The sequence below is a fragment of the Prevotella herbatica genome (assembly GCF_017347605.1).
Classification (GTDB): Bacteria; Bacteroidota; Bacteroidia; order Bacteroidales; family Bacteroidaceae; genus Prevotella; species Prevotella herbatica.
In genome coordinates, this window is the sequence record NZ_AP024484.1 from 1265172 (window position 1) to 1726544 (window position 461373).

Genomic DNA, 461373 nt, shown 5'->3' on the forward strand with positions numbered 1-461373 from the left:
TGTTACAACATCATCAATCTTGCTTCCATCATCAGACTTCAATAGACTATTTACAGTGTAAAGATAGCCATATCCCCAACTCCAGAAATGAGCATTGCTGATATTTCCACTAACTTTCACTATACGAGTTTCTCCAGGTTGCAAAATATAGCGTTCACCTTCGAAATTTCCCACTTGGTTTCCTTCACGGTCAAGCACATTTGCAAAGAAACGAAACGAGCGTGGAACATTATCGTCATTGCAAACCTGACTTTCAACATTCACCTTCACCTTATGTCCCGCAATATCATAATCAGAACCATATATGTAAGTGCCGATAGTATTCAGATTACTGTATAAAGGGAGTGTCTGATAAAGTAAGTCCGAAGAATAAAGAAATACATTCTTAGGTATACCGCCATAATTGGCATTGAAATTCTTATCATTCCACTGGTAGCGTTGATTTGTTGCACGTTCACGATAGTTCCAACTATTATCTACACGAACTGCAATAACATTATCACCCGACTTCACATAAGGAGAAAGATCAAAGCCAAAAGCCATAACGCCATTCTCAGATATGCCCAACTTATGACCATTTAGATAAACATCGGCAGCCCATTTCACACCTTCAAATTCGATAAAAAACTTGCGACGACTGATGTTATTAAGATTAAAATGCTTGCGATACCATACCACGGAATCAGAAAGATCATGGCATGCTAGGCGAAAAGCCTCGTCTTCATTCCAAGCACGAGGAAGAGATACTGATGCCCAACGGCTATCATCAGCTCCAACAAGTTCAGAGCCTGTAGCATCCCCTAACTTTAACAGCCAACCTTCATTGAAATTAAACTTCTCACGAGCAGACAACACATCACAACATGAGAGAATTATCACAGTCAACGTTAATACTCGGTTTAAAAGAGGTTTCATTAGTAATTTGTTATTTGATTGTTAAGTGCAAAGTAAGCTATATTAATTGGTTCGTGAAATGCAATATAATTCAATTCTCGGTATTTTTGTACAGTTATCGTTTTTTTTTAGTATTTTTGCACCCAACTACAATACTAGACAACAAAACAATATGATAGCAAGACTATTAGCTAATTTAACATTTTTATGCCTACCTGCACTATTAACGAACGCCAATGCTGAAAATACCGAAAACAGATACAAAGCTAAGAGTATCTCTACAACAAACGGATTGCCTGGCAATACGATAAAGGCAATGCTACAAGACCCTTATGGATTCATCTGGGTTGGTGGAACCAGCGGGCTTACAAGATATGACGGTTATAGATTCGTAAACTTCAACGGATTTGGCAAAAACGGATATAAGAGCCTTACACAGCACATAGGACAATTATATATCGACAAAAAGAACAACCTGCTATGGGTTGGAACTTCTACATATACGCATGCTTGTTTTGACTTAAAACAAAACAAGTTTGTTGACTATACTGGTATTGGTGATACAGAACGTCCATATCGTAAGATAAGACATTATGGAAATAACACATGGATGTTTAATAACACTTCCGGAATAAGACACATCACATGCTATAATGGAAAATTTTCTGTAACAGACTACGCTGCAGAAAACCATAAAATTAACAGCAACGACATTAGAGAACTTTGCGAAGACAACAAACATGCGATTTGGGCTGCATCAACTAAGGGTATGGTTAACATTTCACCCAATGGAAAAGCACAAACATTAGAAGGCAATATTGATTTTTTGGGATGCATAACATACAAAGATAAGATATTAGCATTTTCGAAAAAGAACCAAACTGCCTACATATTCAATTCTAACGGTAAACTTACCAACAAATGCGTATTGGCTTCCGTAATGGGGCGAATAGGAGCTATCAAAGGTTCTATCGTATGGCATGGAAAATGGATTATATTCACCAATGATGCAACCTTCTCTCTTGATATAAACGCAGGTATGTTTGAGAAAGACAGTAGTCTGCAAGTACCTGCTGGAGCACAACAGGGATATATTGACGGCTATCAATTCGTAGGCAACAAGAGCGGTAACCTCTGGATTTTCCCACCAAAGGGAGATTTCAGAATATTGAGGATGATACCAAACCTTCAAACTACTAACGAGAAAAACGGTATCTTTAAAATTGTCAGGGCTAAAAGCGGTTTGTTCTATATAGCAACATACGGTGGAGGATTATTCACCTATAACTATGCCACAGGCGAGATGCAGCGTTTCACTGCCGAAGACAAAAACCCGATAATACATTCCAATTTCCTTTTGGACATTATGACCGACAGTACAGACTGCATCTGGGTAAGTGCGGAAAATGCGGGATTGAGCAGAATAACTCCTGCTGACAATAATGCAGCCTACTACATGATTGACTATAAGCAAAAAGGTGACTGGACAAACTACATGAAAAACATTTTCATGGAAAAGGGCGGAAATGTAATCGTCTCTACCATGTGCAACAATCTATACACCTTTAATGAAAAGACAAAGACTTTCTCTTTCAAGCATAAGATGAAAGCCGGCATATACGATTACCTGATTGATTCTAAGGGCAACGAATGGCTTGCCACACGTGGTGACGGCATTTATCTGAACGGAAAGAAAATGATTTTGCGAGCAGATGGCAAACATGTTGACGCAAATGATTTCTTTAGTGTAGAAGAAGACAAATACGGCAGAATATGGATTGGCAGTTGGGGATATGGTATCTATATGACAAGATATAGTAATACCGGAATTCTTAACGCAAAAAACTTACTCACTGGAGAATTCAATGAGAACCGAATCCACGACATGAAAATTACGCCTCAGGGCAAAATGTATATAGCTACATTCAACGGACTGTATTATGCAAATATCAATAAACGCAACATAAGCAATAATGACTTTTATGCATACAACGTTATAAACGGCAAATTCCCAGTTGATGAGGTTAACTGTATTATGCCAGACCGCAACAATGTTGTTTGGGCTGGAACTGTAGGTGGCGGCTTGGTGAGATGCGACTTTTCAAAAGGACCACACAGGATGACATTCAGGATGATTTCTAAAACGGAAGGACTGTCAAACAACAACGTACGTTCATTAGTAAAAGACCGTTTCGGCTATATCTGGGCAGGAACAGATGAAGGATTATCGAGAGTAGATACAAGAGACAACTACGTGAGGAAGTATATTCTTACCAACAACGTACAAAGCAACAGCTGTGCCGATAATAGTGCAATGGTGCTAAGTAATGGTAATATCGCTTTCGGAACTTGTTACGGATTAGTTGTTCTGAATCCTGCAAATGAAAAAGATGTCAAGGATAAGAAGTCAGCATCCAAGGTTTATATAAGTGACATTCATGTAAACGGTAATTCTATCTACGATGGACTAGACTCGGCAAGTGATTTGAATTCAGCACTTGACGCTACAGGTCGCATGACACTTGAACATACACAGAACTCACTGACATTATATTTTTCAAACTTTGCCTATCAGGATATAGAATCGCAGTTATACCAATACTATCTTGAAGGATTGGATAAAACTTGGAGACGTGCCACAAGTGATTCGCATGTGGAATACTCTAATCTTTCACCAGGTAAATATATATTCCATATAAAGGCATTAGCGAAAAATGTATGGGGTAGCGAAACACAACTTGTTATCGTCATTAACCAGCCTTGGTATAACACGTGGTTAGCTTGGATCATATATCTGTCAATAATATTCATAGCAGGATATGCTTTCTATAGAAACGCTAAAGAAAAACTAAAACTCAGTCAGAAAATACGAGTTGAGAAGGAACTGGCTGATTTCAGAATTAACTTCTTCACCCACATAACTCATGAGTTCCGCACTCCTTTGGCTATCATACAGAATGCCATCGACAAATTAGCACAACCCGGCGTACCTACAAGAAGTAATATTCAGACAGCGAAACGAGGCACTCATAGACTATTGAGATTGGTAAATCAATTCATGGAATTCAGAAAGATTGATACTGGGAACGTGAAACTTAATGTTGAAAAAGATGATATCATTGCTTTCATACATGAGATATACCAAGATTTATGGAGCGTAGCAAACCAGAAAGATATAAGTTACAGTTTCCTTCCTTTCAAAAAAAGCTACGAAATGCTCTTTGACCATCAGATTGTTGAGACAATGGTTTATAATCTGCTTTCAAATGCAGTGAAATATACAACAGAAAACGGAAATGTGCAAGTACGTGTAAGGCACGATGAAGAAAATGACAAACTATTTATTGAGGTTGAAGACAACGGAGTTGGCATAAGTCCAGAACAGCAGGCAACACTATTCGAACCATTTATGCACGGATATGTATCAAAAGGTGGAATGGGTATCGGACTATATACAGCCCACATGATGGCACAACAGCATTATGGAGATCTTACATATAAGTCAACTTCACCGAAAGGCGGTTCTCTGTTTACAATAACTCTTCCTACAGATGAAGACATATTCCAACCAGAGGACTATTGCGCAGACACCGCAATAAACACTGACTACAAAGATGACGAACGCAGTATTCAGTTGATAAAGGAAATGGCTCCTGAAGCTCTAAACAATCAAAAGATTGTGATTATAGAGGATGATCCCGACATGATGGAACAAATCAAGGGAGAGGTCGGTATTTATTTCAACGCCATAGGCTTCTGTAACGGAAAAACCGGATACGAAGGTGCCATAAAAGAACATCCAGACCTTATACTATGCGACATCATGTTGCCGGATATGAACGGATATGAAATCGTAAAGAAACTCAAAGAGCACAATGAATTCAAGCATACACCAGTGATAATGCTTACAGCCCTTGACGATGAAAACCATCAGATAAAAGGGTATCAAGCCGGAGCTGACGACTATATGATAAAGCCTTGTAATTTCAATCTTCTTATCGCACGTATGATTCAACTTATAAAGTGGAATACAACATGTGGCGAAGTAGAAAGTACGCCTACTGAAAATAATGCAACTGTAGCTGACGCACCTATACTAACCAATAAGGCTGATAAGATTTTCCGCCAACAGGTGGCTTCAATCATCAGTCAGCATATCGGTGACGCTGATTTCAACGTAGACAGACTGGCACAGATAATGTGCATGGGACGAACTAAGTTCTATGGAAAGATGAAAGAAGTATATGGCGTGTCGCCAAACAGATATCTAATTAACGAGCGTATGGAATATGCCGCAAAACTAATACTTGAAGGAAAGTACACGATATCAGAAATCAGTTATAAGGTCGGCATTCTGGATTCTTCCTATTTCAACAAATGCTTCAAGGCTAGATACGGCATCGTACCAAGCAAATATCAAGGATAGAAATTACTTTCCGTTGATATGACTTTGCAGGGCTGAAGGTTCCAATATCTTCACCTTGCTTTCGTCTAGTTTTGTCTTGTCAAGGTTAAACACTTTTATAAAGAAGTCATAATTGGCTTGACGCTTGTTGATTCCAAAGTCGTGGCGTTCATTCGGCAGATGCACATTCGTTACTTTATCTTCTGCACCATAAAAGCCATAAATACGTTTCAGGAACGGGAATTCCAGTTCTGGCACGCTTGATGTCCAGTCGCCACCATCACTAACAATAAGCAAAGGACGTGGCGCAAAGAATGATATTAGTTCAGGATTGCATGTACCACCGCCTGCCAATTGGATAGGTTTGCCGCTTTCGCAAGGACATCCTCCGTCGAAATGACTAGCTAGATTAACAGTAGGGGCAGCAGCCGTAATGCGATTATCAAGAACCGTGAGCAGAATGGTATGAGTGCCGCCGCCGCTACCGCCGTTTACGCCGATACGTTTTTTGTCAACATCTTTTCTGTTATTCCACATGTAATCAAGCAATACTTCCGCATTCAAAGCCTGTATCACATGGGCACGATCTGTCTGGTGACTATCTTTACCATATTCCATTTCGCTTTCTCCCCATCCATATAGGTCAAAGTCCACACATATTGCACCCATTCTTGCAAGAGTGCCAAGACGTTGCTGTTCGTCTTTGCGATAACGCCCACCATTAAAATGTCCGTCTGGACAGATGATAAGCGGGTGTTTTCCCTTTGTAGCAGGACTATATATACTTCCAAACAGATGTTCGCCCGGTAAAGTCTCTATACAGATGTTCTGTACTGTATATCCGTCATTCTTTATGATCTTACCAAGTATTGCCTTATGATGTACAAGACTGTCTTTGTATTTATCTATCTCTAGTAGTTTTCTTACCTCTCGTCTCACGCTGTCACGGCGCATTTCAAACTGTTCTTTATTCGAGTACAGACCACTGAGATACTTCAACATCTGTTCACCCTCCTGCACATGACGACGCGGATACTCATAAGGTTTTATCTTATATATATTATTCGACTGCTTCCAATAATTAAAATCAAACTGAGCGAGAATATTTCTCAACGACTCTTCCAAAGAATAAGCACGCACTCTGAAATCGGCATAAGTCAATTTCAAACCAGTTGTGTCTACATTGTACTTAAACTTAACCTTAAAGCGTTTTTCCAAACCATTCATTACGGTGCTTAATGGTTTCTCATATTTTGTAGAATATGTCTGTGCCTGAATTGGAGATTGATGTATAAACATCAAAAGTGCCAATGCCAATATTGATTTAATCTTTTGCATGATCAGTTTGTTTTATATATTAGAGTTACTTCAATATATCCTTAACGATTATTCTACCGAGTTTATTGCTATTAGCGGCCTTCTTTCCGTCAACGAATATCGTCATGCCCCGTCCGATATGGTATCTACCGCCATTCTCATCCCATACAATACATACGTTATGACCATGATAAAGGATGTTATCGAGACAGAACCACTTCCATTTCCCATTTGGTAACAATGGATTTATTTCAAGGGTATTGTCCTGACGTGGACGTAGTCCGCACAATCCAGTGATGACAAGATCAGCAAAAGTACTGTGGTTGTAATATCTGCTTCGCTCCTGATCACCTTTCAACCAATATCCAGTTGTCTCATCAAGATATTCACCGATATATGGTTTACCACGATAGTTCTGACTCTGTACATATTTCTCAAGTTCAGTGAAATATACTTTGTGCCACGAATCATCATTATCGCCATCTTTATTTATGATAGGTAGATGGATGTAATCATTCAGAAGATTAGCCATTGAAGTAAGCGTCTGACTAGTAGCAAAAGGCCATACGGCACCGTCCCATTCACATTTACCGACTCCATGACTACGGAATCCTGGATGTCGACGTTCTGCAGTAGTCAATCCAAATGGAGCGGAAAAGCCTTTCTCGTCTGTCACCTGAAGCCATGCCTGAGAAAAGTCACTATTGTCTGTCGGCAGATTGAAATACCATGGCAGAAAACCTATTTCCTCACGAACAGCGGCAAACTTATTATTTGGATATTTCACTTCAAAGAACTTTGCACTGTCGTTCCACAACTTAGTTTCTACCAAATTTCTGATAGTGTCAGCCTTGAGATTATATAGTGTGGCAACATCATTCTTCCCTGCAAGACCTGCTATATTAGCAATGGCACGATCGTTTCCATACATATAACTATTAATGCTAGGACGGGCATTCTTCTCTTTTCGTCCTCCACTTATCGTTTCTTCCATCGCGTCTCTCACGTCATATTGCCAATATAGAGACGGTTTGTTCTCATTTATCCAACGATGACTATCCCACAGTTTATTTTCCCAGACCAAATCATTCAGCAATGCTGTTGCATTATCCTTGCGATGATCAACGAGATAACGGTTCCATATACTTGACGCAATCCATGAACTATAGAAATTTATCTTCTTCATCGGTTTTCCGTCGTTGCCTCGAAACCATGTATTGATGATCTGGTCAAGATATATTGGATTGCGCAACCATCTACTTTCATTAATATGATGCCCTACAGCAGACGCAATCAAGTTATACTTATCAGCATAATTGCGTTTTACTAGAAATTCCGTCATCGCATATCCTTCAGGAGTCTTCTCAATATGCTTGCGAAGTGTCCACCAACGATAATACCATGTCTGTTCAAAGTCTTTCTGCGGACAGTCAAACAACGGGATGTTACTTTGCATCCACTGCCATGCACTGTCGTTAGGAATAGCCTGAACGATATTCTCGTCTTCCATATTATTGAAGTAATCAACATAATGGCGATAATCAGATGGTTTTAATACAGCAGCTCCAGCATTTGCATCATCACTTTCCGTCTTGAAATTTGCTATACGATATTCAGCAAGAGAATCTGTACCGCCAGCATTATCAAGTGTTCCATTCCAATCGGCAGGAGAATCAACATCAGGACTTGTACGCTGAATACCTGTACGCATCATTATCCGCTCTATTTCATGCACTGGAGCATAGAAAATTCTCGTTCCTGCATTTTTTCCGTCAACAAAGAATTCTGCCATGCGGTGATCCACACTAAGATGTACCTTAATATGATATACATGATTGGGCACATAATCACAAATTTTGCCATATCGTGCCCCACTCTTCACACGCATAATGCCTTCATTGGTTAGTTCTATACGAGATGCTGCTATTCCTTTATCATCAAGAAATTCTATCTGTAATATTCCATTATGATTTTGCATTGCCTGCAAATCAAAGTCTACTGTCAACTCGCGTGTTGCAGGTATCTTGCGCTCTACACGTGCATAGTCGAAAGGATCTTCATCTTTCAATGTAAGCCATTTGTCACTTATTCCAACTGGCGCCATTAAAGGAGAATATATATTCCACATGGTAAGTTGTGACAATGATGAATAATGCGAGAAGTCATCGTCTGCCTGACTATGTGAATCTGTCTGTACAGGTACAGGTATGCGTGCCACCCAAATGTCTTCCTTATTCATTGAGTAACTAACCCACATGTTTCCGTCTTGCGGTTTTCCATTCCCTTCAAGTATTCCCCTTACATATTGTGGTCCAAAACTTTTATAGTTACCCCCATATCTCATTGGAGGAACTTCTCCGCATACAAGATTGAGAGTTGTGTAATTAAGTCCGTCTGCTGACAATGATATGCCAAGTGGCCATCTGTATTCAGAAGGGTTATATACTGTTGCGTAACTGCCGTCTGACAATCGCTGTCCCCAAATCTTTGCATTACTATTTACAAACCCCGCCGCACGTTCCACTGGTTGACTCCACGTATTTCCACCATCTGCGGATATTGATGTAAGAGCGTGTTTCCACAAAGCAACTAGGCGACCATCCGGCAACGTATAGTCATTATAAGCCTTATAAGGTTTGTCTAGCGGAATGAGCTTGTCATTTCTGTCAGCCTCTTCCACCCATTGCATACGATAACGAGGGTTAGCAAGAATCTCTTTTGCAGCCTTTACAAGGTGTCTATCAGCATGAGTGAAATATGGATAATCAGTATTCGACTCATTAAAAGAGTGATTATAATATATAAAGTATATCTTTCCGAAACGACCGTCAGCCTTCACTTCTCTTATCACACGTCCGATACCGTTACCATCGTTTGGATCATCCTTGGGATCTAGTGCAACTCCATAATTTCCTAAAGCATACAGACGGTTTTCACTGCTAATATACCAACCCACACGTTGATGCATTACGGCAATCAAATTATGGGCTTTTATGTTGTTACCAACTTTAGTATAACCTTCTGGCACACGATATTCGGGAAATATCGCAACGGGTGAAGTCCAGTGGTATCCGTCTAGTGACGTTTGCAGATTGGTATGCGAAGGTGGAATATGCTCATCCGAAGGATCAGAAAGATAGTGTACATAAAACTTGCCTTTCCAATAAGCAATCATCGGCTGATGATTATATGTCCACCCATTTCCGTTCTGCAAAGAAGGGTGCTCACGATTGGCACGAAGAATTTGTATATTATGCACTCCAACAACAGGCGAGAGTCCTCCGTCATGACGGTTTGGATCACTTAGTTGACTTCCTGAGTAATGTACTAGCTGCGCATTCATTGGCGAAGCTAGCATGCAAAATGCTATTGTAGCGAAAAACAGTTTCTTCATTTTATCAATTTATTTACCAAGCGTTTTGGAACTTTGAAAATTGTACCGTGCTTATGCAGACTAGGTATTCTTATTTCAGACGTAATGTCTGTAAAGTGTATGAAATCACGTGTCTTCATTGCACCAAAGTCGTGCTTCTGATAACGGTCATAATATATAATATAGTCTTTACCCAACTTAACAGTAGTAGGACCTTCAACAAAGTTCTCTGTAAATGTCTCTGATGGTTTTGTCCAAGGGCCATGGGGATCATGAGCAAAAGAAATACGGAGATTGCGATTTTGGCGCGTGTTATCTTTTACCACCATTACATAATCGTCTTTACCACGCTTTAATATCGTGGCGTCGATAGCACTGAAATGGGTGTCAACAAGCAACTTTGTAGGAGAGAATGTCGCAAAATCCTTTGTTGTTGTATAGTAAAGTCTATGATTATTGTTCTCCTCTTCCTGTCCCTTATCAAATTTATATGGAACACATGAAGCCCACACAATCATCATTTCTTTACGTGCATCATCATAAAAAAGTTCGGGTGCCCATACATTAACAGTTGTCGTATCTGGCATAACCTCTATGAATCTTTCTTTGCTCCAATGCACGAGGTCACGAGAAGATGCATATCCAAAACCACGGTCGCCGCGCCAACTACTAGTCCATACCATGTGAAAAACGCCATCAGGTGTTGACTGTATTGAAGGATCTCTCATCACGTGTTGCTTTCCAACTTTCGGAGAAAGCCATATTCCACGTATAGAGTCCCAATGAATGCCATCACGACTCCAAAGATAGCGCAATCCGTCTGTAGCAGGTTCATGGAAACTGCTATACATATATACGTCACTACTGCATGATACTAAAAATGTTGTAATTATCAGGAATATTATATTGAAAGCTCTTTTCATCATTACGGATGTATAGGGTCGTTTTTCTATTTAAGACGATATTATCCTAATTTTGTAATCACAAAAAGCGAAACGTGATTTTGCATATTGTAAATGAATTGTAAAGATTACGATTCAGACTCTTAATAGAATGTTTACAAATTCTTAACGTGTAAACCATAACTTTGCACCTGAAATTAAAAACAAGATAAACATGAAGCATGTATACAAGGTACTAACGGTTATTTTATTTTACACATCATTATGTAACGGAATGTTTGCCGAGCAAGGTGCAGACTTTAAAGCCAACGGAACAGTAAAAGGGAGAATAACAGACTCGTCTAAACAAACATTGCCAGGAGCAACTGTTATTGTTGAAAGTATTCATACTGGTGTGACCAGTGATGCAAATGGATATTACACTTTGTCTAATCTAAGGCCAGGAATTTATGATGTAAAGGTATCTTATGTTGGATACACTCCAAAGGTAATAAAGATAAAAGTAATTAATGGTAAAACTTTAGAAGAGAATATTACTCTTGATGAAGGTGCAACCTTGCATGAGATAAATATAACAGGTGCATTCTCTGGACAAAGACGTGCATTACAACAGCAAAAGAGTAAAATGGGAATTGTAAATGTCGTTCCAGCAGATCAAGTGGGCAAGTTCCCTGATTCAAATATTGGTGATGCTCTAAAAAGAATTAGCGGTGTTAACGTCCAATATGACCAAGGTGAGGCGAGGTATGGTCAGGTTCGTGGAACTTCTGCCGATTATACTTCGGTAACTATCGATGGAGACAGACTACCTTCTGCCAGTGGAGACACACGTAACATTCAATTGGATTTGATTCCTGCAGATATGATACAAACCATAGAACTTAACAAGGTTGTTACTTCAGATATGGATGGTGATGCGATTGGCGGAGAGATAAACCTTATTACAAAGAGTACTCCTAGCCATAGAGTACTTAATGCCACTGTAGGTAGTGGATATAACTGGATTAGTGACAAACCTCAACTTAACCTTGGACTCACCTATGGTAACAGATTCTTTAAAAACAAACTAGGCATAATGCTTGCGGCTTCATATCAGTATGCTCCAGGAGGTTCTGATAACACAGAATTTACTTACGTAAACGACGGGAAAAATAATATTATTCTGAATAAAGCAGAAGTAAGACAATACTATGTCACCCGTGAACGCCAAAGCTATTCAGCAGCTTTTGACTATAAATTCAATCCTGCTAATAAAATATGGTTTAAAGCTATATACAATAAGAGAAATGACTGGGAAAATCGTTATAGAATAACATACAAAAAATTAGATAGTAGCGACAAAAAACAGTCGGTAGTTCTTCAAACTAAAGGTGGAGATAACGGTGATGATAAGAATGCCAGATTAGAACGACAGCAAACATACGATTTCAACTTAGGAGGAGAGCATGAATTAAGTGCTTTAGCAATTAATTGGGGAGTATCTTATTCCAGAGCTTCAGAAGATAAGCCTAATGAAAGATATTTCGGTATTTCACTGAAATCACCTTTCAGTAGTTCTTTTCAAGACGTATCAGGACGCCAACCTTATTCAAATATTAAAATTCCAGATATAGAAGGAAATAATTGGACTATCGACGAACTAACTAATTCAAATAGACATATTTACGAAAATGAATGGAAAGGTAAACTGGATTTTACTTTGCCGATAGGTAATGGAGGAGAATACGGCAAATTGAAATTCGGTGGAAAATTTGCGTCAAAGGTGAAAGACCGTGATACAAAAAATTATGAATATAAAGATGTGATAGGTGATGAATGGAAAAATCACCTGACTACTGAAGTCAGAAATGGTTTTATGCCTGGCAATCAATACCCTATTGGTACCGATTTTGTAAGCAAAAAATATCTTGGAAGCATTGACTTTAACAAACTTACAGGAACTGAAGTATTAGAAGATGCAGCAGGAAATTATCATGCTAATGAGAATATTAAAAGTGGATATGTAAGATACGATAGACAATTGGGTAAAAAATCAGATTTGATTATTGGATTTCGTGTTGAAAATACAAACTTGAAATATAGTGGTTTTAATCTAATTGCCGACAATGATGGAAATCAAAGTATAACAGCTACAGGATCTTTAAAAAATCATTATACAAATTTACTACCAAGTGTGTTGTATAAGTATAATGTTGACGATAACTGTAAACTGAGAGCTTCATTCACAAAGACACTTGCAAGACCCAAATACACAGATCTAATACCTAATGTTAATTATAATGTTCAAGATGCAACCGCTGAAATAGGAAATGAGAAATTGCGTCCCACTACTTGCAATAATTTTGATCTCAGCAGCGAATACTATTTCAAGAGCGTTGGACTTGTAAGCGTTGGAGTATTTTATAAGGACCTGCATAATGTAATCGTTACAGAGAAATGGGTTGGTTCCGCAAAAGAGCTACCATCAAACATTGGAAGTGCTGACTATGTTATCGAGAAACCAAATAACGCATACGATGGAGGAATTTTCGGAACAGAATTGGCTTATGAAAGAGACTTTGGTTTCATAACTCCAGCTTTAAAATGCATCGGTTTCTATGGTACATATACTTATACGCATAGTACCACTCGAAATTATAATTTTGAACATCGTGTGGTAGCAAATGGTGAGAAAATTAAGATGCAAGGAACTCCAGAACATACTGCTAATGCATCAATTTACTTTGAAAAGAGTGGCGTTAATATTAGATTATCTTATAATACAGCCTCTAGCTTTATTGATGAAATGGGTACAGAAGCTGCACTTGATAGATATTATGATCACGTAAATTATTTGGATTTGAACGCTAGCTTCACATTCGGAAAAAAATTCAAAACAACAATCTACGCCGATGCAACAAATCTATTGAACCAACCGTTAAGATATTATCAAGGAACAAAAGAAAGAACGATGCAAGTTGAATACTACGGCGCAAGAATTAATTGTGGAATTAAAATAAACTTATAAATAATATGAAAAATATCAGAAATTTTATACAGACAACTTTAGTTGTATCATCACTATTACTATTCAGTAGTTTTGTTAAAGCACAGACTCCTAATGAATGGAAAAAATTAAAAGATGATATCAATGTGTTCATGGTAAACGATATGGGCAGAAACGGATATTATGATCAAAAACCAATAGCAGAACTCATGGGAGAAATGGGAGAAACAATCGGACCTAAATGTATTATCGCTGCCGGAGACATCCATCATTTCAACGGAGTAGCATCAGTCAATGATCCATTATGGATGACAAATTTTGAACTGATATATTCTCATCCTGAACTTATGATAGATTGGTTCCCAGTCTTGGGAAATCATGAATATAGAGGTAATACCCAAGCTGTACTGGATTACGGAAAAATAAGTAGGAGATGGGTAATGCCAGCAAGATATTATACCAAAGTACTTCGTTCGGGAAATGCAACTTTAAGAATTCTATTCCTTGATACAACACCACTTATTAGCAGATATAGAAACGAAAGCGAAATATACCCCGATGCAAGCAAACAAGATCGACAGGCAGAACTTGATTGGATAGATGAAACGCTTAAAAACGCTAAAGAAGATTGGGTAATATGCGTGGGGCATCATCCAATATATGCAGACACAGGAAAGGATACAGAAGAACGTACCGATATGCAGAAATATTTGCTACCAGTTCTTCATAAATATGGAAATGTTGCTATTTACGCATGTGGACATATACATAACTTTCAACACATTAAAAAAACAGGTGATAATATTGATTATGTTGTAAACTCATCTGCATCATTATCTCGCAAAAAAGTATCCAACATAGATGGTACTGTTTTCTGTAGCAACGATGATGGATTCTCAATAATAGCCGCATCGAAAAATGAGCTTAAAATGTATATGATTGACAAAAAGGGTGAAGTGATTCATACAATTACTAAGAGCAAATAAGCTTTCCTTTTTATAATGTGCAGGTTTATCGCTTCCACAGACTATTATTGTATGAATTGCGAAAACACAAAAAACAATAATACATAATATCAGGATGTTCTGATCTATAATAGTCAAGTAATGGCAAATACAACCTTTAAACACTAACAAAAAAACTTTTTTTGTTCAAAATCGCAAAATATCCTCCACACATAGCTTAAGCTATTATAAATCAGAACTTTAGCAGTGGAGGATAACCTCCACTATCATCCACTAACCTCCACTTATTTCTGAATAAATCACATATTAGAACAAGGAATGCCATTTTACATGGCGTTTCTACGATACAAAGTTTGCGTTTCTACGACATAAAGTTTCCATTTCTACGATCAAACGTTTGCGTTTCTACGATCAAACGTTTCCGTTCTATCGATCAAACGGAGTCTATTTCTACGTAAAACAGATGGAGTTTCTTTGAATTAATTAAAATCGCAGTAAGTATAATGTCTTTCATTCAAATATGGATATATCATACTTTGTTCTAGTTTCTAAAGTATTATAATATCTACAAAAGTAAGGAATGATAAATACTTCAAGGAGTTTATGTAAACATATATTATCTTTTATTATTTTCAACAATTCATATTTATGCTTAGCACCAGCTATATATTTCTTATTGCTTTACAAAAAGGTGGAGGATAGTGGAGGTTAGTGGAAGATAACCTCCACTCTTAACATATTGCATATCAGATTATATCACTATGCGTGGAGGTTTTTAGGCAGTTTTAAACTCTTGGGTGATTTTTATATTTCAACGAATTTATTGCGTAAGGAAAAATCATCTATAAAAAAGAACATAAAGCACGTTGTTCGTTAATGAATCGTTATAACATTCCATTACAATAGTCCATTTCTTCTAGTTCAGCCCAACCTGCATCCTTTATTTCCCGTAGAAATAATTGGGCACACATGTTAGCATCATCTCCAGCCCGGTGATGAGTACCATAAGGGATTTCAAACTGGTCACATAGGTAATCTAACTTATTGCACCCGAAATCGTAGAGATGGCGAGCTGCACGCAATGAACAATAATATGTGATATCAGGATGTGCCAATCCATAATATTCTAAGGATTTACGAATGCAACTGATGTCGAAAGCGGCATTGTGGGCAACGAGTACAGGACAATCATTAAGGTATTGTCCTATTTCATTCCACACATCAGGAAATTCGGGAGCATCTTCTGTGTCTTGGGGATGTATGCCATGAATCTGTATGTTCCAGAAGCTATATTGATTGTCTTCAGGACGTACCAACCATGATTTAGTTTCAACCACTTTGCTATCTTTCACAACACAGATACCAGCTTCGCAAATGGAAGTACGCTTACCTGTAGCGGTTTCAAAATCTATTGCTATAAAATCTATTCCTTGCATTCCTTACTTATATTTCTTTATAATACGATGTCTCGTATTTCAAATGTAGGATACAAAAATAATAAAAACATAACTAATCACGACACAAAACATCAAAAATAACACTTTGTTAAAATTATATCTGCTAACATTAATTATAATCAAAGATAATATCACTAAACGACTATTTATATATCTTTGCGTATTAGAAATAATCTACAAATAACAATAGCATGAAACTAAAACAAAACTTATTAATGACGATGTTTATCTTATGTCCATTTGCGATGAACGCAACAGACTACTACACCGCACCTAATGCTACAGGAGACGGTACCAGTGCAGATTCTCCAATGACATTAACTACTGCGATAGACAAGCTCGTTGCTGGCGACAACCTGTATCTGCTTGACGGACAATACGACTTAACCTCCACTATTAGAATAAATAAATCAGGAACGGAAAACAACATGATATTCATAGGCGCATACAAAAACAGCAAACCTATTCTGGATTTCAGGAAGGAAACTTATGGAAGTCATGGTGTTGATCTTAATGCAGACTATGTACATATAAAAGGAATAATAGTGAGATATGCCGGCAAACAAGGATTCCAGAACAATGGTTCATATAACATGATGGAATTAATGGATGTATATGGTAACAGCGATACTGGAATACAACAAAAAGGAGGCAAAAGCAACGTTATACAGAACTGTGACTCACATGATAACTTTGACTATGAAAAAGGTGGCATCATGGCTGCAGACTTTGGAGGTAATGCTGACGGATTTGGAGACAAGCAATACGAGGCATCTCCAGGAAACACGTATATTGGATGCAGATCATGGAATAATTCTGATGACGGATGGGACTTCTATCAACGTATTGGAGGAACGACTGTATTCATAAACTGTATCTGTTTTCAAAACGGTCCTGCTACTTTCGACTTGAGTAATTTCCCCAGACTGGAGAAAGACGCAGCATGGTTTAATCAGTTTACCGGAGACGGAATAACGATTACCGATGACAATGATAAAACCCACAAATGCTCATTAAAGGAATATTACAACAACGGAAATGGAAACGGATTCAAAATTGGCGGAGCGAATACAAAGCATGATGTATTGCTGTTCCGTTGCCTTTCTATTGGAAACTCTGTAAAAGGTTTCGACCAGAACAGTGACGGTGGCAAGATACAGATATACAACTGCACATCATACGCTAACGGAAACAATGGCGGAAGTAACTATGGTTTCTACAATGACAATGGTTATAGCCTTGATATAGAAAACTGTATTAGTCTTGATTCAAAGGGGACTAACTCGTTTAAATGCAGCAACCTTGTGAATGAGAACAACACATGGAACTCTGGATTCAGTGTAAGTAATTCTGATTTTGCAAGTATAGACACATCAAAGGTGCTTGCCTCACGCAATAGCGACGGAAGTATTGCCGAGAGTTCATTGCTTCATCTAAGTCCTGGTTCACAACTTATTGGCGCAGGAGCAGACCTTACTGCAAAACTTACAGAGGTGACTGTCAGGGGATATCGTATTGGCAACACAAAAGACATTGGCTACATTGAATATAGTTCTACTGCTGCCGTGGATAATATAAAAGGAGATGATGCAAATGGCAACATTGCAGCCATATATACTATCAACGGAATGCGTACCAACAGCATACAGAAAAGAGGACTCTATATAATTAGATATAATACTGGGAAGACAAGTAAGGCTGTTGAATGATGTTTTGTACAAAACCAGATGTTTCACTTAAAAAAACAACCTGTTGACTGAATTATTTTTGAATTATTGAAACGAGGGCATATATTTGCATAAAGTTTAAAAATCAAACAATCGTAAAATCAACAAAAAGAGAATTATGAAAAAGATTATGTTAACAATGATTGCCGCAATGACTATGTCACTGGCAATGGCTCAAAATCCTTCAGACGGTAGACCTAAAAATCACCCAGAGCCAATGACTGTGGAACAGATAACAACACTGATGCAAAACAAACTTGGGCTTACAGATGAACAGTATGCTAAGGTTAAGGCTTTGAACGATAAATACGCCGACATACTCAAAGGTCATCAAGGAATGAGAGGTCAGCGTCCTCCTAGAATGGGGAATATTGATAATAGCGAGTTTCCGCAGATGACAGAAGAGATGAAGAAGATGATAGAAGAACATCGCGCAAAGAAGCAGGCTTATGAAAATGAATTGAAGGCAATTTTATCTTCAAGTCAATATACAACATACCAAAGCATGATGCCACAGCGCAGACACAGAGGACCAGCCGAAGGAAACGACAAATAGATTATTTCACTAAATATCAAATACCCCCGAGAGTATGACAATTAACTTTCGGGGGTATTTTAATATCTATATTCGATTACTTTTTATTTTCAGCTATGATTTTCCCAATCTCAGCTATAATATTATAGTTCGTGTCAGAAGTCTCTTTAGAATCTTTAATAAATATAGCATAGGCTACGGCCTTTTTATTTGGGAAGACCATTATGCCAACATCATTATTAACAGCAGTTCCATTCTTTATATTTGGAGCAGATCCCGTTTTATGTATAACAGCAATTCCTTTTGGCAGTTTATTTTTAATAGAGCCAGTAGCTGTCTTTTTCATTGTCTCCCACAAAAAATTCTGAGTAGCAGGTTTCAACAAACTATGTTTATAGAACATTGTTAGCAAATTTATAGCCTCATTAGGAGTTGTCCAATTTTGAACTTGTTTATCAGGCTTTGCTTGTTGTTCCGCCTCGTTTATCTTAATTGTCATATTTTCAATTCCGATAGACCTTAAATAATGATTAACAGATGAAGCACCTCCATTGTTTTTCAGAAGGACGTCACACCCAATATTATCACTGATAGCTACCATATAATAGATGATATCAGAAAGTGCCATTTTAATATTTCCATTTGGATATTTCTCTTGTATAGTACTCCATGTTTTTTTCTTTAATTCTGCAGAACTAATAAATATTGAGTCACTAAGTTTTATCTTATCATTGTCAACATCATTTAAAACTTTTAGAGCTATCGGAAATTTGAATACACTCTGCATCGGGAAATGCTCTTCACCATTAATAACAACAGACTCGTTGCTATTAAGGTCTAATATTGCTACCCCTATTCCTGCATTCTTATTATTGATAACATTGTTTATCTTATCTTTAATAGTACTTATCTGTGAAAAAGAACTGATGGAGATTAACACGAGTAAAAATGAAAGTTTAAATCTTCTCATATATTTATTTTATATAATTATCTATTCTGATTGCAAAGATAAACGCATTAAGTTAAAGTTGATACATTTACAAATTAATTTTTAAATATAATTCTAACCTTTAGCTTTACTTAACCACAGAATTTGCGTTTATCTTATTAAAAAAGCTGAGAGTGAAATATTCATTCTCAGCTTTTTATATTTAAGTTGAACAACTATGTCCTGAAGAATACCGAATTATTCGCTAAGCCCGAAATCAAGCTGTTTTCTTTCAAGATTGGCTTTTGCAACTTTAATCTTAATAGGGTCACCAAGCTGGTATGTATGGTGATGACGACGACCACGCAAACAGAAATTACGCTCGTCAAAATCATAATAGTCATCATCCAAATCACGCATAGGTATCATTCCCTCGCAATGGTTTTCGTCTATTTCTGCATAGACTCCATAACTTGTGATACCACTGATATGAGCATCAAAGACTTCTCCAAGTTTATCACTCATAAACTCTACCATCTTATATTTTATAGAATCTCGTTCGGCATTCTGAGAGATAATTTCCATATCAGAACAATGCTCACAAAGTTCCTCGTAATGCTTCTCGTTTGCACTTCGTCCACCTTCTGCATATCTTGTAAGAAGACGATGTACCATTGTGTCAGGATATCTACGTATAGGACTCGTGAAATGAGTGTAATAGTCGAAAGCCAATCCAAAGTGTCCGATATTGTGAACACTATATTTTGCCTTCATCATTGCACGCAAGGCAACAGACTGAATCATCTTCTGTTCTGGTTTTCCATCACAGTCATCCATCAACTTGTTAAGACTACGTGCAGTAGCGCCCTTAGTTCCTTCTGTCTTTACCCTATATCCGAATTTAACGATAAACTGGCGCAGTGTTTCCAACTTCTGTGGATCAGGATTGTCATGAATACGATAAGGAAGCGTCTTTGCCTTTGCACCATTCTTCACCTTGCCGATACTCTCAGCAACAGTTCGGTTGGCAAGAAGCATGAATTCCTCAACAAGTTTGTTAGCATCTTTTGAACGCTTGAAATAGCAACGTGTAGGTTTGCCTGTCTCATCAATATCGAAATGAAGTTCCTCACGATCAAACTTAACAGCACCATTCTTAAAGCGTTTAGCACGAAACATCTTTGCAATTCTGTCGAGCATAATCAACTGATCAGCATTCTCGCCCTTATATCCTCCAACTGGAGCTACAGGAGCTGGTTCGCCAGTACCGTCTACGACGCCATTATCCTCAAGCAGTTGCTGAACCTCTTCGTAAGCATATCTTCTATTGCTTCGGATTATAGTATGAACTACTCTCCAACTCTTTATGTTAGCCTCTTCATCAATATTGAATATAACGCTATACGTAAGTTTATCCTCATCTGGTCGTAAAGAGCAGATAAAATTGCACAAGCGTTCAGGTAACATCGGTATCGTGCGGTCTACAAGATAAATACTTGTGGCACGTTTTACAGCCTCCTTATCTATGATAGAACCCTCAGTTACATAATGGCTTACATCAGCAATATGAACACCGACCTGCCATAAACCTTTATCAAGCAATTTAATTGAAAGAGCATCATCAAAGTCCTTTGCGTCTTTAGGGTCAATAGTACAAGTGAACACATCACGGAAATCTTCACGTTCAGCCTCATCCTGTTTTGTGATTTCACCCGTAATGCTGTTAGCGGCATCTTCCACTACTTTAGGATATTTATAGGGTAGTCCATATTGTGCGAGAATAGTATTCATCTCCACATCATTGTCGCCAGTCTGTCCCAACACATCAATAACTTCACCTATAAGGTTCTTATGCTCAGCATCAGGCCATTGAGTAATCTTTACAATAGCCTTGTCATCACTTTGTCCACCTTTAAGTTTACTCTTCGGGATGATGATGTCATGAACAAACGTGTTTTCAGGAGTTACAAGATAAGCAAGACTCTTGTCTACACGAAGCCTACCAACAAACTGATCTTTCTTTCTTTCAAGAATTTCTATCACCTGTGCTTCCTTGATATGTTTCTCACGACGAGCCATGAAACTTACTTTCACGCGATCACCATTAAGCGCCCACATTGAGTTGCGTTCAGAAACAAATATAGGGGAACCCCCATCCTCAGGCAAGAATGAATTTTTACCATTAGACTTTCTGAGAAAAGTACCTTCCTGCAGCTGTCCCTTTGTATTCAAAGTATATGAACTATCTGTAACCTTCGTAATAAAATCATCCCAGACCATTTCTTCCATTATATCAATGGCAAGCATCTTTAGTGGATGAGTGTCTAATCTTAGGGTACGGAATATCTCCTTAAAACTCAGCGTTTTACCTGGCTGAGAAGAGAAGAAACCTTGCAATTGTTCGCTCAGCTGCTTCTTTGTCATGCGTTTACCGCCTTTTTTCCCTTTTCCCATATTTATATGTTCTTAATTATTTTTCTTTCCACAAAGTAACAAAAAAGAAATGACAAAAACAATATTTATTAGGTTTTATTTTATTATTGTAAGCAATGTTACACCGCAAAAAGAATTTGAAACATAATCATTGGCTAAAATAAAAAATAATATTGTATATTTGCACATATTAAATAAAGACATTGAATTAATATTATTTTTAAAATATATCATGATATTTAGAAAACTATTTCTGATAGGGTTTATAGGCATTGCCTTAACCACAACAGCAAAAAACGAAGTGGAATTTACCACTAAGTCATGCGACATCAAGGTGGAGTTCTACACTCCGTCTATCGTGAGGATTGTAAAGGTCCCCAAGGGTCACACTTTCAACAAGAAAAGTCTTGTTGTTATTGCCAATCCGTTAGATGTGGCAATAACTAGAAATGGCAACAAGATTACAAGTGATTCTTTAAGCATAACTGTTGACAATCTGGGTAGAATTACTTTCAAAAACAAAAAAGGAAAGCTACTTTTGAAAGAAAAAAACAGTAATTTTGTTTTACGTACAGATGGCGCTGATAAAGGAGCATACAAAGTTAGTCAGACTTTCTCATTGGAAAAAGACGAACCGGTATATGGTCTTGGAACAATACAAAACGGCATTCTCAGCCGCCGAAACACTCACAAACTTATGGAACAGTCTAATTTGGAAGACTTTCAGAATGTTGTGCAGTCAATAAAAGGTTGGGGACTATACTGGGACAACTATTCACCGACGAACTATGACGACGACGCAAATGGAATGTCATTATCATCAGAAGTGGGAGACGGAATGGATTATTATTTCATGTACGGCAAGAATGCCGACGGAGTGATATCACAGATGAGACATCTTTCAGGTAAGGTTCCGATGTTCCCTTTATGGACTTTCGGATATTGGCAGAGCAAGGAGAGATACAAGAGCAGCAAGGAAGTTGTTGACGTAGTAGATAAATACAGAGAACTGCATGTTCCTCTTGACGGAATAATACAGGACTGGCAATATTGGGGAAGCAACTATAACTGGAACGCAATGGAATTTCTTGCCGACGATTATCTTGATGGAGCAAAGATGATTGAAAAGGTACACAGCAAGAACGCACATTTCATGATATCTATATGGGCAAGTTTCGGACCTATGACAAAAGCATACAAACAACTAAACGAGAAAGGACTGTTGTTTGATTTCCAAACTTGGCCACAAAGTGGACTCACCCCTTGGCCACCCCGTATGGACTATCCATCAGGAGTGTGTGTATATGATGCTTTCAGCCAAGACGCACGTGATATATATTGGCAAAACCTAAAGCGTCTTTTTAATCTAGGCGTTGATGCTTGGTGGATGGACTCTACAGATCCTGACTTCTTCAATCCAACAGAACATGACTATGAACATAAAGCTGGCAACGGAACATGGCGTAGCCTAAGAAACGCATTCCCACTATGTACAGTTGGTGGAGTTTATGACAGCCAGCGCAAAGAAAATAGTAATAAGCGTGTGTTTATCATGACACGCTCTGCCTTTGCAGGTCAACAAAGATATGGTTCAAATATGTGGAGCGGTGATGTGGCTTCGTCATGGGATATGCTGAGAAAGCAGATTCCTGCTGGACTTAACTTCTCTCTTACTGGTGACCCTAACTTCAACACAGACATAGGCGGTTTCTTCTGTGGCTCATATAATAACCATGGTAGCGGTTCTGCCACTCATAACCCACAATACCAAGAACTATATGTACGTTGGTTGCAATATGGTTTGTTCTGTCCTGTATTCAGAAGTCATGGAACAGACGCACCACGTGAAATTTATCAGTTTGGTAAGAAGGGCGAACCTATATACGACGCCATAGAGAAGATGATTAATCTTCGCTACCGACTGCTACCTTATATATATTCAACAGCATGGCAAGTAACCAGCAAAGACTACAGTTATATGCGCCCGCTATTTTCTGATTTTGCATCAGACCGCAAAGTATGGAATATGCCAGATGAATTCATGTTTGGAAGTTCTATCCTCGCAGCCCCAATAGTAGAAGCAAAATACACACAGGAAAAGATAATAAAAGAAAACGCTATGACTGGCTGGGACAGCAAAGAGGTCAAAGCGCAACCCGAGAGCACTGCGGCAAACTTCAATGAAAATAAGACCACACGTAAATATCTTCCTGCTGGAACGAAATGGTTTGACTTCTGGACAGGCAAGCAATACAACGGAGGTCAATATGTAAACATAAGCACATCTCTATCTGAGGTACCAATGTTTATGCGTGCAGGAAGCATTATTCCACTTGCGCCAGAAATGGAATATACTGGCGAAAAGAAATGGGACAACTTGGAAATAAGAATCTACCCTGGTGCAGACGGCAACTTTACGTTGTATGAAGACGAGGGTGATAATTATAATTACGAGAAAGGAATGTATGCCACTATAAATTTCCATTGGGACAATGCCAACAAAATCCTAACAATAGGTAAGCAAAAAGGCAACTATCCTGGAATAATAAAAGATAGGCAATTTAATATCGTAACGCCAAACGGTAAAAAGTATCACATTAATTACAACGGAAGCGAAATAAAGGCACATATTTAATAAAAAAAACTGCCATGTTACATAACAAAAAGTTTATGAAACATGGCAGTTTTCTTTGCATTATAAAAAGTTGTATTTTTGCGGGAACTAATATAATATTTGATATGATCCGTAATCGCTTTTTACTTTTTTTATTTCTTACATTGGCTGCATCCACTTGTTTTGGAAAGAACCAGAAAGAGAGTAGTAACATCACTAGTCGTCAATTCACAAATCCTGTGATTTGGGCAGATGCTCCAGACCCAGATGTGATAAGGGTTGGGGATTATTTTTATATGGTGACCACAACGATGCATCTTATGCCCGGAGCACCAATCATGCGATCTAAGGACTTAGTGAACTGGGAAACAGTTAACTACGTATTTGACAAACTTACGGATTCGCCAAAATACGACATGAAAGAGGGAACAGTATATGGTCGTGGGCAATGGGCTACATCACTTAAATATCATAAGGGCAGATTCTATGTTCTGTTTGCACCAAATGATAATCCTGGAGGCGATACATATATATATACTGCAAAGAATCCTACAGACAAATGGACTCTAGTTTCAAGAATGAAACATTTCCATGATGCCACACTATTTTTTGACGATGACGATCGTGCTTATGTTGTATATGGCACAGGACAGATGTGTGAGCTTACACCTGATTTGAAAGGTGTGAAAGAAGGCAGCGATGTGAAACTATTCAATCGTGAAGCTGACGAAACAGGACTTCTTGAGGGTAGCCGTATGATAAAGCATAACGGAAAATACTATCTGTTAATGATTTCATGGCCTGCTGGTAAGGCTCGCCACGAGGTATGCTATCGCTCAGAAAACATTCATGGTCCATTTGAGAAAAAGACTATTTTGGAAACTCCATTCGGAGGTTTTTCATACGTAGGTCAGGGTACAATCGTTGATGCAAAAGACGGGAAATGGTATGGAATAATTTTTCAGGATCGCGGTGGAGTCGGTCGTGTGTTGACTCTTGAACCATGTAAATGGATTAACGAATGGCCTATTCTCGGTGACGAAAAGGGGCACGTACCTGAGATCATGGACAAACCTATACAGGGATGTAAGACTACTGATATTGTAGGAAGCGATGACTTCAACAGTAAAAAACTAAATATGTATTGGCAATGGAATCACAACCCTATTGACAATGCGTGGTCATTATCAGAACGAAGTGGCTATCTTAGACTTAAAACTAGTCGCATATCAAATAGCATATTTGACGCACCCAACACTATATCACAGCGCATGAAGGGACCAAAGAGCAGTGCTATTATAAGTCTTGACATCAGCAAGATGAAAGATGGTGATAAGACTGGGGTCGCAGCTTTCAATGGTGATTCTGGTATCCTAACAATAAGCAAGACTGGTAAAAAGAATGTATTAACAATGAGTGAAGAGTCTGTTAGTCTCAGCGACCGTGCAAAAGCCATTACAGGAGTTAAGAAAAACGTAAAAGACAGTGTGGAGATTAAATCAAACAAGATTTATCTACGCATAGATGTAGACTTCAATCCAGGTAAGGACATTGCAAAGTTCTATTACAGCCTTAACAACAAGAATTGGAACAGAATAGGAAGCGATTACAAAATGATTTTCGACTATCGCCGTTTCTTTATGGGTACAAGATTTGCAATCTTCAATTATGCGACAAAACAAGCAGGCGGTTATGTTGATATGGACTTCTTTAAATTCAAAATGATGAAATAATAGTTTGATCAAACTATAAAAAAATCAAAGAAGGAACGATATCAACATAAGAGCCAAACTCTTTACTTCTCAGGAATAACTTCCAACATATAGATTGCATCAAGACTCCAAAGAGCAGCATCATTTGTTGAGAAGTTATCTATATCCTTAAGCAGGCTATTCCAAGCAGCGTTTCGCAGAACCTTATCGTTAAGCGAATAAGCTGCGAAAGCCTGCAGTCGTCTTACAGGGAAATGGTTATGATTCTTCGCAGCCATGAATTGATATCTACGAGCAAAATCAAGCCATGTATGTTCAAATTCAGGGACAGTTATCATCTGGCGCAGTTCATTCATTACTTCGAAACCGCCCATAATAGTCATTAAGTGATTTGTCTTCTTCATATTAACGTCACCCTCATAACTAATTATACCAGTTGCAGGATCATATCCTTTAGCAAGATTTCCTGTGAATATTCCGTCAGGAAGCGAAGAAATACTCTTCAGACCAGCAATAATCTTATTACGATATTTGGTATTACCCGTTCTCTCCCACTCTGTCATCCAGTTTCCTGCATAAGCAAGCCAGTCTGGACCAAAACGCAAACGAGCTGGCGCAGTACATGGATACTCAGAAATCGGCTCAGCAAGTCGCATCGGATCAATATGATATAACATCATATCAGCATCGGTTTCATCATGCATAATATCACCAAGTCGTTCGTCAGATGTTAGATAATATAGGAATCTATCAAAAGCTGACTGCGAGATTCTTGCCTCTTTAGCTCCGCATCCCCAATGACTTACATTATGGCGACTTCCTAGTCCTTTCATATCACCTAGATGGTATACATCTACTTCAGAGTTATGCCTTGTCATAGCCTCTGCCATCTTCCATATATCGGCACGTCCTGTACGAAGGAAACTATACCATAGCCAATCAGGACTTGCTAATTCTGTATTGTCCCACGCATATCCACCAACATCATAACGCCATTCTGAACGTTCTGGGGAATATGCATGCATGAAATCTCCATAATTCCAGAAGCCAAACCAATGATAATCTGCTACGGCTTTTTTATATGTTTCTATCCACCAATTAAGTTTATTCTCAACAACAGATGTTACCGAATCAGTACTTTGACGTGGCAACGACCAAATACCAAAAGCTTTCTTATCATGTAGATATTCAGCTGTAGGAAGTAGACGAGCATCGTCTGCTGAAACAATTGCATCTTGTTTCAAACGGAGTGTTCCCGGAACAGAAGAATATGGACGAAGCGTGATAATACTTGTACGCCCTACTCCATAAGGTTCACTCATACCTTTCTGAACATCCTCGTAACTAGACTCAAGTCCATGTGCCCTGACATCATAATGGCGCAAGTCCATAGGTTCAGCTTCAGGACTCCACAACCAAATAGTCATACGCCCCATATTTGTTCGTGCGCTATCTATCTGAAGTGTTGATGGATAACTTTGCCAGAAATCTTTTAATGTAGCAGAGATACCACCACTGACATCACCAACGTAAGCAAGTCCACATGATCTTGTGCCAGTAAAGGTTCCTATCCAAGGAGACTTACCTGTAGCACGTTTGCGAATGGTAAACGAACCATCATTAAGTTGTGACAGACGGAAACCATCCCAAGAAGCCCAATCATCCAGAAGGGTTTTCTGTTCATCATCAAAGGTTGAATATTCTGGTATGCGCAATCCTTTCATCTGGTCAGAAAGATAATTATGCTCTCTATCTAATTCGCGCCTACCATCAAGAGGCTGCACTGATTCTGTCCACACGCTATCCTCGCTAAAAGAAAATGCAACATGACGATTATAAACGGTTTCACGAAAAGGAACATTAAACTGAAGTCCCAAGCTCTTAATGAAATCATTATTCTGATTCCCGTCATAAACAAAGCTGTGTTGAATTTTGATTTGTTCACTTCCATAATATAGATAAAAGCGAAGTGTAAAAGGTAATGTCATGCTTGACCCTTTATCACCTATCAGGTGACCATTAACACGTACTACCGCCCTAATATTACCACAGTTCTCTATATAGGAAGTATCTATGACAGACTTATATGATGATAAAGATGTTGACGCTACGACATGTCCTTTGTCAGCTACCTTTATACCCTTATATATGATATAATCCATAAAACTATTCCCATGTCTTGGGAACAGCACTTTCATATTACCAGTATTTACAATAATTCCGTTTTTGGAAATGTCAACAAGTTTATGCTTTACATGCTGTCCATAACCAGCCTTTAATGTGGTAGCATTTACTCTTTTAGGTATTAAAGCAGAGAATGCAGCCCATTTAACACTTCCATCTTGCCAACGTGCATTTATCCAACTATCAACTGGAATATTGCTAATTCCATAATTACGTAATGACTTATCAGTAACTTCGCCCTTTGCAAAAGGCACACCGAATGTTACAGGCATAGCTACATCAGGAACATTTCCGACCCAATGGAGTGAAACGTCAGATAAGCTACTTCTATATGTGTGAAAATTAGCTATACGAGTATGTGAAAGGGTTGTGCGAAAACCAAACCAGCCCCGTTCAAGAGGCTTTGCATCAATATAATCGACGATGCATTCGCCATCAAAAAAATATCTTATTCTGTTTCCGACCTTCTCGATCTTGATATGATACCAATGATTTGCTTTAAGAAGATGTGAAGCATCTTTATATTCTCTAATTACAGGAGGTTGACCATTTCCTGTATAACGTCGGAAACGTGTGGTTGTATTATAGTTACCTCCATAACCTAGATAATACATCTGTAAAGCAGTCTGTCTACTAAAAACTCCACCTCTAGCAGCCATATTGGTCCAAATATTCTTGGCTTTTGGATCTGAAGCCATAAAGAAAGAGTTGAGGTCACTAAGTCTGTCATTTGGACCAGCCATTACAACTTGTGCATCAAACTCAACTGTGACATCACCATGAAGAGGGCTTACATTCCATAATGTAAGCCCTTTTGGGGAAACTATTTCCAAAGTATCACCACCATTCTGTATAACCTTATATTGTGATGATTCAGATTCAACACGCCATTTCTTCTGCCATGACTGCGCATTAGAGACTATACATACAGTCAGCAATAACAATGAAAACAGTTTCTTCATAAACATTTATTTTAAATAACTAGCAAGTTTACTATGTATAGCTTTCAGACCCTTAGCAATATTGTTTGCGTTTGTCTTAGCACCCAAAAGTGAAGAGTGGGTGTGGTCATGATTATAATACTTATCTGCCTTTTCTTTACTTCCACATTTCTTATCAAGATAATCAGCCATAATGTTATGCAGGTCAACAAACTCAACTCCAGTCTGGCTGACAACCTCACGATACCACTTTCCATAAGTATCGTTACGGCGTTCTATCTTTCCATTGCTCCATTCATTACGTGGTGTGAGAGAAACAAGGATTGGTGTTGCACCCTTCTCACGAACATCATCAATAAACTTCTTCAGATACCAACCAAAGCTATAAACCAATTCATAAGTACCATCCTTAGCTGATTTATATACATGACATGTATCAGCAGCTCCAGGAATTACACCACGTTCTTTATCCTTGTCTATACCACCAATATCATTATGACCAAATTGTATAAACACGAAGTCTCCAGGTTCCAGTGCATTATACACCTTATCCCAACGACCCTCATTCAGATATGTACGTGTAGAGCGTCCTGCTTGAGCGGCATTATAACATGTTATTTTCTTTTTATCGAATACGGTATAAGCCTGAGAACCTAGTCCCCACATACCATTTTTGTCCTTATCAGTATTCTTAACAGTACTGTCTCCTGTAAACCATACAACAGGTTTACCCTTCTCTCGCTGAACTTTATACGCTGGAAGTTCTACAGTAAGCATCATATTCTGAAGCGGTTTCAATGCTGGATTATCACTCATGGCAATACCTTCCGCTGCGCTTCGGGCATTCATCATTGCACCAAAACGGCTACCATGAATATGATCTCCATAGAAGAAGTACTTTTCTTTCCATTTACTGTAACCATCAAGTTGCTCTCCTGAGATTTCATTGAGGTCAATAAAAGGAACTCCTTCTTCGGCAGCAACCTGCATCAGCCACTGTGTGTGTATTTTCCTAACAATCTTTCCAGTTTTCTCGTCATAAGCATCACGTGGAGTAAGACTCATCAGAATAGGCTTTGCACCTACAGCACGACAATCACGAATGAAACGACGCATATATTCACCATAAGTATAAACAGTTTCTTTCACTCCTGTTTCCTTTATAGTAACATTCAGAGAATCATAACCAACTCCTGGAATACTAGCACGAGCACGTCCACTGTCATAAGGACCATTATCATTATGACCAATAGAGATTATAACCCAGTCACCAGGCTTAAGAGCTTTTCTTACATCTGGCCACAACTTGTTATAAAATGTTCGGCTGCTTGTTCCACCCAAAGCTTGATTCTCAACGGTTATCTTATTCTCGTCAAAAAACGAATGGGCAAAAAATCCCCAGCCCCACTGTCCATTACTACCATTGCCTAAAGTTCCATTACGCATTGTAGAATTACCGACAAGAAACAATACAGGATTGTTTCCTTTACGGCTACTTCCAGCAGGAATACGTGCAGTCTCAGCTTTATTGAGACTGTCAAGAGTTAAATCAACTACATGATTGACATCTGCCAAAGGTTTTGGCACATTATTCTGAGCCATTGAAGGCAATGCCAACATACAAAGTGCTGTGATAAATAATTTTGTTTTGATTATCATCGTTCTATTATCAAATATTTTAATTTCCATCAGGTTTTATAGTATCACTAACAGGAGCAGGATACCATACAAATTTATTATAATCATCTGGAGAAGAAGGATCATAATCTTTCCAATCATTACGAAGATAATTAACCATAGGAAGATTAAGTTGCTTCATCCCCATAATAACCATTTTGGCTACTTCGTAAGCACCATAAGGGTTAAAATGAGTATTATCGGCAAGAGCCTTGTCCTGTCCTTTGAAAGTTCCAGCAGGATAATGCACTAGAGCCTTCTTGCTATTTTCAAATCCCAAGGTTTCGAAAAAAGTACGAGTCATATTATGAAGTTCGATCACTGGTACATTTTCACGATGAGCTACAGCACGCATTGCATCTGGATAATCGCCATGAGTTTCTTGTATGCGAACTTTTGCGGCATCGAAGCTACGTCTTTGGGTTGGAGTTACAAAGATGATATTACCACCTTTAGCACGAACTTCATCAATAAACTTTTTCAGATTATATGAGAAATTATACCAAGCTCCTGCACCAGGTCCTTTCTCTTTCTGATCATTATGTCCAAATTCACACATGACATAATCACCTTTCTTCATCATACATAATATCTTATCAAGACGGTTTCCAGCCAAGAAACTACCAGCTGTCAATCCACTTTCTGCATGATTGCTAATTGAGACATTTGGTCCAAACCAACGCGGTATCATCTGTCCCCAACTAGCCCAAGGCTCTTTGCTTTGATCAACAACCGTCGAATTACCACATAAGAATACAGTAAGAGCTGTTGTATCTGGTTGTATCTTTATGCTCTTCACACATGGATTAACACCATTAAACTCAAGAGTAAGACTATCATCCCAATCAAGATAAGATTTTTCTCTTTCTTTTAGAATAACCTTCTTGGTGTCACTGATTCTTGGAGAACGCTTGTTTACGATGAACTCATAAGTTTTGAATTGTCCTTTTAACGTTGGGCAATTCTCTACCATTAGTCTTCGTGACTCTGCACGCACGGTAGTTATAGCCTTCTTTTTACGTGATCCAAGTGTAACAGTTACCTTATAATTACCGTCAGGCACCTTTACTGAAAAGTAAAACGGTGTTTCAGACTGCTTTGATAATTTAAAATTCATTTCTTGTGCAACAGCAGATACTGTCATCGCAAAGATAATGAATAATGAGAATAAACGCTTTGATATTTTCATATTTCTAGAATTTAGATTCCGCACCAAAATAAAAGCCTGTCTCTGGTGGTTGATTATAACCAGAGTTTTCTGCAGCTACACCAAGTCTATAAGGAACATCCTCCTCAAGACAATTTATACGATGGGTAGTAGGTATCGTTGAAACATAAAGTCGAAGTTCGCTGCTAGCTACATCACGTGTAAGTATTTCTTCACGCCAGTCACCTAGTATATCAGCACTCAGACATGGATTTGACTTTGTTCCGTTATTAAACTTACAGAATTTAAGCTGCTGCAACGTATATGTTCGTCCAGCTTTCCAATCATATTTAAGCACACGCTCATGGTCAAGCAATTCACGTAGCAGATCTCCATCCCACCAAATTCCAAAGTTAGTAGAACGAACTCTTCCATTAAGAATTTCACCTTTTACATTACGCAGACCTTTACTGTCGGCACTCCACATTTCCAATCCAGGATTAGTAGGGTCAATATCAGCAGCCATACAACGACCGACATCTTCATTACTCGGTATTTGGAATTTTACTTTACCTGTAGCTGCATCGCGGAAATCACTTCCGTCACGACGGTTTTCATGACAATCCCATACTTGCAGTTTGTCTGAGTTTGGATAAAAAGCTGTAAGATGAATGGCATCACCATGTCCCATGTGAGTATTATATAAGCCAGTACCATCATTATCAATAGCAACAGAACCCAATGTTATTTCGTCACAACCATCACCGTCAACATCTGCAACTCTTATGTTGTGATTGCCATTTCCTCCATAATCTTTCCATTTAGGATTATTTGTATCAAAAACCCAATGCTGTTTAAGTTCTTTCCCATCCCAATCCCATGCTGCAACTACGGTACGGGTATAATATCCTCTTATGAATATAGCACTTGCATGCACGCCATCAAGATATCCAACTCCTGCTAGATAACGTTCAGATCGATTAGCATGGTCATCTCCCCAGTCTTCAACTTTACCACGCGAAGGTACATAATTGACAGTAGAAAGAGCTTTTCCGGTCAATCCGTCAAAAACTGTAAGATATTCATTGCCATGCTTTATTATGCCCCTCCATTTATTCTCTGCTGTCTCACGCCAATCTACATTTGGATCACCGATAACATTTCCTAATCCATCTACAGTTCCATCGCAAGTTCTCATCATAACTTCTGCCTTGCCATCACCGTCAAAGTCGTAAACCATAAACGGAGTATAATGAGCACCAGAACGAATATTCTTGCCCAAATCAATACGCCACAATTGCTTTCCTTCCAATGTGTAACAATCAAGATATGTATTGCCAGTGTATCCACTCTGAGAGTTATCATGAGAATTTGTAGGATCCCATTTTAGAATAATTTCATATTGTCCGTCCCCATCAACATCGCCGATACTTGCATCATTTGCAGTATAGTCATATCTCTGTCCATCAGGAGTTATTCCACCTTCCGGTTTGTTGATCTTTATTGGAATATAATCATTTGGAGAATTAGCTTTCAACAAATATTTTCCATCAACACTTCCTCCTTTTACCGTATACTCGACATTACCATTAACACGAGCGGTATCAGTGAAGAATGTTGCACCTGTTATCTTCTTTTTATTTATTTTAATACCATTACGATATAAATCAAAACCACATTTGCTATTATCTTCACGCAGCATGCGCCACGCTACAGCTACATCTCCATTACTTTGGCGAATTGCGACCAATCCACGATTAAGATTTTCGTGTATCATCTTCCCCCAAATATATCGTGGCTGAGCATAAGCGCCAGCCACGATAAGTAGAGATAGTAAAGATAATAATATTTTTTTATTCATATTATTCATTATAAGTCAAATCTATTTCCATCCAGGATTCTGTGTAAGGTTGCCATTCTTAAGAATTTCTGTCTGTGGTATCGGGAAAAGATACATTTTGTCATCCCACTGACGAGTCACTGTGTTAGGAGTATAAGAAATAGATCCATCAGCATTCTTCGTAAGTTTCATTTCCTTTATTTCCTTGAAATACTTGTCTGCTTCCTTCCAACGACGTACATCCCAAAAACGATGTCCTTCAAAGGCTAGCTCAACAAAACGCTCATTGGTGTATTTTGCCCAGAAAGCATCATTGCCCATACCTATAGGGAATTGTGGCATTCCTGCACGAACACGAGTCTTACTTGCTGCTTCTCGTGCCGACATTGGGAATTCTGCAGATGTAGCATCAGCACTACCAAGATACTTAAATACAGCTTCAGCATAGTTTAGATAGAATTCTCCCAAACGGAAAGTAACCCAAGTATGATAATCAACTGAATATTTACTATTTGCAGTAAGATTAATTGCCCCGTGACACAATTTCTTCACATAATAACCTGTTAAAGTTCCACCAGAAATAGGCTGTGCGTTTACACCACCATAAAAAGTTTCAAGTTTAGCTTTTTGATATGTTGGCCATACATCACCGTTCTTAGCAACCGTAGCATCCAATCGTGGATCACGACCAGCATAAGGATTTGACTCTACATAACCACTTCCTGTATCATGAATTCCAAGTCCGGTAGCCTTCATGTCATAAGCATCAACTAGATTCTGAGTAGGACAGTTTCCGCCATTTCCACCTTCTATACCAATAGGATAGTTGCGACTTTCAAATGTATTTGAAGCACCATTTGAACCAGAACCATATATACGTCGTCCAAAAATAATCTCCTTTGTTATATTTGCATCTTTCCAATTAGCAGTAGACCACAAATCAGCATAATTAGCTGTAAGATCCATGCCCCTTTGCTTGCATTCATCAAGAAGCTGCTTCGTATATAGCGCAGCTGTATGATAACGCTCCTTATCACCTTGTGGATTAAATAAAGGACTAGCCCAATACAATGCAGCACGTGCCTTTAATGCCAAAACTGTAATGCGACTAGCACGACCATTATCATTTTCTGAAGGCAAGTTGAAATCTGAAGGATTCTTAACAATACTATCTTGTACAAGATTACACTCATCAATAATAAATTTGAATGTTTCGTCAGATGTTGCTCTTGAAGTTTTATTTGTAACATCAGTAGACTGTACTTTTGTTATCAATGGTACACCACCATACTGCTTTGCAAGATTAAAATAGAAATATGCACGCCAGAAACGAGCCTCCCATTTATAATTCTTATAACGTGCCATCTGTTCATCATAATCAGAGTTCATCTCATAATCTGGGAAAGTAAGTCCAACAAACTTTTCCATAACCTGATTACAAATATTGATACCCTTATACATGCTACCCCATACAGAATTCTTTGCATTGGTAGCACTCCATGCTCCATTAAAGAAGTCATCAATAGAAGTTCCACTCACAGAAAATTCAGATTCATCAGTAGTACTACCCATGATAGCACTTCCGTAGCTACCATAATCATAATCGATAGTATTATATATATCTGTCATAAAGCCACCAACATTGTTGAATGTCTTTGATACATAATCCTTATCATAAATATTGTACTCGTTATAGTCCATCTTGTCATTGCATGAAACAAGAGCAAGAACAGCAAGCGAAGAACAAAGTATATTATTTAGTTTCATATTTTCACTCGTTTTTATTTATTAGAATGTAACTGAAAGACCTGCAACAATGCTTCTTGTCAATGGATTTGTCGCACCATAAGACTCTGGATCTGAAACATCCATATGGTCAAGACTGAACAAGTCTGTTCCACGAACGTAAACCTTAGCTCCATTAACGAAACCTGTTTTTTCAAGCAGAGACTTAGGCAAGTTATAATAAAGTTCGATGTTACGAAGTTTAAAGAAAGAACGGTTTACCAACCATAAAGTACTTGTCTGATAATTATTTGCATTATTCTCATTACTTAAACGAGGGAACTTTGCGTCCTGATTGGCTGGAGTCCAACGATTATCGTAATAATACTGTGATATTGTCGTATTATTTATAAGAGGCCAATACATACTCTTTGTATTGAGTACGCCTGAATAAAGACCCGTCCCCTGGAAAAGACAATAGAAACCAAAGCCTTTATATTCAGCACCTAGATGCAATGAATAATACATACCAGGAGTCGTACTATGACCGATTGCACACTTATCATTGGCATCGATAACATTATCACCATTTACATCAAGATATTTGATATCACCAGGCTGAACAGTAGAGAAATTCTGCTTAGGGCTTGCTGCTATATCAGCAGCGTCTTTAAATAATCCTATAGCCTTCAAACCATATATCTGACCAAGTTGATGACCAGTCTGTACAAGGTTACTGTAAAGACGAGGCTCTTCATATTGTTCCTGAATCTTATTATGGTTATAGTTGAAGTTACCACCAATGTTAAACGTCACCTCACTGATTGTCTTATTGTAATCAAGTCCGATTTCAAAACCAGAATTATCAACAATTCCACCATTTTCATAAGGAGCATCCTGACCAATAACATCAGTATATTTACCGTCAGAAGATACCCATATATTATTATGACGTGTAAAATAACCTTCTAAAGTTACATCTAACCCGTGGAAAAGAGTAGCCTCAATACCTACATTATACTTATAAGCTTTTTCATGAGAAGGATGCTCTGTAGCATATCTATCAAGACTTGTACGACCAAAAGAAGACTGCCATGTTTCATTAAAAGGATATGTCCCGCCTGTCATAGTATACTGCTGAGTATAATATGTCCATGTGTTGTTTGGCAAAAAGTCCGCATTAATGATACCAGCAGAAGCACGTAGCTTCAAGAAGTCTACCCAAGAAATATTCTTCATGAATTTTTCCTTTGATATAATCCAAGCTGCAGACAAAGTTGGAGAGAAGTTCCATTTTGTACTTGGTGCAAGTCTACTTGATCCAGATTCCACAAGAGCTAAATCTGCAAAATAACGATTTTTAAAACCATAATGAGTGTACCAAGACGCATCCTGACGATAAATTACTGTATTTATACCGTTTGTTTCCTCATACTCATAATCCCATTTTAGTTGAGAATATACAGAATGATTGCCAAACGTATTATTATAGTTAAATCCACCATCAAAGTGGAAACGCTTGCTGAAACTATTTGTTGTGGCACCATCGCCCATAGCAGTATCAGCACCTCCAGTAAATAAATTACCAGGTGTTGCTGTTCCATCAGTTGCCCAAGTTGCACTATTCATTCCATATACATAACCTTTGCTGTGGTTTTCCAATATATTTGAAGTATTATCATAAGATACTCTTAATGTTGCAGCTAAACCATCCAACCAATCAGATAGATTCTGAGTAAGAGTAGCATCTGAGAAAAGAGTTTTTGAATGATTTTTCGCGTATGCTGCGCCTGCACTTTGAGCAACAGGATTTACAGTTCCATCCCATGTAGAGTTACCACCCCAAATACCGTTATCATTCTTTATTGGGAACGCTGCTGATGGAACAGAATAGATCATATCCCAAATATTTGCAGAATTACCAGGACGGCTAGCTTCAGCTAAAACGCCAAGGAGATTTACGTTAAATTTTGTTGTTTCCGAGAGGTCTATATCCAAATTTGTACGAAGATTACCCTTCACATATTTATTCTGTGTTGAATAACCATCATTCATATCAAAATTCTTAATGAATCCCTTATCTGAAATAAGATCAATCATTGTATAGTAGCGGAATTTCTTCGCACCACCACGGAACTCAATATTGAATTTATTAGTTACGCCAGTATTGCGGAATGCTTCATCAACCCAATTTACATTAGGATACATTGTTGGGTATGTACCATTTTGAAATGCAGCAATTTCAGCATCAGAATATTTGGCAGCTAATCCATCATTACCACGTGCCTCATTTACGGCCTGTGCGTAAGTAGATGCATCAACAAACTTAGGCTTGTTTGCCATAAAGTTCCACAAATGATCATAAGTAAACTTTATTTCCTGTGAATTGTACTTACCATGTTTTGTTTTTATCAAAACAGCGCCATTTGTACCCTTATATCCGTACAATGCAACAGCAGCTGCATCTTTCAATATCTGTATAGATTCAACTTCTTCTGCAGTTATATCATTAATATCACGCTCTATACCATCAACAAGTATTAATGGTGAGCTACCAGATAGACTTTGCAATCCACGAACGTAAAACGTTGGATTATATGCAGCATAATTACCTGAATTCTGCAAAGATATAAGACCAAGTCCCTGTCCTATAATTGAATTACCGATATTCTTATCACTACGCTTATCTACTGTTTTATTGGTAATAATAGAAACAGCAGCCGTAGACTGTTCACGTGAAAAATTCACGTTGGCACCAACATCAACTAATTGGTCCTTGAATACAGTTGTATCTTTCTGTGCAGCAGCCGGCAAGCCAAGGCTTGCCAACATTGCCAACACTAATATATTATTCTTATTCATTATAGCTATTAACTTATTAAATGTTAACAATTAACTTTAAATTACCAACCAGGATTTTGAGTTAAGCCATATCCCTTGTTAACTTCTGTCTGAGGGAATGGCTCAAGATACCATTTTGGATCATAACCAGACCACCATGTACGAGATTGTCGTGACTCAAACTTTTCGTAATCAAAGTGTGTAGGCTCGTAGAAACCAGGGTTAAGATTACTACCCTTATCTGTCTTCTTATCACCATTCCACCATTGTGTATTGGCATTTTTTATATCATTCACATGAACCCATTTTCCATCAACCTTTCTTAATCGATACATTTTTAGACCATGTAACTTCTGTGAAAGAACTTGTTGTCCGAGTTTATACCTCTTAATATCAAAATAACGAGAATTACTCATACCAAGTTCACAAACACGTTCACGAAGGATCTCACTTAACAAGTTTTCCTTGTTTGAAGTCAAGTCCTCACCAGGATTACATTCAGCCAATCCCTTGAGACCTACACGTGAACGAATTTTGTCAACATATTGCAAAGCACCAGTAAAATTATCATCTGCTTGTAACAATGCTTCCGCATAAGTAAGATAGAAATCATTCAAACTTAGTACAACCCACTGAGGTTGAGCACGTAAATATACATTATTTGTACCTGTGATATATTTGTTGTTACCATATCCAGTAGCGAAATAACCACTTTCTGTAGAAGGACCGTTCAACGCACGTGAACCACCATCCCACAACTCGAAATTATTACCACTCATTGTTCCTGAGTTCAAAGAAGATGTTTCAAGGTCACCATTCACCATTACCGTTTCATAAAGACGTGGATCACGAGTATATGTACGATGCTGCAGTTCCTGTTTTGTTGCGATAGTATCACCCTTAACAAACATTTGATCTAATTTTCCTGCATTTTCAGTCGCAGTCCAATTAAATGGTTTTCCGTCTGCCCAAGGGAACATTTCAACATATTCCTGCGTTGGAGCATAAGAATAACGTTCATTCAATCCACCACCAAGCTGTGTCCACATAAATTTCGTGTCTTTACCAAAAGAAGATACACGTGTTGCAAATATCACTTCAGGACTATTCTGATTTACGTAACCATAGCGGAATGCATAGCGATACCCCTCAATAGTCTTTGAAGCTGGTTGAACAAGAGAATAACCTCCATTTGCATTCAACTGCTGCAAGAATTCCTCACATGCAGTCTTGCAGCGTGTCCAACGATCTTTACTATAGTTTCCATACCAAACTGGACTACTGTCAGTTATTGAATAAGTTGAACCATAATATGGTTTATCAGAATTGAACAAAGGTGAAGCCGCGAATTGCAGAATCTGACATTTCATAGCCATAGCTGCTGCTTTTGTCCATCTACCTGTTTCCGAAGTAGGGTCTTCGGGTGTCCAAGGTAAAACTTTAGAAGCCTCATCAAGTAAACCAACCATAAAGTTTACAGTCTCTTCAACAGATGCACGTGGCAAATCATAAGAAGTCTCACCAACGTTAAAACTGCGTTTTACGATAGGAAGACCACCGTACATTCTAAACAGATTAAAATATGTAGAAGCAATAAGGCATTTAGCCTCTGCTTTCATCTGCGTTTTTTCAGTTTCCTCCATGTTTGGAGTCCTACCAATATTCTCCTGAAGCAAATAAGCAGAGCGTATCAGTTCCCAACAATTCTCATTCAAATAACCAAAAACAGAAGAACTACCAGAGGTAGCATTCAACTGTCCTGAATAATATGTTTGAAAAACTGATGATTGAGTGAAATGCAATTGCCAACAGTCTGTTAGAGCATCAAACTTACCATTCCAATAACTCGCAGAGCTATGAGAACTTGTATATGGCAAACCATAATATTGCAGAGCATAAGCACCGACAAGGAACTGTCGCGTATATTCAGCATTATTAAATACAGTATCTTTTGTTGCATCAGTACCAGGAGCCTTGCCAAGGAATTTATTACCAAAGGCAATATCATCTGTACAAGAACCAAATCCTAAGGCTAAAGACAAAGTCAGGAATGCTCCAATAAATGTCTTATTATTTAGTTTCATAATTAATTTGCGTTATTTATTATTTTAGGCAAAATCATTTTTTGCATTAGAATCCCACCTTTAAAGAGAATGTATATGTCTTTTGAAGTGGATAAGAAGGAGAGCCACTAGCTCTTGCTTCAGGATCTCCCCATTTATATGGAGTAAAAGTCAAGAGATTATAACCACTGAAGGAAAGTTGAAGCTGATTTAGTCCAAGTTTCTTCATAAATGCCAAATGAAAATCGTAAGCTACCTGCAAAGTTTTCAGACGCAGATACTTAGCATCTTTTTCATATAATGTAGATGTAGCATAGTTATTAACAGCATTGTCCAAAGTTGCACGTGGGTACTCATAATTCTGACCAGGATTTTCCGCATTCCAAGTATGATCGATATGGTATTGAAGCAAACCACCTTCAGTATTGCCAGTACGATTTTTAAATGGCTCACGGAATACATCATCAAGCATTCGGCTCACGTTCCACGCACCAGTCCACTGAGTACTGATAGAAATATTCTTAAATGAAAAACCAAAATTGACACCCATTACATATTCAGGATCTTCAGTATAGCCGTAATCACGACTCATATCATTTTGGTCAATTATACCATTATGATCAAGGTCTACATAAACAGCATCACCTGGTTTCAAATCAACACCTGCAAGCTGAGTAGGGAACTTTTCACCAAATTTTTTTTCATAAAGAGCGGGAGTTTCTGCATCGTAGAAACGATAGAACTTATACTCAGAGCGTGCTCCAAGACGATGTCCCTTTGAATACTGATACAGATTATTGTAAGGAGCTTCCTTAGCTTCCTTTACTTCATTCTGATTGTAACTAAGGTTTAAACCAGCCCAATAAATGAAATCTTTTCCAATTTTATCATTCCATTTAAGAGACAATTCGTAACCCCAACTATCAACAACACCAAGATTCTCTGCAGGAGTTGTAAAACCAAGAATTGAAGGTGCTGTGTCATCATGAAGTAGAATATCTGTACGATGTTCCTTGTAATAATCAACAGTAGCACGAAGTTTATCTTTTATAAAGTAGATATCAGCACCATAATCTTGTTTAAATGCTTTTTCCCATGTAACGTTAGGATTGTTTCTTGACATTTCGTAAGCACCCTTTGATACCGTGTTATTTTCTATACCAAAGTTATAACCACGACCACCACGAGAATAAATTCCAGAATTGTTCACATTGTATGGATCATCAAGATACATAAAACGACTACCACCAATTTTATCATTACCTACAAGACCGTAACTTACACGAAATTTAAGGAAACTAACAACTTTCTTCAATGGTTTCCAGAAAGACTCGTCACTGATTACCCAACCTAAAGAACCTGCAGGGAATGTACCATAACGTCTGCTAGGTGCAAAGTTTTCAGAACCGTTATAACCAATGTTGAACTCTGCCATATATCGGTTGTTCCAGTCGTATGTCAAACGACCTACAACACCAGCATATCCTTGTGGAATATCAGAGAATGTTGAAGGATAATAGTTCTTACTTTGGTTAAGCAACAACAAAGCACCTACATTATTCAATCCGAAAGAACGATTATATGTAAGAGATGTCTCAAAATACCAATCACGATCCCGACCTGTTGATTCAGAATAAGCTATCTGACCTGTCTGACCAGCCATCTTATATCCAATTGAACCATCCTTTTTTAATACTGGATAATATGAAGCCATGGCACGTGAACCTTCCTTAGTAACACCAAACAAACTATTGTATGAACCTTTGATCTTAAAAGAAAGACCTTTAGTTATCATGTCAAGTTTCTGGTTCAACTGTGCATCCAACTGAAGTTTATTATTACTATATTGGAAAAAACCGCCATTAACACCAGCATTACCATAATAAGTAATACCACTTCCACCAACGAATGGCAATCTCAAATCTGAATAATCAGTTGTTGTTTCAATATATTTACCATCAATAATACCTGGACTAGAGAACGGAGTTGCCTGATAAAGAGCCTGAACCATTCCACTTGTACCCTGTCCCGTATGTGGCTTATTTGAGTTATCAACACTACCAGCAATGTTAAATGATAATGTTGTCGTTTTAGTTACATCTAAGTCTAAGTTAGCACGATAGTTGAAACGATTATATTGATAGCCAAATTTATAATCTTGTCCAAATTCCTTAAAAAGTCCACCTTGGGTATACATACCAGCATTGACAAAGTAGCGCATTTTGCTAGTACCACCACTAATGCTGACATTTGTCTTTGTCTGCATTGTAGACTTCTTCATGATATAGTCATCCCACTTAATACTTGGGAAACGAATCGGATCACTTCCTGTACGGAATTTTTCAACGATAGCGTCTGAAAATTTATGTTCTTTACCATCATTGTCATTCATCTGATTATAGAATGTAGCGTATCCGTAAGAATCAGCCTGCTCAACCATCTTGGTTGGAGTCAATATAGAGAATGAAGTATTGGCTGTAACAGAAGCCTTACCTTCTTTACCACGTTTAGTTGTGATAAGGACAACGCCGTTTGCACCACGTACACCAAACACAGCTGTAGCAGAAGCATCTTTCAAAACTGTAATACTTTCAATTTCCTCAGGATCAATATCTCCCATGCTGCGCTCTACACCATCAACCTGAACAAGAGGTTCCGCATTGTTGAATGTTGCCTGGCCACGTACAAACACCTTTGCGGCATCACTTCCAGGCTCACCAGAATATTGTACTGTAGTTACACCACTTAACTGACCTGCTAGGACATTGTTAACTGAACTTACCGGAGTACGAACAAGGTCTTCACCTTTTATACTTGAAAGAGCACCAGTAACGGTAACTTTTTTCTGCACACCATAGGCAACAACCTCAACTGTTTGCAAGTTGTTTGTGTTTTCCTTCAGTGTGACTTTCATTCCGTTCTTGGCAATTACGATCATTGGGTCGTAACCCACAAAAGAGATTTTTAACTTTGCACCTGATTTTACATTCAGGTTAAAGTTACCATCAAGATCTGTCACAGTTCCATTAGAACCAGGACCAACAACCATTACGGTCGCACCGATTACAGTTTCACCATGTTCATCAACAACGGTTCCGCGAACAATGTTTTGTCCTACCTGCTGGGTATTGGCAAACGCATGTTGCACACCAATCGCTGGTGTAAAAGTCATAGCCGCACTAATCACAGCTACTGGTAATACTGTACCTTTTAACAATTTTCTACGATTCATTTAATTATTATTTAGGCTTAGTTTGTTAATTCGTCGCAAATATACATATACTTAATTAACGCAAAACGGTATTTTCGTACGTTTGTTGGTAAAAACGTGCGAAAATACAAATAAACACTAAATTCTTTTATTTTAAGTATAATGTTATGGTCTTTGTCTTATATCCTTGTCCGCTAACCTTAAGTTTCACTTTCCCTGATTTCTTACCAGAACGAAGTATGACCATAGCAGAACCATTATAAAGTCTCCGAGAGTTACCTACTGTCAATTCTTCACTAGAAATATCACCATTGCATACGCCAATGATATCAGCATCACTAGAAACATCAAACATTAATTTGCTGTTTGCCATAGGTGAGCGTAATCCTTTATGATCAACAGCCAATATGCGTACATGCATCAAATCATTGCCATCAGCTTTCCAATTTTCAACATCTGGGATTAGTTGAAGTTCCTTTGGCTTTCCGGCAGTTTCTATCTTATGACGTGCTACTATTTTACCATTGGTCCTTGCTACTGCTTCAAGTGTACCCTTTTGATACTCCACGTCTGTCCACTTTATCTTATTACGTGTCTTTGGATCAAAAGAGTTTTTCTTTATCCCAAGACTTCTTCCGTTAAGATATAATTCAACCTCATCAGCATTTGTATATGTATATACAGTATATTTATTTCCAGGCTTACGATTCCAATGATCTGAAATACGATCTCCATCAAACTTTACACCATTCCACATTTCTGCATCATCCTTTGAATCGGCAATGCCTATATGTACAACTGGTTTATCTGAGAATATAGATTTCAGGAAATAAGCTTGCGGTTTTGGTTCCAACGATATATCAAAGACACCATTATCCCAACCTTTCTTTGGCCATCCAAGACTTTCTCCAAGATAATCTATCATTCCCCAATAAGCAAGTCCCACAACTTTATCAAGATTCATCTCATAATAGTTTGGTCCCATCATCGGCATATTCGCCTCACTCTGATAGAATATCATATTTGGAAAACGACGTCCATCACCAGGAAAATACATATATCGATAATTGTATGCCTGAATATCTGTTATCATTGCCAAGTCACATGGTAGCGAATCGGTTTCCCAATTTCGACCTCTTGGATGCATCGCCACAGTTGTAAGACGTGTACTGTCATAACGGTTAAGCAACGTCTTCAACAAACGATATGGCGTTACACCCCAATCATTAAAAGGCAAATCTGGATATGTCTGCAATTCGTTTCCAAGACTCCATAATATCACAGAAGGGTGATTTCTATCTCTCTCTATCCATTCAGGAATATCATACTGCCAATGGTTAGACCAAGATTCTCTTCCACCAGAATATTGTGTAAGCCATTTATCATAGACCTCATCAACAACAAGTATTCCATATTTATCACATAGTTGATAAAGTTCTTCACTATATGGATTATGTGAACAACGAATATGGTTAAAACCAAATTCCTTCAAAAGTTTGATTCTTTTTTCAATAGCACGAGGATATGCGGCTGATCCCAATGCTCCTAGGCTATTATGATTGGCAATACCTTTCAGCATAACTTTCTTACCATTAAGCTTAAAACCAAAAGCAGGTGAAAACTCAATAGTACGTATACCAAACTGTTCTGTAACCTTATCTGTAATCTTTCCATTTTCATCATATACAGAAACTTCTGCCATATATAAATAAGGTGAATCTATATCCCACAGATTAGCGTTTGAAATATGTATAGGTTCCAATTTATATTCAGCATCACGGCTATGTTGTGAGAATCTCACGTCGTTGTCTTTCTCTGCTACCAAATTTCCTTTGGCATCAAGAATGCGTACTTTCACATTACCATTTTTCTGCTTATTAAAACGAAATATCTCAGCTTTAATATTTACGGTGTTATTATCCTTCGTAGTAATATAAAGCGGATGGCGTGAAAAATAGAGTTGTTTGTCTGTCAATATCAATTTTACAGTTCTGAACAATCCACCACCAGTATACCATCTTGAATTGTTTTCTTTTCGTGTGTCGGCTTTTACAACGAGAATATTCTCACTACCATATTTTATCTTATCAGTAATATCTATACCAAATCCGATATATCCGTATTCTGTTCCGCCTATGCGTTCACCATTTAGATAGACATCACCGACAAGCATGATACCACCAAATTCCAACATAGCGCGTTTTCCTTTCCAGTCTTTTCCTGGAGTGAACGACTTACGATACCACCCTATCCCCATTTCCTTAAAGCCACGTGCTGACAAACGACTTTTCACATTAGCAGCCTGATCAGAATTGTCGGCATGTTCTTCTTTAGAAGGAGCCACCCATGGTTGCTCAATCTGAAAGTCATGAGGAATTATTACGTTTTTCCAAGTACCATGCTGTTGTGTAGCATCAACGGCGTTTAGCGAACTCCTGCTAAACTGCCAACTGTCTATTGTTATAGTATCACGCTGTGCAAAAGCGTTTTCACTCACACAAAGCATCATTGAGGCGATGCCATAAATTAGTTTTTGCTTGTTCATGTTTAGGTACAACGAATTTGTAATTATATGTTGCAAAATTACGACATAGAACAGAATTTGCAATAAACATTTGTACGCAAATCAGTAATTTAGTACTATTTTATTGCTCTTCCGAAAACCAAGTATATAAGTTATTGTAGAAAAAGGGCTTACGTGTATTGTCTACTAGTTTACATAGACAGCTCCCTACTTTTTTGTTTTTTAGCTACAGCATATATTTCTCTATATATAAGGTACGCATACACGCACGCGCACTACAGACTTTTTGAAATACTAGCGTCAAAGTATCGATTGACTGAATATCAATGTGTTAGGTATCATTTCTACTGATAACAAGTGTTGATGAAAGTGTCGGTAAAATATAAAGCCAATCCATGTTGTTTTACCGAGTGATTAGGCCCATATCACTCGGTAAAACAACGCAAAACGCATGCCAACACTTCGTAAAACGGATAGCGTTTCTACGTGAAAACGTGACACAAAACTTCAATTATCATGCATTTTCTCCGACACGTAATTATTACCAAAATGCAAAGTAACTTACTAGTAATCAGCAACTAGTCACTCCGACACTTATATTTTGAAAAGCCTGTAGTACGCGTGCGTGTATGCGTACCTTATATATAGAGAAATATATGCCATAGCTAAAAAAACATTGGAGAGCCACAGCCATAATAAAGGCAAGGACTCTCCAATCTTCAATTATATTAATAAAGGCAGTTGCTATGCCAGAAACATTATAATCATTTGAGCTATAATAACCCTGACAAACATACCAAGTGGATATACAGATGCATAACTTATACTTGCACTATCTGTTTTCAATGAATCATTAGCGTAGCCCAATGCCATAGGATTTGCCATACTTCCACAAAGTATTCCACAGATCGTTCCGAAATCAAACTTATGTGTCTTTAATGCAATAAGTCCGATGATAATAATCGGCACAACAGTTATAAGAAAACCTATTCCCACCCAAGCAATACCTTCAGGTCGGACAACCGTAGCGAAAAAGTCTTTTCCTGCGTCAAGTCCCAAGCATGCAAGATACAAGCTAAGTCCCAACTTGCGTAACATCAGCGACGCAGATCGAGTGGTGTATGATATAAAATGAAGTTTCGGGCCTAGAGCACCGATAATAATACCCATGATAATAGGACCACCTGCAATGCCTAGACGTACAGGACTAGCCATTCCCGGTAAAGATATAGGAATGCATCCTAGTCCCAAACCTAGGATTATACCAAATAATATGCTGCCGATATTAGGCTCGTTCAAAGTCTTAACGGAGTTACCAAAATATCCCTGCATATTATTCACAGAATCATGCTGACCAACAACCGTAATTCTGTCGCCATATTGCAATCGCAAATCGTCTGTAGCAAGAAGTTTTATATCACCACGTGTGACACGACTCACGTTGACTCCATAAGAAGTACGTAGATGCAGTTCGCCCAGTCTCTTTCCATTGAGTTCTGTTCTTGTAAGAACCAAGACACGACTCTCAACCTTTGAGTCTATAGCATTCCAGTCAATCTTCTCTCCGTTCCAATCTTTATTAACTCTCTTCCCGAAAAGAATTTCCATAGCAGCCTCATCTTCACGATTGGTAATAACAAGCAAGCTGTCATTTTCCATAAGTTTTGTCTCAACCATAGGAACAATAACTTCCTTGCCTCTCCAGATACGTGATATAATAAAACGAAGATGAGTCATTCGTGATACATCAGAAATAGACTTTCCGGCAACAGCAGGATTTACTACTTCAAACTGAGCTATATATGTATGATCCTCCTCATTTATCTTTTTAACAGCCAAATCTTCAGGCTTTACAAAGACTTTACGCAGGAACAGCATCGCAAATATGACACCAAGCACACCAAGGGGATATGTCACGGCTGTAGCCAAGGCTGTGCTACCACTGCCCATTCCAAGATGATTTATAGCCTGAGTGGCTGCACCAAGAGCAGGAGTATTTGTTGTAGCACCACAAAGCAAACCTACCATATTAGGCAGACTTACTCCTGTTAAAGGAATAAGCAACAAGGCAAAGACAGTACCAAAGATGATAACAGCCAAGCTCCAAAGATTCTGCGCCATGCCTTCATGCCGCAATGATCCAAAGAAATTAGGCCCTACATGAAGTCCCAGGCAATAAACAAACATTGATAGTCCGAATGTCTCAATATAATCCAATAAGACTGGATTTATTGTAAAACCAAGGTGTCCGGCAAAGATACCAACGAAAAATACAAAGGCTACTCCAAGTGATATTCCCATCACCCTGACTTTGCCAAGAGCCAGACCACAGGCGATAATTAAAGAAAGAATAACTAAGGTCTGTATTGAAGAATGAATGTTAAATAAACTATTAATCCAGTCCATTTTAATTATAAAATGTTCAGATACTGTTCCAAGGGTATTCCCCTGTTTTTATCTATATTGTCTTTATTCAGGTCAATAAGTTTGTAGACTCCGTCCATAGCCTTTCTGGTTGAATCTTTCAACGACTCACCGTCAAGCAGATGCCCGATAAGTATAGCCGAGAAAATATCTCCTGTACCAGGAAAATGAACAGGAATCTCATCATAGCATAATTTGAAATACTCGTTATGTATGTTATTGTATCCAACAACTGAAGGTTGTCCGTCAACAGTGATACTTGTTATGAGAACAGACTTTGATCCTATCTTGCGCAAATGTTCAAGAAGGTTATGAGCCTCATCTTTTGTAACGCCTTCAGCTTTATATTCGCGTCCGGTAAGATAGCATGCTTCTGTATAGTTTGGATAACATAAATGAGCAACACTCAACATCTCACGCATACTTTTTACCGCTGCAGGAGTTACCCCATTATACAGTTTGCCCTCATCGCCCATGATAGGATCAACAAAAATTGTTGTTCCAGTTGACGCTTGTTCCAAGCAATAACGCGACACTATGTCGGCTTGACGCTCGCTGGCTATAAATCCTGTGGCGATGGCATCAAAAGAGAATCCAAGTTCCTTCCATACGGGAAACACGCCTTTTATATAGTCTGTGGTATCAAGTAGATTAAACTTTCCGTAGTCAAGTGTATTAGACACTAAGGCTGTGGGAAGATTATATGTGGGATGTCCAAAATAAGACAATATCGGAAGCATTGCTGCCGTGGCTACTTTGCCATATCCCGCCATATCATTTATCAGAAGAATTTGCTTCTTATTCATCCTTAAATTAATATTTCGGGGCAAAGGTAGTAAAAAGTTAAGATATGAAAGGTGTTTATACTAATAATTTCATTATATTTGCATAAAAATCTACCTAACTTCTAATGAAAAAATATTATTACTGATAACGTTACTTAATGCATGGCTTGACCAGACGGCTGGAAGCATAAATAGAAGAACTGTAATCACACGAAGAACGGCACATGTAAGCACTGCAGATACGCTATCATTATTCACTATAGGAAATGTAGATTTGCTGTTACAACTATGATAATGTAAAAATGGTTGGAATATCCGTAATATATATAACTCAGTGTTGCCTGATTATTCTTATCTTTGCAACCATAAAATTATAATCAAGTAAATATGGCAGAGAATGATGTTGTTATTATAGACTCCATTGACAAGTACAATGAGATGATGGGACTCGAGACAAAGCACCCACTAATTGCTGTTGTAGACATGTCAGAGGCTAATTATCAAAATGCCAAAAAAGAAAAGACTTTAGAATATGAAGTCTATTCGGTTTGGCTTAAACAGACCATGTGTGGCGACATCACATACGGACGCCAGCCCTACGACTATCAGGAAGGCACGGTGACATCTTTCGCACCTGGACAAGTGGTACATTTCAAACCAGCAAAAGATTATAAGCCACAGGCACTTGGGCTTATCTTTCATCCCGACCTTATACGTGGAACATCTCTTGGGCACGACATCAAGCAATACGCTTTTTTCGACTATTCTTCACGTGAGGCATTGCACTTGAGCGAAGATGAAAAGGCTATATTCAAAGACAGCCTTAACAGAATTAAACTGGAACTTGACCATCCGATAGACAATCACAGCAAAAAACTAATTTGCAGAAACATAGAGTTACTGCTTGATTATTGCATGCGATTCTATGAAAGACAATTTGTAACCCGTAAAGCAGCAAACCGTGATGTTCTTGATAAGTTTGAAAAGCTGCTTAACAATTACTTCACTGGAGACAGAGCATTACATGATGGTCTGCCATCTGTAAAATACTTCGCCGAGGAATGTTTTTTATCACCTAACTACTTCGGTGATTTGGTAAAAAAAGAAACAGGAAAAGCTCCACAGGATCACATACAAAGCAAAATTATAGACCTTGCCAAAGAAGAACTTGCAAGTTCACAGGATACTATCAACGAAATAGCATATCATCTTGGATTTCAATATAGCCAGCATTTCAATCGTTACTTCAAGAGAAACGTTGGCGTAACGCCAAGCCAATTCAGAAAACAAATGGCTGAAGCCTAAGAGCTTTTATCAAAAATATTAAGATTATTCTGATGGGTAACCATTACAAAGATATAAATACGGTGTGCAACTGCAATAAACTGTTCAACGCAAAAACTCTTCATCCACTCGTTAGCATAATAAATTTATCTGGGAAATATGAGGAAGAGGAAATAAAACTGAACACTTATTCAGTACTGATACAGGAACATCCGCTACTCGGAAGTGGCGGAAGAAAGCCCTATGATTTCAATGCTGCTACCATATTCTTCAGATCACCAGATAAAACGATTAACATTGCCGGGGAGAAAGATTGTCTGCAATCAGGTAAACTGCTGATTTTTGATACTGACCTTCTATGTGGAACAACTTTAGGCAAACAAATCAAAAACTACACTTTCTTCAAATATAAGCCAGAAAATGAATCTTTGCACGTTTCAGCTGCTGAACTTAAGACGATATACGACTGCATTGACAACATTAATCGCGAACTACGATGGGGTATTGACAAATTCAGTTCAACGATCATAAGCAACAAGATTGAGTTGCTACTAAATTACTGTTGCCGTTTTTACGAAAGGCAGTTTATCACACGTCATGATGCATTTGATGAAACATACAACACGATACGTAATGAGATAGATGATTATATGCTAAATGGCAAGATACATAAAATGGGTATGCCATGCACATGTTGTTTTAGTAGAAAACTAAACTTATCAAGTGCATACATCAATGATCTTATAAAGCATGAGAGTGGAAAAGACTTTGCCAGCTATTTACAGATAAGGCGTATTGACATAGCAAAACAAATGATTATTGAGAATAAGAAAAGTGATGCATATATAGCATTAGCACTAGGCTTCGGCGGAATTGCAAACTTTACGAAACTGTTCATGCAGATTACAGGAATGACAACAGAAGAATACCGCAGATAAGACTTTTTTATCTAAATAAATTAGTAGAAATTATATATAGTAATAGCGAGAAAAAAGCAGTTACAAAAACTTAAACGCAATAATTAGTTTTTGATTACGAATTATTTTTGTAACTTTGCAGAAATTAAACAACGATAATGAAAGATATTTGCTGCATTGGACATATAACTCTGGATAAAATCATCACTCCTAAAGATACCGTCTTTATGGCTGGAGGTACATCCTTTTATATGTCTTATGGTATGAATCGGCTTCCAAATGACGTTTCATATCAACTTGTCACAAAAGTAGGAAAGGAATCTCTTGACGAAGTTGAGAATATGAGGAAACTCGGCATAGACGTGGAATGTCATCAAAGTAATAAGAGCGTTTTCTTTGAAAACAAATATGGCGACAATACAAACAACCGCACACAGCGTGTTTTAGCTAAAGCTGATCCATTCACAGTTGACGAGATGAAAGGTATTGACGCACGTGTATATCATCTGGGAAGCCTGCTTGCCGATGACTTCTCACCAGAAGTTGTTGAATACCTCTCAACAAAAGGACTTATCTCTATTGATGTTCAGGGATATCTGCGTGAAGTTAGAGGAGAAAATGTATTCGCTACAGATTGGAAAGACAAAGAGAGAATACTTGAATGCACTGATATCATAAAACTAAACGAGCATGAAATGGAAGTTATCACAAATTCAAAAAATCCACGTACTGTAGCTATTAAACTAGCAGAAATGGGAGTACGTGAGGTCGTGATAACGCTCGGCAGTTATGGCAGCGTAATATATGCAGAAGGCAAATTCTATGAGATTCCTGCTTACAAACCAAATGTAGTTGTTGACGCAACAGGATGTGGTGACACATATTCTGCAGGATATCTTTATATGAGAAGTTTAGGTGCTGGCTATTCTGATGCAGGAAAATTCGCAGCTGCCATGTGCACACTTAAACTTGAACATAGCGGCCCCTTTGACAAAAATATAGAAGATATTAAGAATATTATAAAATAATCAATAGTTATATTGAAACATGATAGTTTATGATTTAATCTTAACTATCATGTTTTTTTTATCAAACTCTATACTGTCCCGTTCGATATAATTTCCTAAAGTGCCATCTGATGACAATTCACGAGGTGTTCCTATACACATTTTATCATCATTCATAAGCCACAGTTTGTCAGCTAACTGTAAAGCCTGCTCTACATCATGTGTGGATAGCAATATTGTCTTACCAAACTGATGTGAAAGATTCTGCAATAGCTTCATCATTTCTATCTTACTTGGAAAATCCAGAAAGGCAGTTGGCTCATCAAGAAAAATCATTTGAGTATGCTGAGCAAGTGCTTTCGCAATCATTGTCTTCTGTCGTTCTCCATCACTTAGCGTCTGAACCATACGGCTTTTCAATTTTAAGACTCCAACCATATCCAAAGACTCATCAATAATTCTCTCGTCATCCTTATTCAATATCCCCCAAAATCCAGTAAAAGGGTATCGCCCCATGCCAACCAACTCTCCTACAGAAATGTTTTCCACTCCTGGTTTTCCTGTAAGCACAACACTTATCTTTTGTGCCAGCTTTGCCGAAGAATAATCATTGATATTAGTATTGTCAATGATAACATTACCAGCAAGTGGTTTAATAAATCCTGATATCGTTTTAAGCAGTGTTGACTTCCCTACTCCATTTGATCCCAGCAGACATGTAAATTCACCGCTGCAAAGCGAAGCATTGATCTCTTCACCCACTTTTTTATCCTTATATCCGATAGACAAACCATGCAAAACAACTGATTCCATATCACAAAGATACAGCAAGTAAAACACAATACAAAATAAAAAAGACGTTTTTTGTTTTTATTATTAAGACGCTGTCTTTTGTTCAACGTTAGTTAAAGATACTCCAAACAAGTGGAAAATCAAAGGAAAAGGAAAATTTTTAGTAACTTTGCACTCGATATGAATCAACAGACATCACCAATACAAGAACTACAAAGACAGAAGATGCTCTTAGAAATAGAGTATCATTCAGAAAAAGAAGCTTTTCGCAAACAAACAGAATCAACAGGACTAATGCGTAAGGTAAAGAAGGGAGAAGCATGGTTTCCTCTAAATATAGGAAAAAGTTACTATAACTCTCTAAACCAGATGGCAATAGAGGTAACAAGAAATACGGATACGGATACAGAACATAACTTTGAATTCGGAAGACCTGTAGCATTCTTTAAAACAGACGGAAAATCATTACATTACTTTAATTTCACAGGTACAGTCTCTTTTGCCGATGGCAACAGAATGGTCGTGATTATTCCTGATGGAGGACATGCCATAGATCTTCAAGGATGCACAGAAAAGATAGGAATACAACTGTTTTTTGACGAGACAAGCTACAAGCTGATGTTTGAAGCTCTTGACAGAGTGATCAAAGCAAAGGGAAACAGACTGGCATATTTGCGAGATTTATTTTATTCACATCAGAAAGCAGAACATTTCTCTTTTACGGCACAACGCTTTCCTTGGCTCAATCCTACTCAGGAGAAGGCCGTAAACGAGGTACTTTGGGCTAAAGATGTTGAAGTTGTGCATGGCCCTCCAGGAACAGGAAAGACAACAACTCTTGTTGAAGCTATCAACGAGACGCTTATGCGAGAGAATCAAGTTTTGGTATGCGCACAAAGCAACATGGCTATTGACTGGATTTGCGAGAAGTTAGTAGACAGAGGAATAAACGTGTTGAGAATAGGAAATCCAACCAAGGTGAACGATAAAATGCTTGGATTTACTTACGAGCGGAAGTTTGAGGGTCATCCCGAATATTCTCAACTATGGGCTATAAGAAGAGCTATACGAGATTTGAGAAGTCACAGAAAAGAACGTGACGAAAAATATCATCAGAAATTGGAACATCTGAAAGCACGCGCCACAGAAATAGAGATTCGAATTAATTCTGAATTACTTGGTGAGGCTAGAGTAATAGCATCTACACTTGTTGGTTCGGCAAACAGACTTCTTGAAGGACAGAAATTTGGAACATTGTTTATTGACGAAGCAGCACAGGCTCTTGAAGCTGCATGCTGGATTCCAATAAAACGAGCAACAAGAGTAATCTTGGCAGGAGACCACTGCCAACTTCCACCTACAATAAAAAGTATTGCCGCACTTAAGGCAGGACTAGGCAAGACTCTGATGGAACGCATTGTAGAAAACAAGCCAGAAGTTGTTACGTTGTTGAAGATACAGTATAGAATGAACGAAAAAATCATGCGTTTCTCCAGCGACTGGTTCTACCACGGCCAAGTGGAAAGTGCTCCACAGATTAAATTCCGTGGTATACTTGACTATGACACACCTATAGAATGGACAGAAACAGCACCAGTAACAAATGACAAAGATAACACTAAAGCCGCAAGTGGTGAAGGCAGAGACGGAGAATCAATAATTAATAAGGAAGAGGCTCGCATAACTCTTGAAAAACTTGAAGATTATTTCACGAAAATTGGCAAGCAAAAGATTCTTGAAGAACAAATAGATGTGGGAGTGATATCTCCATACAGGGCACAAGTGCAATACATGCGCAAACTGATAAAGAAAAAAGAATTCTTTAAACCATATAGGCATCTAATAAGCATCAACACTGTGGATGGTTTCCAAGGGCAGGAACGTGATGTGATATTGATTTCTTTGGTAAGAAGTAATACTGATGGTCAAATAGGATTCCTCCATGACCTTAGGCGAATGAATGTCGCTATAACACGTGCAAGGATGAAACTAATAATAATAGGCGACAAAGATACGCTGTGCCGTCACCCATTCTATAATAAACTATGGGAATATATTAACGAAGAAGATTGATGGCTAACACTAATGATATGACAATAGGGTCTCCTGTAAGAGACATCCTGAAATTTTCTATTCCACTGATACTAGGATATATACTGCAACAGATGTATCTTATCATTGACGCGGCAATTGTAGGAAGGTGGATTGGTGTAGATGCTCTTGCGGCAGTGGGAACATCAAGCAGCATTATGTTCCTTATTATGGGATTCTGCAATGGCTCTTGTGCGGGCTTCGCCATTCCTATTGCTCAAGCTTTCGGAGCAAAGGACTACAAGAAGATGCGGTCATACGTGAGTAACGCTATGCGCATTGCAATAGTAATGGCTATAGTGATAACATTGATGAGCTGTATATTCTGTGGAAGGGTTCTAAAGATCGTAAACACTCCTACTGACATATTCGATAACGCCTACATATTTCTGTTCCTGCAATTTCTAGCCATACCATTTACAATCGCATACAATCTTCTTTCTGGATTCATACGCGCTATAGGCAACAGTAAACAACCGTTTTATTTTCTTATAGCATCTTCGTTTATCAACATCATACTTGACGTAATTCTCATTCTAATTCTCGGAATGGGCGTAGAAGGTGCAGGAATAGCCACACTGATATCACAATGCTGTGCATCGTTGATGTGCTGGGTATATATCAAAAGGAAACTGCAACTGCTGATACCAAAGGGAGAGGAAACACATTTCGACAACAAATTAATAAATATATTGCTCAACAACGGCATGCCAATGGGAATGCAATTCTCTATCACTGCCGTTGGAATCATTATGCTGCAAAGTGCCAACAATGCGTTAGGTACCACCTATGTAGCAGCTTTCACGGCAAGCATACGTATAAAATATCTATTCACATGTGTATTTGAGAACATCGGAGTTGCCATGGCTACCTATTGCGGACAAAATATTGGCGCAAGAAAAATTAATCGCATAAAGACAGGAATATACGCTGCCATAAAAATTATGCTTGTGTATTTCATCATCACGTTTATCGTTATATATCCTTTTGCCGACTACATGATGATGCTTTTTGTAGATGGTAGCGAAAAGGATGTAGTAAGCAACGCAGCAATGTTTATGCGCATTGCAAACTACTTCTACCCTGCACTGGGACTGCTCACCATATTCCGCTATAGTATTCAGGGACTTGGATACAGCAACCTAAGCATGATGAGCGGAGTTATGGAGATGATTGCACGATGTGGCGTAAGCCTTTGGATTGTACCCGCCCTGAAGTTTACGGGTGTATGTTATGGCGATCCTGTGGCATGGATAATGGCTGATATGTTCCTTATACCTGCCTTTATCTGGCTATATGGTCATATCAAAAGGAAGACGCCTCTATGCGTCTCTTAACAAAGAACTTGCCGGCAAACATGAAGAACAGTAAAACTCCAAATGCATTTTCAATGGCTACCATCCAGAAAGCAGCTTTGTAACCAACCATTTCGGAAACTACTCCACCAAGAAGTATTCCTATACCAAAGCCCAAATCCCATGAAGTTAGTATTGATGAATTGGCTGTACCCCGTTCATCATGATGAGCCACAGATATAAACATATTAAGAAATGCAGGATACATGTGACCGTTACCTAATCCTATAAGGAATGCCGACAGATAATAACCTACTGGATTTATCCAGGCAACAAACATAATATAACCAATAAGAGCAATACACATCCCGTATGCGGCATTATGAGTGAGACGACCTTCACGTAAAGCTTTAGCTCCCTCAATACGAGAACTAAACAGTCCTATTGAAAGTAATGCAAAATATGTGCCTGTTCCTCCAGTAATTCCAAGTTCCTGTTTGCTGTAGATTGCAAGATAATTGCTTAATACTCCAAAACAAAAACCAAACATAGCTATATTAATTGCAAGCAACCATGCACGTGTAAGGAAAAATCTGTCAAGAGAAAGTTTTCCATTATTCTTCACAATAGAATTAGCTAGTATCTTCACCGTTCCGTCAACAAGTAAGCCCACAAAAGCTACGACAAGGGCTATCCAGAACAACACGCTGAAATCGTCCAACAACTTATATAAGTATATTCCTATTGAAGGAGCGATAGCCATTGCAAGATTATTGCTTAGTCCATAATATCCTAAGCCTTCATTTCTACGACTTGATGGAAGTACATCTATAGCAACTGTACTATTAGCTACTGTAGCAGCACCGAAAGGTCCTCCGTGTAATGTTCTAACTATAGCAAACATAAGGAGTGTGCTTGCTGCTATATATCCGACGAAAAATACAAAAAACGAGAAAAGACAAATAACAAGTACCTTTTTGCGGTTGAAACTATCTACAACAAAACCACTGAACGGACGTATTATCAATGACGCAATAGTATACCCCGAAAGTACAAGTCCGATGACATCATTCGTCGCTCCGAATCTCTCACTCAGATATATAGGGAGTAATGGGGTAAGTATATAAAAGGCAAAATACATCATAAAATTAGCTGTCATCACCTTTATATACTTTGCATTCCAAAGTTTTTCTTTTGTATTCATTGTCATTTGCCCCAATCTTTAAATTCTAGCTCCAACTGTATCCATTCAGGTGTAGGAAGTTCGTCATCTGCCCCCGGATTTGAAACCGACAATCCCAAGAGTCTTATGGGATGATCGGCACTATATGCGATCAGTTTAAGCAATTTCTTTGCCAAAGGCAGAATATCATCTTTGGTCTTCAATATCCTGTTACCAGTAATACTACGTGTTATCTGCTGAAAATCACCATATTTAATTTTCAAAGTAAGTGTCTTTCCTTCGAAATCATCTTTTGATATCCGCTCACAAAGTTCCAACACGGAGTGATAAAGTTCAATTAACACCGCCGACTTCATACTTATATCCTGAAGGAATGTCTGCTCGCATCCCACAGATTTCCTTATACGCTCAACAACCACAGGACGATCGTCAATACCCCTTGCAAAGTTATAAAAAACTGGTCCAGCCTTTCCAAACACTTCAGATAGATGTTTTAATGAACATTCCCTAAGCTGAGCACCGTTGAATATTCCAATATGGTGCATGCGCCTTGCCGTTTTAGGTCCAACTCCCCAGAAACTTTCAATCGGTAATTTGCCGATAAAGTCAAGAGCCATATCGGGATGTATTGTACATATACCATCTGGTTTACGGTATTCAGACGCTATCTTCGCAAGAAATTTATTGTATGATATTCCTGCAGAAGCAGTCAGGTTTAACTCATTTTTTATGCGTTGCTTTATTTCCTTTGCTATATCTATAGCAAGATCTATTCCGAGTTTGTTTTCTGTAACATCAAGGAAAGCCTCATCTATGGATAAAGGTTCTATGACATCTGTATAGTCTTTAAATATAGCATGTATCTGCGACGAAACTTCACTATAATGTTCATGACTACCCCTAACAACAATCAACTGGGGACAAAGGCGCTTAGCAACAATCATAGACATTGCAGAATGCACACCATATTTACGGGCCTCATAGCTAGCTGTAGACACGACACCACGTTCACCGTCATAACCCACAGCAACTGGCTTGCCACGTAAATCAGGATTATCACGTTGTTCAACGCTAGCAAAAAATGCGTCCATGTCAATATGTATTATCTTGCGGTCTAAGCTATCCATAAAGTAATTGCAAAGATACGCAATTTACCGCAAACGTGGATAATGACTATATCATTATCTTCAAACAAATAATATCTCTTTTTATTTTGTAGGTTCGTAAAAATACCATAATTTTGTAATAACATTGACTATATTTAATTATAATAACAGCAACTATTATTGCAAAACAAGGAAAGAAATATGACATCGATAAAGGATTTAATGAATAAGGTAAGTTTCAATGAGGTAAGTGAAATCTTAAAGGAACTACATCCTCTAGAGACAGAAGATATAAAGGAATTTGAAAATACATTCAATTCTCTGCGTACGATCAAACCAACATTTGACTATTTCGACATGATAATTGAAGTGAAAGAAAATAACGGCAAAATATACGTAAGCAACACTCACCTTGGTAGTCTTGCAGACCTTGCCGGCCGTAGATATAAAAAACAAGAAAACATTACTGATAATGCATTTGCAGCCCACTGCTTATATCAAATAGCTGTTCACACATACGAAACAGAGCGCTACAAAGATCATCTTGACGAATGGGATGACGATATGATGAATCCACAAAAGGCACGTATCGTAAGATAGCATGCCTCTTGATGATTTTTTTATCCAACGTCAAGCAGTTCTATTTCAAATATTAAAGTAGAACAACTTGGAATTCCAGGTTGTGCGAATTTTCCATATCCCATATCAGAAGAAAGGTATACCTCCCACTTGTCGCCCACATGCATTTTCTGCATAGCGATAACCCAGCCTTCTATAACGTCTGAAAGACGTATTGCCAAAGGTACGCCACCAATACTACTATCGAAAATATTTCCGTCTATAGTACGCCCAGTATAGTGAGTAGTAACTATGCTGCGAGCAGATGGTTGCTTACCATTCACGTTTCCCGAAGATATAACCTTATATGATACACCTTTCACTATAGTGAACACTCCATCTTCGCATGATTTATCAATAAGCCACTTTTTATTTTTATTAATATATTCCCTATTTGCCATATTGTTTAAGTTAGATAAATAATAATAACGCCACAAAGTTACGTCTTTTTTCACAAAAGAAAGATTTATTTCAGTAAGATTCATCATAGATATCTTTAGGCTATCCTTTTTCTATGTTCAATAGCTTTTATCATAAAGCCTATAAGAGTCTTATATTTTTGATTAAACAATAAGCCCGGATAGGTAAAAAAGTTTCCTGTCCGGGCTTATCTGTACTGTATCAGAATTTATTCTATTCTGAAAAAGCAGCAGACTCTGCGGCTTCTATTATGCTTTCACGACTTTGTGGGCGTGAACTTATGTCGCTCAAATCAAAATCTTCATCTTCTGTATTATGATTTTCTGGTTCTGCAACTTCGGCATTTTTAACCTCATTATCGCTTCTATACATAGGAGAACGACGAGACATTTTACTGCTCTTATCTTCGAAGACTTCTTCCTTGAATGCTGTTACACGTTTTTTATCTTCAGGTTCCTCAATATCATGCTTGATAATAAAACCATCATTAACATCTGTACTCGGAACGTCCTCAACTGGTTCTTCCTCCATTTTTGTACGACTAGCTTTAACAGCAAACACCTCGTCAATGAATTTAGGTTCCTTACGTAACTTATCAAGAGTCAGCTTGCTAGCTAGCTGCTGACTTTCTTTCTTGCTGTATCCACCACCTGAACATCCATCAACACCTTCAATGCAAACCTTATAGTTAAACATTGGGCTGCCATTTTCATCCTTCTTCTGTTCAAGCATTTCGAAAGTTAGCTTCACACGATTCTTCTGTCCCCATTCAATGAGTTTGCTTTTAAAATTTACTTCTTTATAAGCAACCTTATCAATATTGATCATCTGTGATAATATACGCTCTTCCATAAAGTGCATACATGCATTATAACCTCTGTCAAGATACATTGCACCAACAAGTGCCTCGAAAGCATTTCCTCCCATATAACTATTATGAGAAGAACTGCGTCCGTTGCTTAGTATTAACTTATTGATGCCCATTTCATTGGCAAGCTTGTTAAGAGTGTCTCTCTGTACAAGCTTTGAACGAGTGTTTGTAAGGAATCCCTCACGCTTACCAGGAAAATGTCTATAGACAATATCTCCTACGATTGCATCAAGAATAGCATCGCCCAAAAATTCTAAGCGCTCATTGTTTACAGGTTTTCCCTTTGCATTACGCTTCATAACGCTCTTATGCATCAATGCTAACTTATAGTAACTGATGTCATGTGGGTAAAAACCTAGAATAGCGTGTAAAGAAGAATAAAGTTCCTTTTCCTTACGGAAAGGAAGCTTTATTCTGTCTATGAAGTTATTCAGCATATTTCTTGAAAATGACACAACAATTATGACCTCCAAATCCGAAGGTATTGCTAAGTGCTGCACGCACTTCACGCTTTTGAGCCTTGTTGAAAGTAAAATTCATGTTGTAATCCAAATCGGGATCATTATCATCTTCCGCATGGTTGATGGTAGGAGGTACGATATCATTCTTAACACTAAGTACACACGCCATAGCCTCTATCGCACCAGCAGCACCAAGCAGGTGACCAGTCATACTCTTTGTAGAGCTGATATTCAGTTTGTAAGCGTGCTCACCAAATACGTCCTTAATAGCCAAAGCTTCAGAAAGATCGCCTATATGAGTAGATGTTCCGTGGACATTGATATAATCTATATCTTCTGGCTTCATGCCTGCATCCTCAAGTGCATTTCTCATAACGAGTTTTGCACCTAGTCCCTCTGGGTGAGAAGCTGTAATATGATAAGCATCAGCACTTGCGCCTTCGCCAACCATTTCGGCATAAATTTTTGCTCCACGAGCTTTAGCATGTTCCAATTCCTCAAGGATAAGACAACCTGCACCTTCGCCCATGATGAATCCATCACGACTTGCGCTGAATGGGCGACTTGCATGTTCAGGATCGTCATTGCGAGTAGAAAGAGCTTTAATGGCATTAAAACCACCAACACCACTTTCACAAATGGCAGCTTCGGCACCACCTCCGACGATGACATTAGCCTTTCCTAAACGGATAAGGTTGAAAGCATCAGCAAGAGCGTTACTTGAAGAAGCACATGCACTAGTTGTTGTATAGTTTGGACCGCGAAAACCAAAATGAATACTAATTTGACCTGAAGCGATATCCGCAATCATCTTAGGAATGAAGAATGGACTAAATTTAGGTCCTTCTTCCTTGTGCAGAGCATAATATGAAACTTCCTCCTCGAATGTCTTGATACCACCGATACCAACACCAAAGACAACGCCAATACGGTTTTTGTCTTCTTTCTCAAGGTCGAGACCTGAATCATTCACACCTTGCATTGCTGCAATCATGGCAAGTTGAGTATATCTATCCAACTTGCGGGCTTCTTTACGATCAAGATAATCATTCACATTAAGGTCTTTAACCTCACATGCGAATTTAGTCTTGAAATTTGTCGTATCGAAATGTGTAATAGGAGCGGCACCACTCTTGCCTGCAAGAAAATTATTCCAAGTTTCCTCAGGATTATTTCCGACAGGAGTCACTGCACCAAGACCCGTTACTACTACTCTCTTTAATTCCATGTGTGTATATATAAAAAATGACTAGGAATTAGGGATTAGTGATTGAAAATACATTTAATGACGTTTTCAATCCTTAATCACTAATCCCTAATCGTATAAATTTGCAAAAATAATTATAGACTATTATTTTGCGTTTTCCTCGATGTACTTGATAGCGTCACCTACAGACTGGATTGTCTCAGCCTTGTCGTCTGGGATAGAAATACCGAATTCTTTCTCAAATTCCATGATAAGTTCTACAGTATCCAGTGAATCAGCACCAAGATCATTTGTGAAGCTTGCCTCTGGCTTAACTTCAGCCTCGTCTACACCAAGTTTGTCTACGATAATAGCCTTTACCTTGCTTTCAATTTCTGACATAATTGTAACTTTTTAAAATGTTTATAAATAATTTCTAATTAAAAATCGGGTGCAAAGGAACGAATTTATTTTTAATTTCGCAAATATTTTATCCAAAAAAGCACTTAGGGTTGCACAAACACCCCATTAGTGTGCATTATTTTGGACTTTTATTCGTGTAATTCACGAAATATCAATTAGTTTCACTTTGTTTGTAATATTCGTTCTATATGTTCTACAACAACTTCCGGACTGATATTATGCATACAAGCCCAATCGCCACGCAGGCATGGTTTGTTTCCATAGATACTACATGGACGACATGGCAAATCAGCTTGCACAACATTATCCATACTCTGATTCCATCCCATGAAACCTGCAAATGGATGCGTTGAGCCCCAGATGCTCACGACCTGTGTATTAACAAGCGAAGCCAAATGCATATTGGCACTATCCATACTCACCATTACATCTAAATGACTCATCAGAATCAACTCCTGCTGCAGTCCATTCATCAATCGTGACGCATTTATTATCTGTTTACTCTCTGAAGATATTTCATCGAGTAGTTTCATTTCTTCATTTCCTCCACCAAAGAGGAATACTCTGCACGAAGGATGTTTATTAACAAGCATCCTTATGACATTCTTCATTAATGGCAACGGATACATCTTACCTTCATGTGCAGCAAACGGAGCTATACCTATCCATTGTTGAAACGGGCGTTTATCTCCAATTTTATCTGAAAGTAATCTAAGATTACCTCCTTCTGGCGGGAAAAGTGAATTGAATTCCAGTTTCACCGGATAACCCAACTTTTCTAACACATCGGCATAGTTTTGAAAAGATGTAGGCTGCTGTATCAATTCTTTATTATGTTCTGCTATGAGTTTGCTTTTCCCACTTCTGTGCTTGTCAATACTCTCAACACGGTAATGGTCGAAGTTAAATCTCATACGCAGATAATCAGAACGCAACACACTGTGAAAATCGGCAACAGCAGTAAAATTCTTTGCAGCCAATCTCCTATAAAGTGCGTTCAGCCCTCTAACCCCATGATATTCTTTTTTAATATCTGCAGCCATAAAGCCTACATTTGGAGCTATATTCTCAAAGAAAGGGCGAGCAAAAGGTTTGCTCAACATCGTTATGCGTAGATTTGGATATTGGCTTGCCAATGAATAAACCACAGGAACAGTCATCGCCACATCACCCAAAGCCGAGAAGCGCATTATAAGCAAATGCTCAGTATTCATTTATTTCTTATACAAAATTGGATTCGTGTCTACGTCATTATACATTTTCATCTGACGATATACCTTCATGTATTTACGACCTGCTTCTATATCTTCTATCAACTGATCTATTGCAGTCCCAAGATCCTTCTGCTGTTCAAGCAGAACTCCTAGCTTAGCGTTGCATTTTGCAATATGAGACTCATCGGCATCCTTACGTTCAGCTTCCTCTTTCATATGAAATATTTTGAGAGATAAAATACTGAGACGGTCTACAGCCCAAGCCGGACTCTCTGTATTTATTCGTGCATCATCAAGAACTTTCACATTTTTATATTTATCTAGAAAATATGAGTCTATTTGTTCAACCAAATCAGTACGGTCTTGGTTGCTCTTATCAATACGTCGCTTTAGGGTAAGCGCACCTGCTGGGTCTATTTCCGGATCACGGATAATATCCTCAAAATGCCACTGCACTGTGTCTATCCAACATTTCAGATACAATTTGTTTTCAATAGTCCCTTTTTCGAATGGATTATTAATAGGGGTATCTATATTGTCATAAACATGGTAATCATCGATTGCCTTATTAAAAATCTCATTACAATGCTGTGTAAAAGACATATTTATAATATTATTTTAAGTTTATTCTGCAAAAATAGGTAATTATTTTTAAAGTCACAAATATTTATTAGTTAAATGAAGTCTGATGATGCTTTATGAGCACAATGTATTTTATTTAAGTTAATAATCTCAGTATATATTATATTTATGTGACAAATCAGTTGAACCACTTTTCGTAAATATAGCCATGTCGAATTAAATAAATAGTCGATTTTTTTTTGTAACAAAATAATAGAATATCCTCTACCGACGCTGTAAAATATTGTTGTTTTGTTTATTAAATGCTAGAGGAGACCTCTATTCACCAAGTGATTAGGAGCTAATCACTAATTTCGCACTGAAAAAGGCGATATTACCATAGCTACGCTTCTGCAGCAAACAATAACCATGTGTATTTGAATAACGCTCTGCCAGAAAAAGTTTTTTTAATGCCACTAATGTCATAATATCACAAATCCTTTGTTTATCGGGCTTCAGCCAGTGACATTAAGTGACATTATCGGGGTAAAAGTGACATTAAACTCTAAATCATACCTGTTTTTGGCGATTATTTGCAAAATATACAGCACATGTATAGACACTTTTTCGTTTATGATGGTCTGTACTTGCCATTGCGTGTACTATACTTCGCAATATGTTTAATTCTCATCCCAGAACCCAACTGTAATAATAGCGATATTTATCATCAATTCTATTCTTGTCGTCTTATTGATAATCATTCGTTTACCTACGCCTAGTAATATACTTTTTCACGTTAGGTAATTCAATTGCTTAACGTGGGTAATTGAGTTATTCACGTTAGGTAACCCGATTACACACGTTGGGTAATCGGATTACACATGTGCTAAGGTAATCTTATTACACACACGCTGATGTAATCGAATTACCCAAAAGCTGAGACAATTTAGGTAATAGTTTGTGCAATCTATTTCTATATTTATTTGCATCCTTCAAAATCATTCTCTCATATTTACATATATGTATAGAGTCGATTTTTAAATTATTCATGCTGTTTAGGAAGCCCCGCCCTTATGTTCTATAAAACTTAATAAGCACAAACATGTATTATGAAAATAGCATAATTGCGAAAAAAACGCAAAAAACAGGTATGATTTGGAGTTTAATGCCACTTTTACCCCGATAATGTCACTTAATGTCACTGGCTGAAGCCCGATAAATAAAGGGTTTGTGACATTATAACATTAGTGACATTAAAAAAACTTTTTCTGGTAAAGTCCCCCTTTATGGAGGATGTTACCCCAAAAAATAACGGAGCCCCCTTTATGGGGATTGTTCTTGAACTTTAGATCGAAATATGATGGTTTATCCTACACATAGAATAAACAAATATTATTATGAACAACAATTATAACTTCACTTAATTGATTTAGATTAAGAATATAGTGATTTTTTAATAGAAATGATGCATTTTCTTTGGTGTGTGCGCAAACAGCAGTATCTTTGCAGTGAAAATAAAAGGATAATAAAAAACGAACGGATACCAAACGGGTACCGAAATAATTAAAAGAAAAAAATTATGGTAACATTAATGATTGTTTTAGCAGTAGTCGCAGCATCTATTTCACTCGCAGTGAATGTAAACGACAAAATCTCTATGGGTTTATAAACCCTTAAGGGATTTACTTTAAAAGGAAGTTTTAAAAATTTAGATATTAAAAAACCAGATATACAAATATGTATATCTGGTTTTTTATTTTATTATTTTAATTGAGATTCCATTGGATTAGCTAACCCTTTCATTCCTACAAGAAAAGCCTTTGCCGAACCGAATTTAAGAAACATATCCAATCTTATTGGGACATGATTCTCATCATCACTCACATAGAAATCAACAATATTCTTATATTTTCCATCATCTAATTCCAAATATGAAAGTTGCAAACAGCGATACTTCGCTCCATTATCAGCCTTTATCACCGTCTTACCTTTATATCTAAGTTGCGCTGGAGTACGTCCGTTGCCATCAGCAATAGGGAACTTCACAACAAATCCCTCTTTCCAACTCTTTGGATTAAAAGATCTTGCACGCAAAAATATGCTCATCATATCATAAACACAATCTTCATACGTATGTCTTTCCCAAGAGTGTGTTCCATCAGCATGCTGTCGATGCATTTTAACGCTACAATTTCCGTTAGGATATGTATAAAAAACCTCGTCAACAGTATATCGACTACCTTCATGTGCTCCCTTACGATAATAGAGCGGAGCCAGCTCTAACGTATTATAGCATAATAATGTATCACGTAGCACGAACATGTTGTCAACCTTGCTGTTACCACGAGTTGTAAGACTAGCCCTATAAGCTGGCTTACCAGCAAAGCGGCTTTCTACAGTATACATGGCTGCCGTTCCTGCTTTAACCCAAACGAATTTCCAATTATAATACAAGTTATAAGAGAGAAATTCGCCAGACTTGAAAGCTGTGTTACGGAATGAGCACTGCGCATTCGATGCTAGTGCGAAGCATGTCAGTGCCACAGTCATTATCCATTTCCTTAGTTGTCTCATATTGTTAATTATTAGTTTTTACACTTTACAAATCAACCACCTGTCGGTATATATTCTATGCCAAACTTCTTTGCTCTGTCAGCATTGCGTCTTTTTACAGTTTTCTGTTTATCGACTTTCTGTTTTGTAATTTCTCTTGGTTTCTGCAAATATAGCGGTTTATCTATAGGGTTCCAAGATTCTCGAACATCCCACTTAGCCTTACACTCAATCTTACCAGGATAGTAATACACCTCCTCTGGCTGAATGTTTTTTTCAAAATCACCAGTATCCCAGATGCCATTATTATTACGATCCACAAACATTCTTAGATAATAATCGTCTGCCGCAAGATAGAAAAATTCAGCCTGTCCTTTTTCTGCCTCCAATTCCTTCACAACGTTATCACTTTTATCCAAAAGTTGCAGAATGCAATGTTTATTATCCATACCAATTAAAGATATGGTGAGAGTGCCATATTCGTCATTGCTCTTTACTTTAAAACCATACTTTCCCTTTCCTGACACCTTTCCGTATATGTCAACAAAAGCCATACTATCCATTTCAAGACTATACTCCTGCCCAGGACGCCATTCACCGACTAGTTCATAATCCATTCCATACTTCAACGTGTCGCTGCGAACAAACTTTCCATTAGCATCCCGATGTGCCAATGGCCTAAATGCATATTTTGCTTTATACCAAAGAGTATCGATCTTTGTATATAAATGTATCTTTGATGTATCTACTTGTTCAAGTGGTGCGTCAACACTTATCGGTATATTTTTGTCAGGGTCAAGCTCAGTAGGAACGTTAACGATAAGTTTCATATTATCTCTAGGTTTAACCATTTCATAATGGTCACCCTTTTTCTTAGCTTTTTCCTGTGCTTTCTGCCATTTTTCCAACTCTTTTTGAGCAGTTTTCATCCTCTTCTCATACGGTTGTTTTGAAAGAACTTCCATTGTATCATTTTGTACCACGAGATGTCCTAGAGAATCTGTTTTCTGATAATTAATCTCCATGCGTAGCGTGTCTTGATTGACAAGAGCTGAATCACGCAACCAATATGATATAGTATCCCTTTTTACATTAGGAATAACCACAAAAGCATTTTTCTCATTAAAGTTCAGACCTTTGATTCTTGGTAATTCTTTGTTTCCATAACTAAAATTAGCCACAAAATGATTAGCTTCTTTTCTTGTCACACTAAGCAGATATCTGTCTGTCTGCAATTCGGTGAATGCAGATAATGTAACATCATCTGGCAAAAAGTGCGTATAGTCATGTCGTTTAATATCTGCAATATGTAGAGAATCCGTCCAAAGTGTATCTTGTCTTATATCAGCTTTAGATGATGTAGTTATCAAATCATGTGAAAAAGCTATTTTTTCACTTTTTTGATTGAACATATAATTACCATCAACATCCTGCAAAGCATATATACGATATGAGCCTTTTTTCACTCCTTTTATTATGAAGTGTCCCCTACTATCAGTGCGGCTTACCCTAAGCATAGGTGTCTTTTGAAACGCAGAATCAGCCTGATTACTGTATAATCCAACAAGGATACCTTTTACTGGTTCAAGATTATCAGCAGCTAAAACATAACCAGAAACCTCCATTGTATCTATCTCTGCACCTGTAGAGAAACTATAAGTATAGTTGCCCAAAGGGTTTCCTTCGTTATTGTCTGAAATAGCATCACTAAAGTCAATCGTATAAGTAGTATTTGCTTTCAAAGGATCAAGAAGTTTCACATCTATACTTTTGCCCGCAGCCTTTATTTCTGGCGCCTCCAATTGTGGCGGTGACACAATAACATTCTCTGTGGCATTATCAACCTTAACATATTCGTCGAAGTTGATTTTTACGTTTCTACTTTTAACTCCGACCCCTCTATCTGCAGGAGACGCTCCAATAACCTTTGGTGGAGTTTCATCAAACCAGCCTCCATCAGGATTACCCATACGAGCGCAACTTGCAAAGAGCGTAATTGCGAGTATATATAATAGAGTATATTTCTTCTTTATTTTCATATTTATTATAATCATGCTTGGCTTAAGAGTTCCAGCAATTCATCTAAGTTTTTTCGGCTATTGCTCAAACGGGGTATCTTGTGCTGTCCACCTAGTTTACCCTTAGCTTTAAGCCAATCATTGAATAGCCCGGCACGTGCCTTCACTACTTCTAAATGTTGAAGCGTAACATCATGAAAACGTTTTGCTTCATAATCACTATTTAGCTCCTGCAATTTTTTATCTAGGATAGTAGCAAACTGATTAATATCTGCTGGCTCTTTTGCAAATTCTATCAGCCATTGATGTCTACATTTGGCTTTACTATCCATATATACAGGGGCAGCAGTATATTCACTAACTTCAGCACCAGTAAGTTTACATGCATAATCTAAACCATTCTCAGCATTATCCATGATAAGTTCTTCCCCAAAGGCATTAATGAAATATTTTGTACGCCCTGTTATCACAAACTTATACGGATTTTTGCTTGTAAAACTCACGGTATCACCAATCATATATCGCCACAAGCCACAACTTGTTGTTATTAACATTGCGTAGTTTTTTCCTACTTCAATTCCCTCCAGAGGAACTATTGTCGGGTTATCATTACCAAACTCATCCATCGGAATAAACTCATAAAACACGTCATAATCCAACATAAGCAGCATGCTCTTGTCTATCGTATCATTTTGGATACCAAAGAACCCTTCGCTGGCATTATATGTTTCCATATAGTGCATATTTGAATTCGTTATCAGTTGTTCATATTGTGAACGGTAAGGCGTGAAAGCAATACCGCCATGAAAAAAGACTTCTAGATTTGGCCAAACATCTTGAAGGTGTTTCTTTCCAGAGATTTCCATAACCCTTACCAACACACTAAGCATCCAACTTGGAACTCCGGAGATATTAGTCACATTCTGTTTAACACACTCACGAGCAATTCTGTCACGTTTTATATCAAAATCACTCAACAATGCAGTTTGCTTTTTAGGCACGCGAACCAAATTTGCAAGAGGATTTATATTCTCAATAAGTATTGCACTGAGGTCACCAACAAGAGAATTAGCTACATTGTAATTAGGAGAATGGCTGCCTCCCAAAATCAAGCCCTTACCATCAAACATTTTGCTACCAGGATTCATCATCAAATACAAGGCAACAACATCTTTACCACCTTGGTAATGAATATGATTCAATCCATCTTGTGAAACTGGAATAAACTTACTTTTGTCATTCGTAGTACCAGAAGACTTAGCATACCATTTTACCTGTCCACGCCACAAAACATTTTCATCACCATGTCTCATACGGTCTATATCGCCTTTTAACTCCTCATAAGTATTCACTGAGACGTTAGAAACAAAGTCTTCATATGAATTCACATTACTAAGCAAATGTTTTCTTCCATATTCGGTATTTTTACCTCGCTCTATAAGTTTTTTCAGCACTTCATGCTGCAGTTCTTCACCGTGACTTAAATATGATTCAAGTTGTTTCTGCCTTGGTAGGAATAATTTTCCCACAATGCTAGTTATATTCATTGTTGCGTATTATCAGTTTAAACTGCAAATTTAGTCCAAACTTTTGTAATAGGGTAAAATTTCACGAATTTTAATATAACGAGGCATCTTCATTACAAAACATAACGCATGCAATATCTTACGGATAATAAATTTTGTGTGAGAATACATGGCATTTAATGAATATCATATCACTCAAAATTTAAGAATGACTAAAAATAATCTTCATCATGTTTTTTTAATAAAATTAAATAGTCGTTTCTTTCATATTTAGTTTAATTCTGCTATCTTTGCAAAAGTTTTAAAACAGATTTACAATATTAATAATAACGATTTTACTATTTTATGGATAAAGTAAGTTACGCTCTCGGCATAGGTATTGGCCGTCAGCTAGCGCAGATGGGCGCAGCTAAATTGAATATAGATGATTTTGCGCAAGCAATTAAAGATGTCATTTCTAATAACGATTTAAAAGTTTCTGACAAAGAGGCACAAGAACTTGTACAGAACTTCTTTGCAGAGCAAGAAGCTAAGCAACATGCCGAAGCTGAAGAGCTTGGTAAAGTTGCAAAGAATGAGGGAGAGAACTTCCTCGCCGAAAATGGCAAAAAAGAGGGTGTTATAACAACAGCTTCTGGCTTGCAATACCAAATTTTGCGCGAAGGTAACGGAAAGACTCCTAAAGCTACTGATCAGGTAGAATGCCACTATGAAGGAACACTTATCAATGGAACAAAGTTTGATAGTAGCTATGACCGTGGTCAAACAGCAACATTCCCACTCAACGGTGTAATAGCAGGTTGGACTGAAGGTCTACAACTAATGAAAGAAGGCGCTAAATATCGTTTCTTTATCCCTTACAAGCTCGGTTATGGTGAGCGTGGTGCTGGAGCATCTATCCCTCCATACGCAGCATTGGTATTCGATGTAGAATTAGTAGCAGTAAAATAATTAATCCTTAAATACAAATAATGAAGAAAATCATTTTGGTAGCGCTTGTTGCTATTGCAGCCGCTACATTTATGTCATGTGGAAACTCCACTCCTAAGGCTGACCTTAAGAGTGATGTTGATTCTATGAGTTATGCAATGGGTATGTCGCAGACTCAAGGTTTGAAAGAGTTTTTAGTAGGTCGCATGAAGGTTGACACAACTTACATGGATGAATTTATAAAAGGTCTTAACGACGGTGCTAATGCTGGTGATGACAAAAAGAAGTCTGCTTACTATGCAGGAATTCAGATTGGTCAACAGATTGCAAACCAAATGATAAAAGGTATCAACACAGAAGTTTACGGTCAAGACTCTACAAAGAGTATCTCTCTTAAAAACTTTATGGCTGGTTTCGTTGCAGGAACAACAGGTAAAACTGGCGATATAAAGATGACCATCGCTCAGGCACAGATGATTGCCCAGAGTAAGATGATGCTTATTAAGAGCAAGAACATGGAAAAGCAGTATGGTCCTAATAAGGAAGCTGGTGAGAAATGGCTTGCAGCAAACAAGACCAAAGCTGGAGTAAAGACTCTTCCTTCTGGTGTTCAGTATAAAGTTATCAAAGTTGGCAACGGTCCTCTTCCAAAAGATACATCTACCGTAAAGGTAAATTATGAAGGTCGCACTATTGACGGAAAGGTCTTTGACAGTTCTTACAAGCGCGGTCAGCCTATTACTCTTCGTGCAAATCAAGTTATCAAAGGTTGGACAGAAGCACTTGTTCACATGCCAGCTGGTTCTGTTTGGGAAGTTTATATTCCACAGAATCTTGCCTATGGAGATCGCGAGCAGGGTCAAATCAAACCTTTTTCAACTCTAATCTTCAAGATAGAGCTTCTAAGTGCAGGAAAATAAACCATCATTTATATCGTAAATGAAAAAGAAATACATTATTGCGCTCGTCATCATGACGAGCGCTACTTTTAGTTTAGTTCAGGCTAAAGACAAAAAAGACAAGAAAACTAAGCCTGTAACTGTTGAGCAGGATGCTCCGATTAAACTAGTCAGCCCTTCTGATTCTATTAGTTTTGCTGCCGGTATGGCTGCAACAGACGGACTTATTCCTTATCTTAAGCAGCAGCTTGGCGTTGACACTGCTAACATGGCTGAATTTGTGAAGGGCTTTAAGGAAGCACAGCTTCGCGTAAAAGATCCAGCTTTTAAGGCTTATGCAGCAGGTATGCAGATTGCAGGCATGGTTAACGACCGTATAATGCCTAACATGAAGACAGACTTTGTGGGGTCAAATGATTCTATCAACAGCGTAACCTTCAATGAAGGTTTTATTGCTGCGTTAAAAAATGACACCACACTGTTTACACAAAAGGCTGCAAGTAAGATGTTCAGCGACAAACGTACAGCCATTCGTGACAGTAAGAATGCCGTATACAAAAAAGAGAACGAAGATTGGCTAAAGACAAATGCCAATAAGGAAGGCATGAAGACTACAGCTTCAGGTTTACAGTATAAAGTCCTTATTGCAGGTAAAGGTGCCACTCCAAAAGCAACAGACAAAGTTACAGTGAAATATGAAGGTAGAATGATTGATGGAACTGTTTTCGACAGTAGCTACAAGCGCAATCCACAAACTACATCATTCCATTGTAATGAAGTTATAAAGGGATGGACAGAAGCATTAACGATGATGCCTGTAGGCAGCAAATGGGAGATATGTATCCCTCAAGACCTTGCTTACGGTTCTCGTCAAGCAGGTCAAATCAAACCTTATTCTACTCTTGTATTTACCGTTGAGTTGATTAGCATTGATAAATAATTTGTCATCAAATAATTGAAAATGCGCGATTATCGAAAGATTTTCGCGCATTTTATTGCTTGATTTAATATTTATTTCTATATTTGCTAACACAATGATAAACCTTTTGATAAAACAATAATAACAAAAAATAATAAAAGAAATGGATAAGATTGATAATCTTGATAAAAAGATACTGAGTATTCTATCTAAGAATGCCCGTATTCCCTTTAAAGACGTAGCTGCTGAGTGCGGAGTCTCTCGTGCAGCGATTCATCAGCGTGTGCAGCATTTGATGGAAAATGGTATAATTACAGGTAGTGGATTTGACGTAAATCCAAAGAGTTTAGGTTACTCGACATGCACTTATGTAGGACTAAATCTTGAAAGAGGTAGTATGTATAAGAATGTAGTCCAGCGACTAATCAACATTCCTGAAATCATTGAGTGCCACTTCACCACTGGTCCTTACACTATGCTTTTAAAGCTTTACGCACAGGACAACGAACAATTAATGGATTTGCTTAACAACAAATTGCAAAGTATTCCAGGAGTTGTATCAACAGAAACCCTAATTTCACTTGAACAAAGCATTAAGCGTGAGATACCAGTTAATATCGACGCAGAATAATGACAAGACAATTTGATCTGAAATCATATCTCGATGAGATATATTCAGAATTTCCAGAGTCCAATCATCAACCGATTATTGGACTCACTGCTAATTATAGTGACTTAGATGCCACTATACGTAGTGCATATTATAAACAAATAGTAAAAGCTGGCGGAACTCCTCTTATTATTCCACCGATAGCAGACAAAAATGTTATAATAAACACCCTAGAACATATTGATGCTCTTGTGCTCACTGGTGGTGCTGATTACAATCCGTTGTGGGCTGGAGAACAGCCGATAAAGGAACTACATAATATAAATAAGGAACGCGATTTAGCGGAACTCATCATAACACGATTAGCTTACAATCGCCAAATACCGATGCTTGGAATATGTCGTGGCATACAAACGCTTGCCATGGCTCTTGATGGAAGAGTTGAACAAGACATAGAAAATCCTTTGGTGAATGAAGATAAATCACTTAAAAAACATATAAAACATTCACAGGATGCAGATAGGTCTGAACCTACACATGTCGTAAATATACAAGACAACAGTGTGCTTTCTGATATATATGGAAACAGTGCGTTTGTTAACACATTTCACCATCAAGCTGTTGCTGCTCCTGGTAACAAATTCCATGTTGTCGCAACTTCTCCAGATGGAGTTATTGAGGCTATTGAAAGTTGTGAATACAAATCCATAATAGGTGTTCAATGGCATCCAGAGTGGCTTGGCGATGAAGGATTAAAGTTGTTTGATTGGCTTGTAAAACGCGGTGATGAATTTAATAGAGCAAAACAACTGCATAACAAGATTCTTACTCTTGACTCTCATTGCGACACTCCAATGTTTTTCCCTCAGGGTGTAAAATTCGACCATCGCGACCCACGCATACTTTATGATCTTCATAAAATGTATGAGGGACATCAAGATGCCGTAACAATGGTTGCATATTTACCACAAAAGCCAAAACCAGGAGAAATTCCAGCAGGGATGTCTCCAAAACAATACGCAGATAGCATATTCAATCAGATTGACGATATAATAGCAGCAAAGAGCAATTACGTTTCATTAGCTCGTACTTCTGATGATCTTTATCGTAACAAGGCTGAAGGTCGCAAGAGTATAATGATTGGTATAGAAAATGGTTTGGCTATTGAAAACAACATAGAGAATATTGAACATTTTGCAAAACGAGGTGTTACTTATATAACATTGTGCCACAATGGAGACAATGACATTTGTGATAGCGCACGTGGCAAAAACACTCATGGTGGCGTAAGTGAATTCGGAGAAAAGGTAATAAAAGAAATGAACCGACTAGGTGTCATGGTAGACCTAAGCCATGGTGGTGAAAAAAGCTTCTATGATGCACTCGAGATCAGTTCAATGCCTATTGTTTGTAGCCATAGCAACAGCAAAGCATTATGTGATGTGCCAAGAAATCTTACCGACGACCAGATGCGTGCCTTGGCAGCAAAAGGAGGAGTAGCACAAGTCACTATGTATCATGGTTTCTTGCGTAAAGAAGGTGAGGCTAGTATTCTTGATGCAATAGCGCATCTTGAACACGCTATTGATATAATGGGAATTGAACACGTAGGTATTGGTACAGATTTCGATGGTGACGGTGGAATAGCAGGTTTGGCAGATGCTTCCGAACTAATCAATTTCACGACAATGCTACTACGCCGCAAATACAAAGAAGAAGACATACGAAGTATATGGGGGAGCAACTGGCTTAGAGTAATGGATATAGTTCAGCAACATAAATAACAAATGCCCGCATATTAACATTATTATATTATGAGAAAATATATGAAAATCGCGATAGGATTGGCTGTTGCAGCCGCTTTAGGAGGCAGTGCTTACTATTATAAGAGCGCTAACAATCAAATTTCAGACATTAATACGACTGAGGAAATAGAGAAAGTACAACCTGTTGGTCCATCATTCAATGCTGATAGCGCATATGCATATACTAAAGCACAGTGTGATTTCGGAACCAGAAACATGAATAGTGAAGGACATGATCGTTGCGCAAAATGGATTATAGCTAAATTTAAACAATATGGCTGTAAGGTTGAAAGTCAAAAAGCTAATCTTAAAGGCTATGATGGCACAACGCTTAAAAGTCAGAATATCATTGCGAAGATAAATCCAGAAGCTACTACACGTATTCTAATCTGCGCTCATTGGGATAGTCGACCTTGGGCTGATAATGATCCAGACAAGGCTAACTGGAAGAAACCAATTATGGCAGCGAACGATGCTGCAAGCGGTGTTGCTGTAATGATAGAATTAGCACGCTTATTAGATAGTCAGAAAGGCAAGAAAGGAGCACTTAATTCACAATTCGGAATCGATTTCGTATGCTTTGATGCTGAAGACTGGGGAACTCCTCAATGGGCTGATGTTAAAGATGACGGCAGTAGCTGGGCTCTTGGTGCACAATACTGGAGCAAGAACTTACCACAAGGTTATGAAGCACGTTATGGCATTCTGTTAGATATGGTCGGCGGCGTAGGTGCACAGTTCTATCAAGAAGGCATGTCAAAGCAATATGCTCCTGAGATTGTTAATAAGGTTTGGAAGGCCGCACGCCAAGTTGGTTTCGGCTCATCCTTCCCAAATAGTGATGGAGGTATGATTACTGATGACCACATTCCTGTAAATCAAGATGCAAAGATTCCTACAATAGATATTATTCCATATTATCCAAATTGCCAACAAAGCAGTTTTGGACCTACATGGCACACTTTGGCTGATAATATGGATAATATTGACAAAAACACATTGAAGGCTGTTGGACAAACTCTAGTCCAAGTACTTTGGTCTGAACGTTAAAGTTGTCCAGCCTCAACCATTAATACGACTCTTTCGGTTAGCCTGTCTACTCCGTTAGGGTCGTATTTTTTTGCAAGACTAGCACCGAATGTCCACGCAAAAGCCTGATAGAATCCTGCACGCACAGGACCAAGAATAGCCTGAAGTGCACCGTAAGCAGAACTTCCACATTCACGATAAACAAGTTTTATCAATAACTTACCTTGTGCATAAGTAAGCTTTTTCATTCTTGGAGAATATTCTTTCTTTATACTTTCCTCAACATATTTAAGATGCTTGTCACGAGCTTTTTTATTTGGAAGAGTCTGTAAATACTCGTATGTTTCAACAATAATTTGGTTCACCTCCTTTGCTATAGGCAACACTTTCTTGACATTCATAACAAGAATATTGTATGCAGCACGTTGTTTAGGGTCATTAAAAACAGGCTGTGGAAAAACATATATATTATTTAACTCCACATATTGTATTGAATCGCCTCCCATAAGCACTTTACCGACCTTCACCATTGGCACAAAAGTTGGATTATCCATGTCTACCTTCATATCTTCAGGGTTAACATGTCCAGGTCTGTCATTGCCTATTTGGGCATTAGCACTCAGTGCAGATATGACAAACATAAATACTATGAGTAATCTACTTTTCATAACAGCGCAAAAGTAATTATATTTTTGCATACGAAGAAATAAATTCCATTTAATTTGTTTAATTGACCTATTTAGGCTAATTTTGCAATGCTTAACAACAGCTAAAACATAAGATACAACCGTGAAAAAAGTATTAAGATATATTTTTCTTATCACATCTATTACCTATTCTACAGCTTTAGATGCACAAAACGAACAGAGTTGGGAAGAATGCTATGATGAAATTCATTCTATGGACGGACAAGAAGATATTAACACAGAAGCAGACTATGACGTTCTAAGCGAACTAACTTCGCACCCTATAAATATCAATGCCGCAACGCGTGAAGATCTTGAGCGCATTCCTTTCCTAAGCAGTCAGCAAGTGGAATCTATTATGGAATACATGTATAAATACCATACGATGCAAAGTTTAGGTGAACTCCATATGATTACAGATCTTGATGATGTATACGCACGCCTATTATCATATTTCTTATACATCGGTAATCCGCCAGAAAAAGGTTTACCAACTATTGGTGAAATTTTGAAATATGGAAAAAATGAAATAGTAGCCACTGCTAATATACCAACATATAAACGTGACGGATATACGAACGGTGATTACCAAGGAAACAATATAAAACATTGGTTTCGTTATACATTCAGTTTCGGAAATATGCTGAAATTTGGTTTTACTTGTGCCCAGGATGCTGGAGAACCTTTTTTCAAGGGGAAAAACAAACTTGGATATGATTATTGTTCATATTATGTAATGCTTCGAAATATAGGCAAGTTAAAATCTCTGGCTTTAGGAAGATACAGGTTAAGATTCGGAATGGGACTGGTTATAAATAATGATTACAGCTTTGGAAAGTTGGCAACACTTCAAACTCTTGGGCGTTCATCTAACAGTATCCGTGAACATTCTTCACGTTCAGAAGCTAATTACATGCAAGGAGCAGCTGCAACAATCAATATAGCAAAAGGACTTGATATTACAGGATTTGTATCATATAGGGATATAGACGCTACACTAAACAAGGATTCACTTAACACTATTGCCACTATTACAGGTAATGGATACCACCGCACTGTGTCAGAAATAACCAGAAAGCACAATACATCGATCTTTGCAGGAGGTGGAAACATGAGGTATTTTAGCAATGGTTTCCACATCGGCATGTCTGCAATATATTCATCACTAAACAGAGAATTACGTCCAGACACAGCACGAATATACAAGCGATGGTCAGCAACTGGCACAAAATTTTGGAATGCCGGAATAGACTATGGCTATATTTGCGGTAAATTTTCTTTCAATGGAGAAACGGCGACAGGCGACAGCCATGCTATTGCCACAATCAACAGCTTGAGTTATAAGTTACTTAGCAATCTGCAAATTATGGCATTACAGAGATTCTACTCATATCGATATTACGGAATGTATGCAAACAGTTTTTGTGATGCAGGAAGTATACAGGACGAGAGTGGAATATATTGTGGCATAAGCTGGAACGCAAGTAAACATACGACAATAATGATGTATACTGATTATGCATATTTCGCATGGCCAAAATATATGCAGAGTTTTCCAGAAACGTATTCTTTAGACAACATGATTCAATTGCTTTACAATAAAAAACACTTTTCACTTCTTGCACGTTACAGATTAAAGATAAAGCAACGAGACAATATGAATAAGACCGCCCTAGACAATGTTAACGAGCATCGTGGGCGTTTACAATTAGGATATATTATAAAAAATATTCAATGCCGTTCACAAGCAGATATAGTCTATTCACGACAAAGGACAGAAAGTATGGGGTACATGATTTCAGAAAGCGTATTATACAAATATCATTGGATCAATGCCGCCGCAAACATCGGATACTTTCACACAGCTGATTATCAGAGCAGAGTATATGCTTACGAACGTGGAGTAATGTATAATTTCAGTTTCCCGGCATTCTCAGGTGAAGGTATACGATATTCCATAAACTTGCGCGCCGATATAAACAAAAACATCATGATGATTACAAAAGTAGGATGCACAGATTATCTGGATCGTTCTACCATTTCAAGTGGTCCACAACAGATACATGGTAGCAGTCAGACAGATATAGACTTACAGCTTAGATATAAATTTTAGGTATAATAATGTAAATATGATGTCCTAAATTTGCAAATCTGACTAGAACTTCGTAATTTCGCAACGCAATATAATATCATTGCTATGATTTTACTAAGTTTTGACACAGAAGAATTTGACGTGCCCCGCGAGCATGGGGTTGAGTATTCATTAGAAGAAGGTATGAAAGTTTCCATTTTTGGAACAAACAGAATCCTTGATACACTTAAAACAAATAACGTAAAAGCCACATTTTTCTGTACTGGAAATTTCGCTGAAAATGCTCCCGAAGTTATTAAACGCATCATTGATGAAGGCCACGAAGTGGCTTGTCATGGTGTAGACCATTGGCGTCCGAATGCTAACGACGTTTTCCGTTCAAAGGAAATTGTTGAGCGCGTTTCGGGTGTCAAGACTAGAGGATATCGCCAACCGCGAATGTTCCCTGTCTCTGATGACGACATAGAAAATGCAGGATTTGAATATAATTCATCACTCAATCCAGCATTTATCCCAGGAAGATACATACATCTGAACACTCCACGCACATATTTCATGCGCAAAGGTGTAATGGAGATACCAGCATCTGTAACTCCGATTATACGCTTTCCACTATTCTGGCTTGCACTACACAATTTACCAGAAAGCATATATTATTGGATGACTGACAGAGTATTAAAGCACGACGGATATTTCGTCACATATTTCCACCCTTGGGAGTTTTACGAACTGAAGCAACATCCAGAATTCAAAATGCCATTTATCATTAAGAATCACAGTGGACTGCAGATGGCGCAGCGATTGGACAAATTAATAAAACACCTTAAAAACAAGAATGAGGAGTTTATTACGTTCAGTGAATTTGTAGAAAGGAAAAAAGTATGATAAAATTAGCGACAGTTTCTCCATGCTATAACGAAGAACCAGTTTTAGAAGATTCCGTAAAAAAACTCACAGAGTTTTTCGATGGTCTTGTCGCAAAGGGGAAAATATCAAAAGACAGCATGATGGTCTTCGTCAATGACGGTAGCAAAGACCAGACCTGGGATATCATCAGAAAGATGCATAATGAGAACCATTATGTAAAGGGTATCTCATTAGCCCACAATAGCGGACATCAAAACGCTATCATGGCTGGAATGATGGTTGCTAAGGACTGGGCTGATGCCGTAATCACAATTGACGCAGACCTCCAAGACGATATCAATGCAATTGAGCAGATGATTGATGACTTTGAAGAAGGTTACGACATTGTATATGGTGTGAAAGTATCACGTACAGCCGATCCATTGTTGAAGAGAATGTCGGCAGAGGCTTTCTATAAGTTACAGGATCGCATGGGTGTCAAAAGTGTTTTCAATCATGCTGATTTCCGACTGATGAGTAAACGTGCACTAGAAATGCTTGCAGAATACGATGAAAGAAATCTATATTTGCGTGGACTTATCCCATTGATAGGACTTCCGTCCTCAACTGTTGATGACACAATAAGTGAACGTCAGGCTGGTAAATCTAAATATACTCTTCGTAAGATGTTAGGGCTTGCGCTCGATGGGATAACATCGTTCTCAATAAAACCAATATATAATATCATATACATGGGAATACTCTTCCTGCTTGTATGTGTAGGCATAGCTATTTATGTAATTCATGCTCTCATTGCCGGAACGGCCGTACACGGTTGGGCTTCACTGATGCTTTCAGTTTGGTTTGTAGGAGGAGTAATGCTTATTTCTATTGGCGTGATCGGAGTATATATTGGAAAGATATATATTGAGGTAAAACATCGTCCGCTTTATAATATTGCAGAGATACTAGGGGATGAGGAATAAACTGCTGTCTTTCTGGAATAATCATCCTCAATGCCATAAGGATGTGGGTAGAGTATTGCGCTTTGGTGTAACAGGATCATTATCCACAGGTTTGCACTATTGTGCTTATTTACTTGCATTACTTGCTTTCAACGCAACTATATCATATACTATTGGATATGGTGTTGGTTTAGTATTCAACTATTTCATGACAACCCATTTTACTTTCAAGGAACAAGCTTCAAAAAAGAATGCGGCAGGTTTCCTTGCAAGTCACGTAATAAATTATCTTCTTGAGATAGGACTTCTTAATTTATTGATGTACTTTGAAATAGGCAAACAACTTGCCGGCATCATGACACTAGTTATGATTGTACCAATAAACTTTTTATTATTAAGATTTGTATTCGTGAAACTAAAATAAGTCTCACGAATACAAATAACTTTTATTTATTGAATTGATATAAATCCATATCAAACTCTGCCCAATTCTTGATGAACTTGAATTTATATCCCTGTTTTTTAAATCCATCCACACACATCTCATAATCAGAATGAGTTATCACCAAGAAACCGCTCTGAGGCTTCTCTTTATAAAAATTATGTACACGGTTATTAAGATAGTAATTCAACTCGAAGAAGTGTGGTTTGTCTCCTGGAGTTCTTATAGCATAATCAATATATTCATAGATCTTACCTTCGCTTTCAGGCGCGATTCTATCTATACATCCAGCTACAGCCCTTTGAGACTTAACATTTAATGCAGCGGGGGTATAAACTCCGTCCACCGACAGATAAAGTGCAAAAGTAAGGACTATTATGCCATAAACCAATTTATCACCATTGTGTCTTTTTTGATATCTCCACCATGCGAATCCTATGATGGTAGTGAAAAATATCAAAACATATTGCCACCAACTTCCTATATTTGCGAAAGCCTGCATGGTTGCAATATTTGTAATTGCGTGTTTTCCATGTCCTCCTAGCAAAGTCAAAGGTGCAATACCAGACTTTATCAAAACAAAGACAACAAACAGCAAAGTAGATAGCACAGAAAGTATTCCACCATATATGCGCAAAGGTTTCTGTTGCCTATCTGAAAGCCACACGAGAAGTTTAGCTATAAAATATGCTAAGAACGGATATATAGGCATTAAATACACAGAACGTTTACTCTGTGGTATACAATAGAATACAAATATTGAAACTATTGCTATTAATGAATATAAATCTATATTATCCATAGAGAGCATACGACTCCATATACTCTTAAGGTTGATTCTCTTTTTAAAATTCCAATGCACAAAAAACAATGTTGTGATCAGCAACAATATCCAAGGCAAGTATCCCGTGAATACTGTCAGGAAGTTGTATGGCCACGGATTCACACATGAATCATAGTTCATGGTATTGGTCATTCTACCAATATTCTCTTCATACATAAGGTCAAGGAATGATTGTCCCCCTTGACGATATGCAGCATAGAACCATGCACCATAGATCAAAAGAGATAGTAATCCAAATGCGACTAATGTAAAGAACGCACGGAAAAAATTCACCTTGCGCATCAACATGAAGATTCCCATCACCATACATGGTATTATAGAACCAACAGGTCCCTTTGTCATCGTGCCTAATCCCATTAGTACTATCGCTATCCAAGGAACACCTTTCATGTTGTGCTCATACCATCTCATCAAGTCATATATTGCACAAACGGTTAGCATTGTCAGCACCATGTCCACACGGCAATTAGCACCAGCACGATGAAGCTCAAAGCTGGTAAAGGCTGTCAATGCTGTGATCATACCTATCTTATTGCCCTTTCTCTTTGCAAAAAACACAAAAGTTGCCATAGTCATTATTATCAATGCCACAGCTGAAGGAATTCGTGATGTAGCTTCAGTCACTGCACCATAAACATTACTTACAACAGCAACACACCAATGAAAGAATGGTGGCTTATAAGCTGTCTCACCTCCCATGTTTGTTGGTAGCACCCAATTATCACTGGCAAGCATAGTATAAGAGACAATAGCTTCACGAGGCTCGCCCTTAGTATGAAAATCAGATAGACCAAGAAACGGCAGAAGTGTGAATGAACACACTAATAAAAGCAACCAGAAGTATTTGTTGCGGAATAATAATTTCATTTTTGTTAGATAAATCTTTAGTTTTGGCAAAATTACAAATAATTATTTATTTGATGATGCATTTATTGCATTATTCTCTTAATTTTATATACTTTTGTATTGAATTTATTACGCATAAGAAATGAAACGTTTTACAAAAACTATTGAATATATATTATCAATCCACATATTAGCTATTTTAGCATTGTCATTATTCAGACTTATAGAGTATATTTCTCTTCATGGAATGATAACAGATAATAGAGCTGATAGATTCATTGCATTTGTCAACGGATTATGGTTTGATAATGTTGTTACATCCTATATATCTGTGTTGCCATTGGCTGTAATATTGTTTTCAGCCTGTTTCAACTATTATCGCAAATGGATGTTAAAGGCTGTGATGATATGGTATTCATTTTGGTTTGCTATCGTATTTATGCCATCTGCAGCTAACACTCCGTATTTTGCTTATTTCTTCAAAAATATCAATTCGAGTATATTTGAATGGTTTGGCTATGCTTCAACAACGTCAGGAATGTTATTCCAAGAATCATCTTACTGGCTTTATATAGCATCCTATTTTATTATTATTTCCATTTTTGTCTATTTATTAAAACACCAGTATTTAGTCTTTTGGAAGAAAATTGAAGAAAGTCATACTGACGTCACGACTCCACCTATTGTCTCTTTGCGTCTTATTGTAACTTGTGCTTTCATCGGAGGCTGTATTTTCGGTATTCGTGGCAGAGTGGGATATAATCCGATAAAAATTAGTGAGGCTTATTATTGTAATGATTCTTTCTTAAATCAACTAGGTATCAATCCTGCGTTTAATCTTCTTACTAGTTCGCTTGACGATATGCGTAAGGAAAATAAAGAGATCCACCTAATGCCTTATGGAAAAGCAATAACACAGGCAAGGGCTTCGCTTGGAATTACAGGGAAGATTGACAGCACTAATGTACTTTCACGAGACATAAAGACTTGTGGACCTGCCAAGAAACACAATGTTGTTGTGATATTAATGGAGTCTATGTCTGCTAGTCTAATGCAGACTTTCGGACAAAATGAACGGCTCACACCTAATCTTGATTCGTTATTTAATCATTCACTAGCCTTCACCAACTGTTATAGTGCTGGCATACATACCAATCAAGGTATGACAGCTGCACTTTATTCCTTTCCAGCCATAATGTCTAGAAACCTAATGAAAGGTACTGTTACACCACATCGAGACGGCATTCCTACCGTATTGAAAAGATATGGGTATCATAACTTGTTTTTCATGACTCATGAGGCACAGTATGATAATATGAAGGCGTTTTTTTCAACTAACGGCTATGATGACATTTACTCTCAAGAGAACTATCCTAAGAATGAAGTTGTGAATAGTTTCGGAGTAAGCGATCATTTCTTGTTCAACTATTCACTACCTATTATAAATAAGGTATCTAAGAGCGGCAAACCATTCTTTGCTACTCTACTTACAATTAGTAATCATCCCCCATATATTATTCCGTCTTTTTTCCATGCAAAGACCTCAAAGCCAGAAACACAAATTGTTGAATATGCAGATTGGGCAATTGGCGATTTCCTTGAAAAGGCAAAGAAGCAACCATGGTATAAAAACACTGTTTTCGTTATACTCGCCGATCATGGAAAGCTTGTTGGTAATAGTAATTGCGAACTGCCTGTTTCATACAATCACATTCCACTCATGATATTTGGCGCAGATATTCCTACAATGAAGTGTAATAACCTTATGGAGCAGATAGACGTAATGCCGACTTTGCTACAACTGCTAAACATGTCTTACAAATACAATGGCTTTGGAATAAACGCAATAAATTGCAAGCGAACTAAAGCCTTTTATTCTGCTGATAATGAAATCGTAGGACGAGATGCTAAACGTTGTTACATTTTCAATCCATCAATGAATAGAAGTTTCTGCTATGATGTAGCTCCAAATGGAAAGTTGCGACAGAATAAGAATATTAAGCAATTCTCATATCTTCGCAACTATGTATTCTCTATGACTCAGACTGCGGAATATACAACACGTCAATCTAGACTTCATTAAGATTTTCATATTTATTATGCCATCCGCAGATATAATACTTGAAGAGCTTGTATAGTTCCTCAAATTGTCCCGTACGTATAAAGTAAACAGAATTTCTTATAATGAACTTAGTAAAAATGTGATGGTAATTCCTATATGTATGGTCTATATAGCCTTGATTTCTGTAAAAATAGTGTGAAAGAGATTTGGGTTTCACAAGAACATTCTTATGTGAGAAGCCTGGGAGCATACGACCTTTAAGCCCCTTCTCTCTTGGATGATAGTGTATAGCATTAGTAACAGTATGAGTAGTGTACCCAGCTCGTGTTGCACGTAAAGTGTATTCTTGCTCGTCACCCCAGATAAAACATTCTTTTTTAATTAATCCTATTTTCTTGATAACTTCTCGTTTTATTAATGTTCCGTTAAATGGATAAATCATTTTATCAAAATCTTCGTTTTCTGTTACTTCATCAACATATATATATCTATGTCCATTTAGCGGTCCAAAAGCAAGTCTCTTGTGATCATCTTTATCTATAACCAATGCATTCAGAAAAACAAATCCCGTTTTTTTATTAAAGTCTATAAGTGTTTCCAATTGGTTAGAGTCAGGAATACCATCGTCATCCATCATCCAAAGCCAGTTATAGCCATTATCCATCATATATTTCATGCCAGTGCAGAAACCTCCAGCACCGCCTAAGTTATCTTGATTAATAACATTTATGTCTGTTTGCTCAGCCAAAAACTCTGTTGTTCCATCAGAACTTCCATTATTTACGACAAGAATATCTAAATTTTTGTATGTTTGATTTTTTACATTCTCAATACATATTTTCACGTCATTTAACCTATTGTGAGTAACGATAACATTTAAAACTTTATCAGGCATCTTTACTATATTTCAATTTTTCCAAATAATCTGTTAATGCAAATAGTAGATAATAAGTATCACTAATAAGAATACTATCAATCAGATTGCAAAGTTACATATAAATAGTTAGCTATCCTATTTTAAAAGATAAAATTCATGATTTTTATAGTTCTTCATAAAATGCAAAGAAAAAAATACATACCAAGAAGATAAGCAAGAAAGACAATAATATATATTAATATATGTGTAAATGAGCGCAATTGAATGATAACAAAAAGCCCATCGACATTAGTGTCGATGGGCTTTAATATTTATATTTTGTCTTATATTTATAAGACGAGATTACTTAACCTCTACAGCTTTTGCTTCTTCAACTTTTTTGCGGTTGCGTATCTCTTTACCTGCTACTAGGTAAGCGATAGGTGAAGCAATAAATATTGAAGACAATGTTCCAAATACAACACCAATTGTCATTGCAAACGCAAATGGCTGAATACTCTTACCACCAAGCAACAAGATAACAATCAATACAATCAATGTTGTGGTTGATGTATTAATAGTACGAGCAAGTGTTTGATTGATTGAATCATTGAACAAAACCTGTATGTCTTCCTTAGGATGGAGTCCCAAATTTTCACGTATACGGTCGAATACCACCACCTTATCGTTAATTGAATAACCAATAACAGTAAGCACTGCACCAATGAAAGTCTGATCCACCTCAAGAGAGAATGGTAATACACCTTGCAACAATGAGAAAATACCAACAACAGTCAAAGCATCAAAAGCAAGAGCTATGGTTGATCCTAAAGAGAACGCTACATTACGGAAGCGTAGAAGGATATACAAGAATATAGCCACCAATGCTATAAGTACACTAAGGATAGCACCATAGGTAACATCTTTAGCTATAGAAGGACCAACTTTAGAAGAACTAATTATTGAACCACCGGTACGAACGTCAGGATTCTTGAATGACTCAACATTCTTCTGACTTACCATTCCTGTTTTCTTTAGCCCATTATAAAGCATGGTTTCAACCTCGTCGTCAACACTAGCACTATTTGATTCTATCTTATAGTTAGTAGAAATACGGATTGTCTTGTTATCTGTACCAAGTGATATTGCACCTGATGTACAGCCTGGGAATATCCCAACAAGGGCTTCGCGAACTTGTTCTGGCTGTGTTGGTTTCTCAAACTGAACAACATAATTACGACCACCAGTAAAGTCAATGCTCTTTGCTAAACCACGTACAAAGAAACTTCCAGCAAACAAAATCACAGCAAGACCAGTCACAACAAATGTACCCTTGTACATTGACATGAACTTAATATTTGTACCCTGCATAAGGTTTTTGCTTATGCCTGTCCAAAACTTAAGTTTCATCCAACGGTCTTTGTTAAGCTGATGTTCATAAACTAGACGTGTCAAGAATACGGCACTGAAGAAAGAACATATAATACCTATAATCCATGTTGTAGCAAATCCCTGAATAGGACCTGTACCGAATATATAAAGAATTACACCAGTTATAAGAGATGTAAGGTTTGAGTCAAAAATGGCGGAGAAAGCATTGCTATAACCAGCAGAAACAGCCTGTTTCATTCCCTTGCCGGCTCGAAGTTCCTCTTTTATTCGTTCATATATAAGCACATTGGCATCGACTGCCGTACCTAATGACAACACCATACCGGCAATACCACTCATCGTTAGTGCCGCCTGGAAGGACGTCAATATACCAAGTGTAAAGAATACATTGATGATAAGAGCAGCATTAGCAATCATACCTGGGATGAAATTATACATGACAACCATATACAAAATCAACAGAACGAAAGCTATGGCAAAAGAAACGACACCCTGCTGAATAGAAGCTGCACCCAATGTAGGACCAACAATTTCTTCCTGTACAATTCGCGCAGGTGCAGGCATACGACCAGACTTCAATGTATTGGCAAGGTCCTTAGTATCCTCTATAGTAAAGTTTCCGCTAATAGAAGACTGGCCACCATCAATCTCACCATTTACACGAGGAGCTGAATATACAGCGTTATCAAGAACAATAGCTATAGCTCTACCAACGTTAGCCTTTGTCAAGGCTGCCCAACGGCGTGCACCATCAGAATTCATGGTCATTGAAACCTCTGGCGAACCAGACAAATGATCAAACTGATCACTTGCATCTGTTACAACATCACCCTCAAGTGGTGCGCGACCTGTAGTCGTAGTAACCTTCAAAGCATGAAGTTCATATATATTTTTTGCCTGAATTCCATCAGCAGGCTTAGCACTCCAAAGAAGTTTAAGATCTGATGGTAATATCTGCTTTGCTGCAGCACTATGAATTACTCGGTTTACAGCAGCTGTATCGCGTACACTTGCATATCCAACAACGCTAAGAGAATTCTGTCCTGTTGTCTGCAACATTGCAAGCAATGGATGCATTTTCTTTGCAGCGTTAATTTGTGCTCTGCTTGCTTCTGAAGCATCCTCCTTAGCTGTACTCTTAATTTTGAACTTAGGCTCAACTTTTGCAACAGCTTTCTTTAGAGCAGCCTTCTTTACAGTTGCAGTATCAGCGTCACCACCATTTGCAAGACGAGAATCAAGCTGTGTCAGATAAGGAATAATCTCACTGGCATTATATGTCTCCCAGAATTCTAGGTTTGCACTACCTTGAAGTAGCTTACGCATACGTTCAGGTTCCTTAATACCTGGCATTTCAACCATGATACGACCTGCCTGACCTTCAAGTTTCTGGATATTAGGCTGAACAACGCCAAACTTATCAATACGAGTACGAACCACATTGAAAGAGTTATCTATCGCAGATTGAATATTAGCACGAAGCACCTTCTCTACCTCAGAATCAGAACTCTGTGGAGAAACCTTACCCTGCAATTGCTGAGTAGCGAAGATTTCTGCTAGACGATGTCCTGGTGCATTCTGATGATAATACTTAACGAAGAGAGAGAGAAAATCACTCTGGCTAGTTTCCTCTTCGGCTTTAGCCTGCTTCATTGACTTAGTGAAAGCTACGTCTGTCTTGTGGTCAGCTAGAGTCTCGACAACATCAGGTACTGATATTTCCAAAACCACATTCATACCACCTTTAAGATCCAGACCAAGACCAATTTGAGTTTCCAAGCACTTCTGATAAGAATAAATACCCAAGTATTTAACAGAATCTTTATAATCCTGTTGCGCAATAGGGTCTTTAAGCTTTGCAGCCTCGCCGTCGTAATAACGTGTGGCGAACGAGAATGACAGATAGAAAATGCTTGCAAGTGTCAGTAGGACAGCTGTACAAATTACAATTCCTTTGTTTTGCATTTTTTATTATGTTATAAATTATTTGTTTTTCTATGTTCTCTATATAATTCACAGACTATATATAGAAGTGCAAAAATAACATTTTTTTGTCACTTTAAGAAATTTATAGCCTGTAATTATTCATTTTTTAGGGTTTTCCCCGCTTTTTTAGCCAACAAAAGATTGGATAATGGTCAGAATCTTTTATTTTGCTATCAACTTTACACTCAAAAGGTTGCCAATCACTTGAGCACATAATATTGTCTATTCTCACATACATTCCACCTTCATGATAACTGAAACCTAGCCCATTACCACTTTCTACATAGCAATCTGTTAGATTCTTGGATATTACATGATGAGCATAGGATATAGGTGTGTCGTTAAAATCACCACAAAGAATAATACTTCGACCAAGGTGCTTGCTTAAATATCTAGCTACAGCGTCTGCCTGAGGGGCACGCTTTATTGATGCCTCACTAAGTTTGTCAACTAAATGATAAGAAGCTTTCTTTGCGGCAGTTCCTTCAAGGTTTCCTTTTACCATTGATTTGAAACTTGATTTATCCTCAACAGAGAGTCCTGTGGTCTCTAAATGATTATTAACAACAATAATAGTATCGCTACCTTTCTTTATTTCATAAGCCATACTGAGATTACCCTTTGAAGGATATTGAATGCGCTCTCGAGAAACTATTGGATACCTGCTATATATAGCGATGCAGTCCCCTCCAGGTCTACTCATTGCCGTATCTCTATATTGATACAGCTTATTCATCACAGAGTCAACTCTAGCCTTTCCTATTTCATTTGTTAAAGCTTCCTGCAAACACAAGATATCAGCTTTCTGTTGACGAATATATTCTAATATAGGGAACTTACCATCAGGAAAACGTTCCCAACCGGCAAACGACCACACATTGTATGACATAACCTTTATCGCACCATCAGGCGGAGTGCGAGGTATATTAAATGGAATATATGTACGTATCGGAATATAACAGAATATATATCCAAGCAAAGGTATTAAAACCCCAATTTTTTTGAAACACAACCAAAAGACTAAAAAACAAAAATTTATCAGCAAGAATATTGGAAAGACCAATCCGGCATTAGCCAACACTCCATGCTTTACAGGGTCGAGTCGATCTGAATAACCAATAAATAACATTATAAAGATCGTTGCCAGATTAGCTCCAGCTATCAGTTGCAGAAGGAATTTCCTTATAGAACCAAACATAATAATACTTTCAATTCTTCTTACTGTTCTCAAAAAGACAACGCTTCTCTTCTGCAGTCAGACTATCATATCCACTCTTGCGTATTTTGTCAAGAATACGGTCTATATCATCTTGTTCTGCCTTTTTGCGCGCATTGTAATCCCAGTCGCTGTTATGAGAATTATAATTTTCAGTTTCTGAATTTTTATTATGCCATGTGCTAAATTTCTTGCCACTACCGCGTTTATCCCACTTGCGCTTTAAGGTATCAAAAAATTGATTTCCCCCAGCCATATTAGAACCACGATAAGCATGGCGACGCCAATATTTTATCATGAAGAAACCCACAACCATTCCACCAAGGTGGGCAACATGAGCAACACCATCTCCAGTCGTGGCCATTGCTGAAAACAGTTCTATGCCAGCATATATCATGACAAACCATTTAGCCTTGATAGGAAAAGGGATTGGAATAATAAATAACTTCTCGTTTGGAAATAACATTCCAAATGCCAAAAGCACACCATATATAGAACCCGACGCACCAACTGTAGTCCAGGCATTAAGTGCTTGCCTTGCAACCTCAGGCAAATGCATTACAGAAACACTTGCATTCTGAGATGAAATCATAAAATACAAATCAAAGAACTGCGCTAATTCCTGAAAAAGTCCTGCACCAATTCCACAAGAAATGTAATAAAAAAGGAAGCGTTTTGCACCCCATGTTCTTTCTACAATCATACCAAACATCCACAAGGCAAACATATTGAAGAATATATGCGTAAAAGTGGCATGCATAAACATGTAAGTTACCAATTGATAAATATGGAAATCCGGAGCAAGAAAAAAGTGCAAGCCAAGGATATCATTTAAGTCTAATGGAGAACCACCAAACAAGTTAACAGACCGAAGTACGTACATAGCAAAGAATGCCAGTACGTTTATTATAAGTAAGTTCTTTGTTACCGTTGGAATGCGCATCATATTATGTAATTTCTTATAGTTCGACAAATGTTGTATAACGGTTACAAAATTACGAAAAATATCCCTTAAACACTACTAATACACAAGGTTTACCACAAATTTTCGAAAAATAAATCACTTTTTTTGTTTTTTTGTTTGTTTTATGAAATGAATAACCTATATTTGTCACCAGAAAAGATATTTTTTATATAAATAATCATTAAATAATTCAAAGTTATGAACAAGACAGAATTAATCGACAAGATTGCTGCAGGCGCAGGTCTGAGCAAAGCAGATGCAAAAAAGGCATTGGACGCAACAACAGCTGCAATTAAAGACGCTTTAGTTGCAGGTGACAAAATCCAGCTTGTAGGCTTCGGTACATTCAGTGTTAACGAGCGCCCTGCTCGTGAAGGCATTAACCCAGCTACAAAGGCTAAGATTCAGATTGCAGCAAAGAAGGTTGCAAAGTTCAAGGCTGGCGCAGAGCTTTCTGATGCAGTAAATAAATAATTGTAAAAGATTATTCAACATAAAAGAGCGACTCTAACGAGCCGCTCTTTTCTTTTTATTTCAGATACTTATTTAGGTTGTTTGCCAATATAAGCCAAAATACCTCCATCTACATACAAAACATGACCATTTACGAAATCACTTGCGTCTGAAGCAAGGAACACTGCTGGTCCCATTAAGTCTTCTGGAGTACCCCAACGCGCAGCAGGAGTTTTACTTATAATAAAGCTATCAAAAGGCTGACGGCTTCCATCTGGCTGTAACTCACGAAGCGGTGCTGTCTGTGGTGTTGCTATATAACCTGGACCGATACCATTACACTGTATGTTATACTCACCAAACTCAGAACAGATATTACGTGTAAGCATCTTCAATCCACCCTTGGCAGCAGCATAGGCGCTTACTGTTTCGCGTCCAAGTTCACTCATCATTGAGCAGATATTAATTATCTTTCCATGACCTTTTTTCTTCATTTCAGGAATAACAGCCTTTGAGACAATAAAAGGTGCATTAAGATCAATATCAATAACTTGACGGAATTCCTCAACACTCATCTCATCCATAGGAATACGCTTAATGATTCCTGCATTATTAACAAGAATATCAATAGTACCAAGTTCTTTTTCTATTGTTGTAATAAGCCCCTTGACCTGAGCCTCATCAGTTACGTCAGCAATATATCCTTTTGCATCAATACCTTTTGCTTGATAATCAGCCATTGCCTGATCAAGATGTTTCTGACTGCGGCAGTTGAACGCAACTTTAGCACCAGCCTTAGCATAAGCTTCGGCAATTGCAAATCCAATACCATAAGCAGCACCTGTTACCAATGCTACTTTACCTTCCAATGAAAAGTTTTTTGAAAATGTATCCATTATCTTTTGTTTTACTATTAAGTTATCAGAGTAGTCTGATGCAAAAATACAAAATTAATTTGAAAAGACCTATTTTTCAACATTTATCTTTCATCTGAAGTATATAATATCAGTGACTATAGAAACTTATTCTTCTCGTTTCATATACCATCCGTGTTAGTACTCTAATTTGCATGTAGGGCTAAAAAAAACAGAGTCTGGCGGAATATAACCCATCCAGACATTGTACTATAATTCAAACTTATAACCAACGGTAAACGACAAGGTCCTATTTTGAGAAGTTGATCTGGAATTATTTCCACCCCATCCTGCATCGCCATCCTTTCGCAAGTCTGTTACGCCAATGTTGTATCTCAGATCAGCAACAATATTCTTATATTCATAGCTTACACCTACAGGTACAGAAAGAGAGAATGATCTTATTCCTTCCACATCACTATGAACTGCTGATATCGATGGACCTTGATAGCTAATAGTGACATCACCACCCGTTTTCTTGCTAACTGCTAATTCAGGCTGCAGCCCCACTTTTACGGCAAGACCTTTCCATATATAAACATTAGCCAAAATTGGCATTGTAATACTATTGAGATTAATCTTCAAATTATCATTAATCGCAACTTTAACTCCATCTTTTGAAGTATTTGAGAAACCTTTTGTGTCGTAGCTTGCCCCTTGTTGAGTGTAGAATACTCCTAAAGAAAGACCGATGATTTTTGAGAATTGATACTGTGCTTCTACACCAGCAGTAAATCCAAACTTGTTTTTGCTTTCTCCAAATCCTACTGTACCCATTTCTACGACAGGTCCATCTGACATGGAAATCCATCTTAGTGGTTCTTCAGTGTTATCTTGAGACATTAATACGTAATTTACAATAGCAGGCATATCACCAGAGAAGTTACTTGCAGTTACACCAATTTTTGGTGTGATAGAGAATGTTCCTGCCTTCTGCTGAGCACAAACACTTGAAGCAATCATAAGCAATGCTGCTAAAAAAAATAATTGTTTTTTCATTGGTTTAATATAATAAATATTTGTTGATTTTCACATATGTATATTTGACTAATTATTACAAATATGCTTATGAAGCATCATCCATTTTGCTTTTTTGAGTATTTGCGTGCTTTATCAGCAAAAAGTAAATCCATTAGTTTTTTCTATAATTAACGGTTAATATTGTACATTTGTTGTACAAATCATAAACAAAAAAACCCGCAAATCCTTTTTTATATATTAGGAATCGCGGATTTTTTATGTTGTCCCAGGCGGATTCGAACCACCACTGACAGAACCAAAAACTGTAGTGCTACCATTACACCATGGGACAATCAATATGAATTGTTTCCAATTTCGGGTGCAAAGGTAATAGATTTTTCATCTACTACCAAATTTTTAAGCGTTTACTTTACTGTAATTAAGTAATAATTCTTCTTTCCACGCTGTACGAGGAGATATTTTCCGTCAATAAGATCATCAGAAGTTATCATTTGATCAAAAGCTGCAACCTTCTCTTTATTCAAGTTTACGCCACCGCCTTTTACCAGTTTGCGCATTTCACTCTTGCTTGGAAATATCTCCATACCGTCCTGATTAAACAGGTCTACAGCTGTTCCACCAAGCAAAGACTTGTCGATTGTGTAATGCGGAACATCCTTAAATACATCATTAAGAGTGGCCTCGTCAAGTTTTGAAAGGCTCTCTTTTGTTGCTTTTCCAAAGAGGATATTACTTGCAGCAATAGCCATTTCAAGATCTTCCTTTGAATGAACCATGACAGTAACTTCCTCTGCAAGACGTTTCTGAAGAACACGTCTACCAGGATCCTGTTTATGCTCTTCAATAAGAGCATCAATTACGTCCTTTTCAAGGCTTGTGAATATCTTTATATATCTTTCAGCATCATCATCACTTACATTCAACCAAAACTGATAGAAAGCATAAGGAGTCGTACGGTTACGGTCAAGCCAGATATTACCACTCTCAGTCTTACCGAATTTCTTTCCATCAGCCTTTGTTATCAAAGGACATGTAAGACAGAAGGCCTCTGATTCACTACCAAGAGTACGACGTATCAACTCAGTTCCTGTTGTCATATTGCCCCACTGGTCATTACCACCAAGCTGCAATCTTACACCATATTTCTGATATTGATAAAGGAAGTCATAACCTTGAAGTAACTGATAAGTGAACTCAGTGAAAGACAGACCGTCACGAGCCTCACCATTAAGACGCTTCTGCACGGAGTCTTTAGCCATCATGTAATTAACGGTGATATGCTTTCCAACCTCACGAACGAAATCAAGAAAAGAGAAATCTTTCATCCAATCGTAGTTATTAACAAGTTCTGCCTTGTTTGGAGCATCACCGTCAAAATCCAAGAACTTAGATACCTGCTGCTTTATAGCCTCCTGGTTATGATATAATGTATCAGAATCCAAAAGATTACGTTCCTGACTCTTGCCAGAAGGATCACCAATCATACCAGTAGCACCACCTACAAGGAGATATGGTTTGTGACCACAACGCTGCAAGTGGCTAAGCATCATAATTCCACAAAGGTGACCAATATGTAAAGAGTCTGCCGTTGGGTCTGTACCCAAATAAGCCGACACCATGTGCGACTGTAGATATTCCTCTGTACCCGGCATAATCTGAGCCAGCATACCACGCCATTTCAGTTCTTCAACAAAGTTTTTTGACATTATTATATTATTCCAATTAAAAGGCGAACAAATATTCTCGCCTAATTATTAATTATATTACTGGGACCCGTTACAGGAAACTTACGGCACCGGATCATATCCACTACCACCCCAAGGATTACATCTTAATATTCTCCATATAGCCAACCCCAGCCCTTTTATCGGTCCATACTTTAGTATAGCCTGTCGCGCATACTCTGAGCATGTGGGAGTAAATCTACAAGAAGGCGGAGTATAAGGAGTAATAAATCTCTGATAAAACAATATTGGCAATACGAGAATCCAAGCAATGGCTCTCGACACATGATGCAATATGTTAATCATTAATTTCATATTTTCTCGCTAACACGTTGAATAAGATTTTTCATCTTAGCTTCTACTACTGCAGTATCATATAGTTTTGAGTCAAGCCATATAAAAGCCATCACCACGCTACATCCATCTGGCACCCTTTCCGATACGAGAATACGATTTCGTCTGTAAGCCTCCCGCACCTGCCGTTTCACGCGATTACGCTTTACTGCACGTTTAAAGCATTTTTTAGGTACACTGACAAGAATCTGAGTATTTGGTTCATCATTAGAGATATCATCAGATGGCATATACATATAGACTACCCTTAGTGGGTAAGCAGACATAGAATGACTTTTGCCCCCATTAAAGAGTCGATCAATCAGCAACTTGCTACAAACACGCTCTTGCTTAGTCAGATTTTCAGCTTGGGATGCCGACATTATTTTTTATTTTTCTCAAGAAAAGCCTTTAGCGCACCGGTCATTGATGGATAATCTTTGTTAGGCGCAAGGAGGTCAAGACGCAAACCTTGGGCATCTACTTCTTTAGCAGTAGCAGGACCAAAGGCTGCGACCTTAATATCGCCCTGTTTAAAATCAGGGAAGTTTTTCTTTAAAGCCTTAACACCAGTTGGGCTAAAGAAGATCATCATATCATAATCAAAGTTTTGCTTTTCCTCTTCCGTAAAATCATTGCTCACAGTACGATACATCGTACAAACGGTATGCTTTAAATTCTTTGCATCAAGCATATCCTTAATATCATCATTATGAACATCACTTAGCGGTACAAGGAATTTTTCTGTCTTATGTTTAAGCATAAGTGGCAACAGACCATCAATTTTGCCAGTAGTACCAAAGAAAATTTTTCGTTTACGATACTGCACGTATTTCTGGATATAAAGTGCAACTGTCTCAATAAGACAAAAATACTTCATATCTTCAGGAATAGTAATACGCAGATCTTTAGCTAGCTTGAAATAATTGTCTATAGCATGGCGCGATGTAAAGACAACCGCTGTATGAGCAAGCAGACTAACTTTCTGTTCACGGAATTCTCTTGAAGAGATACCCTCTATTTTGAAAAACGGACGGAAATCCAATTCCACGCCAAACTGATTAGCGATGTCATAATATGGTGACTTATCGCTTGTTGGCTTAGGCTGAGAGATCAGAATCTTCTTAATCATTATGTCCTAAAAATTTATTTTCAAATAACCATTTATAGCTGTCAATACTCCCCATAATGTGAGTAAAGGCATTACTTCGAGTGCACAAAAGTACAAAATATCTTGCAAAAAGGCGCCTTTTTGTCTGAAAAAGATTATATATGTCTTGTACAAGGACAGTATTTTTAACAAAACCACGACTATAACTGTATAAATCAAAGCTGTTTTCAATGCCAATCCAAAATATGCAACTAACATTACGACAGGAAACACCAACAATCCTTCAACTGAATTTATAAATAAAAATGATTTTATCCATTGTTCATTTGTCTTTTTGTCAAAGAATGTGAGATTAACTATCGTATAAGCAACGAACTTTATCAGAAAATAGACCAGTATTACTGCCGAGAAAAAGCCAACCACCTTATATTGTTCAACGATGAAGGTATCACTAATAACTGAACGCGCATAAAGAAAGAACAATAGTGAAAATTGGAGACACGTCTGCAACATCAAAAAGAACTGAAAACGAAACTCCCCTGATGTTTCTGTCATCGTGGTTGTTTCACCATGCTGAACATAAAAGAAGTTTTTCGCCTGACGCACAATAAACTTATGAGACTGGGCAAAAGCCACCATTGCCAACAGGAAACAAGCAAGTAAGATTCCTGTTATAAGGTTATCACCAGCAATAGTATAAGGCACAGGATCGCCAGCTACGCCAACACGCCCTCCAGACAGCTCTGGATGAAACCAAGGTGAATTAGAAAAAAACGATTCCTTGTAATATTTTGGCAGATTCACATCACGCCAGCTCTTACCAACAGGTTGCCCAGGAAGGTGTAATGTATCGGGCATAGAGCTCCAATGAATATCACTGGGCTTTATATTTGCCTGAATGGCAGAATCCTGCTGCTCAGGCGTAGCATTCTTAGGCAACCAACTAAGTATCTGCGCTGGTGTTGGTTGCGTTTTCACATGCGGAAACCCTACTAAGGCCTTCTGCTGTGTATTTTCATTTACTATGGAATCTTCTTGCTGTATCATATAAAAGGACGGATCCGAAATATTCGTCCCCTCTTTATGGTTTTAACTAAATATCAAACGCGGTCTTAATTTCATTCACACGGTCTAACTTTTCCCATGTAAACAATTCTACTTCAACCGTTTTTGCTTCATTATATCTACTGGTGAATGTTTTTGTCACCAATTGGTTCTTCCTTCCCATGTGACCGTAAGCTGCTGTTTCAAGATAAATAGGCTGACGCAGTTTCAATATGCGCTCTATTGCCTTTGGACGAAGGTCAAACATTTGTTTAATTTTCTCAGCAATCTCACCATCAGACATCTTAACATTGCTGCGACCGTATGTATCAACATAAATACTTACAGGTTGTGCTACACCTATTGCATAAGCCAACTGCACCAACATTTCATCAGCAACACCTGCTGCAACCATGTTCTTTGCTATATATCGTGCTGCATAAGCTGCAGAACGGTCTACCTTTGAAGGATCTTTCCCTGAAAAAGCGCCACCACCATGAGCACCCTTACCACCATAAGTATCAACAATTATCTTACGACCCGTAAGTCCTGTATCCCCATGAGGGCCTCCAATAACGAATTTTCCTGTTGGGTTAACGAAATATTTAATATCATCATTGAACAAAGCAAGTACCTTGTCGCCAAGTTTTGCCTTTACCCGCGGAATTAGAATATGTATAACATCGTCCTTGATTTTGGCAAGCATTATATCATCGTCGTCGTCAAACGGGTCATGCTGTGTGCTCACAACAATTGTATCAATACACAAAGGCACATTCTCATCACTATATTTTATCGTAACCTGACTCTTTGAGTCTGGACGCAAATATGTCATCACTTTGCCTTCCTTACGTATTTCGGCAAGCGTACTCATAAGAAGATGTGACAGATATAGAGATACTGGCATGTAATCCTCTGTTTCATTTGAAGCATATCCAAACATCATACCTTGGTCGCCAGCACCTTGATTTTCCTCGTCAGCACGACTTACACCACGATTTATATCATCACTTTGCTCATGAATAGCTGTAAGAATACCACAAGAATCACCATCAAACTGATACTCGGCCTTTGTATATCCGATATTCTTTATTGTATTGCGGGCAATTGTCTGCAAATCAATGTATTCTTTTGAACGCACTTCGCCCATAATAATTACCTGTCCGGTAGTACAGAACGTCTCTATCGCACAATGAGAATTCTCGTCGTACGCAAGAAACTGATCAAGTAAGGCATCTGATATTTGATCTGAAACTTTATCAGGATGTCCTTCTGAAACTGATTCTGAAGAAAATAAATAAGGCATATATCTTAATCCTTTCTTTTAAATATACATTAAAAACTTTTAGGCTGCAAAGTTACAGTTATTTAGCTGAATATCAAAGAAAAACCACTCCTTTTATATTTATACAACAAAAAAATGGGTGTACGGAACTTTATCCATACACCCACATATATTAAAGACTATCTATTCCTTTTTATTTTGTTCCTTCAGGAAGCATGACCACTGTAATCTTGCTACCAGATCCAAGGAATTCCTTCATGAACGCAGATACACTCTGCGGCGTTTGTGCCTCTACAAGTTTTTTGTAGTCAGAATACGTATCAACACCCAACTTGTCATATTCATAGATTACTCCCTCCCAAAAACCGTTTGTCTTAGCACGGTCGTCGATCTGCTTCAACATCAAAGCCTTAACCTTATTAAGCATTTCCGCATCACAAGTTGTAGCTAACTTATTTGCTTCATCGGTCATAATCTTCAATGCTATTTCTCGCTTCTCGGGTTTCATAGGACAGACACCAACTATTTGGTATATTTTGAATCCGTCATCCGCAGCACTTGCACCTCCATAAGCGCCACAAGAATATGCGGCACTAGCTTCTTCGCGAATTTGCTTTAGATACTCCATTGAAAGAACCTGTCCAATCATATCAACCTGTATAGACTTCTCCAAGGTGTATGGAAGGTTCATATTATGCCAAACCATGTAGCAATTGGCTTTTGGCGTTTCCATCTTACGATAGAACAGATTTTCGATCTGTCCCTTTTGTGGCATGAGCTCACGCTTTGAAGCGACATCATTGCCCTTTGCTGGTAAAGATCCAAGATACTTACAGATAAGTGGGCGTATTGTAGCGTCATCAAAATTACCGATTATAGTAAATTCCCAACCCTTTGCACTTGCCGTACGATCTTTTGCCATCTGCAGGATGCGATCATAGTTTATATCCTTTAAATCCTTAAGTAACAGAGGAGCAGTTCTTGGGTTATGGTTATACAATGCTGCTGTAAGAGAGTCACTAAAAGCTATATCTGGAGACAGTTCGCGATTTTTGAGACCTACCTCATACTGCTGCATAAGGTTGTTGTATGAATCATTGTCTTTCTTTATATTTGTAAAATATAGATACACCATCTGAAGCATGGTCTCTATATCCTTTGGTGTTGAGTTACCGTCAACGCTCATTTTTCTCTCACTCATCTTCAAGTTAGCATTGGCAATTTTTCCAGCCATTGCCTTCTGAAGTTCGGTACTTGAGAAATCACCTAGTCCGCTTATACCAATAACACTATTAAACACCTTCGTATTAATATAATCAGGCATTCCATAAAATGAAGAACCTGCGCCACCAGTACCTGATAGAACAACTTGATCTTTCTTATAATCAGTCTTCTTCAAGATAACCTTTACGCCGTTTGAAAGTTCAAGGGTTGTATAATCAAATTTTTTGCTCTTCGTTTCCTTCTTTATCTTACCAGCCTTTGGAAGTTCTTTAATCAATGGCTCGTTCTTCACGTTATCCACATAAGCTGTAATATTCTCTGCACGTGCAGACTTAACAGCGTCAAGAAGTTGTGATTCTGTTGGATATACATTACCTTCCTTCTCATTATTGAAGTTAATGATAACCATATTAGAATCGTTCTTTGAAACAAGTTCCTTGATTTGTGCATTGATAGCCTCAAGAGGAATCATTGGAACAATCTGCTTCATTGTCTTGTATGAATATTCAATACCCGGCATGGGCTCGTTGGTAAGGAAGTTTCCCAGACATTCGCGATAGAATTGAGAATTATAACGTTTATCCTTATTGCTGTAAGACTTATCAAGAGAGCTCATATAGTCAGCTTGGAAACGGCTATATTCAGAAGAAGTGAAACCAAATTCAGCTGCACGACGCAATTCTACTAAAGCAGCCTTCAATGCATCTGCGGCAACATTCATATCTTTTGGAGAAACACTTAGATCAAAAGCATCCTTTGTCTTTGCAAAGATATAATCACCATCTCCGGCATACGCCATTACATACGGGCAGTCTGCCTTCTGTGCAGCCTCTGTAAAACGATTATTAAGCATACTTGATACAGCACCGTTCACATATTGATATACCAAATAAGAAACATTGTTCTTCAAAGAATCAGGGAATACGTCATGCTTGAACATAAGTTCGACTTCTGAAGATCTTTGTTCCTTGTCCTTATCAATAACAACTATCGGCTGTGCATTATCAGGAACTTGTTCATCAATTATTGGAGCCTCGTTCTTTGGATTCTGTATATTTCCAAAAAGTTTCTTTATCTGAGCCTCAACCTTGTCAACATCTACATTACCAACAACGATAATACCCTGATGTGATGGATGATACCACTTTGTGTAATAGTCTCGCAACTCCTTTGGTTTAAAGTTATCAACAACGCTCATCAATCCGATAGGATAACGCACACCATACTTACTTCCAGGATATAACTTTGGAAGATTACGTTCAAACATACGACTTGAAGCACTTGTGCGCAAACGCCATTCCTCGTGAATGACACCGCGTTCTTTTTCGATTTCGTCCTTGTCTAGAGTAAGCCCAGTAGACCAATCACGAAGAATCAACAAGCAAGTGTCGATAGCTCCAGCACGCTGTGTAGGAACATTGTCTATATTGTAAACCGTCTGATCAATACTTGTATAGGCATTAAGGTCACCGCCAAATTCTATGCCATTAGCACGACACCATTCAATAAGAGAATTTCCCTTAAAGTTATCAGAACCATTAAAAGCCATGTGTTCAAGGAAATGCGCAAGACCACGCTGTGTCTCATCCTCCTGAATTGAGCCAACTTTTTGTGCAATATAGAAGTTCGCACGGTTTTCTGGCCAGTTGTTGTGACGGATGTAATAAGTCAATCCATTAGCCAACTTACCAATGCGTACATCCTTGTCAACAGGAACTGTCATCTGTGGTTGTGCCTGAGCTACACCTGCCAGCAAAAGTAACGCTGCTACCAGTAAATTTTTAAGTCTCATGTATAAAAGTTTTAGTTTATAAAAATCTTAAGATTATATGATGCAAAGATAGAGAAACTTTGTAAAAATACAAAACATTTGCAATATTTTTTTACTCTTTCCGTAAAATAGAAAGATGGATCAAACGAAGTTATTTGGTTCATTACAAGAATATAAGTAATGAAATAAAATCTCAAATATAGGATAAATATATATTACATCTATAATTACAAAAAAACAAAATATTCCAAAAATTCTAAAAAAGGCAAATATCCTCCACGCATCACATAAGCTATTGATGGACAATAAATTATCGGTGGAGGTTTACCTCCACTATCATCCACTATCCTCCACGTTTTTGTAAACTATTAAGAAACACAGAGCTATTACTAAACATAAAACAGATTATCGGAAATAATAAAGTTGTAAAACATATTTACATTATGACTATTTTAGCAATTTACAAACACGTTTGATCGTAGAAACGCAAACGTTGTAACGATATAAAGAAAACGTTTGATCGTAGTATTGGAAACTTTATATCGTAGGAACGCAAACGTTTGATCGATATAAAGGAAACATTATATCGATAAAATAGATCTACTCGTGCTTATCACATGAAAACTAAGATTGAGTTATTAGTATTTTTACAAAGTGCAATACATTTACTTGAAATACACAAATCTAATAATCTACGGCAAGCTTCTAAAATTTTTATCCACTTAAATGATCATAAAATATTGGCATACAGAATAAAATGTAAATATATTTAAATTCATATCATTCAAGAAACAACACAGCTACGCTTGTTATTAGCTAGATATTTCTTAATAGTTTACAAAAACGTGGAGGATAGTGGATGATAGTGGAGGTAAACCTCCACCGATAATTTATTGTCCATCAATAGCTTGTGCGATGCGTGGAGGATATTCGTCTTTTTTAGAACTTTTGGGATATTTTTATTTTTTCAGGACTATGCATGTAATAAAATTCTCATAAATAAATTCATATATGAATCACAACAGTGTCCAACCAATTATCTTTGCACTAATAATTATGTTCTTTTATTACTAGAGCATCACTCGAAATACAGAATGAGACTTTATTGTTCGGTATTGTGTTCGGCTTATTACTTTAACCCACGTTGAAGATAAGCTATACTCTGTAAAGCAAAGAAAAATATAATTTTCCTTTGCTTTTCCGCTCGTTTGCATTACTCTACCTGCGGTGAAGATAAGCTGCACTCGGGAAAACAAAATTAAAACACGTTTTTATTTTGCTTTTCCGCTCGTTTGCATTACTCTACCTGCGGTGAAGATAAGCTGCACTCGGGAAAACAAAATTAAAACACGTTTTTATTTTGCTTTTCCGCTCGTTTGCATTATCTTTGCACTAAATAAAATATAAACTATGCAAGAAACAAGACAAAACCGCATATCTCGCCTACTGCAAAAAGAACTGGCGATAATTTTTCAGGAACAAACTCGTATGATGCACGGCATAATGGTAAGTGTCACACGTGTAAGAATAAGCCCGGATTTAAGCATTTGCACGGCATATCTCAGTATATTTCCAAGTGATAAAGGCGAGGATCTTATAGCCAACATCACAAAAAACGAAAAGGCTATTCGATTCAATCTTGGGCAAAGAGTACACAATCAACTTAGAATAATTCCAGAACTTAGATTCTTTATTGATGACAGTTTGGATTATATCGAACATATTGACGAACTTCTGAAAAAATAGATTATTTCAAATATCCAACCCTGTTTTACATGGGGTAGGCACAATTATGAACTTTCCATATTATATAGCTAAAAGATATATCTTCTCGAAGAAGAGCACTAACGTTATCAACGTTATATCGATTATATCGGTAATAGGAGTCGCTGTAGCGACTACCGCATTGGTAATTGTATTGAGCGTATTCAATGGTTTCCATGATTTGGTAGCAACATTCTTTACTAACTTCGACCCACAGATAGAGGTTGTTCCTACAAAAGGAAAGACAGCTCCTGCTGACGATCCAATTCTTACAAAGATCAAACATTTACCTGAAGTGGATGTAGCTACAGAAAGCGTAGAAGATCAGGCATTGGCTATATACAACAACAAACAGGCTATGGTAACTGTAAAAGGTGTTGATGACAACTTTGATCAGCTTACGCACATCACGGACATTCTTTACGGAGATGGGCACTATAGTCTACATGCAGGTGACCTGCAATATGGAATCATGGGTATAAGACTTGCGACAACTCTAGGTACCGGCGCAAGGTTTGGCGACTATCTGCGCATATATGCCCCACAACGAGAGGGACAGCTTGACATGTCAAACCCACAATCAGCATTTGTTGTAGACTCATTATTATCTCCAGGAGTAGTTTTTGCTGTAAACCAAAGCAAATACGATAAAAATTATATTATAGCTCCTATTGCGTTTGCACGCAACATCTTCGGACAGCAAGGCATGTTGTCCTCTCTTGAAATAAGACTAAAAGACGGTAGCAACCTTGATAATGTGAAGAAGGAAATGCAAGACTTAGCTGGTAGCAAATACAAGGTTATGGACCGCTTTGAACAGCAAGCTGATACATTCAAGATTATGCAGATAGAGAAAATTATAGCATACATATTCCTCACATTCATACTTGTTGTAGCATGTTTTAACATCATTGGTTCGCTGTCTATGCTTATAATTGACAAGAAAAATGATGTTAACACATTAAGGAATCTTGGAGCCACTGATAAGCAGATATCACAGATATTTTTGTTTGAGGGTCGTATGATTTCGGCTATCGGTGCGATTATTGGTATTGGTATTGGATTATTAATGTGCTTTATTCAGCAGCAATATGGGATAGTTTCTCTTGGCGACAGCAGTGGTAACTTTGTTGTTAATGCATATCCCGTAAGTGTTCACTATGGAGATGTCGCCATAATATTTATAACAGTGCTTGCTGTTGGATGGCTTGCTGTGTGGTATCCCGTAAGATACCTCAGCAAGCGATTGTTATTCTAAATCCACATGACTCACAGTGACTTCCTCCTGGAGGAATATCTGTGCGCTTTCTTTAAACTTATCTGGGTTCTCTGTGGTATAATATCTACAGGAACCGTGAGTTGTTATTTCTTTCTCGATATCGTTATGACGTTCTAGATAGCTTTTAAGACTGTCTGCGACATATTCTCCCTGTGGGACAATCCTGACTCCAGGCTTAACATATTTAATAATCTTTGGCATGAGGATAGGATAGTGTGTACATCCTAATATTATAGCATCAATATCGTTATCCTTTCGCATAAGCTCATCAATACGCTTCTTAACAAAATAGTCAGCACCTGGACTATCAGCCTCGTTATACTCAACTAATGGCACCCAGAAGGGACAAGCGACTCCACTTACCTTAATATTGGGCCATAATTTCTTTATTTCCAAATCATAGCTATGACTTTTCACTGTTCCTTCTGTAGCAAGAAATCCAACGTGATTATTTTTTGTAAGCGTACCAATAATTTCGGCAGTAGGCCTTATTACTCCTAACACTCTTCGTGAAGGATCCAATTCAGGAAGATCACGTGTCTGTATGCTCCTTAAAGCCTTAGCTGAAGCGGTGTTGCATCCTAATATAACAAGATGACAACCCATTTCAAACATCTTAATAACAGCTTGTCGCGTAAATTGATATACAACATCAAAAGAACGATCACCATAAGGTGCTCGTGCATTATCTCCAAGGTAGAGATAATCATACTGGGGCAGCATCTGACGAATACCATGAAGTATTGTCAAGCCACCATAACCAGAATCAAAGACTCCGATAGGTCCAGGATCCTTAGGAAACGACATTATCATTTATTTATAACTGCTTTAACTATGTCAGTGATGTCTTCTCCTGTAGCATTATTTATGTATGGAACGGCATCATTGTCTGTATTCAATATAAAAGCATATCCACGCTGGTCACCAATTACCTTTACTGCAAGACGTAATTTTACCTTCAATGAATCATACGCCTCTTGCTGTGCCTGTGCTAACAGACGGGCAGCCTCTTGCTTGAAAGCAACATTCTTTTCCATCATGTCTTGAAGCTCAGCTTGACGCTTCTGTAATATTGTAGGTGCGAAATCACGCTGACCGTCAAGAAACTGCTCATATTTTTTATTGAACTCTTCTTCTACACGCTTAGTCTCAGCATCGTATTTAGCTTGCAAATCACTCATATTGTGCTGCACTAATGCATAATCAGGCATCTGCTTCATTGCATTCTCAAAGCTAAAATAACCGAATTTTAAAGAGGCTTGCGCACTGGCTGCAAAGCTAAATGCAGCGAAAGCAAGAAACAAGAATAGCTTTTTCATAATTGAACAAATATTAAATATTACTGATCTTAATTATTGAAATTCTATAAAAATACATGATTACCTTTATGAGAAAGTAGGGACGGAATGATATTCCGTCCCTACTCTATTCATATCGGAGTATGAATTTTACTTCAATTTGTTAAGTTGTGCCTTAACATCTGCTGTAACATCCTTACTGAGAGTATCACTGATATATGGGATACCTGCACTTACATCCATGATGTAAACATATCCACCAACTTTGCCTACAGCCTTAATAGCATTGACAAGTTTGGCAGTAATAGGCTGCATCTTTTCCTGCTGAGTCTTCTGAAGAGCCTGCTGGTTGTCTTGATATGTCTGCTGAATCTTCTGATACATCGTCTGAAGGTCAGTTTCGGTTTCCTGCTGCTTTGTAGCATTCATAGTAGACTTTGTCTTATCATACTCCTGGCTCTTACGAGTCAGTTCATCCTGCATAGCCTTAAGATCATTCTCATACTGCTTTGCAGTTGCTTCCATCTCACCACGAGCCTTAATGAATTCAGGCATCTGAGACATTACTTCCTGAGCATTAAGATGTCCGAACTTCTGAGCAAATGTAGCTAGAGGAGCGAACAACATCAACATTAAAATAATTTTTTTCATGTGTTCTAAATTTATATTTATATTAATTATTTAGCATATCCTAATTTCTGAAGTACATCATTAGATATATCTATACGTGGACTTCCGAATATTATTCCTTGATCGCTTGAACGGTCGAGAACTAAACTATATCCACGCATTTCAGAAATTTCTTTCACTGCATTATAGATATCATCCTGAATTGGAGCAATAAGGCTTTCACGCTTTTTGAACAGTTCACCTTCAGGACCGAAATACTTTTTCTTAAGTTCTGCAGCTGATTTTTCTTTAGCCATTATCTGTTCCTGCTTTGCCTTCTTTTGTTCCTGTGAAAGAAAAGCGATTTCATTCTGATAGTTTTTGTACATCGTGCTAGCTTCAGTATTCAAAGCCTCAACTTCAGCCTGCCATTTCTTGCTCACCTGATCCAGCTGTTCGTTTGCACGTTCGTAAGCTGGTATATTCTTAAGTATGTATTCCATATCAAGGAGAGCAAATTTTTGTGCACTCATTGTCATTGCCGATAAAAGCAAGACAAACATCAATACTGTTTTTTTCATACTTTCTTTTTTTATATGTTAGAATTCCTGTCCCAAGATAAAGTGGAACTGACTTCCACCCTTAGTTCCGTTAACATTATCTTTGTCGAAGCCATAAGCCCAGTCAATACCCATCAAACCAACCATTGGCAGATAGATTCTGACACCGAGACCTGCACTGCGTTTCATGTCAAACGGATTGAAGTATTTAGTATCACTCCATGCGTTACCAGCTTCAACAAATCCAAGACCATAGATTGTTGTGTTGCCTAACATAAACGGATAGCGAAGTTCCAATGAGAAGCGGTCGTAAGCATAACCATTATATGCAAGTGAACCATTCTCATAACCGCGAAGTCCGATTGTCTCTTCAGCATAACCTGTAGAATATCCACTCATTCCGTCACCACCGACATAATATGTCTCAAACGGAGACTTCTTATATTTATTGTAACTTCCAAGTAATCCCATTTCAACACGTGTCATAAGTACGAAACATTTCTGTCCTCCACTAAGTGCTGTATATGTCTTTGCTTTAAACTTCCACTTGTGATATTCAACCCATCTGTACTTTTCCTGCTGCTCGGCAGAGTATGTTGCAGAATATGGATCATTGGCAAGGTTCTTATAATCCTTGTGGTCCCATGCACTCCATGGCGGAGTAAGCGTTACGCTTGCGCTAAATTCAGAACCCTTACGTGGGTAGAGTTGGTTGTCTGTTGATGTACGACTCAAAGTCAAATTAATATTGAGGTTGTTGGCAGAACCATTCGTCATCAGGAAGTAGCTCCAGTTTTTCAAATCATAACGCTGATAAGACAACTGCGCTGACAAACTAAAGTAATCATCAGGCCAACGGAGGCGCTTGCCCCATCCCAAACTGATACCATAAAGTTTTACGTATTTATCAGGATCGTAATAGTTCTCGTAATTATTGTAGTTGTAGTTTCCATAGCCATACATAGAACTATAATAGTTGTTCATGTAAGAACTATTATAATATGTACTAGAAACGTCAGTCTGCTTACTAAAATATGCACTCACGCTAAATTGGTTAGGACGCTTTCCACCCAACCAGTTAGTTGAATAGCTAGCATTATAACTCTGGTAGTATGTACCATTGGTCTGTGCTCCGAGACTTAAAACCTCACCGTCACCGATAGGCATTATACCACGATGTTCCTTATTCTTATTAAATAGGTTTGCCATTGAGAAGTTGTTAAGCTTCAAACCTATACGACCAATAACACCTGTCTGTCCCCAACCGAGAGAGAACTCTACTTGGTCATTACTCTTCTGTTCAAGATTATAATTTACATCTACAGTTCCATCCTCAGGAGAAGGTTTAACATCAGGATTGATTTTTTCTGGATCAAAATGTCCCATTGAAGCCAACTCACGTACAGAACGCATCAAAGCCTCCTTTGAGAAAAGGTCACCAGGTTTCGTACGCAACTCACGACGAACAACATTTTCATAAAGACGGTCGTTACCATTGATGCGAACATGACTAAGATATGCTTGTGGTCCTTCTATAACACGTAATTCAAGATCTATTGAATCACCAACAATGTTCACCTCCGTAGGAGTAATGCTTGAGAACACATAACCATTATTATAATACAAGTTAGCAGCCGCATCATCATCTTCATTCAAACGTTTATGGAGAAGTTTCTGATTATAAACATCACCCTTCTTCATACCGAAGATATTGTTCAGATAGTCTGTTGTATATACAGTATTACCAACCCATGTGATATTGCGAAGGTAATATTTCTGTCCCTCATCTAACTTTAGATATATATTAACATGCTTTGGATCATTATTCCAAACGCTGTCTTTTAATATTGTAGCATCACGATAACCAAGTTCGTTATATTTTTCTATGAGCTTTTTCTTATCTGTTTCCCATCTCTCAGGTGTATATTTTTTAGCCTTAAGGAAGCTGCTTAACTTACCTGCCTCATGAGTCTTAGCAAAAGCACCTTTTTTAAATAGTCCCCCCTTTATTTTACTATCAGCAAGTTCCTTGTTGCCATCAATAGTAATCGTACGGACCTTCATTTTCTGCTTCTTATCTACGATGACATCAAGAATCACTTCGTTTTTATTGGCAACATCATCATGCTGATTAATAACTATCTCTGCATTCTTAAAGCCTTTATCATCAAAGTATTTCTTCGCGAGAATCTTTGCTCTATCAATCATATTAGGCGTAATCTGTGAACCTTTAAGCAGACCGAGCTTCTGCTCCATATCTTCACGTTCACTCTTCTTTAATCCTTCGTAATTAATAGCCGAAACACGAGGACGAGTCTTCAGCGCAATATGCAGATATATCTTTCTACCAACAATGGAATCTGCAGAAATTTGAACATCAGAGAATAGACCGTGACGCCAATAACGCTTTACAGCATTCGTGATCTCAGATCCAGGGATTTCTATCTCCTGTCCTACCTGCAAACCAGAAATTCCAGTAAGCATATAGTCTTCATAGCCCTCAACACCAGAAATATTGATACCCCCAATAGTGCAAGTACGCGGAGTACCTGCATAAGAAATATCGGGGTTTAGGATTTTGTCCTGTGCTTGTACATACAGTCCAAGGGTAAGACCCACTGTCAGTATAATTGCCTTCTTTATTTTATTCATTCTAAAAGATGTTTCGAATCTTTACTATTATTATCTGTAATTTACTTATCTGCTTCAACTTGCTCCTCTGTTTTGCCAAATCTTCTCTGGCGGCTCTGATAACTTAAAATTGCTTCCTGCAAATCATTTTCACCAAAGTCTGGCCAATATGTATCACAGAAATACAGTTCAGAATAAGCTATCTGCCATAGCATATAATTGCTTATTCTCAACTCACCACCGGTACGTATCAGCAAATCAGGATCAGGCATAAAGTTTGTTTCAAGATGCTTACTTATTGTTTCCTCTGTAATCATTTTTTCAACGGCACTTTCATCCAGTTGTCCTGAAACAGATTTATCAGCAGCTTCATTAACTATGTCACGTACTGCCTTTGTTATTTCCCAACGACTTGAATAGCTCAGAGCAACAACCATCGTCATTGCGTTATTGTTGATTGTATGCTCCATGGTTTCACCCAACTTATCCTGCACTTGTTGTGGCAGTCTTTTTATATCACCAATAACCCTGAAGCGCACATTGTTTTTCATGAATATTTCATCTTCAAGAGAACTTAGTACAAGTCCCATTAATGCGCTTACTTCGTCAGCCGGTCTGTTCCAATTTTCCGTAGAGAATGTATATAGGGTGAGATATTTCACACCAAGACGAACACATTCAGATGTTATTCTTCTAACGGCGTCCACACCAGCCTGATGACCAAAGCTTCTCGGCTTATTTTTTTCGGCAGCCCAACGTCCATTACCATCCATGATAATGGCAATATGCTCTGGCATTCGTGTCATATCCAATGATTTATTCATATATATAGTCTACTCTTTATTACATGTTGTACACTTTGGCATGAAACTATAAGTGATTGTTAAAAGCAGTGATGAATAGCAGTCAGTATTCTTAAACAAACCAGAGCTACTTATGCCATAGGGATCTCTAACTCCATCAAGCTTATCACTTAACGAAAAATGCATAGCCCATTCAAGTCCTGCATTTAGTCTTTCACCTATCTTATATTTAAGGCCCACACCAAGTGGAATATTAGCAGTAAAAACATTATTCAAACCATCACAATAAGTCACACCGATACCACCACTTATGAATGGCGTAAAACGCTGTGCACCACGATAGTCGTATCCTGTACCATAAGGCCAGAAATTATACTCATAGCTGAGATTCGCATCAGCAATAGAATTATTGAAATTATATTTGCCATCAGCATATTCTGTATAAAACGTATTTGTCTCTGCAGAGCTTCCTTTCAGCTTTCCATATGACGCAGCCAACTTCAATGCCATATAATGGTCTATGTTGCGTCGTAACACTACAGTGAACATGGGCTTCAAATCTTTAGTGATATTACCATTAAAATCACCAAGATACCCCGTCAATCCCAAACCGCCTCCGATTTCCATACGATAGTCGTAATCTTTCTGCGCACTCATTGAAGCGGCAGAGATAATCATCATTATCATTAGAACGACCTTTTGCATTTTTTCAGACTATTCTTCTTTCCAGACCACCTGATTTATATGTCCTTTCCAAACCTGTCCACTTCCTCCACATATCAGCCATACACAACTGTTGTTATCGGCGACGAGAGAAAAAGAAGCTGCTGCACATTTAAATCCAGATGGCAGCGACATCAACGAGTCATTCTGCCAAGTAATACCTTTATCATAACTCATATAGAATTTGGAGAAGGCTGTCTCTGTGCTTGCACCAAGTCCACTTCCGCCAAATGCCATTATTGCATCTCCATATTTTACAGTCTGGAGATTAGTGAGACGTGGAGCTGGATATTTGTTATCTTCTGTTATGTTATAGTTCGTCCAAGGCTGGTTTTCACTTCCATTCGCATTTTCCTCTACCTTTCCCCATACCATAGCGTAAGCATCTGCGGTGTATGATGCGTCACGATTTCCTACAAGGACAAGGTTGTTTGTATTATCATTAACTATAGAAGCAAAACTAAACATGTTAACGTTGTCAGTTGGAAGCAAAGTCAGAGCATCATCAACTCCATCAAGAGTCCAAGTTGCACCGTTATCTGCAGAACTCTTTACTCCACTTGCACTTAATGCATATAAATTGGTAGATGTACTTCCCACGAGCCTAGTAAGTGGTTCATTACTTACTGTTTCCCAAGATTTCCCATCTTTACTTCTTATTACACTTCCATTATTGTAAGTGTATATATAATCGTCTTTTACAATAAGGCTTTTATAAGCATCCGTTGTCAGTGCTACATTAGGAGTAAGTTCACTCCAGCCAGCAACATTGTTCTGCGAAGTTGTGAAAAGTTTTACGACACCACCATTGTTTCCCATAAGGAATATCTGACTATTCAGAGCAACACCTTTCATTGCAGAAAGATTTGCTATGTCATCATTCACCGCCGAAGTAGCGTCCCAACGGAAAGAGTCAGCTACCTCTTTATGGATATTTACGTGAACTGTATATGCACGATAAGCTGTACCTTCCTGATTATAAACACGGAACTGACGTGGAGTAGTAAAATCTAACGAGTCTGTACTTGAATAATACGCTAAAGTGTCACTAGCTGTACTCTTTATAACAATACTGCCACTATTTTTTGACGAAACAGCACACAACACCTTTCTACCATCAATACCATATGGCAATGAATCAGGGTTGTATATCTCATGTTTAGCCTGGTCTATGTAAAACTTATACCCACTACAACTAAGCGTGGTCTGGTAAACGCTGTCCTTACCGGTTGATGATATAGTATGCTTATAATATTTAAGCGTACCAACAGAAAAACTTGTTATAGCGGTATCGCCATAATAAGTTGTTACTTCATTATCACTGTTTAAACAAGATGTAAAAACAAATATGGCTGAAAGCAGCGCTGCCAAGGATAATAACTTCCTCTTCATTACACTCTATTATATTATTAAATGCCACGAGAAAATACGTTCCCGCAAGTTTTTGTCTGCAAATTTAATCAGAATTCTGCAAATAGGGCAATAATTGTATCCTTTATTATGTAAAATAATGATTATAAGAACGTTTTTTAAGTTTGTTTTACTTAAAACTATTACTTTAAAGCGGCAAACCGCGATTAAATCATTCATCCAACGCTTTTGAGCAAACTAATTGGTAGAATATCATATTAGACCAAAGGTGAGAAAAATAAAAAAGCTCGCTTCCGAAAGAAAGCGAGCTTAATATATAAAGTTTTAATCTTCAAAGATTATAGTTTTGGACCAGCAGCTACAAGAGCTTTACCAGCTTCATTGCCTTCATATTTCTTGAAGTTCTTAATGAAACGGTTAGCAAGATCCTTTGCCTTAACTTCCCACTGACTAGCGTCAGAGTAAGTATTACGTGGGTCAAGGATGTTAGTATCAACACCATTCAACTTTGTAGGAACTACGAAATCGAAGAATGGAATTGTCTTTGTATCAGCTGCATCGATTGAGTGATCAAGGATTGCGTCGATGATACCACGTGTGTCACGGATAGAGATACGCTTACCTGTACCATTCCAACCTGTGTTTACGAGGTATGCCTTAGCACCACTCTTCTCCATCTTCTTAACTAGTTCTTCAGCATACTTTGTTGGGTGAAGCTCAAGGAAAGCCTGACCGAAACATGCAGAGAATGTAGGAGTTGGCTCAGTGATACCACGCTCTGTACCTGCAAGTTTAGCTGTGAAACCAGAAAGGAAGTAATATTTTGTCTGCTCTGCGTTCAGGATAGATACTGGAGGAAGAACTCCGAATGCATCTGCTGAAAGGAAGATAACCTGCTTTGCAGCTGGACCCTGAGAAACAGGACGCTGGATATTCTTGATGTGGTAGATAGGATAAGATACACGAGTATTCTCTGTAACCTTCTTATCTGCGAAGTCAATAGTACCATCCTCAGCTACAGTTACGTTCTCAAGAAGAGCATCGCGACGGATTGCTTTGTAAATATCAGGTTCTGATTCCTTGTCAAGGTTGATAACCTTAGCATAGCAACCACCTTCGAAGTTGAACACACCATTTTCATCCCATCCGTGCTCGTCATCACCGATAAGCTTACGCTTAGGATCTGTTGACAATGTAGTCTTACCTGTACCAGAAAGACCGAAGAAGATAGCTGTATTCTCACCGCTCATATCTGTATTAGCAGAACAGTGCATAGAAGCCATACCCTTAAGTGGAAGGAAGTAGTTCATCATTGAGAACATACCCTTCTTCATTTCACCACCGTACCATGTATTTACGATAACCTGCTCTTTAGAAGTAACGTTGAATACAACAGCTGTTTCTGAATTAAGACCAAGTTCCTTATAGTTAGTAACCTTAGCCTTAGAAGCGTTGTAAACAACGAAATCAGGCTCCTGCTCAAAGTCAGCCTCGCTCTGAGGACGAATGAACATGTTTGTTACGAAATGAGCCTGCCAAGCAACCTCAACGATGAAGCGAACCTTCATACGTGTGTCCTTGTGTGTACCACAGAAACCATCAACAACAAAAAGCTTCTTGTTTGAAAGTTCTTTCTTTGCGATTTCCTTTACGGCAGCCCAAGTTTCCTTAGATGTGCGGTGGTTATCATTATGGAACTCTTCAGAATCCCACCATACAGTGTCATGAGAATTTTCATCATCAACGATGAACTTATCTTTAGGTGAACGACCTGTGTAGACACCGGTCATTACGTTAACAGCGCCTAGCTCTGTCTCCTGACCTACTTCGAAACCTTCGAGACCTTCTTTTGTCTCTTCGTTGAACAATACTTCAAATGAAGGATTGTAAAGTACCTCTGTAGTACCTGTGATACCGTACTTTGCAAGTACAGATTTGTCAAACTTTGCCATTTTTCAAATGTATTTAAGTTGTGAAATATTTATATCCTTAGTTTTACCTTAAAATTCGACCGCAAAGATAACGAATTTGTGTTGAATAACCAAGTTTACACTATCAAAAAACATATAACGGAAAAACTTTTAGGTTAAAGAATTAAAAAAAAACATGATTGAAAAGACATTTGCAAAATAGACTTTGCAAAATAAATAGAATTGTCTAACTTTGCACAAATTATTATAAAACGACCTATGAAAATAGTAAATTTCTCAGAGCAAAACAGCATCATCAACCAATATTTGGCTGAAATTCGCGATGTTGATTATCAGAAAAACAGATTACTGTTTAGAAACAATATTGTGCGTATCGGCGAATTCGAGGCTTTTGAACTCTCAAAGACATTAGAATACAGCGAAAAGGAAGTTGCCACTCCATTAGGCATAGCTAAAATTAATGTACCAACAGATAAAATTGTACTTGCAACCATTTTTCGCGCAGGACTCCCATTTCATAATGGATTTCTGAATATCTTCGATCATGCCGGTAATGCTTTTGTAAGCGCATACCGTGAATACAAGGATCAAGAACACCATGAGGTTGACATACATATAGAGTATCTTGCTACACCTAGCATTGACGAGAAAATTCTCATCATCGCCGACCCTATGTTGGCAACTGGCGGAAGCATGGAACTTGGTTATAAGGCTTTTGTTACGAAAGGTACTCCTAAACAGATTCACGTATGTTGTGTGATTGCAACTCCGGAAGGTATAGAACATATAAAGAATACATTCCCTGAGGATAAAACCACTATTTGGTGCGGTGCCATTGATCCAGGAATGAATGAACATAAATATATCGTACCAGGATTCGGTGATGCGGGTGATTTATGTTACGGAGATAAATTATAAAAATACGATAACAAAACGTGCTTTATCTTTTAATAATCAGCATCTTTTAAAGACATGGCTGATTAATTATTAAAAGATAAAGCACGTTTTTTGTAAATTAATATTTAAAAGAACTTCCCCCAAGGAATTCTCTCAACAAAGAAGTTGGCGGAATATCCCTATTACTAATCGGCTGAAAATACTTAAGAAACTTCAATAGCCGGTAAGCTTCACTATATTCATCACAATTTTCAGGAACCTGCTCCAGCAAAGGCTCTGCCTGTGTTTTGAGCACAGCAAGTTCAAACAACATAGCGGTATTAAAAACAGCATCAGCATTTTCCTGATACGGGAAGATCCATTTATTTTCACCAGCCCTTACCGAAGGCCATCTATGGATAGTTTCCATAGCAGTTACTCCACGATATTTAAAATCTCTTACGATACGCCTTAGCAAGCGATTATCCGTTGTAGGTATATAGTTATGGTCATCAAGCAATATCGTAGTAAGGGCTGATGCATAAACACGAAATATCTGTTCTTCAGGTATTTGTGATGTCAGTTCAGGATTAAGTGCATGTATTCCTTCAACCACTAATACATTATGCTCGCTCATTTTCAATTTTTTACCACTTTTCTCACTTGTTCCCGATTGAAAATTATATTTAGGCAATTCAACTTCCTCACCTCTGAACAAATCATTAAACTGTTCATTGATAAGTTTTAGATTCAATGCGTATATACTTTCATAATCAAATTCGCCATTATCATCCTTCGGTGTATGTTCCCTATCCACGAAATAGTCATCCAGACTTATTTGCAATGGTTTTATCCCATTTGCAAGCAATTGTATAGATAATCTTTTGCAAGTAGTTGTCTTTCCTGAAGATGAAGGCCCCGCAAGCAACACTAACTTTATCCCCTTGCGACTTGCAATTTCATCAGCGATCATAGCAATCTTTTTTTCCTGCAAAGCTTCGCTTACATTAATTAATCCTGTAGCATAGCCACTTGTCACCGACTCATTAAAATCGCCAACAGTTCTTACACCCATAATATCCTGCCATCTATGGTGTTCCTTGAATATTTCAAACATTTTATCTTGTCGTGTCATTTCAGGTAACACAGAAGGATCTTTCAAGGACGGAATACGTAACAAAAGTCCATCATAATACTTTTCTAACCCAAACAGATACAATTTTCGTGTATTGGTAAGAAGTGAACCGTAATAAAAGTCAACATAATCGCCAATCTGATAGTATGTCGTATATAACCTACCGCTACTTTCGAGAAGCTTTACCTTAGCCGCATCACCACGGTCACGAAACATCTTTATCGCCTGCTCGCTTGGCACTTCATACCTTGTAACTGGTATATGATCACTGATAATTTTCTGCATACGTTCCCTTATGTTATCAACATCTTCAAGGCCAACAGTATGTCCTAGCTGCAAATTTACATAATACCCGTTAGATACAGGAATGTCTATCACTACACGACTCTTGGGATAAATATCATGAACAGCCTTACACAAAACAAAAAATAATGTACGCGTATAATTACGGGAAGCTGACGCTGAATACATATCAAGGAATTCAACATCCTTACTATGATATACTCTGTAGTGCATTCCTTCAACTTTATTATTCACTCTTGCACATATAGGACCAAATGGCATATCAATATTAAATTGAGAAAAAACATCAGAAAGTGTGCTTCCTATTGCCACGTCTTGAGTTTTTTTATTATTTTTGCAACGGATTTGTATTACTTGTTTCATAGCTTGGCATTTAATATATATAATAATGTTAACTTGACTGTTATAACATCTTTTCTCCAAAGGTATAAAAGTTTTGCATCTCCACAAAATTTAGACATTACAAATTAAATAAATTATGTCGATTTGGATATTTTTTAAACTTATTGGTTCGCTCGCACTTCTCATGTTCGGAATGAAGTCTATGAGCGATAGTTTACAGAAAATGGCTGGTCCCCAACTTCGTCACGTATTAGGAGCAATGACCACTAACCGCTTCACAGGAATCCTTACCGGCACATTCATTACCGCCGCTGTACAAAGCTCTACCGCAACAACTGTAATGACAGTGTCATTTGTTAACGCTGGACTTCTAACCCTCGCACAGGCAATATCGGTAATTATGGGCGCAAACATAGGAACCACTCTAACAGCCTGGATAATGAGTGCAGGATTTTCATTCAATATCACAGATTTTGTATGGCCCGCTTTCTTTATAGCTATAATACTAATCTACTCAAAAAAGCGTAAGATACTTGGAGACTTCATTTTCGGAGTATCATTTATGTTCCTTGGTTTGGGAACTCTAAGACAAACTGGTATTGATATGGACCTAGCTCACAATCAACCAGTATTAGCATTCTTTACATCATTTGACCCTAACAGTTTCACTACGACATTGGTGTTCCTATTAATAGGAAGTGTGCTCACTATGTGTGTACAAAGCTCGGCAGCCATTATGGCTATAACAATGATTCTTTGTTCTAATGGTGTATTACCAATATATCAAGGTATAGCACTTGTGATGGGTGAGAATATCGGAACTACAGTAACATCAAACATAGCCGCATTGACAGCAAACACGCAAGCTAGACGAGCCGCATTTGCCCACATGTTGTTCAATATGTTCGGTGTGTTATGGGTACTGTGCATCTTCAAACCGTTTATAGATATGGTTTGTGGCTTTGTCGGATATAACGAAACTATGACAAAAGCCGATCCAAATTTTCTTGCTAACACTGCTAAGCTGAGTTTTGTACTAGCCGCTTTTCACACCACATTCAATGTAGCTAACACATTGGTTCTTGTAGGTTTTATACCTCAAATTAAAAAGATTGTATGCAAAGTTATAAGACCTAAAAAGCAAAATGATGAAGATGACTTCCGCCTGAGATTCATCCAGACAGGTATCATGAAAACCGCAGAGTTAAGTGTACTTGAAGCTCAGAAAGAGATATGCAGTTTTTCAGAACGTATACAAAGAATGTTTGGGATGGTACGTGATCTTCTAAAAGAAAAAGACGAAAAGAATTTACTTAAGATTTTTAGTCGTATTGAAAAATATGAAGGCATAAGCGACAACATGGAAATAGAAATCGCTAAATACCTTGACCAAGTAAGCGATGCACATTTAAGTGATGAGACTAAGGCTAAGATTCGTGCCATGCTACGTGAAATAAGCGAAATTGAAAGTATCGGAGACAGTTGCTACAACATTGCTCGTACCGTAAATCGTCGTGTAACAGGCAAAGAGGATTTTACGCCTCAACAATACGAACATATTCATCAGATGTTTGAACTAACAGAAAGTGCACTTGAACAGATGAACTATATGTTTTCTCACAACAAGGAAAACATTGATGTAAACCGCTCTTTCAATATTGAGAATGAAATAAACAACTTCCGCAATCAACTGAAAACTCAAAACATTAATGATGTCAACTCACATTCGTATACCTACGCCATAGGAACGATGTATATGGATATAATTCAGGAATGCGAGAAACTTGGAGACTATGTTGTGAACGTTGTTGAAGCACGTATGAACACTCGTCAGCACTACGTATAAAACAAATACTCTTTTAAAGACAAAGACGGGGCATGTCAATGATTGACATGCCCCGTCTTATATTGTTAAATCTATTTTAAACATATTTCATAAGTATGTCCCATACAGCAACTATATGGCATACACTACCTGCCAGCACAAAGAAATGGAATACTGTGTGCATGTATTTTCTTTTGTTTAAACTATAGAATACAGCTCCGGTTATATAGCATACACCTTCTGCTATAATCCATTCTAAGGCACCTCCGCTTAAAGAATCTATCAAAGGTTTGATAGCAATGAGCATACTAAATCCCATTCCGACAAAAGCGATTGTCTCAAGATTGCTATGATCCTTTAGGTTTACAAAACTTATGATCGTACCTATTATCGCACATCCCCATACAAAGCAGAACAAAGTCAGCCCCCAATATCCATGGTTGCGTAATGCGATAAGTGTTATAGGAGAGTAACTACCGGCAATATGCCAATATATAGCAGAATGATCCCATTTGCGCAATTTTTCTTTCCACTTACTCCAAGCTGACAAAGAATGATATAATGTTGAGGCAACATAAGAGCATAGCATCCCAAAGAGATACAATATAACTCCGACTGCAGCTATTCCGTCATGAGCACGAAAGCACCATATAAGAAATATCACTCCAAATACTATGCCCAAAGCAATACCTCCGGCATGACTCCATGAGTTCCAGATTTCCTCCTTATGACTAAAATGTATCTTTATATTCATAATAAATTATACTCATTGCACTGTATTGGTCTATTAATTCTTTTTAGAATTGATACTTCCAACATTTCCTGTACGTTTAAGTACTCCCCACGTCTGTAGCTCTCCCTTTAAAGCACGCTTGTAACTCTTGAACAGCACAACATACATTATCCATCTATACGCAAAGCGTTGAGGTATTATCCACAACAGTACTCGCAAAGGTTGCTTCTCAAATAGATAAGCTGCTACTGAAACACTACAATCAACGGCTGTAAACATAAGATAATATATGAATATCTGCCATGCATTACCACTAAACAAGCCAATAATCATAAACAGATCGGCAAGTGGGGAGAATGTTGGTATGATAAACTGGAATATCAGTATGTTAGGTAAAGCCCAGAATCCGAGTCCTTTATGCTTCTTTACCATCAATGCATCACGATGTTTCCAGAATGTTTGCATTACTCCAAAAGTCCAGCGCACACGTTGTTTCATAAATTGCTTTATATGCTCTGGTGCTTCTGTCATTGCAACAGCACGATTCTCATTTTCAATCACATATCCTGCACGGTTGATTCTTATTGTCAAGTCACAATCCTCAGCCAATGTATCAGTAGTCAGCCCCCCTGCATCTTCTATTGCTTTCTTGCGGAAAGCACCTATAGCACCAGGAACAACAGTAATAGCATTTATAGCTGCATAAGCCATACGATCAAAGTTCTGACTCGTCGTATATTCTATAGCTTGCCATTTTGTTAACATATTACGTTGGTTTCCTACTTTCACATTACCAGCAACCGAACCAACTTTTTCAGCTCCAGAACGAAGGAAGTGTGACATAAGCAGTGATACAGCATTAGGATACAGTTTAGTATCAGCATCAATACATACAAGAAATTCTGCGTCGGTATTTGATATACCGTAGTTGAGTGCTGATGCCTTACCGCCATTAGCCTTTGTTAGTATAACCATCTTAGGGTTGTCACTAAATGCATCGCACACGCTTTTATAAGTGTTGTCCTTACTACCATCATCTACAAATATCACATTGAAATTTGGATAATCCTGATTGAGTAAGTTCTCCAATGAAGAAACAGCATCCACTTCCTCGTTATATGCTGGCACAATGATAGAAACCTTTGGTGCATCAGATGTAAAATTTAGTTTATGTTGCTGTCGTTTTTCCTTACGGCGTTCCTTTATTGTTAGACAAACCATAAACAGCAATCGTCCTATACCAAGAATGATGAAGATGATAAACATTGCTGTTAGGAACTGTATTACATCGTATGTAGCAGTAACAAGAGCCAGATTGGCCTGCATTGCGTAATATTCTTTTCCTTTTTCAACGTTAGGCATCAATTGGCTACGATCCTTTTTAAGAATATCTTCTAACGTAACAAACTTATACCCTCTTTTTTGGAAGTATTCTATTATGCGTGGCAACGCCTTTATCGTCTCTTTTCGTGTATCGCCACCAGCATCATGCAATAATATAACATGCCCTGCACCTTGTTTCACTTGCTTTACAACTCGATTGAATATCTGATCTGCAGTTATTCCAGGCTCCCAGTCCTCTGGGTCTATGCTCTCACCAACATCAATATAGTTTTGCTCTCTTGCCAGAACAACTGGCACAAGTTCCTCCATATTTGCCGGTTCACTATCGGCATTATAAGGTGGGCGGAAAAGTATCGTGGTATGTCCGGTAATACATTCAATAAGAAGTCTAGTAAGTTTCAGCTCCGCGAAAGTTCTGTCTGGTGACACATTTGCGACATTACGGTGAGAGAAAGTATGGTTACCCACAAGATTTCCGTCGTCATATATACGTCTTACCAGAGGAACATTACGTTCTGCCTGTATTCCCACAACGAAGAAAGCGGCATGCAACTTATACTTCTTTAATATATCAAGAATCTTTGGAGTCCAGCGATAATCTGGTCCATCATCAAAAGTCAGCAATAGTTCCTTTTCTCCAGCTTCACCATATTTCATTATCTGATATGATGTAGGTATCTTTATATAATCTTCTTCAGCAATAAGAGTGTTTGTGCTATCCATAACAAGCTTTATTTTTCCTTGTTTAGGAGTTTTCTTAACATCCAGAATCTCACCATCACCAAGATAGTTTATACCACTAGTAAGTTTTACTTCCTCAAATTCATGCTGCCCAACTTTTCCAAGTGAACTGCTTTGCATGTCATTGCCATAGTATTTCCATATACGGTTATCCTCACTTCCCATGCGCCAAAGCCCAAAACCAGCAAGACCGTATTCTGAACCGAAACGCATCACATTAAACGTTGTTGCTGCATCTGTAAAATACACCTGATGCAGATAATCTCTTTCGTCACGATATGCGAAATCAAGATTATATGTATTGTTATCAAAGTTTATCTTTGATCCGCTTTCTGCCGCTTTGGCTAAAGCTCCCTGATAATCAAGACTGGTGTTACCATCAGGATTCTTACTCCAGTCATAACCAAATGCAGCAAGACCTAATATAATTTTATTATTTGGAACATTGAGCGCTGTATGATCTAAAGCGGCCTCTATCCATTTTTGTGAAGATACAGGACCAGGATCACTTGACAAAGAATACTCATCATACGCCATTAACACCAGATAGTCCAAGTATTTAGCTAGTTCTTTATAATTATAATCGTCGTTAAACGGCTCAACATCCTCTGTAACCAGAAGTCCGTTGTTATGCATCGTAGTAGTAAGCTCCTTGATAAACGTTATCAAGTATTCATCGCTATTTTCGGTTAATTCCTCAAAGTCAATATTTACTCCAACGAAATTGTTTTTCACACATTGATATACAATGCTATCAATGAGCTTACGTCGTTTCATTGGATTATGAAGAATACGACTTACGACATCACCACGGAAAGATTTATCAATATTATTCGTAAGCATCGGCATAATAGGCACTCCACTTTTGTGCATCAATGCAAGTCCCTTATTATCAGCCTTCAACTTCATACCATCGGTTTTTGGATCAAGAAACATCCACTCAGGCATTACCAAATTGAGATTATGAATGTTTTGACGCAAAGAGGTATATGATTTTGGATCCCATGATACATAGAATCCCGCACGTATTCCAGCGGAGAAATCTGTCCAACTATCCACATTTTTCTGAATAAGGGAATCACTGCGTCCGCCAAAACGTCTTAGTTTTCCCAATCTCCTCATTTTCTCCTGAGCATAGTTATTATGCAATTTTTTTTCAGATATAAATGAACGGAATCCTTTATATTCACGTGAGTATTTTGTTTCTTGCAAGAATGGCTTTGATGCCGTCATTGCACTACGAAAATCCTGACGGAAAGGAACGCTTGGAATATGATCTATAATAAACATTGTTATAAATATAGCAATAAATATCACTGCTATGAAGACAAAAACTCTGATTGTCCACTTAAATTTCATCCATCTTGACTTATTGTCTGTCTGAAAAACTTGCTTATTCATATAATCTATTTAATAAATCGTCACAAAGATACACTGTTTTTCTGCATTATGCCAAGATTTGAATATAATTAACTAAACTTTTTACCATGAAATAGCGAACTATATACTTATGTTGTTTCAATATATTATTAATACACATTATATTAATCAAAATTAATAATCTCGCAACATATTTAGCAATGAATGCAACATTTTTTCGTTAAACAACGTCTAAACATATAAAATTGATTAACATATGGACAAAAGAATTACAATCGCATTATTATTATTTCTTTCAGTATGCTGCGCAAAAGCGAATACATACTCGATTAAAGGTAAATTAATATCAAACAAGGATATTGTTGATTATGCATCTGTCATTTTGCAGAAACAAGACTCGTCATTTGTTTCAGGTGTCACATCTGATAAAAATGGGCAATTCATTTTTGAGAATATCAACAATGGAGATTACAAAATAGTAATAACCAGTCTAGGATTTGATGACAAAAGTATAAACATCAAACTCCTGAATAATAATATTGAACTTGGTAATATATCTATGGAGTCTGCGACACATCAACTTAACGAAGTCGTTGTGAGTGCAGCAAAAGTCATCAGAACTTCTGACAAACAAGTGGCATTACCAACAAAATTTCAGATTAAGGCTTCTACCAACGGCATAGATTTGTTAAGAGCGATGCAATTGAGTCGCTTACATATCAATCCAATTGATAACACTATATCATCTTCTGCGCAAGGAGAAGTACAAACTCGAATTAATGGAGCAAAAGTTGATATGCAGCAGATAAAAGCACTCAGACCAGAAGAGATCCAAAGAATTGAGTATCATGACAATCCTGGCATGAAATACGGACAGAATGTTGCTTGTGTTATCGACTACATAACAAAGCGACCAGTATCTGGAGGAACATTATCTCTTGAAAGTCGTCATTCTCCTTTTGATGGATGGGGAGAAGATCAATTATCAGGATCGTATAATAAAGGAAAATCACAAATCGGAGTCTCTGTATGGCAGAGCTATCGCAATCTTCACCAATGGCGCGACAATACCGAAACTTTCAATTATCAAGACGGAAGTTCATTTACACGTATGGAAAACGGACAACCCGACGCTTTTAAGATGAACTATGTGTATGGGAATATATACTATAATTATAAAAACGGAGACAAATGGTATATAAACACCACTTTGAATCTTGATTATTCGAAGTTTAAAACAAATACAAGTAGCACATTATTCCCAATTAATGACAGAAATAATTTCGTGAACATGCTTGATATCAATAGCAACAACACCACACGTCCTTGGCTAGACATCTACTTTCAACGAAACTTTAACAAGAACAGTACACTTATTTTTGATGTTGTTGGGACATATATTCAGAATGACATACAGAGAAACTACACCGAAAGTAAAAACACTGATATACAAACAGATATAAATTCCACAACTAAAGGTAATAAGCATTCTATTATTGCAGAAGCGATATATTCTATTGGGCTAATTAAAACCGGCAGTTTGAGTTTTGGATTAAACGGAAGTCAGGCTTATACTAGTAATGACTATACAGGAACCGTTAATCAAACAACAAATATGCACGATGGATATGCACGTAGCTTTGCTGAATGGAAACATAATATAGGTAAATTCAACTATTCTTTTGGCGCATATTTTTCTTATATATGGATGCTACAAGGCTCTAACAGACTATATCAGACAGAATGGTATCCCAAAGCAAGCATGAGCTACACGATTAATGATAAGTCATATATAAAAGTAAGTGGAGAGCGTTCATATAAAACTCCAAGTCTTGGAGATATCAGTAATGTTGAGCAGGTAATAGATTCTTTACAGATACGAAGAGGTAATCCTAATTTAAGTGTCAGCCACACATGGATGACAAATTTATATTATGAATGGCGAAATGACATTTTCAACGTAAATTTTAATATGAATTATCAATACCAGCAAAATCCTGTAATGGAAGAAACATTAAGAGAAGGAAGCAAATTCATACGTACACAGCAAAATCAGAAAAGTTGGCAGAGCCTAAATCCAGAACTAGGGATTGAGGTTGGTCCACTATTTAAACTGTTTACATTTAATGTCACTACCGGTATAAACTATTTTGATAGTTATGGGGTTACTTATCATCATTATTACACAAACTGGTATTATGATGTAGAAGCTATGATGCAATACAAGAATCTGACCTTACTCTTAAAAGGCAAAAACCATTGCAACTCATTTTATGGTGAAACCATGACATCTAGCGAGAGTCTGATGCTGGCTATGGCAAGATATAAAATTAAGAAGGTGTCATTGGGATTAATGATTGTCAATCCATTTTCAAGCAGACAAAGTTATAACCTACCTACAATAAACTATAATAGCTTTGCGCCAAGTCATCAAACAATGCATATACGTGAAAGTGCGCGCCTTATAGCATTAACACTTAACTGGGATATCAGCTTCGGACGAAAATATGATGGTGGACACAAACTACGCAACAACGAGGATAAAGACAGTGGAGCTGTAAAAAGTGGCAAATAACAAAACACTTCATAGATAGCTTAATTGACTATGTTTTTAAACATGTTAGTTTTCCAATTTGATGAAAATAAGCGCAAAATCAGCCTATTTTAAATAATATTCAACAAATAATTATCATTTTATTAAATTTTATTGCTATTTTTGCGCACATGTCGATATTCTTTAATTTAGGGATTCCGCAGCACTAAGATAAATGAATTTTCGACATGTACATACTCCGACACACTTTTTGGTAGATCAGAGTGTAGATTGAATTAATTATTTCGCTGCGGAATGATGTTCTTAATTATAATAAGCTAAATATCAAATGAAATTAACTAACGTAAAGCCGGCAGATGGCAAACTAGGCATCATGGTAGTAGGATGTGGCGCCGTAGCTACTACATTTATGACAGGTGTATTAATGGCACGCAAAGGTCTTGCAAAACCAGTAGGTTCAATGACACAGTATGATAAAATTCGCGTAGGAAAAGGCAACGACAAAAAGTATCTTCACTATTCAGATATTGTACCACTAGCCAAACTTAATGACATCGTCTTCGGAACATGGGACATTTATCCACAAAATGCTTATCAAAGCGCGATCTACGCTGAAGTCCTCAAAGAAAAAGACATCAACCCGGTTCGTGAAGAACTTGAAAAAATAGTTCCAATGAAAGCAGCCTTTGACCACAACTATGCAAAACGCCTAGACGGTGATAATGTAAAAGACTGCAAAAATCGTTGGGAAATGATGGAGGGCATACGTAAAGACATACGAGATTTCAAAGCAAAAAACAATTGTTCACGCATTGTTGTTATCTGGGCTGCATCAACAGAAATATACGTTCCTGAGTATGAACCTATACACGGGACGTTGGCTTCTCTTGAGAAAGCAATGAAAGATGATGACCGCGAGCATATAGCTCCTTCTATGTGCTATGCTTATGCTGCACTTTCTGAGGAAGCTCCTTTTATTATGGGTGCTCCTAACACTACTGTCGACATTCCGGCAATGTGGGAATTGGCAGAAAAGACCAAGATGCCTATTGCAGGTAAAGACTTCAAGACAGGTCAAACTCTTGTAAAGAGTGGTTTCGCTCCTATTATAGGAACACGTTGTCTTGGACTCAATGGTTGGTTCTCGACTAACATTCTCGGCAATCGTGACGGTCTAGTCCTTGATGAGCCAGCAAATTTTCGCACAAAGGAAGTCAGCAAGCTGTCCACATTGGAGACCATTCTCAAGTCAGACGACCAACCAGACCTATATGGCAACGTTTATCATAAGGTTCGTATAAATTATTATCCTCCTCGCAATGATAATAAAGAAGGTTGGGACAATATTGACATCTTCGGATGGATGGGATATCCGATGCAGATTAAGATTAATTTCTTATGTCGCGATTCTATCCTTGCAGCGCCATTACTCCTTGACCTAACTTTGCTCAGCGACCTTGCAGCACGTGCTGGTAAGTTCGGAATACAACGTTTCTTAAGTTTCTTCCTAAAGAGTCCTATGCACGACTATACAAAGGGCGAAGAAGCTGTAAACAATTTATTCGAACAATATACCATACTCAAAAATGCTATCCGCGAAATGGGTGGCTACGAAGCTGACCAGGAAGTAGATTAATTATTATTTGCTTTATCATAATAAAAGGCTTGGAAATATCTTCAAGCCTTTTATCATTTAGACACATAAATAGTGTGTATATTGATTTCTTATATACCTTTGTTAAGTTATATATAGCATTAGTATATGAAATCTGATATGAATCCTTGGAAATAAAGGTTTTTATTTCCTATCTTTGCAGTAGCAATTTAAAACAACAGTTATATGAAATTAGACGGATTTGGAATTTTTGTAAAAGACATGCCGACGATGGTCAGGTTCTACCGCGATGTGTTGGGATTTGAAATCAAAGAAGAAGAAAACACGACCAACGTCTATCTAGTAAAAGATGGAACTCTCTTCCTTTTGTATCGCAGAACAGATTTTGAGCAGATGACGGAAAGTAAGTTCAATTACGCACATGGCACTAATGGCCATTACGAAATAGCTTTGAGTGTGGATAACTATGATGCTGTTGACAAAGCATACAACGACGCCATCAGCAAAGGTGCTACTTCTGTCATGAAACCAAATACCGAACCATGGGGACAACGTACATGTTACATATCCGACCCAGAAGGGAATCTTATTGAGATTGGGTCTTTCATAAAATAATATTAACTATAAAACATTGCTTAAAAAGAAAGCATTCAAAAATTTCAAGTCACATTAAGTTAGCAAGATTGGAAAAGCATTCTGACATAATCGCACTTACCTTTGCATCTGTGATATAGAAATAGAATTATGCAACAGAAAACATCAACAAGAGAGGACTATTCGAAAAGAATCAATATCATTATCGAATACATTAACAATCATTTGACAGATGATATTGACTTAGAGACACTAGCAAGTATCGCTAACTTTTCGCCATATCATTTCCATCGCATCTTCAAAGCTTTTCTTGGAGAACCGGTCGGTGCATTCATCACAAGAATGAGAGTCGAGACTGCAGCCCGGCTACTTCGTTACAGTGATATGCCCGTTCAGGAAATAGCTTACAAAGTGGGATATGATGTACCTTCTTCTCTTTCGAAAGTATTCAAGCAATTCTATGAAATCACACCAATAGAGTATAAAAACTATAAAAAGTACACGATTATGAAACCATTGAAGATTAGTCCCGATTTGGAACTAAAAGAAAGAGTAGTTAATTTGGAACCGATGCAAGCAATTTATATTTGTCTTTTCGGTGATTACAAAGGTAATGATTACTGTTTGGCATGGCAGAAACTATGGCAATACATCCGCACATCAGGAAAATTCTCAGAAGAGATGAAAAAGGCGTATGGAACAGTACCAAAATCAGATATCATAAAGCAAATGCTGAATGAATGCAAAATTGCTCATGTCGGAATATACCACAATGATCCCAAATTAACAGAAGCGAACAAACAGCAGAGTGATGTCTGTCTCACATTGCCATTCAAGATGGAACCACAAGGAGAAATAGGTGCGAAAGAAATTGCTGGCGGCAAATATGCAGCATTCCTTTATCAAGGAACATATGAAAGACTTGGAGAGGTGTATGATACTATCTTCGGAAAATACATTCCAGATGGAGGATATCAATTAGATGAAAGACCTGTATTTGAAATGTACCTAAATGATCCAGAATGCACAAAGCCTGATGAACTGCAAACTGAGATTTATGTACCAATAGTATAACTCAATGTAGGTTGCAGACATTGTGCTGCAACCTATTTCAAAAACAATATTAATATACAAAGAAATGAATAAGGACGTAAAAACAGACAAGGAGTTGATAGCCTATTGCGGCTTATATTGTGGAGCATGCGGTAAGTTTATCAAAGGTAACTGTCCTGGGTGTCGTAAAAACGATAAAGCAAAGTGGTGTAAAATCCGAACTTGCTGTATTAACAACAATTACCACACATGCGCAGAATGCCAGATGAACACCCATGATTGCAAGAAGTTTAATAACTTTTTCAGCAAACTATTTGCGTTGATTTTCAAATCAGACCGTGATGCATGCATAAGAAGAATTAATGATATCGGTGAACTAAATTATGCAAAAGAGATGTCAGACAAGGGAAAGATGACAATCAAAAAAGGATGTTCCAAATGCTAGACATGAAGTGTTATTAACCAAAAAGAATAACTTGAATTTTAAATAAGATATGAATACAATTTTAGTATCATCATTGCCAATTATATTTATGCTTCATGATTTTGAAGAAATCATCATGATGAAGCCATGGATGAAAAAGAATGAAGAATACATTTGTTGGCGTTTTCCCAAATTAGGTCCAAGATTAGTTTCACATTTAAAGAATACTTCAACAGAAGGTTTTGCGCTTTGTGTAGCCATGTTATTCTTTATGTTAGGAGCAGTAACACTTACCTCTTTATGGCAAGCTAGTTATATGCTATGGATGGGTATTTTTATGGTATTTTCTATCCATATAGTAGTACATATTATCCAGTGGATTGCATTCCGCCGATACATTCCAGCCATTATCAGTTCGCTACTATGCATACCCTATTGTATATATGGTATAAAACAAATCGTAAATATGTTCACACTTTCTAACATTCTGATTTATTCATTGATTACATCAGTTATAGTCTTTGCATTTTTATTTATTGAACATCGGTATGTTGCAAGATGGATTAAATGATACTATTAAAATAATATATAATGATAAAAGAAGAAAATTTAAATATTGCAAGAGGCTACTTCAATAATATTGAAGATCAGATTGCTTTACTTCCAGAAGAACAGCAGGCTCTTGTATTTAAAAGATGCGCCATCAATTGCGTATCTAATGGAGTTTTGCCATTTCTTAAGACTAGGTACGATAAATGTGGAGGAAATTTGGATTTATTCTTTTCGGAACAACACAACTCAGAATACTCATTCCAGCGAGTAATAGAAAATGGGCACATATACGAAATGGGATATCCAAGATGCCTCTGTTTTATGCATGATATGGGGTTTGCAAAATCTAAGATTCATTGCGAATGTTCAAGACAGAGTATTTTATACGTCATGCACGAACTATTTCCTGAAATAGTCTTTAAAGTTGAAATGATCGAAACCGTCTTAGGGGGATCTGACAAATGCACATTTAAAATAATCGTTGATAAATAATTAAATACATATATGAAGACAACCATAAAAACACTTATTTTTTCCTTTTTGTTAGCAATAATATCTTTTGATTGTAATGCTGAGAATATACTACCGTTAACATGGAATATTTCTTTTAAAAACAACTCTTGTTTTACCACACGCATGGCAAAACAACATTCATCTATAAACACATTGCTTTCTTGGGAACGACAAGGATACTTTGCTGGTGATGGAGACTGCAAACTGTCCAACATTTTTAATGTATCAAACTTAAAATCACAATATGTGTTGCATGTAAGGATGGCATGTGTTGTCAATAGTATCGTAATAAATGGAGATACCATCGCTAAAGATATTAGGAATAGGTTTGGGGAGAATAAAGATACTATTGAATCATTTATAATTGCAAGGAATGTTCTGCACAAGGGTAGTAATAAGATTTCTATAAATTGTTCATCGCTTGGATATACAGGTGGAGTTAGCAACACCCTTATTGCTTTACGTCCTGTTAATGGTGATAATATTGAAAGCATCAAAATTTCAATGCCGATAAAAAACCATGTATTTATTGATGAGAACAAAAATATAATCATTCATTACCGTACAAATCAGAAAGCATTTGTAAGACTTAATATTGAAAACGATTTTCATAAATCTATTATAGACAGTTTGATAGTTTTGAACCGTAGAGATTCCGTAAAGATTATCCATCTTAATCGACTATGTGCATCACCTGGCTTCTATCAGATAACAGCATTATTGCATGGAAAAGGTTATTGCGGAGATGCTCAATGGATGGCTGTAAAACCAGAACAGATAAATTGCAGCAATACTGTTAAAAACGATTTCGACGATTATTGGACTATGGCTAAGTCGGAACTAGCTTCGATATCACCACAATATAGAATCCATAAGGTAGACTCTCTTTGCATGAAAAGCAAGAGAGATGTATACATCGTTGAAATGCAGTCTTTAGGAAACATAACCATTCGTGGATATTATTTCGTACCACGTACATCAGGAAAGCACCCTGCTGTTTTGCAAGTGCCTGGTTATGGATGGGGATTTGAAAATATAGACGGTATGCTAAGCGACAATACAGACAGAATAGAATTGGCGCTTTGTGTAAGAGGTCATGGCATCAGCGCAGATGTTTTTAATCCTGGTTTTGGATTGCCTGGGATATGGGGATACAAATTATATGATAAGGACAGCGTCTCTTATCGCGGCATATACATGGACTGTGTACGTGCTGTCGATTTTCTATGCAGCAGAGAAGAAGTGGATCACAATAAAATTGCAGTAAAAGGTGGAAGCCAAGGTGGGGGACTTACTTTAGCAACTGCTGCTTTATGTTCCGATCGTATTGCTGCATGTGCATATTTCGATCCATTCCCATGTGATATGCGCCATCAGATAAAAATCCGCACCACATGCGAAACTGAACTAAAAAATGATTTGGCTTACTATGGTAATCCTTGTACATTTGATAATGTGATGAAGATTCAAGATTATATTGATACTCGCTCATTCGCTTCTAAAATCAAATGTCCAGTACTTTTTACCGTTGCATTATTTGATGACGACTGTCCTGCGCATGTAGGTTTCGCAGCATACAATCTCATTACATCCAAAAAACGATATGACGTATATCCTTACGATGGACATATACAGGGGTTTACGCACGATGAATACATCATGAAATGGTTAGACACCACATTAGGTAATTGTGCAACACATCTATAATCAATATTGAGAATATTAACTGCTGAGTTGCAGAGAATTGTTTATAAACGCATTATTGAATTATACTTGTAAGCGAAAAAAATCATCTTTCAATAGTCCTAATTTAAGAAAAAATTACTAACTTTGCCAACGGATGTTTAATACAAATTTGGATATTGTGAAGTAAATAACCTTATAACCTTTCGGTTATAGGTTATTATTCTGTTTTCTCGGGCATTATTCTATGTCTGGGATGTATTAGCTATATACATTTATAAACAATTAATTTTAAACATCATGAATGATAAAAATGAAAAATCAATCAATGAATTTGATTTTAATCTAATATGTAATTATTTCTCAAGCATAGACCGTCAAGGTCCAGGTAGTGAAGAAATGACAAAATTGGCAATCAGTTATATAAAAGGTCTTTCGCCAAACAGCAAAATAGCCGACTTAGGTTGTGGAACAGGAGGGCAGACAATTACTTTGGCGCAAAATACTCCTGCGCAGATTGTAGCTCTGGATTTGTTTCCCACATTTGTAGATAAACTTAAATCACGGCTTGAAACCCTGAACTTGTCTAACAGAGTAAATGCAATCATCGGTTCTATGGATGAGCTGCCTTTTACTAATGACGAGTTTGACATGATTTGGAGTGAAGGAGCTATATATAACATCGGTTTTCAACATGGTTTGGAATATTGGCATCGGTTTATTAAGACAGGCGGTTATGTTGCTGTGACAGAAGCATCATGGTTAACAGAAAACCGCCCATCTGAAATAGCTAATTTTTGGACAGATGCCTATCCAGAAATAGACACAATTTCCAATAAGGTAAAGCATCTACAAAGCGCAGGTTATATCCCAATAGCAACTTTTGTATTGCCCGAAGAATGTTGGACAGATTGCTACTATGTGCCACAAAAGAAAGCACAAGAAATATTTTTGAGAAATCATGCTGGTAATGCCACTGCTAAGGAGCTAGTAGATAACATGCGACATGAAGCAGACCTTTATTCAAAATACAAGCACTATTATGGCTATGTATTTTATATAGGCAAGAAAGTCTAAAAAGTATTACAGGTTGCTGCTGTTATGGCAGCGACCTACTTTACTTTCCATAAGTACATTATCATTTTATAAAGATAACACTATAATAATTACAAAAGCAGTTATATATTTAAATTGGTATTGTGAACAAGAAAAAACATTTAAAAATGAAAAAGAAAATTTTAACTAAGAATTCGGCTTTGCTCATAGGAGCATTTATTAATATAATTTTGTTTTTTGGACATTTAATGTGTCTTATTTCTCTTGAGACGATTTTTAAATTTTATGGTATAGCCGATTTAATGAACAGATTTGCAGAAACTTATGGTAATAGTTTCCCATATATTATCACAATAATTATTTCATTATGTTTCCTGGCTTGTGCTTTATACGCACTGTCGGCATGTGGCATCATCTTTAGGCTTCCACTTATCAGGGAAGTAATCTTTGTCATCGTAATAATATTTATCATGCGTGCTTTGTGGGGCATATCAATCATGGTAAACCATTTTACATACCTTGAATTATCATCCACATCAGCTTCCATGATTATTGGACTTTTATATCTATTTGGAGGGCTAAAGGCTTTGAAAAAAAATTAAAAATACTAGAATATGAAAAAGGAACAACAATGCGAGAACTGTTCAATGAGAGCAAAATATGATATTAACCCAAAATCGCTAACAGGCCGCTTTTGGCGTTGGCACATCAACTTTTGTCCTGGATGGAATCGCTACATAAAATCGATAGACGAAGATTCGCGCAAGTTGTTGTGTGAAAAATACAAATTGAAACAAAACAAATATTTGTGATCTTATTATGAATCCAAAACAAATATATCCACGCAAAGGAAATAACGGTACAGAGAGTGTTTATCTCAAATCCGTTGTAAAAGACCCGAACATCATCGTAGGTGACTTCACAATGTATAATGATTTTGTAAACGATCCACGTGATTTTGAGCACAACAATGTGCTCTATCATTATCCGTTATGCAACAAGGAAAAACTTGTGATTGGCAAATACTGCTCTATAGCATGTGGCGCCAAGTTTATGTTTACAGGAGGAAATCATTCTTTGAAGTCTCTTTCCACTTATCCATTCCCTGTTTTCCCTGAAGAATGGGGACTAGATGAATGGAAGGTAGCACGAGCATGGGATAACAATGGTGATATCATTATCGGTAATGATGTATGGATTGGCTATGAAGCCATCATCATGCAAGGTGTAACTATTGGCGACGGAGCTATCATTGGGACACGCGCTGTTGTAACAAAAGACGTTGCACCATATTCTATTGTTGGAGGAGTACCAGCAAAGGAAATCCGTAAACGGTTTAATGATGATACAATAAAGAAGTTGCAGGATGTGCAATGGTGGAACTGGTCTGATGAAAAAGTGAAAGACAATTTAGAAAATATTATAAACGGAAACATTAACAAACTTCAAAAATAAAGATTACATGAAGGAAATAGACCCACTACAAACTAAACGAGCTGGTGCTTTTGAATTATGGATGAAGGCCCCAATGCCGATGGTAACGATTTTCAAGACCTTAAACGTCAAGCGCCTTGTGAAATTAGCGCATAAGTCTGGTTATAAATTCAATATGCTTATGTGTTGGTGCATTGGGAAGGCAGCATCGGATATTGAAGAGTTCTATTTTTTACCAGTTAATAGGAAATTGATACAATTCGATAAGCTTGGAATAAATATCGTTATAAAGACCAAAGATGGCAAAATCAACACCTGTGACATTCCCTTCTCAGATGACATTGAGTTGTTTTGTAGTAATTATCTACGACTGACTAAACTAGTATACGAAACTGGCAATGCACATAATTTAGGTGATGATTACATGATAATAGGCACTTCTGCACTTGTCAAATATGATATAGACGGCATTGTAAATCTTTATTCGGGAATTTTCAACAATCCTTTTATGGCATGGGGAAAATATAAACGAAGATGGATGAAAACAACACTTTCAATATCTTTCCAGTTTCATCACACACAGATGGATGGTGAGCAATCATGCATATTTCTTGACAAGTTACAAAACATAATTAATAAATACAACATCTTATAATAAACAATGCTATGGACATAATCACAATTACAAAAGAAAATCTAAAGAATGAACATATATGCTGTGCCATCTCGAATAAAGAAGATATTCAAGTGGTATCCAAGAAATCATGGATAGCAGAAAGACTTGATGACGGTCTTGTTTTCAAGAAAGGAAATGTAAGAGGTAAATGTTTTATTGAATACATCCCTGCCGAGAAAGCATGGGGTCCTATTGAGGCTCCAGGATATATGTACATTGACTGTTTATGGGTGAGCGGACAGTTTAAGGGACAAGGCAACTCTAGTATGCTACTTGAAGAGTGCATACGTGACAGCAAAGAGAAGGGCATGAAAGGATTAGTTGTCTTATCATCAAAGAAGAAGATGCCATTTATCGCAGATCCAAAATACTTCCGCCACAAAGGATTTAAACTCGCAGATACTGCCGAGCCATATTTCGAACTGCTATATCTCCCATTCGATAATACTGCAGAGATTCCAAAATTCAAACCATCGGTTAAAAATACTGCAATTCAAGAACAGGGAATGGTATTGTACTATACAGCTCAATGCCCATTCACTGCGAAATATGCACCATTGATAGAAGTTGTAGCGAATGAAAATGACATTCCGTTCAAGTCTGTCAAAATTGAAACAACTGCAGAAGCTCAGAATGCACCATCACCATTTACAACTTACAGCCTCTTCTATAAAGGTAAATTTGTCACTCATGAAATATTGTCGGAAAACAAATTTCTTAAGATAGCAAAAGCTTTGAGCAGTGAATAATATCTGTAATTATGCCTGAGATTCACCGAACTTAATATTAAATTCACCGATCGTAATATATTAGTTCACCGATAAGGTATTGCAAAACAATCAATTAGTTTATATCTTTGCATCATCAAAATATGAAGCATAAAGAATGCTATTGAATATTTTTTGATAGAAACATAAAATATTAAAATTATGGAAAGAAGTAATTCTAAAAAATTTGTTTTGGGAACCGTTTTCATTGCTGTAGGTGTGATATACCTATTATCAAATTTGGGGCTATTTCCTGAGGCATGGAAAAATGTTATTGTCTCATGGCAGTCATTAATCTTATTATGGAGTGCTATCGCTATATATAAACATCATTATGTAAGCGGATTGATTCTAGCTATTATTGGAATTTGGTTTCTTATGCCAGAATTATCTCCCATTATGGGATTCAATTATTCTGAAGCAACACTGCATGCTACGTTCTGGCCAGTAATTATCATAGCAATAGGTTTATTAATTATATTTAATAGACACAATCATCATAGTTTTCATCATAACAGTTGTAGAATGAAAAGTAATATTGGTTCTAAAGACGGTAAGGTAGATTATAATCTTGTAATGAACGGTATTGATGAAATATTTTTAGAACCAGTATTCTACGGAGGTGAGATAAGTACGATTATGGGAGGTGCAAAACTAGACTTACGTCGAACAACACTCCCAGAAGGTGACACAACACTTAAAATTAGTTCTATTTGTGGTGGTGTAACACTATTATTGCCATTAGATTGGAATGTTAAGGTTAATAGCGATTCTATATTAGGTGGCTTCGGGGATCATAGACGCACTAACGGAGTAAACAGCGACCGACGCCTGATTATAGATGCCAGCTTCATATTAGGTGGAGGAAGTATAGAATAATGGAAAATCTGATACTACATAACTCATTAACGCGTCAGCATCACATATTTCTATCTGTGCTGCTAGGTGTTGCTTATGCATTGAGTTTTGGATTATCCTTTAGTCTCTCACCTATTGGTATTAGTGCTGATGCGATAATAAGCTCTTTACTGCTTTTTTGTGAAGCTGTGATTTTATGGAGCATATTTACATATAGCCGTATTGAAATTCTTGGTTTTTATCAGTCTGTGACAATACATATTGCTTATGCACTTTTGTCTGTCACAATAATGGTATTATTAGAATATCTAGTTATGACTGAATTTTCAAAAGAAAGTTTATCAATATATTTTCAATCATTGCCAGCAAGAGTTTTTTGCCTTATTGTCATTTATGCATCGTTCAGAAGATATTATATAAGTAATATGTCTGAGAATGATTTTGAGAATGATGAACATGCAGAGATAGAGAGCAAACTAGAAACAGTGGCACCAATTGATGTTATTGAACGTATAACTGTCAAGGTTGGAACAAAAATAAAGGTAATACCTGTAGATGAAGTTATATACTTTAAGGCTGAAGATGACTATGTTTCTGTAGTTACAGATCAAGGGCACTGGCTTAAAAGCGAAAGACTTAAAGATTATGAAGAATCCCTACCAAGTAATGAGTTTGCAAGAGTACACCGCTCATATATTGTCAACATCAGCAAAATATCAAAAATAGAAAGGTATGGTCAGAAACAGATGTTGTCTCTTAACAATGGCGAGCAGATAAGAATAAGTCTGACAGGATATAAGATTTTAAAAGAAAAGTTGAAATTATAAAATTATATCAATATGAAACATCAAATTTTAATATTCACAACTTCGGTTTCAAAGAAGAAGCAGATAAAACATATAAGGACATTGTTGAAAAATAGTTTCAAAATATTTAATATTAGCCTAGATTTTGAAGACTGGGAGAAAGTTCTAAAAGTAGAATGCTGTGACGTTTCTGAATTAGAGATAATATCGAAGCTACGTACTATAAATATTAATGCAGCTGTTCTCAATCATTGATTATTATAATCACCCTATAAATGGGCTTGGCTCTACCAGAAAAAGTTTTTTTAATGCCACTAATGTTACTTTGTCACAAACCCTTTGTTTATAGGGCTTCAGCCAGTGACATTAAGTGACATTATCGGGGTAAAAGTGACATTAAACAGTAAATTGCACCTATTTTTGGCGATTTTTTGCAAAATACGCAATACATATATAGACGTTTTTTCGTTTATGATGGTCTGTACTCGTCATCATGTGCTATACTTTGCAATATGTTTGGGGCTTATCACAGAGCCCAACTACAATAATACTGATAATTGTAATCAATCCTATTTTTGTAGTTTTATTGATAGTAATTCTTTTACCAACGTCAAGCAATATCGTTTTTCACGTTAGGCAATTCAATTACCCAACGTGGGTAATTGAGTTTTTCATGTTAGGTAACCCGATTACCTACGTTGGGTAATCCGATTACTCAGACACTCGGGTAATAGGATTACCCAGAATTCGCAAAAATTTAGGTAATAGTTTATACGCTCATATTTGATAATTATTTGCATACTTCAAAATCATTAATATAAATATGAATGAAGTAGATTTCTGAATTATTCGTATTATTGAGTAAGCCAGACTATATTCGATAAAACTTTATAAGAGCAAACATCTATTATGAAAATAGCATAATTGCTAAAAAAACGCGAAAAACAGGTGTGATTTGCAGGTTAATGTCACTTTTAACCTGATAATATCACTTAATGTCACTGGCTGAAGCCCTATAAACAAAGGGTTTGTGACATTATGACATTAGTGGCATTAAAAAAACTTTTCTGGTAGAACGTACAGTATAATAGAGGCTTATTTTATCTTCTTTATCAATGACAATCCATCACGTATTGGCAATATCACTTTTTCTACCCTATCATCAGCAGCTACATGATCATTGAAATTTCTTATACCAATAGTCTGTCGGTCACGATCATAAGCAGGATCTATTACATGTCCATCCCATAATGTATTATCAGCAAGTATATATCCACCTTTGCGCAATATCTTCATTGTCATCTCATAGGTTTCTATATAAGTACGTTTGTCTCCATCAATAAAGGCCATATCGAAGTCTATCCCTAATTTGGGTGCAAGGATGTTTGCATCACCGATATTAAAAACAATCTTATTAGCAACGTCAGAACCTTCAATCCATTTTCTAGTGAAGTCTTCCATTTCATCATTAATCTCAAACGTATAGATCTTTCCGTCGCTATCCAGTCCATTAGCCATGCTTATAGCACTATATCCACTAAAAGTACCAACCTCAAGAATATTCTTTGGCTTAATCATACCAACAAGCATCTTTAAAAGCTGTCCCTGAATATGTCCACTTGCCATACGCCCATGTACAGTATGTATGTTGGTTGCCCTATAAAGGCTAAACAAATATTCGCTTTCCGGATCGATATGCTTTGCGATATAATTATTAATGTCTTCCTCAACACTTTGCAATGCTGGGACATTTATTTCTCCGTGTCTATTCATTTCTATTTCTTTTCAGGCATATTAGCTAATATTCCTTGTATAGCCATGTCATATCCAGCAAATCCGAATCCACAAATTACACCAAGACATGCAGAACTTAGATATGAATGATGACGGAACTCCTCTCGCTTATGAACATTACTGATATGGACTTCTACGACTGGGCATTTCAAACTGCGGATACAGTCTTGCAAGGCAATACTAGTATGTGTATATGCACCGGCATTAAGAACGATTCCATCATAAGAGAATCCTACTTCCTGCAATTTATCTATCAGTTCGCCTTCAAGATTGCTTTGATAATATTCTATTTCAATATCAGAATATTTTGCCTTAAGCTGTGGAAGGTAGCTCTCAAAAGAGTTACTACCATATATACCTGGTTCACGAACTCCAAGCAAATTGAGGTTTGGACCATTAATGATTTGAATCTTCATAATCTTAAGAATATATTGTTATATTTTGTATCGGCTCCAGCTTACACTATTCTACATTCGGTCAAGATAGACGACACCTCAACAGTAAAAATAAAAATGCTTTTTATTTTGTATTGTCTTCGACTTGCACTACTCTACCTTCGGTCAAGATAGGCGGCGCCTCAACAATAAAAATAAAAATACTTTTTATTTTGTATTGTCTTCGACTTGCACTATCTTTGCAAAAATAACAAAATAAATGGAAACAGACAAGAATTATTCCACTAATATTCTTAAGGCTTACCAGAGATATCTTAAATTGGAACGTAATTACTCAACTAATACAGTTGACGCTTATATACATGACATAAAAAGTCTGCTTGACTATTGTCTGGAGATAAGTAAAAACGTATTGCAGTTACAACTTGAAGATTTACAGAACTTTGCTGCCACTATCCACGAAAAGGGTATTGGTCCAACATCACAGGCAAGAATACTTAGCGGAGTAAGATCTTTTTATCGTTATCTGCTTTTAGATGGATATATAGATGCTGACCCATCAGAACTACTAGAGTCACCAAATCTAGGAAAACATCTACCAGAGGTATTGTCTACTCCTGAAGTTGACAAGCTTGAGAACGTAATAGATCTCACTACTAAAGAAGGGCAACGCAACAAAGCTATAATAGAAGTTTTATTTTCATGTGGATTACGAGTTTCAGAACTTGTAAACCTAAAATTGTCTCAATTATTTCTTGATGAGGGATTCGTTCAGGTAATAGGCAAGGGTCGCAAAGAACGTCTTGTACCAATCTCTCAGCGCGCAATAAAGGAACTGAACCTATGGTTTTATGACCGAAAACAGCTAGATATCAAAACTGGCGAAGAAGATTACGTATTTCTTAATCGTCGAGGCAGTCATCTTACACGCACGATGATACTTATAATGATAAAAAAGGAAGCCGAGAAGGCTGGTATTAAAAAGACAATATCACCACATACCATGCGCCATAGCTTCGCAACAGCATTATTGCAAGGTGGTGCTGATCTTCGTGCCATACAGGCAATGCTAGGACACGAAGATATAGGCACAACAGAAATATATACTCACATTGATATTACTACACTTAGGCAGGAAATACTTGAACATCACCCACGAAACATCAGATCAAAGGAGAAATGATTTAGTTAGCAATATTTCTATATTTTCTTCAGCACTATCTTTTGGCTGTATAATGAAGCCAATAATTTCATAAAAGCATATAGCTGAGAATATTTATCAGCACTAAACAGACCCTTGTTCATCAATAGTTTATAATTTACTTTTATGTCGTTGCCTTTATGAGCAAGGGAGAAAGCCAATTTACCAAAAGGTGATTGATAGATAGTGTCACGTGGATATGCTTCAAGAGTAAAGCCTGCAGGGATATGTATTGTTATATTCTCTTCATCAATATATCCATAACTTTTGTATATATCATGTTTTCTGACATTGTTGGATTCTGGTACTGTAAAACCCCTATGCGAAGGATTCAGAGGCACAAAGAGTCTGCTACCAGTGAGATTGGCATATCCATGACTTGAAATACATGCATCTATCTGAACTGAAGGAACAGAATAACTCTGCTTATGTAACGTGACATCCATTTTTGAGATATCTGCATCAGGAACTTTCATTACGTCATTAATATATTTTTTACGTTCTTTGTCACCAGCCGAAACAAGCGCGAGTTTGTCCTCATATTGTCTCATATATGAACACTGAGACATATTAATCAGCGCCATTCTGCCAGGACCAAGAGTTATGTCAATATCACTATGCTGGATATTAGTTGTATCAGCATATTCCGGCAACCTGCATAATTCTCCACCTTCATCTGTCATCACTAAAGCATTGTGCCCGGCTATGTCGGAATGAACATATCCAAGGGCTAAATCAGGAGCAGTGCATTCAATCCATATTGTATCTCCTTTTAAAGGAACTTGTAATATAGCATGATCAAATAGGTCTAGACTTGGGAAAGTCGGCAGCTGACGATCATATTTTGTACTTATTATAGCATAATTAGAGTGAATACCTACTTCATTAAGCATGGCACGCATATAGTTTGACAGTCCTTTGCAATCACCAAAGCCATTATTATAAACATCAGAGGCGGCAATAGGTTGCATTCCACCAATTCCTAGTTGAATACTCACGTATCTAGTAGACTTTTCAAGTAACTGATATAAAAGGGCTATTTTAGACTTAGCATCCCTGCAGGTATCAGTTAGTTCATGTATTCGAGTTTTGGCTGTATTATTAAAGAAATTCCTACCGGTCAACAATCCATTAAACCACAATCCCAAATCATGCCATGAAGCCATACTTCCCTTTGTACCCTTATATACAAAGTCAGCAGGCGCAAAAAGTATACGTGGCATGATTTGGTATATGGGCTTTGAATATGATTCCTTATGTATAGCGTGCAAACTATCCATCGAAACCTCAATAACAGTATTATTACCAAGAGTAGTTTTGTTTACTTTCCAATTAGTATTTATGCATTGATATCTACATGGATTGTCATTTGGTGTTATCAATTTATAGGATGCATGGTTTACCTCCACATCATAATCCGTCTGTGGAGCAAAAGAAGGAAGCGACACAAAACCATTTGACATTTCAACAGTCCAATCATAAGTTACTGTTATTGGATATACAGGTGGCGTATATTGAAAATACATCATATAGTCATCTGTTGCCATTTCATGAGAATACTCAGACTTAAGCAGGTCTCCTTTCTTAATCTTACGTAACACACGCCCTGTCTGGTCAGTGATTACGCCCGAGAAGCTTGATATCCGCTCATCCTTGGAGCATTGGCAATCAAAGTTAACAGCATCGGCACCTTTTTCATTTATAACCTTAATCATGCTATGCATGTTGCATGTTGCAGATGACTTGTCATGGATTTGTACCTGAGTATTGTCCTCCAACACGATAACATTTGTCTGCGCATTGCAGAATTGCGAGATCATCAGCAATCCTGCAATTATGTATAATGATATATTATTTTTCATTACATTTTCTTTAATACCAACATATTTTTACTATACTCACATATCTTTGCATAAACATCCTTTACCATATTATAGTCTGTTACACCAAAAAAAGTATCGTTTATGTCTAATTTATACTGTACAAAAGAAGTCTTATCATCAACAGCACACCTTATATTGCATGATATTTCTTTATTTGGAGTTTCAATTCTTGCACCATTGCCTTTTTCCTCAACAATATATCCTTCTGGAATTGTTATGTGTACATTAAGCAATATGGACTGTTTATAAGGAAATTCAATAGGAAGTTTGCGCTCTGTTGCGGTGAAAGGATTCTCCTTGATTGGTATTATGACAAGTGGATTAACATAGATATGATCAGATGTAGCTTCACAATTCTTTGAGAAAGAATAAGTCTCACAAACAGAAGGCGAGAAAGACGTTCTATCCGTAATTTTATAATCTGTTATTTCAAGCCCTTCTTCCTGAGCCTTTTTGCTTACGAAATCAGCACTGTCCTTAGCCTGTTTAAACTCATTTCTAACTCTTGCAGCAAAGTTATTCATACTTGTGCTTTTAACCATACCTGTCAAAACACCCTGAGGATTTAGTTGCGCAATAACTTTAATATTCTCCTTAGCTTGTGCGATGTACTGCAAATTAACCCATTTGCAATTATCTTTAGCTATTATACGAGCCCTGTCTGTAAGTAGCTTTGGAGGTAAGACATTCAAGTATCCATCATCTATCGACGAATCAATAAATACCATCGTGGAATCATTGGTGTATGCACCTACAACAAAAGTATTAAGGAATTTCATTGAAGGATAAGTAAGAGGTAATCTACCATTGTCACGTGTGCTCATAACGACAGGCACAGCCTTTACACCAGCATCATTAAGCATGTTAATCAACACAAAATTAATATCAGCATTGTCACCACTACCATCTTTAAGAATGTTGCGAGAAGAACGTCCCCAGAAGCCATAATCACCATTCCATTTCAACTTCTTTTTCAACAATTGATATATTGCAACAATCTTTTCTGTATTGTCTTTCAAATTATAGATTTTAGCAGCCATCATCTCATCCTTAAATGGATTAGATTTTTTCATTCGATGTCCAAAATCATCATCCTCAAGCAAAGACTTATCAATGTCTTTCCAGTCCTGGGCATAATTCTGATAAGAATCTCCAGGAAGATGAATACTGTTAAGTTCTGCCGTTACCTTATTACAATAATCCTTAGCATGCCAAACAAAGCCATCTTCCTTAATAGAAGGCATGTCGCATGCAGTGAACTTATATTCACATCCGTTACAGTTCAAACTTGATCCCCCATAATTAAAGGCACATCCGGTAATGTTTAATTTTTGCTCCATTTTATACATACTCGTGTTTTCCATGTTAAACTGAAAATACTCTGGTACAACCAAATGGTAATAGGAATACATTGTAGGGATTGAAGTTTGTGCATACCAATTTCTTATATTATAATAAAGAGGACTTACTATCTTGTATTGATATTCTATGACTGTACCAACCTTAACCTGCGGAACGGTAAACTTTATCAGCATATCTTCCTTGTCAAGGCGTTCACGAAACACAAGTTTGTCATCCATCTTTGTCTTTACTATTTTTCCGTCAGTCATATTAAAAGCCACAGCTTTCAATCCATCTATCTTTTCACTGTTCATAGGATTTCTTTGAAAGTCGACATAATTGATACTGACATTGGCATAGTCCTTTCCTTCTGGTTTCAGTATTTTAATACGCTCTTTTATGTCATAAACGACACAAAAGTTACCATCTCTGATATCATAGTTTACATTATCTAATTTGCACAATACTACGGCAGGTGCATTAGGTTCAATAGAACAAGAAGTCATTTTCATTTCTTCTGTGGTTGGATTTCCAAAATCCAGATTTGTATTCTGCGTTTGAGCAAGGATACTTAGATTATTAAACCATAAAACGATTACACACGACGTGGCTATAATTCTAGTTTTAATTTTCATGATAATAAATTGAACGTGATTATTTAAAGTAAGCATACACATACGCCACATGTATATATGGCGTATGTTATATGATGTAATAGGCTATTCAGCAGCCTTTAAGTTCTTTTCCAGCTGGGGCACCGAGCTGGCACCAACAATGACGCTAGTTACGCCCTGTTGTTCTAAAATCCACGACAAAGCTTTCTCGGCAAGTGTCTTACCTTGTGCCGAAGCCTCAACGTTCCACGCTCTCAACTGAGCGATAAGTTCTGGTGTAAGCATATCACTCTTAAGGAATTTTCCTTGAGCCATTCTGCTGTCTTCAGGAATACCATTGATATATCTGTCGGTAAGCAAGCCCTGAGCTAATGGCGAAAAGCCAATAAAGCCGATGCCGTTATCATGACAATAATCAAGAGTTCCACTCTCCTGTGGACCACGATTCAACAAATTCAGTTTATCTTGGAATATCAACAACGGAACATCACGTTCCTTTAGATATTTATCAGCAAACTTCAATGCCTCCAAAGGCCATCTGCTTATACCTATATACAAAGCCTTACCTTGTTTTACAATGTCAACAAGAGCCTGAAGAGTTTCCTCCAAAGGTGTGTTTGGATCGTAACGATGACTGTAGAATAAGTCTACATAATCAAGGTGCATACGTTTAAGACTCTGTTCAATACTGGCGAAAAGATATTTTCTTGATCCCCAGTTACCATAAGGTCCTTCCCACATGTCATAACCAGCTTTACTGGAAATAAACAGTTCATCACGATAAGGTTTGAAACTATCGTCCATGAGTCTTCCCATTGTTTCCTCAGCACTTCCGTATGGAGGACCATAATTATTTGCCAAATCAAAATGCGTTATTCCATGGTCGAAGGCATAGTGAGTAATGGCACGGCTACGCTCATAGGGATCCACACCACCAAAATTATGCCAAAAGCCAAGTGATATCTTAGGCAGCATCACTCCACTTTTACCACAACGGCGATAGAACGTTTCTGAGCTATCATACCGATGTGAATCCGCAAGATAGTTTTGTTTTAGTTCCATAGGCTTTTTATTTTTGTTTTTGATCGTTATTGATTAATGCTAAAAGATGTTCCACTGCTACTTCCTGAGGTATGTTTTTCTCTACACACACCTGCTTGCGATATAGTGAAACCTTATTTATTCCAGCACCTACATATCCGTAATCGGCATCAGCCATCTCACCAGGACCGTTTACGATACACCCCATGATACCTATTTTCAAACCTTTCATGTGCTTTGTTGCCTCACGAATTTCTGCTATAGTTTCACGAAGATCATATAGAGTACGACCACATCCAGGACAACTGATATATTCTGTTTTGCTAGTACGCAGGCGTGCTGCCTGAAGTATTCCGAAAGCTGTGTCGGTAATGACATCATTTGCAATATCACCATCATTCATCAGCCAAATTCCGTCGGTAAGTCCGTCTATCATCAATGCACCCATGTCCGCAGCAGCCTCTAGTTGGAAATCACTTTTCTCTGCTTTCGTATGTCGATACATCTGTGTAAAGACAACAGGATTAAAGGCGCCGTTATTCCATATTTCATGAACAAGAGCACGCTGATCGGCTAATTTATTCTGATGATTGCTTGTGCATACCACAACTACCTCTGGATGAGTCTTCAGACAAGCAATATATTCTTCAGTTGGAGTACCAAACTGTAGAACAAGAAACTTCAACTCGGCTTTTATCATACTGATAAATGGCATTGCCGTAATAGGGAATATTGGATATATACCCTTTGCGTAATTATCGCCAACAGGAAGGGTTCCTTTTGCCTGGAGTTCAGCGTATACATTAAAGTCTAATATATAATTCTGCCTATTATCCAATTCTGCAGGAAGTTCAGAACCAACATATAAATAGTCAGCCTTTTGTCTGTCATCACTTGAATCTGAATTTCCTTTTCCGTTTGCTATCACAACAGGAACATTACTTCCACCAATACCATTCGCTGCACGGGTAAAACGACGCTCAGGATGCAACCAATCAAATTCGTTTGCCTGAGTTCCAGGAACAATAAGATGGCCAGCCTTATTTGATATATAGTCTACAAGATGACGTGCAACAGGTATCTCGGCAGAAGGTTCTTCACTAAGACTTACACGAACAGTGTCACCAATGCCATCAGACAATAATGCGCCTATTCCTACAGCACTCTTTATACGTCCATCCTCGCCCTCACCGGCTTCGGTGACTCCAAGATGCAAAGGATATTTCATATCCTCTTTTAGCATCTGTTCAACCAAAAGACGTACAGAACGAACCATAACTACAGTATTTGAAGATTTTATAGATATGACGACATCATTAAAATCCTGTTCCTTACATATACGCAGAAACTCCATACAACTCTCTACAATGCCTTCAGGAGTATCACCATATCTGTTACGTATGCGGTCGCTAAGACTTCCGTGGTTCACTCCAATACGAATAGCTGTATGATTTTCCTTACATATATTAAGGAATGGAATGAAACGGTCTTTTATCTTCTTCAGTTCCTGCGAATATTCTTCATCTGTATATTCCTGCTTTATAAACTTACGAGCAGGATCGACATAGTTGCCTGGATTAATTCTTACCTTCTCGGCATATAAAGCAGCAACATCAGCAACATTAGGATTAAAGTGTACATCGGCAACTAGTGGTGTCGTGTAACCATCAGCACGCAACTTGGCATTGATATTCTTTAAATTCTCTGCTTCCTTGCTACCTTGTGTTGTTAGTCTAACGAGTTCTCCACCAGCCTTAATAATATCTTCAGCCTGAGCTACACAAGCATCTGTATCATTAGTGTTTGTGGTGGTCATGGACTGAATACGTATAGGATTGTCACCGCCCATATCTATAGCGCCTACATGAACAACAGTTGTTTCACGACGCTGATAATTAAATATATCCATAAATATTAAACATTCCTGTCAATTTCAACAGAACAGAGAATGTCTTAATTGCATTTAAATTTATAATCTTTAATTTCTGCGAGGTCTTTATTAGCCTTTTCTATCTTTGCGCCAAGTCCAGCTTTCCATGCGTCAATCTTCTTTGCTACATCTTCATCGCAAAGTGCAATCATTTCAGCAGCAAGGATTGCTGCATTCTGAGCACCGTTAACTCCAACAGTAGCAACAGGTATGCCTGGAGGCATCTGAATGATAGAAAGCATAGCGTCAAGACCATCAAGCATACCCTTAATTGGCACACCAATAACAGGCAATATTGTAGATGCAGCAATAACACCTGGTAATGCTGCTGCCATACCAGCTGCAGCAATGATAACCTTTATGCCACGTCCTTTAGCTTGCTTTGCAAAAGTCTCAACGGCATCAGGAGTACGATGTGCTGAGAGAGCATTTACTTCGAATGGGATTTCGTTATCATTAAGCCATTTACACGCTTTTTCCATAACAGGCAGATCACTTGTACTGCCCATGATAATACTTACTACTGGTTTCATATTATTCTTTGTTTTTAATTTTGTTTTCTTTTATTATATCACACTATTGCTATAGCCATAAATGCCACGATAGCACCCAACAGCCACGCCACAGTTATCTGTGACAGCGAATGTTGACGCAATACCATACGGCTTGTTCCTACAACACCCGATATGATTAACGTCAGGCATAACCACCATATAGGATTAAAATCGAATATCAGTGCAAATGCCAGCAATGCTCCTGCAACTCCACCTATAGCCGTTGCATGTACAGATATTTTCCACCATACGTTTATTATGGCACATATCAACTGTATCAGTAGTGCTGCGACTAATATTCCACCCATAAAATGAGGTATATGGAATATGCTCATTATGTAATAGCAACTAAAATAGCACAATATTGAAATAACATACGGCACCATTCTTCGCTCTTTTACACCCAACTCGATAAGCGACCATCCCTGATATGTTCGATACAAATGTATCAACAGTGTAGGCAACAGTATAGTGAAAGCATACACCAAAGCCAATACTGTGAATTTGTACGACCAAGGTAAAAGCCCCAAATAACTGAAGAGAAACAATGCCAGCAAACCAACTATTGGCAAATAGAATGGAGTAAACACCATACTGGCGATTCTTGCAGTTAATATAATATCCTTTTCTTTCATATTTTTTGTCGTTTCAGAATATAATTGTCAATAGCGTCTCAATCTTGCTACTGGCAAATTCATCTGTTCTCTATATTTTGCTATTGTACGTCGTGCAATAGGATAACCTTTTTCCTTCATTATCTTAGCCAACGCATCGTCACTGAGCGGCTTTTTCTTGTTTTCCTTATCAATAACTTCTTTCAATGCCAGCTTTATCTTTCTTGTAGACATTTCTTCCCCATCATCTGTTGTATATGAGTCTGTAAAGAAGAAACGTAATGGAAACGTTCCCCATCTTGTCTGGGCATACTTCACATTACTTACTCTACTTATTGTAGATATATCAAGTCCTGTCTTGTCAGCAATATCTTTAAGAATCATTGGTTTCAAATCGCTCTCATCACCGTCTTGAAAGAATTTTCTCTGCCAATTTATGATAGCCTTCATCGTTACCGTGAGAGTATGGCGACGTTGCTTTATTGCCTCTATGAATCCTTGCGCCTTATCTACTTTTCCTTTGGCATATAGCAAAGCTTCTTTTGTCTGTCGATTCATACCGTCCTTGTTGTTCTTGTACGTATCAACCATTTCAGAAAACGTGGAAGATACTTTCAGCTCTGGAATATTTCCTTGATTAAGAGTGAAAGAAACAGAGCCATCATCAGCTGTATCAACAATGAAATCAGGAGTTATTTGCTGAATATTTATACCTTCGGTTTCACCTAATGCAGCTCCTGGTTTAGGATTCAATTTTCTTATTTCTTTTCTCAGCGTGTCAATCTGTGTATCGTTGAGCATCATCTGCATCTGGATTTTATCCCAATGCTTCTTAGTAAATTCATCGAAATAATCCTTGAATACAGTTTCCATAGCATCAAGAAGTCGAATATTACCAGATGTCTTATCATCTTCTCGCATTCTTTCAACCTGCAATAGCAGACATTCCTGAAGTGAGCGCGCACCAATACCAGCAGGGTCCATACTTTGGAGCATCTTAAGTATATCATCTATTTCGTCAGTTGCAACTTCAATATTATGATATATGGCGAGTTCATCGCTTATTGTATCCAAATCTTTTCTAAGAAGTCCGTCATCATCAAGACTTCCTATCAGATATTCCATAACTTCATGCTGCTCGCTATTAAGAGACATCATATCCATCTGTTCCTTCAATCTGTCATAGAAAGAAGTGGTGTCTCCATATATTATTTCCTCATAGTCAGCATTATCATTACTGTTTGAGAAGGAAGCCTGAGGCATTGCATCATCCCCCCCAATACTTTCGAGGGCAGCATCGAGTGCATCCTGTCGTTCTTCCTTTTCTACCTGCACGTCAAAATCAGAAGAGTCATCATCTCCGTCAGCAAAATTATCATCACTATCGGTCAGTCCCATCTCATTATCATCCCTTTCAAGTGCGGGATTGTCATCAAGTTCGGTATTGATATTCTCTTCTAATTCCGTCAAAGGCATTTCCAGCAGGTGTACCTGTAACATCTGCTGTTGCGACAGACGCATCACCTGCGCTAGCTTCTGTTCTTGTGTCTGGACTAATTTCTGAGCCATATCTTACTTTCTAAAATATTCTTTAAGTTGTGACGCTAATGCAGCAAGTCCTTTAGGATCTCCGTTACCATATCTTTGCCATATATCGTGACAACTTTCAAATAGCGGACTTACTTCCAATGTAATTCTATTATAATATGGATCACATTGCTGAAAAGCATCCATGACATCAACTATCACTCCGGCATCTATGTCTGTAAGTTTTACCAAATCCTGTATTTCAGATGTCTCCTTAACCATTGTTATAGGGGTAAGGTGAAAATATAGGTCTAGAATTATTATCAAATGCAAGGGCATAAGTATATTTTTACTTTCATCCAAATTTGCATAATAATTCTTTAATGGTTTGAAATCATTCTGCCAAGTATCTTTAGTTTCCACTCCACGATAAAATTCATCTGGATGGTTGAAACCTCGCATCAGTCGTAGTTGCTCAACATCGGCGTTAAGTTTCTTCAAATGGTTAGTAAATTTATTCCACAGCAAATTCAGACTTGGCGTGGAATGCCGTCTAAGCCAAAACATCTGTTCATAGAGAAATTGTGGCTCTATGTTCAGTTCCAATGCAAGTTCTACCATTGCACGTGAGTAAATCGCCTTCACGCCCACTGGTTTTTTCAGATATAGTTGCATAAGCGGCAACCAGTATTCTTCTTGCCATAAAGGATGATTTGCCATGATAATCTTTATCTTTCTGCAAAGATAAAGATTATCACAGACAAAACAAAAGGAATTTATTCTTTTTTGCTACATACAACAAGAAGTTATTTTTCGTGCTTCATTTCTTTCTTCATCTCTCTTCCAATGACATTACAATAAGGAATGTGTTTTAAGGTTGAGCGCACTGGTTGAACATACCACAGCATTAACAACAGCAAGAAGAATGTTCCACCAACGCATGTAACCCCATACATTTGCTTTATACCCATCATCAGACTTTGCATATAGTCATAAGGTCTACCTGATACCATATTGTCGGTTACATAATATCTCAACATGTAACTATAAACACCATTGCACATTGTAGCTACAAGACCGTTACGAATGAACCCAGCGATAGTCATTCCTAAAAAGAAATTTGGATACGGCATCAGATCCTGAAGATATATGGTAAGCGTTACAAAAAATATTGCATAACCAAAATTCTGTATAAAAGTAGGGAAATATAATCGCTCAATATTTAGATCTGGCGTTATATAAAAATACATCCATACCTGATATACCAAAAGAAACATAAATCCAATTGTTAGCAAGGTGGTATATTTTAAACGAACCATCTTCATCCACCACAAGCTGAATAGACAACCTGTCATTGCTCCAACAATATTTATCAAATCGAACCTAGACGTTGTCATTGTTCCATAATGCAAAACAGCCCCCATAAATACCGTCTGTAATGCTTTCGGCGTTGAGTTCATCAGCTCTGCTACAGCAAACATTCCCAATATAGGAACCAACGTTTTGTGTTTAAAAGCCGTTGGCAAAATGTAAGGATGTCGTATATGGCACATGCGCTGAATTGCAAACCATAGTGTGACAGGAATGCTCATTAAAACAATGCGCCAAACCGTCCCGTCCCACCAATTATAAAATTCACCGTAGTTGGATATGAATATACCTTCAAGTATAAACAATGACCATAATATACACCCCAACCAGTCTATACTAATAAACGGTATCGGTTTCATAAATCTGTAATGCTGAGTACAGAAAAACACAACTAATAAGACGAACGTTAGCAGCAATATAACAAACCATTGCATTGCCATCCATGTTCCACAGTAATATGTGAGTTGTATAGCTATCCAAGAACTCCAGCTCATATCACCGAGAACTACGATATACAGCAACGGAAAGAATATTCTGAAATCTCGTCTCGGAGTCATCCATAAACGAATATTAGATGTACATTCGAATGTTGCCATGAGCTTCATATAGCCACAGGCATAAGAGAAAATGCAAAGCAATGGAATTGAGCGTACCCACAATGCCAGAAAGTTACACAATATCATTCCTGATATTGAGAACATCAGAAGGTTACGATTGGTAAACCTGAACTTTAGTCTAAAAAGTATTGGGAATGGCATTGTTACACCAAGAACACCACACATGACTATCATCGTCACGTCTTCTTTCATCATACCACATTCGCCAACCATCTGTTCTATTGACCCCAGATACACACAATTTACCATCTGAAATATAATGATAAATGAAAAATATATCCAAGGCTGAAGCTTTTTGGGAACAAAAGGCTTCATAAACGGCATAACAAACGGATGACTTATAAATGTATCTGCCATATATTATCCTTTATTTTTTATCATTAATAGTCTACCTCACATTCTACATTCAAACCAGAAAGAAGACGTTTTACATCTGCTATATTATTATCTCGTGTGAGTTCTATACGAACAGGAACTCTCTGTTCTACTTTTACAAAGTTTCCTGTTGCATTATCAATAGGAATATTACTGTATACACTCCCTGTAGCTGAACTAATGCTCTGCACACGACCCTTAAAAGTAACACCGCTAATAGCATCTGCCTTAAACTCAACAGGCATTCCAACTTTAACATTTTCCATCTGAGTCTCACGATAGTTGGCAATAACCCATATCTCGTCTTGGTCTACCATGTCAACCAATAACTGTCCAGGTTGTACTAGCTGTCCTTCATGAATATTTTTTCTGCCCACATATCCATCACAGGGTGCCGTTATCACGGTATATGATAAGTTTAGTCGTGCCAAGTTCAGGGTTGCCTGTGCTACGCTCACTCCAGCATTAGACTGTCCAAGTCGCTGAGTCTGCTCATGTTTTACTACAGCAGTAGCATTTCTGTTTGCACTTGCCTGATTCATTTTTGCGACAGCACCTTGATAGCGACTAAGTGCCTCTTCATACTGTGTCTTTATATTGTCAAACTGCTGTTGCGTTACAGCGTCTTTCTTTAAAAGCATTGTGTAACGGTCATAGTTTTTCTTTGCATTAAGCATTCCCACACGTGCTTCTGCAACACCTGCGCCAGCAACGTTAATACCAGCACTGGCTACATGAACATTACTTTCCACCGTATTGATGGTTGCACTCACTGCATTGCTACCACTCTTACTTCCCTCTACTCCAGCCTCAGCCTGAGCAAGGGCAAGTCTGTATTCTGCATCTTCTATTATTACAAGAGTATCTCCCTTGTGAACATATTGAAATTCCTTGAATCTTATTTCCTTTATAAATCCTTGTACACGTGTGTTTATAGGAGTAATATTTCTATTAACCATTGCATTGTCGGTATATTCAACTGTGCCAAGATGCACAAACCTACTACAAACATATATTACTCCTATACCCAACAACGCTATCACTATGATATTATAAGCTCTTAATACTTGTTTCCTCTTGTTCATTTTTATTATTTTATTTTCTTTTTATATTAAAGTTGTCCTGCTATATACTTCATTTTGTAGTATGCATAAGCAATATTAATACGTGCATCTACCTCGCTAAGTTCGGCATCAAGTTTCATATTGCTGGCATCAAGCATGTCGGTGATAAGAGCAAGTTGATTTATATATCTTTCGTTTATCACTTTATAGTTCTGCTGCGCCAATTCAACGTCTTTCTCTTGTGTTTCTAATTCTGTGTAGCTTTCCAAATACTGTGTATAGGCAGCCTGCACCTGATTGTTCAGCTGTTCGCCCACAACATCAGTCTGTTCTTTAGCATTCTTGAACGCTAGTTTTGCTTTAGAAAGTTTTTTATTGCTTTTGAAAATTGACGACAAACTGTATTTCACTCCAACTCCGACATACCAAGCGTTAAGATTCTTGTTAATAGACAGAATTTCAAATGTTATAGGTCCGTTAAAATCATTGCATGCCACAAGAGACACCTTTGGCATAAAGTCACTTTTTGCTATTTTTATTTGCTGTTCAGCTATACGCTCGTTCAGTCTGGAAATTTTAATTTGCTGTGACTGATCAGCAGTCTCGGTCTGCCATTTAGTTTCGCCATCTTTGCTGAATATTGCAGAAGCCGTATCATCTGTAGGTTGAATAATCTCAGAATTTACAAGTCCTAAAGAATTACATAGTTGATGATTTATGATACTACGCTGATTGCGTATCTTTGTGAGTGTGAGACGCAACGTCTGCATTTGCAGTTCATATCGTGTTATATCATTTTTCAATGCAACACCCTGGTTATGTTTTTCCTCAATATTAGCTATAAGTTTAGCTGTTAATTCTACATTATCTTCTATTACTTTTTCACGATTTTGCAGTTTCTGCAAATCCAGATATTCACCTAATGCTATAAAACGGATATTCTCGCGACTCATATCCAGACCTAATCCAGCTTGTTCTTTACCAAGTTGCGCCAATTTTATATTTGCATTTATTGCTCCACCGGCATAAACCACCTGTTGTGCATCAACAGCAAACTCATTTCCGAAATGAAACGCACTATAACCGTGAACATTTGTGAAGTCACGGTCAGTAAGCAGAATGTTACCCATATAGTTGGCATTTAGTTTTACATTGACGTCTGGCAAGCGTTCACTTTTTGCTACTTTTACACCTTCGTTAGCTACTTCAAGTCCTGTCCGCTGTGAATTTAGTTCGCGGCTATTGCTTTCTGCCAACTGAAACATATCACTGATGCTCATTTTTCTCACTATTTGCGAATTGGCATTAACAGAAAGAATCACAACCAATGTGATTGTCAAAATAAATCTTTTAATCATATCTATATTTCAAATAAATCTTTTTACCCTATCCTTAATCATGGGATTACAACCCTGTCTCTACTATATATCAATGAGCACATTTAGAATTCAGGTGCAAAGTTACTGCTATTTAGACAAATGTTAATAAACTTAAAGTCCATGTCTATAGACGTTTTGTGACATATATTATCCTTTTAAAAGAAAAATAGGCTATATTTGCAGCCTAAACGAGAATAAAAATAAAATGAATCAAGCAAAAATATACAGCACTTCATTGACAGAATACATAGATTCACCAACAATAACAAGTGGAGGGGCTATCATTCTTTGTCGTGATGGACATGCACGCATGCAAGTGAATTTCAATCACTGGGATTTATCTAAAGGTGAAGTTATAACTATATTTCCAGGTGAGGGCCTACAACTTCATGATGCTACTTCGGATTTTTGTGTTGACGTATTAGGATATAGTAATTCGATGTTACGTGAGGCTAGTTTACAATTAGAACATGCCGTTTACTCATTTTTACGCACTGACCGTAAGTGTAGCGACCCTGAAGTTGTAAAAAATGTTGTTGAATCAATGTTTACATATATTTCGTTTTATCTATCAAATCCTGTTTATGAAGAGACGGACCATATAGTATTATTGATGTTGAAATCGTTTTTTCTAGGAATCTATGAACATATACGCAACAATCCACAAGAGCAGATGGAGGAAATTGGCAGCCAACGAACAAACGAACTTTTCAATGCATTCATGGCTATACTTGAAAAAGACTACAAACATTCTAGAGACGTAAATTATTACGCATCAAAACTATGCATAACACGCAAATATCTAGGAATAATAATATCTCGCAAAACAGGTATCACAGCAAAGCATGTCATAGATGAATATGTAATAATGCAGTTAAAACTGAACCTACGCACGTCGCATGCCTCTATCAAACAAATTGCCGCCGAATATAATTTCTCTGACGCATCTTTCTTCATACGCTACTTCCGTCATGCCACAGGTTCAACCCCTGCAGAATTCCGCAGATTGCATAAAGTTTAATTGAATAATATATTATTAGATTAATTGCACAGGGAAACACACTTTCTATATTTATACTTGCCTTAAAAATGAAAATTATATCATCTTTAAGGTAGTATAAAGATGTGACAACGATATTCACATAGGAAAAAATATAATTATTCCTTAAGTTTCATTTTTTCACCAAACTCAGAACTTACATAATTATATATATCTTTACAACATTCTGCAGAGAAAGACAAACCTGAAGAGATGAGATTGTCCCACTGTGTTTCATTAAGTCCATTCTCTATATCATAATGAGTAACATTATATTTAAGCATACCAAAAATAAAACCGGCATTGAAATTATCTCCAGCTCCAATAGTACTTACCGTCTCAGTCTTAAACACATCATATTCTTTAGCAAAATTGTTCTCAGCAAGTACAGCAACAGGTTCACTGCCACGAGTGCAGATAAACTTTTTGCAATAAAAACTTATCTCTGAGTTATAAACTTTATCCGCATCTGGTTGCTTATACAATATTTCGAAATCTTCATGACTACCACGCACTATATCAGCAAATTCAAGATTCTCAATAAGATTTGGAGTAATCTTCATTATCTCGTCCTTATGTTGAGATCGGAAATTAACATCATAATATAATATAGCACCATGATTATGGGCATACTCCAAAAATCCCGCAACCTGTGGACGAACAACTGGATTAATGGCGAAAAACGAACCAAAGACAACAATGTCATCAGGATTTACTTCTGGATATATAAACTCCAACTGGTCATGAGGATGATCCTTATAAAATATGTAATCGGCATTATTATTCTCGTCAAGGAAAGCTAGAGAGATTGGCGACTTGCTGTCGGGAAAGATATTCACATTATCGGCATTAACACCATTCTCCTTTAAAAATTTAATTACACAGTCACCAATACGGTCATTACCAGCCTCACTAATAAAAGTTGAATTTACTCCACAACGACCAAGGGAAATAATGGCATTAAAAGCAGAACCACCAGGAACGGCACTCACTGGTTGACCTTCCTTAAAAATAATGTCGAGTACCGTCTCGCCAATTCCTATTACCTTACGCATTAATTTTTATATTGTATATTTTTTATTTTGAATGCAAATATAATCGAAATCAGCGGCATCTGCAAATTTTTAAGTAACTTTGCACACAATATGACATACAATACTTTTACTCTTGATAACGGGTTACGCATTATTCACCAGCCATCAACATCTGATGTGGTATATTGCGGATATGAAATAAATGCAGGCACACGAAACGAACTGCCAACGGAAGACGGAATGGCGCATTTCTGCGAACATGTTTCATTTAAGGGAACTGAGCACAGACGTCCTTGGCAAATCATAAACTGTTTAGAAAGTGTTGGAGGTGACCTTAACGCATTCACAAATAAAGAAGATACTGTGTACTATTCAGCCATACTGAAAAAACATACGGCAAAAGCTATCGACATTCTCACTGACATCGTCTTCCACAGCACTTATCCACAACAGGAAATAGATAAAGAAGTAGAAGTGATCTGCGACGAGATAGACAGTTACAAGGATTCACCAGCAGACCTTATATATGACGAGTTTGAAAATATACTCTTCAAAGGTCATCCACTTGGACACAACATATTGGGTACAGCAGAACTTGTAAGAGGTTTCAAGACTGCAGACGCTAAGAGATTCACAGACAAATATTATCGTCCTGAAAATAGCATATTCTTCATTTACGGAGATGTAGACTTCAAACGTATAGTAAAACTACTTAATAAGGCTACTGCCGACTTCGGACCTTGCAAACCTTTGATCAATCCTGACATAAGTAAAGCGTTACCAGAGTATAAGAGTCAGATTATAGAAGTTGACAAAGGTACTCACCAAGCTCACGTGATGATAGGAAACCGCAGTTATAATATCCATGATGACAGAAGAATAAGTCTGTACCTGCTTAACAATATCCTTGGCGGACCAGGAATGAGCGCCAGACTTAACATGAGTCTGCGTGAACATTATGGATTGGTATATACGGTTGAAAGCACTATGATGAACTATGGTGACACGGGAATATGGGGCATTTACTTCGGCTGCGATCCGCACGACGTAAACAAGTGTATAAAACTTGTGAAGAGAGAATTAAACAAAGTTATCGACAAGCCTTTATCTGAAACTCAGTTGAAAGCAGCTAAGAAGCAAATAAAAGGTCAGATAGGAGTATCATGCGACAATAAGGAAAATTTCGCCCTCGATTTTGGCAAGAGTTATCTACACTACGGCTGGGAAAAAGACATCACTTCATTATATGCTAACATAGACGCTATTACATCAGAAGGTATTCAGAATGTTGCTGCCGATATTATGAGCGAAGATAAACTGACAATGCTTATATTCAAGTAATTCAGAGATTTTCCTACATTTATTACATGATATTTATTCAATCATTTATTTACTTCCGCTTATCTGTTTAATTTTAGAGGTAATGTCATCATCTGGTTCATAAGCAAGGGCTTTCTTCCATGCTTCAAGTGCTTTTGCTTTATTTCCGGATTCAGCTTCCGACTGTCCCAGATTTTTATAAATCAGCCTCATTAATGTTGGACTCGGTTGATAGAGTTGAGCTGCCGTTTCCAAATGAGATATAGCTTCAGCGTTCAAATGAAGCATACTTTCCACCATACCGAGACGATACATACCGACGGGACTCTTTGGAGAAATGTTTACAGCCTTTTGAAGATACACCTTCGCCGAATCGAGGTTATGAAGATACTCATAACATAAGCCCGTATAATATAATCCAGAAAATGTGGTATCCTTTTCCTGCAACAACCTATGGTACATATTAAGTGATTTATCATACTTCTGAGAAAAGAAATATGCCTGGGCAAGTGCACGATTAACCTCCACGTTATCTGAGTCCTTTTTAAAATATTTCTCACCAAACTCTACAGCAAGAAACTGTCGGGTACCATATTTATCATTATCAATGATCAGATGCATAAGGCTAGCTAAGATTCTACTATCCATAGGGAAACGCCTAATAAGAGCATAACCATAAATTTCCTGAGTAGAAGGTTTTTCCATTGCACCATAGGCATAATACAATTCTTTGAAAGCATCATGACTCAAACTATCCTCCTTTATTTTTTCAAGTATCGTTGTACATTCCTTTAACTGGTATCTACAATAGTAGCAGTCTGCAATCTTCATCTGAAGATCTTTTGTATCACGTATTTTCTGTGCTTGCAGAAAATAATCTAATGCATGAAAATAGTCATTCTCGGTAACGCAACTATCTCCTTTGACAATCAGTCCGTTGCGATTATTGTTCAACGCAAATCCTACGCTGCTAACCAAAAGCATTATAATTGCAATTAATGTTTTTCTAACCATAATTATATTCTGAAATTATTTACTATCATTAGCAAGGAAAAACTCTTGCGTTGTTTCCATTGCCTTTAAAATTAAAAAGCATGACAAAATTACAATTTACAGAGTACAAATCAAAATAATAATCAGACAAATATTACACAAAATTACACACAGAGTAAGATATGTTAATAATGCTCTTAAACACTCTTATTTTTTATGCATTATTTCATCTACATCTCTGTATTATTGCTTAATATCATTATTCTTATAGCAATGCATGTTCATTGTCCATACAATTTATGGCAATTATAGTAACGTCTAATTTAATAAAAAACTACATTCGTGTCCCTATAAATATGAATTTATGATAGAAATGTTTGACCTTAGACTTATTGGTGACAATTTATATTTCTTATGTTTAGAATGCCTTCCCTGCGTTTTACTTTTTTTTTTAGCTACGTAGCTACGGCATCTCTCGAAAAGCCTATAAACAGGGGGATTCACGATATGTAGCTAGGTCTATTTAGCTACGATAAGCTACGTCTTAGTTACGTTACTATTTCTGTGTATATATAATGTATGCACATACACGCGCGCACTTAGGACTTATTAAAAACAAGTGTCGAAGTGTCAACTTTATGAATATCAGTATTTTATCGACAAATCAGGCGTCATAAAGTGACGGTCAACTGACGGTTAAATATCGAGTTTTGCATGCGTTTCTATGTAGAAATGGAACTGATTCCATATAGAAATGGAAACGTTTCTACGATATTCTACCTCCTGTTCCTTCGTAAAACACAATGCATTTCTTCGTAAAATGCAGTGCAAAACATCGCAAAATGCATCGTAATTCTTCGTAAAACGCAATGCGAAATGAAGAAAAATGTTTCCATATTTTACCGACGAATAACCGACACTTAGTGTCACCTGAAAAGATGTCTAACAAATTGATGTTCAACGATTAGACACTTCGACACTTGTTTTTACGAAAACTCCAGAGTGTGTGTGTGTATGCATGCGCATGTGTATTACGATGTGTACACCCAGTAATTTGGCTAACATGCTAACCTAAATCTGATTGCATGGGCAAAAATTTTGCCGTATCTTTGCCAAGAATTCAGTGGAATTCAGCAGAATAGTTAAACAAGCTTCATAATTCTGATTTTATTTGCTGTGTCTATTTACATATCCTCAGTTCCTCAGATGCAGCCAACGGTTCTTTGACAAATTTACTTATAGAATACATTCCATCCTAAAACGACACAAATTTACGTAGCTAGGACGTAGCTTGACGTAGCTTAATCCTCCAAACTACGTCTCGTTATCCTCTCTGTTTATTGGCTTTGCGAGAGATGCCGTAGCTACGTAGCTAAATAAAAAGTAAAACGCAGAGAAGACACCCTAAACATAAAAAAATCAAATCGTCACCTGTAAGCCCAGAGGCAAATATTTGATTTATCATATCTTCCACTAACGTTGTAAAATATTGTCATTAAATTTATGAAGCGGTGGATGAGCCCCAAAAGGTGCTTATATCATCAATACGCTTCTGCTATAAACAAAATGAGGGCATGTCATAACGACATGCCCTCTTACTATCAAATTTAACTAAATCACTAAACAACTAAACATTAGTATCCAGGATTCTGCTTAATCAATTTATTTCTCAATATTTCGTTTTGTGGGATTGGCATTACAAGACGCTGCTTGTTAAAGTCCCAGTTACGATAATAATGCCAATTGTTCTTCTTCCCTTGATCTGTATTTGGCAAACCAACACCCTTAGGGTAGTTATATTCAATAGACTTCTCTAAGAATTCACTACGCTGAAGGTCAGCCTTAAGATTCCATTCAGAACTAAATTCCTTACGGCGCTCCTGACCAAGAGCAACTTCCCATGGTTCACAATCTGCAAATGGCTTACTAACAACACCAACACCATCAATAGTAAGTCCCTCATTCTTAATTTTTGTATAGTAAATCTGAGCTACTGGAACAGGAACCGATACAGAATCGAAAGGAATTGGATAATTGTTTTTTGCTACATAATCAGAATATCCACCTAGACCAGCAAGACTCTTGTAATATGCATTAAACTTGCTATTTAGAGCAGCACCCTTACCAACTTCAGTATTGCCAAATGCACGCTGACGAATCTGATCTATAATATTCCAAGCTTCAGGATCATCGCCACCATTCAAACGGAATAAGCACTCTGCATAGTCAAATAGAACTCCTGAATAACGTTTGTAGTAGAAGTGACATGGAGAATGAGGATTAGTCCACTGTGCACGCTGGCATCTCCATAGTTTCATAGTCCAGATTGCTGGAGCATACTCACCACCATTTGCAAACATGTAACCATTGTTACCATCTGAGCCTAGTTTCTGCTGCATGAATGGATTTTGACCATAAGAAGTAGCTGAACGATATTGTATAGGAAGCTCTGCAACAGGGCTTGTACACATTGAAGCATCACGACGCTTATCACCTAATTCATAAGAGAAATAAAGTTCCCAAGAAAGGTACTCAGATCCCCAACCGCCACCACCATTGGTAGAAGCTGCAAAGAAATTATTAAAGATATGAGCATCAGAATCCCATTTGCCATAATTACCTGCACCCATATCATTTACAACCTGCCATACACATTCTTTTGGCCAAGCCTCATCTACATCCCAAAGGGTAGAATAAGAAGGAGCCAACTCATATGTTTTACTAGTTATAACCTGAGACAGAGCAGCTTTAGCAAGTTCCAGATTTGGCTTACTTTCTTCTGTCTTACCATTAAAACGAGCCTTGTATGCTTTCCACATATAAGCATCACCTAGATAAGATAAAGCCATACCCTTTGTGCAACGTCCATATTCATTGTTATAAGGTTTCCAATCAAGATCTTCTGCAGCTTGCTTAAGATCGGCTATAATAAAGTCCCACATCTCATCATCAGTTTCGGCAGCAGCCTTATTTGGTGTATTAATAAAGTTCTCACCATTGGCAAGCATAGGAACACGTCCCCAATTTTCGGCAAGGAACATATAGAAATATGCACGAAGTGCGCGAGCTTCACCATCAAGATACTTATAAGACTTGAAATTTTTTGCGTTATCTGAACTTTCAAGTCCGGTTAGGAAATCGTTAGCACGGCCGATAGCTCGATAAGAATAATTATAACTCTTACCTAGGTCAGCATCATCAGATGTCCAACCTTGCTTACACCAGTTCACGTCATAACCTGTAGCCTGTGTATCCAAAGTCGGGTGACAACCAAAGAATAACTGCGGCTTGAAGTTCCACGCATCAGCGTATTTACTATCTGCAAACAAACAGTCATAAATACCATTAAGTCCACTAACAGCATCAGCTTCTGTTTTAAACATTTGATCTGCAGGGAGGATTCCATAATGATCTACTGTTAAGAAATCATCATTGTTACACGACGTATTTAGCCCCATCGTGGCAACTCCCATCGCAGCAATTATGATAGATTTATTTATATATTTCATCGTATTTTTATTTGTAAGATTATTAATTTAGAATTGTACACTTAATCCCAATGAATAAGTACGAGGTGTTGGGTAACGACCTGTATCAAGACCTGTATAGAGAAGACTTCCCTGACCACATTCAGGATCACCATATTTATTGTAACCTGATATACATGCAAGATTACTAATAGACATGAAAGCGCGAGCAGAAGTTATCTTCAATGGAGCGAGCCACTCTCTTGGGAATGTATAACCAATCTGTATGTTATTAATCTTCAAGAAGTCACCATTCTTTACCCAGAAATCAGATACACGGCAGTTTGAGTTCTTATCATCAAGAATACTCAAGCGAGGAAGACTTCCATTAGGATTTACAGAGAAAGACTCGTTATAAGCACTTTTAAGGATGTTTGGAACTGAAGGATCATCAACTGGTTTCATTGTAGAAAGTCGCATTGCTGAGTAAGAAAGGACCTTCTGACCAAGTACACCATAAGTGTAAATAGAGAAATCCCAATTTTTATAAGTTGCATTCAAGTTAAGACCGAAGTTTACTTTCGGGAAACCATTGCCAATGATGTCAACATCGTTCTCGTCAACTTTGCCATCATTATTAAGATCCTTATAATAAAGGTCACCTACGTGAAGTCCATCCTGATATATGCCACCTTTTGCTGACTTATTTAATTCATCAAGCTGAGCCTGAGTACGTACAATACCAGCAGCCTTGTAACCATAGAATGAACCTACAGCATAACCTTCACGGCAGATAGAGTGGTTGTTCCACTTCAAACCATCGCCATTAACAGCCTGAACATTAGAACCATCAATATTAGAACCATCGTTACCACCAGAACATGTGTTCATAAGATCGTTACCAAGCTTAACAACCTTGTTCTTCAGTGTTGAACCTGTGATGGTTGCACCAATAGAAAAATCCTTATTAAAGTTATGGTTGTATCTTGCACTGAATTCAAAACCAATGTTGCGGATTTTACCATTGTTGCAATAATATGTCTGATAGCCAGAAGATGGTCGTACAGAAACATCAATAAGTACATTTTTAGAATTACGAATAAAGTAATCAAATGACATATTTAAATCACCCTTAAGAAGAGAGAAATCAAGACCTAGATTAGTTTGTTCACTTGTTTCCCATTGTAAATTAGGATTTGCAATAATCAACTGAGCTATACCATTAGCGGTGTTAAAATTTTGGGTTGTAGCACCATCAGAATAGAAATGATATTGAGTAGCACCTAACTGTTGAAATGCAAGATCTGTAGGGTTACCTGCATTACCTGTTCTACCCCAGCCAAGACGAAGTTTAATATTACTTATAGCGCTAATATCTTTCATCCAAGGCTCTTCAGACATACGCCAAGATGCTGCTGCAGAAGGGAATGTTCCCCACATTTTTTTTAAGCCAAAGTTTGAACTACCATCACGGCGAACAGTTGCAGTCAAGTTATAACGATTCATCAAACTATACATCAAACGACCATAATAAGAGATGAAACGAGACTGAGCATTAAAACCACCACCGCAGTCCTTGGTAGAAAGATTATTGGTAAGAGAAATTAAGCGAACTGTTTCTGCTGGGAAATCCTTTGCGCTAGCATTTAACCAATAACCTTTGCCTTCACTAACAGAGTTACCTGCCATTGCTGTAATATCATGAATATCGTTAGCCCAATGATAAGTAAGATAAGTTTCAATACTCTTGTCGTAACTAGAATTCTGTGAAAGGCTAAAACTACGTCTAGTGTCGATATTGTTCATTGCAACTTGTTGTCCGCCATTATAACGAACAACAGGAGTCTGCCAGTTGTAATTATCTTGTGCATTATGATTGTAAGAATATATTGATTTAAGGTGAAGTCCCTTAATAGGATTCAAATCAATATAAACATTAGCTAAAACACGATTATTACGTGTTGGGCTATCAAGTTCCATCTGCTTAGCATAGAAGTTATCAGCACTTCCTGATATTTCATTACCAGTTGCAGAGTTCTGCCAGAATGTACCATAAGTACCATCAGCATTAACAACATTTGGTGATACAATCTTGCCATTTGCATCTGTATAGTCCATTGTAGGAGCTAATGTTGCATAGTCACGAACAGAAGAAAGGTTGGTATTATTACCAAAACCATTATTACTTCCTCTATTAACATCATGAGTAAAGTTCAAGTCACCACCAATCTCAAGATAATCATTAACCTGAGCTTTCATAGTTCCACGAAGATTCATACGACGATAGTTGGTATTTACGACAACACCTTCGTTATCCAAATAGCCTGCAGAGAAAGAACTTTGGAATTTCTCTGTACCACCACTTATGTTAACAGAATAGTTCTGACGAAGAGCTGATCTGGTCATTTCTTTCTGCCAATCAATCGTCTTACGCTGACCATCATATTTTTCACCGAATATAGGCATTGCAACGTTTGTTCCATCACCTTGACGAGCCAGACGAATTGCTTTTGCATACATATCAGCATCTAGGGTATTAAGTGTGCTTGCAAGAGTTTGAACACTCCAACCAGCGTTTACGTCTACATGAAGAGCACCCTTTGAACCATGCTTTGTGGTAATCATGATGACACCGTTTGCACCACGAGCACCATAGATAGCTGTTGCAGAAGCATCTTTTAATACTTCTATGTTTTCAATATCCTGAGGATTCAAGAAGTTAGCATTATTACCAACTTGGACTCCATCAACAACATATAGAGGTTCCGACTCATTACCGATGGTCCCGACACCACGTATATGTACCCGTGCCATGGCATTTGGAGCACCATCCTGAGTTGTAACGATAACACCAGGAGCAGCACCTTTCAGTCCGTCGGCAAGGTTTATAGGAGCTTTTTTCATCATTGACTTTGTGTCAACAGAAGCAACTGAACCAGATATATCACTACGTTTTGCGGTACCATAACCAATTACTACTACATCATTAAGAGTACTTGCGTCTTCCTTCAATGTAATATTAATGTTTTTACGTCCGCCAATATTCACGGTTTGGGGAACAAAGCCCACATAAGTGATATTTAACTTAGCATTTGGAGCAGCTGAGATCTGGAAACTTCCATTAAAATCTGTAATAGCTCCTTCCTTTGTGCCCACAACTCGAATCGTCGCCCCAATTACAGGCTCACCTGATTCATCATTTACTATTCCTTTGACTATGCTTTGAGCCGATATTCCCAATGGGAATAAACAAAGCAAGAATAGCAACACTAACGGCTTTTCAATAGATTTTAGATAATCCATGTTTAACTTTGTTAGATAATTATTAGGTTGTTATATTAGATGTTTGACTTACTATTTATATCAGCAAGTGTATGTTTACAAATGTTGCATAGTATTAGTATCAATTATGATTACGGCGGCAAATTTATATATTATTGAGGATTATGATACTAAAAAATAGCTCATTTAAATTTCATAATGTTTCATGTACTACTTTTGTTCCACATATAACAAAAAAGTTGCCCGTATCCAAAAATACTGGCAACTATATATTTTTTATGATAATATAAATCTAAAGATAAAACACAGATTCATTTCCCTCATTAAACAATAAGTCAAGAATACTCATATTTGGTTGGAAATCAAATTTATGCTGATACACCTGGTAATATTTTTTAGGTTGGAAATCATCATCTTTTCCAGGATGTTTTGGACGTATGACATCACGAAAATCCACAATCTCTTCACCTAGTAATGTCGTAAATTTGTCTGTAAGCCTCATGATTGGGTGAATATCCAAAAGCTCATTCATCTTTTGTGTTATTGCCATATTGAAATCAATAAGGAAGTCCCACTTTTTTTCGTAGAAAGGGCGTATGTCATCCTGATAATACTCAAAGAAAGGACTTTCACCATAAGCTGAAGTTAAAGCATTCCAATGAATATGTCGCCAATTGCCATGATCAGAGATGCGAATATCCTTCATGGGTGTCTTTGATATTGATGAGTCTTCAATTGCGGTCACCGGAATACTAAGTGACAGGAGTCCATTAGTAGTAGGTATGACACATCGATTGCGATAAGTCTGCTTGATAAAATTATCATGCTGTTCAATCATGCAATGGTCATAGCTATTTAGTTTCTGATACCATTGTATAGGACCAAAATATGTAGAAGAAAGTAATGCTGTTGTCAAAACGGAAGATTGTATAATCGGTATGCCTTGCCATTTATGCAATGATAAGGTACAAGTAATTTACCACGCCCTATATTAATAAGGTATTCATGACAATATTTACACCTGCACTTTCGGCAACATACCGTAGGTATAACAAATTTGTCTTTGCCAACAGTGATCGTATCTCCAGGCAGAGCTTCGATTCTACCAATCAACTTAACACTGTCACCAAAGACAATTAAATCATTTTTTTTAAAATCAGTACGTGCCAATCTATTCACTATCACTCTGTCACCATTCTTCAACAAAGAATTTTCTGGTACTTTATAGACAGCAAAAGCAAAGGTGCGCACCGCTAATACGATTAAAAACGCAGCCAAAATTGATATCATCCATTTCAGGAATAGCCGCATATCAATCAGCCTCCCCATTTGAGGGAAGGCTTTAATAAATATTATTTAATGTTATCGACAAGATTAAACAGACGATTCCATCTTATACCACTGAGACCTGGATGATCTGGATTATGGCTCCACCATATAAATATAGGCTTTCCTACGATATGGCTCTCTGGTACAAATCCCCAATAACGAGAATCGGCACTGTTATGACGATTATCACCCATCATCCAGTAATAGTCCATCTTGAACTTGTAGCTATGTGCCACCTTGCCGTTTATATATATATTTCCGTTTACAATCTTTAGATTATTACCTTCATATACATGTATAGGACGCTCATAGATAGCAATATTGTTCATATCCAATTTCACAGTTGCACCCTTCTTTGGTATCCAGATAGGACCATAATTATCGCGAGTCCAACCAGTATATCCGTTTAGAGGATATAAATCTCCAGTCTGAGCATCTGTGTTAAGACGAATACTCTGCACAATATCCTTGCGCTTAGATAAAGCCTTAACAGCTTTCTTTGTGAGAGGAATAAAACCGTATTGGGTAAGACCTGTTATATCTTCTGTTGATATACCGAGTTGATCCATTAATTCCTGCGGCATAGGGCATCTGAGTTTTACATAATAAGAATACTGAACATTATCCGGTTCTTTGTTTGCCTTTCCGTTAAGATATACTATTCGGTTCTTTATCTGCAAAGTCTGTCCTGGAAGTCCTACACAACGTTTTACATAGTTCTCACGACGATCAGCAGGACGTGTAATTATCTCACCATATTCCTGCTGATGACTCAATATATAATTACGACCAAGTGCATAAATCATATCAAAATATCTGCGCTGCTGAATTCTGTTAAGTGACTTCAGCTGTGGCATACTATGATTTTGCTGATAAAGTTGTTCTCCAATGCCATAAGACATCGCATAATAGTCTTGCTGTTGCCATTGATCAGAAGAGCAAATTGTGTCACCTGCAGGATAATTGAAAACGACAATATCATTAAGCTTCACATTACCCAAGCCTTTAACACGACGATAGTCCCAATGTGGCCATTCAATATAACTTTTGGCATTTACGACAGGGAGTGTATGCTGAGTTAGTGGCATTGTGAGCGGAGTCTCTGGAATACGCGGACCGTAACTAACCTTGCTTACAAACAAATAGTCACCCGTGAGCAGACTCTTCTCTAAAGAAGATGAAGGAATAACAAAGTTCTGGAAAAAGAACAGATTAATGAAATAGACAGCTACAAGAGCAAATACAAGTGCATCAACCCAACTCATAAGGAAACGAGTAGGCCCCTCAGCATCCTTCCACCATTGCCATCTTATTTTTTTTGTAATATATACATCATATATAAACGGTACAACTATTAGTCCCCACCAACTTTTAACCCATAGTAGGAAAAGTAGGTAACAAACTAGAACTACAGTAAACTTAGTCCATTGAACCTTAGAATTAATCTTGGTTTTGTTTTTATCAATCATCGTTATTAGAATTTAAAAAGATCACTTGTGGTAAGCAATCCTGTATGTTCTTTTGTATATTCAGCCGCAAGAACAGCACCTAGTGCAAATCCTTTTCTGCTATGAGCATCATGAGTTATCGTGATTTTATCTGCCTCACTATCATAGCTTATTGAGTGAATACCTGGTACTTCATCACGACGTATACTAGCTATCGCTAACTGATTCTCGGCAACTTCATTGCTGCCTTCTTCTGTTCCATCAGCATTATGCTGAAACCCTTTAACCCATTCTGTTTTTCTATCAAGATTATCTATCACTTCCTCAGCAAGAGTAATTGCTGTCCCTGACGGAGCATCCAACTTATGAATGTGATGAGTTTCCTCCATTTCAACATCATACTGTGGGAAATTATTCATTATCTTCGCAAGATAACGATTTACAGCAGAGAAAATAGCTACACCAATAGAAAAATTTGATGCCCAGAACAATGTCTGTTTACCGTCTTTAGTAAGAGCCTCAACTTCTGATTTATGGTCTTTCATCCAACCAGTACTACCACTCACAATCTTAACATTGTGTTTGAAAGCCTTTAAATAGTTGCCATAAGCAGCTGTAGGATTAGTAAACTCTATCGCAACATCTGCACTAGCAAACTCTGGAGAATCAAAATCCTGAGGGTTACTGACATCAATCTTGCAAACAATTTCATGACCACGCTGAAGGGCTATTTCCTCTATCATGCGTCCCATCTTTCCGTAGCCAATCAAAGCTATTTTCATAATCTATATAAATTAAGAATATTCTAACTTGCAAAAATAATTCTTTAAAGCCAAACTACAAAATATAAATTCCTATTTTAACGTTTATTCCAAAGATATAAACCGTCAGACATTGATTATCAAGAGATTTGGTGCTTACAGCAATATATTTACCGCGCATTTAAATTATTTATCTTAATGTGTATATGCTATAAAAAAATAATAGTAATTTTGCAGCGTTATTTATATAAATATTATAGATGAAAAGATTTTCTTTATGGCTTTTTCTTGGCTTAATGTCATCAACAAGCATGGTAGCACAAAACTACAAGATTACCGTTATGGGTAAAGTGTGCAATCAATTGGGGAACGGTATTCCTAACGTTGTTGTGAATGACGGAGCAAACTTCGTAAAAACGAACATGAAAGGTGAATATCGTATTGTAGCAGACACTACTAAAAGCAAGTTCGTTACTATATCAACTCCTTCTGAATACATGCTCCCACATAAGGATGGTATAGCTTATGGATTTTATGCCGCAATAAACAAGTTAAAAGGCAAATCTGTCAGAACACACAACTTCATATTGAACAAACGTGAGAACGAATCTGACAAGTTTTATTACATCGCGATTTCTGATCCGCAAATAAACGACGAGCATGATTATAAGCGTTGGTGCAATGAAACTGTAAAGGATTTAAAGTCCGAAATATCACGTATGAATAAAGAACGTGAAGTAATCGGAATAACGCTTGGAGACTTGGTATTCAGTAAACGAAATATTTGGGAACCTTTTAAAAAGTCTATCAAAAACACAGGAATGACAACATTCATGTGTATAGGTAATCACGATATGATTAAGAGTATACCCAGTCTAGAGAATTCTCCAAAGGGGGCAAAGATATATTCCGAGATGGATTTTATGAACTACTTCGGACCTACAGATTATTCATTCAACATCGGAAAAATTCATGTTGTTACAATAAACAACATCAACAACATGCAACATAACAAATATGTTGAAATGCTTACGCCGTCTAAATTAGAATGGTTACGAAAAGACCTCAGCTATATTCCTAAAGGATCTATGATCTTCTTGAATATGCATGCCCCAGGATGGAACAAATGGTATCCATACGCAAATATGCATAATACTCCTATGCTTGACAAACTTCTGCAAGAATATGATGTTCACGTATTCTGTGGACACTCGCACTTTTACCAAGACGTTGACGTAAACGAACATCTTTACCAGCATAACATAGGTGCTGCCGGGGGTGCTTGGTGGTGGGGAGACGTAAACAGATGCGGTGCACCAAACGGATATATGATTGTAGATGTTGACGGAACAAAAGTCAGATGCATTTACAAAGCAACTGGGAAACCCACAGAGTACCAAATTCATGTGTATAAAAAAGGAGAGTTTAGTACACAAAAAGACTTTATAGTTGCAAACGTATGGGATTATGACGACAAGTGCAGCGTAGAATGGATACAAGACGGAGTGAACAAGGGCAAAATGGAACAATTCAAAGATAAGGACGAGGAGTATTCTAGAATTAAAAACGAGCATCATGTAAATCTGCCTGAATGCTATACGACTCATTTGTTTCGCCTAAAACCAGAACAAGGTGCAAAAAAAATAGAAATTATTTTCACAAATCATTACGGAGATAAATACAAAGAAAACATTGTATTATGATAATATAGATTGAAAGTTAACCGTCTTCTAATCATAAAACTTCCACTGTGTCCTTGCTTTTTAAATTCTAATTAGCAAAAACACAGTGGCAATACAGTCTACTGTTTGTTTAAAAATATAACAACCATATTTAATTTATACTTTAAAAGAGATAAACCATATAAAACAAATATTTAATTTTGCTTTATTAAAGATTTATACTACCTTTGCAAAAATATATTAACTATTAATGTAAACTTAAAGAAAATGAAAAAACTAATCGTTTTAATTAGTTTGTTGGTAATGACTGTAACAGCTTATTCACAGCAGTTACGTCCTGGGTCAATCACTATAACACCAAAGATGGGTGTTAACGCATCAAGTTACTTTGGTGACGACAATGAAGGTTGCGAATACAAGGCTGGATTCACAATCGGAGCCGAAGGTGAATACTACGTAAAGAACTGGTTGGGCATATCAACTGGTCTTATGTATTCCCAGCAAGGCTGCAGTGCCGGTAAATATGGCTCCTCTGACGCTAAAATCTGTACAGAATATCTTAATGTGCCTGTTTTATGCAATTTCCATCTTGGCAAATGTTTCTCACTTAAAGCAGGTCTGCAACCTGGTGTTAACTTGAGTGCGAAAGCAAAAGTTGGAGATGTTAGCGCAAACTTGTCTAGATCGGGTGTTGACGCAAAAACATTTGATATTGCAATGCCAATAGGTATGAGTTTTGCATTCAATAATTTGGTTATTGATGCTCGCTATGCTCTTAGTTTAAACACTGCCTTTAAAGGGAAAAACAACTATGGCGATCTTAGTAATGCCGATTTATACAACAGTGTATTCTCTTTAACTTTAGGATACAGATTCAACTTGAAATAATCACAAAAGAGACAAGTTATTTCACTTAAAATATATGAGCCCCTGCTCATACAGAAATCATCATTATAATTTTGATTACTTCTGTATGGACAGGGGCAAAATGATTAATAATTAATAAAATACTTTGCGCTTAATGAAATTTGCATTACTTTTGTTTCCCAAATAGCTATTTTGATGAAGATATTAGTAACTGGTGCCAGTGGTTTCATTGGCAGCTTTATTGTGGAGGAAGCACTCAGAAGGGATATGGAAGTATGGGCTGCCGTGAGGAAAAGCAGTTCAAGGAAGTATCTTACCGATGAGCGTATAAATTTCATAGAACTTAATCTATCCTCGGAAGATGATTTAAGGCAACAACTAGCCGGACATGAGTTCGACTATGTCGTGCATGCGGCAGGTGCTACCAAGTGCCTACATAAATCTGATTTCTTCAAGACCAATACCGATGGAACAAAAAATCTTGTTCATGCACTGATTACATTGAAGATGCCTATCAAGCGATTTGTATACATCAGCAGCCTAAGTATTTTCGGTGCCATTAGGGAGAATTCTCCATATATGGAAATTGAAGAAAACGACATTCCACGTCCTAATACTGCCTACGGGAAAAGTAAACTAATGGCAGAAAAGTTTCTGGACACTATTGGAAATGATTTCCCTTATGTAGTATTGCGTCCTACTGGAGTTTATGGACCTCGAGAGAAAGACTATTTCATGATGGCAAAGACGATTAAAGGGCATATAGATTTCTCTGTTGGTTTCAAGCACCAAGATATCACATTTATATATGTTCAAGACCTCGTACAAGCAATATTTCTGACATTTAATCGTGGTAAAAACGGAAGAAAATATTTCTTAAGTGACGGCAATATTTATAATTCTACTGAATTCAGTAATTATATTCATGAAAATCTTGGACGCCCATGGTGGATAAGAATAAAAGCACCTATATTCATACTGAGACTTGCAACATTGGTTGGTGAATATATAGGAAAAATCACAGGTAAGACATCAGCACTTAACAACGATAAGTATAACATTTTAAAACAACGCAATTGGCGCTGTAATATAGAGCCTGCCGTAGACGAATTGGGCTTTCATCCACAATATGACCTGAAACGCGGTACGGAACTCGCTATTAAATGGTATAAGGATAATAATTGGTTATGATAAATATAAATAAATGGTTTGCCATTGAAAAGAAACCTGCGAGGGGGCTTCTGCCACTTGAATGGGCAGTGTTGGCATATATGGCATTTACGTTGCTTATAGTTCTATTTACTTATACAAAACTTGTAAATCCAGACTCTATGATATGGGGGCGTATACGTATAGGTGCTATAACAATAGCAATGTGGATTGTTTATAAAATGTTACCATGCCGTGTAACCCTTTTTACACGTATATCAGTACAGATGGCATTATTGGCTTGGTGGTATCCTGACACATACGAGATCAATCGCATGTTCCCAAACCTTGACCACCTATTTGCCACGTGGGAACAAAGCCTGTTTGGCTTCCAACCAGCATTAGATTTCTCTGCCAGATTTTCGTCTCACATCATAAGCGAACTGATGGATTGTGGCTATGCAGCCTATTATCCAATGATAGCATTAACTGTGTTGTTTTATTTTATATACAGATATAATGAGTATCACAAAATAGCATTTGTGATCATGGCATCATTCCTTGCTTATTACGTTATATACGACATAGTGCCAGTTGTGGGACCAACATTCTACTATAAGGCTGTAGGGATAAGTAATATTACGCACGGAATATTCCCAGATGTTCAATATTATTTTAGTAATCATCATGACTGTCTGCCTAGTCCTGGATATACCGACGGCATATTCTACGACTTGGTTGAAGACGCGAAAGCTGCCGGAGAAAGACCTACCGCTGCATTCCCAAGCAGTCATGTAGGAATATCGACAATATGCATGTTGCTTGCATGGCATAGCAGAAACAAAAAACTACTGTTCATTATGCTACCTTTCTATGTGTTCCTATGTCTGGCGACAGTATATATACAGGCACATTATGCAATAGATGCAATTGCAGGATTTATAACAGCTCTGATATTTTATTTCGGTTTTTCTCTTCTTGCCGACAAATGGCATAAATAGTTGAAAACCAACAAAGATCATTAGATTATCAATTATAATTAGTAACTTTGCACACTAATATTTATCAAATAAAAAATGGATAAAAAACTATATATCGAGACATACGGCTGTCAAATGAATGTAGCCGACAGCGAAGTAGTTGCCTCAGTAATGAAGATGGCGGGATATGACGTTTGTGAGAACGAAGATGATGCCGATGCTATCTTTCTGAATACATGCAGTATTCGTGAGAATGCAGAAAATAAGATTTACAACAGACTTGACACTTTACATGCCGAACAGAAAAAAGGACGTAAGCTAATACTTGGTGTCCTTGGATGTATGGCTGAACGTGTGAAAGACGACCTCATACAAAATCATTATGTAAACTTGGTATGTGGACCAGACTCATATCTCGACCTACCAAGCATGATTGCGGAATGCGAAATGGGTAACAACGCAATGAACACAGATTTATCTACGACAGAGACCTATCGCAACATCTTACCACAACGTATTGGCGGAAATCATGTAAGTGGTTTTGTTAGTATTATGCGCGGATGCAACAATTTCTGTCATTACTGCATTGTACCTTATACTCGCGGACGTGAACGCAGCCGTGACGTTGAGAGTATACTTGCAGAAGTGAAAGACCTTCACGATAAGGGGTTTAAGGAGGTGACTCTTCTTGGTCAAAACGTAAATTCTTATGGTTTGTTACCAAACGGGAAACGTCCTGAAAATGGAGTATCTTTTGCAGAACTATTACACAAGGTTGCTCAGAGCGTACCAGATATGCGTGTAAGGTTCACTACTTCAAATCCAGAAGATATGACAGAAGATATTCTTCACGCTATCGCAGACGAACCAAACCTATGCAAACATATCCATTTCCCTGCACAGAGCGGAAGCAACAAGATCTTAAAACTTATGAACCGCAAATATACCCGTGAAGATTATCTATCAAAAATCAATGCGATAAAGAGTATCATTCCAGGATGCGGCATCACAACAGATATCTTCGTAGGCTATCACGATGAGACAGAAGAAGATCATGAACAGACACTTTCCCTCGTAAAAGAAGTAGGCTTTGATTCAGCATTCATGTTTAAATACAGCGAACGTCCTGGAACTTATGCTGCAAAACATCTGCCCGACAATGTCTCTGAGGACTTGAAAATATCACGTCTTAACCAACTCATACAGTTGCAAACCGAGATTAGTGCACAACAGAACAAGAAAGACGAAGGAAAAGAATTTGAAATTCTTATAGAACGTTTCAGCAAGCGAGACCGTAATCATCTTATGGGACGCACACAGCAAAATAAGGCTGTAGTTGTAGAGAAGGGCAATCATCATATCGGAGAATTCGTAAACGTAAGAATCACCGGTTCCACTAGCGCTACTCTATTAGGTGAAGAAATAAAAGCCTGACAACAGGTACCACATTATATAATTATATATGAAAGAATTTTTCCAGGTACTAAGAAGATTTGTGCCGCCATACAAGAAATATTTGACATGGAGTATAATATTTAATATTCTGTCAGCAATATTAAATATATTCTCGTTTGCCACTCTTATCCCTATTTTACAGATACTGTTCAAAACAAGTGATGCAAAAGTGGTGAAAGCCCTTATCAGCTGGGATAACGTACATTCATTCAATGACGTCACAAATTGGTTTACCAATAATGCCAACTACTTCATACAACATTTTATTGTTGAGGTTGGTGCTGCTAACACCCTTCTCGTTATAGGGTTGCTGCTTGCATTCATGACTTTATTAAAAACCGTTTCCTATTTTCTTTCATCAGCAACGATCATTCCTATACGTACAGGTGTAGTACGTGACATCCGCAACCAACTATATCAGAAAATTAATGCTTTGTCAATCGGTTTCTTCAGTGAGGAACGCAAAGGCGACATTATTGCAAGAATGAGTGGTGATGTTCAGGAAATAGAAGGTTCCATCATGTCAAGCCTTGATATGCTGTTTAAAAATCCAATACTAATAATAAGCTATTTCATAGCACTGATGGTGATATCTTGGCAGCTAACATTATTTACAATAATCTTCGTACCAATATTCGGTTGGTTTATGGGATTTGTCGGACGAAAACTCAAAGCCCGTAGTATTGAGGCACAAAGTCTTTGGAGTGACACAATGAGTCAAGTAGAGGAAACCTTGGGAGGTCTACGAATAATAAAGGCTTTCTGTGCTGAAGGCAAGATGAACAAACGTTTTGATAAGATAAACAGCGAGTATCGAGATAACATCATGCGTGTAAATACTCGTCAGCAACTAGCCCACCCTATGAGTGAATTTTTGGGTACAATGATGATTATCATTGTTTTATGGGTTGGAGGAATACTTGTTCTAAACAACCACACACTCACTGGTCCTAAATTCATATACTATCTTGTCATGCTATATTCTATCATAAACCCCTTAAAAGAGTTTTCTAAAGCAGGATATAATATTCCAAAAGGACTTGCGAGCATGGAACGTGTAGACAAAATTCTGAAAGCAGAAATAGATATTAAGGAAAAAGAAAATCCAACTCACATAAAGAATTTTGAGCATCAGATAGAATTCAAGAATGTTTCGTTCTCTTACAACTCACCAACAAAAGACGGTAGAAGTGATACTATATGGGTACTCAAAAATATAAATCTCATTATTCCAAAGGGTAAAACTATTGCTCTCGTAGGACAGAGCGGTGGTGGAAAGAGCACTTTAGTAGACCTCATCCCACGCTATTACGATGTACAACATGGCGAAGTTTCAATAGACGGAATCAACGTCAAAGACCTTGGAATTCATGATTTGCGTAAGCTTATTGGTAACGTTAATCAAGAAGCAATTCTTTTCAACGACACGTTCCGAAATAATATATCTTTTGGTGTTGAAAACGCAACTGATAAGCAGATAGAGGATGCTGCGAAAATTGCCAATGCATACGATTTCATTACTCAAAGCGAAAATGGATTCGAAACAAACATCGGTGACCGTGGAAGCAGATTAAGCGGTGGACAACGCCAAAGAGTAAGTATAGCTAGAGCTATACTTAAGAATCCTCCTATATTGATTCTTGACGAAGCAACGTCAGCACTTGACACAGAGAGTGAACGTCTTGTTCAGGATGCTCTGGAACGACTTATGAAAACTCGTACTACTGTAGCTATCGCCCACCGTCTGAGTACAATTAAGAATGCTGATGAGATTTGTGTGTTACACGAGGGAGAGATCGTCGAACGAGGCACACACCAAGAATTATTGGATAAAGACGGATATTACAAGAAACTACACGACATGCAAAGCTAATGACAAGAATAGTATATTACTTTTTTTATATATTGTCACTGTTGCCCCTAAGAATACTCTACGGCATGGCAGACTTTGAATATTTGATAGTATATCATATTATCAAATATAGAAGAAAAGTAGTAAACAAAAATATATCAACAGCTTTTCCTAACAAGAGCAAAAAAGAAATAAAATACATCGAAAAAGGATTTTATCGCTGGTTTGCCGATTACTTTTTTGAAGCTGTGAAACTGTTGAGCATCAGCGATAGTGAACTTAGGAAAAGATTCAAGACTGTTAATTCTGAAGAAGTTGAGAAATGCTTCGAAGAGGGACAGGACGTGGCGACAATACTAGGGCATTATTGCAACTGGGAATGGCTTTCTTGCGTAGGAATAGACCTACCAAAGAGTCGCATTATGGGACTTGTATATCACCCATTACGAAACTCTGCTTTTGATAATCTTTTCAAGCAGATACGTTCATCGCAGCCAAACGGCGTAACCGTTCCCAAAAAAGATATACTAAGATTTCTGATTAACTATCGCCGCAATGGGACGAGAAGTATTTTCGGATATATATCAGATCAGGGACCGAAATGGGAAAATATACATCTATGGCTACCATTTCTCAACCACCCAGAAACACCAGTTTTTACTGGAGCTGAACGTATAATGAAAAAGATGAATAATGCTGTGTTTTATGTTGAAATGTCACGTCCTAAACGAGGATACTACACTGCAACGTATAAACTCATAACAAAAGATCCTAATTCGCTACCGGAACATGAGATAACAAAGCGATTCTTCGGCATGCTTGAAGAAACAATAAATAAAGAGCCACGTTACTATCTATGGACACACAAACGTTGGAAACGCACTCGAGAGGAATTCAACAGAAGATTCCAAGTTGTAAACGGAAAGGTTATTGCTAAAAACGATCATGAAGATTAATGATGTTACATCATTAAAAAATGAAAGATAAAGATCAGATAGATGATAAGAATAAATCCTAAATACGAATATATGCGCCGATGGATTGAAAATATCCCCGATATTTTCGAAAAAGAAGGCACTACAATATATGAGGGAAGAAACAAGATAAAGGTGTTTACAACTTCTGACGGACAAATTGTGAACGTGAAGAGGTACCATGTTCCATCTGGTCCAAACAAATTCGTGTATTCATGGAATATCAGAAAGCCAAAGGGACAGCGAGCTTTTGAATACCCGGATATAATGCTCAAAAAAGATATTTCTACCCCAGAACCTATAGCACTGATTGAGCAAAGGGGATTTCTTAATCTTCTAGGCTTTTCATATTTCATCAGCATACAGTGCGATTATGGTCACACCCTCTATGAGATGGGCGACGCTACACCAGAAGAGTATGAAGGAATGGCTATTGCTCTTGGAAAGTTTGCTGCCGACATGCATGAGAAAAACGTCATGCACAAAGATTTTACTCCTGGAAACATATTGTGGAAAAAAGACAACCAAGGTTACCATTTCACGATAGTAGACATAAACAGAATGTATTTCGGAAACATCGAATTGAAAAAAGGAGTAATAAATCTTACTAGATTATGGGGGCCAAAACGATTTATCCAACTTTTGGTTACTGAATACGCTAACTCACGTCACTTTAACGTAGATGCGGCTCTCAACATTGCCATGCCTGCAAGAGCTAGGTTTTGGCAAAGATTTCAAAAGAAACACAAATTAAAATTCACGTTAGAACTTTAGAACATGACAAAACGCCTTTGCTACATATCACGCAACTATCAAACGATAGAAAACTCTGGCAACAAAGCCAAGACTGATAACGAGCATACTTTAAGAGAACTCAACGCACACAACCTCGGTTTGCCAACTACATATTATGACAGTAAGATAATAACATTCTTTTTTGATTTGGCAGGCATCATTAAAATGATGTTCACAATCAAGAATGGTGATATTATTGTGTTGCAATATCCGGTAAAAAAGTATTTTTCTTTTATATGCAATTATGCACATCTGCATAATGCAAAGGTTATTGCACTTATTCATGACCTTGGTTCCATGAGACGCAAAAAACTCACAATAAAACAAGAGATTTCAAGGCTAATGCATGCCGACCATGTAATTGCATCAAACAAAATGATGGCAACATGGCTAAAAGATCACGGATATAACAAATCTCTAGGTTCACTTGGACTATTTGATTACAAATCCATATCAACATCAAAAGAACACGTATATGAAAATAACGATTACTCTCTTGTATATGCCGGAGCGCTTGCAATCAGAAAGAACGCCTTTCTTTTGAAAATGCAAGATATGATAAAAGGTTATAATCTGAACATATACGGCAACAGAAACGGACTTCCAGGACTAGAGGATTCTAATTGCATACATGTCCACGATTTCATGAAATCAGAAGATTTCATTGCAAATGTGAAAGGAGATTTCGGATTTGTATGGGACGGGGACTCACTGGACACATGCACTGGCTCATTCGGAGAATATTTGCGCTGGAACAGTCCTCATAAGGTCTCGTTCTATCTTCGAGCAGGATTACCTATTATCGTATGGAAAGAGGCTGCTGTGGCCCCGATAATCAAGAGCGAAGGTATTGGTATTGGTATATCTAACATAGCCGAACTTAACGACATTCTTCAATCTATAACATTAGAAGACATGCAAAAAATGCGTGAAAATGTAAGTCGTGTAAGCAAGGATTTGAGTAATGGTGTATTTTTTAATAAAGCAGTTAGTGACGGAATGGAAAAGCTAAAGAAAGAATAGCTTAAAATTAAGGAAAAAGCAAAAAGCAAACAAAAAAACATACTTTTCACATACAAAATCGCTAAAATATGCCTATCTTTGCAAAAGATAGGCCACATAAAACAAAAGTAGAGAAGGACATAACATTGTTTATTTTTGCATTATCTATGCACAATATTGGAATATAATTAATAATATAGGTATGAGAATCAGTCTAATTGTATCAACATATAACTGGCCAGAGGCATTGCACCTTTGCCTTAAAAGCATCATGATACAAACACGTATGCCAGACGAGGTAATTATTGCTGACGACGGGTCTAAAGACGAAACAAAAACTCTTATAGAGAGCATGCAGAAAGACTTCCCTTGTAAGTTAGTTCATGCATGGATTCCTGATGAGGGATTCAGACTGGCATTATCAAGAAATAATGCCATAAGAACATACTGTACTGGCGATTATGTTATTTTCATAGATCAAGATATTATCCTTGACAATAAGTTTATTGAAGATCACGAGCGATTAGCTACTAAAGGATGCTTTGTTATTGGTGGTCGCACTAAGCTATCAGCTTTGTTATCAAAGAAAATACTCTCAAGTAAAAATATTAAGTTAGGACTTTTTACAAAGGGAATAATTCGCAAGGTGAATATGGTACATATCAGATGTTTGTTTCCGTTGACTTCCAAAATGTATAGCTGGAATAAATTATATGGGCGCGGGGCAAACATGGCGATGTATAGAAGTGACCTTGAAAAAGTAAACGGATTTGATGAGGATATCATTGGCTATGGTGTCGAAGACATAGACCTATTTAATAGGTTAATGAATAACGGAATTAATAAAAAATATGCGCAATTTTGTGCAATAGAACATCATCTTTATCACAAAAGAGGTAAGGTTGTCGAGAATAATTTTAAGATTGCTTTTACCAATAAAAATAGAAAAAGATGCAAAAATGGTTTAACTCACGACGATAAATAAACATGCAGAAACTTTTAACTATAATAATCCCTACATACAACATGGAAAACTATCTGGAGGCATGCCTTGATTCGCTGCTCACAGATAACATGTCACTTATTGAAGTTTTGGTAATCAACGACGGAAGCCAAGACGCTTCTTATGACATTGCCAAAAGATATGGGAACAAATATCCTGATACGTTTGTCGTCATTGACAAGGGGAACGGGAATTATGGTTCTTGCGTAAATGTTGGACTTAGAAGAGCTACAGGAAAATACATAAAAGTACTTGATGCCGACGATTGTTTCAACACTAGAGTTTTTGAAGCTTACCTAAACTACATTAAGAAATGTGACACCGATATGGTGATTAGCGATTACGTTAAAGTATATCCCGAACTTGAGACAATCGTAAGCTGCGATATTCCTGAAAATAAGATTGTTGACTTCAGGGAGTTATGCAAAGACAATAACATTTGGAATCTTTGGATGCACAACGTGGCTTATAAAAGAGAACTTCTACTTGGTATTGATTACAAACAAACAGAAGGTATATCTTACACCGATCAGGAATGGATATTCAGTCCATTTACAGAAGTTAAAACTGCCATATACTTTAAACTACCTCTCTACAGATACACTCTAGGACGTGAAGGACAAACGATGAGTTCTGCGTTTTCAGACAAGCATTTCAGAGACAACATAATATGTACTTGCAATATGATAGAACAAGCCTGTCATTTCAACAATGTACCTGATGATATAATGAATATGCTTAACTATAAACTTCTAAAGAGATGCAGGTTTATATTCCGCACATACATACTGAAAAGACAAGCAATCAACGACAAAGACCTAGATATGCTTGACAATAAAATTAAGTCGTTAAATTTTAATTTGTATAAGGCTACAGGCAATTTACCAATGAGTATGCCTCTATTCCCTATAAAATATATTTCTGTATGGCGCAAGAATCATAACAGCAGATGGCTTAGATTAAACATCAGTATGTATAAGTTCCTGCATTAAAAAAGTAGAATTCAAAGTTAAGTGTGCAAAAAACAGATTATCTACTACGGCATTATATTTTCTAGCCCTATATATAAGGTACGCGCTCGCATACGCGCACTACAGAGTTTTAAAAATATAAGCGTCTAAGTGAATCATGGCTGATTGCCAGCAAGTTAGTATGCTTTTTACAATATTGGAGTGTCAGAGAAATGACATGATAATTTGAGTTTTGCCCCACGTTTTACAAAGTATCGTCATCCGTTTTACGTTGTTTCGCCGAGTGATATGGGCCTAATCACTCGGTAAAGTAACATGAATTACCTTTAGGTTAACCGACACTTTCACCCACACTTATTATTACTTTAAATCACACTTAACACATTGATATTTAATCAATCGACGCATCGACATTTTATTTTGAAAAACACTGTAGTGCGCGTATGCGAGCGTGTACCTTATATATAGGGCTTGAAAAAATATGCCGCAGCTAAATATTCGGTATATTCTCTCTGCACCCCCTTTATACAAAGGATATACAGGCTAAGACATAGCGCCATAAACAAAAGTACAGGGAGAACCAACCTTAGTTAAAACGTAAACAATAAAGGTAAGACGTTAACGTCTTACCTTTCCAAATGTTTTTATACTTGCATATTTTCTCCACAAATTCAGTTTTCTCTTTTTAGGCACACCATGACGACGTATATAATCGCGGGCGCCCTCAAGCATTCTGTGTGCTACCATTCCATCTGTATATGGATCGTAGTTTTGTATCACCCAACTGCGCAGTGATTTATATTCCTCATCGTGCTGTACTTGTTCAAAAGCATCACTCAATTCTTCAGGATCTTGAATATTCTTCCAATAAATGTCTTTTGAGATTGCTCCCAAAGTAACAACCGGTTTGTTAAGTAACAAAAATTCGTAAATGGTAGATGATGTATCACTTATCATGACATCAGCCATAAGCATATATTTAGTTACACTGAAATCATCAACATAAATAATATTGTCATGTTCTTCTGCCAACTGACGGTATTCATCTATCCATTGTTGACTTGTTAGCGGATGAAACTTCATCATCAACAATATATCCTTCTCTTTTGCCAAGTTTATAAGTGCATCCTTTATTAAAGGAAGCGAAGTTAGTTTCGGAGAAAATGTAGGAGCATAAAGCACAATTTGCTTCTTGCCATATTTTTCCAACAATTCCACTTTTTCATTTTCAAAGTCAGAGCGGTGACAACTAATCCAATCCTGTCGTGTCCAACCAGTTTCCAGAACTTCAAAATCACCGTATTTTAAAGACAATTGTTTAAACTTACGAGTAAAATAAGGTCCTTGCGTGAAATAAGTATCAAAGTATCTTCTTATCACCCAATGATCTTTCTTCTCTGCTGCATAGCCATGAAATATTTGAATCTTAACGCCCGACAGATAATAAGGCACAATATTTCCTGGAACATACACAGCCTCAGGAAAGAAATCATAAACCTTCTGCATGCTGTTAGTCCATTTTACTTTGTCTTTCAATGGGAAATCTGGAATACGCTTCTCATGAACATACCATAAAATGTCATTCACACCTTCATCTTCTGCTTCTTGATACAATGGATAAAGTATATCTATCGCATATTTATTTTCGCAGAATAAAACTATTTTCATATTTAATTACTTTAATATTAACTGTAAAAGTAATTATTTAATGTGGAACAACCTAACATTATCTGAATATTTTTTATTATTTTTGTGCACGATTTTATCATAAATGGGTGCAATCAACATAAACGAAATGAAGAATATGCTTAATTTTACAGTAGGACCAGTTATGTCCTCTGATGCCGTAAGAGAAATAGGAGGTGAGCAAGTACCATATTTCAGAACACCTGAGTTTTCGGAAATAATGCTTGAAAACGAACGACTAATAAAAAAGTTCGCCAAGGCTGAAGAACAGGCTAAAGTATTATTTATCACAGGTTCCGGCACAGCATCAATGGAAGCAACAGTGATGAACGTCTTTACTCCAAGCGATAAAGTGCTCATCATCAACGGTGGTAGTTTCGGTCACCGATTTGTAGAACTATGCCAAATACATGACATTCCTTATGACGAAATAAATCCAACTTTCGGTGAAGATATTTCCGAAGAACTTCTTTCACCGTTTGAAGGCAAAGGATACACGGGATTCCTTGTAAACGTACACGAGACTTCTACGGGAGTTCACTACAACATAAATCTGATTAGCGAATTTTGCAAAAGAAATAATCTTTTTCTTGTTGTTGATGCTATTAGTTCTTTCCTTGCAGATTCTTTCAATATGCAGGAGTTGTGTGCTGACGTCATGATTGCAGGATCACAAAAAGCACTTGCATGTCCTCCTGGTATATCTATAATTGTACTTTCAGAAAAGGTCGTTAAACGGGTAAAGACCAACAAAGTAAGAAGTATGTACTTCGACCTGAAAGACGCACTGAAAAATGCAGAACGCGGTCAAACACCATTTACTCCAGCAGTAGGAATACTGCGACAGATAAACATGAGACTCCGAGAAATTGACGCAGCTGGCGGTGAACAGTCTGAGATTGACAAGATTCATGGTATAGCCACTGATTTTAGAAATAGGATTAAAGACTTACCATTTGAAATCGTATCCAAATCTCTTTCAAATGCAGTAACGCCTATACATCCTCTCAACATTTCAGCTTATGATATTTTCACAACGTTGAAAGATAAATATGATATATGGATATGTCCAAACGGTGGGAACTTGAAAGACGAGGTATTCCGTGTGGGACATATCGGAGCATTGTCAATAGATGACAACACTAAACTTATTACTGCCCTAGCAGACCTCAACAAAAAGGGACTTCTTTAATCTAAAGAAAGTATGATAAAAGTTATAACCTACGGTACATACGATTTAATTCACAAGGGACACATCCGATTACTGGAAAGAGCAAAAGCCCTTGGCGACTATCTGATTGTTGGAGTCACTGCAGATTCTTTCGACCGTGAACGCGGTAAAATCAATGTGCAGCAGCCTCTTATTGAGAGAATAGAAGCTGTCAGAGCTACCGGACTTGCCGATGAAATTATTGTAGAAGAATATGAAGGACAAAAGATTGACGATATCAAGAGACTTGACGTTGACATCTTTACCGTAGGTTCTGACTGGGAAGGGCACTTCGACTATCTGAAAGAGTTCTGCAAAGTAGTGTATCTTGAAAGAACGCAAGGAATATCAAGTTCTGAAATTCGTGCCGAGAAACGCGACATGAGGATTGGGCTTATAGGAGAATCACCAATACTCAACAAGATTGAACGCGAGAGCCACTATGTAAACGGATTGTCAATAAGTGGTGTGTATTCAAGGGACACCACATGTTTTTCAACCGAACTAAAAAAGCTTACGACTTATTACAGTATAGATGATTTGCTGGAAGATTCAGACGGAGTATATATTATATCAAGCCCTAAACATCATTACGATGATATCAAAAGGGCATTAAGCAAAGGTAAACATGTGCTCTGTGAATCACCAATAACAATATACGAAGAGCAGCTTACTGAATTATATACTATTGCTGAAAGCAACAAATGTATATTGATGGATTCTCTCAAGACAGCTTATAGTTTGGCTTATTACAGACTATGCCTATTAGCAAAAAGCGGAATTATTGGAAAGATCGTATCTGTTGATGCCACATGCACCAGTCTTTACAATGTTGAGATAGATAATGACGGAATGATGTCAAGTATATGGAATAGTATATGTGCATGGGGACCTACAGCCTTATTGCCTGTATTTCAACTACTTGGTACTGATTATTCTTCAAAGACAATTGCCACACATTTATTGCGTGAAGACTTAGACTATGACACGTTTACAAAGATATCATTAATTTATCCCCATGCTGTTGCCTCTATAAAGGTTGGACAAGGTGTAAAATCAGAGGGTGAACTAATCATATCAGGCACAAAAGGTTACATATACGTACCAGCTCCATGGTGGAAGACTGATTATTTTGAAGTAAGATACGAGAATCCTGCCGATAACAAGCGGCATTTCTACCCACTTGAGGGCGAAGGGCTCAGATACGAATTGGTGTCTTTTCTTAAGTCGATAAACAGTGGAAACAAATATTCTTATATTGACAAAAACATTTCAAGAGCCATAGTAAATATCATTCAGAATTTCTATGAGCGAAAAGATACAGTATTATTATGAATAAAGACGGCTACGCATAAAGCGTAGCTCAAACTTGATAAATTTAAATGATATGGAAGTAGGACAGAAATTACCGGAAGTTCTCGGAAGAGACCAAGACGGAAAAGAAGTGAAGCTAAGTGACTTCAAAGGTAAAAAACTTGTACTGTATGTATATCCAAAAGATAGCACACCTGGATGTACTAGCGAGGCTTGCGACTTGCGCGATAACTATCATTCATTCCTCGAAAAAGGATATGCTGTAATTGGCGCAAGCATTCAAGATGAGAAATCCCATAAAAAATTCATTGAAAAATACGACTTACCATTCCCTATTATTGCTGACACAGAAAAGAAACTTGTAGAGGAGCTGGGAGTGTATGGTGAGAAGAAAATGTATGGCAAGGTTACGATGGGAACATTCAGAACAACTTTTATAACTGATGAAAATGGAGTTATAACACGTATTATAGGTCCAAAAGAGATAAAAGTAAAAGAACATTCTAGCCAAATTCTTGATAATTTCCAAGATTAGTTTAAAGGCAATAATTTGGATTGATAAATAATAATATGTAAAAACGCTCACAAAATATAAGCATTTCGTATTATTTTTTGTAATTTTGCATCAGAATGATAGGTTATATATCATTTTTTGAATATAACCTATCATATATTATTATCATTTTGATGCATAAAATTATTGTATAATAGAAGACGAGAAAGAAATATGAAAAAGATTGTATCATTAGCCATAATGATGTTGATTGCTGTTATGGCACAGGCTCAAATGTTAAACCCTGTAAAGTTTTCTTCGCAACTGAAAACCAACGGAACGGCAGAGGCTGAAATTATTTTTAGCGGAAATATAAGTTCGGGATGGCATGTTTATTCCACCGGTTTGGGAGCTGACGGACCTATTTCTGCAACGTTTAATGTCAACAAACTTGACGGAGTTGAACTTGTAGGCAAATTAACTGCCCGTGGAAGTGAAATATCTAATTTTGACAAACTGTTTGATATGAAGCTCAGATATTTTGAGCATAGTGTTCAGTTTGTACAGAAAGTAAAGTTCATAAAGCCTAATTATAATATAAGTGCATATTTAGAATATGGTGCATGTAATGACAAAAATTGCCTACCTCCAACATCGGTAGACTTTAGCAAAAACGGAAAGAGTCCGGCTACAGCTGCGTCAACAAATAAAACCAATGCGGCATCTTCTTCTGACAACAAAGCTTTATTGCTTGCTGCTGCAAGTGGATCCCCTGAAGCAAAGGCTGCGCTTGCCAAACTAAGGGCCGACAGTTTAGCTAATCTGAAAGCTGACAGCATTTCAAAAGCGGATTCAATTACCAGCACAAGTCTTTCTTCGGCTGACAAAACATCATTATGGAAGCCTGTAATAGGACAATTAAGACAACAGAATGGAAACAGCGACAGCGATAATCAATCATGGACTTACATATTTTTCATGGGCTTCCTTGGTGGTCTGCTTGCTTTGTTTACACCATGTGTATGGCCTATAATACCAATGACCGTAAGTTTCTTCCTGAAGCGTGCAAAGGATAATAAGAAAAAAGGTATACGAGACGCTATAACCTACGGTATATCTATCGTTGTTATATACTTAGCTTTAGGACTTGCTGTTACAGGATTATTCGGTGCATCGGCATTAAATGCTTTAGCCACTAATGCGGTATTCAACATACTGTTCTGCCTACTGCTTATTTTGTTTGCTGTCAGTTTCTTTGGTTGGTTTGAAATACGCTTACCAGAGAAATGGGGAAATGCAGTAGACACTAAAGCAACATCAACAACAGGATTGCTTTCTATCTTCCTTATGGCGTTCACGCTTACTCTTGTAAGTTTCTCATGCACAGGTCCTATAATCGGGTTCCTGCTCGTGGATTTTGCGACATCAGGTTCTATACTTGGCCCAGCAATAGGAATGTTTGGATTTGCGCTTGCTTTGGCATTGCCATTCACTTTATTTGCAATGTTCCCAAGTTGGCTGAAGAGCGCACCACGCTCTGGTTCATGGATGAATACGATAAAGGTTGTGCTTGGATTCATAGAATTAGCATTCTCACTAAAATTCTTCAGCGTTGCTGACCTCGCCTATGGTTGGCATATACTTGACAGAGAAGTTTTCTTGTCACTATGGATTGTCATATTCGGTGCACTTGGACTATATCTCATCGGAAAACTTAAATTCCAAAGCGATGAAGTTGGTGGTGACATAAACAAACCAATGCCAGTGCCTTGCATTATGCTTGGACTATGCTCATTTGCATTCGCCATATATATGGTGCCAGGATTATGGGGTGCCCCATGTAAAGCCGTAAGCGCCTTTGCTCCACCAATGAATACTCAGGACTTTAACCTAGACACAAAAGAGATCAAGGCTCAATATACTGATTACGAAGCAGGAATGGCTGCGGCAAAAGCTGCCGGCAAACCAGCTCTTATAGATTTTACAGGATTTGGATGTGTAAACTGTCGTAAAATGGAAGCTGCAGTATGGACTGACCCACAAGTAGCTGAGAAAATTAGCAAAGAATATGTATTAATATCACTCTTTGTGGATGATAAGACTCCGCTATCTAAGCCTATGATAATAACAGAAAACGGACAAAAGCGTACACTGCGTTCTATCGGTGACAAGTGGAGTTATCTACAACGTAGCAAGTTTGGTGCTAATGCCCAACCATTCTATGTCCCTGTTGACAATGAGGGTAATCCTCTAAACGGTAGTTATTCTTATAAGGAGGATATTCCTGATTACACAGCTTTCCTTCAAAAAGGATTAGATAAATATCGCAATGCTAGACAATAATATTCGTAAACAGATTCTCTCGCTGATAAACAAAGAGGTGGTTCCTGCCGTAGGATGCACAGAACCTATGGCAGTATCACTTTGCACTGCACGTGCAAAAGAAATATTGAATGTAATTCCTGAGAAGATAACCGTTTCGCTTAGTGCCAACATTCTGAAAAATGCCATGGGAGTCGGTATTCCCGGTACTGACATGATTGGATTGCCTATAGCCATAGCTCTTGGCGCTATCATTGGCAAAAGTAAATATAAGCTTGAAGTTATAAAAGACTTGTCGTCTGAGAGTCTTGAAATGGGGAAGAAATATGTATGTGAAAAGCATATAGATATAAATTTGAAACCTAACATAACAGAGAAACTTTATATTGAAGTGGTTTGCCAGTCGGGTAAAAACAAATCTACGGCTATAATATCTGGAGCGCATACGAACTTTATTTATGAGGAGCTCAACGGTGATATTCTTCTTGATAAACGTAAAGGTGCTGACTGCGACAACGAAGAAACAGACATAAGCCTCAACATGCAAATGGTGTGGGACTTTGCCATAACAAGCCCTATTGAAGAGCTTAAATTTATCCTAAAAACAAAGGAATACAACTTAAAGGCTGCACAAGAAAGTTTAAAAGGAAATTACGGTCATTGTCTAGGCAAAACTATGGACCGTCCGCTGAGTCATGGCATTTTCGGTAATAGCATCTTCTCTCATATTATCGCAAAGACCGCCTCTGCTTGCGATGCACGTATGGGTGGCGCTATGATTCCTGTAATGAGCAATTCCGGATCAGGTAACCAAGGTATATGCGCTACAAATCCTGTAGCTGTTTATGCTGAGGAAAACGAAAATACTGAGGAAGAACTTATCCGAGGATTGATGCTAAGTCATCTTTCTGCTATATATATTAAACAGAGTCTTGGCAAACTAAGCGCACTTTGTGGCTGTGTTGTAGCAAGTATTGGTTCAAGCTGTGGCATTACATATCTTATGGGAGGCGACTACAAGGATGTTTGTCATGCTGTAAAAAACATGATTGCAAATCTTACTGGAATGATATGTGACGGCGCAAAACCAAGTTGTTCACTTAAGATATGTTCAGGTGTTAGTACAGCTCTTTTGAGTGCATTGTTGGCTCGTGAAGGAAAACATGTAACTTCTGCAGAAGGAATCATTGACCACGATGTAGATCAAAGCATACATAATCTCACAAGTATTGGAAAAGAAGCAATGTGTTCTACAGATGATATGGTGCTTGAGATTATGACACATAAGACTCCTTGCTAGTTTTTACTACAGACTTTTATTTTATTTGCAATGGTAATATTGTTGCAATAAACCATTTTTGGAACAAAAATAAATGAATTTATTTTGTTCTTATGGCAACAAGCATTACCTTTGCAAATGAGATTAGCACTTTTCACAATTAGAAAAGTCATTAATAAAGGGGTCCTATAGTTCAATGGATAGAACAAATCTCTCCTAAAGATTAGATCCGAGTTCGATTCTCGGTGGGACCACAATGAGCCTTTTTGACTCATCAAATATTATTAACCTTTTAGCCTTATACTATGCTCGGAGCAATAATTGGAGACATCGTAGGCTCACGCTTTGAATTTGCAAAGCAGACTACACCGAATTTTACGCTATTCGATAAAGATTGCAACTATACCGACGACACGATATGTAGTGTTGCGATAGCTGATGCTATCCTTAATAAAAGGACATACAAGGATTCACTTCTTGATTGGTGCAGAAGATATCCGAATCCAATGGGAGGATATAGTACTACTTTCAGTAAATGGATAGAACAGGATAATCCACAACCCAACAATAGCTGTGGTAATGATGCTGCTATGAGAGTTAGTCCGGTTGGTTGGCTTTTTGATGATTATCACGAAATACTTGAAGAGGCTAAAAAGAGTGCAGAGGTGAGCCATAATCATCCATGCGGGATTAAGGGTGCACAATGTGTTGCCACTTTGATTTATTGGCTTCGTACATGCAGAATAACTAAGGAAGAAGTTGAAAGTGCAGTGAAACGCAATTTTGGATATTCAATACCAAATATTAAAGACATATACAAGATTGGCAGTGAGGGTCATTTCGATGGATTATGCGAAGAGACTGTTCCTTACGCTATAAGCTGTTTCCTTGAAAGTGACAACTTTGAGGATGCTATACGCATTGCGGTTGCTGCAGGTGGAGATACCGATACCAAAGCTGCTATATGTGGAGCCATTGCAGAGGCTTATTATGAAGTTCCGGATAGCATGATAGAAAAAGCTTACGAGTACCTTCCTGATGACATGTTGGATATTGTTACTCAGTTTTGTCAACGAATACAGAATGAATTGGAAGATTAGCAAATAAATGCACCAATATCTTTTTGACTGTTTTATTTTGTACTTTTTCCTTTTTATTGTAAATTTGCACATGAATTCGAATTTTATTATTTACCGGTATGAATATTGAGAATGAAATATGCAGTTCTGTCATCAGCGTGGTGAAAGAACTTTATGGTCAGGATGTGCACGAAAATATGGTACAACTGCAAAAGACACGTAGTAACTTTGAAGGTAATCTTACTCTTGTAGTTTTCCCTTTTCTTAAGATATCAAAGAAAAAACCAGAAGATACTGCTAATGAAATTGGTGAGTCTTTGGTTAAAACCTGTAGTGCGATAGCTGGTTTCAATGTTGTTAAGGGATTTCTTAATCTTGTCATTGCTAAAGAGGCTTGGATTGCTCTATTAAATGATATCAATGCCAATGAGAAGTTTGGTGAAAAACAAGTTACAGAGAATTCTCCACTGGTAATGATTGAGTACAGTTCTCCAAATACAAATAAGCCACTTCATCTTGGACACGTTCGCAACAACCTGCTTGGTTGGTCGCTTGCCCAGATTATGGAAGCTAATGGTAACAAGGTTGTAAAGACAAACATTGTCAACGATCGTGGTATCCATATTTGCAAGAGTATGCTTGCTTGGCAGAAATGGGGAGAAGGAATAACTCCTGAAAAAGCAGGAAAAAAGGGTGACCACCTTATTGGTGACTTCTATGTTGCTTTTGACAAGCATTATAAGGCTGAATGCGAAGAGTTGAAAACCCAATATATAAAGGAAGGCATGACCGAGGAAACTGCTACCGAAAAGGCAAAGAATGAAGCTCCACTTATAAAAGAAGCTCATGAGATGCTTGTAAAATGGGAACACAACGACCCTGAGGTGCGTGCTCTTTGGGAAAAAATGAACGCATGGGTTTATGCCGGATTTGACGAGACATACAAAGCTCTAGGAGTAGGCTTTGACAAGATATATTATGAATCAAATACATACCTCGAGGGCAAAAAGAAGGTAGAGGAAGGTCTTGAAAAAGGACTTTTCTTCCGCAAGGATGACAACAGTGTATGGGCTGACCTGACACAAGATGGTCTTGACCAAAAACTGTTGCTCCGAAGCGACGGAACTTCTGTTTATATGACACAGGATATCGGTACAGCTGATATGCGTTTCAAGGACTTCCCTATTGACAAGATGATTTATGTTGTAGGTAATGAGCAGAACTATCATTTCCAGGTTCTGTCACTATTACTTGATCGCCTTGGTTTCAAATGGGGAAAGGAACTTGTCCACTTCTCATACGGTATGGTAGAACTTCCTAACGGAAAAATGAAAAGCCGCGAGGGTACTGTTGTCGATGCTGATGAACTTGTATCAGCTATGGTTGAAGATGCAAGAAAGACAAGTGATGAGCTTGGTAAGTTCAAGGATATGACGGATGACGAGAAGCAGGAAGTGGCACGCATTGTCGGTCTTGGTGCTCTTAAATACTTTATCCTAAAAGTTGATGCACGCAAGAATATGTTGTTCAACCCAGCAGAGAGTATTGACTTCAACGGTAATACTGGTCCTTTCATTCAATATACATACGCACGTATCCGTTCTATACTCCGTAAAGCTCATGCTGAGAACATGAACATTCCTGAATCGCTGAATGTAGATGCCCCACTTAACGAAAAGGAAATAGAACTTATTCAGAAAATGAATGAGTTTGGTGCTGCTCTAGAACAAGCAGGAAAAGATTACAGTCCTAGCGGAATAGCAAACTATTGCTATGAACTAACAAAAGATTTCAACCAGTTCTATCATGACTACAGCATACTAAATGCTGAAAATGAAGCAGAGAAGATTACACGTCTTGTATTGGCACAGAATGTTGCCAAAGTTATCAAGAACGGTATGGCTCTACTTGGTATTGAAGTTCCTGAAAGAATGTAATACATTAAACTGATTATGACTAATTCCAATCTGACAAATCCACCCGACTGGCGCAACGATACCGTACTGCCATTACCTTTAGAAGTAAAGGCTAATGCTTGGGCTGTTGACGCTGCATGTTCGGGCAATCCCGGTCCGATGGAATATCAGTGTATAGACCTTGCCAATGGTTCTCAAGTTTTCCATTTCGGTCCTGTGCATGGGACAAACAACATTGGTGAATTCCTTGCTATTGTTCATGCATTGGCACTTATGGAAAAACAAGGGATAAAAGACAAGGTGATATATTCTGACAGTTATAATGCTATACTTTGGGTAAACAAAAAAGCATGTAAGACAAAGTTGGAACGTAATCCACGCACAGAAGAGTTATATCAAATTGTAGCGCGCGCCGAGCAATGGCTACGCACCCACAACATAAACGTTCCTATCATAAAATGGGAAACTAAAAAGTGGGGAGAGGTTCCAGCCGACTTCGGCAGAAAAAACAAATAATAAAAAATCATCTTTACAATATAGTAAAGATGATTTTTTATTTCTACTCTGTGTATTTTAAAAAAGTCCTTATGCTATTCCCGTCAATATCAAAACTGTTTGTAAGTCTTGTATTATATGGAAGCATTGGCGCTTTAGTACCGTTATTTATATATTTAGGAGATGTCTCTACCCTTATTTCATCCCACAGACCCGAATCAATGAATGAATATAGAGTTTTCGCTCCGCCCTCAACAATGATTGACTGTATTTTTTTTGAATACAGTTCCTTCATCATTTCATTAATATCTGTATCGTGAGTTAATACGATGCGCATAGGATCATTACCGTACCACTCACGCACGTTCAACATTGGATGTTCTCGCTCGTCTGTAACGCGTCCCACAAGTATTGCATCGTTCTCAGCTCTTAGTTTATGAGATAACATCTTTGTGAATGGAGTCGAAAAAGTAAAAGCTTTAAAATCGTTATCAATAAAACCATTTACAGACTGTGCCCATTTCAATATTATATAAGGTCGGCTATGGGTATTGAATGTAATGAAACGTCTGTTGAGTTCAAGACATTCTTTTTCCATCACACCCACGACAACCTCTATTCCCGCTTCACGAAGTTTGCGTATTCCTCGCCCTTGCACTTTAGCAAAAGGGTCTATGCAGCCACATACACATCTTTTTACACCTTTACTTATAATGAGATCAGCACAGGGTGGAGTCTTTCCATAATGTGAACATGGTTCAAGACTTACGTATATTGTAGATTCTTTAAGCAAGTGCTCGTTTTCTGGTTTCACGCTTGCGAACGCATTCACTTCAGCATGCCCTTCTCCACAACGCACATGATAACCTTCACCTATAATCCTGTCATCGGCAGAAACAATAACAGCTCCTACCATAGGATTTGGTTTAGCGTTAAGCATACCATTACGCGCCAGTTGAAGACAACGTCGCATGTAATATTCAAGTTCCATATCTATTAAAAAAATAACATTGTGTGTTTACAAATGTAGCTATTAAATATATCATTACCAAATAATGACAACAGTTTTGTTTATTATAAATAGATAAAAAAACATGATATTTATATATTTTGTAGTCAAAATAATGACTAAAATATACATTTATTGTAAAAAAAATGGTACTTTTGCCATAGAATTAATGGCTAAAAAACAATGAATATAACATATTCATCTAATAACCACATACCAATCAACATATAATGGAAAAAACAAGAAGAACATTACTTATTGTACTAATACTACTGGCAGCAATACCAATGCAGTCTAATAACAGAACAATACTACTTTGTGGACATGTGAAAGACGCATTTACCAATGGTGGAATCAAGAACGTGAAAATCACCCTTCTTGACGAAAATAAGGTACCTGTTGATAGCCAGACAGTTCAATACTATAATGAAGACAAAAGCTATATGGACTCTTATTATAAGTTTAGCATACCTGCTGAACCTAAAAAATATATCATTAAGGCAGAACATCCCGATTATGAAACATGTTATATTAAGTATGATGTGAAATATGTGGGACGAAATGAGTCTTTTGAAGCACCCTTTCATTACATGAAGCATAAGATTAAGACTTTGCAAGGCAAGGACTTGAAAGACGTAGTAGTAAAAGCTACAAGGGTTAAGATTGTATTCAAGAATGATACAGTTGTGTATAATGCAGATGCATTCAATCTTCCAAATGGTTCAATGCTTGACGAACTCATTCGACAACTGCCCGGAGTTAAACTGACTGATAGCGGAGAGATATATCTTAATGGAAAGAAGGTGGACAATCTGATGTTGCAGGGTGAGATTTTTTTCAAAAAAGACAAACAATTGGCCCTAAAGAATTTTCCAGCATACACAGTTAAGAATGTGAGCTTCTATGATAAGATGACTGATCGCAGTAAATATCTTGGATATAATAATGAGCGAAAAGAGTTTGTGATGGATGTCAAACTTAAAAAGGAATATTCTAAGGGCTACATTGCTAATGCAGAGGGAGGATACGGAACACATAACAGATATACTGGTAGATTGTTTGGGCTGAGATACACGCCACATTCACGCTTTACTTTATTTGGTAATTTTAATAACCTGAATCAAGAATGCTCTCCTGGATCTGATGGCGAATGGAATCCCCGTTCTTTATATGATGGTGTTTCTTCTATAAAGACTGTTGGAATGTACGTTTTTTCTGCAAATAAAGAGGAAACTGTTAAGAATGATCTGACGGCAAGTGTAAAATGGGATAATTCGGAGAATAATACAAGAACTGTTGCCTCTACATTTCTGCCTACAAATGAAAATTATGTGGCTTCATCTCAAAACGTAAGAGGTCATGGAATATATTCTCTTATAGACAATGAACTTACTATATCAAAACCTTTTTATATATCTTCAAGTACAGGATGGATGTATTATAATTGTGGTTCATGGTATACACAGCGTTCGGTTACTTATAATAAGAGCCCGTTTCATGACAATGAAGGCGCAGAGAGTTTGATAGACAGGATATTTAAATCGGAGTTACAACCCATTGATACAACAATGGTAAATAGTATGCAAAAAGATTTTGATACACATGGATATTATTCCTCACTATGGCAAGTACTCGGTACGTCCAAAAAACTACCTTGGGGAGATTCTTTTGATGTGAATATGGATGCCACATATACTAAAGAGAAAAGTACCGTATTCAATAACTATCAGATTAGATATATGGACCAAAACCATGATGATCTGCAGAATCAGTATAGTAAGGAACCTACAACTCATTTTAGATACAAAGCATGGGGTAGTTACAATATTCATCTGCTAAATAAATGGAACATAGCTATGGGATATGAGTATGAGCAGCGGTACAGGCATGAGATACATGATAAATATAGACTCGACTGGTTGGATGGCTGGTCAAAGAGTCACCATATAGGTGATATCCCTTCTACAAGAGATTCGCTTTTGGCAGCTCTAGACTATGGAAATAGTAACTACACGTGGTATCATGCACGTGAACATTCAGGTCTCTTTCATGTATTCTATGACAAGGATGACAAGGAAAGCAAGATGAGGTTTGACTTAAATATGAACATCATTAACAAGTATGAAAAGCTTCGCTACCAGAAAGCTAGTTTAGACACAATGGCGTTTAATCGCAACTGGCTGTTTACTCCGTCGGTATCATTCAACTATTCAACCCCTAAGGGAATGGGGCTGGATATGAGTTATGGTACAGAAATAAATACGCCAGAGTTGGCAAAGAAAATAAATGTTACCGATACAACTGATCCGCTCGCAAGGTATCGCGGAAACAATGACTTGAAAAATTCATTAAGTCATGTATTCCATTTGGGATTCCGCAACAGAATTGCAAGTATCCAGGCTCAATATAATATAGCAGCTGATTTTAGGATTGACAGAAATCTTATTGGAAATGCCGTTACATACAATCAGTCAAGTGGGGTATACACGTATCAGCCACGTAATATAAATGGTAACTGGACCGGTTCTGTAAGTAATGGCTTCTCAATGGCACTTGATAAGGATAGACTATGGAACTTAGAGAATAATGCCAGTTTCAACTTCAATCGCAATGTAGACTTTGTAACGCTTGCTGGAAGTGCTGATTATCAGATAAGTAAGGTTAACAATATCTATGTTACAGATGGACTGAAGCTTACGATGCAGAAGAATAAGTTTCGTGGTGCGTTGATTGGCAATATGGAATGGCACAATTCCGTTAGTCTTAGCGATAACTTCTCTACAATGAATGTATTTGATTTTAATTATGGTATGACAGCCACTTATGTGTTACCTCTTAATATCGGAATTTCTACAGACTTGAAAATGTATTCGCGCAGAGGCTACAGTGAAAGCGTTGCCAATAACAACTATTTAATATGGAACATGTCTTTGTCTCGAAGTTTTATCAAAAACAAACTTGATCTCCGTGTGACAGGGTATGACCTGTTGCAAAAAATATCAAATCATTCATTCGTAGTCAATGGACAAGGTCGTACGGAAACATTCTATAACAGCATTCCTAGCTATGTAATGTTGACAATTGGTTATAAGATTAGTGTCAACCCACGATAAGTGACTAAGAACTCTTTTTATAATTATTATTTTAATGATTTGCTGACATTAGAGCAAATTTCATTAAATTTGCACCATGACATATAGTGAATTATGGCGAAGCCTCACAGATATATATGATGAAGGTGAAGCCAAAGCCATTGTGAGATTACTTTTGGAAGTGAGGTTTGGAATGAATCTTACTGATATTCTGTGTGGAAAAATAGAAGAACTCTCTGATGATAAAATATCACAGTTGAATGAATGTTTAGAAAGACTCAAAAAGTCAGAGCCGATACAATACATATTAGAACAGGAAGAGTTTGGCGGTAGAATATTCAAGGTGGCACCAGGCGTATTGATTCCAAGACCAGAAACTTACGGATTGTGCAAAGAAATAATCAAAGAATACAATCGACCATACTGCGCTCTTCAACCTCCTGAACCAATGAACGTACTAGATATTGGCACTGGAAGCGGATGTATTGCGATAACATTGGCTCTTGACCTTTGGAATTCTAATGTCACAGCATGGGATATTTCTGCGGATGCACTTATCATTGCACGTGAAAATGCGCACAGACTTGAGGCGAAAGTAAATCTTGAACTTGAAGATGCCTTGAATATTACTGACGAGAATATAAATAGATGGGACATTATAGTAAGTAATCCACCATATATCTGTGACAAAGAGAAAAAGGATATGGCTGAAAATGTGCTTGCATACGAACCAGATACAGCTTTGTTTGTACCTGATGACGCCCCTTTAAAGTTTTACAGAGCTATTGCCGAGTATGGTATTAAATCTTTAAAACGCAACGGCATGCTTGCATTTGAGATAAACCCTATTTATGCAAATGAGACAATCTGTATGCTTAAAGAACTTAATTATAAGAATATAAGAACCGTTAGTGATATTTTTGGTAAACAACGATTCACAATCTGCTATAAATGAAACAAATATCTGAAAAAGAAGCACAACTGAAACTGTCTTCTCTATGCGCACAAGGTGAACATTGTACGCAGGAACTTATAGACAAACTGAATAAATGGGAAATATCAGAAGATGCGCAAGCACGAATAATGGAATATCTCACTAAAAATAAGTTTGTTGACGACGCTCGATTTTGCGAAGCTTTCGTAAAAGACAAAATCAAATATAACGGATGGGGACGCAAAAAGGTAGAGCAGGCTTTATATATAAAACGTATACCACGCAGTATTTCCGATCCTGTGTTTGAAGAAATTCCCGACGATATGTATCTAGAGAAACTTCGCCCGCTTATAAAACAGAAATATCCTACCATAAAAGCTCGCAACGAATATGAACGAGCAATGAAGCTCATCAAATTCGCAATGGGCAGAGGTTTCGATATGAGAATCATTCGTATGTGTATTGACGAAGCAGACGAGTTGGCGGATGATTAGTTTTTTCAGCAGACTTATAGACCTTATCGCCCCACGTTGTTGTGCGATTTGCGGATGTAGGCTCAGCATAACGGAACAGACCCTGTGTAGCAGTTGCGACCGACACATTCCACGCACGTGGTATGAACGTTCACCGTATGATAACATGATGAATCGCCTTTATTGGAAACAAATACCGATAGAGAAAACCTCAGCTCTATTTTTCTATGATGCGCAAGCACCAGTGAGCAAAGCCATTTATGATTTGAAATATCATCATTGTCCTGAAATAGGAGTCAGCCTTGGAGAAATTGCAGCAAGAGAATTCAACAACGAAAACTTTTTCGAAGGTATTGATATGATTATACCAGTTCCTTTAACAAAAAAGAGACAACACAACAGAGGCTACAATCAAAGTATGATGATAGCCAGAGGGATAAGTAATGTAACGGGAATAAAAATCAACAATAAGATAGTTAAGAGAACACTTTTCAAGGAAAGCCAGACTCACAAAGACGTGATTGACCGCAAGGAAAACGTGAAGGACGCATTCAGCATTATCAATACAAAAGCTATAGCTAATCATCACATTCTACTTGTTGACGACATCGTGACAACAGGCGCAACGACTATTGCATGTTCACAGCAACTAATGAAGGCAGAGGACATAAAGATAAGCATTGTTTCATTGGGATTTGTAAAACCGTAAATAAAAGTAAAATTCACACTAAAAATTTGTATTGTGGGATATTTCCACTAACTTTGCACTAATTTATAATTAAAACCATACTGAAAATGGATATTTTAAAGAAAGACTTCGCTTCGAAGTTGCTTAAGGTAAAAGCCATTAAATTACAACCAAACAATCCTTTCACTTGGGCTTCAGGTTGGAAATCACCATTTTATTGCGATAACAGAAAGACATTGTCTTATCCTGACTTGCGTAACTACGTAAAGTTGGAAATAGTTCACAACATTTTGGAACACTTCCCAGATGTAGAGGCTATCGCCGGAGTTGCTACCGGAGCCATTGCACAAGGCGCACTTGTTGCCGACGCATTGAACCTTCCATTCGTGTACGTTCGCTCTAAACCAAAAGATCATGGATTGGAAAATCTTATCGAAGGTGAACTGAAACCAGGAATGAAAGTTGTTGTTGTAGAAGATCTTATCTCTACAGGCGGCAGCAGTCTTAAAGCAGTTGAAGCTATCCGCAACAATGCTTGTGACGTGATTGGTATGATTGCTAGCTACACTTATGGTTTCCCTGTTGCTGAAAAAGCTTTCGAGGACGCTAAGGTTAAATTGGTTACACTTACCGACTACGATCATGTTGTAGCAGAAGCTCTTGAAACAGGATATATTGCAGAAGACGATGTAGAAGTTTTACACAAATGGCGCAAAGATCCAGCAAACTGGAATAAATAATATATGGCAAAATTCGAAAGTACTATCCGACAGATAAATTATCCTCAGCAGAATGTATATAACCTCCTGAGCGATTTAAGTAATATCGAAAGAATAAAGGACCGTCTGCCAGAAGACAAGATAAAAGATCTCACATTCGATGAGAATTCTATTTCTATAAGTTCTCCTATGGGTGCAGTGAAATTAAATATCATTGAACGTGAAGAACCAAGTTGCATCAAGTTTGAAACAGAAAAGAGTCCATTGCCTTTCAATTTATGGATTCAGATCTTGCCAGTAGACGAAGCCAGTTGCAAGATAAAGCTAACTATCAAGGCTGAACTTAATCCTTTCATTAAGGGTATGGTTTCAAAACCATTGCAGGAAGGTATCGAAAAGATTGCCGATGCACTGCAAATGATTAAATACGATTAACGGGTATAGATAATAACTATGGCAAATAAGCTTTGGGAGAAGAACTTTGAAGTAAACAAGGAAATTGAACGCTTTACTGTGGGCAAGGACCGAGATATGGACCTGTATTTAGCTAAATATGATGTACTGGGCTCTATGGCTCACATCACAATGCTAGAAAGTATCGGACTACTTGAAAAAGACGAACTTGACAAACTTCTTGTTGAACTTAAAAACATCTACGCTATATGCGAGAGCGGAAAGTTCAGAATTGAGGAAGGTGTTGAGGACGTACATTCACAAGTGGAACTTATGCTTACTCAGAAACTGGGTGACATGGGAAAGAAGATACATTCGGGAAGAAGTCGTAACGACCAAGTGCTTATAGATCTAAAGTTATACACTCGTCATGAGCTTAAAGAAATTGTAGACAGTGTAAAGTTACTCTTTGATGAACTTATCGGTAAGAGTAATCAATACAAAGATGTTCTCATGCCAGGCTATACTCATTTGCAGATAGCAATGCCGAGTTCTTTCGGACTCTGGTTCGGTGCTTATGCCGAAGGACTTGCCGATGACATGCTATTTCTTCAGGCAGCGTACAAAATGACCAACCGCAACCCTTTAGGTTCGGCTGCAGGTTACGGTAGCAGTTTCCCACTGAACCGTACAATGACAACAAAGTTATTGGGATTTGACTCAATGGACTACAATGTTGTTTATGCTCAGATGGGACGTGGAAAAATGGAACGTAATGTTGCTTTTGCACTTTCTACTGTTGCCGGAACACTTGCAAAAATGGCTTTCGACGCATGCATGTTCAACTGTCAGAACTTTAATTTCGTGAAACTTCCAAAGGAATGTACCACAGGAAGTAGCATCATGCCGCATAAGAAGAACCCAGACGTTTTTGAACTTATACGCGCTAAGAGCAACAAAATTCAAAGTCTGCCACAGCAGATAATGCTTATCATGAATAATCTTCCTGTAGGATATTTCCGTGATTTGCAAATCATAAAAGAAGTATTCCTGCCTGCATTCGATGAATTGAAAGACTGTCTGCAGATGGCTGCTTACATCATAAACAAGATGGAGGTAAACGAGCATATACTTGAAAATTCTATGTATGACCCAATGTTCTCTGTTGAGGAAGTAAACAAACTTGCTTCGGCAGGAATGCCATTCCGTGACGCATATAAGAAGGTGGGGCTTGAAATAGAAGCAGGCACATTCAAGGCTGACCGAAACATTCATCACACCCATGAGGGAAGTATCGGAAACCTTTGCAACGACAAGATACAGAATCTGATGGAAGATACATTGAAATGTTTTAACTTTGAACGTATGACCAATGCAGAAAAAGAACTTCTGAAATAAATGAGGAAGACAAATATAATAATAGCATTTATTTTATTACTGTTAACTGACTCATGCAGCAATGTGCAAAATGAGTTTAGCAGTAACAGGTGCTATTTTGTATTTGAAAACAACAATCACAACAATTCACGACTTGCAGAAGCCATGACTCCATATAGTGGAGTATTCTGCACGATAAGTCTTATCACTGAAAACGGAGCGCAGTATTATTCATTTACGAATAGCTCCGGACTTACAGAAAAGACAATTCTTACAGATCTTGACAAGCAGCGCACTCACATACTTGGATTTAACAACGGATTGATTGTTGGATATGGAAAACTAAGCGACCCACTTACTTTCTATGCTTACGATTTGGAGTGCCCAAATTGTTTTGACCCAGACGCCATACCTGTAAGAAGCAAAAAATTATCTATATCAGCAAGCGGCATCGCTACATGCAATGTGTGCAAACGGCAATACGATCTCAACAACGGAGGCATAATAACAAGTGGGGACAAAGGTAACAAACTTACAAGATATCACGCATCCACAACTGGTGCATACGGAACACTAAGTGTGTACAATTAACGCATTAATATTTAAAATGTGTAAATTCATTTGGTGGTTTGAATATTAACCATTATCTTTGCATCACTTTTTCGCGGAAATAGCTCAGTTGGTAGAGCACGACCTTGCCAAGGTCGGGGTCGCGGGTCCGAGTCCCGTTTTCCGCTCAACTGTTTATTAATAGTTATTAATTCCGTTGCCGCAATGGTGGAATTGGTAGACACGAGGGACTTAAAATCCCTTGGCCAGTAATGGCTGTGCGGGTTCGAGTCCCGCTCGCGGCACTTCCTATTAAATTTATTACGTTTATGAATAAAAATCTAATTCTTTCATTAACTGCATGTTCATTGTTATTAACAACATCATGCTCAAAATTAGGCAAACTTTCTGCCGACAATTTTACAATAACTCCCAACCCTCTTGAGACTCTTGGTGGAAAAGTTCCAGCTACTGTAGACGGACAATTCCCAGAGAAGTACATGAAGAAGAAAGCTACTGTTACTGTAACTCCTGAATTGAGATATGGCAATGGTCTTGTAGCTAAGGGCCAAAGCACTACTTTCCAGGGTCAGAAGGTAATGGGTAACAATCAGGTTATTCAATATAAGGTTGGTGGCAGATATACAATGAAAGCTGCTTTCGACTATGTTCCAGAAATGCAGAGTAGTGACATGTATCTCACTTTTGACGCACACATTGGAAAAAAGAAAGTAAACGTTCCTGAGGTTAAGGTTGCAACAGGTGTAATCTCAACATCAGAACTCTATAAAAAGACTATGGCAAATGAAGGTGCTTGCATTGCTCCAGACTCTTTCCAGCGCATCAACGCTAAGAAGCAGGAAGCTAATGTTAAGTTCATCATCAACCAAGCTAACTTGCGTAGCAGTCAGTTGAAGAACAATAGCGTTAAGGAATTCGTCAAGATGCTAAAGATGATCAACGCTGATCGTGAGAAACTAGCTATAAAGAATGTTGAGATTCAGGCTTATGCTTCACCAGAAGGTGGTTTCGCATTCAATAACAAACTTGCTAACAAGCGCCAGGACAATAGTGAAAAATATGTAAACAAACAGCTTAAATCTACAAAGGTTAAGACTGATATTGATGCTCACTACACAGCTCAGGACTGGGAAGGTTTCCAGCAGCTTGTACAGGCTAGCAACATTCAGGACAAGGAGGTAATCCTTCGTGTTCTTTCTATGTATAAAGACCCACAGCAGCGCGAGCAGCAGATTCGCAACATGAGCGAAGGCTTCCGTGAACTTGCTAACGAGATTCTTCCAGAACTTCGTCGCAGTCGCCTGATCATCAACTACGAAACAATTGGTCGCAGCGATGAGCAGATCAACGAGCAGTATGCTTCTGATCCATCAAAACTTAGTGTTGATGAACTTCTTTATGCAGCATCTCTTGAAAACGACGCAGCAAAGAAAGAGGACATCTACAAGAAGGCAGCAGAATTATACGGCAACGATTATCGTGCATTCAACAATATCGCAGCTCTTGAATTAAACAAGGGTAACGAAGATGTTGCTAACAAGTATATCAACGAAGCTATCAAGGCTAACGCTGATGCTCCAGAGGCTTATGCTAACAAGGCATATATCAACCTTCTACATGGTCAGCTTGAAGAGGCTCAGAACAACCTTGCTAAAGCCGCTAACGGAAACGGATTTAACGAAGTACTTGGCAACTTGAATATTGCACGCGGAAACTATGCTAATGCTGCTGATGAGTTCAGCAAATCTAACAACAACAGCGCTGTTCTTGCACAGATTCTTAATAAAGACTATGCTGCTGCTGAGCAGACTATCAAGAATGTTAAGAATGCAGACGCAGTTACAAGTTATCTACACGCAATTCTTTGCGCTCGTCAGGGCAACAACTCTGATGCAAATACTTATCTAAAGGAAGCTCTGCAGAAGGATTCTTCATTGGCTACATACGCCAACAAGGATCTAGAATTCGCAAAACTCAATAAATGAAACAAATAAGTTTTCTTATACTATTCACCCTGGTTTTGGTATCTTGTGGAACCGACAATCATCATTTTGAGATTGAAGGCCGACTCACAAACCTCAACCAGGGTGAGTTTTATGTTTATAGCCCAGACGGCGGTCTAAGTGGTATAGACACAATAAAGGTTGAAGGCGGACGCTTCTCATACGAGATGCCGTGTGAAAATGAATGCGTATTAGTAGTAGTGTTCCCAAACTTTTCAGAACAAGCGATTTTTGCTAAACCAGGTAAATCAGTAGACGTTAAAGGAGATGCTTCTCACCTTAAGGAATTAGAAGTTACCGGAACTGATGACAACGAACTGATGACAAAATTCCGCCATCAGATTTCAAATGCATCACCTCCAGAAATATCAAAATATGCCTCTATGTTTATAGGGGACCATCCTGAATCTCCGGTTGGCGCATTTATCGTGTCACAATATATTCTGAAGAGCCAACAGCCAGACTATAAGAAAGCCATGAAGTTGCTTGGTATTCTGCACAATCAACAACCACGCAACGGTTACGTAAATCATCTTATCGCACAGGTGAAAACAATAAGCGATGCTGAATCAGGCAATTCCATTGCCAATTTTACGGCATACGACATAAACGGCAAAGCTGTTTCTTCATCAACATTGAAAAGCTCGCCTATAGCTCTTATCTACACTTGGGCTTCATGGAGCTTTGAAAGCACAGACATGCAGCGCAGACTGAAAGATATGAACGACAAAGCTGCTGGAAAGCTTCAAATAGTCGGTATATGTTTAGATGCTAGCAAAGCTGACTGCAAAAGAAACATTTCGCAAAATCAGATAAACTGGCCGATAATATGCGACGAACAGATGTTTGAAAGTTCACTTGTAAAGAAGTTGGGCTTGTTGGCTGTACCAGATAACATCTTGATGCAAAACGGTCGTATAGTTGCTCGCGGACTTTCTGTTAACGATCTTACACAACGACTGGGGAAAATGATCTGATCTAGATTATTAACCAACTAAAAAACATAAAAAAATTTATTGAAGATATGCTTGTAAAGACCTATTGCGCTGCTGTCAATGGGCTTGAAGTAACCACTATCACTATTGAAGTGAGTATGAATCCAGGCGTGATGTATCATCTCACAGGGCTTGGGGATAAGGCGGTTATGGAAGGACGTGACAGAATTGCAGCCGCAATGCAATATTGTGGATATAAATTCCCAAAAGCAGATATAACCGTAAACATGGCACCTGCAGATTTAAAAAAGGAAGGAAGTGGATTTGATCTACCGCTCGCTATAGCCCTTTTAGCAGCCCATGGAAATATAGAATCCGACAAACTGGGTAGCTATATGCTTGTAGGAGAATTGGGACTTGATGGCAAATTGCAACCTGTAAAAGGTGCACTTCCTATCGCTATAAAAGCAAGAGCCGAACAATTCAAAGGTCTTATAGTACCCAAAGACAATGTAAAAGAGGCTGCCGTAGTAAACAATCTTGATGTTTACGGAATGGAAAACTTGCTTGATGTTGTGAAATTCCTTACAGGGATGGAAGAATATAATCCAACAGTTATTGATACCAGAAAGGAATTTTACGAACAGCAATACAACTTTGATTTTGATTTTAGCGACGTACGTGGACAGGAAAATGTGAAGCGCGCCTTAGAAGTCGCTGCTGCCGGCGGTCACAATCTTATTATGGTTGGTCCTCCAGGAAGCGGCAAGTCTATGATGGCAAAACGATTACCGTCAATACTTCCACCATTATCTCTTTCAGAGAGTCTTGAAACAACGCAGATTCATAGCATTGCCGGAAAACTTGGATGTAATACATCACTAATAAGTCAGCGACCTTTTCGCTCTCCTCATCACACGATTTCAGAAGTAGCCCTTGTAGGCGGCGGCACAAATCCTATGCCTGGTGAAATTTCACTAGCCCACAACGGAGTGTTGTTTTGCGATGAGTTGCCTGAATTCAATAAGCATACTTTGGAAGTACTAAGACAACCATTAGAAGATCGAGAAATCACTATTAGCAGAGCAAAATACAACATAGAATATCCATGTTCTTTCATGTTTGTAGCAAGCATGAATCCATGTCCATGTGGCTACTATGGCGACCCAACTCACCATTGCGTATGTACACCTGGGCAAATCCAACGATATATGAATAAAATTAGCGGTCCACTACTTGACCGCATCGATATACAGTGTGAGATTACTCCTGTGCCTTTTAAGGATATAAGCAAGGCTACACCTGGAGAACCAAGTAAAGATATCCGTGAACGTGTTATTACTGCAAGAGCTATACAGACAGAGCGATTCAAGGATTACGTTGGCATACACAGCAATGCACAGATGACCGAACGTATGATTCATCAATATGCAGAACCAGACGAAGAGGGAATAACCATGCTTCGCATGGCTATGGAGAGACTAAGCCTAAGCGCTAGAGCTTACAGCCGTATTCTTAAGGTCGCACGTACCATTGCCGACTTGGCAAACAGCGATTGCGTAAAAGTAGAGCATCTTGCCGAGGCTATAAGCTATCGCCAACTCGATCGTGGCGACTGGGCAGAGAGATAAAAAAGAGTCATTTCTCTTTGTATTACGCCCGATTTATTGTAATTTTGCACACAAAGAATTAAAAGTCAACGATTTAGATGGAAGAAAATAAATTTAAGCGTACCACCGTCACAGCGGCTTTGCCGTATGCAAATGGTGGTGTACATATCGGTCATCTGGCTGGAGTTTATGTTCCTGCCGACATCTATGTCCGCTACCTCAGATTGAAGAAGCAGGATGTGGTATTTATAGGCGGTAGTGACGAGCATGGAGTTCCTATCACTTTAAGGGCAAAGAAAGAAGGCATAACACCACAGGATGTTTGTGACCGCTATCACAAGATGATAAAAGATTCTTTCAAGGAATTTGGTATCAGTTTTGATATTTACAGTCGTACTACTAGCGATACTCATAATAAATTGGCAAGCGACTTCTTCAAGAAACTTTACGAAGACGGCAAACTTGTTGAAAAGGAAAGCGAACAATATTATGATGAAGAAGCTCATCAATTCCTTGCAGATAGATATATTATGGGCGAATGCCCACACTGCCATAATTTAAATGCTTATGGCGATCAGTGCGAAAAGTGTGGTAGCGACCTTAGTCCTATGGAACTTATTAATCCACATTCAACAATATCTGGTTCAAAGCCAGTAATAAAGAAGACAAAAAACTGGTTCCTCCCTCTTAATGAGTATCAGGGCTGGCTAAAGAAATGGATTCTTGAAGGACACAAGGAATGGCGTCCAAATGTTTACGGACAGTGCAAAAGCTGGTTGGATATGGATTTACAGCCACGCGCCATGACACGTGACCTTGATTGGGGAATACCTGTTCCTGTAGAAGGTGCAGATGGAAAAGTGCTTTATGTATGGTTTGATGCTCCTATCGGTTACATCAGTAATACAAAGGAACTTTGCGACAATGAGCCAGAGAAGTTTGGCAACTGGGAAAAGTGGTGGAAAGATCCAGAGACACGTCTAGTACATTTTATCGGAAAGGACAATATCGTATTCCACTGCATTATTTTTCCAACAATGCTAAAGGCTTACGGCGATTATATACTTCCAGATAACGTTCCTGCAAACGAATTCCTCAATCTTGAAGACGACAAGATTTCAACAAGTCGCAACTGGGCTGTATGGTTGCATGAATATTTGCATGACCTTCCTGGCAAACAGGATGTTTTGCGTTATGTTCTCACAGCCAATGCTCCAGAGACAAAAGACAACAACTTCACATGGAAAGACTTCCAGGAGCGCAATAACTCTGAACTTGTTGCTATATATGGTAATTTCGTCAACCGTGCACTTCAGCTAACAAAGAAATATTGGGATGGTGTTGTACCTGCCTGTGGCGAACTACAGGATGTTGACCGTGCTGCGTTTGAGGAATTTAAAGATGTGAAGGATAAGATGGAGTCTTATCTTAATGTATTCAAGTTCCGTGAGGCTCAAAAAGAGGCTATGACTCTTGCTCGTATCGGTAATAAATATATCACCGAATGTGAACCATGGAAGGTTTGGAAAACAGATCCTAAGCGCGTAGAGACAATCCTCAACATATCATTACAGCTTGTTGCCAATCTGGCTATTGCTTTTGAACCGTTCCTACCATTCTCTTCTGATAAGCTACGTAAGCTAATCAATATGGAGAGTTTCGATTGGGCACAGCTAGGAAGCACTGATTTGCTCAAAGCAGGACATCAGCTTGCAGAACCAGAACTGTTGTTTGAGAAACTTGAGGACGATGTTATACAGAAGCAGCTAGACAAATTGGCTGAGACAAAGAAAGCCAATGAAGCTGCAACATATAAGTCTGAACCTATAAAGGAGAATGCTGATTTCAGCGAATGGGAGAAACTAGATATCCGTGTAGGTCATATCAAAGACTGTGAGAAAGTAAAGAAGAGCAGCAAACTGCTTAAATTCACTATTGACGATGGTAGTGGTACCGACCGCACGATATGTTCTGGTATAGCAAAGTTCTACAGCCCAGAAGACCTTATAGGCAAAGACGTACTCTTTATTGCTAACCTTGCCCCTCGCAAGCTAATGGGCATAGAGAGTCAAGGCATGATATTAAGTGCCGAAAACTTCGACGGTGACCTCAGCGTAACAACTATTTTGAAGAATGTAAAGCCAGGAAGCAAGATTTGCTAAACCAAGGCTTAACGATAATACAAAAATCCAACTGCATTGATTGCAGTTGGATTTTTTATTTACGGTCATTACGGTCACGCTAAACAAAAATGAGTCTGTGTTTAATTTAAAATCAATTAGTTATATTATATTTTCATGTGAACCGATTTAAATATATAATCACAAACATTTTAAAGTGGCATCAGCAACGGGTTGATTTTTTGCATATTTAGAGTGCCTTCCCTGCGTTTTACTTATTATTTAGCTACGAAGCTACGGCATCTCTCGTAAAGCCTGTAAACAGAGGGATTGACGATACGTAGCTAGGAGGATTTAGCTACGGTAAGCTACGTTCTAGCTACGTAAACTTGTGTCGTTTTAGGATGGAATGTTATTCTATAAGTAAATTTGTCAAAGAAACGTTGGCTGCATCTGAGAAACTGGGGATGTGTAAACGAGAGCAGAATTTACAAGCTTGTTTAACTATTCTGCTGAATTCCACTGAATTCTCGGCAAAGATACTCCAAAAATTTTGTCCATGCAATCAGATTTAGGTTAGCCTGTTAGCCAAAGTTTCAATTACTAGAGGGTGCTACACATCGTAATACACGTGCGTGCGTATGCGCACACTCTGGGTTTTTCGTAAAAACAAGTGTCGAAGTGTCTATCCGTTGAGCATCAATTTGTTAGAACACTTTTCTAGTGGCATTAAGTGTCGGTTATTCGTCGGTAAAATCTAAGGGAAAATTCCCCTCATATTGAATTACACTTTGCGAAGTAATTTGATGCGTTTTACGATGTTTTGTAATGCGTTTTACGTTATATTGCATTGCGTTTTACGATGAAATAGGAGCTAAAACATCGTAGAAACGTTTGCGTTTCTATATGGAATCAGATGCATTTCTATATAGAAACGCATGCAAAACTCGATATTTAACCGTCAGCTCACCGTCACTTTACGACGTCTGATTTGTCGATAAAATACTGGTATTCATTAAGTTGACACTTCGACACTTGTTTTTAATAAGTCCTAAGTGCGCGCGTGCATACTCGTACATTATATAGGCAGAAAAAAATAACGTAGCTAGAACGTAGCTTATCGTAGCTAAATACGGCAAGCTACATATCGGCAATCCCTCTATTTAAAGGCTCTGCAAGAGATGCCGTAGCTTCGTAGCTAAATAACACGAAAAAAGCAGTGAAGCCCCCATAAATGTGCAAAATTCAAATCTTCACAGAGAAATCCAATCTCCAAACATTTAATTTATCATACGCTACACTAAAAGCTTATCATTTTAAGTGGACGTTAATGTAATACTATAATCTATTCCGTTCATTAAACGAAACGTTCTTTTTCTGATATTTTACCTTTGTCTTTCCCCATGAATAAACTGCACTTAGACGTAGATATCTACTGTCATAATAATTATGATATATTTGAGTATTCGTTATTGCAAACTTTTCTCGCTTAACAAGATCCTGCTTAAACAAATCGTTAGCATACAGATTTATAACAAGGTTATTATGCATTAAAGAGTATTTCAAGCCAGCACTACAATCAGCGTAGCTTTTATCATAAGTTGTACCTACTTTGTAAGCTAGATTTTGAGAATAGTTCAAGAAAAATTGGAATCTGCGATCTTTCCCAAATGAAATCGTATTACAGCATTTATAATCAAAAGACCCTCCATTCTGTGGTATGTAGTCAGCCTTCTTTATCTTTGATTTATTGTAAATATAGTTACCTGCTAAAGATATATTCCACCATTCAAAAGGGTTTAGAGAATAGCTTACGTTTAGACCTAACTGTCTGTTATTATATATATTCTCGTAAGTACTATAAGTAGTCTTATCATCTGAAATATTCAGAGACTGTCCATAGGCATCATTCTCTTTTTGAAAGTAAGCCGTTACCGACAAATTATTTTTAAAAACGTATGCCAACTCTATATTATCCACAAAAGAAGGACGCAGAGCAGGATTACCTTGATCCACATTATTTGGATTAGTATACCATTTAAAAGGATTCAATGCTCTAAAGTAAGGTCTGTTAATTCTTCTCGCATAATTTAGATGGATATCAATTAGTTCACTTGGCTTATATGTAAAATATAACGTAGGAAATATATGGCCATAATTTGTTTTTACATCCTGAGAACTATTATTTGGAGTTACACCTTTCACGAAAGTATGCTCATAACGTAAGCCAGCCTGAACTGAAAAATAGGCACCTAAAGATTTATAAGCACTTATATAGCCAGCTAAAGTCTGTTCTCGATAATTAAATATGTTACAACGTTTTATGTCAGCAACATACTCTTTATCATTCAAATTATAATATTGCATATCTGACTTATTTATAACGCGACTGTATTTAGCTCCTGTTTCCAACTTAAATGATTTAAATGGCAATTCAAGATTTGCCTCTCCTGTATAAATTGAGTATCTTATATTGTTTGGTTCCCTTACAATATACTTGTTGTTAGTCTGCTCATTTAAAGTTGTAAAGTTAACCTCTTTATCGGGTGTGTGACTCATATAGTTAGCTGCTATCCCCAGTTTCTTACCCAAACTGTCAAGCTTCAAATCGTAATAGAGATTAAGAGTATGTGATATTGTTTTTCCTATCTGGGTAGAAGAAGTATTCAATAATGAATCAAGTTTACTATTACTGTAGTAGTTATATTTATTACGAATATCCAAATTATCATCACCACGATTAAAATCATAAACTAAACCTATTGTAGCCAATGGAGTTATTTGATGTTCAAACGTCATATTTCCACCTATATTGTCATAAGTATCCTTTCTTGATGTGACACTGTTCTGACCGCTTCTGTCTTGCAAAATCTGATAAGCCTCATCAACAGTTCCTTGACTCTTACTTTGGCGTACCTTAAAAGACAAGAAAGACTTAGCAGACCGATAGTTTACTGAAGCATTAGAACTTATTCCTGCGTAAGATCTCTGTGTATATGAAACTCCTACATTACCATCAAGTCCAATATCTTTTCTGTTTCTTGTAATAATATTAATCATACCGCCATTACCACCAGCTTCATATTTTGCAGGCGGAGTTGTTATAACCTCTATACTAATTACATCATCTGATTGCAACGATTTTAAATATTGAATGATGTCACTATTATCCAAATAAGATATCTTACCGTTAAACATAACTCTGACATTACTTTTACCTATAATACTAATTGCATTGTCGGTAACTTTTAGAAGTGGAGTCATTCTCAGCAAATCCATTATTGTATTTCCTTTTTGATAAGGCGTATTACCAACGTTGAATACCAAGCGATCTATCTCTCTTTTAATTATAGGTCTATGCCCACGAACAACAACTTCATTAAGTGCTTTTGCTTCTTCATGCAGAACTATGTTCCCTAAATCAGCACTAACTATTTTTCGTGTTGTAGTTTTATAACCCACATAAGATATACTCAATATATATTTCTGTATACCATTATGAGCCGGCATTGAGAATTTACCTTCACTGTCTGAGACCACACCATCAACGAAAGATGAATCCGCCGAATTTAACAACACTACATTGACAAATTCAATTGGAGCTAATTTCTCATCTGTAATTTTTCCCGTTATATTCTGTGCTATTATTCTCTGTTGATATATACAACTCAAAATTAAAAGAAAAATAAATCTAATTATCCTGTTCTTTAATGTTATAGTAAATTTCATTATAAGTAAATATTAATTGTTTTGTTTTAATCTCTATTCATTTTGTCTTTCGGCAAAACAAAGTTATAAACGTTTTTATTAACTGACTAATCCCCATGGAATATTAGATTCCATAAAGTATTGTCGCTTACAACAGTAACTGCAAGGGCACATTCGGCTATCTTTACACTTTACAGTCTATTCTTTTCACTGTTTCCGGCCCCCGTTCCCTTGTACTTTTTACCAGAAATATTCAAATTATAATGCAAGGTTAAAGTGATATAACGGGTATCCGTAACATTCTGCTGAAGTATCAGTAAATTGTGATTGTACATCTGGGGCTTAAACTTGTACATGTTGAAGATATCATGTACAGCAAGCCGAATGCTCAGACGATTATTGAAGAAGGACTTGCCGGCACTGGCATCGATATTCCAGAGATCATCTAGTTTCATATTCTGATTATTTCCGCTCCCCTGATAGTTGCCGTCGATACGCAGCTGGCAATTATCAGGAAGGTTAAAGGCATTATACCACTGGAAAAACAGAATCGGTTTGTTGAAAGACTTGATCTGCTGGCAATAGTTGTATTTGAACCATTGCTGGTTCATCCCGACGTTCCATGTTGGATGCCACCATCCTACTGTAGGTGATAGGCTGGCATAACAGTTGAGCCTATTCAGGTGGCTGGCATTTTCAAAGGTGACAAAAGCTATTTTCGGATCCTGCTGGTCATAGTTGGAGGAATAGACGATGATATCCTTGTCATGAGAAAAACTTGCTGTAAAAAACAACCAGGAATAGCTGACATTTGCCGTAACGGCATCAATATAGGTAGGTCGGAGCATTGGATTTCCGCTGAGATAATGGAATCTGTTGAGATAATAGACATTTCCATCCAGTTGGCTATATCCCGGACGCTGCACTTTTTTGCTGTATCCTACAGAAAATTCGGCTTTTCCTATCGGAAAACTAACAGATAAGTCCGGAAACAGATTATCATATTTCCGGCTCTGGTCATCCTGACGCACTCCATTCAATGTATATACAGTGCTGACATGCTCGTATCTCATTCCAGCATTCAGCTGTATCTTATTCCATTTCTGAGAATATTGAAGGAATAAAGCGGAGTTCTTCTCCTGCATTTTATTATTGTTGTCTGAAAATACACCCTCAATATTATCAAACAGATTCTTCCGGTGTGTATTCGTATATTCTTCCCCCATGGAAACTGTTCCAGAAGGTGAAAGACGGTATGACAACTCTGCTTTGACTGCCCCTAACCGGCTCTGGCTGGTATTGTGAGTGATGACGCTACGATCGGTGTAATTCTGACTTAACTCTCTCTGTATCTGGTTTTGGTTGTCTTTGCTATATACATAATCCATATTCCAGTTCATCGAGAAATCCCCGAAGGTCCCGTTATAGTATATATTTGCATCATGTCCTGGGCGCTTCTTTTCCTGAGTCGTTCCGGAACTGTTCCAAGAGTCATAGAAGGTACCGTTAGAGAAGACATCACTTATGAAATGATCATACTCCTTATCTTTATCCGCACTATATTGATAATAAGCCCCGAAAGAATGATGAGGGCTTACATCATACCCGAATCCTACTTTCCCCTGCAGGTCGGATAGCCGGTGATAGGACTTGCTTGTGCTTTTCAGATTCCATACGGTATCCGCAAAATTGGTCTGATCACCATAAATTGTGCTTCTTCTCTGTCCTGTACCCGCTGACAGCATGCCAAAGATATTCAGTCCCTTCTTTTGATAGTTGATCTCTGCTCGTTGGTTTTCAGAGAAATAATGGTCATACTTGTTCTGGGAAGCAAAGCTGAAACCAAGGCCCTGATCCCTTTTCTTTGTCTTTATCCTGATGACAGCACCCACTGTGGCATCATATCCTGCACCAGGACGGTTGATTACCTCCACGCTCTGGATATTCTCTGAACTCAAATGCTCTAGTTCACTTTTATCCATAACCTTACGGTTGTTAATATAGATAATGGGAGTACCTTTACCGAAAACCTGTATTTCCCCATTGCTGTTTACCGTCACCATAGGGATCTTCTGCAGGACTTCATTAGCCGTACCGATTTTCTCCAACACGCTTCCAGTCACCAATGTCTTCATCCCCTCCTTCGTAAGCTTGTGCCTTGGCAAATCTCCTTTCACTACTACACAGCCAAGCATCAAAGAATTTTCCTTCAACACGATCACCCCGGCATCTCCTTGCCTAGCCTCTTCTATGACAGTCTTATAGCCTACAGCCGATACTTTCAGCAAACAATTTTGCGGAGAGGTCTGAAGAGAGAAGGATCCATCCTCGGCAGAAACCGTTCCCCTAACAAAAGAAGAATCCTTTTCAGAAAGTAAAAAGATATTCGCCATGACGACGGCTTGATGATGCTCATCCTCTACCTTTCCGGAGATAACCTGCGAGAAAGAAAGAACCGTGTGCAATATAAATATAACAAAAAAAAGAAACCGATTCATATTCTATGCTTTATCTAAGAAACAATTAATTGGCTTTTCATATAGACTTTTAGATTTATAACTATCCAATCTATATTTTTTTAAAGAATGTATATTCAGAGATTTGTGGATTGGAATATTTAGAACTCCAGTATACCAGAGTCTATAGTTGCCGTGAGTATTCAGTTTAGTCAATTATATGTTTAACCTTTCAACCCTCGAATTTGTTCATATCTTAACATTGAATCCTAAGGAAAATAAAACTCTTGTATAATCATGGAAACAACTATTATGCGAGTCATATTTTCTTAAGGTAATCCCGAGGCATGGTCTGATATTGGAATGCCCTATATAAGCATAAAGACCGGTGTCGTAATACGAATAGTCCCAATTGTTCTTCTTCCGCAAGTTATCTCCAATGCCACATACGGCACCAACGCTTAAATCCGGAATAGTCAAAAAAGTATAGCCAATTTTGGCTCCATACATATCATTCGTATAATAATCTTTAGCCCCATCAATTTTAAAAAGTGCAATAGAACGCTCATAATCACATTTAACATACAAGCGTTTCAATATATTATACTTGAAGGCAAAACCTATTTCATAGGGATTAAATTCATGTGAGGATATGCTCTTTTGAACATACATTTCTGCTTCCATTGCTTCAGTCTGACAAGAGGCAGAAAGTGGAAAATAAAAAAACAGAAAAATCAAATACAGTATTTTAGACATAAGCAACTATTATTATTTCTACATTACTAAATGCTCTCATAAAAGTCAATAAACATACTCAGCTATTATGCTATCAATAATATATGCAGAGATTTGTGGATTGGAATATATAGAACTCCAGTTGTTGGCATTGGGGTATCTTTAGGGTTATTAGCGAATGCGCTAATACATGTTGAACTAAGCAACATAATCATAATAAAATTTAAAGTGGTCTTCTTCATGTTTTAATCTCTATTTAGTTTTGTCTTTCGGCAGAGCAAAGTTATAAACGTTTTTATTGCTATCCAAATTTTTATACAAGAAAAACAAAATAGTGGCTAAATGATGCCCCATTTTTACACTGGGTTAACATTTAGCTCACCATTTCTTCCGTTTATATCTTAAGAGTCGCCCAAATATTAGGGAATAATTACTTTGTATTAATCCCCATGGAATATTAGATTTAATAAAGTCTTGTCGCTTACAACCGTCACTGCTTTGAATTTCTGATTAGGCTGTATCTTATGTCCATACACTCTAGGATTCAATATACGTGCAAAAGCGACAAAGTAATTTTCTCCTTCTTTAGTTATCACTCTATCATCAAAACCATCTGTCGTTGCAACAACCGTTTCGTTCTCCATGAAGCCCTCAAAAGAGATATTGAAACGTCTGTGTTTATGAAACAGATACAAATATCTATAAGGAACTTCTATATTTGCATAATAGTAAGTATTTGGGGAAACTTCAAAATAATGTATACCTCCACTACACTCTATCGTAAATGGAAAGTGCACTGTTGTTACCACATATATCATTCCCGCAATAAACAATGTCACGATTGTTATTCCTAAGCTTATGAGACGGGGAGGCACTTTGCCTATTATCTTCCTCACTCGCTCGCTCCTGAGTTCTATATTATCGTTTGCTTCCATATCATTTTATATCTTTATTGGTTCTAGTTTCCCAGTTCCAGTTGGTTCTTCACTAGATTGTAGTAAACTCCACGCTTCGCAATCAGTTCATCATGACTTCCTGCCTCTGCAACCATACCGTTGTTTATAGCTATTATTCGGTCGGCATTTCTCACCGTGCTCAGCCTGTGAGCCACAATTACCACAGTGCGTCCGGCATAAAACTTATCAAGATTCTCCACAATAGCCTTCTCGTTGCTTGCATCAAGCGAGTTTGTTGCCTCATCAAGAAATATATAGTCAGGATTTTTATAAACAGCTCTAGCTATAAGTATTCTCTGCTTTTGTCCCTGACTCAATCCAACCCCATCACGCCCAATCTTGGTGTTGAACTTCAGTGGAAGTCCCATAATATAATCTTTTATGCAAGCTATTTCAGCAGCCTTCAGCAATCTGTCCTTATCAATGTCCGCGTCATCCACTGCAATGTTGCGCGCTATTGACTCAGAGAATATTACACCGTCCTGCATCACAACTCCACATTGTCTGCGCCACCACTTCTTGTTAAGTTGGTTAATATCCGTACCTCCTACTGTGATATGCCCGCCAAGCACGGGATAATATCCAAGCATTAAACGAACAAGGGTTGTCTTCCCACTACCAGAGGCACCTACTATCGCAGTAACCTTACCCTTTGGTATATGTATATTGACATTGTCCAGTGTCTTTTTGATCGCATGCGGATCATACTTGAACATCACGTTTTCAATATCAATCCCTTTTTCTTGGTCTTGTAGAGATGTCTGTAGCCCTACTTTTCCGTTCTCATCATCCACGCAATGGATCTCATTTATGCGTTCAAGACTTATCTTTACGTCCTGTATTGAATAGAAAAAGCTCATGAGCTGTTCTACAGGACTGTTTAACTGCCCAATTATATATTGCACGGCAAGCATCATACCAAGGGTCATCTGACTGTGGATCACGGCTGTTGCGGCAACTACAGTAATCACGATGTTCTTAATCTCGTTTATAAATATGCTGCCCGCCTCTTGCGTCTGCTGCAGTTTCAGACTCTTCATCTGCACGCCGAACAGATCAGCCTGCACGTCCTCCCATTCCCAGCGTCTGCGTTGTTCGCAGTCCTGCAGCTTTATTTCTTGCATGGATGTTATAAACTCGTAAGTCTTGTTATTATTTATAGCCTGCTGCTCAAAAAGCTCATAGTCCAGCACCTTCCTACGCCTCAGGAACAGTGTCATCCAAATTCCATAAACGACACTACCTATAAGAAATATTGAGAAGACCAACTTGTTATAAAAGAACAGTACGATAGTGAACACCACGAATGTGAGCATTGAGAACATAATGTTCAGTGTCTGCTGCGTCATAAACGTATTCACACGGCTGTGATCGTTCATTCTCTGCATGAGATCACCCATCAGTTTTGTGTCAAAGAACGACATCGGGAGCTTGAGTAGTTTAATGAAGAAATCACTTACCAGTGATATATTTATCCTCATACTGATATGAAGTAGCAACCAGCGGCGGATAAAATCAATAACCGTACGACTTACTGTAAGCATAAGCTGTCCCAAAAGCACAAGCCATATAAAACCTATATCCTGATTCTTTATACCAACATCTACAATACTTTGTGTCAGGAACGGAAGCACGAGTTGCAGCAGACTGCCAACAATAAGTCCCAACACAATCTGCCCAAAATAACGGCGGTACTTTTTGATATAGTCAAAAAGAAATTTAAATGACCTTTCCTCCATTGGCCTTCTCTCTGGTTGTTTCTCATAAAACGCAGAAGTGGGTTCAAGAAACATCGCTATACCCTTTTCTTGACCATCCGACTGCGTACTAATCCAATGCTGCTTAAATTCTACAAGATTATACTTAATCAATCCTTTACCAGGGTCTGCGATATAAAAAATATTCCCTTTCTTAACTTTATACAATACCACAAAGTGATTTTGGTTCCAATGGAGAATGCAAGGATGGTCTATCTTTAATAAATTTTCTATAGTTGATTTGTATGAGTTTGCAAAAAAGCCGATTTGTTCTGCTGCTTTCTCAATACCACCAAGTGAGATACCTGTAATTGTAGAAATACATACTTTGGCTACTTCAGTAAACTTTAAATTACTTCCGTAGAAGCGACAAATCATGGCTAAACAGGCAGCCCCGCACTGCATAGAATCATTTTGCTTAATCCATAAAAAAGACTTCATTCCCAATTATCTTTTGTCTGATGATATTCTTGCGTTCCATCAACAGTTTCAACATTAACTTTCTTACCTCTAGAAAAATTCCAGGTAATAGAAACTCCAACATATTGAATTGGAGCTGTGTTTTTGTATGTGATCTTGTAAGTTCCAACTTTCCTATCAAGCTTACGGCGATTTCCAATAGGAGTAAAATCAATTGCAAACTGAAAATTGTCATTTAAGAAAGATTTATATATCCTGCCATCAACACTATATACTGTATGATAAGTTCGCTCAAATGTTCGGTATGTTGGATCAATGTTAGCATTTAGCATACCGCCCCATCCATTTGCGAACTTAAAATTATTGTTAAAGTAAAAATATTCTTTAAAACGAGTCTTATCATAATATGTCGTACCAATTTGTGTATTTTCAGGGGTTATTTCTACACGACTTGAAATTTTTAAATTCCACCATTGTGTTGGTGCTTCCATGTATTCAGCTCCTACTCCCCAATAGCATTGCCCTGAAATATTGATGGGTTTTGTGTAAAAGATATTAGCATCTTCTGCATTATGAAAAGTTTCCCAATAGATACGGTTATGAGAGTAGGCATAAAGAGCAGTAAGAGTAACCTTATTTCTAAACATAGAAAGTCCAGCCATAACAATATCAGAGGAAGGGGCTTTTAAGTTTGCGTTTCCTATACTATAATTATAAGAATCTTTCCATGTAATAGCTGAAGATATTGCTGAGTATGGAATATCACTCATAGTTCGCTTGTAACTAAGTATAAGATTATGCTCTTTATTTTTACCAAATGGCATCATAAACTGAATAGTAGGGTTGATAGTCCACTGGGTATTTTGATCATCAACCTCACTAGTTCGGTCGTTAAAATTGATGTGATTAAGTTGCCAGTTTACACCTGCACTATATCGAAATTTGCTAATTTTCCCTTGCGCCATAACATATGCAATTGGTGTTACACCAGAAGTCTGGGTTGTCATTGTACTCATATTAAAGCGATTGCTTAATTTATTTACAGAAGGGCTGTATGATGAAGAAATAATTTGGGCAGAAGCACCAAATTTAAAAGTAAGAGAACGGCTATATGGACACAAGAAATCTGCATTAAATTTCCATAAATCGAGATTGCTTTTCTCCATAACATCACCAGTATTATTCTCTTCTATGTAATATAGTGAGTTATTTTTGCTATACTTATTTAAATAGTCAACGGTAAGCTCCGCTGATGATCCTCTTTTGTTTAAGGGCATTGAAAACTTCATGGTTCCTTCATGTAGATGAGTGTTCATATTCTCACTAATAGAAGACCACTCATTGTTACCGAAAGATGTAGAAATAGGACTTGGATTTGAAGAGGTATAAAGATAGCTACCGCCTATCTGAACGCCTGATTTTAATTGTTGTGTAAGGCTGATTCTGTTTCTGAAGTTATATGAACTGGACAATAAGCTATTAGACAAATACGATTGCATATCCAATTCTGTCTGCCATTGTTCAGAAGTTTCCTTTGTCCTTTCGTGACCAAAGTCAATATTATCATATATACTAAGGTTCTTATAACGGCAATTAAAAAGTATTCCTAAGTCTTCATTTCCAAAACCACAAGAGCGATACCATTCTGTGTTTCCCATAACGCTACCATAGAAACCTCCTTTAGAGGGGCGACGCAGAGTAATCATAATGATTCCTCCACTTAAAGCGGCATTATGATCTGCACCAGCAAGGTACTTTACTTCTACCTTTTGAATCGTTTCCCCAGGTATCTTGTCAAGTTCAGATATATCTGATAGTTTTATACCATCCACATAGATTTCACTGACAGCGAGTCCATTAATTTTGAACATGCCATCTTCATGTGATATATTTGGAAGAAAAGATAGAACCGCGACAGCAGGTTTCCCCTTAACTATGTTCATCCCCTTAAGATTGATAACGTATCCATCAGAGTTATTAACCGTGCGCGATGCAAGAATAACAACCTCATTAAGTTGCTTTGTCTCTTGCGCTAATGCTGTTGAACTAAGCATAAGTAGACAAGGCATAATGCATTTACTTAGATATTTTTTCATAATGATGTTGATAAAGTACATCAGTAAAATAATCTTGTATATTCATAGAGATTTCGTTTGGTGTAATGTGGACCGGACATTTACCATCTATGGATTCATACTTTAGTTGTGAACAGATAGGACATATTGGAAGTCTTCTACACGTGTAACATTCGGATGTCATACTTTTTTTTATTCGTTGGAGTGCAAGGTTATTAAAGTCTATCACACCAGTCTCTGTTAGCTTTCCTATTCTGTGTTCTGGCGCGAAGTCACGTGCTGTACATTTGAAAACATCACCATTGTAATTAAATACATAATTGTTCATATAATCCCCATAACATGGATTCACGCTATCTCCAAAATATGAATTAATATTTGACTGGAACTTAATTCCTGCAATGTTTGCTTTAAGCTCTTTTATGCCAATCTTTAATTCCTCATCCTCTGTTTCTTGCCATACTTTATGAAAAGAAAATCTCAGATTGGGTCTGTCAACTAAATCATTAAAATCAGCGATAACTTTTTGAAAAGAACGTATATTTTCTTTAGTATAATTGCACCTAATAATAACTCTGAATCCATCAAGGACAGCTTCTCGTGCATTTTTTGTAACAATATTATAAGAACCTTGCTCGTTATAAAACTTTTTTACCTTATTATGCATCTCAAAATCTCCATCAAATGGTATTTGGAAGCTGACATTAGTAGTGCTTTTTTTTATTCCATTCCTTACCTTTTGTGTAAGGCAAACACCATTCGTTGTAAATGACACTACAAAAATAGTATCGTAGTGAATACAAATATCATGTACATTTTGCAAAATAGGTTGAACAACTTTCGTAAATTTCAGTAAAGGTTCTCCACCGAAAAATGCAAGTTGCAATCGTTCATATCGATGTTTTTCCAGTTGTTCTGTAATATATTTGCATATATTATCAATAGTCTGTGATTGCATTACACTTCCATGTAAATGTCCTTCATAACAATACCAACACCTTAAATTACAATCAAGCGTCGGATTGATAGTAAGTTTCAAAGTATTAGAAAACTCCAGTCTTGTACCTAATTCTGCTATACATTTGGAAGTTTCCTCATTTGTATCCTTAACTACAAAGTCGTTCTTAACTAAAGATTCAAATAATTCAGGATGTATAGTACTTATTTCATCTATATTTTTGTAATTGTCAGAAAGCAAAACATAAAGTTCGCGTACTAAAGTTAACCATTTTTTTGTACGACTATTGAACAGAAAGAATGAATCATCCTGCTTTTTAATTAGTTCGTTGTATTTACTCCAGATCATAATGAATAGGTTTAATGTAGGCGAGAACACAGATCTCGCCTACGAATTAATAAATACGGTGGAGTTCGTCTATAGAATAGACTCCACATGCTTCATTGATTTGAATTAAGCTCCAGCACATCCAGCACATCTGTGACAATTAGTGTTGTCATCAAACCAACCACCACTTTTACAGTTCCCATTATCAGCGGCAAAATGTTCATTCTCATCAAAATTTACTTGTTGAAGTTCAAAACCTCCATGCAACTGTCCTTTCTCATCTTGAGAAAGTTGCATACCAAAATCTAAATTTTCTTTCATAAATAAATGTATTAAATGTTAATAAAAACAATCCTTTAAGGATTGGCATTTTAATCTACTGTTATGCTTTATTTTGACTTTATACTTAAAAATCACTAGTTTCTATATAGAATGTTGAGAAATATATTCTCTCAACTTATAGAATTCTTGCTCCAAAGGGTATTTTATGAAATTGGAAAGAAGAAAATATGTTAAGCATTTTACCTGCTGGAACAAGCTGCTTGTAATGATGTTCGGTCAACTGTCCATACAAGTTGCTATCGACTATAGCAGCCCATTCCAATAAGACCTATCACTGGGCTTCGGCAGAATGTTACGAGAAGTAATCTCGTCGAAAGCTAACAAGGTCCGCAATCCGCAAATATTTGAAGATATCACATGATAAACGTGTCCTGAAAGAAACGTAAATAGACGAGAAAGTCAATGCTTTTGAATCTTCCACAATAGATTTGTGTTTCAATGTCTTTTGTCGGCCAAGTTCAAACACACTAAAGCGAGTATAAAGCTGCATACGCTTTTGGATGAAACTCCTATAAAGGAACTCTTTTCCAAAAATCTACATGATGTAGTAGATAATGTTCAATTGACTCTTAATTTTATTTAGTGGACACTAGTGATATTATGTTCATTATTGAGACCACTTTAAATATTGAACTCATTTTATCTCCTCTGATGAACTAAATATTTTATTACCACTATAGTATACCCCAATAGTATACTCCCCTTCCCCATATCCTGGAAGATCTAAAGTATAGGTTTCACCTTCTGCAAAAGAGCCAGAATTATGATCTATAAGAATACCATTTTGATATATTCTTATTTCTGCATTATCAAATGCTCTCATAAAAGTCAACGAACATACCCCATTGTCCATGCTTTCAATAATATAAGGCATATGCGGAGATTTACGTACAGGATTATCAGGACTTCCTGTTAATGCTATTATATCATTATCAGGATTATTAGCGAATGTACTAATACATGTTGAGCAAAGCAACAGCATCATAGCAAATAATAAGATGTTCTTTTTCATGTTTTAATCTCTATTTATTTAATTCATTTTTTGTCTTTCGGCAGAACAAAGTTATAAACGTTTTTATTATCGTCCTAATTTTTTCGCAAGAAATTAAAAGTAGGTGTTGCAGGTAGTGTTGCAGTTTAAAATACGCTATATCATCAAGTTATACTTATTTTGATATTTTTGTTGCAGGTCAAATGCAACAAAAACAGATAGTATTGGGACTGGAAAAATTACATTATAAACAAAAAACGATATTATTATTCAGTTATTAATAGGATTTTGTAGTTAGATTTTTTGTAGTTAATCATCCTAATTTATTACAAATCGTTACTAAAAGTTATAAAAAAAGTTGTATATTTGCATTGCAATTACTGATTCTAATAAAAAGACTACAAGATGAAAATAAACATAAAAGCATTAACTACAATATACGTAATCATGATGTTTACATCATGCCATGATAATATAAATCATAAATTGGAAATGGCAGACGGATGCCTGGATAGAAATAGTGTTGACTCGGCATATAACATTTTAAAGCACATTAATCCAGATAATCTAAATGGAGATGAAAATATAGCCTTTTACACATTGCTAAATACAAAGACAAAATACATAAAATATATTCCAGTGAAAAACGACTCCATTGATTATGCTATATTTTATTATAAACAGAATGGACCTGAAGGTAGATTGGCTGAAGCATATAATTATAAAGCCATGACATTGTATTATGACAGAGGAAAAAAGAAAGAAGCGATAGAATATCTTAAAAAAGCAGAAGAAATTGCCCTAAAAACTGCTGATGCAAAATTAATACAGAAAATTTATGATAACATTTTTACTGTAAATTTTTGGTGTAATCATTTTAATCTTGCACTTAATTATGGATTAAAGGCTCTTAGTTATGCACACAAGATTAAAGATACAGCTAGCATAGCTCATGATTTAAGATATATATCTGATACATACTCAGAACTAAAGATGAGTAATAAGGCTATTGCATATAATCTAAAAGCTATACGTTATTTAAACTACTATGATAAACTTAGTCAAGCTAAATTGTTTAGTAACATAGGAGAATACTATTTTTATAAGGGAAATACGAAAAAAGCAAATGAATTTTTAGAGAAAGCTTTCAAAAATAGTTCTAATGTATACACATATTCAGTTGTAGCAGATATGTATATAGAAAAAGGTAAATTAATAAAAGCAAAGGAAGTTATGGAAAAAGCACCTTTGCCAACCAATGACTTTGAACTGTTGAAGAAACTATCCACCCTATACGACTTGAATAGAAAATCAAAGAACTATGTGAAGGCATTAAACATTGCAGACTCCATCATTGAACTTAACAAGAAAATAGACAACGCTAAGGAAAGTGACAACCTTAACGATATTCAAGCAAAGTACAATCGTGAGATGATGGCTCAAATTTTTAAAAGCCAAATTATATATTTGATTGGAGCAGTATTGCTACTGTCGTTGTTTGTGATATTACTAATCTTCAGACAAAAATATAGAAACTCTAAAATAAAACATGGAATAATTGAGAACCGTCTTCTAATAAACGAATACAAAAAGAAAATATCTGAAATGGAAAACTCAAAAGATAAATCCATTTCTAAGATTTCAAACTTGGAACAGAAGATTAATGTTTTAGAGAGTAACGAATCTAAGGCTTTATATAATGGTAAACGCTGCTATGAAAGCGTACTAGATAATAACACAATAGTGAAATGGTCAGCTCAGGATCTTCAGGATTTTGTTGACTATTATAAGTACAAGGACCTTTCATTCGTGTCATCCCTTGATGATGAATACAAAAATCTAAGTCCTAAACAATATCTATACTTGATAATGGTGAACGCAATGAATAAAGACGACGCTACTGCCGAAAAAATAATGGGAATAAGCAATGTTACCATTAGGTCTATTAAATCACGTATAAAGGCTAAGAAAGTGTATCATCCAAGTGTATAATACTCCTTCAAGATAAGACTTACTTAGATAAATTTCTTAGCAAACTCCCACATAACAATACCAGAGGTTACACTGACATTAAGACTATGCTTTGTTCCAAACTGTGGTATCTCTAAACAGTCATCGCTCATATCTACAACATTCTGCTTAACGCCTTTTACCTCATTACCCATTATTACCGCATAGCCTTTGCTAACTTCTGGATTAAGGTCTAGGTTTTGTAATTTAGTACTTCCCTCAACCTGTTCGATACTATATACGAAATAACCATCACGATGCAATTCTTCTACAGCATCCTCTGTTCGTCCAAAATATTTCCAATCCACACTATCCTCGCCACCAAGTGCAGTCTTGTGAATCTCGGCATTAGGAGGACAAGCTGTGATACCGCAAAGATATACCGCAGTAATGCGGAAAGCGTCTCCACTACGGAAAACACTACCCACATTATACAAGCTGCGTACATCATCAAGAACCACGATCAGTGGTAATTTCTTAGCTTCCTTGAATTCCTCAACAGAAAGCCTATTCATCTCTATTGTCCTTAACTTGCGCATATCTTTGTTTTATGCTTTTACAGAATATGCAAGAGCGTATGCCTTAATCTGCTTTACCATTGCAAGCAAACCGTTTGAGCGTGTAGGACTAAGATGCTCTTTAAGTCCGATCTTGTCAATGAAATAAAGATCAGCATCAAGTATTTCATTTGGAGTGTGACCGCTAAGAACCTGAATAAGCAATGCGATAATTCCCTTCACAATAAGTGCATCACTATCTGCAGTAAACTGAAGTTTACCATCAACAAGGTCACATTGCAGCCATACACGACTTTGACAACCATCAATCAAGTTGCTGTCATTCTTGTATTTATCATTGAGAACGTCCAATTCATTTCCCAAATCAATAAGCATCTGGTATTTATCCATCCAGTCGGTAAAGTCCTCAAACTCCTCTACAACTTCTTTCTGGGCTTCATTTATGGTCATCTTATTTAATCTCCTTTATTTCGTTTACGGTAATCAACTTATATAGTTTGTCGCTCGGGCGAACCTTGCCAGGAACAGGAATTGAAACTCTTGTACCTTGTTCTGCCTTTTCAACACAACCCAAATCAAAACGTATTTCATCTGCATTGAGATACATTACTCCTGTTGTAGGACCTGTGATAAGGAGTTTCTCACCTTTATTGAAGTCAGAAGCTTCTACAGCTACCTCAGCAACACCCAACTTTGAGAAATATTTCATTACTTTACCAACAAGAACTTTCTTTTCAGTTGCCGCACTTCCATAGTGCTTATTCCACTCGCCCATCGTCTGTCCTTGATAATAGCCGTCCCAGAATCCACGGTTGAACACTTTAGCAAGCTGCTCATCCCACTCATCCTTCTTTTCTTCTGTTAATGTACCATCAAGAACACTCTGAATAGCTTCCTTGTAGCATTTCACTACTGTATAAACATATTCTGGTCCACGAGCACGTCCCTCTATCTTGAATACCCTCACACCAGCATCCATCATGCGGTCTATAAAGCGAATAGTCTTCAAATCTTTAGGACTCATCACGTATTTATTGTCAATTTCCAGTTCGTTGCCAGTTTCATTGTCAGTTACAGTATATGAACGACGGCATATCTGCACGCATTCGCCACGGTTGGCACTACGGTTGGCATTGGCAAGACTGAGATAACATTTTCCACTTACAGCCATGCACAAGGCACCATGACAGAACATCTCTATACGTATTTGCTTTCCCATTGGTCCACATACGTTTTGAGCTATAATCTGTTCGTGAATTTCCTTCACCTGATCCATGTTGAGTTCACGTGCCAAGACAGAAACATCTGCAAAGCGACTATAAAACTTCAAAGCCTCGATATTGGTAATATTGAGTTGAGTAGAAAGATGAACTTCCTCACCAACTTCTGTGCAATAACTCATCACAGCAACGTCACTAGCAATCACAGCACTGATACCAGCTTCTTTTGCGGCATCGATAATCTGCTTCATTGTTGCAATATCATCATCATATATGATGGTGTTGACAGTGAGATATGTCTTTATTCCATGCTCATTGCATGTGGCAGCTATTTCGCGCAAATCATCTATATTAAAATGATTGGCCGAATGAGAGCGCATATTAAGTTTGCCGATACCGAAATAAACGGAATCAGCACCTGCCTGTATTGCAGCGGCAAGGCTCTCACGAGAGCCTACAGGCGCCATTACTTCAAATTCTGATATTTTTCCCTTCATGGGTGCAAAATTACTCATTTTATTTGTAACTTTGCGCAATATGAAAAAAATACTTTTATATATAAGTGTCTCTCTTGTCGTGATTTCATGCGGTCGTCCTTCTAAACAAACTGTTGAAAAAAATCCGTTTATCACCGACGTAATGCTGAAGACAACTCCAGTGAAAGACCAGGGGCACAGTCAACTGTGCTGGGCTTACGCTATGTTGGCGACAATAGAAACAAATCACCTGATGATGGGAGATTCCGTGAACCTAAGCACAGACTATATTGCAAGAATGATGCTTACAGATGCATCAACACGATATTACCTTTCAAAAGGCAAAAATACGATATCAATGCGAGGAATGGGCAGTCTGCTTATTCATCTTATGCAAAACTATGGTATTGTTCCATTTGATTCATACAACGCCAAAGAACCTGCAAATTACAATGTCATTTGTCGTAAGATTATGCAGGCAACAAAAAGTGTAAACAATCTTACCACACTTAATCAAAAAGTAAATGATGTACTAGATGAGGAAATTGGATATATGCCGGCAAAATATGTACACATGCTTGGTGCAGAATATACTCCACAGGAATTTGCGCACAGCGTATGTCGTGATGATGAATATGTAAACGTGACAAGTTTTAAACACCATGTAATGGGTGAATCATTTATCTTAGAAACTCCAGACAACATTATGAACGACAAATTCTTAAATGTTCCGATAGAAGCCTTGATGACGATGATAACAAAGAGTCTCGTAAACGGTAAAGCCGTATGCTGGGAAGGTGACGTGAGCGAACCGGGATTTTCTTTCAGCGAAGGTGTTGCTGAAACCAACCACCAAACAGTGACTCAGGATTTGAGACAACAAGAGTTTGAAAGCAGACAAACCACCGACGACCACGTAATGGAGCTTATTGGGTTAGCTCATGACAAAAACGGAAAGAAATACTTTATTGCAAAAAATAGCTGGGGCACCAGCAACCGTTTCAAGGGTTACATGTACCTCAGCTATAATTATGTGAAACTGAAGACTATAGCCGTATTCCTTTCTCAGGATTAAGGCCTGTCTACTAGTTATTATTCTGTAAACTTGTTTAGCTTGTCGAGATAATACTGTCTCACATCCTTCCAATGATAATATGGAGCTATATCTGTCTTTATAGGCAATGTAGCTTCATTTTCATTTCTAAGTACTTTAACAAGTATATCCTTAGAACCTTTCTTATGATAAAACACCAACTGAATATTGCAAGCCATCGGAAATATGCGGTAATTGTTCCATCCCTTGTAAGCAAGCTGCTCAAGGTCACTGACCTGCATACCCATTCCGTCAAGATCCATAAGACATGTAAGTGGCATAACCATTGTGTCATGACCATAACGCAAAGTCGCTCCTGGATGTGGCAAAGCTATGCAACTATCAGCATCACTTATTATCTTGCGAAGAAGGTTACGCTGACTGTAAGGTTGCTTGCCTCCATTCAATGGGCATGCGCCATAGTTGATATACCACCACGCATTATTAATCTGCCAAAGATCATAAATCTCGTCATCAGTAAACAAGTCGTATAATGACATGCTGTTACGAAACTCTGTACTCTGCACGTTGCTAGCCTGTTTGAATAGTACTTCATATAACTTATTGGCATTTAAGTGATTTTTCCAATACTCATCATCATTAAACAACAGTCGCATCACGCGCTCAGGATGTTCATGGTTTTTACAAAACTCAGTATAAGGTACCATTGCACTTGTTGGCATACGTTTTTTAAATAACAAAGAATCATCATAGTTCATATAATACATATCATGATAACTTGCGTCGTGAGTGATATTTAGTTCAGGATTAATCTTTACCATTTCCTGCAAAGCGTTTTCCATACTTAATATACAACGTATCACCACAGTGCTCTTAGCATCTACATTAGCCTTTCCTGCAAATATCTGTGGAAAGTTTTTCAGCATTCTTTCTGCAATCTGTTTATGCTGCAAAGCTCCTCTTTGAGTAAGTTCTCCATCACGTCCCATAGCAGCGTCACGCAACTTACGAAGTTTGGTAAGTACTTCCTTACCCTTTGGTGTAAGTTTACCAAGAGAATCAGCTTTTTCAAGCCATGCTACAGGTCTATTGTAATCACGGTCGCCAATAAGCCAGCGGCTGCCATGACGTCCATAATGACTAAGGTAAAATGGTACATATCCAGATGGTGCAGGAGTAAGTTTTTTCTGCAAAGGTCCAGGGTAAGCCAGATAATTACTTGCCGACAAGCTACGATCGACTTTAAAATCCTTGCGTGCTTGCTGTGAAAAGGCAGTAATAGCAAGTGACAATAAAATAACTATAAAAGCATTTCTTTTCATATATGGAAAATTATTTCTACTTGCAAATATAATGAATTATTTTGTATAACGATATTCAAATATATATTTTCTACCATATTTGCGGGAGCACTATCACATATCTTAGGTATGGAATATACCACGTGAGTGGGATTGCCTATATTGTAAATAGACGCTAATTTTGCAAATGGAAATATAAATAAACCCAAGGATAAAATTATGAAGCAAAAGTGTAATACGTTTGATCCCATCTAATTCTCTAATTGATCGTAATGGAAAAATTATCGCAAAAAATCTCTAAGGCGAAAACCAAAGAAATATGTTGTTACATTTTATCCATTAATATTTTTATGTGGGGAAGGTATCTTTGTCTTCAATAAAAAAAGTAGCTAAATAATATCATATATAAAAAAAATAAGTAACTTTGTAGTCAGCGAGAAAAATAATATTTGTTTATTATAAAGCTATATAAGCACTTTGGGGGTATTAAAGATAAATAGAGATTAATGAAAAAACAAACACAAGCTATTCATGTTCCATATAGACGACGAGACGCCTATGATGCTTTAAGTATGCCGGTATATAATGCTGTAGCATACGAGTTTGACAATGCTCAACTAATGGCTGATGCTTTTTGCTGTCGTATTGATGCACCAGACTATTCTAGGGTTGAAAATCCAACTGTCACTAATTTTGAGGAACGAGTAAAAGTCCTTACTGGGGCTAATTCAGTAACAGCTCTGAACAGTGGTATGGCAGCAATTAGCAACACGATGTTAGCACTTACATCACAAGGCAAAAACGTTGTAACATCCAAACATTTATTCGGTAATACGTTCGACTTACTTAATAACACTCTAAAACGTTTTGGTGTAGAAACACGACTATGTGACCTAACGAATATGAATGAAGTAGAAACGTCAATTGATGAGAATACAGCTTGTATATTTCTTGAAATAATTACAAACCCACAAATGGAAGTAGCTGATCTCACAGCTTTGGCTACTATCGCTCATGCTCACAAAATACCATTGGTAGCAGATACAACAACTATACCTTTTACGCAATTTTCAAGTCATAATCTTGGTGTAGACATAGAAGTTGTATCAAGCACTAAATATGTGAGTGGTGGTGCAACATCTTTGGGAGGAGTCGTTATAGATTACGGTACTGCAAAAGGATTTAGCAACCGTATGAAAAATGAAATGTTGTTTAATTTCGGAGCATATATGACTCCGCAGGTTGCATACATGCAAACTATCGGACTTGAAACTCTGAATGCACGTTACAGAGTACAGTCGTCTAATGCTCTTGAATTGGCGAAGAAAATGCAAACTTTGCAAGGAGTTAAAAAAGTAAACTATGTGGGACTTAAAGAAAATCCATATCATAAACTAGCACAACAACAGTTTGGAGAAACAGCCGGAGCGATGGTATGTATTGACTTAGAAAGTCAAAAGGCGTGTTTTAACTTCATTGATAACTTAAAACTTATTCATCGTGCCACCAATCTATTCGACAACCGCACGTTAGCAATACATCCAGCAAGTACAATATTCGGATTATTTTCTGATATAGAAAAAGCCAATATGGATGTGCTAGATACTACTATTCGCCTAAGTATAGGTTTGGAGGATGTTGAAGATTTATTTGAAGACATAAAGCAAAGTATTGAAAGATCTTAATATATAATTATATGGACAGAAATATCAAAAATACAATCAGCAAAGATGAATCTAGGGAATCGTATGATTTCGATAAGATTATTGATCGCGCAGGTAGCGGAGATTTAAAGCATGAAGCATTGTTACCAAGATGGAGACGTAATGATTTACTTCCATTGTGGGTTGCTGATATGGATTTTGAAACACCAATGTTCATAACCAATGCCTTGAAAAAACGCCTTGAGCATTCACTATTTGGATATACTATCGAACCTAAAGAATTGTGGAAATCAATAATTAATTGGGTTAAAGAACATCATCAATGGGAGTTGAGACGTGAATGGCTAAAGTTTATACCTGGAATAGTTAAAGGTATAGGTCTTGTAATTAATGTTTTTACAAAACCTGGAGATAAAGTAATTATACAAACTCCTGTATATCATCCTTTCAGATTAACTCCAGAAGGAAATGATCGTGAAGTCGTTTTTAATCCTTTAAAAAGACGTGATGATGGCTATTATGATATGGACTTTGATAATCTTGAAAAAGTTTGTGATGACAAATGTCGAATATTCATACTTTGCAATCCTCATAATCCAGCAGGTATTTGTTGGAGTAAAGAAACACTGCAAAAGCTAGCTGATTTCTGCTATGAACACCATCTGCTTGTTATATCTGATGAAATTCATTGCGACATGGCTATATTCGGACACAAGCATATACCTTTTGCAACAGTTAGTGATAAGGCCAGAGAAAATAGCATAACTTTTCAGGCACCAACAAAGACATTCAATATAGCTGGAATTATTTCAAGCTATGCCATTATTCCAAATTCTGACATACGTAAAAAATTCTATGGCTGGATTAAAGCTAATGAACTTGATGAAGCTAATATATTTGCCCCTATTGCCACAATAGCAGCCTTTACAAAAGGCGAAGAATGGCGAAAGTCAATGCTTGCGTATATTGAAGACAACATACGGTTTGTAGAAGATTATTGTAAAGAGAATATTCCACAAATACATCCTTTGCGTCCACAGGCATCTTTTCTTGTGTGGCTTAATTGTCGTGAACTAAATTTAGACCATAAAGATCTACTTGATTTGTTTATAGACAAAGCCCATCTAGCTCTTAATGACGGAGAAATGTTCGGTCAAGGAGGTGAAGGTTTTATGAGGATGAATATAGCAACATCACGCTCTGTATTAAAACAAGCTTTAGATCAATTAGCTTCAGCTGTCAATAACTTGAAATAGCTTATTGACAGTTATTTTTTTCATAGATATCTGCATATTTGAAAAAAAACATTCCCTACGGGAATAAATAATTATTTAAAAACAAAAAGATACTAAAGCTTGTTTGTTTTAAAAATAATATATATATTTGCCTGCGAAAATCATTTAGATTTTATCTAAAGAGGGGTGCTGACAAACTGTCGGCTGAGATTATACCCGTGGAACCTGATGCAGTTAGTACTGCCGAAGGGAGAGACTTTTTTAAGTCGCTTTTCGCATATCCATGTATATATATTGATATATAGTAGCTCCTCGTGACACTTATATTAAGTGGAGCATGTTTTATTATACAGCTTTATCTATTGCCGGCAGTGATTGCAGCGGAGGTGCCGGTATTCAAGCAGACATAAAAACAATGTCGGCATTGGGTGTTTATGCTGCATCTGCAATAACTTATGTTACCGTACAAAATACAATGGGTGTGGAATCTTCATGCCCTATAGACTCTTATACCATTGAACGACAAATCCATGCAATAATGAATGACATACGCCCAATGGCTATTAAAACAGGAATGATGGGTAACAAGGCTACCATAGAAGCTGTTGTAAACGCATTGTCTATTTATTATCACGGCAATTTGGTTGTTGACCCTATTATTCTTTCTACCAGTGGGTCTTTATTACTTGATAATGATGCAATAGATACGATGTGCAGAAAATTGCTGCCTATGGCTACTGTTGTAACTCCTAACATCCATGAGGCTGAGGTATTGGCAAACATGAAAATAAACAATAAGGATGATATGAAAGTGGCTGCACTAAATATAATGGATTATGGATGTAGCGCTGTACTTGTGAAAGGCGGGCACATAGAAGGTGACAATAAATGCGACATTCTTATTGAACGCAAAGAAAATGGAATATATGAAGAACATGAATTTAACGGTAAAACTGTGGACAGTAAAAATACTCATGGAACAGGATGTACATTTTCATCTGCCATAGCTGCATATCTAGCACAAGGAATGAGTTTGATTAATGCTGTGAAAGAGGCAAAAGAATATGTAACAATGGCAATAGCCGAAGGTGCTGATGTATCTATAGGCAAAGGACACGGACCGTTAAACCACTTTTTCAATCCAATGAAAATGAAAAAAATAAATCACAAATGAAAATAGAAAAGGTACAATTCATTACTCACAAGACTGCCAATATAACTTATGCAGAAGGTGCACTGATGGCTTTACTAGGTGGATGTCGCTGGATACAACTTCGCATGAAGGATGCTGATATAGCTGAAATATGCAGTGTTGCAAAAATTATTCAACCTGCTTGCCAAAGTGTTGGGGCTAAATTCATTATTGATGATCATGTTGAACTAGTGAAACTGCTTAATGCCGATGGAGTACATTTAGGCAAAAATGACATGCCGATAGGCGAAGCTAGAAATATTCTTGGAAAAGAATATATTATCGGTGGTACAGCAAACACGATTGAAGATATCGTTGATATATATAATTCAGGTGCAGACTATATTGGTTGTGGACCTTTCAGATTTACATCAACAAAGAAAAATCTTTCTCCAATAATAGGACTGGAAGGGTATAATAAAATAATATCAGACATGAAACAACGGAATATTGATATTCCTATCGTTGCCATAGGTGGTATTGTTGATGAAGACATACAGCCTATATTAAATACTGGGATTAATGGAATAGCATTGAGTGGATGTGTGATAAATGCCAACAATCCTGTAGAAAAGATGAAACAGATAATAAACAACACTTATAATATAAATATTAAATGAACAACAATATTAAATTCTCGTATCCTGATTCTGAGAAAGTTTACATGAATGGTAAAATATTCCCAGAACTAAAGGTTGCCATGAGAAAGATTAATCTCACTCCGACAATAGAAATTGTTGACGGAAAGAGAAGCGAAACACCTAATTATCCTGTCTACGTATATGATACAAGTGGACCATATAGTGATCCTAATGTAAAAATTGATTTGAAGAAAGGATTGCCTAAGCTAAGAGAACAATGGATTGAAAAGCGAAAAGAAAGTGTTCCGACACAAATGTATTATGCAAAACATGGAATTATAACTCCAGAAATGGAATATGTAGCAATACGCGAAAACATGAACTGTGAAGAATTAGGCATAGAAACCCATATCACTCCTCAGTTTGTGCGTGACGAGATCGCCGAAGGAAGAGCTGTTATTCCAGCAAACATCAATCATCCAGAATCTGAACCTATGATTATAGGGCGTAATTTTCTAGTTAAGATAAATACAAATATAGGTAATTCTGCTACATATTCCGGAATTCACGAAGAAGTGGAAAAGGCTGTATGGAGCTGTAAATGGGGAGGTGACACGCTCATGGATTTGTCTACAGGTGAAAACATTCACGAAACAAGAGAATGGATATTACGAAACTGTCCTGTTCCTGTCGGCACGGTTCCTATGTATCAGGCTTTTGAAAAAGTAGACGGAAAAGCAGAAAACCTTACTTGGGATATATTCAGGGATACACTGATAGAACAATGTAAACAGGGTGTGGATTATTTCACTATACATTGCGGAATAAGACTGAAAAATATTCATTTAGCAGAAAGCAGACTTACAGGGATGGTGAGCCGTGGAGGAAGTATCATATCTAAATGGTGTATCACTCATAACAAGGAAAGTTTTCTCTATTCTCATTTTGATGATATATGTGATATCTGCGCAAAATATGATGTTGCAATATCGCTGGGCGACGGACTTAGACCAGGATGTACATTTGATGCCAATGATAAAGCCCAATTTGCTGAACTTGATACGATGGGTGAATTGATTGAGAGAGCATGGAATAAAAACGTACAGGCCTTTATAGAGGGTCCAGGACATGTTCCTATGAATAAAATAAAGGAGAACATGGACAGACAAATTGAAAAATGTCATAATGCTCCTTTCTATACGCTTGGTCCACTCGTGACAGATATAGCTCCAGGATACGATCACATAACAAGCGCGATAGGTGCTGCTCAGATAGGATGGCTGGGTACGGCAATGCTATGTTATGTAACACCTAAAGAACATTTGGCTTTGCCTAATAAAGATGATGTTCGTGTAGGAGTGGTTACTTACAAGATTGCAGCACATGCTGCTGACTTAGCAAAGGGACATCCCGGCGCGGCAATACGTGATAATGCATTGAGTAAGGCTAGATATGAATTCAGATGGAAAGACCAGTTTAATCTGTCTCTTGATCCTGAAAAAGCATTGGAATATTACAAAACATCAAATAATGTTGGTGGTAAATACTGTACTATGTGCGGACCTAACTTCTGTGCTATGCATATAAGCCATACTTTAAACGAACAAGATTGTCTAACAAAATAAATACAACAAAAAATGATTGAGACACAAGTTTCAAAGGGTATCATAAATACCTATTTTGAAAAATTACAAAGTAATCTGGACCTTGACGTTGCCATTGTTGGCGGTGGTCCTTCTGGTATCGTAGCAGCCTATTACATGGCTAAAGCCGGACTGAAAGTTGCGCTTTTTGACCGTAAACTATCACCAGGCGGTGGTATGTGGGGCGGTGCTATGATGTTTAATCAAGTTGTTATACAGAAAGAGGCTATGGATATCATCAACGAATTTGACATTAATTCAGCTTCTTTCAATGATGACCTATTTACAATAGATTCTGTAGAGAGTACTTCATCATTGCTTTATCATGCTGTACATGCTGGTGCAACTATTTTTAATTGCTATTCTGTTGAAGACGTTGTTTTTAAAGATAACGTTGTAAGTGGAGTTGTTGTAAACTGGACTCCAGTACTTCGTGAGGGACTTCATGTAGATCCATTGAATATAATGGCAAAATGTGTAATTGACGGTACTGGACACGACAGCGAGATATGCAAAACAGTAGCCAGAAAAAATGGTATCAGACTAGACACAGAAACAGGAGGAGTAATTGGCGAACGTTCACTTGATGTCATTGCTGGTGAAGAGGAAGTAGTAAAGGGTACAAAAGAAATATATCCAGGATTATACGTATGTGGAATGGCTGCTTCAGCAGTATCAGGTACACCACGTATGGGTCCAATCTTCGGTGGTATGCTTATGTCGGGAAAGAAGGTTGCCGACATGATAATAAAGCGTATAAAATAAGTAGTATGAAAAACCGAAAGTTCTTTCTTGAATAGACACATTTTCTTTTCTTGAAAGAACTTTTTTTATCAACCATATTAGTATGAATGACAACCAATCAGGTAAGATAAGACAACTTATTTAACAATAAATCTAAACTATTCAGGTTAAAAACACAGCTTCTACCAGAAAATTTTTTTTTAATGTCACTAATATCACTTTGTCACAAACCCTTTGTTTATAAGGGATTAGCGAGTGACATTAAGTGACATTATCGGGTTAAAAGTGACATTAAATCTAAAATAGCACCATATTTTGGCGAATTTTCACAAAATATGCGGTACCTATATCGTTACTTTTTCATCCATAACAGAGCATTGATTATAAATATTTTCCTTATGGTTAAGTTTATATGATTGTAAAATACTGTTTTGTGAACAAATAATAGTTTGAATAGTCAGTATAGTATCATTAAAATATTCTTTTTATATACTAATTACATGTGCTAAACACTCCTATTTTTCACGTTGGGTAATTGGATTACACAACGTGGGTAATCGAGTTGTTCACGTTAGGTAATCCGATTACCCAACGTGAGTAATTGAATTACCCAAGCACTGAGGTAATCGAATTACCCAATGGTTAGGGTAATTTTTCACACAGTGTTATTTATGGAAGTTATAAGTATATAAACAACGTTCAAAATAACTAGATTATTAATATCAAATTATATAACATACTTGTAATAAACTCATCATACCTAAAAATATATATGTAAATTCTATTATATTTAAAAAATACAAAATTGATGTATTATTTAAATACCATAATTGCTAATAAAACGCTAAAAACAAGTATGATTTGGAATTTAATGTCACTTTTAGCCCGATAATGTCACTTAATGTCACTCGCTTAAGCCTTATAAATAAAGGGTTTGTGACAAAGTGACATTAGTGACATCAAAAAAACTTTTTATGGTGGAGAAAACTATATTTATTCGAATACTAATGCTTTATATACATTAATAGTTAAATACTAAAACTTATTTATAGATCATTTATATTTTTGAAATGTATAAACATATTTAATATAATTTTAAATACGTTATCGTTATATCTTATTATTTTTTTATGATTGTATTTGCTGAATCTAAATTAATAATTAACTTAGCAGATAAATAAACATACATGATTAAAATATTTCAGAACATGAATATAGTAAAAGCAGTATATGATGATATAGAATTGATTGTTTCTATATATGACAAAGCACGCAAATTTATGGCAGATAATGGAAATCCAAATCAATGGATTAATGGTTATCCGTCAATAGAAATTATTACAGAAGATATCATTAATGGTAACTGTTTTATCTGTAAAAATGATGAAGGTAATATTGTAGGTGCATTTACTTTTATTATTGGCGATGACCCTACTTACGAAAAAATATATAGCGGACAATGGTTGAATGATAAGCCTTATGGTGTTATTCACAGACTTGCATCGAATGGAACTACTCACGGTATTACAAAAACCTGTATTGAATGGTGCTTAAAACAGATTAAAAATATACGTATAGATACTCATAATGATAATAAAGTTATGCAAAGTTTATTGTGCAAAATGGGATTTGAATATTGCGGAATAATACATACACATAACGGAACAGAAAGACTTGCATATCAAATTTCAGAGCAATAATAAATACTATGAATTTAAAAATTATTCTCTTTCTGAATATTTTAATACAAAAAAAATATGTATGTTTGCATAACATAAATTTTTAAAGCTTATTCGCTATGAAGAAAATAGTATTTCTTACAGGTGCCGGAATGTCGGTGGAAAGTGGTTTCAAAACTTTTAGAGGTAATGATGGATTATGGGAGAATTATCCTGTAGAACAAGTTGCTTCTCATGAAGGATGGGAAAAGGATCCAACTCTTGTAACAAATTTCTATAATATGCTAAGACGTAAACTATGGGATGCACAACCAAACAATGGACATAAACTGATAAAGGAACTTGAAAAAGAATACAATGTAACAGTTATCACTCAAAACGTAGATAACCTTCATGAGAAAGCAGGTTCTTCAAAAGTTATTCATCTGCATGGAGACCTTACAAAAGTTTGTTCTAGCATAAATCCATATAATTCTAAATATATTCAGCAATTAACTCCTGAGCATAGCCATGTGAATCCTGGAACAAAAGCTGGTGACGGAAGTCTGCTACGCCCTTTCATTGTTTTCTTTGGAGAAAGTGTGCCTATGATTGAACCTGCGGCTCAAGAAACACAAAAGGCAGATATATTTGTTATTGTAGGCACAAGCCTTAATGTTTATCCAGCAGCAGGACTAATACAATACTGTAATCCCGGAATACCTATATATTTGATAGATCCAAGTCCTGTTAAAACAGATAACTATCATCATATAAAACACATTGAAATGGGTGCCAGCGACGGAATGAAAGAATTGATGAAAGAACTTAAATTATAAAAAAACATCATGATAAAAATAATGGAGGATAAATATTAATTTATCCTCCATTATCATTTAACTCAGACTAAGCATCTTTTCAATAGGCTTAACTGCGTCTTTTGCTATTTTAGAATCGACCACAACTTCCGGCCAACCATATTTTAGCGTATTATATATCTTTTCAAGACTATTTTTCTTCATATACTCACATTCATTACAACTGCATCCTAAGCCTCCCTCAGACACTTCTGGTGGAACTGGGTAGAATGTAGCCTCAGGACACGTACGTTCCAACTCGTGAAGAATACCAGCCTCTGTGGCTATAATATATTCATGTTTACCATTAGCTTGAGCATATTTCAGCATAGTGGCAGTAGAACCCTTAATATCAGCAATAGCTAGAATAGGAGCTTTACATTCAAGATGCGCCATTACAATTGCGTCAGGATGTTCTTTCTTAAGCTTTATAATTTCCTCAACAGAGAACTTTTCGTGTACATGGCATCCACCATTCCACAACAACATATTACGACCTGTAACGCTGTTTATATAGTTTCCTAAATTGTAATCAGGACCGAATATAAGTTTTTCATCTTTAGGGAAACTATCTATAACCTTTTTTGCATTTCCACTTGTAACAACACAATCAGTAAGAGCTTTCACTGCAGCTGTTGTGTTTACATAACTTATAACCTTATATTCAGGATGCTCCTCCTTATATTTCTTTAGGTCTTCTGCCTTGCAGCTGTCAGCAAGAGAACAACCAGCAGTGAGATCAGGACACAACACAATTTTGTCTTCACTCAAAAGTTTGCAAGTTTCAGCCATGAAGTGTACACCACACATAACCATAACCTTAGCATCAGTCTCAGCAGCCTTACGAGCTAAAGCCAAAGAGTCGCCAATGAAATCAGCAATATCCTGAATATCACCAATTGTATAATAATGGGCAAGAATAATAGCGTCCTTCTCTTTACACATTCTGCGTATCTCAGCTTTAAGATCAATAGACTTGTCAATAGGTTCGTCTACATATCCCTTTTCTATCCATTCTTTCTTTACCATATTTTTTTTATCTTTCATACAGTGTTTTAATTTTTAAACAGATTAATTCACACTATATTATTATTATATTATTTATTTTTCTATTTAATAAAAAGAAATAAGAGTAGTATGATGTGGTGTTGATAAGTTGATAAAATGATATTCAAATATTTGCATTTTCTATTATCAACGTTTGTCTATCACTTATGCACACCTATAACTAATAATTTCTTCTTGAATATCAGAAAGATAGAGAGTTATCCACAATTCCGGTATTTTCTGCAAAGTTAATAAGTTTATATCTTTTTCTGTGATTTTTTAGTGGAAAACTTCGTAAAAAGTATTTCAAAACTATGTGGATATCCACAATATGAAGGGGGTGGATATTGGTGTGTGGATATCTACATAGTTATTAACTTCCTTATACAGTAGTTTTCAACATGGTTATCAACACTTTTTGTGGATAACTTTTTTTGATGAAAATGATGATTTACTAAAAAAAACAATTAAATATTTTGTATTTAAAATAAAAGTTGTACCTTTGCAACCGCAAAAGCGCCCGTGGCGAAATTGGTAGACGCGCTAGACTTAGGATCTAGTAGTTCACGCTGTGTAGGTTCGAGTCCTATCGGGCGCACCACTTTAAAGAGCTAAATAGTTTATTAACTGTTTAGCTCTTTTTTATTGTATAGTAATTGGGTTTTATTTCTACTCTATTATAGATGGAATAAAGAATGCTAATAGCATAGAAAAGGAATGCAATATATCGCAATGCTATTGGCAGAATTTAATAAGCACTGATTTAATTCCGTTAATAGGTTACATAAATATATATTGTAAGCTTTATCGCTTACTGGTTGAAATTTTATTCTTACTCATTTTATTTTTTTGAGTAGTTGAATATTTCTTTATTGGAAGGTCTTTTACAATAGTAGCCTTGACTATCTTTATATCATTGATTGGGCGATTATTATTATCTCTTTCTACATTTTGTATTTTATCGACTACATCCATACCATCCACTACTTCACCAAATACTGTATATAGTCCGTCGAGATGTGGAGTACCTCCAATTGTCTGATAATCGTTTTGAATTTTTTCATTAAAGATAATTGTTCCTCCCGATTTCTCAGTAAGTTCGTTAAGTTTTGTGTCAAGCATTTTTGGACCGAAAGTTTTTCCTGTTACTATATAAAATTGACATGAAGATGATGCATGATCCTTTGCATTTTCTTCTTGGGCTGCTGCCACAGCACCACGCTTATGATAATATTGAGGAAACCTTATTTCAGCAGGAATGGTATAATCTAGGGATACATTGCCTAATAATTGACCAGAAACAGCCGTTTTACTTGAAGGATCACCTGTTTGAACCATAAAGTTAGGTATTACGCGATGAAACAAAATACCATTATAAAACCCTTCTTTTACTAGTTTAAGAAAGTTGTCTCGATGTTTGGGCGTTTCATTATATAGGGCGATTCTAATATTTCCTAAAGATGTTTCTATAGAAACTATACACCTGTCATTCAAAGACTTTGCGATCGAATCCGAATTATTATTTTGTGCAAAAATAGGTAGCGATATTATTGCAAACAAAACAGCAAATAAAATTTTATTTTTCATTGTCATATATATTGTAGAAGATGATTTATAGACTAATATCCACAAGCGGATAGATTGATATTTTTATAAAACGTAATTCCATTCTTCATTTGAATCATCAATACTGAAACCTTCATATTCAAATGATTTTAGTTCATCTATATTGGTAATTCTATTTTTAATGATGTAGCGTGCCATTGCTCCACGACACATTTTTGTATAAATAACAATAGTCTTTAGTTTACCGTTTTTATCAACTTTAAAACTAGGAGTGATTACTTTTACTTCTTTTTTTACGCGTTTCCAATCAAACAAATTACGCATTTCGTCGCTAGCTAAGTAGATAAGAATACCATCATCAGCTTTTATTTTATTGATAAACCAGTCTGTTAGAATTGGCTTCCAAAAATCAAACATCGATTTTGAATTATGATTGGGAAGAGTAACGTTACCCTCCAAGCGATATTTATTGATCATGTCAAGCGGACGCAGGATACCATATAAAAAAGAACTAATCATAAGATGTTCATTGGCATATAGTAATTCACTGTCTGAAAGAGTTTCAGGAGCAAGTCTTTGGTAAACCATTCCATCATAGCAAAATGCGGCAGGTTGACGGATACTGTTATCATGGAAAGAACGAAAACGTTTCCAGTTTTCTAAAGCCATATCTCTGTTTATATGCAACATTTCACATAATTCCTCAACAGAATAATTCAACATCTGCATTGCATTGTCATTGGCATGACTTTGAAATGTAGGTTCAGTTGCAAATGAAATATCAGATGTAGCACATCCGGTCATTATTTTAGCACAGCCTATTAGTATCTGCATATATTCTAATATTAATATTTTGCAAATATAGTGATTTCACTTTATAAAACAAATGAATATTATAAAGTATATGCTTATAATGATGAATTAAGTAATTACTTAATTGTAATAACATAATAAAGGGGAAAGTGTAATATATATTATACACAATCCCCTTACTTATTTGAGTTGATAATAGTTGATCTACTTTATAAACTTATGAGAAACAAGCATGTTCTTTGGATTCAAAGCTTCATCAAGTTTTTCTTGTGTCATCAATCCCTGTTCCAATACGATATCATATACAGAACGGTCTGTCTCAAGAGCTTCTTTGGCAACCTTTGTACAAGTCTTGTAACCGATATATGGATTAAGAGCTGTAACGATACCAATAGAATTCTTTACCATTTCATAGCAACGTTCTTTGTTGACTGTTATGCCAAGAATACATTCCTCTACAAGCGTATCGATTGCATTACTTAACCATACCAGACTCTCAAACAAAGACTCTGTTATTACTGGTTCCATTACATTAAGTTCCAACTGTCCTGCTTCGGCAGCGAAAGAAATGGTTGTATCATTTCCTATTACCTTGAAACATACCTGATTTGTAACCTCTGGAATAACTGGATTAACTTTTCCTGGCATGATAGATGAACCAGGAGCCTTTGGAGGAAGATTAATCTCATTCAGACCACAACGTGGACCTGATGCCATAAGACGCAAGTCATTACAAATCTTTGAAAGTTTGATGGCAAGACGCTTCAATGCTGAAGAGTAGCTAACGTATGCACCAGTATCAGGAGTAGCCTCTACTAAGTCGGTAGCTGAAACGAAAGGTTCGCCAGTAAGCTTGCTAAGATTAGCTGCACATAGTTTAGCAAATCCTGGAACAGCATTAAGGCCTGTACCAATTGCAGTACCACCCATGTTAATTTCATGAAGCAACTTCACGTTACGTTCAAGATTCAATATTTCCTCTTCAAGGTTGTTAGCATAAGCACTAAATTCCTGTCCGCTGGTCATTGGCACAGCATCCTGAAGTTGCGTACGTCCCATCTTGATGACATCCTTAAATTCCTCACCCTTATAACGCAATGCGCTTATGAGTCCTGTTAGGCTTGAAACAAGATTTTTGTTCATTCTGATTATTGCTAATCTTATTGATGTAGGATATACGTCATTTGTAGACTGTCCGCAATTCACATGGTCGTTAGGATAGCAATACTGATACTCTCCCTTTTTATGACCCATTATTTCAAGCGCACGGTTAGCAATAACTTCGTTGGCATTCATATTTACAGATGTACCTGCCCCACCCTGCATCATGTCAATAGGGAAGTTTTCGTGAAGTTTACCGTCAATTAATTCCTGACAAGCTTTGCTTATTGCGCCAGATATTTCATCATTGATCACACCAAGCGAATGGTTAGTCTGGATAGCAGCCAATTTAACGTATGCCATTGCGATTATATAATCAGGATAGTCACGCATCTTCTTACGTGATATATGATAGTTGTTGATGCCACGCTGTGTCTGTACACCATAATATGCATCAACTGGAACTTTTAATTCACCTAAGAGATCAGACTCTAATCTAAATTTTTCTTCTGCCATAATATTGAGTTTATTTTTTTGTAGAGAGTCAACATGATTATTAAGCATGTCAACTCTCAATTTGTTGTTGTGCAAAATTACACTTTTATTTTATCAAATTAATCTTTTTACCTTAGCATATTTTTTAGTATGCCTTTATCCTATACATGAAACCAATTTCTATGCGATTCGTGTTATAGTCTTTAAGTCCACACTTCTCGCTATAGTCGTATTTGCGTCCTGTATAAGAAAGGAATACGCGGAAGTCCTGATCTTTTATAGGATAGTATTCTATACTTCCAATATAAGCAAATGACTTTCTATAGTCTTTGTATTTTTCTATCTTACTGACGCTTGCAGTCTCATACATACCTTTTACCATGAAATTCCATTGTGGAGCGAATTGCCAATTAAGTTTTGTTATAAATGAATTGTAATGCACATCACTGAAGTACATGTTCTTATCAGCAACAGGTTGACCATCGCTTGTAGGCATAGACAGTTCGCTACTTGCAATCTTTAATCTGTCAAGAGCATCCCATGCACCCATATAGTCGAAATACCATTGAGCTTTTGGTAATGCCAACTGCTGTCCAAGTACAAACATTCTTGAATATTTGTTCTTAGCCTCAGTCTGAGTACCCCATGACCAACGAGTATTGAGAAGTCCACCTGCAAAACTACCATTCCAGTTTACAATATATGTAAGAGGACTATTAGCTTGTTCTAGAGTACGACTTGTTGTTCCGTCACTTTCAATAGACTTGGCGCCTGCACCATATTCATTAACAAGTTTGCCATTATTGGCATTTGAAATTTCAACAGCAATTTCCTGAGAAGGAACTGGCTTATAAGAAGCCACAACACCAGCCATAAAGTTATCCATATTGTCAACCATATCAGAATACTGGTAGATATACATAGGATTCTCATCAAATTCAAATCCACCCCATATCTGACACATCTTACCGGCTTGGAGACTTAACTTGTTGTTGAACTTATATCCAACCATCATAATGTCTGTAGCCTTGGCAAAATTATCTTGACTCTTGGCATCTGTAGCCTTGTTCAATCTATGACGCAAACGATAGAATAGATGGTCACCGATATTACCTTTTATCTCAAGACGCAACTGCTTGTTGGCAAATCCTGTTGCCCAGTCCTGTCTGTCTGCTTTATCAGCTCTAAAGCTATAAGCATAATTGAGATATAAGTTGAATGCATCATTTTTCTTTTCCAAATTCAGCACTTTTTCTGCAAGTGATTTATAATTACCATCATTGCCGCCCATACCGGTATTTTCTCCTTGTGCGCTTGCTGTTAATGTTGCAGCAAGTAATGCACTTATTATCAACATTTTCTTCATAGTTTTATTGATGCTTAAGTTTTATAAAAGTCTTTTCGTAAATTTTTTATGAGAGAACACATATAGTGAGCATCAATACTCCTGGAAGTATTTCTGAATCTGCTGCCAGTCGTGTGTCTTTGTAAGAGCCAACTGAAGAAGAATACGTGCTTTTTGCGGGTTAAGGTTTAGGGCTGCAACAAAGTGATACTTGCTGTCATCTACCTCACCGTTAAGACATGTTGGACCTGTTGGAACACGGCTTGAACGAACAATCTGAATTCCGCTGTTCTGTGCCTTTACTGCTACGTCAAAAACATCTTTGTAGAAGTTGCCGTCACCGACACCTGCCAAAACTATACCGTCAAACTTTGCGTTTACGAAAGCCTGCATTGGAAGTGGAGATGCATTAGCATAACCATATACGATACCAACCAATGGGAGTTTAGTAAGATTGTCTACATTAAATTCACTCTGTGTTGTGTGCTTGTATGTAGGTTCAAGGATATAATATGGCTTACCATTATAAACATATCCTATTTCTCCATAAGTACCCTTAAATGTAGCACAGTCTGTAGTGTTAGTCTTAATAAGAGACTTTGCATCAATGAGTTTATTGTTCATGCAAGCCATTACACCGTGACCTTTTGATGCTGGATCAACAAGAGCTGCCACACCATTATACAGATTGGCTGGACCATCAGCACTTATTGCTGTTGAAGGACGCATACTACCAACTAGAATAACAGGTTTGTCACTATGAACGGTAAGAGTCAAAAAATATGCGGTCTCTTCCATTGTGTCTGTTCCATGAGTAACGAGTACACCGTCGTAACCTTCTTCGTTTAGAAGTTGATTAATACGCTTTGCTAGTTTCAACCAAACATCGTCGTTCATATCCTGACTACCAATATTCACAAGCTGTTCGCCGCTTACATCAGCAAGATCTTTGATCTGCGGAACAGCATCAATAAGAGTTTGTATGCCAACTTGTCCTGCACCATAAGCAGAAGATGTGGCACTTGCACTTACACCGGCAATTGTACCACCGGTAGCGATTATACGAATCTTAGGTTTGGCGCTTATCGTCAATGTGAACGCTAATGCCAAAATCATTAAAAAGGAAATTTTAAATGTCTTCATAACTGAATATTTTTAAAAGATTAGTAATATTATTAATAAAATAGGTTTATAATAAGATAGCCTACTCCTATTGATACAAATGTAGTTATAAAACCAGAAAGTTGGAATGAGTGATTTATTACATACTTTCCTATTTTTGTAGTACCTGTTCGGTCAAAGTTTATCGCTGCCACTTCTGTAGGATAGTTTGGAATGAAGAAATATCCATTCACAGCTGGGAACATAGCCACAAGAGCAAGTGGACTTATACCCAGACCAATGCCTAAAGGATAAAGTGTGCGAACTGTTGCTGCCTGAGAGAATAGCATTATTGACATGAAGAACAATGCGACAGCAAATAAAAATGGATATTGAGTAACGATGTCTGCAATATGCAATTTGAAAAATTCTATGTTTCCATTAAAGAAAGTATCTCCCATCCAGGCAATACCAAAGATGCTCACCATGGCGTTCATTCCTGCTGCAAAAACATTTCCCTTTACTGCTTCTACTACATTTGCTTTGCCAACAAGTAGTATTAATGCAGCTACTGACATCATTATAATTTCTATCGTTTCAGGCATTCCCAAACGAGTCATCTCTCCATCAACATTGAAAGAAGGGCGAAGTGAAGGTACTGATCCAAATATAACAACTAATAATACGCCTAAAATAAATGCCATGACAGAATATTTAGCACGTGGATTTGGAGTTGTTATAAGTTTCTCCATGTTATTTTTATCTTCCTCTGGATTTATAGTGCCATCTTTAATTCGACGCTGGTATTCAGGATCATCATCAAGTTCCTTCCCTACTCTATTTTGTACAAACGAAGCAACAAGTATTGCAATAAGTGATGCTGGAATGCACACCAACATAATATCTTTTAATTCAATACCTCTTCCACCAAGTAAGTCTGTTGATATGATTGCAGCTGTAGCTGCAGAAACGGGACTTCCCGTAATACCCAATGATGCTGCAATAGTTGCTACGCTCAATGGGCGTTCAGGTCTGATCTTTGAATTTGTAGCTATCTCTGATATAATAGGTAAAAGAGAATAAGACGTATGTGCTGTACCTGCAACAAGGCAAAACAACCAAGTTACCAAAGGACCATAATATGTAATCTGTTCAGGATGTTTGCGCAGAAACTTTGCTGCAAGGCCTACAAGATAATCTAATCCTCCGGAGGCTTGCAGGGCTGCCGCGGCGGTTATTACAGAAACAATAATCAACATCACGTCAATAGGAACGTTACCAGGCTTCTGTCCAAAGACAAATACGAGGATAAATACACCTACCATTCCGTAGATACCAAGTCCGATGCTGCCAACGCGAGCACCGATGAAAATCAATGCCAGAACTATAAAGAATTGCAATAATACTAAAAAGGTTACCATATTTGCAGGTTTAATTGTTTAGGTGAAATTGTCTATTAATATCTAATGTTTAATGTCATTTTGCAAAATTATATGTTTTTTTTGAACATGTATTTATATAATTCAAACCATTTTTTGTAAAATCGGAAACATTTTGTATATTTGCCAATTATTGACCTTAAAAATAAACATTATGGACAAGGGAAATTCACATAGCCTACAGGAATTTGCAGTTCAAAACAACATCAAAGACTTATACGGTGCAATTGTGGCAACGATGCCTGTTAATCAGGAAACATTTGAGTCTATAACTAAACAATTGAAGTATGTGAACTTCTATACTATTTTTGTGCTTGTTGATGGAGAGGCGGAAATTATCATCAACGAAAAGAATATAAGATTGGCTCAACAGAGTATTATAAGAATGGCTCATACGCAGAATACTGAATTTGTAAAATGTACAAACGAACTTGATGGATACTTTCTTTTCTGCGAGACAAATTTCTACAATAATATACTTGAAAATGATCCTAATATGCAGGATATTTTACAACGCAACATTCTTGACTCATATCTCTATTTTGATATTACAGAAGCTAAGATCTCTGAACTTTTAGGAATAATAATGCAAGTGGAAAAAACAATAAGTCAACCACATTTATATAAAAAGGAGATGCTAAGTTTCCTTGTGCATTTAGCTCAAATGCATGTTAATGAACTCATTGACAGCGCAAGCAATGAATTACACGACATGAAGCATAAGGAAAACATATTCAAAATATTTATACACCTTGCTTCAAATAACTTTAAAAAGGAAAGACAGATTAATTTCTATGCCGATAGAATGAATATCACGTCTACTTATCTTTCAAGGATAGTGCGTGAAGTTTCAGGAAATACTGTTTGTGGATATTTACAGAGCTTTTTATACAGCGAAGCCTGCAAAATGCTTAAGATGACTGATAAAACTATTGGCGAGATTTCAACTGAGCTTAAATTTAATGACCAATCGGCATTTACTAAGTTTTTTAAGCAGAAATCAGGAATCTCGCCAAAAGCATATCGCGAATGATTTTATTCAAATATTGAATTACCTACACAGGCATTAGGCATCTGAATATGTAGCATGCTGCATATTGTTGGGGCAATGTCTGTCATACTTGTAGGCTTTGAAGTTTCACCGTGCTTGATATTCCATCCCATGAATATCAAAGGAATATGTGAATCATCTGGATTCCATAATCCGTGGGTTGTACCTTTATAATTAGCATCATTACTTGCATCTATCCAACCAGGGTTGGTAATAAGAAGTAAGTCTCCCCCACGTTCACGACTATAACCATTTATTATTCTTTCACGTATTGGTTGTGAAATACTTTGTGCGGCAACATTATCATAATCTACAACAAAGGCAACATTGTCATCTTTTTCGAATTCCTTTTTTGCAGCAGCCTTTACTTCATCAAGTTTCAGCCCCGCTTTTTCAATGCTTTCATGATCAAGAAATATACGTAATGAGTTTTCACCAAGTATTAGTCTGGCTGTTGTTTTAAATTGCTTTTGTAGAGTTTCATTCACACTTTTAGCCACGTTCCAGCCTTCAAATCCTCCTGCTGGTAAACGATGTGAACGCATGAAGTTTGGATTATGTGAACCTCCATGGTCAGCACTTAAAAACAATAAAAAATTACCTTTACCAACCGTTGCATCAAGGTAATTAAAGAATTGTGCAATATCTTTGTCTAGTTGCAGATATACATCATGATTTTCTTTGCCACGTGTGCTATACGCATGTCCAATAGCATCAGTTGATGAAACACTTACAGCCAACATATCTGTTGTGCTACCCTGCCCTAGCTTCTCATTTTCAATAGCTGCTTCAGCCATCTTAAATGTCATTGTTACTCCTTGATCGCTGGTTTTAATATCAAATCCAGGTTTTGTACTATTCTGTTTATTGAAATCAGTAACCCATTTCGGCAATTCTTTCATGTAGAATGTGCTGCTTACAAAATGTCCTGCACTGGTATCCCACCAATATGCAGCATCAGCACTATGTCCTGCAGGAAGTATTGAAGCTCTGTCTTTCAGGGCAACACCAATAACCTTTGACTTAAAGTTTGTTGCTAGTTTTAGTTCATCACCTATTGTAGAAGCCAATAGTCTGTGTGGTGACATCTGTCCTTCTTTTGAGTCACTACCTACACTCTTCACGTCATCATCCTGACAGCAATATACTTCTTTTCCTTTAATGAAAAAATTATTACCAAGAATACCTGTCATTGCAGGAACGCTACCTGTATAAATACTAGAGTGCCCAATAGCGGTAACGGTTGGTATATAAGGTATCATTGTGTTTTGACAGCTATACCCTTCGTCAAGCAATCGTTTCAATCCGTCATTACCATATTCGTTATAGTAATAATAAAGATAATCCCAACGCATTTGGTCTACGACAACGCCCACTACAAGTTTCGGACGTTTAATCTGTGCATTGGCAACCATGCATAATGTCAATAATGCTAAAATAAAAATTTTCTTCATAATAATATTGTTGATTGTTATGGCAAAGGTAGTGGAAATCTTGAAGAGGACAAAATGAATCTATTCCTTTATCAGTAGATGCGCCCTATTTTCATGTTATTGTAACTCTTGTTTATCAAATTCATTCGCTTTGTCTCTCTTTTCCATTCGCTCAGGCTTGCCGTTTCATTGATGTTGGATTGCATTCTCAATAGACTTCACAGCCAAGTTTTTCGAATGTCTTCAATTTCTTTTGTGTTTGTTCATGATCATGTTAAGTTTGTCGTTCAGAGGCATGGTATTGATATTTTGGTTTGTGTTTTCGACTTCGGTGAGCAGCGCTAATTCTCTCTTCGGTCCTCATTACGTTGGGATGACGAGTGCAAAGGTAGGGCAAATTATCATTCTAGGCAAGCGATTTCAATGTTTCGTTGTTTGGAGGGCTAATTTCAAAACATTAAAGTGCTGATATTGCTTACTTTACACGGCTAACAATTTGCGTTCAGAGTGTAATTAGCGGCATTCAGATATGATTATCCTCACGATGTGGTCATTTAGTCAAAGTCATTTTGGTCATTTTGGATTTCCATAGTGGGGGGCAGCCCCCTTATATAAATTATATATTTAAATATATAATTTATATAAGTATATATATCCCCCGTATCAGAAGTTGAAAATGACCAAAATGACTTTGACTAAATGACCACATATTGACTACATTCTTTGATAGAAAAGAGCTTATTTGTAAGCCAAATATATTTACATAAATACAATTATTCATAACTGTTTAGATACTTATATTATGAATAAATATTTGCCGAGATTGATAGATTTTAGCATGTCGCAATAAGCATGATGTGTTGTTGTCTTTTTTCATATAAAGCACATTCTTGCTGTTTTGATGTTAACTTGCACTACTCTACTGCGGTGAAGGTAAGGTACACTTGGAGAAACAAAATTAAAACGCGTTTTATTTTGCTTTTCCACTCGTTTGCATTACTCTACCTACGGTGAAGATAAGCTGCACTCGGGAAAACAAAATTAAAACGTGTTTTTATTTTGCTTTTCCACTCGTTTGCATTATCTTTGCACATAATTACGCGCACGCGTTATATTTTTTGAGTAAAATATAAAATAACTATATAACTGCAATGGAATACAACTTCAGAGAAATCGAGAAGAAATGGCAAAAATCTTGGGTTGATAATAAGACCTATAAGGTTGCTGAGAACAAAGACAAGAAGAAATTTTATGTACTTAACATGTTTCCTTATCCATCAGGAGCAGGCTTGCATGTTGGACATCCACTAGGCTATATAGCTAGTGATATTTATGCACGTTTCAAGCGTTTGCAAGGTTACAATGTGCTTAACCCAATGGGATATGATGCTTATGGACTTCCTGCAGAACAATACGCTATACAGACAGGTCAGCACCCTGCAATCACAACAGAAACTAACATCAATCACTATCGTGAACAACTTGACAAAATAGGATTTTCTTTTGATTGGAGCCGTGAGGTAAGAACTTGTGATCCTAAATATTACCATTGGACACAGTGGGCTTTCGAAAAAATGTTTAACAGTTATTTCTGCAAAAACTGTCAGAAAGCGAAGCCTATTGAAAATCTTATTGCTTACTTCAAGGAAAACGGAAGTAAGGACTTGAACGTGGCAGAAAGTGAAGAATTGATTTTCACTGCCGATGATTGGAACAAGATGAGCGACAAGGAACAACAGCAGACGCTGATGAACTATCGTATTGCTTATCTTGGTGAAACAATGGTAAACTGGTGCCCAGGACTTGGAACAGTATTGGCAAATGATGAAGTTGTAGACGGCGTTAGCGAAAGAGGTGGATACCCTGTAATACAGAAGAAAATGCAGCAGTGGTGCTTGCGTACTTCTGCTTATTCACAAAGACTGCTTGATGGACTTGATACAGTTGCATGGACAGACTCTATTAAAGAGACACAGCGTAATTGGATTGGCCGTTCTGAAGGAACAGAAATGCAATTCAAAATTGCCGAAAATGATAAAAACTTTACTATATTTACAACTCGTGCCGATACCATCTTCGGTGTTACATTCATGGTGCTTGCTCCTGAGAGCGAACTAGTGGATGAACTTACAACTCCTGACCATAAGGCAGAAGTAGAGGAGTATCTTGCTTATGTTAAGAAGCGTACGGAACTTGACCGTATGAGCGACAGAAAGGTTACAGGAGTATTCTCTGGAAGTTATGCTGTAAATCCATTTACTGGTGATAATATTCCAATTTGGATAAGCGAATATGTGTTGGCTGGATATGGAACAGGTGCCATTATGGCTGTGCCTGCACATGATAGCAGAGACTATGCTTTTGCAAAGCATTTCAACTTGCCTATAATTCCTCTTATTGAAGGTGCTGATGTAAGTGAAGAAAGCTTTGATGCAAAAGATGGTATCGTAATGAACAGTCCTAGTGAAGGTGTTGCACTAGACGGATTCAACCTAAACGGTAAGACTGTGAAAGAGGCTATTGCCGCAACTAAGGAGTTTGTAACATCTCATAACCTAGGTAGGGTAAAGGTAAATTATCGTTTGCGTGATGCTACATTCTCTCGCCAACGTTATTGGGGTGAGCCATTCCCTGTATATTATAAGAATGGAATGCCACAGATGATTCCTGAAGAATGTCTGCCACTTGAATTGCCTGAAATTGATAAATATGAGCCTACTGAAACTGGTGAACCTCCATTGGGACGCGCAAAGAAATGGGCTTGGGACGAAGCAAACAAGTGTATCGTAGATAAGAGCTTGATAGATAATGAAAAAGTATTCGCTCTTGAACTGAATACGATGCCTGGATTTGCAGGAAGTTCTGCTTATTATCTGCGCTATATGGACCCAGGTAATGATAAAGCCCTTGTCGGTAAAGATGCTGACGAATATTGGCAGAATGTAGATTTGTATGTCGGTGGAACAGAACATGCAACAGGCCATCTTATTTACAGTCGTTTCTGGAATAAGTTCCTGTTTGATAATGGCGTAAGCAGTAAGGAAGAACCATTCCAAAAACTGATCAACCAAGGTATGATTCAGGGACGTTCAAACTTTGTTTATCGTATTAACAGCGATGACCATTCAAAAGCTCCTGTATTTGTAAGTCTTGGACTTAAAGACAAATATGAGACAACTCCTATACATGTAGATGTTAACATCGTTAGTAACGACGTTCTTGATACAGATGCGTTCAAGGCATGGCGCCCAGAATACAATCATGCAGAGTTTATACTCGAAGACGGAAAGTATGTATGCGGATGGGCTGTAGAGAAGATGTCAAAGAGCATGTTCAACGTAGTAAATCCAGACAAGATTGTAGAAGTTTATGGAGCAGATACTCTTCGACTTTACGAAATGTTCCTTGGTCCTGTTGAAGCAAGTAAGCCTTGGGATACCAACGGTATAGATGGTTGCCATAGATTCCTGAAGAAGTTCTGGAACTTATTCTGGGTAAAGAATGCTGACGAATTGGCTATTAATGATGAAGAGCCTACAGCAGAGAGTTTAAAGAGTGTTCATAAACTGATAAAGAAAGTATCAGAAGATATTGAGAAGTTCAGCTACAACACTGCTATCAGTGCATTCATGATTGCTGTAAACGAATTGGGTCAGCAGAAGTGCAAGAACGCAGCTTTATTGAAGAAATTGGTTATCGTTATTGCTCCATTTGCTCCACATATTGCTGAAGAATTGTGGCACACTCTCGGAGAAAAGGGTAGTGTTTGTGATGCAGCATGGCCAAAGTATGAAGAGAAATATCTTGCAGAAAGCGAGATACAGATCACCATCAGTTTTAATGGAAAGGCTCGTTATCAGAAAACTTTTGCTACAGATGCTAGCAATGATGAAATACAAAAAGCAGTTATTGAAGACGAAAGAAGCCTGAAATATCTTGAGGGAAAAAATATCGTTAAAGTTATCATAGTTCCAAAGAAAATAGTTAACATTGTAATTAAATGATAGAGAGACTAAAAATATGGAATGAGGTCAAGGATTATCTGTTGATAACCGTTGGTTTATTTCTCTACGCATTTGGTTGGACAGTATTTTTGCTGCCTTATCAAATTGTCACCGGTGGAGTTACCGGTGTTGCCGCTATTGTTTTTTATGCCACCAAAATCCCAATTGTTTATACGTATTTTGCAATCAACGTCTGTCTATTGATAGTGGCGTTGAAAATATTGGGATTTAAGTTCATGGTCAAGACAGTCTATGCAATCCTAATGTTGTCTTTTATGCTGTGGATGGCGCAGAAACTGATGACAAATCCCGATGGAACAATGCATCAAGTGTTGGGACACGGACAGGATTTTATGTCGCTGATTATTGGCTGTACGTTTACGGGTTCTGCATTGGCAATCGTTTTCCTTAATAACGGTTCTACTGGTGGTACCGATATTGTCGCAGCTGTAGTAAATAAGTATCATAATATCAGTCTTGGACGTGTGTTGGTGTATGTAGATTTGCTCATTATCGGCAGTACGTATCCTATCTTCCAGGATTGGCGCAAGATTGTGTTTGGTCTCTGTACGATGGTGATTGAAAACTTCGTGCTTGATTATGTGATGAATGCAAGACGAGAGAGTGTGCAGTTTATGATATTTACAAAGAAATATCAGGAGATAGCTAATGCTATTGGTACTGAAATGGGACACGGTGTTACAATACTTGATGGCCACGGATGGTACACTGGACAGCAGATGAAAGTGCTGTGTATTTTGGCGAAAAAGCGTGAGAGTACTGAAATATTCAGACTTATCAAGATGATTGACCCTAATGCTTTTGTCAGTCAGAGTAGCGTTATTGGTGTCTATGGAGAAGGATTTGATGAGATGAGAGTAAAAGTAAAGACTGATTCATTAGATTCAAAAAAATAACTATCTGTATCATTATGAAAATAGTTTTTGCAACTAACAATAAGAATAAGTTAAGAGAAATAAGAGAGATTCTTGGATCTGATTTCGAGATAGTGTCTCTTAGTGAAATAGGTTGCCACGAAGATATTCCTGAAACAGGGGATACCCTAGAGGAAAATGCTTTGCTGAAGGCTCAGTTTGTATGCGATAAATACCATATTGGTTGCTTTGCTGATGATACTGGTCTAGAGGTTGAAGCTCTTGATGGTCAACCAGGTGTGCACAGTGCAAGATATGCAGAAGGTACTGATCACGACAGTGAAGCCAATATGGCTAAACTATTAGCTAATCTTGAAAGCAAAAGTAATCGCAACGCAAGATTCCGTACCATCATAGTCTTGTTGCAACCTAATGCACAACCTATATATTTTGAGGGTAGGGTAGACGGAAAAATTGCAACAGAGAAGCATGGTACAGAAGGTTTTGGTTATGATCCGATTTTTGTTCCAGAAGGTTATGATAAGAGTTTTGCGGAACTTGGTGAGGAGATCAAAAACACGATAAGCCATCGTGCAAGGGCTGTCGTAAAACTCTCGGAATATCTTAAGGAGAATAAGTAATAGATGAAAAGAATATTATTACTTGCTATAGTCTTTTGTTGTTGCGTAGGCATTATGCAAGCAGCACAGACTGGTAGTTGGAAGGCTTATATGGCTTATTCTAACATTCAGGATGTGGAGCAGGGTAGTGGAAACGTGATTTATGTACTTGCAAGTAATAATATTTATTCTTATAATACATCCGACCAGAGCATACAGACTTTTGACAAAACAAATAGTCTTAGCGACTGCAATGTTTCATATATTTCCTATAATAAATATGCCAAAAGACTTGTAATAGTTTATTCTAATCAGAATATCGACCTGATGGACGATAAAGGTGAAGTGATAAATATTAGCGATTATTACAATTCGTCAATAACATTAGACAAGTCGATTAATGATATTTATCAATCTGCTGGATATGCTTATTTAAGTACTGGTTTCGGAATTGTGAAACTGAATGTTGCCAATGCAGAAATCAGTGATACATATAATCTAGGATTTAAAGTAAACTATTCGTATCTGGATTCTGGTTATCTTTATGCAGCAAGTGCTAGCAATGGTATTTATCGTGCGCCAACAACGGTTAATCTGCTTGATAAGAATAACTGGAAACGTGTTGCTGACTATGTAGCAAAGACATCCGATGATAAGGGCAGTCTTATAGAAAAAGTATCAAAGGCAAATCCTGGTGGTCCTAAGTATAATTACTTTGGATTCATGAGGTTCTATAATGGAAATCTTTATACTTGTGGAGGAGGGTGGAATCCGGATAAGGATCTCATGCGCCCAGGATGTATTCAGGTGTTGAAAGGTGATGAATGGACAGAATATCAAGATAATCTTCAAAATATTACAGGGCATTCTTATGTGAATTTGATGTCAATGGATGTTGATCCAAATGATAATTCACATGTGTTTGCGAGCGGAAGGATAGGTCTTTACGAATTTAAGAATGGAAAATTCGTAAAGGAATATAATTATACGAATAGTCCTTTGCAGGGAGCAGCAACAGTGCAGAATGTAAGTAAAGATTATGTTATCGTTCAGGGTTTACGATTTGATGACAGCTCCAACCTGTGGCTATTTAATAGTAACAGTGCTACTACGTCTCTTTTTGAATTAACGTCAGAAAATAAGTGGAATTCTTTTCACAAAAACATATTCATGAACGATGGTCGTTCGTTTGATAATATGACTAATCCATTCTTTGATAGTAGGAAACTTCTTTGGTTTGTTGATGACTATTGGGGATATCCTGCTCTAGTGTCGTATAATAAGTCTACAGACAAAGCAAACGTTATTCATAACTTTGTGAATCAGGATGGCACGAAACTTACCTTGTATTACGTAAGATGTGCAGCAGAAGATAAAGAAAATAATATATGGATTGGTACTAGTGTGGGACCGCTAATGCTAGAGTCTTCTAATGTGACAGATGAGAACCCTGTATTCCAGCAGATCAAGGTTCCACGTAATGATGGTACCAATTATGCTGATTATCTTCTTAGCGGTGTTGATATTACTTGCATGGCGGTAGATGGAGGTAATCGCAAATGGTTTGGTACTAATGGTAATGGTGTTTATCTTGTGAGTTCAAACAATATAGAGGAAGTGCATCATTTCACAGAGGATAACAGTAAACTGCTTTCAAACAATATAGAGAGTATTGCTATTAACGGAACAACTGGTGAAGTGTTTTTCGGTACGGATAAGGGCTTGTGCTCTTATGTCAGTGATGCAACTGAAGCCGAAAGCAAAATGACAAATCAGAGTGTGTATGCTTATCCTAATCCAGTACGTCCAGATTATACAGGTTTGATAACAGTTACAGGACTTTCATATAATGCCGATGTAAAGATTGTTACTTCTTCAGGTACGCTTATTGCTGAAGGTCGTAGCAATGGAGGATTGTTTACTTGGGATGGTAACGACAAGAATGGTCGTCGTGTCGCTTCTGGTGTTTATATGGTTGAGACAGCGACGCAAGATGGATCAAAGGGTGTCGTATGCAAAATAGCAATAGTAAATTAATCATTATCACTTATGATTTATTCTAGCCCCAGTATCTCTATAAAATCATAAAAATAAAGGATTTATTTTGCGTTTCGTCTTTATTTGCGTAATTTTGTAATTCAGACGAACTTTTAGATATATGGCTAAGGACGAAAAAGGACTTACGCCGATGATGAAACAGTTCTTTTCGCTAAAGGCAAAACATCCTGATGCGCTGATGCTGTTTCGTTGTGGCGATTTCTATGAAACATATTGTGATGATGCTGTCGAGGCAAGTAAAATCCTAGGTATTACGCTTACAAGGCGTAATAACGGTGGTGAAACTGGTTCTGCAGCAATGGCAGGATTCCCTCATCATGCATTGGATACCTATTTGCCGAAACTTATTCGCGCCGGAAAGCGTGTGGCTATTTGCGATCAGCTTGAAGATCCCAAAAAGAAGCGTGAGCAGATTAAGGGTAAGAAGGGATTGAGCGATATGGATAAGATGGTGAAACGTGGAATTACAGAACTTGTAACTCCAGGTGTAGCCATGAGTGACAATGTGCTGAACTATAAGGAAAACAACTTCCTTGCCGCTGTGCATTTCGGAAAGGCCTCTTGTGGTGTTAGTTTCCTGGACATTTCTACCGGTGAGTTTATCACGGGCGAAGGAACTTATGATTACGTTGAGAAGTTATTAGGTAATTTTATGCCAAAGGAAGTTCTCTATGACCGTAATTATAAGAAAGAATTTGAATGCTATTTCGGTAATAAGTTTTGTGTTTTTGAACTTGATGATTGGGTGTTTACAGAACAAAGTGCCAAACAGAAGCTTCTTAAACATTTCGGAACAAAGAGCCTTAAAGGTTTTGGAGTTGAACACTTAAAAAATGGTATTATAGCCAGTGGAGCTATTATGCAGTATCTTGAGATAACTCAGCATACTCATATTAGTCATATTACGTCTCTTTCACGAATAGAAGAGGAAAAGTATGTAAGGCTTGACCGTTTTACAATACGTTCTTTGGAGATTATTGCTCCAATGCAGGATGACGGAAGTTCGTTACTTGCTGTGATAGACCGTACTGTTACTCCAATGGGAGGGCGAATGCTGCGAAGATGGCTTGTATTTCCACTAAAAGAGGTTCATCCTATACAGGAACGCCTTGACATTGTGGAGTATTTCTTTAGAGAGCCTGAATTCAGACAGATTGTAGATGACCAATTGCATCGTGTAGGCGATTTGGAACGTATCATATCTAAGGTTGCCGTAGGACGTGTTTCTCCGCGTGAAGTCGTTCAACTAAAGAATGCTCTTGACGCTATTCGCCCAATAAAAACAGCTTGTCTTTATGCCAACAATGATGCGCTGAAACGCATCGGTGAACAGCTGAATCTTTGTGAAAGTATAAAAGACCGTATTGAAAAAGAAATACAACCAGATCCACCGCAGCTTGTAAACAAAGGCGATGTAATAGCTAGCGGATACAATGAGGAACTTGACGAATTGCGATCAATAAGCCGAAACGGTAAGGATTATCTATTGAAGATACAGGAAAAGGAGATCGAAGCCACTGGCATATCAAGTCTAAAAGTGGGATACAACAACGTTTTCGGATATTATCTTGAGGTAAGAAATACGTTTAAGGATAAAGTTCCTGAAGAGTGGATAAGAAAGCAGACGCTGGCTCAGGCAGAACGTTATATTACACAGGAATTGAAAGAATATGAGGAGAAAATTCTGGGTGCTGAAGAAAAGATATTGGCTCTTGAGACAAGATTGTTTAATGAGTTGATAGTTGATATGCAGGACTTTATTCCTCAGATACAGATAAACGCCAACTTGCTTGCTCATAACGACTGTCTTCTTAGTTTCGCTAAAATATCAGAGGAAAATCGCTATGTGCGCCCTGTTATTGATGACAGCGATGTAATAGATATTAAACAAGGAAGACACCCTGTGATTGAGACACAATTGCCTTTAGGCGAGAGTTATGTGCCAAATGACGTGTATCTTGATACTGAAAAACAACAGATAATGATGATTACTGGTCCTAATATGGCTGGTAAATCGGCTCTGTTGCGTCAAACTGCATTGATAGTACTCTTATCCCAAGTAGGATGCTTTGTGCCAGCAGAAAGCGCAAGAATAGGCTTAGTCGATAAAATCTTTACTAGGGTAGGAGCAAGCGATAATATTTCACTTGGTGAATCTACATTTATGGTTGAAATGACTGAGGCTGCCAATATCCTGAATAATGTTTCTTCTAAGAGTCTTGTCTTGTTTGATGAACTGGGGCGAGGAACAAGCACTTATGATGGTATAAGTATAGCTTGGGCTATTGTGGAATATCTGCACGAACATTCAAAAGCTCGTGCACGTACGCTTTTTGCAACTCACTATCATGAACTTAATGAGATGGAGAAGAACTTTTCTCGCATTAAGAATTATAATGTAAGCGTTAAGGAGGTTGATAACAAAGTTATATTCCTTCGCAAGTTAATGCGTGGAGGCAGTGAACATTCATTTGGTATTCATGTTGCCGAGATTGCTGGTATGCCACGTTCTATCGTGAAGCGCGCCAATGTGATATTAAAGGAATTAGAGGCTGATAATGCTGGAGTAGGGGGCGCAGGTAAGCCGAATACTGCAAAGATTGCGGAACACTCAGGCGATATGGAACTGAGCTTCTTCCAACTTGATGATCCTGTGTTGACTCAGATTCGTGATGAGATCTTAGGACTTGACGTTAATAACCTCACTCCTGTTGATGCCTTAAACAAACTGAATGATATCAAGAAGATATTAAGAGGCAAGGCATAGATTGCTTATCATATAAGAAAAAGTCCATTGACAAACGAGTTCTTCTCATTCAGTCAATGGACTTTTTTGTTTGATAATATCTTATTATAGCTTATTTCTTAGATCTGAACATACAATATATGCCCAATATTACGAAAGGTATGCTTAGAATCTGTCCCATGTTTATTAGCATTCCTGACTCAAAATTAACTTGAATATCTTTTGTGTATTCAATGAAGAAGCGGAATGTGAATATAAGAGTTATGCAGAGACCAAAATAAAAGCCTGTACCGACTTTTTTCTTTGCGACACGATAGAAGTACCATCCTACGAAAAAGAACACCGCATAAGCAATTGCTTCATATAATTGACCTGGATGGCGTGGGTACTTATCTACCTTTTCGAAGATGAAAGCCCATGGAACTGATGTAACTTTACCTATGATTTCACTGTTCATAAGGTTTCCCAATCTTATAAAACATGCTGTGATAGGCGTTGCAATAGCTATGTTATCAAGCACCTGCCACATTTTTACGCCAGTATTCTTGCAGTATAGCCATAGGGCGATCATCAGTCCAATTGTTCCACCGTGACTAGCCAGTCCTTCATAACCTGTGAACTTTATGGTACCATCGGTCATGAAGTGTATCGGTAGAAACATCTCAATGAAATGCTGACCTGAAGTAAGGAAATAATCAGGCTGATAGAATATGCAATGACCTAACCTGGCACCAATGAGAATACCAAGGAAACAGTAGATGAAGAGGGGATCAAAGACATTCTTCTCAACCTTTTTTCCGTTTACTGTCGTGGTGATTGTTGTTATGTTTTGGTTGTTGAACAACCATTTCACCATAAAATAGGCTCCGATAAGTCCGGCAAGCCAGCATAGTGAATACCAGCGTAGACCCCAATTGCCAATTTGAATGGCGTAAATATCGGGATTCCAGACGATGTAGTTTAATAATTGAACCATAATATCAGCTTATGATATCCTTGTCTTTTCAGACTTCGGATTGTTTATACGTTAAATCTAAAGTGCATGATGTCGCCATCCTGAACTTCGTATTCCTTACCTTCGACACCTAGTTTTCCTGCTTCACGTATGGCTGTTTCTGTGCCATATTTGATATAATCTTCATATTTGATCACCTCAGCGCGGATAAAACCTTTTTCAAAATCTGTGTGGATAACTCCGGCACACTGTGGGGCTTTCCAACCCTTGTGGTATGTCCAAGCCTTTACTTCCATTTCTCCAGCGGTGATGAAAGTCTGTAAATTAAGTAGTTGGTAAGCCTTCTTTATCAGTCGGTTTACACCACTTTCCTTCAATCCTAGTTCTTCAAGAAACATCTGTTTGTCTTCGTATGTTTCAAGGGATGCAATGTCTTCCTCTGTTTTTGCGGCAATAATCATTGCTTCAGCACCTTCATTTGCAGCAATTTCTTCAACTTGTTTTGAGTATTCGTTGCCATCTTTAGCACTAGTTTCGTCAACATTACAAACGTAGAGTACTGGCTTTGTGGTTAGAAGGAACAGGTCATGTGCAGCTTGTTGCTCATCTTTGCTTTCAAAGGTAGCCTCGCGTGCATTTTTGCCCTGTTCAAGGATTGCCTTGTATGTTTCAAGAACAGTGCAAAGCACCTTTGCGTCCTTATTGCCGGCAGCTGCAGCTTTTTGCTGTTTAGCCATTTGTGAGTCTATTGTTTCAAGGTCTTTCAACTGTAACTCTGTATCGATTATTCCTTTGTCTGATAATGGATCTACAGCCATTCCGCCCTCACGAACAATATTGTCGTCGTCAAAGCAACGGATAACATGTATAATGGCATCACATTCGCGGATGTTACCAAGGAATTTGTTTCCAAGGCCTTCACCTTTACTAGCTCCTTTTACAAGTCCAGCTATGTCAACAATTTCACATGTTGCTGGTACGATACGTCCTGGATGAATAATTTCCGCAAGTTTGGTGAGTCGCTCGTCTGGAACGGTGATTACACCAAGATTTGGTTCAATAGTACAGAAAGGAAAGTTTGCTGACTGTGCCTTAGCACTAGACAGACAGTTAAATAAAGTAGACTTACCTACGTTTGGTAAACCTACAATACCACATTTTAATGCCATATTCTTTAAACGTTTAAATGAGCCAATCTTCCCTTCGATCGGCTATTACTTTTTATTTGTTTGCAAAATTACACAAAATATCATAAAGGTAAAAGTAAAAAGGGATTTTTAAGGATAAAAAGGGAAAATAAGTAATAAAACATCCTTATCGCATGGTTGTGGATGTGGAAACACATCATGACTACATGTATTTTGTTTATTTCATAATTGGGCGTTGTTGTTCATATTGCTATCTAATGAATCATTATGTTCTATCATAGTCAATAAAAAAATATTTTTTTGATTTTTTAATGCCATTTCCTACATGATTTTGCGAAACGCATTGTCATACAATATGTTAGCTAATGTAGGAGAGTCCGTTCTTATACATTTTAGGGAGTGATTAGGCCCTAATCACTCTATTGTCCTACATGCTTTGCATAGTGATTAGGGTCTAATCACTCAAAGGCGCACCGAAAAAGGTGATTTTATTTTTGCTGTGCTTTGTATATTTTGGCGATAATAGAATTGATTATCATTATAGTTTCTGCAATATCTTACTGACTAGGTTGATATATAGAAATGTTTTATGAAACAGTTTAGTTTAAAAATTTTATTTATAAATAGAAATGAAATTCTTTTTTTCTTTATTTCTATGAATGACTTCACTGTGATTTGCTTTACTGCTGAGGACATGGAGTATTGGGCAACATAAGAAGCGTCTTTAGTCTTGCAATATGATCAAAATCCTTTGTTTTAGGTACAAATACGTGTTTATAGTGTAGGAATCATGTAGGAAAGGTGTAGGATAAGGCACTCATATACATGGTGTAAGATGCTGACTAATAGCTATTTAAGTAAAAAATGTATATAGTGTAGGTTGTTTTTCTTTTTTTTCTGGATTCTTTGTAAATTTATGGTGTGGAATCCTCCAGAAATGGCTTTGTGTCTAGGTTGTTTATATATTTGTATAGCATACATTTACAAGTTAGTAATGTTAAATGCTTCTTCTTGAAAACCTTACTGGGGTGGCAGACATGTTCCTACCATAACTTACGTTTTGGTAGGCTGTCATGTCTCCGTTGTCAATAAAAACTATATTAAACTAATCATAATTGTTGCTTGATACAGTTTAATTCACATTATCACTTGTTTTGTTATCTTTTTGGATGTTCATATTTAGAATATTCTTATTCAGTTCAGCTTGCTTCATACTGATTAATATCATTTTTTCATTCAGTTTTAACTTTTTGTCATGAATTATACTTTCTATATCCATGTCAATTTTGTCTTTAGATAAAAATGTATTAAACAACTTATTAAACCTCTTAGTTTTCATAGATTTATATAAATCTAATGCCATTAGTGGATTAGCTTTAATCATGTCAACAGAATCTTTGCTAAGATGAAAATTTTTCTCTTGTGGAGTTAAATCAGCAGTGATATCATGTTTTCCGGCAAATTCTATTATTGCTGTCACTATTTGTTTTTTTGCATCTTTTATTTCTGGTGAAACGGAGTCTGTCTTTGTCAGTGAAGAAAATTCTCGAATTTTTTGAAAAGCATTAGCTTCCTTTTCATTTAGAATTTCTAAATCAGCAATCACTGATTTATCAAAAGAATTCTTTTCTTTTGAAGTTAGTTTAGATGAACACCCACAAGTAAATGTGGATAACATACATGTACACACGAGTACAATAGTGGTAAGTAAATGATTTTTCATGGAAATGTGTTTATATATTAATTATAATGTATTAGCCATAATACCTCACTAATTATAGCGATAAGGCCGAATGCTAATGATAAATAGTCTTTCTTGCTATCTCTTTTTATGATAGTATATATTATAAAGGAAGTCATAATAATAAACGATGTAATAGTTAGCCATACATTTTTACAGATAATCTTATTATAATATTCCTGTACAAAGTAAAATAACACAAATAGTAAGTTTACGGTGTTTTTATTTATTCTAATACAGTTCATATAATTATCATGTATATTTTAATTATAAAAGACTACCCAGAATGTTTGTGATACAATAGCTAATAGTCCTATTCCTACAGCCCAATAGTCTCTTTTGCACTCTATTTTTACAATAGTGTATATTAGATAGGAAATTAATATTAGAAATGTAATGATAGTTAACCATACGTTTTTACAGATACTTTTCAAAAAAAATTCTTGACCTAGATAATAGAAAACAAATAATGCGTTTATTGTGTATTTGTCCATAATGATTAATTTTAGTTTAGATTAAAAATATTATGCTTGATTATCAAGATTTATAGTGCATGGTAACCTCGCGATTTGTTTCTTGGTATTATTAATTTGCAAAGTTATGCAAAAATTATATTTAATAGATAGTTTCTTTGTTTCATAAATTTTGCGTTATGTAACAAAACAAGGTTATGAAACAGATTATGCAAACAAGACAGACGAAACGTACGATTTAAATAATTAATGTTCGTACGTTTCGTCTGTCTTCTCAATATGTTTGATAGAGCATTATATTAATGCGCCTCAAGCCAGTTTTTGCCCCATCCTGCATCGGCGATAAGTGGAACGTTGAGGTTGTATGCTCCCTGCATTTCTTCTAAAACTATTTTCTCAACAATCCTTTTTTCATCAGGATATACAGAGAAGTTAAGTTCATCGTGAACCTGAAGTATCATTTTGCTTCGTATGTTCTCTTTCTTGAAACGTTTCCATATGCGAATCATCGCGATTTTTATTATATCGGCTTCGCTACCCTGAATAGGAGCGTTGATGGCATTGCGTTCTGCAAATCCTCTTACGGTGCCATTTTTTGAATTGATATCAGGCAGATATCTGCGACGGCCAAAGATAGTTTCTGCATATCCTTTTGCACGGGCTACTTCTTTTGCTTTCTCCATATATTCTTTAACCATTGGGAAAGTCTTGAAATAACCATCAATGAGTTCTCGTGCCTCATGATTGTCAATATTCATTCGCTGAGCCAAACCGTAAGTTGTTATGCCATATATGATACCGAAATTGGCTTGCTTTGCTTTCTTTCGTTCTTCTGGCGATACCTCATTTACGTCTTTGTGCCAAATCTTTGCGGCTGTGGCTGCATGTATGTCAAAGCCCTCTCGAAAAGCCTCTGTCATATTTTTGTCTTTACTCAAATGCGCCATTATTCTTAACTCAATCTGAGAATAGTCAGCAGAAAAGAATAAACATCCTGGTTCTGGAATAAAGCATTTGCGTATTTCTTTTCCATCTTCACTCCTTACAGGAATATTTTGCAAGTTTGGATCACTTGACGATAGGCGACCTGTAGCTGTAAGTGCCTGATTGAAAGAAGTATGTATGTGCCCAGTACGTTTATTAATAAGCTTTGGAAGTGCATCAATGTATGTACCGAGAAGTTTTTTTAATCCACGGTAGTTAAGAATATCTTCTATAATAGGACTTTTACCTTTCAGTGATTGCAGTACTTCTTCGCTAGTCACGTATTGTCCCGTCTTTGTCTTTTTAGGTTTCTCCAATATGTGCATTTTTCCAAAGAGAATGTCACCAACTTGCTTTGGACTTGATATATTGAAAGTTTCGCCAGCTTCTTCGTATATCGTTTGTTCCAATTGCTTCATGCGATTAGTGAAAATCTCTGATGTCTCTTTTAATGCTTCTGTGTCAAGACATACTCCGTTGAGTTCCATATCAGCAAGAACGCGAATAAGAGGCATTTCTATATTCCAAAATAAATCCTCAACATTGTTCTCTTTAAGTTGGGGTTCGAGTACATTTCTGAGTTGCAACGTAATGTCGGCATCTTCGGCAGCATACTCATAGACATCTTTTGGGTCTAGGTCGCGCATTGACTTTTGATTTTTACCTTTCTCGCCGATCAGTTCCTCGATATGTATGGTCTTATATCCAAGAAGAGTTTCTGCCATGAAATCCATGTTATGATGAATTTCTGGTTGGATAACATAGTGGGCAAGCATGGTGTCGAAAATCTTACCTTGAAGAGTTACTCCATATTTTTTAAGAACTTCATAATCGTACTTTATATTTTGACCGATTTTCAGAATATTCTCGTCTTCATACACTGATTTGAATATATTAACATATTCCAACGCTTCTTTACGATTTGACGGAATAGCAACATAGAATGCTTTTTTTTCTTCAACAGAAAAGCATAAACCAACCAATTCTGCGTCTATTGTGTTGGTTGATGTAGTTTCTGTATCTAGACTTAATATATATTTTGTCCTAAAAAACTCACAAAGTCTTTTAGCATCATCTTGATTATCAATAAGTTTATATTCGTGAGCTATTGTTTTAAGGCTTTCAAAATTTTGATTTTCAAAAGTTTCTTTACTCTCGCTCGGATTTTCTGCGAACAAATCAAGCTCTTGATTAACAGAAATTGGCTTTTGTTCATTCTTGTTTAGAATTTTATTTGCGAGAGACTTAAATTCAAGTTCATTGAAAATTGAGCGCAATTTTTCTTCATCCGGATTTTGAAGTTTTAATTCTTCAAGATTTAATTCTGTTGGCACATCAATTTTTATCGTTGCAAGGAATTTCGACATTTTAATATCTTCAATTGCGCTTTCTACTTTTTCGCGCATTTTTCCTTTAAGTCGATCTGTATGTGCAATGAGTTCTTCTGTTGATCCAAATTCATTGATTAGTTTAGCAGCTGTTTTTTCTCCAACTCCAGGACAACCAGGAAAATTATCTGCTGAGTCACCCATTAATGCAAGTAAATCAATTACTTGGTGTGGAGTAGGGATACCATATTTCTCTTGAACTTCCTTTTCGCCAATTATATCATATCCTCCACCATGTCTTGGACGATACATGAAAACATTGCTGCGGATTAGTTGCCCGTAGTCTTTATCAGGTGTTAGCATGTAGGTTTCAACACCAGCTTTTCCAGATTTTAAAGCAAGTGTTCCAATCACGTCGTCGGCTTCATATCCGTCTACCTGTAGAATAGGGATGTTAAAGGCGCTAAGAATATCTTTTATAATAGGAACACTACGTGTAATATCTTCAGGAGTTTCCTCACGTTGTGCCTTATACTGTGGAAAAGCTTCGTGACGAAATGTTTTTCCATGATCGAAAGCTACACCTAAATAGGTAGGGTTTTCTTTGGTTATTATCTCGTTTAGAGTATTTACAAAACCAAGAATTGCTGACGTGTTGAGTCCCTTCGAATTTATTCTTGGATTACGTATTAGTGCATAGTATGATCTGAATATTAGCGCATAAGCGTCTAAAAGAAATAATTTTTCCATAATTATGATATATTTGGCGTAAAATTACTAAAAAATTGTCAGTAATCCCGTAAAAATGAGTATTTTTGTATCAAATTACGGAAAGAATGGATTATTTATCTCTTATCAAACAGCCTATTGTAGAAGAACTCAACGATTTTATACAATTCTTTAATAAGTCGTTGGATCATGATAATGGACTACTTTCTCAGGCTCTTAATCATATCAAGCAGCGTGCGGGTAAACGTATGCGGCCAATGCTTATATTGCTTATTGCCAAGAACTTCGGTAAAGTATCTGATACAACTCTGCATGCAGCTGTTGGCCTTGAATTGCTTCATACAGCAAGTCTAGTTCATGATGATGTTGTTGATGAAAGTGCTGAAAGGAGAGGGCAGAAGAGTGTTAATGCCCTTTATGATAATAAAGTATCTGTGCTTGTTGGTGATTTTATTCTTTCTACAGCTTTGCTTAATGTATCTTATACTCATTCTGAGATTATTGTAAGATATCTTGCAGAATTAGGTCGTACTCTTTCTGACGGTGAGATATTGCAGTTGAGTAATATACAGAATGCAGATATTTCTGAAGATGCTTACTATGAGATAATTAAGGGAAAAACTGCTGCTCTTTTCGAGGCTTGTGCTGCTATAGGTGCAGAGAGTGTAGGTGCGTCAAAAGAAGACGTTTTGGCAGCAAAGAAATTTGGACAAAACATTGGTATTATCTTCCAGATTAGGGATGATATTTTTGACTATTATAACTCTGATGAGATTGGCAAACCAACAGGAAATGATATGATTGATGGTAAGCTGACCCTGCCAGCTATTTATGCATTGAACTCAACAAACAATGAGGAAATGATAGCAATAGCACGTAAGATTAAGGCCCATCAAATAAGCTCAGACGAAATAGCACGATTGGTTGATTTTACCAAGCAAAACGGTGGCATTGATTATGCAGAGAAGCGCATGTGGGACTTTCATTCAGAATGTATGAGTTTCCTTGAAAGTAGAGTTGCTGATGAGGAAATAAGGAAGTCGTTGACAGCTTATGTTGATTACGTTATAAAAAGGAAATTATAAAAAAAGCCTCTCAATTGAGAGGCTTTTTATTTTATCTAGAAGAAATTTACTTCTTTTCCTGTGATCTCACTAATAAGTAGATTTGTGAGACGACTTGTTCCCATACGGAACCATTTGTTTGTAAGCCATTGCTCGCCAAGAACCTCCTTTACTATTGTGTAGTAGGTTATTGCGTCCATTACGGTGTTTATGCCACCTGCAGGCTTGAGACCTATTTGGATTCCTGTTTCGTCGTAGTACTCTTTTATAGCTTGGCACATTACATAGGCTGCTTCAGGTGTTGCACTTATCTTTTCTTTGCCTGTAGATGTCTTAATATAGTCGGCACCAGCATACATTGATAGGATAGAGGCAATCTTTATATTACTGCAATTCTTAAGGTCGCCTGTTTCAAGTATTACCTTCATAGGGATATCACCGCAGGCTTGTTTCATTTCGTTGATATCGTCGCAAACGCTTTCGTAATCACCACTTAGAAACTTTCCTACAGGCATAACGATGTCTATCTCTGTTGCTCCGTCAACGATCGCAAGTTGGGTTTCTGCTATCTTAACTTCCATTCTGCTCTGTGATGAAGGGAAATTACCACATACGTTGGTTATTTCCACACCGTCAATTTCAAGTGAATTACTTACTAATTCAGTGAAAGCAGGGAATACACATATTGTTGCAACATGAGGAAGGTCTGGATACTCACTCTCAAATCTGTTTACAGACTCTGTAAGAGCAAGAATTTCCTCTTCTGTGTCTGTTGTGTGAAGCGATGTTAGTTCAACGCTTCCAAGCAGAAACTTTTTAACATCAAGAGTGTCATTTTGAGGTACTTTTTCTTCAATTATCTTCTTTACGGCAGCTTTTACTTCAGCGTCGTCAATATTTGTATTATACTTACTAAGAGCTTCTTCGTATTTGCTCTGATCTTTCTTGACATTTAAACTATTCTTGTCAAGATTTGATGTAACTTCTGTCATAACGTTGTCTTTTATGTTTATAACTATTTTATAATCAATGTTTTATGCTTTTAGTTTCGGATTGTCAAGATGTCTCTTGACATCTCTTTTGGTTTTCTTCTCGAAACTCTTTTGCAGTTCTTCTGTAATGTCAGTTCCTGTTTGGTTAGCTAGACATATTAGTACCCACATTATGTCGGCAATCTCTTCTCCAACGTTAGCTTTTTCGCCTTCCTTAAAACTCTGGTCACCATATTTCCTAGCTATAACCCTAGCTAATTCTCCTACTTCTTCGGTAAGGCAAGCCATGTTAGTAAGTTCACTGAAATATCTAACTCCGTATGTCTTTATCCACTGGTCTACAGCTTCTTGTGCTTCTTTTATTGTCATATTTATCTATGGTTATTCTTTATTATGAGTGTCCATAAATATTGTTACTGGACCATCATTTAATAATTCTACCTTCATGTCTGCTCCGAATTCACCTGTGCCGACTTGTCTTCCTAATGCGGTGGATAGCTTTTGGCAGAATTCCTCGTAGAGTGGGATGGAAATGTCGTGACAAGCTGCTCTAAGCCATGATGGGCGATTGCCTTTCTTATAGCTAGCAAATAGCGTGAACTGGCTTATCACCAATATGTCTCCTTCAACGTCTATTATAGAGCGATTCATAACTCCATTATCATCGTCAAATACCCTAAGTCCTATCACTTTTTTTACCAGCCAGTCAACGTCTTCTGATGAGTCTCTTTCCTCTATTCCGAGTAATATCATATACCCTGTTTTTATAGCTGATTTCGTGTTGCCTTCTATTGTTACTGATGCATGACTAACACGTTGAATAATGATTCTCATAATGCAAAGATACTTTATATTTTCTATTCTACCAAATTATTGTTTAGTATCGGATATTTAGTTCTCTTTTTAAACGAATAATTGTAGATATATTTCTTAATGTATTTCTAATATATATGGTTAAGTGTTTGTCTATCAGCGACTTGTAAATTTAAGCGTGATGTATGTGATACTTCTTTTAGATGAGTTTATTGTTATTAACTATCAATTTACATCTGCTTATTGAAGTGGTCCTGTAATATTTTTGTTTTTGCGTTACCAAGTACTTCTTCCAAAGTCTCTGCGTTGCTTTCTTTTATAGCTTTTACAGTCTTGAAACGCTTTAAAAGAGCTTCTTTAGCCTTTGGCCCTATTCCTTTAATGTCGTCTAGTTCACTGTGTAGAGCATGCTTGGAACGCTTGTCGCGATGAAAGGTAATTGCGTATCTGTGTACTTCATCTTGTATCTGCGTAAGCAACTTAAATAGTTCACTTTTTACGTCTATACCTATAGTTTGAGGAGGGTATCCGAATAGTAATTCGTTAGTGCGGTGGCGATCATCTTTGGCTAGTCCGGCAATAGGTATATCTAGATGTAATTGGTCTACTATGACCTCTCTTACAACATCCATCTGACCTTTTCCTCCATCAGTTATAATAAGGTCTGGCAGTGGTGTTTTTTCTTCTACCATTCTGCTGTATCTGCGTCTTACGACCTCTTGCATAGAAGCATAATCATCTGGTCCAATTACCGTCTTTATATTGTATTTTCTATAATCTTTTCTTGAAGGTTTCATACCCTTGTAAACGATACATCCTGCAACAGCATCAGTTCCTGATATATTTGAATTATCAAAACATTCAATCTGATAGGGTAGTTTCTCAAGCTTAAGCTTATTTTGCAGTTCTTTCATTAGCCTTGTTTGCTTCTGCTCTGGATTAAGTTTCTCGGCTTGTTTCAGTCTATCAAACTTATATTGTTTTCCATTCATTTCTGATAATTCTAGCAGATGCTTCTTATCTCCGCGCTGCGGAACAAAGAATTCTGCATCTTTAATCTTCCATTCCATTTCAAATGGGACTATTATTTCTTTCGCCTTGCTCTTAAATCTTTCCCTGATATCTGGGATAGCCGTTATAAGTAGTTCCTCATCCGTTTCTTCAAGTTTTCGCTTATACTCATACGTAAAACTTTGATTTATTGTTCCGTTCTTTACATGTATATAGTTTATAAAAGCATTTTTGCGATCTTCATTGTCTACGATTGTAAATACGTCTACGTTATCTATCGTGTAGCTAACAACCTCACTTTTCGCAACAAATTCATTAAGAAGGTTGAGCTTCTTCTTTAAATCATCTGCTATTTCGAATTTCAATAGTTCGGCATTTTTCATCATTAGGTCGTATAGCCTTTTTCCTACAGCTCTTGTGTTGCCTTTTAAAATTTCACGAGCTTGATTCATGTTCTCCTGATACTCTTCGTAGCTTTGCTTGTTTATGCAAGGGGCATTACAGTTGTGGATGTGATATTCCAAGCAAGGACGATATTTGCCAAGGTCTATTCCTTCACGTGTAATAGGTTGTCTGCATGTACGAGGTTTATATAATCTTTTTATTATGTCAAGCACTGCGTACATACTTGATATGTGCGGATATGGCCCATAAAACGTTCCAAAGTGCTTATTTATAGTTCTTGTTTTGAAAATCCGAGGAAAATATTCATTGGTTACGCAAATACTAGGATATGTCTTGCCATCTTTAAGCAAAACATTATATCTTGGATTATATTTCTTTATAAGGCTGTTTTCTAGTAATAAGGCATCTTCTTCTGTGTTTACAACAGTATAGCTGATATCTCTTATCTTCGAAACAAGTACTTTAGTTTTAAAACGGTCAACTTCTTTATGGAAATAAGACGAAACGCGTCTTTTTAGAGACTTTGCTTTGCCTACATATATAATAGTGTGGCTATCATCATAGAACTGATAGCTTCCTGGCTTCTCTGGCATGTTCAATACTATACCTTTAAGATAAGCTAATCTTTGCTCGTTTTCTTCTTTGTTCATGTTCTGAATCCCGTTAGTTTAAAGGTGTTTTGAAAGTTTTTGTTTCACGTGAAACTGATTGCGAAAATGGGCTTGAGAAGAAATTAAAACTAAAGCAAGAAGATGGGCGAAGTTCTTCTCTTCCATCTTCTTGCTGATTGTTTTAAAACTTCAGTAGGGATGTAATTTCAATATCCTTATCAAATAGTTCGCGGCTTTTTGGAAATTCACTGTTTAATTCAATGATGAAGTTACAATAAATCTTCTTTGGATGGAATTTCTTAACCAAGTTGCATGCTGCAAGCATTGTTCCTCCAGTTGCAAGCAAATCATCGTGCAGAAGTATTACGTCATTTTCGTTTATGGCATCTTCATGGATTTCAATAGTGTCAATACCATATTCTTTTGCATAACTTTCCTGAACAGTCTTACATGGAAGCTTGCCTGGTTTTCTGCAAAGAACGATGCCTGCGCCAAGTTTTACAGCTACGGCAGATGACATTACAAATCCACGACTTTCTATGCCTACAATTTTTGTTATTCCTTTATTTGTATAAAAGTCACACATTTCATCGGCGATTTCTTTTAGAGCTTCTGGGCTCTTAAAAAGGGTAGTGACGTCGCGGAAATTTACACCATCGATTGGCCAATCTGGTATACAACGCAGATTGTCTAATAGTAGTTGATTATTCATTTTTTTCTATATAGTTGTTTGTTATATTTTGTTTCGATTTCATCGAAGTATTACGTTTTACTTTAATGCTTAAAGTGCACAATATCAATGTTTTATTGTTTGATTGGTTTCACGTGAAACGTACGTGGTGTAACACCGGTGTTTCACGTTTTGGGCCCTGTTAAGTTATCTCCCCAAGAGAACCAAAAGAACGTTAATGTCGCTAGGAGAAACGCCTGGAATTCTACTTGCTTGTGCTAAAGTCTCTGGCTCGATTCTTTCAAGCTTTTGACGACCTTCTGTTGAAATTTCGTGAAGTTCGCTATATTTGAAGTGTCCCTTGATTTTTATATTCTCAAGACGGTGCATCTTGTCGGCAACGATTTTTTCTCGCTCGATGTAACCTTGATATTTCATTTTGATTTCGGCTGCCTCTACTATTTCTTCTTTTCTGTTTTCTGGCGAATTTATCGCTTCTTTGAGTGAAGGGATTATTTCAGAAAGATTGCTTAGAGAAATGTGTGGACGTGCAATAAGATCTATAAGTTTACAGCCAGCACGTAATGGCGTAGTACCGATAGCTTCAAGTTGAGAATTTATTTCCTGCGCTTTTATCGGAGTTTCCTTGCAGAAATTAATCAGTTTGTTTACAGCCTCTTTCTTTTCAAGCCACCAATCATATCTGTCGCGCTTGGCAATGCCTAATTCGAATGCTTTTTCTGTTAGTCTGGCATCGGCATCATCTTGTCTCAACAAAATACGATATTCTGCTCTTGATGTGAACATTCTATATGGTTCATCAACGCCCTTTGTTGTAAGGTCGTCTATAAGTACACCAATGTAGCTTTCGTCACGTTGCATGATGAGTGATTCTCCGCCCCCGCATCTTATAGCCGCATTTATTCCGGCAACAGTTCCCTGTCCACCTGCTTCTTCATATCCGGTAGTTCCGTTCACTTGTCCAGCGAAAAACAATCCAGGCACTTTTTTCGATTCAAGAGTGTGTTTTAGTTGCGTTGGATCAAAGTAATCATATTCTATCGCATAACCAGGTCGATAAATCTTTACGTCTCTAAAAGCATGAATTTTGTGGATTGCGTCAAGTTGTACATCCATTGGCATACTTGAAGAAAAACCGTTTAGATACATTTCGTTTGTATCTTCACCTTCTGGTTCCAAAAACAAAGGGTGTTGTTCCTTATCTGGAAATGTGACTAGTTTCGTTTCAATCGAAGGACAGTAACGTGGACCTGTACTTTGTATCTGGCCGTTGAAGAGGGGAGAATCTGCGAGTCCTTTTTTCAAGGTTTCGTGCACCTCTTTGTTTGTATATGTAGTCCAGCAAGGTAACTGTTTTAGTATGCGATGCTCTCCAAAATAACTGAATTGGTGAAAATCAACGTCGCCTTTCTGTTCCTCCATGTCTTCGAAGTGTACGCTGCGTTTATCTATTCTCACCGGTGTTCCTGTTTTCATCCTTGCCGATGTAATACCGAGTCGGTTGATACTTTCGGTGAAATTATGCACGGCTGGTTCGGCGCATCTTCCGCCTTCAACCATTTTTCTTCCTACGTGCATCAATCCATTCAGAAAAGTACCTGCAGTGACGATTACGCTCTTGGCTCTGAATTCCACACCCCAGATCGTACTTACACCAACAGCTTCTCCGTTTTCAACTAAAAGTTCATCAGCTTGATCTTGCCAGATATCAAGATTAGGTGTGCTGTCAAGAACGGTACGCCATTCCCATATAAACTTACCACGATCACATTGTGCTCGAGGGCTCCAAACGGCAGGCCCCTTGCCAATGTTTATCATTCGGAATTGTATTGCGGTCTTGTCTGTCACTCTAGCCATTTGGCCTCCAAGTGCGTCGATCTCACGTACAATCTGTCCTTTCGCAATTCCGCCAATAGCGGGGTTGCAACTCATCTGACCAATCTTATTCATATCCATTGTTATCAGGCACGTCTTCGCCCCCATGTTAGCTGAGGCAGCAGCCGCTTCACAGCCTGCATGACCGCCGCCGATAATAATAACGTCGTATTTAAAAAGCATTATTAGTATATACTTATATTTTTCGCAAAAGTAAGAAATAAAATTGGATTTTTTATTAAATAGCTTTGAATTATCACTAAAATATAGTATTTTTGCAATCTGTTATGAGGATAAATATGCCTATTAATAGGTATTGGTGTTGTGGATTTTTATAACGTGCAATAAATTAATGTAAATTAAATTGAATATAATTTCTAACAGTTAAATATTTAAAAATCAATCATTTATGTGGTTAATCAATTCATCTATTGGTAGAAAATTGGTAATGTCAATAACAGGCGTTGCTCTTATTCTATTTATGACGTTCCACTGTTGTATGAACGTTGCGGCCATTTTCTCAGGAAAGGCTTATAACACAATTTGTGAGTTGCTTGGCGCCAATTGGTATGCAGTAGTTGCAACAATTGGCTTAGCAGCACTTGCAGTTTGTCACATCGTTTATGCTTTCATTCTTACTGCACAGAACCGCAGCGCACGCGGTAGCGAGCGTTACGCAGTGACAGCAAAACCTGAAAAGGTAGAGTGGGCTAGTCAGAACATGCTTGTACTCGGACTTATCGTAGTTTTGGGTATAGGTCTTCACTTGTTTAACTTCTGGTATAAGATGATGTTTGCAGAGCTTGCTGGCATGCAGACAGCACTGTCTCCCTCAGACGGTTTTGGTCTTATCAAGGCAACATTCAGTAATCCTGTATATGTTGTTCTTTATATCATTTGGCTTGTTGCTATCTGGTTCCACCTTTCTCATGGTTTCTGGAGTGCGATGCAGACACTTGGTATCAATGGTAAGGTGTGGTTCACTCGTTGGAAAGTAATTGGTATTGTTTACGTAACAGTGCTTATGCTTGCTTTCGTTGCTGTAGTGCTCGCATTCTACTTCGGTATTGCACCTAGTCTTTGCGCTGCTGCATAATTTATAATCAACATTATTTCCACATTGTGAAAGCATGTGGCTTATAATTCAAAACAAAGAATATTATGACTAAGACATTAAATTCCAGAATACCAGAAGGACCAGTGGCTGAGAAATGGACCAACTATAAGGCTCATCAGCGCTTGGTTAACCCAAAAAATAAATTAAAACTGGACGTTATCGTTGTCGGTACAGGTCTTGCAGGTGCAAGTGCTGCCGCATCTCTTGGTGAGATGGGTTTCAACGTTCTAAATTTCTGCATCCAGGATTCTCCACGCCGTGCGCACTCTATTGCAGCTCAGGGTGGTATCAATGCTGCTAAGAACTATCAGAACGACGGTGACTCTATTTATCGCCTTTTCTATGATACAGTAAAGGGTGGTGACTACCGTGCTCGCGAGGCAAACGTATATCGTCTTGCAGAAGTTTCAAATGACATTATTGATCAGTGTGTTGCTCAGGGCGTTCCTTTCGCACGTGAATATGGTGGTATGCTTGCTAACCGTTCTTTCGGTGGTGCGCAGGTAAGCCGTACATTCTATGCAAAGGGTCAGACTGGTCAGCAGCTTCTTCTCGGCGCTTATTCATCTTTAAGTCTTCAGATACAGGCTGGTAAGGTTAAGCTTTACACTCGTTATGAGATGGAAGATGTTGTTATCGTTGACGAGCATGCTCGTGGTATTATTGCTAAGAACCTCGTTTCTGGGGAACTAGAGCGTTTCACAGCAAATGCTGTTGTAATTGCTACTGGTGGTTATGGTAATACATATTTCCTTTCAACAAACGCTATGGGCTGCAACTGTACAGCTGCCGTTCAGTGCTATCGTAAGGGTGCTTATTTCGCTAACCCTTCTTATGTTCAGATTCACCCTACATGTATTCCTGTACATGGTGACAAGCAGTCTAAGCTTACTCTTATGTCTGAGTCTTTGCGTAATGATGGTCGTATCTGGGTTCCTAAGAATCTTGAAGATGCAAAGAAATTGCAGTCTGGTGAGATGAAGGGCTCTGATATTCCTGAGGAAGCACGTGACTACTATTTGGAGCGTCGTTACCCAGCATTCGGTAATCTCGTACCTCGTGACGTTGCATCTCGTGCTGCTAAGGAGCGTTGTGATAACGGATATGGTGTAAACAATACTGGTCTTGCCGTTTACCTTGACTTCTCTGAGTCAATTAACCGTCTTGGTATTGATGCTATTCTTCAGCGTTATGGTAACCTCTTTGATATGTATGAAGAGATTACAGACGTTAATCCTGGTGAAGTCGCAAATGAAATTAATGGTGTTAAGTATTATAATCCAATGATGATATTCCCTGCTATCCACTATACAATGGGTGGTATCTGGGTTGACTACGAACTTATGACTACTGTTCCTGGTCTATTCTCTATTGGTGAGTGTAACTTCTCTGACCACGGAGCCAACCGTCTTGGTGCTTCAGCTCTTATGCAGGGTCTTGCAGATGGTTACTTCGTATTGCCATATACAATTCAAAATTATCTTGCTGATCAGGATTTATGGCCGCATCTTGATACCAATCGTGCTGAGTTTGACGAGGCAGAGAATGGTGTTAAGGCAGAAATTGATCGCCTTATGAATATTAAGGGTAAGCGTTCTGTTGATTCTATCCATAAGGAACTAGGTCATATTATGTGGGAACACGTTGGTATGGGCAGAACTAAGGAGGGTCTTGAAGAAGGTTTGAAACAGATGGCTTCTCTCCGTGAAGAATTCAATACTAACTTGTTTATTCCAGGTTCTAAGGAAGGTCTTAATATCGAACTAGATAAGGCTATTCATCTTCGTGACTTTATCCTTATGGGTGAACTTGTAGCTTATGATGCTTTGCATCGTGAGGAAAGCTGTGGTGGTCATTTCCGTGAGGAGCATCAGACAGAGGAAGGCGAAGCAAAGCGCGACGATGAGAACTTCTTCTATGTTGGTTGCTGGGAATATAACGGCGACGACGCAAAGGCTCCTGAACTTATCAAGGAACCACTTGAGTATGAGGCAATTAAGGTACAAACACGTAACTATAAGAATTAATAATCATGGCAAAAAATATTTCTTTCACAATAAAGTATTGGAAACAGAATGGTCCTAAGGAACAAGGTCATTTCGATACACACGAGATGAAGAATATTCCTGAAGATACTTCATTCCTTGAGATGCTTGACATCCTTAACGAGGAACTTATTGAAGCAGGTCAGGAACCATTCGTATTCGATCACGACTGCCGCGAGGGTATCTGTGGTATGTGTTCTCTTTACATCAACGGAACACCACACGGAAAGACTGAGCGCGGAGCTACAACATGTCAGCTTTATATGCGTCGTTTCAACGAAGGTGACGTTATTACTGTAGAGCCTTGGCGTTCTGCTGGTTTCCCAGTTATCAAGGACTGTATGGTAGACCGTTCTGCATTCGATAAGATTATTCAGGCTGGTGGTTATACAACTATCCGTACAGGACAGGCTCAGGATGCCAACGCAATCCTTATTCCTAAGGAGAACGCTGACGAGGCTATGGATTGTGCAACTTGTATTGGTTGTGGTGCATGTGTTGCAGCTTGTAAAAATGGCTCTGCGATGCTTTTCGTCAGCTCTAAGGTTAGTCAGTTGGCTCTTCTGCCACAAGGACGCCCTGAGGCTGCAAAACGCGCTAAGGCGATGGTTGCTAAGATGGATGAACTTGGCTTTGGTAACTGTACAAACACTCGTGCATGCGAGGCTGTATGTCCAAAGAGCGAGTCTATCGCTAACATAGCACGCCTTAACCGTGAGTTTATCGTGGCTAAGCTTGCAGATTAAAATAAATTTTAATTATACTTTTAAAGCCCTGCGTCAATTTATTGATCGCAGGGCTTTTTCATTTTATAATCTATGAAACCAAAAAGATATTTATTATTCTCTTGGTTAATCAATAAAAAGGCGCTGGAACTTATTATAATAAGTTCCAGCGCTTATATTTTGCAAGTCGGGATGACCGGACTCGAACCGGCGACCTCGCGCCCCCCAGACGTGTACGCTACCAACTGCGCTACATCCCGATTGCATTATTCAAATGCGTTGCAAATTTAATAATAATAATCGAAATTACCAAATTAATAGTTGTAGTAGCATGCGATGTAAGAGTAGGACTTACATTGACTTCATAATGTCTTCTATATCAGATATATTCTCGGCAGCGAGAATATAATCAGTCCATTTACCACGAATCATTCCACGATCCTGCATGTCGTTGAGCAATGCGATAAGAGAATCATAAAATCCCTTCATGTTGTAAAGTATCACTGTTTTCTTGTGGTATCCTATTGTGTGGCTAGCAGCGACAGTGAATATCTCGTCAAGAGTTCCAATACCTCCAGGAAGCGCAATTACTACGTCGCTTTTGGCAAGCATCAGTTCCTTTCGGTCGCTAAGATTATCACATGCAATGTTTACGTCGACAGAGTCGCTCACCTTGCCGCCCTTTTCAATTATCTGCGGAATCACTCCTATTGTCATTCCTCCAGCGTTGTGAACGCTTTTGCCAATACATTCCATAAGTCCGCAGTTACATCCTCCGAAAACGATGGAATGACCGCTTTTTGCTATCCATGCTCCTAACTCTTCTGTCATTTTAAAGAAATCTTTGTCTATATTATCGTTAGCAGAGCAAAAGATTGATATTTTCATATTCTATTTATTTTTATTACGGCATTCTGTTTATGCCAAGTGTTGATGTTTATTCGTTAAGATGTTTCTTTACTACGGCTGGGTTGCCAGCAGCCATACAATCATCAGGAATGTCGTGTATTACAACGCTTCCTGCTGCGATTATGCAACGTTTCCCTATTCTTACCCCAGGACATACAACAACGCCACCTCCCAGCCACGTATCGTCGCCTATCGTTATCGGGAAAGATGTCTCACAAGTTCCCCTGCGCTCCTTATAGTTTATTGGGTGCTGTGGGGTGAGTAATTGACATGATGGTCCAATCTTCACATCATTACCTATTGTGACACAAGCACCGTCAAGAATTACGCAATTGTAATTAAGAAACGAGCGTTCGCCAATTCTTATTCCAGAACCATGGTCGCAATGAAAAGGAGGGCAAATTCCAGATGATTTTGGAAAATTAGGAATGAGTTTCTCAATTACATCTCTATATTCTGGTGATGAAAGTGTGAGAGTTTGTAGGCGTGTACACAAATCTTTGGCATGTCTTAAACTTGTGTTTATCTCTTTGTCCGAAAAATTATAAAGTTCTTCGGAACGCATCTTTTCAAATTCTGTTTTCATTATATGTTGCGAATAAATACGAAGTCTATTTAGTTAGTGATTTAGCTGTGACATTCAAGAACTTATTCAATTGCGAGTAAGGTATCGTTAATTGTGGAGTTCCTGCTGCATAAGGAGCTATCTCATATTGTCCGTAGACTAATTTAATACCATCTTTAGTAAACAAGGGTGGACATTTGGGGAGCGGAATAATATACATATTGTCAAGCATTAAACAACTTTTCAGTTCGTTATCATTCTTGACATTGAAATATTTTCTCAGTCCAATCTTTATTATATTCTGGAAGTCATCGTCATACGAGTTGTTTAATACTTCCCATCCTATTCGTCTTCCGTCGCTTTTGCGGAATGTCTGTCCTGTCACAATTGTTGAGCCATGAGCACCTCCTTGATATTCATAACATGAATATTCAAAAGTGACGAACTTCGCAGTCTCAGCAGTCTTTTGTGAATTGCAAATGTATTCGTACTTCCATTCACGGTCATTGTTAGCTGTATCCTTTTTTAGTTCGGCATAATCAGCCGAGTCATGACCGAAAGCGGAATTAATATAATGCTTTGCAATAGGCATAGTCTCATTGTATCCTCCTTCGTATGTTCCGCCCATTGTTTCACTCAACCATTCATTTATAGTGCTAGTCAAAGCTTCTGTTTTGCTTGTTGGGCAATCTGCCTTTATAGAGAAGTTGCCAACTTTATTGTTTATAGTAACGCTGTCGGTCTTAACTCTAATATCATAAGGAATAGTTTCACTGTGTGTACAGGCATTCAAAGCACATAGTGCCAAACCTCCGATAACAATTGTCTGTAATGTTTTTTTCATAAATCTTTATTATTTACGAATAATGAAGTGTAAAAATACTCAATTATATTAATATTCTAATTAGTTAGCTGTCATTTTTATATAAAATTAAAGGGCTTTGATTCAGTTATGCTTACTCAAAAAGTGGAAATAAAACAAATAAATATGGTTTTATGATGTTGTTACAAAATAAAATTGTAACTTTGCACCCGATTTTAAGTCACAACTTATTGTTTGTGATAATTTATTCATTTAGCGGAAGGTCTTCACGCCCAAGTATATGGCTGGGAGGGCGATTGTCCTTCCAATATAAAATTTTATTTTTTGAAGACATTTGAAGAGTTAGGCGTAAGCGAAGAGATTCGCCGTGCCATTGAGGAATTGGGTTTTGAACATCCAATGCCAGTTCAGGAAGAAGTAATCCCTTATTTATTAGGAAGTAAAAACGATGTAATCGCACTGGCACAGACCGGTACGGGTAAAACTGCGGCTTATGGTTTGCCAATGTTGCAAAAGATTGACCCTAAAAACAATGCCACTCAGGCTATTGTTCTTAGTCCAACACGTGAACTTTGTGTTCAGATTGCAGACGATCTCAACGGTTTTGGTAAGCATATCGACGGACTTCATATAGTAGCAGTATATGGAGGTGCAGATATTCGTTCGCAAATTCGCACTATCAAGCATGGTGTGCAGATTATCGTTGCTACACCTGGACGTCTTGTAGATTTGATTAACCGTGGTGTTACTGAGTTGGGTCAAGTAAACAATATTGTTCTTGACGAGGCTGACGAGATGCTTAAAATGGGTTTCTCAGACAGTATAAACACTATTTTTGAGCAGTTGCCTGAAGATAAGAATACCCTTCTTTTCTCTGCAACAATGAGCAAGGAAGTTGAAAGGGTAGGAAAAAGTTATTTGCATGAATACAAGGAAATTGTTGTAGGTAGCCGTAATGAAGGTGCTGAACATGTAGATCATATCTATTATCTTGTTCATTCTAAAGACAAGTATCTTGCCTTAAAGCGTATTGTGGACTTTTATCCACGTATCTTTGCAATTATTTTCTGTCGTACTAAGATCGAAACTCAGGAAGTAGCTGATAAGTTGATTAAGGACGGATATAATGCCGAGGCTTTACATGGTGACCTTAGTCAGCAGCAGCGTGATCTCACGATGCAAAAGTTCCGTCAGCATACAGTTCAGTTGCTTATCGCAACAGACGTAGCTGCTCGTGGTCTTGATGTTGATGACCTTACTCATGTTATCAACTATGGTTTGCCTGATGATATTGAAAGTTATACTCACCGTAGTGGTCGTACAGGACGCGCCGGAAAGAAGGGTACATCAATAAGTATTATTCATATAAAGGAAAAGTGGAAAGTTCGTCAGATTGAGAAACAAATTGGTAAGGAGTTTATCGATGGTGAATTGCCAAAGCCTGAAGAAATCTGTACAAAACAGCTTTATAAGGTAATGGACGAAATAATGAAGACCGATGTTGATGAAGATCAGATTGCTCCATATCTTGATGAGATTACACGTCAGTTTGAATGTGTTGACAAGGAAGATATTATTAAGAAGATGGTTACAATCACCTTTGGTCGCTTCCTTGAATATTATAAGAATGCACGTGAAATAGAGAAACCTACTGGAGCACGCAGGGGTGACCGTGACAGTGATCGTGGTGACAGAGGCTCAAGAGGTAAAAGTGCAAGCGGTGTTCGCCGTAAGCATGATACTGAGGCTGGATTCAGTCGCTTGTTTGTCAACCTTGGAAAGAACGATGGTTTCTATCCTGGCGAGATAATGCAATACTTGAATAAGAATATCCACGGACGTCAGGAAGTGGGACATATTGATATCTTGCAGAATTTTGCTTATATTGAGGTTCCAGAAGGTGATGCACAGAAAGTCATGAATGCTCTAAACGGTACAAGTTATAAGGGACGTGAAGTTCGTTGTAATGATGCTTCCGAAGAGGGACATGGACGTTCTTCTCGTGGTGGTGAGCGTAGTAGCCGTGGCGGTGATCGTGGCGGATATCGCAATGACCGTGGCGGTCGTGATAGTCGTGGCGGTAGACGTGATGGAGCTAGACCTGAAAGACGTTCAGATAAGCCGCAAGATAAGCCTGAGGACTGGAGAAGTCTTATGAAAGGCGGTGATCTGAAGGGTGCTGAACCTGACTTTAGTGAGGAAGGCTGGGCACGCAGAAAGCCAAGAAAGAAATAATATAAAATTATTGATATTGAAACGGGGTTGCAGATTAATCTGCAACCCCGTTTTTGTTATTATTACTTAAATTAATTACATTTTATATTCATTTATATTTGTTTAGGTTGTACATTTGTATGTTAATAGCGATAATAATAAAAAACAGTTACATGAATAAATTATTTTTAGGTATTGCAATGTTGCTTTCAGCACAAGCTACATTCGCAGACAACGGTAACTTTACCGTTAAGGGTGAATTGAAGAACTTTGGCGATACTATAATTGCCTTTGTTCCTGTTAACAAGGATTATGTGCGTGATACAATCCTAGTAAAGAACAATAAGTTTGAGGCAAAGCTTAATGTCTCCGAACCATCAAATATATATCTTATGTCTCCTGGTACTATGCGCCGAACTGAGAGCAAACGTGTCGTAATCCCAGCTGTTCCTGGTGAAATGGCAGTTCTTACAGGTGATCTTGCTACAAGATATGATATCAGCGGTAGTCAGTTTTATAAGCAGTATGGCGAGTTTGACCGTGTTTTAGAGGCTGCAAGTAAACCGATGACTGATTTTGAAGCAAGTCTTGACAAGCGTGTTGCAGCAGGTGAAGATCGTGGCAAGATTATGGATGAATACGAGGCAAAAGCTCCTGAGTTTCAGAAGGCTATCACTTCGGCTATATTTTCTTTCATAAAGAACCATGCAGATTGGGAAGCTAGTGCAGTTGCCGTTACCAATCTTGATGCGGATACAATTAATTCTGGTGTTGCTTTGTTGGCAGAGAGCGTAAAGAATGGTAGGCTGAAACCTTTCTATCAGACCGTTTTAGACAATTATAAGGCTAAAGCTGAACGTGAGGCTAAAGCAAAGGCTGCACAGGCTTCTGGTGTTTTGGCTCCAGACTTTACATTGAATGATATAAACGGTAAGCCATTGACTCTTTCAAGTCTTCGTGGCAAGTATGTTCTTCTTGATTTCTGGGGATCATGGTGTATATGGTGTATAAAGGGTATGCCTCAGATGAAGGAATATTATAGTAAATATGCCGGTAAGTTCGAGATTCTTGGTGTTGACTGCAATGATACAGAAGCCAAATGGAAAGAGGCTGTACAGAAGCATGAATTGCCTTGGCTGCATGTATATTGTCCAAAGGGTAGCAATGCTCTTGACGGCTATGCAATTCAGGGTTTCCCTACAAAGATTCTTATAGGTCCTGACGGGAAGATTGTTAAGACTATAGTTGGTGAGGATCCTGCTTTCTATAAGTTCCTTGATGATACATTCTCAAAATAAAATAAACTGATAATGCCACGGAGATTTCCGTGGCATTATTGTTTTAAATTTTCTACAGTCTATCCTTTATACTGTTATAGTTATCAATTTTGTTTTTATTTGTTTTTGACTTTGTAGAAAAGTTATATGCGATTCTACACCATATTTGGCGTGTCTGATTTTTTATATATACATTGTATTCTAGTGTTGGAACGCGATTAGTAGCTTTTGTTTTACTACCGTTAAATAAGTCATCAGTACCAAGTTGTATTGTCAATGCATCCTTTAAAAAAGAGTGTTCTATTGACAAATCCATAGTCGTACTACCTTTACAATATACGTTTTCGCTTATAAATGGTGAATTGTATGACGCACCAATGGAAAGTATTCCAAAATGATTCCAGATCATTCTGTTATTAAAGTTCATTTCACCGCCAAATAGTTTTGTTTTATTATAACTTTGTGGGATGCGTGTGTAATTTCCTGAAAGGTATAAATTTGTTTGCCACCACTTGAAAATTGAACCGCTGTATGAGTAATTAAGCATCAGGGATGATGTTGTACCATAGTTTATATTTGTATGGTAAGTGATTCCATTTTCAACTTCAAAATACTCGGTAATAGTATTCGGTGTATGATTATATATCAATGATAGCGTATGTCTTGCATGAGAAACAGTAAAGTTTAGCATGTCTGTTAGTTCTGCTTTCAAATTAGGATTTCCTTTGTCATACAATACATCTGATATGCGATTAACATATCCATTCATCAAAGAGAATGGCGGTCTGTTAATGGATTTTGTGTAATAAAAAGAATACTCATAACTGTGGGCTGTATTGTATGAAGCGAAAATATAAGGAATAAAATTTGTATAGTTTATACTAATATTATTGTTATCATCTACATGACCATTAATATTTGTCTTTTCAATACGAAAGTTTAATTTCATAAATAAATTCCCTATATTCTTGGAACCTCCTATATATCCACCATAGATATTTTCTTTATATTTCCATCCTGCAGTAGTTCTGCTAGCATCAATATTGTTGTCTACAGAATAAAAACTATTCCTTTTGCTGGTTAGAAGTTTTACTCCTGATAAGAAACTCCATTGTCCAAGGAAGTTCTTACGTAAATCAATATTTGATGTGATATTATGCGATTGTGCAGATGTTACATCTGTTTCATTTACATCTTTCTCTGAATAATTCAGATAGTTAGTTTCTAATTGATTATCAGTCTTCTGATTTTTATTATTATAGTTTAATAATACTTTTAGCAAACTCTTCTGATTATCAATGTTCCAATTATACGACCCTACGATATTATAAAAATCAGAATGACTATAATAATGCGATAGTCCTTCTCCATTAAAAAACTTATTGTTTTGGAGTGTGTAAGTCACGTCATTTTTTCCATAATTTGTAGTAGGCAGACTACTTATCCCATTTAACTCTAGTCCAAAAGTATGTTTTGGAGTAACATTAAAAACGGCTCCAATACGATACACGTGCTGTTTCTTGAAGCTTAGATAACTTCCTTTTTCTGCGTGCTTAGTGCCGTTATATAAATAATTATTTTCTGTTTCACCATATTGTGAAGCTTTTGCTTTAGAGTATGAGTAACTGCCATATATGTTCCATTTCTCTGTACCAAAAAACATATTTGCAGACGGTGTAATATTGTAATATCCTGACTGTGGTGTACTTGAATATAAATCCATATTACCAGTAAAACCATGTCTGTTTTTCTTGGTTATAATATTTATGATACCACCTTGAATGCTTGCATCATTTTCACCACCATGATTTTGAGACAACTCTATTTTTGATATTTCAGAAGCTTTAAGATTTGTCATGAAAGTGCTTTGTTCTTCATCAGACAATTGTCTGCCATTCACGAAAACTGTTGCTTTCTTCCCTGCCATCTTGATGTCGCCATTTGAATTTATTATTACTCCAGGTGCAAACTTCAATACATCTTTGGACGTTAGGTTCTCAATTTTTGGCATCTGATTAATATCAAAGATTGTTTTGTTTTCTTCATGCTTAATTATTGGACGGTATCCTTTAACAATGACACCTTTGATTACTTGCATATCTTCTGTCATGACTATCTTGCCAATATCACCGACATCGAATGGCCTTAAAATGGTTTTATATCCTATGCAGGATATTTTGACCAAGGCATGCTTTGCACCGCATGGGATGACAAACTGCCCTGCCAGATTGCTGACTCCACCATTGATGAATGTTGAGTCTCTGGCGGACAGCAATGATATGTTGGCGTAAACTATGGGTTGACCTCTCTTGTCGACAACCTCTCCTATCAGTTTCGTGCTTTCTTTCTGTACACACTCTACAAAGATGTTATCTCCATCGACCGTCATCCTTATGGGATAAAAGCCTATCACGTCTCTTATGGCATCGGGCACAGTCTTTTTGTCAATGCTGGTAGTAACGGTAAAATCTTCAAGTTCGTTATAGATAAAGTTGATCTTGTACTTACTGGTATTCGCCTCTATAATCTTGAGGACCTTAGACATGGAGACGTCTCTGAAATCATGTGTGATTCTCTGTGCACTGACTGAGAGAGCAACAAAAGCTGCAATCAGAAATAATATATATCTTTTCATTTTACATCTATTTTACTGTCAGTCAATGTCATGTTCACATTCTCAAAATGGTTCAATGACTCTACGATAGTTTCTGCATCCTTGGTTTTATCCCAATAAAAGTGCAGACGCAGATGTCTTGACTTGTCTGAATGATAGATCACCTTTAGTTTGTAATATGAGGATATGTCATCAAGTATAGTTTGTAACTCTACGTTATCAAATAATTGTTCTTTTTGTGTGGTGGTATCGGTAGTTTCTGCATTGATGCTCTTGACAGGCTTGTCTGTCATCACTTGCTCAATCTGTGCTTTCCGGACAGATTGTTTATCAGAGGAACTCCGATTAATGACTATTGCTGCATAGGTTATGCCCGGCAACAATACTATACCAATCAATATGGCTGGTATCCTACTCAATGAGAAATGATGGGATAGTCTCAACATCTGCTTATAGTTACTTCTGAAAAACTCTTCAAAATCCTTTTTCTTTTGCATACTTATTTTACTTTTGTCGTGTATATAACGAATGAGTTTTGATTATCCTAACCATGAAAATCAAAAAAAGTCTGAATGAATAGGTAAAATATTACAGTATTCACCCATAAACTACAGCCGGTTAAGCTCTTCTTTAGAAGCACCCTTGCCTTTGAATGTGTTCTTGTGGTTAAACGAATACGTAACACTCAGGCGAACGAAACATGAAGCTCCTTTCCTATTGTCAAGATAATAAATGCCATTGGTTTCCACAAGATTTTTCTGTCTCCATGACGAAACGAAGTCATTTGCTAGAATATTGAATGACCATTTGCCTATGCTCTTGTTTAGCATCATATAAAGCATGGCTCCACCATTACTGTAAACTGTAGCATCATTACCTTTTGTTAGCCACATTCCTGACAGATACGCATAAAAATTCCAGGGCAGATCAAAACGGTTGTTTATTTCCAGCTTTCCCAACACGCTGTCATAGCGTTTCTCCGGACTACCGTATTTCAGATTCTGAAACTGTACTAATCCCTGCAATGTCGGATGCCATCTGCCAATGTCAAAGCTCTGGGATCCCACTATTTGAAATCTATCATAATCAGGAAGATTTATTTCTTGTCGTACATTCACATTCTGACTTTCAAGGTATGTGTATGTCGTGCTGATATATCTTTTTCTACGTGTATACGAGGCCGTAACATATGTGTGGTTGTAAGAAAAGCGCAAGTCAATGTTATGATCTTTTGATGACTTTAGAAGTGGGTTACCTGTTTCCCATGAAGTATGGGATATATAGAAGTAATTATTATTCAGCATACTGTAACTTGGACGGCTGATGTTGGTATTGTATGTTATTCCCATTGCTAAACCATTATTACTGTAATTGAGTCCCAAAGAGGATAGCCAGTCGTTATAAGTTTTTGATTGAGTAGGAATAATGATGCCATTCTGTTCATAATTAAAATCTGCATTTTCAAATCTAAGCCCAGCATCAACGTTCCAATACTTGTTGTATTTATAGTTTAATGAAGCATAGCCAGCTGAGAGATGTTGCTTTTCTTTATCTCGTGCTGGTTCAAAGAAATTCTTTGCGTCTGAGGTGCTACCTGCAAAGCTCTGAATGTTTTTAGTGTATGAATACTGTCCTCCGACATTCATTGTTATACAATTCCAAACAGCCTTCAAATTCGCCTTTGTTGCAGTCAGATGATACGTACTATTGTTCTCTGTATTGATGTTTTGTTGATAAGACAGCCCTTGTTCCTCAGTTTCAGATCCAGAATTTGAATTTCCATAAAGATAGTCCATGTCTGCGGTAAGCTCATAGTTCTTTTTGGTACCGAACTTGAACAGAGAGTAGGCATTTACATAATGGCGTAAACTGCGACTGTTGTCGTTACTTGAGGAATAAATACTGTCTGGTCCGGCATCTGCGTTAGTCCATATGTTATTGGCTGATGTAAATTTACTTTTGGGAGTTCTGCTGAATTCATACCTTATGCCGAGTGAGTTATCCTTAAAATCATAACTTGTTCCAACTGTAAATCTAAGACTTTCTGATCGCTTCTTGTATGCACCGTGAGTAATTGTCTCATCTTTATTCTCATTAAACTTCTCTGTATATATTCTATTCTGTTTGAAACCGTCGTCTGACAAATTCGTACTAGCATAGAATCCCAAACCATTTTTATTTATCCATGACATGTCAGCATCAGTAGATCCAGACGAAACTTCAGATTGGCTTCCTGATAATTTCACCACACCCGCAAGTCCAGAGTCAAGCCGCTTTGTATGAATTACAATCACTGATTTTACGTCAGCACTATATTGTGCACCAGGATTCGTAATGATGTCAACGCTTTTAATGTTTTGAGGTGATAGCTGAGATACTTCACTTATATTCCTCACTTTACGTTGGTTGATATAGATTTCTGGAGTACCTTTTCCTAAAACAGATATATCGTTTTCAGAACCGTCTATCATTGGCATTTGTCTGATAGCGTCAACAGCGGAACTGAGTTTGGATAGAGGATTGTTGTCCATTGATATAGAGAGTCCCGCATTTGTCGACTTAATGAAATTACGATGTCCCTTCACCACAACTTCACCAAGAACCTTGCTGTTCTCAACCATTTTCACATCACACTCTTCTCCAGATGTCCATTCTACATACTTGGTCATATATCCTATGCATGACACCTTGACCAGGGCATGCTTTGCACTGCATGGAATGACAAACTTGCCTGCCAGATTGCTTACTCCACCATTGATGAAAGTTGAGTCTCTGGCAGACAGCAAAGATATATTGGCGTAAACTATGGGCTGCCCTCTCTTGTCGACAACCTCACCTATTAGTTTCGTGTTTTCTTTCTGTACACACTCTACAAAGATGTTATCTCCATCAACCGTCATCCTTATGGGATAAAAGCCTATCACGTCTCTTACGGCATCGGGCACAGTCTTCTTGTCAATGCTGGTAGTAACGGTAAAGTCTTCAAGTTCGTTATAGATAAAGTTGATTTTGTACTTACTGGTATTCGCCTCTATAATCTTGAGGGCCTTAGACATGGAGACGTCTCTGAAATCATGTGTGATTTTCTGCGCACTGACTGAGAGAGCAACGAAAGATGCAATCAGGAATAATATATATCTTTTCATTTTACATCTATTTTACTGTCTGTCAATGTAATGTTCACATTCTCAAAATGGTTCAATGACTCTACGATGGTTTCTGCATCCTTGGTCTTATCCCAATAAAAGTGTAGACGCAGATGTTTTGATTTGTCTGAATTATAAACTACCTTTAGTTTATAATATGAGGATATATCATCCAGTATGGTTTGTAATTCTACGTTATCAAACGACTGTCCTTTTTGTGTGGTTGTAGTATCCGTATCTGTGGTTTCTGTATCAATGCTCTTGGTAGGTTTGTCTGTAATCACTCTGCCCGTCTGTGTTTTCCTGACAGATTGTTTATCAGAGGAACTCCGATTAATGACTATTGCCGCATAGGTTATGCCCGACACCAATAGTATACCAATCAATATGGCTGCTATCTTGCTCAATGAGAAATGGTGGCTATGCTTTGTCTCAAACTCTTGCAGGGCTTTGTCTACATCTACATCAGGGCTCTTAGTATAGGCATTGTCTGTCTTTATAATGAGATCATAATACTCACGGGTTTCTTTGTCTGCAAGGATTTCCTGCATCTCCTCTTCAGAATAATGCTCGGGGTGCTCTGTCATATCAAGCAACCGCTCTATTTTTTCATTTGTATCCATATTCATCCGTTTATTTGAAATTGGCTTTTAAAGTTTTAAGAGCTTGTGAAAGATGCTTATATACAGCCACCTGACTTATGTTAAGTTCGTCGGATATCTCTCTGTACTTCATCTTACGCTCATACTTCATAATAAGTACTTGCCTGTCTCTGGGCGTTAAAAGGGTATCTACCATTTCTCTGAGTCTCTGCATATCTGGTGTGTCATTATTAATGGCAATGGATGGCAGTGAAGATTCAAGGGTGAGCAAACGGCACACACGCTCTTTGATACGCTTGTGATTAAGCAGGTCGATACAGCGATTGCGTACGCACATCAGAAGATAGTTTTGCGGCTTATCTACATAGGGATTGATCGTTCCATCCCAAATGCTTGTGAATATGTCACTCACAATGTCTTTAGAGTCTTCTTCATCCTTAACTATAAGGATTGATAGTCTCAACATTTGCTTATAGTTATTTCTGAAAAGCTCTTCAAATTGTTCTTTCTTATGCATACTTATTTTTGCTGTCGTTGTCTATATAACGGATGAGTTTTGATTTTCCTAACCATGAAAATAAAAAAGTTTGGATGAATGTCTAAAATATTACAGTATTCCAAGTTGACTCCTAAACAAATCATTTATATGATAATCGTAAACAGAATGGGTAAGGACGAAATAGTAACAGTAATAATAAAGGCTACCAAAGGTAGCCTTTATTACTCAATACTGTGATATATTATTAAGTTTATCCATATTCTTATTTTCCAGTTTCTGCTGCAACATAGTCTTTAAGGTATTTATATCTGAAAGATGCGTGTTGGGACAGAACTTGTCTGAATGCATGTAGCGCAGTACACTCTCATAAAATGCTTTGCCTTCAGGATATTCTAGTGTCTTATCCAAATCACTCATACAGATAAGAAGTTTGCCTTTGCCAATCTGAAATTCAAATATCAGTCCTAGTTTGTGGTTTCGTTCTATATTGTCTATCACTTGTACGATTGGTCTGTATTGCTTCCCCATATTGTCCAGTATTGCTGGATGAGACTCTTTGATAATAGGGAACCATTGCCAGTTTGTGTGCATTTCAGTTGGGAAATAATTAAATATAGGATGTTGTGGGTTGGTTAGTATTCCAAGTGTGCCTGGAGAGACTGTCTTCTTGTTGTTCTCGCATATAGTTTTAAACATATGGTAGTTCCAGTAATCAGTCATGAAAAGTCCACCTACCTGATATTTCACAAATTCTGTAGAATCAGGCATAAATAAAACTTTAGCTCCCCTTAATAATTTTTGCCCAATTTCATCGGTCATCTTATGTGTAATGATGAGGCCTTTCTTCAATTGCTCAGTTTGGTTCTCATTAGGATACACCCATATTTGGTAAGTATTATATCCTATGCCTTTTTGTGTCATGCCCGTATCATCAAGAAATCCCAGTTCCATCGTCAGGCATGTAGGCTCTTTAAATCGTGAAAGATCGATGTCTATATTTCCAATAGAATCCAATCCCTCTTTTATAAATCCACCCAATACGATGAAAAATTTAGTTTTGTTACCTTGTTTGATCTGGCAATAAACTTCTGTGTCGTTGAAATGATAGCCTGAATAATTCGCTACTTTTATCTTTGCTTTCAGATGTTCACTGTTGCTGAAACAATATTTGTCTGATATAAGAAGCGGTACAACTGGACTGCACCATTGTCTCCACTGTTCTTTTGAAACTATTCCTTTGTTGTCCATAAAAGCATCCATAATACCGACGTATGCGCTTCCTTGACCAGGATAATCCTGAATGTCGAGCAACTGAAATCCAGCCATATTCTTCGTACGCAGGTCCATTTCTATATCAGCTTTATACAGTAATGCGCTCCAGATACCGCTAGCTTTATGAAAGTCTTCAGCTTGATCAAGCATTCCCGCATTTTCAAGCCTTTTGCGGAATACTTCCATATTATATGGATATAACACCCCTGTATACTTCTTAATTTCGTTGAAGTCGGGATAAGTCTGAAACTGTCCAGTCTCGTGACTGATCACAGGAACGGTAGCCTTGTCGCAAGCTTCGTCAAAGTTTAACGATGAATTCGGATAAAAATGGTTTATCATTCCGCCTTCGTAAGCATCGGCATACGAAAACGAGCCACGTGTATGAGTGTTGTATTTTCCCCAACCTTCACCGCCTATTCTGCAGGTGGTGAAATAGTCCATTCCAGTTTTTATTCCTTGATACCCCAGATAGTAATTGCTGCCAAATGTATAAAGAATGTGTGGAGCTATTTTTCTGAAGTCATTGGTGAACTCTTTCATTTTTTCAATGCTTCCCCATAACTCGTTTCCTAAACCCAGCATCACGAAAGAAGGATGATGAGAGTATTCTCTCAGAATATTCACGCCTTCTTTATGTAGAAAAGTCATTAAAGTTGTATCTGAAGCGTTGAAATCGCCCCAAAAAGGTAGTTCGGGCTGCAGATACATTCCTATCGAGTCGGCAACAGCAAATGCAGCTTCAGGAGGACACCATGAATGAAACCTTATATGATTGATGCCATATTGTGCCAATTTGCCCATATATTTTGCCCATGACGGCTTATCCATCGCTACGTGCCCAGTTATAGGCCAGACGCATGCATCGTGCTTCCCACGTAAAAAAATCACGTGACCGTTGGCGTAGAAATGATGTTGGCCTGCATGGAAATCCTTAAAACAGTCTTTAATCTCTCCGTTACATGTATTTGTTGTTTCCTCTTTTGCGTTTTCTGCTTCGATATATATCTGTCCAATAATTCCGTTCCAGTTAGTTTGTGTATCTTCTGCATAAGCATGACTGTTTCCGTAAATCTGTTGCGGCACACCACTTGTGTTGTCCACAATTATCGTAATGTGGTGTAGTCCTGATTTCTTTATCGGGAGTATGTATCTCTGAGGTGTTGATATGTCATTGCTTGAACCAATATACACGTTGTCCAAATACACCTGTGTAGGTTTTGTACGTTCAAGGAATAATGTTGGTCGTGAGTTCTTCCATGTTTTTGGAATCACAACATTGTGTTCGTATTTTGCTTTTCCACGATATTCAAACAATCTTGTCAGGTGAGTAGTCTCTTCCTTTGAAGATGGTTGGTAACCTAAATGGTTTGTGTCTGTTGTTCCTGGAAGTATAATATCCTTCGTTGTTATACTATTATTCTCAATCTGCTTTCCGTCTTTATCAGAAAGCAAACTGCATCTCCATTCGCCTGCTAAGTTTATTCTTTGTGCTTTTACAGAAGGGCACAAAGCAATGAAAAGCATAATTGCAAAATAACTTCTAGTTCTCATTTGTTTTTTATGGTTCTTGTTGAGTGCAAAGATATAAATAATATTTTAAAACGTTAGTCAAATATCATCCTCATGCTATTTTGTAATAAGGTTAATCAAAGTTAAGCTGCAAAATATCATCTTCGATTATATCACAATTCCTACTTTTTGGTAACTACATTACTATTTAGTACCTACTTGTGAAAAGTATTTCTAATTAGTATATTTGCACCATAACAAAGAGATATTATTAACAACTTAAAGAATAACGAAAATGAAGAATGTAGTTTTAATCGGTGCAACAGGTTTCGTAGGAACAGTACTCTTAAATGAATTGTTAAGTCGTGGACATAAGGTAACTGCTATTTCGCGTAATGCTAGCAAAGTAACTATAAAGAATGAGAACCTGAATGTAGTGGAGATAGATTCCACTGATCCTGCACAATTGGCAAAGGTAGCAGAAGGCAAGGACGCGATAGTTTCTGCTTATAATCCTGGCTGGGCAAATCCTCATATCTATGAAGATACCTTAAAGTATTATCCAAAGATTCTAGAGGGCGCAAAGAAATCAGGTGTACCTCGTTTGTTAATCGTTGGTGGTGCAGGTACCTTGTTTGTAAAACCAGGTCTTCGCCTCATGGATACAGGCTCTTTGCCAGAGGCTTGGCTTCCTGGTGTGAAATCTCTTGGTGAGTTCTATCTCAACACTTTGATGAATGAGAATGATATCGATTGGGTATTCCTGTCTCCAGCAGCAAATCTCGGTAATCTTAAACCAGGTGTTCGCACGGGTAAGTTTAGGGTAGGTAAGGATGACCTTTTGGTAGACGAGAAAGGCGATAGCTTCATCTCTGTTGAAGATTACGCTGTTGCAATGATTGACGAACTAGAAACCCCGAAGCATCACAAAGAACGTTTCACCGTTGCTTACTAATAGCAAGTCATAAACACAAATTCATTAAGCTGTCACCACATTATTGAAGTTTTCTTTAGCCCATTTTATGAGTCCATCAAGACTTGGCATGAGGCTTTTACCGATATCGGTAAGTGAGTATTCCACACGAGGAGGAACTTCAGGGTATAGTTTGCGATTTACAAGATTATTGCTCTCCAGATTTTTCAATGTCTGCGAGAGCATTTTTTGTGAACAGTCTGTCATGTTTCTACGAAGTTCATTGAAGCGCATTACTCCATTTTCTGCTACATATAAATGATATAGCACGAGCAAAGACCATTTATCACCGAATTTGGCTAAAACGTTACGTATTGGACACGTTAGATATTCAGGATTCACTATTTTCTCTTTCTTTTGCATAGTATTCTCTTTATCGTTATTATTGCAAAAGTAACAATTTTCTACATAGTTACTATTAGTTACTAGGTTAATCTTAGTTAACGAATAAAGTTAGATTATTTAATGTGCTCTACACGCTATCATGTTTTTTTATATGTCATTAATTTAATAATGATATGAAAGTTCTAGTGAAATAATTTCCTATTATGGGTTTTCAATTAGATAAAGTCATTCTTGATACAAAAACATCCCTGTTCTTATTATTTAAGAGCAGGGATGTTATATACTGAAGGAATTTCTGAGAAAACTTCCGTTTAAACACTCAAATTATCCTATTTTTCATTCTTATTTATTGGGACTGAATTCTATATTTGCGACGATTCTCACATCATTACTGATCATTGCCTCCGGAAATTTCGGACCAAGATCATAATCTGAGCGTTTTACAACTCCTGTTACCTGAAAACCAGCAGTAGTTTGCTTGTTCATCGGATTGATTATTTTTCCGAAGAATATCGCATTCAGTCTGATTGGTTTGGTTATACCATGGAAAGTTAGGTTACCATATATATAGCCTTTTTTAGCATTCAACTTTACCAGTTTGGTACTTTTAAAAGTTAGTGTAGGATATTTCTCTGCATCAAAGAAATCAGCAGACTTCAAATGATTGTCACGAGGCGTGACATCCGTATTGATACTTGCTACCTTAGCCTCCAAAGTAATTTTTGCATCACTGTAGTCAGCCTTTGATGTAATAACTGTTGCATTGAAATCCGAGAATCGCCCGTCTATTTCGGAAATCATAAGATGTTTAACGACAAATCCTAGTCTTGAATGTTGTGGATCATTTGTCCATGTTGTCTGTGCATTTGCTGCTAATGCTGAAAGCATGATTACAGCTAGAAGTATGTATTTTTTCATTGCTATATTGTTTATTGAAACTTTATTATCCTTTGTCTTTTATTTAATTCATTGTTATACTGCAAATATAACGAAATAAAAAGATAAACACTGTACATATTTCAGAAAAGAATAAACTAAACTATCGTATTTGATTAAAAGTTTCTTGAAGCAGCAGCGAAACAACCGCATCTTGTTTCACATACCCCGATGTTTATTGTCATAAACGCTGATAATTACTCTATTAAGATTCACGAAAACCTTAAGCATAATGCCCCTTTTCTTCATCTAAATCAAAGACAATCATTTCTTTTTCTGAGATAAATATTGCCATTAGCTATAATAGATGTATCTTTGTATTCTAAAATTAAAAGGAGTTTCTTATTTATGATAAAGCTAGAAGAAAATAAAGGCATTCCTCGGTATCTAATCTTAATGATGGCTATATTGGCAGGCGTGTCAGTAGCCAATTTGTATTATAATCAACCGCTGTTGGAACTTATTCGAATGGATTTTTCTGTTACAGAAGTTCAGGCTAACTTAATTTCAGTGATTACCCAAATTGGTTATGCAACCGGATTATTTCTGATTATTCCTATGGGTGATTTATATTCCCGACGCGTGATTATTCTCATCAGTATGCTGTCTGCAGCACTTGCTTCGGCAATCATTGGTTTTGCTCCAAGTCTGATTCTGGTATGGATAGCCTCCTATTTCCTTGGTGTTTGCTCTGTGATTCCTCAGTTATTCATTCCGATAGCAGGGCAGTTCTCTAGCCCCGAAAATAAGGCTCGGAATATGGGCTATGTACTTTCTGGACTGTTGATAGGAATTCTGACTGCAAGAGTTGTGAGTGGATATGTGGGTAACTGGTTAGGGTGGAGAGCTATGTTTTTTATTGCTTCGGCAGTAATGATCATCAGTTGTTTGATTTCTGTTCGGGTAATGCCAGATATGAAATCCAACTTTCAAGGGAATTATCGTTCTTTAATGCGTTCTATACTGAAGATAATTGCAGCTCATCCAAATATCCGACTAAATTCCGTCAGAGCAGCTTTTGGATTTGGCTCTATGCTGGCGGTTTGGTCTTGTTTGGCTTTTCATTTAGGTCAAGCACCTTTTTATGCCGGAAGTAATATGGTAGGAATGTTGGGACTATGTGGCATCTTAGGTGCTGTTGCTGCTTCTGGAATTGGTAAATATATTCCTCAATATGGTATCGGTAAATTCTCCATCACAGGTGCTATAATACAGATAACAGGTTGGGTTATCGCATTTTTCTTTGGTAATAGTTATTCTGGATTGGCTATATCTATTGTCATTATTGATGTTGGCTTACAGTGTCAACAACTTAGTAATCAAAGTGGATGTATTCAGGAAATACCTCAAGCCAGTAACAGAGTGAATACAATCTTTATGACCACCTATTTCATTGGTGGCAGTTTGGGAACTTTCCTGGCTGGTTGGGGATGGAAGTTGGCAGAATGGACGGGTGTTTGCGCTATGGGAGCGGGAATGGCTGTTATATCCTTAGTTATTTCTTTGACAAGCCTTCACAAAGAATAATTTCAAGAAGGTTATGTTGACTTCACTCATGAAAAGAAAAAATACTTTTTCTTTCTCATAAAATATCTTGCAAGTGAGGACAGAGCCAAGCTAGCTTGAGCTATGCCGAACGCAGCTAGATATTCAAAGTATTTAAATATCTTGCAAGTGAGAGCCAAGTTTGCTTGAACTATGCCGAGCGTAGCCTATATTCATGTAAGAAACAAAATATAAGGGAAAACAGTCAATAAAATTAAGGTAATTAAAAGATTAATTTTTAATAGAGCACGTGTAAAAAGACTTAGAATAAAGGGCCATTTATGGAGAAAGCTACCCCCTAAATAGAAAAAGATTCCAGAAAAAAGAAAAATAACCTACACTACCTACATTTTTGACTTAAATAGCTGTTTATCAATAGTTTACATGATGTATATAAGTGTCTTTTCATACATCTTTCCTACATGGTTCCTACATTATAAGCACGTATTTGTACCTAAAACGATGGAATTTGATCAAAGCATAATACCAAAATCGCTTTTTTTTGTCCCACCATTAAGTCGTGTATTTGGCTGTAAAGCAAATCACAGTAATGCCTTTCTTAAGAATTATAAATCTAGGAATGTTATTTCTATTTGTCTATTTGTAAATAAAATTTTAAAATAGATGGATTTATATAGCATTTTGATGTGCCAATCTTTTCAGTAAAGGATTTCATACAACTATACTGATTATCAGTAACAGCTTAAAAATGTGTATAGTGTTTCAGAATGTATAATGTATAACTATGAATGTTTATAATCAATTCCTATTATAGGCAAAATGTATGAAGCACAACAAAAATAAAATCACCTTTTTCGGTGCGCCTTTAAGTGATTAGGGCCTAATCACTCGGTAAAGCATGTAGGACAACAGAGTGATTAGGCCCTAATCACTCCCAAAAATGTATAAGAACGGACTTACCTACATCATCTAACGTATTGTATAACAATACGTTTCGCAAAAACATGTAGGAAACGGCATTAAAAACTCGCAAAAAAAATATTTTTATTGCAATAAAAGGTATTCTAAAGAAGTATTATATTCTTATTTGCAACCAGTATTTTATAAATTTATAAGCTTAGTTTTTTGCATTGTTGTCAAATTGCCGTACCTTTGTAAAAAATAAAATTAGGTTTGGTCTTATGAGTATAATAAAATTTATCAAACAATGGACATTGCTTTTTGCTATATGTGCGGGAACAATAATTTATCTTCTTTTTTCACGTATATCGTTTCTTGTACCAATAGGCGATGTTGTTGGTCCTCGTTTGGTAAGTTTGATGCCTTTTGTTATTTTTACGATGCTTTATGTCACCTTCTGTAAGATCAAGCTTGATGAATTTCGACCTCGTACTTGGCATTTCTGTTTACAAGGTATTCGTACATTACTTTCAGCAAGTGTAGTTTTACTTATTTCTTGGACAACATCGCCTGAAACTAAAATGATCTTAGAAGGAGTCTTTATCTGTGTTATTTGTCCTACTGCCGCTGCCGCCCCTGTTATCACGGAAAAACTTGGTGGAAGTATAGCTTCTATGACTGTATATATGATTATAGCGAACTGCTTTACCTCTATCATTATTCCTCTTTTCTTTCCAATGGTAGAGAAATCAGCGGATATTACTTTCCTCTTCGCTTTTCTGATGGTACTTAAACGTGTCCTTTTAGTTTTGGTATTGCCTTTATTACTGGCGTTATTTACGAGAAGGTTCTTACCGAAGATTATAACCTGGCTTAAGTCAAAATCTAATATAGCTTTTTATTTGTGGTCCTTCAACCTTTCTATTGTTATGGGGTTGACAGTGAGAATGATTACCCGTTCACAGCTTATGGGTACAACAATGGCTTTATTGATTATTTTACCGTTGATTATTTCCTTATTGCTTTTTGGTATTGGTAAATTGGTTGGTGGTTTCTGGGGAGAGAGTATTGCTGGCGGTCAGGCGTTGGGGCAAAAAAATACTGTTATAGGAATATGGCTAATGCTTTCCTTTCTTAACCCAACAGCAGTTATTGCGCCGTGTGCTTATGTTATCTGGCAAAATTTAATTAATTCAGTACAGTTGTGGTACAAAGGAAAATATGGTTATTTGAAATGGTAACGTTTTAAATAATAACATGTCATAGAATCTTTAAACATATACTGTTCGACGTTTCAACAAATGTAAGTGTTAAGAATAAAAGCTACAATAATATAGAGAAAACTTGATATTTTTAGATGCATCAAATATCTTAATAATACTATAATTAGGCAATAAATGTCTAAATAATTTTGTGATGCTTTTTATTTGTTATATCTTTGAAAATCAATAAGTTCTCTGTTTCTATGAAAAAAACAATATATATATTGTTGCTGATGCTTGTTTCATTAAACGCTTCAGCCTATGATTTCCTGCGTCCGGTGAAGAACCAGATACCAGGAGGATATAACTTTTGGGTATATACTCCGCAGGATTATTTTTATTCATTGGAGACTACTCCTGTCGTGATATTTCTTCATGGTGCAAGTTTGTGTGGCCATAATCTAAATAGGGTAAGACGCTATGGACCTCTGGATGCTATTGTAAAAGGTCGTGAAATAGATGCCATTACTATTGTTCCGCAAAACCCTGGTGGGGCATGGAGCCCAAAAAAGATTATGCAGGTGCTTGATTGGGTAAAAGCAAACTATAAATGTGATTCTACAAGAGTTTATGTGCTAGGTATGAGTCTTGGCGGTTATGGGACAATGGATGTATGTGCAACATATCCTGACCGTATAGCTGCAGGAATGGCTCTTTGTGGCGGAACTTCACTTCATGATGTAAGCGGATTAGGCAAATTGCCATTTTGGATTATTCATGGAACAGCGGATAGGGCAGTGTCTATTAAGCAGTCAGAAGTTGTCGTGGATAAATTGCAGAATTCAGGAAATGATACTCGTTTGAGATATAATTGGCTTCAAGGAGCTAATCATGGTACTCCTGCTCGTATATTTTATCTTAAAAAGACATACGATTGGTTGTTCTCTCACAGTTTGGTTGATAAGGATCGACCTGTAAACAAAGATATTTCAATAGATCTTTCAGATATACATAAAGCTTATAGTGATATCCATTCTGGAATTCCTAATCCCGAAATTATTGATGGCCCAAGCATCACTAAGGGAAATGAATACTAAGAAGGAAGCCTGTAAGAATACTCTTACAGGCTTTCTCTTTTTCTACAATATAGGTTCATAGGCATATATTACGCAAGTGGATTTCATCTTTGATACAATTCATAAAGCATTTGATACAAATTAGGAACTCGAAATTAGGAAAAAAGCTATATATTTGCAATTAAATAAAATTCGCATATTTTATCTAATACAGCGACACTAAAAAATCTAATTATAATGAAAAAGCACTTAATAAAATTTTTACTCTTGGCTTTATTCATATTGCCAACAGTTTGCCAAGCACAGCAGCAAGTAGATAGTAATCAAATAAATGTACGCCTGTTTTATTGCAAATATGCGCCCATTTGTCAGTTACCTAATTTTGATGATTTTTATAAGCAGTATACAGCCTTACTTGATGAATATGCTTCAAGTTCTTTTAAACAGTCTGTCTTATCAGAGTTAGATGATTCTAATAGTCCAGGAGCAGATATTGCTACAGATGATCATGGTATTCAGAAACTATCTTTGGATAATTTAAAAGTAGAAAAAAGAGGAGCTTACTATCTTGTCAGTTATCCTATTTATGATTCTGATGAAAAGAAATATATTGAGATTGGACTCGATGTAACTTTGGATTATCATGGTAAAATACAGTCTATTAGTGGCAGCTATACTAAAGAAATTAATAATCCTAATGATTTAGATAAACAGCAATAATCAAGTTCATTACTTCCTAATAAATTATATAATTATGAAAAGAATAATCATTTGGATATTGGCAATAGTTATTTGTATTTGTGCTACATTATATTTTTGTCAGCAGACTGTTATTCCTAGCTATGATGTTGATGGGGTCTCGATGCAAAAAATCAATATCAAAGGGATGGCATTTTCAAACAAAAAGCATGGAAGTTATTATTTGATTGTGGTTAAATTAAAAGATGCCAACAAGCGTAAGCAACTTATGGGATTCAAACAGTATTTAGATGGCATTTCAAGCTTGATAAATAAAATCAAAATCACGGATGATAAATCAATATTATTATCAGATAGTATAAGAGGATTAGATAAAATATATGGTATTCCGTATGATCTCTTAAATGTTGAATATAAATACATAGATATGTATGAACACCATAGATACTTAACATGCAAAATGGTAAAGCATCTAAGTGATATGCCATATATAATCAATAATCTTTGCCTTGATATAGGTAGTTATCCTTATAGTTATTTCAACGAGACACACTATTTCGCAGCTATAGTCTATATAGATAATCAAAAGTCAAGTCCTAAATCAATCTCTATAGAAACAGAAAATGGGGCTTTTACATCTAAAGTGATTTCAAAGCCAATCTTTGTAGAGATAGATGGAATTATTTTAAAGGAAATTAAGTAAGAACTTATGCAATCTCTTATCATAGAAATATTCTAAATTCATTTATGAAATCCTTTAGATTTAATTGTCAGTGACATTAAAATTGATGGGGAATATGGAATTTTAAAACTTAATAATGAAAAAGCGTTTAATAAAATTTTTACTCTTGGCTTTATTTATATTGCCAATAGTTTGCCAAGCTCAGCAGCAAGTAGATAGTAATCAAATAAATGTACGTCTGTTTTATTGCAAATATGGGTCAATTTATGAGTTAACTAATTATGATGAGTATTACAAGCAGTATACAGTTTTACTTGATGAATATGTTTCAAGTTCTTTCAAACAGTCTGTCTTATCAGAGTTAGATGATCCGAATAGTCCAGGAGCAGATATTGTTACAGATGATCATGGTATTCAGAAACTATCTTTGGATAATTTAAAAGTAGAAAAAAGAGGAGCTCATTATCTTGTCAGTTATCCTATTTATGATTCTGATACCAAAAAATATATTGAGATTGGACTCAATGTAACATTGGATAATCATGGTAAAATACAGTCAGTTACTGGCAATTATACTAAAGAAATCAATAATCCTAATGATTTAGATGGTCAACATAAAAAGTAAGCATGCAGAAACGTTCTACATATAAAATTTATAGAAACAATAATGATTTAAAACGATGAAACATTTTTTTATTACACTGATGCTTTTGGTATCTATAATATACCCAGAAACGTGTTGTGCTCAGCAACAATCTGATCATAATCAAGTGTCTATTCGTACTTTTTACTCGAACTATGCTGTAATTTCAGATATTAATGACTATGATAAGTATCTTAATGAGTTCAAGAGTCTTCTTGATAAATATGCTTCGGACTCATTCAAAAAAAAGGTTATTGATGAGTTGGAAAATCCTAAATCTCCAGCGGAAGATTTTGTTACAGGTAACTGGGGAATTGATCTTAGTTCATTGTCCTATTTAAAAATAGAGAAAAAGGGCCCCTCTATGTATCTTGTTAGATATCCTCTCTATGATTTTGATACAAAGAAAAATATGGAGATAGGATTCTATGTAAAATTAGATAATCATGGCAAAATACATTCTGTTGACGGTAGCTATACTAAAGAGATTAGCACACCTAGTGATTTAGATGGTCAACATAAAAAGTAAGCATGCTATTTTGCGTAAGAAGAACATAATGGCAGACATGTGAAGAAGTAGTAATAATTGCCTATGTTCACTTTTCAACAACCGTCTCTAGCCGATAAGAGAAGGACTCAATATGGCATTATGATTAAAAATCTAAAATAATTATGCGTTTATTCTTTTTTTTCATATGTAATCGGTATCTTTGCCCAGTATTATAAGATGTAGATAAAACAATAAGTTATTTTAAATTTTTAGATGAACGTTATTACAAAAACAGTTCAATTGCCAGATGGAAGAACCATCTCAATTGAGACCGGAAAGGTTGCAAAACAGGCTGATGGCGCTGCGGTTATACGCATGGGCAACACTGTACTTCTAGCAACTGTTTGTGCAGCAAAGGATGCGGTTCCGGGAACAGATTTTATGCCTTTGCAGGTGGATTATCGTGAGCAGTATAGTGCTGCAGGTCGTTTCCCTGGAGGATTCACAAAACGCGAAGGTAAAGCAAGTGACAATGAGATTTTAACCTCAAGATTGGTGGATCGTGTACTTCGTCCACTTTTCCCTTCTAATTACCATGCTGAAGTTTATGTTCAGGTTATGTTGCTTTCTGCAGACGGCGTAGATCAGCCTGATGCATTGGCAGGTTTTGCAGCTTCTGCAGCCATGGCTTGTTCAGACATTCCTTTTGATTACGCTATTTCAGAGGTTCGCGTAGCTCGTGTAAACGGTGAATACGTGATTAACCCAACATTCCAGCAGATGGCTGATGCTGACATGGACCTTATGGTCGGTGCAACAACAGACAATATCATGATGGTTGAAGGTGAAATGAAAGAGGTTTCAGAGCAGGATCTTATTGATGCATTGAAGGCTGCAGCAGATGCTATTAAGCCAATGTGCCTAATTCAAACAGAACTTTCTAAGGAACTTGGTACTGACGTAAAGCGTGAGTACGAGGATGAAATAAATGATGAAGAACTCCGCGATCAGATTAAGAAGGAACTCTATACTCCTGTTTACGACGTAAACAAGCAGGCTCTTGAGAAGCATGCACGTATGGATGCTTTCGACAAGATTCTCGCAGACTTCCTTGAAGCTTACGATGCAGCTCATACAGATCTTTCAGCTGATGATTTGGAAGAGAAGCATGCTGAGGCTCATCGTTATTATGACGATGTTATGCGTGACGCAATGCGCCGTTGTATCCTTGATGAAGGTATGCGTCTCGATGGTCGTAAGACTACAGACATCCGTCCTATCTGGTGCGAGGTTGATGCATTGCCAATGCCTCACGGAAGTGCAATCTTCCAGCGTGGTGAGACAATGTCTCTTTCTACATGTACTCTTGGTACAAAGCTTGATGAAAAGATGGTTGACGATGTACTCGGAAAGAGTTACATGCGTTTCCTTCTTCACTATAACTTCCCTCCATTCTCAACAGGTGAGGCTAAGGCTCAGCGCGGTGTAGGCCGTAGAGAGATTGGTCACGGTCACTTGGCATGGCGTGGTTTGAAGGGTCAGATTCCTGAGAATTATCCTTATACAGTTCGTCTTGTAAGTCAGATTCTTGAATCTAACGGTTCTTCTTCTATGGCTAGTGTTTGTGCAGGAACTCTTGCACTTATGGATGCTGGTGTTCCTATCAAGAAGCCAGTAAGTGGTATCGCAATGGGATTGATTAAGAATCCAGGCGAAGATAAATATGCTATTTTGAGTGATATCCTTGGTGATGAAGACCACCTTGGTGATATGGACTTCAAGACAACAGGTACAAAAGACGGTCTTACTGCTACACAGATGGATATCAAGTGTGACGGTTTGAGCTTCGAAATACTTGAGCAGGCTCTTATGCAGGCTAAGGCTGGACGTGAGCACATCTTGGACAAGATGCTTGAGACTATGTCTGAACCACGTGCTGAATTGAAGCCACAGGTTCCACGTATTGAGACTCTTGATATTCCTAAGGAATTCATCGGAGCTATCATCGGCCCTGGTGGAAAGATTATCCAGCAGATGCAGGAAGAAACCGGTGCTACAATCACTATTGATGAGGCTGACGGTAAGGGACATATCCAGATTTCAGCTCCTAACAAGGACAGCATTGATGCAGCTATGAACAAGATCAAGTCTATCGTTGCAGTTCCTGAAGTTGGTGAGGTTTACGAGGGAACAGTTCGCAGCATCATGCCTTATGGTTGCTTCGTAGAGATTCTTCCTGGTAAGGATGGTTTACTTCATATCAGTGAGATTGACTGGAAACGTCTTGAAACTGTTGAAGAGGCTGGTATCCATGAAGGCGACAAGATTAAGGTTAAGTTGATGGAGATTGATCCTAAGACTGGTAAATACAAGATCTCTCGTCGTGCATTGCTAGAGAAGCCAGAAGGTTATGTAGAGCGTGAGCGTCGCCCACGTCCTGATCGTAACGACCGTGGTGAGCGTGGTGAGTATCGTCCACGTCGCGAGGGTGATTTCCGCCCACGTCGTGATGATGACCGTCATGATAATTACAACCGTCGTCCACGTCATGATGATGATCGCTACGAAGGTGGTGGCCGTCGTTTCGAGCACAAAGATAACGTTGAGGAAAACAACGGAAGTAACGAAAATAATGAGCACAATGCAGAGTAATCCTTTTATAGGATAAACTGCAATAAACATTATTGAGATATAATAATCCCTGCAACCCAAATATGGTGTTGCAGGGATTTTCTTTAATATCACAAATGGCAAAAAAAGTATTAGTGTTATTCATTTATTATTTGTAGTTTTGCAAAGTTGAATCAACACTAATATCATAATGAAATTTAAACTATTATTAGCATTACTATTTATGGGGTCTGCCGCTGCATCTGCAGAGCAGGTTGTGGTACAGACTCATAGCATCTCAATGGTGCTGAATGTGGAAAAAGGGGCACAGCCTCAGTATGTTTATTTCGGAAGCAGATTAAATGCCGCAGACCTTAAGAATCTATCAGTTCCCAGTGGAGGAAGAATGGCTGCATATCCAGCCTATGGAATGAACTGTCCGGCAGAAGCTGCATTGGCAATGCGCCACAGTGACGGAAACATGTCTACAGTTCTTGTTGCTACAGGCGTGTCATATAAGCAAGACGGGAACGCAACTATTACTATAATACACCTTAAAGATCCTGTATATAATATAAAGGTAAATATGTATTACCGTGCTTATAACGATGTAGATATGATAGAGGCATGGACAGACGTGAAGAATGAGGAAAAAGGAACTGTTACTCTAACCGAATTTGAATCAGCAATGTTGCCTATACGTCGTGGAGATGTTTGGATAAGTCATCTGTATGGTTCATGGGCTAATGAGTCTCAGGTATCAGAAGAACCGCTGGCACCAGGAGAAATGGTTATCAGTAACAAAGACGGAGTTCGGAATAGCCACACCTCGCATGGTGAGGTGATGTTCTCTCTTGATGGTAAGGCTCGTGAAAATGAGGGTAATGTCATCGGTGCAGCAATATGCTATAGTGGAAATTATGAACTAAAGACGGTCACAGATGATACCGACTATCATTATTTCTTTGCTGGCATAAATCCCGACAACTCGGAATATCATCTTGCAAAGGGGGAGACATTTACAACCCCAGTTCTTGCGCTTACGTTTTCAAAAGAAGGACTTAGCGGTGCGAGCCGTAATTTCCATAAATGGGGACGTGAATATAAATTGATGCACGGAAACAAGGTTCGCGATATACTACTGAACTCATGGGAAGGTGTTTACTTTGACATCAACCAGAAAGGAATGGACCAGATGATGGCTGATATCGCCTCTATGGGCGGAGAACTGTTTGTGATGGATGATGGATGGTTTGGTGATAAATATCCCCGTAAAACGGATAATTCAAGTCTTGGTGACTGGGTAGTTGATAAGAACAAGCTACCTGATGGCATTGACGGACTTCTTAGAGATGCAAAGAAACATGGTGTGAAATTCGGTCTATGGATTGAGCCTGAGATGGCAAACACTGTAAGTGAACTTTACGAAAAGCATCCCGACTGGATTATCAAGGCGCCTAACCGCGATGCCGTATTGGGACGAGGAGGCACGCAGGTAGTGTTGGACTTGGCTAATCCGAAGGTGCAGAATTTTGTGTTTAGTATAGTAGACAATCTGATGAAGAAATATCCAGCTCTTGCCTATATCAAATGGGATGCAAATATGCCAATAATGAATCATGGTTCCCAATATCTTCCAATGAATAATCAGAGTCATTTGTATATAGAATATCATCGTGGTTTTGAGAATGTGTGTAAGCGTATTCGTGCAAAGTACCCAGACTTAGTGATTCAGGCTTGCGCAAGCGGTGGCGGAAGAGCCAATTGGGGAGTGCTCCCATGGTTTGATGAATTCTGGACAAGTGATGATACAGATGCTTTACAGCGTGTTTATATGCAATGGGGTACTAGTTATTTCTTCCCAGCAATAGCAATGGCGTGTCATATCAGTGCTGCTCCAAATCATCAGACACAGCGTGTTATACCATTGAAATATCGTATTGACGTTGCTATGAGCGGAAGATTGGGCATGGAAATTCAGCCAAAGAATATGACTGAAGAGGAAAAGGCTCTGTGCCGTCAGGCTATCAAAGAGTATAAAGAGATACGCCCTATTGTGCAGTTAGGAAATATATACAGACTGCAAAGTCCTTTTGAGAAGAAAGGTGTAGCAAGTCTTATGTATGTTGATGATGCAAAGCAGAAGGCTGTATTCTATTGGTGGAAGACGGAGACATTTATCAATCAGCACTTGCCATTGATAAAGATGGCTGGTCTTGATGCAAACAAAATGTACAAGGTCCATGAACTTAACCGTATCGACAATAAACCTCTTGACTGTGAGGGAAAGAGCTATAGCGGTGAATATCTTATGAGTCACGGCTTGGAAATGCCTTATAACCATAGTGTGGACTGGGGAAAACAGACGGCATGGTCGAGTAGGGTGTTGGAACTTTCGGCAGAATGATTAAAATAGCAAGTTAGTAATTGTTAAGTATTTGAGAAGTGATAATGAAAAGCCCTCTTGAATTAATCTTCAAGAGGGCTTTATCATGTTTATAGATCTACTTTTAATTCTTCATATATTCACGTGGAGACCTACCGTATAGGTTTTTGAACATTGTTGAGAATGATGCTGGATTTGTGAATCCGCATGCGAACATTACTTCAGTAATATTCTGGTATCCCTGTTCCAATAAATGTGCTGCCTGTTTTAATCTTAGGTTGCGTATGAAGTCGTGAGGAGTTTGATTTGTTAGTTCCTTCATCTTTCTATGTAGGTGTACACGACTAATTCCAACTTCCTGAGCAATCATGTCCACATTTAAGGATGGGTCGCTAAGGTTATTGTTTATGACGCTCATAATGCGGTTTAGAAGTTTGTTATCAGGTGATTCAACATTTATCTTCTCAAGGTTGTTCTCTTGTGATTCAGATCCGTTGAATTTATTACGCAGTAGTTCACGTTGATGTAGCAAGTTTATGATCGTGCGTCGAAGTATATCCAGATTGAAAGGCTTTACGATATATGTATCAGCACCCATTTCCAATCCCTCAAGTCGGTCTTCGTCACGGCTTTTAGCAGTAAGCATTATAACAGGGATATGGTTAGTATTGATATTGCTCTTTACGCGTGAACAAAGTTCGTTACCGTCCATGACGGGCATCATGACATCGCTAATAATAAGAGAAGGAATTTCTTTCATGATAGCCGTTAAAGCTTCCTTACCATTTGGACAAGCTATTACGTAGAAATCTCCAGATAATTCGCGCTCAAGGTATTGTCTGATTTCGTCATCATCCTCTGCTATTACTATCGTTTGTCTCTTACGGTTAGATAACTGCTCGTTGAGGATGTCAATCTTATCAGGGCTCATTTTATTATCTTCAACGCCAGACAAATCATTCTCTTCGCTCAGTTCAATTAAATCAGTCTTTTTGTTATCATCATCTTCGGTGACCATCTCTTCTGGTTTAAGATGTGAATTGCCAAGTGGTAGCGTAACGACAAATTCACAACCGTCACCATTCTCAATGTTATGTGCCTGAATATCACCATAATGAAGTTCTACTAACGAACGGGCAAGGTCAAGTCCTATTCCAGTGCCCATATTATTATCGTTTGCGGAGTTTTGAGCTTGATAAAAGCGTTCAAAAATGCGTTTGATATTCTCTTCCGGAATTTTTTCTCCGTTGTCTCTTATGGTAATATTTGCTTCAGAATCGTTATGCGTAAGTTCAATATCAATTTTTCCACCAGTAGGAGTGAACTTGAATGCATTCGAGATGATATTAACCAATACTTTATCGAAGTTGTGTCTGTCTATCCATAAAGACAAGGCATCACTATCGTGGGTAAAATTGAAATCAATGTCTTTTATCTTTGCTTGATCGCTGAACAATGAATAAACATCATCTATGAAATTCACCATATCAGTCTCTTGCATGTGCATAGTAAGCATACCCTTATCGATCTTTCTAAGGTCCATCATCTGATTAATAAGATGAAGTATGCGCTCGGCATTTCTCTTTATCGTTTCATACACACTTCGACGATGCATATCATCATCTTCCTTGATTAATTGAAGCAATGGTGAGACTATAAGCGTCATAGGGGTGCGTATATCATGGCTGATGTTCATGAAAAACCTCAACTTAGCTTCACCCATCTGTTCTGCATGAATATGCTCCTGAATCTGCATTCGGTCATATTCCTTGCGCTTTTGATAATGGTATATGAAATATATTATTACGCCGATGATGATTAAATATAGAATATAAGCAACCGTAGAACTATACCATGGTGAAGATATGTGCATAGTGAATTCCTTTATTTGTGAAGACATGTTGTTATACATGGCTTTTACTCGGAACTTATATGTACCAGGAGAAAGGTGGCTGAAAGTAATCTCATTCATGCCTGGTTGCAGACGAGTCCACTCTTCACCGTTTATACTGTATAGGTAAGTAATATTGTTTGGATCATCGTATGTGAGCGTAGAAAGGTGGATAGAAAAAGAATTGTCCTCATATTCCAGATTGAAATTGTCGCCCATAATATCAGTATTTCTTTCTTTATTGCCGATTATTATCCCTGTAATAATAACATTCGCTTTCCACGACATGTTGTTGGTCTTAATTGCATCAAACCAGTTGATACCATCAGTACCTCCGAAATACATCGTGTGTCCGTCTTTACACACGAAAGATGCTCCATCTGAGAATTCATTACTTTGAAGACCATTGTTAGCATAGTAGCAACTTATCACCTTTCCTTCTGTTGTCATACAGCATAATCCATGGTCAGTTCCTATCCACAAACGCCCTTTCTTGTCTTGTTCAATACAGGCAATTCCATTATCAGGCAGACCATTTTGCATGGTGTACATTTTACTTTGTCTGCTTTTAAGATTATAGCAGTAAAGCCCATCGTTTGTACCCATCCATATATGTCCTTGATGATCTTCACATACAATGCGTGAGAAAGTAGCATAATTTGGACAGTTGTTTCCGAAAACACTGAGCCAGCTACCGCTCTTTATATCAAGACAACTCATTCCTACAGAACTAGCCACATATATTTTCGTTCCGTCATGTGAAACTTTAATCTTGGCAAGATAGTCGTTTGGAAGTGAGTTAATATGTCTGTTAAGATCGGCACCCTCTTTCATTCTGTATTGTGTGATGCTATAGTCGGTGAGATTTAGTCTTATAAGTCCTTGTCCCATAGTAGCAAACCAGATGTTGCCACTTTTGTCAACATCCATACCGAATATGCTTGAACTACCTCCTGCTTTTATGTCAACAGGATGGTATGCTGCGGATTCTCCGTCAACCCATCCGCATCCCTGCTGATAGCTGCCAATCCAGATACGTCCGAATTTATCTTCAGACATGCACAAAATCGCTCCAGGAACGTTTGTGTAGTGCCTTATCAGTTTTTTGTTGCTATCCAGAAGATATAATCCATCTTTATCCGTACCAACCCATAGTCTGCGTCGGGTATCTTGAATGATACTTGTAACGCAGTTTGTTCCTATATAATTGAACGTTCCAAGTTTTGGACCCATGTATCCGAAATTTCGTCTTTTAGCAGGTTGCATGAATACGCCCTTTTGCATCATTCCAAGCCATATATTTCCGTTCCGGTCTTCAACAATAGTTTGTATTTTTGTCTTAGGAAGACTTATGTCATTGCTATAGAATGGATTTGCTGAAAGCTGACCAGTGTTAGGATAGTAAACATATAATCCGATACCGTCGCATCCAAGCAATACATTTCCTTGATGGTCAATATATAAATCTTTGATAGGCATTTTGGCAGTAGACTTTATCAGCGCAAACTGTTTTGCACCGTTGTTTAATTTCCATAGTCCCATTCCATTGGTGCCTACATATATGTTTCCTTTTTTGTCTTCGCAAATATCCCCGTCTTTTATGGATGCTTTCTCGTTTGCACTAAGAAAATATTGTTTTATACTGTTCCCCTTAATGCATAGTAATCCCTTGTCTTCTGTAACCAACCACAGTTGACCGTGTTTGTCCTCCAGCATGTGAACTATATAATTCGTGTTTTTGGGTATTTTAGCATAAGGAGTTCCATATTTTCCTTTTAGTTTCATTACTCCATATCCAGAACTACTAACGATGATATCACCGTTTTTAAGTTGCAGAATCCCTGTTATGTATGTTTTTATTCTTTTGCCGTTTGGCCTAAGTAGGACAAAATCCTCAAATTTTCCATTAACCATTTTCTGCACACCATTATTTGTGCCAATGAATAATGTTCCTTGGCTGTCTTGGTATACACAGTTAATATAGTTGCTTGTTAGTCCGAATACCTTGTTTTCCTTTTTCAAAATTTTGAATTGGTATCCGTCATATCTGTTCAAACCATTGCGTGTTGCAATCCACATGTAACCGTCCTTGTCTTGAAAAACATTGTTGACAAAACTACTTGACAGTTGGTTGTCCCCATTGTATAGTTTGCCGATCTGTGCATTGGTATTAACAGTAAATAGTAGTGATAGTAAAATTAAAAAGCATTTCATGTTGTCTAGGTAAAGTTTCGATATATTTCTGCAAAGATACAGCAATAGGGTGGAAATGCAAAGCAAAACGTATTTTAATTTCGCCAAAATGTTACATAAGATAAAGTCTTTGAAACGCAAAATAAGGAATATGTTACATAAAGAGAAGTTTATGCAACTCTTATTATAATATATATATATAATAATGCTTAACTTTGTAACTGTTGTTAATAATAATCAGAAAACATGAAACGAAAAAACGTATTATTGAGACGCCTTCTTGTTGGCGCAGCTATGGTTACGTCGGTGTTGGCAGTAAAAGCAGCACCTGACAAGAACTTTTACATCTTCCTTTGTTTTGGGCAATCTAATATGGAGGGCAATGCAAAAATTGAACAAGAGGATTTGGAGGGTGTTGACAGTAGATTCCAGATGATGGCTGCTGTGGATGACCACAAATTAGGCAGAAAGATGGGACAATGGTACACTGCTATTCCACCTTTGTGTCGTGAGAACACAGGACTCACTCCCGTTGATTACTTTGGTAGAACTATGGTAGAACGTTTGCCGAAAGACGTAAAAGTGGGTGTTATCACTGTAGCAGTAGGTGGATGTCACATAGAAACCTTTATGCGTGATTCTGTTGATAACTACGTGAAGACTCGCGCTCCTCAGTGGATGAAGGGTATGTTAAAGGCTTATGGCAACAATCCATATAAGAGACTAGTTGAATTGGCTAAGAAAGCCCAGAAAGTAGGTGTGATAAAAGGCATCCTACTTCATCAGGGAGAGTCAAACACTGGAGACCGAATGTGGGGAAACAAAGTGGCATTTGTGTATAATCAGTTAATTGCTGATTTGAAACTGAAGTCTGAAGACGTGCCATTGCTTGCAGGAGAAGTAGTAAGAGCTGGTGGTAAAGGACGTTGTGCGGCAATGAATCCTATTATCGACGCACTGCCAGAAACCATTCATACTGCTCATGTGATTTCTTCGGAAGGTTGCACAAGTGGTCCTGATGATTTGCATTTCGATGCAGCTGGTTATCGTGAACTTGGACGTCGTTATGCTTACAAGATGTTGTCACTTTTAGGTTATCCTGTATTTACACCGATTGCAATTCCTGCTGATGCAGTTGTTGCTTCAACAGCAGAACCCGGAAATGAATTCCCTAAGATAGATAGCAACCATCGTGCTTATTTCAGTCTTTATGCACCATCTGCCAAAAATGTTAAGGTGGATGTATGTGGAAAGAAGTATGATATGCAGCGTGATGAAAAAGGAGTTTGGACAGCTGTTACCGATCCATTGGTCGTAGGTTTTCATTATTACTTTATGTTTGTTGATGGTGTGCAGATTGTTGATCCAGCAAGTGATACATTCTTTGGATGTTGTCGTCAAGCAGGAGGTATCGAGATTCCTGAAGGTGAAGAAGGCAATTACTATCGTCCACAGCAGGGCGTAGCTAAGGGACAGGTTCGCTCTTTAAGCTATTATGCAGAGTCTACAAAAGAATGGAGACGTGCAATGGTTTATACTCCTGCTGAATATGAAAAAGGAAACAAGCGTTATCCAGTACTATATTTGCAGCACGGTATGGGAGAAGATGAAACAGGATGGAGTCATCAGGGTCAGATGCAGAACATTATGGATAACCTTATCCAAAGTGGAGAAGCTGTTCCTATGATCGTAGTCATGGAAAGCGGTGATGTCAAAGCTCCTTTCAAAGGTGGGCCAAATGAAGCTGGACGTAGTTCTTATGGCGCAACATTCTATAAGGTAATGCTTAATGACCTTATTCCTACCATTGACAAGACATTCCGTACAAAGACTGATCGCGACAACCGCGCAATGGCAGGATTGTCATGGGGTGGACATCAGACTTTTGACATTGTATTTACTAATCTTGACAAGTTCTCTTATGCAGGAGGATTCAGTGGTGCAATATTTGGACTTGATGTGAATAAGACTTATGACGGTATTTTCTCACGTCCTGATGAAGTAAATTCAAAACTGCATTATCTGTTCCTTGGATGTGGAAGTTTAGAGAATATGGGTACAGACAAACTGATTGATAATTTGCGACAAGCTGGTGTTAAGGTTGATAGCTATGTATCTCCTGGAACACTTCATGAATGGCTCACATGGCGCCGTTGTCTGAAGGAGTTTGTTCCGCATCTTTTCAAGAAATAACTTTATTTTTAAATGAACATGCTCAGAAATATCACTTTATTATTTATCTCATTATTGGCTATGCCTATAATTGCAGCAAGCCGTTTCGTAAGTTTCACTTCTGGTGATATTATGCTCAATCGCAACGACAGTGTAAATCTTTATGTTGGAAACGATGAGATGAAGGGAGTCGGAATTGCTCTTCATAATCTGGCTGGAGATATAAACAAAGTATGTGGGGCTAAAACTGTTTTTACAGATGCTGTTAAGGCTGATGTTGTAGTTGGGACAATAGGTCACTCTACCATAATCGATAAATTTATAAAGGAAGGTAAGATTGATGTCCGTCAACTTCGTGGGAAGAGCGAGAAGTATATCATCACCGTTGTAGGTAGACAACTGGTAATAGCTGGAAGCGACAGACGGGGAGCGATATATGGCATCTATGAAGTGTCTTCGCAGATAGGAGTCTCTCCATGGTATTTCTGGGCAGATGTTCCAATAGAACATCATGATAATATTTATGTAAACAAAGGCACGTATAGCGACGGAACTCCTTCCGTCAGCTATCGTGGACTTTTCCTTAATGACGAGGCTCCTTGTCTCACGTCATGGGTTAAAAACACCTACGGAACAAACTATGGTGATCATAGATTCTATTCACGTGTGTTTGAGTTGATACTTCGATTGAAAGGTAATATGCTTTGGCCTGCAATGTGGGGATGGGCTTTTTATGCTGATGATATCGAAAATAGTAAAACTGCCGATGAAATGGGTGTTATTATTGGTACTTCCCATCATGAACCAATGGCACGCAATCATGAAGAATGGTCGCGTCACAGAAAAGAATATGGGGCATGGAACTATAAAACCAATCAAGCAACTTTGGATAAATTCTTCCGTGAAGGTATAGAAAGGATAAAAGGTAAAGAAGATGTCGTGACAATAGGCATGCGTGGTGACGGTGATGAGGCTATGAGTACAGATGCAGATACAAAGCTTTTGGAAAAAGTAGTGGTTAATCAGCGCAAAATTATCAGTGACGTTACTGGAAAACAAGCTTCAAAGACTCCTCAGGTATGGGCTTTGTATAAAGAGGTTCTTGATTATTACGACAAGGGAATGCGTGTGCCTGATGATGTTACGATAATGTTGTGTGATGACAATTGGGGTAATATCAGAAGAGTGCCAAATAAAAAAGAAAGAAAACATCCTGGAGGTTGGGGACTTTATTACCATGTAGATTACGTGGGTGCTCCACGAAATACGAAATGGCTCAACGTGACTCCTACTCAGAATATGTGCGAACAACTGAAACTAGCTTATAACAATGGAATAAATCGTATGTGGATTCTTAATGTTGGTGATCTTAAACCAATGGAATATCCTATATCACTGTTTATGGATATGGCGTGGAATACTGACAAATATAAGCCAGAGAATGTTACTGAACATACATTAGCTTTTTGCAAGCAGCAGTTTGGTGACGAACAGGCTGCCGAAGCAGCGAGAATACTTAATCTAGTATGTAAATACAACGGTAGGGTAACGGCAGAGATGCTAGACAAGAATACATATAACCTTGAAACTGGCGAATGGGAACAGGTAGTAGCGCAATATCATCAGTTAGAAACAGAGGCTTTGCGACAGTATATCATATTACGTCCAGATCAACGTGACGCTTACAACGAACTTATTTTATTCCCAGTTCAGGCAATGAGTAATTTATATTATATGTATTATGCGCAGGCGATGAATAACAGTCTTTATAATAATGATGATCCTGCTGCAAATATATGGGCAGAACGTTGTGAACAGGCTTTTAAGCGCGACTCTATATTATGTGCAGCTTATAATCATGATATAGCCGGAGGAAAATGGAATGGAATGATGACTCAAAAACATATAGGATATACAAGTTGGAATGATAATTTTCCACATGAGATTATGCCAAAGTTATATAGAGTCTCTGACACGGCTTCTGGCGGTTTTACATTTCAAGGAAATAATGGGGTAGTGTCAATGGAAGCAGAACATTATTATCATGCAAAGCCTTCAAATTCTAAAGCGGAATGGACCGTTATTCCTTATATGGGACGTACACTTAGTGGACTTACTCTTATGCCAAATACCAATTCTACAGATGGTGCAAGCGTGACATATAGATTTAAAGCTACAGATAATCAAAAGGACAGTGTGAAAATTCATATTGTGGTTAAGTCTACACTTGACTATCTCAATAAGGGGGGGCTTTCGTATAATGTGTCTCTTGACAATGGAAAGAAAGTAAATGTCAACTTCAATGGAAAACTAAATGAACGCCCAGAGAACATATATTCTATATATTATCCAACTATTGCAAAAAGGGTCGTAGAGAGCGTTGTTACTCTTCCTTTGAATAGAGGTGTTGATATTCATAATTTAGTTTTGACCCCTGTTGACCCTGCAATTGTATTCGAGAAGATTGTTGTAGATTACGGTGGTTATAAGAATACCTATCTCTTCATGAACGAAAGCTATCATAACAGAAAATAGCAATAAATGATTTTCTTTGATTTATGATTAATTTGTTGTTTAAATTATTATCTTTGCATAATATACAGCGACACTAGGCATAAAATTCTATAAGGCTTAATGCTTCTGTTGTCGCAAGCAGTGTTTAACAATAAATTAATCATAAATCAAAGGAGTTTTTATGACGTTGGATTTTATATTACGCTTATTTGTTGCTGCCTTATTGGGTGGTATGATAGGCTTGGAACGTGAATATCGTGAAAAGGCTGCAGGATTGCGTACTCATTTTCTTGTTGCGCTTGGTTCAGCTCTCTTCATGATAATTTCAGTATATGGCTTTGAAGGAGTTCTTGCAAATTCGCAGATGCGACTTGATGTATCAAGAATCGCAGCACAAGTTGTAAGTGGTATCGGCTTCCTTGGGGCAGGTACTATAATATTCCAAAAGAATGCAGTCCACGGGCTGACTACTGCTGCCGGAGTATGGGCTACCGCAGCCATAGGTCTTACTTGTGGTGTAGGAATGTATCTTTTGGCATTGTCGGCAACATTCTTGGTGCTTGTCGGTTTGGAGGCTTTCAACTATTTGCTGAAGATTCTCGAAAAGAGGCAAGAGGAGGCAAAAGAAGAATGAACGTTTCCGAGTTTATTAATTTACATAAATCTGAAGATGTACGGAAGCTCGCTTTTCTTGCTACCAAGTTTCCAGATATAGACATGCCGTGGGCACTCGATCAAATTCGTGGTTGGCAGGTAGCCCGCAGTAAAATGCCTTCATGGGCAGAAATAGACGGAATGATATATCCGCCTCATATTTCTATGGAGCAATGTTCCAGCGAGTTTACAGCAATGTACAAGGCTTCTATTTGTGAAAGATTACAAAATGGAAGTGGCGATAGAATGCCTTTACTAATAGATCTCACAGGTGGATTTGGAGTAGACTTTTCGTTTATGTGTCGCAATTTCGATAAAGCTGTTTATGTAGAATGTCAACAGCATCTGTGTAATATCGCAAAGCGAAATCTTGACTTATTGGGAATGCACCATGCAGATGTGAAATGTGGTGATGGTGTGGATTATATACACTCGATGAAAGCTGAAAATGCAGTGATTTATCTTGATCCAGCACGGCGCGATGTCAATGGGGCAAAGACTTATGCGATAGAAGACTGTACACCTGATGTTGTGGAACTATGCGATGAACTTGTTGAAAAAGCATCTGTGGTAATTATAAAGTTGTCGCCTATGCTTGATTGGCATGCAGCTGTAGAAAAACTTAAATATGTTATTGAAGTGCATGTTGTAAGTGTTGACAACGAATGCAAAGAATTGCTTTTGATCATGTGCAAGGATGCACAACAGCACCCTGTTAAGCTGTTTTGCGTGAATAATGAAGATGTATTCATTACAACACAAGAAGAATCTAATGTTGCAGTGTTGTCAATTCCTCTTGATCAGGCTAAATGTCTTTATGAGCCGAATGCGTCTATAATGAAAACAGGATGTTTTGATCAAATAGTTTCACGTTATAATGTATCTAGCATAGGGAAAAACTCTCATTTGTTTATTTCCAACGATGAAATCGATGATTTTCCTGGTCGTAGATTCCATATCATGTCAGTGTCATCATTTAATAAAAAAGAATTAAAGCAAAAGCTGAAAGGTGTCGAACGAGCAAATATCACCGTGAGGAATTTCCCTTTGTCAACAGACCAGTTGCGAAAACGATTGAAAATAAAAGATGGAGGCGATGTATATATCTTTGCAACGACAGCTTGGAATGACCAACATGCTTTAATAATCTGCAAAAAAATGATGTAAATTTTGAAATGTGCATGTTTTTAATTAAATTTGCATGTTTTAAATATAAAAAATAAATATAATGTCATTAGTAGAAATAAAGAAGGTCGAAACGAAGAAGGATTTAAAAACCTTCATAGAATTTCATTATGACCTTTACGAAGGCAATGAATATGATGTTCCTAATCTTTATAGCGATGAGCTAAATACACTTTCTCTAGACAAGAATGCTGCATTTGATTTTTGTGAAGCTCAATATTTTATAGCTTATAAAGACGGAAAAGTAGCCGGTCGTGTAGCGGCTATAATAAACAATAAAGCAAACGAAAAATGGAATAAGAAGTCTGTACGTTTTGGTTGGATAGACTTTATTGATGATATAGATGTAAGCCGTGCACTTTTGAAAGCTGTTGAGGATTATGGTAAACAAAAGGGTATGAATGAAATGGTTGGTCCGTTAGGGTTTACAGATATGGATCCAGAAGGCATGCTCACTTGGGGATTTGATAAGTTGGGCACAATGCCTACGATATATAATTATCCATATTATCCAGAACACATAGAAAAACTTGGTGGGTTTGAAAAGGATAATGACTATGTTGAGTATTTCCTTCCTGTTCCAGATGCTATCCCAGAAAGGTATTGCAAGTTGGCAGAGATGGTAATGAAGCGCTATAATTTGAGAATTCGTAAACTCACAAAAAAGGATGTTTATGAAGGTGGTTATGGCCGTAAGTTGTTTGCTCTTATCAATGATACATACACTGATTTATATGGTTTTGCTGAATTAACAGAGAAGCAGATAGATCAATATGTCAAGATGTATATGCCTGTAGCTAATTTGGATTATATAACTGTTATTGAGGATGCCGGAGCCGACAATAAGTTGGTTGGTATGGGAATAACAATCCCTTCACTTTCACGTGCATTGCAGAAATGTCATCGTGGCAGATTACTACCTTTCGGATGGTGGCATGTTATAAGGGCTTTAAAATTCAATAAAACTGAGGGTATAGACTTGTTGCTTATGGGGGTATTACCTGAATATAGAGCGAAGGGAGCCAATGCCTTATTGTTTTATGACTTGATTCCACGCTATCAGGCTGCTGGAATTAAATGGGGCGAAAGTCAGGTGGAGATGGAATCAAACGCTGGTGTGCAGAGTCAGTGGGGAGCATTTGAACCTGTAAACCATAAGCGTCGCCGTTGCTTCAGAAAAAGTATTTAAGTAAAGCTTCTTCATCTTGGATATATTCCGATGCGGAAAGAATAAAATAAGTCAAAAATATAAATATGCCAGAAAACGAGAACATAAACGAAGAAATCAACAATCAGGAGCCATTGGTTGAATATACTGATGATAACATCCGACATCTTTCGGATATGGAACACGTGCGCACTCGTCCCGGTATGTATATCGGACGTCTCGGCGACGGTAATCTGCCCGAAGATGGTATATATGTATTGTTGAAGGAGGTCCTTGATAATTCAATTGACGAGTTCAAGATGAAAGCTGGAGACCGAATAGAAGTTGATATTGAGGACAATCTCAGGGTCAGTGTGCGTGATTATGGCCGTGGAATTCCACAGGGTAAACTTGTTGAGGCTGTAAGCGTTCTAAACACTGGCGGTAAATATGATTCTAAGGCGTTTAAGAAAAGTGTTGGATTGAATGGTGTCGGTGTAAAGGCTGTTAATGCATTGAGTTCACATTTTGTAGTGAAATCATATCGTGATGGAAAGGTACGTGAACTTTCGTTCGAGAAAGGTGTAAAGAAGTCTGATAAGACGTCTAAAACTGATGATGAGGGGGGTACTTATATTTATTTTGAACCAGATAGTACTCTTTTTAAAGGGTATAATTTCCATGATGATATCGTAGAGGTAATGCTGCGCAACTATACCTACCTTAATAGTGGACTTACGATCATGTATAATGGACGACGAATAAAGAGTCGTAATGGTCTTGAAGATTTGTTGAATGACAATATGACCAACGATGGACTTTATCCAATAATTCATATCATCGGTGAGGATATAGAGATTGCATTTACTCATGCCAATCAGTATGGTGAGGAGTATCATAGCTTTGTAAATGGTCAGCATACCACCCAGGGAGGAACTCATCAGAGTGCCTTTAAGGAACATATCGCAAAGACAATAAAAGAGTTTTTTAATAAAAACTATGAATATACTGATATTCGTAACGGCATAGTAGCTGCTATAGCACTGAACGTTAACGAACCGGTGTTCGAGAGTCAGACAAAAATAAAGTTAGGTTCGACACAGATGTCTCCTGATGGAGAAAGCATTAATAAATTCGTTGGTGACTTTATAAAGCAGAACGTAGACAACTTCCTCCATATTCATCCGGATGTTGCCGAAGTTATGGAGAATAAAATCAAGGAAAGCGAGCATGAGCGTAAAGCTATGGCTGGCGTTACGAAGCTGGCACGTGAAAGAGCAAAGAAGGCTAATCTGCACAACCGTAAATTGCGCGACTGTCGCATTCACTTCTGTGATGCTAAGGACGAACGCAAAGAAGAGTCATCTATATTCATTACCGAGGGTGACTCTGCCAGTGGAAGTATCACTAAGAGCCGTAGCGTAAATACGCAGGCTGTATTCTCATTGAGAGGTAAACCGCTTAACTCTTTCGGTCTAACCAAGAAAGTTGTTTATGAGAATGAGGAGTTTAATCTTCTTCAGGCTGCGCTTGATATTGAAGACGGACTTGACTCGTTAAGATACAATAAAGTTATTGTGGCTACCGATGCCGATGTAGACGGTATGCATATCCGACTGCTTATAATAACATTCTTCCTTCAGTTCTTCCCTGAACTTATAAAGAAAGGGCACGTGTTTGTATTGCAGACTCCTTTGTTCCGTGTACGTAATAAGCGTACAAAGATAAAGAATAAGAAAGTTATTGCTGAGGAAGATGCTAAAGTGGGAAAGAAGGAAAAGAAGAGCGATTTTGTCACTAGATATTGCTACACTGACGAAGAACGACAAAATGCGATTAAGGAACTTGGACCTGACCCAGAAATTACTCGATTCAAAGGTCTTGGCGAGATTAGTCCTGATGAGTTTGTACATTTCATCGGACCAGATATGCGTCTCGAACAGGTAACAATTCACAAGACCGATCAAGTTGGTAAACTACTTGAATATTATATGGGCAAGAACTCTATGGAACGTCAGAATTTCATAATCGATAATCTTGTCGTTGAAGAAGATATCCCTGACGAAGAACTGTTGGACGAAATTTAGAATTATTAAGTAGAAGGTTAATAAAAAGAATAATATGAAAAAAATGTTTTTAAAATATAGTATGTATGTGGCAAAGCCAAGAACAGTATTATTCTTGCTCTTTAGCCTCCTCACTCTTAACATGTCCGCTCAGAGTATAGACTTCGGTAAAGATAGTCCGCTGCGTAAGTTGCAGATAGCTGAAATGGCTATCAGTAACCTTTATGTTGATACTGTTGACGAGAAAAAACTTGTAGAAGACGGTATTCGTGGAATGATTGAGAAACTTGATCCTCATTCTGCCTATACCACAGCTGCAGAGACAAAAGAAATGAACGAACCACTTCAAGGTTCTTTTGAGGGTATTGGTGTCCAATTTAATATCGTACAAGATACGTTACTTGTTATTCAGCCTGTCGTAAATGGACCTTCTGAAAAGGTTGGTATAATAGCTGGTGACAGAATTGTTTCAGTGAACGATACTGCAATTGCAGGAGTGAAGATGTCAAAGGAACTGATCATGAAAAAACTTCGTGGTCCTAAAGGCTCTAAAGTAAAGCTCGGTATTGTGCGACGTGGAATACCAGGTATATTGAAGTTTGTAGTTACCCGTGACAAGATACCTGTAAAGACGATAGATGCGGCATATATAATCCGACCTATGACAGGATATATCCGTATAGGTAGCTTTGGAGTTACTACTTATGAAGAATTTATGGAAGCTGTTAAGTCTCTTCAAAAGCAAGGCATGAAAGACCTTATTCTGGATTTGGAAGAGAATGGAGGTGGTTATCTTGTGTCTGCTGTTCAGATAGCAAATGAATTTTTGCGTCGTAACGATCTTATTGTTTATACGAAGGGTAGAAGTACTCAACAACAGGAATATCGTGCTCAAGGCGACGGAAAGCTGCTTGATGGTAAAGTTATTGTGCTTATCAACGAATTTACAGCGTCTGCTGCAGAGATTGTGACAGGTGCTATACAGGACCAGGACCGTGGAATAGTTGTCGGTAGACGTTCTTTTGGAAAGGGACTTGTACAGCGTCCTATAGATTTCAGTGATGGCAGTATGATTCGTCTTACGATAGCACATTATTATACTCCTTCTGGACGTTGCATCCAGAAGCCTTATAAGAAGGGGCAGCAACTTGATTATGCTATGGATATAGAGCATAGATTTGAGCATGGTGAACTTTATAGTGCTGACAGCATACATTTTGCGGATTCACTTAAATACCAGACTTTGCGCGAGCACCGTACTGTATATGGTGGTGGTGGTATTATGCCTGATTATTTCGTTCCGCTTGATACAACACTCTACACACATTTCTTCAGAGAGTTGGCTGCGCGCAGCATCGTTATTAATGCCAATCTTAAATATGTAGATAATAACCGTCGCCAACTAAAGAGCAAATATCCTACATTTGGTGATTTCATGGCTCGTTATGAGATACCTGAATCATTTGTGAAAGATATCATCAATGAAGCCGCAAAACAGAAGATAAAGCCTCGTGATGATAAGGAATTGAATGCTACTTTGCCACAGTTGAAACTTCAATTGAAAGCTCTTGTTGCACGTGATTTGTGGGATATGAGTGAGTATTTCCAAATTATCAATGAAAGTAATCCTATTGTTATGAAGGCTGTCAAGTTGATGGTATCACAATAAGGAGGAACATATAATAATGATAAAGCCACAGCGTAAACCAGATAATGGTTGCGCTGTGGCTTTATTATTTGTATATAAGTGTTGCTTAGTCTTGTAGCGAAGCTAATATAGCGAGAGCCTTGTTCTCGTCGGCCTCCATGATTTCTCTTTCTCCAGGTCCTTTGTCATTTATTCCGCAAAGGTGCAATATGCCGTGGATAATCACGCGGTTAAGTTCTTCAGTGTATTCTTTGCCAAACTTATCTGCGTTAGTGCGTACTGTGTCAAGGCTTATTACCAAGTCACCGCTTATCACGTCTTCTTCGTCATAATCAAAAGTGATGATGTCGGTATAGTAATCATGACCGAGGTATTCGTTGTTTACTTCAAGAATCTTCTCGTCATCAACAAACATATATCCAATGTCGCCAGTCTTTTTGCCATACGTATCAGCTACAGCCTTAATCCATTTGTTGGTTAGACGTTTCTTTATCTTCGGCATTTTCACGCCGTCTACATTGTATGTTATCATATAATTAATGCATTAATCTTTTTTCGGTAAGAATTCAGATACATCCTTGCCAAATGATTGCAGTTCCCTTACCATAGAACTGCTAACACCTGAAAGATTAGGATCAGAGAATAGCAAGACGGTTTCTATTCCGCTTAGGCGGTGGTTTATATCTGCTTGCTCACGTTCATATTCAAAGTCATTGACTGATCTTACCCCACGTACAATAAATTTGGCACCTTCTCGTTTAGCCATATCTATCGTCAGGTCGCTGTATGGTTTTACCTCAACGTTGTCAATTCCTTGGAATATGCTTTTTATATTGTCCACACGTTCCTCCATCTCTTTGGCAGTATGCTTGCTGTTACTTAACGCTACGGCAATAATCAACTTGTCAAAAAGTGGTAATGCTCTGTCAGCGATTGATTTGTGACCTATTGTAAACGGGTCGAACGTGCCAGTAAATAATCCTATTCTCATATATCAGTTTATTTGCTGCAAAATTAATCTTTTATTAAGTTATATGCAAATAATTCGTATTAAATAGCAGTTCTTTCTATTCAAACAAGTCTGCTTGCATAGAATCTCCGGCATAAGGATTCCTTCCTAAATGCTCGTATGCTAGTTTGGTTGCCATGCGTCCACGCGGTGTGCGCTTAATAAATCCCTCCATGATAAGGAACGGTTCGTAAACGTCTTCCACGGTACCAGTATCTTCGCCTATAGCTGTTGCGATTGTACTTATTCCAACAGGACCACCACGAAACTTGTCTATTATAGTCAATAATATTTTATTATCAATCTCGTCAAGTCCGTATTTATCGATGTTCAGTGATTGTAGGGCCATTTGTGCAATCTCGCCCGTTATAGTTCCATTGCCTTTTACCTGTGCGAAGTCGCGCATACGTCTAAGCAGAGAGTTTGCAATACGTGGAGTACCTCGGCTACGCAGACTTATTTCCACAGCTGCATCATCTTCTATTGGAACTCTCAGCAGCATTGCGCTTCTCTTAATGATGCGTTGCAGTGTTTTTGGATCATAATATTCCAGATGCATGTTGATTCCGAATCTTGCACGCAGAGGAGCTGTAAGCATACCGCTTCTAGTTGTAGCTCCCACAAGAGTGAAAGGATTAAGGTCTATCTGAATCGAGCGTGCCGAAGGTCCCTTGTCTATCATAATATCTATTCTGTAATCTTCCATTGCAGAATACAGATATTCCTCAACTACGGGCGATAGCCGATGAATTTCATCAATGAAGAGCACGTCGTTAGCTTCCAGTGATGTAAGTATTCCTGCCAAATCACCAGGCTTGTCTAATATTGGACCGCTGGTTATTTTGAATCCCACACCAAGTTCATTGGCAATAATATTGCTAAGTGTCGTCTTTCCAAGTCCCGGAGGCCCGTAAAGTAATGTGTGATCAAGAGGTTCGCCACGATATTTAGCAGCTTCAACGAATATTCCGAGGTTTTCCACCACATTTTTCTGACCGTTGAAATCAGCGAATTTAAGAGGTCGTAAAGCGTTTTCAAATTCTTTTTCAGCCGTAGACAAACTGTCTTCTCTTATATCAAAATCTTCAGACATTCGTATCTTTTTTTGTTTCTGCAAAGATACTGCAAGCCGAACACAATACAAAATAAAAAGGCAATTTTTTATTTTTATTGTTGAGGCGCCGCGTCTCTTATCTAAAGATACTGCAAGCCGAACACAATACAAAATAAAAAAGCAATTATTGGTTTTCATGTATAAACATCATTATTCTGATAATTTATTGATTCCTCGTTAATTTCAGGTGGCAATATTTTAGCACTCCACCAGAAAAAGTTTTTTTAATGTCACTAATGTCATAATGTCACTAGCCCTTTGTTTATCGGGCTTTAGCCAGTGACATTAAGTGACATTATCGGGGTAAAAGTGGCATTAAACCCTAAAGTACACCTATTTTTAGCGTTTTTTTCGCAATTATGCTATTTGCATAATACTTAATTTGTACTGATGGAGCTTTTTGAACATAAAGACTGGCTCCCTGAATAGCATAAATAATTCAAAATACGACTCCGTACATGTATAAACACAAAGGAATAACTTTGAAGGATGCAAATAAATATAGAAACTGAGCACACAAACTATTACCTAGATTTTCTCAGCTTTTGGGTAATTCGATTACCTCAGCACGTGTGTAATCCGATTACCCAACGTAGGTAATCGGGTTACCCAACGTGAACAACTCAATTACCCACGTTAGGTAATTGAATTGCCTAACGTGAAAAAGGGTATTACATGACGTAGGTAAACAAATAATTATCAATAAGACTACAAGAGTAGAGTGAATGGATATTACTATTATTTTTGCAGTATAGTTCTGAGATAAGAACTAAACATCTTGCGAAGTATAGTACACATAATGACAAGTACAGACCATCATAAACGAAAAAGTGTCTATATATGTACTTCATTTTGGGTGAAAAATCGCCAAAAATAGGTATGATTTGGAGTTTAATGTCACTTTTGTCCCGATAATGTCACTTAATGTCACTGGCTGAAGCCCGATAAACAAAGGGCTAGTGACATTATGACATTAGTGACATTAAAAAAACTTTTTCTGGTAGAGCGTTCTGTCTTTAGCCCATTTATGGAGGGTATCATCGCTGAATTGACTAAGAACCAATTTATTGCCAAAAAAGAATAAAATACCAGTTTGTGAGCTTACAATATAACAGAGAATGTTTATCTTCGTAATTTAAAGATGTTTTGGCATTTTTACAATTATATAAATTAATTGTAACATAAATCAGAATATTACGTCTATGTTATTGTAAGCGCTACAAATGGTTATAAACTTTTAAAACAAAATTCATTATGAAAAAGATTTTTCTTTCACTGGTATTGGCTTTAGCCACAACAGTTTGCACTGCACAAAGTGTTAATGACGTGATACGTGAATTCAAAAGCGCTAAAGGCGCTACATGTATTAATCTTAATAAGTCTATGATAAAACTTATGGGACAAGGCAAAGACAAGGTGAATCTTCCTGAGAATATAAATCTTGGTGACCTCGGTGATATTGGCAAAGATATAGACTCACTTAAAATACTTGTGCTTGAAGATTGCAATGCGAGCATTAAGAAGAAATTTGCCAAAAAGAATATTAATTGGGAAAAATATGGATATGAACCAGTTGTCGTAACTAATGAAGACAAAGAGAACGTTCAAATATATGCTAAGAAGAATGGCGATAATTTCAAGGAAATCGTTGTACGTGTAGCGTCTGGCGAAGATGAGGGTGTATTGGTACAAGTGTTTGGCAATATTGATCCGAAGATGCTAAGCAATATGAAATAGATGATATAATCCACACTAAATGGAAGCCTCTGAATTTAAACGACTTTTTCTGCCTTGCAGCAATAAGATGTATCTTGTTGCATGGAGACTTACGCATAACCGTCAGGAAGCGGAAGATCTTGTGCAGGAAACGATGCTGAAACTGTGGACTCAGCGTGATAATTTGAATGAGTTGAAGAATTGCGAGGCTTTCAGTGTAAGAACTCTCCATAACATCTTTATTGACCAAAGTCGCAAGAAACATCTTGCGGTGGCTGATTCTCCACCTGAAGGGATGACGCTGAAGGCAAATGAGTGTGACGCATCAGAGATTATGCAACAAAAGGAGACGGGAATTATCGTAACAAGGCTTATTGCCAAACTGCCGAAACAGCAACGCAATATAATAACTCTAAAGGATATTGATGATTTTTCTTATGAAGAAATAGCTCAACAGACAGGACTATCCATGATTAACATCAGGGTACACTTAAGTAGGGCTAGAAAGCAGATCAGACTATGGATAAGATAAAAAATATGATGGATAAATATTGCGAGGCGCAGACTTCTGATTCTGAAGAAAAGGAAATAAGAAGGATGATAATGGGTGAAGACCCAAAAGTGCCTGATGACTTGGAAGCAAGACTATCCAAACAGATTGATATGTGGAACACGGTAGAAAAGAAGTCGGTACGTAAAGCCAACATCACAAGTTTGCGTTGGATTGGATGTATTGCTGCTTCACTGCTGTTGCTGTTCTCTCTTGGATTTTTTCTGAACCAACGTACTGATGAAGAAGAATATGCAAAGCAGGAAGAAAACTGCACAAATCCTGATGATGCTTATGCTGAAACGGCGAAAGCTCTAAAGACGTTTTCTCACGCTATGAAGCATGGAGAAGAACTTATGAATAAATAAAAGAATTTGTAAAATAACAGACATCAAATGAAAAGATTTATCATATCATTGGCTTTACTATGCTGCATGACTATTGCTGTAGCGCAGAATGCCCTGTTTAACAAATACGCAAACACTAAGGGAGTAACTACTGTCACTATAGGAAGTGCCATGCTGCAATTTATGGGAAATAGCAGAGTGGGCGACAAGGATATAAGTAAGATTGCCGGTAAACTGAAAAGTATAAAGATTTTGGATTGTGAACGTCCGTCAATAGCTCCGACAATATATAGAGAGGCGCAGCAATACTATAATAAATATAAATATGTTGTAGCTATGGAAACCAATGAAGATGGTGAGCATACAACGATATATATGAAAGAATACGGAAAGGGATTAAACGAATTCGCCCTTCTCCAATATGAGAAGAGCGAACTCCAAATTATTAATATATGGGGATATGTAAATCTCAACGATATTAAGGGATTGCAATAATCTTTGTCTTTACAGTCTTTCCTAATTTATTGTCTTTTACGGTAAGTAGTATGTCGCCCTTCTTACCGTTACTCTCTACAATGACAACCAACTTTCCGCTGAACAGTTTCATTTGAGGTTGAGTGAATGATTCAAGACTTGTAGCGTCTCCATTACATACTGCCTTGAAACTTCCAGCTCCCTTAACTTCAAATGTAAGTTCATCAGAGCCGTCAGGAATCAAATTACCCTTGTTGTCCGTTAGGCTAATGGTAACAAAAGCTAAGTCGTTTCCATCGGATTTTATCTCATTACGATCGGCTTTAGCCTCTAATTTCGCTGGCTTTCCTGCGGTATATATAATTTTCTCCTCAGCTTTCTCGCCATTGGCATTATATGCCACAACCTTTATCTCACCAGGTTCATATTTCACTTTGTCCCACATAAGGCGGTAGCGACGGAGTAGATCCATGTTTTCTAGCTGAGGCTTCTCTGTATTTGAGCTTGAAGGAGCAACCGAATAAGTCTGCTTAAACAGTCTTCCCTGACTTTTCCCGTTTACAAATAGTTCTGCAGAAGGATAGTCTGTATATACAAACACTGGTGTAACCTCTCCCTCGCGTCCATGCCATGTCCAGTGAGGTAATACGTGAAGCGTGTGTTTTGCTTTGTTCCAAACACTGCGATAAAGATAGAAACGGTCTTTTGGAAGACCAGCTAGATCGCATATTCCAAAATAGCTACTACGGCTAGGCCAATACGTATCATAAGGAGTAGGTTCGCCTAGATAATCAAAACCAGTCCATACAAACTGCCCAATGGTGTAACTTCTATCATCTTGCATCAGCAAATCAGCCTCTGGAAGATTACTCCATCCACAATATTCTGTATCATAACTAGAACACTGTCCGTCAGGATAAACACCGTTATCAGTGATTTTCATAGGGAATTTATATATTCCACGACTGCTAACTGTAGAAGCTGTCTCTGAACCTAAAATAAAACCTTGTGGAATTTGCTTTATGCTTGTATCGTATTTATATACTCTGTAGTTGAATCCAGGAACATCCATTACCTTTGCAAATCCACTAGCAATAGCTTTTTCAGCATTGTCCATACCTTGTGTTACAGGGCGTGAAGGATCAAGGCTATGGCATAAGTCCTGCAAGTGACGAGAAATCTCACGTCCTTCAACACTCCATTGCTCAGGAATCTCGTTTCCAATACTCCACATTACGATGCTAGGATGATTACGGTGATTAAGAACAAGATTTGTTATGTCGCGATCAGCCCAGTTATCAAAGAATTTAGCATATCCGTTTTTGCATTTAGGATATTTCCACATATCAAAGCTCTCAGCCATAACCATCATACCCATTGAATCGCAAACTTCCATTTGCATCGTAGAAGGCATATTGTGTGAAGTGCGAATAGCATCACATCCCATATCCTTCAAAATACGAATCTGACGAATTATTGCAGCCTTATTGACCGCTGTTCCAAGAGGACCTAAATCATGATGTAAACATACGCCCTGAATTTTACGACTGATACCGTTTAGCATGAAACCTTTTTCAGCTGAAACGCTTATCGTACGAATACCAGTCTTATCAGTCGTTTCATCAATAAGTTTGTCTCCACAATAAAGTTTCGTCACTACGCTATAAAGATATGGACTTTCAGGACTCCACAGCTTAGCATCTGCTATATTCATCTCAGAATGCATGTTCCCTATTTTGTCTATCTTTGCATTACTTTGAGCTTTAATATTTCCAGTAATATCAATGATAGATACTTCTGCATGAAGTCCTTCAATATTCTCATATCCATGTACATGAGTGTCTATGGCAATGTTGGCATTCCCATTACTGATTTTGTTTGTTCTTATATATGTGCCCCAACGGTCAATATTTGTATCCCCAGTCATTATCAATGTCACAGGGCGATATATTCCGCCGCCAGGATACCAACGACTGCTCTCCTCAACATTATTCAGATGCACTTCAATCGTATTATCCTTTCCGTCTTTATTGATATAAGGAGTCGCATCAACACGAAATGCATTGTATCCATACGCCCAATATCCGGCTTTGTGACCATTAATATAAACAGTAGGTTCACTCATTGCACCATCAAATTTCAGCATTGCGCGGTTATATTCAGAAGGAACAGTGAAAGTTGTTTTATAGAATCCTTCACCAATCCAAGGCAATGCACCAGAACGTCCGCTCTTTTCCGTTTTATTCTTCTCGCCATTCTGTGTTATGGCAACAGTCTGTAAGTCCCATTTTTTGTCAAAAGGTCCACTGATAGCCCAATCATGCGGAACAGTTACCTGTTGCCATTCTGTGTTATCGCGGCTGAACTGCCATTTGTTAATGTTAACTTCTCTGCGTACCTGTGCAAAGCAGGTAGCAGAGATTAATAATGATGTCGCAATAAGTTTTATCTTCATTGTTTGAAAATATTTAGTGTTGATGTCGCCTTTCCTGAGTTGTCAAATACTCCTTTGCTGTATCCTTCCCAACTGTTGTAGCATTCTGGTTCCCAATAAAACACACCAAGGCATCCGTTAATAGCTTTACAGCCTGTTACAAGCTTAGCCATAAAAGCTCCTGCATTTTCTGAATCCCAAGGCATACCTACTTCAGAAAGAACTACTTTACATCCATATCTGTCTTCCAGTGTCTTGATGTTGCTTAAGCAGTCGCCGGTTTCTGTTTCCCAATCGCTGTCTTCTGGGTAAAGAGACATACCGATGACATCCCATTTTGCACCATTAGCTTTCAATCCGTCGAAAAGCCATGTGAAACGACCTAATAAATTACCTTTGTCTACGTGTATGATGACCTGTGCGTTAGGGTACACACTCTTTACAGCATCATAACCAGCATTAATAAGTTGAGCGAAACTGCTCTGATCAGTGTCAGAATAAGCTCCTTCCTTCCACAACATTCCTGTTGGAGTTTCATTACCTACCTGAACCCATTCTACATCAACGCCTTTGTCTTTCAAAGTCTGCAATACATCTGTTGTATGTTTTGCTACGTCAACCTTAAGTTGGTCTAGGTTGTCGTTTGCCCATGCAGCAGGTTTTGTCTGATGTGCAGGATCAGCCCATGAGTCACTGTAATGGAAATCAATCATAACTCTGAATCCCAGAGCTTTTGCACGAAGAGCTTTAGCAAGAACATCCTGTTTGCCGTTCCAACCATCAGTAGGGTCAACCCATACACGTAGTCTTATAGAGTTTACGCCCATTGATTTCAACAGCTTCAAACATTCGGTTTCTCTTCCGTTTGCATCATAGAATTTTGTTCCAGCAGCTTCCATTTCTGTAACCCAACTTACATCGGCACCTTTTGCGAAACCGCTCATGTCGTAAGTTGGTACAGTCTCGGCAACTGTTGTATCGGTATCACTGCATGAAGATAATGCAATGATACTGACAAAAGCTAGAAATATATACTTTAATTTCATAAATTTTTAGTTTTAAGAATTGAACTATTTAGTATAACTCCACTTCATAGTGTTTAAATCCACTGTCACATTGAGAGTTGTTCCGTTCGTAAAGTCAGCATTAAACCATAGACCATACTTTCCATCTCCGCTGTCAAGAGTATATTGGTTTGTAGGATCAGAACCATACCACACCTTATTCTCTTCATCAACTATTTGGAAGTTCTCCCATTGCTGTGCAGCGTATGTACCAGCGTATGTACCTGTTCCAGTCTTAGCTAGTGTTGCCAACTTTGTTGAACCGTCTTTAGAATACATAGCCAGTTCTGATGGGAACTTAACTGTTGGATTACCAGGTGTAACAGTTCCGCTAACAATTTCATAACTGTATTGTGCATGACTGTTGATATACATATTAACAGTGTAAACACCAGCCTTTGCTATTGTTGTGTCTGGAAGATTGAATGTCTTCACTACAGATGAAGAAGTACGTGTTGTAGAATTGTATTCATTACCAGTTGCTGTTCCACCAATTTGTGTGTTGTCGGCTGTTGTCGTAATCAGAGCAGTCCAAACTCCCTTCTTACTATCATACGTAAAATCACTACCATTTATTGTGACTTTGGTGATATTTGCGGCACTCCATACGTCATTCTTTGTATCAACAGTAACAAACCAATGTCCGCTACCATCAGCAAACCAGCAATTCCATGCGTCGCTAGCCTTAGATAGTTCAAACTCATGGCCACTAACGTTATAGTTACCCCATACCGTTCCATCGTTCTCAACAAACCAGCAGTTATACCAACCAGCTGCTTTCATGTAGCCAGTATATATTCCGTTTTCAGAGTCACTGTAAAGGCGAGCTACAGTATCAGTCTTTTCCTTGCTTAATACACTGACAAAGTTCATGTGGATCGTAAATGGAGTAACGTTAACCTTTTCAACATTACTGTATGCTGGTTCCATATTGTTACCTTCTACGCTTTTTATGCGAAAATACAAAGGAGCCGAAACATCGGCACTTAGTCCTAAGCCTTTAGCTATGGAATTGAGGTCGTCACCTATATAAGCTTTAGAAGGAGAAATTACAGTACTCTCGTTAACCTTTCCGCTGAAATCCTCATTAGCTGATATTTGCAGATAAGTCTTTAGCACTCCGTCAGGAGCAGTCTTCGACGAATCAGAAGAAAGTAGAGTAGGGTTATTCCATTCTATAGACAATACAAGTTTCTTGCTATTGGCTATTGACAGTACAACGTCACTCGTTGTAGCAGTAAGTTCAGAACCCCCGAACCCGTTAAGGTATATAAGGTCACCGTCCTTATTACAACTGCTAAGCATTGTAACAGTTGTAAGTAGCAACATTATGTTGTATAATATCTTTTTCATTTAATTGCTGTATTAATAGTTCTCGTTGTATAGATTTGGATTAGCGGTGAGCTCTGTATTAGGTATAGGGTAGATGTTATACTTGTTGTCTACTGCCATACCGTCTTTAGTGCCACCTTTCCACTGCCAAAGATATTTTGAAGTGGTAAACTCGCCGAAGCGTATGAGGTCTGTACGACGTTCACTCTCAAGATATAGTTCACGTGCTCGTTCATCAATAATGTAATCAAGAGATAACTGGCTTTGTTTTAAATCACCGTCAGTGTTACCATAAGCACGTTCGCGCAAAGCATTTACATACTTTAAAGCCTGATCATAGCTTCCGCCATTGCCACCTCTTAATACCGCCTCTGCATACATTAGATATACATCTGCGAGACGAAACATTGGATAATCTGTATCTACACCACCATCGGCAGTATTAGAAGCAGTTTGTCCAGCATCGGTAAGGTTAGTCCATTTTGTCATGAAGTAGCCTTGCGACTGGTTCGTAATATCATCTAGATACTGAGTTTGGTTTTTCGTGAAGAATTTAGCACGATTGTCTCCAGTTTCAAATTTAGCAGGCAGTTCGCCTCTTGAACGGAACATTCCCCATGCAGACTTTACTCCATAATCGGCAACGTTAAGATCGCTTGATGTATTTCCCATTTCACCACAGATGATATATGTAGTAGAACCCCAAGACACAGTCTTCTGTGCATCAACAGGTAATGCGAATATTATTTCGTTGGTACGTTTGTCGTTGTCGGCATTAAATAGTTTAGAGTAATCACTTTCCAAAGTGTATCCTTGTGCGATAGCGTTATTACATGCATCAATGCACTCTGTGTATTTAGCCTGACCTGTATAAACCTCATCGTTTAGATACAGTTTTGCAAGCAGTGTATAAGCTGCGCCTTGTGAAGCACGTCCATAAGGGCATTCAGAAGCAGGACACATATCTGTTACTGCAGATTTAAGTTCACTTTCAATGAAAGCGGCTGTCTGTGCAGGAGTATAGCGAGGAGGAGTGAAACTTCCTACAGGATCGTTTTCGTCAACGAAAGGTATATAGCGGAACAGGTCAAGTGCGTGATAATAGAACAACGCACGCATGAAGCGAGCTTCTGCACGATAGTGTCGAAGCAATTGCTGATCGGTATCGCTGAATGTACTAATTTTAGTATCAGTGCAGTTGCGTAGGAATTCATTACACAGTGTGATGTTATAATATATACGATAATACATATCGGAAACCCAAGGATCGTTGGCATCCCACTGCAGATAAGTAATACCCGAAGTTTTATCACCCGACAACCATGTAGAAGCAACTTCATCAGTGCCACATTCCTGTAAATTGAAGTAGCATCTCATGTAATCGTATCCCATGTTAGAACTTAGGTCTGAATTTTGACCACCCTTACCTTGTCCAGTGGTCACCATTGACGTATAAATCTTTCCAAGAACAGATTCGTAATTTTCTGTAGAGGTGTACACCTGTTGAGATGTAGTCTCTGTATGTGGGTACTGGTCAAGATCGGATGTACAAGATGCCATAGGCATTGTCAATGCAGCAAGAGCCAGTGTATTGATTGCTATTTTTTTAGATTTCATGAATTTCGATTTTTAGAATTGAAGACCAATGCTAAGTGAATAAGTGCGTGGACGAGGATAGAAAGAATTATCCATTCCGTTTGGTACCTCTGGGTCTACGCCTGTATATTTTGTGATAGTGAATACATTCTGAACCAAAGCAGATAATGTAAGTCCAGATATATACTTTCCTACATTTCCGAAATTATAGCTGAGGCTTAAATTATCCAATTTCAGGAATGATGCATTCTCTACATAATAGTCAGACAAATACTGGCGAGATTTGAAACCAGTCTTTACATAACTGTTATTCAGATTATTCAATTGGAATGAGTTGTAGCTTACGGTTTCCCATGCGCCTGTGCTCATTGCCATTCCGTTATATACATAGTTGCCTATGTTTGCACGGAAACTTGCGCTGAAAGTAAACTTCTTATAACGTAAAGATGAACTTAATCCCATAATATAATCAGGGGCTGGAGACTTGTAACGATACAAATCAGAAGAGTTTATCTGTCCGTCGTGATTTAAGTCGGCGTATGCACCCTCAATAGGTTTGCCAGTTTTCTGGTCATAAAGCTGATGATAAACATAGAACATATAAGGTTCATAACCCTCTGATAATACCTGGAATTGATAAGAGTCAATGCTTGGACCTACAAGAATGTTGGTTGCGGTGCTTCCCTTTACTAAAGAGAGGTTCTTAACTTTCATTTTCTGCCAAGTAAGGTTGTAGCTTATGTTCCAATCCCAGTCCTTAGTCTTAATAGGATTGGCGTTAAGAGAGAACTCAATACCGTGGCTGTCTACGTTACCCACATTTGTAAGAATATTCTTAGCAAAGTTTGTTCCTGCAGCTGAAGGTACTGTTGCTAAAAGGTCTTTTGTCTTTCTTGTATAAAAGTCGAAACTTCCAGAAAGACGATTGTCGAGGAATCCGAAATCAAGTCCGAAATCCCATGATGATGTTGTTTCCCATTTAAGATTTGAAACGTATGCCTCTGGACGATATGTATATATGTATTGTCCGTTCATTAGTGCTTGTGCGCCGTCAACGCTCTGAGTGTATATAGGCAGATAGTTGTAGTTGCCTATACCATCCTGCTGGCCAGTAATACCATAGCTTGCGCGCAGTTTAAGATTATTGAGCACTTTGTTATCCTTTAACCAATTTTCCTGAGTCAGTGTCCATCCCAAAGCAATAGAAGGGAATGTTCCCCAACGTGTGTCTGGGGAGAAACGTGATGTGCCGTCACGGCGCATAGTTGCAGTAACAAGATATTTCCCGTCATAAGAATAGTTCAGACGACCATAGTAAGAAAGCAATGCATGACGATAGTCACTTGCCTTTACCTGTGATAGAATGTCACCCTTTGCATCCAATGTAGCATAAGCTGGGGTTGTGCTCTTCCAGTATTGGTAGTCATAACCTACAGTTGCCTCTACATTGCTCTTTATATCTTCAAAGTTCTTGCTATAGTTTGCATAGAGTGTAAGAAGACGGTTTGTGTTTTTCTGCGGACCGTAAGCATAATCAAGTCCGTAAGTTGAATAATTTGAAGCAGCCTCTAATGGTACATATACTGTTCCCTTACCTTCAGAGATATCAGTACCCATTGTCGCGTGCAATTTCATGTCGGGGAAGAAATGGAGCTTATAATCGAGGTCAACACTTCCGATGAAGCGCTTGACCGTACTTTTTGATGTGTTTTGGTCTACAAGACCTAATGGATTTCTTACGCCACCGTTTACTGGCAGTCCTGAAGCGTCAAGAGATTCATAATATCCGCCATAAGTCTGGTTACTCATGTAAATAGGTTGAGTAGGATTAAATGTCGCTGCTGCCCATATTGCGTTGCTATTATAAAATTGGTTGTTGTTGTATGTACCTTTTGCGTTGACAGTTACTTTCAAGTGGTCTTGAAAGAAACTAGGGCTTAATACTACATTTCCAGTCCAACGACCAACATTGTCATTCTTAACTAATCCGTTCTGGTTCATATATCCAGTAGAAACACGGAATGGCAGGAAACCAACTTTTCCACTTAAACTCAAGTTATTATCAGTTCCGAAAGCAGTGTGATACACTTGGTCGTTCCAGTCGGTATTAGCATCACCAAGAAGAGCCTGCTGGGCTGTTGTTCCCTGTGACTTTATGGTGTTTACAAAATCGTTGCGACTCATCATGTCGATAAGTTTTGTGCGAGTCTGCATGCTGTTAGTTGTATTAAAAGCAATTTTTAGCTTACCTTCAGCACCTTTCTTTGTTGTGATGATGATAACACCGTTTGATGCGCGTGAACCATATATGGCAGTAGAAGAAGCATCTTTCAATACGGTCATACTCTCAATGTCGTTTGGATTTATCATACTGAGGAAATTACTTGAATTTCCAGATATACCACCTTGCTCCAATGGCACACCGTCAAGAACGATAAGTGGGTCGTTACTTGCATTCAATGATGCTCCACCACGAATACGGATCGTACTTCCAGCTGTTGCAGAACCACTGTTTGACATGATCTGTACACCCGAAACTTTACCATTGATAAGCTGTTCAGGACTGCTTACCATACCTTTATTAAAGTCTTTAGACTGAACTGTTGATACACTACCAGTAAGATCACTTCTGCGTGCCGTACCATAACCGATTACAACAACTTCATTAAGAGATTTCTGGTCAGTCTGCATCTTAATGACAATATTGTTACCATTGATAGATACTTGCTGTGAAACGTATCCCACATAACTTACAGTAAGAATCTTTGTACTTTGTGGTACGATAATCTTAAAGTTTCCGTCAAGATCTGTTACAGCTCCGCCACTTGTGTTGCCTGGAAGCATAATGGTTGCACCGATAAGTGGTTCGCCATCGCTAGCGTCAGTAACGATACCTGTAATAGTTCTGTTTTGTGCTGCTGCAGATAATGACATGCAAAGCAACACCCCCAAAATAAAGAAGATATTCCTTATTCGGGATAGATTTAGAAGGTTACTCATTGTTTTTTAATTAATAGGCTTAATTGATTTTGTTTAAATTCTATGGCGACAAAGTTAGTCCCAATAAAATAGGGTAAAGAACACAAAATAGACAAATAAAACTACATATTAGACAAATATTCTTAATCGGATAACAAAAAAGACATCTATTGGTCTAAAATACGTATCTTTGCCATATTATACACAGTCAACTACAACCATAACATTATGAAAATCATATATCAGACATTGTTTATAAGCATTGTGCTGCTAATGTGCAGCATTAAGGGAAATGCCGTGCCATATAGATTTGATAATATGCATATTGACGGAACTTCTACCGTTTGCAGTTTCACGCAGGATGAAAGCGGAATGATGTGGCTTGGAACCGAAAACGGACTGTATAGTTATGACGGTTATAATTTCTATCCACATTTTCAGAGAAGGGATATCGCAAATTCACGTGTACATTCTTTATGTATGCGCAACGGAATGATATATTTGGGAACTGAAAATGGACTCATGATTTATGATATTCATGCCGGGAGATATGTAGAAAAAGCTATGAATGGACCGCATGATATACGTGCAATGCTGATGATGCACGACAGAATGTTGCTGGGAACATCACGTGGACTTTTTATAAAGAAAGGAAATAGCGTAAGATATGCTGCGGAATATGGAATCAGTCAGACTGTCTATTCACTGCTCAATACTCATTGGGGACAACTTGTTGGTACAATCAATGGACTATACGTCATCAATGGCAATCACGCACGCAGAATAATGATAGGTGCGGGAAGGCAACCACTTGTAAATGCGATAATTGCAGATAAGCATAATAATATATGGGTGGGAACGGAAGGTGCTTTATACAGTTGGAATGGGCGATCGTTTATCCCAGTTCTCCCTCTGATGGGAAATTCTGTCAAGACTCTTGTCATTGATGCTAAGGATAATTTGCTTGCCGGAACAGACAATGGCTTGTATGTCATCTCTTCAAATGGTCATGTAACGCGTGTAATACATGATGCGCGCTCACAAGAATCACTTGCCAATAACATCGTGTGGTCACTTTATCGTGACCGGTTTAATAATATATGGATAGGCACAGATAATGGAATGTCTATGTTCTCAGGCTTATCTTTCTATAGTTATACTTCTCTTGCTGACATTACGCAAAGTGGAGATGGTAACTGCCTGCACTATATTTATCGCGACAGTAGGGGCACCATGTGGATGGGTGGCACAGATGGATTGTTGAGATACGACAACCATAATGGTATATATGATCATGTTTCATGGTTTAGGCAGAATTCGCCGATTTCACCGCTGTCTCATAATCGTGTGCGTCGTATCTATGAGGATGTTGATGGTGATATTTGGGTAGCAACAGATCATGGAATTAATTGGTATGACAGAAAGAGTGGACAGTTTCACAACTTCATTATATTAGACAAGATCGGACGTTATTCCACAGCATGGGCGTATGATATGGTGCTTGACAGTCGCAAGCGCTTATGGATTGCCGCATATATGGGAGGTGTGTTTGTGATTGATAAGCGTAGACTCCTTTATTCTCATGGTACAGTCATCGCGGATCATCATATTTCTGATGGAAAGGGTAAACTATTAAATATACATGTTGGTCAACTTAATATTGATGCAAAAGGAAATATCTGGGCTCTTGTTTATGGTAGTGGCATGGCATGCATAAATCCGGTTAATTTCAAGGTGCGAACTGTAATGCCGCAGCGCAGCATCAGCTATATGATGGCGGATAGTCGTGGACGTATCTGGGCTGGATATGACGGTGGTGTAACAATGATAAATCCATATACAGGAAAGACGACGGACCATAAATTTACAGATGGTTTCACTTCCGACCGTGTAGTTTCTATGGTTGATGCCGGAGGACAGATTTGGGCTCTTGGAGAGCAGACTTGCCGCATCATCAATATGAATGGAAGCGACCGACATTTCCGCATACCTGGAATCACAGCTCTCACTGCTAGTTATTCTCCACGCGACAAGATGGTTTACATTGGTGGTAATGACGGCTTTGTTAGCGTTGCACCTTCTGTGTTCTCTGGAAAGGTGAAGACCCATAAACTAATGCTTACTTCATTGCTCGTTAACGGACATGAATATGTAAATGACGAATGTGATATACGCTTTGCTGACGAAGTAAACTTGAAATACAATGAGAATAATATCTCATTTCACCTTTCAGATATGCCTTACAATAATAGTCCACAAGCTATTTATGTCTACAAGCTTGAAGGTAGCGATAACGACTGGAGAAACCTTGACAGCAGAAATGGTGAAATACAATATAATGCACTGGAATATGGTAACTACAGATTGTTGGTGAAGAATATTGACAATGCTTCAGATGATGCATTTGTGTATAGTCTTGATGTTATCATATCTCCACCTTGGTATCTTTCCATTTGGGCTAAGATATTCTATGTAATTCTTATTATCGCACTTTTGCGCTGGATAATGAACTTCTATGCTGTTAAGAAGAATCTGAAACTTGAACGTATCGCAAGGCAACGCATCATGGAACAGGCTCAAGCTCGTACTCGTTTCTTTGCTCACCTGAGCAGTGAACTTAAAATTCCTTTGGCAAGGATTCTTTCGCCTGTATATAATCTACTTGCTTCTGATAATACAAAGAACTCCGAACTGGAGGATATACGCAACGGGGCATCTACTATCAATAGACTTATTTATAAGTCACTTGATGCAGACAGTGATGATCGTGAAATGATAAAACCACAGATTGTCACGATTGATGCTGTGAGCTATCTTAAATATCTTGCAGCTGATATTCGTAAAAGATGTAATGGCGGTATGCGTGTAGACAGTGATGTCACAATGCTTTATATTGATGTAGATGTTGTGCGCTGGGATATCGTGTTCAATGCTCTTCTTGAGTTTGTTCAGCGACATTCAGATAATGATTCCGAGAGCGTTATAACATTGCGTAGTGACGTAGAAAAACAGTTGCTTTCTATTTCGGTTGCTAATCGCACTATGCATATTAAAGATGCAGAACGACAGTTTATATTCGAGAAATACAATCCTGGGAGTAACGATGCCGACAATGTGTCTTCGGGACTCTTCATGGTAAAGAAATATATTGAGTTTGGCAAAGGTTCTGTTTCTTTTGACCGTAATTCAGTAGGAACTTGGGTCTTTAGAACACATTTCCCACTTGATAGAAAAGCTGCTCATTCCATAAACAGTGGTGAACAGGAACCAGCTGATAAATTGTTTGCAAAGGCTGTAGCCGTTATTGAAGCGCATATCAGCGATTCCGAGTTCAATGTTACTAGTCTGCAAAATGAATTAGGAGTTGGAAACAAATTGCTTTATCGTCGCATCAAACAAATAACCGGCATGACACCAGTTGAATACATTCGTGACATAAGGATGAAGAAAGCCGCACTGTTGCTTCGTGAAGGTAAATATTCTGTGTCAGAGGTGATGTTCATGGTTGGTTTCTCCAATACGGGATATTTCTCAAAGTGTTTCCAAAAAGCATTTGGAATGACACCTACTGAATTTGGAAAAGGAATAAAGTAATCGTATGATGTTAAAAATAATATAGCATAATCCGTTTGTTATTTTAATAACAAACGGATTATATTTAACTGATAAAAACTATCAAAACTATTTGAAGCTAATAAAAAATGTTATTATAGCAATTCTTGTGAATTCAAGCTAAATTATTCTTTTAACATAGAAATGGCAAAACCACCTCCTCTAGCTTCGCGTATCTTGAGCACATCGCCCTTTCTTAACGTTCTGTGAGTGATCACATAAGCTTCTGAATTTTTCTCGTAATCAGCATCAGGCGCATCTTGGTAGATAGTACAGTTGTACTTTCGTCCTTTGTCTAGAAAATCCAGCTTCACAACTGCTGTATGACCATCTCCGTCGCACTTACCGCCAATAAACCAATTGTCTGTCCCTTTAGTTTTACGGGCAACGGTAATATATTTTGCAGGCTCAGCCTCCAGATATTTTGAATCGGCCCAGTCTAAAGGTACGTCACGAACAAATTGCAGTGCATCATCATACTTTGCATAATTTTCAGGTGTATCTGCTACCATTTGTAGTGGACTATACATTATCATGTAAAGAGCCAGTTGACCGACAAGAGTTGTATGGATATAATTTTGATTTTTGCTCCATGTACTTAGCTTTGTTTCAATAATTCCTGGAGTATAGTCCATAGGTCCACCTTGCAGACGAGTAAATGGAAGGATGACAGTATGGTAAGGCGTATTACCACCAAAAGCCTCGTACTCTGTTCCACGTGCACTCTCATTAGCCACCATATTCGGATATGTTCGACAAAGCCCAGTTGGGCGGACAGCCTCGTGAGCGTCCACCATAATATGGTGTTTGGAAGCTTCTTTGACACAATACAAATAATGGTTATTAATAAATTGGCTGTAATGATGCTCACCTCGTGGAATAATATCCCCGACATAACCACTCTTAACAGCATCATAATTATATTTGTTCATCAGATTGTAGGCAGCATCCAGATGACGCTCATAATTCCTTACCGAGGCGCTTGTCTCATGATGCATCATGAGTTTCACCCCCTTATCATTAGCATAATCATTTAAAGCCTTGATATCAAAATCCGGATAAGGTGTTGTAAAGTCGAATACGTCATCCTTACTATGTCCGAACCAATCTTCCCAGCCTTCATCCCAGCCTTCGACAAGCACCTCGTCTAAATGGTTTTTAGCAGCAAAATCGATATATTTACGAACCTCAGCATTGTTAGCCCCGTGTGTGTTATTTGGCTTACATTTAGAATAGTCCGTAACACCTAAACGGACGGACGGAAGATCATCCGTGTAATTCCAAGTTTTAGCACCCACAATCATTTCCCACCATACACCGCAGTATTTAATGGGATGAATCCATGACGTATCTTTTAATTTGCATGGCTCATTCAAATTCAGTATAAGTTTACATGATAGCATATCCCTGGCATCATCGCTTACTAACACTGTACGCCAAGGTGTATTAAATGGTGTCTGTATATATCCTTTCAGACCTTCTGCATCTGGAGTAAGCCAAGACTCGAAGATAAAATTCTTATCATCAAGATTCAGGTTCATCGTCGGATAATTGACGCATGCAGCTTCATGAATATTAATATATAATCCATTATTGCTCTTCATTTGCAAAGCTGTCTGGACACCCGTCGGAGAATATGTAGTCTGCGATGCATTACTTGTTACAGCAGTCTTCATCAGACCACGAATCTGGGAAAGTCTGGATATCTGTGTTTCATACTCCTGCGTATCATAATCACCAGGTATCCAGTAAGCCATATTATCACCTGTCATTGCAAACTGTGTATGCTCTTCCTTAATAATAAAATAATTCAGATCCTTCTGCTGTGGGAATTCATACCGAAGTCCCATCCCATAATCATAGACACGGAAACGAATTACGATATTTCGGTTACTTGATTTCTGATAGAGATTGACTGCCATTTCATTATAATGGTTGCGAATAGTTGACGTCTCTCCCCAGACGGGTTTCCAAGTTTCGTCAAATGTAGAATCATGAGCTGACGTTTCCGTAAAGCCATCAATTAGACTCGTCTCATTCATTCCTTTGGAAGCACTCTTATTCTTAGCTAGTTCCAACCCCAAATGACTAGGCTTTATAACAGTCTTACGCTTGTAGAACATCTCGTAGGTAGGGACTCCATCTTCTGTAAGTGAAAATTTCACCAATACATTCCCATTCGGTGATTTTACTGTCTGAGCACATAGGCAATCAGGCAGTAAAATCATAAGAATAATAATAATCTTTATTATCTTTTTCATCCTTTTTTTTCTCTTATTATAATAATTTATTTATTTTTCGATGACAACCATTGTCCAATATTTCAAGGAAGGAATAGTAAACGTAACATAATCTCCTTGCTGCTTAAATTTAAGTTCTTGAGGAGCTCCACCATAATTATCAGGAGAAGCAACCCATATCTTCTTGACCGAAGAAGCATGTACCCCCAAAGGTAAGGATGTTATTGTCTCTGGTTCTGGCATGGAACCGTCGAGGTCGCGCCAACTTAAACTATTAGCTTTGACAAAGTTGAGAAGATGAATAACTTCTTTACCTTTAACCTCTTTGGCATACGCCGTTACTGTATTTAGCTTTGGAGGCCAGTTATTAATAATTACATTACTGTTTCCACTATAAATCTCATCATAATTCTGATTACCTTTATCTCTAAGGAAATTTTCATAAGCTGTAAAGAAATCATAATAATGAATGATTGCCGTTTTTAAAACGTCACTCATATTTAACTTGCTGTTTGGAAAATATTCATTCCCCAACATGTGATCGCCTAATTCAAGATGGTCAGCTCCAATGGCAAACATAACAGCATCAGTTAACAGCACACCAGGAGTGTTAAATTCAGATTTACTGCTGTTATAATTCATATAAGCGGCATAAACTTGAGCTAGGCTGTCATTATATGACTGATTGCTTTTCATAATGGAAAGTAAATCACTGAATGTTGACTCTCCACTCCATAATTCAGAGTACAAGAAATCTACATCACCAGTTTCTGCTATCTGTTGAGAACCAAAATTGGCAACCGCATTCATCACTAGACTTTTATTTAATTGGCGAGTCTTCATTTTTTTTATAAAAGAAGCGAAACCATCAGTAAGATTTAATTTACTCCCATAATAATCATAGACATTGCCCCTGTCTCCAACCTGGTCAATATGATAACCGTCAAAATCCAGACTAGCATAAACATCATCATTACGGTCGGCTATATAATTCTGCCAGTTTTCATTAGCAGCATCCATCAAATAGATGTCACTCTTCCATCCAGTCGGCATAGAAAGTTTATCCATCGTGGCATGTCCTGCATCATCATAAAGATGCCACTTCTCACTGACACCATCCTGTTTTGCATCATCCAAGGCCCCATAGCATAGATTATAAAACATAGCCTTCATACCATAAGCATGCTGAGTAGATATATAATCTTTGATAACACTAGTATAAATAGTACGGTTTGCTATATCTGTATAACTGTCCATCAAGTTTCCTTTTGTTCCTCCTAAAGGCCATTGATGTTTGTAATGCCAATCATAAAACTGGATACCATTGATATGGCAACGATTGAGAAAAGACATGTCATCCTGAATTACAGAATGGGTTTTACTACCATCGTATGTAGCCACAAAACCATAACGGGGGTATTTAGCCCAATCGGTAGATACATCGATAGCAATAGTACCATAGACGGTTTCTGTATGATCGTCATTTTGAGTATAAACATCAGCTAGATAACCAGTATAGTTAGCGGATGGGGCTGTCCATGTCCATGCATTACCAGCCAAGTTATCACTGGTAACAACATCGTTCCCATGACGATAACGGATCTTAGCTCCTACCGGAATCTTACCAGAAGCAGTAATAGTAACTGTCTCTCCAGGTTTGTAAAGTGCTTTGTCCGTATTCAAATTTAAATTTAATTCAGAACTGATATTGACTGCCGGTTGCAACGTCTCTATATGAGAACTGTCAAACGCGACATTGTCACTACTACAAGATTGACATATCAGCGGAATAATCATTAATATAGGATACATTTTCATATTTATTATTATTTTTTTATATTGTAAACTATTGCTTAACAATAGAAACCGTCTCTTCAAGTTGATTAAGTGTAATTGTATAAGTTCCGGAAGTTGTAATTTTCCATTTTCTATCAATACTGGAAATATCAATGTTTTTGTATTCCTCTTTTAGATAGTCATTGCTCATATCAACAAATAGAGCTTTTTCAGTCTGTCCAGTAGGATTTTCATCATTCCCGTTGGCACACATGAACCAGCCTCCAAGCCAGTCACTTTGTTTGTCGCAAGAAAACTTTAGTTCACCAGCGTTAAGTGTTCCTGTCCATGTAAAGATATAAGGACTGTCTGTAGCTGTCATTGGTGTAGCGTTGCCAAGATCCCAGCCGCTTGGAGCTGCATCACCTACCAGATACATCATGCTGTAAGGTGTAAACTCACTCATCATCATACGCTCCTTGCCTGTCCGAATATCAACACAAATTTTATATGCTTTACCCGTCTCACTATCCTTCAGTTCCCATTTGTTGTCAGGACTGAATCCGCTTACCAGTTGCATCGAAGTTTCGTTATAAAGGGCATTTTCCTGAGTTGGTTTATACATATATTCCCAACTGTTTTCTGATGTGCCGAATTTAAAATTACCGCCTTGATCAAAATAATGTCCATATCGGAAAAGAAAATTATCCAAAGGATCATGGGCCATATTAACGAAATTCCAACTTGTCATATCTCCTACAAAATAAAGATAGTCAAAGGCTGGCTTATTTCCTTCTTCCTGAGTGAATGTGACTTGACCAGTAAGGAGATTTGCTGTCACCTTGTAATAATGGTCCACAGTAATTTGCCATTTACCGTCAGGTTGATCATCACGGGTACGTAATACTACCGAGTCATTTTCATTCTTATTATATGATGGGAGAATCTGTCCAAGGGTCGTGATAAATTTCAAGTTGCCGGATTTTAAAGTACCTTCCCAAGTGAAAAGACCGTTTTCTGTACGTGTCATCGCTGTTGCATTATCTGCACTCCAGCCATTTGGCGTCGCATCACCGATAAGATAAAGAGTTGTAGTAACAGCCTTATAGGGAGTCATTTGAAAAGTTAGGGAGTCTGTTTGAGCCTGATCTACTCCATTTACGATAGCACTGATACGTGCATCTATACTTGTAGGCTGTCCTGCTGTTCCGCCAAACTTATCTAGGATAAGATTATTGATATTTTCTTCGTTTATACTCCATGTATAGACTTGTGATCCATTTGCCAAAGCTGTATACGGTTCCGCAAAATTAGTTCCTGCTTTAGCAAGTTCGAGTTGATAATAAATTCTATTACCTGTATCAGCATTATTTCCGGTTGTCCAATTCAGCGTAATCGCATTACTAGCATGGTTGATTTCCTGTAAATTATCAACTTTCTCGGCTGCGGTTAGGGTGAGTTGATTCGACCCTTTATCCAACTGTTTGTAGTCCTGATCGGTACAAGCTGAAAGTAATAGCCCTCCTAGCAATATTCCGATAAAACCATAAATATATTTTTTCATCATATTTCTTAATTTATTAATAACCTGGATTTTGTGTCATCAGAGGATTTGCATCAATCTCTGTCTGTGGAATTGGGAATAACAAACGGTCTTTTGTCACATTTGTCTTTCCGATAGATTTAAGAAATTTCAAAGCATAATTGCCATGGTCCAAACGGATCATATCAAACCATCTATGCCCTTCAAAAGCGAGTTCCATACGCCGTTCATGAATAATTTTATCACGCATTTCTGACTGCGTAAGACCAGAAACAGCATCTAATCCAGCACGTTTACGTACAGTGTTAAGAGGTATTGCTGCTTGGTCTGTTTGGCCAAGTTCATTAAGAGCTTCTGCCTTCATAAGTAATACATCTGCATAACGATATATGACGAAGTTGGCTGGCGATGTATTATATTCAGGGGAAATACTCTTCGGAATTAAGAATTTTCTCACATTATACCCAGTGTATGAATAAGAACTTTTATAGCTTTTTCCATCAAAGTCTGGGCAACCTTCATAAAGAACCGTAAGATCTTTTCTCTTGTCACCATCTTCCCATTGACCCATAAATTCCGATGTAGGTTGATTCCAGCCGTAACAGCCAGCTACAAAGTTGGAGTTACGTGGTCCCATAAAGGTAGACAACCAATTTGACTGAGGATTGTTCCCCCAGAAATCATACTCAGTATCTCCACTATATTGTACTTCAAATATAGATTCAGTTCCATTATTAACCTTTGCGTCAAAATTTGCGTCAAAATTACATTTGCTCAAATCGTAACCAAGAGCTGTAACTGAATCACAGAGATTTACTACATGCTGATAATAGTCTGGATGGTCAGGTGCAAGCGTTAGATACATATCTGCCATCATGGTCATGGCTGCATCCTTAGTAGCGCGTCCTATATCTACTTTATTATATTCACTCTTAGTTGGTAAAAGGTCCATAGCCTTTTGACAATCAGAATGAATCTGTTTGTAAACATCATTAGCAGAAGAACGGGCAATAGCTGTAGTTGTACCAGGAGCATAAGGCACAAGTCGTAGAGGGATGCCTCCATATAGACGAACGAGAATATAATAATAATGTGCACGAAGGAAATATGCCTCTCCAAGACAGCGTTTTTGGAAATCATCCAAATTTTTACCTTCTAGATCCTTGATCAGAATATTACATTGCCCTATGCCTACCCATGGTGAACGCCACATGTAAAGGGCCATGCCATTATCACTTCCTTCCGTGAAGTTTGAGGCCTGAACAGTTTCTATACCATCAGTACCTCCGCCAGCACCAACATTGCTGTTTCCTGAAACTATATCTAGCGTCCATAAACGCTGATTATACATATTTGAAGATTGGAGCGTTCGATAACAACCACTCGCCATAGCTGAAGCGACAGAATCTGTGACACTTGTCTCTGGATCTACCGTGTTCTTGGGTGCTTTGTCTAGAAAATTATCACTGCAAGATGTAACTGTTTGGACAGCTAGAACTGTCAAGAATACTATATTGAAAACCGATAACTTTTTCATGATGATATTTTAGAAGTTAACATTAAAACCAATATTGAAAGTTCTGGAAACAGGATAACTGGACAAATCTATGCCGTTAATGCCTACTTCCGGATCAAATCCAGAATACCCCGTGATAGTAGCTACATTTTCACATGAAAGTGTTAGTCGAGCACTTTCAACAGAGAAAATTTTTACCCACTGCAACGGAAAATTATAAGAAAGAGATATCGTTTTTAGACGAAGATAAGATCCACTTTCCACAAAACGGTCTGAAATGCGGTTATTGCCATTTGGATCGCTATAGACGGCACGGGGTATAACGTTACTTGTTCCCTCTCCATTCCAACGTGAAAGAACATCGGTCAACTGGTTGTAAGCTGCAGACATTCCTGTAAGGTCAATTTTATTGGCATTAAAAATTTTATTGCCAGCAACTCCTTGAAGATAAATGCTCAGTTCAAATCCTCTCCAAGTCATGCTGTTGTTTATTGAGAACAAATGGCTTGGATTAGGATTACCGATAACCGTACGGTCTTCATCATTGATTACACCATCATGATTAAGATCTTTGAAACGAATATCACCTGGTTCTGCACCTATCTGAGAAGCATGGTCATGAACTTCTTTCTGATTTTGAAATATTCCGTCAGTTACATAGCCGTAGAATACGTTGATAGGATAGCCTTTTGCCAACATCGTGACATAAGAATTATTAACTTGATTAATATAATAAGGGGTAGAACTGTTTAAATCGTTGATCTTATTTTTATTATACGTGTAGGATAGAAGTGTTTCCCAACCAAGAATTCCTTTAAGATTCTGGGTATGTAAAGTGATTTCTATTCCTTTATTGGTAACTTTACCAGCATTGGTGTAAGTAGTACTGGTATCCTCAAAACCAGATGTAATAGGAATCGAAGCTTTTACAAGCATATCGCTGGTCTTCTTGATATATGCATCAAAAGATAAATTAATTCGTGAATGGAACATTGTCGCATCAAAGCCAATATTTTTTTGGGCAACCTGTTCCCAGTGAATGTTTGGATTAGCCAAAGTGGTGGAAATAAGTGCTGTCTGCTCATTGCCATCTGTACCAAAAGGATAGACACTTGTATTATAGGTAGGCATATAGCTGTAATTGCTTACGCTGGCTTGGCTACCTGTAATTCCGTATCCCATGCGGATTTTCAAGTCATTGAGTAACTCGTTCTGTTTATACCATGGTTCTTCTGTGAGTCGCCATGCCATAGAAACAGATGGGAAAGTTCCCCAGCGATGATTGCGTCCAAATCGGCTTGAGCCATCTTTACGTATGGTTGCTGTTATTAAATAACGGTTACGATAATCGTAATTAGCACGAGCCATATAGGAGAACAGAGCCCATTCTGTCTCATTGCCACCAATCGCATACATCTTCTGTCCATTGTCCATTTCATGAACATTTTCGAAAGCGAAGAGATTTTTCTGTGCATTCAGATAATCAAAATCATTCCATTGTGCAGAAGTACCTGCCATTAGAGAAACATGATGCTTCTCGGCAAAAGTATGGTCATAGAGAAAATAATTATCCCAAAGGTAAGTAAATGACTTATTATTACTTTTATATCTAGAGCTTTGCTCTACAGGAATAGGCTTCCATGCGTAAGCTGGAGTATAGTTATCCATATACCAGAATTTCGCATCAATACCCAAAGTACTTTTAAATTTCAAATCCTTGCTAAAACTGATTTCACCTGTAATACTACCAAGAAGATTATAACCATTTGTCTTGTTTTGATCCATTTCAGTAGGGCCCACAGGATTTCTTGTAGAACCATACCATAAAGAATTACCATTAGGTCCTGACCATTCACCGTTTTCATCTTTTACAGGAAAAATAGGGAGTGCACGATAGGTACTTCCCAAGTCATAATTTCCCTGCTTCTTAACATCAGCACTCAAAGCAAGGCTGTTTGAAAATTTGAGCCATTTTAGAACTTGAGCATCACTGTTAGCCTCGAAGGTATATCGACGATAACTCACACTTTTAACGGTACCCGTCTGGTTAAGAAAACCTCCCGACACATAATAATGGGCTTTATCTGATCCACCAGAATAGCTTAACGTGTAATTTTCAAGATAACCTGTACGAAAAATCTGGTCATTCCAGTTGGTTCCATTTCCGAGTGAAGAAGGAGCTGTCCATAAAGGGTTCTGATCATAACCAGCATTAGCCATCATCTCATTATTCAATTCTGCATATTGAGAAGCATTGAGCAGAGAAGGCTTTTTCGTAGCATTCTGAAATGAAAAGTTTACGTTCAGTGAGAGATGTCCTATGCCATCTTTACCTTTCTTTGTCGTAATCATAATTACGCCATTGGCACCACGAGATCCGTAAATAGCAGTTGCCGAAGCATCCTTTAATACATCTACTCGTTCTACATCAGCCATATTCAGATTATTCAATCCCAAATCAGTTGGTATACCATCTATGACGACAAGAGGATCACAGTTGTTGATAGATCCCAATCCTCTGATTTTAATAGAGACATTGTCACCAGGTTTTCCTGCATCTACAACTTGCAGACCAGCGACTTTTCCTTGTAAAGATTGTCCTATGTTTGCAACAGGTTGCTCATTCAACTTTTTAGCATCTATGGATCCTATTGAACCCGTTAGATCACTCTTCTTCATCGTGCCATAACCAATAACTACAACTTCATTAAGTTGCTTGCTACTCTGAGATAGCTCGATGTCTAAAACTTGCCTGCCTTGAACCGGTACATTTTTTGTAGTATATCCCAAATAAGATATAGAAAGAGTACCTGTAGAAGGAACCATAAAGATAAAATTACCATCCAAATCCGTAACTGTGGCATTTGTAGTACCTTTTTGGATTACCGTAGCTCCAATAATAGGTTCCCCGCTTTCGTCTTTTACGACTCCGTGAACCTTAATGTTTTGGGCGAAAAGGCTTAGTGATAGTAGAACGCCTACGCTACAAAACACAATTCTTTTTGTCAATTGTTTAAAGATGTTCATAAAAAAGATAAGTTTACATTTTGTTTAGATTTCTGTGGCAAAAATAGTTTTTTATTCTACAAGTTAATCATGCAAGTATAAAATAAGTAGATTATTGAATATTTATGAAACCTATAACTCATTGATTACTATTATCTTTCATGTAATTTAAAAAAACATTTAAGTAGATGTTTGATAATATCTTATTTTTTGTTATATTTGCAGAAATATTTAAAAAACCATGTTAAGACGCCTTTTGTACACTGTTTTTTTCTGTATGCTTGCGGGATTGTCCTGTCAGGCATCAAACCAGAAACTCCTTTCACGATTGGATAGTATTCTTTCTAATCGTGAAGCATATCACAATTCCAAAGAAATGTATATTAGTATACTTAAAAACTATGCTAAAAAAAAGCAAAGCAAGGAAGAACTGTTAAAAATATATGAAGATCTTTATCAGGAATACTATGTGTACCAATTTGATTCAGCCAGGGTATATATAAACAAAGCTATTCTGCTCTCCCAGCAAATAAAAAGGACTGATCATGTCATTCAAAATTTGCTCTATAAAGTGCAACTTTTTGGTATAGGAGGACTTTATAGTGAAGCATCCAATTTACTGAATACGATTCAAGTAAACAAAATGCCAAAAGAGTTGTATTTCCTATATTATATTACTCGCTTTACTCTCTATTCATATAGGAGTGATTACTGTAATGATGACTATTATTCTCCAAGATATAGGGCATTGGCAGCATATAGCCTCAAAATGGCCATGCCATATCTAACCAGCAACATGCCTGAATATGATTTCTATCACGGTGAATACTATATATATGTCACGCGAAATGACAAAAAGGCTCTTTCCTACTATTTTAAGACTATCTCTCATCAGAAAGAAACTTCACGTTATTATGCAATGGCCTGCTTTGCCATTGCTAATAACTATAATGCCCATGGTGATACCCGAAAATATGAAAAATACCTAATCCAAGCTTGTATAAGTGATGCGTTATGTAATACACGAGAAAATCTGGCATTACAAGATTTCGCCATCTTTCTGTTTAAAGAAGGCCAAAAAAGTGAAAACCATGTAGAACGTGCCGATAAATATATCAACATTGCTTTAGAAGATGCAAAGTTATATAATAACAGGCTTAGAATATTGGAAATATCTCAAAAACTACCTACCATCGTTTCAACTTACGAAGGTATGATCAAATCAAATAATAGAAAACTTGAATTAACTATTAGTATTATTTCCATACTTATTTTTATCTCCATTTTCGGAATAGTATTGATATTCCGCCAAAACAAGCTTCTTGCCTTACATAGGAAGCAATTTTGTGATAGTAATAATCAGCTCACTCTGCTAAACAATAAACTTAATATTCTCAATTCAGCCCTGCTAGATACAAATCGTAAAAGGGAAGGGCTTGCCAAGCTGTATATTGACCTATGTGCCAAATACATTGACAGACTAAGTAAATATCAAAATTTAGTAAAGAGAAAAATAAAAGCTAATCAAGTTAATGAACTTCTTAGTACTATATCTTCCTCGCGTTTGTCAGAAGAAAATGCTAAAACATTTACTAATAGGTTCGACAAAGCCTTTCTTGATCTTTATCCTACTTTTATAGATGAATTTAACAGTCTTCTGATTGATGGACAATCTAAAAAGAAAGAAAAAATGCCCAAGAACTCTATGACTAATGAACAGCGTATTTATGCCTTGATTAGGCTAGGTGTACAGGAAAGCTCAGAAATAGCATCTCTCCTTTTTTATTCCCCACAAACCATTTATAATTATCGTTCAGCAGTTAAAAATAGAGCAAAAAATAAGGATACTTTTGATGATGATGTACAGAATCTCTGTACAATCATTAAATAATCCTAGTTATAAAAACATATTAATCCACTTGCTGTTAGATAGCATACTTTCCTGTTGAATACATTCGTGATATAAGAATGAAAAAAGCCGCACTGTTGCTTCGTGAAGGTAAATATTCTGTGTCAGAGGTGATGTTCATTGTAAGTTTCTCCAATACGGGATATTTCTCAAAGTGTTTCCAAAAAGCATTTGGAATGACACCTACTGAATTTAGAAAGGGAATAAAGTAATGATAAGAAACGAGGGAAATATTTTGATTTTACCCTATTTTGCATTAACTTTGCAATCACATTAGTAATATAAATATGTTATGGAACAGAATTTTTTAATCTATAATACTCTTACTCGACATAAGGAGTTGTTTAAACCGTTGCATGCTCCTAATGTTGGTATGTATGTGTGCGGGCCTACTGTTTATGGTGACGCACATCTTGGACATGCACGTCCTGCGATAACTTTCGATATCTTGTTCCGCTATCTTAAGCATCAAGGTTACAAGGTGAGATATGTTCGTAATATCACTGATGTAGGTCATCTTGAGCATGATGCTGACGAGGGGGATGACAAGATTGAGAAGAAAGCTCGTCTTGAACAGCTTGAACCAATGGAGATAGCTCAGTATTACACGAATCGCTATCATGATGCTATGGAGGCGCTGAATGTGCTTCCACCGTCTATAGAACCTCATGCTACGGGTCATATCATTGAACAGGAAGAGTTGGTAAAGGAAATCCTTGCTAACGGATATGCTTATGAGAGTAATGGAAGTGTATATTTCGACGTTGTGAAGTACGATAAAGATCACAAGTATGGTATTCTTTCAGGTCGTAACCTCACCGATATGATAAATAATTCTCGTGAACTCAATGGTGTAAGCGAGAAGCATAATCAAGTAGACTTCGCTTTGTGGAAGAAAGCTCAGCCTGAACATATCATGCGTTGGCCGAGTCCTTGGAGTGTTGGCTTCCCTGGTTGGCATTGTGAGTGCACAGCTATGGGCCGTAAATATTTAGGCAGTCATTTCGATATTCATGGTGGAGGCATGGATCTAGTCTTCCCTCATCACGAATGTGAGATAGCACAGGCTGTGGCAAGTCAGGGTGATCAGATGGTTCACTACTGGATGCACAACAACATGATAACCATAAACGGTCAGAAGATGGGAAAAAGTCTTGGTAACTTCATCACTCTGGAACAGTTCTTCACTGGCAAGCATGAGAGTCTGACTCAGGCTTATACTCCTATGACTATAAGATTCTTCATTCTCTCTGCTCATTATCGTGGCACTGTCGATTTCTCTAATGAGGCGTTGATTGCTGCACAGAAAGGTTATGAGAGACTTATGAACGGTATTTCAGACATAGATCGTATTCAGGTTTCTAAAGAATGTGACGCAGAGACAGAGAAGTTTGTCAAGGCATTACGTCAGCGTTGCTATGACGCTATGAATGATGATTTGCAGACTCCGCTTGTTATCAGTTATCTGTTTGAGGCATGTCATCTAGTAAATACCTTACTAGATCATAAAGCTCAGATTTGTGCTGATTGTCTGAAGGAACTTTCAGAGGTAATGCATATCTTCGCTTTCGACTTGTTAGGTTTGAAGAGCGAAAAGGGTGCAAATAATGATGCCCGTGAAGAGGCTTACGGAAAGGTAGTAGACATGGTTCTTCAGCTTCGCACAAAGGCTAAGACTGATAAGGACTGGGCTACTAGCGATCAGATACGTGATGCTCTTGCAAATGCAGGTTTCGAAGTTAAAGACACCAAAGACGGTGTTACTTGGAAGTTAAATAAATAAGATATACGAATTAGCATTGGCTAATGGAAATGAGTGCACAAGTGAATGTGCGCCTTTTGAAATCCCCTCCCGTGAAGAGAGGGGATTTTAATTTGTAAAAATGTTAGCAAGTTCTCATAAAAAGTTTTGAAATACTATTATAAATTTAATCAATGTTTAATATATAAAAAGATGAATTTTAAACTAATGAAGCGTATTACCTTAGTAATACTTTTAGCAAGTTCAATGCCCGCTGCGGCACAATTTAATTTTAAGAAAGTAATTGGCGGTGCATCAAAAGCTGTACAGGCTGTTACAATTTCAGATGCTGATATGGCAGCGTATGTAAAAGAGTATATAGATTGGATGGATAGCCATAATAAGGTTTGTGACGAAAAAAGCAAATATACCATTCGTCTGAATAAACTGACACAGGGATTGACAGACGTTGAAGGTTTAAAATTGAATTTCAAGGTGTATTACGTTACTGATATTAATGCATTTGCGTGTGCTGATGGCAGCGTTAGGGTATTTTCTTCTTTAATGGATATTATGACAGATGACGAATTGCTTGGAGTTATAGGTCATGAAATAGGTCATGTGGCACATAAAGATTCAAAGAAAGCCTTCCGCACAGCCTTACTTACTTCCGCATTGAAGGATGCAGCGGCTTCACAAGGTGGAACAGTGGCTAAACTGACTGATTCCCAATTAGGTGATTTGGGTGAAGCACTAGTAAACTCTACCTATTCTCAAAGTCAAGAGCGTAACGCAGATGATTATGGTTATGACTTTCTAAAAAAATCAGGGAAAAATCCTTGGGCAATGGCTTTGTCTTTCAAAAAGTTGAAAGAGTTACAAGATAAGGCTGGCGCAGAAAAGAATAGCAAAATAAATCAACTGTTTTCTACACATCCTGACTTAGTTACACGTATTGGACGTATGGAAGAACGTGCGACAAAAGACGGTATAGCAAAACCGACAAAGTAAAAAAGCATATTTTACTTTATAACGAATTTCTGTAAATGAATATATAAAATGGAGAAGTAAACTTGTTGTTGAAAGCTCAACGCACAAGATATACTATTTCTTAATATACGAACTGCTCCAAAGCGAATACTTTGGGGCAGTTTTTGTTGTTATATAAATGAGTTGACTCGAAAGTAATCTGTTTTGTCCATCTTATTCATATATATTGATGTTTCCTATAGAATATATTTTGCTTTATAATAAGAAGCATTAAGATGTGAATTGTTGTTTTTTTTGTGATAAAACTATGTTAAATAAAACATAACTGAATTTTATTTCACCAAATTGTTGTTATTTTGTAGTCATACAAAGTCAAATCGATTGAATTGTGACGAATGCTAATTTGCAGACGTTTGCATGATATTTGGAGTGTGTAATCATGAGAAGCGCATTTTAAAACTTCAAAGGAAAATACTACTCAAGATTTTACTATATAAAATTGATGGAACAATTTGAAAATATACTTACTGTTAAGCACTTGAAGAAGTCTTATAAAACCTCCTCTGGTGCTATTGATGTCCTTAAAGATGTAAATTTAGAACTAGGCAATGGTGTGACAGCTATTCTAGGACCGAATGGGGCAGGGAAGACGACGTTAATCAAGATATTTACCGATCTGCTGAACTTCGAAGAAGGACAAGTTGCTTATTGTGGCAAAGAGTTGAAAACTATGACAAAGAAGGAAAAAAGCCAGACTTTTTCTCTGCTGTCTGAAGGGAGTAGAAACTTATATTATAAACTTACGCCACTAGAAAATATCAAATATTTCGCCACATTGAGAGGTATCCCTTTTGACTCCATCAAGGAATATAGTCTTAATCTGCTTCAGAAACTCAATCTGTATGAGAAAAAGAGCGAAATGGTAGAAAATCTTTCGAGAGGTATGCAGCAGAAAGTTGCTGTTGTATGCGCATTGAGTATGAACACTCCTGTGACTTTCTTAGACGAGCCAACTCTTGGACTTGATATGGAGAGCAGTATCAACTTGAGTAAATTCCTTAGAAGCCCTGAATTTACTTCGAATAGATCTATTATCATCACTTCCCATGACTTTAGTTTTATCGAAAATACTGCTACTCAGATATACAAATTACAAGGTGGTATGATGATTGAGAAACAAGAATTTGGAGAAAGTGACGACACTTTTATCATACGCATTAATCATCCGGATATTGATAAAATAAATGATGATGGTTTAGAAATTGTTGACGCATGCGGCCAATATTGCACCATCAAAATATCGGTTTCATCTTTACGATTAGGCGAAGAGATACATAAATTGAATGATGCAGGTCACGAAATTGTTTATGTAGAGGCTGCGAATCAAAACATTACGAATTTCTATCTAAATAAAGAACCATGAAATACTATTTGAATTTATTCTTCCAAGAATTTGAGAAGACATGCAAAATCGCACTGCGATATAAGTTTGACACTATATTTTATATCTTTTTCTGGGCAATTTTAAGCGTAATCATATCCCATGTTCTTTGCGCTAAACATCCCGGAAATGTGCCGATATTTGTTAGCTCGTTTATGATTTGGCTGATTACCAATAATAGTTTCATCGCCATTGTAGAATCTATTATGAAGGAAAACACTCAAGGTACTTTGGAACAGTTATATCTTAATGCGCGTTCCTTCTATAGCCTACTAATAATAAAGGGAGTTGCCGTAAGTATATTATCTATTATAGAATCAATGGTTACTTTATCTTTATGTTTATTGTTTGTGCCAAATGTGAAATTTAGTATGATGTTACAATGGATTTACGTTTTGCCATTGCTCTTTATCGCAATATTCTCACTTATCGGCATTGGCATTACTTGTGCCTCGTTTGCCTTGAAATACAAAAATATCTCAAACTTCTATAGCATGGTGTCGTCCATACTTTTTGGTATTCTTACTTATGGTGCTATTTTCTTAAACAAGAAACTGATATTGACGATACTCTTTCCCTTTGCTAAGGCTAATGCTACTATCCAATTATTCTTAAGAGGAAAAGCCCCAATCAGTGTAAATGCCTATATCATCATAATTATCAACGACTTGCTCATGATGGCATTAGGTTATGTTGTTTTGAAATACTACCTGAAAGAATCCAAGAAGGCTGGCTCCTTGTCTAAATTCTGAAGACAGCTGCATGGTATGGCTGCAAGTATTCTGCGGTTCATGATATTAATCTGCTGGAAAAAACGGATTTATACAATGCTACTATCGAATTTCGATAGTAGCATTATCCGCTAAATTGTGAATGAGTTTCGAAGCTACAGCATATCACTTGGCAATTTTATTCTTCAGATGAACCAGATCAACTCTTATTTATCTCTTCTTATTCATACCTATATAATTTACTATAAATATAAATGGTTACTAAATAATTCCTTTACTTTGCTATATTCAAGAAATCTTCAGTTCTTTGCTCATCAGTCTTTTGTTCTTTTAATAATTCTCTCATATTGGCAAAGTTCTTGCGGAAGGTTTCTATACGTTTTTCAAACTCATTAGGATAGTAGCTGATAGCAATACCAGTAGATTCCATAGAACCAATTCCTTCATTAAGAACAACTCCTGCATCCTGACGTTTCAAGTTTAGAACAGCATTCCTTACATGACGCATCTGCCCTAACAATCCATCGGTAACATCTGAGGCTCCGGAAGGATAAGTAACCTTAATAACCTTAGCGATGCTACAATCCTTTTGAGGGATATCTATTGAAAGTGTCAATTCATTACCATCATATACCGGTTTTATTTCCATTCCATCAACCGTTACTTTTTCTGGTACCGCTGAAGCCAATACTTTTACCTTAAAATTACGATTAGAAGGCATATCTGGATAAAGACCCTTACGCTCGCCAATATTGACAGTTAGTGTATTACCAACTTTCTCAGACGTCAACTTTGTTATTGTATATTGAGTGGCATAATTCTTATCGTTACCATTGTCTTCATACATATTGAAGCTACCATTCATACCAGGGAATACCGTTACTTCAATCGTTTCATCATTACTTTTCAAATTTTTTACTTCTTTATTATAGAATGGCAAAACAGAACCGGCTTTTACATAAATAGGATACTCGTCTAAACGGAAAGTACGTTCTATTGTCTGTCCACCTTTCAATAATGTTCCTGTATGCCATTCATACCAATCGTTACCGGCTGGAAGCCATACATTCAAAGTAGACTTACCATTCTTCATAGGTGATGTAATTGGATAAACCAATACATTGTCACCAAACATATATTCGTTACGATTAGTATAGGCTTCTTTGTTTTCCGGATAATCATAATACATGGGGCGACAAAGTGAGATAGCATCATTATAATCTTTACGAGCCATCGCATAGATATAAGGAACCATTTCATAACGTTTCTGAACAGTATTGCGAATAATATCTATATATTGCTGAGCAAAAGCCCAAGGTTCCTTATTTAGTCCCGCATTTTTTGTTGAATGAGTACGAAGAATAGGGCTCAACGCTCCAAACTGGAACCAACGAATATACAGTTCAGGATTAATATTGTCAACCCCCATATGACCACCTATATCATGACTCCAATAACCATAAAGCACATTAGAAGCCGTCATATTATAATAAGGTTGGTAATCAAGACTCTCCCATGAGATAAAGGAATCTCCCGAGAAACCTATCTGATAACGATGGTTACCAAGTCCTCCCCAACGGTGATAAAGCATGGGGCGAGTATCACGATTGCGTTGCATATCTGTGAAAAGAGTATAATTTAGCCACCATGTATTACTCAGGTCTGTAAACTTTTTGTCGTTGGGCCATTGTTGCCAGTCAAGCCACCAGAAATCGACTCCTGCTTTTTCTAAAGGACGAAGCTGAGTATTAAACCACCCTTCCATAAATTTTTTATTAGATGCTTCCCAAGGAATCACCTTTGTCTTAGTAGTATCTACACCCATCCATTGAGCCATCTCTGGGAAATGAGTTTCGTAAGAAGCAACACCATCTGCAGGGTGCAAATTTAATGTTATCTTCAGATTATTGTTCTTTATATATTTCAAAAAGCCATCTGGATCTGGGAATAAACGCCGATTCCATGTATAACCAGTCCATCCTCCTTTACCGGGTTCTGTATAATGCCAATCCATATCAACAACAAGCACATCCAAAGGAATATCATATGCATGAAAGTTGTTTACTAGGCTTCGAATTTCATCATCAGAATAGCTCCAATAGCGTGACCACCAGTAACCGAAAGCATAACGAGGAGGCAATGGTACCTTGCCAGAGAATAGAGTAAAATCTTTTAAAGCAGATTTATAATTATGACCGTAAGCCATAAAATACCAGTCTTGCGTTTGTCCCTTCTCTGGACGTTCCATAACCCAAGGCCAGTCGCTATGATCAAACAGATAGCTTTTAGAATCGTCAATCAATTTCCATCCACTGGTAGAGAGCAAGCCATCTTCAATGGGCATGGGTTTGTTATCCCCCAAATGCAGATTACCTTTATAGCTGTCCAAAGTCCGATAAGTTCCTTTCAGATTACCGTAGTCCGTCAAGCCCGGTTTCCAGGCAAAAGGTACAAATCCTTTTCCCTTTACAGAAGTGATTGATAGATTGTCTGCTGTAAATTTGCCCGTATTCTTTTTATATTTTAAAATCATTTTGGACGTACAAATCTCTATCATTTTACCACTATTCTTCAATTTGTAGTCTACCTTAGGATAGTTACGGTTGACTGCAATAAACGAATTATTATCTACAAATTTACCATCAGGAACGTACTCCAGACGTGCTACTCCTTCAGTGATTATTGTAATTCGGACTTTACCATCTTGATAAGCTACGTTTGGTAACACCTTCTTTTGGGCAAACAAATTTAGATTTGTCACCCATATACACAATAAACACATGATTACTTTCATTCGATTTCTATACATCATATTTTCTTTAAGTTAGTTAATAGGTTAAATTTTACAGTCAAGTTTTTCAATTGGCTGGAGAAGTGAAAACGAATTCGCAAATTCAGACTTCAATCCATATTGTTTCTGCGTTTTGTATAATACAAAAGACGCTACTTTTATCTTTAAATAATTTTAAATCTGATGTTTTATTCGCAGCCAAAACAAGGTAGCTTTAATAGCACCAGAAACGTAATGCTTGAAAATTTTCACCGACCATACCGAATATGTTATTCGCCATATTATGAATTAAAAGGTTTTCACATAGTATTAGGGCATTGAGTATTAATCCTTGTTATAGTGAAATATACTCTCTGGGCAAAGATAATCGTATTTGATAATCATATAATTGCAAAGCATTATTAAAATTAATTTACAAAAGTACGACTAACTTATTCAAGTTAAAATCGAGCACAAAGATATTCATAATTTTCAGTATACAAAAGAGCTATGAATATAAATTTTATTAAAAATACAGAAATAGCAATAGTAGTTATACCTGTTGTGGAAATCTTAAAAAGAACAAATTAATGCATAATTTCTTCTGTTTAGGGTTTCTCCAAAGTATATTGTATCTCCCAAAATTTTTTTTTTTAGTTTTTAATGCGATTTCCTACATGTTTTGACGAAACGCATTGTTATACAATACGTTAGATGATGTAGGTATGCCCGTTGTTATACACTAAACGGAGTGATTAGGCCCTAATCACTCTGTTGTCCTACATGCTTTACCGAGTAATAAGGGCCTTATCACTCAAAGGCGCACCGAAAAAGGTGATTTTATTTTTGCTGTACTTTATAATTTTGGCTATAATAGGAATTGATTATCATCATTTGTGATTATATTTACGGAATCACTATACATATTCTAAAACTGTTATGGATTATCATCATAGTTTCTGAAATCTCTTACTGACAAGGTTGACATATCGAAATGTTTTATAACTCATTTTAGTTGCCTAATTTTATTTACAAAAAGAACGGAAACTCCTTTTTTGTAATTCCTATGAGAGACTTTATTGTGATTTTCTTTATTGCTGAAAACATGATGTAGTGGCGTAATAAAAAAGCGTCTTTCGTCTTGCGGTTTAATCAAAATCCATCGTTTTATATACAAATACGTGCTTATAATGTAGGAAGCATGTAGGAAAGATGTAGGAAATGGTACTTATATACATAGTGTAAACTGCTTACTAGTAAATACTTAAGCCAAAAATGTAGGAAGTGTAGGTTTTTTTTTTTTTTTTTGGAATCGTTATCAATTCAGGGGAGATTACTTGTCGATTAATGGCCTTTGATGTTAGTAATTTTACGCTCGATCTATTAATCATTGATCTTTTAATTACCTTGATTTTATTGACGTTTTTCTCTTGTTTTCTTTCACTTTTGGGCGTGATAAATAGAAAAAATGTGTGGCATGAAAAAGAAAACAACAATAACGACCGTTTTCTCGTAGCACAAAATATAATAAAGCTGATAATTAAAGGATCTATTTATCACTCCCTAAATTGGCGAAGAACATAATATGACTGTTTATTTAGTGTGTTTTTGACTCTTTATGTAAACGATTGCACATATTTTATAAAAAACAAGTGGTAGTAAGTGTTTGATATCTCGTAAATAATGTTATATTTGCAGTTGATTTTAAAAAACAAATAATTATGAATAAAGATAATCTACTTTTAACGAGTAATGGGGATGACTCAAAGGGTACATCTGCTGACATTGATTTCAATATGTGGCTTTTGGAGTTCCTTGATAGAAAAGTTTAAGTTTTAGTTTTAGGTACATTCTCTCGACTTCATAATATTATAATCGTAAAACTATTATGGGCTGACATATTACAATATGCCAGCCCATATTTTTTTCATGTCTCCATGAAATAAGAATATTATTTTGTTATGTGTGAACGTACAAGATCAGAAACAACCTTTCCGTCAGCAGAACTCCATTTCTCCTTTACTTCCTTTATCACAGTACCCATCTGCTTCTGTTCAATTCCGTCAGGATATGAAGATTTGATGAAAGCATCTATTTCGTCATTTGAAGGAGCCTGAGGAAGCAGGGTCTCTAAAATGAGGTATTCAGCCTTTTCATTGTCGGCAAGATCTTGGCGGTTGTTAGTCAGATATATCTTTTCGCTTTCCTGGCGTTCCTTCACCATTTTGCGTATAATCTGAATCTCTGCGGCATCGTCTAGAGGTTTTGCGTTTTTCGCGGTTGTGAACTTTAGAAACTCACTCTTAAGAAGGCGGTAAACTGCAGCCTTCTCTTTTTCACCAGACTTCATTGAAGTCATGATCATCTTGTTAATTTCACTGTTATACATAAGCTTATATATTTTATGTGTCTTCACTTTAATGAGCAAAAATAGTGCCAAAGATACTATTTGTGGGCTAATGTGACTTTGCAACCAGGTTGTATTTCCTTTTCCATACCTTTGCCCTCGAAAACAATAATAAGATTAATTATGGAAGAAAAAAATATGCATAGTCATGAGCATGAAGAAGAGGGAATGGCACTTTGGCAGATTATAATGTCTGCTGTTATGCTTATAGTAGGTATGATTGCTAATGTTAAGGGGGTGAATATGTTTGAAAACAACACATTCAAACTTGTATGGTATGTGATAGCTTTCATGCCAGTAGGGCTCCCTGTAATGAAAGAAGCTTGGGAAGCTATCGTTGATGATACCGACTTCTTCAGTGAGTTTATGCTTATGTCTGTAGCCACGATAGGAGCATTTGCTCTTGGCGAATATCCTGAGGCTGTGGCTGTGATGTTGCTTTACTCAATTGGCGAGGCTTTGCAGGATAAGGCTGTTGATAAGGCTCGCGACAACATAAAGAGTCTTGTTGCTTTTCGTCCGGATATGGCAAGAAAAGTAGTGGGACAGGAGTATCAAGAGGTTAAGCCTGAAGAGGTGAATATCGATGATATCATTGAGGTGAGACCAGGAGAGCGTGTACCTTTGGATGGCAAACTCGTTACTGCTGCTGCATCAATGAATACTGCTGCGCTAACAGGTGAGTCTGTGCCACGACTTATTGAGACGGGAAAGGACGTTATGGCAGGAATGATCGCTACAGATAGCGTGATACGTATAGCTGTGACACGTATTTCTGCCGAGAGTGCTATAAGTAGAATATTGTCAATGGTAGAGGAGGCTGCAAATCGTAAATCTCCTACAGAGACATTCATCCATAAGTTTGCGCATGTATATACTCCTGTAGTGATATTGCTTGCGGTGCTCGTTGTTGTTATTCCTTGGCTCATATCTTTTGGTACAGCCTATGACTACGTGTTCTCTGAGTGGTTTAAGCGTGCGCTTGTATTCCTTGTTATCAGTTGTCCGTGTGCATTGGTTATAAGTATTCCTTTAGGATATTTCGGTGGCATAGGTGCGGCTAGTAAAAGAGGAATACTTTTCAAGGGAAGCAATTATCTTGATGCTATCGCAAATCTAGATGCCGTGGTATTCGATAAGACAGGAACTCTCACAACAGGCGAATTCAAAGTGCAGCAGGTTGTTGGTATTTCAGAAGATGATATGGCTGTAGTTGCTGCTGCAGAATCGTTCAGCAGTCATCCTATTGCTTCGGCAATAACACGATATGCTGGTAAAGATAACATGTCTATAGATGACTCTTTGCTTAGAAATATTCCTGGCGCAGGAGTGGCTTATGGTAATATGCTTATAGGAACGCTGAAATTGCTACGTGACAACGGAGTTGACTATGATAAGTCACTGAACAGTATACCCGAAACAATCGTTGCTGTAGCCAAAGAAGGACAATTTAAGGGGTATATATTACTTGCTGATACTCCCAAAAGTGATACTGCAAATCTTCCACTAAGACTGAAAAGACAGGGAATAGGGATGATGCAGATATTGAGTGGTGACAAACAGGCATTGATAGATAAGCTTGTGTCTGACCTTAACAAAGGTGGTAAGATGCACGTAACAGGATTTGGTGATCTACTGCCACAAGATAAGGTTTCGCATATCTCTGCACTTAAAGAACAAGGAAAGAAAGTGGCTTTTGTTGGTGATGGAATTAACGATGCACCAGTATTGGCACTTAGCGATGTAGGCGTGGCAATGGGAGCCATGGGCTCTGATATGGCTGTTGAGACTGCTGATGTAGTAATTCAGACCGACGAACCAGGAAAGGTTGCTGAGGCTGTGGCAATAGGTAAGCGAACACGAAGAATTGTTTATCAGAACATAATTCTTGCTATCGGTGTAAAACTTATTGTGATGATACTTGGAGTGTTTGGCGTGGCAAATCTATGGGAAGCTGTATTTGCCGACAGTGGAGTAGCATTGCTTGCTGTTATGAACAGTACACGTGTATTCTTAACGAAAAAAAGTGGGATTTAATATCCCACTTTTATTATCTTTCTGCAATCTTCAAGTATAGTCATCAGCTCGTCCATCTTTGTGGCTCTAAGCATCGCTATACGTGTTTGTCTAGAATCAATTTTCCGTTTTTACTTAAATAATTTTTGTGCAAATGTGGTCAGATAGATTCTCCAGTTGCGCCAGATGTGCCCTCCATCGGTCTCCATGTATTCGTATGGATAATGGTTCTCGTCAAGGAACTTACGCAAGTCCGCGTTGGCTTTATAGAGAAAATCGGAGTTGCCGATAGCAATCCAATAGAGTTTCGGGTTGCTGTTGAAGAGCTTTTTCATTTGCTCTTGAAATACCTTGTCGGCCTTCATCTGATTGTAGATTGAAGGATCTTTCAAATTGATGTTCTTACCTAAGTGTAAGCCTGCAGAGAAAAGCCCATAGTAGTTGAAGTCGTTCGGATAGAGACGGCTGATGTTAAAGGTGTGTCCACCACCCATAGAGAGACCGCAGACGGCACGTCCTTCACGATTCTTGATAGTCTTATAGTGACTATCCACATATTTCACGATATCCATAAAACTTTCTTCCATACTTGTTGCAGCGGGAGTCTTGGGGCCCGTGTTGCCCATGAATGATGGTGTATACATACCAAATGACCATTCACCTGGGGCTGCTTGGCAGTTAGGATTACCGTTAGGCATGACTACAATCATTGGCTTAGCTTTGCCGGTTGCTATCAGGTTATCCATGATTTGTGCAGCACGTCCTAGTTCGCTCCAAGCGTTTTCATCGCCACCGGCACCATGTAGTAAATAAAGTACAGGATAAGCTTTTCCTTTGTCATAGCCTGCTGGCGTGTAAACTGTCATGCGACGGTTCATCTTCAACGTTGGACTAGGATACCAAACTTTAGCTAAATCACCGTGAGGAACTTCGTTGACGCTGTAAAGGTCACCCTTGTCACCCTTGTGTTTAGTGGTGATGAATATATTGCTGTAGGTGGCGATGTCGCGGTTCATATATATGTTGGCAGGGTCGTTGATGTTAAGACCATCAACATTGAATGTGTAGGAATAGAGTTCTGAAGGCAGAGCGGGAGTGGTAAAACTCCACAGTCCTTTTTCATTTCTCACGAGTTGAGCACTTCCAGGGGCATCATATTCACCGCTAGCGGTTTGTATCTTGACCGTAGGAAGGAAGTCTCCGCTCACGCTTACCTTCTGCGCTTGTGGGGCATAGAGGTTAAAAGTGACGGTCTCGTCAGCGTTTTTGACTGGTGATTGGATATTGATACCATTGAAAAGTTTCTCTTGCGCCATGCTGCTTGCCCCTATCATCAGGGCAAGTGCGGCTGTGAATATTAGTTTTTTGTTCATTGCTTATAGATTCTTGTAATAGTTATTCTTCTTTTATACTTCATAATTATGGATTAGCGATGCAGCAGATTAAGAGGTTCTTGAGGGGCAAGTACATTATGGACCGAGGTCTCTTGTGCTTTCACGGAAGTTGAAAGGGTAGCTCTTATGTCACGTGATGAATTACCGATGAGCAGCTGATATATTCCTGCATCTATTTTCCATGCTGATGCTGCTTCATTAAATGAAGCTAAATCAGACGTTTTGACTGTGAGTGTAACAACTTCTGTTTCACCGGGTTTCAAGGCCTTTGTCTTGGCAAAAGCCTTTAGCTCTTTAGTTGGTTTATTGAATTTTTTACTGTTGGGAGCAGCTTCATAGAGCTCGACAACCTCTTTTCCTGTTGTCTTTCCGATATTCTTTACATTTACAGTAACGGTAATTATATCACCATTATTGTTTACTTTAGCATTAGAATAGTAGAACTGTGTGTAGCTGAGTCCATAGCCAAAAGGATAAGAAACCTGCTTGTTAAAACTGTCAAAATAGCGATAACCCACGTAAATATCTTCCTCATAGTTGGTGTAGTCTACGTTTTTTTCGTTGTTTCCAGCCTTACCTTGGTTAGTCATATTCAGGTCGGGCATCTTGTCAATAGGAAAGTTTTTTGAGGAATAAGCGTCAGCAAAGTTGATAGGCCAAGTCATTGTGAGCTTTCCAGAAGGTGATGTTTTACCGCTTATTACGTCAGCAACGGAGTTGCCTCCTTCCTGTCCAGCCTGCCAAGCACAAAGAATTGCATCGGGCATTGCTTTCCATGACGCAGTTTCAATGGCTCCACCGACATTTAACAGTACGATGACTTTTTTGCCAACCTTATGATAGGCTTTACACACATTGCTGATGAGTTGATTCTCTTCTTTGGTTAGATTGAAGTCTGCTTGCTTACGGTCGAGGAACTCACCGCTGATGCGTCCTAATGTGATTATGGCTATCTGGGCGGTCTTAGCTTGCTTATTTAGTTGCTCGGGTGTGATATTCATCTCGATAGGACGGGGCGAAGGAAGGAACATTGCAAGCATGGCAGTCTGTTTGTCTTTCTTCATAGCCTCTTCCATGTGTGCTTTCTCGGCAGCCTTACAGTCGGAAATATATTGGGTGTATGCCTTTTGTAGTTGGCTATCAACACGATAGCCGGCATTTTTCAACCCCTCTAGGAGAGACACTATATAGGCATGATTCACATTGCCGGAGCCCGTACCTCCGGCTATGAAATCGTAGCTTGTGCAGCCATATAGGGCAATCTGCGTGTTGGAAGCCTTGGTTCGAAGGGGTAACGCACCATTGTTTTTGAGCAATACCATACCTTCTGTGGCACTCTGTCTGGTTACGGCTGCGTGTGCTTTAAGATCAGGTTTGTTGCTGTAATGATAGCCCTGGTAGCGTGGTGTCTTCTCAATGAGATTCAAAATTCGTGTTATATTGCGGTCAAGATCACCCTTTTCTAATTTCCCGTTCTTCACGCTTTCAACGATAGAAGTGAACTGTTCTGCCTTTCCAGGTTGTAGCATATCGTTGCCTGCCCATACTTGGGTTGCCCCGTCCTTGCCGCCAAACCAGTCGGTCATCACGGTACCTTTGTAGCCCCATTCATCGCGAAGAATAGTGGTGAGCAAGTCTTTGCTTTCTGAAGTATATGTGCCGTTAATTTTGTTGTAAGATGACATCACTGTCCAAGGATTGGCTTCTTTGATGGCAATCTCAAAGGGTTTAAGATAGATTTCCCTGATTGCACGTTGTGAAATCCGTGCATCGGTGTTCATGCGGTTGGTTTCTTGGTTGTTGAAGGCAAAGTGTTTGATACTTGTTCCTACACCATTGCTTTGAACACCCCGTATATATGCTGCTGCTGTCTTACCAGCTACAAGTGGGTCTTCACTATAGTATTCAAAGTTACGTCCGTTTAATGGGTTGCGATGAATATTGACAGCAGGCGCCAACAGAACGTCGGTCCCATACTCTTTGGCCTCGTTTCCTATGGCTTTTCCTACTTCTTCCACCAACTGTTGGTTCCATGTTGATGCCAATAATGTACCGATTGGGAAGTGAGTGCAATAATAGGTTGCGGTGTCCCCAGCGCGATGTGCGTCGATACGGAGGCCCGCTGGGCCGTCAGCCAGCACTATAGATGGAATCCCAAGTGAATCGAGTGGGTAAGTTGTTCCGGCTGCTCCAGGTACCAACGACTTTGTGGCTCCAATGACAGCATTGTTCCCGTTCATGCCAGCCATACCCGTTCCAATGACGAAGTGGGCTTTGTCGGTCAATGAAAGTCTCTGAAGTATGGCTTTCTTATCAATTGTCTTGGCTTGCGGAATACAGACGATAGTCAGTGAAGCAGCCAGTGCAATAGAGAATATGTTTTTTGTTTTCATAGGTTTGGTTTTTTGATAGATTAGCGATGTAGTAGGTGAAGTTTCACCAAAGGCTTCATCACATTATTTACTTTGCGGATAGATGCCTTGACAGTTGCCTGACAACGGGTTTCTACATCATTTGCAGAAGAGCAAATGAGGAATTGATAAGTGCCGGCATCAGTCTTCCAGGCCGATGCTTTTTCATTGAATGAAGCAAGATCGTCGGCATTTACTTTCATTGTTATGATCTCGCTCTCATCTGGTTGAAGTAGGTGTGTCTTGGTATAATCACGCAGCTCTTTGGCTGGTTTATTGAGATGCTTGCTTTCTGGTGCGGCTACAAACAGCTCTACAACATTGCGTCCTGCACGTTTGCCAGTATTCTTTACCTCGACGCTTACGGTATAGACCTTGCCCTGCTGAATGACTTTTGCCTGATCGTAGGCAAAGGTTGTGTAGGACAGACCAAAGCCAAATGGGAAACTGACTTGCTTGGCGAAACTGTCGAAATAGCGGTAGCCCACGTATATATCCTCGTCATAATCGGTGTAGTCGATATTGGCTTTAGGCTCGCGTTTGGTGTTCTGCTTGTCACCCCCCCACATGTACATAGATGCCAAATCCTTCATATCTTTCACGTCGGACGGAAAGTTTTTGTCGGACGCAGCGTCACCATAGGCATTTTGGAATGTGACAGGAAGTTTTCCAGAAGGGTTAACTGCACCTGAAACTACGTCGGCAATGCTGTTGCCAATCTGTTCTCCGCTCTGCCAAGTACAGAGAATACCATCGACAAGAGACTTCCATGAGCTCGTTTCGATAGGACTGCAAATATTGAGTAGTACGACAACTTTTTTGCCTTCCTTGTGATAAGCATCGCTCACCTGTCGTATCATCTTCAGCTCTTTATTGTAAAGATTAAACTCATCTTGCGTTCGGTCGGCGGCTTCACCACTCTTTCTGCCTATGGTGATGACGGCAACATCTGTGTTTCTTGCGTTTTCTTGCAGTTGTTGGTCTGTCATTTCAATTTCTTCGGGGCGATTGAGTGGACGTAGGGCAAACGGAGGAAGCCCGTTAGGATAAAGTCGCTTCTGTTCCGATACGATATGCGTTTTATATTGGTTTAGAAGTTGTTTGTAAACTGTGAAACCAGCTTTGCGGAGCCCTTCGACGAGCGAGACCGTGTAACGGCTCACCATCGTACCACCAAAGCCTGTTCCACCAGAAATGATGTCATAGCTTGTGCAGCCATAAAGGGCTATGTTTTTTCCTGTCTCTAATGGTAAAACATCGTTGTTTTTTAGCAAGACCATGCCCTCGGTACCAATTCTTCGGTCGTCGGCAGAATGCTGTTTCAGGTCGGGTTCATTGGAATATGCGTAGTCGGCAAAGCTGTGACTCTTGACTATGAATTGCAAAATGCGCTTTACATTGCGGTCTAATACGGTCATTGGCAGCTTTCCGTTCGTCACATTAACCAGCAGTTCCTTATACTGACTGTCCTGTCCGGGTTGCAACATATCGTTGCCTGCTAACATTGAAGCTGTAGCACTCTTACCTGCATTCCAGTCGGATACCACCAATCCCTTAAATCCCCACTCGTTGCGGAGTATGGTTTCAGTAAGTGAAGGGTCTTCACATGTAGGCTTCCCATTAATACTGTTGTAGGCAGTCATGACAGTCCATGGATTGCCAATCTTAGTGGCTAATTCGAAGCCACGCAAGTAAAGTTCGCGTAAGGCACGTTGACTGACACGGCTGTCGTTGGCATTGCGGTTGGTTTCCTGATTGTTGGCAGCAAAATGCTTGATGCAGGCTGCCGTGCCCTCGCTTTGGATCCCCGAAATATAATAGGCTGCAATTGTGCCCGAAAGATAGGGGTCTTCGGAATAATATTCGTGGTTACGACCACAGAGAGCATTACGCATGAGGTTCATGCTCGGTGCAAGAATCCAGTCGAGTCCATATTCTCGGGTCTCGTTCCCGATGCCTTTCCCGACGAGATAGGCTGCTTGTTTGTCCCAAGTTGAGGCCAGAGTGATGCTTGTCATATAGTCAGTACAGAAGTAATCGCGGCTATCATAGTCGCGATGGGCATTCATCCGGAGTCCTTGATTGCTGTCAGCACAGTAGGTAGATGGTATGCCCAAGCGGGGAATAGCGTAGGTACTTCCTGCCGTACCAGGAAACTTCACCTCGGTTCCATAGCCCATCCCGCAGCCTAAAACAAGGTGGCATTTTTCTTCAACGGTCATGGCATTTACCACTTCGTTGATATTCCCAGGCTGCAAACGTGGCTGTGCAGAGACGGTGAAGCCATGGCAGCAACAAACCGCCATAGCTATTATTAAGATATGATTTCTTTTCATTATTTGAATAATTTAGGGACAAACTCGCTCAAATAGATTCGCCAGTTACGCCAGATGTGACCGCCTTCGGTCTCAAGGTATTCATATTTAAAGTTTTTGGAATCAAGATAATGGCGCAATTCGGCATTGTTCTTATAGAGAAAATCACTCTTGCCGATACCGATCCAGAACAGTTTCGGATGTTTGGCAAATAGGTTGTCAATCTTCTGTTCGCGGTTGGCATAAATCTCGTCAAGTCCACCTTTCTGTTGTTGGTCCACGGCTGCGGAGAAGAGTCCCACGTAGTCAAAGGTATCAGGATTGTTGATGGAGATGAACAGAGAGTGAAAACCACCCATTGAAAGACCGGCGATGGCGCGGTGAGCCTTGTCTTTTTGCACGCGATAAGTGTTTTCGACAAACTTGATAACATCGGGGAAAGCTTGCTCAAAGTAGCCATCCATGGTTTTGGGAAGAGCCATAGTGGGGACCGTGAAGCCTTGGGAAGTCTCGCCTGGGCAAGCCTCCTGTGAGATGTTTCCATTGGGCATTACGACAATCATAGGTTTTGCTTTGCCTTGAGCGATGAGGTTATCAAGAATTTGCGCTGCGCGACCAAGTTCTGTCCAAGCTTGTTCATCACCGCCGATGCCATGAAGCAGATAGAGCACTGGATATTTCTGCTTGCTGGTTTCATAGCCTGCTGGGGTGTAAACCGTACAGCGACGGGTCAGACCAGCTGTAGGGCTGTTGTACCAAATCTTTGAAACAGTTCCGTGCGGCACCTTGTTCACTTTATATAAATCAGCGCGGTCACCACCAATGAGGAAGATACTTGTGGTGTTGGCAATGTCGCGAATGGCATAGACATTGGAAGGATCGGTCACCTTTACACCATCGATAATCATATTATATAGGTAGAGTTCGGGTTTTATTCCTTCTTTTGTTGTGAATGTCCACAGACCTTTATCGTCCTTAGTGAGATCGGCTACGCCCGGTGCGTCGTATTCACCATAGGATGTGTTCACTTTTTGTGTGGGCAGAAAGTCACCCGTTATTTGCACCTTCTGTGCTTCAGGAGCCATGAGCCGGAAGGTTACTGTGTTGTCAACATTCACTTCTGGAGATTTTGGAGCCTGTCCACCAAAGAGGTTTTGCTGGGCAAAACTGCATACTGTCAGCGTTGCCATGCATAGGGTCATCAATTGTCTTTTCATTGTGTTTCAGAGTTTTATAATTGTTATATAATGTCTTTTACTTTTTTTGTAAATCGCAAATTACAGATAATCAGTCTGTTATCCAATGCTATTCGGTGGGTTTGGAATATGCGCCATATTGGAGAATTGTTTTTCCTCCCTTATTCTAATAACGCTGTATTCCGTCTCCCATCGCTGTGGAACGAGGCACGAGAGACTTATTTTCTCTCGTGCCAGTCACGTTCACAGACAGTTTGCCTGCGATTTACTTCCAACCTTCATTCTGTGAAATATTCGGGTTGAGTTCTGTTTCCTTCAAAGGTATAGGGAGAAGCTTGTTGCGCTCTTGATAGCCGTAAGTGTCGTTCTTGTAGTTCCATTGTATGCCATTTGCCGTGAGCGAAGGAATCTGTTCTCCCTGCTTGCCCAGTGCTTCCTTGGCATCGCCCCAGCGTACGAGGTCCTGATAGCGTACGCTCTCCATACACAGTTCAAGGCGTTTTTCGTTCTTGATAGTCAGAAGGGTAACGGTAGATAGCGGAGTCAGCTTGGCACGCTTACGGATTTGATTGACATAGTCTAGGGCTTTAGACTGATTTCCGGCCTGAAGATTGGCCTCGGCAGCCATGAGCAGTACCTCGGCATAGCGCATGACGCGCATGTCTGAATATTGAAGGGCCTGAAAATAAGGTGCGTCCATGATGCAATCAGCCTTTAGCGGACGAGTTTTCCACATGAAGTAGCCTTCGTTTCCATAGAGATAGGCACCTGGCATGATGCTGATACCATAGGCTTTCATCTGGTCATAGGTGCGTAGGGTGCTGTTGAGACGGTATCCGTCCTTGCCCTCTTCAACCACGAATGCGTCGTAAAGACTCTTGCGTGGGTTCATGAAGCCGTATGTTCCGGTGGCGATTTCGGTTGAGGCTTGTCCGCTGTAAAGCAATTTGTCGGTGCGCCAGCCCTGCATCAGGTAAAGCATAGTCATCTGATTCCATGCCTGTTCAGAGTCGTTGCGGAGTTGTGCTTCAAGTATATTTTCGCAGCAGTTGTTGTTGATTGCATGGAGCAGTTGGTCGTATTCCCCAGTATAGAGGGCATATTTGCCCGATTGAATGACTTTTTCGAACATCTGTGCAGCCTCAGAATACTTACTTTCGAACAGATAGGTTTTGCCCAAATAGGCTTCGGCGGTCTCTTCGGTGATGCGGATTCCTGTTTCGCGGTCGTTGACATCTTTCTTTGATGGCAGCACTCCGGCGTTGATAGCTTTCTTTAAGTCATTCTCAACGTTCGTCCAAAGGATTTCCTGATTAGAGTTGCCTGGGCGGTATTCATTTGGTTGCAGTAGATGGTCTACTACCGGCGCTGTGCCCCAGAGTGTGACCAGTTCAAAGTTAGCCCATGCACGGAAGAAATATGCTTCAGCAATGTCGCGCTTCATATTATCGGTGTTGGGGGACACTTGGTCAATAATTAGGTTGGCTTTATAGATGATACCATAGAGGTTTGTGTATTCAGTCTGCACCATACTGTGATCGGTGCCAAAGGTATATTCATTGAGTTTCTCCATTTCGGCATTGTCTCCGCGTGATCCTCCTCCGCACCATACGTCGTCAGACAGTAGGTTTTTAAGGAAAAACCAGTTGTAGTAGTTACTTCGGAAACTGACATAGAGCGATGTAAGGGCCTGATCAGCCTCCTCATCTGTCTTGTAGAATGCTTCCTGACCGCCCATGTTGCCATGCTTAGCAATGTCGAGTCTATCTTCACAGCTTGTCATGCCCAGTCCTAAGCTGGCTATGATCAAAAGGGAAATATATGATTTTTTCATAAGTATTCGTTATTTGTTGGGGTTAGTTAAAAGTCTATGTTGAAGCCTAAGACAAACTTCTTTGACATAGGGTAGGTACCCTTATCAATGCCCATGCCTGATGTTGCATTAGCAGAAGCCTCTGGGTCGAATCCTTTATACTTGGTAAAGGTGAAGAAGTCGTCAAGAGATAGGTAAACACGTGCATTGCTGACAGCAATCTTGCTTATCCATTTCTTAGGTAATGTCAAGCCTAACTGGATTTGTTTAATCTTGAAATAGGACCCATCAAAGACCATTGCGCTTGAGCAGGCATACTTGTCCATATTGGCAGCACCGGCACGTGGCTGGGTGGCTTTAGTGTGGTTAACTGTCCATCTGTCAGTATAGAATAGTTCTTTCTGCTTGTTGCTGGCTGCATAGTCAGGGCGGTTGATGCAGTTGAATATGTCGTTGCCCTGTGAACCTGTACCGAATATGGTGAGGTCAAAGCCTTTATAGGCTGCCGTAATAGTCAAACCATACGTAAAATTAGGGATAGCGTCGCCGATATAAGTGAGGTCTCCATCGCTGATGTTTCCGCTCTTGTCAAGATCTGCAAAGGTTGGATTACCTGTTTTTGGGTCGATTCCTGCGAATTTATAGCCACGGAAGTAGTAGACAGGATAGTTCTGCTCAAAGTAGGTTACGGTGTATGTGTGGAAAGTAGAACCGGCAAGGCGGGTAATAGAAGGATCAATATAGGTCACTTTATTGCTTATAGTAGCAAGGTTTGCACGGATTCCATAGCTGAAGTCCTTGATGTGGTCACGCCATCCGAGTTCAAATTCAAAACCTTTGTTGGACACGTTTCCTGCATTGATTGGTGATGTGTTACCGCCAATCTCAAGAGATGGGGTGGTGTTCCAAATCAGAAGGTCTTTGGTCTTTTTGTTAAAATAGTCCATGCTGAAGTTCAGTCGACTGTTGAAGGCATAGGCATCAATACCAATGTCGGTCTGTTCTGAAGTCTCCCATTTAAGGTTATCATTACCCATTGTTGATGGACTGACCCCGCGTAGGTAATTGATTCCACTGGTGAAAGGATAAAGTCCTGACTGAGTCATATCTGTACTGTAGGAATATCCGCTTAAAGCTGAAAGACTACCGTTCTGTCCCCAGCTAGCACGCAACTTCAAACTGTTGATGGTGTTGCGCAAAGGGGTAAAGAATTTTTCCTCAGATACCGTCCAACCTAATGATGCTGCAGGGAAATACCCCCAACGGGTATTCTTGGGAAGCAGGGCAAGGTCGGCTGCATCGGCACGCAGAGAGAACTGTGCATAGTATTTGCCTGCATAGTCATAGCTCAAACGTCCAAAGTAAGAGAGTTTTGCTGTGCGGGTCTTTTCGCCGGCAACACTCTTAACGGCTGAAGCTGATGCGAAATTAAGATAATAGAAGAGAGGGTCGTTTTTGAGCAGTGCATCTTCACCGTTTGCGTTGAGTCCTCCCTGAACATAGTCATAGGTTGATTCCTGATATGACATGCCGACCATGGTGTTAATATTGTGTTTGCCTAAACTCATTAGATAGTTGGCAAAGTTTTCCCATTGATAATAGATCGAGGTTGAACTTTGGCTGCTTTGGCTTACGTAATCTCTGCTCTGCACACCATTGCCATAAAACGGTAGGCTAGTTGTGCTGCTGCGGGTTCCAGCAAGGCGATAACCAAAGCGTGACGTAAAGGTAAAGCCTTTAATAGGAGTGAAGTCTGCATAAATAGAGCCATTGATGTTGAAGCCACTGTTCCTTGCCAAATTGTTATCACGCATGATCATTGGGTGATATTGCTCGCCTGCATAGAAGTTGGAAATACCGTAATAGTTGCCATTGGCATCGGTAAGGAGATGCTTTTTGTTGTTCAAAGCATTCTGCACGTGGAAAGGGAGTGTGCCGTTGGCATAGGTGTCTGGTGTCAACGGGTCAAGCATCAACACGGAAGTGAGCAGAGAACCGTATTCGCTATTACTTGAAACCTGGCGTACATTGTATTTTTCAGTCTGGTTGGTTGTACCCACCTTGAGCCAACTTTTAATCTTATATTCAGAGTTGATGGTAGCGGTGAGACGCTGATAGGTATCAGCATCACCTTTGACGATACCGTCGTTGTTAAGATAAGAGAGTGACAGATAATAGTTGCCACGGTCATTTCCGCCGCTGAAACCAAGGTTGTGTTTCGTCATTTTGCTATCTTCAAAAGCCACATCTGTCCATTTAGTGTCGGTCTTTCCGTCCCAGTTAGCTGACAGGTAGTCTTTGGTAAAGGTGTTACCCTCGGTCATATACTGGATATACTCCTCTGCATTGAGCATTTTGGGAACGCGGGCGAGTGACTGTCCTGTGTATTGGAAACTGTAACTGATGTGACCTTCGCCCGCTTTTCCTTTCTTGGTAGTGATCAAAACAACACCATTTCCGGCTTCTGCACCGTAGATGGCAGCACTGGCAGCGTCTTTCAGAATTTCCATAGAGGCAATGTCATTCGGGTCAATGCCGCTGATGTCGCTCATTCGGATACCGTCTACAACGTAAAGAGGCTCTGAACTTACATTTGAAGAGAAGCCACGAATGCGTACGGTAGGGCTTGATCCTGGGGCGGCAGAAGACGAAACAATCTGCACTCCGGCTGTCTTTCCCTGCAAGGCCTGCTTTGCATCGGTGATGGTTCGGTTTTCTATATCTTCGGCTTTCACTTGAGAAATAGCACCTGTTACCGAACTTTTTTTCTGAATACCATAACCGACAACGACTACATCATCAAGGATTTTAGAGTCTTCCTTAATGACGATCTTTAGATTTTGTCCGGCCTTGACCTCTTGCGTGGCATAACCGATGTAAGAGATAACAAGCGTTGCGCCCTTGCGCGCTTTTAGTTTGAATACTCCGTCAAGATCGGTTACGGAACCGTTTGTCGTTCCTTTTTCGACAACGCTTACGCCAATCATTGGTTCTTGTGTGTCATCAACGACACGACCGGAAACATTCATGAGTTCCTGTGCCCATGTAGGCAGGCACATAATTGTCAAAAGAAATAAGGTTAGTAACCTGATAGATTTAACTTTTTCCATGTTAGTAGTATTAAATTGTTACGGTTGCAAAGATATAACACAATTTTGATAGTGGCTTTTTCTATTATTCTTTTGTTTTTCACTTTTGTTCAAATGCGATTTCCCTCATGTTCAAATGTTTACATATTTGTTCAAAAATATCAGTGAATCCTTTGTATGTGAAGGCTTTATTTGTATATTTGTGCCGGCTAAAAACAGTTAACATGAAGACACTTAAATCTAAGACCATTCAATCTTTTGTAGGAATCGGCATTGCATTGCTTCTTTTTTCGTGTGGAAAAAACAAGGAGAAAACAGCACTAGTTGATGAAGACCATGCTATGGTTGTTGCCGATGAAATATCCAATCACAATATCAAAGCGTTTGCAGAAGATGCTTATGGGCATATCTGGATAGCTACTTTTCGTGGTTTGAATAAGTTTGACGGCAACAAATATTATCAATATTTTTGCACTGATGACTCACTTGGACTGCCTGATAATAACGTTTCGGGCGTGGCAAAAGATAAGAATAACCGCCTTTGGGTATCAACAGTGAATGGTATTTGCCGTTATACGGACCGCAATACCTTTGAGCGTATTCCTATGGACGACGATAATCGGAACATTGTGCAATTGCTCGTGACGCCGCAAAATCGTATCTTTATCTATAACATTGGTAGCCTCTTGGAATATGACGGACAAAAGAATCGCTTTGTTAAGCGACTCTCTCATCTAGATCCTCATAAAAATTTCATGGGTAGTATCCATGTAGACAAATATGAAAATATATGGGTAGCTAATTTGAACAGCCTTCGATGCTTTGATCACCAGACGCTCAAAATGACCGATTCAATAGCTTTCCCTAAAGGATTTTACCCTTTATATACCTATCTTCAGGATGGTAAATATTTCTGGTTGTGTGCAGGTAATGGTATAATGCTTTATAACACAAAAACTAAAACCTTTGAACATATTTCCTCAGCCATTGCTTCAAATCCTGTATTCAGTCACGATCAAGTTTACTGCATTCATCCTTATAATAAGGGCGGTCTGTTAATCAGTACGGCGCAGAATGGCCTTTTTTATTATGATAGCAAAGCTAAAATGCTGACGGCTCAGGGACATCCCGGTTTCCCTTTTGATGAACCGAGCTTTAAGGTGACGCATCTTTTCAAAGATTCTCGCAACAATCTCTGGATGGGTTCCTCTGATCAGGGGTACAGTGTGAACTATCAGTACAACAAATGTTTCAATGCCAACCACTTCTTGGTTCAGGCTGTGGGACATCAGTCGGTACTGGCTCTGGCGGCAGATCGTGGTGGAAATTTATTTATTTCAACGAAAATGCGTGGGTTGATGGTATATAACATGCAGAATAGAATGCTGAAGCCCTTGACCTTAGCCGGACTTGATACACACGATAGACGTAGTGAAATAGGGAGCTTGCTTGTTGATAGCTGTGGAAAACTGTGGTTAGGAAATGGCTTGGAGGTTATTCGAATGCACTATGACGGCAGTAGGTTGGTGATAGAGAAACGCTATCAAGTTCCTTTTGTGATGTCGCTGATGCAGGGAAGTCATAGAATTGTCTGGGCAACCACTGCATCTAATAAGATTTATGCCTTTATGCCCGATGGTGTGCTGAAGCCCTGCACACTCTATCCAGCTACGTTTATCTTCATGCCTTGTGCCCTTCAGCTTCGAAACGACCGTGTCCTGACTGCGGCCTTCGGGCAAGAACTCGTGGAAGTGAACCCCTTGTCAATGGAAGCCCGTAAATGGAATGTGAATCTACTGGATTGGAAACGCTGCCTACCTCGTTCCTCTTTTATACCCACCGACCTTTATGAAGACCCAAAAGGCAATGTTTATGTGGGTACCGTCACTAACGGATTAATGCGCATTAGTCCCGACCATCAATATGCCAAGCGCATTGATGGACTCTCATGTAAGGATATTTCGGCGATCGAAGCCGACCGGAAAGGTAATATTTGGGTAAGCACTATGAACGGACTCAATAAGATAGATGCCCTCACGGGTGCCATTACGTCCTATTATGCTACCGATGGAATCGGTGGGAATCAGTTCAACGACCGTGCTGCATGTCTCTTGCCCAATGGACGAATGGTGTTTGGTGGTACGCATGGACTCACGATTTTCAGTCCCGAAAAGGTGTATGCACGTCAGAGTGTACCTTTGGTCTTCGAGATACTGAAGGTACACAACGAGGTTATCTCACCCGAAACCGACGACTGTATCGCCCGAAATCTGGAAGACAAGCCTAAGATTCATTTGCAGTATGACCAAAATAGTTTTAGTATTTCGTTTGCTGCTTTGGCTTATGGAGATTACGAACGCGCCAGTTATTCCTATCGTTTGGAAGGTTTTGATGACTACTGGGTCGAGTCTGGTAACAGTCATGAAGCCTTTTATGCCAATCTTCCTGCAGGGCATTATACACTGAAAGTGAGGGCAAAGAGCAAGGGAAATGATGAATTCACGGCTGAAAATGAGATTGAAGTAATCGTGGCTTCAGCTCCTTGGAACACGTGGTGGGCATGGATGCTCTATGTGTTGGCGGCATCGTTGGTGGCTTATCAGCTTTACAGACTGCGCCAACGCATCTTCCAAGAGCATGAAGCTGTGCGGAAAGCAGAGTTGGAAAAAGAACAGGAATGCCGTGTCAATAAAATGAACATGAGTTTTTTTGCCAATATCTCTCATGAGTTTCGAACACCATTGACTATGATATCTGGACCAGTAGGTATGCTTTGTGATGACCGTAATATATCGAATGACAACAAAAAACTACTGCTGATTGTTCAGCGAAGTGTGGTGAGAATGTTGAAACTGGTCAATCAATTAATGGATTTCAACAAACTGGAGAATGACACACTGAAACTCAAAGTGAGACGTACCGACGTTGTCAACCAGTTGCTTCGCATCTGTGATATCTTTAAGGTTAATGCCGATGAAAAGGGTATTCTGCTACGACTCTATGGTCTTGAAGACTCATATTTGATGTGGCTTGATACCGATAAACTGGAGAAGATCATGAATAATCTGCTCTCGAACGCAATGAAATTTACGCCCAAAGGCGGCAAGATAGCTGTCAGTCTTGATGTTGCTGACGGCAATATGACCGTAACGGTGGCTGATAGTGGCAGGGGTATTCCAAAAGATCAGATTGAAAATATCTTCAGACGCTATTATCAACTGAACAACCAGACCAAGGGGAAACTCAATTGGGGCACTGGAATCGGACTCTATTATGCTAGAAAACTCGCCGAACTGCACCATGGAACTCTCGTGGCTGGCAATAAACAAGATGAGACTGGGGCTGTGTTTACATTGACTTTGCCGGTAGGAGAAGGAATTTACAGCGACGCAGAACGCGCATTGCCCGAGGATAAACAGACAGAGCTCTTTCCGATTCTTCCGCAAGAAGAACAGCTTATAGACACGGCTTCCCTGACTGATGGCAAGCCAACTATAATGGTTGTTGATGACGATACCGAGGTAGTGAACTATTTGCAGACGTTGCTTGTGCCTTATTATAATGTGGTTTATCGCTTTGATGCCGAGAGTGCATATAAAACTATTAGTGAAGATGAACCCAACCTGATACTGAGCGACGTCATCATGCCAGATAAAACGGGTTACGAACTTTGTAGGGAAATAAAAGAAAACCTACAGCTTTGCCACATTCCGCTAATCTTGGTTACGGCAAAAGCCACGGTCGAAAATCAAGTAGAAGGGCTTAATACTGGGGCTGATGCCTATATAACCAAACCGTTTGACCCTAAACTTCTACTGGCCATGATTCATTCGTTACTGGCGAACCGAGAGAAGGTGAGACAGTTGCTTATCAATTCTACACAAACCGATGAAATAGATGAAAAAGCTCTTTCTCCTCAGGATAAGAACTTCATGGACCAATTGTATCAGATAATGGAAAATGAACTGTCGAATCCCGAACTCGACGTTGGGCACCTGACAGATATGCTGCATATCTCGCGCACCAAACTTTATTACAAGATGAAGGGGCTCACGGGGACCAATCCGAGCGTGTTCTTCAAAACGTACAAGTTGAACCGCGCCGCAGAACTCATTCGTGAGGGTTGCTATACCATGAGTGAGATTGCAGACCGCACAGGTTTTAACACGCCGAGTCACTTTTCTACGAGTTTCAAAAAGCAGTTTGGAGTGTCGCCAAGTGAGTACAAATAATGATCCGCTTGATATTGGATTAGGGGTGGTTTGGATATTCTCTAAATACTGACCCTATTTGGAACTTCGGATAGATGAATTTCTAATACGCAAGTTATACAAGAGTAAGTGTGAAAAAAAAATCCTTTCCTCATGATGTGGAGGGAAGGATTATGGGAATGTAGCCCTTGTCTTTAGGCAAGGAAGACGTCTTATTCCTTTAATATCTTTCGACAATCTTCAAGTATAGTCATCAGCTCGTCCATCTTTGTGGCTCTAAGCATCGCTATACGTGTTTGTCTGAAGTCTGGTATACCTTTGAATATAGGACTAGAAGCAAGATGTCTTCTAGTGTGAACGATTCCACGGTATTCATCAATTCGCTCAACGTTGATTTTCAGTTGCTCTTCAAGAATATCAATCTTGTCATCTAATGATAGTGGATTTGAGCCGTCTGTGATGCCATCAAGATATTCTCTCATATCCTTAAATACCCAAGGACTGCCGAATGTAGCCCTTCCTACCATCACTCCGTCCACACCATATTCGTCGAAGGCGCGTTTTGCCTCTTCAGGATTAGTGATGTCTCCGTTTCCAATGATAGGTATATTTATTCTTGGATTGTTTTTTACCTTACCAATCAATGTCCAGTCTGCTTCACCGGTATACATCTGACTGCGTGTGCGTCCGTGTATGGTAAGAGCTTGAATACCGCAATCCTGCAACTGTTCAGCAAGTTCGGGGATGATAAGATCATCGTTGTCCCATCCAAGTCTTGTCTTAACTGTGACGGGAGTCTTTACAGCTTTCACAACGTTTCGTGTGATGTCAAGCAACAAAGGTATGTTCTTTAACATTCCTGCTCCGGCACCTTTACCAGCTACCTTCTTAACAGGACATCCAAAGTTAATATCGATAACATCAGGATGCACTTGTTCAACAATCTTAGCAGCCTCTACCATTGACTCCACGTCACGACCATATATCTGAATACCTACAGGTCGTTCTTCATCGTTGATAGTCATCTTGCTTAGAGTTGCCTTAATGCTTCGTATTATGGCTTCGGCAGCTACAAATTCTGTGTACACCATAGCGGCACCATATCGCTTGCAAAGCATGCGAAATCCTACATCTGTTACATCCTCCATCGGAGCTAGAAACAAAGGGCGGTTGCCATAATCAATATTTCCTATCTTCATACAGGGTGCAAAGTTACAACAATTTTTCTATCCAAGCAACGAATAATAAATATTAGGATTGCTCACGATTTCTTTAATACCAACCATAGTCCGTTATAATTTCTTGCTATAAGCATTTATAATATTAAAAGAGGTGTAACTAATCAAGATATTCGATTATGTATGTTATTGCAAATACAAATGCGGTATAGCCTACGGCATAACCGCCAAGGTGATCTACATAGTCTAAGGAAAATCTGCGACCTTTATAATTTTTCTCATCTAGATGATTTAACCAGATATAAAAGACCCCACATGAAAGAGCATTTAGTATGACAATTATATTAATCATAATTGTGAACACGCCCAGACATAAAAAATATACACCCAGACATATACGATTTTGTCTTTTATATGTTCTGAAAAATCGGCTAAAATGGGGAACAACCAGGATTAACAATCCTGTAATAATATCTGCCAAACACCAATAAATATATGTTGTCATCCTTTTAGATTAAGAAGTAATAGCTATTCATTTTTTATAAAATAAAGACTATAAGATAGTTCTTTTGTCTTATCTTTTTGATAGTATTTGCTTTTGTATACCAATATTTCTATTCTAGCAAATGATACACTCCACCTGGCAATGTTTTAACTAGTCCCTTCATTTCCATAGAAAAGAGTAGGGCAGTGAGGTGTCCTATTGCCATGCAACTGGTGACGCATAGCATATTTATCTGCTGGTCGTTTTCCTTTTGTAGAGCTTTCACCACTTGCTGTTCTTCTGCTGATAGTTGTGGAAACAGTTGTCGCTCTATTCCTTTACTGCGAGCTTCGGAGAGTTGCTTCCCGTTTTCCCAACCCATAGCCTTTACCATATCATAGGCGCATGTGACGAGATTTGCTCCGTTGTCACGTATAAGGTTGTTGCAGCCTTCACTATACATAGCACCCACCGAACCAGGAAACGCAAAGACGTCTCTATTGTAATCGCGTGAAAGGCGGGCTGTAATGAGGCCTCCTCCATGAGCAGCACTTTCAACCAGAATACAGGCATCACTCATCCCTGCTACTATTCTGTTTCTGCGCACGAAGTTCATCTTGTCAGCATTTGTGCATGTCATAAATTCAGAGAGCAGTCCTCCCTGATTTATCATTTTGGCAGCATCGTCCTTATGTGCTTGCGGATATAAATAGTCAAGTCCATGAGCAAGAACTCCAACAGTTTCAAAACCGTTTTGCAGAGCGTTGCGATGTGCATGTATGTCAACACCATAGGCTAGACCACTTACGATAAGCGCATCTGGGCAATACTGCTTCAGATCAGCGACGAATCTTCTTATCATGTCCTGTCCGTAGATGGTGCAACGTCTTGTACCAACGATATTTATGATCTTCTGATTGTTAAGGTTTGCGTTTCCACGATAAAACAGCACAAGCGGTGCGTCATCACATTCTGCTAGTCTTCGGGGATATTCTTCATCGTTGAGACAGAGTATCTTCACGTTGTTAAGTTCGTCCCATTTAATTTCCTCTTCAGCTCTGCGTTGCAGTTCGCTGATATCTTTGAACGCATTAACAAGTTTCTGTGAAGCATCTGGTACAATCTCGCGGATGTCGTTACGATGTTCAAGAACGGAAGTAGCACTTCCTACTCGTCTATACATTTCAAGCATTCCCGCAAGATTATAGAAGCCTATTCGGGAGAGAACAATGGTATTAAATTTTTCTTGTTGGTCAGTCATTATCCCCTTCCATAAATGGCTTGAAAGCTTTGTCGTAGTCTTCGCTGTTGCCGAGTCTACCGTTGATAAGACATACAAGTTCTACAGTGGCATGGAAGCTGAGTCGTTCGTCGCTTGCACGGAATAAATCGTGAGTGAAAATATATCTCACGCCTTCTTTCTTCAGTCCCATACGAGAGATGATTTCATCATCGCATTTAAGTGGTGTCTTGAATGATAAGTTCATTCTTGCAACAACGGCATCAACACCTTGCTCGTGCATCTTCGCAAAACTCAGACCTGTAGATTTAAGAAAACGATGTCGGGTATGTTCTGTATAGTGCAAATAATTTGCATTGTTAACTATCCCTTCTATATCACATTCGTAATCACGCACTTCCATGCGTGTTTCAAAAATATATTTCATAATTATTTTTATGTTAATACCCAATGATGAAATTGAATTCCATCTATATTTGGTTATGCAGTTATTATCTTCTTTTTATGGTAGATGAATATATTTTTATTCATTACTTTAAAAGTAATACCATTATGATAATAACGATATACATAACCAAATATTGCTTCGTATTAAGATTTCTAATTAGGAGCCTTAGCCGATACTTCCGACACAGCATAAGCCGTAAAGAATCCTCTTGCCCCATTAGATATGTTGGTAGATATATTGGCAGGAGGTCCTCCAAACATAGGATTTGATCCATTCTTCTGGCTTGCACATTCATCAATAAAGTGATAGTAGGCCTTGCTTATATTACTAAATTCCACAACCATACTGTCGCCCGACGACATGAATATCATATCCTTAGCATCATCATCGCTGAATTTACTCTTATCACCCACATCGTTAAAGTTCCATACTGAGAGATTCTTTACATACTCACCATTAAGGCTTACGTCGTTAAACGCGATATACTTACTTATCTTGTTATACCAAACTCCATTGATGCTATATTTGCCCATATAAAAGTTCTCTACATCTCCATCATCCTGAGCACTTATATTCAAAGAGTATAACGTATATTCGCCAACCTTCTTCTTAGTAATATTAAACGAGTCTACCTTCAGAGCCTTAGGCATATTACACTCAGCCGTGTACTCCTCATCGCTACCATCATTATTAAAGTCCATCACAACCGATAGCCTATAATTCCATCCCGGTTTACCCATCATTGGGTCTTTGGTAGCATATATACCACTTCCCACAGAGTCCTGTGTAAGCACGTATGAGTTAGAAACCATCCCACTGTCCTCTTTCAGCGTAACGATAGCTTTAGCGATACGCTTATTCGTCTCCTTGTCGAAGTATGCACTTGAACTGTTCACCTGAATCTGCTGCCTTATGTTCTGGTTTGTTATTGTGCCATATATTACTGGTACATAAGCCGAATTCTTAGTATCTATAGTTGTATCCTCAGTGCACGAAGATATAATCGCAATAAACAATAATGCGATTACAGACGCTGATATTGATCTTATTTTATTCATTGTTCTAATTAGAATTTAAAATTATAAGTTACAGATGGTATCGCCCCAAATAGATAAGTCATCTTAGCCTGAGGATATCCGTCGGTTGTATTCTGATCAAAAGATGTCATCCACGGATTCTTGTGCCAATACACATTGTAAACCGAGAACACCCACTCACCCTGATACCATCTCTTTGGATGCTTGTGTGGATGATACGTGGCAGATATATCCATACGATGATATGGTTCTTTACGTTCCTCACTCTTGCCCGAATATATAGGATAATACTCTCCGTTTATCTCCATTCTACCTGTAGGATAGGTTACTGGTGTACCCGTAGAGAATACCCACTCGGCAGACACATCCCACTTTTTAGATAACTCATAAGATCCCAATATATTAATGCTATGCGTTTTGTCGTTAGGCGCCAGATAAGTCTTTCCGTTATTGATACCTGCTATCGTACGGTCGGTATGTGCCAAAGTATAATTAATGAATCCTGTCAGACGTCCTGTATTCTTTTTCACCATGATCTCCATACCGTAAGATTTTCCCTTACCAGTTCTTATGTCGCCATCCAGTTTGTCATTAAGTAGAATCTGTGCATTGTCTTTAAAATCTATCACATTATTCATACCCTTGTAATATAACTCTACAGAAGTCTCAATGGCATTATTCTTGAAGTTTCTGAAGTAACCCACCGAATATTGATTAGCTTCTTGTGGCTTAATGTTTGGACTAGCTGGGAACCATAAGTCAAGAGGAGATCCTGAATCCGAATTATTGGCTATCTGAATAAACTGCGTGTTATGAGTAAAGTTAGCTTTCACCGATGACCATTCATTCAGTTTGTAAACCAGTCCAGCTCTGAATTCCGGTCTTATGTAAGTATGATATATCTTACCGCTGCCATATTCTGTAGCTCCTGTTACATCATAATTAGTATCATAATGGTATTGCAACGTCTTTCCCATGTTTCTAAATGCCGTCAGTCTGGCTCCGAAGTTCACCGATATCGCCTTACTTAAGTTCTCTTCTACCCCAAAGTATATGTTATGTTCAAGCGCATACGATTTGTTCATCTTGAAGTCAGGGTATCCTGCACGTGATATCATAGCAGGGTTAAACATGTGATATGTGGTCGTAGCACCATATTGCAGATTCAGCTTGTCAGATATAGCGTGAGTGAAGTCAAGCCTTGCCTCTAAATTCTGGATGTCAGATTGCCATTCAGCCCTTGAGTCCGTAACTTTCCAAGCCAAATCATAACTATATTTGGTATAATTCAGACTCAATCTAGAAAACAATTTATCCGAAAATACATGGTTCCAGAAAGCCGAAGCCACAAAGTTGCCATAACCTATATCGCCAAATGATGATATAAATCTGTCTCTGCCATTATATAGATTAAGTCCGATTTTGTCTGTCATTGACAGGCGATGAGAAACTTTGGCATTGAAATCATAAAAATATAGATACTCCTTTCTCTTCTCTGGGTCAGACGACATGCGCAGAAATACATCAGCATAACTGCGTCTGCCACTTACTAGCCAAGATGTTCTATCCCCAAGAGGACCCTCCAAAGTAAGTCTACTAGATATAAGTCCAATGCCACCAGCACCTTTCACTTTCTCTGGAGCATCGTCTTTCAGCTCTACATCTAATAGAGAAGATAATCGGCCGCCATATTTTATAGGCATATTACCCTTATACAGTTCAGCACTCTTCACCGCGTCATTATTAAATACAGAGAAGAAACCGAACATGTGTGATGCATTATATATATTCGTATTGTCAAGCAATATCAAGTTTTGGTCAGCACCACCACCTCTCACATTAAATCCGCTACTTCCTTCAGACGTGCTTTGCACTCCTGGCAGTAGCTGAATAGCCTTCACAACGTCTATCTCACCCAGTAGCGCAGGAACCTTTTGTATTTCAGACCCTGTCAACTTTTGCACACCCATTCTGGTATCAGTGATGTTTGCTTCTTTTCTCTGCGATGTCACTACTACCTCATGGATATTCCGTTCGTATGATATTTTGTTAGAATCATTACCTGTGCTATCCCTGTTGATAACATTTATCTTTTTTCTCGGTTTAGTCTTCTGAGCATACAAATCTGTATAAGAAGAACAAATCACGAAAAAGCCTAATACCAATATTGGTAAAGAGTTTGAATTAGTTCTAAAAATCAATCCTAATGTTTTACTTAATGTCATTTTGTTTGTTGCTTACCCGTTGACGAAATTAAATTAGTGCAAATGAAACTCATCCTATGGGTTTGTTATTTTTTCTTGTTAATATATTTACGTAATTGTGAATACACTAATTTGTCTTGACAATCCGAGCAGACAATCCTTTAGCTTCTTTCTCATTAACATAAACTGATCCCAATGGGCTCATGTTACTTGCAGAACTTTACGTGTGTACTAAAGTTCATTACGGCCCATACGGCAAAAAATAAAATACTTAATCTTTTCATAATTATCAATGTTTATAGTAAAATTTATCTGTTCTACTTATATAACATGTATTTTGTATTTTACCCCTATTCCCAAAAACATTTTTTTTCATTGTCTTTGTTATTTATATGTTTATAACGCTGATGTAGGGGCTTTTTATATATGTCCTTCAATAATTCAATATGTTTTTTTACTATATTCAGATATCGCATCTGTTTATTTATTACCAGTGTCTATTTTTATATAACAGCCATTGGTCTTTATAATTTCTCATCTATTTCTAGGAATTTGCATTAAAACATCTTACGATATAAACACTACTCATCATTATAAAAGGTCTATTTTGCTGTCTGCCTCCGTTATCTTTCTTTTCGGTTTGCATGGGCTGCCGAATGCGACATAGCCTGCAGGAATATCCTTTGTTACGACACTGCCTGCACCGATAACAGTTCCGTCACCGATAGTAACACCTCCTAAAATGACTACATTTGATGCAATCCATACATTATTGCCAATATGAATCTCATCGGCATATTCAGAAACAGACACATGGCCATCTTCATATTTCATAGCCGTACGCTCTTCGGCTATCAGTGGATGATTAGTTGCCATGAGAGATACATTAGGACCAAACATAACATTATCGCCGATATAAATACGAGCATCATCCATTATCATGAGATTGAAATTTGCAAAGAAGTTATTTCCAATGAAAGTATGAGTTCCGTAATTAAATTGTATAGGACCTTGAAAATAGTACTTCTCTCCAATACTTCCTATAAACTCTTTAATAATTGGCAATCTGGCTTTGTCATATTCATCCATAAGATTATATTTTCGGCATAGTTCATGAGTCTTATGTTTAATGTCACGCAGTTCTTTAGTGCGAGCATCAAATAACTTGCCTGCAAATATTCTTTCCTCTTCTGTCATATTGTTCTTATTTTAAATTGGATATATAAGTAAACTAGAATAATCCCCCTAGCGTAAAATATTAATGATTAGATGTTATTCTAGCCTATTTTTTCGCCTTTAAGATATTCATATCCTATTCTGCACCTCAGGCAGTTCTTCTTGTCACAGTATTCGTTTTTTAGTTGGATGAGAGCTTGTGAGTCTCCTGCATTATCAACTTTCAGTCCGCATTCTTTCCACATCCTTACGATATGATTGTTTTCTGCTTTCAGTTGTTCCAAAAAATCGAATGCTCGGTCGCAATATTTCTCTTTACTCTGATGCCTGCCGTATGCGAACAATACAGGGATTACTGTGTTTATCATCAGTAGGTTTAGTGAGAAAGGGGAGATATGCTTCTCGTTTTTTTCACTCTCAGAACCAAATGTGTAATGCGTTTCCCAATATGGTGTCACACCAGTGTGCATCGTGTTCATTGCTTCTTTTACTGTATCACATTCCACAATTTGACTGATGCTGCATTTAGCTGCATAATACAGATTCGCAAGTTGCGATATACGTATATGGGGAAAGTTCTGCGGGCGCAATCTCAGGAACCTCCACATATTACCGTCAATCTGTTGGAGTCCGAATTTATGTTTCAGATACAGATACTCGTTCTTCAACTTGTTGAAGTAACCATCAGCAATTGCATCATGATGATATTTCTCAGGAATGGTGTCCAAATCCAATAATCCAGCCTGCCCCATGAATATTGCTTCTATTTGGAAAAGGTTGTCACGGTGATGTGCAATGTCGTTAAGCGGAATACTCAAAGCCCATTGTTCAAATGCGTCACCATTAATGCCGAAACCGAAGTTGCGTGCTAACGTAACAAAAAATCCAGCTTCCCAAGAACCGTTACATTGCTCAACTCTATTTATTATGGCATCTGTTTTCTGCTCAAGACGTTCCGTTTGCAGAGCACTCATCCAAGAGTGAACCATTAAGTTGCTTAATTCGGGTATTATCTTGTAGCATGGAGGGTAGTTGTCTGTTGAAAGTAGTTCGGCATAATGTCGTGTTACATGTTCAGGAACGTCAAGTTGCATTTGTGGAATACAATCACCATTTTGGTTTTTAACTTCCATATCAATATCACCGCAAACATGCAAAATGACATTATTATATCTTTCGTCTTTGTCGTGTTTATGTAGATACCAGTCACTAGCTTTATCGTGTATCTCAACGTTTCCCACCCAAAGAGTGTCATCTATTTTTATTTTAGCGTTGAAGAAATCAGGACCGGAATTCATGTTGTGTAATCCGGAGTCAATTACTTCTACGTGGAGTCCTTTAGTGGTCTTCATCTCATGCAAAGGCAGCATTTTATGCTTCCAAACATAGTGTAGTAATTGTTCCATTATTTATAGTGGTATATAAGGTCTTTAATTTATGCAAAGATATCGCCAGCGAGCGCAGAATCATCAAGTTTACTTGAATGTTATGCCGAGTGCAGCTTTATCTTATGCAAAGGTACGCTTTTATTTTTAACGTGAAAATAAACGCTATTATTATTATTATTTATTGTGAGAAGTAAAACGATCTTTAGAGCGATAATCAATAAACTATTATTAATAATAAAAGGAGTTACAGTAATGTAACTCCTTTATTATGATTTTGCCAATGCTTGAATAAGGTTTTATAATACACTTATCATGAACGCAATATCTATGTTCAAATAAAAGGCTTAACGATCTATTCTATTGATGAAGAAAACTCTGCAATATATCTAGAAGTTATTTGCAAAGGTTTGCTATGTATACTTTCTCTTTAAAGTAGAAAACCTTGCTCCAAACATATCTTTTATGCACTCCAAAAAGCTATTGCAATTATGTTTCCGTTGGTTATCTTCATCTTTTATTTAATAAACATTATAGCTATAAATAACATGATAGAAACGACAAGTAAAAACTTAAACCAGTACAATCCCTTATTGTAATTTTGAAATTTTTTAGTTGCGATTTTAGAATTCAAATAGATTTGCGATTTTAAGTCGTCAACGAATTTAATGTTGTCTTCCTTAAATATTTCATATTTCATCTTATTAATAGAACCATAGAATATATATGAAGTTTTTTCTAATCCAGGATGATCTTCACGTATCTTCTCATCATCAATATTTCCATTTATAGCTAGGAATAAATAATAGCATGATGTAATAAGTATAGCAATAGAAATGGCTAAGAGAACGAAGACTGTAAATCTACTCCATGAAAAAGATAGATTACTTGTCTCAGTTATATTTTCTACGAATGGATTAAAAATATATTTTCGAAGATATTTTAGAAAGTCGCTTGTTCCTATGACGGTTATGGTGACGCCTACAATAGCAAGTAGGATGCCAGCCTTCTGGTCACAACTATTTATCCAAGAATTGACAGATTCTAGAGTGTATTCAAAATCATCCTTCTGTTTTTTATCTTCATTAGAAAGGATAGTGATTGCTGTTTCGTCATTAGCTTTTTTTTCTCTCTTTATGTTTATAGGCTTGTTGTGGCGATAATACTTGTAACCTATAATGGCTACACAAACTACAAAAAATATTATTCTATATGTTTCCATATGTTATTTTCACTTTATGTTCAAGTTACATCCCAATACACTAAAATCAATATCTTTGAATTTACTTTTATCTACAGAAACAAATGTTTTCTTTATATCCTTTTTTGTAAGTCTATTAAAAACATCTGACGATATAACTACTGCAGGAATGTTATCTTTGCCTGCCTTATCGGTTAACCGTGAAGCTAAGTTAGCAGGCTCACCAATCCATACCAAGTTTTGGTATTCGGGATTTTCATTTCCTTGTACTGACAAGCCAACTTTGATAACATCTATATTACCGTAATGGATTCCTATACCACAATAGAAATTATCATTTGGTAAGGTTTTGCCCATTTTAAGACTACAAAAACTCATAATAGTTCCTGCACATAGTACTGCGTTATCACAACAACTTGCTTCGTCAAAGACTATCATTACCCTGTCTCCGATAATATTGCGCACATGCCCATTATATTCTTTTGCAATTCTAAGAACCCCGTATATAAACGAAGAATACATGTGTGCCAATGTTTGCGATCTGTGGTCACTATTTTTCTTTACCGAGTCTCTTATATCTACAAATAGAATGCAAGTAGTCAGCGAACGCCCTATGCGATCTTCATGTCTGGAAAAAGTGAGATCAGAAACAGTTGGCACAGAAGCATTCTCATTGAAAATAGTATTATGATTATTGATACTATCCACTTCACTCCCTATTTCTTTCATCAATATTTGCTTGTTGTAATCTATTTCAACTTTTGGATAATAGGTGAAAATTTCATTATCGGTATAAATAGAGAACTTTGCATTCTCTTTAATAAAATCTGGTAAGTGTTTCATAGGATTACCTTGTAGGTAAAGTGCTCTTAATGATTTTGTATTTAAAATGCCATTATGCAATTGAGTAATATTATTATTTTCAAGATGTAAATAGCGCAATTTCACCAAGTCACCGATATTAACAGGGATTTCTGTTATATGGTTATTTGACATATCTAATCTGCTTATTTTCTTGTCTGCAAAGACATCTGTTGGGAACGTCTTAAACTCTTTGCTGCATAAATCTAATTTTCTAGGTTTTTTTCTTCTTATTTTAATCATAATATATTATCTTTGCAATGCTGAAGGGACAGTTAGTTATACATGCCAATGTGGAGGGTGAAGAAAGCAAACTCCAAGCTATAAGGTAAGAGTGAAACGATAGCAGAAAAACTGTGACAAACGGAAACGAAATAATCGGGTACGTTTCGGGACAATTTTATCAATCGTTGGAATCCCTATTTTGGTCATCTTCCGGGATGGCCTTTTTTATAATTCAACTCATCCTGAGCCATCACTTCTTTTTTGTTTTCAATACTTTTTGAATATTTACTTCTGTTGATGGCATCAGTGCACTAGCCGTTATGCTATTATTGTCCTTTTGTGCAGCTGTAACCATCTCTTTAATAGAAGGATTAATCAAAGACCTTTGCAGAATTCCTTGAGCAACTAGAGGTTCCTTAAAGCTATCTGCTACTGATTGCAAAGCAGAGAATGATGATATTGCTGCTGTTTTTTCTTTTTGTTTCAATACTTCTTGAATATTCAATTCTGTTGATGGTATCAGTGCACTAGCCGTTATGCTATTATTTACCTTTTGTGCAGCCGTAATCATCTCTTTAATAGAAGGATTAATCAAAGACCTTTGTTGAATTTCTTGAGCAACCAGAGGTTCCTTAAGGCTATCTGCTACTGATTGCAAAGCAGAGAATGATGATATTGCTGCTGTTTTTTCTTTTTGTTTCAATACTTCTTGAATATTCAACTCTGTTGATGGTATCAGTGCGCTAGCCGTTATGCTATTATTTACCTCTTGTGCAGCTGAAACCATTTCTTTAATAGAAGGATTAATCAAAGACATTTGCTGAATTCCTTGAGCAACCAGAGGTTCCTTAAGGCTATCTACTGCTGATTGCAAAGTAGATAATGATGATATTGCTGCTGTTATTGGGGTGTTTATCTTTGGCATCTCTAGGGCTTGCTTGATTGCCGACTGGATAGTTGGACTCATTGCTATGTTGCCAAGTTTTCTTGTAGCCTTATAAGTGCCATGTGGATAATCTCCATCAATAGCATCTTGTAGATCATCAGTATCAATCTCTATGATATCTATCTTTGGTTTTTGATTGATTTCTGATGCGGTGCGATCCATTTCAATAGTTACCTTTATAGTAGAGGTAATTTCTACATCTGAGTCTATATAATTCTCGAATATATATCCTTTTTCTTCTGGATCCCAGACACTATTTTCTTCACTAAAATGATTAATATTGATTTTAGTATCCAAATTTACATAATAGATAGCTTGTAAACACTCTGACTCAACTGTTAGTATCTCTATATCTTTAACATTACTAATTAAATTCAATGTTTTGATGCTCACTTCATTAATATCAACATAGTTAAAATGCTCTGAATATCGCGATACATCATCAAGGTATTTCTCTACATATTTACGAATATTGGGTTCTAGGTCTGTTGAATTATTTTTTATGTAATCAAATAAGCGAGTAATGTCCTTCTTATCACGTTCTCGTTTTTCGATTTCTTCTTCATGTTCAGGAATTCGCTTCGAAAGAAATTCATTTAAATAAGCACTTGGGTCACGATTGATAAAGAGTGTGTTATTATACTCACACATATCACCATCAGTAGAAAATATCTGAATCTGTTTAATGCTATTCTCTGCCGCATACTTCTCCAAGGATGCAAGAATAAAGGCATCAGGAAATTCTTTCTCCTTACCCTTATCACCAAAAGGCTTTTCTTTGGCAAAATATCTATTAACAACCGATTCAAGCTTATCACAGACATAGCTTGTAGGTATCTCTATTACATTTGCTCGATTCATATGTTCGTTAAATGCGTCCAAGACTATCGTGTCGTAGGTATTAGCAAGTTTCTCATGTTCTGTAAGAAAACCATTCGCCTCTTTTGTTTTTCCCATAATGATAGTTTTTCTTTCTACCTCCGCGAACTTTAGTTTTGTTGCTACATTATAGTGTTTTATCCATTCTCTTTTGGCTATTTCAGGCATAAGAATCCGAATCCAACCTTCTCCAGCCAGTTCAAATAAACGATAAACAGATTCCGTTCTTTTAAAATACGATTGTTTTATAAAAACAGAAGTATCTATGAATACATAGTCAAATGGTTTTTCCATATTATATTTTGAGTTTTTTTTTACGGCAATGATGCTAGCCCTGATAAAATAAGGTATAATGGTTATCAAATGCAGTAAGTTGACGAATAAAATACATGTTTACTATTCTCTCTTTGAAATTAGATAGAACATCAGCATCTTTGGTAAGAGGAGGCTTTTGCTTTATTACCTAACCCTTCTTTTACAATGTTCTTGCGTCTTTTCTATTTATAGATACAGATTGCTCTATCCCCCCTCAGCAATATGCCAAGTATCTTCTGGATCAGACATCAGTACTTCCTTTCAATAAAACAAATATATGGACATATTCAATAATATCTTGAGAGAATAACAAGTAAACAGCAATCATGAAAATACACATTTCATCCTCCTTCAGGGGAAATCCTGAAGAGTAAATGAGAAGGATATTAATTCCGCATGTGGACTGCTATGAGTTTATGATTTGCTCGTATTCTCCACGGTGAACGAGTGATGTCCGCAGATTGCCATTCAACTCTTTTTCGTTATTCGTTACAAATGTACACAAATATTTTTATTTGTCGTTGTGTTGTATGAAAAAAAATGTATCTGATGTGCTTTTTATGAATAATAGAACCATAAAGTTATACCTTTTCAAGACAATCACGCTCATTATTTCTTGCGAGAATTAATTACCCTAAGCATCAATGCTGATAAAGATAACTGAATTGTTCATCTTACTTTGTACGATTACGATATAACTAACTTCATTACAGTCTGCCCCCCTATATCTTTCTTGTTTTTTAGCTACGAAGCTACGGCAACTCGCGTAAAGCCCATAAACATAGGATTTGACGATACGTAGCTAGGTCTATTTAGCTACGGTGAGCTACGTACTAGCTACGTCAATTTGTGTCATTTTAAGGATGAAATGTATTTTATAAGTAAATTTGTCAAAGAACTGTTGGCTGCATCTGAAAAATTGCACACGTAGATTAAGTAAACAGGAGTAGAATTTTCTGTGCTTAAAGTTCTGCTGGATTCCGCTGAATTCTCGGCAAAGGTACTGCAAAATTTTTGCCCATGCAATGGAAATTAGGTTAGACTGTTAGCCAAAGTTTTAATAACTGGGGAGTAACACATTGATAGCACACGTGCGTGTGTATGCGCACTCAGAGTTTTTCGTAAAAATAAGTGTCGAAGTGTCTATTCGTTGAGCATCAAATTGTTAGAATACTTTTTAAGTGACATTAAGTGTCGGTTATTCGTCGGTAAAATATGGGTGAACATTTTTCCTCATCTTGTATTGCGTTTTACGAAGTAATTCGAGGTGTTTTGCGATGTTTTGCAGTGCGTTTTACGTTATATTGCATTGTACTTTACGATGTTTTAGAAGGTAAAACATCGTAGAAACGTTTGCGTTTCTATATGAAAACAGTTGCATTTCTATATAGAAACGCATGGAAAACTCAATATTTTACCGCCATTTTACCGTCACTTTATGACGTCTCATTCGTCGATAAAATATTGATATTCATTAAGTTGACACTTCGACACTTATATTTTTCAAAACCCTAAGTGCGCGCGTGATCGCACGTACATTATATAAGCAGAAATTGATAACGTAGCTAGTACGTAGCTCACCGCAGCTAAATAGACCTAGCTACGTGCCGTCAAGCCCTCTGTTTATGGGCTTTGCGCGAGTTGCCGTAGCTCCGTAGCTAAAAAACACCAAAAATGCAGAGAAAGCCTCAAAATGTACAAAATTTAAATCGTCACTGAGAAATCTAGGCTTCAAACATGTATTTGAACATGCTGGACAAAATGCTAATCATTTTGATTAGACTCCAATTTTTATTTTATGAGACACACCGTTTCTATTGTGATTTTATATTCAAGGGCACACGAATAATATTAAGTTGTGAACAAAGATGCAATATCATTAGGTGTTATTTTCTAATATCCTCCTCCATATATTTATGTGGAGATGAGGAATATTTATAACAGAATAACAGAGAAGTTCTCATTTAATGATATTTGTATAGTTTCATTTTCAAACTCCTTAGTAATCTATTTCGGAGACTTTTTCAAGGATTTGTCAAGTGTCTCATATTTTTCTTCTGCCAGTTTCATGATTTTTAGCTTATCTGGTGTATAGGCCTGTGCAAATGGTTCAAGTGGAGGTACAATGCCGAGATAATCCTTGTTGTTTATGTAGAACCTTGTCATTTTAATTATAGCTGCCAAATAAATAGTCTTATTAAATTTAATATTGTAGCGCAACCCATTGCTTATTATGCCCGCCTCATAGGCAAGAAAGCAGAGTGCTCCTGACGTGCTTTGGCATATATCATTCTCAAATTCGCCAAAAGGGACCGTCACATCTTTCGACTGCATATTCCAATTGTGAAAAAATAGACTAGCCTCAGACATTTTAGGGGCTGTAATTGGATGATCGAGGTAATAATTAGAACAGTATAAAGCTTCTGCATTATATTTTGAAGCTTCCTTGGCAGAAGCAAACTCCTTTTCTTTAGGTACCCGCAAGTCGGCAGCTCCCTCCTCCAGTAGCATAGCAATCTTATCTGCTGCAGCTTCATTACCCGACTCTTTGAGATACTTCTGAAGAGAGACCAGCTCGTCTAAATATGGAGTAGTATCATCTCCATTGTATTTCTGTATAATTTTCAGTCCCTTCAGCTCTTCTGTAATAGCGTCTTTGAAACGTTGTAATTTAACCAACGTCTCTGCAAAGTTAGTGTATGCCGATCCCAAATTCATCCACTGAGTCATATCTTTATTCGGCATTTTTTCCAGAAGACTAATAGATCTTTGTGAGCTCTCTACAGCATCATTCATTTGATTGGCGTTCATCTGGCAAACGCTCAGATAGTTAAGTAGTGAAGCATAGTTGAAACTTGTAGAATCTTTGAATTCAGTCCAAAGCTCAACTGCCTTTTTTACTTCCGTTAATGCTTCATCAAATTTCTTTAAGCGTTCCATGCACATTCCGCGATTTGCAATGAGCAGGATGAGATTTGAATCGCTTTTGTCCACTTGTTTGGAAAGCATGTCTATTTGTTTGGTCCTTAGCAGATAGCCTCCGGCATAATTGCCGTTATTTATTGCTACATCTGCAAGACTGTCTAAGCTTTTTATATCATCTTGAGCTTTGACAGTTATAGGAACTAGCAACATAAAAAAGAAGATCATACTAAATAGACTAAATTTCTTCAGTCCACGCTTTTCGTAAACATTTAAGTTGTTCATATTTCTTGTGTGGTTAATTATGTTTTTATTTATTTTCATACGTTTCATGGCTCTATAATAGTGCAAATATAATCATTTTAGACAATTAAAGCAATGATTTGACTTGAAAATTTATGGAGAATCAGCCAAAAAGAGATAAGATAACCTTGTCGGCTAATTTAAACCACCTTATGAAACACCACTCAATGAAATAGAATGTTTACGCAAATAATAGGAACAAGTTCTCTTTATTCAGTAGAGAACAAGCTGATCTGTTTTATCCAATTCTTTCCAATGTTTAAAGTATTGGAAAGAATAGGATAGATTATGTGCTCAGCTTCTATTATATTAAGTGAAACTGATAGTATCAGCTATTACGGCTAATAATAGAATTAGGGAAGATCACGGTCTAGTAATAATTAGTCTTAAACTATCAGCATGACTTCTTTCTTTCAACCATTTCTGTAACTGTTCACGAGTGGCCTCCTTAATAGGCTTTTGTACTCCAACAATAGCGGTTATAAATCTTTTTGTAGGCAGAGTGTCTGTGCTGACTTGAACGGTAGATGAAAGAATAATATTTTTCACTTGTGGTGCAATTATTTTCAGTTCACCCCTTATATCTTGACTCAATAGCTCGTAGCTTCGATACTCTGAAAGCTGGTTTTTAAGTTTAGTGTTCTCCACTGTTGCTTGTTCCAAAAGATGTTGCTGGTCTGAACTATTTAGGTTATAATTGGTCAGTTTGTTTTTTAAAGCCATGATGCTGTCGGAAACAGTTCCCTGTATTACTCTCAGTTTGTATCCTTGTAATGTGCTATAGTTGTTGATCGCAGCTTGTGCTTCGGCAATCTTGTTTTTAGATAATGCTCGTCCTACAGCCACGACTCTAATTGTACTGTCTTTGCCAACACTATTGGCGACTATTTGTGACCCTTCCCATTGTAAATTTTCATGGATAAATGTGCTTATTTGTGAGTTAAAGAGACTCTGACGCATGATTCGCCATGTCATTATACCCGCTGGGATCATTGTGAGAACAACGATGGCTATAATTGTACGACGGACCACTTTAGAACGTTTATCGTCAAGAAAAGTTTTTGGACGGAACTTCATTAGTTTTATACCGATAAATGTTCCTAAAGCAATAAATACCGTATTGATAAAATAAAGGAAAAAGGCTCCTGCAAAAAACGCCCAGTATCCATAAGCCAGTCCGTATCCTGCTGTGCATAGTGGTGGCATCAAAGCTGTGGCAATGGCTACTCCTGGAAGTACATTTCCTTTGTCACGTATGCAGAGTGCAAGAATGCCTGCGCCGCCACCTATAAAGGCAATTAGAACGTCGTAGAGTGTAGGTGTGGTACGTGCTAGTAATTCTGATTGAGTACCTTGGTATGGGGAAAGCAGAAAATAGATGGTCGCGGTGATGATACTGATGAGTGTAGCTACAAGATAGTTTTGCGCAGATCGTTTGAGCAGCTCTATGTCATTTGTTCCGATAGATAGTCCCATGCCGATTATCGGTCCCATGAGTGGTGAGATGAGCATAGCACCTATGATAACAGCAGTTGAATTAATGTTTAATCCAAGCGATGCTATTAAAATGGCGAATATTAGAATCCAGAGGTTGGCTCCTTTGAAAGATACCCCGTTGGAAATTTGAGCAACGCTTTGTTCCTGACTTTCCAAGTCGTGGTTAGCGTTGAAATAATTTTTGAAGTCCATAGTTGTAACTTTATTTTTTATACTCTTTTTTATCAACAAACATCATCGCTTTATCTTCATCAGCCATGATACTCAAGTAGCGTTCGTACTCACGCAGTACATCTGCAATTATTTCGTCTTTGCCAAGATATTGAATATCGTTGCCAGTACGCCCATCGCTGTAATAGGTTACGGGAATATATTGCCTGGCATTTTTGATGTCGGGTGTATTATTTTCGTCTATGATATACGCTGATATGCGTTGTGCCTCAGCGCTGACTCCATATCGAAAATTCCAAATGCGATCGTAGTGGATAAATAATTCTATTGATAAGCCTCCACGATTACCTTCTATAATACTGGCATTGACACCCTTCTTAGCCAATTCAGCCTGTAATTCGATGAATGCGGGATGGACTTTCTCTTTGATGAAGTTGCTTATATCACGTTTTTGCGAGAAAGAGAGAATCTGGTCCAAACGTTCTTTCCATCGTGTTCCGTCCCAATTGCGACTACCATAAGGTATTTTAGTGCCATGGTAGAGTTGATCAGTACGTAGCGCTTGCAATAGACAGAAGCAAAGTACAAACATGATTAATCCAAATGGTAATGCCATGATTAGGGTCATTGTTTGGAGAGATCTTAAACCGCCAGCCCGCAAGAGAATTATTGAAATCAATGCCAAAAGAATTCCCCATAAAATTGTTTGCCATTTTGGGCTGTTGGGACGGTTGCCTGTTGCAATGCTGTTCATTACAAGAATACCAGAATCAGCAGAGGTAATGAAGAATACTGCAATCATTAATACTGCTAATACGCATAGTGGCGTAGCCAATGGGAATTGCTCAAAAAATGTGAAAAGCAAAATATCAGGATTGCCAGCCAGTGCCGAGAGGGCACCATGGGCAGAGTGCGTGTCTAAGAATATAGCTCCGTTTCCAAATACGGTCATCCATAAAAAGATAAACAATGACGGAACAAGTAATACGCCAAAAATGTACTCACGAATTGTTCGTCCACGCGATATGCTGGCAATGAAAAGTCCAACAAATGGAGCCCAACTAATCCACCATGCCCAGAACATGACCGTCCAGTTGGTGAACCATCCGCGCCCATTTTGTTCAAAAGCAAAGGTATTAAATGTAAGGTCAGCAAACTGATTGACATAATAACCAATTCCTTCGCTGAATGCTCCCAACAGAAAGGTTGTGGGCCCCAGAAATAAGACGAACAACAATAATAGAATCGCTAAAATAAGATTGAGTTCGCTGAGCCGTTTAACACCTTTTTTAACTCCAGCTACGGCTGAGGTTACAGCAATACTACTCACGATTATAATGATGAAACTTTGAAATGGGAAGCTTGACTTGCTAAGAATGCCAAGATGTACAAGACCTGCATTTAGCTGTACTACGCCGAATCCTAACGAGGTAGCAATGCCGAAGAAAGTGCTGATAAGGGCAAAAACATCTACGATATCTCCAATAGGGCCATTGATGCGTTCTTTAAGAAGAGGGTATAGTCCACTGCGGATAGACAGTGGTAATTTGTAGCGGAACGAGAAATAAGCAAGTATAAGTCCCATGATAGCAAAGATGGCCCAAGCATGGAATCCCCAATGAAAGAAAGTTGCCAGCTGTGCTTCTTTTGCAGGATTTACCATATCAGGGAGTGCAGGATTGACATAATGAGACATTGGCTCTGATACTCCGAAATACATGAGCCCAATTCCCATTCCTGCAGCAAACAGCATTGCTATCCATGAGAAAAAACTATATTGTGGAGAGGAATTTTCTGCACCAAGCCGAATATTTCCTATCTTACTAAATGCTAGAATTAATAGGAATATCAGAAAAAAGGATACAAGAAGAATGTAAACCCAACTCAAATTTTTGTAAATGGCATTCTGTATAGTTGTCAGAGCTTCGCTCATCAGATTGGGAAAGATAGCACACAGAAGTGAAAGAATTATGAGAGATATGAATCCTGGGTATGCAACCCGTGGAACCATAGTTGTTTTTTTAGGAAATATATTTTTCATAACACATTTGTTTTTTTTGAATGATGAGAAGTGGAACGTAACAAAAAATAGCCGATTGTTCCACCGATAATAGATGCTGAGAAAATGCCAACCTTTGCTTGAATGATGTTAGTGGGATCAGTAAAAGCCAATGCCGTGACAAACATTGACATGGTGAAGCCGATTGATGCTAGAAATCCTATTCCTACGAGCTGTCTCCATGTCATTGTTTTGGATATGTTCCCCAATTTGAGTTTGGTTAGCACCCATGTTGAAAGTAATATGCCAATAGGCTTGCCCAATAGGAGACCCAACAACACACCGATAACTACATTCGACGCGAAGAGGGTTGAAAAGTCCATGTCAATAAAGTTTATACCGGCATTAGACAAGGCGAAAACGGGCATAATGCAGAATGCGACAAATGGATGTAGCCCATGTTCAAGACGCTGCAGTGGAGGCACAGCTCCTTTTGAGGTCTCTTTTACTTTTGAGATAATCTCAACCTGCTCTTTCTCTAAAGTGATAACATCGTTGGATTGCGTTTCCTCAAAGTGATGAAGTTGCTTTTTCAACCGTGAGATAAAAGCCGCTTCTGGTATTTTAGAATCTGCTGGAATCATGAATGCTGATAACACCGCTGATATTGTGGCGTGTACACCTGACATTAGAAATGCCGTCCATACGCCACCAATACCAAGAATAGCGTAGAACCATACATTTTTAACCCCCATTTTGTTGGCTATAAACATGACCAACAGAAAAGCAACTCCCACAGCAATACTTACTAAAGAAATGTTTGAAGTGTAAAATAGGGCTATAACAAGAACAGATCCTAAGTCATCTACAATTGCAAGTGTAGTGAGGAAAACCTTAGCAGCCAGAGGAACACGATCGCCAAGAAGATAGATTACTGCTAAGGCAAAAGCAATATCTGTCGCCATAGGAATTCCCCATCCATTTGCAGCAGATGTTCCATGATTGAATAACAAAAATATTAAAGCGGGGACTATCATTCCCATAAGAGCTGCACCCGAAGGCAGAATGACTTGACGGATATGCTGAAGTTCTCCACCGATAAACTCCCGTTTCAATTCAAGTCCAACAACAAAAAAGAACATAGACATCAGACCATCGTTAATCCAATGCTCAAAACTAAAATTAAGATATGATTTGCCATCTACAATAAAACCGAGATGATGATGAAAAAACTCCTGGTATTCGTAACGTAGGGGAGAATTGCCCAAAATTAGAGCTACAATTACAGCTAAAGCAAGTATGATGCCTCCTGATTTCTCGTTCTGCATGAACTGTTGAACTGGCATTACGATCTGATGGTTGATTTTGCGTTGATACTTATTATCCATATATAATTGATATAAAAGAATTATGTGTTTTCTGAGCTTAAAAATCTTAACCAGATGGTTTTCTGGTACGAACTCATGTCGTTATTGAGATAACATTTAATCACAAAGATAAGAAATAATATTGAGAAATTAGAATGATACTTATATATTTATGGTTAATTATGGCTTGATAAATCAATAGAATATCAGATGAAAATGTACTTAGTATTGGGGGATTTCTCGATTTCAATAACGATGAAATAAGTCTATGCGTTTTAACTATTTTTTTGTTTTATATATGAAATACCATGAATAGGGTATTGCTTATATTATCTAATATGATTAATTTTGACACGAAATATTAGGTAATAGAAGAAGATGATAGATAAAAAGAAATCGTTTATAGGAAAGCAGAAGCAGATGATGCTTTGGATAGGTGCACTCGTTGTCGGAACATTGTTAGGATTATTGCAACAAGGTTGGCTTAATGATATTATGACGTTTGTAGCAACTGTTTACACAAGATTGTTTCAGTTAGTTGCAGTTCCTGCTATTGTACTTGCTGTTATAACAACCCTTGCTATGTTTGGTATGCAGAAGGATACAGGTCGCATTTTCAAGCATGCAGTATTTTACACTTTACTCACTACTATATTTGCAGCGGCAGTTGGATTAATACTCTATTTGATAATTCGTCCAGGCAATCTTCCAGCCGGACTTGTGAATAGTGGAACAAGCGTGATACCTCAGAATCTAGGGAATCAGACTTATTATGACCACATTCTTCAGGTCATACCTAATAACGTTGTAAAACCATTTCTAGAAGGTAATGTGCTATCACTGCTTTTGTTGGCTTTTGCTATTGGTATTGGCTTGGCAAAGTTGCCAGAATCAGAGAATAAAGCGACCTTAGTAAAGGGTATTGAAGGATTACAGAGCCTGCTCTTTCTTCTCATCAAAGGGCTTATTTGGACACTTCCTTTAGGTATTATAGCCTTTTCGGCTCAACTTTCAGCTCAGGTTTATGCGGGCGTTGCAGCAGAGTCACTTGGAAAATACGTTATGGTGATATTGGGTGGAAATGTCATTCAATTCTTTATCATTCTTCCTCTTTTCCTTCTTGCCCGTGGTATCAATCCACTGAAACATCTTGGAAAGATGATGCCTGCCGTATTGATGGCACTCTTTACAAAAAGTTCGGCTGCAACATTGCCAGTGACGATGGAGACAGCCGAGAGTCGTGCTCATATATCGAAGAAGGTATCTCGTTTTGTGTTACCAATCTGTACGACTATTAATATGAATGGTTGTGCGGCCTTTATCCTTGTTACTTCACTCTTTGTAATGCAGAATGGAGGTATTAGTTTGTCAATCGGTCACATGATACTATGGCTATTCATAGCTGTTATTGCAGCTGTGGGTAATGCTGGGGTTCCGATGGGTTGCTATTTTCTTACCCTCTCGTTGATGACAGGGCAGGGAGCCCCTATAGGCATAATGGGTATTATTCTACCTATTTACACAATTATTGATATGATAGAAACAGCCGAGAACGTGTGGAGTGATAGTTGTGTAGCCGCAATGACGGATAAAGACGTAAATTTGGTTATTCCAAATGAGATTGGAACTGAGGTTCTAGTCAAATGATGCAGAATTTGTTGCGTAATCAAGATTAAATGAATTATGTTACACGAAATAGTTCGCAAATGGTCTCATGACAGAGATCCTTGCGAATTGTTTCGTGTTATTATTTATATAGATGTTTACTTATCTCCGAAGATGTTGAGTTCTTCAATCTTTTGCTGATTCTTTGACTTCATTAACTCTTCGTATTTCTGCTCAAACAAATTTCTGAGACAAGGATTAGTAATCACTTTGCGATGAACAGTCATAAAATCGTTGAATACTTGCGATTTCTTTTTATCGTTAGGATTTGTACGATATATTGAAATTGCATGACTAAGTTCTCCAGAATCAAACATCCATAACTGTAAGAACAGTGATGGTTCTTGTGTGTGGAAAATCTGCTTGTCGGCTTCCATTACAGAATCAGCCATATCATTCCAGGATAGACTCAGTTCCCCTTTATTATTAGCATGAAGTCCAGTCATGATATTGTCATATCCATCGCTGAATAATACCCGACCTCTAAACCCACCCATGATAAGATATGCGGGGTCGTCTGCTCTAAGTTTTCGTAGTAAAGTATAATCACTAAACTTCTTATTAACAAAGTTTCCCTTGATAAAAGTGTTTTCCGTCACACTGTCGTCGAGATAAATTATATCAATCAGTTTATTAAGATCAATGAAATATCTCTGCAATACATGAATTTCCTTCTTTGTGAGATTGAATCGTGCTGCAAGATATCCTAAAGCTTTATCGCCAGTTTTCGCAGACTCGAAAAATGAAAGACGCGTTGCTGTAAGCATGTAAGACAGATTAGCCATTGGCGAAGTTTTGGAAAAAGATGCTCTTCCGTTTTTATCGAAATTTACCTCTGTGGTCTTGCCTTGTTCCAAGTAATAATTGGCATCGTTTATGCAGCTTGGCACGTAATTTGAGAAATGAGGATAACTCACAGGAAGATGGTAGATGTATGTCTCAACATTATTGCTATCACTTCTGAGTGAGTCCATGGACATATTATAGATTATCCCAGGCCCTATGTTGTCGATTCCAATGTCAGTCCATGTGACGTCGTGAAAGTTCTTATACTTATTCTCCTTTGACTCTTTCACAATAAGAGTTGCTATTCCTGGCTTAAAAAAATCGTCGATATTAGTAATGATTTCAGAACTGGTGTCGTATGATGATAGCTTCGGAAAGTTCATTTCGTAGCTGGCATCATGAATCCCGAAATAATTCTTGCTATATTCATGATTCATAAAATCAAAATACTTGGTTGTTGCTGGCATAGGATCGAAGAATAAACGATAACTTAATCCAGTCTGCTCAAATCCATGAATATTATAATACTGTTTGCTTTCGGATACTAAAGCAATAGGATTGGTGAAAGTTAATTTCTCAGGGGTGTCCGACTTTACTGTAACAACAGTTGCAGAGTCAGTGAATTCAACCTTAACAAATTCCAATGTTGTATTCTTTTGAAAAAAGTTGACTGGAGCTGTATAAACAACTACAGGATGGTTAAAAGTAATAACTTTCTCTGCTTTTGCACAGATAGTAGCCATGCAAAATGCAGCAAGTAAAAATATTCTTGTTTTCATTATTTTCGTTGTTAATTTGTTATTCAATGTTATTTGCTGTTTTTTCCTGCTTGGTCATGAACCAATATGCGGGAATATAGATGCTTTCACCTTTGCCTACAAGCAATCTCAATTTTCCTTTATATACAATAGCAAGATAGAATGGAGTTCTTTGATTACCTCTATATGAGCCTTGAAAGACAATTTTATAGTTCTTATTAATAGATTGTCCAATGCCTTTTCTTATGTTTATCATAAGAGGATTGTCGAGGCTTTTGAGATTGTCGAGCAAATACTTCTCGAATTTCTCACAAAAGCCATTGCCTTCATTCGGGAAGATATAGAGCTTGCCCTTTCCTGTTCGATTAGAAGAACATGATCCGATGCCAATTTCAGGTTTAAATCTGGAAAAGTCCTTGCTCTCATCAAATGAAACTTCCTCACCAGCAATATTTGCTTTATGAATTGTTTCCTCAAAAAGTTTATTGATGATCTCTTCTTTTGAAGTATCGGTCTTAGATTTTAATGTTCTATCCTGACTAACTTTGATAAATCCTTGTGCACCGTGATTTACTATTTCACTGCTCACAGCATAGCTATGCAGCGAGTCTACCTGAACTAACATGCGGTAGGCAATGGTGTCGATAGTAGCCTCATGACATTCGTAATGATTGCTTAGTTTGGCGTTTCCTTCAATGCCAAACATCAGATGGCGAATGATATTGATGTCTTCGTTACTCAGATTTTTGTAATTATATGATAGGTCTTGTTTTTGACCATAATTATAAATGCTATAGTGCATCACACCATCGCCCAATTTGTTGAGTTCATTTATATGGTCGAATATAGGATTCTGCGACCAACCGATAGCTGGTGCAAGAATGGCTATAAGGATAAATATTATTTTATTCATAGATGTATTCTATTTTAAAATGGATCGTTGTAATCTACTGAGGCCATGTAATGGTTGACAATATCGTCAACACGTTTGCGGCGTTGCTTGCTGGTATCATCCAGTTTATCCGCAGCTACTTGGTTGTTAACAGTAGGAATATTGCTCACATTTATAGGTGTGGAATCTTTTTCTTCAACCTTTGTGGCTTTTATTTTAGCCATTAAAGGACGATAGATAGGTTGTCGAACGAACTTTTTCGTTGATGGAACTTTATTATCGACAGAGTCTTTGCTCATGTTTTTAGTGTCTTCTTCTGTAGCTTTCTCCTTAGTCTCTTTATTTTCTATTTTAGGCTTTGTTTCAGCAACAGTCTTGTCTCCTTGTTTCATCAAGGGTAGAGATAAAGTGAAGATTAAAGCAACAACGGCTGCTACAGCCGAGATTTTCCACACCAGAGAAATGATCTTTGGTTTTTCTTTAGTATCCTTGGTTGTTTGAGGAAGTTCCTCAACGATGGTCTGAATATCGTTTTGTTTCTGAATGATGTGGTTGTATTCGGCAGAGTGATCCTCGCTAAAAATATCTTCATCATCATCACAGGAAAAATCAATGCAAAGCATAGCGAGTAGATCTTTCTCCTGAGAAGAAAGCTTTTCAAAAGGAATTTGTTGAAGTAATGATTTTAGTTGCTTCTCTTCATCCTGTGTTGAAATTCCCTCGAAATATTTATTGATGAGTGTCTGCTTCATATTTTTAATTGTTGAATCATTTTTTTTCTTGCCGATGAAAGCATCGTCCTTATGGATCTTATCGGAATGCCTGTTATGGAAACAATCTCTTCATTCTCCATTCCTTGCTGTCGCATCAGCATGAGTCGTCGTTCTGATCGTGGCAGATGACTGATAGCTTGTTCGATTATTTGCTTTTGTTCCTCAGCCATTAGGTGGGCGTTTGTAGACTCTCCACTTTGCAAGTCACAAGTATTCTCATTTAGAGAAGCTGAGGCTCGAAGCTTTTGTTTTCTCCATTTGCTCACACAAAGGTTCTTTGTCGCAATTATAGCGAGGCTTCTTACTTGCTCATTCAGGTCATTTCGTTTCATCCATAGCTTCATAAGAACTTCTTGTATGGTGTCTTCAGCTTCATCTTTGTTGTGGAAGAAGTTGAAAGCTACCTTATACAAGATAGGTCTAAGCTCACGGATTAGATTTTCGAAATTTTCTGTTGTCATACAATTAGAATACGCATTAAAATTAAATCGTCAAGTGGTAAAAGTGGTATTTTTATTAAAAATATGAATTTTAGCTTTTCAATTGAGCACAAAGTTACTAAAAACTATCTAATAAGGATAGAGTATTAGATGAAAGTTATCAAACTTAGACAATCTAGATTTGTAAATGAAAAATATTAAAGAGTATACATGTGTGTATACTCTTTTATAATAAATATATAACTGTGGCAAGTGACAGTTTTCCATCAAGATTGCTTCTGCTAATTTATATCTAGTGACACTCTCTGTTTGTAGTTTTTGCAATAAAGTTATAATTCCACCTGATCCATAACCTGACCATCATACAGATTAATTATACGATCGGCATAGCTGGCATCATGTTGCGAGTGGGTTACCATGATAATTGTAGTGCCCTGTTGATGCAATCCTTGTAGTATATTCATGACTTCGTTGCTGTTTTTTGAGTCAAGATTGCCTGTCGGTTCATCAGCGAGGATAATTTCTGGATTAGTAATGATGGCGCGCGCAATGGCTACTCTTTGCTGTTGACCGCCTGAAAGTTGATTTGGGAAGTGCCTCCGACGATGCGACATCTGCATTTTGTCCATCAAAGCTTCAACCCGCAACTTGCGTTCCTTATTGGTAATATCCATATAGAGTAGGGGGAGTTCTATGTTCTCAAACACATTGAGATCATCAATGAGGTTGAAACTTTGGAAAACAAAACCAATGAGACCCTTGCGAATGTCTGTTCTCTCATTCTCGCTCAAGGTAGTAACATCCCTGTTGTTGAGTATGAATGTACCATCAGTTGGATTGTCGAGCAATCCTAGAATATTCAGTAATGTTGATTTTCCACAACCTGATGGTCCCATTATTGCAACAAATTCTCCTTGTTTCACTTCTAAATTAACTTCACGTAGTGCCCAAGTTTCTATTTCTTCGGAACAGAATACTTTCTTTATATTTGATAACTGTATCATATCTTTATTTTTTTTAAATCTCATTTTATTCTTTTTTTATAATATCTGCAGGGCTAATCCTTGCGATTTTATATACTTTTTGCCAGATAGTGACGGCAGTAACAATAGTTATTGTAAGTATACTTATAAAATAATCTGCTAATGCCAATATCATTGCATCTGAATGATAATTATGATGCAATACAAATAATATAACTACTGATAGTCCGATAAATCCTGTTAGCATGAATGCAATCAGTAGATTTTTGATATATGGACGACAGAGTTGTTTCGCTATGTCGTGAGCCTTTGCTCCATTCACTTTGCGGATAGCCATTTCCTTCTGCCTTTCACGAGTTTCAAGTGTAATAGATGAATATACAGTTAGTATAATACTAACAAGACTTATCAACACTAACGCAAAACAGAACTGAAGTTGAAAACGGATAATTGCCAGTCCATAAAACCAATATTCATAAGCTGAAGAAATATTGGTGTCAATGTGAGTAGGGCTTTGCTTGATGACTTGGTGTCTCAACTTATTAATCTCTGTACACATCATCTCGTATTTGCCGTCTTTTGGAAATGCCAATGTTTCCAGTTCGTCATAATTAATTCTGTCAGCATTAGCCATGTTGATAATCGTAGATGCAGAAATCTGAGGACGAACTATATATAGATTAAATAGGCGCCCCGTCATTCTGTATATATCTAGCAATGGCGCATAACCCAATTTCACATATTTCCTTTTCTGAAGAATGACAAATCCAGATGGCTTTGCTGTTATACCGAGTTGTTTGCTCACCTGAACAGCTTCTGTAGGGAATACATAAACCGGCAATGTGGAAATAGTCTTGCCATTTATATCTACTTTAGAGCTGATATTTTTCTCAATCTTAATATTCATCAGTTTGAGCAAAGCAGGGTCTAAGACACATGCTGCTCTAGTGCTATCATATTTTATCTCACTTGATGGTGAATATGACATAGCTGGAATAGAATCTCCAACGCCTTTGTATTTATAGCTATAATCCAACTTAGCCAATCTTCCCACATGTTTTACTGAAGGTAGTTTGTCTAACTCGTTTACATCAAAACTAGTAATACGAGCAACTTGTTTATATTGATCTATATCGCCTACAAACTGATAGTTGTGATAGTTCAAAATGAGAGCGATAGATGTTATTAACACGAAGAAAAAAACGATTGTAGTCACAAAAAACTGCACCACCTGCATGGCATTCTTCCATCGAGATTTATGGTTGTAACTTTTACATGAAGACTTTCTAAATGAAAAATGAGCCACCTTGAGTACAGATATCCAGATAATGAGTAATGATATGATTAAGGTAATGATAGCCACCCATGTCTCTATCTTGAATAACGAGAATATATCAGGATAAATCTTGTAGCCTATTTCAGTGAATGCCATCTTTGGTACCATGTATTCATCAAATCCTATAGTAAGACAAATTGCACAAATCAATACGAATATAAAGGTGATAAACAATTCTGTAGTCAGTAGCATTATAAGGTGAATAGGTTTTGCACCATTACATCTGCGGAGTGTCATCTCTCGCTTGCGAATGTGAAACATCTGGAGTTGAATCTTGAGGTAACCAGTTAGTCCGATGATAAGTATGCTAGCCCCAAGGAATAAGGCAAAGGTGCAAATTACGGCTAATCTACACATATTATCTCTATATTGAGGAAAAATAGATAATTTGTCTCTGGGTATTTTTTGAGCTGCTTCTTTAGTGAACTGTTTCTGACTAACTCCATCTTTCAACAATACTTCCAAATTACTTATATATAATGCGGAATAATACACAGTATCGCCATTACGGCTTTTCTCCAATGGATACTGATTCCTGCCATCGTTCACAATATAAAGTCCCTCATCGGCATCAGTATAATTGGTGATGTCGATTACGTCGTCTATCTTACGAGGCTTCTCAAAATTGAGGACCTCATAGCCAATAGAATCTGCCTTGTGTGTGAAAAACTGATCGTATTTGCGATATGAGAGTATTGCAGTTCCATTCTTAAGTTTTCCGAATTTCTTACCTGTGATTGCCGAGGTAAAGTGATTACGCTCAAGCCAGTTAGGACTCACATATCTAAAAGTTCCGGTAAATGAATGCACATTACCTTTATAGTCTTTTATCTTAAAATAACATCTAGATTCATATGTACTATAAACAAGCGACTTGACGGTAGAGAATTGCTGGAGTTTCTTTAAATTGCCAGTTGTTGTAGCTGTGTCCCCCCTCATAAAAGATACTTTATAAGCGTTGTTGTCTGCATTCTTGGCAAGATGGTTATTCCATGATGCATTTACACTCCAATACGTAACGGCAAAAAGAACCGTCCCAACGGCAAGACAAAGAATTGATATCAAGTTTTGGACTTTATTTTTTAAGATGTTTCGCCACCCAACAATAAAGTGATGTTTAAAAAGTAAATTCATTTTTTTATTGGTATTAATTTTTATTGTTGATGCAAAGTTAAAACTGTTTTTCCTATTTGCAATGTATAATAGTCCTCTCAAATACTGTTTGTATAAAAATAATACACAATGTTGCATGAAAATCATACACTTTTGAGTTAGCTGGTATGATTTTTCATTTCTCGCATTTCATATTTCATTTATATTGGCTAACTTTGCGGTTATGAACTCAAATTACCATACCTTATTAGTCGTTGATGATAACCCCGCAATACTAACTGCCGTGAAAATATGTCTTGCGGGTGTATTTGAGCATATCATCATCCTTTCTAATCCAGAATCTATTTTAGTAACTCTCCAACAGGAGCATGTAGACGTCATTATGCTTGACATGAATTTTAAACTTGGAGTGAACTCTGGTCAGGAGGGAATGATATGGTTGCAAGCGATTCATCGTCGTCATGCGAACATACCGGTTGTGCTCGTTACTGCTTATGCTGATGTGAAATTGGCTGTAAGAGGATTGAAAAATGGTGCTTCTGATTTTATTACTAAACCATGGGATAATGATGAACTGATTCGAGTACTCAAAGACGCTATAGATAAGAGTAATAATGTTGTATCTCTAGATCAGTTGGAAAAACAGCATGTAAAGAAAGTTGTGGATACTTGTCATGGTAACATGAGCAAGGCTGCAGACTTGCTTGGTATCACAAGACAGACGCTGTATAATAAATTTAAAAAATAAATGTGATAGTCTAATGATGATAGTTTATCTAATTTTGATTTTTGTAGCGTTTGCACTAGTTGCAATTTCGACCTACCATCATCAGTGTCTACTTCGTGATAGAGCTCAGATGATGCGTGATGCTATTCGTTTTCATGATTTCACATTCCGTCTGCCAACTCGTCGTTTACTTTTTGGTGAACGTGCATTGCAGGACGCACTAAATGAAATGGGAAAAGAGATTCAGAAGCTAGAGGCACATAATGAAATTGAATCATGGCAACGCCTTACCCGTGTACTCACCCATGAAATTATGAATGCCGCAACACCTATTCAGAGCATTAGTCAGGCTTATCTCAGTAATCCTAAAATTAAGGATTCCCCTTACGAAGACGGTATTAACGCCATTTATAATACAAGTTCAGGTCTTACAACCTTTGTAGATAGCTATCGTAAACTCACTCAATTGCAAGAACCTGTGCCTACTGATGTTAACCTTTCAGAATTTGTTCATAAACTATCTGCTCTCTATCCTGATATTGTATGGAACATTGATGTTGCAACATCGGCTATCTTCAATATCGACGAAAATCTGCTTCGTCAAGTATTTCTCAACCTTATTAAGAATGCCATAGAGGCAGGTGCAAAGAATATTGCCATCAATTACAATGGAAGTTTGATAATTAGTAATGATGGTCATATAATTCCTGATGAATCTCGCAAGGAGATTTTTATTCCTTTCTTCACAACAAAAAGCACAGGATCTGGCATTGGACTTGCTCTCTCACGTCAAATTCTAATGATGCAAGGTTACATGCTCTCACTTGATGACCATTCCCAGCATGGCTACAATGTAACTTTTGTGATAGAAAAGGATTTGTAATCATTAGAGTTTTTGCTAACATTTAGGTTGTTTTTCAAGAAGATCATAAAAAACACCTCATGATGTCACCTTTTTGTAACCAATCTTGTTATATAGATGAATCGGTTCAAAACTAAACAAGAAGTATAACATATAAAAATATAATGATTATGAATAGTGTACAGGTCATGCCCATGATTGTAAGTTTGGGTGTTTGTGTGGTCCTCCCAATAGTTATCGTTGCTTTGTCACAGAAGCACAAGCTTGAATCAGAGAAAAACCGCAAGGATATCATTCTGGCAGCCCTTGAGAAAAATTCCAATATCAATGTGGAGGAATTGGTGAGAAAGATGAATAAGCCAGATAAACTGATTAAGGAGAAGTTGCTAAGAAAATTCCAGTGGGGTATTCTCACAAGTATCATAGGGGTGGGGTTTGTTGTTTTAAGTTCTATCATGGGTTATGCAGGAGGATTTATTACAGACAATATACAATTTCTTGGTATCAGTGGCGCAGTGCTTTTGGCTATTGGCGTAGCGTTCCTTCTTACCTACTTCTACGGCAAGAAAATGCTTTCAAAAGAGATGGAGGCTGAAGAAAAAAATATGCAGCAAGGCAATCTGTAATGACACGAGAAAAGTTTATTGTATTGGTGCAGAGTGAGCAAGGGGCATTGCGCAGCTTCTTGCTTGCCTTGTGTTGTGGCAACCAGGCTGATGCTGATGACATAGCACAGGATGCTTTGGTCAAGGCATATCTCTCTTTGGGGAGTTATCGTGAGAAGGGTAAGTTCCGATCTTGGCTCTTCAAAATAGCTCACAATACCTTTATTAACCACAAGGTGAGCAATAGAACTTTTGAAAGCATAGAAGCAACAAAAGGAATTACGGCTACTTCCTCCGCAGATACAGCCTTCCAGCATCAGGAACTTTACATGGCACTTGGAACATTGCCTGCAAAAGAACGTTCTGCTATAGTAATGTATTATATGCATGGCTATTCCATTAAGGAAATAGCTGCCATCACCGATATATCGGAAGATGCAATCAAGAAACAATTGTCACGTGGTCGTGATAAGTTAAAAGAAAAATTAAAATTATGACAAAAGATAGAGCACTTGAGGATTTGTTCCTTGCAGCAAAACCATCGTTTGACAATACTGATCAGTTTATGCCCTCACTTATTAAGCGGCTTGATGCGGTGGAATATCTGAAACAACACGAGGAGGCTTGCATTCGTCGCTATCGATATGGAATGATTGCTGCTTTTGTATTGGGCATAGTTTGTGGAGGTATTATACTTGCTATAATACTATCTATGCCAGCAAATAGGCCTCTAATAAAATTTGATGTTGAAAGTGGATTTCTATTTACCATTTTTCAGCAGTCGAGAATTATAGCTACGGTATTTCTCTCAGGACTTATTTGCTTTTTTATTATTAGTGTTATAAATGCTCTTAATGAAATAATTAGCATGAAAGAAATGCTACCGTTTTATAAATAAAAAGCTGCTGCTGGCTAAAGAAAATAAATGGCTAGCAGTATTTGTTTTTTCCCTTGGCCAAATCTTCTGTCTCATTTTGTTTTAGAGCATGGATTTATATAAATAATTTTACTATAATTTGTTGAATATCAGTAATTTTTAGAATTACTTGAAGTGTTAGAAAATACAACTTTATTCTAGTTTAATAGGGATGAAATCTAATGGAATTATACTTGTTCGAAAGGTGTAGAGTATGTAAAATGTATAAGAAATGTTTTCTTGTATTGAAGATACCTTGTTCGCTATAGCAAAAAAAAGGAGTTACAATAATGTAACTCCTTTTATTGTGGACCAGCCTGGGCTTGAACCAGGGACCTCCAGATTATGAGTCTGTTGCTCTAACCAACTGAGCTACAAGTCCTGAATTTTGAATTCGGATGCAAAGATAGTGCCTTTTGTGCAAATTACCAAATATTTTTTGAAAAATTTACGTAATCATATAATGTATTCTTATGTTCTGCCGTGCTTATATCATGCAACAAAATGAAGTAACGTCTTGAACAATAAGTATAAAAAGTATTTTTTTATTTTGCTTTTCCGCAAGCTTGGTGTACCTTTGCAGAGTTTGGTAGATCTGCTCTCATTTGCAGTATCTTTAAATAAGATAAGGCTGCATTCGGCATAACATTCAAGTAAAAACTTGATGATTCTGCTCTCATTTGCACTATCTTTGCATAAAATAGAATTTATGATAATAGATGATAACGATATAGAAAATAGATTTCAAGGACTTACGGCTTCACAAGTAGAAAAAAGTCGTAATGCCCATGGCATGAACATACTTACGCCTCCACATAAGACATCTATGTGGAAACTTTATCTTGAAAAATATAAAGACCCTATCATACAAATTCTGTTGGTTGCCGCTGCTATATCTTTGGCTATGGCATGGGTGGAGAACGATTATGTGGAGACCGTTGGAATAATTCTGGCGATATTCTTCGCTACTACCGTAGGATTTTATTTTGAACGTGATGCTGCAAAGAGATTTAATCTGCTTACTAAGATGGATGACGTGCAGCTCGTCAAAGTAAGACGTGATGGGCATGTAATAGAGATTCCTCGTAAAGACGTTGTGAAAGGTGACCTTATTATTGTGGAAGTAGGTGATGAAGTTCCTGCTGATGCCAGATTAATATCTTCTGTTAATTTACAAATCAACGAGTCAAGTCTTACAGGAGAACTACTCTCTGACAAGAATGCTAATCCGCAAAATGATTTAAATGCTGCTTACCCTGCTGATATGATTCTGCGTTCTACAATGGTTATGAATGGTCATGGTGAAGCTGTTGTTACTGCTGTGGGGGATGATACCGAAATTGGCAGTGTAGCAAAGAAAAGCACAGAGGAAACAGATGTGGTGACCCCGCTTAACAAGCAACTTAATAAACTCGCAGCATTGATATCTAAAGTTGGAACTATAGTTTCAGTTCTGACTTTTGCGATATTCCTTACACACGATATTCTTACCCAACCTGTTTGGCATAGTTCTGATTATTTTAAGATGATAGAAGTGGTGTTGAAGTATTTCATGATGGCGGTTACTCTTATCGTAATGGCTGTTCCTGAAGGACTTCCAATGGCTGTAACTCTTTCTCTGGCTTTGAATATGCGCCGCATGTTGAAATCAAATAATCTTGTAAGACGACTTCATGCATGCGAGACAATGGGAGCTGTAACGGTTATTTGCACAGATAAAACGGGTACGTTGACACAGAACCGCATGAGCGTAGTTTCTCCTGACCCGTCAGAAGGAAAGAATGATTTCAACACAGATTTATATTATGCCGCAATAGCCTTGAACTCAACAGCCGAACTTGATGGCGACAATGTGATAGGTAATCCTACAGAAGGCGCATTGCTTATGTGGATGAAGGAAAAGGGCGTTGATTATTTGGAGTATCGCCACAAAAGCACGATCGAATCTTCTGTGCCTTTTTCCACTGAAAAAAAATATATGCAGACGACAGCTGTCGTTGATGGAAAGAAACATGTATTCCTTAAAGGTGCACCTGAAATAGTCATTGCAATGTGTGACATAACAGATGAGGATCGTAAAAAAGCAAATGAACAACTGCTTTCTTATCAGCATAAAGCAATGCGCACATTGGCACTCGCTACAGACAATAAGTTGCAGGCTATTGTTGGTATTAGCGATCCGATACGTAAGGATGTTCCTGATGCTGTGAGACAGTGCCATGAAGCAGGTATAGATGTCAAGGTCATTACTGGAGATACAGCTGCTACGGCAATAGAGATATCTCGTCAGGTTGGAGTGTTTGGTGATGATGTGTGCAATGATATTCCTGATTCAGCTGTAATTACGGGAGCTGAATGGGCTGCGTTGAGTGATGATGAGGCTCTTGAACGTGCAGGAATGATAATGGTTATGAGTCGTGCACGCCCTACTGATAAGCAGCGTCTCGTTAAGATGTTGCAGAAAAGGGGAGAGGTTGTTGCGGTCACTGGAGATGGAACAAACGATGCTCCTGCATTGCATTATGCTCATGTTGGTTTGTCATTGGGATCAGGAACAAATGTAGCAAAGGATGCCAGCGATATGACTTTGCTTGATGATTCATTCGGGTCTATCGTTAATGCCGTGATGTGGGGACGATCGTTGTATAAGAATATACAGCGTTTCCTATTTTTTCAGCTTACTGTAAATGTTACAGCTTTGCTTCTTGTTCTTGGTGGAGCATTTGTAGGAACAGCTATGCCACTCACTGTGACCCAAATTTTGTGGGTAAATCTTATCATGGATACTTTTGCCGCAATGGCTCTTGCTTCGCTTTCACCTTCACGAGAAGTGATGAAGGAAAAGCCGAGAAAGCAGACCGAATTTATCATATCACGTAAGATAGGTGTCAGTATATTTGCATGGGGCTTTGCGTTCTCTATTGTATTGCTTGGGCTACTTGTGTATTTTGAACAAGATGGGAATATCGTAGATACTCATGAACTTACGATATTTTTTACTATATTTGTCATGTTGCAATTTTGGAACCTTTTCAATGCTAAGGCTCTAGGAGAAAGTAAGTCTGCATTCAGCCATATTGGTGCCGAGAAAGGAATGGCATTAGTTTTGCTGTTGATATTTGTAGGACAATGGATGATTGTAACTTTTGGCGGAAAAATGTTCCGCACAGTTCCGTTGTCATTTACTGAATGGGCTACGATTGTGGCTGTAACTTCACCAGTATTGTTTATCGGTGAAGGAATAAGATTGATAAAGAGAATATGAAGATAATAAAATTAAACAGGGAAACTTCAAATCTTGCACCATGTGTTGCAACGATAGGTTTCTTTGACGGTGTGCACAAAGGACATCGTTTCCTGATAAATCATGTTATTCAGGAGGCTGCGGATTCAGGATTGCAGTCTGCTGTGATTACTTTTGACCGACATCCGCGTGAGGTGCTGCAGAGTGATTATATACCACAGATGTTAAGTGGGTTTGATCGAAAAATGTCTCTGCTCGCAGATACTAGTGTAGATAACGGAGTCGTAGTGCATTTTGATAAGGAAATGGCTTCGCTTTCTTCGTATGAGTTTATGAGAGATGTGCTGCGTGACCAATTAAATGTGAAGAAACTGGTAATTGGATACGATAACCGTTTCGGACATAACCGTGACGAAGGATTTGATGATTATGTAAGATATGGCAAAGAACTTGGTATTGAAGTTATTCATAATCAGGCTTTCGTGTTAAACGGGGTGAATGTCAGTTCGTCTGTTATACGTTCACTACTTAAAGATGGCGAAGTTGAAATGGCAGAAATGTGTCTTGGATATTATTATACAATAGTTGGTAAAGTTGTTCATGGATATAAGCAAGGACGTAAAATGGGATTCCCTACAGCCAATCTTGATATGACTGATTCTCGTCAGCTTGTACCTGCGCCAGGTGTGTATGCTGTAAAGGTACGTATTGATGGTGAGGATGAATGTAGAAATGGAATGATGAATATCGGCAGACGTCCGACATTCGGTGGTGATGATATTTCATTAGAAACGAATATATTTGATTTCGCTGCTGATATTTACGACAAAATTATGAGTGTGTCGTTTATTCATCGCATAAGAGAAGAGCGTAAGTTTAACAATGCTATAGAATTGGCAGGTCAGCTTAAAGACGATCGCAGACTTGTTGAAGAGCAGTTTTTAAAAGAAGATTAATAATATGAAGAAAATCTTGAATGTTGTTCTTGATGCCCTATGGTATCTGGTGGTGTTTATCTTAGTGCAGTTTGTTGTGACTCTTGCAGGAGGATTAGTGATGATCGGAATTAAGGGATTACCTATTTCGTCAATTAGTCATATTGTAACAACAAGTACAATGCTCGTAGTCGTAACAACGATATTGAGTAGTTTGATAACGATAGTTCTGTTTGTATGGCGTGGATGGGCTTCTAAGTCACGCAAGTATATTCAGTCTCGTCCGTGGACAACTCTTGTATGGGTTGCAATAGCAACAATAGGACTTATACTTCCTGCTGCTGGATTAGAGGAATTAATGAAGCTGGAGTTACCTAAGCAACTTGGAGACTTATTCTCGGGAATAATGAAACAGCCTTTAGGATATGTTGCAATAGGAATATTGGCACCTTTAGCTGAGGAGATTGTATTCCGTGGAGCTATATTACGTCGTTTACTTTCTATATTAGGCGATAAAAAGCATTGGATTGCCATTCTTATATCAGCATTGCTATTTGGCGCTGTACATGCAAATTTAGCCCAATTTGTTCATGCTGCATTGCTTGGTCTATTGCTCGGTTGGATGTATTATCGCACAGACAGCATTGTTCCTGGAGTTGTACTTCATTGGGTAAACAATTCTGTTGCCTATATTGCGGCTAATTTAATGCCAGGAACGCAAGATGCTACATTGAGTCAACTTGCAGGAGGACAGACAATGAGAATCGTGTTGTATCTCGTATTCTCGTTATGCATATTCTTACCTGCTCTTTACCAGTTGAATATACGACTAAAAAAGTAATTCGCCAAATAAAATATATACGCAGACTTAAATTATAAGTCTGTGTTATATTTTTAAATCATAAGCTACATCGAATAGCTTGTGTGTCTAGAAAATGATTAGGCCTGCAAATCATATAATGATTTGCAGGCCTTTTCTACGTTAGTATGTTATGAAAAATTTGAGAGAATTGAAACTTCACAGTTTCATAATTGTTTTATTAAACATGATTTTATAGAGAAAGCTTAGAAATATATCTACTTCAAAATTGATGCTGCCGGTGTCTCCACAGCGTTCATGCTGCTTTGTTGTATCGTGTCAATGGCGGCAGAATCGCTTAATGCGACAGAAACGCCCTTGTGGGTTGTTCCTGCTGTGTTTACAACAGGACTGGCATCATCACTAAAAGGAACCTGTGCGGCATTGCCCAGTGTGAGCATGATGGCAACAACTGCGGCAGCCTTGAACAGAGGTTTAAGTTTCTGTTGCATGGTTATCACGCGTGCCTTTACAGGTGCAGGTCCTTGAATTATAGACATAATCTTCTCGTCGAAGTCATCACCCAATACGTCAGACTTATGCTCTACCTGTTGGTAAGCAAACAAATCCTTGTATTTGCAAAGGTCGGCAGGTACGTCTTTCTGACAGAAGAAAGCCTTCAGGATTTCCTCTTCTTCTAAAGTCGTCTCGCACTTCCAATAGCGCTCAAGTAACTGTGTGATATATTTATAATCCATAATTGTCTATTTCTTGAAATTTTTGTTTTACAGCCTGACGTGCTCTGTAGATATTTACTTTAACCTGTTCTTCTGTTATTTCAAGCACATTGGCAATATCCTTATAAGCTTTTCCTTCAAAATCTCGAAGCTGCATGCAGAATCGTTGTTTCTCAGGAAGTTCGTCTACGATTTTCTTCACCACACTCATTCTGTCTTTGTGGATTATGTCCTCGTAAGGGTTGTAAGCGCTATCAGGAGCATCTCCCCCGGTACTATCAAGCTGGCTGTTTTGATTGTCGTGTTTCTTTAAACTGTCAAGAGACAAGTTTCGACAAATTGTGTAACAGAAAGCTTCGATAGATTCAATTTCTTCCCAGGTTTCTCTGTTGTTCCAGACTTTAATCATTGTCTCCTGCACGATGTCTTCCGCCTCTGCACTGTTAAGTGTTATGCGTAGAGCAAGCCTGTATAGCTGATTCTTCAGCGGCAGTACATCGTTTCGAAAACTGATTTTTTTCATCTGCGCTCTGTTTAAATGACGATTGGATTATTCGAAAGTTACAAGAGAACTCGAAATTATCTCAAATTTAACATTGTTTTATTATTGTTCCGTGTTTACCGTCTATGGCATTCGCCAACGTTATTATAACTTGTTTCACACCTTTGTCTACGGCAGCAAATGCATTTTCCAATTTTGGCAACATGCCCCCTGCTATCGTTCCGTCGGCTACATATTTATTAAAGTCATTGCGTGTAATAACCGGAATCACACTATTGTCATCATCCGGATTACTCAATACGCCTTTCTTCTCAAAACTGTATATCAGTGTCACTTCATAAAAACGTGCAAGCGCTTTGGCTGTTTCGGCAGCAATGGTGTCAGCATTGGTGTTGAGGATGTTTCCGCATCCATCGTGTGTTAGCGGAGCCATTACTGGTGTAATACCTTGTTCGATAATGTTTCTTAGTTCGAATCCGTTTACATGATCAACATCACCTGCATATCCAAAATCCAGTCCGTTTCTAACGGGGCGTTTGTGGCTTCTTATCACGTCCATGTCAGCACCTGTTAATCCAAGTGCATTTATGCCGTTTGACTGTAACATTGCAACAACATTCTTGTTTACAAGTCCGCCATAGACCATAGTCACAACTTCCAGCATGTCTGCGTCGGTAATACGTCTCCCGTTCAACATCTTACTTTCAATGCCAAGTGCTTCTGCAACCTTAGTGGCTCTGCGTCCACCGCCATGTACAAGAATTTTTTTACCTTCAATGGCAGTGAAGTCTTTAAGGAGTTGTGACAGCCTTTCTTTGTCTTCCACGATTGCTCCTCCGACTTTTACAACAGTGATCTTTTCTTTCATCTCTTATTCCAAGTATGTATATCCGTATAGTCCAGAACGATAGTTGCTCAGGAATTCTTTTCCCTCTTCAAGAGAAATCTTTCCGTTTTTAATACTTTTTGTTACCCATTGTTCAAGTTGTCTTACGAGTTTCTTTGGGTTGTATTGTACGTAGTCAAGAACTTCTTCAACGGTTTCTCCGTCAAATATCTGGTCTATGCTGTATTTTCCATCTTTAACAGAAATGTGAGCAGCATTCGTATCGCCAAACAAGTTGTGCATATCTCCTAATATCTCTTGATATGCTCCAACGAGGAATACACCTAGATAGTAAGGCTCTTCTTTATTTAATTGATGCAGTGGTAGCACGTGTCCCACATGACCGTTTGTTACGAAGTTGGTTATCTTTCCGTCGCTGTCGCATGTAATGTCTTGTAGTGTGGCATTACGTGTAGGACGTTCTGTAAGTCTCTGAATTGGCATTATTGGGAATAACTGGTCAATAGCCCAACTGTCAGGAAGACTTTGGAAAAGAGAGAAGTTGCAGAAGTATTTGTCTGCCAACAATTTGTCAAGATTACGCAATTCGTCTGGCACATGCTTCATATTCTTTGCCAGATTATTTATCTCGTGACAAACACTCCAGTACATTGCTTCGATCTCAGCGCGTGTCTTTAGGTCAACTATTCCGTGAGAGAATAGTTCAAGAGCTTCTTCGCGAATCTGTTCTGCATCATGCCAGTCTTCAAGCATTGATCTTGAATCCAAATTATCCCATATCTCATACAGGTCTTTTACAAGTTGGTGGTCGCTATCTCCTGGTTCAAACTCCTCTTTCATCTCAGGAAGACTCGCCGTCTCAAGCACGTCGATAACCAAAACAGAGTGATGTGCTGCAAGTGAACGACCGCTTTCTGTAATTATGTTTGGATGATTTATGTTGTTCTTGTCTGATGCGTCAACAAACGTATAAACGCAGTCGTTTACATATTCCTGAATAGAATAGTTAACCGAACTCTCGCTGCTTGATGATCTGGTTCCATCATAGTCAACTCCAAGTCCGCCTCCGCAATCTACAAATTCTACATTGTAACCCATTTTGTGAAGGTTTACGTAGAATTGTGCAGCTTCGCGTAATGCAGTCTGTATACGTCTAATCTTTGTTATCTGACTTCCTATATGGAAATGAATCAGCTTCAGACAGTCATGTAGTCCGTTGTCATCAAGTTTCTGAAGGGCTTGCAAAAGTTCCGAACTTGTAAGTCCGAACTTAGAAGCATCGCCTCCGCTCTCTGCCCATTTTCCAGAGCCAGAAGATGCAAGTTTTATTCGTATTCCTAGATTTGGTTTGACGTTAAGTTTCCTTGCCGCCTTTGCTATTAAATCAAGCTCATTCAGCTTTTCAACTACGATAAAGATGCGTTTTCCCATCTTTTGTGCAAGCAAAGCCAGTTCTATATAGCTTTCGTCTTTGTACCCGTTGCAGATAATAAGCGAATCACTTTGACATTGCACTGCAATCACTGCATGAAGTTCTGGTTTAGAACCAGCTTCAAGTCCCAGATTGAATTTTCTGCCGTGAGAGATAATCTCCTCAACAACAGGTTGCATCTGGTTTACCTTGATAGGATAGATGATGAAGTTCTCGGCTTGAAAGTCATATTCTTTCTTAGCCTGCTGAAAACAGCTTGACGTTTTTTCAATACGATTGTCGAGGATATCGGGAAAGCGTAGCAGAACTGGTGCTGTTACATCTCTCAATGCCAGTTCATCCATTATGTCACGTAAGTCTATTTCTGTGTTATCTTTACACGGTGTGACATAAACGTCGCCTTTTTCGTTTATACCGAAATATGAGGTACCCCATCCGTTAATGTTATAGAGTTCCTTCGAATCCTCAATAGTCCATTTTTTCATTCTGAAGTTAAAAACATAATGTAAATAATATGATTGCTTATAAACCGAGCAATTCTCTTAATTTAGTAACAAATATTTTAATTTTCTCGTAATTATCCATGAGGTTTACGTCAAGGGTATACTTTGCCTTACTGTAGAAGGGCTCTCGTATCTGCAACTGCTCGTTGATGAATACTTTTACCTCTTCGGAGGTTTTGTTTTGCAGTAATGGTCTCACGCTCTTTCCCATTTTCAGATGACCATACAATACTTCGGGAGTGGCTTTTAAATAGACCGTGTCTCCCTGTTGATTCATGTAGTCAATGTTGTCATAGAAACATGGCGCTCCACCACCACAACTGATTATCACATCCTCAAATTCCGCTACCTCATGAAGAAGGTTGTGCTCAATAAGTCTGAACCCTTCCTCTCCTCGTTCGTCAAAAATTTCCTTTACCGTTTTTCTCATTCTGCTCTCTATGTACCAGTCTAGGTCATAGAAGGGCAGATTGAGTTCTTGTGCTAAAGTCTTGCCGACAGTTGTCTTGCCGGCACCCATATATCCTATTATAATGATTCTTCTCATTTCTTTCTTCTAGCCTTAGGCTCAGGAGCATTCTTCACAATATCCATACACTGCTCAAAAGTAAGTTCTGCTGCCTTTTCGTGAAGAGTTTTTGGCATGCGATAGTTCTTTCCGTCGTAAGCGATATATGGACCATATCTGCCGTTTAGCACTTCCATAGCTCCGTCTTCTTCAAAAGACTTGATATGGCGTTGCTTTTCTTGCTCTCGCTTTTCCATTATCAGCTGTATAGCTGTTTCTAATGTTGTTGTCATTGGATTCTCAGTCTTTGGCAGAGAAACATATTTCTTATTGTGCATTATGTATGGTCCGAAACGACCTGCACCGATAACTACGTCTGTGTCTTCAAACTGACCTACTGTGCGTGGCAGTTTAAATAGTTCCAGTGCTTCGTCAAGGGTAATAGTCTCCATACTCTTGTCTGATGGTAACTGTGAGAATCTTGGTTTTTCTTCATCATCGGCAGAACCAATTTGAACCAAAGGACCGAAACGACCAATCTTAACAAAAACAGGCTTACCGCTCTTTGGATCTGTTCCAAGTTCGCGTTCTCCTGCTTTATGCTCTGAACGTGCATTCCTTACTTTTTCAACAGTTGGCTCAAAATTCTTGTCGAATTCTTTCATCATCGTGTTCCATCCTTCTTTGCCTTCAGCTATTTGGTCAAATTGCTGCTCAACTTTTGCTGTGAAGTTATAGTCCATGATGTCAGGGAAGTTTTGCATTAGGAAATCGTTAACAACGATTCCGATATCTGTAGGCAGAAGTTTTCCCTTCTCATTGCCAGCCATTTCCTTTTTCTGCTTGCTTGTAACTTTTATGCCTTTCAGCGTGTCGATAACGTATTCTCTTTCCTTACCGCTCTTATCACCTTTCTGAACGTATTCACGTTGCTGTATAGTAGATATTGTAGGCGCGTAAGTAGAAGGACGTCCGATACCAAGTTCCTCTAGTTTGTGTACCAGACTAGCTTCAGTGTATCTGTTTGGACCCATACTGTAACGTTCTGTTGATGTTATCTCACGTCTTTGCAGTTCGTCACCCTCTTTCATTACTGGTAGATTATGGGTTGACTCGTCCTGATTGTTGTCATCATCATCTGTAGACTCACGGTAAACTTTCAAGAAACCGTCAAAAGTAACTACCTCACCGTTAGCAACAAACTTCTCCTTTACTCCAGCTACGTCTATTGTTACTGTAGTCTTGTCTATTTCGGCGTCAGCCATTTGTGATGCAACTGTGCGCTTCCAGATAAGCTCATATAGTCTCTTTTCCTGCAATGTACCTTCAATCTCGGTATTGCTCATTTCTGTAGGACGTATAGCCTCATGTGCTTCTTGTGCGCCCTTAGAGTGAGTTTGGTATTTGCGAGTCTTGCTGTATTCCTTACCCCACAGTTTAATAATCTCATCTTTGGTGGTATTTATCGCAAGTGATGAGAGGTTAACTGAATCGGTACGCATGTATGTGATGCGTCCGTTCTCGTATAAGTGCTGTGCCACCATCATCGTCTGACTTACGGTGAATCCCAGTTTTCTTGCTGCTTCCTGCTGCAATGTTGATGTAGTGAAAGGAGGTGCTGGGGTGCGGTGCAAAGGTTTCTTTGCTATAGATGACACTGTGAATTTTGCATCCTTGCATTTCTCAAGGAAAGCAATAGCTTCTTCGTGTGTATTGAATCGTGTGTCCAATTCTGTTTTCACTTCACTGATGTTTCCATTAGAATTCGTGATAGTTAGAATTGCATTTATGCGATAGTATGGTTCGCTCTTGAAAGCCTGTATCTCTCGCTCTCGCTCAACGATAAGTCTCACAGCAACACTCTGCACTCGTCCTGCACTTAGAGCCGGTTTAACTTTTCTCCATAATACAGGTGATAGTTTAAATCCCACAAGGCGGTCTAGTACGCGGCGTGCCTGTTGTGCGTTTACGAGATTCATGTCAAGATGACGTGGAGTCTTTATAGCGTCAAGGATAGCTGATTTCGTGATTTCGTGAAACACGATACGGCTTGTGTTTTTCTCATCAAGTCCAAGTACTTCGCAAAGGTGCCATGAAATAGCTTCTCCCTCGCGGTCCTCATCGGATGCTAACCAAATCTTTTTGGCTTTCTTGGCGTTTGACTTCAACTCGGAAACAAGTTTCTTTTTCTCGTCAGGAATTTCGTAATCTGGTTCCAGTGTTTCTGCATCTATACTTAATTCCTTCTTCTTGAGATCGCGAATGTGACCATAAGAAGACATTACCTTGAAATCGTTTCCTAAAAATTTCTCAATAGTCCTAGCCTTTGCGGGGCTCTCTACGATAACTAAATTTTCTTGCATAATTGCGAATTGTACGTTGTTAGGGCGCAAAAGTAACTAAAACTTTTACTTATACATTATTATATGGCATTTTTTTTCGGTTTTTTAAGTATTTTAGTTTTAGTTTGATGTTAACTTGGTGTAAAATAATTACGAAATGTTATTACAAAGAACTGCTGATTTTTGTTATGAAATCAATAAGCCCACTTCTTACTGAATTAAGTCCGAACAGCTCCGTTTTGATTTCTTTTAATGGTATCCACATACATTCGGCAGCATCGTCGTTTGCCTTTACTTTACTGTCGTCTTTTACCTTGCAACTAAAAAACATATCTAGAGTAGGAATGTCAACTCCGCTGTAATGATATATATTTGGTTTGCTGAACATATATCTTACTTCTGTAACCTCCAACCCTGTTTCTTCCATTACTTCACGCATGAGTCCTTGTTCTACAGTTTCGTTCATATCGGCGAATCCGCCAGGAAGGTCAAAAGTTCCTTTTGCCGGTTCATTTTTTCTGCGCTCAACAAGCAAATATCCGTCTTTATTCAGTATAAAGGCAACGTTTGCACTGCTTGGATTTACGAAATACTCAAAGCCACATTTTCCGCATTTGCGGCTCTTCTCACTACTAATGTTAAAGAGAGAAGAACCGCAAACAGGACAATATTTGAATTTATTCAACATGTTCATTGTTTACCAGTTATCAGTTCTGAATGGGAATAGTGGCAGTAGTGCTGCATTTTTAACATTACCGTATCCCCAGTTCCTAAATGCATATCTCACAGCCACTGGAGTTTTTACTTCTGGACAAGTGATAATAAGGCCTTTCGTCCAATAGTAAGATGCGTTTGCCTTATGGAATACTTTGTCAGCTCCAGCAACTTCAAATCCCTGAATATCTTCATAACGACTTATTGCGCCGTAATCGTTGGTCAGATTCACGTAGCATGTATCATTGCTAATTTTCATATCTTTGTATTCTGGACTATTACACCATATATTCTTCATGCCGTAAGTCTTGTTCAGTGCTTGTAGGGCAAGTCGTTCTCCAACCTGCTGTTTTTGTGAAGGATGAATCTGTTGACTCTCGTATGGATATACAAGGTCGTCTATGCACACAATCCCACTGTTTGGAATAATCTTTGATGCGTTGAATTGTTGCTCACGAAGTTTTGGCCCCCAGTCTCCGTTCACGTCTGAGTTGAAATAAGGAGCAATCTGTACGAAGTAGAAAGGAATTTCACCCAACTTAAAGTCGCGTCTCCATTGAGAAACTAAGTCGTTGAGTCGTTTTGTGTATTGACTTGCAGGATCACCTACGTTTGAACAACCCTGATAGAAAATGATTCCTTTCACTGTGTATTTCAATATTGGTGAGAAAGTACCATTGCCCCATAAGAGTGGACGCAGATAGTCCCCTGGAAATTTCTTCACCATCTCCATGGAATCAAGTGGCTCTGTGGTGTTCTTTTCAAGATAATCACGGTCAAGCCAGCTTTCTACTCTCGTGCCGCCTTTGTTTGCCATAACAAGACCGACAGGTATGCCAAGAGTCTTGTTTATTGCTTGGGCAAAGAAATATCCTGTAGCCGAAGCATCACCGACAGTCTGAGGACCAATAACCTTCCAATCGCATTGTGCATCATCAAGAGGTTTGGTACTCATCACGCTAGGTATCTTTACATAGTGAATGCCTTTGTATTCATTGGCATTCATCACGGCTTTGTTATATCCTTCAACGGGGCAGTTGCCAAACCCTTTTACAGGCATTTCCATGTTGCTCTGTCCGGCGCATACCCAGACTTCGCCCGAAAGAACATTGCTTATTGTTGTCCTGTCACCATCGTTGAATGTTATCGACAGAGGGGTATAACTTGCTTTTGGAGTTTTCACCCCAACAATCCATTTACCTTTGCTGTCTGTTTTTGCAGAATAAGATTCCTTGCTCCACGAAACGTTCACCTTTACGGTCTTTCCTGGAGTATCCCAACCCCAAAGTCTGGCTTCGGAATCTTGTTGTAAAATCATGTTGTCGCCAATGATATGCGGCAATCTCACTTTAGCCTGACTTCCCAATGTAATTGTAGAAAGAGCAGCAAAAAATAATATACGTCTTAACATGGTGTGTTTAATAAATTTAATCTGCCTGCAATATTACGATTTTTTCGCTATCTTTGCAAATGATAGTTATAAAATAAGATAAAACGAGAACAAAAAGTATATGAAATCGAAACATTTAATGTTATCTCTGGGCATGCTACTTGTGGCTTTTTCAGCTTCTGCTCAGAAACAGTTCGAAATGAATCTGTGGCAAAGTGGTGCCCCAAATAGTAATGGTGATAGCACGGATACAGCAAAGGTGTTTGTCTATCTTCCTAGTGATAAAGCTGCTACTGGAAGAGCTGTGGTGATATGTCCTGGTGGAGGCTATTCTGGTCTTGCTATGGATCATGAAGGTAAGGAATGGGCTCCATTTTTTAATAACATGGGTATTGCTGCTATCGTTCTTAAATATCGTATGCCAAAGGGTAATGTTGATGTTCCTGTAAGTGATGCTGAAGCTGCCATGAAATTGGTAAGGGCAAATGCTTCAAGTTGGAATATTAAAAGCGATGATATCGGTATAATGGGTTCTTCTGCAGGAGGACACCTTGCCTCTACCATTGCCACTCATAGCAGCGGTGATGCAAAGCCTGATTTTCAGATTCTTTTCTATCCTGTTATAACAATGGCTCCTGGATATACTCATCAGGGCAGTCACGACAACCTGTTGGGAAAAAATGCACGTAAGAAGGATGAAAAACTGTATAGTAATGATTTGCAGGTTACGAGAGTTACGCCGCGCGCATGGATCGCACTCAGTGACGACGATCGCGTTGTCATTCCTTCAAATGGGGTAAACTATTATTTAGAACTCTATCGCCATGATATTCCTGGCTCTCTTCATGTTTATCCTTCAGGCGGACATGGATGGGGAATACATACAAGTTTCCGCTACCACACTCAGATGTTACTTGAACTGGAAAGTTGGTTAAGAAGTTTCTAATCGGTATCTTTATGAATTTATGGAGTAATCTAAAAAGATGTAATTAAGTCCTTTCTTCCTCTTTCACTTCAAAATACTGGCATACCTTTGTCTTTGCAGATTACCAAAGCTTTGACTAATTCTCATTAGTTTAACTCACGTTGATTAAGTGTTTATGATAACGCATAGACATGTGGAATTAAAATGTAAAAATATGGTTAATATAAATTTAGAATATAATGGTATTCGTATCTTTTATAAAGACGGTAAGCGTTTTATAAATTACGGAAATAATACTATTGATTGTAATGCTGGTAAGTATTATTATTTGGACCATTTGTCCACAGTTTATAGAACAGAGAATAATAAAGCCTCAGGATGGATGAATGTTATTACATATATTTATAATAACACTTCATCAGAGTATAATGAAGAAATTGTAAATACATTATTTAGAAAATTACCAAATAATTCGCATACTGACAACGAGAATTTTATGTTCTTTTGTGTGATATATTTAGCTATGTTAGATTTGGAATCTAATACAAAATATCCATCAGGTTCAGGAAAGCGAATGGTTTATAATAGCTGTCGAGAAGTTTTAATAAACGGTATGGACTATAAAAAGGCTGCGACTTTATATGAAAAAAAGTCTTTTAATAATATGCAAGATGTAAACGTAGAAGATGAATCCAACAACGGGGGGGGATGATTATGGAAAGTCTGGAGAACATTATGGATGGTATAATGGATATAGCGATGACGCCATTGATGATAGTTTTGATGGAGATCCTATGGCCACTTGGAATGTTGATTAATATGCAAAATATTGTTTTAACTCAATAAAAAAACAGGAGTAGCTTCTAATAGAGGCTACTCCTGTTTTTTATATCTTTTTGTCTTTATAATAGACTCTTAATCTCTGCATCAAGATCTTTAATCTGTGCGTCACGCTTCTTCAATACATTGTCTTTTCCGATGATGAAGAATGTTGGAATACTCTGTACATTGTATTGAGCAAGAACCTGTGAGTTTGTTCCGTCCTCATCGCGTACACTTATCCAAGGAATTGCAGCAGTCTGAGTCTTCCAGAAGTGCTCGTCTGGGTCTACAGATACCTGATAGATTTCAAAGCCTTGTGCGTGATATTTGTTGTAGAGTTCACGAAGCATCATGATGCGCTTCAGACTACCTTCTCCAGCAAACATGTGGAAGTCTAGCAATACTACTTTACCCTTTAGGTCTGATAGTTTGCGCACGTGTCCTTTGTTGTCGTTAAGTGCTATGTCGATAATTCCTGTAACGCTCACCTTGCTGGCATCAATCTGCTGCTGCTGTTGCTCTGCCTGAATGATTCTTACGTCTTTCATTCCCTGCAATGCAATGTTGTGTAGGTTGAGTCCTCTTTCAGCTTTTGGATAATATGTGTCCCAGCTTGTGGCTACGGCAGCATAAACCTTTATATCATCCTTGTTATTACGTGGATTGAAAATCAGACTTTGAGTGTTTCCAAGTACTACAGTCTGGAACAGTGCGAAGTAAGAACTTGCTTTCATTGGTTCCTTAAAGATGTAGTTACGCTTGATGTTGTTCTTGTATGCTTCAAGCAGTTTGCTGACGTTTGCTTCAACTGCATCAGTACCAAGATTAGGATTGTTTATGATAGAGTTTACATTAGCTTGCAGCTTTAGCTGTAATATAGCCAATTCCTTTATCTTAGAACAGTTTTCGCTGCCTTTTACTTCATATTTTGAAGCCATTGTAGGATATGCGCCATTAATGCTCACAGTCTCTGTAGAGTCTATGCTCACGTTGATAATCTGACCGGCGATACGCAGACGATAGAATTCTGGAGCTTTCGGAGCTTTCCCATCAAAAGAGAAATTACCGTCTTTATCCAGTTTTACAGAGTCAAGTACAACAGGACCGTTCAAACTCATGTTCTCAAAATACAGAGTGGAATCCTTTGCATTGGAAATCTCACCTGTTACATGGAATTTCTTGTTGTTACAAGAAACCATACTCATTGCGGCAAGAGCTATTGCGGCAATTGAAAAGATCTTCGATATCTTCATTTCTGTAGCTTTTTCATGTTATGCTTTGCAAAAGTACTGTAAATCGGCAGAAATACAAAAAATATATTCATTTTTTATTTCTAAATTCTCTATTTTGTAACTCTGAACCAATCCACGTCTATCCATCCGCGGTTGTTCTTTCCCTCAGGTTCCTTGCTCACGAATCCTATTTTTGCACCTATCCATTTACCTTCTTTCATTGTGAATATATTGCCAACATCGTGGAAATTCTTTCCGTCTGCACTCCATGCAAACTGACATTTTCCAGCGTTCACGCTCATTCTCATGTATATGTCTTCGTGTATTGCTGGCTGATAGTCTATTTTATCCTTTGCCGTTGCGTCAAGAGTTGCGATAATCTTACAGTCTTCGGCTGTTTCTTTGTCTGCGTTCTTGCATGTTATCTGTTGCAGTTGGAACTTGTCGCCTACACGTTTTACCACAAGTGCTGAATAGTCAAGTCCCATCATGATGATTCCTCCCATTTGGTTCTCGTTCTTTGCAGTTAGTCGCAACTTAGCAGTAGCCGTGAACTTATCTGCTGGAGTTTTTTGTAACAATAGGTTAGGAGTGTGCCATATAGTTTGGTTGCTTTTATCATTGTATATTCTGAATACCCCAAAACTAGTAGGCATTCCAAATACGTCCTTATAGTTTGCGTGCCATTGCCATTGTTGCCCCATGATAGGGGAATTGAACTCATCGCTTTCCTGTGGATTTACGATGATGCTGCAATCTGATTTTGGCTTACGGAATTTTTCGTATGGTGTACCATTCTTTCCCATGATAGGCCAACCTGTCGACCAGTCTACTGGTTGCAGGTGTACGACTCTTCCGTATGCTCCTTTATCTTGAAAGTGCATAAACCAATCCTCACCTTGTGACGTATGAACCCAACCACCTTGATGAGGTCCGTTGATATTGGTTTTCCCTTGGCTCAGTACCACCTTACTTTCATAAGGACCGTAGGGTGATTTAGAACGCATTGCCAACTGGAAACCTGTTGGTACACCACCAGCCGGACACATAATCCAATACCATCCGTTGCGTTTGTAAAACTTCGGTCCTTCGCAAGTGCGGTTTTCGTTTCCGTTTCCGTCAAACACGATGACTGGTTTTCCTATAGCACGAGTACCATCTGCCGAAAGTTCTCTTACCGTCAGTATTGAGGCGAAGTTATTACGGCTGTTAGCCCATCCGTTTACTAGATAGCAGCGCCCGTCTTCATCCCATAGTGGGGTCGTGTCTATTAATCCTTTACCCTTTATCACGCATACTGGTTCGTCCCATTTACCCGAAGGGTCTTTTGTTTTAACCATGAACACGCCATAGTCTGGATCTCCCCAGTATATATAATATTCTCCGTTATGGAATCTTATGCTTGGTGCCCAAACGCCCATGCCGTGTGCCGGCTTGCTGAATACGGAGTCTGGTTCAAGTTGATCAACGGCGTGCCCGATTATTTCCCAGTTCACGAGGTCGCGTGAGTGCAATATCGGAAGTCCAGGGATACAATTAAATGAACTTGCTGTGAGGTAATAGTCATTCCCAACAGCAATCACATCAGGGTCACTGTAATCGGCGTTTATGACAGGGTTTGTGTATGTTCCGTCTCCGTTGTCGGGACTCCATACTTGTGATTTGTATTGTGCCATCATCATTGAAGGCAGCCAAATCATCATTGCCAAAAGTTCTTTTTTCATGTCTTGTCTTAGTTATAGTTTTTAAGTTGTATAGTTGTTTGTTTCAAATGGGCATATCTTATTTCAGAGAATTAATCCATTTTGCCATATCGCTTAGTACTTCTGGTGAAATCGTTTCCTCTATTGCACGATATTCACTTATGGCTCCTGTTGTGCAATGTTGGAATAGATGGTTTAGTGATGGATATTCACGAATAAAATTGTATCGACTTTCATGAAGATTCTTTTTTATTCCAGCTAAGTTTAACGATGAAATCACTTGAAAGTCCTTGTCGCCGTCGATAGCCATAACAGGACATCTTGTCGCAGCGATGTCGGCAGCAGGATCATAATCAATGAAATAGTTTAGCCAAGGTGACTTTTGAAACGTTGTGCTTATTCTGAATTGTAGGGTAGTAAGTCTTTTAGTTTGTCCTGCTAGTTCCATAGCCTTGTTGGTTTGTGCCGTAAGAGCAGTGTCACCTTTGGCTCCGATACCAGCCATACTTATAACGAAGTCAACTTTATCTTTTGCTCCAAGCATAAACGCTATCGAACCGCCTTCACTATGGCCGAGCACTCCAACCTTGCCGAATTTCTTTGTAGATTTTAGATAGGCAATACCAGCTTCTGCGTCACGTGCAAAGTCTTTAGTTGTAGCATTCTTTACGTCACCGCCTTTTGATTCACCGAAACTACGGTCATCATATCTTAGTGTAGCGATACCGTTACGAGCTAAATAATCAGCAATCACAAGGAAAGGTTTATGGTCAAACACTTCCTCGTCTCTGTTTTCAAGACCACTTCCTGTTACCATAAGCATCACGGGAGTCTTACCTTTTTGGTAGTTTATAGGATAGCAGATTGTTCCTGCAAGTATAGCTTTGTCCGTGGCATTCGTAAAAGTAACGTCTTCTGTTTTATAAGGGTATGGCTTTGCAGGATTTTGCGGTCTATTTAGCTTCTCCTCACCTCGTTTAAGATTAAGAGGGAAATTATATCCCATTTGAGAGAATCCACCAATTATTTCATCTCCTTTCAAGCGACCTTTGAAAGAAGCACCTAAATTAGTGATACTTATTGCAATTGAATCTGCCGAACAATAATCTACTTTTGCCGGAATATCACTTGCCCCTTGGTCAGGGCTGTCCAGTGACGAAGTAGTATTTCCATTTGAATCATGGTTTACATGGATAACGATTGTAAGAGTTTGTGCACCAGCATTTAGTTTACCTGTCCAAACACCATCTATTCTGTTTTGTGCATAAGATGTTGTAACGAATAGCATGATTGCTATTACAGATAATAATTTTTTCATGAAATCAAGGTTTTAAACTTTACAATGCAAATATATATAATTATATTCATAAAAGGAAATAAAAATACATTTTCTGCATTTAACAACTGATTTTATCATCATAAAATGAGAGACATACTCGAATCAGTAAAAGTCTCTATTTTCTTTTCGATACAGCATATTGATTGGTTATTTCCATTTTGGAAACAACCATATCTTTCCGCGTGAAGCAAAAAGAAAATATGTGAGGAATGAAGAAAACAACAAAACGGTCGTTCTCGGGGAAAGAATTCGATATTAATATGCTGCTAAAGTGAGTGTAGAAATATGTTGTTTTAAACAATATGAGATAATTCGATATTTTTTTAAGGGTGGAATAGGGGTAACTGATATGATAGATGTTCTATAAGTATAACAAAACAATTTTTATAATAAACAATGAAGACAATAAAAGGAATAAGCATTTTGTTTTTGGCAGTATTAGCCAGTTTTAATACAAATGCGCAAGAAAAGAAGACAGTGCAAGTGTCATTTATTTATCCGGTTGGGACAGCTGGAACTAATTCTGTAGATTATAAGAATAACTTTTCGTTCAACATTATCGGTGGATTAAATGGTGGCGTAAACGGATTTGAATTTGGATCTGTAGCAAATATTAATGAAGGAGATGTGAACGGATGTCAAATATCGGGAGTTTGCAATGTAACATCAGGCAATAATAGGGGAGGAATTATTTCGGGAGTATGCAATATGGCGTCTGGAGATAGTAAAGGACTCCTCGTGTCTGGAGTTGCAAATTTGACAAAGGGACAATCTACTGGCGTAGAAATCTCCGGTGTAGCAAATGTCTCGGATTCACATAAAGGATTACAGTTGTCTACAATCAATCTTGTTAAGAATAATTTATATGGAAGTCAAATAGGCGTAGTGAATTATGCTAAAAAGGGGAAAGGAATTCAAATTGGCGTTGTAAATGTTTGTGATGCCGATGATGATGTTATCCCGATTGGTCTCTTCAATGTAGTTAAAAATGGATATTATGCTTTCGAAGTTTCTACCAATGAACTCTTTATTACAAGCTTATCCTATAAGATGGGCAAAGAAAAGTTTCATACCATATTCAGAGCTGGCATTGGCGAGCACAATGATAAGTCGGTGTTTAGTACAGGATTGGGTTTTGGATCAATTATTCCTATAAAGGACAATCATAAATTAAATATGGAACTGATTTGCGATGCTCTTCATTACAACTGGAAATGGGGAGACAACAAAATGAATTTATTAAACCAATTCAATTTGAATTATCAATATCAGGTAACAAAGCATCTCGGAATAAAGGTAGGACCTAGTTTCAAGACATTTGTCACTAATCAAAAAGAAAACGGAGAATTTGCTAGTGTAATTAAAATGCCGCATACACTATTTGAACATAGCGGAAGCAAATATAGAGTTGCTGGTTGGATCGGTTTTAATGCAGGAATGGTATTTTCTCTTTAAAAAGTAAGTTAGTATTAAAAAAAGTATATATCTTTGTTGAAAATTAAATAACAACTTAATCGTGACTTTTCCAAATACTTGGCATACGAAGGAGGGATTCGAAATACTGTTTATGCAGCATTACGAACCCCTTTGCAACTTTGTGTTCGGTATACTCAAGGATTACGACGCAAGTGAAGATGTTATTCAAGAACTTTTTGTTAAATTTTGGGAAAAGCGGAATGTTCTTCCTGATGACCTTTCGATAAAAGCGTATATGTATCGTGCGGCACGAAATATGGCGCTGAATCATCTAAAACATTTCGATATTAAGAAAGATTTTAATATCTTTAATAAGGCAAGCATATCTGATGCCGAACAGAGTGTTGGTAATCCTGCAGAGACTAGTGAATTGCAAGAGATGATTTTTCAAGCAGTAAATGAATTGCCAACAGAGCGTAAAAAAATCTTTTTGATGAGTCGTGAAGATGGACTGAAATATAAAGAAATTGCAGCAGAATTAAATATCTCTGTTAAGACGGTTGAAAATCAGATGGGAAAGGCTCTGTCAACACTACGAAAGGAATTATCAGATTATTTGCCTGCGATAATCATTGCAATTTGTATAGGAATAAAATGAAAGTATAGAAACTATAATGTGATATTTTAAATGTAACATAACTGATAAAATAGAATTTTGAATAGATAACAATTAAAAATGAAAGACCAATATCCACATATTGACGAGATTGCTATCGCGAAATACCTTTCGGGTGAAGCCAATGCGATAGAAATAAAAGCACTAATGGATTGGGTGGAATCTTCTGATGAAAATTTGGAGGAATTTATCCGATATGAGAAACTGTGGTTTGAGTCATCTGTTCATAAACCTTTTAACGCTCAAAAAGCGTGGTCAAAAGTCAACCGTCGCATTTCGCAGAAGAAACGTCGTTTTAATCTATATTATCTTACTGCTGCTGCCGCAGCTATAATTATAATTATTGTTGTTTCAGTCCCATTCTTCAATACGAAAACCGCTGCTTCTTCACCAGAATTTGCTGTAGCAAGTGCCAACAGTACATTACTATCTACATTGCCGGATGGTTCTTCGGCATTGCTTTCAAAGCATTCAAAAATTGAATATACCTTTGATACTCAAAAACAAATTCGCTTAACAAAACTTTCTGGAAAAGCTTTTTTTAATGTAAAAAGAGATATAAAACATCGCTTTATTGTTGAGGCTAATCGTGGTGGAGTGGAAGTCTTAGGTACAAAATTCTCTGTAGACGAGATGAAAAATAAAGACGTGAAGGTCTATGTCTTGTCGGGAAGGGTTAAAGTCTTCTTGGCTCGTGCTCACAAAGATACTTTATCGTTGATCATTACCAACGGTGAAAAAGCTGTGATCAAGGCAAGTAGTGATACGATTATTAAGCAAACAAAAAAGACATTGGTTTTTCATTCCACCAATCAAATATTTAAAGTCCACAAGACAATTACTTTTAATAATAAAGATCTGTCAACGATCGTGGCTAAGTTAGAAAGAAGTTATTCTGCAAACATAAAAATAGATGATGCTGTGGATAAAGAACTACGTTTTTCTTCTTCATTCAAAGACAATTCTTTGAATGAAATATTGACGGTTATCACACAAACATTGAATCTTGATTACACCAAAAAAGGAAATGTGTATTATATAACGAATGGAAACGATGAATAGTAAAATTAGATATTGTCTGTTGATATTGATGTTGGCTCTTGTAGCACAAAACTCCTCTTCACAAGTTGATTTGCACCGCAAAATATCTATCAATGTGCAAAACTTGTTTATCCCACAAACTTTGCATGTTATAGAGCAAGGGTATAATTTTTTCTTTGCGTATAATTCAAGGCAAATCCCTGCTTATGACAGAGTTACGATGAACGAAAGAAATATAGCGCTGAAAAAGGCATTGGATAAAATCTTGTCAAACCGTTTTGCTTACACGACCATCGGGAACCATGTTATTTTACGTTTGAAAGGAATAAACACAGAATCAGAAGATTTTATTATTTTAGGAGTTGTGAGAAACTCAGATGGGCTTCCTTTGGATTCTGCCGTTGTGTATGCTGTTAAAGAAAACAAAGCTGCTATCACAAATAATGATGGAGCATTTCATCTTAGGCTGAAAGAACCAACACAATACATCCATATAAGTTGCCCCGATTATGTAGACACACTTTTGATTGCAGAAACATTGAATAACGAGAAAGTAATTAAACTGTGTCGAAAAGATATTAGTACAAAACCATCACCTTCCGAAATTCAGGCATTGGACGTGTCATCCTCTCAAAAACGATTTGAAAAATTATCATTAGTTCGGAATTTAGTTCCGCAATCGGCATTATATCTTAATAGGTTAGTAAATACGATTCGTTCAATACCTGTTCAGGTATCCTTTTTGCCAGGTCTGGGCTCGCAGCAATTAACCAAGGGCTTAAATGTGAATCGTTTCTCTTTAAATATTTTAGCCGGTTATTCAAAAGGTGTAACTGGCTTTGAAATCGGAGGTCTTGCCAATATCACAGAGAGTAATGTCAAGGGTGGACAAGTAGCAGGTTTAGTCAATGTCGTAAATGGACAGATCAATGGTTTGCAACTTGCCGGTATTTTCAATTATACCTTCAGCAAAGTCACTGGTGCACAAATTTCTGGAATCGGGAATATTAGCAATCATAATGTAGAAGGTTTGCAGCTTGCTGGTATTTCCAATAATAACAAAGGGGCTATCAACGGCGCGCAAATCAGTGGTGTTTTGAATACCAATTTGCGTAAAATAACAGGTTTGCAATTAGCTGGTATAGCTAATATTCAAGTTGACAAAATAACAGGCTGTCAGCTTTCTGGTATTTATGGACTCGCTTCGGATATCAATGGTGTGCAACTTTCTGGAATCATGAGCCAAACTACTCATGATGTTTCTGGTGTGCAGGTTAGTTCGATTTTAAACAAAGCAAGAAAGTTGAATGGTTTACAGTTCGGACTTGTTAATATTGCAGATACGATTGAAAACGGAGTCCAAGTCGGTTTGTTCAATTTTGTCAAAAATGGATATCGAGCTTTGGAATTTACAAAAGATGAAACCTACTACTGCAATTTTATGTATAAAACAGGAGGCAAAAAGCTCTATTCTATTCTGGATGCTGGAATAGGGAAAGATAAAGTAGGCGTTGGATACGGTGTCGGATTTATCCAACCAATTTATAAAAGATTATCTGTAAACATTGATGCCATTTATAGTGCGTTGCTTGCTACAAATTCTTCCGATATATATCAAGGGAATCTAATGAATTTTCGATTGGGTCTCAATTATCGTCTTGAGAAACATTTGACATTGACAGGCGGCTTGTCTTTCAATCAATATGATCCCGATAAAGAGAATGAAAGAAGTGGTTCTGCGGGTAAAATATCATTCACAGGAAACAGCAGCAGTATGATCTCGCAAGCTTTCCAGAACAATAAGAAAGCAATGTGGTTCGGGTGGTTCTTTGGCGTGAAATTTTAAACATCCCTCACCGTTTAGATCTTTTTTCATCAGTACATGAGCAACTTATAGTTGCTCATGATTTCACGATTGATTGTAAACGGGTAGCTTGTTCTGTGATGATTTTACCTATCCATTAGATTATTCATGTAGATGGACATGTGGAGAACCATAAAATCTTAAATATTTCTCGGTGTTTGATTTGATGTATTCAACACTGTGATGTCCTTCAAAAATATGATTCTGAGATTCTATTCCCTTTTCTTTTAGGATTTTGTTTAGAATGGAACAGCCTTGATAAAATCCGCCTTCATCTTGATTTCCTGCATCAAGATACACATTGAAGTCTGTGCATTCCATTTCGCGCGCAATTTTTATCGGGTCGTATTTCTCCCAATCTCCGTAGTTCTGGAAATAAGCTTTATCCTCCTCTTCAAGCTGTAGCTCAATTGCGGGCATGTGCCCACCGACAGTTGAAAACATATCGGGATGGCGAAAGACTTGATGCAGGGCAGTATATCCACCAGCCGAAACACCTCCTATATATCTGCCATTTCGGTTCTGAATCGTTTTAAATTGTTTGTCTATTTCTGGTACAACTTCCTTTATCAAATAGTCTTCATACAGTCCGAGATTTATGATCCTTCCGAATGGATCTTTAACTTCTTTGTAATCAGGAGATGAATTAACCCCTCTGCTGTTATCTATATTTGGGCAGACAATGATCATTGGAGCAATTTCTTTAGCTTCAATCAATTTGTCCGCTACAATATGCATATCTATACCAGTTAAAATATTTTCATCACCGCTCCTGCCATGCAGAAAATATAATGTGGAAAAACTCTCGCCTTCATCATAGCCGCAAGGCAGGTATACCAGAGAGTTCATCTCCTTGTTTAAGCTCTTGCTTTGAATGACTACTTTCTCTATTCTTGATTTATCCATTTTTCTTCTCGTTATTATCCTTAGCAGCAATGAGTCGCTTGCATGCCGTTGCCCTCCATCGCATTTGATGTTAATGGATTGTTGCTGTGCTTGTTATAATTTCTTTTGACTTTGTGTCGTATATGATGAAGCCTTCATCTTTGTCTCCCAGCTGCCCGATTAGTTCTCCATCCTTATTCCAAATAGCTGATTTCCCTGCGCATTCATATCCTCCGGATGTCCCTACATAGTTTGCCATTAATGTTATCAATTGATTGTCTCTGGCTATACCAGACAATTTTTTTTGCTCATCATCAATTCCGTTGATAGAACATAAAACACTTGCCATGTAAATTGTCGCATTATTCCGTTTGGCAAACTCGCAATGTGCTTTGTTTTTTGTTTCATAGCAAATGGCAGGGGATACCACTTCTGTTTTAAATTTTAAAACAAGGGAATTCTTGCCAGCCTTAAAAGTTGATTCTTCTGGGGGATATAAATATTGTTTTGAGTAAGTGATACGCTCCTTATGTGGTTGAAAAATAATCATGCTTACCAACACGTCTCTCTCGTTTTTCGTTGGTAATCCAACTCCGATCGTGATATTGTTTTCATCGCTTAGACTCTGGATGACATCTAATCTCGTGTCATCTTGATTGGTTGCAAGACTTTCTGCTAAGTCCGGTTCATAACCGGTAAGCGACAGCTCAGGAAAAAACGCTATGTCAGCTTGATGCCTAATAACCTCTTTGATCCACTTTAAGTGGTTTTTAAGATTCTTCTCTATATTGCCTTTTATGGCTTCGAACTGGATAGTCGCTATTCTCATTGCTATAATATTTAAATTTTAACTCAGCAGCAAAGATAATAAATGTTTTGCTGGAATAAGGATTATGACAATAAATTTTTTACTTAAAAGCGAGAAGCTCAATTATAATAAAGGTTTGATTTATAATTAATTCCGCACATGATTTGACTAAACTATATTATTGCCCAAACTAAGTTATAATGAAGCCTATCTGTTTTATCCGTGTTCGTATTTCTTGTTCAAACATTTGCAATTTTATGTATTTTTTATTACCTTTGCATGAACTAACCGGTCATGGGAAACGAGAATTCTAAAAATGTTAGGAAAATACCTACACTACCTACATTCGAAGTCTAAATCGCTACTAATCAATACGCTAGCCCATGTATAAGAACTGCTTTTCCTACATGTTTTATACATCAATCCTACATGATCCTTAACCGATTTCTATGATAAAATAAAAAAATAATAAATTAGCGAAATGAAAACATCAATTGCCCGTAAAGAAAAGGGCGAAATATTCTTTACAAGAATAGAACTTACAACCATCTACGAAAACATTATCTCTGGCAAATATGCCGAAGAAGTAAACAAAGTAAGAGAGGAATTTCCTCTAACACTCCTTCACAATGGACCGAAATTCAACGAACTTGATTCTGTGAAAAAAGCAAGACGCGTCTGTTTTGTTGCCGAATGGAAAAAGACCGAAGGAAAAACAGTCATCGATAATTTCAACGGACTTATCCTTCTTGAAATTAACCGCCTTGAAAACGATGATCAAGCTAAGAAAATCCGTGACCAGGCTGCACTGATCCCTTACACGCTTATGACATTCATTGGAATTACAGGATGCTCAGTGAAAATCGTGTGTCGGGCTACGCTTCCCGACGGAAAACTGCCAGATGAAAACAGACAGACTTTCATAAACGAAGCTTATCGCAAACTGCATTATATCTACAGTACCCAACTTCAGATGTCGATTGACAACATTCAGCCAACGCTAGAAACATCCTGCTGTGTGTCTGTTGACTTTGATGCGATTATTCATGAAGATGCAATACCTCTATCTATAAAGGATAACGAAAAAACGCCGAGTCTCAAACCGCTGGTAATGCCCCAAAAGGCTGACGAACTGCCTATCTTTATGGGAAGAACAAAGTCGCAGACCAATCAGATGCTATTTCATTACTGTTTTATGGATGCACTTAACAAGACTCGTCTTGACGAAGATGAATATAAGGTTCACAATTTTCTGAATACACTTGCCCAATACTGTCACGAATCAGGGCTCCCGATGGGAATGTGTATCAAACTCATAAAGTATAACTCTGAATTTGGAAGCGATGAGCTACTTGTAGAAAACATTTTTGTGGAAGCATATCATAAGGAAATGGAAAAGTACTACCCTGAAAAACATCTTTCCAATGTACAGCTTATGGCTTTCAAACAGGAAGCATTTATGAATACATTCTATGAATTCCGCAAGAATGTTATTTCTGGGAAAAACGAATTCAGATATAAAAACGGTTACGACTATTCTTTCCGACCAATGGAAAAAGAGGATCGCTACACCATGACACTGAAAGCATTGAAAATGGGACTTGAATCATGGGACAAAGACTTGGACCGTTACCTTGATTCAACGCTTATCCCTGCTTATGATCCGATAAACGACTATCTTGATAACCTCCCGAAATGGGATGGCAAAGACCGTGTGAGTGAGTTCGCAAGAAGAGTGCCGACGGGCAATGTCGACTTTGTACACAACTTTCATGTATGGATGCTCTCAATGGTGGCGCATTGGATGGGACGTACCCAGAAACAGGCAAATGCCATCGTTCCGCTATTTATTGGCAAACAGGGATGTGGAAAAAGTTCATTCTGCGCTATCATCTTGCCTCCTGAACTTCAAGAATTCTACAACGACCGTATCAGTTTCAAAAATGATACGTCAATGTTCATGGGATTGACCAATACCGCATTGATCAATATCGACGAGTTTGATTCTGTCAGTTCTGGTAAACAACCACTGTTGAAGTACCTTATTTCTACTCCTACGGTAAGGATGAGAATGCCTTATCAGGCTAGTTTCTCTAACCGCCGACGCTATGCCAGTTTTGTAGCAACGACAAATACTGTTAAACCACTAAAGGATCTAACTGGTAGCCGTCGTTATCTGTGTATTGAGATAGATGGTAATATTGACTTCACAAGTGAAGTGGAATACGATCAGCTTTATGCACAACTTGTTGCCGAGATAGCTTCTGGTGAAAGATATTTCTTCAACGACGAGGAAACCATGAAGATTATGCTGGATAACAAACAGTTTATCGAAATATCAGATATCGAACCAATAATCGACAGTCTGTTCCGTGTACCAAAGCCTTACGAAACACCGCAGGAATTGACATTGCCAGAGATGGTTGATATCATCAGGAAGTACTATAAGTTGATAACCTACGACCGTAAGGCACTAATAAGTCTTGGACGATTGTTGACTAACCGTGGATTTGAGTCAAAAAGACTAGCTGTAGGCATGAAATACAAGGTTATAGTTACTGTATAATCAAGAAGCGCAGCGAGAATAAAATCACCTTTTTCGTTGCGCCTTTGAGTGATTAGACCCTAATCACTCAGAAAAGTATGTAGGACAATCGAGTGATTAGACCCTAATCACTCCGTTTAGTGTATAACAACGGATTCATATACACTAGCTAACGTGTTGTATAACAATGCGTTTCGTAGAAACATGTAGGAAACGACCTTTAAAAACAAAATAAAAAAATATTTTTATGGCAATACAATGCACATTGGAGAAATCCAGAACAGAAGAAAAATACTTCGCAAGAACAAGAAAGACAGGGAAAGTCGGCATGAATGAAATCGCCGAGGAGATACAAAGGAACTGTTCAGCCAAATGTAGCGACGTGACTTTGGTCCTCACAGAGTTGATGGATGTAATTCGTGACCATCTTCTTAATGGCGAGGAAGTAACGATAGATGGTCTCGGTAGCTTTCATGTAGGAGTAACAAGTGACTCTGTGGTGAATCCTGCCGACTTCAAACATTCTAACATTCATGGTGTACACCTTAAGTTTCGTGAGGATGCCAAGCGAGATGCTATGACATGGAAACTCACTCGCAGTTTAACCGACGATGCCATTATCGAAATTCGATAGTATTATTCGTCAACAAGCCTATATTTATAGCTAAAGAAAATAGCCATTCATCATTGATAAATGGCTATTTTCATGATAATCTATTTGTCCTTTGAAATATCGGTAGTGGTGTCCGCTCTAAACAGCACATCCCACCGTTATCATTTTACAGTCAGTTACCGCCTTAATGCCGTGCTTTGTTCCTGAATGAATCATAACATAACTACCCGCATCAACTGTCATCGCCTTATCATCAATCATAAATTCAAGAGAAACTTCTTCAATGATGAAATGTTCTTCCATCGTTTCATGTTCATGCACTTCCACGTGTTCCCCTGCCTTCAAACGAGACACGGCAATCTGAGCAATGTTACTAGAAGTTTCATCATTTGTGCACAGCACTTTCTTTATTCTAGCACCGTGTGATGTAGCAACTTGATTTATTGTATTTATGTTTTTTAGTGTAAATCCCATTATTGTAATTGTTGTTGCTAACCAAGAATGACTTACAAACAAATTTCGCTATGCAGACCGAATACAGAAATTTTCATTATGGCAGATGACTTTTGTAAGTTTTTTTATGGTATGATGTTAAAATATGTATTAAGAAGTTATAAGGAACGGATTTATTATCGTAATATCGATCATGTCTAAAGCCGAAGTTATGCTTATCATGATTCTTTTTCATGATTCGGTTATCGCTGCCTAAAGCATTTCTATTTGGAAAAAGTATGTAAACACCTTCGTCATCTCTTTCCCCAAGTAGTATCCAATAACCGTTTAGTATCTTTCTAAATCATGTGATGGAACGAAAAGGAAATAGGAATAAATAAAAATACAGGAAAGTTTTCGCTAAGCTATGAGCAGAGGAACATTACACGAACGGACCACGAACAATAAACATAACTGTTTTATATTAACTAATGTGTAGAATATCAATATGTTGAGTTGTATTTAGCAACAATAAAGTATCTATATTTCACCCCCCTAAATTGACGAAGAACCAAACAAGTTGACTTTTGTTGCTAAAGTCTACTTTTTAGCTCTTCATCGACCAGGTCTATCAGTTTGTTTAATGCCATATTCCAGTCTTTTTGAACTACAATTCTTTTTCCTTTAGATGAAGCATTTGCAACAGCCGCTTTACCTCCTTTTCAGAATTACTTTCGTCCATCTTCACATGTTTTATTGGTTTAGCTGCAAAGATATATTATTTTCGGTAAAATGAATAACGAGTCGGGTGAAATTATTGCTAACTGTTTCTTTTGTATGAAATGATTATCATTGCTAATAGACAACTTATACTCCCCAATAATAAGTAATTTACTTGATAACTCAACCATCCAGCTATTAATCCTCCCAAAGGGCCGGTTATACCTAAAGCAAGATCTAAAAATGCAGCATAAAGGCCTAAGGCAGTTCCTCTTATTTGAGGTTCAGTTCTATTAACTACCAATACTCCTAGTCCTGGGTAAATAAGTGAAAAGCCGATTCCGGTTATACCACAACCTATTATCGCAAATGTTCTCGTTGGAGAGAATCCTATTATAGCCTGACCGATTGTTTCAATTATCAATGAGATTAACACTATTATGTACCCTCCGTATTTATCGGGAAGTGAATCGAAAAATATACGTACAAGTATATAACATATCCCGAAAACTGCAAATGCCAATGATGCGTTTCCCCAGTTCTTTTCCATAAAATACAGTGTAATAAACGAAATTATACATCCATATCCGATTGTAGCTAATCCCAAACCTGTTCCTTGTCTTAACATACGTCTTATTATTTTAAGAAATGGCGTTCTTACTTTCGTTTTATCTACTTTTAAGGCTGGAAGTTTTATTGTTGATAATAAGCTTATAATAGGCAGTACTGCCATAATAGCCAAAATGAAGGTTATGCTCATATTATAAACTTTAGTCATCTCTATACTTAACGGTGCTCCCAATGCCATGCCTCCGTACATGGCTATTCCATTCCAACTCATCACCTTCCCCGACCTTTGAGAACCTGCCAACCCAATATTCCATGCCACCGCGCTTACTAATATCATACTTTCTGCTATGCCATGGATGATTCTTGCAAGTAACAAAACCATTAGAGCCAACAGAGGTTGTCGGTAAAGTGCAGCACTTAAACAATAAATAGTTCCTGTAATCATCATTAATATTAAACCTTGGAAGTGGCTACTTTTCACTCCATGTACATCGCATCTTTTTCCTATGTATGGTCGTGATACAAGAGTTGAAAAAAATTGTACTCCGACAGCAATGCCCACAATAAAGCTACTATATTTTAGACCATTACTGACGAACTTCGGTATTACGCCTATAACCATTCCTATTGTGAGGTAAATTATGAAGACCGATATTATAAGCGGTGATGCTGTTTTGTAAAAATTAGAATTTTGTTTTTTTTCTATTGTACTCATAAATTTTGTTTTTTAATTCGAGTACAAAGGTATAGATATCGCAAAGAAATAACAATGGAGAATCAGTAGTAAAGATTGGACAAATCCAAGTAATTTTTTCTAAACTCTAATGGGGTAATACCTACATTGCTTTTGAAAAAACGTGAAAAATAGGCATAATCATCATATCCTACGGAAAAAGCAATTTCTTTTGAACTCAGTTGCGTGTAATGTAGTAATCGTTTCGCTTCAAGCAGAATTTCCTGTTGTATCCAATAACTTGCAGTATAACCCGTTTGTTGCTTGGTAATTTGATTTAAATAAGGTACTGAAATATTTAACATATCAGCATAATCATTAGGCTTTTTGAACTTCTCAAAATGCTTACGTACCAAATTCCTGAATTGAGATAAAAGTTCTGTTTTTCTGTCAATAGCGCCTTGGCATTGTTTTTCGTCTCTTTTTATTTCTAGGACCATAATACCGATAAGACTGTCAGTTAACGAACGGATAATATTTTCACCTATATCTGTGGTAGAAATTGAGAGTTGGTCGGCAATTAATGATATTAATTTGAATAAAGAATCGTTGAGAACAGAATTTATTTGGTTTAGGTTTTGATGGTTTTCAAAAGTACTTCGATATTCATTTTTCAAATAAGACGAATCAATAAATATGAAATAACCTTTAGGCGATGTTTGCCTGATATAATAATGTACCTGCCCTGGACAAATGAAGCAGAAAGTTTTACCGTTCATTTGGTAATCTTTAAAATCTATCATTAATTCGGTGAGTCCTTCTTGTTGAACATAAAAGATGAAATGCTCATCACGGTGTGCATATTTTATCCATTCACATGAATTGGTGCTTTGGACTTTTTTTATATGGATATTTAATCCTTTAAATTTAGACCTATGAATTCTTATTTTCGATTTATTCTCCATAATTATTTTGCGCTACAATATTGTTTCCATACTAATTATTAAGAATTATACATTAACCCCGCAGTGTTTTTATTAACAAAAAGTACAAGTGTCTAATAAACAGAAGTTTCCAAACACATGTCCATGTCAGAAAAATCACCTATATTCCTGCTACGAAACAAAAATATAGAATAATTCTGGCATGACAAAAGTAGCAATAAAATTTGAGAACATCACTCCTTTCGGAGGAATTTTTCACGTGATGGACGTTTTCACCGTCTAGGGAATATAATAGATACGACCCTTGGCAAGAGAGAAATAAATGGTAAAACTTATAAATATAGTGCTATCATTTCGACTGTGTTTTGCTATTTGTGCCGTAGCAATTGTCTGGGAGATATCAACGCTCTACTTCCTCAGTTTTCCCAACGCCCAGATACCGATATTCCCAGCGCTGACACCGTGGGCCGTGGATTGAAAGAATTGTATATAAAGGATGAAATTTACAAATGCGGTCAATCTGGAGCTACATGCAAATTCAATATAGCAGAAAAATTTAACGAACTTCTTCTGGAAATGATTAAGGAACTGGGATTGATAAAAGTTGGGACTGGTATCGACCTTGATTTTGACTATCAGTTCATTTCTGCGTACAAGTATGATTTCAAATGCTCACACTCGGGCCTAATCACTCAATAGAAAAAGCCTCTTCCACCGCTTAACGCATTGATTGATAATTTTTATGGTAAAGAGTGGAGGAGAATCCATTAAATAAACAAAAAAAAATTATGGCAATACAATGCACATTGGAGAAATCCAGAACAGAAGAAAAATACTTCGCAAGAACAAGAAAGAGTGGGAAAGTCGGCACGAAAGAAATCGCCGAGGAGATACAAAGGAACTGCTCTGCCAAATGTAGCGACGTGACTTTGGTCCTCACAGAGTTGATGGATGTAATTCATGACCACCTTCTTAATGGTGAGGAAGTAACGATTGATGGTCTAGGTAGCTTTCATGTAGGAGTAACTAGTGACTCCGTGGCAAATCCTGCCGACTTCAAACATTCTAACATTCATGGTGTACACCTTAAGTTCCGTGAGGATGCCAAGCGAGATGCAATGACATGGAAACTCACTCGCAGTTTAACCGACGATGCAATTATCGAAATTCGATAGTGGCGTTCGCCAACAAGCCTATATTTATAGCTAAAAAAAATAGCCATTCATCAATGATGAATGGCTATTTTCATGATAATCTATTTGTTCTTCGAAATATAGGCAGTGGTGTCCGCTCTAAACAGCGCATCCCACCGTTATCATTTTACAGTCAGTAACCGCCTTAATACCGTGCTTTGTTCCGGCACCGTATGGTGTCGCAACCCCATTTATTGTATTTATGTTTTTGAGTTTAAATCCCATTATAGTAATCAAAATTAAAAATATTGTAGTCGTTCACAAGATAATACTGAAGGCTCAGGATTGAATAAGTCTTCCGTTTATCTTTCACTCTTTATTTAGGAATAGTAAACCATTCTTCATCAATATGACAATTTTCACTGTTTGGATCTGGACTTGCTTGATCGATTTTAACCATCAAAGGCATAGGAACACAATTTCCAAATATTAATGCTTCTCCAGGCACAGCTTGTTTTATCTTGTTTATATAATCAGCAGAAAAATAAGGTAACACGGAGTATATGTAATTCATATCTACCTCATTTTGTATTCTATGAACGATATAGTTTCCACATTGAGATAATACTGTTTGTGATAATTCCGAAGGACGCTGAGAAGAAATCATAAGATACAGGGAATATTTTCGACCTTCTCTTGCTATTTTTTCAAATATATTTTCTTTAAGAATATAATCTACATCCTTACGTATATATCTGTGTGCTTCGTCTAAAACTAAATGTATTGGGTGTTTTCGTCTATCATCACCTATTTTCATTTTTCTAGAGTCAAATAGCATACGACTAACAACACTAGTCATTAACTCTAAAACATCACCACCAACCTCACTAGAATCTATAATTATCAATTGATTTTTACAACAATCATCAGAAATACCAAACATATTAGAAAGGTATTTCTTCATATCAATATTTTGGTTAACGACATTACGCATAAAATCACATTCAGCATTGTTTATGAAAAAGTCAAGACGACTTATCATAGTAGAAGTAAACTCTCTGATGCGAAGGTTACCTTTTGCCTCTTCCTGTAATAATACAAATTCAACAGCGGTTTTCAAAAAATTATAATCAAAATATTCTCCTGGTTTTAATTTTTGTTCATCCAATATATATGCATCTTCTTCATTTACTGTATTTTCATTAAGGAATTTACTCATACGATCACTATTATCTCCATATTTAATGGCACAAGCATTCATAGCTCGATCTAAGAAATCACCCAGTTCATTTAATTCAAGAGCGCCATTAACTATATCTTTACATTTAAGTAATATACCCTTAGCACTTGTCATTTTAGATGTGTCACTATCTGCATGCTTTAAGATATCTGCCAATAATGTTTCTATTTTCCACTTAAAATAATTAATATATTTATTACGCTCTTCGTCGTTGATAATTTTGTAAAACTTAAAACATTCTTGCAACACCTTATCCCAAAATGGCTTTTGGGTACGTTCTGACGCCATCAAAAACCCTAGCCACTCATCAAGTGTCATAAGATGATAAGGTAAAAAGAATGGTTTATATCCATTTTCACGATCAATATTAGGCTTATAAAATACGACGTCAATATTCTTATTAAGTTGTGCATTATGTTCAAAAGCTCTTTTATATTCTCCATTAACATCAAAAAGAATAATTTTCGCACCATAAGCATAGTTCTTACTTTTTCTCAACACTTCCTGTAACAATCTAGCTATAGTATTAGACTTTCCACTTCCACTATTACCAAGTACAGCTGTATGAATATTAAATAGATTATTTATATTTAATGATATTTTATAGTTTATAAGGTTTTTACTATATCCAAGATCTATTGTATGATGAATATGTTCTTTTTTGTCAGACTCTGGTGATAGTATACTATGTAAATCTTCAAATGTTACAATTTCAACATCATTGTATAAAGAAGGGAACACACCGACTCCCATAGAAAATTTTGAATCTGCAGATAAAGTGCCGATAGGTTTTACTATAAATTCTCTAGAACTATCAAGATTGTATGAAGAGTAGTTTTTATTATCTTGACAATAATCCAATATAGCACTAACCTCGCAAAGAATTTTATCACCAGTTGAATTTTCCGTTTTCAGATAACTTCCAATATTGCCGAAATAATAAACTTGTCCATTAATTGATACTGTAGAATTTTTGGTTGTTGAGAATAGTCGAACTCTGAATTTATCATATTCTACAGACACTATTTTTCCTATTTTCATATTATTATATCATTTATCTCTTTGTCCTTCATCGTCTTTACTTACAGCCTCTTTTATCTCTTTCATTTCTTTCATAAAGGCATTAAGAATATCATCATTATGAGAAAAAGCATTAATATCTGGTAGCCATTCTTTAACTGCATAATCGAAATAATGCATTTGAGTCTTTTTCCCGTTTATTTCAGCAGTACCCCAAAGTCTGAATACACGCTTATCATCAACTTTACATATAGGCTTATTTTCGTCTATTTGATTAATGATAACCACATTGAAAGTTGTATTTGTTGCCAATGCACGATAAATAATATCATTCACATGTTCATCATTAAAACCGTATCCCATAACGAACAGAACTGTATTCGCTTCTAATAAACGATGCTGAAATTCACGGAACAAATCAACATAAGGTGCTCCAAGACTTTTATTCTGCTTTGTTGGGGTTGGATAAATTAAGATATTATTATCTTCTGAAGTACAGTGTTCAAAAGATTCTTCAATACTAAAAAACCTTCCTTCTGTTTCTCCTTTGTCAATCCAATTCACAGAACCATGTATCTTATATAGATAGACCATATTTTCAACAGGTTCATATTTATCAATGCCTACATCCATTCGCTTGGAATATGTATAATTAAACATCGATGGGTTGAAAAATTTCCTTATTCCACCACTGAATCCATTTATATAGTGTATGTTTAAATCATCCAAAGCTCTTTCGTTATATAAATCGTTATTAGTGGTAAAAACAGATACACGAGATAAGTCTTTATTCCTAAATGCTATTTTTTGATAGAATTGTTTATATATTTCCAACAGTTCAAACTGCTCATCAGTAGCAAATTTGATATTAATATTTTTAAAGATTTCTTGCTCTATTAATTCAATAAGCTTCTTGCAACAAAGTTCCTCTTTTTGGTTTTTTCCCTTAAAACCTGAATAATAACTACGTCCAGAATATAATACGCCTAATATTTGCTCAAGATTATGATTATTTGATTCTGCTATAGACTTAAACTTATCTTTAACGGGCTGTGATGCTGTCTTTTCTATCTTGTCTGATATAATTTCACATAATTTTTTCATAGGCGGAATGGCACTTGCGCTTGTACCTGCCCCAAACAAGAAACAAACATTCTTCATATTAAAGAACTCTGCTATTTTTGCTTTTACGCATTTTTTACGATCATCTGTTTTTATGTTATTTTCTTCAAAGAAATCAGATAATCCTTGTTTAAAATTTATATCTAAAATAACATCTGGTTCTGTTTTTTGTATATTGTTTCCCATATTCTTTGATCACTTACTTATTTGTACTATTTTCTTTATTCTTGTATTTCACGAAAATGTCGATATAACTAGCCCCTTACAATTGCATATAAGTACCGATAAACTTGTGAGAAGAAAACATTTCTGTTTTTCGATCTTTTAAGAGTTCAATGACCTCTTTTGCTTGTTCAATTGTAATATTCATGTATTTTAAAATTAATGTTGTATAAACGTGTGTTCATTAATGGTAAGTGCCTAGTGGAAAAGCTGTAAGTTTTTAGTGGTAAAAAAGAAATTACAAACCCTTGTCGCTATGCTGACCGAGCACAAAAATACAGAAATTTTCTTTATGGCAGGTGACTTTTGTAAGTTTTTTGATGGTATAATGTTAAAATATGTACTAAAAAGCAATAAGAAACGGATTTTTTATCGTGAAATAAAGATGTCTAAAGACAAAAATATCAAACTTATTTCTCTAACTTCTAACGGTTTCATCGTACTTAACCATGGAAATAGGGTGGTAATAATAGCAAGAAGGGGCTGATTAATTTATCGTGGTTTTATCGTATATATAGAGGTTATATATTGTTTTTTGAACGGATGTATATGCTTACGTATAATTTTGTATTCAGTAAAATAGTGCGATATGCTACTTTTGTGAAAGTAAATCTAAAAACTATTAAACTTAAGCAAATGAGTAATTTGAAACTAAAGTTATGCTTATTTATAGCCTTGTTTATAAGCATGCCAATTGCGCTGGTTGCGCAGACCGTGAAAATTTCAGGTGTGGTTTCTGATGATCAAGATGTGATTATTGGTGCTACGGTGAGGGTGAAAGGTCAACAAGGAGGAACTATAACTGATATTGATGGAAAATATACATTATCTTTGCCATCTAATGCAAAACAAATCGTTGTTTCATACGTAGGTTATGAAACACGTACAATATCTGTTAATGGACGTTCTAAAATCGATGTGAAACTAACAAGTTCCAATCAGATGTTGGATGAAGTAGTCTCTATCGGTTATCAAAAAGTACGAAAGGCCGATCTTACAGGTGCAACATCAAGTGTGGGTGCTGATGATTTGGCTTCACGTCCAGTAGCAACAGCAGCTGAAGCCTTGGCTGGTAAGGCTGCTGGTGTAAGCGTTGTCTCCCAAAGTGGTGCTCCTGGAGCTGACATCAATATAACAGTCCGTGGCGGAACCTCTATCACACAAAGTACAAAACCTCTATATATTGTAGACGGATTTGAGATGGAAAACGCCCTTCAGCAAGTGGATATAAATGATATAGAGACTATCGATATCATGAAAGATGCTTCGTCTACCGCTATATATGGTGCACGTGGTGCAAATGGAGTTATTATCATTACAACAAAGAATGCCAAAGCCGGTAAAACACAGGTGAACTATAATGTCTATTATAGTTGGAATTCGCTGGGTAAGAAACTTGATGTGCTAAATACATTAGATTATGTCAAATACGAATACGAATTGCAAGTTCTAGCGGGAAACCAGACTAACTTTGCTGGTTTCTATGGTGGAGATGTTAATGCTTCCGACTTTTATACGGGAGCTTACAATCGTATAAATACAGATTATGCCAATCGTGCAGGCGTAGACTGGCAGAATGCGGTATTTGGTGGCACAGGATTCTCTATGAATCATAATCTCAGTATCAGTGGAGGTAATGATAAAACCAAATATCTACTGTCCTACAACTATACAGGTGAGGATGGTATATTATCTAAACATGGCTTAGATAAGAATTCAATCCGACTAAAATTAAACCATGAACTATGGAAAGGTATTCGCTTTGACTTCAGTACTAGTTTCCAAAACACCGAAGTAGAAGGTGGTGGGTCAATGGCCGGTTCGTTGAAGAATGTCATACTACAACCGGCAACCGGCGGTGTACGTTTCACAGATGATCAAATGTTAGGAGAGGATCTCTCTGAGGAAATGATGGCAATAGACTCTCAATATGATATAGATAATCCACTTATTAACAATTCAAGTATAGACAACAAAAGTTATAGACGTCT

The 461373-nt window shown here is 37.7% G+C and carries 334 protein-coding genes, 7 tRNA genes, 3 pseudogenes and 1 riboswitch (2 of these 345 running past the window's edge); of the genes and pseudogenes, 159 read left to right on the forward strand and 185 right to left on the reverse strand.

The window, feature by feature from the left end; genetic code table 11:
* Positions 1-915: the 5' portion of a sugar-binding domain-containing protein gene (locus prwr041_RS04785; RefSeq protein ID WP_207155204.1), read on the reverse strand. Its footprint begins 2055 nt before the window's first position; the window shows 915 of its 2970 coding nt (coding positions 1-915); the start codon lies at positions 913-915; its stop codon lies off the left edge, out of view.
* 151 nt (positions 916-1066) lie between these two features.
* Between prwr041_RS04785 and prwr041_RS04790 the strand changes: the two genes are divergently transcribed.
* Positions 1067-5320, forward strand: coding sequence for a hybrid sensor histidine kinase/response regulator transcription factor (locus prwr041_RS04790; protein ID WP_207155205.1), 4254 nt, complete (start codon positions 1067-1069; stop codon positions 5318-5320).
* A gap of 3 nt (positions 5321-5323) precedes the next feature.
* On the opposite strand, the gene prwr041_RS04795 is transcribed toward prwr041_RS04790, so the two are convergent.
* The 3 genes from prwr041_RS04795 to prwr041_RS04805 are packed head-to-tail and all read right to left on the reverse strand — an operon-like array spanning position 5324 to position 10912.
* On the reverse strand, positions 5324-6637 hold the full coding sequence (locus tag prwr041_RS04795; RefSeq protein WP_237072305.1) for an alpha/beta hydrolase family protein: 1314 nt from the start codon (positions 6635-6637) through the stop codon (positions 5324-5326).
* 25 nt (positions 6638-6662) lie between these two features.
* On the reverse strand, positions 6663-10010 hold the full coding sequence (locus tag prwr041_RS04800) for an MGH1-like glycoside hydrolase domain-containing protein (protein WP_207155206.1): 3348 nt from the start codon (positions 10008-10010) through the stop codon (positions 6663-6665).
* Positions 10007-10912 (reverse strand): glycoside hydrolase family 43 protein, encoded by a 906-nt coding sequence (locus tag prwr041_RS04805; RefSeq protein WP_207155581.1) that lies wholly within the window; start codon positions 10910-10912, stop codon positions 10007-10009. Before prwr041_RS04805 ends, prwr041_RS04800 begins: the two co-directional genes overlap by 4 nt.
* A 193-nt stretch (positions 10913-11105) precedes the next feature.
* Here prwr041_RS04805 and prwr041_RS04810 point away from each other — a divergent pair, with 193 nt between their 5' ends.
* Complete coding sequence (locus tag prwr041_RS04810) at positions 11106-13898, forward strand: TonB-dependent receptor (protein ID WP_207155207.1); 2793 nt, start codon at positions 11106-11108, stop codon at positions 13896-13898.
* A 5-nt stretch (positions 13899-13903) separates the two neighbouring features.
* Positions 13904-14863, forward strand: coding sequence for a metallophosphoesterase (locus prwr041_RS04815; RefSeq protein WP_207155208.1), 960 nt, complete (start codon positions 13904-13906; stop codon positions 14861-14863).
* 863 nt (positions 14864-15726) lie between these two features.
* Here the strand turns inward: prwr041_RS04815 and prwr041_RS04820 are convergent.
* The gene (locus prwr041_RS04820) at positions 15727-16278 is read right to left on the reverse strand and encodes a 3'-5' exonuclease (RefSeq protein WP_207155209.1); all 552 of its coding nucleotides are present in this window, start codon (positions 16276-16278) and stop codon (positions 15727-15729) included.
* A 212-nt stretch (positions 16279-16490) separates the two neighbouring features.
* On the opposite strand from prwr041_RS04820, the gene prwr041_RS04825 reads away from it, so the two are divergent.
* Entirely contained in the window at positions 16491-18008 is a 1518-nt protein-coding gene (locus prwr041_RS04825) for a right-handed parallel beta-helix repeat-containing protein (protein ID WP_207155210.1), read from the forward strand.
* A 136-nt stretch (positions 18009-18144) separates the two neighbouring features.
* The gene (locus tag prwr041_RS04830) at positions 18145-18582 is read left to right on the forward strand and encodes a DUF4890 domain-containing protein (protein ID WP_207155211.1); all 438 of its coding nucleotides are present in this window, start codon (positions 18145-18147) and stop codon (positions 18580-18582) included.
* 76 nt (positions 18583-18658) lie between these two features.
* Here the strand turns inward: prwr041_RS04830 and bla are convergent, their stop codons facing one another.
* Together bla and rnr are read right to left on the reverse strand one after the other, a co-directional pair.
* On the reverse strand, positions 18659-19531 hold the full coding sequence (bla, locus tag prwr041_RS04835; protein ID WP_207155212.1) for a class A beta-lactamase: 873 nt from the start codon (positions 19529-19531) through the stop codon (positions 18659-18661).
* Between the two features lie 216 nt (positions 19532-19747).
* Positions 19748-21943, reverse strand: coding sequence for a ribonuclease R (rnr, locus tag prwr041_RS04840; RefSeq protein ID WP_207155213.1), 2196 nt, complete (start codon positions 21941-21943; stop codon positions 19748-19750).
* A gap of 211 nt (positions 21944-22154) precedes the next feature.
* Between rnr and prwr041_RS04845 the strand changes: the two genes are divergently transcribed.
* Positions 22155-24557 carry a glycoside hydrolase family 31 protein gene (locus prwr041_RS04845; protein WP_207155214.1) on the forward strand — a complete coding sequence of 801 codons (2403 nt, stop codon included), beginning with the start codon at positions 22155-22157 and terminating at the stop codon, positions 24555-24557.
* A gap of 104 nt (positions 24558-24661) precedes the next feature.
* The gene (locus tag prwr041_RS04850) at positions 24662-26269 is read left to right on the forward strand and encodes a glycoside hydrolase family 43 protein (RefSeq protein WP_207155582.1); all 1608 of its coding nucleotides are present in this window, start codon (positions 24662-24664) and stop codon (positions 26267-26269) included.
* 62 nt (positions 26270-26331) lie between these two features.
* On the opposite strand, the gene prwr041_RS04855 is transcribed toward prwr041_RS04850, so the two are convergent.
* The 11 genes from prwr041_RS04855 to prwr041_RS04905 all read right to left on the reverse strand — a co-directional run bounded on the left by prwr041_RS04855 (position 26332) and on the right by prwr041_RS04905 (position 49631).
* On the reverse strand, positions 26332-29394 hold the full coding sequence (locus prwr041_RS04855; protein ID WP_237072306.1) for an exo-rhamnogalacturonan lyase family protein: 3063 nt from the start codon (positions 29392-29394) through the stop codon (positions 26332-26334).
* 6 nt (positions 29395-29400) lie between these two features.
* Positions 29401-30993 carry a rhamnogalacturonan acetylesterase gene (locus prwr041_RS04860; protein ID WP_207155583.1) on the reverse strand — a complete coding sequence of 531 codons (1593 nt, stop codon included), beginning with the start codon at positions 30991-30993 and terminating at the stop codon, positions 29401-29403.
* Positions 30994-31051: 58 nt separating this feature from the next.
* Positions 31052-32194, reverse strand: coding sequence for a rhamnogalacturonan acetylesterase (locus prwr041_RS04865; RefSeq protein WP_207155584.1), 1143 nt, complete (start codon positions 32192-32194; stop codon positions 31052-31054).
* A 49-nt stretch (positions 32195-32243) separates the two neighbouring features.
* Positions 32244-34058 carry a rhamnogalacturonan lyase gene (locus prwr041_RS04870; RefSeq protein WP_207155216.1) on the reverse strand — a complete coding sequence of 605 codons (1815 nt, stop codon included), beginning with the start codon at positions 34056-34058 and terminating at the stop codon, positions 32244-32246.
* Between the two features lie 21 nt (positions 34059-34079).
* Complete coding sequence (locus prwr041_RS04875) at positions 34080-35804, reverse strand: RagB/SusD family nutrient uptake outer membrane protein (RefSeq protein ID WP_207155217.1); 1725 nt, start codon at positions 35802-35804, stop codon at positions 34080-34082.
* Between the two features lie 21 nt (positions 35805-35825).
* Positions 35826-38624: a SusC/RagA family TonB-linked outer membrane protein gene (locus prwr041_RS04880; protein ID WP_207155218.1), complete on the reverse strand. Its 2799-nt coding sequence runs from the start codon at positions 38622-38624 to the stop codon at positions 35826-35828.
* Between the two features lie 41 nt (positions 38625-38665).
* Complete coding sequence (locus tag prwr041_RS04885; protein ID WP_207155219.1) at positions 38666-40687, reverse strand: RagB/SusD family nutrient uptake outer membrane protein; 2022 nt, start codon at positions 40685-40687, stop codon at positions 38666-38668.
* A gap of 46 nt (positions 40688-40733) precedes the next feature.
* Positions 40734-43898, reverse strand: coding sequence for a SusC/RagA family TonB-linked outer membrane protein (locus tag prwr041_RS04890; protein ID WP_207155220.1), 3165 nt, complete (start codon positions 43896-43898; stop codon positions 40734-40736).
* A 127-nt stretch (positions 43899-44025) separates the two neighbouring features.
* Positions 44026-46422: a glycoside hydrolase family 2 protein gene (locus prwr041_RS04895; protein WP_207155221.1), complete on the reverse strand. Its 2397-nt coding sequence runs from the start codon at positions 46420-46422 to the stop codon at positions 44026-44028.
* Positions 46423-47145: 723 nt separating this feature from the next.
* Complete coding sequence (locus tag prwr041_RS04900; RefSeq protein ID WP_207155222.1) at positions 47146-48807, reverse strand: putative transporter; 1662 nt, start codon at positions 48805-48807, stop codon at positions 47146-47148.
* Positions 48808-48812: 5 nt separating this feature from the next.
* Positions 48813-49631, reverse strand: a complete 819-nt coding sequence (locus prwr041_RS04905) for a pyridoxamine kinase (RefSeq protein ID WP_207155223.1) — start codon at positions 49629-49631, stop codon at positions 48813-48815.
* A 366-nt stretch (positions 49632-49997) separates the two neighbouring features.
* Here prwr041_RS04905 and prwr041_RS04910 point away from each other — a divergent pair, with 366 nt between their 5' ends.
* The 3 genes from prwr041_RS04910 to prwr041_RS04920 all read left to right on the forward strand — a co-directional run bounded on the left by prwr041_RS04910 (position 49998) and on the right by prwr041_RS04920 (position 52839).
* On the forward strand, positions 49998-50915 hold the full coding sequence (locus prwr041_RS04910) for a helix-turn-helix domain-containing protein (protein WP_207155224.1): 918 nt from the start codon (positions 49998-50000) through the stop codon (positions 50913-50915).
* A gap of 32 nt (positions 50916-50947) precedes the next feature.
* Positions 50948-51832 (forward strand): helix-turn-helix domain-containing protein, encoded by an 885-nt coding sequence (locus tag prwr041_RS04915; protein WP_207155225.1) that lies wholly within the window; start codon positions 50948-50950, stop codon positions 51830-51832.
* A gap of 137 nt (positions 51833-51969) precedes the next feature.
* Complete coding sequence (locus prwr041_RS04920; protein WP_207155226.1) at positions 51970-52839, forward strand: PfkB family carbohydrate kinase; 870 nt, start codon at positions 51970-51972, stop codon at positions 52837-52839.
* Between the two features lie 27 nt (positions 52840-52866).
* Here prwr041_RS04920 and prwr041_RS04925 read toward each other — a convergent pair whose 3' ends face one another.
* Complete coding sequence (locus prwr041_RS04925; protein ID WP_207155227.1) at positions 52867-53631, reverse strand: ABC transporter ATP-binding protein; 765 nt, start codon at positions 53629-53631, stop codon at positions 52867-52869.
* 159 nt (positions 53632-53790) lie between these two features.
* Here prwr041_RS04925 and prwr041_RS04930 point away from each other — a divergent pair, with 159 nt between their 5' ends.
* The gene (locus prwr041_RS04930) at positions 53791-55683 is read left to right on the forward strand and encodes an AAA domain-containing protein (RefSeq protein ID WP_207155228.1); all 1893 of its coding nucleotides are present in this window, start codon (positions 53791-53793) and stop codon (positions 55681-55683) included.
* Positions 55683-57038 (forward strand): MATE family efflux transporter, encoded by a 1356-nt coding sequence (locus tag prwr041_RS04935; RefSeq protein ID WP_207155229.1) that lies wholly within the window; start codon positions 55683-55685, stop codon positions 57036-57038. Before prwr041_RS04930 ends, prwr041_RS04935 begins: the two co-directional genes overlap by 1 nt.
* Here the strand turns inward: prwr041_RS04935 and prwr041_RS04940 are convergent.
* Both prwr041_RS04940 and dinB read right to left on the reverse strand, forming a co-directional pair.
* On the reverse strand, positions 57007-58200 hold the full coding sequence (locus prwr041_RS04940) for an MFS transporter (RefSeq protein ID WP_237072307.1): 1194 nt from the start codon (positions 58198-58200) through the stop codon (positions 57007-57009). The two genes, prwr041_RS04935 and prwr041_RS04940, sit on opposite strands and share 32 nt — an antisense overlap.
* Before the next feature lie 2 nt (positions 58201-58202).
* Positions 58203-59306, reverse strand: coding sequence for a DNA polymerase IV (gene dinB / locus prwr041_RS04945; RefSeq protein WP_207155231.1), 1104 nt, complete (start codon positions 59304-59306; stop codon positions 58203-58205).
* A 180-nt stretch (positions 59307-59486) separates the two neighbouring features.
* Between dinB and prwr041_RS04950 the strand changes: the two genes are divergently transcribed.
* On the forward strand, positions 59487-59885 hold the full coding sequence (locus tag prwr041_RS04950; protein ID WP_207155232.1) for a DUF6557 family protein: 399 nt from the start codon (positions 59487-59489) through the stop codon (positions 59883-59885).
* Positions 59886-59905: 20 nt separating this feature from the next.
* On the opposite strand, the gene prwr041_RS04955 is transcribed toward prwr041_RS04950, so the two are convergent.
* The 9 genes from prwr041_RS04955 to prwr041_RS04995 all read right to left on the reverse strand — a co-directional run bounded on the left by prwr041_RS04955 (position 59906) and on the right by prwr041_RS04995 (position 71157).
* A complete protein-coding gene (locus prwr041_RS04955; protein ID WP_207155585.1) occupies positions 59906-60304 on the reverse strand; it encodes an FKBP-type peptidyl-prolyl cis-trans isomerase in 399 nt (132 codons plus the stop codon).
* 232 nt (positions 60305-60536) lie between these two features.
* Positions 60537-61631 carry a ribonuclease III gene (rnc, locus tag prwr041_RS04960; RefSeq protein ID WP_207155233.1) on the reverse strand — a complete coding sequence of 365 codons (1095 nt, stop codon included), beginning with the start codon at positions 61629-61631 and terminating at the stop codon, positions 60537-60539.
* Positions 61621-62883, reverse strand: a complete 1263-nt coding sequence (fabF, locus tag prwr041_RS04965; protein WP_207155234.1) for a beta-ketoacyl-ACP synthase II — start codon at positions 62881-62883, stop codon at positions 61621-61623. Before fabF ends, rnc begins: the two co-directional genes overlap by 11 nt.
* 123 nt (positions 62884-63006) lie before the next feature.
* The gene (locus tag prwr041_RS04970; RefSeq protein ID WP_018464184.1) at positions 63007-63243 is read right to left on the reverse strand and encodes an acyl carrier protein; all 237 of its coding nucleotides are present in this window, start codon (positions 63241-63243) and stop codon (positions 63007-63009) included.
* 182 nt (positions 63244-63425) lie between these two features.
* Complete coding sequence (locus prwr041_RS04975; RefSeq protein ID WP_207155235.1) at positions 63426-64478, reverse strand: glycosyltransferase family 9 protein; 1053 nt, start codon at positions 64476-64478, stop codon at positions 63426-63428.
* Positions 64479-65081, reverse strand: a complete 603-nt coding sequence (locus tag prwr041_RS04980) for a DUF4254 domain-containing protein (RefSeq protein WP_207155236.1) — start codon at positions 65079-65081, stop codon at positions 64479-64481.
* A gap of 1719 nt (positions 65082-66800) precedes the next feature.
* Positions 66801-67613 (reverse strand): DUF3108 domain-containing protein, encoded by an 813-nt coding sequence (locus tag prwr041_RS04985; RefSeq protein WP_207155237.1) that lies wholly within the window; start codon positions 67611-67613, stop codon positions 66801-66803.
* A 32-nt stretch (positions 67614-67645) separates the two neighbouring features.
* Positions 67646-69631: an Ig-like domain-containing protein gene (locus prwr041_RS04990; RefSeq protein WP_237072308.1), complete on the reverse strand. Its 1986-nt coding sequence runs from the start codon at positions 69629-69631 to the stop codon at positions 67646-67648.
* Between the two features lie 11 nt (positions 69632-69642).
* Entirely contained in the window at positions 69643-71157 is a 1515-nt protein-coding gene (locus tag prwr041_RS04995; RefSeq protein WP_207155239.1) for a GH3 auxin-responsive promoter family protein, read from the reverse strand.
* A 324-nt stretch (positions 71158-71481) separates the two neighbouring features.
* Between prwr041_RS04995 and prwr041_RS05000 the strand changes: the two genes are divergently transcribed.
* From prwr041_RS05000 to prwr041_RS05025, 6 genes are all read left to right on the forward strand, one after another.
* Positions 71482-72087 carry an FKBP-type peptidyl-prolyl cis-trans isomerase gene (locus tag prwr041_RS05000; RefSeq protein WP_207155240.1) on the forward strand — a complete coding sequence of 202 codons (606 nt, stop codon included), beginning with the start codon at positions 71482-71484 and terminating at the stop codon, positions 72085-72087.
* Between the two features lie 20 nt (positions 72088-72107).
* A complete protein-coding gene (locus tag prwr041_RS05005) occupies positions 72108-72986 on the forward strand; it encodes an FKBP-type peptidyl-prolyl cis-trans isomerase (protein ID WP_207155241.1) in 879 nt (292 codons plus the stop codon).
* A gap of 19 nt (positions 72987-73005) precedes the next feature.
* Positions 73006-73905, forward strand: coding sequence for an FKBP-type peptidyl-prolyl cis-trans isomerase (locus prwr041_RS05010; RefSeq protein WP_207155242.1), 900 nt, complete (start codon positions 73006-73008; stop codon positions 73903-73905).
* 142 nt (positions 73906-74047) lie between these two features.
* Positions 74048-74515 carry an Lrp/AsnC family transcriptional regulator gene (locus tag prwr041_RS05015; RefSeq protein WP_018464175.1) on the forward strand — a complete coding sequence of 156 codons (468 nt, stop codon included), beginning with the start codon at positions 74048-74050 and terminating at the stop codon, positions 74513-74515.
* Positions 74515-76278, forward strand: a complete 1764-nt coding sequence (locus prwr041_RS05020) for a membrane dipeptidase (protein WP_207155243.1) — start codon at positions 74515-74517, stop codon at positions 76276-76278. Before prwr041_RS05015 ends, prwr041_RS05020 begins: the two co-directional genes overlap by 1 nt.
* Positions 76279-76308: 30 nt before the next feature.
* Positions 76309-77349, forward strand: coding sequence for a M28 family peptidase (locus prwr041_RS05025; RefSeq protein WP_207155244.1), 1041 nt, complete (start codon positions 76309-76311; stop codon positions 77347-77349).
* Here prwr041_RS05025 and prwr041_RS05030 read toward each other — a convergent pair.
* Positions 77346-77969, reverse strand: coding sequence for a DUF4294 domain-containing protein (locus prwr041_RS05030; RefSeq protein ID WP_394370814.1), 624 nt, complete (start codon positions 77967-77969; stop codon positions 77346-77348). The two genes, prwr041_RS05025 and prwr041_RS05030, sit on opposite strands and share 4 nt — an antisense overlap.
* 148 nt (positions 77970-78117) lie before the next feature.
* On the opposite strand from prwr041_RS05030, the gene prwr041_RS05035 reads away from it, so the two are divergent.
* The 4 genes from prwr041_RS05035 to prwr041_RS05050 all read left to right on the forward strand — a co-directional run bounded on the left by prwr041_RS05035 (position 78118) and on the right by prwr041_RS05050 (position 82341).
* The gene (locus prwr041_RS05035; RefSeq protein WP_207155246.1) at positions 78118-80127 is read left to right on the forward strand and encodes a helix-hairpin-helix domain-containing protein; all 2010 of its coding nucleotides are present in this window, start codon (positions 78118-78120) and stop codon (positions 80125-80127) included.
* 84 nt (positions 80128-80211) lie between these two features.
* Positions 80212-80991, forward strand: a complete 780-nt coding sequence (locus tag prwr041_RS05040) for a polysaccharide deacetylase family protein (RefSeq protein WP_207155247.1) — start codon at positions 80212-80214, stop codon at positions 80989-80991.
* Positions 80988-81938 carry a glycosyltransferase family 2 protein gene (locus tag prwr041_RS05045; protein ID WP_207155248.1) on the forward strand — a complete coding sequence of 317 codons (951 nt, stop codon included), beginning with the start codon at positions 80988-80990 and terminating at the stop codon, positions 81936-81938. The genes prwr041_RS05040 and prwr041_RS05045 overlap by 4 nt, the downstream gene beginning before the upstream one ends.
* The gene (locus prwr041_RS05050; RefSeq protein WP_207155249.1) at positions 81928-82341 is read left to right on the forward strand and encodes a GtrA family protein; all 414 of its coding nucleotides are present in this window, start codon (positions 81928-81930) and stop codon (positions 82339-82341) included. Before prwr041_RS05045 ends, prwr041_RS05050 begins: the two co-directional genes overlap by 11 nt.
* A gap of 22 nt (positions 82342-82363) precedes the next feature.
* On the opposite strand, the gene prwr041_RS05055 is transcribed toward prwr041_RS05050, so the two are convergent.
* Positions 82364-84070, reverse strand: a complete 1707-nt coding sequence (locus prwr041_RS05055; RefSeq protein ID WP_207155250.1) for an ArnT family glycosyltransferase — start codon at positions 84068-84070, stop codon at positions 82364-82366.
* A 121-nt stretch (positions 84071-84191) separates the two neighbouring features.
* Between prwr041_RS05055 and prwr041_RS05060 the strand changes: the two genes are divergently transcribed.
* Complete coding sequence (locus prwr041_RS05060; protein WP_207155251.1) at positions 84192-86132, forward strand: LTA synthase family protein; 1941 nt, start codon at positions 84192-84194, stop codon at positions 86130-86132.
* On the opposite strand, the gene prwr041_RS05065 is transcribed toward prwr041_RS05060, so the two are convergent.
* The 4 genes from prwr041_RS05065 to prwr041_RS05080 form a co-directional block, all read right to left on the reverse strand.
* On the reverse strand, positions 86119-87006 hold the full coding sequence (locus tag prwr041_RS05065) for a glycosyltransferase (RefSeq protein ID WP_207155252.1): 888 nt from the start codon (positions 87004-87006) through the stop codon (positions 86119-86121). The two genes, prwr041_RS05060 and prwr041_RS05065, sit on opposite strands and share 14 nt — an antisense overlap.
* A 324-nt stretch (positions 87007-87330) precedes the next feature.
* Positions 87331-90324, reverse strand: coding sequence for a protein translocase subunit SecDF (gene secDF / locus prwr041_RS05070; protein WP_207155253.1), 2994 nt, complete (start codon positions 90322-90324; stop codon positions 87331-87333).
* A 127-nt stretch (positions 90325-90451) separates the two neighbouring features.
* Complete coding sequence (locus prwr041_RS05075; RefSeq protein WP_207155254.1) at positions 90452-91543, reverse strand: endonuclease/exonuclease/phosphatase family protein; 1092 nt, start codon at positions 91541-91543, stop codon at positions 90452-90454.
* A 10-nt stretch (positions 91544-91553) separates the two neighbouring features.
* Positions 91554-92507, reverse strand: a complete 954-nt coding sequence (locus tag prwr041_RS05080) for a rhomboid family intramembrane serine protease (protein ID WP_207155255.1) — start codon at positions 92505-92507, stop codon at positions 91554-91556.
* 216 nt (positions 92508-92723) lie between these two features.
* On the opposite strand from prwr041_RS05080, the gene prwr041_RS05085 reads away from it, so the two are divergent.
* The gene (locus prwr041_RS05085) at positions 92724-92999 is read left to right on the forward strand and encodes an HU family DNA-binding protein (protein ID WP_018464160.1); all 276 of its coding nucleotides are present in this window, start codon (positions 92724-92726) and stop codon (positions 92997-92999) included.
* Positions 93000-93067: 68 nt separating this feature from the next.
* Here prwr041_RS05085 and prwr041_RS05090 read toward each other — a convergent pair whose 3' ends face one another.
* The 10 genes from prwr041_RS05090 to prwr041_RS05135 all read right to left on the reverse strand — a co-directional run bounded on the left by prwr041_RS05090 (position 93068) and on the right by prwr041_RS05135 (position 103386).
* A complete protein-coding gene (locus prwr041_RS05090) occupies positions 93068-93874 on the reverse strand; it encodes a gluconate 5-dehydrogenase (protein WP_317194527.1) in 807 nt (268 codons plus the stop codon).
* 228 nt (positions 93875-94102) lie between these two features.
* Positions 94103-94891: a porin family protein gene (locus prwr041_RS05095; RefSeq protein ID WP_237072309.1), complete on the reverse strand. Its 789-nt coding sequence runs from the start codon at positions 94889-94891 to the stop codon at positions 94103-94105.
* A gap of 242 nt (positions 94892-95133) precedes the next feature.
* Positions 95134-95204, reverse strand: a tRNA-Gln gene (locus tag prwr041_RS05100).
* 73 nt (positions 95205-95277) lie between these two features.
* Positions 95278-96579 (reverse strand): tyrosine--tRNA ligase, encoded by a 1302-nt coding sequence (tyrS, locus tag prwr041_RS05105; RefSeq protein WP_207155256.1) that lies wholly within the window; start codon positions 96577-96579, stop codon positions 95278-95280.
* Between the two features lie 81 nt (positions 96580-96660).
* Positions 96661-96903, reverse strand: a complete 243-nt coding sequence (yidD, locus tag prwr041_RS05110; RefSeq protein ID WP_394370815.1) for a membrane protein insertion efficiency factor YidD — start codon at positions 96901-96903, stop codon at positions 96661-96663.
* Between the two features lie 5 nt (positions 96904-96908).
* Positions 96909-97313 (reverse strand): ribonuclease P protein component, encoded by a 405-nt coding sequence (rnpA, locus tag prwr041_RS05115; RefSeq protein ID WP_207155258.1) that lies wholly within the window; start codon positions 97311-97313, stop codon positions 96909-96911.
* A complete protein-coding gene (locus prwr041_RS05120) occupies positions 97313-98062 on the reverse strand; it encodes a uroporphyrinogen-III synthase (protein ID WP_207155259.1) in 750 nt (249 codons plus the stop codon). Before prwr041_RS05120 ends, rnpA begins: the two co-directional genes overlap by 1 nt.
* A gap of 6 nt (positions 98063-98068) precedes the next feature.
* Positions 98069-99088 (reverse strand): DUF4271 domain-containing protein, encoded by a 1020-nt coding sequence (locus prwr041_RS05125; RefSeq protein WP_207155260.1) that lies wholly within the window; start codon positions 99086-99088, stop codon positions 98069-98071.
* A 46-nt stretch (positions 99089-99134) separates the two neighbouring features.
* Positions 99135-100391, reverse strand: a complete 1257-nt coding sequence (gene metK, locus prwr041_RS05130; protein WP_207155261.1) for a methionine adenosyltransferase — start codon at positions 100389-100391, stop codon at positions 99135-99137.
* A gap of 172 nt (positions 100392-100563) precedes the next feature.
* Positions 100564-103386, reverse strand: coding sequence for a M16 family metallopeptidase (locus prwr041_RS05135; RefSeq protein WP_207155262.1), 2823 nt, complete (start codon positions 103384-103386; stop codon positions 100564-100566).
* A 1389-nt stretch (positions 103387-104775) separates the two neighbouring features.
* On the opposite strand from prwr041_RS05135, the gene rbfA reads away from it, so the two are divergent.
* Both rbfA and prwr041_RS05145 read left to right on the forward strand, forming a co-directional pair.
* Positions 104776-105111, forward strand: a complete 336-nt coding sequence (rbfA, locus tag prwr041_RS05140; protein ID WP_207155263.1) for a 30S ribosome-binding factor RbfA — start codon at positions 104776-104778, stop codon at positions 105109-105111.
* Between the two features lie 46 nt (positions 105112-105157).
* Complete coding sequence (locus tag prwr041_RS05145; protein ID WP_207155264.1) at positions 105158-106387, forward strand: FtsX-like permease family protein; 1230 nt, start codon at positions 105158-105160, stop codon at positions 106385-106387.
* Here the strand turns inward: prwr041_RS05145 and murI are convergent.
* The 9 genes from murI to pckA all read right to left on the reverse strand — a co-directional run bounded on the left by murI (position 106379) and on the right by pckA (position 116355).
* The gene (murI, locus tag prwr041_RS05150; RefSeq protein ID WP_207155265.1) at positions 106379-107215 is read right to left on the reverse strand and encodes a glutamate racemase; all 837 of its coding nucleotides are present in this window, start codon (positions 107213-107215) and stop codon (positions 106379-106381) included. The genes prwr041_RS05145 and murI overlap by 9 nt on opposite strands.
* A 2-nt stretch (positions 107216-107217) precedes the next feature.
* Positions 107218-107727, reverse strand: coding sequence for an OmpH family outer membrane protein (locus tag prwr041_RS05155; protein ID WP_207155266.1), 510 nt, complete (start codon positions 107725-107727; stop codon positions 107218-107220).
* 129 nt (positions 107728-107856) lie between these two features.
* Positions 107857-108357: an OmpH family outer membrane protein gene (locus prwr041_RS05160; RefSeq protein ID WP_207155267.1), complete on the reverse strand. Its 501-nt coding sequence runs from the start codon at positions 108355-108357 to the stop codon at positions 107857-107859.
* A 26-nt stretch (positions 108358-108383) separates the two neighbouring features.
* Positions 108384-108896 (reverse strand): OmpH family outer membrane protein, encoded by a 513-nt coding sequence (locus prwr041_RS05165; RefSeq protein ID WP_207155268.1) that lies wholly within the window; start codon positions 108894-108896, stop codon positions 108384-108386.
* Positions 108897-108914: 18 nt separating this feature from the next.
* Positions 108915-111527: a BamA/OMP85 family outer membrane protein gene (locus tag prwr041_RS05170; protein ID WP_207155269.1), complete on the reverse strand. Its 2613-nt coding sequence runs from the start codon at positions 111525-111527 to the stop codon at positions 108915-108917.
* 41 nt (positions 111528-111568) lie between these two features.
* Complete coding sequence (locus prwr041_RS05175; RefSeq protein ID WP_207155270.1) at positions 111569-112330, reverse strand: isoprenyl transferase; 762 nt, start codon at positions 112328-112330, stop codon at positions 111569-111571.
* Positions 112331-112339: 9 nt separating this feature from the next.
* Positions 112340-113014, reverse strand: a complete 675-nt coding sequence (gene porG / locus prwr041_RS05180) for a type IX secretion system protein PorG (RefSeq protein ID WP_207155271.1) — start codon at positions 113012-113014, stop codon at positions 112340-112342.
* A 9-nt stretch (positions 113015-113023) separates the two neighbouring features.
* A complete protein-coding gene (locus tag prwr041_RS05185; RefSeq protein ID WP_207155272.1) occupies positions 113024-114424 on the reverse strand; it encodes a DUF6242 domain-containing protein in 1401 nt (466 codons plus the stop codon).
* Positions 114425-114741: 317 nt separating this feature from the next.
* The gene (pckA, locus tag prwr041_RS05190) at positions 114742-116355 is read right to left on the reverse strand and encodes a phosphoenolpyruvate carboxykinase (ATP) (protein WP_207155273.1); all 1614 of its coding nucleotides are present in this window, start codon (positions 116353-116355) and stop codon (positions 114742-114744) included.
* Between the two features lie 237 nt (positions 116356-116592).
* On the opposite strand from pckA, the gene upp reads away from it, so the two are divergent.
* Positions 116593-117252 carry a uracil phosphoribosyltransferase gene (upp, locus tag prwr041_RS05195; protein WP_207155274.1) on the forward strand — a complete coding sequence of 220 codons (660 nt, stop codon included), beginning with the start codon at positions 116593-116595 and terminating at the stop codon, positions 117250-117252.
* Between the two features lie 97 nt (positions 117253-117349).
* On the opposite strand, the gene prwr041_RS05200 is transcribed toward upp, so the two are convergent.
* Complete coding sequence (locus prwr041_RS05200; protein WP_207155275.1) at positions 117350-119011, reverse strand: nucleoside kinase; 1662 nt, start codon at positions 119009-119011, stop codon at positions 117350-117352.
* Positions 119012-119126: 115 nt separating this feature from the next.
* On the opposite strand from prwr041_RS05200, the gene prwr041_RS05205 reads away from it, so the two are divergent.
* Entirely contained in the window at positions 119127-120836 is a 1710-nt protein-coding gene (locus tag prwr041_RS05205; protein WP_207155276.1) for a Na/Pi cotransporter family protein, read from the forward strand.
* Positions 120837-120912: 76 nt separating this feature from the next.
* Here prwr041_RS05205 and trhA read toward each other — a convergent pair whose 3' ends face one another.
* Together trhA and prwr041_RS05215 are read right to left on the reverse strand one after the other, a co-directional pair.
* A complete protein-coding gene (gene trhA / locus prwr041_RS05210; RefSeq protein ID WP_207155277.1) occupies positions 120913-121569 on the reverse strand; it encodes a PAQR family membrane homeostasis protein TrhA in 657 nt (218 codons plus the stop codon).
* Positions 121570-121602: 33 nt separating this feature from the next.
* Entirely contained in the window at positions 121603-125034 is a 3432-nt protein-coding gene (locus prwr041_RS05215; RefSeq protein WP_207155278.1) for a polysaccharide deacetylase family protein, read from the reverse strand.
* Between the two features lie 235 nt (positions 125035-125269).
* Between prwr041_RS05215 and prwr041_RS05220 the strand changes: the two genes are divergently transcribed.
* The 17 genes from prwr041_RS05220 (at position 125270) to prwr041_RS05300 (ending at position 139853) form a co-directional block, all read left to right on the forward strand.
* On the forward strand, positions 125270-127588 hold the full coding sequence (locus prwr041_RS05220) for a TonB-dependent receptor (protein ID WP_207155279.1): 2319 nt from the start codon (positions 125270-125272) through the stop codon (positions 127586-127588).
* Between the two features lie 307 nt (positions 127589-127895).
* Positions 127896-129203: an inositol-3-phosphate synthase gene (locus prwr041_RS05225; RefSeq protein WP_207155280.1), complete on the forward strand. Its 1308-nt coding sequence runs from the start codon at positions 127896-127898 to the stop codon at positions 129201-129203.
* Positions 129204-129407: 204 nt separating this feature from the next.
* A complete protein-coding gene (locus tag prwr041_RS05230; RefSeq protein ID WP_207155281.1) occupies positions 129408-129797 on the forward strand; it encodes a VOC family protein in 390 nt (129 codons plus the stop codon).
* Positions 129798-129926: 129 nt separating this feature from the next.
* On the forward strand, positions 129927-130850 hold the full coding sequence (locus tag prwr041_RS05235) for an AraC family transcriptional regulator (RefSeq protein ID WP_207155282.1): 924 nt from the start codon (positions 129927-129929) through the stop codon (positions 130848-130850).
* Between the two features lie 64 nt (positions 130851-130914).
* Positions 130915-131274, forward strand: coding sequence for a DUF3795 domain-containing protein (locus prwr041_RS05240; RefSeq protein ID WP_207155283.1), 360 nt, complete (start codon positions 130915-130917; stop codon positions 131272-131274).
* A gap of 49 nt (positions 131275-131323) precedes the next feature.
* Positions 131324-131824: an HXXEE domain-containing protein gene (locus prwr041_RS05245; RefSeq protein ID WP_207155284.1), complete on the forward strand. Its 501-nt coding sequence runs from the start codon at positions 131324-131326 to the stop codon at positions 131822-131824.
* Between the two features lie 20 nt (positions 131825-131844).
* On the forward strand, positions 131845-132297 hold the full coding sequence (locus tag prwr041_RS05250) for a hypothetical protein (protein ID WP_237072310.1): 453 nt from the start codon (positions 131845-131847) through the stop codon (positions 132295-132297).
* 144 nt (positions 132298-132441) lie between these two features.
* Positions 132442-134025, forward strand: coding sequence for an acetylxylan esterase (locus prwr041_RS05255; RefSeq protein ID WP_207155285.1), 1584 nt, complete (start codon positions 132442-132444; stop codon positions 134023-134025).
* A 276-nt stretch (positions 134026-134301) separates the two neighbouring features.
* Positions 134302-135078, forward strand: coding sequence for a class I SAM-dependent methyltransferase (locus prwr041_RS05260; RefSeq protein ID WP_207155286.1), 777 nt, complete (start codon positions 134302-134304; stop codon positions 135076-135078).
* 146 nt (positions 135079-135224) lie between these two features.
* Complete coding sequence (locus prwr041_RS05265) at positions 135225-135659, forward strand: hypothetical protein (RefSeq protein ID WP_207155287.1); 435 nt, start codon at positions 135225-135227, stop codon at positions 135657-135659.
* Positions 135660-135671: 12 nt separating this feature from the next.
* Positions 135672-135869, forward strand: a complete 198-nt coding sequence (locus prwr041_RS05270) for a hypothetical protein (protein WP_207155288.1) — start codon at positions 135672-135674, stop codon at positions 135867-135869.
* A 7-nt stretch (positions 135870-135876) separates the two neighbouring features.
* Positions 135877-136512 (forward strand): CatB-related O-acetyltransferase, encoded by a 636-nt coding sequence (locus tag prwr041_RS05275; protein WP_207155289.1) that lies wholly within the window; start codon positions 135877-135879, stop codon positions 136510-136512.
* Positions 136513-136519: 7 nt separating this feature from the next.
* Entirely contained in the window at positions 136520-137146 is a 627-nt protein-coding gene (locus prwr041_RS05280) for a CatA-like O-acetyltransferase, family 2 (RefSeq protein ID WP_207155290.1), read from the forward strand.
* 11 nt (positions 137147-137157) lie between these two features.
* Positions 137158-137916: an N-acetyltransferase gene (locus prwr041_RS05285; protein ID WP_207155291.1), complete on the forward strand. Its 759-nt coding sequence runs from the start codon at positions 137158-137160 to the stop codon at positions 137914-137916.
* Between the two features lie 180 nt (positions 137917-138096).
* Entirely contained in the window at positions 138097-138813 is a 717-nt protein-coding gene (locus tag prwr041_RS05290; RefSeq protein ID WP_207155292.1) for a LiaF transmembrane domain-containing protein, read from the forward strand.
* Positions 138813-139619, forward strand: coding sequence for a LytR/AlgR family response regulator transcription factor (locus prwr041_RS05295; protein WP_207155293.1), 807 nt, complete (start codon positions 138813-138815; stop codon positions 139617-139619). Before prwr041_RS05290 ends, prwr041_RS05295 begins: the two co-directional genes overlap by 1 nt.
* 12 nt (positions 139620-139631) lie before the next feature.
* Positions 139632-139853 carry a hypothetical protein gene (locus prwr041_RS05300; RefSeq protein WP_207155294.1) on the forward strand — a complete coding sequence of 74 codons (222 nt, stop codon included), beginning with the start codon at positions 139632-139634 and terminating at the stop codon, positions 139851-139853.
* 840 nt (positions 139854-140693) lie between these two features.
* Here prwr041_RS05300 and prwr041_RS05305 read toward each other — a convergent pair.
* Both prwr041_RS05305 and aroQ read right to left on the reverse strand, forming a co-directional pair.
* Positions 140694-141371: an O-methyltransferase gene (locus prwr041_RS05305; RefSeq protein ID WP_207155295.1), complete on the reverse strand. Its 678-nt coding sequence runs from the start codon at positions 141369-141371 to the stop codon at positions 140694-140696.
* A 2-nt stretch (positions 141372-141373) separates the two neighbouring features.
* Positions 141374-141808, reverse strand: coding sequence for a type II 3-dehydroquinate dehydratase (gene aroQ, locus prwr041_RS05310; protein ID WP_207155296.1), 435 nt, complete (start codon positions 141806-141808; stop codon positions 141374-141376).
* A gap of 238 nt (positions 141809-142046) precedes the next feature.
* Here aroQ and xerA point away from each other — a divergent pair, with 238 nt between their 5' ends.
* Entirely contained in the window at positions 142047-142970 is a 924-nt protein-coding gene (gene xerA, locus prwr041_RS05315) for a site-specific tyrosine recombinase/integron integrase (RefSeq protein WP_207155297.1), read from the forward strand.
* 17 nt (positions 142971-142987) lie between these two features.
* On the opposite strand, the gene prwr041_RS05320 is transcribed toward xerA, so the two are convergent.
* The 11 genes from prwr041_RS05320 to prwr041_RS05370 all read right to left on the reverse strand — a co-directional run bounded on the left by prwr041_RS05320 (position 142988) and on the right by prwr041_RS05370 (position 157277).
* Positions 142988-144850: a DUF3857 domain-containing protein gene (locus prwr041_RS05320; protein WP_207155298.1), complete on the reverse strand. Its 1863-nt coding sequence runs from the start codon at positions 144848-144850 to the stop codon at positions 142988-142990.
* The gene (locus prwr041_RS05325; protein ID WP_207155299.1) at positions 144850-146847 is read right to left on the reverse strand and encodes a DUF3857 domain-containing protein; all 1998 of its coding nucleotides are present in this window, start codon (positions 146845-146847) and stop codon (positions 144850-144852) included. Before prwr041_RS05325 ends, prwr041_RS05320 begins: the two co-directional genes overlap by 1 nt.
* Positions 146848-146931: 84 nt before the next feature.
* Positions 146932-147888: an aldo/keto reductase gene (locus prwr041_RS05330; RefSeq protein WP_207155300.1), complete on the reverse strand. Its 957-nt coding sequence runs from the start codon at positions 147886-147888 to the stop codon at positions 146932-146934.
* 7 nt (positions 147889-147895) lie between these two features.
* Positions 147896-149776, reverse strand: a complete 1881-nt coding sequence (locus prwr041_RS05335) for a 4-hydroxy-3-methylbut-2-en-1-yl diphosphate synthase (RefSeq protein WP_207155301.1) — start codon at positions 149774-149776, stop codon at positions 147896-147898.
* 44 nt (positions 149777-149820) lie between these two features.
* Positions 149821-150330 carry a 5-(carboxyamino)imidazole ribonucleotide mutase gene (gene purE, locus prwr041_RS05340; protein WP_207155302.1) on the reverse strand — a complete coding sequence of 170 codons (510 nt, stop codon included), beginning with the start codon at positions 150328-150330 and terminating at the stop codon, positions 149821-149823.
* Between the two features lie 38 nt (positions 150331-150368).
* Positions 150369-150986, reverse strand: a complete 618-nt coding sequence (locus prwr041_RS05345; protein ID WP_207155303.1) for a hypothetical protein — start codon at positions 150984-150986, stop codon at positions 150369-150371.
* Between the two features lie 27 nt (positions 150987-151013).
* Positions 151014-152534 carry an RNA polymerase factor sigma-54 gene (rpoN, locus tag prwr041_RS05350; RefSeq protein ID WP_207155304.1) on the reverse strand — a complete coding sequence of 507 codons (1521 nt, stop codon included), beginning with the start codon at positions 152532-152534 and terminating at the stop codon, positions 151014-151016.
* A gap of 3 nt (positions 152535-152537) precedes the next feature.
* Positions 152538-153212, reverse strand: coding sequence for a hypothetical protein (locus prwr041_RS05355; RefSeq protein WP_207155305.1), 675 nt, complete (start codon positions 153210-153212; stop codon positions 152538-152540).
* Positions 153213-153298: 86 nt separating this feature from the next.
* Entirely contained in the window at positions 153299-154837 is a 1539-nt protein-coding gene (locus tag prwr041_RS05360) for a hypothetical protein (RefSeq protein ID WP_237072311.1), read from the reverse strand.
* A gap of 23 nt (positions 154838-154860) precedes the next feature.
* Positions 154861-155940, reverse strand: a complete 1080-nt coding sequence (locus prwr041_RS05365) for an HlyD family secretion protein (protein WP_207155306.1) — start codon at positions 155938-155940, stop codon at positions 154861-154863.
* Positions 155941-155966: 26 nt separating this feature from the next.
* Positions 155967-157277 (reverse strand): TolC family protein, encoded by a 1311-nt coding sequence (locus prwr041_RS05370; protein WP_207155307.1) that lies wholly within the window; start codon positions 157275-157277, stop codon positions 155967-155969.
* A 226-nt stretch (positions 157278-157503) separates the two neighbouring features.
* Between prwr041_RS05370 and prwr041_RS05375 the strand changes: the two genes are divergently transcribed.
* Positions 157504-158319 carry an AraC family transcriptional regulator gene (locus prwr041_RS05375; RefSeq protein ID WP_207155308.1) on the forward strand — a complete coding sequence of 272 codons (816 nt, stop codon included), beginning with the start codon at positions 157504-157506 and terminating at the stop codon, positions 158317-158319.
* A gap of 137 nt (positions 158320-158456) precedes the next feature.
* Here prwr041_RS05375 and prwr041_RS05380 read toward each other — a convergent pair whose 3' ends face one another.
* Entirely contained in the window at positions 158457-159392 is a 936-nt protein-coding gene (locus prwr041_RS05380) for a carbohydrate kinase family protein (protein ID WP_207155309.1), read from the reverse strand.
* A gap of 90 nt (positions 159393-159482) precedes the next feature.
* Here prwr041_RS05380 and prwr041_RS05385 point away from each other — a divergent pair, with 90 nt between their 5' ends.
* Positions 159483-160712: a M16 family metallopeptidase gene (locus prwr041_RS05385; RefSeq protein WP_207155310.1), complete on the forward strand. Its 1230-nt coding sequence runs from the start codon at positions 159483-159485 to the stop codon at positions 160710-160712.
* A 45-nt stretch (positions 160713-160757) separates the two neighbouring features.
* On the opposite strand, the gene prwr041_RS05390 is transcribed toward prwr041_RS05385, so the two are convergent.
* The 7 genes from prwr041_RS05390 to dapB form a co-directional block, all read right to left on the reverse strand.
* On the reverse strand, positions 160758-161705 hold the full coding sequence (locus tag prwr041_RS05390) for a tetratricopeptide repeat protein (protein WP_207155311.1): 948 nt from the start codon (positions 161703-161705) through the stop codon (positions 160758-160760).
* Between the two features lie 1613 nt (positions 161706-163318).
* Positions 163319-165193: a RagB/SusD family nutrient uptake outer membrane protein gene (locus tag prwr041_RS05395; RefSeq protein WP_207155312.1), complete on the reverse strand. Its 1875-nt coding sequence runs from the start codon at positions 165191-165193 to the stop codon at positions 163319-163321.
* 27 nt (positions 165194-165220) lie between these two features.
* Positions 165221-168454, reverse strand: a complete 3234-nt coding sequence (locus prwr041_RS05400; protein ID WP_207155313.1) for a SusC/RagA family TonB-linked outer membrane protein — start codon at positions 168452-168454, stop codon at positions 165221-165223.
* A gap of 271 nt (positions 168455-168725) precedes the next feature.
* Complete coding sequence (locus prwr041_RS05405; protein WP_207155314.1) at positions 168726-169349, reverse strand: WbqC family protein; 624 nt, start codon at positions 169347-169349, stop codon at positions 168726-168728.
* A complete protein-coding gene (gene lepB / locus prwr041_RS05410) occupies positions 169346-169723 on the reverse strand; it encodes a signal peptidase I (protein WP_207155315.1) in 378 nt (125 codons plus the stop codon). Before lepB (prwr041_RS05410) ends, prwr041_RS05405 begins: the two co-directional genes overlap by 4 nt.
* A 62-nt stretch (positions 169724-169785) precedes the next feature.
* Positions 169786-171231 (reverse strand): signal peptidase I, encoded by a 1446-nt coding sequence (gene lepB / locus prwr041_RS05415; protein ID WP_207155316.1) that lies wholly within the window; start codon positions 171229-171231, stop codon positions 169786-169788.
* Positions 171232-171236: 5 nt separating this feature from the next.
* The gene (dapB, locus tag prwr041_RS05420; protein WP_207155317.1) at positions 171237-171992 is read right to left on the reverse strand and encodes a 4-hydroxy-tetrahydrodipicolinate reductase; all 756 of its coding nucleotides are present in this window, start codon (positions 171990-171992) and stop codon (positions 171237-171239) included.
* 239 nt (positions 171993-172231) lie between these two features.
* Here dapB and prwr041_RS05425 point away from each other — a divergent pair, with 239 nt between their 5' ends.
* The 11 genes from prwr041_RS05425 (at position 172232) to prwr041_RS05475 (ending at position 184722) form a co-directional block, all read left to right on the forward strand.
* Entirely contained in the window at positions 172232-173674 is a 1443-nt protein-coding gene (locus tag prwr041_RS05425; RefSeq protein WP_207155318.1) for a calcineurin-like phosphoesterase C-terminal domain-containing protein, read from the forward strand.
* A 246-nt stretch (positions 173675-173920) separates the two neighbouring features.
* Positions 173921-174541 carry a porin family protein gene (locus prwr041_RS05430; protein WP_207155319.1) on the forward strand — a complete coding sequence of 207 codons (621 nt, stop codon included), beginning with the start codon at positions 173921-173923 and terminating at the stop codon, positions 174539-174541.
* A 174-nt stretch (positions 174542-174715) separates the two neighbouring features.
* Positions 174716-175711: an NAD-dependent epimerase/dehydratase family protein gene (locus prwr041_RS05435; RefSeq protein WP_207155320.1), complete on the forward strand. Its 996-nt coding sequence runs from the start codon at positions 174716-174718 to the stop codon at positions 175709-175711.
* Complete coding sequence (locus tag prwr041_RS05440) at positions 175708-176670, forward strand: phosphatase PAP2 family protein (protein ID WP_207155321.1); 963 nt, start codon at positions 175708-175710, stop codon at positions 176668-176670. Before prwr041_RS05435 ends, prwr041_RS05440 begins: the two co-directional genes overlap by 4 nt.
* Before the next feature lie 75 nt (positions 176671-176745).
* Positions 176746-178083 (forward strand): tRNA (N6-isopentenyl adenosine(37)-C2)-methylthiotransferase MiaB, encoded by a 1338-nt coding sequence (gene miaB / locus prwr041_RS05445; protein ID WP_207155322.1) that lies wholly within the window; start codon positions 176746-176748, stop codon positions 178081-178083.
* A gap of 28 nt (positions 178084-178111) precedes the next feature.
* Positions 178112-179977, forward strand: coding sequence for an ABC transporter ATP-binding protein (locus tag prwr041_RS05450; RefSeq protein ID WP_207155323.1), 1866 nt, complete (start codon positions 178112-178114; stop codon positions 179975-179977).
* Positions 179977-180912 (forward strand): lysophospholipid acyltransferase family protein, encoded by a 936-nt coding sequence (locus prwr041_RS05455; RefSeq protein WP_207155324.1) that lies wholly within the window; start codon positions 179977-179979, stop codon positions 180910-180912. The genes prwr041_RS05450 and prwr041_RS05455 overlap by 1 nt, the downstream gene beginning before the upstream one ends.
* A gap of 42 nt (positions 180913-180954) precedes the next feature.
* The gene (locus prwr041_RS05460) at positions 180955-181704 is read left to right on the forward strand and encodes a lipopolysaccharide kinase InaA family protein (protein WP_207155325.1); all 750 of its coding nucleotides are present in this window, start codon (positions 180955-180957) and stop codon (positions 181702-181704) included.
* 3 nt (positions 181705-181707) lie between these two features.
* Complete coding sequence (locus prwr041_RS05465; protein WP_207155326.1) at positions 181708-182748, forward strand: galactofuranosyltransferase; 1041 nt, start codon at positions 181708-181710, stop codon at positions 182746-182748.
* A 181-nt stretch (positions 182749-182929) separates the two neighbouring features.
* On the forward strand, positions 182930-183712 hold the full coding sequence (locus prwr041_RS05470; protein ID WP_207155327.1) for a glycosyltransferase family 2 protein: 783 nt from the start codon (positions 182930-182932) through the stop codon (positions 183710-183712).
* A gap of 2 nt (positions 183713-183714) precedes the next feature.
* Positions 183715-184722, forward strand: coding sequence for a glycosyltransferase family 2 protein (locus prwr041_RS05475; protein ID WP_207155328.1), 1008 nt, complete (start codon positions 183715-183717; stop codon positions 184720-184722).
* Between the two features lie 597 nt (positions 184723-185319).
* On the opposite strand, the gene prwr041_RS05480 is transcribed toward prwr041_RS05475, so the two are convergent.
* Positions 185320-186369 carry a CDP-glycerol glycerophosphotransferase family protein gene (locus tag prwr041_RS05480; RefSeq protein ID WP_207155329.1) on the reverse strand — a complete coding sequence of 350 codons (1050 nt, stop codon included), beginning with the start codon at positions 186367-186369 and terminating at the stop codon, positions 185320-185322.
* Between the two features lie 127 nt (positions 186370-186496).
* On the opposite strand from prwr041_RS05480, the gene prwr041_RS05485 reads away from it, so the two are divergent.
* The 9 genes from prwr041_RS05485 to prwr041_RS05525 all read left to right on the forward strand — a co-directional run bounded on the left by prwr041_RS05485 (position 186497) and on the right by prwr041_RS05525 (position 196516).
* Positions 186497-187579 (forward strand): pyridoxal-phosphate-dependent aminotransferase family protein, encoded by a 1083-nt coding sequence (locus prwr041_RS05485; protein WP_207155330.1) that lies wholly within the window; start codon positions 186497-186499, stop codon positions 187577-187579.
* A 12-nt stretch (positions 187580-187591) separates the two neighbouring features.
* Complete coding sequence (locus prwr041_RS05490) at positions 187592-188932, forward strand: adenylyltransferase/cytidyltransferase family protein (RefSeq protein ID WP_207155331.1); 1341 nt, start codon at positions 187592-187594, stop codon at positions 188930-188932.
* 52 nt (positions 188933-188984) lie between these two features.
* Positions 188985-189446 carry a peroxiredoxin gene (locus prwr041_RS05495; protein WP_207155332.1) on the forward strand — a complete coding sequence of 154 codons (462 nt, stop codon included), beginning with the start codon at positions 188985-188987 and terminating at the stop codon, positions 189444-189446.
* A gap of 192 nt (positions 189447-189638) precedes the next feature.
* Positions 189639-191747, forward strand: a complete 2109-nt coding sequence (locus prwr041_RS05500) for a protein-disulfide reductase DsbD family protein (RefSeq protein WP_207155333.1) — start codon at positions 189639-189641, stop codon at positions 191745-191747.
* A complete protein-coding gene (locus prwr041_RS05505) occupies positions 191734-193026 on the forward strand; it encodes an L-cysteine desulfidase family protein (RefSeq protein WP_207155334.1) in 1293 nt (430 codons plus the stop codon). Before prwr041_RS05500 ends, prwr041_RS05505 begins: the two co-directional genes overlap by 14 nt.
* Positions 193027-193187: 161 nt before the next feature.
* Positions 193188-193259 (forward strand) — tRNA-Arg (locus prwr041_RS05510).
* A gap of 51 nt (positions 193260-193310) precedes the next feature.
* On the forward strand, positions 193311-194105 hold the full coding sequence (locus prwr041_RS05515) for an ADP-ribosylglycohydrolase family protein (RefSeq protein ID WP_207155335.1): 795 nt from the start codon (positions 193311-193313) through the stop codon (positions 194103-194105).
* 98 nt (positions 194106-194203) lie between these two features.
* Positions 194204-196021 carry an arginine--tRNA ligase gene (argS, locus tag prwr041_RS05520; protein WP_207155336.1) on the forward strand — a complete coding sequence of 606 codons (1818 nt, stop codon included), beginning with the start codon at positions 194204-194206 and terminating at the stop codon, positions 196019-196021.
* A 15-nt stretch (positions 196022-196036) separates the two neighbouring features.
* Positions 196037-196516, forward strand: a complete 480-nt coding sequence (locus tag prwr041_RS05525; protein WP_207155337.1) for an RNase H family protein — start codon at positions 196037-196039, stop codon at positions 196514-196516.
* 43 nt (positions 196517-196559) lie between these two features.
* Here the strand turns inward: prwr041_RS05525 and ribD are convergent, their stop codons facing one another.
* Entirely contained in the window at positions 196560-197486 is a 927-nt protein-coding gene (ribD, locus tag prwr041_RS05530; RefSeq protein ID WP_207155338.1) for a bifunctional diaminohydroxyphosphoribosylaminopyrimidine deaminase/5-amino-6-(5-phosphoribosylamino)uracil reductase RibD, read from the reverse strand.
* A 248-nt stretch (positions 197487-197734) separates the two neighbouring features.
* Here ribD and prwr041_RS05535 point away from each other — a divergent pair, with 248 nt between their 5' ends.
* From prwr041_RS05535 to metG, 14 genes are all read left to right on the forward strand, one after another.
* Positions 197735-200617, forward strand: coding sequence for an outer membrane beta-barrel protein (locus prwr041_RS05535; RefSeq protein ID WP_207155339.1), 2883 nt, complete (start codon positions 197735-197737; stop codon positions 200615-200617).
* A 76-nt stretch (positions 200618-200693) separates the two neighbouring features.
* On the forward strand, positions 200694-201551 hold the full coding sequence (prmC, locus tag prwr041_RS05540; protein WP_207155340.1) for a peptide chain release factor N(5)-glutamine methyltransferase: 858 nt from the start codon (positions 200694-200696) through the stop codon (positions 201549-201551).
* Positions 201548-202024 carry a regulatory protein RecX gene (locus tag prwr041_RS05545; protein WP_207155341.1) on the forward strand — a complete coding sequence of 159 codons (477 nt, stop codon included), beginning with the start codon at positions 201548-201550 and terminating at the stop codon, positions 202022-202024. Before prmC ends, prwr041_RS05545 begins: the two co-directional genes overlap by 4 nt.
* Complete coding sequence (locus tag prwr041_RS05550) at positions 202017-202712, forward strand: ComF family protein (protein WP_207155342.1); 696 nt, start codon at positions 202017-202019, stop codon at positions 202710-202712. The genes prwr041_RS05545 and prwr041_RS05550 overlap by 8 nt, the downstream gene beginning before the upstream one ends.
* Positions 202713-202798: 86 nt before the next feature.
* Complete coding sequence (gene pyrE / locus prwr041_RS05555; RefSeq protein WP_207155343.1) at positions 202799-203431, forward strand: orotate phosphoribosyltransferase; 633 nt, start codon at positions 202799-202801, stop codon at positions 203429-203431.
* 3 nt (positions 203432-203434) lie between these two features.
* Positions 203435-203845: an SRPBCC family protein gene (locus prwr041_RS05560; RefSeq protein ID WP_207155344.1), complete on the forward strand. Its 411-nt coding sequence runs from the start codon at positions 203435-203437 to the stop codon at positions 203843-203845.
* Between the two features lie 18 nt (positions 203846-203863).
* Positions 203864-205201, forward strand: a complete 1338-nt coding sequence (gene argH / locus prwr041_RS05565; protein ID WP_207155345.1) for an argininosuccinate lyase — start codon at positions 203864-203866, stop codon at positions 205199-205201.
* Complete coding sequence (locus prwr041_RS05570; protein ID WP_207155346.1) at positions 205202-205771, forward strand: hypothetical protein; 570 nt, start codon at positions 205202-205204, stop codon at positions 205769-205771.
* Between the two features lie 73 nt (positions 205772-205844).
* Positions 205845-205917 (forward strand) — tRNA-Gly (locus tag prwr041_RS05575).
* 31 nt (positions 205918-205948) lie between these two features.
* Positions 205949-206034 (forward strand) — tRNA-Leu (locus prwr041_RS05580).
* A gap of 24 nt (positions 206035-206058) precedes the next feature.
* Positions 206059-207735, forward strand: a complete 1677-nt coding sequence (locus prwr041_RS05585) for a tetratricopeptide repeat protein (protein WP_207155347.1) — start codon at positions 206059-206061, stop codon at positions 207733-207735.
* A complete protein-coding gene (locus tag prwr041_RS05590; protein ID WP_207155348.1) occupies positions 207732-208730 on the forward strand; it encodes a DUF4369 domain-containing protein in 999 nt (332 codons plus the stop codon). The genes prwr041_RS05585 and prwr041_RS05590 overlap by 4 nt, the downstream gene beginning before the upstream one ends.
* 47 nt (positions 208731-208777) lie before the next feature.
* Complete coding sequence (locus prwr041_RS05595) at positions 208778-210319, forward strand: YifB family Mg chelatase-like AAA ATPase (RefSeq protein WP_207155349.1); 1542 nt, start codon at positions 208778-208780, stop codon at positions 210317-210319.
* Positions 210320-210396: 77 nt separating this feature from the next.
* On the forward strand, positions 210397-212460 hold the full coding sequence (metG, locus tag prwr041_RS05600) for a methionine--tRNA ligase (RefSeq protein WP_207155350.1): 2064 nt from the start codon (positions 210397-210399) through the stop codon (positions 212458-212460).
* Positions 212461-213756: 1296 nt separating this feature from the next.
* Here the strand turns inward: metG and prwr041_RS05605 are convergent.
* From prwr041_RS05605 to prwr041_RS05640, 8 genes are all read right to left on the reverse strand, one after another.
* Positions 213757-216090, reverse strand: a complete 2334-nt coding sequence (locus tag prwr041_RS05605) for a TonB-dependent receptor domain-containing protein (RefSeq protein WP_237072312.1) — start codon at positions 216088-216090, stop codon at positions 213757-213759.
* 227 nt (positions 216091-216317) lie between these two features.
* Positions 216318-218624, reverse strand: coding sequence for a TonB-dependent receptor domain-containing protein (locus prwr041_RS05610; protein WP_207155352.1), 2307 nt, complete (start codon positions 218622-218624; stop codon positions 216318-216320).
* Positions 218625-218831: 207 nt separating this feature from the next.
* Positions 218832-219338, reverse strand: a complete 507-nt coding sequence (locus prwr041_RS05615) for a hypothetical protein (protein WP_207155353.1) — start codon at positions 219336-219338, stop codon at positions 218832-218834.
* 419 nt (positions 219339-219757) lie between these two features.
* A complete protein-coding gene (locus prwr041_RS05620) occupies positions 219758-220252 on the reverse strand; it encodes a hypothetical protein (RefSeq protein ID WP_207155354.1) in 495 nt (164 codons plus the stop codon).
* 23 nt (positions 220253-220275) lie between these two features.
* Positions 220276-222471, reverse strand: coding sequence for a peptidase domain-containing ABC transporter (locus prwr041_RS05625; protein WP_207155355.1), 2196 nt, complete (start codon positions 222469-222471; stop codon positions 220276-220278).
* Positions 222468-224546 (reverse strand): outer membrane beta-barrel family protein, encoded by a 2079-nt coding sequence (locus prwr041_RS05630; RefSeq protein WP_207155356.1) that lies wholly within the window; start codon positions 224544-224546, stop codon positions 222468-222470. Before prwr041_RS05630 ends, prwr041_RS05625 begins: the two co-directional genes overlap by 4 nt.
* Entirely contained in the window at positions 224527-225831 is a 1305-nt protein-coding gene (locus prwr041_RS05635; protein ID WP_207155357.1) for a radical SAM/SPASM domain-containing protein, read from the reverse strand. Before prwr041_RS05635 ends, prwr041_RS05630 begins: the two co-directional genes overlap by 20 nt.
* 105 nt (positions 225832-225936) lie before the next feature.
* The gene (locus tag prwr041_RS05640; protein WP_207155358.1) at positions 225937-226131 is read right to left on the reverse strand and encodes a hypothetical protein; all 195 of its coding nucleotides are present in this window, start codon (positions 226129-226131) and stop codon (positions 225937-225939) included.
* A gap of 166 nt (positions 226132-226297) precedes the next feature.
* Between prwr041_RS05640 and prwr041_RS13770 the strand changes: the two genes are divergently transcribed.
* Positions 226298-226417, forward strand: coding sequence for a DUF4372 domain-containing protein (locus tag prwr041_RS13770; RefSeq protein ID WP_207155359.1), 120 nt, complete (start codon positions 226298-226300; stop codon positions 226415-226417).
* A gap of 369 nt (positions 226418-226786) precedes the next feature.
* Here prwr041_RS13770 and prwr041_RS05650 read toward each other — a convergent pair whose 3' ends face one another.
* Positions 226787-227164 carry a DUF3244 domain-containing protein gene (locus prwr041_RS05650; RefSeq protein WP_207155360.1) on the reverse strand — a complete coding sequence of 126 codons (378 nt, stop codon included), beginning with the start codon at positions 227162-227164 and terminating at the stop codon, positions 226787-226789.
* A 384-nt stretch (positions 227165-227548) separates the two neighbouring features.
* Here prwr041_RS05650 and prwr041_RS05655 point away from each other — a divergent pair, with 384 nt between their 5' ends.
* Complete coding sequence (locus prwr041_RS05655) at positions 227549-229135, forward strand: tetratricopeptide repeat protein (protein ID WP_207155361.1); 1587 nt, start codon at positions 227549-227551, stop codon at positions 229133-229135.
* A 23-nt stretch (positions 229136-229158) separates the two neighbouring features.
* On the opposite strand, the gene prwr041_RS05660 is transcribed toward prwr041_RS05655, so the two are convergent.
* The 3 genes from prwr041_RS05660 to prwr041_RS05670 are packed head-to-tail and all read right to left on the reverse strand — an operon-like array spanning position 229159 to position 231388.
* Complete coding sequence (locus tag prwr041_RS05660) at positions 229159-229692, reverse strand: TrmH family RNA methyltransferase (protein WP_207155362.1); 534 nt, start codon at positions 229690-229692, stop codon at positions 229159-229161.
* A 9-nt stretch (positions 229693-229701) separates the two neighbouring features.
* Positions 229702-230121 (reverse strand): SufE family protein, encoded by a 420-nt coding sequence (locus tag prwr041_RS05665; protein WP_207155363.1) that lies wholly within the window; start codon positions 230119-230121, stop codon positions 229702-229704.
* A 1-nt stretch (position 230122) separates the two neighbouring features.
* Positions 230123-231388, reverse strand: a complete 1266-nt coding sequence (locus prwr041_RS05670; protein ID WP_207155590.1) for a peptidase U32 family protein — start codon at positions 231386-231388, stop codon at positions 230123-230125.
* 40 nt (positions 231389-231428) lie between these two features.
* On the opposite strand from prwr041_RS05670, the gene prwr041_RS05675 reads away from it, so the two are divergent.
* Entirely contained in the window at positions 231429-232442 is a 1014-nt protein-coding gene (locus prwr041_RS05675; protein ID WP_207155364.1) for a C1 family peptidase, read from the forward strand.
* A gap of 17 nt (positions 232443-232459) precedes the next feature.
* Here the strand turns inward: prwr041_RS05675 and prwr041_RS05680 are convergent, their stop codons facing one another.
* Positions 232460-233743: a histidine-type phosphatase gene (locus prwr041_RS05680; RefSeq protein WP_207155365.1), complete on the reverse strand. Its 1284-nt coding sequence runs from the start codon at positions 233741-233743 to the stop codon at positions 232460-232462.
* A 485-nt stretch (positions 233744-234228) separates the two neighbouring features.
* On the opposite strand from prwr041_RS05680, the gene prwr041_RS05685 reads away from it, so the two are divergent.
* The 8 genes from prwr041_RS05685 to prwr041_RS05720 all read left to right on the forward strand — a co-directional run bounded on the left by prwr041_RS05685 (position 234229) and on the right by prwr041_RS05720 (position 243278).
* Entirely contained in the window at positions 234229-235407 is a 1179-nt protein-coding gene (locus prwr041_RS05685; protein ID WP_207155366.1) for a trans-sulfuration enzyme family protein, read from the forward strand.
* An 11-nt stretch (positions 235408-235418) separates the two neighbouring features.
* On the forward strand, positions 235419-236642 hold the full coding sequence (locus prwr041_RS05690) for a MalY/PatB family protein (protein WP_207155367.1): 1224 nt from the start codon (positions 235419-235421) through the stop codon (positions 236640-236642).
* A gap of 150 nt (positions 236643-236792) precedes the next feature.
* A riboswitch (TPP riboswitch) is annotated at positions 236793-236888 on the forward strand.
* 70 nt (positions 236889-236958) lie between these two features.
* The gene (gene thiD, locus prwr041_RS05695; RefSeq protein WP_207155368.1) at positions 236959-237795 is read left to right on the forward strand and encodes a bifunctional hydroxymethylpyrimidine kinase/phosphomethylpyrimidine kinase; all 837 of its coding nucleotides are present in this window, start codon (positions 236959-236961) and stop codon (positions 237793-237795) included.
* Entirely contained in the window at positions 237792-238433 is a 642-nt protein-coding gene (locus tag prwr041_RS05700) for a thiamine phosphate synthase (RefSeq protein WP_394370808.1), read from the forward strand. The genes thiD and prwr041_RS05700 overlap by 4 nt, the downstream gene beginning before the upstream one ends.
* Positions 238430-240019, forward strand: coding sequence for a phosphomethylpyrimidine synthase ThiC (gene thiC, locus prwr041_RS05705; protein WP_207155369.1), 1590 nt, complete (start codon positions 238430-238432; stop codon positions 240017-240019). The genes prwr041_RS05700 and thiC overlap by 4 nt, the downstream gene beginning before the upstream one ends.
* Before the next feature lie 12 nt (positions 240020-240031).
* Positions 240032-240802: a sulfide-dependent adenosine diphosphate thiazole synthase gene (locus prwr041_RS05710; protein ID WP_207155370.1), complete on the forward strand. Its 771-nt coding sequence runs from the start codon at positions 240032-240034 to the stop codon at positions 240800-240802.
* A 1187-nt stretch (positions 240803-241989) separates the two neighbouring features.
* Positions 241990-242481, forward strand: a complete 492-nt coding sequence (locus prwr041_RS05715; protein WP_207155371.1) for a GNAT family N-acetyltransferase — start codon at positions 241990-241992, stop codon at positions 242479-242481.
* Positions 242482-242579: 98 nt separating this feature from the next.
* A complete protein-coding gene (locus prwr041_RS05720; protein WP_207155372.1) occupies positions 242580-243278 on the forward strand; it encodes an SIR2 family NAD-dependent protein deacylase in 699 nt (232 codons plus the stop codon).
* Positions 243279-243335: 57 nt separating this feature from the next.
* Here the strand turns inward: prwr041_RS05720 and nadA are convergent, their stop codons facing one another.
* Positions 243336-244325 carry a quinolinate synthase NadA gene (gene nadA / locus prwr041_RS05725; RefSeq protein ID WP_207155592.1) on the reverse strand — a complete coding sequence of 330 codons (990 nt, stop codon included), beginning with the start codon at positions 244323-244325 and terminating at the stop codon, positions 243336-243338.
* Between the two features lie 534 nt (positions 244326-244859).
* Here nadA and prwr041_RS05730 point away from each other — a divergent pair.
* Positions 244860-244944: transfer RNA gene (locus tag prwr041_RS05730), tRNA-Leu, on the forward strand.
* A gap of 203 nt (positions 244945-245147) precedes the next feature.
* On the opposite strand, the gene prwr041_RS05735 is transcribed toward prwr041_RS05730, so the two are convergent.
* The 6 genes from prwr041_RS05735 to prwr041_RS05760 form a co-directional block, all read right to left on the reverse strand.
* Entirely contained in the window at positions 245148-245930 is a 783-nt protein-coding gene (locus tag prwr041_RS05735) for a peptidylprolyl isomerase (protein ID WP_207155373.1), read from the reverse strand.
* A gap of 63 nt (positions 245931-245993) precedes the next feature.
* Positions 245994-246743 carry a YaaA family protein gene (locus tag prwr041_RS05740; protein WP_207155374.1) on the reverse strand — a complete coding sequence of 250 codons (750 nt, stop codon included), beginning with the start codon at positions 246741-246743 and terminating at the stop codon, positions 245994-245996.
* Positions 246744-246926: 183 nt separating this feature from the next.
* Entirely contained in the window at positions 246927-248339 is a 1413-nt protein-coding gene (gene aspA / locus prwr041_RS05745) for an aspartate ammonia-lyase (protein WP_207155375.1), read from the reverse strand.
* A 124-nt stretch (positions 248340-248463) separates the two neighbouring features.
* The gene (locus prwr041_RS05750) at positions 248464-249684 is read right to left on the reverse strand and encodes a porin (RefSeq protein WP_207155376.1); all 1221 of its coding nucleotides are present in this window, start codon (positions 249682-249684) and stop codon (positions 248464-248466) included.
* Between the two features lie 72 nt (positions 249685-249756).
* A complete protein-coding gene (gene ansB / locus prwr041_RS05755; protein WP_207155377.1) occupies positions 249757-250806 on the reverse strand; it encodes an L-asparaginase 2 in 1050 nt (349 codons plus the stop codon).
* A 32-nt stretch (positions 250807-250838) separates the two neighbouring features.
* Complete coding sequence (locus prwr041_RS05760) at positions 250839-252185, reverse strand: anaerobic C4-dicarboxylate transporter family protein (RefSeq protein ID WP_207155378.1); 1347 nt, start codon at positions 252183-252185, stop codon at positions 250839-250841.
* Between the two features lie 172 nt (positions 252186-252357).
* On the opposite strand from prwr041_RS05760, the gene prwr041_RS05765 reads away from it, so the two are divergent.
* Positions 252358-253236, forward strand: a complete 879-nt coding sequence (locus tag prwr041_RS05765; RefSeq protein ID WP_207155379.1) for a helix-turn-helix domain-containing protein — start codon at positions 252358-252360, stop codon at positions 253234-253236.
* Between the two features lie 2 nt (positions 253237-253238).
* On the opposite strand, the gene prwr041_RS05770 is transcribed toward prwr041_RS05765, so the two are convergent.
* A complete protein-coding gene (locus prwr041_RS05770; RefSeq protein ID WP_207155380.1) occupies positions 253239-254708 on the reverse strand; it encodes an alkaline phosphatase family protein in 1470 nt (489 codons plus the stop codon).
* 1130 nt (positions 254709-255838) lie between these two features.
* Between prwr041_RS05770 and leuS the strand changes: the two genes are divergently transcribed.
* From leuS to mutS, 5 genes are all read left to right on the forward strand, one after another.
* A complete protein-coding gene (gene leuS / locus prwr041_RS05775) occupies positions 255839-258691 on the forward strand; it encodes a leucine--tRNA ligase (RefSeq protein ID WP_207155381.1) in 2853 nt (950 codons plus the stop codon).
* The gene (locus tag prwr041_RS05780) at positions 258688-259608 is read left to right on the forward strand and encodes a YitT family protein (RefSeq protein WP_207155382.1); all 921 of its coding nucleotides are present in this window, start codon (positions 258688-258690) and stop codon (positions 259606-259608) included. The genes leuS and prwr041_RS05780 overlap by 4 nt, the downstream gene beginning before the upstream one ends.
* A 14-nt stretch (positions 259609-259622) precedes the next feature.
* On the forward strand, positions 259623-260207 hold the full coding sequence (locus prwr041_RS05785) for a non-canonical purine NTP diphosphatase (RefSeq protein WP_207155383.1): 585 nt from the start codon (positions 259623-259625) through the stop codon (positions 260205-260207).
* 3 nt (positions 260208-260210) lie between these two features.
* Positions 260211-262223, forward strand: coding sequence for a type IX secretion system anionic LPS delivery protein PorZ (gene porZ, locus prwr041_RS05790; RefSeq protein WP_207155384.1), 2013 nt, complete (start codon positions 260211-260213; stop codon positions 262221-262223).
* A 121-nt stretch (positions 262224-262344) separates the two neighbouring features.
* Positions 262345-265011, forward strand: coding sequence for a DNA mismatch repair protein MutS (mutS, locus tag prwr041_RS05795; RefSeq protein WP_207155385.1), 2667 nt, complete (start codon positions 262345-262347; stop codon positions 265009-265011).
* 91 nt (positions 265012-265102) lie between these two features.
* Here the strand turns inward: mutS and lgt are convergent, their stop codons facing one another.
* From lgt to polA, 4 genes are all read right to left on the reverse strand, one after another.
* The gene (lgt, locus tag prwr041_RS05800) at positions 265103-265966 is read right to left on the reverse strand and encodes a prolipoprotein diacylglyceryl transferase (protein WP_207155386.1); all 864 of its coding nucleotides are present in this window, start codon (positions 265964-265966) and stop codon (positions 265103-265105) included.
* Positions 265967-266010: 44 nt separating this feature from the next.
* Complete coding sequence (ychF, locus tag prwr041_RS05805; RefSeq protein WP_207155387.1) at positions 266011-267114, reverse strand: redox-regulated ATPase YchF; 1104 nt, start codon at positions 267112-267114, stop codon at positions 266011-266013.
* 1111 nt (positions 267115-268225) lie between these two features.
* On the reverse strand, positions 268226-268816 hold the full coding sequence (locus tag prwr041_RS05810; protein ID WP_207155388.1) for a hypothetical protein: 591 nt from the start codon (positions 268814-268816) through the stop codon (positions 268226-268228).
* Positions 268817-269606: 790 nt separating this feature from the next.
* The gene (gene polA, locus prwr041_RS05815) at positions 269607-272369 is read right to left on the reverse strand and encodes a DNA polymerase I (RefSeq protein WP_207155389.1); all 2763 of its coding nucleotides are present in this window, start codon (positions 272367-272369) and stop codon (positions 269607-269609) included.
* A gap of 86 nt (positions 272370-272455) precedes the next feature.
* Here polA and prwr041_RS05820 point away from each other — a divergent pair, with 86 nt between their 5' ends.
* Entirely contained in the window at positions 272456-273433 is a 978-nt protein-coding gene (locus prwr041_RS05820) for a polyprenyl synthetase family protein (RefSeq protein WP_207155390.1), read from the forward strand.
* A 35-nt stretch (positions 273434-273468) separates the two neighbouring features.
* Here prwr041_RS05820 and deoC read toward each other — a convergent pair whose 3' ends face one another.
* The 6 genes from deoC to mnmG form a co-directional block, all read right to left on the reverse strand.
* Positions 273469-274404, reverse strand: coding sequence for a deoxyribose-phosphate aldolase (gene deoC, locus prwr041_RS05825; RefSeq protein WP_207155391.1), 936 nt, complete (start codon positions 274402-274404; stop codon positions 273469-273471).
* A gap of 42 nt (positions 274405-274446) precedes the next feature.
* Entirely contained in the window at positions 274447-274773 is a 327-nt protein-coding gene (locus tag prwr041_RS05830) for a nucleotide pyrophosphohydrolase (RefSeq protein WP_207155392.1), read from the reverse strand.
* 12 nt (positions 274774-274785) lie between these two features.
* Positions 274786-275238 carry a D-aminoacyl-tRNA deacylase gene (gene dtd, locus prwr041_RS05835; RefSeq protein ID WP_207155393.1) on the reverse strand — a complete coding sequence of 151 codons (453 nt, stop codon included), beginning with the start codon at positions 275236-275238 and terminating at the stop codon, positions 274786-274788.
* Positions 275239-275447: 209 nt separating this feature from the next.
* Positions 275448-277283, reverse strand: coding sequence for an excinuclease ABC subunit UvrC (gene uvrC, locus prwr041_RS05840; RefSeq protein ID WP_207155394.1), 1836 nt, complete (start codon positions 277281-277283; stop codon positions 275448-275450).
* A gap of 142 nt (positions 277284-277425) precedes the next feature.
* The gene (locus prwr041_RS05845) at positions 277426-277956 is read right to left on the reverse strand and encodes an adenine phosphoribosyltransferase (protein ID WP_207155395.1); all 531 of its coding nucleotides are present in this window, start codon (positions 277954-277956) and stop codon (positions 277426-277428) included.
* A gap of 165 nt (positions 277957-278121) precedes the next feature.
* The gene (gene mnmG / locus prwr041_RS05850) at positions 278122-279993 is read right to left on the reverse strand and encodes a tRNA uridine-5-carboxymethylaminomethyl(34) synthesis enzyme MnmG (RefSeq protein ID WP_207155396.1); all 1872 of its coding nucleotides are present in this window, start codon (positions 279991-279993) and stop codon (positions 278122-278124) included.
* Positions 279994-280219: 226 nt separating this feature from the next.
* Between mnmG and prwr041_RS05855 the strand changes: the two genes are divergently transcribed.
* The 3 genes from prwr041_RS05855 (at position 280220) to prwr041_RS05865 (ending at position 283718) form a co-directional block, all read left to right on the forward strand.
* Positions 280220-280906, forward strand: a complete 687-nt coding sequence (locus tag prwr041_RS05855) for a succinate dehydrogenase/fumarate reductase cytochrome b subunit (RefSeq protein ID WP_207155397.1) — start codon at positions 280220-280222, stop codon at positions 280904-280906.
* 65 nt (positions 280907-280971) lie between these two features.
* Positions 280972-282954, forward strand: coding sequence for a fumarate reductase/succinate dehydrogenase flavoprotein subunit (locus prwr041_RS05860; RefSeq protein WP_207155398.1), 1983 nt, complete (start codon positions 280972-280974; stop codon positions 282952-282954).
* 5 nt (positions 282955-282959) lie between these two features.
* On the forward strand, positions 282960-283718 hold the full coding sequence (locus prwr041_RS05865) for a succinate dehydrogenase/fumarate reductase iron-sulfur subunit (protein ID WP_207155399.1): 759 nt from the start codon (positions 282960-282962) through the stop codon (positions 283716-283718).
* 166 nt (positions 283719-283884) lie between these two features.
* On the opposite strand, the gene prwr041_RS05870 is transcribed toward prwr041_RS05865, so the two are convergent.
* The 4 genes from prwr041_RS05870 to prwr041_RS05885 all read right to left on the reverse strand — a co-directional run bounded on the left by prwr041_RS05870 (position 283885) and on the right by prwr041_RS05885 (position 286015).
* Positions 283885-283957 (reverse strand) — tRNA-Pro (locus tag prwr041_RS05870).
* A gap of 91 nt (positions 283958-284048) precedes the next feature.
* Complete coding sequence (locus tag prwr041_RS05875; RefSeq protein ID WP_207155400.1) at positions 284049-284585, reverse strand: LOG family protein; 537 nt, start codon at positions 284583-284585, stop codon at positions 284049-284051.
* Positions 284586-284634: 49 nt separating this feature from the next.
* Positions 284635-285192 carry a sugar O-acetyltransferase gene (locus prwr041_RS05880; protein WP_207155401.1) on the reverse strand — a complete coding sequence of 186 codons (558 nt, stop codon included), beginning with the start codon at positions 285190-285192 and terminating at the stop codon, positions 284635-284637.
* A 25-nt stretch (positions 285193-285217) separates the two neighbouring features.
* Positions 285218-286015: a DUF3298 and DUF4163 domain-containing protein gene (locus prwr041_RS05885; protein ID WP_207155402.1), complete on the reverse strand. Its 798-nt coding sequence runs from the start codon at positions 286013-286015 to the stop codon at positions 285218-285220.
* A 303-nt stretch (positions 286016-286318) separates the two neighbouring features.
* Here prwr041_RS05885 and prwr041_RS05890 point away from each other — a divergent pair, with 303 nt between their 5' ends.
* On the forward strand, positions 286319-288229 hold the full coding sequence (locus prwr041_RS05890; protein WP_207155403.1) for a DEAD/DEAH box helicase: 1911 nt from the start codon (positions 286319-286321) through the stop codon (positions 288227-288229).
* Between the two features lie 152 nt (positions 288230-288381).
* Positions 288382-289506 (forward strand): TlpA disulfide reductase family protein, encoded by a 1125-nt coding sequence (locus prwr041_RS05895; protein ID WP_207155404.1) that lies wholly within the window; start codon positions 288382-288384, stop codon positions 289504-289506.
* Between the two features lie 52 nt (positions 289507-289558).
* Here the strand turns inward: prwr041_RS05895 and prwr041_RS05900 are convergent, their stop codons facing one another.
* From prwr041_RS05900 to prwr041_RS05920, 5 genes are all read right to left on the reverse strand, one after another.
* Positions 289559-292120 carry an outer membrane beta-barrel family protein gene (locus prwr041_RS05900; RefSeq protein WP_207155405.1) on the reverse strand — a complete coding sequence of 854 codons (2562 nt, stop codon included), beginning with the start codon at positions 292118-292120 and terminating at the stop codon, positions 289559-289561.
* Positions 292117-292596: a FecR domain-containing protein gene (locus prwr041_RS05905; RefSeq protein ID WP_207155406.1), complete on the reverse strand. Its 480-nt coding sequence runs from the start codon at positions 292594-292596 to the stop codon at positions 292117-292119. The genes prwr041_RS05900 and prwr041_RS05905 overlap by 4 nt, the downstream gene beginning before the upstream one ends.
* 111 nt (positions 292597-292707) lie before the next feature.
* On the reverse strand, positions 292708-295245 hold the full coding sequence (locus prwr041_RS05910; RefSeq protein ID WP_207155407.1) for an outer membrane beta-barrel family protein: 2538 nt from the start codon (positions 295243-295245) through the stop codon (positions 292708-292710).
* The gene (locus prwr041_RS05915) at positions 295242-295868 is read right to left on the reverse strand and encodes a DUF4974 domain-containing protein (RefSeq protein ID WP_207155408.1); all 627 of its coding nucleotides are present in this window, start codon (positions 295866-295868) and stop codon (positions 295242-295244) included. Before prwr041_RS05915 ends, prwr041_RS05910 begins: the two co-directional genes overlap by 4 nt.
* A 10-nt stretch (positions 295869-295878) precedes the next feature.
* Positions 295879-296364, reverse strand: a complete 486-nt coding sequence (locus tag prwr041_RS05920) for a sigma-70 family RNA polymerase sigma factor (RefSeq protein ID WP_207155409.1) — start codon at positions 296362-296364, stop codon at positions 295879-295881.
* A 78-nt stretch (positions 296365-296442) separates the two neighbouring features.
* Between prwr041_RS05920 and prwr041_RS05925 the strand changes: the two genes are divergently transcribed.
* Entirely contained in the window at positions 296443-296583 is a 141-nt protein-coding gene (locus tag prwr041_RS05925; protein ID WP_207155410.1) for a hypothetical protein, read from the forward strand.
* On the opposite strand, the gene prwr041_RS05930 is transcribed toward prwr041_RS05925, so the two are convergent.
* A complete protein-coding gene (locus tag prwr041_RS05930) occupies positions 296572-299172 on the reverse strand; it encodes a glycoside hydrolase family 2 protein (RefSeq protein WP_237072313.1) in 2601 nt (866 codons plus the stop codon). The two genes, prwr041_RS05925 and prwr041_RS05930, sit on opposite strands and share 12 nt — an antisense overlap.
* 253 nt (positions 299173-299425) lie before the next feature.
* On the opposite strand from prwr041_RS05930, the gene prwr041_RS05935 reads away from it, so the two are divergent.
* A complete protein-coding gene (locus tag prwr041_RS05935; RefSeq protein ID WP_207155411.1) occupies positions 299426-300085 on the forward strand; it encodes an NAD(P)-dependent oxidoreductase in 660 nt (219 codons plus the stop codon).
* A 24-nt stretch (positions 300086-300109) separates the two neighbouring features.
* On the opposite strand, the gene prwr041_RS05940 is transcribed toward prwr041_RS05935, so the two are convergent.
* Both prwr041_RS05940 and prwr041_RS05945 read right to left on the reverse strand, forming a co-directional pair.
* On the reverse strand, positions 300110-300466 hold the full coding sequence (locus prwr041_RS05940; RefSeq protein WP_207155412.1) for a winged helix-turn-helix transcriptional regulator: 357 nt from the start codon (positions 300464-300466) through the stop codon (positions 300110-300112).
* A gap of 324 nt (positions 300467-300790) precedes the next feature.
* Complete coding sequence (locus prwr041_RS05945) at positions 300791-301366, reverse strand: YceI family protein (RefSeq protein WP_207155413.1); 576 nt, start codon at positions 301364-301366, stop codon at positions 300791-300793.
* 366 nt (positions 301367-301732) lie between these two features.
* Here prwr041_RS05945 and prwr041_RS05950 point away from each other — a divergent pair, with 366 nt between their 5' ends.
* The 9 genes from prwr041_RS05950 to prwr041_RS05990 all read left to right on the forward strand — a co-directional run bounded on the left by prwr041_RS05950 (position 301733) and on the right by prwr041_RS05990 (position 313599).
* Complete coding sequence (locus prwr041_RS05950; protein WP_207155414.1) at positions 301733-302911, forward strand: MFS transporter; 1179 nt, start codon at positions 301733-301735, stop codon at positions 302909-302911.
* 1160 nt (positions 302912-304071) lie between these two features.
* Complete coding sequence (locus prwr041_RS05955) at positions 304072-305031, forward strand: transporter (RefSeq protein ID WP_207155415.1); 960 nt, start codon at positions 304072-304074, stop codon at positions 305029-305031.
* 224 nt (positions 305032-305255) lie between these two features.
* Entirely contained in the window at positions 305256-306089 is an 834-nt protein-coding gene (locus prwr041_RS05960) for a carboxylesterase family protein (RefSeq protein WP_207155416.1), read from the forward strand.
* 216 nt (positions 306090-306305) lie between these two features.
* On the forward strand, positions 306306-306788 hold the full coding sequence (locus prwr041_RS05965) for a hypothetical protein (protein WP_207155417.1): 483 nt from the start codon (positions 306306-306308) through the stop codon (positions 306786-306788).
* A 34-nt stretch (positions 306789-306822) separates the two neighbouring features.
* The gene (locus prwr041_RS05970; RefSeq protein WP_207155418.1) at positions 306823-307470 is read left to right on the forward strand and encodes a hypothetical protein; all 648 of its coding nucleotides are present in this window, start codon (positions 306823-306825) and stop codon (positions 307468-307470) included.
* 115 nt (positions 307471-307585) lie between these two features.
* Positions 307586-308074, forward strand: coding sequence for a hypothetical protein (locus prwr041_RS05975; protein WP_207155419.1), 489 nt, complete (start codon positions 307586-307588; stop codon positions 308072-308074).
* A 55-nt stretch (positions 308075-308129) separates the two neighbouring features.
* Complete coding sequence (locus prwr041_RS05980) at positions 308130-308621, forward strand: hypothetical protein (RefSeq protein ID WP_207155420.1); 492 nt, start codon at positions 308130-308132, stop codon at positions 308619-308621.
* Positions 308622-308855: 234 nt separating this feature from the next.
* On the forward strand, positions 308856-311234 hold the full coding sequence (gene pnp / locus prwr041_RS05985) for a polyribonucleotide nucleotidyltransferase (RefSeq protein ID WP_207155421.1): 2379 nt from the start codon (positions 308856-308858) through the stop codon (positions 311232-311234).
* Positions 311235-311403: 169 nt separating this feature from the next.
* Positions 311404-313599 (forward strand): alpha-galactosidase, encoded by a 2196-nt coding sequence (locus tag prwr041_RS05990; RefSeq protein WP_207155422.1) that lies wholly within the window; start codon positions 311404-311406, stop codon positions 313597-313599.
* 103 nt (positions 313600-313702) lie between these two features.
* Here the strand turns inward: prwr041_RS05990 and prwr041_RS05995 are convergent, their stop codons facing one another.
* Positions 313703-317683, reverse strand: coding sequence for a hybrid sensor histidine kinase/response regulator transcription factor (locus prwr041_RS05995; protein ID WP_207155423.1), 3981 nt, complete (start codon positions 317681-317683; stop codon positions 313703-313705).
* Between the two features lie 225 nt (positions 317684-317908).
* Between prwr041_RS05995 and prwr041_RS06000 the strand changes: the two genes are divergently transcribed.
* The 7 genes from prwr041_RS06000 to prwr041_RS06030 all read left to right on the forward strand — a co-directional run bounded on the left by prwr041_RS06000 (position 317909) and on the right by prwr041_RS06030 (position 329069).
* Positions 317909-319855, forward strand: coding sequence for a sialate O-acetylesterase (locus prwr041_RS06000; protein WP_207155424.1), 1947 nt, complete (start codon positions 317909-317911; stop codon positions 319853-319855).
* A gap of 18 nt (positions 319856-319873) precedes the next feature.
* The gene (locus prwr041_RS06005) at positions 319874-322369 is read left to right on the forward strand and encodes a glycosyl hydrolase 115 family protein (RefSeq protein ID WP_394370809.1); all 2496 of its coding nucleotides are present in this window, start codon (positions 319874-319876) and stop codon (positions 322367-322369) included.
* 160 nt (positions 322370-322529) lie between these two features.
* A complete protein-coding gene (locus prwr041_RS06010) occupies positions 322530-322982 on the forward strand; it encodes an MgtC/SapB family protein (RefSeq protein ID WP_207155426.1) in 453 nt (150 codons plus the stop codon).
* Positions 322979-324169: a THUMP-like domain-containing protein gene (locus prwr041_RS06015; protein ID WP_207155427.1), complete on the forward strand. Its 1191-nt coding sequence runs from the start codon at positions 322979-322981 to the stop codon at positions 324167-324169. Before prwr041_RS06010 ends, prwr041_RS06015 begins: the two co-directional genes overlap by 4 nt.
* Positions 324170-324230: 61 nt before the next feature.
* Positions 324231-325376, forward strand: a complete 1146-nt coding sequence (locus tag prwr041_RS06020; RefSeq protein ID WP_207155428.1) for an N-acetyltransferase — start codon at positions 324231-324233, stop codon at positions 325374-325376.
* A gap of 65 nt (positions 325377-325441) precedes the next feature.
* Positions 325442-327421, forward strand: coding sequence for a DNA topoisomerase IV subunit B (locus prwr041_RS06025; RefSeq protein ID WP_207155429.1), 1980 nt, complete (start codon positions 325442-325444; stop codon positions 327419-327421).
* A 121-nt stretch (positions 327422-327542) separates the two neighbouring features.
* The gene (locus prwr041_RS06030; protein WP_207155594.1) at positions 327543-329069 is read left to right on the forward strand and encodes a S41 family peptidase; all 1527 of its coding nucleotides are present in this window, start codon (positions 327543-327545) and stop codon (positions 329067-329069) included.
* Positions 329070-329154: 85 nt separating this feature from the next.
* Here prwr041_RS06030 and ybeY read toward each other — a convergent pair whose 3' ends face one another.
* The 3 genes from ybeY to ruvB all read right to left on the reverse strand — a co-directional run bounded on the left by ybeY (position 329155) and on the right by ruvB (position 331150).
* Positions 329155-329580 carry an rRNA maturation RNase YbeY gene (gene ybeY / locus prwr041_RS06035; protein WP_207155430.1) on the reverse strand — a complete coding sequence of 142 codons (426 nt, stop codon included), beginning with the start codon at positions 329578-329580 and terminating at the stop codon, positions 329155-329157.
* A gap of 12 nt (positions 329581-329592) precedes the next feature.
* Positions 329593-330039 (reverse strand): pantetheine-phosphate adenylyltransferase, encoded by a 447-nt coding sequence (gene coaD / locus prwr041_RS06040; protein ID WP_207155431.1) that lies wholly within the window; start codon positions 330037-330039, stop codon positions 329593-329595.
* A 76-nt stretch (positions 330040-330115) separates the two neighbouring features.
* Positions 330116-331150 (reverse strand): Holliday junction branch migration DNA helicase RuvB, encoded by a 1035-nt coding sequence (gene ruvB / locus prwr041_RS06045; protein WP_207155432.1) that lies wholly within the window; start codon positions 331148-331150, stop codon positions 330116-330118.
* A 1275-nt stretch (positions 331151-332425) separates the two neighbouring features.
* Here ruvB and prwr041_RS06050 point away from each other — a divergent pair.
* Genes prwr041_RS06050 through prwr041_RS06065 form a run of 4 tightly spaced genes read left to right on the forward strand, consistent with a single transcriptional unit; the run spans position 332426 to position 334279 of the window.
* Positions 332426-332908: a DUF4252 domain-containing protein gene (locus tag prwr041_RS06050; RefSeq protein ID WP_207155433.1), complete on the forward strand. Its 483-nt coding sequence runs from the start codon at positions 332426-332428 to the stop codon at positions 332906-332908.
* A 19-nt stretch (positions 332909-332927) separates the two neighbouring features.
* Positions 332928-333419, forward strand: coding sequence for an RNA polymerase sigma factor (locus prwr041_RS06055; RefSeq protein WP_207155434.1), 492 nt, complete (start codon positions 332928-332930; stop codon positions 333417-333419).
* Positions 333407-333805: a hypothetical protein gene (locus prwr041_RS06060; protein WP_207155435.1), complete on the forward strand. Its 399-nt coding sequence runs from the start codon at positions 333407-333409 to the stop codon at positions 333803-333805. The genes prwr041_RS06055 and prwr041_RS06060 overlap by 13 nt, the downstream gene beginning before the upstream one ends.
* A 27-nt stretch (positions 333806-333832) precedes the next feature.
* The gene (locus tag prwr041_RS06065) at positions 333833-334279 is read left to right on the forward strand and encodes a DUF4252 domain-containing protein (protein WP_207155436.1); all 447 of its coding nucleotides are present in this window, start codon (positions 333833-333835) and stop codon (positions 334277-334279) included.
* Here prwr041_RS06065 and prwr041_RS06070 read toward each other — a convergent pair.
* The 5 genes from prwr041_RS06070 to prwr041_RS06090 are packed head-to-tail and all read right to left on the reverse strand — an operon-like array spanning position 334263 to position 343684.
* Positions 334263-336713, reverse strand: a complete 2451-nt coding sequence (locus prwr041_RS06070) for a glycoside hydrolase family 2 TIM barrel-domain containing protein (protein WP_207155437.1) — start codon at positions 336711-336713, stop codon at positions 334263-334265. The two genes, prwr041_RS06065 and prwr041_RS06070, sit on opposite strands and share 17 nt — an antisense overlap.
* Entirely contained in the window at positions 336710-337738 is a 1029-nt protein-coding gene (locus prwr041_RS06075) for a glycoside hydrolase family 53 protein (protein ID WP_207155438.1), read from the reverse strand. The genes prwr041_RS06070 and prwr041_RS06075 overlap by 4 nt, the downstream gene beginning before the upstream one ends.
* A 24-nt stretch (positions 337739-337762) precedes the next feature.
* Positions 337763-339109: a DUF5111 domain-containing protein gene (locus tag prwr041_RS06080; protein ID WP_207155439.1), complete on the reverse strand. Its 1347-nt coding sequence runs from the start codon at positions 339107-339109 to the stop codon at positions 337763-337765.
* Positions 339110-339121: 12 nt separating this feature from the next.
* On the reverse strand, positions 339122-340705 hold the full coding sequence (locus tag prwr041_RS06085) for a RagB/SusD family nutrient uptake outer membrane protein (RefSeq protein ID WP_207155440.1): 1584 nt from the start codon (positions 340703-340705) through the stop codon (positions 339122-339124).
* Positions 340706-340717: 12 nt separating this feature from the next.
* On the reverse strand, positions 340718-343684 hold the full coding sequence (locus tag prwr041_RS06090; protein WP_207155441.1) for a SusC/RagA family TonB-linked outer membrane protein: 2967 nt from the start codon (positions 343682-343684) through the stop codon (positions 340718-340720).
* A 207-nt stretch (positions 343685-343891) separates the two neighbouring features.
* On the opposite strand from prwr041_RS06090, the gene prwr041_RS06095 reads away from it, so the two are divergent.
* The gene (locus tag prwr041_RS06095) at positions 343892-347257 is read left to right on the forward strand and encodes a two-component regulator propeller domain-containing protein (protein ID WP_207155442.1); all 3366 of its coding nucleotides are present in this window, start codon (positions 343892-343894) and stop codon (positions 347255-347257) included.
* Between the two features lie 143 nt (positions 347258-347400).
* On the opposite strand, the gene prwr041_RS06100 is transcribed toward prwr041_RS06095, so the two are convergent.
* From prwr041_RS06100 to prwr041_RS06120, 5 genes are read right to left on the reverse strand one after another with little or no spacing between them, the layout of a single operon-like run.
* Complete coding sequence (locus tag prwr041_RS06100; protein WP_207155443.1) at positions 347401-349536, reverse strand: glycoside hydrolase family 97 protein; 2136 nt, start codon at positions 349534-349536, stop codon at positions 347401-347403.
* A 30-nt stretch (positions 349537-349566) separates the two neighbouring features.
* Positions 349567-351333 carry an endo-dextranase gene (locus tag prwr041_RS06105; RefSeq protein WP_207155444.1) on the reverse strand — a complete coding sequence of 589 codons (1767 nt, stop codon included), beginning with the start codon at positions 351331-351333 and terminating at the stop codon, positions 349567-349569.
* A gap of 28 nt (positions 351334-351361) precedes the next feature.
* Positions 351362-352855, reverse strand: a complete 1494-nt coding sequence (locus prwr041_RS06110) for a SusF/SusE family outer membrane protein (protein ID WP_207155595.1) — start codon at positions 352853-352855, stop codon at positions 351362-351364.
* 16 nt (positions 352856-352871) lie between these two features.
* A complete protein-coding gene (locus prwr041_RS06115) occupies positions 352872-354371 on the reverse strand; it encodes a RagB/SusD family nutrient uptake outer membrane protein (RefSeq protein ID WP_207155445.1) in 1500 nt (499 codons plus the stop codon).
* 9 nt (positions 354372-354380) lie between these two features.
* Positions 354381-357377: a SusC/RagA family TonB-linked outer membrane protein gene (locus tag prwr041_RS06120; protein WP_207155446.1), complete on the reverse strand. Its 2997-nt coding sequence runs from the start codon at positions 357375-357377 to the stop codon at positions 354381-354383.
* Between the two features lie 220 nt (positions 357378-357597).
* Here prwr041_RS06120 and prwr041_RS06125 point away from each other — a divergent pair, with 220 nt between their 5' ends.
* The 6 genes and pseudogenes from prwr041_RS06125 to prwr041_RS06150 all read left to right on the forward strand — a co-directional run bounded on the left by prwr041_RS06125 (position 357598) and on the right by prwr041_RS06150 (position 364189).
* Complete coding sequence (locus tag prwr041_RS06125) at positions 357598-359247, forward strand: DUF6377 domain-containing protein (protein WP_207155447.1); 1650 nt, start codon at positions 357598-357600, stop codon at positions 359245-359247.
* A gap of 50 nt (positions 359248-359297) precedes the next feature.
* Positions 359298-359477: pseudogene (locus tag prwr041_RS06130) on the forward strand (helix-turn-helix domain-containing protein); the annotation flags it as partial.
* An 80-nt stretch (positions 359478-359557) separates the two neighbouring features.
* Entirely contained in the window at positions 359558-361048 is a 1491-nt protein-coding gene (cysS, locus tag prwr041_RS06135) for a cysteine--tRNA ligase (protein ID WP_207155449.1), read from the forward strand.
* Between the two features lie 171 nt (positions 361049-361219).
* Positions 361220-362017: a M48 family metallopeptidase gene (locus tag prwr041_RS06140; RefSeq protein WP_207155450.1), complete on the forward strand. Its 798-nt coding sequence runs from the start codon at positions 361220-361222 to the stop codon at positions 362015-362017.
* Between the two features lie 481 nt (positions 362018-362498).
* Positions 362499-363419 (forward strand): ATP-binding cassette domain-containing protein, encoded by a 921-nt coding sequence (locus prwr041_RS06145; RefSeq protein WP_207155451.1) that lies wholly within the window; start codon positions 362499-362501, stop codon positions 363417-363419.
* A 173-nt stretch (positions 363420-363592) separates the two neighbouring features.
* The gene (locus prwr041_RS06150; RefSeq protein ID WP_237072315.1) at positions 363593-364189 is read left to right on the forward strand and encodes an ABC transporter; all 597 of its coding nucleotides are present in this window, start codon (positions 363593-363595) and stop codon (positions 364187-364189) included.
* Between the two features lie 253 nt (positions 364190-364442).
* On the opposite strand, the gene prwr041_RS06155 is transcribed toward prwr041_RS06150, so the two are convergent.
* Together prwr041_RS06155 and prwr041_RS06160 are read right to left on the reverse strand one after the other, a co-directional pair.
* Positions 364443-366962 carry a glycoside hydrolase family 31 protein gene (locus prwr041_RS06155; protein WP_237072316.1) on the reverse strand — a complete coding sequence of 840 codons (2520 nt, stop codon included), beginning with the start codon at positions 366960-366962 and terminating at the stop codon, positions 364443-364445.
* 1927 nt (positions 366963-368889) lie between these two features.
* The gene (locus prwr041_RS06160) at positions 368890-369327 is read right to left on the reverse strand and encodes a GatB/YqeY domain-containing protein (RefSeq protein ID WP_207155453.1); all 438 of its coding nucleotides are present in this window, start codon (positions 369325-369327) and stop codon (positions 368890-368892) included.
* A 134-nt stretch (positions 369328-369461) separates the two neighbouring features.
* Between prwr041_RS06160 and prwr041_RS06165 the strand changes: the two are divergent.
* Positions 369462-371382, forward strand: a pseudogene (locus prwr041_RS06165) (heavy metal translocating P-type ATPase).
* A 110-nt stretch (positions 371383-371492) separates the two neighbouring features.
* Here prwr041_RS06165 and prwr041_RS06170 read toward each other — a convergent pair.
* From prwr041_RS06170 to prwr041_RS06195, 6 genes are all read right to left on the reverse strand, one after another.
* Positions 371493-372734 carry an esterase gene (locus tag prwr041_RS06170; RefSeq protein WP_237072317.1) on the reverse strand — a complete coding sequence of 414 codons (1242 nt, stop codon included), beginning with the start codon at positions 372732-372734 and terminating at the stop codon, positions 371493-371495.
* 53 nt (positions 372735-372787) lie between these two features.
* Positions 372788-375148, reverse strand: a complete 2361-nt coding sequence (locus tag prwr041_RS06175; RefSeq protein ID WP_207155455.1) for a beta-glucosidase — start codon at positions 375146-375148, stop codon at positions 372788-372790.
* Between the two features lie 20 nt (positions 375149-375168).
* Positions 375169-377502 carry a glycoside hydrolase family 3 C-terminal domain-containing protein gene (locus tag prwr041_RS06180; protein WP_207155456.1) on the reverse strand — a complete coding sequence of 778 codons (2334 nt, stop codon included), beginning with the start codon at positions 377500-377502 and terminating at the stop codon, positions 375169-375171.
* The gene (locus prwr041_RS06185; RefSeq protein WP_207155457.1) at positions 377502-378698 is read right to left on the reverse strand and encodes an esterase; all 1197 of its coding nucleotides are present in this window, start codon (positions 378696-378698) and stop codon (positions 377502-377504) included. The genes prwr041_RS06180 and prwr041_RS06185 overlap by 1 nt, the downstream gene beginning before the upstream one ends.
* Before the next feature lie 244 nt (positions 378699-378942).
* Positions 378943-380511: a RagB/SusD family nutrient uptake outer membrane protein gene (locus prwr041_RS06190; RefSeq protein WP_207155458.1), complete on the reverse strand. Its 1569-nt coding sequence runs from the start codon at positions 380509-380511 to the stop codon at positions 378943-378945.
* A 26-nt stretch (positions 380512-380537) separates the two neighbouring features.
* Positions 380538-383600 carry a SusC/RagA family TonB-linked outer membrane protein gene (locus prwr041_RS06195; RefSeq protein ID WP_207155459.1) on the reverse strand — a complete coding sequence of 1021 codons (3063 nt, stop codon included), beginning with the start codon at positions 383598-383600 and terminating at the stop codon, positions 380538-380540.
* A 203-nt stretch (positions 383601-383803) separates the two neighbouring features.
* Between prwr041_RS06195 and prwr041_RS06200 the strand changes: the two genes are divergently transcribed.
* Positions 383804-387811 carry a hybrid sensor histidine kinase/response regulator transcription factor gene (locus prwr041_RS06200; protein ID WP_207155460.1) on the forward strand — a complete coding sequence of 1336 codons (4008 nt, stop codon included), beginning with the start codon at positions 383804-383806 and terminating at the stop codon, positions 387809-387811.
* A gap of 191 nt (positions 387812-388002) precedes the next feature.
* Here prwr041_RS06200 and dusB read toward each other — a convergent pair whose 3' ends face one another.
* The 14 genes from dusB to nhaA all read right to left on the reverse strand — a co-directional run bounded on the left by dusB (position 388003) and on the right by nhaA (position 409649).
* Positions 388003-388989 carry a tRNA dihydrouridine synthase DusB gene (gene dusB / locus prwr041_RS06205; protein ID WP_207155461.1) on the reverse strand — a complete coding sequence of 329 codons (987 nt, stop codon included), beginning with the start codon at positions 388987-388989 and terminating at the stop codon, positions 388003-388005.
* 593 nt (positions 388990-389582) lie between these two features.
* A complete protein-coding gene (gene dprA, locus prwr041_RS06210; RefSeq protein ID WP_207155462.1) occupies positions 389583-390713 on the reverse strand; it encodes a DNA-processing protein DprA in 1131 nt (376 codons plus the stop codon).
* Entirely contained in the window at positions 390706-391122 is a 417-nt protein-coding gene (locus tag prwr041_RS06215) for an acyl-CoA thioesterase (RefSeq protein WP_394370816.1), read from the reverse strand. Before prwr041_RS06215 ends, dprA begins: the two co-directional genes overlap by 8 nt.
* A 170-nt stretch (positions 391123-391292) precedes the next feature.
* Complete coding sequence (locus prwr041_RS06220; RefSeq protein ID WP_207155464.1) at positions 391293-392198, reverse strand: DUF4249 family protein; 906 nt, start codon at positions 392196-392198, stop codon at positions 391293-391295.
* Positions 392199-392206: 8 nt separating this feature from the next.
* Entirely contained in the window at positions 392207-394402 is a 2196-nt protein-coding gene (locus prwr041_RS06225) for a TonB-dependent receptor plug domain-containing protein (RefSeq protein ID WP_207155465.1), read from the reverse strand.
* Positions 394403-394972: 570 nt separating this feature from the next.
* Positions 394973-395578 (reverse strand): sugar O-acetyltransferase, encoded by a 606-nt coding sequence (locus prwr041_RS13750; protein WP_207155466.1) that lies wholly within the window; start codon positions 395576-395578, stop codon positions 394973-394975.
* 80 nt (positions 395579-395658) lie between these two features.
* Positions 395659-396963, reverse strand: coding sequence for a DUF2851 family protein (locus tag prwr041_RS06235; RefSeq protein ID WP_207155467.1), 1305 nt, complete (start codon positions 396961-396963; stop codon positions 395659-395661).
* A gap of 496 nt (positions 396964-397459) precedes the next feature.
* The gene (locus prwr041_RS06240; protein ID WP_207155468.1) at positions 397460-398164 is read right to left on the reverse strand and encodes a hypothetical protein; all 705 of its coding nucleotides are present in this window, start codon (positions 398162-398164) and stop codon (positions 397460-397462) included.
* 9 nt (positions 398165-398173) lie between these two features.
* On the reverse strand, positions 398174-399247 hold the full coding sequence (locus tag prwr041_RS06245) for an adenylate/guanylate cyclase domain-containing protein (RefSeq protein ID WP_207155469.1): 1074 nt from the start codon (positions 399245-399247) through the stop codon (positions 398174-398176).
* 232 nt (positions 399248-399479) lie between these two features.
* Positions 399480-401348, reverse strand: coding sequence for a PIN domain-containing protein (locus tag prwr041_RS06250; RefSeq protein ID WP_207155470.1), 1869 nt, complete (start codon positions 401346-401348; stop codon positions 399480-399482).
* Between the two features lie 2028 nt (positions 401349-403376).
* Entirely contained in the window at positions 403377-404576 is a 1200-nt protein-coding gene (locus tag prwr041_RS06255; RefSeq protein WP_237072318.1) for a tetratricopeptide repeat protein, read from the reverse strand.
* Positions 404577-404957: 381 nt separating this feature from the next.
* Positions 404958-406283, reverse strand: a complete 1326-nt coding sequence (locus prwr041_RS06260) for a TIGR00341 family protein (protein ID WP_207155472.1) — start codon at positions 406281-406283, stop codon at positions 404958-404960.
* Positions 406284-406293: 10 nt separating this feature from the next.
* A complete protein-coding gene (locus prwr041_RS06265) occupies positions 406294-408303 on the reverse strand; it encodes a BCCT family transporter (RefSeq protein ID WP_207155473.1) in 2010 nt (669 codons plus the stop codon).
* Entirely contained in the window at positions 408300-409649 is a 1350-nt protein-coding gene (gene nhaA, locus prwr041_RS06270; protein ID WP_207155474.1) for a Na+/H+ antiporter NhaA, read from the reverse strand. The genes prwr041_RS06265 and nhaA overlap by 4 nt, the downstream gene beginning before the upstream one ends.
* Positions 409650-410006: 357 nt before the next feature.
* On the opposite strand from nhaA, the gene prwr041_RS06275 reads away from it, so the two are divergent.
* Positions 410007-411275, forward strand: coding sequence for a dicarboxylate/amino acid:cation symporter (locus tag prwr041_RS06275; RefSeq protein WP_207155475.1), 1269 nt, complete (start codon positions 410007-410009; stop codon positions 411273-411275).
* A 116-nt stretch (positions 411276-411391) separates the two neighbouring features.
* Here prwr041_RS06275 and prwr041_RS06280 read toward each other — a convergent pair whose 3' ends face one another.
* From prwr041_RS06280 to prwr041_RS06305, 6 genes are all read right to left on the reverse strand, one after another.
* Positions 411392-412858, reverse strand: coding sequence for a hypothetical protein (locus prwr041_RS06280; RefSeq protein WP_207155476.1), 1467 nt, complete (start codon positions 412856-412858; stop codon positions 411392-411394).
* Between the two features lie 19 nt (positions 412859-412877).
* Positions 412878-413750 (reverse strand): hypothetical protein, encoded by an 873-nt coding sequence (locus prwr041_RS06285; protein WP_207155477.1) that lies wholly within the window; start codon positions 413748-413750, stop codon positions 412878-412880.
* Between the two features lie 14 nt (positions 413751-413764).
* Entirely contained in the window at positions 413765-414481 is a 717-nt protein-coding gene (locus tag prwr041_RS06290; protein WP_207155478.1) for a hypothetical protein, read from the reverse strand.
* On the reverse strand, positions 414478-414963 hold the full coding sequence (locus prwr041_RS06295) for an RNA polymerase sigma factor (protein WP_207155479.1): 486 nt from the start codon (positions 414961-414963) through the stop codon (positions 414478-414480). The genes prwr041_RS06290 and prwr041_RS06295 overlap by 4 nt, the downstream gene beginning before the upstream one ends.
* Before the next feature lie 308 nt (positions 414964-415271).
* Positions 415272-415946, reverse strand: a complete 675-nt coding sequence (locus prwr041_RS06300) for an ABC transporter ATP-binding protein (protein WP_207155598.1) — start codon at positions 415944-415946, stop codon at positions 415272-415274.
* 25 nt (positions 415947-415971) lie between these two features.
* Positions 415972-418395 (reverse strand): ABC transporter permease, encoded by a 2424-nt coding sequence (locus prwr041_RS06305; RefSeq protein WP_207155480.1) that lies wholly within the window; start codon positions 418393-418395, stop codon positions 415972-415974.
* Between the two features lie 202 nt (positions 418396-418597).
* Here prwr041_RS06305 and prwr041_RS06310 point away from each other — a divergent pair, with 202 nt between their 5' ends.
* From prwr041_RS06310 to prwr041_RS06330, 5 genes are all read left to right on the forward strand, one after another.
* A complete protein-coding gene (locus prwr041_RS06310; RefSeq protein ID WP_207155481.1) occupies positions 418598-419122 on the forward strand; it encodes a response regulator in 525 nt (174 codons plus the stop codon).
* Positions 419123-419135: 13 nt separating this feature from the next.
* Positions 419136-419984 carry a sensor histidine kinase gene (locus tag prwr041_RS06315; protein ID WP_237072319.1) on the forward strand — a complete coding sequence of 283 codons (849 nt, stop codon included), beginning with the start codon at positions 419136-419138 and terminating at the stop codon, positions 419982-419984.
* Between the two features lie 149 nt (positions 419985-420133).
* Positions 420134-420589, forward strand: coding sequence for a DUF6249 domain-containing protein (locus tag prwr041_RS06320; protein WP_207155482.1), 456 nt, complete (start codon positions 420134-420136; stop codon positions 420587-420589).
* Positions 420589-421065, forward strand: a complete 477-nt coding sequence (locus tag prwr041_RS06325; protein ID WP_207155483.1) for an RNA polymerase sigma factor — start codon at positions 420589-420591, stop codon at positions 421063-421065. The genes prwr041_RS06320 and prwr041_RS06325 overlap by 1 nt, the downstream gene beginning before the upstream one ends.
* A complete protein-coding gene (locus tag prwr041_RS06330; RefSeq protein WP_207155484.1) occupies positions 421062-421466 on the forward strand; it encodes a hypothetical protein in 405 nt (134 codons plus the stop codon). The genes prwr041_RS06325 and prwr041_RS06330 overlap by 4 nt, the downstream gene beginning before the upstream one ends.
* A 326-nt stretch (positions 421467-421792) precedes the next feature.
* On the opposite strand, the gene prwr041_RS06335 is transcribed toward prwr041_RS06330, so the two are convergent.
* Positions 421793-421866 (reverse strand) — tRNA-Ile (locus prwr041_RS06335).
* Between the two features lie 327 nt (positions 421867-422193).
* On the opposite strand from prwr041_RS06335, the gene prwr041_RS06340 reads away from it, so the two are divergent.
* Genes prwr041_RS06340 through prwr041_RS06350 form a run of 3 tightly spaced genes read left to right on the forward strand, consistent with a single transcriptional unit; the run spans position 422194 to position 426504 of the window.
* Entirely contained in the window at positions 422194-424749 is a 2556-nt protein-coding gene (locus prwr041_RS06340; protein WP_237072320.1) for a calcium-translocating P-type ATPase, PMCA-type, read from the forward strand.
* Complete coding sequence (locus prwr041_RS06345) at positions 424746-425684, forward strand: bifunctional riboflavin kinase/FAD synthetase (protein WP_207155486.1); 939 nt, start codon at positions 424746-424748, stop codon at positions 425682-425684. The genes prwr041_RS06340 and prwr041_RS06345 overlap by 4 nt, the downstream gene beginning before the upstream one ends.
* Positions 425685-425688: 4 nt before the next feature.
* Positions 425689-426504, forward strand: a complete 816-nt coding sequence (locus prwr041_RS06350) for a CPBP family intramembrane glutamic endopeptidase (RefSeq protein ID WP_207155487.1) — start codon at positions 425689-425691, stop codon at positions 426502-426504.
* Positions 426505-426740: 236 nt separating this feature from the next.
* Here the strand turns inward: prwr041_RS06350 and prwr041_RS06355 are convergent, their stop codons facing one another.
* The 8 genes from prwr041_RS06355 to prwr041_RS06390 form a co-directional block, all read right to left on the reverse strand.
* Complete coding sequence (locus prwr041_RS06355; RefSeq protein WP_207155488.1) at positions 426741-427220, reverse strand: pyruvate ferredoxin oxidoreductase; 480 nt, start codon at positions 427218-427220, stop codon at positions 426741-426743.
* Positions 427210-427722 (reverse strand): RNA polymerase sigma factor, encoded by a 513-nt coding sequence (locus prwr041_RS06360; protein ID WP_207155489.1) that lies wholly within the window; start codon positions 427720-427722, stop codon positions 427210-427212. The genes prwr041_RS06355 and prwr041_RS06360 overlap by 11 nt, the downstream gene beginning before the upstream one ends.
* A 67-nt stretch (positions 427723-427789) precedes the next feature.
* The gene (argB, locus tag prwr041_RS06365; RefSeq protein WP_207155490.1) at positions 427790-428569 is read right to left on the reverse strand and encodes an acetylglutamate kinase; all 780 of its coding nucleotides are present in this window, start codon (positions 428567-428569) and stop codon (positions 427790-427792) included.
* A gap of 3 nt (positions 428570-428572) precedes the next feature.
* Positions 428573-430465, reverse strand: coding sequence for a biosynthetic arginine decarboxylase (speA, locus tag prwr041_RS06370; protein WP_207155491.1), 1893 nt, complete (start codon positions 430463-430465; stop codon positions 428573-428575).
* A 37-nt stretch (positions 430466-430502) separates the two neighbouring features.
* Positions 430503-431030 carry a shikimate kinase gene (locus prwr041_RS06375; protein ID WP_207155492.1) on the reverse strand — a complete coding sequence of 176 codons (528 nt, stop codon included), beginning with the start codon at positions 431028-431030 and terminating at the stop codon, positions 430503-430505.
* The gene (topA, locus tag prwr041_RS06380; protein ID WP_207155493.1) at positions 431027-433354 is read right to left on the reverse strand and encodes a type I DNA topoisomerase; all 2328 of its coding nucleotides are present in this window, start codon (positions 433352-433354) and stop codon (positions 431027-431029) included. The genes prwr041_RS06375 and topA overlap by 4 nt, the downstream gene beginning before the upstream one ends.
* A 142-nt stretch (positions 433355-433496) precedes the next feature.
* Positions 433497-434027 (reverse strand): NUDIX hydrolase, encoded by a 531-nt coding sequence (locus tag prwr041_RS06385; RefSeq protein WP_207155494.1) that lies wholly within the window; start codon positions 434025-434027, stop codon positions 433497-433499.
* A gap of 3 nt (positions 434028-434030) precedes the next feature.
* The gene (locus prwr041_RS06390; RefSeq protein ID WP_207155495.1) at positions 434031-435458 is read right to left on the reverse strand and encodes a sialate O-acetylesterase; all 1428 of its coding nucleotides are present in this window, start codon (positions 435456-435458) and stop codon (positions 434031-434033) included.
* 100 nt (positions 435459-435558) lie between these two features.
* Here prwr041_RS06390 and prwr041_RS06395 point away from each other — a divergent pair, with 100 nt between their 5' ends.
* From prwr041_RS06395 to prwr041_RS13705, 3 genes are all read left to right on the forward strand, one after another.
* Complete coding sequence (locus tag prwr041_RS06395) at positions 435559-436383, forward strand: alpha/beta hydrolase (RefSeq protein ID WP_207155496.1); 825 nt, start codon at positions 435559-435561, stop codon at positions 436381-436383.
* A gap of 193 nt (positions 436384-436576) precedes the next feature.
* Positions 436577-437074: a hypothetical protein gene (locus prwr041_RS06400; protein WP_207155497.1), complete on the forward strand. Its 498-nt coding sequence runs from the start codon at positions 436577-436579 to the stop codon at positions 437072-437074.
* Entirely contained in the window at positions 437049-437180 is a 132-nt protein-coding gene (locus prwr041_RS13705; protein WP_262897005.1) for a hypothetical protein, read from the forward strand. The genes prwr041_RS06400 and prwr041_RS13705 overlap by 26 nt, the downstream gene beginning before the upstream one ends.
* Before the next feature lie 84 nt (positions 437181-437264).
* Here the strand turns inward: prwr041_RS13705 and prwr041_RS06405 are convergent, their stop codons facing one another.
* The 3 genes from prwr041_RS06405 to prwr041_RS06415 all read right to left on the reverse strand — a co-directional run bounded on the left by prwr041_RS06405 (position 437265) and on the right by prwr041_RS06415 (position 441437).
* Complete coding sequence (locus prwr041_RS06405; protein ID WP_207155498.1) at positions 437265-438437, reverse strand: TlpA disulfide reductase family protein; 1173 nt, start codon at positions 438435-438437, stop codon at positions 437265-437267.
* Positions 438438-438526: 89 nt separating this feature from the next.
* Positions 438527-440140, reverse strand: a complete 1614-nt coding sequence (locus prwr041_RS06410) for a glycoside hydrolase family 43 protein (protein WP_394370811.1) — start codon at positions 440138-440140, stop codon at positions 438527-438529.
* Between the two features lie 58 nt (positions 440141-440198).
* Positions 440199-441437 (reverse strand): alpha/beta hydrolase family protein, encoded by a 1239-nt coding sequence (locus prwr041_RS06415; protein ID WP_207155499.1) that lies wholly within the window; start codon positions 441435-441437, stop codon positions 440199-440201.
* A gap of 417 nt (positions 441438-441854) precedes the next feature.
* Between prwr041_RS06415 and prwr041_RS06420 the strand changes: the two genes are divergently transcribed.
* From prwr041_RS06420 to prwr041_RS06435, 4 genes are all read left to right on the forward strand, one after another.
* Positions 441855-442913: an LA_2272 family surface repeat-containing protein gene (locus prwr041_RS06420; RefSeq protein ID WP_207155500.1), complete on the forward strand. Its 1059-nt coding sequence runs from the start codon at positions 441855-441857 to the stop codon at positions 442911-442913.
* Positions 442914-442974: 61 nt separating this feature from the next.
* Positions 442975-443532 (forward strand): RNA polymerase sigma-70 factor, encoded by a 558-nt coding sequence (locus prwr041_RS06425; protein ID WP_207155501.1) that lies wholly within the window; start codon positions 442975-442977, stop codon positions 443530-443532.
* 78 nt (positions 443533-443610) lie between these two features.
* Complete coding sequence (locus tag prwr041_RS06430) at positions 443611-444612, forward strand: FecR family protein (protein ID WP_207155502.1); 1002 nt, start codon at positions 443611-443613, stop codon at positions 444610-444612.
* Positions 444605-446437: a carboxypeptidase-like regulatory domain-containing protein gene (locus prwr041_RS06435; RefSeq protein WP_207155503.1), complete on the forward strand. Its 1833-nt coding sequence runs from the start codon at positions 444605-444607 to the stop codon at positions 446435-446437. The genes prwr041_RS06430 and prwr041_RS06435 overlap by 8 nt, the downstream gene beginning before the upstream one ends.
* Before the next feature lie 120 nt (positions 446438-446557).
* Here the strand turns inward: prwr041_RS06435 and prwr041_RS06440 are convergent, their stop codons facing one another.
* Both prwr041_RS06440 and prwr041_RS06445 read right to left on the reverse strand, forming a co-directional pair.
* On the reverse strand, positions 446558-447361 hold the full coding sequence (locus prwr041_RS06440; RefSeq protein WP_207155504.1) for an alpha/beta hydrolase: 804 nt from the start codon (positions 447359-447361) through the stop codon (positions 446558-446560).
* Positions 447362-447431: 70 nt separating this feature from the next.
* Positions 447432-448169, reverse strand: coding sequence for a carbon-nitrogen hydrolase family protein (locus prwr041_RS06445; protein WP_207155505.1), 738 nt, complete (start codon positions 448167-448169; stop codon positions 447432-447434).
* A 460-nt stretch (positions 448170-448629) separates the two neighbouring features.
* On the opposite strand from prwr041_RS06445, the gene prwr041_RS06450 reads away from it, so the two are divergent.
* Positions 448630-450714: a VapE domain-containing protein gene (locus prwr041_RS06450; RefSeq protein WP_207155506.1), complete on the forward strand. Its 2085-nt coding sequence runs from the start codon at positions 448630-448632 to the stop codon at positions 450712-450714.
* Positions 450715-450940: 226 nt separating this feature from the next.
* The gene (locus tag prwr041_RS06455) at positions 450941-451327 is read left to right on the forward strand and encodes an HU family DNA-binding protein (RefSeq protein WP_207155507.1); all 387 of its coding nucleotides are present in this window, start codon (positions 450941-450943) and stop codon (positions 451325-451327) included.
* 117 nt (positions 451328-451444) lie between these two features.
* On the opposite strand, the gene prwr041_RS06460 is transcribed toward prwr041_RS06455, so the two are convergent.
* Positions 451445-451780: a cupin domain-containing protein gene (locus prwr041_RS06460; RefSeq protein ID WP_207155508.1), complete on the reverse strand. Its 336-nt coding sequence runs from the start codon at positions 451778-451780 to the stop codon at positions 451445-451447.
* 27 nt (positions 451781-451807) lie between these two features.
* Here prwr041_RS06460 and prwr041_RS13635 point away from each other — a divergent pair.
* Positions 451808-452092, forward strand: a pseudogene (locus prwr041_RS13635) (hypothetical protein); the annotation flags it as partial.
* A 466-nt stretch (positions 452093-452558) separates the two neighbouring features.
* Here the strand turns inward: prwr041_RS13635 and prwr041_RS06465 are convergent.
* Together prwr041_RS06465 and prwr041_RS06470 are read right to left on the reverse strand one after the other, a co-directional pair.
* Positions 452559-453743, reverse strand: coding sequence for an MFS transporter (locus prwr041_RS06465; protein ID WP_207155509.1), 1185 nt, complete (start codon positions 453741-453743; stop codon positions 452559-452561).
* Positions 453744-453805: 62 nt separating this feature from the next.
* Positions 453806-454666, reverse strand: coding sequence for an AraC family transcriptional regulator (locus prwr041_RS06470; RefSeq protein WP_207155510.1), 861 nt, complete (start codon positions 454664-454666; stop codon positions 453806-453808).
* Between the two features lie 767 nt (positions 454667-455433).
* Between prwr041_RS06470 and prwr041_RS06475 the strand changes: the two genes are divergently transcribed.
* The gene (locus prwr041_RS06475; RefSeq protein WP_207155511.1) at positions 455434-455820 is read left to right on the forward strand and encodes an HU family DNA-binding protein; all 387 of its coding nucleotides are present in this window, start codon (positions 455434-455436) and stop codon (positions 455818-455820) included.
* Between the two features lie 334 nt (positions 455821-456154).
* On the opposite strand, the gene prwr041_RS06480 is transcribed toward prwr041_RS06475, so the two are convergent.
* Positions 456155-458059, reverse strand: coding sequence for an ATP-binding protein (locus prwr041_RS06480; RefSeq protein WP_207155512.1), 1905 nt, complete (start codon positions 458057-458059; stop codon positions 456155-456157).
* Positions 458060-458068: 9 nt separating this feature from the next.
* Complete coding sequence (locus prwr041_RS06485; RefSeq protein ID WP_207155513.1) at positions 458069-459346, reverse strand: SIR2 family protein; 1278 nt, start codon at positions 459344-459346, stop codon at positions 458069-458071.
* Positions 459347-460018: 672 nt separating this feature from the next.
* On the opposite strand from prwr041_RS06485, the gene prwr041_RS06490 reads away from it, so the two are divergent.
* Positions 460019-461373, forward strand: partial view of a SusC/RagA family TonB-linked outer membrane protein gene (locus tag prwr041_RS06490; protein ID WP_237072321.1) — the start only. 1873 nt of this gene lie beyond the right edge of the window; the window shows 1355 of its 3228 coding nt (coding positions 1-1355); the start codon lies at positions 460019-460021; the stop codon falls past the right edge of the window.

Bases quoted from the DNA above. Each gene is read 5' to 3' on its own strand.
- prwr041_RS04875 (WP_207155217.1), bottom strand. From the start codon at position 35,804: ATGAAACTAAATAATATACTTTGTTCTTCGCTTGCTGTTCTTGCTCTT.
- prwr041_RS05735 (WP_207155373.1), bottom strand. From the start codon at position 245,930: ATGAAAAATAAAATTTTATTTGCTGTTTTGTTTGCAATAATATCGCTA.
- prwr041_RS05955 (WP_207155415.1), top strand. From the start codon at position 304,072: ATGAGTATAATAAAATTTATCAAACAATGGACATTGCTTTTTGCTATA.
- prwr041_RS04890 (WP_207155220.1), bottom strand. From the start codon at position 43,898: ATGAATCGTAGAAAATTGTTAAAAGGTACAGTATTACCAGTAGCTGTG.
- prwr041_RS05385 (WP_207155310.1), top strand. From the start codon at position 159,483: ATGACATACAATACTTTTACTCTTGATAACGGGTTACGCATTATTCAC.
- porZ (WP_207155384.1), top strand. From the start codon at position 260,211: ATGAAAAGAATATTATTACTTGCTATAGTCTTTTGTTGTTGCGTAGGC.
- prwr041_RS06255 (WP_237072318.1), bottom strand. From the start codon at position 404,576: ATGAACAACTTAAATGTTTACGAAAAGCGTGGACTGAAGAAATTTAGT.
- prwr041_RS05905 (WP_207155406.1), bottom strand. From the start codon at position 292,596: ATGCAAAAGAAAAAGGATTTTGAAGAGTTTTTCAGAAGTAACTATAAG.
- prwr041_RS05460 (WP_207155325.1), top strand. From the start codon at position 180,955: ATGATAAGAATAAATCCTAAATACGAATATATGCGCCGATGGATTGAA.
- prwr041_RS05570 (WP_207155346.1), top strand. From the start codon at position 205,202: ATGAGGAAGACAAATATAATAATAGCATTTATTTTATTACTGTTAACT.
- leuS (WP_207155381.1), top strand. From the start codon at position 255,839: ATGGAATACAACTTCAGAGAAATCGAGAAGAAATGGCAAAAATCTTGG.
- prwr041_RS06465 (WP_207155509.1), bottom strand. From the start codon at position 453,743: ATGAGTACAATAGAAAAAAAACAAAATTCTAATTTTTACAAAACAGCA.
- prwr041_RS06240 (WP_207155468.1), bottom strand. From the start codon at position 398,164: ATGGAAACATATAGAATAATATTTTTTGTAGTTTGTGTAGCCATTATA.
- prwr041_RS05970 (WP_207155418.1), top strand. From the start codon at position 306,823: ATGAAAAGAATAATCATTTGGATATTGGCAATAGTTATTTGTATTTGT.
- prwr041_RS05135 (WP_207155262.1), bottom strand. From the start codon at position 103,386: ATGAGACTTAAAAATTTACTGGTAGCAGCGTTACTTTTGCTGGCAGGT.
- prwr041_RS05525 (WP_207155337.1), top strand. From the start codon at position 196,037: ATGACTAATTCCAATCTGACAAATCCACCCGACTGGCGCAACGATACC.
- pckA (WP_207155273.1), bottom strand. From the start codon at position 116,355: ATGGCAAAGTTTGACAAATCTGTACTTGCAAAGTACGGTATCACAGGT.
- prwr041_RS05305 (WP_207155295.1), bottom strand. From the start codon at position 141,371: ATGAATAGACACGGAGAAATAAATGTCCCAGCATTGCAAAGTGTTGAG.
- prwr041_RS05300 (WP_207155294.1), top strand. From the start codon at position 139,632: ATGAAACATCAAATTTTAATATTCACAACTTCGGTTTCAAAGAAGAAG.
- prwr041_RS04815 (WP_207155208.1), top strand. From the start codon at position 13,904: ATGAAAAATATCAGAAATTTTATACAGACAACTTTAGTTGTATCATCA.
- prwr041_RS04950 (WP_207155232.1), top strand. From the start codon at position 59,487: ATGACATCGATAAAGGATTTAATGAATAAGGTAAGTTTCAATGAGGTA.
- prwr041_RS05255 (WP_207155285.1), top strand. From the start codon at position 132,442: ATGGCAAAACAACATTCATCTATAAACACATTGCTTTCTTGGGAACGA.
- prwr041_RS05505 (WP_207155334.1), top strand. From the start codon at position 191,734: ATGCTAGACAATAATATTCGTAAACAGATTCTCTCGCTGATAAACAAA.
- prwr041_RS05355 (WP_207155305.1), bottom strand. From the start codon at position 153,212: ATGGCAAATCATCCTTTATGGCAAGAAGAATACTGGTTGCCGCTTATG.
- prwr041_RS06145 (WP_207155451.1), top strand. From the start codon at position 362,499: ATGGAACAATTTGAAAATATACTTACTGTTAAGCACTTGAAGAAGTCT.
- prwr041_RS06450 (WP_207155506.1), top strand. From the start codon at position 448,630: ATGAAAACATCAATTGCCCGTAAAGAAAAGGGCGAAATATTCTTTACA.
- prwr041_RS05280 (WP_207155290.1), top strand. From the start codon at position 136,520: ATGAAGGAAATAGACCCACTACAAACTAAACGAGCTGGTGCTTTTGAA.
- prwr041_RS06360 (WP_207155489.1), bottom strand. From the start codon at position 427,722: ATGAAAAAAATCAGTTTTCGAAACGATGTACTGCCGCTGAAGAATCAG.
- prwr041_RS05020 (WP_207155243.1), top strand. From the start codon at position 74,515: ATGACAAGACAATTTGATCTGAAATCATATCTCGATGAGATATATTCA.
- prwr041_RS06260 (WP_207155472.1), bottom strand. From the start codon at position 406,283: ATGGACTTCAAAAATTATTTCAACGCTAACCACGACTTGGAAAGTCAG.
- prwr041_RS05015 (WP_018464175.1), top strand. From the start codon at position 74,048: ATGGATAAGATTGATAATCTTGATAAAAAGATACTGAGTATTCTATCT.
- prwr041_RS06120 (WP_207155446.1), bottom strand. From the start codon at position 357,377: ATGAACATCTTTAAACAATTGACAAAAAGAATTGTGTTTTGTAGCGTA.
- prwr041_RS05915 (WP_207155408.1), bottom strand. From the start codon at position 295,868: ATGGATACAAATGAAAAAATAGAGCGGTTGCTTGATATGACAGAGCAC.
- prwr041_RS05025 (WP_207155244.1), top strand. From the start codon at position 76,309: ATGAGAAAATATATGAAAATCGCGATAGGATTGGCTGTTGCAGCCGCT.
- prwr041_RS06060 (WP_207155435.1), top strand. From the start codon at position 333,407: ATGGATAAGATAAAAAATATGATGGATAAATATTGCGAGGCGCAGACT.
- prwr041_RS05660 (WP_207155362.1), bottom strand. From the start codon at position 229,692: ATGCGCAAGTTAAGGACAATAGAGATGAATAGGCTTTCTGTTGAGGAA.
- ribD (WP_207155338.1), bottom strand. From the start codon at position 197,486: ATGGAACTTGAATATTACATGCGACGTTGTCTTCAACTGGCGCGTAAT.
- prwr041_RS06190 (WP_207155458.1), bottom strand. From the start codon at position 380,511: ATGAAAAAATCATATATTTCCCTTTTGATCATAGCCAGCTTAGGACTG.
- mutS (WP_207155385.1), top strand. From the start codon at position 262,345: ATGGCTAAGGACGAAAAAGGACTTACGCCGATGATGAAACAGTTCTTT.
- prwr041_RS04825 (WP_207155210.1), top strand. From the start codon at position 16,491: ATGAAACTAAAACAAAACTTATTAATGACGATGTTTATCTTATGTCCA.
- prwr041_RS05470 (WP_207155327.1), top strand. From the start codon at position 182,930: ATGAGAATCAGTCTAATTGTATCAACATATAACTGGCCAGAGGCATTG.
- prwr041_RS04920 (WP_207155226.1), top strand. From the start codon at position 51,970: ATGAAAGATATTTGCTGCATTGGACATATAACTCTGGATAAAATCATC.
- prwr041_RS06290 (WP_207155478.1), bottom strand. From the start codon at position 414,481: ATGAAGCAGACACTCATCAATAAATATTTCGAGGGAATTTCAACACAG.
- prwr041_RS06005 (WP_394370809.1), top strand. From the start codon at position 319,874: ATGCTCAGAAATATCACTTTATTATTTATCTCATTATTGGCTATGCCT.
- prwr041_RS05650 (WP_207155360.1), bottom strand. From the start codon at position 227,164: ATGAAAAAGAACATCTTATTATTTGCTATGATGCTGTTGCTTTGCTCA.
- prwr041_RS06000 (WP_207155424.1), top strand. From the start codon at position 317,909: ATGAAACGAAAAAACGTATTATTGAGACGCCTTCTTGTTGGCGCAGCT.
- prwr041_RS06105 (WP_207155444.1), bottom strand. From the start codon at position 351,333: ATGAAAATGTATCCTATATTAATGATTATTCCGCTGATATGTCAATCT.
- prwr041_RS06420 (WP_207155500.1), top strand. From the start codon at position 441,855: ATGAAGACAATAAAAGGAATAAGCATTTTGTTTTTGGCAGTATTAGCC.
- thiD (WP_207155368.1), top strand. From the start codon at position 236,959: ATGTTTTATTATACAGCTTTATCTATTGCCGGCAGTGATTGCAGCGGA.
- prwr041_RS06480 (WP_207155512.1), bottom strand. From the start codon at position 458,059: ATGAAAATAGGAAAAATAGTGTCTGTAGAATATGATAAATTCAGAGTT.
- prwr041_RS06090 (WP_207155441.1), bottom strand. From the start codon at position 343,684: ATGAGTAACCTTCTAAATCTATCCCGAATAAGGAATATCTTCTTTATT.
- pyrE (WP_207155343.1), top strand. From the start codon at position 202,799: ATGGATATTTTAAAGAAAGACTTCGCTTCGAAGTTGCTTAAGGTAAAA.
- deoC (WP_207155391.1), bottom strand. From the start codon at position 274,404: ATGACAGAAGTTACATCAAATCTTGACAAGAATAGTTTAAATGTCAAG.
- prwr041_RS05700 (WP_394370808.1), top strand. From the start codon at position 237,792: ATGAAAATAGAAAAGGTACAATTCATTACTCACAAGACTGCCAATATA.
- prwr041_RS06015 (WP_207155427.1), top strand. From the start codon at position 322,979: ATGAACGTTTCCGAGTTTATTAATTTACATAAATCTGAAGATGTACGG.
- prwr041_RS06440 (WP_207155504.1), bottom strand. From the start codon at position 447,361: ATGGATAAATCAAGAATAGAGAAAGTAGTCATTCAAAGCAAGAGCTTA.
- prwr041_RS05830 (WP_207155392.1), bottom strand. From the start codon at position 274,773: ATGACAATAAAAGAAGCACAAGAAGCTGTAGACCAGTGGATAAAGACA.
- aroQ (WP_207155296.1), bottom strand. From the start codon at position 141,808: ATGAAGATTCAAATCATTAATGGTCCAAACCTCAATTTGCTTGGAGTT.
- prwr041_RS05860 (WP_207155398.1), top strand. From the start codon at position 280,972: ATGACTAAGACATTAAATTCCAGAATACCAGAAGGACCAGTGGCTGAG.
- trhA (WP_207155277.1), bottom strand. From the start codon at position 121,569: ATGAATATAAAGATACATTTTAGTCATAAGGAGGAAATCTGGAACTCA.
- prwr041_RS05455 (WP_207155324.1), top strand. From the start codon at position 179,977: ATGACAAGAATAGTATATTACTTTTTTTATATATTGTCACTGTTGCCC.
- prwr041_RS05785 (WP_207155383.1), top strand. From the start codon at position 259,623: ATGAAAATAGTTTTTGCAACTAACAATAAGAATAAGTTAAGAGAAATA.
- prwr041_RS05490 (WP_207155331.1), top strand. From the start codon at position 187,592: ATGATAAAAGTTATAACCTACGGTACATACGATTTAATTCACAAGGGA.
- prwr041_RS05615 (WP_207155353.1), bottom strand. From the start codon at position 219,338: ATGTCTAAAATACTGTATTTGATTTTTCTGTTTTTTTATTTTCCACTT.
- prwr041_RS05240 (WP_207155283.1), top strand. From the start codon at position 130,915: ATGAATAAGGACGTAAAAACAGACAAGGAGTTGATAGCCTATTGCGGC.
- argB (WP_207155490.1), bottom strand. From the start codon at position 428,569: ATGAAAGAAAAGATCACTGTTGTAAAAGTCGGAGGAGCAATCGTGGAA.
- prwr041_RS05290 (WP_207155292.1), top strand. From the start codon at position 138,097: ATGGAAAGAAGTAATTCTAAAAAATTTGTTTTGGGAACCGTTTTCATT.
- prwr041_RS05740 (WP_207155374.1), bottom strand. From the start codon at position 246,743: ATGCAGATACTAATAGGCTGTGCTAAAATAATGACCGGATGTGCTACA.
- prwr041_RS04885 (WP_207155219.1), bottom strand. From the start codon at position 40,687: ATGAAACTAAATAATAAGACATTTATTGGAGCATTCCTGACTTTGTCT.
- prwr041_RS04990 (WP_237072308.1), bottom strand. From the start codon at position 69,631: ATGAAAATAAAGAAGAAATATACTCTATTATATATACTCGCAATTACG.
- prwr041_RS05005 (WP_207155241.1), top strand. From the start codon at position 72,108: ATGAAGAAAATCATTTTGGTAGCGCTTGTTGCTATTGCAGCCGCTACA.
- prwr041_RS05895 (WP_207155404.1), top strand. From the start codon at position 288,382: ATGAATAAATTATTTTTAGGTATTGCAATGTTGCTTTCAGCACAAGCT.
- prwr041_RS05560 (WP_207155344.1), top strand. From the start codon at position 203,435: ATGGCAAAATTCGAAAGTACTATCCGACAGATAAATTATCCTCAGCAG.
- prwr041_RS05095 (WP_237072309.1), bottom strand. From the start codon at position 94,891: ATGAAAAAACAATTATTTTTTTTAGCAGCATTGCTTATGATTGCTTCA.
- prwr041_RS05010 (WP_207155242.1), top strand. From the start codon at position 73,006: ATGAAAAAGAAATACATTATTGCGCTCGTCATCATGACGAGCGCTACT.
- prwr041_RS05545 (WP_207155341.1), top strand. From the start codon at position 201,548: ATGAAACAAATATCTGAAAAAGAAGCACAACTGAAACTGTCTTCTCTA.
- prwr041_RS05330 (WP_207155300.1), bottom strand. From the start codon at position 147,888: ATGGAACTAAAACAAAACTATCTTGCGGATTCACATCGGTATGATAGC.
- rpoN (WP_207155304.1), bottom strand. From the start codon at position 152,534: ATGGCTCAGAAATTAGTCCAGACACAAGAACAGAAGCTAGCGCAGGTG.
- prwr041_RS05900 (WP_207155405.1), bottom strand. From the start codon at position 292,120: ATGAAAAGATATATATTATTTCTGATTGCAGCTTTTGTTGCTCTCTCA.
- prwr041_RS05875 (WP_207155400.1), bottom strand. From the start codon at position 284,585: ATGAAAATATCAATCTTTTGCTCTGCTAACGATAATATAGACAAAGAT.
- prwr041_RS05765 (WP_207155379.1), top strand. From the start codon at position 252,358: ATGGACAAGGGAAATTCACATAGCCTACAGGAATTTGCAGTTCAAAAC.
- prwr041_RS05060 (WP_207155251.1), top strand. From the start codon at position 84,192: ATGAAACGTTTTACAAAAACTATTGAATATATATTATCAATCCACATA.
- prwr041_RS04940 (WP_237072307.1), bottom strand. From the start codon at position 58,200: ATGAATACAAAAGAAAAACTTTGGAATGCAAAGTATATAAAGGTGATG.
- nadA (WP_207155592.1), bottom strand. From the start codon at position 244,325: ATGGTAAAGAAAGAATGGATAGAAAAGGGATATGTAGACGAACCTATT.
- prwr041_RS04935 (WP_207155229.1), top strand. From the start codon at position 55,683: ATGGCTAACACTAATGATATGACAATAGGGTCTCCTGTAAGAGACATC.
- prwr041_RS06175 (WP_207155455.1), bottom strand. From the start codon at position 375,148: ATGAAAACAAAAAACATATTCTCTATTGCACTGGCTGCTTCACTGACT.
- prwr041_RS06275 (WP_207155475.1), top strand. From the start codon at position 410,007: ATGATAGATAAAAAGAAATCGTTTATAGGAAAGCAGAAGCAGATGATG.
- prwr041_RS05820 (WP_207155390.1), top strand. From the start codon at position 272,456: ATGGATTATTTATCTCTTATCAAACAGCCTATTGTAGAAGAACTCAAC.
- prwr041_RS06300 (WP_207155598.1), bottom strand. From the start codon at position 415,946: ATGATACAGTTATCAAATATAAAGAAAGTATTCTGTTCCGAAGAAATA.
- rbfA (WP_207155263.1), top strand. From the start codon at position 104,776: ATGCAAGAAACAAGACAAAACCGCATATCTCGCCTACTGCAAAAAGAA.
- prwr041_RS06185 (WP_207155457.1), bottom strand. From the start codon at position 378,698: ATGAAAAGACAATTGATGACCCTATGCATGGCAACGCTGACAGTATGC.
- dusB (WP_207155461.1), bottom strand. From the start codon at position 388,989: ATGAAGATAGGAAATATTGATTATGGCAACCGCCCTTTGTTTCTAGCT.
- prwr041_RS06080 (WP_207155439.1), bottom strand. From the start codon at position 339,109: ATGAAAAAGATATTATACAACATAATGTTGCTACTTACAACTGTTACA.
- prwr041_RS05175 (WP_207155270.1), bottom strand. From the start codon at position 112,330: ATGAATAAATCATTGGATATGACACGAATGCCAGAGCATATTGCCATT.
- coaD (WP_207155431.1), bottom strand. From the start codon at position 330,039: ATGAGAATAGGATTATTTACTGGCACGTTCGACCCGTTTACAATAGGT.
- prwr041_RS06095 (WP_207155442.1), top strand. From the start codon at position 343,892: ATGAAAATCATATATCAGACATTGTTTATAAGCATTGTGCTGCTAATG.
- prwr041_RS05715 (WP_207155371.1), top strand. From the start codon at position 241,990: ATGAATATAGTAAAAGCAGTATATGATGATATAGAATTGATTGTTTCT.
- prwr041_RS06295 (WP_207155479.1), bottom strand. From the start codon at position 414,963: ATGACAACAGAAAATTTCGAAAATCTAATCCGTGAGCTTAGACCTATC.
- dinB (WP_207155231.1), bottom strand. From the start codon at position 59,306: ATGGATAGCTTAGACCGCAAGATAATACATATTGACATGGACGCATTT.
- prwr041_RS05770 (WP_207155380.1), bottom strand. From the start codon at position 254,708: ATGAAGAAAATTTTTATTTTAGCATTATTGACATTATGCATGGTTGCC.
- ruvB (WP_207155432.1), bottom strand. From the start codon at position 331,150: ATGTCTGAAGATTTTGATATAAGAGAAGACAGTTTGTCTACGGCTGAA.
- prwr041_RS04810 (WP_207155207.1), top strand. From the start codon at position 11,106: ATGAAGCATGTATACAAGGTACTAACGGTTATTTTATTTTACACATCA.
- prwr041_RS05375 (WP_207155308.1), top strand. From the start codon at position 157,504: ATGAATCAAGCAAAAATATACAGCACTTCATTGACAGAATACATAGAT.
- argH (WP_207155345.1), top strand. From the start codon at position 203,864: ATGGCAAATAAGCTTTGGGAGAAGAACTTTGAAGTAAACAAGGAAATT.
- prwr041_RS05220 (WP_207155279.1), top strand. From the start codon at position 125,270: ATGGACAAAAGAATTACAATCGCATTATTATTATTTCTTTCAGTATGC.
- dtd (WP_207155393.1), bottom strand. From the start codon at position 275,238: ATGAGAATCATTATTCAACGTGTTAGTCATGCATCAGTAACAATAGAA.
- polA (WP_207155389.1), bottom strand. From the start codon at position 272,369: ATGGAAAAATTATTTCTTTTAGACGCTTATGCGCTAATATTCAGATCA.
- prwr041_RS05145 (WP_207155264.1), top strand. From the start codon at position 105,158: ATGAACTTTCCATATTATATAGCTAAAAGATATATCTTCTCGAAGAAG.
- prwr041_RS05925 (WP_207155410.1), top strand. From the start codon at position 296,443: ATGTCTAAAATATTACAGTATTCCAAGTTGACTCCTAAACAAATCATT.
- prwr041_RS04800 (WP_207155206.1), bottom strand. From the start codon at position 10,010: ATGAAGAAACTGTTTTTCGCTACAATAGCATTTTGCATGCTAGCTTCG.
- prwr041_RS05995 (WP_207155423.1), bottom strand. From the start codon at position 317,683: ATGAAATGCTTTTTAATTTTACTATCACTACTATTTACTGTTAATACC.
- prwr041_RS05485 (WP_207155330.1), top strand. From the start codon at position 186,497: ATGAAGAATATGCTTAATTTTACAGTAGGACCAGTTATGTCCTCTGAT.
- lepB (WP_207155315.1), bottom strand. From the start codon at position 169,723: ATGATATCAATTTTGGCTGCGTTTTTAATCGTATTAGCGGTGCGCACC.
- prwr041_RS05285 (WP_207155291.1), top strand. From the start codon at position 137,158: ATGGACATAATCACAATTACAAAAGAAAATCTAAAGAATGAACATATA.
- prwr041_RS05125 (WP_207155260.1), bottom strand. From the start codon at position 99,088: ATGATACAGCAAGAAGATTCCATAGTAAATGAAAATACACAGCAGAAG.
- bla (WP_207155212.1), bottom strand. From the start codon at position 19,531: ATGAGAAGATTTAAACTTTCATTTTTACTCGTGTTAATCTCCATCAGT.
- prwr041_RS05690 (WP_207155367.1), top strand. From the start codon at position 235,419: ATGGACAGAAATATCAAAAATACAATCAGCAAAGATGAATCTAGGGAA.
- prwr041_RS06235 (WP_207155467.1), bottom strand. From the start codon at position 396,963: ATGGAACAATTACTACACTATGTTTGGAAGCATAAAATGCTGCCTTTG.
- secDF (WP_207155253.1), bottom strand. From the start codon at position 90,324: ATGCAAAACAAAGGAATTGTAATTTGTACAGCTGTCCTACTGACACTT.
- prwr041_RS05920 (WP_207155409.1), bottom strand. From the start codon at position 296,364: ATGCATAAGAAAGAACAATTTGAAGAGCTTTTCAGAAATAACTATAAG.
- prwr041_RS05390 (WP_207155311.1), bottom strand. From the start codon at position 161,705: ATGGTTAGAAAAACATTAATTGCAATTATAATGCTTTTGGTTAGCAGC.
- prwr041_RS05295 (WP_207155293.1), top strand. From the start codon at position 138,813: ATGGAAAATCTGATACTACATAACTCATTAACGCGTCAGCATCACATA.
- prwr041_RS05335 (WP_207155301.1), bottom strand. From the start codon at position 149,776: ATGGATATATTTAATTATCAGCGTCGTGAAACAACTGTTGTTCATGTA.
- prwr041_RS06265 (WP_207155473.1), bottom strand. From the start codon at position 408,303: ATGAAAAATATATTTCCTAAAAAAACAACTATGGTTCCACGGGTTGCA.
- prwr041_RS06125 (WP_207155447.1), top strand. From the start codon at position 357,598: ATGTTAAGACGCCTTTTGTACACTGTTTTTTTCTGTATGCTTGCGGGA.
- prwr041_RS05655 (WP_207155361.1), top strand. From the start codon at position 227,549: ATGAAAATAAACATAAAAGCATTAACTACAATATACGTAATCATGATG.
- prwr041_RS04880 (WP_207155218.1), bottom strand. From the start codon at position 38,624: ATGAATAAGAATAATATATTAGTGTTGGCAATGTTGGCAAGCCTTGGC.
- upp (WP_207155274.1), top strand. From the start codon at position 116,593: ATGAAAATAGTAAATTTCTCAGAGCAAAACAGCATCATCAACCAATAT.
- prwr041_RS05845 (WP_207155395.1), bottom strand. From the start codon at position 277,956: ATGAATAATCAACTACTATTAGACAATCTGCGTTGTATACCAGATTGG.
- prwr041_RS06455 (WP_207155507.1), top strand. From the start codon at position 450,941: ATGGCAATACAATGCACATTGGAGAAATCCAGAACAGAAGAAAAATAC.
- prwr041_RS06345 (WP_207155486.1), top strand. From the start codon at position 424,746: ATGAAGATAATAAAATTAAACAGGGAAACTTCAAATCTTGCACCATGT.
- prwr041_RS05595 (WP_207155349.1), top strand. From the start codon at position 208,778: ATGCTTGTAAAGACCTATTGCGCTGCTGTCAATGGGCTTGAAGTAACC.
- prwr041_RS05975 (WP_207155419.1), top strand. From the start codon at position 307,586: ATGAAAAAGCGTTTAATAAAATTTTTACTCTTGGCTTTATTTATATTG.
- prwr041_RS04905 (WP_207155223.1), bottom strand. From the start codon at position 49,631: ATGAATAAGAAGCAAATTCTTCTGATAAATGATATGGCGGGATATGGC.
- prwr041_RS04970 (WP_018464184.1), bottom strand. From the start codon at position 63,243: ATGTCAGAAATTGAAAGCAAGGTAAAGGCTATTATCGTAGACAAACTT.
- ybeY (WP_207155430.1), bottom strand. From the start codon at position 329,580: ATGATAACATACAATGTAGACGGCGTGAAAATGCCGAAGATAAAGAAA.
- prwr041_RS06285 (WP_207155477.1), bottom strand. From the start codon at position 413,750: ATGAATAAAATAATATTTATCCTTATAGCCATTCTTGCACCAGCTATC.
- prwr041_RS04855 (WP_237072306.1), bottom strand. From the start codon at position 29,394: ATGAAGAAACTGTTTTCATTGTTATTGCTGACTGTATGTATAGTCTCT.
- prwr041_RS06055 (WP_207155434.1), top strand. From the start codon at position 332,928: ATGGAAGCCTCTGAATTTAAACGACTTTTTCTGCCTTGCAGCAATAAG.
- metG (WP_207155350.1), top strand. From the start codon at position 210,397: ATGGAAGAAAATAAATTTAAGCGTACCACCGTCACAGCGGCTTTGCCG.
- prwr041_RS06460 (WP_207155508.1), bottom strand. From the start codon at position 451,780: ATGGGATTTACACTAAAAAACATAAATACAATAAATCAAGTTGCTACA.
- prwr041_RS06315 (WP_237072319.1), top strand. From the start codon at position 419,136: ATGATGATAGTTTATCTAATTTTGATTTTTGTAGCGTTTGCACTAGTT.
- xerA (WP_207155297.1), top strand. From the start codon at position 142,047: ATGGAAACAGACAAGAATTATTCCACTAATATTCTTAAGGCTTACCAG.
- prwr041_RS05430 (WP_207155319.1), top strand. From the start codon at position 173,921: ATGAAAAAACTAATCGTTTTAATTAGTTTGTTGGTAATGACTGTAACA.
- prwr041_RS06475 (WP_207155511.1), top strand. From the start codon at position 455,434: ATGGCAATACAATGCACATTGGAGAAATCCAGAACAGAAGAAAAATAC.
- prwr041_RS06390 (WP_207155495.1), bottom strand. From the start codon at position 435,458: ATGTTAAGACGTATATTATTTTTTGCTGCTCTTTCTACAATTACATTG.
- prwr041_RS05680 (WP_207155365.1), bottom strand. From the start codon at position 233,743: ATGAAAAGAAATGCTTTTATAGTTATTTTATTGTCACTTGCTATTACT.
- prwr041_RS06180 (WP_207155456.1), bottom strand. From the start codon at position 377,502: ATGAAAAGAAATCATATCTTAATAATAGCTATGGCGGTTTGTTGCTGC.
- prwr041_RS13705 (WP_262897005.1), top strand. From the start codon at position 437,049: ATGAATCCAACAACGGGGGGGGATGATTATGGAAAGTCTGGAGAACAT.
- prwr041_RS06195 (WP_207155459.1), bottom strand. From the start codon at position 383,600: ATGGAAAAAGTTAAATCTATCAGGTTACTAACCTTATTTCTTTTGACA.
- prwr041_RS06435 (WP_207155503.1), top strand. From the start codon at position 444,605: ATGAATAGTAAAATTAGATATTGTCTGTTGATATTGATGTTGGCTCTT.
- prwr041_RS05590 (WP_207155348.1), top strand. From the start codon at position 207,732: ATGAAACAAATAAGTTTTCTTATACTATTCACCCTGGTTTTGGTATCT.
- prwr041_RS05945 (WP_207155413.1), bottom strand. From the start codon at position 301,366: ATGAAAAAATACATACTTCTAGCTGTAATCATGCTTTCAGCATTAGCA.
- prwr041_RS05885 (WP_207155402.1), bottom strand. From the start codon at position 286,015: ATGAAAAAAACATTACAGACAATTGTTATCGGAGGTTTGGCACTATGT.
- prwr041_RS05080 (WP_207155255.1), bottom strand. From the start codon at position 92,507: ATGATGCGCATTCCAACGGTAACAAAGAACTTACTTATAATAAACGTA.
- prwr041_RS05230 (WP_207155281.1), top strand. From the start codon at position 129,408: ATGAAATTAGACGGATTTGGAATTTTTGTAAAAGACATGCCGACGATG.
- prwr041_RS05215 (WP_207155278.1), bottom strand. From the start codon at position 125,034: ATGAATAAGCAAGTTTTTCAGACAGACAATAAGTCAAGATGGATGAAA.
- murI (WP_207155265.1), bottom strand. From the start codon at position 107,215: ATGTCGTTTCCTAAGGATCCTGGACCTATCGGAGTCTTTGATTCTGGT.
- prwr041_RS05710 (WP_207155370.1), top strand. From the start codon at position 240,032: ATGATTGAGACACAAGTTTCAAAGGGTATCATAAATACCTATTTTGAA.
- prwr041_RS06245 (WP_207155469.1), bottom strand. From the start codon at position 399,247: ATGATTAAAATAAGAAGAAAAAAACCTAGAAAATTAGATTTATGCAGC.
- prwr041_RS05425 (WP_207155318.1), top strand. From the start codon at position 172,232: ATGAAAAGATTTTCTTTATGGCTTTTTCTTGGCTTAATGTCATCAACA.
- prwr041_RS05245 (WP_207155284.1), top strand. From the start codon at position 131,324: ATGAATACAATTTTAGTATCATCATTGCCAATTATATTTATGCTTCAT.
- prwr041_RS05475 (WP_207155328.1), top strand. From the start codon at position 183,715: ATGCAGAAACTTTTAACTATAATAATCCCTACATACAACATGGAAAAC.
- prwr041_RS05365 (WP_207155306.1), bottom strand. From the start codon at position 155,940: ATGAACAAGAGGAAACAAGTATTAAGAGCTTATAATATCATAGTGATA.
- prwr041_RS05990 (WP_207155422.1), top strand. From the start codon at position 311,404: ATGAAATTTAAACTATTATTAGCATTACTATTTATGGGGTCTGCCGCT.
- prwr041_RS05030 (WP_394370814.1), bottom strand. From the start codon at position 77,969: ATGTTTGTCATATCTGCACTGAGTGCTAATGCCCAAATAGGCAATGAC.
- mnmG (WP_207155396.1), bottom strand. From the start codon at position 279,993: ATGCTTTTTAAATACGACGTTATTATTATCGGCGGCGGTCATGCAGGC.
- miaB (WP_207155322.1), top strand. From the start codon at position 176,746: ATGGATAAAAAACTATATATCGAGACATACGGCTGTCAAATGAATGTA.
- prwr041_RS05465 (WP_207155326.1), top strand. From the start codon at position 181,708: ATGACAAAACGCCTTTGCTACATATCACGCAACTATCAAACGATAGAA.
- lepB (WP_207155316.1), bottom strand. From the start codon at position 171,231: ATGATTGATAAAAACAAAACCAAGATTAATTCTAAGGTTCAATGGACT.
- prwr041_RS06355 (WP_207155488.1), bottom strand. From the start codon at position 427,220: ATGGATTATAAATATATCACACAGTTACTTGAGCGCTATTGGAAGTGC.
- lgt (WP_207155386.1), bottom strand. From the start codon at position 265,966: ATGGTTCAATTATTAAACTACATCGTCTGGAATCCCGATATTTACGCC.
- prwr041_RS05435 (WP_207155320.1), top strand. From the start codon at position 174,716: ATGAAGATATTAGTAACTGGTGCCAGTGGTTTCATTGGCAGCTTTATT.
- prwr041_RS06155 (WP_237072316.1), bottom strand. From the start codon at position 366,962: ATGAAAGTAATCATGTGTTTATTGTGTATATGGGTGACAAATCTAAAT.
- prwr041_RS04795 (WP_237072305.1), bottom strand. From the start codon at position 6,637: ATGCAAAAGATTAAATCAATATTGGCATTGGCACTTTTGATGTTTATA.
- thiC (WP_207155369.1), top strand. From the start codon at position 238,430: ATGAACAACAATATTAAATTCTCGTATCCTGATTCTGAGAAAGTTTAC.
- prwr041_RS05370 (WP_207155307.1), bottom strand. From the start codon at position 157,277: ATGATTAAAAGATTTATTTTGACAATCACATTGGTTGTGATTCTTTCT.
- ansB (WP_207155377.1), bottom strand. From the start codon at position 250,806: ATGAAGACATTTAAAATTTCCTTTTTAATGATTTTGGCATTAGCGTTC.
- prwr041_RS05085 (WP_018464160.1), top strand. From the start codon at position 92,724: ATGAACAAGACAGAATTAATCGACAAGATTGCTGCAGGCGCAGGTCTG.
- prwr041_RS04895 (WP_207155221.1), bottom strand. From the start codon at position 46,422: ATGAACAAGCAAAAACTAATTTATGGCATCGCCTCAATGATGCTTTGT.
- fabF (WP_207155234.1), bottom strand. From the start codon at position 62,883: ATGGAATTAAAGAGAGTAGTAGTAACGGGTCTTGGTGCAGTGACTCCT.
- prwr041_RS05170 (WP_207155269.1), bottom strand. From the start codon at position 111,527: ATGAATAAAATAAAGAAGGCAATTATACTGACAGTGGGTCTTACCCTT.
- prwr041_RS06220 (WP_207155464.1), bottom strand. From the start codon at position 392,198: ATGAATAAAATAAGATCAATATCAGCGTCTGTAATCGCATTATTGTTT.
- prwr041_RS05000 (WP_207155240.1), top strand. From the start codon at position 71,482: ATGGATAAAGTAAGTTACGCTCTCGGCATAGGTATTGGCCGTCAGCTA.
- prwr041_RS05360 (WP_237072311.1), bottom strand. From the start codon at position 154,837: ATGGCAGATACATTTATAAGTCATCCGTTTGTTATGCCGTTTATGAAG.
- prwr041_RS06110 (WP_207155595.1), bottom strand. From the start codon at position 352,855: ATGAAAAAATATATTTATGGTTTTATCGGAATATTGCTAGGAGGGCTA.
- metK (WP_207155261.1), bottom strand. From the start codon at position 100,391: ATGCCTTATTTATTTTCTTCAGAATCAGTTTCAGAAGGACATCCTGAT.
- uvrC (WP_207155394.1), bottom strand. From the start codon at position 277,283: ATGAACAAAGAAGAAAACGAGCAAAGATTAGCTTATCTTAAAGGTATA.
- argS (WP_207155336.1), top strand. From the start codon at position 194,204: ATGAATATTGAGAATGAAATATGCAGTTCTGTCATCAGCGTGGTGAAA.
- prwr041_RS06325 (WP_207155483.1), top strand. From the start codon at position 420,589: ATGACACGAGAAAAGTTTATTGTATTGGTGCAGAGTGAGCAAGGGGCA.
- prwr041_RS05075 (WP_207155254.1), bottom strand. From the start codon at position 91,543: ATGTTTGGTTCTATAAGGAAATTCCTTCTGCAACTGATAGCTGGAGCT.
- prwr041_RS05625 (WP_207155355.1), bottom strand. From the start codon at position 222,471: ATGAAGTCTTTTTTATGGATTAAGCAAAATGATTCTATGCAGTGCGGG.
- prwr041_RS05760 (WP_207155378.1), bottom strand. From the start codon at position 252,185: ATGGTAACCTTTTTAGTATTATTGCAATTCTTTATAGTTCTGGCATTG.
- yidD (WP_394370815.1), bottom strand. From the start codon at position 96,903: ATGATTAACATATTGCATCATGTGTCGAGAGCCATTGCTTGGATTCTC.
- prwr041_RS06320 (WP_207155482.1), top strand. From the start codon at position 420,134: ATGAATAGTGTACAGGTCATGCCCATGATTGTAAGTTTGGGTGTTTGT.
- prwr041_RS06075 (WP_207155438.1), bottom strand. From the start codon at position 337,738: ATGAAATTAAAGTATATATTTCTAGCTTTTGTCAGTATCATTGCATTA.
- prwr041_RS05165 (WP_207155268.1), bottom strand. From the start codon at position 108,896: ATGAAAAAAACAGTATTGATGTTTGTCTTGCTTTTATCGGCAATGACA.
- prwr041_RS06225 (WP_207155465.1), bottom strand. From the start codon at position 394,402: ATGACATTAAGTAAAACATTAGGATTGATTTTTAGAACTAATTCAAAC.
- prwr041_RS05440 (WP_207155321.1), top strand. From the start codon at position 175,708: ATGATAAATATAAATAAATGGTTTGCCATTGAAAAGAAACCTGCGAGG.
- prwr041_RS05635 (WP_207155357.1), bottom strand. From the start codon at position 225,831: ATGATCTGGAGTAAATACAACGAACTAATTAAAAAGCAGGATGATTCA.
- prwr041_RS05260 (WP_207155286.1), top strand. From the start codon at position 134,302: ATGAATGATAAAAATGAAAAATCAATCAATGAATTTGATTTTAATCTA.
- prwr041_RS05935 (WP_207155411.1), top strand. From the start codon at position 299,426: ATGAAGAATGTAGTTTTAATCGGTGCAACAGGTTTCGTAGGAACAGTA.
- prwr041_RS06470 (WP_207155510.1), bottom strand. From the start codon at position 454,666: ATGGAGAATAAATCGAAAATAAGAATTCATAGGTCTAAATTTAAAGGA.
- prwr041_RS04865 (WP_207155584.1), bottom strand. From the start codon at position 32,194: ATGACAGTATCTGCTGTTGCACAAGAAATGAATTTTAAATTATCAAAG.
- prwr041_RS05640 (WP_207155358.1), bottom strand. From the start codon at position 226,131: ATGAAAGAAAATTTAGATTTTGGTATGCAACTTTCTCAAGATGAGAAA.
- prwr041_RS06200 (WP_207155460.1), top strand. From the start codon at position 383,804: ATGAAGACACTTAAATCTAAGACCATTCAATCTTTTGTAGGAATCGGC.
- prwr041_RS04910 (WP_207155224.1), top strand. From the start codon at position 49,998: ATGGCAGAGAATGATGTTGTTATTATAGACTCCATTGACAAGTACAAT.
- speA (WP_207155491.1), bottom strand. From the start codon at position 430,465: ATGAAAAAATGGACTATTGAGGATTCGAAGGAACTCTATAACATTAAC.
- prwr041_RS05960 (WP_207155416.1), top strand. From the start codon at position 305,256: ATGAAAAAAACAATATATATATTGTTGCTGATGCTTGTTTCATTAAAC.
- prwr041_RS05750 (WP_207155376.1), bottom strand. From the start codon at position 249,684: ATGAAGAAAATGTTGATAATAAGTGCATTACTTGCTGCAACATTAACA.
- prwr041_RS06150 (WP_237072315.1), top strand. From the start codon at position 363,593: ATGATTTGGCTGATTACCAATAATAGTTTCATCGCCATTGTAGAATCT.
- prwr041_RS06350 (WP_207155487.1), top strand. From the start codon at position 425,689: ATGAAGAAAATCTTGAATGTTGTTCTTGATGCCCTATGGTATCTGGTG.
- prwr041_RS05400 (WP_207155313.1), bottom strand. From the start codon at position 168,454: ATGGATTATCTAAAATCTATTGAAAAGCCGTTAGTGTTGCTATTCTTG.
- tyrS (WP_207155256.1), bottom strand. From the start codon at position 96,579: ATGTCAAAAAACTTTGTTGAAGAACTGAAATGGCGTGGTATGCTGGCT.
- prwr041_RS04900 (WP_207155222.1), bottom strand. From the start codon at position 48,807: ATGGACTGGATTAATAGTTTATTTAACATTCATTCTTCAATACAGACC.
- prwr041_RS04925 (WP_207155227.1), bottom strand. From the start codon at position 53,631: ATGGAATCAGTTGTTTTGCATGGTTTGTCTATCGGATATAAGGATAAA.
- prwr041_RS05810 (WP_207155388.1), bottom strand. From the start codon at position 268,816: ATGAAAAATCATTTACTTACCACTATTGTACTCGTGTGTACATGTATG.
- prwr041_RS05450 (WP_207155323.1), top strand. From the start codon at position 178,112: ATGAAAGAATTTTTCCAGGTACTAAGAAGATTTGTGCCGCCATACAAG.
- prwr041_RS04975 (WP_207155235.1), bottom strand. From the start codon at position 64,478: ATGAATACTGAGCATTTGCTTATAATGCGCTTCTCGGCTTTGGGTGAT.
- prwr041_RS04980 (WP_207155236.1), bottom strand. From the start codon at position 65,081: ATGTCTTTTACACAGCATTGTAATGAGATTTTTAATAAGGCAATCGAT.
- pnp (WP_207155421.1), top strand. From the start codon at position 308,856: ATGAACGTTATTACAAAAACAGTTCAATTGCCAGATGGAAGAACCATC.
- prwr041_RS05205 (WP_207155276.1), top strand. From the start codon at position 119,127: ATGTCGATTTGGATATTTTTTAAACTTATTGGTTCGCTCGCACTTCTC.
- prwr041_RS05320 (WP_207155298.1), bottom strand. From the start codon at position 144,850: ATGAAAAATAATATATCATTATACATAATTGCAGGATTGCTGATGATC.
- prwr041_RS05865 (WP_207155399.1), top strand. From the start codon at position 282,960: ATGGCAAAAAATATTTCTTTCACAATAAAGTATTGGAAACAGAATGGT.
- ychF (WP_207155387.1), bottom strand. From the start codon at position 267,114: ATGGCATTAAAATGTGGTATTGTAGGTTTACCAAACGTAGGTAAGTCT.
- prwr041_RS04955 (WP_207155585.1), bottom strand. From the start codon at position 60,304: ATGGCAAATAGGGAATATATTAATAAAAATAAAAAGTGGCTTATTGAT.
- prwr041_RS05065 (WP_207155252.1), bottom strand. From the start codon at position 87,006: ATGCCTGATAAAGTTTTAAATGTTATCGTTACTCACAATAGGTTAAAT.
- prwr041_RS04930 (WP_207155228.1), top strand. From the start codon at position 53,791: ATGAATCAACAGACATCACCAATACAAGAACTACAAAGACAGAAGATG.
- prwr041_RS05055 (WP_207155250.1), bottom strand. From the start codon at position 84,070: ATGAAATTATTATTCCGCAACAAATACTTCTGGTTGCTTTTATTAGTG.
- prwr041_RS06160 (WP_207155453.1), bottom strand. From the start codon at position 369,327: ATGTATAACAGTGAAATTAACAAGATGATCATGACTTCAATGAAGTCT.
- prwr041_RS05620 (WP_207155354.1), bottom strand. From the start codon at position 220,252: ATGGAAGCAAACGATAATATAGAACTCAGGAGCGAGCGAGTGAGGAAG.
- prwr041_RS05200 (WP_207155275.1), bottom strand. From the start codon at position 119,011: ATGAAACAAGTAATACAAATCCGTTGCAAAAATAATAAAAAAACTCAA.
- aspA (WP_207155375.1), bottom strand. From the start codon at position 248,339: ATGGCAGAAGAAAAATTTAGATTAGAGTCTGATCTCTTAGGTGAATTA.
- prwr041_RS06330 (WP_207155484.1), top strand. From the start codon at position 421,062: ATGACAAAAGATAGAGCACTTGAGGATTTGTTCCTTGCAGCAAAACCA.
- prwr041_RS04845 (WP_207155214.1), top strand. From the start codon at position 22,155: ATGATATTTAGAAAACTATTTCTGATAGGGTTTATAGGCATTGCCTTA.
- prwr041_RS05930 (WP_237072313.1), bottom strand. From the start codon at position 299,172: ATGAGAACTAGAAGTTATTTTGCAATTATGCTTTTCATTGCTTTGTGC.
- prwr041_RS05120 (WP_207155259.1), bottom strand. From the start codon at position 98,062: ATGATTAAGAAGATTCTGATCTCTCAGCCTAAGCCAACAAGCGATAAG.
- prwr041_RS05395 (WP_207155312.1), bottom strand. From the start codon at position 165,193: ATGAAATATATAAATAAATCTATCATAATTGCTGCGATGGGAGTTGCC.
- prwr041_RS05675 (WP_207155364.1), top strand. From the start codon at position 231,429: ATGAAAAAAATACTTTTATATATAAGTGTCTCTCTTGTCGTGATTTCA.
- prwr041_RS05325 (WP_207155299.1), bottom strand. From the start codon at position 146,847: ATGAAAATTAAAACTAGAATTATAGCCACGTCGTGTGTAATCGTTTTA.
- prwr041_RS04805 (WP_207155581.1), bottom strand. From the start codon at position 10,912: ATGAAAAGAGCTTTCAATATAATATTCCTGATAATTACAACATTTTTA.
- prwr041_RS05265 (WP_207155287.1), top strand. From the start codon at position 135,225: ATGAAAAAGAAAATTTTAACTAAGAATTCGGCTTTGCTCATAGGAGCA.
- prwr041_RS06445 (WP_207155505.1), bottom strand. From the start codon at position 448,169: ATGAGAATAGCGACTATCCAGTTCGAAGCCATAAAAGGCAATATAGAG.
- prwr041_RS06410 (WP_394370811.1), bottom strand. From the start codon at position 440,140: ATGAAAAAAGAACTTTTGGCAATGATGATTTGGCTGCCTTCAATGATG.
- prwr041_RS05965 (WP_207155417.1), top strand. From the start codon at position 306,306: ATGAAAAAGCACTTAATAAAATTTTTACTCTTGGCTTTATTCATATTG.
- prwr041_RS05630 (WP_207155356.1), bottom strand. From the start codon at position 224,546: ATGAAAAAATATCTAAGTAAATGCATTATGCCTTGTCTACTTATGCTT.
- dapB (WP_207155317.1), bottom strand. From the start codon at position 171,992: ATGAAAATAGCTTTGATTGGCTACGGAAAGATGGGACGCATGATAGAG.
- prwr041_RS05045 (WP_207155248.1), top strand. From the start codon at position 80,988: ATGATAAAATTAGCGACAGTTTCTCCATGCTATAACGAAGAACCAGTT.
- prwr041_RS05980 (WP_207155420.1), top strand. From the start codon at position 308,130: ATGAAACATTTTTTTATTACACTGATGCTTTTGGTATCTATAATATAC.
- prwr041_RS05040 (WP_207155247.1), top strand. From the start codon at position 80,212: ATGATTTTACTAAGTTTTGACACAGAAGAATTTGACGTGCCCCGCGAG.
- prwr041_RS06085 (WP_207155440.1), bottom strand. From the start codon at position 340,705: ATGAAATCTAAAAAAATAGCAATCAATACACTGGCTCTTGCTGCATTG.
- prwr041_RS05345 (WP_207155303.1), bottom strand. From the start codon at position 150,986: ATGAAAGAAAAGGATATTATATTAACTGCAAGAATCGCCAGTATGGTG.
- prwr041_RS06170 (WP_237072317.1), bottom strand. From the start codon at position 372,734: ATGAACAAAAAACTAATATTCACAGCCGCACTTGCCCTGATGATAGGG.
- prwr041_RS05880 (WP_207155401.1), bottom strand. From the start codon at position 285,192: ATGAAAACAGAATTTGAAAAGATGCGTTCCGAAGAACTTTATAATTTT.
- prwr041_RS05380 (WP_207155309.1), bottom strand. From the start codon at position 159,392: ATGCGTAAGGTAATAGGAATTGGCGAGACGGTACTCGACATTATTTTT.
- prwr041_RS06340 (WP_237072320.1), top strand. From the start codon at position 422,194: ATGATAATAGATGATAACGATATAGAAAATAGATTTCAAGGACTTACG.
- prwr041_RS06025 (WP_207155429.1), top strand. From the start codon at position 325,442: ATGCCAGAAAACGAGAACATAAACGAAGAAATCAACAATCAGGAGCCA.
- prwr041_RS04820 (WP_207155209.1), bottom strand. From the start codon at position 16,278: ATGCAAGGAATAGATTTTATAGCAATAGATTTTGAAACCGCTACAGGT.
- prmC (WP_207155340.1), top strand. From the start codon at position 200,694: ATGACATATAGTGAATTATGGCGAAGCCTCACAGATATATATGATGAA.
- prwr041_RS06415 (WP_207155499.1), bottom strand. From the start codon at position 441,437: ATGAAAAAATTATTATCTGTAATAGCAATCATGCTATTCGTTACAACA.
- prwr041_RS05225 (WP_207155280.1), top strand. From the start codon at position 127,896: ATGAAATTAACTAACGTAAAGCCGGCAGATGGCAAACTAGGCATCATG.
- prwr041_RS06400 (WP_207155497.1), top strand. From the start codon at position 436,577: ATGGTTAATATAAATTTAGAATATAATGGTATTCGTATCTTTTATAAA.
- prwr041_RS05050 (WP_207155249.1), top strand. From the start codon at position 81,928: ATGAGGAATAAACTGCTGTCTTTCTGGAATAATCATCCTCAATGCCAT.
- prwr041_RS04995 (WP_207155239.1), bottom strand. From the start codon at position 71,157: ATGAATATAACTAGCATTGTGGGAAAATTATTCCTACCAAGGCAGAAA.
- rnr (WP_207155213.1), bottom strand. From the start codon at position 21,943: ATGGGAAAAGGGAAAAAAGGCGGTAAACGCATGACAAAGAAGCAGCTG.
- prwr041_RS06010 (WP_207155426.1), top strand. From the start codon at position 322,530: ATGACGTTGGATTTTATATTACGCTTATTTGTTGCTGCCTTATTGGGT.
- prwr041_RS06375 (WP_207155492.1), bottom strand. From the start codon at position 431,030: ATGAGAAGAATCATTATAATAGGATATATGGGTGCCGGCAAGACAACT.
- prwr041_RS04860 (WP_207155583.1), bottom strand. From the start codon at position 30,993: ATGTTGGCATTGCCTTCAATGGCTCAGAATAATGTGCCAAAACCTTTG.
- dprA (WP_207155462.1), bottom strand. From the start codon at position 390,713: ATGACTGACCAACAAGAAAAATTTAATACCATTGTTCTCTCCCGAATA.
- prwr041_RS05550 (WP_207155342.1), top strand. From the start codon at position 202,017: ATGATTAGTTTTTTCAGCAGACTTATAGACCTTATCGCCCCACGTTGT.
- prwr041_RS05160 (WP_207155267.1), bottom strand. From the start codon at position 108,357: ATGAAAAAAATTATTTTAATGTTGATGTTGTTCGCTCCTCTAGCTACA.
- prwr041_RS05910 (WP_207155407.1), bottom strand. From the start codon at position 295,245: ATGAAAAGATATATATTATTCCTGATTGCATCTTTCGTTGCTCTCTCA.
- prwr041_RS05480 (WP_207155329.1), bottom strand. From the start codon at position 186,369: ATGAAAATAGTTTTATTCTGCGAAAATAAATATGCGATAGATATACTT.
- prwr041_RS06115 (WP_207155445.1), bottom strand. From the start codon at position 354,371: ATGAAAAAGTTATCGGTTTTCAATATAGTATTCTTGACAGTTCTAGCT.
- prwr041_RS04790 (WP_207155205.1), top strand. From the start codon at position 1,067: ATGATAGCAAGACTATTAGCTAATTTAACATTTTTATGCCTACCTGCA.
- prwr041_RS05515 (WP_207155335.1), top strand. From the start codon at position 193,311: ATGCTCGGAGCAATAATTGGAGACATCGTAGGCTCACGCTTTGAATTT.
- prwr041_RS06280 (WP_207155476.1), bottom strand. From the start codon at position 412,858: ATGAAAACAAGAATATTTTTACTTGCTGCATTTTGCATGGCTACTATC.
- prwr041_RS06305 (WP_207155480.1), bottom strand. From the start codon at position 418,395: ATGAATTTACTTTTTAAACATCACTTTATTGTTGGGTGGCGAAACATC.
- prwr041_RS05685 (WP_207155366.1), top strand. From the start codon at position 234,229: ATGAAAAAACAAACACAAGCTATTCATGTTCCATATAGACGACGAGAC.
- prwr041_RS04850 (WP_207155582.1), top strand. From the start codon at position 24,662: ATGATCCGTAATCGCTTTTTACTTTTTTTATTTCTTACATTGGCTGCA.
- prwr041_RS06430 (WP_207155502.1), top strand. From the start codon at position 443,611: ATGAAAGACCAATATCCACATATTGACGAGATTGCTATCGCGAAATAC.
- purE (WP_207155302.1), bottom strand. From the start codon at position 150,330: ATGAAACCAGTAGTAAGTATTATCATGGGCAGTACAAGTGATCTGCCT.
- prwr041_RS13770 (WP_207155359.1), top strand. From the start codon at position 226,298: ATGAAATTGGAAAGAAGAAAATATGTTAAGCATTTTACCTGCTGGAAC.
- prwr041_RS06030 (WP_207155594.1), top strand. From the start codon at position 327,543: ATGTCCGCTCAGAGTATAGACTTCGGTAAAGATAGTCCGCTGCGTAAG.
- prwr041_RS05585 (WP_207155347.1), top strand. From the start codon at position 206,059: ATGAATAAAAATCTAATTCTTTCATTAACTGCATGTTCATTGTTATTA.
- prwr041_RS05270 (WP_207155288.1), top strand. From the start codon at position 135,672: ATGAAAAAGGAACAACAATGCGAGAACTGTTCAATGAGAGCAAAATAT.
- topA (WP_207155493.1), bottom strand. From the start codon at position 433,354: ATGCAAGAAAATTTAGTTATCGTAGAGAGCCCCGCAAAGGCTAGGACT.
- prwr041_RS05610 (WP_207155352.1), bottom strand. From the start codon at position 218,624: ATGAATCGGTTTCTTTTTTTTGTTATATTTATATTGCACACGGTTCTT.
- prwr041_RS06020 (WP_207155428.1), top strand. From the start codon at position 324,231: ATGTCATTAGTAGAAATAAAGAAGGTCGAAACGAAGAAGGATTTAAAA.
- prwr041_RS05185 (WP_207155272.1), bottom strand. From the start codon at position 114,424: ATGAAGAGGAAGTTATTATCCTTGGCAGCGCTGCTTTCAGCCATATTT.
- prwr041_RS05950 (WP_207155414.1), top strand. From the start codon at position 301,733: ATGATAAAGCTAGAAGAAAATAAAGGCATTCCTCGGTATCTAATCTTA.
- prwr041_RS06485 (WP_207155513.1), bottom strand. From the start codon at position 459,346: ATGGGAAACAATATACAAAAAACAGAACCAGATGTTATTTTAGATATA.
- prwr041_RS05250 (WP_237072310.1), top strand. From the start codon at position 131,845: ATGATAAAAGAAGAAAATTTAAATATTGCAAGAGGCTACTTCAATAAT.
- prwr041_RS06310 (WP_207155481.1), top strand. From the start codon at position 418,598: ATGAACTCAAATTACCATACCTTATTAGTCGTTGATGATAACCCCGCA.
- rnpA (WP_207155258.1), bottom strand. From the start codon at position 97,313: ATGTCGGCATCCCAAGCTGAAAATCTGACTAAGCAAGAGCGTGTTTGT.
- prwr041_RS04870 (WP_207155216.1), bottom strand. From the start codon at position 34,058: ATGAATAAAAAAATATTATTATCTTTACTATCTCTACTTATCGTGGCT.
- prwr041_RS06140 (WP_207155450.1), top strand. From the start codon at position 361,220: ATGAATTTTAAACTAATGAAGCGTATTACCTTAGTAATACTTTTAGCA.
- prwr041_RS05780 (WP_207155382.1), top strand. From the start codon at position 258,688: ATGATAGAGAGACTAAAAATATGGAATGAGGTCAAGGATTATCTGTTG.
- prwr041_RS06100 (WP_207155443.1), bottom strand. From the start codon at position 349,536: ATGAAAAAGATAATAAAGATTATTATTATTCTTATGATTTTACTGCCT.
- prwr041_RS06385 (WP_207155494.1), bottom strand. From the start codon at position 434,027: ATGAACATGTTGAATAAATTCAAATATTGTCCTGTTTGCGGTTCTTCT.
- prwr041_RS06395 (WP_207155496.1), top strand. From the start codon at position 435,559: ATGAAATCGAAACATTTAATGTTATCTCTGGGCATGCTACTTGTGGCT.
- porG (WP_207155271.1), bottom strand. From the start codon at position 113,014: ATGCAAAAGGTCGTTCTAATGATAATGATGATTATCTCTGCCGCTTCA.
- prwr041_RS06405 (WP_207155498.1), bottom strand. From the start codon at position 438,437: ATGAAGATATCGAAGATCTTTTCAATTGCCGCAATAGCTCTTGCCGCA.
- prwr041_RS05665 (WP_207155363.1), bottom strand. From the start codon at position 230,121: ATGACCATAAATGAAGCCCAGAAAGAAGTTGTAGAGGAGTTTGAGGAC.
- prwr041_RS05855 (WP_207155397.1), top strand. From the start codon at position 280,220: ATGTGGTTAATCAATTCATCTATTGGTAGAAAATTGGTAATGTCAATA.
- prwr041_RS05275 (WP_207155289.1), top strand. From the start codon at position 135,877: ATGAATCCAAAACAAATATATCCACGCAAAGGAAATAACGGTACAGAG.
- prwr041_RS06070 (WP_207155437.1), bottom strand. From the start codon at position 336,713: ATGAAGATAAAACTTATTGCGACATCATTATTAATCTCTGCTACCTGC.
- prwr041_RS05235 (WP_207155282.1), top strand. From the start codon at position 129,927: ATGCAACAGAAAACATCAACAAGAGAGGACTATTCGAAAAGAATCAAT.
- prwr041_RS04985 (WP_207155237.1), bottom strand. From the start codon at position 67,613: ATGAGACAACTAAGGAAATGGATAATGACTGTGGCACTGACATGCTTC.
- prwr041_RS05670 (WP_207155590.1), bottom strand. From the start codon at position 231,388: ATGAAGGGAAAAATATCAGAATTTGAAGTAATGGCGCCTGTAGGCTCT.
- prwr041_RS05500 (WP_207155333.1), top strand. From the start codon at position 189,639: ATGAAAAAGATTGTATCATTAGCCATAATGATGTTGATTGCTGTTATG.
- cysS (WP_207155449.1), top strand. From the start codon at position 359,558: ATGGAACAGAATTTTTTAATCTATAATACTCTTACTCGACATAAGGAG.
- prwr041_RS13750 (WP_207155466.1), bottom strand. From the start codon at position 395,578: ATGACAGAAGAGGAAAGAATATTTGCAGGCAAGTTATTTGATGCTCGC.
- prwr041_RS06050 (WP_207155433.1), top strand. From the start codon at position 332,426: ATGAAAAAGATTTTTCTTTCACTGGTATTGGCTTTAGCCACAACAGTT.
- prwr041_RS04830 (WP_207155211.1), top strand. From the start codon at position 18,145: ATGAAAAAGATTATGTTAACAATGATTGCCGCAATGACTATGTCACTG.
- prwr041_RS06065 (WP_207155436.1), top strand. From the start codon at position 333,833: ATGAAAAGATTTATCATATCATTGGCTTTACTATGCTGCATGACTATT.
- rnc (WP_207155233.1), bottom strand. From the start codon at position 61,631: ATGCTGAATAACTTCATAGACAGAATAAAGCTTCCTTTCCGTAAGGAA.
- nhaA (WP_207155474.1), bottom strand. From the start codon at position 409,649: ATGGATAATAAGTATCAACGCAAAATCAACCATCAGATCGTAATGCCA.
- prwr041_RS05090 (WP_317194527.1), bottom strand. From the start codon at position 93,874: ATGGATACATTTTCAAAAAACTTTTCATTGGAAGGTAAAGTAGCATTG.
- prwr041_RS05495 (WP_207155332.1), top strand. From the start codon at position 188,985: ATGGAAGTAGGACAGAAATTACCGGAAGTTCTCGGAAGAGACCAAGAC.
- prwr041_RS05940 (WP_207155412.1), bottom strand. From the start codon at position 300,466: ATGCAAAAGAAAGAGAAAATAGTGAATCCTGAATATCTAACGTGTCCA.
- prwr041_RS05535 (WP_207155339.1), top strand. From the start codon at position 197,735: ATGGAAAAAACAAGAAGAACATTACTTATTGTACTAATACTACTGGCA.
- prwr041_RS05155 (WP_207155266.1), bottom strand. From the start codon at position 107,727: ATGAAAAAGCTATTCTTGTTTCTTGCTTTCGCTGCATTTAGCTTTGCA.
- prwr041_RS04915 (WP_207155225.1), top strand. From the start codon at position 50,948: ATGGGTAACCATTACAAAGATATAAATACGGTGTGCAACTGCAATAAA.
- prwr041_RS06250 (WP_207155470.1), bottom strand. From the start codon at position 401,348: ATGGAAAAACCATTTGACTATGTATTCATAGATACTTCTGTTTTTATA.
- prwr041_RS05720 (WP_207155372.1), top strand. From the start codon at position 242,580: ATGAAGAAAATAGTATTTCTTACAGGTGCCGGAATGTCGGTGGAAAGT.